Source organism: Bacteroides luhongzhouii (assembly GCF_009193295.2).
GTDB lineage: Bacteria > Bacteroidota > Bacteroidia > Bacteroidales > Bacteroidaceae > Bacteroides > Bacteroides luhongzhouii.
On the sequence record NZ_CP059973.1, the window covers coordinates 2,768,223 to 3,229,595 of the forward strand.

Consider the following 461,373-nt stretch of genomic DNA (forward strand, 5'->3'; position numbering starts at 1 on the left):
CCCGTACTTAAAGTAGAAAGTACCTTATCTGTGTGGGTGCTCCACACTTTCAAGGCTGTCCATATATCGTTGTCGTCCAGCTGGATGAAATTCTCCAGACAGTCGGGGTTATTATAGAATTCCGTAGGATTGATATCATTGTAAAGGAAAAAACGAAATGCGGGTGATGCAAATAGTTCCACTCCTCGTGAAGCTAGTTCTTTGGCACGTAATAGAGTACTAATCAGCATCTTTTCGTATGCCACGGACGTCTTGTGCAGGTATACTTGCCAGTACATCAGGCGACGTGCCGTGAGGAAATTCTCGATAGAATAGATCCCTTTGGATTCGACAACCAAACGGTCATCCGCTACATCAAGCATTTTGATAATTCGGGCAGAACCGATGTTACCTTCTGTCACGCCTGTGTAAAAGCTGTCGCGGCGAAGATAATCAAGTCGGTCCATATCCAACTGACCGCTTACGAGTTGATGTAGAAAGCGTTTCGGGTATTCGTCCTTGAAGATTTGGATGGCAAGACTCAGCTGGCCGTTCATCTCTTTGTTCATCCGTTCCATCAGCATGAGAGAAATCTCTTCGTGTGAGACTCCTTTTACAATCGTGTCTTCCAGCACATGCGAGAAAGGTCCGTGTCCTATATCATGCAACAAGATGGCAGCCTGTACGGCTTCCGCTTCACTATCAAAGATGAAGTTGCCTTTGGAGGTCAGTTGGGTGATAGCTTCACTCATCAGATAAAAAGCACCTAAGGAGTGTTGGAAGCGGGTGTGTTGCGCACCGGGGTACACAACAGATGACAATCCTACTTGCTTGATGCGGGTAAGACGCTGCAAAAGGGGATGCCGTACTATATCGTACAGTAACCCCTTTGGAATATTGATGAACCCGAATACGGGGTCGTTAATTATCTTTCTTTCGTAAGGCATTCGTTTTCTTTAGAGATCCTTTTTCTCTTTTCAGAGAATTGCTTTGAGTTGTTCAGCCATTTGTGCCTGCACTTCTTGTGCGGCGGTGCGGGCAGCTTCTGCAAATTTCTCTGTTTTATCTACGTAGATAATACCACGTGAAGAATTAACAATCAATCCGCATGTACTGTTCATACCATATTTGCAAACTTCTTCGAGTGAACCGCCTTGTGCTCCTATGCCTGGTACGAGAAGGAAATGGTTCGGGACAATCTTACGGATATCCTCAAAAGCACGTCCTTGAGTAGCACCTACCACATACATCATGCGGTCGTCGCCAGCCCATTCCTGTGATTTGCGTAATACTTTCTCGAACAGACGTTCGCCGTTTACATCCTCTGTCAATTGGAAGTCATGAGATCCTTTGTTGGAAGTCAATGCCAACAGGATTACCCATTTGCCTTCATAAGTAAGGAACGGAGTAACGCTGTCTTCGCCCATGTAGGGGGCTACTGTTACAGAGTCAATATCCAATTCATCAAAGAATGTGCGGGCATACATTGCAGAAGTATTTCCGATGTCACCACGCTTTGCGTCAGCGATGATGAATTGATCCGGATAGTTATCTTTGATGTATTTTACTGTCTTTTCAAATGCGATCCATCCTTTTACACCCATGCTTTCATAGAAAGCCAGATTGGGTTTGTAGGCGATACACAAATCAGCTGTCGCGTCAATGATTGCTTTGTTGAACGCGAAGATCGGATCTTCTTCTTTCAACAGATGTTCCGGTATTTTCTTGATGTCAGTATCAAGTCCTACACAAAGGAATGACTTTTTGCGCTTTATGTTTTCAAATAATTGTTGCTTATCCATCTTGTTATTTACTATTTTACAATTTACTATTGACTATTCTAAGAAACGGTTCTCGATCATCCACTTTTCACGTTTTTAAAGTTCGCTTTCTTTCAGGCGTTCCGCGTTTTCCGCTACGATCAGATGGTCGATACAATCCTGGATGTCTCCGTCCATGAAGGCTGCCAGATTATAGATTGTATAGTTGATGCGGTGGTCGGTGATGCGGCCCTGGGGATAATTGTAAGTCCGTATTTTTGCTGAACGGTCTCCGGTCGATACCATTGTCTTACGTTTGGAGGCAATATCATCGATATATTTCTGATGTTCTTTGTCGTAGATAAAAGTACGGAGACGGGCCAAGGCACGCTCCTTGTTTTTGGGTTGGTCACGTGTTTCGGTACATTCGATGAGGATTTCTTCAGCGATGCCTGTGTTCGGGTTCTTCCAGATGTAACGCAGGCGTACTCCGGATTCTACCTTGTTTACATTCTGTCCGCCGGCACCACCACTTCGGAAGGTGTCCCATTTGATTTCTCCTTCGTTGATGACCACATCGAATTCTTCCGCTTCAGGAAGCACGGCCACTGATGCGGCTGAAGTGTGAACACGTCCTTGCGTTTCAGTAGCAGGAACACGTTGTACGCGGTGCACTCCCGATTCGTATTTTAAAATTCCGTATACATTATCGCCTGTCACACTACAAACGACTTCTTTGAATCCACCAGCTGTTCCTTCGTTCGCATTGGAGACTTCCATTTTCCAACCTTTGGTTTCACAGAATTTGGCATACATACGGAAGAGGTCGCCAGCAAAGATAGCTGCTTCATCGCCTCCTGCGCCTCCGCGGATTTCGAGAATAGCGTTCTTGCTGTCTTGCGGGTCAGCAGGAACAAGCATTAGTTTGATTTCTTCTTCCAACGTCGGGAGTCGCTCTTGGCTATTGTCCATTTCTTCTTTCGCCATTTCGCGCATTTCAGCATCCGTTTCATTGGCAAGGATATTTTTAGCTTCTTCAATATTACCCAGTAGTTGGATATATTCTTTCCTTGCTTTCATCAAGTCGTCTAATTCCTTATATTCTTTAGTCAACTTGACATAACGTTTCTGATCGGCAATCACTGCCGGGTCTGTGATAAGGGTAGATATTTCTTCAAAACGGGCTACGAGTCCGTCTAATTTTTCTAGTATGGTACTATTGTCTGCCATTCTTTAATATCTAAATTCTCCGAATTCGCTCTTAATGATTAATTCTGTTTGCTCGCATGCTTCAACACGTCCTACAATCTGTGCCGGGATACCGAATGATTCGGAGATAGCAATTACTTCTTCCGCATGTTCCGGTGACAGGTAAACTTCGAGGCGATGTCCCATATTGAATACCTTATACATTTCTGCCCAGTCCGTGCCGCTTTGTTCTTGGATCGTTTTGAATAAAGGAGGAACAGGGAAAAGATTGTCTTTTACTACGCGTACATTTTCTACAAAATGCAGTACTTTAGTTTGTGCACCACCGGAGCAATGTACCATTCCGTGGATTTTCGGGCGCAATGCATCAAGTAATTTCTTGACTACCGGCGCGTATGTACGAGTAGGAGAGAGTACTAACTTACCAGCATCAATCGGAGAATTTTCTACGCTGTCTGTCAGTTTTAACTTGCCGGAATAAACCAATTCTTCAGGCACTGCAGCATCATAGCTTTCCGGATATTTTTCAGCAAGATATTTGCCGAATACGTCGTGGCGGGCACTCGTCAAACCGTTGCTACCCATACCGCCGTTGTATTCTTTTTCGTAAGTAGCTTGTCCGTAAGAAGCCAACCCGACAATAACGTCACCCGGACGAATATTGGCATTGTCGATAACGTCTGAACGCTTCATGCGGCAGGTTACGGTAGAGTCAACGATGATGGTGCGTACCAAATCGCCGACATCAGCTGTTTCACCACCAGTTGCATATACACCTACGCCCATTTCACGGAGTTCGGCTAGCAATTCATCTGTCCCGTTGATGATGGCAGAGATTACTTCTCCTGGAATCAACAGTTTGTTACGTCCGATGGTAGAAGAAACAAGGATATTGTCAACAGCACCTACACAAAGCAGGTCGTCGATATTCATAATCAACGCATCCTGTGCAATACCTTTCCATACAGATAAGTCACCCGTTTCTTTCCAGTACATATAAGCAAGAGATGATTTGGTTCCGGCACCATCGGCATGCATGATGTTGCAATATTCCGGGTCACCTCCCAATATATCGGGAATAATTTTACAGAATGCTTTCGGGAAGATTCCTTTGTCGATGTTCTTGATGGCGTTGTGCACATCTTCTTTCGATGCGCTTACTCCACGCATCATGTATCGTTGATTACTCATGAGTTATAGAATTATTTTGTATACGGCTGCAAAAGTACAGTTTTTTTTTGGTACAGCCAACTAGGTACTAGTAAATGTTAATCATTAACTTTTTTACTTTAGGATATTCTCTTGAAAAGGAGAACAATAATAGAAAATTAAGAGTTAAAATCATAGTAATGAGGACTATGAATTTAACTCTTAATATAGAAGTGTTTTATCTAATCTTTTTTTTAGAATTCTACCTTCGGAGCCTTCTCACTTCCTTCCTCAGCTTCAAAGTATGCTTTTTTATCGAAGCCGAACATTCCGGCGAAGATGCTCTTTGGGAAGCGGCGGATATTGGTATTATAAGCCTGTGCAGCATCATTGAAGTTTTTGCGTGCTACATTGATACGGTTTTCTGTTCCTTCCAGTTGAGCTTGAAGTTCCAGGAAGTTCTGGTTAGCTTTCAGGTCCGGATAATTCTCAGTAATGGCTAATAACTTGCCCAATGCTGATGTTACAGCACCTTGTGCTTTTTGATATTGTGCTAACTTTTCCGGTGTCAGGTCGGCGGCGTCTACTTTGATTTGAGTAGCCTGGCTACGTGCGGCAACAACTCCTTCCAGCGTTTCCTTTTCATGTGTCGCATATCCTTTCACAGTGTTTACCAGGTTAGGAATCAAGTCAGCACGACGTTGGTATTGAGTCTCTACATTTGCCCATTGGCCACTTACATTTTCGTCCATGGTAACCAGACCATTATATACACTTACTGCCCATATGACAAGGATAGCCACAACGGCTAAGATGATAATAATTGACTTTTTCATGTTTCTTGTTTTTATTGAATTTGATAATTTGTTTTTTACTTATTCTCTTTAGAAACGAGAACCGGCACCGCCGCCGCCACCCATTCCTCCGCCGAAGCTGCCTCCGCTAAAGCCACCGCCACCGCCTCCGAAACTACCTCCGCCAAAGCCGCCGATGAACGGACCGCCTCCGCCGCCTCCCCGGTGATGGTAGTCACTATCATAACTTTGCTGGCGGCGTATGATGGTATGTCCGCAATTTCTGCATATATAGGTGACATCTTCTGTTTTCACCCCATTAATCCGGGATACGACTGTGCTTCCGCTTCTCTGCAATTGATGTTTGCCACATTTCGGACACCGGCTTTGTTTACGTGCCGAAAAGAAAGCCAGACCTCCACCGATTACCATAAAGCAGAGGATAGCAAGAATAAAATCAAATGAACCACCGTCGCTTGAATCGGAGAGAGCGTCATTTTCCATCGAACCGTCAAGCCGCTGACAAGTCGCTTTCAGGCCAGCCACCATTCCTGCGTCCCAGTTTCCGTCTTTCAGGTAAGGAAGCATATATCTTGTCTGAATCCTTTTACAGATAGCGTCGGGGAGTACTCCTTCCAGACCGTAACCTGTATAGAATTGGATACAACGTTGATCGGTGACCAACAAAATGACTAATCCGTTATTTTTGTCCTTCTTTCCTACACCCCATTTATTAAGCAACTGGTGGCAGAAGTTGAAACAATCTTCTTCTCCGATTGAGGGAACTACGGCAACCACCGTTTCAATTCCTGTTTGTTGTTCCAAGGCATAAAGCATGGAGTCTATACTGTCACAAGCAGCCTGTGAAAGTATTCCTGCCGGGTTACAGACATATTGCATTTTGTTTTGCAGATGTACTTTCGGGAGGTTGTCTACCGTGTATACTTTTTCTTGAGCTTGTAATGGGAGCAGAAGAATAGTTGCCAATATAAAAGTCAGTATTGATTTCATAACGATTATTTTATGTTTGCAAATATAGAGACTTTTCTGTTATGAATCTAGAACTCCTTGTTATAATAGGTTTAATGAATGTATCGCCCGACGAATGCACGGACTCGGTCGGTATATTCCTGTTTATTCTCTTTGTATGAAACGGCATGCGCGGCTCCCGGTACAATCCACAATTCTTTGGGATCCGGTTTGGCTTCGTAGAGCGGATATACCATCCAGGTGGGGACGTATGTATCTTTGTCACCGTGAATAAACAACATGGGAAGTCGGCATTTCGCCACTTGCTTTAATGAAGAGGCATCTTTGAAGTTCCATCCATATTTCTTCTCGCATAGCCAGCTTGTGGTATACATTAGCGGGAAAGGAGGAAGATGGAAACTGGATTTAAGTTCGTGTGAGAATTCGTCCCATACACTGGTGTAGCCGCAATCTTCAACAAAACATTTAACGAACGGTTTTTGCTCCTCACCGGATACCATCATGGTTGTCGCACCTCCCATCGAAATACCGTGTATGACCATTTGCGTACTATCTCCGAAGAGTTCATTAGCGATGTTCATCCATTGCAATACGTCCCAGCGGTCTTTCCACCCCATCTGGATGGCGGGACCTTCACTTTCTCCCTGATGTTGCAGGTCGGGAAGTAATATATTATATCCTAAATCACGGTTATACAGATACCCGATCATAAACATGCGGATGGCATTATCTGTATATCCATGCACAATGACGGCTGTCTTACTGGTAGGTTGCGGGGCAGCTACATAATAAGCGTGCAATTGTGTCCCGTGCGGGTTAATGATGAAAGTATCTTTCAGTGCATCTACTTGTCTCAGACTATCCACCCATGGGCGCAGGAAAGGGTAATCTTTATACATGAAGGGATAAGAGTCAGCATCTTTAGACAAAATTTTGGCATTCGGAGTCAGCGAGAAGTTTAACATATAAAAACTTCCTCCGATAGTGCAGCCGGTCAATACCAGCATAACGACAATGATGCTATATACAATTTTTCTCCTCATAAGAGTGTCTCCTTACCCCTCTCCGGAGAGAGGGAACTATGATAGATTTATTATTAAATGACATACATTACAATAAACAATCGGGGGGAGTAACTCCAATCTCGCTCTCTTTGGGGAGAGGGCTGGGGAGAGGCTATTTATGCCATATCTCCCAAGCGGCGAATGCTTGGAGCAGGAGCATTTCAAGACCATTTTTTACGACAGCCCCTTGTGCTTCTCCTTTTTTCATGAACAGTGTAATGTTTGGATTATATAACAAATCGTAGAGTAAATGGTTTGGAGTTAGTAGCTCATAAGGGATATTGGGACAGAAATCTACCTTAGGAAACATGCCTACGGGAGTGCTATTGACAATGACTGTGTATTCTGCCATAATTTCGGGAGTCAGTTCTTCATAAGTCAGCATATCGTCGCCTTTGTGGGTGCGCGATACGAATAGACTTTCGATCCCTAGGTTCTTTAGGCCGTGGTATACTGCTTTGGAAGCTCCGCCTGTACCCAGAATCAATGCTTTCTTGTGATGAGACTGCAGCAAAGGTTGAATGGATTGAGTGAATCCAATGATGTCGGAGTTGTAGCCGACTAATTTGACCTTTCCTTTTTGCTGGCGGATGATTTTAATAACATTTACCGCACCTATCTTTGCGGTATCACGATCGAGCTCATCCAGAAAAGGGATCACTTGTTCTTTGTAAGGAATGGTGACATTGAGTCCGCATAGGTTGGGATTCTCTTCAATAACTTCCATGAAGTTGTTGATGGTGGGAATCTCGAAATTCACATACTCTGCATTGATTCCTTCAGATTTGAACTTCTCATTAAAATAACCGATAGAAAATGAATGTCGCAGAGGGTAGCCGATTAAACCATATTTTTCCATAATATAATAAGGGTTAAATTAGTCATTTATAATGAATTGCTATTTTGTCGCGGTATAAAGAGTGCAAATGCCAAAGGTCAGCCGTTTGAAGTTGACTTCGCTAAATCCGGCTCGGGCGATGACTCCTTTCATGACTTCCCCTTGAGGGAATACTTTGATCGTGTCCGGCAGATAGCGGTAGGCACTGTTGTCTTTGGAGAGAAGCTTGCCCAGTAATGGAATGACGACTTTAGAGTAGATGGAAAACAGCTGTTTCATCGGGAAACGATCCGGAGTAGTAAGTTCCAGAATCACAAGATGACCGCCCGGTTTCAATACACGGCACATTTCGGAGAGCCCTTTATCGAGGTCTTCGAAGTTGCGGATACCGAAAGCTACGGTGATAGCGTCAAAATCATTGTCGGCAAAAGAGAGTGAAGTACAGTCCTCTCGGGCAAAAGAGATTTTGTCCGAGAGTCCTTCCTTCATTACTTTTTCACGTCCCACGTTCATCATACCTTCCGAGATGTCCGTGCCGATCAGTTCGGCAGGTTGCAGTTTGCGGCAGGCGAGGATTGCAAAATCCCCCGTACCGGTAGCTACGTCCATCATGCGTTGCGGTTGGAAAGGGCGTAACCAGTCTATCGCTTTTCTGCGCCAGCTACGGTCGATACCTAAAGATAGGGTATGGTTCAACTTGTCGTAGGCATGTGCGATATTGTCGAACATACGTTCCACCTGTTCGGTTTTCTTGCCCTCCTTGTCGTAAGGCTTGATATGTTGTTGTGGGTAGTCCATTTTTAATTTACAATTTATAAATTCAAGAACGTTTCAACGTTTTTGAATATACGTTCAGCGATGTTGGTGGTATCTTCTTTTACAAATTTCTCACCTGTGATGTTTTCGAACAATTCGATATAACGGTCGCTGATGCTTTGTACGATAGCCGGAGTCATTTCAGGTACCTTCTGACCGTCTTTGCCCTGGAAACCGTTTTCCATCAACCATTCGCGAACGAACTCTTTAGAAAGTTGCTTCTGTGGTTCGCCTTTTTCGAAACGTTCCTGATAACCTTCAGCGTAGAAATAACGGCTTGAATCCGGAGTATGGATTTCGTCCATCAGGTAGATAGTGCCGTTGTGTTTACCGAATTCGTATTTTGTATCTACGAGAATCAGTCCGCGTTCTGCTGCGATTTCAGTACCACGTTTGAAAAGAGCTAATGTATATTTTTCAAGAATTTCATACTCTTCCGGAGTAGCCAGTCCTTGTTTCAGGATTTCTTCCTTGGAGATGTCTTCGTCGTGCAATCCCATTTCTGCTTTCGTAGTCGGAGTTACGATAGGTTCCGGGAATTTTTGGTTTTCGCGCATTCCGTCCGGCAACTTAACGCCGCAAATTTCGCGAACACCACTTTTGTAAGCACGCCATGCGCTGCCACACAAGTAACCACGTACAATCATTTCTACCGGAAAACCTTCGCACAATACGCCCACTGTTACCATTGGGTCCGGAGTAGCCAGTTTCCAGTTCGGACAGATGTCAGTAGTGGCATCAAGGAATTTGGCTGCAATCTGGTTCAGCATTTGTCCTTTGTAAGGAATACCTTCAGGCAGTACTACGTCAAAGGCCGAAATACGGTCGGTTGCTACCATGACGAGTTTTTCGCCGTTGATGTTGTACACATCGCGCACTTTTCCGTGGTACACACTTTTCTGTCCCGGAAAGTTGAAATCTGTTTTTGTTAATGCTTTCATTGTCTTTATTATAATTACAAATTACAAGTTACAAATAACAAGTCGCAATAGGGTTCCGAATTTGAAAGACGATTAGTCTTTGGCCAGTTTCACCGGACGTTCGCCGTTGATAACCAGTTGTTCGTTTTTCCGTTTTTCCCGCTCGGCTTTCGCTTCTTTATCGAACTTTTCGTAAGCATCCACGATACGTTCCACCAGTTTATGGCGTACGATATCTTTCTTATTCAGTTCAACAAAACTGATCCCTTTCACTCCCTTCAAGATGCGGAGGGCTTGCACCAATCCCGATGTTTGTGAAGCGGGAAGGTCAATTTGCGTCATGTCTCCCGTCACAATCATCTTGGTGTTCATGCCCATACGGGTGAGGAACATTTTGATTTGTTGTGCGGTAGTATTCTGGGCTTCGTCCAATATAACGACTGCGTCATTCAGCGTACGTCCGCGCATAAAGGCTAACGGGGCAATCTGGATAATGTTCAATTCCATGTATTCCTTTAACTTGGCGGCAGGTATCATATCCTGCAAGGCGTCATATAAAGGTTGTAGGTATGGATCGATCTTATCTTTCATGTCGCCGGGCAGGAAACCGAGTTTTTCTCCGGCTTCTACGGCGGGGCGGCTAAGAATGATTTTTTTGATTTCTTTGTTTTTCAATGCACGCACGGCAAGGGCGATAGCAGTGTATGTTTTTCCCGAACCTGCCGGACCGATGGCGAATACCATATCATTCTTGGCGAATCCTTCTACCAGTTTCAACTGGTTTTCGCTTCGGGGGATGATAGGCTTGCCCGTGACGCTGAACACAATCACGTTTCCTGTCTGTTCCGCTTGCGGAGCATTTCCTTTTATAATGTCAATGATAACTTCTTCTTTCAGTGAATTATATTCGGCGCAGTACTTTTCAAGTTTGGTGATATTTTCCTCGAAGGCACACATTTCTTCCTCGTCGCCCAGCACTTTGATGACATTGCCTCGGGCAACTATGCGTAGCTTTGGATATAAAGCTTTAATTAACTGTATGTTGGCGTTGTTTACACCGTAAAAAATAACCGGATCAATGTCCTCAAGAACAATCAGCTTCTCTATCATTAAGTTGTATTAAAGAAAAATTTCTGCAAATTTAATCAAACGTTTTGGATTCTCTGATTGTTTGGAGGTGAATTTTATTGCAAATCTTCTACTATCCACTTTTCGATGTTTCTTGTTTCATTACTGAAATTAATGCCTATTTTAAATATTTGTCGCTTGTCGGCAGCAAATGCTTGTGCATAATGTTTGTCATTGATTTGTTGCAGAGCTTCTTCGGCGGTTCCCTCCAGCTTGAATTCCATTACATAGATGAAATGATCGGTTTGCAGGACGAGGTCAATGCGTCCTTGTGAGGTATGATACTCTGCTTTTACATAGAATCCAATGAGTTTAAATACGATGAAGAGTACATTTTGATAATGTAGTTCCAAATCGCGTACCAATTCGTAAGGTGTATCGGCAAAGAAACTTTGCAGGCGGCGGAAAAAGGCATCATAATCACCTTGTTCCACTTCATCGACAAACTGCCGTATTTGGAAAGGAGATTCGATTACGTCTATATTGGTATAGAACGGAAGGAGGTATTTTACAAAACCTTCTTCTACTTCCCGATTGGGGAATCCCAGTCGATAAATTCCAAAGCGATTGTTAAATCCTTTGATCGTGAGATATCCACTTTGATAGATAACCGGAATAGGATTTCGGGACGTCGAATCAATGCTGTTCAGTACATCTGCATCCGTTTCTTCATGGGTGATACGTTGGAGATTATAATTGGATTTCTTTAGTAATTCTACCAAATAAGTCGGGGTGCCGGTTTCAAACCAGTAACTACCGAATTTCATTTTATAGAATGTGTTGAGTAAACTGAATGGGTTGTATATTCCTATGGAGTTTTCTACGAAATGATAACCATCATAACATTCTTTCAGTTCGGAGCATACCTCCTCATAAGTCATTTTCTGTTTATCAGCCAAAATATGCAGGTCTTCTTCCATATTGTCGTGGATTTCTTTCTCTGTGATACCGCAGAGTTCCACGTACTGCTCATCCATTGAAATATCAATCAGATTGTTCAGATCGCTGAATACACTGACTTTTCCGAATTTAGTGACACCTGTAAGGAATCCGAGTTTGATGCATCCGTCTTTACTCTTTAATGCTCCATAGAAAGGTTTTAGTGTGTTTCGGAAATATTTTTGCAATTCTTCGTTTCCGATAGCTTGCAGCATAGGTTTGTCGTATTCGTCCACAAGGATAACGACACGTTGCCCCGTCTGTTCGTAAGCCCGCTGTATGATGCCTGCAAAGCGTAAAGAAAAGGAAACTTCCGACGGGCGTGTGCCATACAGGCTTTCCCAATGTTCCAGATTGTCATTGAGTATTTGGTCCAGACTTTCGGGAGTATCATATTTCTCGATATTTAAATCAAGGTGTAATATCGGATGTTTGATCCAGTCTTTTTCCAGTTGTTCAATAGCCAATCCTTCAAATAGTTCTTTTTTTCCCTGATAGTATGCTTCAAGAGTAGATATTAGCAGACTCTTCCCAAAGCGGCGGGGACGGCTAAGAAAATAGTAACGGCCGGTTTTTACTAATTGGTAAATGAGTCTGGTTTTATCTACATAGAGATAACCATCGTTACGGAGACTTTCAAAATTCTGTATGCCGATAGGATATAGCTTGCTCATAATCTGATTCTTTTAGCGTTGGATTCATACAAAGATAGTTGTTTTCCATCTTAACGCAAAATTTACCTTAAAGGTTTTATGATATGCTAGTCAAAGATTTTGAAAAAAGGTATTTATCGGGCGGTGATATGGAAACACCCTTGCTTCAATTCATATTTGATGTAGCATTTTTCAGCTTGTCGCAGGTCTCTTAAAACCTCGGACAAGACAAGTTTCAGTGTATCGGCACTTACATCCTGTAACGGTCTTCCATCCTTGTCTTCTACCTTTTTGAAACGTTTCCAACTGACGTCAAAGGTGGCTCCAAAGCAGTGTGCCGAGTTGGCGGAAGCATTTCCGTTGCGACGGCGGAGGCGTTTCACATCGTTTTCGGTACGTAACACTGAAGTGATGATTATCTGGTTGGGGTTTAGACCTTTGGCTGCCAATGAATCGAGAAAGTTGGAACCGATTGTATCGAGCAGTGCACTGGCACGCGGTACGAGATAGGGGATAGAGTGTGTCAGTGAATCTACTACATAAAACTCATTGTCGGTAATATGAGTTAGCTTTTCTTTCATATCTTCTGCTGCTTCCCGGTCTGCCAATGGGCGAATCCCTATCTTTTTGGCTACTTCCAGATGTGCGTCATTCAAATCAGGGAAAGAACGTTTATAGCTGACGACGCCACGAATATTGCGTGGCTCATTCAGTTTTAGCGACATGTCTTTCTTTTTGCAGCCCGAAGTAAGCGTTGTAAGCCCAATAACTAGTAAAAATAGCGGTAATATGCGAAGCTTATAAATAGTCATTTTGTATTTTTTGCTCGCAAATATACGCTATTTTTTCATACATTCCATGCTTTGCATTATTTTCAAGTCCATACTTTTGAGGTTATTCCAAAATATTCTCTGGTATTTCAGGATAGGTATTTAATATACCTATTATAGTATAATCTGTATTGTCAATTGTTGTTTTTAGTGTGGGTACTATTGTATGTTCACTTCTGGAAAGAGCTTTTTTTACAAGTTCTTTCCAATCTACACCTAGAAATTTTGATATAAGATTTAGAATGGCATTTGCACTCGTAACTCCATCGTATAGTTCAAATCTTAATTTGTGAGGGGTGGGAGGAACTGTTGCATCGCTGAAATTTCCTTGTTCGTCAGATGCATAGTTTAGTGTTAAATAAGGTATGGCGTATGTAGGAGACGAGTTGCCGGAACCGCTTTCTAACTTGGTGAAAAAATCGTATGTTCCTTTTGCTATTGGAGTACGAGATATTTCGTCTCTAGACTCAATATAACGGAAAAAATAGCAATCTTTAGCTTCATTGTTAATAAGATAAACTACAGTGCCATTAGAAAGTGCCGGATGATTACTTTTTTTTATAGCGTATGCCAAATAACTGTCTGTAATTTTAATTCTTAAATCAACCGTTTCGTTGGTGATATTATCTTTTACTTTCACCTTTGTTTCTCCTTTCTTTTTTGGGGTGATCCTTAAGCTTCCCATTCCTATCGAACTGGATAAATCTACATCTATATTTAAAATGTCAGTTTTTTCTACAGTTACGGTGTAGTCCCTGTTTCCACCTGTGATGGTGATATTGGTTGTTCCTAACAAAGGTCGTTCGTAATACTCTTTTTCGAAAGATAAAGGATATATTTTTTTTTCATCGTCGTTGCTACAGCTAAAAAAGATAATTGTACAGAGAAATGACAGTAGTGCTCCAAGTAAATGTTTTGTCTTCATGATTATTCTGTTTTATAATTTTGCAGGAGAGATATAGTCTTATAAGTTCCTGTGTTGATGTTGGAGACAAATATAACGATTTTATCAATATGTTGAAGTAAATAGTGCATTTATTTCCTGTCCTCCAGCTATTTTCATACATTTGTGGCGGTTTATAAAAATAGGCCACTTTCCTACTAAACATAACACACATGAAAACAGATTTCGATTACAATTCTATGCCCGTTAGCTTCGCTCATTGCTTGAATGGACATTGTTTGCGTGCGGACAAATGTCTGCGACGACAAGTAACTCTCCGAATGCCGAAAGAGCGGGCTGCTGTAATGGTTATTAATCCCGAACATGTCACCTCCGATGGTGAAGATTGTACTTACTTTATTGATGAAAAGCCGGTGTTGTTTGCACGGGGAATGAAACATTTGCTGGACCGGGTGCCGCTTGCTGATGCTACCGTTATCAAGCGACAGATGATAGCCTACTTCGGCAAAACGATCTATTATCGTTGTTGCAATAAAGAACGGTTGATTAAACCAAAGGAACAAAAGTATATACAAGAACTTTTTCGAAAGAGGGGAGTTACAGATACGCCTCAATATGACGAATATATAGAATACTATGATCTTGGGTAAGTATATCCGTTAGTTCCGGTAATCCCATATATTGTGGGAAAGTATTCTCTTATATTATGGGAATTTATTCCCGCAAAATAAGGGAATAAATTCTCTCCAGCTAGGGAATCTTTTCCCACAATATGTGGGACTACCGGGGTCTGTAATACCTTGATAATAGTTGACTACCTTTTTTCTTATCTTCGGGTTGGGTTAACATTTATTGTGTAGGTATTATATAGCAGTCCCGGTATGAGAAATGTATGATGAAAGTATGAGAAATACCGGTTTTTTATGACATTTCAGGCAAAATACTATGAGAAACACCTTTTTGAAAAGTATTTCTCATAGTGTTATTGTTTTGAATTACAGGTGATTATCCTGTAAAGTATGAGAATATGAGAAATGATTTCGCAAAATCGTTTCTAGTGCGTATTAGATGGATTGTATGGCTTCATGGCTTATTACGTTCTTTGAATATTCCAGATTTATTTGAATTATATAAAAAACAAACGCTGATGAGAACAAGTAAAATCATTCTTTTCTCATCAGCGTATATTATGTCGGATCACAACTATTTCTTATCTTTTTTCTCGTCAGCTTTTGTTGCAGGCTTTTCCTCCGTTTTGCTTTCCGGATTGATAATACCTTTCACTGTTTCACCGATAGGCAATTTATCCAATACACCGAGACTTGGAGCTACCGTTTTCACCAATGTGTTCAGGAAGTTGCTTGTACCTCCGTTTCCACCGTCGAATACAGTGATATTTCCTAAATTCATGTGTTCGAACGCCTTCACCTGTTCGCCGGCAATTTCCTTCCACTGGTCTACCATCTTATATTGGATGGCGATAGCCGGATTCGATTCGGCAGCTCTTACCATTGCTTCGAAACCTTCCGCTTCCGCAAGTAATGATTTCTTCTTACCTTCCGCTTCGGCTTCCAGTTTCAATTGGATAGCTTTTGCTTCCGCTTCGGCTTGTGCCAAAGTAGCTTTTGCGCGTGCTTCCGCTTCGCGGGTAATCTTTTCGGCGATGGCATTTGCTTGAAGGATAGCTTCCTGTCTGGCGATTTCCGCAGGAACAATCTTTTCAGCCTTTAATGAAGATTCCACTTTCCGTGCTTTAGCTTCTTCCACTTCTTTTTGGGCAATTTCGCGTGCAGTCTGTACGGCAGCTTCCGATTTTGCAGCAGCTTCACCGGCTTGCTTGTCGGCATTGGCTTGTGTTACAGCTAGTTCTGCGTTGGAAAGGGCTACTTCTTTCTGTGCGTCATTTCGTCCGATGGCAGCCTTCTTGGCAGCTTCCGCCTGTTTGATTTCCATATCCGAATTCAGTTCGGCAACACGGCTTTCCTTTTCAGTATTTGCCTGCTCGATACGGATGCTCTTTTCTGCTTCGGCTTTTGCTACTTGCGATTCTTTTTCCGCGTTGGCAATCGCTACTTGAGAGATTCTGTCCTTATCTGCATTTGCAACGGATATCTCCTGTTGTTTCTTCGTTTCTGCGATAGCGATATCCTGGTCTTTACGAGTTTCCGCAACTTTAGTTTCGCGTTCTTTAATCTGATTGGCAATTTTGATAGCACCCAGCTTTTCCTGTTCTTCGATGTTAGCCTGTGCTTCGTTCAGTGCTTTACTTTCAGCTTCCTTACCTAAGTTGACAATGTAGTTGGCAGCGTCACGAATATCACTGATGTTGATGTTCATCAGATACAAACCGAATTTGCGAAGTTCGGTATCGATGTTATCTTTCACTTTAGCCAGGAACTTATCTCGGTCTGAATTTAATTCTTCGATAGTCATATCGGCGATCACCATACGCATCTGACCATATACAACATCAGTAATTAAGTTCTGCTTGTCATCCATCGTTAAGCCCAGCATACGTTCAGCAGCGTTTTGCATCACTTCGGGATCGGTGCTGATAGCTACAGTGATTGTAGTCGGCACATCTACACGAATGTTTTGAGCGGATAGCGCGCCGGTCAGTTTACATTCGATCTGCATTGGTTTCATGGAAAGGAATTCATATCCTTGGATAATCGGCCATACAAAAGCAGCTCCACCATGATATAGCTTTGCCGATTTCTTATCCCCTCCCGTTTTACCATATACAACGAGGACTTCGTCACTCTTACATTTGCGGTAACGCGAAAGGATACCGATAAAAGTGAGTAGGATGACTGCTACTAATATAGCCGCCATGATTAACATTTCTTGTGTCATAAAATTGTGTATTTGAATAATTATTGAATGAATAGCGTTCCGTCTTTGTAGCTGGTGATGATTGTTCTGTCACCAGTCTGATATGCTTTTCCTGATTCGGAGATGACGTCTACTTCGCGCATGGCTCCATTCCGGCTGGCTTGTACTGTATATTTATTGTCGCTTTGTTTGAAATAGATAGTACATTCCCTTCCCACAAGCTGGTCCGTATGTTCGGAATGATTCACTTGTTGTAGCTGGTATGCTTTTTTGTAGAGAAACCATACGGCGAATACAAAGAAAAGACCTACCAGAATGCCGATGACATAACTTTGAATCTCAATATTTCCTGTCAGATACATATACCAGCCGAATCCGATTCCGAAATGAGTAAGACCTTTGAAAGAGACCACGCTGCTAATGTCAGTATCCACGTCTACATCTGCATCTATGTCTCCGAAAAAGATGGATAGAATGAATTGGATTATAAATATTCCTGTTGTCACAAGGGCAATAATAAGGAAAATGGTACTACTCATAATTGTGAGGTATTAGTAATCATTGTTATTTTGTTCTCCAAATATACGGATTTATGCGGACTATACAAATAAAACTTTATATAAAGTTACATTTCCATAGCCAATGTCGTAAAATTGCGGATATGTGATAAAAAAATCCCCACCCACTTAGCACTATCTTCGCAGACTGCATCTAAGTGGAATGAGGAACACAAACAAAACAAACAAATTTTTTATTAGGGGTTATGGGATCCGTACGCTTACGGAGCGCTTTCTTTTAAATATTGTCTGAACAATCAAGTATTAGTATCGAATCTTCGCATGAGACAATGGATATTTTGTCCAGTATGTCAAGGTTGATCTCTACTTTGAAACGGCCGCAGACATCATGAACTTTGTGTTTGAAGTCAGCAAAGCCTTTCATGATTTTTTCAATCTGGTTGGCTGAATGCTCGTAAGCATACCAGCGTCCGTTCTCTTCAAACAGATAGGCTTGCCGCATATCTGATGATTCTAGTTGCAGGATGTCTTTTTGTTTCATAATATCTTAGTTTTAGTTCGATTCTTATTCTATTATTTCTACGTCACGTACACAGCGTAAGCTGATTTGCTTTGTGTTATCTATTAGATTTGATAAAAACAGATTTTCATTGATGCAAAAGAATCTTACGTTTCCGGCGTTGTTACCTGTATCTATGGTGTATCTCCATTTAGTTCGTGACATTGTATTTTTATTTGCATCACAGTTAGTTATGTATATTAGCATCATTTCTCTTTGATTGGGTGCTCTCCAAAGACCTTTGTCGCTTAGGTCGGTTTTCTCAGAGTAGTTTTTACAATAGCTTCGGTCATTGTCTTCTGATGTTAGAGCAAAGTACTTTTTCCCCGATTTTTCTATTGAGTTATTGGGATCATACCAACATGAACGTATAGTTGCATGCCAACTGGTGAGCGCAGAATATGAATTCCCTTCATATATGTATACATTTCCTTCTGCAGCTCGTGTTTGGGTATATAAATTCTGAGCCACTTGAAATGCCTTATAAGGTTTGTTTCCATCGTCAAAATTGTCGTGAAGAGCTATTTCGCCTTTATTGAGTCGTGAACCACGTATATTTTGCTCTGTTAACCGTGTCATCTTAAAAATCCGGTCAGCGATAATTTCTTCATCTTGATTGCTCTGTTGATTGTATACTTTTACACGTGTACCACTTTCTATATATTCGAACGCTTGTTCAGGAAATCCGTCTTTTTTTAATTCATCGTTCAGACCTTTATCTATTCCTAAGTTACGTACACATCTGAAATTCTGCGGAAGGTTTTTTTCTTCTGTTTCATTGGTGGGATAGTCACCAACGGAAGCGCCTTCTTCCGACCAGATACGCTTTTTGTCACTGGTCGTATAATGATAGTTTATCCTGTCTCCATACACAAATGAAATATTGTTGGCATCATATAAGGGGGTTGGCAGACTCTTGGCGCCCAAATACATACCCATTAATTGTTCACTGGTAGGTACATACCATTTCACTTCGTCCAGTGTTATTTTACCATCTCCGTTCTCATCACGGTTTCGTGATAAGCAGCGTGCTAAAGCGATAGCTTCTTTCCGGGTAGTGAAAGTATTCATTTTTTTATCCGGTGTTTTCAAAGCAACGTGCTCATTCCAGGATATGTGATTTTTTAAATACTCCCAAGTATTCCATAATCCGTTAGCAGAAGAAATAGAGTTAGCAATGTTAGGGGCTCCCCATTTAGCTAATCCTGTTTCATTGATATGTTCCATGCCTAGTGCTACTTTGGCTTCCGTACTATAATATGTCTGTATAGAACGTTGGGTAATCATATATCGGGCTTTGGCATAACTGCTGTTGCCATCCAAGCTATACTTGGGAGCATAAACCAACATTATGTAGCGGTTGTCTGCATTTGCAAAATGCCGCCAGTATGTAGTAGGGTTATTCCCCCAGTTTTGTCCTTTAGGTGCTTCGGTATAATAATATTCATCTACAAAAACTGTATAGTAATATGGCTTGTCCTTATCCTTGCTTCCATCATTTTCGTAGCGGGCTATCACATCATCGGTGAGTCCGAACAAGTCGATTAATTCATTCTTATTGTACTTTTGTAGTTTATCTGCGGCATTTTCTGTTCCATGAGACTGGAAATGAATCCAATGATAATCTTGCTTGGCTCCGTTTCCTGTATCAGGAGTACTTTCTTCTGTGACATCTCCGAAAGGAGTCTTTACTACAAATCTCAAACCTGGGTTTCCTGTGGTGGCGTCCACTACATTATTGTAACTGAATCCCATTATAAAGCAGTTGTAATGTGCATCCAATGTACGTACTTCAGCTTCGGAATCGACCACGTCTCCTTCAGCGCCGGGACGGTTTTCTTTTCCTTCTTCCACTTCTACTATAATGTCGTTGACGTCATTTATCGTTAAGTTGTATGTATATTTGGTGTTTCGTTTGCTTGTGAAGATATCCGGATTGCTGATGCCACCTCCTAGGTGTATTCTATACTGTACGGTAGCTACACGTTTTCCGTCTATGGAATTTTCGTTTTTGATTTCCAATTCAGCCTTAATTTCTACATAAGTCGCATACTTTTCCGAATATTTATATTCACCGGTGTTTGTTTCATCATCGTTCTTGACTTCTGCTTCACGTTTGGCATACTCCGCTTTTTTATCAGTTGCTGATGGATTGATGGAACTCACTGTACCATCCTTTTCTTTATAGGTTTTTGAGTTCTTTATATTTTCCAGCATGTAAAAATCAAATGTGCGGGATTTATCATTTTCATTGGTCTTGAAGGCAGTACTTACTATACTGTTCCCGTAGTTCTTTTCTTGGGTAAAACTATTAACCTTGGGTTGTTCAATGATATTTGATTTGAGGGGGACATATTTCACTTGCCAACTGGTGGGAGTGAAAGACGTGACTTTTTCACCGACTTTTATTTTAAAAGTGATGTGGGAGTCAAGGCGCGAAAGCTCTATTTTTCCGGTGGATATTTTTCCGTGCTCGTCAATCACACAATATCCTTCTTCTTTGTTGGTCTCCGAAGTGGCATTGAATGTTCCACTCATGACCAGGCTGCCTTGTATGCGTTGTACGTTAGCTTCGTTTATACTAATGGTTACTCCGGACAGTTCTTCGATACTTTTAACAGCGTCCAGTCTGTTGAGGATGGATTCCAATTCGTTTGTTTCTGCGTTGGCTATTGCATAGATACGGCTTTCGCCGCTGGTGGTTTCTAACGTAAGCGTTCCTTTCTCTCTATTTTCCAGTGAACTGACTATCTCGTTTGTGTTGTAGAATTTACTGTTTTTCAGTTTCCCACTTCTGTCGAATACCAATACATAAAGGTCGTTGATTCTATTTTCTTCTGTTTCAGGAAGTCCACGGGTTAACTTCTCCATGCCTGTGACTGACAGACCGAAATTTATTGTAACCGGAATTCCTTCTTTCACATTGGCGGAAGAGTATATTTCATCATCTGCGCAAGCATTGAAGAATGTGCAGGCAACGGTCAGATATATTATATTCTTTATCGTTTTCAGTATGTTGTTTTGCTTTTTCATCAGCTTTTTCTCCTTTATATTAATCGAATGACGGGACATCGATGTTCTCTTCATCCCAAACTTTCACTTCATATTCTAATGTTACATCCATTTTCACACTTGTGATGTTGAATACATATATGTGGTTGCGAAGAACATTATAATCTTTTCCATTTTCACTGAATGGTATCTTATAACTTTTTTCTTTACCTCTAGCCATCGCTTTGATGACCAAATATACTTTCTTTTCAGTTTGTGCTCCCGTATTCTGATGTTCCGGAATGTAGAATTTGTTTTCAACCTTGTTTCCTTCTGTCCCGTTCAATATGCCGGAAGTCAGGAAGTCGGCAGATAATGTGGAGTTTCCCGGTATGGACGGGCCATCGTTCTCTATGGGTGCGCAATATCCTTGTGTATTATAATTGTGCAACTGGACTTCGGTGATTTTGAAATCTATTATTCCCTTTCCGTCGTTGACCATTACATTCACTTTGGCAACTGCGCGTTTCAGCATGAGTTCTCCTATATTGTTTTCTCCCGACCGGACGGATTCAATGGTACCTTCACCCCACATTGGGAGGTTTATCGAACGGTCTGTGTCTTTAGTATAACCGAATACCAGTTGTCGGTATAAATCGTCCTTGCTATCTCCCGGATTCATATTCACATCGTGTACACCTTTGTTTTCCGCATTGGTGATTACGATAAAATCCATGGAAATGCCAGTGGCGTATGTTTCCGACAGTTTTCCTTCTATAAACCGGGTAGCTTCTCCGTTTACTCCTCCTATAAGCACGTATTTAACTTGCTCCACAAATTTACCTTTCACGAAAGTATATATTTGGACATCGTTGATTGTCCGTTCGTTTGCAGAATCATCTGCTTCGCCGTCAATGGCCCATGTGGAAGACATTTCAGGAAAGGTTAATGAAAAATTGATTTTGCCACCCTTTATGGGGTCTCCCGGGATATTCATTATATTATCATCCATGACTCCGTCTGTGACACAGGACGTTGCCATGATGCAGAGGACAGCCAACAGATAATATGTCAGTTTAGAGTATTTCATTTTATAGTTCAATATCATTGAGTTGGATAATCCAGTCGTTTACATCAATTACTGTTTTAATCAGTGCCAGTTTTTCATCTACGAAAATAATCATGCTGTAGTTATCTTCGCGATCCAGATATTCCTGGAGAGTATAATTCCGGTCTTTGTATTTCTCTAGTTGGAGTAGTTCCAGATATTTCACCAAGTTAGAACTGTGGAATAACGTTTCGTCTGTCGCGGAGTTTTTGATGGTCAGCTGCGGGGTTTTATTCTCCATCAGTCTGGCAACACTTATCTCACTGACAACGGCATTGTATTCTTTGGCAGGTTCGCCAGTTTCACTGAAAGCTCTTGTTGTTATAACTTCGGATTCTACAACAAATGGCTTGTAAGTCAGTAAGTTGTCCTCCAATAGTGAATTGTCGTAATTCATGTATCCGTTATCGTCATAAATCTCGCATTTGAATGTTTCTTCAGTCAATGCTCTTGTTATCGGGCCGTCGGATTTGTTGACCTGTGCCACGACTATGCGGATATTATTGGTGTTCTTCACTAAAGACACCATACTGATTTGTTGCCTTCCATTACGTGTTGTAGTTGCATTTTTGACTTCACCATGCCAGAGTGAATGTAACTCTTGTTCTACGATATATTGCCCTTTTTCATCTTCTCCGAAAGAAGAACGTGTCATTGCTTTACGTAATGTTTTTACTTTCAACTCTTCAATTTCTGATTGTTGCGGATATAATAAAGGTACTGCGAACGATTCATTATTTAATCCGGCCCATGCAATCAAGTGATATTTTGATGGATCAACATCTACAGTCATTAGATAGTCGTCTTTTTCTAACGGTGCTCCTTCATCTGTTTTCTGGAAGACTAGATTGTTATTGTCGTCAAAAGCATAAAGTGTCACTGTCTTTACTTGTTTGGAAAATACGTCTACCTCGTCCATGTTATAGTCATACTTAAACTTCACACGATACTGGATGCTGCAATCTCCATCGTCATAATCCAGAATGGAGTCGCACGATGTAATTGCACCAGCCAATATGGTGAGCAACAATATCTTGTTAGCTTTTTCTTGTATGGTAGTTAGTATTTGTTTCATTATTCTCACTTTTTATGCTTTTAGAAAATAGTGTTTTGTTTGAATGTAATGCGGGGGTGATAAGTCTTAATAAAAATCAGGAGAGTTTTTCTCTCCTGATTTTTATTAAGACTTAGAGACCAATGTTATTATTATGGATTGTCCAAGGTTGTATTTTGGCTGTTACAATAAGTTTGGTTGGATCTGATGGGGTAGGAGGAAGTTCACTCGGCCAACCAAGATCGTTAATTGTGGTAACTGTAAGCTTGTACCAGTTATTTCGTATGATAGTACAATTCTTGCCGGTATGTTGGATTGGTGCATCGTAATAACAAATACCATTTGTATATTTGACGATTTCATATTGGCTAAGATCTCCGGCTTCTTCTTCTGTTGCAGGAAGATTGCCGAAATCATTCTTCATTTGTTCCCATGATGTGTAAATTGTCTTTTTAGTTTCGCCATCATAGAACGTTTTAACAAAGAATGTGGAAGCAGGTTCGTAATCTGTTGTACCTTCTGAGTAGAAATAAACTTGTCCTTTGTAATGTACGTTAGTTGCAGTAGGTTTTGCATCTTCATATGCTAAACCTACTTTGTTTTCTAAACAGTATGTAATGCCAGTGAGAATCCATTCGAAATTTCCTTTAGCAGCGGGTTGAAAATAAAGGTCATCTCCTGTCCAACTGTTTTTTTGTGGCAATGCATATGAATCTTTTGTTAAATTGGAATAAGAGTGGTTGGTGATTTTTATGGCTACCAGTTTTCCATCTTTGGGAGTCACTGTCGGCTTTTCTAATTCGAAAGCATGATTGGCATCTGTCTGTTCATCCAGTTTTGCGGAAACACGGCTTACCACGAGTTCGGCTGTATTATCTTCTTTGCCTGCTTTGATTTCAACTGTTTCTCCTTTGTCACAGCTCATTAGAAAGTTGCCGCTGGAAGCTATTGTGGTGCTGAGATATTTTAGATTTTCCCATGCTTGCTTTCCTACAGTTAAGTTGTTGTAATCAGTACCGTTGGAGAGTGCTGCGTTAAGTGCTTCTGTCGGATTGATAAATGCATAAATTGTGGCTGTTCCTGCTGATACTACAAATGCGTCGGTACTTGCTAATCTTACATTGTTTTCATCCGGAGAACCATTAAGTGTCATGTTTTCTTTGACTATTCGTTTTGTTCCGTTGTAATCTAATACAATAGTTGCTGTTTTAATTTCAGATTCATCATTGTTACCAGGGTTAGTTCCATCTTCAGCAACAGATCTGCTTTTGTTTTCTTCAGATGCTAAAAAACTAATTCTAATACTTGCGTTGTCACCGGCAGTTTGAGTGCTGTTGTCGATGAATTCATCATTGTTGTTACAAGCTGCCATGGCTGTCATTGCCAATCCTGCTAATAATAAATTTCTAACTTTCATTTTGGTTTTGATTTTAATGTGTGATGCTATAATTTTTTTATTGGATAAGAGATATCCTGAAATGAGGAAGAGTGTTTGGTCTGTTCAAATATTCAGTGATATCCAGTCTTTTCTCTTTGTTTATTGGGAAGTCCTTATATCTAATAAGGAAGAGAAACTTCCGGTAAGTTTAATAATTTGTTTGTCTCATAATAAATAAATGATGTTTGTTTTTTTGTTGATTACTGATATTATTTTATTTAAAACTTGTCAGAGAAGAATTGGCTTCCCTTTTTCATATTGCAAAGATACTCTATAGGTAAATAAGTATTGGTTGGCGTTTTTGTCAATTTCGAAGGTGATTTATGCAATCTTTTAAATCTGAATTTTATGGTAGGTGTTTTATTCTTTTATGAATGATATTCTTGGTGAAATGAATGTTTTGCCATCCTTGCTTTTATTATACCCATGCAGGGAGATATGGGAGAAGATGAACAAATATATGTTTTCTGCATATGTGATACATAATTGGATGATTACGTGGAATTAGAAAAAAAGAAACGCACAGCCTTCACAGGTAGTGCGTTTTATCCATTTTAAAGGAAATGGATTTGGGGTATTTTTATATTGTTGTCTTATTTTGCAGGATAGTTTAGTTTCTTGTTCAATTCTATCAAGTTTGTGTCCGCTTGTGTTGTAAGTCCGGCAGCTTTTGCTGCTTCGAAATATTTTCCGGCTATATCCAGATTTCCTTCCAGCAGGGCAATTACTCCTAGATTGTTTATTGTTTCGGCCGCTTCTTGATTGGCTTTTGCCAGGTGTTTTTTGGCAGATGTTAAATCTCCCCCTTGCTGGATTTCCATTGCAGCGGCATTTAGGTTGGCAACCGGGTCGTCGGGAAACATGACAGAAGCCACCTGGAAAGCATAATTAAACTCTTCACTTCCGGGTTCGTAACTTTGTGCCACGAGATAAATTTCCTGTAAACTTAGCAATTGAGGATGTTTTTTGATCATTTCCTTGGATTCTTCGAGATTAAAACCACGTACCGTATAATTTACCGTATAGTTAGAATGACGCAGGGCTGGATAACACTCGGCTAATAAATATTGGTAAGCCTGCGGACCTATCAATCTGGCTATATTGCGTTCTTTGGTGTCAATATCCATCTTTTGATTATCTATCATAAGTAGGATGTCTTCCTTTTTATCCATTGTTGAGTTTTCAACAAACTTGCGGAAACCCTCCCAGTCTTCGGGGGTATATTTAGAAGAAATGAGACGACTGTCAAAGTTGTAGTAACTGTTCACATAGTCTGCGAGTGACTGGGTGCGTCCTTTGGCCAGACGGGTATTGTTGGCGTAGCTTCCTTCGGGAGATGCATAACCATGTATCGTGATGCCGGTGAGCTGAGTGTTTTTGTCATTGCGTACTGTATCAATGCTTGCACGTATCTTTGCCAGCTCCGTCGAATTACTTCTGTATTCCGGATAAATGATAATCTTGTTTACGGGGAAGTCCAGATATGCGGTTCCTTCTATGGTCCGGTGCTTCACGCCTTCGGCTTCCGGAGTGATATATGCTATTGCCGGATGTATTTTTAATGATGCAATATTCAGTTTCGCAATCATTTCTCCATGGCTTTCCTCTACTACATCACAACAGCCGCACAAATCTATATTTAATTTTAGGTTTGCCTGTTGCATCCAAGCCTCGTATGGAACCTGAACCAGATAATTAATCTTTTGGTTTTGCTTTCGTTGATGCCGCATGATAGTATAAGCGTTTTCGGGGGGCTGTTGAGTCCGTTGATTTACTAGTTGGCGTTTCCGTCCATATATTACGATAGCCGGCAATATTTTCGTTTGTCCTTCCGCTTCGAGGTAGGGTGTCAGGGTGGCGGCATTGTTAGAGGCAAGTTTCAGGTTTTCGTGCAGGATAAGATCCATGCGGATAGTCAGTCGATTATTGTCACTTCGCGTGATCGATTCGTTATCCGTGTGTATTTGATTTTTGTAAAGAGTCTGCGCCTTTCCTCCTAATAGGGGGATCAGGCAAATGAGTATACATAGAAAATTTTTCATATTTGTCTTGTTTTAGAATAAATAAATCAGGCTGACGGCAGCTTTAGTCGGTCCTACATAGTTTTTGTGTCCTTCGCCAACTTTTTCTCCGCAAGTCTTGCATATATATTGCTCATATTTGACGCGCGCATAGCCTGCGCCAATGTTCCCTTCCAGATTCCAGTGTTTACTTAGAATCCACTGGTAGCCATAGGATATACCGAAACCGTAGAAATTACCTTTGAAACGGTGTTCCTTTAATTCCGGCCAGATTCCCCAGGGCATATCGATAGCTGCCACCTGATAGACACCTCCGTGGAGATGTACACCAACGAAGTGACCGTTGAATTTGTCACAGAACCAATAACGAAGTTCTGGTTGGAATGCCAACATTTTCATCATCTTCTGATTTTTGTATTTCCAGGGATTATAATTGGCATACAAATCCAAAGTTAATTTCTTGTTCAAGCTTACTTCAGCTCCAAGATTGATAACTTTAAGCGCATCCATTATAACATTTGTTTTCACTCCAACCGCTTGACTATATAATAAGGTGGAGGTAAACAGCATTGCGAATAGTGCAAAAATTTTCTTCTTTTTCATTTTCATTACCTGATAGGTTTTGTTTGTTGATGTGCAAATGTAGGTATAATCCTGGTAGGCCTTAATTGGCATATTGTTCTTTCTTCAGATAACTTTCAGTGGAAAATAATAAATAGGTTGGTGTTTTATTCTTTGAGAGGGGTGGGCTTATTATTCTTGCATGGGTGGTATTTTGTTCATGATTGGTGAATTAATCACATATGGTTGGTAAATGATGCTTGTAGATTCTGTTTATTTGCTTGTATGTATTGTATTTCATTCATTAAAGAATGGTAAATTGTTCATTTCCCTTTCGAAAAACTTTTATTTCTTAAATAATGTCCTTATGTTTGCTTCGAACAAACAAAGCGCCTAGTATAAATTGATAAAATTAAAGATTCCCTCCTGAGGAACATGAACAAACAACAATGAATTATGTAACGGTTGAAGTGCGATTATCGACAATTCGCAAATATTAAAAAACAAATAAAGGAGGAAATATAATGAAAACTATTAAATTCTTTTTTTCATGTGTGGTTGCATTAGTGTTTACTGCATGTTCTGGTGCAGAAAGTGATAGTATTGAAGATAGCTCTTCGAACTTTGAGTCCATGATCTCTTTGTATGGCATTGAGTCTGCTGAGCAGATTGGTGAAGTACCTTCTGTGACAACAGAAGAGATGGGAAGTGTATTAGAAGCACTTCGCAGGAATAATGGTGTCGTTCAGGGATGTAAAGTGGAAAATACGGAAGGGTATTATGGAACCGGTAACGATAAGAAAACTGTAATGATGACGGCGGAGTATCAAGCTCGCACACGAGGTGGTTCTCTTATTGAGAATTTTGCATTATGTGTCTCATTGAACTTTACTGTAGATAAAAAGATGGTCTATTATGCAGGTGCTACTTACAATTGTAAAACGGACCTGTTTCTTTGGAAAGGCCAGGGGGCTTCTTTGTCAACTACGGCTGAAGGTGATAATGTGTTTACTTCTACTTCCTATCTTTATTTTCGTGTAAGTGATCAGGAAAATTGCCTGGTGAAGGTGCCTGTAAGTTTTAGGGGAAATTATGATTTTAATGCGGGTAAAGGGGAGTATAGTTTTGTTCTTTCTAAAATTGCTCAGTAGTCCGCTTTGTATGTGTATAATGAATATATCGAATTTTAAGTTGTAAATGGGGAACTAAACAGCAAACAGTATATATAATAAGGTGTAATATTAATTGAAAGGTGTAACCATGGATGAAGAGTATTGTTAGTTTCTCAGGGAGCCGGCAATGCGCTTCACTGTAAATTGTTCTTAAAAAGTCCCTTGTTTTTTTGTGGGTATGTATATTCTCCTTAACTTTAACCAACATAACTCTAACATGGACAAAACAGGTGTCATATATGAAAAGGACTTTGTCTTTATTACTACTATTATTAGGTTTCAGTATATCGTATTCTCTAAATATTCATTGGAGTCCGGAGCCAATAGTAATAAAAAACGGATTTGATAATAATACAGTTTATAATGTGTGTTATGGGAAAGATGGCTTTGTCTGGCTGTCTACTGATAGAGGCATAGCCCGTTATGATGGATTTAGATTTCGTGATTATCCTTTGGTTACCAAAATAGATTCGTTGTCTCTTCCTTTACCACAGGCAACCAGTACATTGCAGGAAGTTTCGGGCAACCTGTTCTATATCCAGCTATATCAAGGAGGAATTGCTTGTTTTGACAGAGAAAAAGAGAAATATCTTCCAATCATTTTTAACCGTCCTTTTAACTTGCGGAATATACATAGTTTTCGTTGGTGTAATGGCATTTTATATCTGGCTACTTCTCAGGGATTGTTGAAGTCGCAGGTTGTCCGTATGGAAGAAGATAATAAGGATGTTTTATTTTGTACGTTGGATGCAAAGCCTTTAGTTAAGGGAAAAACGGGTGGCCTGTGTGCTGACGGGAGCAATAATCTTTATTTTTCTGTTGACAGAAAAAAGGTGATGAGTTATAATGTTGAGACGAAAGAACTTGCTTTGCTTAAAGAATATGATGTCGTGAACCGCATTTTCATGGAAAATGGTTATTTATGGATTTGCAGGCTTTGGAATGATATTGTCTGTTATGATCTTAAAAAGAATCAAGAACGTGTCATTTCAATAGGAAGCAGTGATAATGTTGATTATTTTAGTTCTTATATCACAGATGTCGAATGCAGGAATAAGCAGACATTCTATCTGACAACCTTGGACGGATTGTTTGAGTTGGATTTTGAAAATGAAAATCTTTGTGAAAGTCCTGTTTCATTGGAACTGTTGACGCAATATGAAATAGCATTTCATTCTAATATTGAACGTAAAATGTCGAGTGCTTATTGGGATAATCAACAAAAAATATTGTGGACAAGTACGCTGGGTGGAGGAATTGTGAAGTTCGACATGGATGATGACATGTATAGCCGGATACAGCAAACATTCAAATCCAGAATTAACGGTATGGTTGAGGATGCCAATGGTTATATCTGGTTAGTGATGAATTGCGGAACGTTGATGAAAAGTACCACTCCTTTTTTGTCTTCTCAAACTCATTTTGAAGTCTGGAAAAAAGCATCCGGCTTTTCAAAATATTGCCATATTTATAAGGATAGGAAGGGTGATATTTGGTTAGGTAACAACTCTGGAGAGGTGATGTGTATCAATCCACTGACCGATGGAATAGAAACGTTTAATTTGAAAACACCTGACGGAAGTAGACTGGTAACTTCTATTTTTCAGTTTTGTATGGATTCGAGAAACCGTTTGTGGATAGCTACTTCGGACGGACTGATGCAAGTGAATCCGAAAAATGATGAATGTCGGAAGATCGAGCCTAAGGATGCTGCAATCGAGATGGTGTATACGGTAGTTGAAGATAAAGAGGGGAGTGTCTGGATTGGTACAAACAGAGGGCTGAAAAGGCTTGAATGTTTGGGAGATGAGATTCATTGGAAAGGAGAGTATGAAAAGGAAAACGGGTTGGAAGAATCTGCTGTACGAACTATTTACGTGAATAACTCGAATCAGATTTATGCTGCTTATTTGAATATGGTTGTCCGCATTGATGGGAGAGATAAGGATAAACTGGAGTCTATATATACCTTACAGAATGGGTTGATTGGTGGAAATGTCAGTTGCATGGTAGATGACCAGATTGGGAATACATGGGCGGCTAATAGTGCCGGAATTATGATGGTAAGAAATGGACAAAATGCTTTCTATAATTATTTGTCAATAGGTGATTGCAATGCTTCATGCCGATTAAATGACGGACGATTATTATGGGCGGACTCATGGGGGATGTTATTCTTTGATCCGGTTGTTTTTAAAACTAACCAAGTGGAAGGCCGGCTCATGCTGACAGATATTGAAGTGAATGGGGAGACAATTCTGGCAGGAGAGAGCCGGAACGGGCAAATAGTGCTTTCTGCTTCACCTGAAAGACAGGAACAATTATCTTTTAATCCGAAAAATAATAAATTCCGTTTATATTTCTCTGATTTACAATATGGAATGATGCAATGTAAGATTGCTTATCGGTTACTTCCGGAAGATGAGGAATGGAGAATACAGCCGCTTGGGGAAGGAGTGGAGTATAGTGGGTTACCTGTGGGTGAATATGTTTTACAGGCTAAACAGGTCTTTCCGAATGCAAAGGAAGGAGAAGTTGTCGAGGTTCCTATTGTGGTAAGGGCGGAATGGTATCATACAGCGTGGGCATACTGGGCTTATGGATTATTGGTGTTCATTCTACTCTATCTTGTTTATCGCCATTGGGTGAAGAAGAATATGTGCAAGCAGATACACCGGGATAATGAGATCTTATTGAAGGAAAAGTTGAATATGGAGAAGGTGAAACAGAAGCAGAAACAAGACATAGAAGCTATGAGAAGCCATTTGTTGATGGTTTTTATTCAGGAACTTCGTACTCCGCTTTCGTTGATAATTGCGCCATTGAAAGAAATCCTTGAAGATAAATCGATGGCTCCTAACTTTGCCACTCGCGGTCGGGTGGCTTATCGGAATTCTCTTCGTATGTTAGATGCTTGTAACCAGTTGTTGGCTATTCATCAGCATCGGAATGTGAATGAGAAACTGAAAGTAGCCCCTTATCAGATAGAAAAGCTGCTTGATAATAATTTGTTTGATGTTCGTGAGTTGCTGAAAATGTATGCGATAAATTTCCAGTATGAGAAGCGGATTAGAAAAGGACTGGAATTTTATGTGGATAAAAAGAAAGTGGAATTTATTATCCATAGTCTGCTGACCAATGCTTTTATTCATATTAATTATTCGGGGAATGTTTCTATGACCGTTTGCGAAACGGTGCAGGAACAGTTGCATTATGTGACGGCTATTCTGGAGTATGACGGGCGAAGGATGATACAGACTGCCGAAGAGTTGATAAATAAAAATGAAACTTCTGAAGAGGATCTGCTTTATACGGAAATGGGCTTTTCTGCGATGCGTCAAATGGTTGAAATACATCATGGGAAAATCAGCCTGGAAAGTTCGTTTGATGGAAGCACGAAGGTTATTGTAAGTTTCCCGCTGGATAAGAGTGTATTCGAAAATGATCCGAATGTGCTGTTTGTTGATCCGGAAGATACAGGTGAAATAGAGCCTCGGCTATTGGACTTTTCGCAGTCAAACCGGACTGTTGAGGAATTTGTCCCATCTACTTCGGCCAGACTTAAAAAGACTTTGCTGATTGTTGAAGATCACAAGGATATTCGTCTCTATCTGAAGGTTCTGTTTGGGAAAGAATATAATTTGTTGATGGCTACAAATGGTCAGGAAGGCATTGATATGGCTGTGAAAGAACTTCCGGATTTGGTTCTTTGTGATGTTATGATGCCGGTAAAGAACGGATATGATTGTTGCCGTGAGTTGAAGGGAGGACTGGAGACTTGTAGTATTCCTATCATTATGTTGACAGCCAAGGTGGAAGATGAGGACATTGTACATGGTTTAGAGTTGGGAGCAGATGACTATGTGCTCAAACCATTCACTCCCAGTATTTTAAAAGCGAAAGTGCATAATTTGATTACTAGCCGGCAGGCATTGAAGCAGATGTATACGAAGTTGCTGATGTTGCCGGGGATGGATTCTGTAGAAACGGCTGAACCGGAACAGGCCGAAGAAGCGGTAGCGGTGGAAGATCCGTTTATTAGTTCAGTTATTAAAATAGTGGAGGAGAATATTTGCAAGTCTGATTTTAGTGTGAAGAAACTTGCGGCGGATATGAATATGAGTCAACCTACTTTATACCGTAAAGTGAAACAGAGTACGGATTATACAATTACCGAACTTATCCGCGGAGTACGTATGCGCCGGGCAGCTGTATTGCTCAAAACAAAGGAGTATGGAGTACAGGAAGTCGCGGAAATGGTAGGTTATAATGATATTCCTACTTTTAGAAAGCATTTTGTCGATGCTTTTGGCATCACTCCTTCTACTTATGAATGAAAAAATGAGTACTTTTGCACGCGAAACCTAAAAATATAGAAATTAGAGTGCAAAGGTATTTCATTTATTTGGCTTATGACGGAACCAACTATCATGGTTGGCAAATTCAACCGAATGGGATTAGCGTGCAGGAATGCCTGATGAAAGCGTTGTCCACTTTTTTGCGTTGCGAGATAGAAGTAGTGGGGGCGGGAAGGACAGATGCCGGAGTACACGCTTCTTTGATGGTAGCTCATTTCGATTATGACGTCCCTTTGGATACGGCTTTTTTGACAGAAAAGTTGAATCGTCTGTTACCTCCGGATATTTCCGTTTATAAGGTTTGCAGTGTCAAGCCAGATGCTCATGCCCGCTTTGATGCAACCTCAAGGACATATAAGTATTATGTAACCACAGCAAAGTATCCTTTTAATAGGCAATATCGTTGGCGGATTTATAGTTCACTGGATTATGAGAGGATGAATGAGGCTGCACGTATCCTTCTCGAATATAGCGACTTTACAAGTTTTAGTAAATTGCATACGGACGTAAAGACCAATATTTGTCACGTTACTCATGCTGGATGGACAAAAGTGGAGGGCGAGGATACTACTTGGGTATTTACCATTTGTGCCGACCGTTTCTTGCGGAATATGGTGCGTGCCATAGTGGGCACATTGATTGATGTGGGGCGTGGCAAACTTTCTGTTGAAGATTTCCGGCGAATCATCGAACAGCAAGATCGGTGCAAGGCCGGAACATCTGCTCCGGGGCAAGCCTTGTTTTTGGTGAATGTAGAATATCCGGAAACGTTGTTTATCAGTGATTAGCGGTTGGGTGATTAACGAATTGCTTTACCTGCATTTTACAACTCATAACTTACAATTTATAACATATTCTCATGTGGTTATTATTAGCATTTCTCTCGGCTACTTTGCTGGGATTTTATGATGTATTCAAGAAGAAATCGTTGAAAGATAATGCGGTACTTCCCGTTTTGTTTCTAAATACATTTTTTTCCAGCCTCATCTTTCTGCCGTTTATCCTGATATCCGTATATAAACCGGACTTGTTGGGAGGAACGATATTTAATGTTCCCGTTGTTGGCTGGGAACAGCATAAATATATTATTATCAAGTCGTTCATCGTGTTGGCTTCGTGGATATTCGGATATTTCGGAATGAAACATCTACCTTTAACCATAGTGGGACCTATCAATGCTACCCGTCCGGTGATGGTGCTCGTGGGAGCGATGCTGGTATTTGGCGAACGGTTGAATCTCTATCAATGGATCGGGGTAATGCTGGCCATTGCCTCTTTCTTTATGTTAAGTCGTTCGGGGAAGAAAGAAGGAATTGATTTTAAGCATAACAAATGGATCTTCTTTATCGTGCTGGCTGCCATTACAGGTGCTATCAGCGGATTGTATGACAAGTATCTGATGAAGTCTTTGAATCCGATGCTGGTACAATCCTGGTATAATGTTTATCAGGTGTTTATTATGTGTCCTATCCTGTTATTGCTTTGGTGGCCTAAAAGAAAGTCTACCACTCCGTTTCGCTGGGACTGGACGATTATCCTGATTTCTATCTTCCTTTCGGCTGCCGATTTCGTTTACTTTTACGCATTGAGTTATGACGATTCTATGATTTCCATTGTTTCGATGGTCCGTCGGGGAAGTGTGGTGGTTTCTTTCACTTTCGGTGCACTTTTCTTCCGTGAAAAGAATTTAAAAAGCAAAGCGATTGACCTTATACTGGTGTTAATCGGAATGATATTCTTATATTTGGGGTCTAAAAGTTAAAACAGTTACACAAAATCTGTTTGTCACAGGTTAAATAAGATAGATATGAAAATAAATAAACTTGTAATCACTATATTCTTTTCTGCTGTCGGACTCTTTGCTTCGACCGCTCTTTGGGCACAAGAAGCCAAAACACTGTTTGTGAATATACCGGATTCTCTAAGCCCGTTACTTACCAAAGTAAACCGGGAAGATTGTATTGACTTTCTGGAAAGTAAGATGAAAGCGCAAGTAGAGAACCGTTTCGGCAGGAAGTCGGAGATGACTGATCTAAGTAAAGATTATATCCGTATGCAGATGTCGCCTCAATCTACCTGGCAGATGAAAGTGTTGGCTTTGAATGACTCGACGAGTGTGATCTGTACAGTCTCTACTGCTTGTGCGCCTGCCTGCGACAGCAGCATCCGTTTCTATACAGATGACTGGAAACCGCTTACAGCATCTCTCTTTATTACTCTGCCTGTGATGGGCGACTTTCTGAATACTCCGGATTCAGCAGGCGTTTATGAGTTTGACGAAGCACGCCGTTCGGCAGATATGCTATTGATGAAAGCCGATTTTAATAAAGAAAATACAGAACTGACTGTAACATTAACTACTCCTGACTATATGGCAAAGGAGATGGCAGAGAAGCTGAAACCATTTCTCCGTCGTCCTATTGTCTATCATTGGAAGAATGGAGCATTTGTTAAATTGAAAATAGAGGATTAAAAATTGAGAAATTGGGATTATTCAATAATATCCCTGATTAAAGATATCAAAAAAGGCAACCAATTCTTTACGAGTTAGTTGCCTTATATTTTTTTATCTTGAGAATATCTCGAAATAGCTACACCGCAGCGTAGCTTATTTCTCAATTTTTAATTCTCAATTTGACAAGCATTCGTTGATAAATGCGATCATTTCCGGTGTGTTGGCTTCCACACTTTGAAGTAATTTGAATTGTGCTTTAGTACGAACCAAATTATGTTCCGGATATTTTATTTTATAATAAGTATCTCCATTGATATAGTCTGCCAAGAACCGTACACACTGCATGTATGGGAATAAAGCGGCTGCATAAGGGAGATTCTCAATCTCAATTGGAGTCAGGAATGATTTGGCTCCTTTCAGGTAACCTTTAGTAAACGCTTTGAATATTTCCATATTGAAGTTTACACGATCAAGGTCTTTATCGTCTTCATCACCCGTGTTGGCACCTGTACGGAGGAAATCCCCATAATCGGAGAAAATAAAGCTGGGCATTACCGTATCCAGGTCGATGACGCAAAGCACTTTACCATTCTCGTCGAACATCATGTTATTCACTTTCGTATCGCAGTGGCAAACACGTTTGGGGAGCTTTCCTTCACGATGTAAACGTTCTGCTTTACACATCTCATCTGCACGCTTCTCTATTTCATCCAGATAGTATTTCACTTCCGATACCCGTCCGACAGCATCTTTCGCAACAGCTTCACGTAATTGTTTGAGACGGAACTCCATGTTGTGGAAGTCAGGTATGGTTTCACCCAATGTTTCCGGAATATCGGCCAGCATGGCCTGGAAGTTGCCAAATGCTTCTCCAGCATAATTTGAAAATTCGGGATTCACCGTTTCATACGTTTTGGCACGTGGGATGAATACCATCATACGCCAATAGTTATCACCGTCGAACCAGTATGTCTTACCCTCTTCTGTTTCGAGGAAGCTCAACACTTTGCGTTCTATATCCGATTCTCCTGCTTCCGCCAGTTTTTTGCGAATGTGATTGGTGACAGCAGTAATATTGGATTGAAGCATTTCTACATTCTGAAAAATGGCATGGTTGATGCGTTGCAGAACGTAGTCGGGAGCATCTGCTTCTTTGGTGTTTACCTTGTAAGTGTCGTTAATAAGTCCTGTACCCAAAGGTTTGATTTCTTCAATCGTACCTTGGACTTTAAATTTAGCTACAATGCTAGATAAATCTTTCATGGGTTTTTTCTTTAAAAATTTATACTAAGGTTATCGATAATCATATTTAGCTGCTTCATTGCTCCGTAATACATTACGGGCGGCATTCTCATCATGATCGGCTACTTCTTCCGGGCTAAAGTTATTCCATTGGTAAGGGTGGGGCAGGGGCTCTTCAGAGTCAAAGTCTTCGATAGAGTTGCGCAAGGCATTGAAACCGATCGTACTGTCGGCTACCAAAACCAGACCGTTTCCTTTGGCGGGAGATAAAACGATCCAACGGGTATCGGTGTGATGTCCGTTTTCCTGTGGACGTACATAGTTGAAGTACATTTTATCTGCTATTGTCTTATATATGCCAACGAGTGTTCCATGATTACGGTCGATATAGTTTTCTTCCGGACCACGGCCAAAGTATTGTACATTGTTCATCTGTACCGGCAAGCGGTAATACTTGCTCCGTTCGAACTTGCCGCTCAAGGCATCAGCGCGATTGTTGTATGTCATGAAAGAAGTACGTGGGTACTCCTTGTTGACTTCAACTACCTGTACATCCTGCCAATAAGTTTTCACAGCTTTTTCAGCCATTACATTAAATGTTGTCAGGGAAAATATTCCCATGAAAATGCCTGTTAATAAATTGGGGGTTGGTCGAAATTTCATGTTTCTCAATATTGTTTCTTCATTTCTTTTTTATTTTACTTTGATATGATCGAATCCTTCTCCATAAACTCCGATGACAGCACTTTGTGATACAAATGCATTCGGGTCTATATCTTTAATCAACCGGAAGATGATAGGCGATTCCCTCTTTTTGGCTAATACGAACATCATCTTTACTTCTCGTCCTGTATAAAAGCCGGTTGCATTGATTATCGTAACTCCCCGGTGTGGATACTCGTTGATATGCCGTCCTATTTCTTCATATTTATTGGATATGATAAAGAACTGTACGGATTGGCGTGCACTATTCACTACCTGATCGAGAACGAAGCTACAAATATAAAGAGTTACAAACCCATACACCACTTTTTCCCAGTCTTTTAAGACAAAATAACTGGAAGAAATAATAATCATATCGCAGATAAGTACTACTCTTCCTAATGTGATGTCCCGGTATTTGTTGATGATGGCTGCGATAATATCCGTACCTCCTGTGCTTCCGTTTGCCGAAAAAGCAACCCCTATACCGCCTCCACAGAAGGATGCTCCGATGACACATGCCATAAAGGGCTGGTCGTGGAGGAGGCCGAAACCTGCTGTCAGCTTTTGGATGACAGACAGAAAGAAGGTGAGGGTAAATACTCCAAAAATAGTTTTAATGCAAAACTTCATCCCCAGCAATTTGAGGGCCAGTAACAATAGAAAGAAGTTGATGCTGAAGTACGTATACTGTACGGGAAAACCCGTAGCCCAATATACAATAGAAGCAATACCCGGTACTCCTCCGGTCGTGATATCGTTCGGAAGTAGAAAAACGGTCCAACCGATACCATACAAAATCATGCCGATGGCAATCATTACATAATCTCTGGCTTCACGGATAATGCTTTGCTTAGAAGGTTTTGGAATAACTGTTTTCATAAACGTGATTATGATAATCTATAAAATGTTCAAACACGGCCCCATGAATAATCCGGCTTTGGGGGAGAAGCCGGATTGGTTCATTATGCTCGTACTAAAAGGATATATTCTTTTTTTTATTTTGCAAAAGCGTGACGATAGCCTTGTACTTTATTCCATCCGCCGCGAGTGAAATCGGGGACTTCTACCGGAGCAGAATTGTTTTCGATGGAAAGTCTGGTAAGTTCGGCCATGCAGCACCACTCTGCCAGGTCATAAACGTCCATATCTAATGGTAATCCATTTTGCAGGCAATATGCCAGACGGTAGTCCATGATAAAGTCCATACCACCGTGACCGCCTACTTTCTTGGCAGTTTCTTCCAACTCTATGTGAATTGGATCTTTATATTTATCCATCAAGGCTCTCTTTACATTTTCAGGTACAGAGCCATGTGCATTCAGATTTTCATGATTAGGCACATTTTTAGAATCAACTTGTGAAGGTCTCAGGCAATATTCTTCAATCGGATATTTGCTTGCATAACCATCGGCTCCCACTATCTGATACATACGACTGTATGGACGGGGTGTCATTACATTGTGCTGGATTAGCATCGTTTTGCCATTTTCTGTGCGAATCAAAGTCGAAGTCTGGTCACCATTTTGGAAGTCGGTCACTTCTTCTCCTGTTTGTTTCTTAATGTAAGCCGGCCCATTGACAGCTTTCGTATCCATAGATACCAATGTCTTCATACGGTCGCCACGGTGGATATTAAGTACCTGACAAGCGGGGCCCATGCCATGAGTTGCATATACGTCACCGCGATGTAGGTGATTATAATCCATTCGCCAGTTGTTCCAGTATTCAGGCCAGAAATCTTCCAGGTTGTGGATATATGAACCTTCTACATGAAGCACTTCTCCGAATACGCCCTGTTGTGCCATATTTAAAGAAGTCAGTTCAAAAAAGTCATATACACAGTTCTCGAGCTGCATACAATGTTTGCGGGTCTTTTCAGAAGTATTGATTAACTGCCAGATTTCATCCAATGTCATAGCGGCAGGAACTTCGATGGCTACATGCTTGCCGTGTTCCATGGCATAGACACCCATTGCAGCATGATGCTTCCAGTCTGTAGCTATGTATACAAGATCAATATCGTCCCGTTCGCAAAGTTTTTTCCATGCATCTTCCTCTCCGCTGTAAGAAGCAGCTGCAGGGAGTCCGGCATTTTTCAAAATTTCTTGTGATTTTTCAACACGTTCGGGAAGCAGGTCGCATAGCGCTATAATCTTAGTTCCCGGAATATGAGTCCAGCGTGCTACGGCACCGGGACCACGCATTCCTAAGCCGATGAAACCGACACGTACGGTATCAATTTTAGGAGTAACGAGTTGGATTACATCTTCTTGTCCGGCAGGGCGGGTAGGAGTCTCTACTTTGATAGGAGTAAAGGCTTCCGAAGCCTTTGGCTGTTGAGTACAACTGGTGTGCCAGGTTAACAAGGCCAAGCCGATAGCAGTGGCTATGAGTAGTTTTTTCATCATATTTTAAGTTTCTAATAGGGGTTATACGCTGTTTTTCATTTACGTGTCAAAAATAGTAATTAATTAGCCAATTATTTATATTTATAACCGATATTTTATATAGGAGGGTGTGCTAACCGGAGTACGTGCGATTGTGTCGGAGAATCTTTCATAATTTTAGTGGTCTAAAGTAAAACAAAAAAAGAGAATCCAATTTCTCAGATTCTCTTTAAAGAGCGGAAGACGGGGCTCAAACCCGCGACCCTCAGCTTGGAAGGCTAATGCTCTATCAACTGAGCTACTTCCGCAATTTTTGTGGGCAAAGATGGATTCGAACCACCGAAGTCGAAAGACAGCAGATTTACAGTCTGCCCCATTTGGCCACTCTGGTATTTGCCCTTTTTTGCTTTTGAGGAGGTTTGTTTCTCAATTGCGGTGCAAAGATACAACTATTTATTTAAACTCCAAACAAAATCGATCATTTTTATTGCAGTAATTGCACATTCGTCTCCTTTGTTACCCAGTTTGCCACCGGCACGATCCTCTGCTTGCTCCATCGTATTTGTGGTAATTAATCCGTAAATAACTGGTATATCGCCAGTTGCGTTTAATTCGGTAATTCCTTGGGTTACTCCCATACAAACATAATCAAAATGTGGAGTATCTCCTTTAATTACGCAACCAATTGCAATAATTGCATCAAGATCGCAATTTTCCATCATTTGATTGGCGCCAAAAGTAAGTTCGAAACTTCCCGGTACAGTTTTTACCAAAATATTTTCGTCTTTTGCTCCATGTTTTTTTAATGTATCGACTGCGCCTTTCAGTAAAGCACCGGTAATATTGAAATTCCATTCGGATACGACGATGCCAAATTTCATTGCTTCTGCATTCGGAACGGAATTGAAATCATATTCGGATAAGTTATGGTAAGCTGTTGCCATAGTAAATTAAAAGTTGAGAATTATAAAATGAAGTTTGAGAGCATGGAAAATCAAGAAGAAAGGCACGGATTTCACGGATTCCACGGTTTTAATAGATAGTCCGCTTAATCCGGTGTAATCCGTGCCTCGATTTCCTTATATAATAAGGTATGTTATTTTTTCATCAATTTAGCCTGTTCGATATATTTGTCGATGTCCATAGCTTGATAAGACTGGAAGTATTTATCCTTGATCTTAGTGTAAGCGTTTACAGCATCGTCATATTTTCCTTGTTTTACCAGGATTTCTCCGGCTTGTATCAGGAAAATCGGGCTTAATGTGTTGTTGTCGGCTTTGTCTGCTGCCGACAGTAAAGTAGAAGCAGCTTTGTCCAGTTGGCCAAGTTGTGCATAGCAGTTACCTGCAGCGCCCAAGATTGCCGGCGCAACCATTTGGTCTTTTCCATTGAAGCTATCCAGCATCTTCACTGCTTCTTCATATTTGCCAAGTTGTGCGTAGCAAATACCGGCATAAGCTTTAGCCAAATTAGCCGCTTTTGTTCCGCTGTACTCATCAGCTACTTTCAAGAAACCTGTGTAGCCGATGCTGTCACCGTTCAAAGCCTGCTCAAAAGCATCCTGCTCAAAGTATTCCTGTCCTTTGAAAAGAGCTGCCTGTGCTTTTTCTTCACGTGGTTCAGCATAGAGGTTTTTGTACATGATAAAACCTGCTACAATAATAATCACAGCAACAACACCGCCAATAATTGCGTTTTTGTACTTGATAAGAAATGCTTCCGATTGTGTCAGTGCATCTTCTACGTTCAGATGTTCATTCTGATTCTTTTGTTCTGCCATTTTATATGATTCTTTTTGTTATTATTCACAGTTTGATATTTCGACTCGCAAAAGTAGTTTTTTTATGTCTACAAACGAAATTTAGAAGCATCTTTTTTTGTTTTACACCCGAAAACCACGAAAATCTTGCTACTTTTGTGAACAAATTAACGTGTATACAATGATACTGAAACGAATATCCATATTAAATTATAAGAATCTGGAAGAGGTGGAGTTGGGATTCTCTGCCAAACTGAATTGTTTTTTCGGACTGAATGGGATGGGGAAGACGAATCTGCTGGATGCAGTGTATTTCTTGTCCTTCTGTAAAAGCTCCGGCAATCCGATTGATTCTCAGAATATTCGTCATGAACAAGACTTCTTTGTCATACAGGGGTTCTATGAAGCGGAGGACGGGACTCCTGAAGAGATTTATTGTGGGATGAAACGTCGTTCGAAGAAACAGTTTAAGCGGAATAAGAAAGAATATAGTCGTTTCTCGGACCACATCGGCTTCCTGCCTTTGGTGATGGTTTCGCCTGCCGATTCAGAATTGATAGCCGGAGGGAGTGATGAACGTCGCCGGTTTATGGATGTAGTGATTTCGCAGTATGATAAAGAATATCTTGAAGCACTGATACGGTATAATAAAGCATTGGTGCAGCGTAATACATTGCTGAAGAGCGAGTTCCCGATAGAGGAGGAGCTGTTTCTTGTATGGGAGGAAATGATGTCTCAAGCCGGCGAAATCGTATTCCGCAAACGTGAAGCGTTTATCCGGGAGTTTATTCCTATTTTCCAATCTTTCTATTCTTTTATCTCTCAGGATAAAGAGACTGTGGAATTGTCTTACGAGTCTCATGCGCGGGATGCTTCTTTGCTGGAAGTGTTGAAGCAGAGCAGGGAGCGGGATAAGATAATGGGGTTCTCTTTGCGGGGAATTCATAAGGATGAGTTAAATATGCTGTTGGGTGAATTCCCGATAAAGAAAGAAGGTTCGCAGGGACAGAATAAAACATATCTGGTGGCATTGAAACTGGCACAGTTTGATTTCTTGAAACGCACGGGCAGAACTGTTCCTTTATTATTATTAGATGATATTTTTGATAAACTGGATGCTTCCCGTGTAGAGCAAATAGTGAAGCTGGTAGCCGGAGACAATTTCGGGCAGATATTTATAACAGATACAAACCGGGGACATCTCGACCGTATTTTGCATAAGGTAGGTAGTGATTATAAAATATTTCGTGTAGAGGAGGGGACAATTCAAGAAATGGGGGCTGACAATGAAGCGTAATGATGCCGAACAAATAGGAAAACTGATTCAACAGTTTCTTCGTCAGGAGAGTTTGGAATCTCCGCTGAACGAGCAAAGACTGTTGGATGCCTGGCCTCAAGTCTTGGGACCGGCGGCGGCTTATACCAGCAATCTTTATATTCGTAATCAGACATTGTATGTGCATCTTACTTCTGCAGCTCTCCGGCAGGAGTTGATGATGGGGCGTGAAGTATTGGTGCGCACACTCAATCAGAGAGTCGGCGCTATGGTTATTACAAACATTATTTTTCGTTGAGGAAAGGGATTCTGTCTATAACCTTTATACCCAGTTCTCGGAGTGTTTCGGTTGCACGGTTGTAATAAAAAGGATTTTCCAGATATTGATTATCGTGTGCGTCTACACCGATGATCGCGGTGCAACCTTCATGGGCAGCTATTTCCCAGAAATCCGGGTAGGGAATGGTGGTAATTCCATAAATGTCATTATACTCTTCATAACCGAGATTATATTCCAATGGTAGGTTTAACCGTGCTGCTGTCCGGCAGATATGTCTGCTGACCAGTTTGCAGTGATGATCGAATTCCGGGTAGGAACGCATGAATAGATCCGGATGGGCAAGGTAGGCAAATAGTCCGCTTTCCATTCCTTCAATAGCACTCTCTTCGTAGAGTTCGAGCATGTCTACCGAATCTGTATTCCGACCGAAATAGGGAAACTTCTCATCTGTATGAAAATGGTGATTTCCAAAGATGATATAATCTAGCTTATATTCTTTGATGATTCCTTTTAACCAGTGTAAATATTCAGGAAAGTATTCACATTCCAATCCTATTTTTATACTGATTTGATGCTTATATTTCTCTTGTAGCGAACGGAGGCTTTCCACATATCCCGGTAGCTCTTCGGGAAGCATCCGGATGTCGGAGATGTAATCGGTGTGGTATTTCCACGGAGTGTGGTCTGAAAAGCCTAATTCTTGATAGCCGCCTTTGATGGCGCTTAAAACAAATTCTTCGTCACTCCCTGTCGCATGATGGCAGCGGGTGGTATGGGTGTGATAATTCGTCTTCATTGATTGTTATAATTATATCCATGCGGACGTCGAATGATTCCGCAGGAACTTCTTCTACTAATTGAAACGGGAAACAAATCCCAGCTTTGTAGGCTGATGGTATGCGCGGCAAGAGGCGGTCGTAGTATCCTTTTCCCCGTCCCAAACGGTTACCTTTTACGTCGAAAGCTACTCCGGGAACAACGATGAAGTCGATGGCTGCATAGTCTGTGAATGCTTCCCCGGTTGGTTCTTCTATGCCATAGACACCACAGATTGACATATTTTCGGGTCCGGTATATATCCGAAGCTCTAAGTCATCGCCTACTACTACGGGGAGCAGGATTTGCTTCTTATCGCTCCATTTCCGGATAAACGCATGTGTATCTACTTCGTCATTTAGCGAATGGTATAGTAGTACGGTATTTGCCGCCCTGAAAGCCGGATGGGCTTCAAGGGCGGTCAGTATGTTAGCTGATTGCAGCTTTCGCATAGTCGAATCCGCGTGTTGGGTCTTCAGTAATGCTATATGCTTGCGCAGTTCTTTTTTTCTTTCCATCTTTTTTGTCCTTTGTCACTTCTTCCTCCTCGACGGCTACCGGAGCTTTTGGGAAAGCTTCTCCTTTTTCAAGTATTTCAATACCTTTAATGACGGTAGCATCTGTCTTGTTGAAATATTGAAGATAAGCTTCCAGTCCAAGCATATTGTAGATGATGTTACCAAAGAGGTTCTTCTCCAATAGTTTGTATGACTTTTGAATGAGGATGTTTCTTCTTTTCACTCCTTTACTGTCGGCAAAACGAACAAACTGTTCTACCAATCCTTGATGACGAAGATAATTCAGTAATTCTTCCTCTGTTTCATATTGGCTAAGTTTCTTCCGGTTGTTGTCAGTGTACTGGAATGTGAATTGAATAGTCAGTCCCCGGTTGATAACAGTAGAAAGATAAGAGGTGACTCCCGTTGTATCTTGCGGTACGAATATATCCGGCATGATACCACCACCACCATAAACAGTACGTCCCAGGCTGGTGTTATAACGTTCGCTCTCATTCTGCTTGATACTGTCGCGTGAGAAGAATTCCCCATGTTCGTAGCGGGTATATAAATCCAGTTCGTAGTTACGGTCTTTACCACTTTCGTATGGGCGTTGGATGCAACGTCCGGAAGGAGTGTAGTAGCGGGCGATTGTCAGGCGGATAGCTGAACCATCACTGAAGTCGATAGGCTGTTGTACGAGTCCCTTACCAAAGGAACGGCGTCCGACAACTGTACCCCGGTCATTATCCTGAATAGCTCCGGTGAAGATTTCACTGGCGGAAGCAGAACCTTCGTCAATCAATACAACGAGTGGCATTTTCTGACAGCTACCTGTACCGTTGGCAAATTCTTCTGCACGTGGATATTTACGGCCTTGAGTATATACGATCAATTTTCCTTCGGGCAGGAACTCATTCACCATGCGGATGGCAGCTTCCATATATCCTCCGGTATTACCGCGGAGGTCAATGATCAGACCTTTGCATTTTTTATGGTTGAGTTGTGCCAGTGCATTCAACAATTCTACATGACTGGTACGACCGAATTTGCTGACTTTTACGTAACCGATGTCATCGTTTAGCATATAAGCTGCATCAACGGTATTTTGAGGAATGTCTCCGCGGGTGATGTTGAAATGCAGTAAGTCTTTTTCTCCCGTTCGTTTGATTCCTAATTTCACTTGTGAACCTTTTGGACCTTTCAGAGTGCGCATAGCCCGTTCGTTAGTTACTTTCTTACCGACAAACAAACTGTCGTCTACGGTAACGATACGGTCGCCCGCCATCAATCCTATCTTTTCAGAAGGGCCACCCTGAACGACTGCATTCACATGAATGGTGTCGTTCTGTATGGTAAACTGGATACCGATTCCGCTAAAGCTACCTTCCAGTTCCGAGTTGACTTCTTCGAGATTTTGGGCAGGGATATAAGTTGAATGTGGGTCTAATTCGGCCAGAATTTGCGGCATAGCTTTTTCCACTAAGTCGGCCATGTTTACGGTGTCGACATATTGATCATCTACAATGCGTAACAATGCGTTTAGCTTATTGGAGGAACCGTTGATAATACCCAAACGGTTGCCGGCAAAATGCTTGGCATAAAATGTACCGATAAGAATCCCGACTACCACGCTGACTGCTATGATGACAGGTGTAAAACGTGAAGAGTTTTTTGTACTCATGTCTATTCCTTTTTTAAAACGTTCGTCTTCTTATTTATTCGGAGAGGAATGGTCATCTAATTCTGTGTAGATAACTTCGATTCCCGCTCGTTTTAATAACTCAATTCCATCTTCCAGGCGATAATGCTCGGAGTAAACTACCCGTTTGATTCCTGCCTGTATGATTAACTTCGCACATTCGATGCAAGGAGAGGCGGTGACGTACATGGTAGCACCGTTGCTACTGTTGTTTGAACGTGCTATTTTGGTAATGGCATTTGCTTCCGCATGCAGAACGTATGGCTTTGTCAGATTGTTTTCATCTTCACACACATTCTCAAAACCGGAAGGCGTTCCGTTATATCCGTCGGAGATAATCATTTTATCCTTAACAATTAAAGCTCCTACTTTACGGCGTTGACAATAGGAATTTTCAGCCCATATACTGGCCATGCGTATATAACGTTTGTCAAGTTCTAATTGTTTCTTTTTAGTGTCCATGTTGTTTACTATTTATTACTTACTACCCGGAAAACCATACGGAAAGTTTGTTTACCGGATGCTGGTTTGTATAAAAGGTATAAGTTGTTACTGTCTCCTTCATAAGATGTGGCAGCATTAAGCCCCTCTATGAAATTTTTGGCGAGTTTGTCGTCACCATAATTACCAGCAGTGGTAACTGTAGTTTTAAAACTGTTGTTCTTGGCGTTGGCACTCCATTTTCCTTCAAAAGTACTGGTTGCAATTACAGTCCCTTTTATATTTCCGTTAATTACATCTCCATCTACTGTGCCATCAAATACGATGTTGTATGTACCATTCTTATTAAGCTCTTTAATACTTGCTTTTTCCTGTTCCTCATTCTCCCAAAAGCCAAACATCTCATGACCTCCATCTACCGTGATATAATTTAGTTTCCAGGTTTTTCCTGTAAAGATAGCAGCTACATCGTCCGAATCATTACATCCTGAAAATAAAGGAAGCAATAAAAGCAATCCTACTATTTGAAATATACTTCTCTTCATATTTTATATCTAATAACTTAATACTTACTTTTTTATTCCATTTCTGATTAATAAGGCATCAATGCTCGGTTCCTGTCCGCGGAAACGTTTATAAAGTATCATCGGATGTTCCGTTCCTCCTTTCGACAGAATATTATTGCGGAATGAGTCTGCAACTTCTTGATTGAATATTCCTTTTTGCTTGAACAATGAAAAAGCGTCGGCATCCAGTACCTCTGCCCATTTATAGCTATAGTATCCGGCAGCATATCCACCAGCAAAGATATGGGAGAACTGTGTACTCATGCAAGCTTCTGGTACAACCGGCAATATTTGTGCATCCTTCCAGGCTTCCTGTTCATAAACTTTCACGTCTCCTTCAAAAGGAGTGTTGCGAGTATACCACGCCATATCAAGTAAACCGAAACTTAGTTGTCGCAGACAAGCATAAGCAACATTGAAATTAGAAGCGTCTACAAGACGTTTTATTAATTCATCCGGTAAAACTTCTCCTGTCTGATAATGACGGGCAAATGTATTGAGGAAATCTTTCTCTATGGCGAAGTTTTCCATAATCTGCGAAGGAAGCTCCACAAAATCCCAATACACATTAGTTCCACTTAAACTTCTGTAAGTGGAATTGGCAAATATACCATGCAGGCTATGTCCGAACTCATGCAAGAATGTTTCTACTTCATTGAATGTTAATAAAGCAGGCTTATTCTCGGTGGCCTTGGTGAAGTTCATCACGACAGATACATGCGGACGACTGTTTTTACCAGTCTTTTTATCTATCCATTGGTCTTTGTAACTCGTCATCCAAGCTCCGGCACGCTTACCTAAACGCGGGTGGAAGTCAGTGTATAAGACAGCTAAGAATTTTCCATCTTTATCAAACACTTCAAAGGCTTCCACTTCTTTATGATAAACCGGAATCTCTGTGTTTTTCCGGAAGGTAATTCCATATAACTTTTCTGCCAGCCCAAACACTCCTTTCTTCACTTGTTCCAATTCGAAGTAAGGACGAAGCATTTCTTCATTGATATTGAATTTTTTGTCTTTCAGTTTGTTTGAGTAATAACTCCAGTCCCAAGGCATTACAACAAAATCATCTCCCTGCTCTTCGCGGGCTAGTTCTTGGATTTCTTTGTATTCCTGTTGTGCGGTAGGGGCATATGCTTCCAGTAGTTGGTTGAACAGCTTGTATACAGCCTCGCTGTTTTCAGCCATTCTTTTCTTTAGCGTATATTCCGCATAATCTTTGTATCCCAATAATTGGGCTATTTTCATGCGTGTATTAGCTATCTTTTTTACAATGTCAATATTGTTAAATTCGTTATCGTGCGTACATTTTGTATTATAAGCCATATACAACTTCTGGCGTAAATCACGATTGTCGGAATATGTCATGAAAGGAACATAGCTTGGAGCATGAAGCGTGAATGCCCATCCTTCTTTTCCTTCGCTCTTAGCTGTTTCGGCAGCTGCTTCTATGATAATTTCGGGTAATCCGGCGAGACTTTCCTTTTTTGTCAACAGCATCTGATAGGCATTTGTCTCTTTCAGGTTGTTTTCACTGAAAGTAAGCGTCAGTTTACTTAATTCGGTAGTCAGACGGCGGTATTCTTCCCGCGCTTCTCCTTCCAAATTGGCACCATGGCGAACAAAACTGTTGTATGCATTTTCCAGTAACTGTTTTTGTTCCTGCGTCAGTTGCAAAGTTTCTTTTTGGTTATACACTTCTTTCACACGTGCGAATAACTTTTCATTCAGTGTGATATTATTGCTGTGTTCACTAAGCAACGGCATAATCTTTTGAGCGAGTTCTTGCAAATCGTCATTCGTTTCTGCGCTCAACATATTGCCGAAGACGGCAACTACTTTATCCAGTAATTCCCCTGACTCTTCGAAAGCTTCTATCGTATTGGTAAAATCAGCCTTTTCCGGATTCTGTATGATAGCCTCTATTTCAGCATTTTGTAGCTTGATTCCTTCGAGGATAGCAGGCTCATAATGTGCAGTTTCAATCCGGTCGAACGGCACGGTTTCGTGCGGCGTATGGTATTGCCCGTAGAAAGGATTCTGGGCATTTGTTATATTGTTCATAGTGCAAACTAGTATCAATGTTATTAATAATCTCTCCATAGAGGTACAAAGCTACTAAAATTGTAGCTTATTCAACGGATAACACGTTGCTTTTTAACAATATATAAAATGAAATGTATAAAAAAACCGCTACGGTTTCCCGCAGCGGTTTTCTATATGGTTCAGGCTTCTAATTAAGCGTTTACTGATGCCATGTGAGCGATCAAGTCAAGAACTTTGTTAGAGTAACCGATTTCGTTGTCATACCAAGATACAACTTTAACGAAAGTATCAGTCAAAGCGATACCTGCTTTAGCGTCGAAGATAGAAGTGCGAGTGTCACCTAAGAAGTCAGAAGAAACTACTGCATCTTCAGTGTAACCCAGAATACCTTTCAATTCGCCTTCAGAAGCTTCTTTCATTGCAGCGCAGATTTCAGCGTAAGTAGCTGGTTTAGCCAAGTTAACTGTCAAGTCAACTACAGATACGTCCAAAGTCGGAACACGCATAGACATACCAGTCAATTTGCCGTTCAATGCAGGGATTACTTTACCTACAGCTTTAGCAGCACCAGTAGAAGAAGGGATGATGTTGCCAGAAGCAGCACGACCACCTCTCCAGTCTTTCATAGAAGGACCGTCAACTGTTTTCTGAGTAGCAGTTGTAGAGTGAACTGTAGTCATCAAACCGTCAAGGATACCGAACTTGTCGTTCAATACTTTAGCGATAGGAGCCAAACAGTTAGTAGTACAAGAAGCGTTAGATACAAATTGAGTACCTTTTACATATGTTTTTTCGTTTACACCGCAAACGAACATTGGAGTGTCATCTTTAGAAGGAGCTGACATTACAACATATTTTGCACCAGCTTCGATGTGAGCCTGAGCTTTGTCTTTGCTCAAGAACAAACCTGTAGATTCAACAACGTATTCTGCACCAACTTCGTTCCATTTCAAGTCAGCCGGATTTCTTTCAGCTGTGATACGGATAGCTTGACCGTTAACGATCAATTTGCTGTTTTCAACATCTGCTTCAATAGTACCGTCAAATTGACCGTGCATTGTGTCATACTTCAGCATGTAAGCCAAGTAATCAACCGGGCAAAGGTCATTGATACCTACGATTTGAATATCGTTTCTTGTCATTGCAGCGCGGAAAACGAAACGTCCGATACGTCCGAATCCATTAATACCTACTTTAATCATTTTGTTTAAACTTTTAAGGGTTTTATAATATTTGTTCAAATATCTCTCTACCTCCGCACTTGTTTTATTTTCAAATGCGGTGCAAAATTACAAAAATGTTTTTATATTCGCACATTAAATTCACATTAAATATTGAAAAAAGATGGGAAAGAGTACATTTTTACAGGACTTTAAGGCGTTTGCTATGAAAGGCAACGTCATAGACATGGCTGTCGGTGTTGTTATTGGTGGTGCGTTTGGAAAAATCGTATCATCATTGGTTGCTAATGTTATTATGCCTCCGATTGGTTTACTGGTTGGCGGTGTGAACTTTACGGATTTGAAATGGGTGATGAAAGCGGCAGAGATCGGTGCTGACGGTAAGGAGGTTGCTCCGGCTGTGACATTGGATTATGGTCAGTTTCTGCAGGCCACCTTTGATTTTCTGATTATCGCTTTTGCTATATTTTTATTTATACGTTTGATTACGAAACTGACAACTAAAAAACAGGCAGAAGTAGCGGCTGCTCCTCCAGTTCCTCCTGCGCCAACGAAGGAAGAAGTTTTGTTGACGGAGATACGTGATTTGCTGAAAGAAAAGAATAGTTGATTCTAATTAAAATAAGGGAGATTCCAGGTGTAAACTTGTGAATCTCCTTCATTTTTCTCTTCATTATTAATATAGATTGCGTACTTTTTTCTACTTTTGCAACTCAATTTATTCAAAATCCAACCATTGATATGCAGGAAAAAATAATAATTCTTGATTTCGGTTCGCAGACAACACAGCTCATAGGCCGTCGTGTACGTGAATTGGATACGTATTGTGAAATTGTTCCTTATAACAAATTTCCTAAAGAAGACCCGACTATTAAAGGGGTCATTCTCTCCGGAAGTCCTTTTTCGGTTTACGATAAAGATGCTTTCAAAGTAGATTTGAGTGAAATTCGTGGTAAATATCCGATATTGGGTATTTGTTATGGTGCACAGTTTATGTCATACACCAATGGCGGAAAAGTGGAACCGGCCGGAACACGTGAGTATGGACGTGCTCATTTGGCTTCTTTCTGCAAAGATAATGTGCTGTTTAAAGGAGTACGTGATGGGTCGCAGGTGTGGATGAGTCATGGAGATACGATTACTGCTATTCCTGCTAGTTTCAAGAAAATAGCTTCAACGGATAAAGTAGAGATTGCAGCTTATCAGATAGAAGGGGAGCAGGTATGGGGTGTTCAGTTTCATCCGGAAGTATTCCATAGCGAAGACGGAACTCAAATCCTGAAGAACTTTGTGGTAGATGTTTGCGGTTGCAAGCAAGACTGGTCACCGGCTTCTTTTATTGAAAGCACGGTTGCCGAACTGAAAGCGCAGTTGGGTGATGATAAGGTCGTTCTCGGTTTGAGTGGTGGAGTCGATTCGTCTGTTGCGGCAGTGCTGCTGAATAAGGCTATCGGCAAGAACTTGACTTGTATCTTTGTAGATCATGGTATGCTGCGTAAGAATGAGTTCAAGAATGTGATGAAGGATTACGAATGTCTCGGTCTGAATGTGATTGGCGTTGATGCCAGCGAAAAGTTCTTTACGGAACTGGCTGGAGTGGCTGAACCGGAAGCTAAACGTAAGATTATAGGTAAGGGTTTCATTGATGTGTTCGATGTAGAAGCTCATAAGATTAAAGATGTGAAATGGTTGGCTCAAGGTACAATCTATCCGGATTGCATTGAGTCATTGTCTATCACGGGTACAGTGATTAAGAGTCATCATAATGTAGGCGGACTTCCTGAAAAGATGAACCTGAAATTGTGTGAGCCACTTCGTTTGTTGTTTAAGGATGAGGTTCGTCGGGTAGGTCGTGAGTTGGGGATGCCGGAACATCTGATTACCCGCCATCCGTTCCCGGGACCGGGGCTGGCAGTGCGTATTCTGGGTGATATTACTCCTGAAAAAGTACGTATTCTACAGGATGCTGATGATATCTTTATTCAGGGATTGCGTGACTGGGGATTGTATGATAAAGTATGGCAGGCAGGAGTTATCTTGTTGCCGGTACAGTCTGTAGGTGTAATGGGAGATGAGCGTACTTATGAAAGAGCGGTTGCTTTGCGTGCTGTGACATCTACAGATGCCATGACAGCCGACTGGGCACATTTACCTTATGAATTTATGGGTAAGGTGTCAAATGATATTATCAATAAGGTAAAAGGAGTGAACCGTGTAACCTATGATATCAGTTCCAAGCCGCCAGCAACTATTGAGTGGGAATAATAACACTTTATCACATAAAAATAGCCTCAATAGGAATTCCTGTTGAGGCTATTTTTATGATGGATAGTTTCTTTTTTTTGATTGGTCAGTGTCCGTATCTACTCTCTAAGCAGCTTCTGTGCGTCCGGAATAAGAATCTCTTTCCGGCGTAACTCTAATAATCCCTTATCTTGTAGTTCGTTGAGCGCTTTCGAAGTATTCAGCCGGGTATCGTCTAGGTAACGGGCAAGATCGTCCATCTTTACTTTGAATATCTTTTCTCCCTGTGTCTTTTCACAATGCAACAGGAAAAAGCGAATGATTTTTTCTGTTAAATCCTGTGTCGGTTCTTCCCATAAGCGGGAGTAAAGATTTTGTGCCCGGTTACTTACGATATTCATATAGTTGAGCCGGAATATTTCATATTTGAACAGATCGCTAAGTACGAATGCTTTGCTGATACTGACAGTATGCGCTTCCGTATGTGCTACATAAGCAGAAGCGTAATGGGTGTTCATGCCAAACAGCGACTGTGGTTCCAGCAGGTAAGGTGCTTCCATCTGTTCGATGACGGTGTATATATTTTCTTTGGAATTTGTGACGATAGAAACCTCGCCTTTTAACAGGAAGCAAAGTTGTTTACACGGACTACCACTCTCAATGATAGTTTCTCCCGCTTTATGCTTGATAAAGTGTAGTTTGACCTTATCCAGAATACTTGTGAAATCTTCATGACAAAGACCTTGAAATAAAGGCAATTGGAGCAAAGTGTCGAACATTGTTTCCATATGTTGTAATCTCTTGTTAATCGTACAAATTTACTCATAATACAACACCACTGTCAATATCTGACCCTTCTTTTTGTTTTTTTTATTGTTTGAATGTATAAAAATAGAGTATATTTGCAGAAAAAAAGGAGGAAATTATGTTTGCAGGCTTCAATTGGCAACAGATGGTTAGTGCGTTTATCGTACTTTTTGCTGTGATAGACATTATCGGCTCTATACCTATTATAATTAACCTGAAAGAAAAGGGGAAAGATGTGAATGCAATGAAAGCTACTGTCATCTCTTTTGCTTTGTTGGTCGGATTTTTCTATGCGGGAGATATGATGCTGAAACTTTTCCATGTAGACATCGAATCGTTTGCAGTTGCCGGTGCGTTTGTTATCTTCCTCATGTCTTTGGAGATGATTCTAGATATTGAGATTTTCAAAAACCAAGGTCCTATCAAGGAAGCTACTTTGGTGCCGCTTGTCTTTCCTTTGTTGGCGGGTGCCGGAGCTTTCACAACTTTGCTTTCTCTTCGGGCGGAATATGCCAGTATCAATATCATTATAGCTTTAGTATTGAACATGATTTGGGTTTACTTTGTAGTGAGTATGACTGGTCGTGTAGAGCGTTTCCTGGGAAAAGGAGGTATCTATATTATTCGTAAGTTCTTTGGTATTATCTTATTGGCTATTTCTGTAAGGTTGTTTACGGCCAATATAACGTTATTGATTGAAGCGTTGCATCGGTCTTGATCAGGCTTAATCCTTCTTGTTAAATTGAAAACTATTGTATCGGTTGTGCCAATACGATGGCACAAGTGTGTCAATACGGGTGACACGGGTTGGCATTTATAACGTTTCTTTTTTTTCTGTTTTATCTTCTTCTGTTGCTGTTGTTTCTTCTTCTATATTTTCTTCCTCTTCCGTTTCATCTGCAAAAGGTTCCGGCCGTTGCGGTCCGTGATTTACGAAAACGAAAGCGCAGAACGTTCCCATAATTCCTCCGCTAAGATGTCCTTCCCATGACATATTGGTAGGGGAGAAATAAGGAAACATATGCCATATAATTCCTCCATATAAAAAGGTAACAAGTAGAGAAATGGCAATGAGTGGCACATATTTGCGGAGAATGCCACTGAAAAAGAGGAAGAAAGCAAGACCATAGATCAGTCCGCTGGCACCGATGTGCCATCCCGGTTTTCCGATCAGAAAAGTAAGTAGTCCGCTTCCCAGCCAAATGAGAATAAAAATTTTATCGGCTATTCCTCGGTAAAAGTAAAAAAGACACCATGACAAGAAGAATAAAGGGATTGTATTTGCCAATAAATGACTGAATCCACTGTGTATCAGCGGATGGGTTAAAATGCCGGTCAGTCCCCGCTTCTCCATAGGATATACCCCCAAGCGAGAGAAGTCCCAGTCCATCCCAACTTCCATAATCTTGAGTATATAGAGAATAAAAATAAGAAACAAAGGCTTTGCTGCAGCCAGCATGATACGCTGAATATCTTGCTTCATGACATTCTTTTCTTTAGATATTTTACGCAATACTACGAATATTTGCACAAAATCTGAAAATAAAAAGCCTTTTTATTTTTGTTTTTATCTATAATTTGTACATTTGGGCGTTATACCCGTTGTATATGCTGTTACAGCCAATATATGCGGTATGTAACAATAAATAGATATACGATATAATGACCAATAATTAACCTTTAATAATGCACAACTATGAGTTATTTACGATTTGACAAGACCCTCATGACGAATCTGGAAGAATCTCTTCAAAGGGAAATCCTCCGGACGAACAAAGCAGGAGCTTATCATTGTACGACGATTGTTGATTGTAACACACGCAAATATCATGGCCTGTTGGTGATCCCAGTTCCCAATCTCGACGATGAAAATCATGTGCTGCTATCTTCTCTTGATGAAACGGTAATTCAACACGGTGCGGAGTTTAACTTGGGATTGCACAAATATCAGGGAAATAACTTTAGTCCTAACGGACACAAGTATATCCGCGAGTTTGACTGTGAGCATATCCCGGCAACAACTTACCGTGTCGGAGGTGTAATCCTCCGCAAAGAAAAAATCTTTGTACATCATGAAAATAGAATCCTGATTCGTTATACTTTACTTGATGCGCACTCGGCTACAACCTTGCGCTTCCGCCCGTTCCTCGCTTTCAGAAGTGTACGTGAGTACACTCATGAAAACCCGCAGGCAAGCCGCGAGTATCAACTGGTGGAAAATGGTATAAAAACCTGTATGTATCCCGGCTATCCGGAACTTTATATGCAGTTGAATAAAAAGTGTGAGTTTCATTTCATGCCCGACTGGTATCGGGGGATTGAATACCCGAAAGAACAGGAACGTGGGTATGACTTCAATGAAGACCTTTATGTTCCCGGCTATTTTGAAGTGGATATAAAGAAAGGAGAGAGTATTGTATTCTCTGCCGGAACTTCAGAAGTAACTCCTCGTAGACTGAAACAAACATTTGAGGCTGAAGTAGCTGATCGTACGCCACGTGATAGCTTTTACCACTGTCTGAAAAATTCCGCTCATCAGTTCCATAACCAACAGGAAGACGAACATTATATTCTTGCCGGTTATCCGTGGTTTAAATGCCGTGCACGTGATATGTTTATTGCCTTACCTGGACTGACGCTTGCGCTTGATGAGATCGACCAGTTTGAGGATGTGATGAAAACGGCGGAAAAGGCGATTCGTAATTTTATTAATGAAGAACCTGTCGGATACAAGATTTATGAAATGGAGCATCCTGACGTTTTGCTTTGGGCTGTCTGGGCTATGCAGCAATATGCCAAAGAGACTTCCCGCGAACAATGCCGTCAGAAATATGGAGAGCTTTTGAAAGATATTATGGAGTTTATCCGTCAGCGAAGACATGAGAATCTCTTCTTGCATGACAACGGATTACTTTTTGCCAATGGTACGGACAAGGCGATTACGTGGATGAACTCTACTGTGAACGGGCATCCGGTGATTCCTCGTACAGGATATATTGTTGAATTTAATGCGTTATGGTATAATGCGCTGCGTTTCATCGCTGATTTGGTGCGTGAAGGTGGTAATGTGTTCTTGGCAGATGAACTTGACGCACAGGCAGAAGTGACAGGAAAATCTTTTGTCGAGGTATTCCGTAATGAATATGGTTATTTGCTTGATTACGTAGACGGTAATATGATGGACTGGAGTGTACGTCCTAATATGATATTTACCGTAGCGTTTGATTATTCTCCTTTGGATCGTGCACAAAAGAAACAGGTGCTAGATATTGTAACCAAGGAGCTGCTCACTCCGAAAGGAATTCGTTCATTGAGTCCGAAGAGTGGTGGATATAATCCGAACTATGTAGGTCCGCAGATACAACGGGATTATGCTTATCATCAAGGAACCGCTTGGCCTTGGTTGATGGGATTCTATCTGGAAGCTTATCTTCGGATTTATAAGATGAGCGGGTTGTCATTCGTTGAACGTCAGCTGATTAGTTATGATGATGAGATGACAAACCACTGCGTTGGTTCCATTCCCGAGTTGTTTGATGGGAATCCGCCTTTCAAAGGACGTGGCGCAGTATCGTTCGCGATGAATGTAGCCGAAATACTGCGTGTCTTAAAGCTACTGTCTAAGTATTATTAAAAAAGGAGGAACGAAGATGAAAGTTTTAATGTTTGGATGGGAATTCCCTCCCAAAATATATGGTGGTCTTGCGGTTGCTTCTTATGGAATAACTAAAGGATTGAGTCTGCAGGGTGATATGGAAACGATTTTCTGTATGCCTAAACCTTGCGGCGAAGAAGAAAAGTTCTTGAAAATAATCGGTATGAATCAAGTACCCATCGTGTGGCGTGATGTCCACTATGACTACTTGAAATCCCGTTTGTTGGAAATGACACCGGAAGAATATTATTCTTTCCGCGATCATATCTATGCCGATTTTTCTTATATGCATGTGAATGATTTAGGATGTATGGAATTTGCAGGTGGTTATCCCGGGAATTTGCACGAAGAAATTAATAATTTCTCGATCATTGCCGGAGTAGTAGCCCGTCAGCAGGAGTTTGATATCATTCATGCGCACGATTGGCTGACTTACCCTGCCGGAGTACATGCTAAAATGGTTAGCGGAAAGCCGCTTTGCATCCATGTGCACGCTACGGATTTTGACCGTTCTCGTGGCAAAGTCAATCCTACTGTTTATTCGATTGAGAAGAATGGTATGGATCATGCCGATTGTATCATGTGCGTATCCGAGCTTACCCGTCGCACTGTTATTAACGAGTATCATCAGGACCCCAGAAAGGTATTTGCAATGCATAATGCTGTTTATCCATTGTCGCAGGAACTGCTGGATATTCCGCGTCCCGATCACTCAAAAGAAAAGGTGGTCACTTTCCTCGGACGTATTACGATGCAGAAAGGGCCGGAATATTTTGTAGAAGCTGCTGCGCTTGTATTGCAGCGCACTCGTAATATTCGTTTTGTAATGGCGGGGTCGGGTGATATGTTGAATGCCATGATTAACTTGGTTGCTGAACGTGGTATTGCCGATCGATTCCACTTCCCGGGCTTCATGAAAGGCAGGCAGGTATATGAGGTTTATAAGAACAGTGATGTATTTGTCATGCCGTCTGTCTCTGAACCTTTCGGTATCGCTCCGCTGGAAGCTATGCAGTGTGGAACACCTTCCATCATTTCTAAGCAGTCTGGATGTGGCGAGATTCTTGATAAGGTGATAAAAACTGACTACTGGGATATTCATGCAATGGCTGACGCTATCCATTCTCTGTGTACCAATCCGTCTCTTTTCGAATATCTCAAAGAAGAGGGAAAGAAGGAAGTGGATGGGATTACGTGGGAAAAAGTCGGCTTGAGAATCCGTGCTCTCTACGAGTCTGTGTTAAGAAACTATGGTAAATAACAAAACAATAAATAAAAATGAGAACTATCTGTCTTTATTTTGAAATACATCAAATTATCCATTTGAAACGTTATCGTTTCTTCGATATTGGTAATGACCATTATTATTATGATGATTATGCCAACGAAACGGGTATGAATGAGGTTGCTGAACGTTCGTATATTCCTGCTCTCAATACGTTGATTGAGATGGCGAAAAACTCGGGTGGTGCTTTTAAAGTAGCGCTTTCTATCTCGGGAGTAGCCTTGGAACAATTGGAAATTCATGCTCCGGCAGTCATTGATTTATTGCATCAGTTAAATGAAACTGGTTGTTGTGAGTTCTTATGTGAACCTTATTCACATGGTTTGTCTTCACTGGCTAACGAGGATTGCTTCCGTGAAGAAGTAATTCGTCAACGTGATAAGATGAAACAGATGTTTGGCAAAGAACCGAAAGTGTTCCGCAATTCTAGTCTGATTTATTCTGATGAGATAGGTGGATTGGTAGCTTCTATGGGCTTTAAGGGGATGTTGACGGAAGGTGCTAAACATGTGTTGGGATGGAAGAGCCCGCATTATGTTTATCACTGTAATCAAGCTCCAAGCCTTAAGCTCTTGTTACGGGATTTTAAACTCTCTGACGACATCAGTTTGCGTTTTTCTAATTCGGAGTGGGCGGAATATCCTTTGTTTGCTGATAAATATATCAATTGGATTGATGCATTACCACAAGAAGAACAAGTCATCAATATCTTTATGGAATTGAGTGCACTTGGTATGGCTCAACCGTTATCTTCTAATATTCTTGAATTCATGAAGGCACTGCCCGAATGTGCAAAAGCTAAGGGAATCACGTTCTCTACGCCGACGGAAATCGTAACGAAGCTGAAATCAGTGTCGCAGCTTGATGTTGCATATCCGATGTCATGGGTGGATGAAGAAAGAGATACTAGTTGTTGGCTGGGTAATGTCATGCAACGTGAGGCTTTCAATAAACTGTATAGTGTAGCAGAACGTGTTCATTTATGTGATGACCGTCGTATTAAGCAGGATTGGGATTACTTGCAGGCCAGCAATAACTTCCGTTTTATGACAACGAAGAACAATGGTATGTGGTTGAACCGTGGTATCTATGATTCTCCTTATGATGCTTTCACCAACTATATGAATATTTTGGGTGACTTTATCAAACGGGTAGATGCATTATATCCTGCCGATGTAGACAGTGAAGAACTAAATTCTTTGTTGACTACCATTAAGAATCAGGGGGATGAGATTACTGAATTGGAAAAGATATTGGCTAAATTACAGGCAAAAGTAGAAGCGGCAAAGAAAACGGCAGTTAAAAAGGCCACTAATGCTAAAGAGCCGGTAGTGAAAGAGGCCCCTGCTACTAAATCAAAACCTACTGCAAAGAAAGCTGAAGTAAAGAAAGCAACAGCCGAGCCGAAGAAGGCTACGGGGAAAGCTAAGAAGGCTGCTGTTAAGTAAGAAGTATAAGAATTTATTATATGGAACCGTGAGTGAGATAACATCAAACTCACGGTTTTTATTATGGATTAAGTTAAGATCTTTGTAGGAGAATATACTTTTGTAAGATAGTAATGCTATCTAATAGAAATAGTGACGCTATATGGTGACGATACCGTTAATATCCTAAGCATATACCGCTATAAATATATTATAAAACAATAGCGCAAGTTACATTGAGTAATCTGCGCTATTGTTTTATAATATTTCAACTATTTCTTATTTTGATTTTGTTCCAAAGTTTGTAGAAATAACTTCAAGTTTTAATTTGTATTTATCTTGTTGTTCTTTATCTAAAGAAGCATTTGTGGCATTTGTACCTCCTTTTAATCGTACATAACCAGGTTTTAGGTCATGTTGTATGCTAATAACATTGCTCGAAGAACCATAATAGCTGTTGCTTGAAGAAGAATCTGTAGTAACAAGTACTGGAATAAGTATAAATTTATTCCAATCGCTTAATCTTTCCCAATCTACGATATTATCAACAGTCTCTTCTTTGACATTTCCTTCTGCGTCAGTTATTTGGAGAGTTATCGTTCCACCATTCTTGAGTTTCTTTTCTGCTTCTTCTCTTTCTCCATCTGCTAAACAGTCATTAATCATTTGAGTAATGTTGTTGAATGTATATTGAGTAAAGCTAGTAGTAGTGGGATTAAATAGAGATGAAGTTATACCATCACTAAGCTGATTATCTTTAAAGAAACTATCTTTATATTTTTTACGTATTAATAAAACATTACGAGGAGTAGACATACCAAACTTCTTGTCACTAGTTTCATTGTAGATAGGAATTCCTAATTTAACAGCATTCAAAGTATCTCCTTGGAGCTTTTCAGCTATTTGACTGATAGGGAGAGTTATTTGAGTGAAAATTCCTGCAGGACTTTTTAAGTAAGTCCATTTGGGCTCATTTATACATTCTTGAATTTTTTCTGTATCGTTTTCCAATCGATTGGCTTGGATGACTTCACGGGTAGATGTGAATGATCGTCCGTTGTATATTACAGAGTCTTTTCCTGCAGATGTGTGTCGTAGGCCACCTGTTATGCTGTCTCTGGCATGCTCCAAGAATGCTACATCCATTTGTACGGAATTTACGTAGAGGATAGTACCGTCTCCATAGTCGCTTTTTACGTACAATCCGGGGAATATACTTTGAAATTTTTTATATAGGTTTTCCGTGCGTCCTTCTTTTAAAAGTTTCAGTCCCAAATCCTGTGTTTTAGTCTGATCCAATGTAATTTTAATATAAGGAACGTAAGTTGAAAGATTACGTATGGAATCACTAATAGACAAATCAACTGCTGTATAAGATTTATTGCCTAATAAACTTGTCGTACTATCATAATATCTTGTAGGGTCGATATTGGTATAATAAGCATCTGGGTCTTCATTCCAATACTTGTCGCCTTCTTTCTTATCTAATACATACATACTTAGTCGGCAAGCTGTTAATGAATCTCCAAAATAACTGTCATACCAAAGATAAATATTGATTTGGCAGTTGCCAATAGGATTTCCGTTCTCGTCTTTAATGATGGTGTAGTTACCAGATACACCTTCTGCCAAGTTTTCAAAATTTGTCATCATCTTTCCAGTACCACTTTCGGTAGTTCCAGAAAAAGCTTCTGGGAAAGTCATTCCTTCAGGACAATTAAGTTGTGCCAAGAAACCTGCCTGATAAGTTCCGAATGTTTCATCTGTAAACTTACCTACATAACCAACATTGGTCATTGCATATATCTTACCGGCATGAACGGATTCTGTAGTCACATCAAATGTAGATAGCTTTCCATTGATATTCTGGTCGCTTCCCGGAAACATTCCCAATCCCAGTCCGGCAGTGTTGTCATCACAACCCCAAAAGGCGATTGCCAGTAAAGCTATTAAGGCGTATTTTGCTTTCATGATCGTCGTATCTTGATTTTTTTATTCTTCTTCGTTTGCAGTAGCATCCCATACCTGATCGTAGAACTCGTTACAAGCATCTGCATAGTTTTCCGGTTGCTGGTAGTCAAGTACCAATTTGCCAGATTGGCGGGCATATTCAATAATAGACTCGTCTACTTTTTCGCTGTTTTGTATGACTCCATCCGAATAGTCAACGGCGAGTTTGCAAAGAGTAGCATAGTCTACCGGTTCTTTCAAGTCACCTAAATCTTTTTTGGAAATGCCTTTCAGCATCAGTTTGGCTGCGAAATCGTCGCTAAGTGTATTCTTGAAGTCATCTTCATAAACAGAGAATACCACTTTGGCATCGCGGAAAGAAGGTTCGTCTTTATAGGCTTTCTTAATATAAAGAGGAGCTAAAGCTGTCATCCAGCCATGACAATGAATGACATCAGGACACCAGCGAAGTTTTTTCACTGTTTCCAATACACCGCGCGCATAGAAAATGGCACGGCTATCGTTATCATCATATTCCACACCATTTTCATCCGATGTTTGCATACGATTCTGGAAATAATCATCATTATCGATGAAATATACCTGCATGCGTGCGGATTGGATAGAAGCAACTTTTATAATCAAGGGGTGGTCAGTATCATCAATGATCAGGTTCATACCAGAGAGGCGGATCACTTCGTGCAGCTGGTTTCTGCGCTCATTGATATTTCCCCATTTAGGCATAAAGGTTCTGATTTCACGGCCTTTTTCTTGTATCGCCTGTGGAAGGTTTCTACCTATATTGGCCATTTCGGATTCTGAAACGTAAGGTGTAATCTCTTGAGTAATAAATAAAACTTTATTTGCCTTTGTCATAATAACAATAGTTCACTATAATATTCTGCAAAGATACGAAAAAAAAGACACATTAAATAAGATATTCTTTCTTTATGTGGCAAATATTAGTTTATTTTGCAGAGTTTTTGCAAACGAGTAAAACATAAACCAATTGACGAAAATGAAAGTAGTGCACACTATCAAGGACTTACAGGCAGAATTGACTGTCTTGAGAGCCCAAGGTAAAAAGGTGGGACTGGTTCCTACAATGGGTGCTTTACATGCGGGACATGCATCTCTGGTAAAGCGCAGCGTAAGTGAGAATGGTGTAACTGTTGTGAGTGTTTTTGTGAATCCCACACAGTTTAACGATAAAAACGATTTGGAGAAATATCCGCGTACGTTGGATGCAGATTGCCGTTTGTTGGAAGAATGCGGAGCGGATTTCGCTTTTGCTCCTTCGGTAAGCGAAATGTATCCGGAACCGGATACCCGTCAATTTAGCTATTCACCATTGGATACGGTGATGGAAGGTGCTTTCCGTCCGGGTCATTTTAACGGTGTTTGCCAGATTGTCAGCAAACTGTTTGATGCCGTACAGCCGGACCGTGCATATTTCGGAGAGAAGGATTTTCAGCAGTTAGCAATTATTCGTGAGATGGTTCGACAATTGAAATATAACCTTGAAATTGTAGGTTGTTCAATTGTGCGTGAGGAAGATGGACTGGCATTGAGTAGCCGGAATAAACGTTTATCTGCGGAAGAACGTGAAAATGCTTTAAATATTTCCCGGACCTTATTTAAAAGTCGTAACTTTGCAGCCACTCACACAGTGAGCGAAACGCAAAAGATGGTAGAAGATGCGATTGAAGCTGCTCCGGGGTTGCTCATGGAGTATTTTGAGATCGTAGACGGAAACACATTGCAGAAAATTAGTAATTGGGAGGATACTTCCTATGCAGTAGGATGCATCACTGTATTCTGTGGAGAAGTCCGACTGATTGATAACATTAAATATAAAGAATAACTAAAAAGACGAAACCTTATGATGATTGAAGTGTTGAAGTCGAAAATTCATTGTGCACGTGTCACAGAGGCAAATCTGAACTACATGGGTAGTATCACGATTGATGAAGATCTGCTGGACGCTGCAAACATGATTCCGGGAGAGAAAGTGTATATTGCTGATAATAACAACGGCGAACGCTTTGAAACCTACATTATCAAAGGTGAGCGCGGTTCAGGTAAAATTTGTCTGAACGGTGCTGCTGCACGCAAGGTGCAACCGGATGATATTGTTATAATCATGTCTTATGCATTGATGGATTTTGAGGAAGCCAAGTCGTTCAAACCGGCTGTAATCTTCCCCGATCCTGCGACGAACAAAGTGGTAAAGTAGAGAAAGTATCTTTGATATTTGAAATAAGAAAAGCCCCGTCTACAAAATGTAAACGGGGCTTTTCTTATTTTATTTTTATACCGGGGATGAGCGATGTTTCAGCCGTATGTGAGTTGGCTTTAGCTACCTGTTGGTCAACTTCCGAACACATATCGGATGTGTTTATTTCATGTGCTAGAGAAGTTCATCCCGGGGGGTAGCAAACGGCAATTACTTGCCGGCGTTTGCCTTCAATTGCTCATTCATGGCGGCAGCGGCTTTGCGACCATCACCCATCGCCAGAATAACAGTGGCCCCACCGCGGACGATGTCACCGCCTGCATAAATCATAGGGATGGAAGATTCCATGTTGTCATCTACAGTGATAGTTCCTTTTCGTCCTAGTTCCAGTCCTTTGATAGAGCTCGGAACAATTGGGTTAGGGGATACTCCGACACTGACTATTGCCAAGTCGATATCAATTGTTTCTGTTGCTCCCGGGATGGCTATAGGACTACGACGTCCGGAAGCATCCGGTTCGCCTAACTCCATCTTTTGCAAAATAACCTGTTTTACGCAACCTTGTTCGTCAGCAATATACTCGATCGGATTATGTAGTGTGAGGAATTCAACTCCTTCTTCTTTGGCATGTTTTACTTCTTCGATACGTGCAGGCATTTCCTCTTCCGAACGACGATAGATAATCATAGCACGCTCTGCACCAAGACGTTTGGCAGTACGAACAGAGTCCATCGCTGTATTACCACCACCGATTACTGCCACGTTTTTACCGAAAGCTACCGGAGTGTCCGAATCTTCACTGGCAGCGTCCATCAGATTAACGCGAGTGAGGTATTCGTTGGACGACATGATATTGATAGAATTCTCTCCCGGGATATTCATAAAGTTAGGCAGTCCGGCGCCGGAAGCCACGAATATTCCTTTGAAACCTTCAGCTTTCAAATCCTCTACGCCGATCGTTTTTCCTACGATACAGTCTTTGATGAAGTTGACACCCATTTTGCTCAGGTTGTCAATTTCTACGTCTACAATCTTGTTTGGCAAACGGAATTCGGGAATACCGTATTTTAATACACCGCCAATCTCATGCAGTGCTTCGAATACAGTTACATCATATCCATATTTAGCCATATCACCGGCAAATGCCAACCCTGCAGGTCCCGAACCGATTACAGCTATTTTGATACCGTTCTTCTCTGCAATGACAGGTACGGAGATTTGCCCGCTTTCACGTTCGTAATCAGCGGCAAAACGTTCCAGATAACCGATAGCGACGGGCTTTTCATTCATTTTCAAATGAATACATTTTGATTCGCACTGTTTTTCCTGTGGGCACACACGACCACAAACAGCTGGAAGTGCGCTTGTTTCTTTCAGTGTTTTGGCAGCCTCAAGAAACTCTCCGCGTTCGATATTCTTAATGAAGCGGGGAATATCAATACCTACCGGACAGCCTTCCATACATCCCGGATTAGCACAGTCAAGACAACGTTTAGCTTCTGTAACAGCCTGTTCGGCTGTTAATCCTTGATTGACTTCCTCTTTACGGCTGTGTGAACGATATTCAGCGTCAAGCTCATTCATTTCTACACGGGGAATGGCTGTACGTTCTTTCGGTTTCATTGATTTGCGTAATTCCTGTCTCCAGGCTGCATTACGGCTTTTTTCGTCGATTTCTTTGGTTGCTTCACATTCTGGTTGAAGTTTATGCATTTCTTCGCGCTCAATATTTTTGAACGCGCCCATACGTTTCAGCATTTCATCAAAATTCACTTGGTGACCGTCGAATTCAGGACCGTCTACACAAACGAATTTAGTCTTTCCTCCCACAGTGATACGGCAAGCACCACACATTCCTGTTCCATCTACCATGATGGTGTTCAATGAAACATCAGTCGGAATTTCATATTTCTTTGTCAGCAAGCAAACGAATTTCATCATGATGGCAGGACCGATAGCGAAGCATTTGTCCACTTTCTCACGTTTGATAACTTCTTCTACGCCTTCCGTTACCAGACCTTTACGACCGTAAGAACCGTCATCAGTCATGATAATTACTTCGTCAGAGCTTTCACGCATTTCTTTTTCCAAAATAATCAGGTCTTTGTTACGTCCGGCCAATACAGTGATAACACGGTTGCCGGCTGCTTTCAAAGCCTGTACGATAGGAAGCATCGGAGCTACGCCTACACCACCACCGGCGCAGACTACTGTTCCGAATTTCTCTATGTGGGTAGCTTGTCCAAGTGGGCCTACTACATCGGTAATATAATCGCCTTCATTCAGTTCACAGAGACGGGTAGAAGAAAGCCCGACTTCTTGCACTACCAAAGTAATGGTGCCTTTTTTGAGGTCAGAACCTGCGATAGTCAAAGGCATACGTTCTCCTTTTTCACCAACACGCACGATGACAAAGTGTCCGGCTTTACGGGATTTAGCAATCAAAGGAGCTTCAATTTCAAATTTGAATACTTTTTCAGAAAAGCGTTCCTTGCTAATGATTTTGTTCATTATCTAATTAATTTGTTGTTTTTATTACGTAACTGCTACCAGAATGATATAAATATTGGCAAAGATACAGCTAATTTGCGAAATATAAAAGAAAAGCCACTCTTTTGATGAGTGGCTCTCTGTATCTGGATAATTTTCTTAGTCTATGATGTCGAAGCCGCAGTACGGAACTAATGCTTTCGGAATTCTGATACCTTCCGGAGTTTGATTGTTTTCGAGCAAGGCAGCAACAATACGTGGCAATGCTAATGCTGAACCGTTCAGTGTGTGGCAGAGTTCGGTTTTCTTTTCTGCATTACGGTAACGACATTTCAGGCGGTTGGCTTGGTAAGTGTCGAAATTGGATACAGAACTTACTTCCAACCAGCGTTTCTGTGCTTCTGAATATACTTCGAAGTCGAAGCAAAGAGCAGCGGTGAAACTCATATCTCCACCGCAAAGACGGAGGATACGATAGGGGAGTTCCAGTTTCTGCAAAAGTCCTTCTACATGGTCAAGCATTTCCTGGTGAGATTGTTTGGAGTGTTCCGGCTTGTCGATACGAACTAGTTCCACTTTGGAGAATTCGTGCAGGCGATTCAGACCACGCACATCTTTACCATAAGAACCTGCTTCGCGACGGAAACATTGTGTATAAGCACAATTCATTATAGGTAATTGTTTCTCTTCCAGAATGACATCACGGTAGATGTTAGTAACGGGAACTTCCGCTGTCGGGATCAGGTATAAATCATCTACTTCGCAATGATACATCTGTCCTTCTTTGTCCGGAAGCTGTCCAGTGCCATAGCCGGAAGCAGCGTTGACTACTGTCGGCGGCATGATTTCGGTATATCCGGATTTGCGTGCTTCATCCAGGAAGAAGTTGATAAGGGCGCGTTGAAGTTGTGCGCCTTTACCTTTGTATACAGGGAAACCCGCACCTGTGATTTTTACGCCCAGGTCGAAGTCTATTAAATCATATTTTTTTGCCAGTTCCCAGTGGGGGAGTGCATCTTTAGGAAGTTCGGTTTCCATACCTCCCATTTTCTCTACGACGTTATCTTCGGCACCTACGCCTTCCGGTACGCTGTCATAAGGAATGTTGGGGATGGTATAAAGTATATTCTGCATATCAGTTGCAGCCTGTGTCATAGCAGCGTCCAGTTCTTTGTTACCTTCTTTTAGTTCGGCAACGCGTGCACGTGCAGTTTCAGCTTCCTCTTTTTTGCCTTCTTTCATCAGTTGACCGATGGTGCGCGAAAGTGAGTTAACCTCTGCCAGGTTTTTATCTAATTCATTTTGTGTGCTACGTCTCTTGTTGTTAAGAGCGATCACCTGATCGATCGTTTCCTTTGCATTCTTGAAATGCTTCTTTTCCAGTCCGCGGAGTACCGCCTCTGTGTTCTCTGTAATTTGTTTAATGGTAAGCATATCTATACTTTTTATGAACTTTCTTATTTTAAGGTTACAAAGATAAGGAAAAAAGGAATAATCAAGCAAATATCTGGGTTATATATAATACATATCTGAGTTATATATTGGGATATAAAAAGAAAGGAGATGCAATCCTGTGGATCGCATCTCCTTGTCTTGAATATTTTCAGTTTGGATAATTATGCTTCTGTTGCAGGAACGATAGAAACATATCTTCTATCTTCTTTACCTACTTTGAAACTAACTGTTCCGTCTACTAAAGCGAAAAGAGTGTGGTCTTTACCCATTCCGATGTTTTCACCCGGGTGGAATTCAGTACCTCTTTGACGAACGATGATGTTACCTGCTTTGCAAGCTTCGCCACCAAATATCTTAACGCCTAATCTCTTGCTCTGTGATTCGCGGCCGTTCTTAGAACTACCGACACCTTTCTTATGTGCCATTTCTTCTTACTTTTTAATTGATTAAGCTACTACTTCTGTAATTGTTAATTCAGTGAACTGTTGACGGTGACCGTTCAGTTTTCTGTATCCTTTTCTTCTTTTCTTGTGGAAAACAAGAACTTTGTCGCCTTTAACCAAGTTTGAAACAACCTGGCAAACAACTTTAGCGCCTTCTACGGTAGGAGCGCCTACTGTAACGTTTCCGTCTTTGTCTACCAAAAGAACTTTTTCAAATTCTACTGTTGAACCGTTTTCTGCACCTTCGATGTGGTGAACGAACAACTTTTGACCAGCTTCTGCCTTAAACTGCTGACCGTTAATTTCTACAATTGCGTACATCTTATATATTAATGTATAAGTTAGCTCCGGCGGGTGGTCTTTAATCACTTAAAGAACTCTTTATCGAACCCGTTGCGGAATAATCGGGCACAAAAGTACTATTTTTATTTGTTCCCGACAAATATTTCTTTTGTTTTTTGCAAGAGATAAAATGATTACAGCAAATAAATGAGCATTTTAACTCTCATTGTAGTCTATTGAACCAACTCTCCCAAATTCTGCATAATGATTTTGTGTGGATAAATGCGAAGCTCCTCGGCTGTTGTCATTCCGTTCAATACGCCTGCAAAATCTACTCCCGCATTCCGGGCTGTTTCAGCATCTACGGTGCTATCTCCAATATACAATGTTTCTTCGGGCGTACTTCCGAGATGTGCCAGGGCAAATAGTACCCCTTCCGGTGAAGGTTTTGGCGCTTTTACATCTTCTCCTCCCACTACGATGTCGAGAAAATCCTTTGGCAGATATTCTTCCAGATAACTCAATATCCGGAAACGATACTTGGTAGAGATAATTCCGACGCGGGCACCCCGTTTCTTCAATTCTTTCAGTGTAGATAATGTATCGGGGAAAAGACGGGTATTTGCATTCATGTGTACATCAGCTTCCAGTCTGTATTCTTGCCGGAAAGATTCTAACTGTTTCGGGTCGGTAATTCCGGTGAGGATACTGAATGATTCTTCCAGTGTTTTGCCGATCGTACGTTTGATAGCTTCATCGGTAACGGTTAAATACTGATGCCGGGTAAGCACAATTCTGAAACACTTAACGATACCACGCGACGAATCGGCTAATGTATAGTCGAAATCGAATAAATAGGTTTTGTAGTTCATTGGGGAAAACTTTTCCGCAAAAGTACTAAATACTTTTCTTATTTCACAGGTTCTACTGTGTATCCTTGGCTTTTTAGTAACTTTAATAATCCTTTTTCTCCGGGGAGGTGCAGGGCGCCTACCGCAACAAAAGTCGGAGCGGTTTTCATAATAGCCGGTAGTTTTTCAGCCCATGCTTTATTACGGTTGTAAATCATGGCATCTTCTTCGCTGGGAAGTGCGTCGCATTGATTGCCTTTGCGCTCTTCGCTGATTTTGAACATAGTGTTCAAATCCTGTTTCATGTAAGCGTTCGTGAGCTTTTTCAGGTTTTCTACTTCAGCTTCTATATTATTAAGAGTGCACATGAGTAGCTGCGCTTGTCGTTGTAGTGAACTACTGTTGAAAAGCAGGTTGAATTGGAATTCGGCAGTTTCCAGTCCGTCCACTTTTTTCCCGTTTTGAGTGGCTTGGCTTTGAAAGAACGTATCGAGTTGCTCTTGCGGGTTAAACTTTCCTACGTGTTTTACGTAAGCCATCACTACTACATTATTCAACAGGAAGGCAGGTTTTAGCTTCGGAGCCATATTTAAGTCTACCATCAGGTTTTCTTTGCAGAATTTGTTAGCAGTTTCAAAGTCTTCCGGAGAAAGGAGAGAGGTTAGTGTGGTATCACTTTCGATCATCATTGCTTTTTGCATCTTTCCCATTGTGGCAGGCGACTGCATTTCAGACATTTTCAGCTCTCCATACACCTGTTGCGTTTCATTCATCGCTTTGGGAAGTCCGGCAATGCTGTCCATGATGCTGAAGGGTGCCAGGTGATGAGTGCCTATGATGTAGGAAGGTTGGGTCAGTCCGTTACCGGACACTTTCCATAAAAGTTGTGCATTGGCACTGAATGCCACACAGATAAATATAACTGCTCCGATGAATGATTTCATAATTTTATGTCATTAGAAGTTGATAATTAACGTATTCTGCCTCCGCTTATCCAGTGTTTGGCATAATAACTCTCGTTCAAGTTGCTGACGATAACTCCTTTACTGGTACTGGAATGAATGAACTTTCCGTTTTTCAGATAAATACCCACATGAGCTACTTTCTTTTTTGAACGGCTACTGGTAAAGAATACCAGGTCGCCTTCCCGAAGGTTCCGTTTAGCGACCTTATTGCTTTCTTTTTTCAAGTCTTCTGTATTGCGTGGCACTTGAATGCGGTATACCTTTCGATACATTTGATAAACCAGCCCCGAACAGTCAGCTCCTCGTTTAGAATCACCCCCACCACGGTAAGGAACCCCTATCCAGTCGGCTGCTTCAAGATAGAGCTTATGGTTATCTTCCAGGTTAACATCTACGCCTAATAAAATAGAAGCTCGTGCCAATGCTTGATAGTCCAGTCGGGGAGCGGAAGTGCGACAGGCACTAAGGCTGACAACCAGTCCTAATAAAAGGATGCATTGCAGGAAGTATCTCTTCTTTCTATCAGGTTTCTTTATACTAGGCTTATGGGTACCAGACTTATCTGTTATATATCTCATTATAATTAGTTTATGCAATAATTTTAGCAAGGATGAATACTTACTATTCATTATTTTATCATTCACTATTTACCATTTATTCTTCTTCTACATTAAAATAATCCTCCAGTTCTTTTTCTGCGGAGTTATCTTCATTGATAATATCCCGGATAATGACACCGTGTTCTAGTAAAGCGATCCGTGGACATACATCTACGGTATGATTGAGGTTGTGGCTGGATATGATAACCGTAGCTTGATGTTCCTCATTGTATTTCTTAAGCAGATGTTTGATGATTGACTGGGAACTTGGATCGAGGAAATTGAACGGTTCATCCAGAATTAATAATTGCGGATAATGAAGCATGGCGGAGATAATTCCGATCTTTTGCTTGTTACCGGCAGAGTAGTTGCGAATTAGTTTTTTATGTCCGATCACTTCTCCACTCATAAAGCGTTCGAAAGGGACAAGGCGTTCGTCTACTTCTTCTTTCTTGAGTCCATACATTTTTCCGATGAAATAGAAATATTCTTCCGGTGTGAGATAATCAATCAGGAAGCCATCGTCGATGAAAGCACCTGTAATGCTTTTCCAATCTTCACTTTGGCTGACATCAATATCATTAATAATCACTTTTCCATCGTCTGCTTTCAGCAGATCCAACATCAATCGGAAAAGAGTTGTTTTACCGGCACCATTGTTACCCACCAATCCGAGCATGTCGCCTTGATTGATTTCGTAATGTTCTATGTCTACGGCAACCTTTTCACCGAAATTCTTTTTAAGTTTATCAATGGTAATCATGATCTTCAATGTTTATATAGTTAATGATTCATGAACGTTTATTGGCGGCTGTCTCTGAAACCTTCCATATTTTCGTACCGCCGTTTCATGAAGCGATGATATACATTTTTTATCCATAAAGGAGAGGTCAGAGTAAATCCGAGACCAATCACTAACAGGATTGTGTAAGTGATTGTTTCTCCTAAAAGTGCATTTAATAAGCTGTATAAGATAAGCGGTACGCCGAAAGCACCGAAATTGACCACCATCTGTATGGCGCTATTGTTTTGTCGGCTTGTCACTTTTTCATTCAAAGGTACTGTCTGTTTGTTGTAAACAGCCAGTTGGAAGAAGCAGAAATAGATAAAGCCAATGGTATAGAAAAACCAGGCAAAAGCACCCAGTAAGGTTAGCTTGTTCATGATGATAGCGGGGATCATCAGTATGAAAGGTATAACCTCACCGATACTGTATGTGTAATATTTAGCTTTCAGCAAACTCATAATCGATTCTTTGCGAGACATCAGACCATCAATGTAGTTGCCCTCGAATGACATAATCTGTGAAAGGATAATCATTCCGAATACGGCAAAGTTATACACACAAATAAAAGAGGTCATGAAATTACCGTCATAGACACTGGAAAAGCTAAGTGCAACGGAGAAAGCTACAATTACGATAGAGATATTGCGTAGTGCACCTTTACAGCGGCGGTTGCGTAAGAGCATTTTTAGTTCCAGTCTCATATATTCGCCCACTTCTCCGTAGCGTTCGAAGAATTTATATTCGGAGACGTGTTTAATTTGGGTATCATCCACTTTGGCTAGCTCTGCATAAATAAGCCCGGACATGATCTTGCGATTAATCAGCCATAAAAGGGCAATCACAAGTATGGTACCGAGAAAATAGAAAATGTTTCCCTGTATATATCCATCTCCCAGATCCATGAAGAAATAGAAGAGCGGACTATCTTCGGGAATAAAAAGAAGGCAGCCTATTCCACCGTAGAAAGCGATAGGTAATAGAATCCACCAAATACGTTCGTTAATAAGAGTGCGGCAAAGCAAGTACCAGTAATTGTTGGCAATAATTAATAATAAGATACCGATAAGATAGGTGATAACACCGGAAATACCGAAAAACTTGGTAATAGTGATGAAGGAAAAAGGGACAAACAGAAACAACCAGAACAGGTTGAACAGACTTAGTCCCGAGCGGATTAGTAAAAAGTCGATGACACGAATTCGTTTAACCGGCAACAGGAGGTAAGGTTTTACCTCCTGTGTCGGTGTTTTTTGTAACGGAACACGCAACAGGAAGTCCAGTGCCAGGATAAAGATCAGAACCACTGCGTTCATCACATGATATGGTTCCCGGTTGGGAACCATATCTGAAAAACCGAACGCGAACGTAGTACCGAAGAATATCAGGTAACCGGCCCAAAATGCGCCCATGACATAACCGAGTATTTTAGCAACTTTGTTCTTCTCATACATCGGATGCCGTTTGGCGGCGAGCCTTCCATGTTTACGTAGTTCGTTGAATATCATCATTCAGTAGATATACTAGAGAAATATTTATTTGTTTTCTTCCGGCATAGTCATAATGACTTGAATTTCGTTGTTCTGTTTCAGCAACTTGGCAAGGAAGTCCTGTACTTCTTTTGCTGTGATGCTGTTGACCAACTTTTCATAGTCTTTTGTATTATCGATACCGGTGTAGAAGTATTCGTCCATGTTATTGAGCCAGTAGCCATTTTCTTTTTGGGCGTCTTTATACTTCTTCAGCATATATTCTTTGATCTTCTGCATATGTTCGGCAGACGGACCTTCTTTTGCCATTTTGTGGAGCTGCTCTACAACGATAGTGGACAGTTGGTCTTTCTTGGCAGGATCAGTCTGGAATACGATTTGAAGAACAAGTTCTTCTTTCGGATATTTACCCAGGCTGCCGTTACAGCTAACACCGTATGTACCACCTTCTTTTTCACGGATTTCCGCTGTGTAGACCATATCCAAAGCCTGATCTAAGAAGCTAAGCAGGACATTGTTGCGCAAGTCATATTTGCAACTACCGCTATAAAGGAACATGATGGTAGCCATCGGAGTTTCCTGTGCTTTAGCGAATACATTCTTGATCTGTCCTTTGCGGATATCCATGTGATTGTCCTTGAAAGTCTCTTTACGGTTGATAGATGGAAGACTACCCAAATATTTGGCGATCAACGGTTTCATCGTTGCCAAGTCTACATTTCCCACCAAGTAGAAAGTAAAGTCGCTTGCGTCTTTGTAGCGGTCTTTGTACATTTCGAGAATACGGTCGTAGTTGATCTGGTCTACCATATTTTCTTTCATTCTGATAGCACGTGGATGATGACCATATAATACACTTGTAACAGTGTCACTGAAAGCAGTCATCGGGTTGGCATCCGCATTTTGAAGTTCGGCTTTCAAGCGATTCTTGTAAGATTCGAATGCTTCATTGTCCTTGCGTGGAGAAGTGAAAGTCAGATAAGTGAGCTGCATCATTGTCTCAAAATCTTTCGGTGCACAGCTACCGGAAACCGTTTCTGTTGTATTACCGATACCGGCAGCCACGTTTGCGCGTTTGCCGGCAAGAGCTTTACCCAAGTCAACCTTGCTGAAATTACCGATACCACCCACCAAGGCTACTCCGTTTAATTGAGCAATATTGATAATCTCTTCGTTCGGGAATATGCTCGTACCACCGAAACTTACCCCTTTCATAACAATTTGGTCAGCTTTGAAATCAGTAGGCTTCACATACACAGTTACGCCGTTGGAAAGCACTAACTTAGTCGTACCATAAATGTCTCCGGCTTTTTCAGAAACAATTTTGCCACCTTTCAGTTCTTCCGAGATAAGCGGCTCGTTAGAGACTTTGTCTTCATAAGGCTTCAAGTCAAATGACTTCATTTGTTTCAGCAGAGCGGTAATCTCTTCTTTAGTAGGATATTTCACTCCTTCTTTTTCCGGACCGGCCAACAGAACTACCTGGTTATTATCAGTAATCAGTTGTTGCATTATCTGGTTAACAGCTTCTACCGGAATATTCGGAGCCAATTTGTTCAAAAGCGTATATTCAACTTCGATTCCCGGAATCGGTTCTTTATCAAGGAAGTTGTTAACGTATTCGTTGACATAAGAGCCGCTTTTGGTTTTTTCGCGTTCATTGTAAGCAGACTCTACGGCTTGCAGATAGTTGGCGCGTGCGCGGTCATATTCTGTTGGTGTAAATCCGAAGCGGCGTGCACGTTCAGCTTCTTCCAAAATCGTTTTCGTAGCTAAATCGATTCCGTCGATTTTGCTGCTTGCGCTGATACTGAATGCTTCTTTAGTCTTGGCAAGGAAATAGTTTCCATATTCTGCACCGGCACTTGTGAAAGGCGGATTAGCAGTCTGGCGAAGTTCGTTCAAACGGTTGTTCAGCATATTCATAGCCATGCTGACCATGTAGCTCGTTGCGTAATAAGCGATGGTGTTCTTCAAAGAATCCGGGGTAGCATCTTGTTTGAAGAAGATGTTGATAGACGGATTTTTCACTTCTTTGTCAGTACCGATATAGATAAGCGGTTCCTGATTGTCTGCTACCGGATAGTAGATACGTTCGGCCGGATTTACCGGAGCTTTTACGTCTGCGAATACTTTTTTAAGTTTGGCTTCAATTTCATCTACGTTGATGTCGCCTACAATAACGATACCTTGCAGGTCCGGACGGTACCATTTGGCATAATAATCGCGGATATCCTGATAAGGGAAGTTGTTGATAACATCAATGCTTCCGATAGGCATACAATCTGAATATTTAGAGTCCGGATACATTGTAGACTGTGCATTGGTCATGATACGAAGCATACCGCTGTTGCGGCTTCTCCATTCTTCACGGATTACACCACGTTCTTTGTCTATTTCCTTGTCAGCAAGATTGATGGCGTTCGACCAGTCATGAAGGATAAGTAGGCAAGAGTCTACCACATTGATGTTTTCAGTTGGTACGTTGCTGATATTATATACCGTCTGGTCGACACTGGTATATGCGTTCAGATTCGTTCCGAATTTGATACCTTTTGTTTCACACCAGGGCACGATACCGAGTCCGGTTTCATCACCCGGGAAATGTTTGGTTCCATTGAAAGCCATGTGTTCCAGGAAGTGAGCCAAACCACGTTGTTGCGGTTCTTCAAGGATGGAACCTACTTTCTGTGCAATGTAGAATTCTACACGTTTTTCAGGAAGTGCATTGTGCCGAATGTAATAGGTAAGCCCGTTGTCCAGTTTACCGATGCGGACGTTTTTGTCCACAGGCAGTTCTTGCATGGGTTGTGCAAGTACGAGCTGGAAATTGCAGCATATAAAAAGGACTGCAATAAATAATCCACGTAATAAATGTTTCATGTTCTATTTAGTTTAAATAAATATTTCTTTGTTATTCGTCGTTTTGTTTGGTTGTAAATCACAAATAGACAGGGAAAAGAGTTATTTTATGGCTTCCCGTATCCTGACTAACTTCGTTAACAGCCCTTCCAGAAGGTCTAACTTTAGCATATTGGCACCGTCACTTTTAGCTACCGCAGGATTCTCATGTGTCTCGATGAATATTCCGTCAGCTCCCACGGCAATACCAGCTTTGGCTACGGTCTCTATCAGTTGCGGCATTCCACCGGTTACTCCACTGGTCTGGTTAGGCTGCTGCAAGGAATGGGTCACATCCAGGATAACCGGATAACCGAATGATTGCATTTCAGGGATGCCACGATAGTCTACCACAAGATCCTGATAGCCGAAAGTCGTCCCACGTTCGGTGAGCATCACATTCTTGTTTCCGGCTTCCACCACTTTGTCGGCAGCAAACTGCATCGCCAACGGAGAAAGGAACTGTCCTTTCTTGATATTGATTGTCTTTCCGGTTTTTGCCGCTGCAACCAACAAATCGGTCTGGCGGCAAAGGAAAGCCGGGATTTGAAGTACGTCTACATATTCGGCTGCCATTGCAGCTTCATCTGCGGTGTGAATATCCGTCACGGTGGGCACTCCGAAAGTCTCATGTACCTTTCTTAATATTTTGAGTGCTTTCTCGTCACCGATACCTGTAAATGAATCCAGGCGTGAGCGGTTTGCCTTGCGGTAAGAGCCTTTGAATACATAGGGAATTTGCAGAGTTTCGGTGATCTTTACTACTCGTTCGGCAATGCGCATTGCCATCTCTTCACCTTCTATTACACATGGACCCGCCAGTAGAAAGAAATTACCGGCAGGATTGTTCTTAAGTTCTATCATTTTTCTTAATCTAATTATAAGTTTATTTTTCAGGCACGGATTGCGCGGACTATACTGCTTTTGCAGATTCAGATTTACTAAAAAACGTGTCATCCGCGTCATCCGTGCCTGAAATTATCAATTTGGAATAATAAGCGTTGTCTTTTCCGAAAGTACCCCTACTTCCAGCGGAAAATGTCTGGGCAACAACCGCCCGTCCAAATCCACAGCTGCATTTTGTGCCCGTAGTACTTTCACTTTCTTTGTCCGGTAGCTTTTCACTACCTTATGATTCAGGATTCTTCCTTGAATCAGCATCCATAGTCCGGAAATGATTTGCAGGAATTCCGGGCGGTAGATAACGGAGACATCCAGCCATCCGTTATAAGGAACGGCACTAGGCGTCTGTCCCCATCCCCAGGCACTGCCTATGCATACCGTCATGATGCGTCCGCGGATATGTTCGTCATTAATGCGGAGGTGCATTCTGTATAGTTTCCGTTCAAATATAAGAGAAAACAGAGCGGCAACGTAGGAAAGGAATTTCACTCCCCAGAAACGTTTGGTCTGATCGGTGATTTTAACGATTCGTGCCCCCAGTCCGATATTAACAGCATTGAGGAAGTAGCGGCGTTGATGTTCTTTTCCGTCATAGAAATTGCAGTAACCTACATCTATTTTTTTCAGCCGGTGGTTGATGATACAATCGACAGCCGGTTTGTATTCCGTGCCGAGTCCCCAATATTTGGCAAAGTCGTTTCCGATTCCATTCGGAATCATGCCGAGGGCGATGTTCTCTTTATCTTCGGCATCGGATAGCATAATGCCATTGATGGCGTCATTCAATGCGCCATCACCGCCCACAATGACAATCGTGCGATAACCATTGTTGGCTAAAATCTTGGCGAGACGTTCCACCGAACCGAAACCTTCGGATTGTACATAGTCATAGTCCACGCCTTTGCTGTCCATGTATTCCTTAATTTCTTTCCAGCGCTTTTTTACCTTTCGGGTACCCGCTTTCGGGTTGTAAATCACTCCCCATTTTTTTGGTTCTACACTCATATTTGTTATCTATCCTACTGTGTATTAAAAATCGCACTATAATAATTGACAAAGATACTAATTCCCTTCCAGTTTCGCTTTTACAAAAGCTATCTTTTCTTCCATCGGCAGTTCCGCATTCATCCAATGGATGGTAAATCCTCTTCTTTCCATGCCGCGAAACCAGGTCATTTGCCGTTTGGCAAACTGATGGATCGCAATTTCCAGACCGTTGAACATCTCTTCATAGGTTAGTTTACCAATAACATATAATGTCAGGTATTTATATTCCAACCCATAATAGATTAAATCATCCGGCGCAATTCCTTGTTCGATCAATCGCCGCACTTCGTCTATCATTCCTTCGTCCAACCGTTGTTTCAATCGTCGGGTGATCTTTTCACGACGCAGTTCCCGGTCAATATCCACTCCGATGATGAGGCTGTTCAATTTCGGAAATTCCCGTTCGGGAACCGGATGGACAGCATAATATTCTTCAATCTCTATCGCACGGATAGCACGTTTCACGGTATCTACATCAGTGGAATTGTGCAATGTTTTGTACCGGCCTAATATTTCTGTCAACTCTTCGAGCGAATGATTTGCCAAACGAGCACGTAATTCAGGATTTTCCGGTACGGGCATCAGCTTATATCCTTTTAGTACGGATTCCAGATACATACCTGTCCCTCCACATACAACGGGGAGACAGCCTTTTTGTTTGATTGCTTCGTAAGAAATCAGGAAATCGCGTTGATATTCGAATACATTATATTTATATCCGGGATCTGCAATATCGATTAAATGATAGGGGATTGTACGTCCGTTTACTGTATAATCCACCAAGTCTTTCCCTGTACCGAGATCCATTCCACGATATATCTGTCGGGAATCGGCACTGATAATTTCTGTGTTGAGTTCGTAGGCCAAGGCAGCGGCAAAGGGAGTTTTACCCGAGGCTGTAGGTCCGAGTATGGCGATTAAATCATAGTCCGGCATAGCTTCATTCTTTTATATCCGCAAAATTACGAAATAATTTTAACCTGTCGGGTATTCAGAGGCTTTTTTATCAAGATAAGAGTTCTGGAAATTTGCAGAAAAGGGTTGGAATGAGTATTTTTGTTTTTGTTAAGGCAAGTCAAGATGTGTTTAACCGGATTTTAAATCTGATTATATGATAAGATTTTATTCTCTATTCTTTTTATTTTTCTGGTGTACAAAGTTATACCCAATTTCTATAGATGAAGTAATCAGTAAACCTGTTCGCTTTTATACACCTTCTGAATATAAAAGTGATGCACAGGTGTGGGGTATCTCTAAAGGAGAAAGAGATGATGTTTATTTTGCAACTAATGAGGGAATTGTACTTTATGATGGGGTTCGATGGGAGAAATATGTGACTCCGAGTGAATGTATTATGAGAAATGTATTTTATGATGAGGAGAGTAAGATAACGTATAGTGGGGGAGTGAATGAGTTTGGATATTGGAGATACGATGAATACGGTAATCTACAGTACACACTTTTATATGAGAATTCTCCAAATTCTCCAACTCAAGAGTTTTGGAAAATAGCCAAAGTGCCTGGAAGTCATTTGGTTTATTTTGAGTCTCCTTTATCTCTTCTGGTCTACGATGCAAAAACAGGTAAGATCACTCCACTGGCAGATGATGGAATGAGGTTTCATTTTTTGTTTATTGTTGGTAATAAAGTTTATTTGCAGCAGAGTAACTATCTCTATCAATTGGATGGATATGAAAAACGAGTCGTTACAGATCAATTGGAAAATTTCTATTTGGTTTATATGGCTTTAACTAGCAGTGGAAAACTTCGTCTTTTTAGTTCAGAGAAGGGGGCATTGTTGCTGGATAGCAAAGGAAATATTGAGAAACATATCCCTTATGAGGCGGATATGAGGATCACGTCTATGAGTCGTTTGGGGAATGATTATTTGGTCGGTACTGGTAATACGGGCTTTTACAGAATAGATGAGCGGGGAAATATCCTTTCGAAAGTAGGAGAGCAGTTGGGACTGAAGAATACAGTATTAAGTGTTGGGGTAAATAATAAAGGAGATATCTGGTTAGGGTTGAACGGAGGAATAATGATGATTGAGGAAAGTGTTAAGGAAGAATCTTTATTACTTGATCCCAAAGAAAATATAGGATATGTATATTGCGCTGTGAATCAGAGGGATCAGTTGTATGTAGGAACTAACAAAGGACTTTTTCAGATAAATAAGAGAGAGGAAGAGGTTAGTTTTGTATTATTACCTCAATCCAAAGGACAAGTCTGGAACTTGTATAATATAGGAAGTGAAGTCATTGTCGCACATAATAAAGGTCTATTCAGTGTCTCCAATGGTACATTCCGTGAAATAAAACATAGTGGAGTTTATACTTTAGTTCCAGTCCCTTCTCGTCCAGGTTATTACATAAGTGGAAACTATGTAGGGCTTTCTCTTTATAAACTGAATGATGGTAAACTGACGTTTCAAAACAATATATCCGGTTATGGTGATTTGGTGCAAAATTGTGCATTTGATAAAGATGGAAACTTATGGATTGCTCACTCAAGAAAAGATTATATGCGACTTCGTTTTGATCATGCTTACACTACTATCACCGAATCTGAAATATATGCTGTACCGATGACAAAATCGAAGCGTGCGTTTTTGGTCAAAGTGGGGACCGATATTATTTTTCTAAATAATGAAGGAGGAGTATATAAATACAATGAATTGAATAATACCCTTCAACCAGATGAATATTATGCAACTTTATTGGAAACGATTAATCGAAATGCGTTAAAGGTTCAGGCGTTTGATGATCGTTTCTGGCAAATAAATGAAGAAGGCGTTTGTCTTTTGCAAAAGAATTACAATAAAGTGATGGTGAATTCAGGATTATTCGCCCGTATGAAAGATGAATTCATACCAAAGGGTTTTCGTAAAGTAATCCAGTTGGAAGATAGTATTTATGCTATTGGTTTGGAGAATGGATTGGGAATAATGAATATTACTGCATTGAACGGGCAACCTCCGATGAAGATGCCCTGTATCAGGAAAGCAGAAATCGTGGGAGAGTCTGAAAATCAGTTGTTAAGTTTGAACGAAGGGAATCTTTTTATTCCTGCTCATATCAATATGGTGCGGCTATGGTTGACTTCTCTGAATAGGGAACAGCAGTTGGAATATCGTATTGTAGAGCGTGGGGATAAGTGGGAAATCTCTTCCGGTGGTTATATTCAGTTGTCGTATCTTCATCCTGGTGATTTTACGTTAGAAGTCAGGAATAGTAATGGATATGGGATTTATTCGGATGTGAATAGTATCATGCTGCATGTTGCTTCACCATGGTACGCCACTGTTTATGCTTATTTACTTTATGGGTTGCTCGTTATAGGTATAATATTTCTTATATATAGAGCTGTATTAATCCAGACAAGAAAAAAGGAAGAAGAAATACGTTTAAATGAAGAGAGAAAACGGAAGGAGGAAATGGAACGTTATCAATTGAATTGTCTTCAGGAAGAACTAGGTAATAAGAATAGTAAGTTGATGAGTATCACTATGCTGGGGGTTCAGAATAATACATTCCTTAAAAAGATAAAGGAGGCCGTACAGGAAATTGATATAAGTCAGTCTCCTGCTACAAAACAGCAGGTGCAACGTTTGGTAAAGGAGATTGAACGGCAATTAAACGATCAGAGCGGATGGGATAATTTTGTTGAACATTTTAATAATACATGTAATGGATTCTTTGATCGACTAACAGAAAAACATCCCAAGTTAACTAATAGTGATTTGAGATTATGTGCTTATATTCGCATGAATTTGAGTACGAAAGAAATAGCTTCTTTGATGAATGTCTCTTCCTCTTCTGTAGAAATGGCTAAGTACCGTTTAAGAAAAAAACTGGAGTTAGATGAATCGGTGGCTTTACCCTATTATCTGACTGAAATTATAGCAACATTAAAATCATTTGTAGATAAATGATTTGTAGGGGGATTTTGTTATATTTATCTATTTGAAATATAGCGGTTTGTGTGTTTATGTGTGAGGACTTGTAGGGGGTAGGTAATTTACTTTTTTAAGGTTGTATAGTGTTTGTAGGGCTTTAAATTTTGGGTAGGAATTTAGAGCCTTCTATATTTGCATCAACCCAAAAAAAGTAATAGTATGAGAAAAATTCTTTTAAATGCAATTTGCCTGTTGTTGTTTCAATTCACCTCTCTTTATGGTCAGCATCAGTTAATATGGAGTGATGAATTTAATTCGAAGCAATTAGATCAAACAAACTGGACTGTTGCTTCCGGATATGGTTCACAAAACGACGGATGGGGAAATAATGAACTTCAAAATTATACTCCGGATAATCTCTCTTTCAAGAAAGGAAAACTAGTTATTACTGCTAAGAAAGTAGGCGATAACAAAAAGAGAGGAGATTATACTTCTTCCCGTATTTCTACAAAAAACAAACATTCCTTCTTGTATGGACGTATTGAAGCCCGGATGAAACTGGCTACAGGTATGGGAATATGGCCAGCCTTTTGGATGTTAGGGGCGGAGGGCGGATGGCCGGATGGAGGAGAGATTGATATAATGGAGTATGTAGGTTATCAACCGGGAGTGGTTCATTCGGCACTACATACACGTTCCAGTCATGGTGGTACTATCAATAAAAAACATCTGGAAGTAAAAGGATTGGAGAAGGGATTTCATACTTATGGAATCAATTGGGATAAAAACAAGATAGAGTTTTATATTGATGATCCGTCAAAACCTTTCTATGTATATGCACCTGAAAAAAAAACACCTAAAAACTGGCCTTTTGACAAACCACATTATATTTTATTCAATTTGGCCGTAGGCGGAAATTGGGGAGGAAAAATGGGAGTTGATAATTCCATATTTCCACAGGATTTTATCATTGATTGGGTACGTGTGTACTCAAAATAAACTAATTGAATATACTGAATACTATGAAACTAATTTATACTATTTTGATCTCATGTTGTTGGTTATTAAGTTATGCTAACTCGCAGCGATTTCCTATTAATGATAACTGGAAGTTTACTAAAGACAATATAGATATTTCTTCGACATCTCAAAAAGTAGATTGGACAGACATAACCCTTCCTCATACTTGGAACGGACAAGATGGACAGGACGGTGGAGATAATTATTACCGGGGGACGGGTTGGTATATGCACAATTTGAAGATAGATAAAAATGATCGTAATAAATGCCTTTATTTACGTTTTGGGGCAGCTAATTATGCAACAGAAGTATTTTTAAATGGAGTATCTGTTGGCACACACTTTGGCGGATACACAGCTTTTGCTTTTGATATTACTCCATTTGTCCGTTATGGTGCATCCAATCTATTATTGGTGAAAGTAAGCAATGCTGAAAATTTGGCTATACCTCCTCTTTCTGCTGATTTTACCTTTTTCGGGGGATTAATCCGTGGCTTGGAATTAATAAAGAAAGATAAGGTACATTTCACTACTGAAGATTATGGCTCGAACGGTGTATATATTCGTCAAGATGTGGTGACAGATACAGAAGCCAAACTCTCTTTTATCGCAAAAGTTCGTAATACTGATAAGAAAAAGCAAAAGGCAATAGTATCTTTCATTATAAAAGAACGGAATGGAGAGATATTGAAGGAGGGCAAGCAGGAAGTAATGATTCTTCCAGAGACTACAACATCCGTAACAAACACTTGCCAAATAGATAATCCTCATTTGTGGAATGGGAAGAAGGATCCTTATTTATATATTGTGGAAGTCAATGTGATGGTTGGAACAAGAGTAATGGATAGCTATACTGTTCCTTTGGGAATACGTTATTATTCCATTGATCCGGAGAAAGGATTCATTCTAAACGGACATTCATATCCTTTGCGGGGAGTATCGCTACATGAAGAGAGAAGAGATAAAGGGAATGCGGTTAGCGATACCGAACGCAAAGAGGATATTGATAGAATTGTTGCCATGGGTAGTAACTATATTCGTTTATCTCACTATCAACATGGAGATTTCACCTATCGTTATTTGGACTCATTAGGGATTGTTTGTTGGACAGAGACTCCGGTAATAAACAAGATAAAGGATACGGAGGAGTTTGCCATAAACTGTGAAACCGGGTTGAAAAGTTTGATTCGACAGTTGTATAATCATCCTTCAATAGTAGTATGGGGAGTTTCTAATGAAATAAATTATAGGAAAGGTCCCAATCCGGTTCCGTTGATTGAAAGACTGAATAAATTGGTACATCAGGAAGATCCGACCCGACTTAGTACATTAGCTGCTATGTTTTCAGAAAGACCAACAAATTTCATAACTGATGTTTATTCCAATAATCGTTATGATGGATGGTATTATAATACTGTGGAAGAGATAGGTACATTTGCTGATAAACTTCATCAGAAATATCCACAACGCTGTATTGGTTTTAGCGAATATGGGGCAGGAGCACATCCATATCAACATCAGGAAGGAAAAGGGAAACCTGATATTGATGGACACTGGCATCCGGAAGCTTATCAGACCTATTTTCATGAAGGGTATTTGAAAGCTATACAGCAACGTCCTTACTTATGGAGCACTTCCATATGGGCAGCCTATGATTTTGCTTCAGATAGTCGTAATGAAGGAAACCAACCTGGAATCAATGATAAAGGTTTAATTACTCATGACAGGCAAATAAAAAAAGATGCCTATTATTTTTATAAAGTCAATTGGAATCCGGAACCAATGGTGTATATCTGTGAGCGTCGGTTTACTAATCGTACTCAACCGGAAACTAGCTTGAAACTTTATTCAAATTGCGAAAGAGTGGTTTTGAAACTTAATGGGAAAGAAATTCCATTAGAGAAAGGGGAAAATCATGTATACTTATCCGGGAAAATCACTTTAAAATCCGGAGTAAATAATGTAGAAGCTTATGCTTATCAGGAAGATAAGCAGCTTGAAGATAAAGTTGTTTGGTATTATTTATCTGAAAAATAAAATAGAATGCTATGAGAGAACATTTAAAAATGACCTGGGTGGTCGCATCCTTACTGTGGGTGCTATTTCCTTTGGGGCAGACTGTGTCTGCACAAAGTAATTCGAAATTGACTCCTCTTATCCAGAATGTATATGGGAGGAAAACGATTTCATTGAATGGTACTTGGAACTATTTGTTAGACCAGTTGGAGGTGGGATATTATAATTATCGCCGTACGCCCGATCCTAACGGGTTCTTCAAAGATCCGCTAGTGGATAACATTACAGCTTACAAGGAATATGATTTTGATTCAGCACCAGTAATGGCAATTCCGGGAGACTGGAATACATGGGAAGACCGTTTCTTTTTTTATGAGGGAACGATGTGGTTTAAGCATAAATTTCTTTATAAAAAAGCGGATAATAGAGTTTTTCTTTATTTGGGAGCAGTGAATTATGAAGCAAAAGTTTATTTGAACGGTACAAAAGTCGGTGAACATATCGGTGGATACACACCCTTCAATATGGAAGTGACCGAACAAATAAAAGATGGAGAAAACTTCGTGGTAGTGAAAGTTGATAATAAACGTACTGCTGAAGGAGTGCCGACATTGAATTGTGACTGGTTTAATTTCGGTGGAATAACACGTGATGTTATGCTGGTGGAAGTTCCGCAGACATATATCAACAGTTATTATATACAGCTTAAGAAAGGCAGTAAAGACACATTGTCCGGTTATGTGAAGATAAACGGAACAGCAACTTCTGAAAAAGTACAATTGGAAATTCCCGAACTGAAAATAAAGAAGGAACTGATTACAGATGCTAACGGATACGCTTTTTTTGAAATAAAGGCAAAACCAATCTTATGGAGCACGGAAAAACCTTATTTGTATCAAGTGTCTTTGAGTACAAATACTGACAAAGTAGTAGATGAAATAGGTTTCCGTACAATTGAGACAAAAGGACGTCAGATTCTGCTCAATGGCAAACCGGTATTTCTGAAAGGAATCAGTATTCATGAGGAAGCTCCTTTCCGCTCCGGCCGTATTTGTTCGGAAGAGGAAGATCTGACACTGTTGAACTGGGCAAAAGAGCTTGGATGCAATTATGTCAGATTGGCACATTACCCTCACAATGAAAAGATGGTTCGTTTGGCCGAAAAGATGGGGTTAATGGTTTGGTCAGAGATTCCGGTTTACTGGACTATTCAATGGGAAAACGAGGATACCTATCAGAATGCCCACAACCAATTAATGGAAATGATTGAGAGGGATCAGAACCGGGCGGCGGTTATTATTTGGTCAATAGCCAATGAAACACCTCATGGAGATGCCCGTGACCGGTTCTTGTCTAATTTGGCAAAAGCAGCTCGTGAAAAGGATAACTCACGTTTATTAAGTATGGCGATGGAACGTTCGGATAAATCGGCTACGGTACTTTCCATTCAGGATAAGATGAGTGAATATGTAGATATAATTTCTTGTAACCAATATTTAGGATGGTATGATGGGTTGAATGAAAAAATTGATCGTGTACGTTGGGAGGTAGATTATGAAAAGCCTTTGATATTTAGCGAAATGGGTGGAGGTGCTGTTGCCGGTTATCACGGTGATAAAACGCAGATTTGGACCGAAGAGTATCAGGAGGAACTTTATAAAAAAACGTTGAAAATGATTGATGAACGGATGCCGCCGGTAGCAGGTATTTCTCCTTGGATATTGATGGACTTCCGTTCTCCGAGGCGATTGCTTCCACAGATTCAGGATGGATTTAATCGGAAAGGGTTGATATCTAATCGTGGGCAGAAAAAGAAGGCTTTCTATATACTTCAGGAGTGGTATAGAAATAAGTAGTAAGTATGTATTTTCTTTGATTAAATAACCAAAAGTAGTATTATGAAAAAAGTATCGTATGTATGTTCGTGCTCTTTCTCTCTGTTGCTGGCTGTGTTACCATTGCAACAGACCATGGGAGAACAGGTAAACAAGGCAGAGATGTTGGCTATACAGAATGTCCAGCAACAAGTGCGAAAAATTACCGGTCAGGTGGTGGATGACAAAACCGGTGATCCGTTAATAGGCGTGAATGTGAAAGTGAAAGGAACTACTACAGGAACAATAACAGACATAGACGGTCAGTTTACGTTGATGGTTACGGCTAAAAATCCGGTCATTATTGTTTCTTATATAGGATATTCACAGCAAGAACTGACTGCATCCGGAAGTCAATTGAATATAAAATTGAAAGAAGATGCGATGGCGTTGGATGAAGTCGTGGTAGTTGGATATGGTGTACAGAAAAAGAGTTTGGTGACAGGTGCTATTGCTTCCGTCAAGGGAAGTGAACTGGAAATGACTGGTATCATGCGTGCCGACGATGCTCTACAAGGAAAAACTCCGGGAGTGCAGATTATATCTAATAGCGGGCAGCCGGGAACTTCAACTTCCATTCGTATTCGCGGTGTCGGGACGAATGGTACGGCACAGCCTATCTATATAGTTGATGGAATGGCTGTAGGGGATATTGAATACTTGAATCCTGCGGATATTGAATCTATTGAAGTACTGAAGGATGCCGCATCATCAGCTATTTATGGAGCTCGTGGTGGTAATGGTGTAATCCTTGTAACTACAAAGAAAGGAAGTGAAGGTAAAACCTCGGTTACTGCCAATTTCTCTTATGGCATCCAAAATATAGCTAGAAAAATAGATGTTTTGAATGCGAAAGAATACTGTATTTTGCAAAATGAAGCGGCACAGAATGGCGGACAGCCATTGCCTTTTACAAATGAGCAAATAGCTAAGTATAACAAAGGTACCGATTGGCAAGAAGCCGTGCTTTATCGCAATGCTCCTACTATGCAGGCACAAGTTTCTCTTTCTGGCGGAGATAAAAACGGTTCTTTCCTGACTTCCGCTTCTTATTTCAATCAGGATGGTATTCTAGCTAAGGGAAAGTCAAATTTTAAACGTATTACTGTTAACTTGAATTCTGAACGTCGTTTCTTTGACGGGCATTTGAAAATTGGCGAGAACGTATCTATTTCTAAAGTAGATAGACAGTCTATTACCCAAAATAGCTTGACTGCCGGTCCATTGGTAAGTGCATTGAATATGGATCCATTAACTCCGGTCTATGATTCTAAAAACGACGACCCACTTTATGGTGGATTTGGTTCGTCGAAATATGTATCTCAAGAGATTGTTAACCCGGTTGCCCGAATCTATTTTTCACACGGAAACTCTAATTATTTTAAATTGATAGGGTCGGCTTTCGCTGAAATCAGCTTTCTGAAAGATTTTAAGTATCGCTTTTCTATCGGAACGGAGCGGACATGGAATGTTTCTTATGGTTATACCCCTTTATATCGGTTGAATTCCACTACTGGAAATACAGAACATAATGGAGCTAATCAAAGTATGTCAAATAACTGGTCTATGAATTATGAGAACGTGTTGAATTGGGGACATGTTTATGGATTGCATAATGTTTCGGCTTTGATCGGTACTAGTTATATAGATGAATCCGGTACGCGTGTTTCCGGTAGCCGTAATGATTTGATTATAGATGATCCGAAATATGCATGGGTGAGTATGGCAACTTCTTCATCCCAAGGAGCTTCAGGAGGTATGGATGATCCGCATCGCTTACTTTCATATTTTGGTCGTGCCAATTATTCGTATGACGATCGTTATATGATGACATTTACCATTCGTCGGGATGGATCTTCACGTTTCGGTCCCAATAACCGGTTTGGTACGTTTCCTTCGGTATCTGTCGGATGGAATTTGATGAATGAGCGTTTTATGTCGGGAGTGAAGTGGCTGGATGCCTTGAAACTGCGTGCAAGTTGGGGACGCAATGGTAATGAACGTATTGGTGATTTTCAATACATGTCCACAATATCGACTTATGGAATTGGATATATATTTGGAAGTCAGGTGGATGGACAATCTATATCTACAGGTGCAGCTCCCACTAAAGTGGAAAGCCCTGATTTGAAATGGGAAACGATTGAACAAACCAATATTGGTATAGATGCCGTCCTATTTGGCAGTTTGACTGTAAATCTGGATTATTACCGTAAAAACACAAAAGATTTGTTGTTAACTACTCCTACTCCGTTGTTTTTGGGTAACTCTTTCCCGACAACGAATGCGGGTGCGGTACGCAATGAAGGTTTTGAAGCATTTGTAAGCTATAAGAAGAAAATAGGTAAACTGAATATGACCGTAAGCGGTAATATGGCTTATAATAAAAATGAAGTAACTTATGTGGGTACGGATACAAAGGTAGTGACCGGCACATCAATGCAGGGGATGGTAGGAACGATCACTCGGATGGAAGAAGGGCATCCATTGGCTTATTTCTGGGGATATCGGACGTTAGGTATTTTCCAGAATCAAGATGAAGTAAATGCGTATGTTCATGTGAATGAGGATGGGACAAAACAATTGATTCAACCGGATGCTAAACCGGGAGATTTCCGTTTTCAGGATACTAATGGTGACGGACAGATTACCGATGACGACCGTCAGAATTTGGGTAATCCATATCCTGATTTTACGTATGGTTTCAATCTCAACCTGGAGTATAGAGGGTTCGATTTGACAATAAACACTAGTGGAACAGTTGGCAATAAGATTTTCAGTGTACTTCGTCGAATGGATTTGCCTGCATCCAATTATCCGTCTTGGGCTTTAGGGCGTTGGCATGGTGAAGGCACATCAAATACGATTCCGAGAGTAACTACCGAAGATAATAATGGTTCTTGGACGAAACCGTCGGATTTCCATGTAAAAGACGGAGACTACTTTAGGATAAGGAACATTATGTTGGGATATACAACGAAACGATTGAAGAATTACTACATCGAAAGTCTTCGTGTCTATGCTTCAGTCAACAATCTGTTTACATTCACCAAATATGACGGATATGATCCGGAGATTGGTGGCGGAGTAATGAGCACAGGTGTAGATAGTGGAGTATATCCACATCCGAGAACGATTTCTTTTGGTATTAATGTTACATTCTGATAAAGGATACGATTATGAAGAAAAATAATATATTTAAAATATCGATATTGGCTCTGACGTTGGGAGTGACAACGGCATGTGGCGATTTACTGGATTTAGAACCTCCAATGAAGCAAGTGACGGGTAATTTCTACCGTGATCAGAAGGATGCTTTTCAGGCTTTGACTTCTGCCTATAATATATTGTCTTGGAGTGCTCCTAGTACAGCGTCCGGTAGTCCGCAGAACTGTGCTTTCGAATTGGTTAGCGAAATTTTGGGTGACGCTTGTTATGCGGGTGGAGCGAATGCAAATGATATACCAGCTACGGTACGTATTGATCGTTTTGATATTCGTGTCAGCGATCCTGCTCCCGAAGCTCTGTGGAGTAAATATTTTACAGGAATCTATCGTGCAAATCAGTTGTTGGTGAAGATTGACCAGATTAAATTTGCCGATGAAGATTTGCGTACCCGCTATAAGGCAGAAGCATTATTCTTACGTGCTAATTATTATTTTGACTTGGTTCGTTTGTATGGAAATGTGCCTTTGATTTTGACTCCGCTAACTCCTGCCGACTATGCGCAACAGCAGGTGGCTCCGGAAGTGATCTACTCACAGATTGCGGAAGATTTGGTAACAGCTATCAATGCAAAGAATTCACAGGGGGAATATAGTCTTCCGGTATCTTCTATGCAGTTGGATGCGGCGGATAAAGGACGAGTTACTAAAGCAGCCGCTCAATCGTTGTTGGCGAGGGTTTGGTTATATTATACTGGATACTATAATCAGAATCAGTTGCCGGGAGTCAGTTCACAGGAGATGATTGGTTATGTAGAAGATGTAATAGAAAACAGTGGGCATGACCTGATGGCGGGCGCTTATGACAGGGCACAAATTGATGCGGCTAAGGCATCTCCTTTGTTTGCGGTAGCTAATAAGAATAATATAGAAGGAGTTTTTGAAATACAATATACCGATTTGTCTAAATGGGGTGATTGGAAGAACCGTCAAGGCTGTTTGGGCAACCAAGCCATCATACTTTGGGGGATGCGTGATGTTGGAGGAGCATATGCTGCTGGATGGTCTTTTGCTCCGGTAAGTAAAGTTTTGTTTGATCGTTTTGATCCTGCTGATCCGAGACGTTATGCAACATTTATCAATGCAGAAACTAAAGTCGGTGATAATGACGGAGAAGGTCTAAAGTATACTAAGGGATTCCAGAATACTGGATATTTCAATCGTAAATTTACTCCCCTCACTGCGAATAATGGACGTTATGGCGGTTCAAGAGAGTTGAATTACCGCAACAATTATCCGATGATTCGTTTTGCAGATGTACTGTTGATGGGAGCAGAACTGGAGTTACTTTATGGAGATAAGGCGAAAGCACTGAGTTATTATAAGCGAGTACGTGAGAGAGCGATGGGAGTAGGAAGTGTAACTATTTCTCAAAATCAGTTAACATTAGATTTGATTGATAAAGAACGCATATATGAGTTGTCTTTGGAAGGACATCGGTATTGGGATATTCTCCGTCGTGGTCAGGATTATGCGGAAAGAACATTGACTAATGGAGAGTTGAATGAATTTAAAGTGACATACAACAAGGAAAGAGCCGGATTATTCCCAATCCCTCAATATGATATAACTCAGTCGAAAGGGTCATTAAAACAGAATCCGGGATATTAACTATTAAAGAAGAAAAACTATGATAAGAAATAAATATGTATATATTGCCTTAGCTGTCATACCATTTTTTAGCAGCTGCTCTCCGGACGACCGGATGGGCTTGGAGGAACCTATTCAGGATTTGAAGATTATTGTTATTCCGGGAGAGCGACCTAACACATATACCTTCAAGACTACTCCTGCCGATGTAATCGGATTTTGGGATTTAGGTAATGGAGCTGTTGCCAACGGAGTAAGTTCCGTGGAAGGAGAATATCCTTTCCCCGGCAATTATTCGATAACATTGAAAGCCTTTGGACAAGGAGGACAGACTAATCCGGTTTCTATTACCCTTCCTGTGATAAAGAGTAATTATGATTTATTGAGTGATCCTATTTATGAAAAGTTGACGGGCGGAATTAATAATGAAGCCGGAAAAATTTGGGTTGTTGATTCTTTGCTTCCGGGACATCTGATTAAAAATCCCCAGAAAGGTGGGAATGGTGATTGGGCAGCTCAAATAGCCGGACATCTGAATCGTGCAAACAATAAAACCGGTGGTGGTATGTATGATGATGAGATCACTTTCAAGTTGACAGATAAGGACGGGCCGGCTTTTATTTATAAGAACAATGGTTCTTGTTGTGCTGCCTCCAATCCTATTTCAGCTGGTAATCCGGATGCTGGTGCGGGGCTCTATTCTTTGTTAGTCAAAGATCCTGCTTGGAGAACCACTCGGGCGGATAAGATTTCCGCTATATATCCCGGAGGTTGTGGTGATTATCTTGTCCAATGCACTCCCCCTGAAAAAATGACATGGACAATTGTAAAAGATGGTGCCGGTAATTATTCGCTTGTATTACCTAAAACGGCAGATGGCAATGGTGGTTTTCTCTTCTATTTTACAGACTGGAGTGCTTCCTATCAGATAAAGTCGATAACGGATGATAAGATGGTTGTTTGGAAGAGTTGTCTGGATGGTGCCACTCGTCAGATTGTGATGATACGTAAGGGCTGGATTGATCCGGAAGCGGCAACAGAGCCTGCCAATTAATTAACCTATAAAAATGATAGATATGAAAAATAAGATACTATTATATCTGCTGGGAATTATTCTGCTGGCAGGGTGTAGCAAGGATGAGGATAACCAATATATATCCTTTGCGCTGGATACCGAGCATAATAGCGTGGAAGGAAGTTTTGTGCAGGGAGCCGCATTGCTCCCCAATTGTCGGGCATCTATCTCTTATGTGAACGCCGTAGGCGGAACGGCCACTTTCAGTTCGGAAGAGGTAAATGGAATTTGTATTGAGAAGGTAACTTTACCTTTGGAAGGTAAAACGGGAACAGTGAAATTATCAATCACTGGTATTCCCGTTCAGTTGGGAATGATGTATTTACCTGTATTGGTAGAATATATGGGTAATAAATACGAGACGACGGTGTCTGTTGTAATCTTTGAAGACACAGATCCTTCCGGAAGTATCGAATTCCAAATGGAGACCGAACCGGTTGTCAATATGAAGTCGATAGTTGAGATTCCATTTACTGTGGTACCTACTATGGCTGCGGTGACAGCATCTGATATTCCGGGACTAACAGTAAAGATTACACAGGATTTGAATACCGGACAAGGTGTTCTTGTATTGACTCCTACTGCCGAATTGTTATCGGGAACATTGGAGATTACCGCTTCATTCGGAGCACGTACTCCGGTTGTGAAGGAAATCAGTGTAAATGCTTTTGCAGAAGGAGAGGGCACGGCGGAATCTCCTTATAAAATATCTGATGCCGACGGATTGAACAAATTGAAGTTTGGTTTGGATAAAGTGTTTATCCTTACGGATGATATAGAGGTAGAAGCAAACTGGACACCGGTAGGAACGACCGAAGCACCGTTCGTTGGAACTTTGAATGGAGATAATCATAAGATTATTTATCATATCAATGCACCGTCAAGTGATTCACAAGCTTTCTTTGGAGTTGTAGGCACTGGTGCAGAAGTGAAGAATCTGAATTTTGGCGGAGAAGTAACAGGACGTACTATCGTTGCCGGAGTGGCTGCCAGCAGTGCTGTGCCTTTGGAGAACTGTAATGCGGACGAGGTACTTGTCAAAGGAGAAAATAATCTTGCCGTATTGGTTGCTTCCGGTGATGAGAAAGACGAGCGTATTCTGACAATTGGCAAGAAATTTCCCACGTTGATAAATATCACTATAGGGGATACGTTCGCCAGTGAATTACTTGATGCTCTTCCAATGGATATATCTGTGAATGTATTGACAAATGAGACTAATGCGGATATTTCCTACAATGCCTCAAATGGAAAAATAACTGCTGATATTAGTAAGGGTGGTTTTGAAACAGGTGATATTACTGTTGAACTGAAACTGGCTCAGACCGGAAGTGGTGCGAATGTCGTATCATTGGCGAAAACAATAACGATTGCTTCGAAGAAGATGAATGAAGGTGGAGACGGTTCTGAAACTTCACCGTATATTGTGGCGGACGGGGAACAGTTGGCAACTATGATGACAAACGCTCCTTCAAGTTATATTGCTTTGCAGAATGATATTCAGTTGGCTGATGAATGGACTGTGTTAGGAGAATTTACAGGCGATTTGGATGGCAAGGGATATACTGTAACAGGGTTGAAGATAAACGCAACAACTGCTAATTCCGGATTTGTGAAAACAAATAAGGGTATTATCCACGACCTTAAATTTGTAGATGTAAATATTACCACCACACAATCTTTCGGAACAATAGCTGGAATAAATCAAGGAACAATTCGTGATATAGAAGTATCTGGTAAAATAGCTAGTACGCATACAGGTGATCTGCTGGGTGGTATTGTTGGAGATAATATTGCGCAGGGCGTTATTGAAAACTGTTATGTAAATTTGGATATGACAGCCATTTGCGGTATGGTTGGAGGAATTGCCGGTCGTAACAAAGGTACGGGGAGTGGTGCCATAGTACGTAATTGTACATCGGAAGGAACTTTGACTGTCACCGCTTCTAAAACACGTATCGCCGGTATTGTTGGGCGTGGTGAAGGACCGGACTTGATAAAGGGATGTCTTTCTTCAATGACAATTACCGCTACTACTTCCGGTGCTAATGGTGTTGGGGGAATTTTCGGAGCCAATAATAACGATAACATGAAGATTGAAGAGTGTATGTTTACCGGAACCGTAAAGAGTGGAAATGATGTCGGAGGTATTGCCGGAGTAGGAGTTAATGTGCGAAACTGTTTGGTTGAAAATGCCTCGGTAAGCAATACGGTAATCGGCTCTAACGGAAATGCAGCAGGCGTATGTGGTACTAATAAAAAGTATGCTACTAACTGTATTGTTCGTAATGCTGAAATATCCGGAATCGTTGGAACTGGTAAGGCTATTTCTGGAATTAATGGAAACTATCAGAATAACGGAACCACCAACGGCTGTGTGGTAGAGTCTGCTACAATAAAAGGTGCTAAGGTACAGCGCATTTCTGCTATCAATCCTGCAACTGTGAGCAGCAATCCGGGTGCTCCTTTGGCTAACAACTGGGTATGTAATGTTACACTTATCGACGGAAACAATGAAGATGTCAGTTCTTCCGCAACTGATGATGAGGCAGGCTTGGACGGTGGAAAAGTGACCTCGAGTCAGATAAACCAGTCATGGTATGAATCATTAGGTTTTGATATGACTGTTTGGGAATGGAAAGATGGAAAACTGTCTCTTAAGAATGTTGGTTATAAACGTAAATGAGAAGAATTATGAAAAGGATAAATAAGATATTTACATTCATGTGCATACTGATCTTGTTCAGTGCTTGCACCAAAGACCAAATGATTACTGACCTTACGGATGAAGATGGAACTACTACTTCTTCCAACAAGGCAACCATCTATAAACGTGGCTGCGGATTTAGCCTGGGCACAAGCACCGGACAATGGTGGGCTAATATCATCAACCTGAAAGCCAACTGGTATTATACATGGGGACTGACTGGCTGTCAGGACCCATACGCCCCGCAAAATGTAGAATTTGTTCCGATGTTTTGGGGACATACCAATGTAACCCAATCCAACATTGACATGGTGAATGATTTATATCGCCAGAAAAAGATATTCTATGTGCTTGGATTTAATGAACCGGATTTATCTTCTGAAGGGAATATGACCGTAGAACAGGCATTGGAAGACTGGAAGAAACTTTCGGACGGGCTTGACCCGGGTATAAAACTGGTAAGTCCGGCTGTATCCTGGCCCGGAGCTGCATGGTTCAATGACTTTATGAAAGGTGTGCAAAGCCAGAATCTGCGAATGGATTATATTGCCCTTCATATTTATATGGGGCAATCTCCCAAAACGTATGCTGATCAGGTAAAGAAAATTTTCTCTACTTATGGCAAGAAGATTTGGATTACAGAGTTTGCGCCTAGAGATGACAGTGCGACTTCCGGAAAGCCTGAAACCAATAAAGTTTCGGAAGAGTGGATTCGTAATCATTTTATAGAGCCGGTACTGACAGATTATGAGAATATGGATGAAGTCTTTCGTTATGCCTGGTTCAGCGGAAGCCCGACAATGGCAGGTCTGTGGACTTCAATGTTAGTTGATAAAGATGGTAAACTGACTTCTTTGGGAGATTATTATGCAACGATTCATCCGAATGACGATGCTGCTCCTGCCAATGGAATGACAATGCCACAATGATGCTGTATATGAGAATAAAGACATTTGTACTTGCAATGAGTTGTTTCACCCTGACCGTTTTTGGTCAGGGTAACAATTCTGTTGAGAAGAGAATTGACGAACTGGTTTCGCAAATGACTTTGCAGGAAAAGATTGGGCAGATGAACCAATTGACAGGCATGGGACTTTCAAAAAATATGAAAGAGTCTGTCAAGACTGGTAAAGTCGGAACGATCCTGAATGAATTGAATGTAGAGGTGGTGAACGAACTTCAGCGTATTGCCGTAGAAGAGAGTCGTTTGCATATTCCTTTGATCATAGCTCGTGATGTTATTCACGGATTTAAGACTATTTTCCCCATTCCTTTGGGACAAGCTGCTTCATGGAATCCGGAGATAGCGGAAGAAGGTGCACGAGTTGCCGCTTTGGAGGCAAGTGCTACGGGAATTCGGTGGACATTCGCTCCTATGATAGATATCTCACGTGATCCACGATGGGGACGTATCGCCGAGTCTTGTGGAGAAGATCCTTACTTGACTTCTATCATGGGAGTAGCCATGGTAAAAGGTTTTCAAGGGACAGACTTATCGGCTCCTACAAGCATTGCTGCTTGCGCTAAACATTTCGCTGCTTATGGAGCGTCCGAATCCGGTAAAGATTATAATACAACTTGGATTCCGGAACTTTTGCTTCGGGATGTATATTTACCACCGTTTGAAGCGGTAGCAAAAGCAGGAGCGGCAACTTTTATGTGTTCCTTCAATGATATAAATGGTATTCCTTCCTCCGGGAACGCTTATCTGAACCATCAGATATTGCGTAACGAATGGAATTACGACGGGGTTCTAGTCAGTGATTGGGGATCTATTCAGCAAATGATTCCTCATGGTTTCTGTACCGATTTAAAGGATGCGGCGATGAAAGCGGCCAATGCATCGGTGGATATTGATATGATGGGATATGCATATACTAAACATCTGGAAGAATTGGTGAGAAGTGGACAAGTGAGTGAGAAAACTGTGGATGAGGCTGTTCGTAACATTCTTCGTCTGAAGTTCAGGCTAGGATTATTTGATAATCCTTATACAAAAGTTGAGAAGAAGTTACCTTATTATACAGACGAATCGTTGGCTAAAGCAAAACAGGCTGCTGCGGAAGGCGCTGTGTTGTTGAAAAACAATGGAGTGTTACCATTGAAGAAGGAAATAAAAACGATTGCTGTGATAGGTCCGTTGGCGGATGCTCCAGCTGATCAATTGGGCACATGGTGCTTTGATGCGGAACCAGAACATGCTGTCACGCCATTGGCGGCTTTACGCAATTTATATGGCGGGCAAGTGAAAATAATAGCAGAACGAGGATTACAATATAGTCGTGATAGCAGTGAAGAGGGGATTGCAAAAGCTGTAAAAGTGGCAGAACAAGCTGATGTTGTTCTAGCTTTTATGGGTGAAGAAGCTATCTTGTCCGGTGAAGCGCGTTGCAGGGCGGATATTGATTTGCCAGGTAAGCAAACGGAGTTATTGGCTGCTTTGAAACAGACGGGAAAGCCTGTGGTTATGGTAGTAATGGCGGGGCGTCCTTTAACGATTACCCGGGAGACAGAAATGGCAGATGCCATTCTGTATGCTTTCCATGGTGGTACAATGGCGGGACCTGCTTTGGCTGATTTGATATTTGGTAAACTTATTCCTTCGGGAAAACTTCCTGTGACTATCCCGCGTATGGTAGGACAAATTCCTATTTATTATGCGCATAAAAACACAGGACGTCCGGCAAGTAATATAACCTTAATGGATGATATTGAAATCGGAGCAAAACAAACGTCCATCGGTTTCACTAGTTATCATTTGGATGCTGGGGATAAGCCATTGTTTCCTTTCGGATATGGATTGTCTTATACGACGTTCCAATATAGCGATGTAAAACTCTCTTCGGAGAAGTTGAAACAAGGTGATAAGTTAATTGTCACTTGTAATATTACGAATGTAGGAGACTATGATGCCAGTGAGGTGGTACAGCTTTATGTCTGTGATCGAGTAGCTTCTTTAATTCGTCCGGTTCGTGAATTGAAAGGATTCAAAAAGGTATTTATGAAAGCAGGAGAAACTCATACAGTCAGTTTTCAACTTTCTTCTTCTGATTTGGCGTTTTGGCATGATGCGAAAGTGAAGAAAGCAGAAGCAGGAGAGTTCCTTGTTTGGGTATCTACCGATAGTCAGACAGGGACACCTGTTCGTTTCCTTTATGAAGAGTAACTGATCACTTGAACTCAAGCTACAATGTGTTTCATTCGGTTTTTATTGTCAATCTGTCAGGATAATGATTAATCCACTGATTATCAGTGAATATATGGCTGACAATAGATGCTGATAATAGGCTGACAAATAGGAAATAAGATTTCTATTGTCAGCCTGTTTTTTGCTTTTTAATAACTGAACTGTTTGATAAATAAGTGGTTATGTGGTTTGGAGTAGTAGTGCTTTCTTATTAATATGTACTGTACCTATGTATATCTTTGTGTTGTATTAAAAATCTCAAAATAGAAAGTAGTTGGTCATTCGTTAGATAATTGCCTTCTGCCTCTTTGTCCATTCTGGCCAAATATGGATTGAGTGGATAAATGAAGGACTTAAAAGTAAAATACATAGTATTAGTGTGGAAATATTAAGGTATGAATTCGCTTCATTTATAGTGCCTTATTTTACAAGTTCAATTTTTTCTTGAGTTGCTTAATTTTTCTAAAAGTTTGTGCCTCTTTCGGGGACAAAAATCCCAGTCTTTTTCTTGGTCTTTGATTAATTTCCAATGTCATTTCCTCTATATATTGGTGTGTAATATATTCGAACGAAATTCCTTTCGGTATATATTGCCTGATTAATCCATTTAAATTTTCATTTGCTCCTCTTTCCCATGGGTGATGTGGTTTTGCAAAGTAAAAATCTATACCTAATTCTTTCGTAATATATTGGTGGTCTGCAAATTCGTATCTTTGTCCTTCGGTTAATTGTTTCATCATGCGACTGATTTGGTAGGAGATTGAGGGAGCAAGATAGAAACTTTATTCCAAGGGAGAAGCAAGATGAAGAGTTTTTTCATCCGCTTCTCTCTAAAAATAGTTTTCTACACGATCTTCTCACTCAACTGTCGCATTTATAACTTGAACTTAGGCTGTTAAGAACCAAGATTTTTTTATTTCATTTCTCATATTCTCATTGTTTTTGATAAACGAAAGATAATCAAATAGATATCTTATGAGAAATACTTTTTAAAACGGGATTTCTCATAAGTTTCCCCATATTTTAGCTCAAAATCTGCCTTATTCTCATAGTGTTTCAGGGTATTTCTCATAGTCAAAAGCCATTCGTCCTTCCTTTTTTCTTTCGACTTACCTTATTCTTATCAGGAAATGAAGCTACTATTTAGATAAAATAGTGGCTTTTTGCTTGAAGATGCTCATTAGTTTCAATTGTCCCATATATTGTGGGAAAGTATTCCCATATATTGAAGGAAAACTTTCCTGCAAAATGAGGGAATCCTTTCCCAAGCTGTTGGGAATCTTTTCCCACAATATATGGGACTAAGACACTGTATATGGAAATAAGCAAAAGGAATACATGGTTCTATTTATTCAATGCCTGTTTCCGGCACACTACACTATGAGAAATACCCTGAAACACTATGAGAATAAGGTCTATTTTGAGCTAAAATATGGAAAACTTATGAGAAATGCCGTTTTTTAAAAGTGTTTCTCATAAGATATCTATTTGATTATCTTTCGTTTATCAAAAACAATGAGAATATGAGAAATGAAAATGAAAAATCGCTTGCAGGGAGCACGGGATAGATTGTATTTAGTTCATTTTTTGTACCAATAATGAGTCTGTTCATATCTCAAATTCAGTTTCATTTATTTTTTGTTGATCGTTTGTATCGTCCGGCATACCTTTCCGTTTTTATCCACACCTTCTATGATAATATCCTCCGGTGCAGTGCTGTCCGGAGTATAATATTCTATAGTTGCTTTTCCGTCTGCATCTAGTTGTAAGGATGGATTCCAGTAGATAGTGCTTCGTAAATCCGAGCGTTGATCGTTCTTTTTCTCGGGAGTATCATAAGTCGGTTGATAGAACTCTACTGAATCGCTATATCCCAATGGAGTACATGTGATAATGCCCTGTGCCGGTCTTGCCGGAAGATCCTTGCCGTCTTTCAGTGTGATGACAATAGCACCTGCTGAACCTCGGGAACCTAATATCGCTGCGTCAGCACCGCGAAGAAGGCTCAAACTGGACATGTCACTGGTTTGAATCATGGTCAATATGTCGTTGTCGTCTTCATAGACAACATCATCAATGACGATGACGGGTTGTTCGGGATTGTTGCGGATATGTATTTCGTTTCCGTTTGTCACACTGACCCCTGGAAGCCTGCTGACTGCATCAAAGGCTGTTTGTGCCCCGAATCCTTCAAGCCTTTCTCCTTCGATAGTGTAGGTGTTTATTCCTCCTGTATAAATACTTTCCGAGCTGGCTTTCTTGCGATTTCCTGTAACCACCACCTCTTTCAGGTTGTATACTCTCATCCCGCCTTCCATATAATACTGGTCGCGGGTATTAAGCAAATAATCTTCCATGAAAGTGGTGGTTCCGTCATAGAAAGGAGACTTGTGTGAGGCAACCGGATATGGAGGAGTATCAATCACAATATCCACTCCGGCGAATCCTCTTTTGGTGCGTGCCTGAACCAGGAAAGTCGTACTATCTCTGAAAGAGGTATTGGCGATAAATTCTCCCTTGTCATTTGTGGTAGTAGTGATAACGATGTTTCTTTTTGGGGCCAAAATACAAATAGGACCTTGTTTTACATTGCCTCCAAAGAATCCCTTGATACGTCCGCTGATAGTTTGTCCCTTTTCTATATAGTTGGTAAGGTTTAATGAAGGCGAAGTCAGTACATTCCGGATATGGTGTCTTCGCCATCCGTGCGTCATCATCAAGAAGTCTATCGTGCGGAGAGTACGCAGGTCTTGCTGAAGAACATAATACCCCGGATTTTCTACATATCCTTTCAAATCTGAAGTTAGTAGAAGATTGGATATGATATTATCTGCAAGCGAGTCCGATTGTATGCTTCTTCTGTCTGTAATGCTGACGGAGAAACTACCTTCTACCGGAGTTCCATTATCATCCTTTGCTGAAATTTGCAAGGAAACCTTTTCTCTTTTCCCGTATGTCGGCTTATCCGCAAGAATTTGCCATTGATGTGGATTCCGGTCGGGTACGAAAACTAAACGTTCACTAAGTGCGTTTCCCTGTTGGTCAATTAACATAAAATGGGTGATACCTGCGTTGAATAAACTGTCATTCATTTTTCCAAAAGTTCTGTTGGCACTGACTGGTTGCAGGATTGCCAGCTTCCCACGAGTGTGTGCAATCAAGAATAACTTTTGAGGCCACTGGGTAGCTTCTGTTTTTTGGATTTCGTAGCGTATTTCCTTTTTGTAATGCGTCATGGAAAGAGTGATTCCTTTTTCTTCTGCGGCCGGAAGATCAAATCGCTTGGTAATGCCGTCACTAGATTTGGCAATCACATAATAGGAATTCCCTGCAATCGGATTCAAGGTGAAAACTCCCATACCATCATGCTCCGAGCGAAAAGCAGTTAAGGTGTCTCCTTTTGCATCGAACAGAAATCCTTCTATTTCTGTGGAAAAACCATCCGATCCTTGAGCCTTGAAAGCAATATTCTGATGAGCAACGGTCAAGAGAGCTCCACCTTCCGGGAAGAACTTAACATCAAAGTCTTTTGTAAATGAAGGCAGATAGAAAGTTCTCTTATAAATATATTGAGGGTCGTCAAATTCTACTTCAATGTGGCGCGTGGCAATAGGCTTCAGATCCGGCAGGGAAATAGAAATCATCCCATTCTCGTCTGTCTTTCTTTTACCTTTGTCTTTAATCTTCCCATTTTCAATGTAGCGGTAGCGGATGGCGGTATTTTCGAAAGCCTCTTGGGTATTGCTGGTAAATTTTATCTTGGCTGTATAATGTGATTCGTCTTCTTGCTGATACTCAATGTTTGAAACAATCGTGTTGTCAATCGAATTACCGATTTTCAGATTACGTGAATAAAAGAATTCCGGTTCCTGATTAAGCATCCAGTTGCTATATCCCCGCAAATAATAATCACCTGCCGGGAGAGTGGGAGGGAGCGTGAAAGCGTTATGAAAACCCAGTGAATCTCTACGAATCTTCTTGCGTTCTACGATAGAGTCGGAACGGTTGACAAGCTCCGTAATGATGAAGTTACTTTGCGTATTGTCTTGATGGGTAACAGAGTTTACCAGATATCCCTTAAACCATATTTTTTCTCCTGCCCCATAAAATGGCTTGTCCAGATGTAAGTACAGCTTCTCTTGTGGAACTTTTTCCAGTAGATTAAAATACGCAATAATGGTATCTTGTACGTTTTGTCCCGACAATGGGGCAAAACAGAACAGTATTCCGAAAAAGAAAGCTGTTAAGCCTCTATGGATAGAAAATGTAGTTTTGTTTTTCATACGGTATGTGTTTGATGCTACCTCTATGATTTGTGCATCCAGATCGAAAGCACTTTCCTTTTTACTGCCAGTATGTTAATCACCGATACGGCGATGAATAATAGAACGCCCATGCTGATAGCTGCCCATAATGATCCTGTTTCCAGTTGTGGAAATAACAATCGGATGCTGTCTATGTAGTAACTGCGTAGCCAGGAGACTAATCCGATGGATAATGTGAGTACGATAACATTCAGTCCTACCGTGAGCAACTGATAAGGCAATGCTACCTTGTTGGGACTGTACCCGATTAATAACAGACTCTCCAGCTTAGTCGTATTTTTCTGCAAGAGCAAGAAAATGCTCAACATCAGGATATAGAATGAAAGAATACTGATAAATAAACCTACTCCCAATACAATGCCTACGATAAGACGGAGGAAATAAGTCGTTTTTCCGGCATCCAGCTTGCCGTCTTCCGTTTCATATCCTTTCTTTTGAAAATAACTGGCGATGGCTGAATCAGCCGGATTGCTCACTTCGATAATCAACCGCGCCGGCTGCGCTTCTGCATTCGGTGCGAAATTCTCATTAGCCCATTTCATGAAAGACTGGGGAACAAGAATCGTATTCAGACGATTGGAGAAGCCGACGATGTTTCCTTTGTACTGTTCCACCCGTCCGTTTCCACGCATCATAATATCCATTTGAATCAGTCCCATTAGTCCTTCCGAGAGCTTGGGGAGACTGCGGCTCTGTGCAAAGCCGAAGTTATAAAGGTTCAGATAGTTGCGGGGAATAATAATGGGGATGGTATGCGTGCTTTCGTCGAAGTGCCATTTGTCGAGTTTGATGTCGACAAACTCATCAGGAACAGATTCAAAGAACATATCTGTGGAAAGATGAATACCGGCTTCCTGCATGCCCAACCCTGCCGATACTTTGAATTGAGAAGGAGTGAAGGCGCCTATTGTTTTGGTGAACGGTTGTTTCTTCAAATCCGCAATATCTTCGGCAGAAAACGTATTACTCTTTCCGGCAAAAGAACCGAGTGTACTGATTTTCTTTGTAGCTATGATGAAATCCTTTTTCATAAAGCTGTCTCCTTCGGTGAATACCGGAATGACATCTTTATAAAACTGCACACTAAGCAATACAATCATCATGCCGAATAGATTGGCTAAAAAGAAACCGGCTAGTTGACCGATACTGATATGTTGGCGGAGGAGTTTCCAGACAAGAGTTGGCATTTTATTTACGATTTTACAATTTACGATTTGAAATGTTGCAGTGAAAAGAAACCGATGATTTTCTCACTTATCATTTCCCGCTCATTCTTTGTTATTTATCACTTGTTACAGTTGAAGTATATGGTTATAAGGCAATTCGATATGTTTACCGATGGAGGTTGCGATTACTCCTGCCCCTTGCGCCTTTGCCTCGGCAATGATAAGTTCGCCCATGATGCGGCTGTTATCATCATCCAGGTGGCTGATCGGTTCGTCCAGAAATAAAAAATCGAACGGCTGGCAGAGTGCCCGGATAAAGGCGACACGTTGCTGCTGTCCGAAAGATAGCTTGCCGGCTTTTACATTAATTTTATCTGCGATACCCAGTCGCTCGAAGAATGATAAGATTTCTTTTTTCTTTTTGCATCCGGTAAGGTTATTCTTCAATTGCACATTTTCAAGAGCGGTCAGTTCTGTGAAGATGCGTAAATCTTGAAAAAGCATACTTAGTGAATGCTTTCTTAGGTCGACCCATTGCTTCACGGAGTATGCTTTGATATTGGTTTCATCGAAATTAATAATCCCCTGATAGTCGTTGCGATAACCGTAGATATAGCTGCACAACGAAGATTTGCCGGTGCCGGAAGCAGCTTCAATCAGATACATTTCTTCTTTCCGGAAGATAAGATCCTGATGCCATACATCCGAAGTCACCGAATTACGGTCAGCAAACACTTGGGGAAGTGTTTGCTGCAGGTGAATACTATTCATACCGTTTGTTTACATATTAATTACATGCCGGCAAATTGCTTGGCAAAGTCTACGATTTGTTTGAGAGCGTTGACGTCTTTATCTTTCAGGCAAAGGTCGATCTCGCTGATTTCTCCTTCTGAACTCATCGACAGATAAGAAACCTTATTGGCTAACTCAATATATGTTTTAACTTCCTGTCCTCCGAAACCTGCTACCATTTTAACAACAGGCAAGTCCAGTATTGCTTCAGCGTTGATTGCTACAAAGATGGTTTTTCCCTTCATATCCGATGTGTATGGAGCGTCTTTTATCGATTTGTCGGCAGCTTTACCTACGTTCTTGTAGAGTAACTCATCGTTGGTAGCATACATTTGTTTATCCTTGATACCGAAGAATATATTCATACCTTTTGTTTTGTAGACATATTCGTCCTTGCCAAGTTGAATGATATCTTCCCCTCTTTTCATTCCCAATGACTGCTTGTTCTTATAAATTGTTTCGAGGGCATTACCGTTTTTAACGTCAGCATACATCATGAAAGTAGGAGCACTGTTCATCGTTACGTTGATTAACCCGGCAGAAATATCACCATTGAATGAGCCGAACAACTCTTTTACTTCGTCTGCTTTGGCAATAGATACTGTATTGCGGAATTCTTTATTCTCGCTCAACAAATTATAAAGCCCTTCTCCTTTCACACCTACATTGAAGAACATCAGTGTGGAAGACGGGAAGTATTTAACGAAAGTGTTGTTTGCTTTTCCAAATGACTCCATTTGTTTTTTTATAAGAGCTTTCACGGCTTCGTTTTCAGTATAGTTTTCTGTTTTGAGGGCAATCTTGCCTTTCTCAAAATTCAGTCCTCCTACAAGAGTGATGTCCTCTGCTTTCACCTCGGTTGGTAACCCCATGCTTATCTGGTTGCGGTAGGTTGCAGGAATAGCTTCCATAGAAGCAAGGAAGTTAATATCACTTTTCTGCTTTTCCATTTTTTGGAAAGCTCCGGATTTTACAATGCTGTTATCTGCCGTCTGTTTCAACAGATTAGTGATGGCTTCTTTGGCTTTGTCAGTTTGAGTCGTTCCGCTTACATTAACAACCAGTACAGTAGAATTATTGAAAGCGAGCAAACCACCGTTCATCGTTGTAAAACTGTAACCGTCAGCTTCGCCTACCGGCTGGCAGATTTGTTCTTTGGCCATGACATCGAGTGAAGCATGAAGGTCGTCCTCATTGTTCACTTTACCTACAACAGTGGGGTAAGGGAAAGAAGAGGAAGAGAATACATAGAATGGAGATGCTACATCGATTCCCGATTCACCCGGATTCTTCATGACCTTTTCCAGTTGTTGGAAGGTAGCGGCATTCATTCCGCTTTTCAGTGCTTCCAGTACTTTTTGTTTTGCAGCTTCATTCTCTTTGTCATCCAATCCCGCTTTGCTAGCAAGGGATTTGAGGTTGATAGAGGCAACTACCGAAGCGTCAGCCGGTATCACATTGGTATATTCCGATGTTTTGGAACATGCTGCCAGAAAAACAATCAGTACTGCCAGTACCGAGAGTCGTGAAATCGTTTTCTTTGCCATACTTATGTTATTTAAAAGTTGTATAATCATTGATTCAGACGTTTCTTTTCATTATTGATTTTGTAGATTCAACGTATGGCAGGCCACTAGTGCGGCTGTTTCTGTACGGAGTCGTGATTTGCCCAAACTGATCGGAATAAATCCCTGTTCGATGGCTTTTTTCACTTCTTCTTCGCTGAAATCTCCTTCAGGTCCCACTAGGACAAGGGCGTCTTCTCCGGGTTTTAGGACATTCTTCAATAAAGGTTTCTCACCTTCGTAACAGTGGGCGATAAACTTCTGTCCTTTGAACTCCTGTCTGATGAACTGATCGAATTCGATCATTTCGTTCAATTTAGGCAGTCGTGCCTTGAGAGATTGTTTGATTGCTGAAATGAGAATCTTTTCAATACGTTCGGTCTTGATGACTTTACGTTCCGAGAAACGGCAGTTGAGGAAAGTCAGTTCGTCAAATCCGATTTCGGTAGCTTTCTCTGCAAACCATTCGTTACGGTCCATATTTTTTGTCGGTGCCATGGCGATGTGCAAATGGCACGGCCATAACGGTTCCTGAAAAATAGTTTCTTTGATCGTTACGAAACAACGTTTGTTGGTCGCAACAGTAATTTCAGCTTTGTAGAAGTTACCCTTACCGTCGGTAAGAGTGATTTCATCTCCGATGCCTAATCGCAGAACACGGGTACAGTGTTGTGCTTCCTCTTCGGGAAGTTCGTTGTTTTTCTGTATATCGGGAGTATAAAATACGTGCATAATATTACTTACTGATTTTTATTTCTTGAATTGATTTGGTCACGTATCCGGGCGGCTAATTCATAATTCTCATCTTTGATAGCCTGTTCCAGTGCTTCCTCAAGTGTTCTGGAAGTAGCACCAGGCAAATCATGTTCTTCTTCAGCCTCTTTGTCGTTGTCCGTTTCTTCAGAACGGGTTCTTGCTTCCGACGATATGTGAAGACATTCTTGTTCAAGAATCGATTCATAAATAAGGATCGGGCAGTCGGCACGCACAGCCAACGCAACAGCGTCTGAAGTCCGTGCATCGATACGTATAATCTCTTCGTCTTTTTTAAGGTAAATATAGGAGTAGAAAATACCATCCTTTGCTTTGTAAATTAATACACGTATCAGACTGGTACCCAATATGGTGAGGCTTGTTATAAACAGATCATGTGTCAACGGGCGGGGAGTTTTTACTCCCTTCAGGTATAAAGCGGTAGCCTGGGCTTCCGCGGGACCGATGATGATAGGCAGTTGCCGTTCACCGTCCACTTCGCCTAATAGCATAGCAAACGCGCCTACTTGCGCCTGGCTGTTCGTGATATTTATAACTTGTAATTCTACCTTTTTGTCCATCGTTCTCTTTTACTTAATTTGTTTTACTCTCCTGCTGGTGTTTATACTTGAATACCAAGGCAAACAGAATGCCGATCACCAGGGCATAAGCTGCGAATATCAGCCAGATGTCCATCCATTCGCGACTCACCAGTCTGCCGTCAGCATACACAGAGAATGCGTCAACTACCGCACCGCTGGCATATCCACCAATGATGGCTCCCAGTCCGTTGGTCATCATAAAGAATAATCCCTGTGCACTGGCACGGATAGAAGAATTGGCTTCCTGTTCAACAAACAACGAACCGGAAATGTTGAAGAAATCAAAGGCCATACCATAAACGATCATGGAAAGGATCAGCATCCATAGTCCCGATCCCGGATCTCCGAAGCCGAACAGTCCAAACCGGAACACCCAGGCAAACATACTGATCAGCATGACCTGTTTGATTCCGAAATGACGCAGGAAGAAAGGTATGGCGAGAATAAACAGTGTTTCCGACATTTGTGAGATGGATAGTAGGATTACCGAATGTTTCACTCCGAATGATTCTGCATATTCGGGGATGCTGGCAAAGCTACTAAGGAAAAGATCACCGTAAGTATTTGTAATCTGCAATGCCGCACCTAAAAGCATGGAGAAAAGGAAGAAAATAGCCATCTTCTTTTTCTTGAATAACACCAGCGCATCCAGACCGAAAGCGGAGAGCCATGATTTGTTTTCTGATTTAGCCGGTCGGCAAGCCGGGAGGGTGAAAGAATAAAGCCCGAGCAGTAACGCGGAAGCGCCGCCTACATAAAGCTGTGCACTTGAATTCTTAAATCCGGTAAGGTCGACCGCCCACATGGCACAGATAAAACCGATTGTCCCCCATACACGGATAGGGGGGAAGTCTTTAATCAGGTCACATTTATATTGTTCCAGTGCATTGTACGATACTGTGTTAGCCAGGGATAGCGTGGGCATATATACCAACAGGTTGAGTAACATTGCCCAATACATTTGGTCATATCCTGTTACGGTAGAAGCATAGAAGAGGCATCCGGCTCCTGCGATATGGCAAAGCCCGTATAAACGTTCTGCATTAAACCATTTATCGGCAATAATACCGATAATACCCGGCATTACCAAAGAGGCAATCCCCATAGTGGCGAAAATGGCTCCGATCTGTCCTCCTTCGAAATGGAGTTCTCTTCCCATATAGCCACCTAATGATATTAACCAGGACCCCCATACAAAGAATTGCAGGAAGTTCATAATAATCAAACGAACTTTTATACTCATGACTTTTTTTAATTTGTGTTTCTCTTCACGTTCATAAACCTTGCAAATATAATATTTTCGTTGAATAGGTGGACAAGTAATTTGATAAAAAGGGGATAAAAATGGCATAAATGCGAAGAAAAGAGGAGATTTAGTCGTGAAAAAACAAATCAGGGGGGTATAAAAAAAAGAAGGCTATCTATCCCAGACAGCCAATCTTTGTTAACCTTAAATCTAATACCATGAAAAACACGGTGCAAAGATATAGGGTTTATGTTATAGAACATAATGTTTTCTCGAAAATATTCCATTTGTTAACTCTAATTAACTTTGAATCTTCCATTTTTCTGTTACAGCCCTTCTGCTTTACCACAGAATTTGATTATTCTACATAGAGTACCAGTCCTTTCAGGTATTCTCCTTCGGGATGATAGATGTTTACCGGATGGTCGGCAGGCTGAGTCAGTTGGTGCAGAATGCGCACACTGCGTCCTGACATAGCTGCTGCGGTAAATACGGCAGTACGGAAATTGTCTTTGCTTACTACTTGCGAACAAGAGAAGGTAAACAGGATGCCGCCCGGTTTGATTTTCTCAAATGCTTTGGCGTTCAGTTTGCGATAACCTTGCAAAGCATTCCGCAGGGCGTCTTTGTGTTTGGCAAATGCGGGCGGGTCGAGAATGATTAAATCATACTGGTCGCCCATGCGGTCGAGATATTTGAAAGCGTCTTCGGCAAAAGCTTCGTGGCGGGAATCACCGGGGAAGTTCAGTTCTACATTTTTATTAGTCAGATCAATCGCTTTGGCAGAGCTGTCGACAGAGTGGACGAGCTTTGCGCCTCCGCGCATGGCATAGAATGAGAATCCGCCGGTATAGCAGAACATATTCAGTACCGAACGGTCTTTGGCATAACGTTCCAGTAAAGAACGATTTTCGCGCTGGTCTACGAAAAATCCGGTTTTTTGACCTTTCAGCCAGTCTACATGGAACTGTAAGCCATATTCTTGCGCGATATTATTACTGCTTCCTCCTTTCAGAAAACCGTTTTCGGGGAAAAGATCTGCTTTAAAAGGAAGAGTTGTTTCTGATTTATAATAGATATTCTCGATCTTGTCGCCCATTACTTCGGATAAAGCTTCGGCAATTGTCATGCGGTCTACGTGCATTCCTGCAGAGTGTGCCTGCATAACTGCAGTTTTGGCATAAACGTCAATAACCAGTCCGGGGAGATTGTCTCCTTCACCATGAACGAGCCGGTAAGTATTGTTGGTCGGATTGGTGGCGATGCCGATACTGCGACGCATATCGTATGCAATTTCCAGTTTACGTTTCCAAAAATCGTGATCGATAGGTTCCTGATGGAAAGACAGTACGCGCACAGCAATACTTCCGATTTGGAAATGTCCTTCGGCAATAAATTCTTTTTTTGAGGTGTATACTTCTACAACTTCACCTTCATCGGGCTCTCCGTCAAAACGAGCGATAGCACCGGAAAAAATCCAGGGGTGGAATCTCTTAAGAGAATCTTCTTTACCGGGTTTGAGATATACTTTATGCATAATATAGCCTCTCCCTAACCCTCTCCCAGGGAGAGGAGGATTGAGATAGTTTTGTTATTGGTTATTAATTACTTATTTTATTATTTATCACTTATCATTTATCATTTATCGTCTATGACTGCTGGTTGCTTATAGGGTCGGTAGTGACTTCTTCCCTTTCCTTGGAAGCAGGCGGGAGGGCAGCTATTTCCCAATCTCCTGTCTGTTTCAGCTCTTGCAACAGATTATAGATGTTGAGGCAAGCCCATGCATCCGTGGCGGCATATTGTTTCTGTCCGTCGCTCAATACATCAGCTTCCCAATTGGACAAGCGCTGTGATTTGGATATTTTTTCTTTGAATAAGATAGCATAAATCTTTTGCAGACTTTTGTCCTGTATGCCGAATTGGCGCACGTAGTCCTGTAATTCGATACAGCTTTGTTGAGTAAAAGGTGCGCGTTTGTGCAGCATCATAAAGTCATCTTTCAGTGAAAGTCCCACTTTGATTACAGCCGGGTTTTCTAATAAATCAACCAATGGCTGGGTCAATCCCGTCATATTGAGCCGGAATAGGAAACAACATTCTTCAGAAGAAATCTGGAGGAGTGCTACTTTGTGCGATTGTCCTTTGGTAAAGGAAGGACGCGTTTCACTGTCAATGCCTATCACAGATCTGGATTGGAGGTAAGCTACTGCTTTTTCCGTTTCAGCTTCCGACTGGATAACATAAATACGTCCCGGAAAAACAGTTTTCGGGAGTTCTTTTAGTTCATCTTTGTCTATGGTTCTTCTTACAATCATTTCTATATTTATTCATCATCGTGGCAATGGCAACCGTCTTCGTGACAGTGGCAATCATCGTTGTGGCAATGACAGCCTTCTTCTTCACAACAATCGTTGTCGTCGCTTGGTTCGTAAAATCCTTCTTCATTACCATTCTCTTGCTCCTCTTCTTCCAGCTGGTTGTATTTCACGTCATGAAGGGCGCGTAGCGTGTTTACCAGTTTCTGTCCCCACAGTGTGCCGAAGTTTTCCTGGCAGATAGCCAATGAATCATTCATTGTTTCGTTCAGTCCCAGTTGGAAGACAAATATGAAATCTTTAATATCCTGATAAATGTCAGCCAGATCTTCCGATATTGATTTCTTGATAGGTTGGTCGCTATAAACCATATCTTGCACGAATACGTCCAGATAATCGTCCTTGTCACCCATCAATCCTGAAAGATTGATACGCAGAATTTCGTAAATCTCTTCCGTGACATACGTTTCGGGCGCCTCGTCCCCGATCGTCTCACATTTGGGCAGCATAGATGCTTTGAGATAGAGTAGGGGGAGTATTTTTAATGATGTATCAACGAAAGTACTACGCTTCATGCGTTCGGCACGTTCGAGAAATGCACAAAATTCGGCGGCTACTGTAACGAACTCAATTACGTTCTTATCAAATATCGTTTGGCTTTCTTTTTCCATGATCTATATTGATTTGAAACGCAAAGGTAAGAAAAAGGATTGAATGAGCGTAGTGCTCGTTATTTTTTTATTATTTTTGCAGCTTAGAATCTCATTCCAGTTTTATAAAAAGAATAAAAGACTCATGGCAAAGAAGAAATTAGATAAGGAGGCGGAAAGCACTCCCTCTTCCCCCAGTAAAATTGTGGCTGTATGTAAGAATGAAACTGTTCATTTTGTGATTGGATTGATGCTGGTCATCTTTTCCGTTTACCTGTTGTTGGCTTTTTCTTCCTTCTTCTTTACGGGGGCTGCCGATCAAAGTATTATCGATAGCGGCAGTTCGGCGGATTTGGCGGCTGTTAATAATCAGGTGAAGAATTATGCCGGTTCACGCGGAGCGCAGTTGGCAAGTTATCTGATAAACGACTGTTTCGGCGTTTCCTCTTTCTTCATACTTGTTTTTCTGGCAGTGGCGGGATTGAAGTTGATGCGTGTACGTGTGGTCCGCTTGTGGAAGTGGTTTATTGGCTGCACGCTTTTATTAATCTGGTTTTCCGTATTCTTCGGATTTGCTTTTATGGATCATTATCAGGATTCCTTCATTTATCTGGGCGGTATGCACGGATACAATGTTAGCCGTTGGTTAATCTCGCAAGTAGGAGTGCCTGGTGTATGGATGGTCCTATTGATAACTGCTGTCTGTTTCTTTATATATATAAGTGCGCGTACTGTTATTTGGTTGCGTAAACTTTTTGCGTTGAGTTTCTTGAAACGCGAAAAGAAAGAGAAGGAAGAAATCATCCCGGAAGGAGAAGGCGATCAGGAGTTCACGACTTCCCAACCGCAAGAAGTGGAGTTCAATTTGAAACGGACATATAAACAGACACCTCCTCCGGCACCTGTGATGGATATACAGGCTGAAGAACCCGTGAAGGAATTCCCAGTCAATCAACCGGAGCCGGAAGATTCTCCTTTATCTGATGAAAGTGAAGGAGTGACTATGGTGTTTGAGCCGACTGTCTCCAATCCTGTTCCCGCTGTGCAGGAAGAATCTTTGGAAGAGGCGGAACCCGGGTTTGAAGTAGAATCTGCGGCTTCTGAAGAAGAATATCAAGGGCCGGAACTCGAGCCTTACAATCCCACTAAGGATTTGGAAAACTACCGTTTCCCGACTATCGACCTGATGAAGCATTTTGAAAATGACGATCCGACGATTGACATGGACGAACAGAATGCAAATAAAGATCGTATTATCAACACATTGCGCAGTTTCGGAATCGAAATCAGTACGATTAAAGCAACGGTAGGACCTACGGTAACTTTATATGAAATTACTCCGGAACAGGGAGTACGTATTTCCAAAATCCGTGGTTTGGAAGATGATATTGCATTGAGCCTTTCGGCTGATGGTATCCGCATCATTGCTCCGATACCGGGTAAGGGAACAATCGGTATTGAAGTGCCGAACAAGAATCCGAAGATCGTTTCCGGGCAAAGTGTGATCGGAAGCAAGAAATTCCAGGAATCCAAATATGATCTGCCTATTGTATTGGGTAAGACCATCACGAATGAAGTCTTTATGTTCGACCTTTGCAAGATGCCGCACGTATTGGTGGCGGGTGCAACCGGTCAGGGTAAGTCAGTAGGTTTGAATGCTATTATTACCTCCTTATTATATAAAAAGCACCCGGCAGAATTGAAGTTTGTACTGGTCGATCCGAAGAAAGTAGAATTCAGCATTTATTCGGTGATCGAAAATCATTTTCTGGCCAAACTTCCTGATGGGGGTGAGCCGATTATTACAGACGTAACGAAGGTAGTGCAAACCTTGAACTCTGTTTGTGTGGAGATGGATACCCGTTATGACTTACTGAAAATGGCACATGTGCGTAATATCAGGGAATATAATGAGAAGTTTATCAACCGTCGTCTGAATCCGGAAAAGGGGCATAAGTTTATGCCGTATATCGTAGTGGTTATTGACGAGTTCGGAGATTTGATTATGACTGCCGGTAAAGAAGTGGAACTTCCGATTGCCCGTATTGCACAGTTGGCACGTGCTGTCGGTATTCACATGATTATCGCTACACAGCGTCCGACTACTAATATTATTACAGGTACGATTAAAGCCAACTTCCCGGCGCGTATTGCTTTCCGTGTATCTGCCATGATGGACTCCCGTACTATTCTTGACCGTCCGGGTGCTAACCGCTTGATTGGTAAGGGGGATATGCTTTTCTTGCAGGGAGCTGATCCGGTACGTGTACAGTGTGCCTTTATCGATACGCCGGAAGTAGAAGAGATTACAAAATTCATTGCCCGTCAGCAAAGTTATCCTACTCCGTTCTTCTTGCCCGAATATGTGAGTGAAGATAGTAATAGTGAAGTAGGGGATATTGATATGGGACGTCTCGATCCGTTGTTTGAAGATGCAGCCCGGTTGGTTGTTATTCATCAGCAAGGCTCCACTTCATTGATTCAGCGTAAATTTGCGATTGGCTATAATCGTGCCGGCCGTATAATGGATCAATTGGAAAAGGCCGGAATTGTAGGTCCTACGCAAGGAAGCAAGGCCCGTGACGTATTGTGTATTGACGATAATGATCTTGAGATGCGATTGAACAATTTACAGTAACAGTTCGTTTATTAATCAAATGAGAAAGTACATTTTTAGTGTTTTAATAGCTTTACTGTCTTTGCCTGTGATTGCTCAACAACAGCAGTCGCAGGCTAAAGTCATTCTTGACAAAACGGCAGAGGCGTTTCGTAAAGCAGGTGGTGTGAAGGCTGATTTTACTGTAAAGGCTGTGACAAATGGCTTGGTAGAAGGGACTGAAAGTGGAATGATTCAGTTGAAAGGAGAGAAATTTGTACTGAAAACATCTGATATTATCACTTGGTTTGACGGAAAAACGCAGTGGAGTTATGTGACAAAGAATGATGAAGTGAATGTCAGTAATCCGACGCAGGAAGAGTTGCAGCAGATAAATCCGTATACATTTCTGTATATGTATCAGAAAGGATTCTCTTACAAGTTGGGGGCGACCAAAACGTTTCGTGGAAAAGCCGTTTGGGAAGTCGTTCTGACTGCCAGAGATAAGAAACAGGAGTTGGAACGTATCACTCTTTTTGTGACGAAGGACACTTATGAACCTCTATATATTTTGCTTCAGCAGCGTGGTCGGCAGACACGTAATGAGATAACCGTTACAAGTTATCAGACCGGGCAGAATTATACGGATCGTGTTTTTACTTTTGATAAAAAACAATATCCCAATGCAGAGGTGATAGATTTGAGATAACATGTTTTTATAACAAAACAATAAAGATAAATTAAAATGGCAGAAATAGAAAAAGTGAAATGCCTGATTATAGGTTCAGGACCTGCCGGATATACGGCAGCGATTTATGCAGGACGTGCTAATTTATGTCCGGTACTATATGAAGGATTGCAGCCGGGTGGCCAGTTGACTACTACCACAGATGTAGAGAACTTCCCCGGTTATCCGGAAGGTATCAGTGGTCCGCAATTGATGGAAGATTTGCGTGCACAGGCAAGCCGTTTCGGAACAGACGTTCGTTTTGGTATCGCTACGGCAGCTGATTTAAGTAAAGCTCCTTATAAAATAACAATTGACGGTGATAAAGTGATTGAAACGGAATCATTGATTATTGCTACCGGAGCTACAGCTAAATATCTGGGACTGGAGGATGAAAAGAAGTATGCCGGAATGGGTGTAAGTGCTTGCGCTACTTGCGATGGTTTTTTCTATCGTAAGAAAGTGGTTGCTGTAGTTGGTGGTGGTGATACTGCTTGTGAAGAAGCGGTTTATCTTGCCGGTCTTGCATCCAAAGTATATTTGATTGTCCGTAAACCTTTCCTGCGTGCATCGAAGATAATGCAGGAGCGTGTCATGAATCATGAGAAGATTGAAGTTCTTTTTGAACACAATGCGGTTGGTTTGTTTGGTGACAATGGAGTAGAAGGGGTAAACCTGGTGAAACGTTGGGGTGAACCGGATGAAGAACGTTATAGCTTGCCTATCGACGGTTTCTTCCTGGCCATCGGACATCAACCGAATACAGAAATATTCAAAGAGTATATTGATACAGACGAAGTCGGTTACATTATTACAGATGGTGATAGTCCTCGTACGAAAGTGCCCGGGGTCTTTGCTGCAGGAGATGTGGCTGATCCGCATTATCGTCAAGCTATTACGGCCGCGGGAAGTGGATGTAAGGCAGCTTTGGAGGCAGAACGCTATCTTTCTTCCAAAGGGCTTGTGTGATAAATATATCTTCGATATAAACGAATAAATGGCAATCACCTCATTCCGGTGTGATTGATTATCAAATAAAACGAGGGTGTCCATTACGGACACCCTCGTTTAGTTAAAGTTTTAGATTAGTATAGTTATATAATTTAAGAGAGAGATTTTTATTTCAGGAGTTGTTTTTCAATGATCTGCACATACTTTTCCGGCGTGGCACCAACCTCGATAATTGGTTTGCCGCCTACTGGGATGAAGAATAGCGTAGGTAATGCTTGTACGCTAAAGTGGCTGCATAAATCTTTTTCTTTATCAGCATTTACCTTATAGAATATAACTTTTCCTTTATATTTTTCAGCTAGTTTTTCCATTTCCGGAAGTAGACGCATACATGGACCGCACCATGTAGCCCAGAAATCAATGACTATCGGTTTGTCTCCATTATAAATGAAATCATTTCCTTTTCTGTAGTCGAAAATGTGTTCGAGAAAGAACTGGCGGGTAATTGGATTCAACTTACCATCTTCAACTTTGGTTTCCGTCACTTTAGCTTCCGCTTCCGGTATAGGAACCATATCGAATGGCTGGAAGTAAATTTTCTGATGAATATAGTCAATAGATATAATTCCGTAGTCCAGTATCTTTTTGCCTAATACGGAACGTTTCAAGAATGGGTTTTTCACTGCCATGGCATCTTCAATCTTTGTTTTTACAAACATCGTTTCAGGTAAGATGAGGCTTTCCTGTTCTTGATTTTCCTCTTTATATCCATTGGAAACTTTTTGGTTACTTCCTTTGGTATATTGTGTACTCCATGTATTGAAATCTGCTTCGGTAAGATTCACCAATCCTTCGCTCCACGTGTCCAGGACAAGAGAAACAGGCTTTCCTTGAATGTTTATCGGACATACTATTCCTAATCCCGTTATCAAGTTAAAATTTTCCCGATAGTTAAGTTTCATATAAGAAGGACGGTAGGGCTGTGTAATCGTAATTTTCTTCCGTTGCATGTCAATGGTTAATACAGAAGTGCGGAAAACAGCACCACTTAATACACCCATAACCCCTAGCTTGCGTAGATATGGTTCATCTTCCAATGCGAAGGCCGGAAGATCGTTGGCAAATGTATTTTTACCAATAGCTACTGTTGCCATTTCATATACCTTTCCGACAGGTACCTGTTTAAATACAAAATCTTGGTAAGAACTAAAAGTTCCTTTCTTTTCTGTATTGATGTGTAACTTCTTGAGAGCTTCAGGGAGTAGAGCGTTATGTCCTGATAAATCGAGGACAAAGTCAGCCACTTCACCATTTATGGTGGCTTCCACGATAATTTTTCCATCAATAGTTTTGAATGGAATGACCTCTGTCATACTGTTTTGTGTTTGTGCACTGATACCTCCTGTAATACAGAATGCAAGCAAACAGAGATACATTTTGGTTATTATTCGTTTCATATATTCTTTCTGTTTAAAGTTTATTTCTCTTTCCTGATTTCAATTCTTTTCTCTTGATTATCTTTTTTGATGATAATATAGCCGGTATCACCAGGTATAGCATTCATAATTTCTTCTACAGCCATTTGGCTCATTGGACAATCTTTCAGTGAAGTTCCGTTGATATTAATCACTTCGTCTCCGAAAGCAACTGTATCTTTCATGCTATTCCATATTGTGGTAATTTCGAATCTTTCGTTCCGTGGCAATATACTTACGTTCCAAAGAGCAGGAGCACCTCCCATGTCGATTTTTTCTTCTTCAAATGGGAGGAAGTAAAAACGTCTCCGCATATAATCGATAATTACTTTACCATACTTCAGTAGATCCACTCCGATGATAGTTCCATTCATGACAGTTGTTGTACTACCTACGTTCGTGAATTCTTTTCCCATGATATTGATGGAAGGTACAGATACTTTTTTAATATCCACCGGCTTGCCTAACCCTGTTATTCCGGCAGCTACGATACCATATCCATGATTGGTAAGTTGCGAAACGTCAGCCAGCCTGTTGTAATCTTCCGTAGAATAAAGTAGAAAGCCATTAGCACCTGTGTCAAACAGAACCCTTAAATCATTATTCCCTAATCGAACGTTGACGATGGAATGATGTTCTGTTTCATCCAACAAAGGAATTCCGTCTGTTACTTTTAACCTTTCGGGACGATACGGATAGTTGATAACCATTATTTTCGAACGGGAATCGAATGTTACAACCGATTGTGCGAAGGCATCTCCTCCAAGAATTCCGACAACTCCCAGTTCTGTGAAGAATGGACTTTTAGGTAGTACCATCGTTTTCAACTGTTTGATTTTATAGCTTTTTCCGATAGAAATATTCTGTACGTGGGCTTCCTGATAGTTGGAGCCTTGTGCATTCACATCAGAAATACGCATATATCCTGCGGCAGTAGCTTTCATTTCCGTTGCTGCATCATACATGGTCCCTGTTCTTCCTCCGGTATCGACGATGTATTTTACTTTTATGCCATTAACGGTGACGGGTATGATGATTTTCTCATGGATGAATTCATAAGGAATGGTATCGCAAACCTTATTCTGGATTTGCGCTACCATTTCTTGTCCACAGTTTAGAAATAATAGCAACCATAAGCCGGTCAGTATTCCTATTCTTTTCATATCATTCTTTTTTATAGATAATATCTTTTACGCCGGAAGCTGTCTGTATTGTAAGCTTCGTCTGTTTTTTCTCTTTCAATTCCGGTATTCCGTTCAGAATACTTTCGCAGAAGTCATATTTTTTAGTAGGCTTGCCATTAATTTTAATTACTTTATCCCCTACTTCTATCTTCCCCTTTGTACTGCTCCAGACGGTAGATACATATAAGTCTCCGTCTTTGACCGTCAAATCGAAGTTATTACATTGATTGTTGATCTCATTATCCGGTTGGAAAGCCTCAAAATAGAATCTTCCTCGCGGATAGTCGATGGTTACTTTACCGTATTCCAGCAACTTGACACCTAGTAACGTATAAGGGTGTTTGCTCGTACTGGTCGTCAAGTTACGAAATTTGGTGGCTCCTACTGACAACGTGGGGATATATACTCTATAAGAAGAAGCTTTCTCCGCTTGTCCGGCTACTCCGATGCTTCCTTCTCCATATCCTTCAGAAATGACTTCCAAAGATGCCTCCGGCTTAATTTTCTCAAAATCACTTTCAATAAGAGATAGCAGACTGGGACTACCTGTATCAAATAATACAGTAATGTTGCTGACCGGGGCTATCTGTACATTGACAATCGGCATGCCCCCTTCTTTTGTGAAATTCAGCATTTTCCGTAAAGATACCGTAGAGGGTTTTTCGGCAGATGTGACTATGATATTTTTTGTCTGCGAATCAATGCTGACAATGGTACTTGCAAATAAATCGCTGCCGATGATGCCGTCTACTCCAAAACATTCCCAACCTTTTACCTCATCGATAATCAGTGATGGGGCATGTTTAAAGTTAATAACATTATCGGGAGTCGTCAGGTTTTCTATCCGTGTAGTTTTGTAATAACTTTCCACGTTGTTCACATCTGTCACCTTCATCGAGTCTGTTGCCACTATTTGTAGTCCTTGGCAGGCTTTAGTCGTGAGAGCAGTGCGTCCTCCGGTATCAAAGATGAAAGGGCGTTCAGTGCCGTTTACTTTCATTTCGACAATCATTTTTTCGCCTACCATCCGATAGGGTATGGTTGCTTTATATTGTTGGGCGAATAAAGGGACCGCCATGCAAAAGGCGATGACGGTTCCAGTTAGACGAGTATACTTCATAGATTAATCTTTATTTGCTGACTTTTTCTGCTTCCAAGATTGCTTGATAAGCATTTACGATACCTCCGGAAATGCATAGGTCATCAAAAAGGAATAAATCCTGTGAAGGTCTATCGTCCACGCGGATTCCTTTTTCTACTTCAACACCTTTGCGTGAGGTGACGCTCTTTAATAAAATGTCACGGATTTGAGAACCGGTCAGTTTAGGGAAATAAGATTTCACAAGGGCGGCTACACCGGCTACAGTAGCTGAAGCCATTCCTTCACCAGTTCCTTTTTGGTAAGTATCGCCCATGTAGGAAGAATAAATATCCGTTCCCGGAGCATAGATATCGAGAGCCGTTGCACCGTAGTTCGTGTTCAGCACCGGATTACCTTTCTTGTCAGATGAAGCAACCACCATGAAATTGGTAAGCTCACCATCTTTGCTCATTTTCCGGTTCGGGAAAAATTCGCTTTTATCCATGTCTACTGATAGATCCCAAACAGGAACAATAACTAATGCTCCTTTCTTTTCTGCTTCTTTTAGTGCATCTGTTACCCATTGTTTTTGTTCTTCCGGATATAAAGAGTTTTGTTCCGGCAGTAAGATTACATCTGCTCCATGGTTTACTGCATAGCGGATGGCCAGTGCCATATCTTTCAGGTAAGGTTCTCCTTCTCCCGGGTGAATGCGCAAGGTCATGATTTCCGCATTATCAGCTATACCGTTACTTCCAACACCGTTGTCACGTTTGGCTGCGATGACACCTGCTTTCATTACACCTGTTGCTGCGTCTGATGTTAACAGTACGTTATTGCCGTAATGCGTGTCATTAATATCCATAGGATTGTCACCTACAATTTCTTTACGGTTGTCTGTGCCATATTTCTTTAAGGCATCTGCATAGGCTGCTTTAGCTGTCTCTACGCTTTTCTTTCCCATATTCTGATATACGGGTTCCCATTTGTCTGTATTATAGAGACTGAAGTAGTAGGCTGTAAACACAAAGGCAACTTCAGAAAGACTGTCTCTTTCTGCTTTGGGATCATAACAACTTTGGAAATCCTCAACGGTTAATTCTTTTCCCGGAAAACGTTTTTTCATGTCCTTGTCGAACTTTTCAACATATTCTTCTATAACATAAGAAAGTTGCAAGCCGCCATATGTACCTCCAATTCTGGATTCCGGCATAACCTTAAAACGATAGTAATTGTATTCCTCCATATTTTCCGGTGCGGGAACCTCCTGACGTTTTCCGTTAACGATTTTATAATATTTCTTTCCATCAAAGACATAATCAGCGTATTTGTCTTTGAGGCGGAAGAATTCACGTTCTCCTTCGCGTGTCAGAGCTTCCATTACCTGTCCGTCTTTGCCGCCGATGAAGTTCCATCCATTGATGTCGTCAACAAACCCGTTCTTATCATCGTCTTTCTGGTTCTGTTTTTCTTTCGGATTGATCCAGATAGCATGTTTCAGGTCCTCGTGTTCTACGTCCATTCCAGTTCCAATCAATGCAACAACCGGTCTTTTTTTAGCTTTCTTTTTGTTGGCTTTCAGGTAATCATAGGCTTTGTTTACTTCGGCTCCGTACACACTGTCCTGGTCGAAAGAGCAGTTAAACCAGTCCAGTTCGGATTGTTTCTTTTGTGTTTCTACCTTTTGTTTGACTAACTGGGCCGATGCTGCAATGCTGACAAAACAGCATACAATAGGAAATATAAGTTTCTTCATTGTTGGATGAGTTATAATTTATACAGTTTATTTATTTTCTAATTTTTAATATGGCTTCGCGCACTTGTTCACCTCGAACATTTCGTGCTGCAAGTTTGCCTTCTTTGTCAATGACTACAAGGAAAGGGATAGAGTAGAAGCCATAAGCATTCTGGATAGCACTTGGAGTTTTACTGTTTTTAGGGAATCCTGTCTTATCCCACAGCATCACCCACGGAAGCTTTTCTTCATCCAGCATTTTTCTCCATTTTGCTTCGCTGTCATCCAGCGAGACACTGATGAATTCCAAGTCATCAGCTTTCAGTTCGTTGTATATGGTTAGCATACTACGCATTTCTTTGCGACAGGGACCACACCAGGAAGCACAGAAATCCAGTACGACAATTTTTCCACGGAAGTCTTTCAAACTTACATTTTTTCCGTTGGCATCTATGAAAGTAAAGTCGGGACATTCTGCACCGATAATTTGGTGGGATAGGACCTCTACTCTGTTTACCAACCATTTGGCAGATAAGGACTTTCTGTCTTGCTCTGGTATCATGTCCAATAGCATTTTGTTGGATTGGTAATCATTTATATCTGCCAGATAGGCTAATGCAGCTGCCATGCTGGGAGTGAGTTTTCCTTTGACAGAAGTAGAAATCGTTGCTATATCCGGATCTCTTTCTGTGGGCATATAGGTTTGCAAGGTCAGAAACGGATCGATACCGGTGAATGAAAGCGAACTTTGTTCGGGGTTCTTTTCATCAAAGTAACCATTGATTGTTACCGGATTATTTTCCAGATAAATATTCTGTTCAGTTTCTCCTAAATAGAGTTTGTAGACATCAGGAATGATGTTTATTTCATTGGTACTGAATGTGCTGTTAGTACCGATGATACAACTTAATACAACGCCTTCATTCATATCTTTTATTTGCAAAGTCGTTGGTTTTAAGACCTTTATTCTTCCAGATATTTTCAGTCCATTATTTCCCCATACAGTGGCACCGCATAAGAGTAATATGATTAGCAATAGATTTCCTACTTTTGTCATTATTATAAGTTTATTGTTAATTATCAGAGTTCTTATTCTTCATCGGGAGTCTCCTGTATTGTAGGTAAAGGTAAATCCCAATCTTCCGGTCCGTTGGCTATTGCTTCCAGATCGATCTGGTATTTTTCTTTTAAATATTTCTGTACGAAAGCAAACTTTTCGGTGAGAAAAGGATATTTATCAGCGGGGTATACCTCTGCTAGTCGTGCTTGGTTATAGAACATGGAAAGATGCATATATCCTATAAAAGTCTCTTCATTGGTTGGAGGATAAGAGTTATTATCTGGTGTGCTGATACTACTGAATACATACGTGTTTACACTTCCCGGATATCCTCTGGTAAGATAATAGTTTGGGTCATCTTCCCTTCCCAAGCCTGCTATCAGATTGGTGACATGGTCGAATCCCACTTCAAATTCTTCAGGTATAATGATGTTTCCGGCTTTTACTGCTTTTTCCAATACGGGACCCAATATCATTTTCCGACGCCTGTCAAGTATTTCCCTGTCTGTAGGGATTAAATAAGGATCTCCGGGATTGTCTTCTCCAAACATACAAGTGCACCAAAAATCCAATCCATCGCGATTTTCGTGTATGGGTACAATCCAACTTGCTAGGATTACGCCTCCAACTTCTAATACGCTTTTACTATGGACATTGTATCCCAAATACCAATACATAGGCAGAACTTTAGAAGTGATCGGCGGATTCAAGTATGTAAAGATATGCTTTTTCATAAATTCGACATAGTAATTGGTCATTTCATCATTTACACAGCCTTGGCCTTCGTAGCCACTACCGTATGCTATACCTGTCCAGCTACGGTTGAAATCCTCCTTTTGCAAATCCTTATAAATCAGATATACATTATAGTCTTCGTATATTTGGGCGATGTCATCGTCCCAACTATTATTTCCTTGAGGTACCTTGAAGCGTAATTCAACGCCTCCTTCTGTAGGAGTCAGTGTGTCTTCTTCATAACATGAGGTGAATGCCATACAAGCAAGTAACCCCCATAAGATATATATATTTCTCATATTCATTTCCTTTGTTTAATTCATCAGATATATATTATTAACTTTCCCGTTTTGGAGCTAAAGGGTTTTGTTCCAGTTTCTTATTTTTAATCAAGACAGCGTCCGGTATAGGCATAGTATAGGAAGGGTCATTCTGTTTTAATGTATATACCTGTTCTCCCCATCTATGAATAATTTGTGGCATTCCGTAGCGTCGGAGGTCAAACCATCGTTGCCCTTCAAAACAAAGTTCTTTTCTTCTTTCATTTTTGATGAAAGTTTTGAGTGCATCGCCTGTCAATCCGGTCGGTTCAACAAATTTGTCGGGGTCATAACGTTTAGCCAGTAAGGTTTTTAAAGCAGAGAGTGCTGTACCTTCGTCATTATTATGAGCAGCTGCTTCTGCTAGATTTAAATAGGCCTCACCTAGTCGGAAGGATAAGGCAAAGTTTTCCGATCCACTAGGCTCACCTGTAGCCGAAAGTTTGTATTTACCGAAAGTAGTATAAGAGTCTTCATAGAAAACTTCATCATCTTTATTGAACTCTTTTGCTATATACTTTTCTTTTCTTAAATCTCCATCTTCAAAGCTTTCAATCAGGTTATCAGAAGCGATAAAAGCTTCTCTGTAGTAGGTGGTCTTACCAAAGTAACCTTCTTCCTCATACTCTACCGCCTGATCATTGAACACGGTAAGGTCTGAAACGCTTCCGTATAACCAAATAACTTCAGATGATTTTAAAGATGTAAAATTATAATAAGGCTCTGCCACTGTTGGAGAAGGGAGGTCGTTTAGATCTATTAAAGAGAAGGACCAGTCATTTATTACTTTATTGGCGTATATAGCTGCATCTTTCCAGTTTTCCATATAAAGAAAGACACGGGATTTCAATAATTGTATCATTGGAAGGCTGACCAGATAATTGGGCTCATATTGTTTATCTTTGCTCAAAGTAAGGAATAAACGTTCGGCTTCATTCAGATCGTCTACAATCTGGTTGTATACTTCCTCAACGGTGTTTCGTGTCATTAACAGTTGCTCTTCAGGGAGCAGGTTGCTGTCTAGTTTGAGCGGAACTCCTAAAGCTTGTTTGTTATAGTTGTATGGTGCTCCAAAATGATTGACTAACATAAAATAATAGAAAGCTCTTAATCCGAGGGATTGGGCTATTACATAATTTTTTTCAGCCTCCGTACCATTTACGTCACCGATATAGTCAAGAGCTGCATTTGCGCCTAAGATATAGTTATAGTATCCTTCCCAGATATTATGAAGATTGTAACCATTTCTTTCCATAATGAAAAACATATCCGGTTGCCATGTATAAACAGCTTGTTTGGCCTCTACATCTTTTAGAGAGTTAATACTAAATTCATAATCAGTTTTATGAAACTGAATATCATCATCGAAGAAACTAAGAAAGGCTAGCAGGCTATTACCTTTGTCTTGTCTGGGATAAGCGGAGCCTATCAGCATTTCTTGCAAAGCATTTGCATCTTTGGGAACATACTCACTTTGAGATTTAGGCTCTAGAAAATCTGAGCAAGAGGATAGCGATAGTAAGGCTATTCCTATTAGTATATATATAATTCTTTTCATTGTTTATCTTTTTATTTTTTAGAAACCAATGTTAATACCTAATGAATAATTCCGTGGAAGTACACTGTTGCTAACTTCCGGGTCGAAACCGTTGAAACGTTTGCTGGCGATAACGAAGATGTTATCCATGTTAAAGTTGAGTGATAGATTTTTCATATATATCTTTTCGCACCACTCGCGTTTCATTTGCCAGGATAGGCCGATGTTGCGACAGCGTAAGAAAGAACCACTGACCACCATAGCGTCAGATTGTTCCCATAATGGAATTCTATAAACACTCTCATTATTGGGCAATTCCACATAGGCCATACCTGCTCTGGGTAAAGAAGGAATAATTGTGTGTGCTTCATCTCCCGGTTCTTTCCAACGGTTCAACAAATCGCGGTTTATATTTGTATACGGATCTGGCATATAATACGAACTTGCGAACTGTTCATATGGCGATGGTAAACGTTTCTTGTTACCAAGTAGAAGTGAAAAACTTGTGTTTAAAGTCAATGATTTATAGCGGAAACTTAAGCTCAATCCACCGGTGAAATAAGGCTCTTTCTGACCAGAATATACCAGATAAGTAGTCGGATCGATTTGTCTGCTACGTTCTTCTTCCGGAATATCCAAAAGGTTGAATAAAGCTTCACCGGTTTTCCCGTCTAATCCGGCAAAAGAGTATGACCAGAAACTGCTGAGCGGATATCCTTCTTTTAGTACAATATCTGAACGCCCGCTTAAAAAAGAAGCTGCATTGACATCAATGTCTGTATGTCCTCCTTCATTCCAGTTCTTCGAAGCATTCAGGCTGACACTTAATGCGTAGTCTCGTTTCTGTATCGGGGTGAAAGTTAGTGTATATTCGATACCTCTGTTGTGGATAATACCACCGTTGCGTTTCATGGATGTTATTCCATATTCATAAGGTAATTCCAGCTCAACAATCGCATTGGAGCGTCGTGTATAATATTCCAAATTCATATAAAACATACTGAATAACTCCAGGTCTACACCGAAATTCCATGATTTGGTACGTTCCCATGATAGATTCGGATTTGGGATTTGGGAGATGGTAGACTGATATCTGTTGTATAGATTAGCTACTTTCCCCTGATTTAAAATCAAATCCGGACTAATGCGCGTTACTGCATTTCCTTGAATACCATAGGTGCCGCGGAAATTTAAGGTTGTTATCCATTTTACATATTTCTTCATGAAGTCCTCTTCTGAAGCTCTCCAGGAGAAACCGAATGAATAGGTAGGATCAATACGGTGATTAGCATCTTGACCGAAACGGTTGGAGGCATCATTACGTATGTTTGCATTAACGACATATCGGTTTTTGAGTGAATATGCCAATGTGGCGAATACGGAAAGGTAATTGTCTGTAGTATTGACCTTTCTCCATCCACCGTCATATATCTTTTTTAAAAGCCCCCATCCTTCGTCTTTAGAACCTGTAATAGGTGTAAAAGCTTGTGGAGTGGTTGGTAATGTTATTACTTCTCCTCTATCCGGGGCATATCCCCATACAGTATTGCTGACACTTTTATTGGTGGAAGAACGTAATTCCATACCTATTAAGGCATTAATTCGGTTCTCATTATTGAAGGCTTTACTGAATTGAAGTTTATTCTGAATGTTGTAAGAGTACTGCTGTGCGTTGTTTGTGAATAATTCACCACCAAATGGGAGTAAGGCTGCTCCAAACTCTTTACTGTTTGGTGAGACAGAGTTGAAATCATAGCCACGATATGCTTCAGCAATATAGAACGTTTGTTCGGTTTCCCAGGCTTCGTTCGTACTGTTATTATCAGAATATCCTCCGGTGAACTGGTAAGTCAACCAGTCCAGAATATTCCATTTCAAGTCCAATGAGGCTGACATAAAGCTTGATTTGGATTTTGATCCACTATTGTTCCGTTCATTTACGAAATTGTATGATAATGATTTTACTCCGCTATTGTATGTATATGTGGCGTTCTTTTGATAGTAGGCATCGGGATCTATTGAACGATTGGTAGTAGTAGCGTACCCCATAGGATTGACTCCCCCGGCAAAGCCATTATTCGTCGTTACGCTACCGTTAATCGTTGCATTTATTGTCAGTTTTTGTACCGGGCGTATGGTGATGGCAAGACGTCCGGTCATGCGTTCACTATCGTTTCCAATTTCCTGTCCTTCGCTATTGGAATATCCCATAGAAGCTGCATAACTGTATTTATTTGTCCCACCGGAAACACTTATATTATGGTTATGACTGAAAGAGCGGCGGGTTAGCAGTTTGAACCAATCCGTGTTTTGTGTTTCCAACACATTGCGTTGTGCCAAAAATTCTTCAGAAGATATATCATGCGACAGATACATATTCAATAATCCTTCATAAGTATACATTTGTTTGATTGGTTCTGCGCCATAAGGAGTTCCCCAGTTAAAAGCTTCTTGTGAGAATTGTACTCTTTCTTTGGAGTTCATATAATTAAACTGTCCATAGTTAGGGCGCGTACCCATTACAAAATTAGATGTGTAATTGACGCTTAGACGATCAGTCGTATTCTTTTTGGTTGTGATCTCAATCACACCATTCGATGCTTTCGAACCATAAATAGCGGTTGCGGAAGCATCTTTCAGAATACTGATGCTTTCGATATCAGCCGGATTTAACCAAGAGATTTGGTTACCGATGATGTTTTTTAAGTCCTCTGTCATTAAGGAAGATGCATTCAGTTCCAGCGGGTCTTCCTGAATAATGCCATCAACTACCCAAAGTGGATCCTGATTACCCAGCAAGGTACTGGTTCCACGGATTTGAATTTTCGGGGCAGTACCTACACGGCTACTTGTATTGGTGACAATCATACCTGCTACACGTCCCTGCAACATTTGGTCAATCGTGGTATACGAAGGCATTATAATATCTTTCGCTTTTACTGTGGTAATAGAACCTACCAAGTCACGGCGCTGAATATTCTGATATCCGGTTACAACTACTTCATCAATTTCTGTACTAGAGCTATTCAGAGTGACATTAATTGTTTTCTTTCCTGTATATCTTACGGTCTTTTTCTCCATTCCGATGAATGAATAAGTTAATATTAACCCTTCTTGCGCAGGAATATTAAAGGTATAATGTCCGTCCAACCCGGCGATGGCCCCGTGCTTTGATCCCCGGACGGTGACCGTAGCTCCGGGAAGTGCTTCACCGCTAGCGTCACGTATCCATCCGCTAATCGTGATTTTATTATTTTTTCTTTTCTTGATAACGATAGCGTTGCCTGACACTTCATAAGTCAGATTGGTCCCTTCCAGACATTCATCCAGAATCTCGGTGATCGTTTTGTTTTTTGCCCTTACACTGATATCAGTTACGTTAGCGATATCTTCTGTTGCATACATAAAGACGAACTTTGTGCGGTTTTGCAAGTACCAAATCGTAGATTCCAGGCTTTCACCTCGCAGATCAACGGAAATTCGCTGATTGTCTTGTGCTTGAATCATAAGTGAAGAGAGGGAGAATATCCATAAAAGACAGAACTTGACGAAATATCTGCTTACGTAAGATACCCCCTTTGATGAGGATTGTGTTCGTTTTTTCATAATGCGTTAGTTATAATATGTATTAATAGTTATTGTTTATAGGAAATGTGCAATATACCTTCTCTCTGTTTTATGTCTACCATATTTAATTCCATTATCATGTCGATAATGGGATTCATGTTTGCATAGCGGTTGAGATAAGCTCCGATTTGTACCTGTTTGGCTGCGTCGTCTTCAAAGGTGTATTTGAATCCGTACCATTTGGAAAGATATGACATTACATTCTCAAGAGGAATATTCATGAAGATGAATGATCCGGATTCCCAGGAAGTGTATAATTCTGTATTTACGTTAGATACGGTACTTTTCCTACTATTTTTGTCATATGCGAAGTGTTGGTTTGGAATCAATTCATAATCTTCATTTTCACTGTTAATCTTTACAGCTCCACTGACTAGTGTTGTACTTTCCACTTCTTCATCCGCATAAGCCCTTACGTTGAAAGAAGTTCCTGTCACCCGAATAGAGGTATGCGGTGTCTGTACGATAAACGGATGTGCTTTATCCGGAGCAACATCAAAATAGGCTTCACCTTCAACCTGTACGATACGTTCCTTATCGTTGAAACAAATAGGGTAAGTCAGTTTTGATTCTGCATTCAGATGTACTTTTGTGCCATCTGAAAGGACAATGTGACATTCCATGCCATGCAGTGTACGGAGTGTGTTCTTGATTTCTTTCACTTTGGGTTTGTTGGCAGGAGTTTGATAATTGATCCCTTTAGAATCAATGATGAACATTTCAGCTACACCTTCCGGGAGGACATTATCGAAAAGATTGAAGGTGTTGCCGTTACTTAAAGTAAGTTCTCCGCCATGGGTTCCTGGAGCGATTTCGCCGATGGGCTCTCTGGCTACCCAATTATATATAAGGTAGGAAGCCGGTATTATCAGAAGCAAAATGAGAGCTGCATATTTCAGGCTCTTTCTCCATGAAAGGAAACCGGATGCTTTTTCTCCTCCCAATAGCGGGTAGATTTTGTCCCATGCTTTTTGTGAAGAGAAACTTTTGATTAACTGAGTGTTTTTTTCATACGTTTCCTCATTCAATATTCGTTTGGCTAGCTTTTGATGCTCCGGATTTTCATTAATCCATTCACGGTAGGCTTTTTCTTCCTCCGGGATAGACGAATGTGTGAATAGAGAAGCAAGGAATTTTGCAATTCTAAAGTTTTCTTTGAATGAATTCATCGTTTTTAGGATTTGTTTGTATATAAAACAATCCAATCGAAAAAACGGGGTAATCAAAAAGTTACTTTATTTGCATAAAAAGAGTAATAAGGCGTAATTTATACCTTTAAGACTTTCGCGGAGTTTGCGATAGGCGATTTTCTTTAACGTATGGACAGTACCCTCTGATATTTGCAATTTGTCAGCAATCTCATGGTTTTTTAACCCTTTCATAGAGTATAATATAATATTTCGCATTTGGGTAGGCAATTCTTCTACCGCTTTGCGAACTATGCGGAATGTTTCCTGTTCGATAATAGCGGCTTCAAAACCACTGTCAAACTCTTCTTGTCTGGGGAAAACTGGAATGTCTAATTGTTCATGTTTGAGATGATTCAGACATTTGTTTCGAGTGACGGTATAAAGGAAACTTTTTACTTTCAGAATGTTATCGAAATCTTCTTTCCGCTCCCAATAAGCTAGCAACGCATCTTGTGCGATGTCTTTGCACACTTCTTTGTCATCAATATAGTGGGAGGAGAAAACACAAAGAATAGGATAGTAGTCATCAAATAGCTTTTTGAAAGCTAGTTTGTTACCACGTTTTATGTCTGCAATTATATTTTCTATATGTATGTTCACTATTTAGAGTGGAGGATTGGTACAAGGAACTTATCCAATCTTACTTATTTTTTTCAGCTTTTCTTCTTCGATGATTTTGATCTTTCTTCCATCGATCGTAATCAGCCGTTCCGTAGCGAATTGCGACAGTGTGCGGATAGCATTCGAAGTAGTCATATTAGAGAGATTAGCTAAATCTTCGCGTGAAAGATAAATGCTCAAAGTAGATCCATCTTCTTCCAGCCCGTAACTTTCTTTCAGAAAGATGAGAGATTCGGCCAAGCGTCCGCGGATATGCTTTTGTGTCAGATTAACGGTACGTTCGTCAGAAATGCCGAGGTCAATAGACAACTGGCGGATAAAGAACATGGCCAGGTCGTTATTTTGGGCAACTAAGGTCAGGATAGCATTCATGGGAATCAGACAAACAACGGAAGGCTCGAAAGCTGCTGCAGCAGTTACAAAATCTTGTTTGGCAAAATAAGCACGATAAGCAAAGTATTCGCGTGGTTTAATCATGCGAATAATCTGACTTCTACCTCCCACGCCATCTTTGAAGATTTTTACTTTCCCACTGATAAGGCACATCAGATGAGAAGGTGTTTCTCCTTCGCAGTAGATGGTTTCATTCTTTTTGTAGGTTTGTATTGTATAATTGTTCATCAGAAACTCCTTTTGCTCATTATTTAAAGGAGCTAACATATCGGATAACGGTTCCGAAATATCGATGTCTGACATATTCATTTTTACCATGAGTGCTACAAAACTGTGTTATACAGCACAAAAGTAAAAAGAAAAAATGAGAAAATGAACGAATCTATAAAAAGATTGCACAAAAGTGGGAGCTTTCGTGCAATCTTACAGGCATTTTATTTGGTAAATAACAGTTCCCTATATTTGGGTAACGGCCATATCTCATCGTCCACTTCCATCTCCAAATGGTCGATGTGATCGCGGATTTGGTCAAGGTATGGACGTACTTTTTCTTCGTATGCAAACGCTTTTTCCTTGTAGTTTTCCAGATGGTTGGCAACTTTCCGTGCTTCGGTCATTTCACGAACCAGTACTTTAATGGAAGTTACCCGGTGTGAAATTTCACGGATCAGTTCTTTGCGGTCGGCACTCAATACTTCGTATTCTTCAGCCGGGAATATTTCTTTCAGTCCGCGAAGATTTTCGAGCAACCGGTTTTGGTAAGCAACAGCAGTAGGTACGATGTGGTTGATGGCAAGATCACCTAGTACGCGGCCTTCGATTTGCACCTTCATGGTGTATTTTTCCAGTTCTACTTCCAGGCGGCTGTTCAATTCGGTTTCGTTGAAAATACGTTCGCCGATCAGCACTGATTTGGATTGATTGTCAACATAGTGCATCAGGGCTTCCGGTACGTGGCAGATGTTAGTCAGTCCGCGGCGTGCGGCTTCCTGTTTCCATTCTTCGGAATAACCGTCACCCTCAAAGCGGATTGGTTCGGAAGCGATAATCGTTTCTTTCAGTAGACGGAAAATAGCTTCGTCTTTGCCTACGCCTTCTTCCATTAATTTTTCTACTGATGCGCGGAATTCATTCAACTGATTTGCCATAGCAGCGTTAATGGCGATCATTGCAGCGGCGCAGTTAGAGGAAGAACCTGCGGCACGGAATTCGAAACGATTTCCGGTGAATGCGAAAGGAGAGGTGCGGTTACGGTCGGTGGTATCCAGCAGGATTTCGGGAATACGTCCGATGCCTAGTTTTAATGTCGTTTTTTCTTCCGGTGTCATCTTTTCGTTTCCTACTTGGCGGACAATTTCGTCGAGAGTGGCCGAAAGTTGTGACCCCAGGAAACAGGAAAGGATAGCGGGAGGAGCTTCGTTGGCTCCCAGACGATGGCTGTTGCTGGCACTCATAATGGAAGCACGCAACAGATTTTGGTTTTTATAGACCATCATCAATACATTTACCAGAAAAGTGAGGAACAGCATGTTGCCTTTCGGATTCTTTCCGGGAGCAAACAGGTTAATCCCCGTATCTGTACAAAGTGACCAGTTGTTATGCTTGCCTGAACCGTTTACTCCGTTGTATGGTTTCTCATGCAGGAGTACATTGAAATGATGTTTCCTTGCGATACGTTTCATCAAATCCATGACAAGCTGGTTGTGGTCGTTGGCAAGGTTACAGTTTTCGAAGATAGGGGCCAACTCAAATTGGTTGGGAGCTACTTCGTTATGGCGGGTTTTGGCAGGAATACCCAGTTTGTGACACTCGATTTCGAGTTCTTTCATAAATGCGGTGACACGTGGAGGAATGGAGCCGAAATAGTGGTCTTCCAACTGTTGGTCTTTGGCAGAAGAGTGTCCCATCAGTGTCCGTCCTGTCAGGCAGAGGTCGGGACGTGCATTATATAAAGAAGAGTCGACAAGGAAATATTCTTGTTCCCACCCCAGATTTGTGTATACACGTGTGATGTTTTTGTCGAATAGCTGACAAACTTCCGTAGCTGCTTTATCTACGGCGGCAAGTGCTTTCAATAATGGAGTTTTGTAGTCCAGTGCTTCACCCGTATAAGAAATGAAGATAGTGGGGATACAAAGAGTGGTATCTACCACGAATGCCGGGGAAGAAACATCCCAGGCAGTATAGCCTCGCGCTTCGAAAGTGTTGCGGATACCACCGTTAGGGAAAGAAGAAGCATCCGGCTCTTGTTGGATCAGCAGTTTTCCGGAAAAGCGTTCGATAACTCCGCCGTCTTCACCGAATTCGATAAAGCCGTCGTGTTTCTCGGCTGTTCCGTCTGTTAGAGGCTGGAACCAGTGGGTGTAGTGAGTGACGTTGAGTGACTTAGCCCAACTCTTCATGCCGTTGGCGATCAGGTCTGCCATTTCCCGGCTGATGGGCGTACCTTTTTCGATAGCATCGGTTACGGCCTTGTAGGCTTCTTTGGGAAGATATTCTTGCATCTTCTTGCGGTCGAACACATGGCTACCATAATAATCTGAGAGTTTGTTGGAAGGAGTGATTACTTCCAGAGGTTTCCGGTTGGAAAGCTCTTGTAAGGCGAAAAAACGCATTTTTGACATAAATGGTCTACTTTTTATCGGTTGATGGCGCAAAATTATATGTTTTTTCTGAAAGTACCCCTATTTTAAAGGGGGTATTTTTAGAAAAACATGTGTTTTATAAAGAAATACCCCCTTGCTTGGTTGCCGATTCCCTGGTTTTATGTGCTAATTCATTTCTCACTAATTGTAATTATTCCTCGATATACTAAAATTATAGGGGAGGTATGCTAAATCTATCTACTCTGGTTGCATGAATTTATTCGTCCGACTATAGTCAGACGAAAGAAGTACTATAGTCAACGTTGCGTTTGACTATAGTACTTCGAAAGAGAGACTATAGTGCTTCGATTTAATTTGTGCACTTGGAGATATTATTTTCTACAGAGGCGGTGAGTAAATTTAGTATTTGAATAGAAAAGAGATGAGCATACCTGAGAAAATGTTTACGCAAAATGAAGAACTAAATACGCAATAGAGAATGTGGAAGGAAAATGAACCTTTTAACTTTGCGCTCATTATAACTTATAAGCGGTATCTTATGGAGCGAAAGTATTCACGAATGTCTTATGTATTGGCTTTGGTCATATCCGTATTATTTTCTCCGGCTTATGTGGGGAGTGTTAGCCTTCAATACGTCGATACTAGTATGTGCTTGAAAGGTAGTGTGGAAAAAGCAACGTGGATGAAGTGTCTTCCTGATACACTGTTAATGTGCAAAATATCCATTCCCGGTACGCATGATAGTGGTACGACCAAAGGTGGAGAACTGTTGAAGACGCAGTCTGAAACTATTCCTGTTCAGTTGCAGTTAGGAATTCGCGCTTTTGATATTCGTTTGGAAAAGAAGAATGATAAATTAGGCATCTTTCATAGTTATGCTTTTCAGGATATATATTGGGAAGATGATGTATTACCTACCTTTATCTCTTTTTTGCAGACATACCCTTCTGAAACATTGATTGTCTCACTGAAAAAGGAGGGCGGAGAGTTGCAGGATTATGCATCTTTGGTGTCTGCTTCTTTAAGTAATCCTGTATATCAAGATTATTTCGTAACCGATTTTCGTCCTGATTTGACATTAGAGGACTGTCGCGGAAAGATTCTTTTTTTGCATAGAGACTCTGCTATGATTAATTATCCGGGTGCTGCTTGTGTAGGTTGGGAAGATAATAGAACATGTCTGCTTACTCTTCTTAATAAAGATGGAAATGAAGGGTATGTGTTACTTCAAGATGAATATCAATATGAGTCAGGCAAAGATGCCAAAAAGAAAATTAAAACCATAATTCGCAACTTTGATGTAGTATCTGGTGAGCCCGCTTCTTCATGTAGATGGGGCATTAGCTTTGTAAGTGCGACCGGACTGCCCTTGGGAACACCTAAGATCTTTGCAGATCAAATTAATCAACCAGTAGCAGACTATCTGGAGCAGGAACACAAACGGAATTGCGGTATTGTTTTTATTGATTTTATGAATGATAAAGGCGGTAAAAAAATGGTGGAATATTTAATTGAAAGCAATATGAAGTAAGGCTGCTCTATCAAAGCAAACAATTTTCTCTTTATTATTATAAAATTCCTATAATAGAAATGCGCAAAGTGAAGAATAATATACGCATTTGATACTTTATACTGAAAATCCAATTCTTACATTTGTCTATAATTAAAAATAAAAAAGTGTAATGCTATGAAACTGTCAATAGATTTAGGTGGAACCCATGTTCGGATAGCACAAGTGGAGAATGGCAGGTGTCTTAATAAGATATCGGTTGCCTGTCCATCGCAGCAAGATGCTTCCACGATTCTCAATTTACTATCTCAGCTTATTGAAAGAATGATGAACGAACATGTAGAAGGCATTGGCATAGGTGTCCCTTCTATTGTAGATTCGGAAAAAGGGGTTGTTTATAATGTGGCAAACATCTCCTCCTGGAAGGAAATTTATTTGAAAGAGGCTTTGGAAAGTGAGTTCAGAGTACCTGTTGCTATTAACAACGATTCTAATTGTTTCACCTTGGGGGTGAAAATGTTCGGTGAGGGGCAACCTTATGCCAACATGGTAGGGATGACCATAGGAACTGGTATCGGGGCAGGGGTCATCATTGACCATCGTCTCTATGGTGGCGAATTTATGGGAGCAGGCGAAATAGGAACATTGCCATATTTAGATTCCGACTTTGAGCAATATTGTAGCAGTTTCTTTTTTAAACGGTACAATACTACTGGTGCCGAAGCTGCTGAAAAGGCAAATAGCGGAGACCGGGCTGCATTGAAAATATGGAAAGAATTTGGAATTCATTTGGGTAACCTTATGAAAGCAGTTCTTCTAGTGTATGCTCCGCAGGCTGTTATTTTGGGAGGAGGTATCGCACCAGCATTTCCTTTATTTAAAGGAGCTATGGAAAATGCGATGCAGAGTTTCCCTTACAAAGTTATATTGGATAGAGTAGAGGTGAAGGTTTCCCATCAGAAAGATGCTAGTTTGCTGGGAGCTTCTGTTTTGATAAAGTAATCAAAGTATAATCTTTTTGTAATTCGAATATAATTTCTGTCTTGTGACCTTTGGGGCAGATTTAAAATTATCAATATTATAAACTTTAAATTTTAAATGTATGAGACAAGCAAACTTTAGAATCTATCAAAAGATTCTGACTATTTTGTTCGTACTGTTTTTGTCAGCTAGTGCCTATGCACAGCAAATTTTAGTGAAAGGGACAGTAAAAGATCAAACGGGTGAGCCTGCAATCGGAGCCAACGTTTTGATCAAAGGGACTTCTAACGGAGTTATTACAGATGTGGATGGAAAGTTCGAATTGTCAACTGATAAAAATGCCGTGTTGGTTATAAGTTATGTTGGCTATGCAAACCAGGAAGTGCAAGTTACCGGTAAACCTTTAATGGTTATTTTGAAAGAGGATTCGGAACTTCTGGATGAAGTGGTTGTGTTAGGTTATGGCGCGAATTCACGTAAGCAGGATTTGTCGGCAGCTGTAGGTGTATTGAGCAATACGGATGAATTGACCACTCGCCCGGTTAGCTCTACAGAAAGTATGTTGCAAGGTCAGTTGGCTGGTGTTACAGTACAAGCCAATGGGGGTGACCCTACTGCTACTCCTACGATCACTATCCGTGGACAAGGTTCTTACAAACGTAAAATAGCTGGCGTAGAACAAGGTGGAGATAATGTACTCTGGGTAGTTGATGGGGTTCCGGGGGCTCCTATTGCTTCAATGAGTGATATTGAGTCTATTGTAGTATTGAAAGATGCTGCCTCTGCCGCTATATATGGTGCACAGTCAGGTGCAGGCGGTGTAATTCTGGTCACTACCAAGAAGGCTAAGGCGGGTACGCCTACTCTCAGCTACGAGGGTACTTATGGGGTTCGTCAGGCTACAAACTTGCCGGAACCGTTGGATGCTGAAGGTGAATTAGAGATGCGTAAGCGTTCTTATGCCAATGCGGATATGTCACTTCCCGATGGTTGGGATGTGGCAAAGAATCCCTGGATTGGTACTACTCGTACTAATTGGATGGACGAGATTTTTCGTACAGCTTTTTATCAACGTCATAACATAGCGTTGAATGTAGGTACTGAAAATTTTTCAAGTCGTTTGTCTTTCTCATTTGATAACGACGAGGGAGTATTGGTTAATACGTATAATAAGAATTATTCCATACGTTACAATGGTAAGTTCGATTTGAATAAATGGGTGTCTATCAGTGAAGATTTTGTATGGAAAAACACGGAGAGCCGTACAAAGGACACAGACGATGCATATACAGGTCCTGTTTTATCAGCAATCTATATGCCTGCCAGTGCTACAGTATATAATCCGTTAGATGGGACTTGGGGAGGAACCACTACCGAAGATCCTGAATACATAGCCAAGTATGGAAGTAACTTTGCCGGTGCTCATGGTGATGCTGTCAATCCGGTACGTTTGTTGAAAGCAGAAAACCGTTTTAATAGAACTAGTGATGTCTGGAGCACTACAAGCTTGCAAATAGCTAATGTGGTACAAGGTCTGAAGTTTACCAGCCGCTTTACTTATAATTTGAAGAGTAATAATTATAAAAATTTCCGTCCTATTCAGGATGAGCCGGGTAAACCTAATAACTCAAATAACATGGATATTACCAATTATCGTAGGGATGCATGGAAAACAGAGAATACGTTGACCTATGATAATACTTTCGGAAAACACACAGTGGGTGCTTTGTTCTCTACTACGGCCGATCATTTTGTAATGCGCAGTCTTGAAGTAAACGGTAAGAACTTTACCGATGAGAGCCCGTATTTACAATATTTGTCATATGCAGGTTCCACTTCGGCTACCGATAAAATGACAGGACCTGATGCCAATGTCTCATTGGTAGCCCGTCTGGCTTATTCTTACGATGATCGTTATTTTGCTACAGCCTCTTGGCGTCGCGATTATGCAGGTCGTCTGCCGAAAGATAATAATTTCGGTGATTTTCCTGCAGTAACATTAGCATGGAAGATTTCTAACGAGAAGTTCTTTAAGAAAAATGATTTTATCAGTTTGCTGAAGTTACGTGCTTCTTGGGGACGCGTTGGTAATTTGGGTTCTATCAACTATAACTACAAATCACTTTTGTTGGGAACGACGTATTGGCAGGAACAAGCTCAATATGGTGTGATGAATAATACTACTTGGAACAACTTCGTGTATAACTCTACTGCCATGAATAAGAACCTGACATGGGAGACATCTGAACAATATGACTTGGGTTTGGATGTTGAAATGTTCAATAACCGTTTGTCTTTGTCATTCGACTATTTTGATAAGCGTACTTTTAACCTGATTCAGGAACAGACCATGGATTGGCCGAGTACTATCGGATTGGACCCGATGTTGATTAATCAAGGTGAAGTTCGCAATCGTGGTTTTGAAATATCAGCTAACTGGAGCGATCGTATCAACCAGAATTTCTCTTATTTTGTATCTGCTAACTTTTCGTATTTGAAGAACTGGGTTTCCGATATAGGTGTAAAGAATGCCGATGGTACTCCTGGTGTATGGACTGATAGTGATTCTAAATTCCGCAATATTCCTTTTACCCGCCAGACTGCTGAGGGAGAACCTTTGAATTCTTACTATCTGATTAAAACTGCTGGCATTTTCCAGAGCGATGCTGAAGTTGCGTCTTGGAATAAAGAGCATGGTACTTATGTTACTGACTCTAATGGTAACAAGGAGTGGAAGGGTATTCAGGCAAATGCCAAAGCCGGTGACCTGAAGTTCGTAGATTACAACAATGACGGTAAGATTGATGATAAAGACCGTCAATATTGCGGTAGTGCTACTCCGAAGACAACGTATGCTTTCACATTAGGGGCTACTTATAAGAAACTGTCTGTCAGTGCTATGTTTCAGGGTGTAGGTGGTGCACAAGCATTCTATGCTGCGAAATATATGACATTGAGTGATGTAGATGGTAATTTTAACCGTACAAAGGATATTCTGAACGCTTGGAGTTCGACAAACACCTCTTCAAATATTCCCAGACTGTCAAAGAATGATCCGAATTCAAATTTCAGTACGGCATCTGACTGGTATTTGGAGGACGCTTCCTACTTGCGTCTGAAAAACCTGACTGTTTCCTATGACTTATCAGACGTATTACAAAAGTGGTCGCATCTAAAAGAGCGTAGCAGTCGCATGTCTGTTTATTTCAGTGGTGAGAACCTCTTTACAATAACCGATTATTCGGGTATGGATCCGGAATGTGGCGGCTGGGATGCTATGAAGTATCCTGTATCCAGAGTATTCTCTTTTGGTGTGAAATTAACTTATTAATAAAAACAGAGATTATGAAAAAATATATACCATTATTGGCTTTATCGGCATTGGCATTATGCTCTTGCGCCGACTTTCTGGATGTGCAACCGGAAGGAAATCCTGCTACTACATCCTATTTTTTGAATGATGAACAAGCAATTGATGCCATCGACGGACTTTATGCGCCTATCCATCAGGAAAAGGGCTTCGGACGTGAATTATTTTGGGAGCAAGGGGCAGCCTGTGATATTGTTTGGGCTAAGACACGCGGTTACAATACATTGGCAACATTCGACTATACCGGTAATGAAGATCCTATTAAAGGAGGATTTGATTTATTTTATCAAAATATGGCTCGTTCCAACTGGATTATCAAACAGTTACTTGACAAAGAGAAGAAAAGCGGATTGAGCGCAATAGAAAGTCGGAGCTTGGGTGAAGCCTTTTTTATGCGTGGCATGGCCCATTTCTGGATTGCGTACCGTTACGGAACGAAAGAGCAGGGAGTTCCTTTCGTACGCTATGAAGATTTTGAGGGGGATTACGATAATTCCATTCCTCCACAACAGGCATCTGTAATTGATGACTATAAGTATATTATAGAAGATATGGATAAAGCTATTTCCTATCTGCCTAAGTTTGAAGAATATACAGATGATGACAAAGGGCGTCCGCATAAAGCTGCCGCTGTGGCCTACAAGGCTAAAGTATATGCTTATTGGGCTACTTGGGATGTTACCCAGTGGAACAATGTGATTACTATGGTTAATTCATTAGAAACTGATTATAACCGTGATTTGGCCGATACTTTTGCTGAAATATTTTCTTCTGACTTTAAAGATTTTTGGAATAAGGAGTATATTTGGTCTATACCTTCTAACGGCGGTTCTTCTGGTGGCGGTGTTGAGTTTGTAGGTGTAATTCTGGAAGATAAAGGCTGGGGTGTGTATAACGGCTGGGGGCAGATTAAGCCATCCTATGATATATATGAAGAGATGGTGAAAGACGGTGTCGGTAACGAACGTCTGGTACGTTCCATTTTGGAATATAACCAAGAATTCCAGTTCTTTGGCGAAAAACGTAAATTCTATTCTGATACGAATTTGGATGTCGGTTTTCAAATCAACAAGTATATGGATCCTTTTAAGCATAAAGATGCTGATAAAGAAGGTTATGTAAACACGAATGGAAACTGGCCGACTGCCCGTGTAAACTTCCCGTTGATTCGTTTTGCTGAAATGTTGCTGTTCCGTGCGGAGGCTTATCTGATGACAGACCAACCGGGCAAAGCCAAAGAGGACTTGAACCGTATTCGCAGACGGTCTAACCTGACAGAATTGACTGAAAACCCTACTATGACAGATTTGTATCATGAACGCCGTTGTGAACTGGCTTTTGAATATACCGACCATTTATTTGACCTCAAACGTTGGCACCGTTCTTCAAATGCTGAAATTAAACAATTGGCAGAGAAAGAGCTGAACGCTAGTCCACGTATCCGTAAGTATGCAGACCGTTCTAATCCCGAATCCAGCTTTACTATAGAACCTTATGGTGACTATAAGGTAAAGAGTACTTATAAAGATTATATGATGGTATTCCCATATCCGTATGACCAGATAACCAAGTCTAACGGTAAGTTGAAACAGAATGACGGCTATAATTAATCTTTCTTTTTGAAAGATATCCATCATGAAATAGAACATTAGTCTGATCTGCAAGGATTGGTACCCCAAAAGGTAACAAGCCTTGCAGATAAAATTCTCAAACATGTAAATTGATGAAATTTAAAATTCTTACATGTGCAGTTATTGCATTTTTTGTTTGCGGTTCTTGTTCGTCCGGTAAACAATCCTCTGTTGACTATGTAGATCCCTTTATAGGTACGGGGTTTCATGGTCATACTTATCCGGGTGCAACCGTTCCTTTCGGTGGGGTACAATTGAGTCCCGATACCCGTGTCGGAAACTGGGATGCTTGTGCGGGCTATCATTACAGTGATACTACTTTAAAAGGTTTTTCGCACACTCATCTTAGCGGAACGGGATGTATTGACTTGGGCGACATACTGTTTCGTCCCACTACTCAAAGTCCGGACTTAACAGCAGAAGGAAGTATTTGCCGACCGGCAGTTTTTTCCCACAAAGATGAGAAGGCATCAGCTGGATATTATTCGGTACTGCTGAAGGATGAAGGGATAAAAGCCGAATTGACCGCAACTACTCATGTTGGTGTGCATCGGTATACATTTCCCTCTGCCAAGCCTGTGACTATTATCATTGATTTAGCTCACTTGCTTGATAATGAATATATTTATGAAGCCGGGTTAGAGCAGACGGCTTCCAATGAAATTGCAGGAATGAGAAGAACCAGAGGTTGGACAGATAACCAATATGTTTATTTTGTTGCTCGATTCTCGAAACCTTTTCAAACTGTTGGTTTTGTGCAGGATAGAAAGATGTTTTCTGCTGAAGCTAAATTGACAGGCACGGATTTGCAAGCCGTTCTTGCGTTTGACGATAAAGACAGTGAGCCTGTTATAGCCAAAGTAGGACTATCCATAGTCAGTGTGGACAACGCGCGTGAGAACCTTGACGCTGAAGTAAAGGATTTTAATTTTGACGCAGTGTGTGCTGCCGCCCGTAGTGCTTGGGAACAGGCACTTTCATCCATTACTGTGGAGGGAGGCAATACAGACGATTTGAAGAACTTCTATACCGCTATGTATCACGCTATGGTCGTGCCCGATGTAGTGAGTGATGTCAACGGTGAATTTCGCCGGCACAATATGGAGATAGGTCAGTTGTCTAAAGGTAAAGTGCAATATTCCACTTTTTCCCTTTGGGATACTTTCCGCGCGTGGAATCCCTTGATGACGCTGATTGATACTACATTGGTCACTAATATGATCGATTCTTATCTTGATATTTACGATGCTTCAGGTGAACTTCCCATCTGGCCGCTTTCTGCCGGAGAAACAGGAACTATGATCGGATACCATTCGGTTTCTGTTATTGCCGATGCCTACTTGAAGGGAATCAGAGGCTTTGATGTGGGAAAAGCATTGGAAGCAATGATTGTTTCTTCTGAAAAGAATAAGAAAGGTGCGGATTACTATATAAAATATGGCTTTATTCCTTCAAACATTAAAAAAGAATCCATATCTTGTCTGTTGGAATTTGCTTATGATGACTGGTGTATTGCACGTATGGCACAGGAGATGGGAAAAGAAGATATTTATCAAAAGTACATGGAGCGTTCACAGAACTATATTAATGTATTTGACGGTTCTACAAAATTTTTCCGTCCCAAACGGATGGATGGTAATTGGGAAACGCCATTCAATCCTGTCGAAGTGGGGCGTGCCTATACCGAAGCTACTGCCTGGCAATATCGTTTTTTTGCACCCCATGATGTGAACGGAATGGTGCAACTGTTTGGAGGGAAGGAAGAGTTTATTACTGCGCTTGATTCTATTTTTACTGTAGAATCGGGTGTGCAAGGAGATCTTGTGGATATTACCGGCCTGATAGGACAATATGTTCATGGGAATGAACCGAGTCATCACATCGCTTATTTGTATGATTACGTAGGACAACCCTGGAAGACACAAGAGATGACACGCCGGTTGCTCCATGAAATGTATAAGCCTGTGCCCGAGGGTATCATAGGTAATGAAGACTGCGGGCAGATGTCTGCCTGGTATATACTATCCAGTCTGGGTTTTTATTCCGTATGTCCCGGAAGTAATGAATTTGCGTTGACCAGTCCTTTGTTCGAGAGAGCGGTTGTCAATTTGGCAAACGGAAAGACGCTGACCATTCTGGCCAATGATCCGAAGAAGAATATTTATATCAGTAAAGTAGAACTGAACGGCAAGCGGATAGATACCAATTTCATCACTTATGCACAACTGACGGGAGGCGGTGAGCTTCGTTTTACTTTAACAGATATACCGGATAAGACCCGGGGAATTTCAGCAGAGGCCGCTCCTTATTCCTATACCCGCGAGAATGTGGTGTCCATTCCTTTTGTGGATAGGGATCTGAACCTCTTTATGGATAAAACAGAAGTCACTCTTGCTACGGCAACTGCAGGAGCGGGGATCCGATACACGTTGGATGGAAGTGAGCCGACAGAGTCATCCCCACTTTATGAGAAACCGTTCGGGTTGGATAAGACTACTCAAATAAAGGTAAAAGGATTTAGGGAAGGTTTCCGCCCGAGCAAAGTCTTGTCTATTCAGGCCATCAAGGCCGAACTGAAGGCTGCGCTTCCGGTGAATCCCGTTCAAAACGGTACTTCTTATAAATACTTCGAGGGGACATATCAAAAAGTGGCGGATATTGAAAAGACACCCTTGCTGGAAACGGGTATCATGCCGGAACCTTCCATTAAGAATGCCAAACAGGAAGATCATTTTGGTTATATATTTAGCGGGCTTATCAATGTCCCCGAAGATGGAGTTTATACTTTTCAGACACGTTCTGATGATGGCAGTGTTTTGTATATAGACAATGAACTGGTAGTGAATAACGACGGTTCTCATGCCGCCATTCCTGCTACCGGACGTATCGCTTTAAGAAAAGGCTTTCATTTTTACAAACTTTACTATTTCGAAGATTATGAAGGCGAACATCTCAGCTGGGCATGGAAACTTCCCTCTGCAGAAGAGTTTGTGCCAGTTCCTGCCTCAACTTTATATGTAAAATAATAAACAATACAGCCATGAAAAAAATAGTTTTTTTATCTTTGCTAATACTTGGTGCCTCGTGCAGCCAAGTGAAACAGCAGGCTACCGAGTCTGAACCAATCAATGTTATGTCATTCAATATCCGTTATGACAATCCGGAAGACAGTCTGGACAATTGGAAATTCAGGAAAGACCGTGTGGCTAATGCTATCAGCTTCTACGATGTAGATGTGTTGGGTACACAAGAAGTGCTTCATAATCAATTGGAAGACCTCAAACAGCGCTTGCCGGAGTACGGGGTTGTAGGTGTAGGCCGTGAGGACGGGAAAGAGAAAGGTGAATACAGTGCTCTTTGGTATAAAAAGAATCGTTTTGATTTAGTTGATTCCGGATATTTTTGGTTGAGCGAGACACCCGAGGTACCTGGTTCTAAAGGATGGGACGGTGCTTGCGAACGCATCGCTTCGTGGGCGAAACTAAAAGACAAGACTTCCGGTAAGGAATTCTTTGCTCTGAACACTCATTTGGACCATGTAGGTGTGGTGGCGCGGCGCGAAGGAATCAGCCTGATGCTGGACAGAGTGAGTCAATTGAGTGGCGGACTACCGGTGATTGTTACGGGAGATTTCAATTCGGAACCTGAATCGGATGTCATCAAGCATGTGACTGATCCTGCTAATCCGGAACATCTGACAGATGCTCGTCAGTCATCACCTGTTGTTTATGGTCCGGCATGGAGTTTTCATGATTTCGGCAAGATCTCTTATAAAAATCGCCCCTTGATTGATTATGTATTTGTGCGTAATGGATTTAAAGTGTTGAGATACGGTGTTCTGGCCGAAACGGAAAATGATGCTTTCTTGTCAGACCATGCACCGGTTCTTGTAACTGTAGAGTAGGATAGTCGTTTTTAATAATGAAAAAGAATTATTTGATAGTTAATAATAAAACAATAGTAATGAAGAAGATGTGGAGAAACTGCATACTTGCAGTATTGGTAATTGCATTATTGCCTACCTGTGCATTTGCACAAGATCGCCGTGACAAGGAACAAACATATGTACTTGAACATCCATATGAAGTGACCAAGATCATTCCTCCACAAGGGAAAAAGATAAAGAACGTCATTTTGATGATTGGAGATGGGATGAGCCTTATGCATGTCTATTCTGCATGGACTGCCAATCGCGGCAAGTTATATCTGGATAATTGTCAGACAGTGGGCCTTTCTAAAACCTACTGTGCCAATAAATTGATTACCGATTCAGGTGCAGGTGGTACGGCCCTGGCTACCGGACATAAGACTAATTATCATGCAGTAGGTGTAGATACGGAAGGACGTCCCTTGAAGTCACTGGTGGATTATGCTGCCGCAAAAGGCAAATCAACTGGTATAGCAGTGACCTGTCGTCTTTGGGACGCTACTCCTGCCGACTTCTGCTGTCATAATAAAGACCGGGATGCCGAAGCGGAGATTGTAACGGATTATGTGAATTGTGGCGTGGACTATGCATTTGGTGGTGGCGCCAAACTTTTTGAAAATCGTACGGACGGACGTAATTTGTTCGAAGAATTACGTGCCAACGGTTATCAGACCCCTCGCAGTTGGGAGGAACTGGCAGGCATAAAGAGCGGAAAAGTTTTTGCTGTTCCTTATCCGATAGATACTCCACTTCCTGCAGAACGCGGTGATCTTCTTGCACGCGCTTCGCTGAAGGGTATTGAGCTGCTGAATCAGAATAAGAACGGTTTCTTCATGATGATTGAAGGTTCGCAGTTGGACGATTACGGTCACTTTAACGACCTTGATTTGCTGATGCAGGAAACGCACGACTTCGACCGTACCATCGGCGCTATCTATAAATGGGCTGCTGAGGATGGAGAGACGTTGGTGGTAGTTACTGCCGACCACGAAACCGGTGGACTTACGCTGGTGGACGGTGACTTACAGGAAGGTAAGATTGTATGTAAATTTTCTACGGGCGGTCACAGTGGCGTGATGGTTCCGGTCTATGCTTTTGGCCCCGGAGCTGAAGAGTTCACCGGTATTTATGAGAATACTGCGGTTTGCGAAAAGATAAAGAAGTTGCTAGGTCTATAAATCCATAAACAATTATTTCCCATGCTGAAACACATTTTATTTGCATGTTTGCTTTCTTGCCCCGCAATGCTTGTACTGAATGCACAAAGCTGTGGTAATGATGACAAATATCATTTGCCTTATAAAAACACCTATGTTAAAGAACCGTTAGTCACCGAGAATGAGTATCGTGTGGCGAAACCTGAAACGATCGAGCCGAAGAGTTTTGAAGAAGCCCGGCAAATTCTTCCCAACCCCATCTGGACCGGGCATGAAAAGGAACTTGAAATGTATTGGAGGGCATGGGAAATAGCTATCGGCAATATTCGTGCTCCTCAAGAGGGTTCAGGATTTGTTTCAAGTTATCTCGATACGGCCTACAACGGCAACATATTTATGTGGGATTCTTCTTTCATTCTGATGTTTGCCCGTTATGGTACACGCTTCTTTCCTTTCCAACGTACGTTGGATAATTTCTATGCCAAGCAGCATCCTGACGGGTTTATCTGCCGTGAGATAAAAGCAGATGGGGCCGACTGCTTCGAGCGCTATGATCCCGTAAGCACCGGACCGAATCTGATTCCCTGGTGCGAAATGGTTTACTATCATCAATTTGGTGATACGGAACGCCTGCACAAAATATTCCCGGTGCTTTGTGGTTATTACAAATGGCTGAAACTAAACCGTACCTGGCGTAACGGAACCTATTGGTCGAGCGGATGGGGAACCGGTATGGACAATATGCCTCGCGTACCTGCAGGTTATAATCCGATCTACAGCCACGGACATATGATTTGGCTGGATACTAACCTACAACAACTGTTTACAGCCAATCTGCTGCTTGAAATGGGATTTTATCTGGAGCGCTGGCAAGAAATAGAAGACTTTGAAAGCGAAGCTCAGATGTTGGGTAAGTATATCCATGACAATCTTTGGGATGAAGAGTCCGGATTCCTTTATGACCAGTACGCTGACGGTACACTTTGTAAGACTAAGGGGATAGGCGCTTACTGGGCTCTTTTCACTGATGTGCTCGACACTACCCAATTGGACCGTTTGGTGAAAGAACTGGATAATCCGGTTACATTCAAACGTAAATACCGGATCCCATCTCTATCTGCCGACAACCCTAAGTATAAGGAAAACGGGCGCTACTGGCAGGGAGGAATATGGCCGGGCACTAACTATATGGTGATGCAGGGACTCGTAAAGAAGGGCTATCGCAAACTGGCGAGAGAAATTTCTCTTAACCACTATGCTCAGGTGTTGGAAGTGTTTAAAAAGACAGGAACCTTTTGGGAGTACTATGCTCCCGAAAGTGCTGAACCGGGATTTATGGCAAGGAAGGAATTTGTAGGCTGGGCCGGCTTGCCGCCTATTGCCGAACTGATAGAGTTTATCATAGGTATTCAGGGAGACTATACTATGCAACAGATTGTCTGGGATATGAATTTGACAGAGGTTAATGGGATTGAAAGATATCCTTTCGGTCCTGAGGGAATGATCAGCATGAAGGCGGAAACACGCCGTTCAGTAAACGATGAACCTCGCATTACAGTAGATGCTAATATCGGCTTCGAGCTGCTTGTACTCTATGGTGGAAAAGAAAAAAAGATTCAGGTTACCCCTGGTAAGCATACCTATTAACAATTGATATTGATCATGAAAAAGAAGATGTCACGACGACAATTCCTGAAGACTGGGGGGCTTGCTTTAACTGCTATGTCTATGAGGCCCTCTTTTATGTTTTCCACGTCTTCAATCCCGAATTTGAAATATGCATCCTTGCGTCCTTCTAAAGAGAAGAGGAATTTTGTTTCCAAAGCTGTAGAAGCAACCATTGAAGAAGTAAAACAAAAGATTAAGGACGAAAAGTTGCGCTGGATGTTCGAGAATTGTTTTCCTAACACACTCGACACTACCGTCAGGTATCAGATAAAAGAGGGACGCCCCGATACTTTTGTCATAACAGGTGATATTGATGCTATGTGGTTACGTGACTCTTCTGCGCAAGTATGGCCCTATCTGCCATTGATGAAAGAGGATAGCGGCCTTCAACTTATGGTGTCAGGACTTATTAACCGTCAGGCGAAATGTATTTTGACAGATCCTTATGCTAATGCTTTTAATGACGGTCCCTTGGGCAGCTATTGGGAGACAGACCATACACAGCACATGGTGAAAGAACTGCATGAACGCAAGTGGGAAGTAGACTCTCTTTGTTATCCCATCCGGCTGGCCTACTACTATTGGCAACTGACGGGCGATGTTTCGGTGTTTGATACGAACTGGCACGAAGCTATGAAACTGGTGGTGCAAACCTTTAAAGAACAGCAACGCAAACAAGGCTTGGGACCCTATAGCTTTATGCGTGATTGTGACCGCCCCACTGATTCGCAGATAAATAATGGCTGGGGAGCGCCGGTCAAGCCCGTCGGTCTCATCGTATCTTCTTTCCGTCCTTCGGATGACGCTACCCAATACGGTTTTCTGATACCATCCAATATGTTTGCGGTTGTATCGTTGAGGCAGTTGGCGGCGATAGAACGTAAGGTATATAAGAAGGACGCTTTTAGCGAAGAATGTGCTGTGTTGGCCGATGAAGTGGATGCTGCCATTCGTAAGTACGGAACTTTTAACCATCCCATCTGTGGACGGATTTATGCCTTTGAAGTCGATGGATTCGGCAATGCGCTTTGTATGGACGATGCTAATATCCCCAGCCTTCTGGCTGCTCCCTATCTCGGTTACTGCTCTATTAAAGATGCTGTTTATCAGAATACTCGCAAAATGATTTGGAGCGACAACAATCCCTACTTTTTCAAGGGTAAAGCCGGCGAAGGAGTGGGAGGGCCCCACGTAGGGTTGAACTATATCTGGCCGATGAGTATCATTATGAAGGCTTTCACTACGGACAACCGCGAGGAAATCATTGCTTGCCTGAAGCAGCTTCGTGATACGGACGGAGGAACAGGCTTTATGCATGAGTCTTTTCATGCAGAGAATGCTTCAGATTTCACCCGTTCTTGGTTTGCATGGGTGAATACCCTGTTCGGAGAGCTTGTTCTTCAAACCGTCCGTGAATATCCTGACATCTTATCCCAAACATTATGAAAAAAATATATTGGATAATTGCCGTATTGCTGACGCTCATTTCTTGTGGAGAGAAGCAGCATGCTTCCATGCAGGATAATGGTATCATTCCTATGCCCAATAAAATGGTAATGGGACAAGGGACATATACTCTGCAGGGTGAAACGAGTATAGCCCTTTCGGAGGATGAACCCTCACAGAAAGTCTTTCGCTACTTGGCGGATGCATTGAAGAACACCACTGTCACACTGAAACGTGTGCCTCAAACGGAGCCGGCGGATATTTGTTTTCTGACAGATCATTCTTTGGCAGATGAGGCTTACACGTTGAATGTATCTTCCGGCGGCATAAGGATTAGTTCTGATGAAACGGCAGCCGGGCTGTTTTATGCTCTCCAGTCCTTATTGCAGCTTATGCCGGTAGAGATTTATAATGCCGGTAGAAAGTATGCCGGCAAGATAGAGATACCCGCAGTCAGCATTACGGATGCTCCCCGTTTCCCTCATCGTGGAGCCATGATGGATGTAGGTCGTAATTTCTTGCCTAAAGAAGAAGTGCTGAAGTTTCTCGACCAGATGGCCAGGTATAAACAGAATAAGTTTCATTTTCATCTGACAGATGACCAAGGTTGGAGGATCGAGATTAAGAAATACCCGAAGCTTATAGAAACAGGTTCTCATCGCGACCGGACTCAGGTAGGGCATTGCGATTATTATTATCCGCGGCGTTTCGACGGAAAAGAACAAAGAGGATTCTATACTCAAGAAGATATAAAAGAAATCGTGAAATATGCCTCCGACCGTTTTATTACTGTTATTCCTGAAATTGAAATGCCGGGACATTCTTCCGCAGCATTGGCAGCTTATCCGGAACTCTCCTGCGGATTGGGTAAGACGTATGTCGTACGCGATTACTTTGATGTTTTTGATGAAGTCTATTGCCCGAAAGAAAATACGTTCACTTTTCTGGAGGATGTGTTGACAGAGGTTATGCAATTGTTTCCCAGTCATTACATTCATATCGGTGGAGACGAATGTCCGAAGAAAGCATGGAAGAAATGTGACCATTGTCAGGCATTGATGAGGCGCGAGGGGTTGAAAGATGAAGAGGCTTTACAGAGTTGGTTCATACATCGGATGGAGCAGTTTGTCAATAGTAAGGGGCGTGATATAATCGGCTGGGATGAGATTCTGGAAGGAGGGCTTGCCCCCAATGCCACAGTGATGTCATGGCGTGGAGAAGAAGGGGGCATTGAAGCTGCCCGTCAAAAACACAAGGTTATTATGACGCCCGGAGATAGATGTTATTTTGACCATTATCAGGAAAGTCCGGAGTTTGCGCCGTTGGCTATCGGTGGTTTTCTTCCTTTGGACAGTGTTTATGTTTACAATCCGGTTCCTGCCGCATTGACTCCCGAAGAGCAGGCTTATGTCATAGGTACACAAGCTAATATCTGGGGTGAGTATATCCAGACTCCGGAATATTTCGAATACATGGCTTTTCCCCGTTTGCTGGCAATGTCCGAGGTGCAATGGACGCAACCGGAAAGTAAGAATTTAGCTTCATTTGTCCGCAGGTTGGACAAAGAGTTCAAGCGATTGGAATATTGTGGAGTAAATGCTTGCCGTAACTTTTATGAAGTGAATTTTACAGGGGCATGGAATGAGTCGCGTCAAACTTATGAAGTGACCATGAAAACATTCTGTCCCAATACGGAAATATATTATATAGTGAATGATTCTGTATTATCTATCTCCTCTGGCAGCTTCTACACGGAGCCTGTCGGATTATCGGAAGATGCGACCGTCTATGCAGCAGTGTATAAGGATGGGAGACTGTTGGGAAAAGTCGTCCATAAATCTTTTGCCGTGAATAAGGCAACCGGTAGTTCCTATAAATGTCAACCGCTTCCGTCGGCAGAGAAAGTAGATGGGGGTATCGGTTTGACGGATGGAATTCGCGGTTATGCACGCGATTTGCGTCGTTGGGTTATTTTCAGTAGAGATACAGTTCGGGTTGAAATCGACCTTGGTGAATTGAAGTCTGTAAGTAAAGTAGCTCTCACTTCTCTGTGGCGTCCCTATGATATGCTTTGGCCGGTAAGCGAACTGCATATTTCCGCCTCTGCGGACAATGAGACACTTACTCCTGTGAATAGTGGGAAGTTCGCTTATGATTTTACACCTACCGAAGGAACTTGTTTCCCGGTGTCACTCACGTTCCCTGAAACAACTGCAAGATATATATGTCTGGAATTTGTGTACGGCGGTTTATGTCCGAAAGGGTATTATCATGAAGGACAGCCAAGCAGATTGGCTATTGATGAAGTCGAATTATATTGATCTTAAAATATGTGTATTATGAAAAAGAAAATTACTTTTCTGTTTTTGTGGATGTGTACACTTCTTCCTGCTTTGCTGTCGGCTCAAGCCCCAAATCGGTTTGCTTTCAGAGATGGGAAATTTGTAATAGCTCAGTTTACGGACTTGCATTGGACACCGGAATCACCTAAATGTGCTGAAACTGCCGCCACTATCCGTACCGTTCTGGCATCCGAGCATCCCGATCTTGCCATATTGACCGGAGATGTGGTGACTGACGGCCCTGCTCTTAAAGGCTGGACGGATGTAGTCAGTATTTTCAATGAAACCAAAACACCTTTTATCGTGACTATGGGCAATCATGATGCGGAATACATGGCACGGGATGATATTTATGATTTTCTTTTGAAATCCCCCTATTATGTAGGAGCGAAAGGACCTGAAGATATTACGGGATGTGGCAATTGCATTATTCCGGTTTATGGTTCGGACAAGAAAGAAACGGTAGAAGCATTGCTTTACTGTATGGACTCTAATGACTATCAGCCGAACAAACTTTATGGTGCTTATGATTGGATTCACTTCAACCAGATACAATGGTACCGTAAACAGAGTGCGGGATTTACTGCCGCGAACAGTGGAAAGCCTGTGCCTGCACTGGCATTTTTCCATATTCCACTGATTGAATATAACGAAATCAGAGGCGATGGAAAAACTTATGGAAACGATAAGGAAGGCGGTGTTGCTGCAGCGAACATTAACTCGGGTATGTTTTCCTCGTTCCTCGATATGAAAGACGTGATGGGAGTATTTGTGGGACATGATCACGACAACGACTTTCTGGGAATAGATAAGGGGGTTGCGCTTGGCTATGGACGAGTGACCGGTACAGATGCGTATGGTTCATTGACAAGAGGAGCCCGTATCATCGAACTGTATGAAGGTCGGTTTAAGTTTGATACATGGATAACTACGCCTGCCGGTCGTGAAGCTTCTTATTATTATCCGTCGGGGCTGAATTCGAAAGAAGAACAGACCATGGCCTATCTGCCGGAAGTGAAAGTATCTTCCGAAAAAAACGGAGTAGCATATACTTACTATGAAGGAAAGTGTAAGCGTGTTGCGGATATAGAGGCTTGTAGCAAAGTAAAAGAAGGGGTAATGAAAAACTTTTCAATCAAAGAGGCTGCTGTTGCCGACCACTTTGCTTATGATTTCCGTACCTTAGTCAGGATTCCCGAAAGAGGAGTCTATCGTTTCTATACATACTCCGACGATGGTTCTAAACTTTATATAGACGGTAAATTGATTGTTGATAATGATGGCGGGCACAGTGCTCGCCGTGCCGAAGGGAAGGTAGCTCTTGAAAAGGGATTTCATGAGCTACGCTTGCTGTACTTTGAAAATTATATGGGGCAGGAATTAGAAGTAGGATATTCGGGCCGTAATATTCCGGAAACTATTTTGCCGGACAATATGCTATTCCTACCGGATTGATTCACCTATAATACAGTTCATCAACCGATGTTCTTTTCTGTATTCAATAGGAGATACTTTTTTCAAAGCTTTGAATTGGCGGGACAAGTTCTTGAAATTATTTATTCCGACTTGTTCCGCTACATCTGCGATAGGGGCGTCACTTGACAATAACAACTGTGCAAAACGCTCCATTCTAAGATTGAAGATGTATTTATGGATAGATTGTTTTGTAACCTGTTTGAAACGGATTTCCAATAAACGGCGTGACAGTGGGACTTGTCTGACAATGTCCGATACGGTTATTTCAGAAGCCAGATTCTGATGAATATATGTCAAAGCAGTATGAATATGTACATCGGTTGTCGAATAGAAATCTGTTGATTGCCGGTTTACAACATTCACCGGTTGTAGTACTACGTCCTGGCAGCTTCTTTCTTCATCATTTAATAAGCGGTCTATCAGTGCGGCGGCCTCAAATCCACCTCTCACAATGTTATGGTTGATGCTGGATAAAGGAGGATCAGAGAGATTGCATATAATATCGTCATTATCAACTCCTAATATGGCAATTTTGTCAGGTACTCTGATATTGTTTACCCGGCAGACTTCTGTTATGCGGTTTCCTTGATTGTCATCACAGGCCATGAGTGCTGTTGGTTTGGGCAATGATTCCAGCCACGTAAGTAAAGGAGGAGATTCAAAAAACCACAGGTCATCCAAAGATTGCTCCTGATAGACATAGAAATTATTGCCGAAACCATGGGTGGCTATGCATTCGTAGAAACCTTCACAACGTTCTTGTGACCATACGGCATCCCGGTAACCATAAAATGCGAAATTCTGAAACCCCTTGCTCAAGAAGAATTCAGCTGCCATTTTTCCTGTTGCCCGGTAGTTGCCGGTGATATTGGGAATATTGTTGAATCTTGATTTGTAGTCTTGTGCTAAAGCGATTATTCCGCTCTCGCGAAATATGTCTACATTGTCGTCATTGTCAAATCTTCCGATGATAGCGTCTGCTTGCCAAGCTTTCGCCCATTTTAACACTCCTTTTATGCCATAGATGTTTTTATAGGAAGGTGGCATTCGGCATACGACCCATGGATCGTGACTCTTTGAGTAGGCGAGGATACCCTTCAGCAAATTATACGAAAAGGTTTCTGTGAAGTCCGTTAATAATATCAGGCGAATCATGTTTGTCGGTTATATAAAAATGTTTATTTCTGATTACACAAATATAAGATTTCTATTTTTATATTCCTAACGAATGTCTGATATTCTATAATCTGCTGATAGAATAAATCATCTATTAATATTTGTTAGGAAAGCGAATTCCTTCGTTTCCCACATCCTGTGTGACGGTTTTCTTCTGATAACTCTTTTTTAGTGTCTAACTTTTCTTGCTTTTCGATATTCTTTTTTATATTTGCCTACGTTAATGAAGGAGATACGACAATTGAGAGATAAAATATTGATAGGATGCATATTGTGTCTGTTCTCTTTTATATCAAAGGGGGCAGCCAATAATTATATAATGAATCCTTATACCCATCAGGAAATCTCTGCCGACTCCATCATAGAACGTGTGATGACCTTTGCGCCTTTGTATGAAACGATAGTCAGCGATTATCGTGCGAACCTATATATAAAAGGTAAGATGGACATTCAGAAAAAGAATTTTATTCTCCGCTATGTACCTTCTATGTTTCGTTTGCAAAAGGGTGTTCGCGAATATCTGCTTGAAACATACAGTGACCTGCATTATACAGCTCCCAATATTTACGACCAAAAAGTAAAAGCCTCCCAAGGAACTGTGAGGGGAAACAGAGGATTGCCGGGTTTGCTTGAATACTTTAATGTAAATATCTACTCTTCTTCTTTGCTGAATGATGAACGCTTGCTATCACCACTGGCTAAAAACGGGCAGAAATATTATAAGTATCGGATAGACAGCGTAATGGGAGATCCTAACAATCTGGATTATCGGATACGTTTCATTCCCCGTACCAAGAGCGATCAGTTGGTGGGTGGTTATATGGTGGTCAGCAGTAACGTCTGGAGTGTTCGTGAAATTCGTTTTTCGGGAAGATCAGAACTGATAACATTTACCTGTTGGATTAAGATGGGAGATGTCGGCAAAAAGAATGAATTCCTGCCGGTGCGCTATGACGTAGAAGCTCTTTTCAAATTCCTCGGAAATAAGGTGGATGGTAATTATACAGCTTCTTTAGATTATAAATCCATCGAACTGAAAGAAAAAAAGGTACGTAAGAAAGAGAAGAGGAAATATAATCTTTCGGAATCTTTCTCTTTACAGTGTGATACGAATGCTTATAAGACGGACGCCTCTACCTTTGCTATCTTGCGTCCGATTCCTTTGAACGAAAGTGAGAAGAAACTATATTTCGACAATGCGCTTAGACGTGACACGGCTACTATACAAAAGCCATCCAAGAGTCAGGCCTTTTGGGGAACGATGGGTGATTTGATGGTAGAAGATTATAAATTCAATTTGTCCAATATCGGAAGCGTACGGTTTTCTCCGTTTATAAATCCGCTCTTATTCAGTTATAGCGGAAGCAACGGTTTGTCTTATCGACAGGATTTCCGCTACAACCGCCTTTTCAGAGGGGATAAATTACTTCGTATCGTGCCTAAACTCGGATACAACTTTACGCGTAAGGAGTTCTACTGGTCATTGAATGCCGACTTTGAATACTGGCCGCAGAAACGGGGATTCTTCCGGTTGAACGTGGGTAATGGTAATCGTATCTATAGCAGTAAGGTGTTGGACGAACTGAAAGCCATGCCGGATAGTATCTTTAATTTCGATTTAATTCATCTTGATTATTTCAAGGACTTGTATTTTAACTTCCGCCATACAGTTGAGGTGGTCAACGGACTGGATATCAGTCTGGGTTTCTCTGCCCATAAAAGAACAGCAGTAGAGCCTTCCCGTTTTGTGATTACCGGTGATTATCCGATGCCGCCTCCGGAGTTTATGGATAAATTCAAGAACACTTATATCAGTTTCGCTCCCCGCATCCGGATAGAGTGGACGCCGGGACTCTATTATTATATGAACGGAAAGCGGAAGATAAACTTGCATTCTATCTATCCAACCTTCTCGGTCGATTATGAACGGGGAATTAAAGGAGTATTTAAAAGTACGGGCGAATATGAAAGAATAGAGTTTGACCTTCAGCATCAAATCCGGATGGGATTGATGCGTAATATTTATTATCGTTTCGGATTCGGAGCATTCACCAATCAGGATGAGTTGTATTTTGTGGACTTTGCCAATTTCTCCCGCCATAATCTTCCCGTAGGCTGGAATGATGAAATCGGCGGAGTATTTCAGGTGCTTGACTCACGTTGGTATAACTCCTCCCGTCGTTATGTGCGGGGACATTTCACTTACGAAGCTCCGTTCCTTATTCTCCGGCATCTGATGAAGTACACCCGTTATGTGCAAAACGAGCGTATTTATATCAGTGCACTTTCTATGCCGCATCTTCAGCCTTATCTGGAAGTCGGATATGGCATCGGTACGCATATTTTCGACGTGGGAGTCTTCGTAAGCAGCGAAAACTGGAAATTCGGAGGAATAGGCTGTAAGTTCACGTTTGAGTTGTTCAACCGATAGTTTTTCTCTTTCCGGTTGTTTTATCGAAAGATTATACTTATCTTTGTATAAGAGAGGATGAGGGCCGAATTTAGCATCAAAGAGGTGTAGTCGCCTCGTAAGCACAGGTATTTTTCCTAGAAAATAAATTCTAAGGTATAAATACCTAAATTTATTTTAGTAAATAACTCATCCTCTCTTCTCTTTGTTTATATACATAATACAAAATGGACGGAATTCTAATAACGATATTTATTGTCACTGGTTTCCTGATTTATAAGATGATTTCCTCAAGCAGGAAACAAGAGGGGTATAAAAGATGGAAAGCGACAGACGGTAGTAAGGAAGAAAAGACGACTAAAGTAAAATGGGGGCATGGAACTTGGCTTAGGCATGCTTTGGGAGCGACAGTTCCAAGAACACAGTATGTTCAAAAGTATGATGAATCGGCTGTCGTCTGGTGTGCCAATCTGTTGGGAATAGAAACGGGACAGTTGAAGGAAATACTGCAAAATGTTTCTGCGCATTACCGGGAGTTTTGGATGAGAAAAAGAAAAGGAGGGTATCGTATGATCTCTGCTCCTAACAAAAAATTGCAATCCATTCAAACGACTATTAATTCTCGTATATTATCATCTGTAACAATGATTCATCCGGCAGCGGTAGGTTTCCGGAACGGTTATTCTGTGGTCGACAATGCCAATCCTCATTTGGGAAAACGGTATGTGTTGAAAATGGATATTCATGATTTTTTCTTTTCTATACGGAGTCCGAGAGTGAAAAAGACATTTGAGAAGATCGGTTATCCGGAAAATGTATCTAAAGTATTGGGAACGTTGTGTTGTTTGCACAGACACTTGCCGCAGGGAGCACCTACAAGTCCGTCATTAAGTAATATCGTTGGTTATGAGATGGATAGGAAATTGACAGCTTTGGCGGCGGAATACGGATTGACTTATACCCGGTATGCCGATGACTTGACTTTTTCGGGAGATGTATTTCCCAAAGAGCAGATTATTCCCCGTATCAAACAAATCATTCGTGATGAGAAATTCGAACCGAATCATAAAAAGACCCGTTTCGTCAATGAGCATGGCAAAAAGATTATCACGGGAGTGTCCATCTCTTCCGGTGTGAAACTGACTATCCCTAAAGCTAGAAAGAGGGAAATCCGGAAGAATGTCTATTTCATTCTGACAAAAGGTTTGGCAGAACATCAGCGACGGATTGGTTCGAGTGATCCTGTCTATCTGAAACGGTTGATTGGAGAGCTTTGCTATTGGCGGTCAATAGAACCGGACAATATCTATGTATCCGATTCTATTGCTGCCCTGAAACGTTTGGAGAAAGGGAATTAATCTAAATTTCTGTCACCTGAGTCTACCATTTAATCCACAATCGTAACCCGTTCGTTTTCAATTTTGGCATAATTTCTTTTTACGGCTTCGCGAATACCTCTTTGCATGGCAGCGTCTATGTTTGATCCCATGCGGGCAAAGCCAAATTGTTGTGCACATGCTTTTATCAAATCTGCCACAGGCAGGCTGATGGAGTCTGTCAACAGTTGTCGGATGGCATTGGCTATCTCTTCAGGAGCTATATCTGTCGCTTCCCGGTCGGAAACCGGACGATAAATAGAGTAGGAGATGCATTGCTCTCTATTTTCCCAGCAGAAAACAAGTCCTTCATGTTCGGTGCGATAGATATTCAGTGTATCTAAAGCCGTCTCTATCCGTGTTTCTACCCGTGTTCCCAAGCGACTGATTCCCCATTCGGACAGAATTTTCTTGCAAAGCAATGATTTGCTGACCGGAGCTTCATTCTCTATAATCTTCCGTATTTGAGAAGTGAGGATAGAATAGCTTTCGCTAAAGAAAAAGTCTTCCGGCGAATAGTTGCCTGGAGTGATCTTTGCCGATCGGTACTTTTGCTGTATTCTGTCTCGTGCGGAAGATGCGGAAGCAGTTTGCTTTTCAGAGGTGACAGGTGATGCTTTGAGTACAAATGAAATTTCATTGTTATTTCTTTGTGCGGTCGGTGTTTTGTCCACAGATTCTTTCTCGGCTGTCATTAGGGCAGGATCAATTCCGAAGGTAGTCTTGGCGTTAACCTTTGAACTCTTTTTCCGTGCGATAGCCTCTTGAATAGCTGCCATTACTTCGTCCGGTTTTTCCCACCAGTCCATAGTCCATATCCGGTAGATATCCCATCCGAGTGCTTTTAGTACATTGTTTTGTACAATTTCCCGGTCACGTGCGGTTTTGGTACGTTTATAGTTTTTGCCATCGCAGATAATACCTAATTGATAGTTAGATGTATTTTCGGTGTCAACGATACCTATATCTATTTTGTAACCGGAACATCCGATGTCTGTATGCACAGTGTACCCCAATGAACGCAGTTTATCGGCAATGATATTCTCGATGGAGGCTGCCGCTTCCGTTGATTGGGCTGTCACACTGTTGATTGTATTTCTGGTTCCCTTCTCCGCATATTCGAGGAAACGTTTTAGTCCGGCTACTCCGATAGAAGAAGTCCGGTTCAGGTCAATCATGTCCGCTCTTAAGGTGGAATAGATAATCATCTCATACCGGGCACGGGAAACGGCTACATTCAACCTTCTTTCGCCGCCTACCCGGTTCAGCGGTCCGAAATTCATGCTGACGCGTCCTTCTGCATCCGGACCGTAGCCCACAGAAAAGAGAATAACGTCCCGTTCATCTCCCTGCACATTCTCCAGGTTTTTGATAAACAACGGTTCGTCACATTCCAAAGCAAGAGTTTCCAGTTCGGGATGGAAGATAAAGAGGTCAGAAAGTAAGTCTTCTATCAAGGCTTGCTGGACGATGCTGAAAGTCACTACACCGATACTTTTCTTTCTCAATTCCTCGCTTCTCAATCTTCTGGCTATTTCTTCTACCACCGCTTGAGCTTCCGCCCGGTTTTGGCGCGATTTGCCTTTATCATAATAACCGTCGATATTGACCATCCTGACTTTCGATTCAATGTTGTCCGGAGAAGGGAAAGTCATCAGTTTGTTATCGTAATATTCGGAGTTGCTGAAAGCGATGAGGCTCTCGTGCTTGCTTCGATAATGCCACAATAAATATTTTGAAGGGATAGACAAGGCAAGACAGTCGTCAAGAATACTCTCCAAATCTTCCATTTCAATATTATCTTCATCGACGGTGTTGACCGAGAAGAAGTTGGTGGGAGGCATCTGTTTCGGGTCCCCCACAATAATCACGTTTTTGCCTCGGGCAATGGCTCCCACCGCTTCATAAGTAGGCATCTGTGATGCTTCATCAAAGACTATCAAATCGAATTTATCAGCATCCGTATCAATGAATTGAGCAACGGAAAGAGGGCTCATCAGCATACACGGACACATACGCGACAATAAAGTAGGAATCTGGTCGAACAGTTTGCGGATGGATATGCCACGGGCATTGTTGCGGATATTCTTTTGAAGAATACCCACTTCAGAACTTTGGATAGCTTCGTGAGTAAAAGACGGAATGTTGGAAGCCAGTCGCGCAAACAATTCTTTTTTGGTCGTTTCTTCGAATTTGGCAGATATTTGTTTGTATTTAGCAATAATGTCATTGAATATCCTGCCGTTGAATAATTCCAGCGTAGGTTCTTTGGCAATGATATACTGAATAACCGCCTGATAGAAACTCTTGCGGAACCTGTCTGTTAGTTGGTCGGTAGGGATATTCTTTTCCTTATATTCTGTCGCGATAAATCCGATTCCCAGCTTATTCAGAGTTTGGTATGCTTGTAACCACTGATACCAGTCTTTGAGCTTGCCGAGGTTATCTTTCCAAGTTTGGGCTTTTGATAGCGCGATTGTTATCCAGTCGGCCGAATGACTATAAAGCTCTTCTGTTGATACACCCAACGTGCCGGACAACTTCTTTTCAATAGCTGTGAGTGTATCCGACAACTGATACAGTTCATTGAAAGAGTGAGCATGCATATCTCTGAATGTTTGAATTCCTTCTGTGAGTTGTACAGACAAATTCTGTTTGATTTGTGACACTTTGGCAATGTCTTTTGCGTAATTCAACAAATGCGAATGAAGAGAAGTCATGTCATTGATAATCTGCTCAATGGCAGTCCAATCCTCATTCTTGCCGAATCGTCCGAACAAAGAGGGGAGTTGGCCGGTGTATTTCTGAACAGCTTCAGCTTCTTCCTGATACCGGATAATCCGGTAAAGTAGAGGTTTGATATCTTCTGTTTCAATCGTTTTTAAAGCATAGATATGGATGGCCTTTCTGATTTTCCGCTGTCCGAAATATCTGGGAAGGAACCACTGATCGGATACCCGGTTCCATTCGGCTACCATCTGCTTTGCGTTGAGGGATAGAATCTCTTTAGTAAATCCGGCCTCTATTTCTTTTCTTTGTTCATCACGTTTTTGACCATGAACCACCACTTCACGATATTCATTCAGCGTTTCATTCAATAACGGCAGAGTCAGCAATCCCGGAGTCAGCTCCGGAATATCGAGTATTTTCCGAATGATACAGGCAATCGTTTGGAAATCCTTGCGTGTAGGGTGTATATCCGTATCTTTCAGAAGTATGGAAAATACATGCGACTTCTGCCGGATGGTATTTAATAAATCAATGAAACCAGTAAGTAATTGGGAGGCTTCTTCTTTACCGGCAGATGAATACTCGGAAATCGAGATACCTGTTAATGGATGTTGATAAGGGTGTCCACACGCATTGGCGGTTCTGACTAACGATTCGATGGCCTCTTCCCATTGCACAAATGTATCTTTGTCCAATGTATCCAGATAGGGTTGTGGAATATCAAAACAAGCTTCGACGTCCACAGATTGATAATGGATAATGGCGTCGTATAGTGAAATTCCGAACGGATATTCTTTATGCAGGGCTTCGATATACTGATTCAGTTCCGCCCGCAAATTCAGCAAACGTTCCGCTTCCTTTTTGAATTCTTCGGGAGGTGCCTGCCTGATAATTTCTGTTGTTTCTTTCAATTGTGAGATAACAGCGGATTTTTTTGTCTTGTTGGAATGAATTTCCAAACAGAACGGAGCTAAACCGATAGCCGCCAGTCGGTTTTGAACAACGGAGAGAGCTGCCATTTTTTCCGCAACGAATAAGACACGTTTTCCTTTGTAAAGCGCGTTGGCGATGATATTGGTAATCGTTTGCGATTTGCCCGTTCCCGGAGGGCCGTGCAGGATAAAAGTTTTATCGTGTACAGCTTCATAGATAGCTTCCAATTGCGAAGAATCGGCAATGATAGGCAATACGATGTCTGTTGGTGACAGTTGTTTGTCCATATCTGTTGCGTCTATTCCTTCTGTTGCGGCTTCCCACTCTATCTTTCCGTTGATGAGGCTTGAAACAATTTTGTTCTGGACCAGTTTATTGGCATTATTGTGAATATCATTCCACATGATGAACTTGTTGAAAGAGAAGATGCCTAAGATGGCCTGCTCTTCCACATCCCATTTACGCTGGTTCTTGATACTGTTGCGAATGATGGAATAAATCAGTTTGACGTTGACGCCGCTTTCATCGGTGGGCAACGGGTCCAATCCCGATACGGTAATTCCGAAGTTTTGGCGAAGCATTTCTAATAACGTAATATTCATCATCGTTTCCTCTTCCCTGGAACGGATCACATAGCCTTTAGCTGCCGACTTACGGATGATTTCAACGGGCATTAGCAGGATGGGAGCGTAGCGGGGACGTTCGCTGGAAGGAGTCTCGTACCATTTCAAAAGTCCGAGAGCCAGATAAAGAGTGTTGGCTCCATTCTCTTCGATAGAAGTACGTGAAGAACGGTATAAATGCGTCAGTGCTTTGCCTAAATCGTTCTCGGACAGATAAAAGCGCAGTCTTTTCTGCGAAAGCTCCGAGTTGATGAAGCCAACCACCGGGTCAGACTCCGGTACGGAGGAATAAATGCCGAAATCTATCGCCGGGCTTTCCCAATCGGCAGGGCGGTGCAGGATGCGGAACTCTTCTCCGTCAGCCAATGCGTCTTCCAGGCAAGCCAGATTAGCCGGGATCAGTTGGAGCGTGTTCTTGGTAATCCGGATATTCAGCAGGTTGTTGCGAAGGCTCAAGTCCAGCAACCGCCTTTCCCACAACAGTTGTTTGGTGATTACGGTCTGGGTCTCATTGCCCGATAAATCATATGGATTGATACTTTGTGGAGTGGCATGAACGGTACTTTTCTGAATGTTGGTCTCTTTTTCTTCGACCTCCCATACCTGTCCGTGCAAAATACGTTGAGGGATAGGACGTACACCCGAATATCTCGCTCTCTTGATGTCTATTGCAAGGAGGAAGTTATTCCCGTCCGTCAACTTTCCGTTTGCTTTCTTCACCGCATCGTCGAAATCGGACGAATGTCCCATGTTCATGCAAGTCGTTTCAACCAAAGTAATGTCGTAGATTCCTTCCGCTGTTCTTTTCGTTAATAGAGAAACATCATCAATCGTAGGATCCGGAAAAGTTTCCGGTACCAGCCAGGCTCCGGCGAAAGCGTGTCCTTGAGTGATGATGATTAAAGCATTCAGCCCGATTGCCTCCAGACAAGAAGCATAAAGCAAAGCCATATCCAGGCAGGTTCCCAATTTCTGTGCCATCACAGAATCGGCTAACCGGACGCGCTGCCCATATTCTTCGAAACTGGCAGGAACGGTACTGTATATAATCTGTTGCTCCGCGATAGCTGTATAGATGGCAGCCATCTGTTTCCTCACCCTGTCCGGAGTTCGGCTTTGATATTCATCGAGAGACGGATTGTCAGTCCACTGTCCCAGAATGGAAGCAGCTCTTTTAATAATCGGCAAGATAGCCGTATGATTGGGAGTGATGAAAGCAGCCAGCATTTCGGGCAATACGTTGAGCCCGCCCCATTGGTCGTATGCCAGGATGTCGATAGGATATGTTTGGCAGAATATCGGTTCCGCTTCAGCGGTAATTTCAATTTTCAGGTTGCCGGATAAACGTTCGGTCAGTTGTGTGAAGTAGTTGGCGGACAACGTGAGATTGAATGACGACAGACCGACCGAACCGTTTGCCGGAATCTGTTCCACAGCCATCGGAGTGGCGTTTCCGAAAGTCGGTTCTGTCGTGATTGATACCTGAATGTCCTTCAGTGGGGCAGATGTCGTGTTCTCAATAGAAAGCTGATGAATGATCGATGCACCGTTTTGTTGTATCGCAAAATTAATAAGCGGTAAATAGTCGCATTGCACCTTGACTTTGTCCAATCTCTCGTCCATGGCAAAAACAGTATAAATTAAAAATTGCAATATTACAAAAAATACGGATATAAGTCTCTTTTCTTCTGCCATTCTTTTGTCAATCAAGAAAATATTTCTACCTTTGCGCCCGATTTATAGATAATATAATGTCTTATTTAATTAAAGTATTAAACAATTTTATTATTAATGGAAAACTTAAAGAACGTAGCTCCTATTGAAGATTTCAACTGGGATGCTTATGAAAATGGCGAAACAGTAACCAACGTTAGCCACGATGAACTTGAAAAAGCTTACGACGGTACGCTTAACAAAGTGAACGACCGTGAGGTTGTTGACGGAACCGTAATCGCAATGAACAAGCGTGAAGTAGTTGTGAACATCGGTTACAAATCAGACGGTATCATCCCTTTGAATGAATTCCGTTACAATCCGGACCTGAAAATTGGTGATACTGTAGAAGTATACATCGAAAACCAGGAAGACAAAAAAGGACAGCTCGTTCTGTCACACAGAAAAGCCCGCGCTACTCGTTCTTGGGATCGCGTTAACGCTGCTCTGGAAAATGAAGAAATTATCAAGGGATTCATCAAGTGCCGCACGAAGGGTGGTATGATCGTAGACGTATTCGGAATCGAAGCATTCTTGCCGGGTTCTCAGATCGACGTTAAACCGATCCGCGACTATGATGTATTCGTTGGCAAAACAATGGAATTCAAAGTGGTTAAAATCAACCAGGAATTCAAAAACGTTGTTGTATCTCACAAAGCTCTTATCGAAGCTGAACTGGAACAACAGAAGAAAGAAATCATCGGTAAACTTGAAAAAGGACAAGTTCTTGAAGGAACTGTTAAAAATATCACATCTTACGGTGTATTCATCGACCTTGGTGGCGTAGACGGTTTGATCCACATCACTGACCTTTCTTGGGGACGCGTTAGCGATCCGAAAGAAGTGGTTGAACTGGATCAGAAGCTCAACGTTGTTATCCTTGACTTCGATGACGAAAAGAAACGTATCGCTCTTGGCTTGAAACAACTGACTCCGCACCCATGGGATGCTCTTGATACTGACTTGAAGGTTGGTGACAAGGTGAAAGGTAAAGTGGTTGTTATGGCTGACTACGGCGCATTCATCGAAATCGCTCCGGGCGTAGAAGGTTTGATCCACGTTTCAGAAATGTCTTGGAGCCAACACCTGCGTTCTGCACAAGATTTCATGAAGGTAGGCGACGAAGTGGAAGCTGTTGTTCTTACACTTGACCGTGAAGAACGTAAGATGTCTTTGGGTATCAAACAACTGAAACAAGATCCATGGGAAACTATCGAAGAAAAGTATCCTGTAGGTTCTAAGCATACTGCAAAAGTACGTAACTTCACTAACTTCGGTGTATTCGTAGAAATCGAAGAAGGTGTAGACGGCTTGATCCACATCTCTGACCTTTCTTGGACTAAGAAAGTAAAACACCCGTCAGAATTTACTCAGATTGGTGCTGACATCGAAGTTCAGGTATTGGAAATCGACAAAGAAAACCGTCGTTTGAGCCTTGGACACAAACAACTCGAAGAAAATCCTTGGGATGTATTCGAAACAGTGTTCACTGTAGGTTCTGTACACGAAGGTACTATCATCGAAATGTTGGATAAGGGTGCTGTTGTAGCTCTTCCTTACGGTGTAGAAGGTTTCGCAACTCCGAAACACCTTGTAAAAGAAGACGGTTCACAAGCACAGTTGGATGAGAAACTTGAATTCAAAGTGATCGAGTTCAACAAAGACGCTAAGAGAATCATCCTGTCTCACAGCCGTATCTTCGAAGATGTAGCTAAAGCTGAAGAAAGAGCAGAAAAGAAAGCTACTTCTGGCGCAAAGAAAGCATCTTCTGGTAAGAGAGAAGATTCTCCGATGATCCAAAACCAAGCTGCTTCAACTACTTTGGGCGACATCGACGCTCTGGCTGCATTGAAAGAACAGTTGGAAGGAAAGAAATAATCTGAACAGAATATTTTCTAATGAAGGCGCTCCCGTTTGGGGGCGCCTTTTTTTATTCACCATATCCTTCTTATCCTCTGTGTCCTCCGTGGTGAATAGAAAAAAAAGTTTCATCCTTTGCAAGATTGAATCTGAAATGCTTTATCTTTGCATACCATGGAAAAATTTGAGTTACATATATTGGGATGCGGTTCCGCTTTGCCTACCACGCGACATTTTGCGACCTCTCAAGTCGTAAACTTGCGTGAAAAACTATTTATGATTGATTGTGGCGAGGGAGCACAGATGCAATTACGCCGTTCGCGACTGAAATTTTCCCGATTAAATCATATCTTCATCTCTCATTTACATGGTGACCATTGTTTCGGATTGTTGGGGCTGATCTCTACATTCGGATTATTGGGAAGAACAGCCGATTTACATATCCATTCTCCAAGAGGACTGGAAGAGTTGTTTGCGCCGATGCTTGCTTTCTTTTGCAAGACTTTGACTTATAAGGTGTTCTTCCATGAATTCGAAACGAAAGAACCGATGCTCATTTACGATGACCGTTCGGTGACTGTAACCACAATCCCTTTAAAACATCGAATTCCCTGTTGCGGTTTCCTTTTTGAAGAGAAACAGCGTCCGAATCATATTATCAGAGATATGGTGGATTTTTATAAAGTTCCGGTCTATGAACTGAACCGCATCAAGAACGGAGCAGACTTTGTAACTCCCGAAGGAGAAGTAATACCCAATTTACGTTTGACCCGTCCATCGGCTCCGGCTCGTAAATATGCTTATTGCTCTGATACAATCTATCGCCCGTCACTTGCCGAACAAATCAAAAATGTAGATTTGCTTTTCCATGAGGCTACCTTTGCGCAGACAGAGCAGGCACGGGCCAAGGAAACTTATCATACTACGGCTGCACAAGCCGCACAACTTGCCTTGGACGCCAATGTGAGACAATTGGTGATCGGACACTTTTCAGCCCGTTACGAGGATGAATCTATTCTGCTTAATGAAGCGTCCGGCATTTTCCCGCAAACCATTTTGGCGAAAGAAAATCTGTGTATTGACGTTGATGGAGGAACTGTGTATGAGAAATAGATGCCTGCTTTGGGGAGCGGTAATCCTATTCATCGCTTGTCTGGCAGCCTGTAAAAAAGAGAAACCCCAATCTCCGATACCGGACTCACTGTCTTCCCTGCAAGAACTGTTCAACCCTGCTTATCAAATAGATGCCGACAGTATTCGTCTAATGATTCGTTCCTGCTTGAACGAAAACCCCATAACTCCTTGGGATTCGGCTTTGCTGGCCCATTATCGGGAAAAAGATGAATTCTTCTGGTTGAATGACTCGCTCGTATCCGATAAACCTGCCACACAGGTGGCGGACTCTATGTTGTTCTGGTTGGGAGACATCTCACGGCATGGCATTAATCCGAATCTTTATCCTGTGGATAGCCTCCGTGAGAGATTGCAACAGATACGTTCTTTGAAGTTACAGGAAGGAAAGACAATGAACCGTCTGTTGGCAGATGTGGAATATCAGTTGACAGCCGCTTATCTTTCGTATGTGTGCCAGTTGAAATTTGGCTTCTTGCCTTCGGAACGCAGATGGAATGATTCAGTCAATCATATTCCCCTGAAGCATTGTGATGCTGCTTTTGCAAATGCCGCCCTCGATTCATTGCGCGCAAATCCCAATGCCGCTTTTCGTGGAGCACAGCCTTCTTCTCCATTTTATCGCAAGATGCAGGAAGAACTGGTTCGTGTGAACGCCTGGGGGAAAACAGACACTACGGATTATTACCGGGATCGTCTGTTGGTAAATATGGAGCGGGCACGTTGGCAATATGCATTGGATAAAGGACAGAAATATGTGATAGCCAATGTGGCGGCATTCATGTTGCAGGCGGTCAACGAAGAAACGGATTCTATTCTGGAGATGCGTATCTGTGTGGGAACTGTGAAGAATAAAACGCCTCTCCTGTCGAGCAGGATTTATTATATGGAGCTGAATCCGTACTGGAATGTACCTCAAAGTATTATCCGGAAAGAAATCATCCCTACTTATCGCAGAGATACGACCTATTTCACCCGTAACCGTATGAAGGTGTATGACAAGAACGGCTTACAAGTGAATCCTCATCAGATTAATTGGGCTAAATATGCAGGAAAAGGTGTACCTTATACGGTGAAGCAGGACAATAAAACGGGGAATTCATTGGGACGCATCATCTTCCGTTTCCCTAATCCTCATTCCGTATATCTGCACGATACTCCTTCCCGCTGGGCTTTCACGCGAAAGAATCGTGCAGTGAGCCACGGTTGCGTACGTCTTCAGAAAGCACTCGACTTTGCTTTCTTCCTGCTGAAAGAGCCGGATGAATTATTGGAAGACCGTATCCGCATTGCAATGGATATCAAGCCGGTGAGTGAAGAGGGGAAGAAGCTGCCCGTCAGTTCGGCCTACCGTGAACTGAAACATTATAGTTTAGAGAAATATATACCTTTATTTATAGATTATCAGACGGTTTATCTGTCTGCCGATAATAATTTGAGGTATTGTGAGGACATTTATAAATATGATCCGTCTTTACTAGAGGCAATGAACAACCTGAATTTGAAACCATAAATAAACATACAGATACAAGAGATTATGATTCCTTATAACGAACGCGAAGTTCTGAAACTCCTTCAGGAGGAGAGTACACAGCGGAAAGGATTTGAAATGATTGTGGCGCAGTATAGCGAGCAATTGTATTGGCAAATCCGCCGGATGGTACTGTCGCATGAGGATGCGAACGATCTCCTGCAAAACACTTTCATCAAGGCATGGACGAATATCGATTATTTCCGTGCCGAGGCGAAACTGTCTACCTGGCTCTATCGCATCGCACTGAACGAATGTCTTACCTTTCTGAATAAGCAGCGCGCTATGACTACCGTGGATATTGACGACCCTGAAGCTGCGATTGTGCAGAAGCTGGAAAGTGACTCCTACTTTTCGGGCGACGAAATACAGTTGTGTCTGCAAAAAGCTCTATTGACTTTGCCGGAAAAACAGCGTATGGTGTTCAACCTGAAATATTATCAGGAAATGAAATACGAAGAGATGTCGGAAATCTTCGGTACATCGGTTGGTGCGCTCAAAGCGTCATATCATCATGCGGTGAAGAAAATAGAGAAGTTTTTAGAAGAAATAGATTAAACCTTTTAAATTGGACGGTGTCTAAGAAAAAGAGAGGAGAAAAACGTATGAAAGAAGAAGATATCCTATTGAAGAAGCTTGGTAAGGAGAATTCCTTCAAAGTGCCTGATGGTTACTTTGAAAACCTGACTTCGGAGGTAATGAATAAACTTCCTGAAAAAGAAAAAATAGTTTTCAAGGAAGAACCTGTCAGCACATGGACAAGACTGAAACCATTGCTCTATCTCGCTGCTATGTTTGTAGGTGCGGCCCTGATTATCCGGGTAGCGTCGACAGATCACAAACCTGTTGCGGTCGATGAAGTGGCGGTGATGGAGGTAGATACTGAAGTCGTATCGGACGAAATGCTGGATGTGGCACTGGACCGTGCTATGCTGGATGATTATTCGTTATATGTTTATTTGAGTGATGCAAGTGTAGAATGATTTATTAAAACTGATTGAATACAGAAAATGAGAAAACTAATCGCATTGGTTGTTTTGTTGTGTGGCTTTATGCCCGTTCTTTGGGCTGCTGATGGGTGTGATCAGCATTTATCCCGGGAGGAGTTTAGGGCAAAACAAAAGGCATTCATTATCGAACAGGCTGGATTGACTAAAGAAGAGGCAGCCAAGTTCTTTCCCGTCTATTTTGAACTCCAGGATAAGAAGAAGAAACTGAATGATGAATCGTGGGATTTGATGCGCAAAGGCAAGGATGATAAGACAACGGAAGCTCAATATGCAGAAATCAACGAAAAAGTTGCCAACAATCGTATTGCTGCCGACCAGCTTGATAAGACTTATCTGGGTAAATTCAAGAAGATTCTTTCCAGTAAGAAGATATTTCTTGTGCAGCGCGCGGAAATGCGCTTCCACCGGGAGATGATAAAAGGAATGAATCGTGGCAAGGACAAAGGAGACGATTCGAAGAAGAAATAAAGAAAAAAACAGAATGTTTAATTCATATGAATAGACGTTCTTTTTGAGTAAAACAGAGGCTCTATTCGCACAGAACAGAGCCTCTGTTTTTTTATTTAGACAGCATTGATGTTAAGTATTCTATTTCTGCAATCAATAGTGGAATATCCTGTTTGGCATGTGTTATGAACTCCAAATCATCTTTTGATGATGGCATTTAAATCAATGTTATTCATGGGTCTTATAGTCCTTTTTTCTTTGCTTCATTCCAAATAGCATCCATCTCTTCAAGAGACATATCCTTCAGGCTTTTTCCTTCCTTGATAGTATGTTCCTCCAAATAATTGAAGCGACGGATAAACTTTTGATTGGTAAGTTCCAAAGCATTATCAGGATTGATCTTGTAGAGACGCGCTGCATTGATAAGGCTAAACATAACGTCGCCGAATTCAGCTTCCGCCTTGTCCTTATCCATATTAGCTACTTCATCCTGAAATTCTCCGATTTCTTCCTTCACTTTATCCCATACCTGTTCACGCTCTTCCCAGTCGAAACCTACATTGCGGGCTTTGTCTTGAATACGATAAGCCTTGATGAGCGAGGGGAGGGCAGCGGGTACACCGCTCAATACACTCTTGTTGCCGTCTTTCTCCTTTAGCTTCAACTGTTCCCAATTTTCGGAAACTTGTCCTGCTGTCTCTGCTTTTACCTCTCCGAATACATGCGGGTGACGGAAAATCAGTTTATCACACAGTTTATCGCAAACATCTTTGATGTCAAAATCTCCTGTTTCCGAGCCTATCTTGGCATAGAAGGCTACATGTAGCAATACGTCCCCCAATTCCTTGCAGATTTCTTTCTTGTCATCCCTCATCAGGGCGTCGCAAAGTTCGTAAGTCTCTTCTATGGTGTTGGGACGCAGACTTTCATTGGTCTGTTTGCGGTCCCAGGGACATTTAACACGCAGTTCGTCGAGAATGTCCAGGAAGCGTCCGAAGGCTTCCATCTGTTCTTGTCTGGTATGTGACATAAATCGTTTTTTATTTAAAAATTGATGCAAAGATATGACTAATAATTCATCCCGAAGTTCCAAAGAGGAATAATATTACCGTATCCGGTTTCTATATCATCTTTTACAATGTATCCTTCTTTGGCTTCGGTTATCTGTTGTTGTCCTTTGTTTTTTCCTCCTATTTCAAATGTTCTTTCTCCTATTTGGAAATCAGAAATTTTTGAAGATATAATGTCCTGTTTTACTCGCATTTGGTTATAAAAAAATGTTTCGCGGATATTACCGATATTGGAATTTTCTCCTCCTAATGCATAAATGAAATTAGTATTATCAAGATATATTTTTTCTACTTTGCCCAGACCTCTGATCCCGCCTGTGTCATTGCGAACTTGAGCTATCATTCCCGCTTTCTCGATATAAATTAAGTAATCGCTTAAATAATTACGACTTACTCCAATGATGTCAGCGAGTTTTTGCATGACAGGCTTAAATGGAACGCTTTTGGCAATAATCATCAACAGTTGTTTCAATTTACGTCCTGTGGAGACATTCATATTAGCATATTGAGGAATGTCATTTTCCATAGTTTGGTTGATTACTTGGTTCAACTCGATTTCAAAAGTGATATCTTTGCTAAACGGGTAATAGCCGTGTTGTATATATTCAGCGAATAGCGGAAGTGGATGTGCTATTCCCGGAATTTCAACTTTATGTTCCAGTATCTCTTCTAATGTGTAGACTGGTACATGAATTTGATGGAACATACTTAAATATTCTCTGAAAGACAGCCCTTGCATTTCATAGATGGGGGTACGTCTGCTTAAATCTGCCGTTCCTTTATAAATATCCAAAATAGAGGAACCGGTGAAAAGAACTTGCATATCAGGATAAGAATCGAATATCTGCTTCAATTCACGAGACCAGTTAGGGTATTTGTGTATTTCATCAATAAATAGGTGCTTGCCACCTTGTTTGCTGAATTTGTCTGTTAGGTCAATCAGGGAATTATCGGCAAAGTACATATTGTCTGCTGAAACATACAATGTATCTTTCGGATTCATGTTCTGCTTGATATGTTGAAGGAACATGGTGGTTTTACCTACTCCGCGTGGTCCGACAAGTCCGAGCATATGACTGTCCCAGTTTATTTCAGTATACTTGTATCGGATGAAATCGGTACTTGTAGCTTTAAGGAGTTTATTGAAGTTTTCGTATAATCTGTCCATGGTTGGTATATATTTATATGCAAATATACGTCAATTGCACAACAAAAGTGCAGAAAATTGTAGTTTTCTGCACTTTTGTTGTGCAATTGGTGAGGAAAATCAAGTGAAAATGTTTTCTTGAGGAATTTATTTGGTTCAATCCGTTAATAATTCTGTTTGTATATATAGAACATAGCTGATTATCCAAAACTCAATAAATGTATATGATTTGTCCTGCCAATAGCTTTGATATGTTATTTCCAACGTTATACAATTATGAATAGCTTCAATGACCGGTATCAGATATTGTTCTCCTGAGGGATAGTCTTCTAGTAGAATTTTATCCTTTAATTTGTGGCTTTTATTGAGGGTTGTATTGACTGCAAATGTATTCAAGGGCCATTTTCTGAGTCCTTTCTTTTTAAGTTATTCAGTGTTTTCTATGTAATAATTACATCCGTTATGTCTATCGCATTCTATGTTTATGCCGAATAGTTCCTCAATAGCCTTCCGGTGATCACACTGCAGCCATTTACGGTTAATTTCATCCTGTGTTATTGTTCCAGCCCGATAGATTGTATCTACTAACCAGAGATATCTATTAAAGAGATCTTTTGCCATAAAGAAATCAGTTTATCCGTTTTATATTAGTGCTGCAAATATCGTGAAACGATGTGCCAAAACAAGGCACAATCTATACTTATTTCTTTTTCCACTCCTGATAGGAAATCAGCAGCCCCACTACTTCCGAATAGTTTTGCCGTCCGCTTTCTATCTTATTCCCTTTCAGATAAAGGTCATATATCCAATCCTGCACAGCACCGACCACGGGGCTATACTTGGCAGCCCAATACGCCTGGTTATTCTTAGCCAATTCGATAATTTCCGGTCGGATACGTTTAAAAAGTCGGGTGTATTCTTCTTCCGGGAGTAATCTTTGCGCATTTCCCAATACATGTCCCAATACAGAAAAGTATCCGGAAAAACGGATTCCCATTGCTTGTGAACGGGTGCAAACCTGATAAGCATAAAAATTAGCTTCCGCTTCACTGGTGATACCTAATAAATGGGCTAGTTCGTGAGCATAAGTGGCCGGATAATTAACGGGAAGCAAATCTCCGTTGAGTGTAAACTCACAGAAGAAAGGCCCCATGCTACCCGTTACTCCTACCATTGAAATGAAGGGAGTGAATAACATTGTTTTTACCCTCGGATGCTCGTGTGGAGGGCGATGTACGCCCAAGCTATCACTTAACTGATGATAGATTCGCACAGTTTCCTCTCGTATCAAGTCTTGGTTGATACTATTGACAGGAGTATACGAACGGTTAAGTTGAGTAATATAATCATCTACGAATTCTTGGAAAATCTCGGGAGTATAGGCGGTGTACGGGATTTCTGTTCGTTGATAGAAGTTTTTCTGCGAGTAGTTCAGTCCCCATGCCAGATAGAACCATACATAAATCCATAATAAGTATTCCCCGTCGCGCAATAAGATTTTCTTCCAAGGCAACTTCTTGCGGAGACGGGCATAAAAGGGATAAACAATCACGCCTGTGATGCTAAGAAAAATAAATAAATCCCCTATTGCAAAAGGAAATAAACCGGAAAAAAACGACAGGACGTATGAGATAAGGGGATAGATTGTCTGAGAATAGATCGTTGCCAGAGCAGGAATCCATTGCGTTAGCCACACCAGGATTAACAATGCTCCTAAGGCTAAATATCTTACATTTGGCTTATTTTTCATCATTTGTATAATATCAGTCAACAAAAATATGCATTTAATAAACGTCGCGCGAAAAAATACCTCTATATTTGCAAAAAATCTGTTAACAGTGACTTTGTGTACCTGCGTAATCAGAGAAAGTTATTCAACATAAACCGGATAAGATGGCTACATCAGAAGAAATAGAGAAGTATTGCAGGAATTGTGTGTCACGTGATTTTGTGAACGGAAAAGGACTCGTTTGTAAACGTACCGGAGAACTTCCCGCTTTTGAAGAAGAATGTGACAGTTTTGAGCAAGATAAGGAGTTGGAAAGATTAGCGCCTCCCAAACCGGAAGACTTTCCGGTATCTATGACAGAAGAGGAAATGCTTGCCGAAGAGAACCTGCCCAAAGGAGTATTGTGTGCGGTTGTCGCATGTATCGTTGGTGCGGTGGCATGGGGGCTGATTTCCGTTTCTACAGGTCGTCAGATAGGATTTATGCCCATTGCTATCGGATTCATGGTAGGTTTTGCGATGCGACAGGGCAAGGGAATACGTCCTGTTTTCGGAATTATCGGTGCGGCATTATCTCTGATTAGTTGTATCTTAGGTGATTTCTTGTCTATTATCGGGTATATCTCCCAAGATTATGAAATGGGCTATTTTCAAGTCCTGGCAGGTGTAGATTATGGAGAGATATTCTCTATTCTGTTGAAAAATGTAATGTCGATGACTGCCCTGTTCTACGGATTCGCTCTTTATGAGGGATATAAATTCTCTTTCCGTGCACAGAAACATCCCGAGGGTGGTAAGATTTGAATTTAAATTATTAATTTTGTACCCGTTATTTTTAGAATATACATTATCATATACATAAAACAATATGGAATTAGCAAGTAAGTACAATCCCGCTGACGTGGAGGGAAAATGGTACCAGTATTGGCTGGACCATCATTTATTCAGTTCAAAACCCGATGGTCGTGAACCTTACACCATCGTCATTCCGCCCCCGAACGTCACCGGTGTGTTACACATGGGACACATGCTTAATAATACCATCCAGGATATTTTAGTTCGTCGTGCCCGTATGGAAGGCAAGAATGCCTGCTGGGTGCCGGGAACTGACCATGCTTCTATTGCCACCGAAGCAAAAGTTGTAAACAGACTCGCTTCTCAAGGTATCAAGAAAACCGATCTGACTCGTGATGAGTTCTTAAAACATGCCTGGGAATGGACAGACGAGCACGGTGGTATTATCTTGAAGCAACTCCGTAAACTCGGCGCATCCTGCGATTGGGATCGTACTGCTTTCACTATGGATGAGAAACGCAGTGAAAGTGTAATCAAGGTATTTGTCGATCTGTTCGATAAAGGATTGATCTACCGGGGCGTCCGCATGGTAAACTGGGATCCGAAAGCCTTGACTGCTCTTTCCGACGAGGAAGTAATCTACAAGGAAGAACACGGAAAGCTGTATTACCTCCGTTATAAAGTGGAAGGCGATCCGGAAGGTCGCTACGCGGTTGTTGCAACGACTCGTCCCGAAACAATTATGGGGGATACGGCCATGTGTATCAATCCGAACGACCCGAAGAACGAATGGCTGAAAGGAAAGAAAGTAATCGTTCCGCTGGTAAACCGTGTCATTCCTGTGATTGAGGATGATTATGTAGATATCGAATTCGGTACAGGTTGTCTGAAAGTAACCCCGGCCCATGATGTAAACGACTATATGCTGGGTGAAAAATATAACCTGCCTAGTATCGATATCTTCAATGACAACGGTACATTGAGCGAAGCTGCCGGTATGTATATCGGTATGGACCGTTTCGATGTTCGTAAACAAATAGAGAAAGACCTCGAAGCTGCCGGATTGCTGGAAAAAATAGAAGCCTATACTAATAAGGTAGGATATTCGGAACGTACCAACGTTGTGATCGAACCGAAATTGTCTATGCAATGGTTCCTCAAGATGCAGCATTTCGCAGATATGGCATTGCCTCCGGTAATGAACGACGATCTGAAATTCTACCCTGCAAAATACAAGAATACCTACCGTCACTGGATGGAAAACATCAAAGACTGGTGTATCAGCCGTCAGTTGTGGTGGGGGCATCGTATTCCTGCATACTTCCTGCCGGAAGGTGGTTATGTAGTAGCCACTACTCCCGAAGAAGCTCTGGCAAAAGCAAAAGAAAAGACGGGTAATGCCGCCCTGACAATGGAAGACCTGCGTCAGGATGAAGATTGCCTGGACACTTGGTTCTCTTCCTGGTTGTGGCCTATCTCTTTGTTCGACGGAATCAATAATCCGGGCAATGAAGAAATCAAATACTACTATCCGACAAGCGACCTTGTGACAGGACCGGACATTATCTTCTTCTGGGTAGCCCGTATGATTATGGCAGGCTACGAATATGAGGGACAGATGCCGTTTAAGAACGTATACTTCACAGGAATCGTTCGCGATAAGCAGGGACGTAAGATGTCTAAATCACTCGGTAACTCTCCTGACCCATTGGAACTGATTGAAAAGTATGGTGCCGACGGTGTACGTATGGGTATGATGCTTTCAGCTCCTGCCGGAAACGACATCCTTTTCGATGACGCACTTTGCGAACAGGGACGTAACTTCTGCAACAAGATATGGAATGCTTTCCGTCTGATTAAAGGATGGACGAATGCCCAAGGAACGATTGCAGTTCCGCCCGAGGCTCATCTGGCTGTTCAATGGTTCGACCAAAGACTGGATGCAGCTGCGGTTGAAGTTGCCGATTTGTTCTCTAAATATCGTTTGAGCGAAGCATTGATGTTAGTTTACAAACTATTCTGGGATGAGTTCTCTTCTTGGTTGCTGGAAATTGTGAAACCGGCTTATGGACAGCCCGTTAATGGCTTTATTTATAGTATGGTGCTTAGTTCTTTCGAACGTCTGCTTGAGTTGCTTCATCCTTTCATGCCGTTTATCACAGAAGAACTGTGGCAGCAACTGCGTGAGCGCAAACCGGGTGAAAGTTTGATGGTTACTCTCATGGAGGAGCCTCTTGAGGTAAACGAGAAATTCTTGCAAGAATTTGAATTGGCTAAGGAAATTATCAGCAATGTCCGCAGTATTCGTTTGCAGAAGAATATTGCTTTGAAAGAACAACTCGAATTGCAGATCGTAGGTAGTCATCCGGTAGAAAAAATGAATCCGGTGATTATCAAGATGTGTAATCTGTCTGCTGTAACAGTGGTGGAAAGCAAATCGGAAGGTGCTGCTTCTTTCATGATAGGAACAACAGAATTTGCGGTACCATTGGGTAATATGATTGACGTGGAAGCGGAAATTGCCCGTATGGAAGCAGAACTGAAGCATAAAGAAGGATTCTTGCAAGGCGTAATGAAGAAGCTTAGTAATGAAAAATTCGTCAACAATGCTCCGGCGGCTGTTCTCGAACTGGAACGCAAGAAACAGGCCGATGCTGAAAGTATTATTAATTCTTTGAAAGAAAGCATTGCTGCTTTAAAGAAAGCGTAACTCTCTGATAGCTAAATTTCAATAATATAAGGCATCTCGATTAATTTTGAGATGCCTTTTTTTTGCGAAATGGAAATAAATACTACCTTTGCCGTAGCTATTATCGAACATCACAAATGAAACAAGTACTCCGAATCACCTCATTCTTAAGCATATTCCTTTTTATAGAAGGATTCTTATTATCTGTGTCAGCTCGAACTGATACAAAAAATAAAGAAGTACTGGTTTTAAACTCCATTAATTTTAACTTGCCTTGGGCTAAAAACTTCTATTGGTGCATACACGATGTCCTTCAGAAGCAGGGTATATCTGCCAAAGCGGAATCTCTTTCCGTACCTGCTTTGGCTAATAAGATGGAAGCAGATGCCGTAGTCACCCATTTGCGCGAGAAATACCCGGTAGCTCCCGCTGCCATCGTCTTGATTGGAGATCCGGGATGGATTGTCTGCCGTGAACTGTTTGATGACGTATGGAAAGACGTTCCGGTAATAGTGGCAAATGCCTGCGACCGCCTGCCTGCTTCTCTCGATGTTTTACTGTCTCATGCTCCGCTGACGGAAACCAACAGTGTCCCCGGTGAAGAATGGAGAAGAGGCTATAATCTGACACTTTTAAAGCAGCATTATTATGTGAAGGAAACAGTGGAACTGATTTATAAACTAATACCAGACATGAAACGTCTGGCATTTCTTTCGGACGACCGATATATTAGTGAAGAAACCCGTGGGGATGTGAAGGAAGCCGTCGAAAAAAACTTCCCGGATTTACGTCTGGAGCTACTTTCTACCACTCAATTATCGACAGAAATGTTGCTGGATACCCTGCATAGTTATACACCCAATACAGGAATTATTTACTACTCCTGGTTTGAGTCTCATAATGAAAATGACAACAACTATCTTTTCGACCACATACAGGAAATTATAACCAATTTTACTCCCTCACCTCTGTTTTTGCTATCTCCCGAAAATTTATCGAACAATACTTTCGCGGGAGGGTATTATGTATCGACAGAGTCTTTTTGCGATTCTTTGCTGGAAATCCTGAATCGCATATTGAATGGAGAACAAGCCCGCAATATCCCGGGTGGAGTGGGAGGGGAAGGAAATGCCTATCTTTGTTATCCTGTATTAAAGTCTTATAATATTCCGTCAAGTCGTTATCCCGAAGATGCTGTATATGTTGATAAACCTCAAACTTTTTTTCAACAACATTGTGTTAAGATTATTTCTAGTTCAGTCTTTCTATTATTTTTGATAGCTGCTATTGTCTATTATATTCGTATTCTTCGGAAAGCGTATAGCCGTTTGAGTGAAGCAATGGAAAAAGCAGAACAGGCCAATCAATTGAAATCTGCTTTTTTGGCGAACATGAGTCATGAAATACGTACTCCTTTGAACGCAATCGTGGGATTTTCAAATATGCTTCCCAGTACAGAAGATCGTGCCGAAATGCGCGAGTACGCAGATATCATCGAAACAAATACCGATTTGCTACTCCAATTGATAAATGATATCTTGGACTTATCAAAGATTGAAGCCGGGACATTTGATTTCTATCCTTCCTCGATCGATGTTAATTAGACAATGGAGGAAATTGAACAAAGTATGCGGTTACGTTTGAAAAACAGTGATGTTACCCTTGCATTTACCGAACGCTTGCCGGGTTGTCTTTTTTATATTGACAAGAACCGCCTGATACAATTGCTTGCCAACTTTGTCAATAACGCTATCAAATTTACTCAAACAGGTACTATCTGTATGGGGTATCGTATGACAGACACCGATACTATTTATTTTTATGTATCGGATACCGGCTGTGGTATGTCGAACGAACAGTGTGAACATGTTTTCGAACGATTCGTAAAATATAACCCGTTCATTCAAGGTACCGGTTTAGGACTTTCCATCTGTCGTACGATTGTTGAGCGTCTCGGGGGGAAAATAGGAGTAGATTCAGAAGAAGGTAAAGGATCTACTTTCTGGTTTACGCTTCCTTATAGAAAGAGATGAGATTCATTAATAGATAAGTTACTGTCTCCTTCTTGCAAACTTCCTTTTCCTTATTACCAAAATTGTTTTTGCCCAAAAGAAATCTATAAACGCAAGCTTTGTTTTTATAAACGCAAGTTGCATTTATAGTTTGTTTCAGGTCAAATAGAACTTTAGCCTTAGAGGAACGTAAGTTTATCTTTAATACAACGTAAGTTATCTATTAATACTTTAGCTGACAGGTAATGACCAAATAAAACAATATTGGTGGTTACTTATATGACTTGTTTAGTCTTACGGGAATAAGATAGGAAGCAGTAGCGGTAGATAGTCCTTTAAATCTAAACGTAATTGTTTCAGTGCCTGCTGTATACGATAATCGACTGTTTTAGGTGATATTTCAAGAATTTCTGCAATTTCCTTATAACTCATATCCTGAAAGCGATGCATCACAAAAGCTTCTCGGTAACTTTCCGGCAAGTTGGCAATAGCATCCTTGATTTGTTGTGTCAATTCCTCTATTTGATAGATATCCGTATCTTGCAGCATTTCCTTCATTTCTTCATAGAATCGTGTGTCTGCACGTTGGGCGGCATCAATATGTGCAAGCTTGTTCAGAGCCTTGCGATATATCATTTTGTAGAGATACGAACTAAGCGAGATCTCAATAATCAGATTCTCTCTGTTCTCCCAAATCCATAAAAGAGAGTCTTGCACAATTTCCTCCGCATCTTCCAAGTCTACAAAACGATGGCCGTAAGCACACAGTGTCGGATAGTATTTCCGGAATAGTGCATCGAATGCTTTCTGGTCTCCCCGTTGTATAGCAGATAGTAAGTAATTGTTTTCTGACAGGTGGATTTCTTTCATGTATTAGTTTGGTAATTTGTTGCAAATATAGCTTTTTTAGATGAAAACAAAGATTTTCAATAAAAAAATGAAATTTGGTTTAGGAATCTCTCAAGTCTCCCTTGTCTTATAGTAAAAGGCAATAAAAACAGATATGGATAAAACAGATAGAAATACGATAGAAGAACTGCTTCCTCGTTATTGTGAAGGATTGGCAACGGAGGAAGAACGTCTGAAAGTTGAGATGTGGATGGGCGAATCGGGCGAAAACCGACGGATGGCAAAACAGATACATGCTCTTTATCTTGCCACGGATACAGTCCATATCATGAAGAAAGTCGATACGGAGAAAGCATTGTTGAAGGTGAAAAGTAGAATGTCGGGTAACAGACGCAAGGGAACGATGTGGTGGCAATGGACACAACGTGCGGCAGCAATTTTGTTCATTCCACTTCTCGTTACATTGATGTTCCAGTATTGGGGAGGAAACGAACAGGAAGTGGCACAAATCATGGAAGTGAAAACAAATCCTGGGATGATGACCTCATTGATCCTGCCCGACGGGACATTTGTTTACCTGAATTCGGAGTCAACACTAAGTTATCCTTCACGTTTCGATAGTGATACAAGAAATGTGACTTTACAGGGAGAAGCTTATTTTGAAGTAGCTAAGAATCCGAAAAAGAAATTTATAATCTCCACTTCCCATCAATCACAAATAGAAGTACTGGGAACTCATTTTAATGTAGAGGCTTACGAGAAAGAAGATCGGATTTCAGCGACATTGGTAGAAGGAAAGATCGGTTTTATTTATAAATCAAATGATGTCTCGAAAAAAGTGCTGATGGATCCGGGACAGAAATTGGTCTATGATTCAAAAGATAATAAGGTTCAGCTTTATGCCACTTCCGGAGAGTCGGAGATTGCCTGGAAAGAAGGTAAGATTATATTCAGAAATACTCCTTTGGAAGAAGGTTTGCGAATGTTGGAAAAACGGTATAATGTAGAATTCATTATTAAAAACGATCGTTTGAAAGAAGACTCATTTACGGGAACATTTACCAATCAACGTTTGGAACGTATTCTAGAGTATTTCCAACTTTCTTCTCAAATACGTTGGAGATATCTTGATTCCCCCAATATAAAAGATGAAAAGAGTAAAATAGAAATATATTGATTTATTAACCTTAAAACAAAAAATGCAATGAAAGACAGAGCCCCTTAATTAAAAAAACATACGGGATGATATTGGCGTATCTTCCCGTATGGAAATCGGTAAATCTTTTTGATGCTTGTTTGGCGACAAGCTTAGATAAACTTTTTATTAACTTTAAGTCATCACAAATTTATGCAAAATTATTTTAGCATCCAATTTTTATGGGTGGTAAAGTCGCTTTGGCGAGTTTCTAACAAAATCCCATTATCTATGAGACTTTTGATTTTATTCTTGGTATGCTCTATCGGGTTGGGCTATGCGTCCGATAGTTATGCACAAAAAACTTTAATCAGTATTGATGTACACAATCAGCGGGTGGAGGATATTTTAAAAGAGATTGAAGAACAGTCCGATTTTGATTTCTTTTTCAATAACAAACATGTGGATTTGAATCGTCGCGTATCTATATTAGTTGATAGAAGTAATATATTTAGTGTATTAAAGGAAGTTTTTGCTGGCACTAATGTAAGATATTCAGTGCTGGACAAGAAGATTATACTGTCTGCTGAGGTACAGTCATCGCAGCAAGACAAGAGAATGATTGTATCTGGTGTCATATCGGATATACAGGGAGAGCCGGTAATAGGTGCCAGTATTCAGGAGAAAGGAGTGGTCGGGAAAGGTACAGTCTCCGATCTGGATGGAAAATTTAAGTTGGCGGTTGCATCCGATGCCATATTGGTGATTTCATACATTGGCTTTCAGTCTCTTGAAGTAAAGGTGGGAAACCGTACAAACTTGTCAGTGGTATTGAAAGAAGATCATCAGTTACTGGATGAGGTAGTCGTTATCGGTTATGGAACGATGGAAAAACGTGCAGTGACCAGTTCCATTACTTCCATATCATCAAAAGATTTAGTGACTGGAATGGGAGGCTCCACTATTGCGACAGCTTTAAAGGGTAAAATCTCCGGTATGAATGTTTCCGAGACTTCCAGTCCGAATGCTTCTGCCAGTTTCCAGCTGCGTGGAGTAGCGTCCATCAATGCTTCCTCTTCTCCTTTGATTGTGATAGACGGAATTCCCGGAGGTGATTTGCGTTCTATCAGTCAGGAAGATATTCAGTCTATTGATGTCTTGAAAGATGCCTCTGCAGGTGCCATCTATGGAACAAGAGCAGCCGGTGGTGTCATCTTAGTGACTACCAAGAAAGCAAAAGAAGGTCCCATTACCTTATCATATACGGGCGAACTCTCTACCGAGCAAGTTTCCAGGAGACCGCAGGTCCTTGATCGTGATGCTTTCGTAAGGTTCGGAGTAGGAACAGATTTAGGTGCATCTACCGACTGGTATGGTGAACTTTTGAATGAAGGAGCACTCTCCCAACGCCATGTTGTCAACCTCTCGGGCGGCGGCCATACAGCTAAAATATATGCTACTATTATGGCACAGGATCAAAAAGGTATCGCAATTGGCGATAACCGTAAAGACTATTCGGGGCGTATCAATGCAAACTTTAATCTCCTCGATGATTTGCTGGAAATAGGCTTGCACACAGAATACCGGGAAGCACATCGGGATCAGCGGAGCAGTAGTTCCTATTTCGACATGGCATTGAAGATGAACCCGACGGAACATGTATATGACAGCACTAGTGAAACAGGATATAATGTATTGGTGGGTGGTAGTGAATATTACAATCCTTTAGCAGAAGTTATGTTGAAGCAGGCAGATAATGTTGATAAATGGCTGAAGGCGGATGCAACGGTAAAGCTCAATTTGCCTGCCGGATTCTCGGCACAAGCCACTTTTGGCTGGGAAGATCGCCAGTATCAGCAGACACATTATACGTCCGCGTTACACAGAACCTCTTTGAATGGAAGTTATAAAGGAAGAGGATTTCATGCATATAGTAAAACAGTCAATGTATCTTTTGAACCTACCATCAATTTCACGCGTGTTTTTGCGGACGACCATACGGTTAGTGCAGTAGCCGGATATAGTTATTGGGAAAATAACTCTGAAAACTTTAATATGACTAACTACGATTTTCCTGTGGATGGAGTAGGAGCTTGGGATATGGGAACAGGTAGTTGGCTTTCCGACGGAAAGGCGGCTATGTCTTCCCACAAATATCCCCGTGAACGTCTTGTCTCATTCTTTGGCCGGGCGAATTATAGCTATAAAGACCGCTATATGCTTACAGGAAGTGTTCGTCACGAGGGGTCTTCAAAATTCGGAAAGAATCATCGTTGGGGAACATTTTGGGCAGTATCAGGCGGATGGCGTATATCCAATGAGGCGTTTCTGCGTGACGTCAGTTTTCTCGATGACCTTAAAGTACGCGTCGGTTACGGTGTAACGGGAAATAACAATTTCTCAGCGGGAGCATCCACTGCCATGTATTCTTCCAATTCAATGTGGCCGTATAACGGTACATGGATCACCTCCTATGGACCGGCCCGTAACGTCAATTATGACTTGCACTGGGAAAAGAAAGCAGAGCTTAACCTCGGCTTGGATTATGCATTTCTGAATAATCGCCTTTTTGGTAAGTTTGATATCTATAAGAGAAGAGTTTCCGGAATGTTATATAATATCAACGTTCCCAATCCTCCTGCCGTTTATGGAACAACCACCATGAATTACGGTAATCTTGAGAATACCGGATGGGAGTTCGAGATAGGAGGAGTGCCTGTCAAGACCAGAAACTTTAACTGGACAACTACCATGCGCTTATCACACTCTTCCTCCAAAATAACTTCTTTGTGGGGCAACAATACCTATCAGGATCGTGTAGGATTTCCGTCACCGGGCACAAACGGATCAGCCGGTAGAATTGAGGCAGGAACAAAGATCGGAAGCTATTACATCTGGAAATATGCCGGTATTACGGACAATGGAAGGTGGCTTCTGTATGATAAGAATGACAATATAATCCTTAGCGATAAAAAAACGTATGACGACAAACGATATATCGGCAATGCCATTCCTGCATTGATGGTATCATGGGATCATACCTTCACTTACAAGAATCTCTCTTTAGGCATCAATCTGCGCAGTTGGATCGATTTCGACGTGTTCAATACCATAAATATGTACTATGGACTTTCTGAAGTGGAAGGGCAGAACGTTCTTCGCAACGCATACATTGATAACCGGCACATCAAAGAAGTAAAGCAACTTTGCGATTACTGGCTTGAGGATGGTACATTCTTGAAGATTGATGCCATTAGTCTGGGGTATTCTCTTAACATGAAGAAATGGCAGAAGTATATAGATAAGATTGATCTTTACCTGACTGTCCGCAACGTTGCTTGTTTCACAAAATATTCAGGATTGAATCCGGAAGTGAATGTGAACGGTTTGGATCCCGGTTATGAATGGTTTAATAATATTTACCCTGAAACTCGTAGATATACCTTTGGTATGAAAATCCAATTTTAATAGTAAAATACCTATAAACTAATATAATGATATGAGACGAAATATTTTAATTATAATCTCTTTCCTCACCCTTCTGGTGGCCTCCGGTTGTACTAATCTGGATGAGAAGTGGTATTCCGAAGTAACCCCGGACACTTATTTTACGTCTAAGGAAACTGTCTACTCTTTCCTGGTACGCTCTTTTACGCACTGGCGTTGGTTTCACGGATTCGACCGTGCCATTCTTCAGGAATGTACAACAGACGAGATGTGTGTCACACAAAAAGGAATACATTACAATGATGTCCGATATGCCCAGCTGCAACACCATGACTGGACGCCACTTCACCCCAACAACGAAGAAACATGGCGTGGAGTAGGTATGGGGATAGCAATGGCTTTAGCCTGTAAAGAAGACTTAGCTGGTGTAGACTATGTTTCATTAGGTATGACGGAAGAACTGAAGGCAGACCATCAGATGCAGCTCCAGACATTAGTGGCCTATTTCTATTTGAGAGGACTTGATTTCTATGGTGGTATGCCTATTTACCGACGCTCTACCACAGAGGAATCTCCACGTACCACAGCACGGGAAACTTTTAATTATGTGGAAGAGCTCCTGCTTGCTGCCATTCCTAAACTAGAGAAAAAAACAGCAGATATGTTGGAAGAAGGTTACTTACGCCAGGGAACTGCAGCGGCTCTTCTTGCTCAATTATACTTTAATGCAGAGGTCTATACAGGGGAGAGCCGCTTTGCTGAATGTGCGCAGATTTGTCAGGATTTACTAGATGGCAAATACGGTTATTACGAGTTGGAAGAAGATTGGTTCGGTCCTTTCACCTTCGAAAATAACAAATCGAAAGAAGTGATGTGGTCCGTTCAGTCGCAATATGCGAAAGGAACTTTGTTTCAGTGGCAGTTCGAACGTTATAATCATTATAATGCGAAGAACTATTTCGATCTTAGCGGTTATTCCTCTACAAACGGTATGCATCTCCAACCATCTCTGAAACCCAATGGTGATCCCTATACAGACAAACTCGGACGTCCTTTTGCCAAGTTTCATGCGAAAGACCTTCGTAAGAAATTGTATGTATATAAAGGAAATGGCAAATACGAAGGAATGTTCCTTTATGGAAAATTACAACGTATATCAAGAAGCGGAACAGAGGTGAAATGTACAGGACTGTATGAATACCCGGGTGAGGTTCTTGAATTTGTTGACCAGGTAGCACAATTTAAGAAAGTGAAAGACGGAGAATATTCTTCAGTAAATGAGCTTCCTTCCAATATCAGTACCGGAGAAGAGAATTCGGGAATACGTTTGTGCAAACTGCCGATTCCGGATAATACAGACAAGACACTTGCTTTTAACCCAGACTATCCGGTCCTTCGTTTTGCGGAAATCTATTATATGCTTGCCGAATGTAAATACAGAAGCGGATATAAGAAAGAAGCAGCCGGTCTTTTCAACGAAGTGCGCAAACGCAACTTTGAGAATGAAGTAGACCCTGATCCGGTGACTGAAACGAATATCGACAAGTATCGGATTCTCGATGAGTGGATGGTCGAATTTCTTGGTGAGCAACGTCGGCGTACCGATCTCCGTCGTTGGGGCTTGTATACAACAGGCACTTGGTGGGATCACAAAGCTACTAATGACGATCATTATGAACTCTTTCCTATTCCGGAAAAGTCAATTTCTGTCAGTAACGTCTTGAGACAGAATCCGGGATATGGAGGCGGTAATGAAATGACGAAAGAGGAAGCCGGTATATACAGTGTTAAACAAATTGATTAATAGAACATTAAAGAATAAAACAATGAATAGTAAGATATTATTTCTAGGAGCCGTTATGATGCTGCCTACATTCGCTAGTTGCCAACAGGAAAAGCCTTTTCCGGATGATGCTGTAGATAAAGTGTATGAATACCTTCCGGAGTGGCAAGCAGGTTATTTGGACATTCATCAGATTAGCACGGGAAGAGGTAATGCCGCCTATCTTATTTTCCCGGACGGGACTACCATGTTGCTGGATGCAGGAGATTTGGGAGTACACACCGGTACTCAAGAGATCATGAAAGCAGTTCCTAATGACTCTAAACGACCTGCTGAATGGATTGCCCAATATATAAAACATTTCTCATTGCCGTTGAAAAATAACGGTGCTATTGATTATGCCTTGCTCACTCACTTCGATACAGACCATATCGGACAGAATGGAAAACTGGCAATTGAAAAAGTAGGGTTGGACTACAAACTTACCGGAATAACTCATGTGGGTAATCTTCTGGATATTTCCACATTGATAGATCGTGGTTACCCTACCTATGATTATCCGACAGCGGCTAAAGTCACGGGTGCCCATATCTCAAACTATAAATTATATGTTGCCGCTCGTGACCGGGCAGGTAAGAAGAATGAAGGGTTTGTGACAGGAAGTAACACACAAATCAAACTATTAAAAGCTCCGGGTTCTTATCCTACATTCGAAGTACGTAATATAGTGGGTAACGGTAAAATTTGGACAGGCAGCGGAACGGCTTCCAAAGAGCTTGTGCCATCTACCGCTTCTTCGAGCGAACAGTTGAACGAGAACCGTTGCAGTTGTGGAATACGTATCACATACGGTAATTTCGATTACTTCTCGGGCGGAGATATCCTTGGAGTGGAAAAAGCACCGGAATGGTTTGACATAGAAACGCCTGTAGCTACATTACTGGGCGAAACAGATGTGGTAGTAGCCAATCATCATGCATATTCTGACGCTATGTGTGATACCTACATTTCTCAAGTAAAAGCGCAAGCCTATGTGATTCCCGTATGGGATTACTATCATCCTCAACCGGCCACACTAAGCCGGATGCTGTCTCAAAGTCTTTATGCTGGTGAGCGGTCTGTTTTTGCTGCCGGTTTGGTAGACAGCAACAGAAGCCGGTTGGGAGAGGATGGTTTGAAGATAAAACCTGCCGGACATGTTGTTACACGTGTTTATCCGGGAGGAGAGAAATTTCAGATTTTTGTACTGAATGATCGAAATGAAGCTTATGAGATACTATATAAAACAGGTGAAATTAAATCTAATAATTGATGAATATGAAAATTAAAGATTCAATAGCCTGGACAGCTTTTGGGGCTGTGATGGCAATTATCATGTTTCCGTCATGCTCTGACGAAAATGAAGCCGGCATATTGGAAATAACAAATAATGAGATTATTCTTCAGGCTGAAGGTGCTCCGGTTCAGGTTGAAGTGAAATCCAATACCGAGTGGCGCATAGACTTTGCAGAAGCAACCTGGCTTTCTACAGATATACGTGGAGCCCAGTCGTCAAGAACTTATTTCACAGTGATTTATGATGAGAATATCAGTGATTCCGAGCGTTTCTGCGATATACGTGTGTTTACAAAAGATGGGAAGACTGCGGATGTAATCAAGATAAAACAACTATCCCGTTATCCATTTATAGTTCCTGTCAGTGATAATATGGAACTCTTTACCAAAGGAGGCGAATATGATATGGACATTTCGACCAATGTGCCTGAAACGGATATTGTAATTACACCGACAGTGGATTGGGTGAAAGAGTATCGGATAAGTGACGGAAAACTTTATTTCAATACGGAAACAAATTCTCAATCACCCCGTACAGGAAGTATAGTGTTAAGTTATGGCGATCAGTACCAGCGTAAGGTCACAGCTACAATCAACCTGTCGCAAGCATATTCTGAATATGCGAATGCGGAACTTGTCAGTTATCCAACCGTTTATGGTTATCCTGTCGGTGGAATTACTAACAATGTATATATTGAAGGAACGATCGTTGCCAATGGTACATCGAAAAACTTCCCGAACAATCGTTATGTCATTCAGAATGAGACCGGGGAGACAATGGTATTTGAATCGGAGTCTCTGATTACATTTGCGCAGTTTGCCAAAGTCTCATTGTGTCTGAAAGATGGAACGATAAAAGAAGAATCAGAGGGCAGCTTTACCTACAGACTGATTAGCGGTATCACTGCCGCCCATGTAATCAGCTCGGAACTTTCCACCTTCATGATTCCTGAAAAAACGATCGCAGGACTTACGGATAATATGGTATTCAGCCTTGTGACCTTAAAAGATGTCGAGATTGCCTCTCCGGTAGGTGCATTCACTAATTTCAAGACCACCGATCCGGGGGCTGCAGATCGTAAGGCGAATAAAAATTATTGGGTGGAGAAATTCCCGGCATACTACAGATATTATCCAACCTGCATCAGAGATAAAAACGGCTTTAATACATATATGCTTACTTCGCTGGATGCTCCTTATGCGCATGAGACACTTCCTAAAGGTTCAGGAACCATAACCGGAATCGTAGCGAAAGTCAAACTAACCAATTTTGATATCTCCGAAAACCGGTTGTGTATTCTTCCGCTTCATAGAGAGGACATCAATATCGGTGATATGAACGAGATCACTTCGGTGCTCGTGGAATGGGATTGTAATGTGCCCGATTGGAAAGAAATAGGTGCTTCTACATTTACGGAGTATCATCCTACAGGCGGAGAAGCATCGCAGTCAAATGCTATTCTTAATAAAGACGGAAATAAGCATTTCCAGCAAACCTATGCAGATTACATATTAGGTTTCCAGGATGATTTTCGGGGAGATATGAATCTTAATACCACAGATGGATATTATGGGCGTATGCGAGGAGGAGCCTTCAATAGTAGGCCATGGTCTACAAGTTCATATTTCCATGTAGATAAAATATCGACAGTAGGGATTTCTACCTCACTTTCTCTTCAGGTTGAAATGAATGCAAGTTGGGGAGGTGGTCCTGTGGCCGTGGTTGAATATGCTTATTCGATGAGTGGCGAATGGATGAAAGTAGATAATTCTGAATTCACAATCCTGGGACAGTTTGATAGAACTGCTGCAGGAGGGCAGACAGAGAGAAATATTCCGGGTTATAAGGTCTATGATTTTAAACTGCCGGATGCTTTATTGAACCGCGATAATATCTGTATCAGATTACGTCCAATCAGACTTCCGTCTGGCGTATCGAGCTTCATGCCGCTTCGACTTGCTAATATCTCGATCAAATATAATAAATAATCAATAGGGAAGTATATATAAAAATAATCGGAAGCAACAGGAAATATCCTGCTTGCTTCCGATTATCTTTATATAATGATTTCGGATATTTATATTAATCCTAAGCGAATTCTATCCCTCAAAACGCCTATGTTATTTTTCCAGCAACTCTTTTAAGAACTCGTCCAATTCCTTATCCAATCCTTTCAGCAATTCATCGTTCACCAGGATCGTATCATCGTCCACCAGTAGCAATTCCGCCACGGTTTCTTTTTCTTCATCCACCAGAACGAAAGAGTAAGGCTTCAAGATAATCACCTTGTCGAAGTCTCCGGCATCCTTCATTCTGCAAAGAATGTTGCGCAGAGAAGGCTCCACGTTTTCAAGGAAATCATCCCCTTCATACGTAGCCCATTCTTCGATCATGATGTTTGCCAGTTCTTCATCATCATCATTGTAAATATTAAGTTGTCCCGATGTCTGGTCCGGTTGGAGATGGATGTCGGTTACGACTGTTTGTTCACAGCTACATACATATTTAGCGACTGCCTTTTGGATAGCCGATTCGATAATGGATAGTGATTGTTGGCTCAGTTTCATGGGTTCCTTCTTTTTATAAGTTCAAAGGTATAAAAAAAATAAGATTTGATACACAATTTCCTTAAAAATCATCATTAAATCGGCTCATTTGTAATTTTAACTTGGGTAATTGAGCGTTTCTCTCCTTCAATTCGGCTAAATACATGGACGTGAGATAATAATTAGACACATCATTGATGGTGGCCTGAACACTATCTGTGATATTCTTTTTGTCGATTTTCTTGGCTAGTTGCTGTGCTTTTTCTGCCCATTCTTCCGCTTTAGCCAGACTATCTTTCATTTCATAATAAACAGCTATGTTAAGAGCTGCCCGCATCTTCTTCTTTTGGTTCTTGGTGCCTTCGAAAGCCTGATTCCAAAGTTCGTATGCATCGTCCCATGAATTTTCACGTATATAGATGGCAGCGTCACGCATGGGAACCGAGCCTCCGGTATACAGATACCGTGTTCCTTTTTTCCACATAGGGACGAGATTTTTCACCGGAACTGTCCCTGCAAATGCCGCCGCTTCCTTTAACATGTGTTTGTCGGGAATCATGCGGGTGGCAGCTTCTACGGCAGTACCTCCAAAGTCTTCCCAAAAGATGCTGTCATTAGGATGGAGCGTAGTCATCGGTCGGCTACGTTCGGGAAGATACACTTTCACCGTGGGATACACTTTTACGTCTACTGCTCCCTGAAAACAGTTGAACTCATTCAGGAAACGGACAGATTTAGTTGCTTTGAGTTGCAGGTTTTCCAGTGCAATGATAAAATCCACTCCCAAGTCGGTAGCTAACTGACGGACTTCCTCCTGGCTCAATGTATTTTCGCGGGGCAGTTTGTCATTTGCCCGTAGAGCAGAGTCGCAGATGACTACTTCTTCAAAGTAATTCTGTTGTGCGATTTCTTCGGCCAGTGATTCGGTGGCAGTCTTGGGATCACCGTTGGCATATGCCGTTGCACGACTTATCAGCGGTGTGCCTTCTTTGATTTTTTCAGTCTCTGCTATTAGTTTGTTATCCGGAGTGTTGCTGGTGTTATTCACGATAGCTACTTTCCGAAGTTGCGGAGGAAAGCTCAAGTCGGCAGGTTGCAGATAATCAATGGAAATCTGTTCCAAACTCTGACAGCTGCCCAGTGTCAGCAGGAATAAAGTGACGAAAGCCAGTGAATAAGATTTTGCCATAGTTTTGTTCTATTTAGTAATTTGAACAAAAGTACAATTTTGGTGGAATAAAAGAAAGTCTCAAACAGTTTTTAACCGTTTGAGACTTTCTTTTGTGAATTGACTCTTTATCTTAGAGATTCTTGCCGTGGCAGTTTTTGTACTTTTTGCCGCTTCCGCACGGACAAGGATCGTTACGTCCTACTGTCTTTTCTGCACGGACCGGTTCACGTTTCTGCTGTTCACGAGTATCTTGGTTGGCAGCAGCCTGCTGGTTTGGATCACTCAAATTTTCTTTGTTTTCGCGGTATTTGCTCATATCCTGACGTTGTTCAGGAGCAGCCTGACGTACTTCCACACGGCGGGCAGCCTGTTCGTCCGGAGCTTCCTGTACAGGAATTTGTCCACGCATCAAGATAGATATGGTCTGGTTGTTGATCTTGTTCACCATGGCGTCGAACAAAGTCACAGATTCCAGTTTATAGATCAACAGCGGGTCTTTCTGTTCGTAGCTTGCGTTCTGTACGGAATGTTTCAGTTCGTCCAGTTCGCGGAGATTTTCTTTCCATGCTTCATCAATTACGTGGAGCAGGATTGATTTCTCGAACGATTTCACCACTTCTTTTGATTCGGATTCGTAAGCCGCTTTCAGGTTACAGGAGATATTGTACATCCGTTTACCGTCTGTAATAGGAATCAGGATGTTTTCGTACATGTGTCCCTGATTTTCATATACCTGTTTGATAACCGGATTAGCGATCTGTGCCAGGCGTTCAGTTTTGCGTTTGAAGTTTTCCATCGCAATGTTGAAAGTCTTTTCGGACAACTTTTCCTTCTTTTCGTTACGGAATTCTTCTTCAGTGAACGGAGTTTCCATTGCCAATGTTTGAAGCAGTTCCATTTGGCAGCCTTCATAATCATTGTTTTCGATAGCGTTGGCACAACGGTCCCAAATCATGTTCACGATATCCATACCGATACGTTCACCCATCAAAGCGTGGCGACGTTTGGTGTAAACCACTGTACGCTGCTTATTCATCACGTCGTCATATTCCAACAGACGTTTACGGATACCGAAGTTGTTTTCTTCCACTTTCTTCTGGGCACGTTCGATAGAATTGGAAATCATCTTGTGCTCGATCATTTCGCCTTCCTGGAAACCAAGTTTGTCCATTACGCTGGCGATACGGTCGGATGAGAACAGACGCATCAAATCATCTTCCAGTGACACGAAGAATACAGAAGAACCCGGGTCACCCTGACGTCCTGCACGACCACGCAACTGGCGGTCTACACGACGGGATTCGTGGCGTTCCGTACCGATGATGGCCAAACCGCCCGCAGCTTTTACTTCCGGACTTAACTTGATGTCGGTACCACGGCCAGCCATGTTGGTAGCGATGGTTACTGTTCCGCTCAAACCGGCGGTAGCAACGATGTCCGCTTCTTTCTGATGCAACTTCGCATTCAATACTTTATGGTCAATCTTACGCATGGTAAGCATCTTGCTCAACATTTCGGAGATTTCTACCGAAGTAGTACCCACCAGTACCGGACGTCCTGCTTGAACCAATTTTTCGATTTCCTCGATAACAGCTTTATACTTTTCGCGTTTCGTCTTGTAAACGCGGTCGTTCATATCCTTTCTTGCTATCGGACGGTTGGTCGGGATAACGACTACGTCCAATTTGTAGATATCCCAAAGTTCGCCTGCTTCCGTTTCAGCAGTACCGGTCATACCGGACAGTTTGTGATACATACGGAAGTAGTTCTGTAGAGTAATTGTTGCGAAGGTTTGTGTAGCAGCTTCCACTTTCACACGTTCCTTAGCTTCGATGGCTTGGTGTAATCCGTCAGAGTAGCGGCGACCTTCCATGATACGGCCTGTCTGCTCGTCTACGATCTTCACTTGTCCGTCGATCACTACATATTCATCGTCTTTCTCGAACATGGTGTAAGCCTTCAACAGCTGGTTGATGGTGTGTACACGTTCCGATTTGATGGCATAGTTTGTCAGAAGCTCATCTTTCTTTTCAAGTAGTTGCTCGTTGGTCAGATGTTGGTTTTCCAGTTCCGAAAGTTGTCCGGCGATGTCCGGAAGAACGAACAATGTCGGGTCTTCGGAGTTACCGGTAATCAGGTCTACTCCCTTGTCTGTCAGGTCTACACTATTCAGTTTCTCGTCGATCACGAAATACAGCGGGTCAGTAACTTCATGCATACGCTTGTTGTTCTGTTCCATGTAGATTTCTTCCGTTTTAAGCATACCTGCCTTGATACCCTGTTCACTAAGGAACTTAATCAAAGCCTTGTTTTTCGGCAATGCCTTGTGGCTGCGGTATAAAGCGAGGAATCCTTCTTCCACTTCTTTCTTATCGTTGGATGCGATCAGTTTTTTAGCTTCGGAGAGATATTTGGTAGCCAATACTTTCTGTGCTTCTACCAGGCGTTCTACTAACGGGCGGAGTTGCTCGAACAATTGGTCGTCACCTTTCGGTACAGGACCGGAGATAATCAGCGGAGTACGGGCGTCGTCAATCAATACCGAGTCGACCTCATCGACAATGGCATAGTTGTGCTGACGTTGTACAAGGTCTTTCGGGCTGATAGCCATGTTGTCACGCAGGTAGTCGAAACCGAATTCGTTGTTCGTACCGAACGTGATGTCTGCCAGGTATGCCTGACGGCGTGCGTCGGAGTTTGGTTGATGGCGGTCGATACAATCCACGCTCAATCCGTGGAACATATAAAGAGGTCCCATCCATTCGGAGTCACGTTTGGCGAGGTAATCATTCACGGTAACCACGTGTACACCGTTTCCGGTCAGTGCGTTAAGGAATACCGGGAGGGTAGCTACCAATGTTTTACCTTCACCGGTTGCCATTTCCGCAATCTTGCCTTTATGCAGAACGACACCACCGAAGAGCTGTACATCGTAGTGAACCATGTTCCATACTGTGTCGTTACCACCGGCTACCCAGTGATTCTGATAGATAGCCTTGTCGCCTTCGATGCGTACGAAGTCTTTTGTTGCAGCCAGTTGACGGTCAAAATCCGTAGCGGTTACAACGATTTCTTCATTTTCTGTGAAACGTTTGGCAGTAGCCTTTACGATAGAGAAAGCAACGGGCAGTACTTCGTCCAGTGCTTTTTCATATTTTTCCAGAATTTCTTTTTCTGTCTTATCGATTTGTGCGAAGACTTCTTCGCGGTCTTCCAGTTCCAGTGTCTCGATGCTTGCCTTCAACTCTTCCACTTTCGCACGTTCGGCAGTAGCCGATTCATGGATATATTTTTTGAGTTCTTCCGTTTTGGCACGGAGGGCGTCGTTGTCTAGTTTCTCAACCTCCGGGTAGGCAGCTTTAATCTTTTCCACCCAGGGCTTGATTTCTTTCATGTCTCGTGTGGATTTGTTTCCGAAAATCGAGCTTAAAAATTCATTAAATCCCATGTTATATTATTTAGTTTATTATTTATCTTTTTCTTATTGCGGGCCACATTCATCCGGATTGATTTTTCCGTTCCGCACACAGATTTGAAAAAGAAATCTGTGTGAACCGATGAATTCCGTGACGAATAATCTCCGCAAAGTTACATTAAAATGCTGATTTATTTATGTTTTGCTCCCTGTTTTTGTGAGTAAATTTTTACCGTAGGTCGGTAATAGGAGCAGAAGTACAGGCATTGGGAGCCCGGATGCGCATAAAATGTGCCAGTGTAGGCGCGATATGGTCAATGGTTACAGGTGTCCAGATAATGGCCGGTTTCACGGAATGTCCCATGAAAATCAGCGGTGAAGGGATATAGGAATGGCGTACCACTTTGTTTTCGCCGCCGTTCTCGTTGACGATGGTCCATCCGGGGAGGACGTCGATTACGAGGTCGCCCGAACGTTTGCGGTGGTAGCCGTTGCGTATTTTATAAATTTCCGGCGTCCATGAACCCAACAACAGCCGGTTGGCTGAATATGCTTCGTTCACTCCGCTGAACTGCATCAGGAATTCTGCTGACTTTTGCTGTACCTCTGCCAGATTCAGTTCCTTCTTTTCCAGTAATTTATGATTCAGATAAATCTGCTGGTTGTGGTGAGCTTCCACATACTTTCCTTCGCCATACGTAGCCATCAGGTACATATTCAGCAAGGCGGCACAACGGTTGAGAAAAAACTCTCCGCCGGGAATTTTGTACAATCCCGAATCGGGCGATTCGCTGTCCGTATATCCGGTGGAAGTGATGAAAATAAGTACGTTTTGTAGTCCTACTTTCTTATCGATGGCTTCGAGCAGGTCGGCAATGCTGCGGTCAAGACGCACGTAGGTGTCTTGTATTTCCATGGCACATTCCTGTACGGATTTATGCGCGTAGTTTCCTGCATAATAAGTGAGTGCCAATAAGTCAGTAATGTCGTCCATGCCGATGGAGCTTTTGTTCAATGCTTCTTCGGCAAGCGCATTCACTTCGTCATTTACAAAAGGGCTGGCGATGAAGCGTCTGTACTTATTATTGCGGTCGTCATCGAACTTATATTTGAAGAGTATATCCCGCCAATCTGGCAGAAAAGTGTACATGCCCCGGGGAAATATCGGTTCCCATGTCATGCCCGCAATACGGAAATCGATTGCCTGCCGGTCATTGTATTGGCTTGCCCACCACGGAAACTCTCCATAATAGGTCGTTCCGCTCCATTTCCCGGTGTTGGGATTGAGCCAGAAAGCACCGTTTCCGGCATGTCCGGCTGCGAAAATTGCGGCATCGCAATCAGGGGCGATGGCATATACGAGTCCTTTGCCTTGGGTCGCTATTTTGAGCTCGTCGGCAATGGTGGAAGTCAGTAATTTGGTGGGTGCGGCTGTTTGGTCGGTGTAATATCCCATGAATGCCGTATCGTCTGTGCTGTTGACGGGGCGAAGGGTAGAGGCGTCCATCCATCGTTGGGAGATGATTCCGTTCATGGAAGGCGTCGTGCCGCTGTAAATGGCTGCGATGGCAGAAGCACGGTCTACGCCGCAGAAGGTATATTCGGCGTTATGGAACACTCTTCCCTCTTTCCAAAGACGTTTGAAGCCTTTCTCACCATAAAGTGACGAAAACGCTTCCAGATAGTCCGTACGCAATTGGTCAATAGTCAGCCCTACCACTAATTTAGGGGCAGAAGGCAGTGACTGGGCCTGTAGCCCGGTGAAAGTCAGTACGGTGATGAGGGAAGTTAGTAGTCCTTTCATTATTTCTTTTTAGATGTCACAATCAAATTGCTCGCTGAACGTATCAGCAAAACGAGTGCCAAAGGTACAACAGCAAAGTCAAATCTTTGCGGAATTACAGGAAAAAGCACTATAAAAAGTGTTAAAACAACCAGATTCAAGGTCAAATACCAGCATTTCTTCCCTTTTCGGACACAATATATAATGTATGGAAGGAAAAGAAGTTGTCCCGGATGGAATACTAGTAACAGGAAATTGGAGCTGACTGCCGGGTGTTGGGAGAAGAGGGCGAGGAAGGCGAGGACGCATCCCACGATACCTGCCATACCAAAAAGAAAGAGGTCGATTCCCCATAATCCGGTTCTCCGGCGGATGCCATAGATCGTGGCGGCGGCTGTCAGTATAAATAACAGTAACGAGCATTGGAGCGGCGTAGGCATCCGGCCGCTTTCATCCGCTTCGGGAGTGACGTCGATTACCAGCTTGTTAGATGTTATGAGCGGGTGCTGGATAGAGTCGTTTTTAATCTGTGCGCCGTCAAAGGCATCCATCAAATAGAAAGGAGCAAACATCATCTGGCGTTGTGTGATGGGTTGGTCGGCTTCACTTCCGATGCAGAGATCGATGCCGAAGCGCGCCCACGGATGTCCTTTACAATATTGATGCACGATGTCACGGAAAGTGCGCGAACCATCCTGCGGCTCTGCCGGATAAACCACCTTTCCTGCGATGCTTTCTTCGATCTTGTCCCGGGGGCGGGTGGCGCAATTATCGTAAAAGAAATTATAACGATACACCCGGTTCTCCGGACGATAATTTTCTTGTAATAACCGGATTAATCCTGTTTTCTCTTCATCGGTCAGGTTCAGCGTTTGCTGCCACACGCTGCGTCCGTAGAATGCGTATTCTGCCGCAAAATGCTCATAATCCGTCACTCCCAGTTGGTAGTCAGTTTCTCCAAGCGAGAAGCGAAAGATGAAATTGGGAGTGTTGAAACTGAACAATCCGTAATTGAACACAACGTCAATCCCTTGTGAAGGATTTTCATAGCGGATGGCAGTGTGTCCGAACAGGGAATATATTTCTTCTCCGGGAGCACAAGTCAGCAGGCTCAAACGAATGGAGTCATTGCTGTTGGCAGATGCTTGTCCGGCGGACGGAAGCAACAGGAAGAAGGAGAAGATCGTATATAAGAAAAACCGTTTCATTAGCAGGTCCGTTTTATTTTGGTGGCAAATATATGAAGAATTGTTGGATTCGGGAAAACGGTGGTTCTGTTTTATCGGAATAGAAGCTCTATTTCATGCAAACAGAGGTTCTATATAGCTTAAACAGAGGCTCTGTTTTCCTCAAATAGAGTCGCTGTTCGGGCGAAATAATGTTTTTGTCTGAACGGAAAATTGATTACAAAATAGTGAAACGCTTTCTGGAACGCTGTTTTCTCCTCGCAACCTTTTGTTTATTAGCTGTTTATGACCTGTTGAAAAAGGCTTGCCGAACGCAAAGTGGAACACATAATAAACAATAAAAGATAAATGATCTATTTAAAAATAGATAGTTCGATTTTTTTTGTTTTTGAGAATTTCTAAAATGAAAAAAGAAGATAATTCCTCTTCTATGCTTCAACTTTTCTTTTTTTACTTTACCTTTGCGCCCGCTAAAGAACCAGAAGATTTGAATTTAATAATCGACATAGGAAATACAAAGGCAAAGATTGCTTTCTTCAACGGCGGAGAAATGGTGGATGTAGTTACTGAATCCAATCAGTCGCTGGGTTGCTTGAAAGCTCTTTGTTTCCAATATCCGGTTGAACAGGGGATTGTGGCTACTGTCATTGATTTAAGCGAAAAGGTATTGGCTGATTTGGCAGCTTTGCCGTTTCCTTTGCTCTGGCTCAATCATCAGACTCCGCTTCCGGTTGTCAACCTGTACGAAACTCCCGAGACATTGGGATATGATCGTATGGCTGCCGTAGTGGGTGCTAATGAGCAGTTTCCTCATCGGGATATATTGGTTATTGATGCGGGAACCTGTATTACTTACGAGTTTATCGACTCAAAAGGTCAGTATCACGGCGGTAATATTTCTCCCGGTATGCAGATGCGTTTCAAGGCACTTCATCAGTTTACCGGACGTTTGCCTCTGGTGGACACCAACGGGCGCAAACTCCCGATGGGGCGGGACACCGAAACGGCTATACGTGCCGGAGTGATGAAAGGGATGGAATACGAAATTTCAGGTTATATTGAGTCTATGAAGCATAAATATCCTGAACTTTTGGTTTTTTTAACGGGCGGAGATGATTTTTCTTTTGATAGCAGCGTAAAAAGTATCATCTTTGCAGATAGATTTTTAGTGTTGAAAGGATTAAATAGAATTTTAAACTATAATAATGGTAGGATTTAAACACACACTTTGTGCGCTTTTGCTCACGATGGTTACCGGAATGGCAATCGCTCAAAATAATACAAACTCTCCTTATACACGATATGGCTATGGCGACTTATCCGATCAGAGTTTCGGTAATAGCAAGGCGATGGGGGGAATTGCTTTTGGACTTCGGGATGGAGCGCAGATCAATCCGCTGAATCCTGCTTCGTATACAGCCATTGACTCGTTGACGTTCATTTTTGAAGGAGGCGTCAGCCTGCAAAATATGAATATTAGTGGTGGAGGTGTGAAGCTGAACGCTAAAAACTCTAGTTTTGACTATCTGGCTATGCAATTCCGTTTGCATCCGAGGATAGCGATGAGTATCGGATTATTGCCGTTCTCCAATGTGGGATATTCTGTCTCGGATACACAGGCTGCAACTGATCCTGCTACCGGTAATACTGCTGATTATGCCAGAAGTTATACTGGCGATGGAGGTTTGCACCAATTATATGCCGGATTGGGTGTGAAGGTACTTAAAAACCTTTCGGTAGGTGTGAATGCTTCTTACTTTTGGGGAGATATAAACCGCTCACGTGTTGTTTATTTCCCAAGTGTATCAGGTGCTTATAATTATAATCAACAATCGATAGCATCAGTATCGGCCTATAAGCTTGATTTTGGAGCACAATATACATTGGATATTGACAAAAAACACTCAGTAACAATCGGAGCGGTGTATTCTCCGGAATTGAAACTGGGCAATGATTATAGTGTAACGACGCAAATGGTATCAAACTCTACGGGTACAGCTGTTTCTACTACCACCTTGAACCCGGATGCTACACTTAGTGTGCCTAATACTTTTGGCGTCGGCTTTACTTATAACTATGACAAACGCTTGACTGTCGGTGCGGATTATAGTTTGCAGCAGTGGTCAAAAGCTAAGTTTGGCGTAAATACATCGGATGGTGCTGTACGTGAAGAATTTGGTGAAACATATACGTATTGCGACCGTCATAAAATATCTGTGGGTGCGGAATATATTCCAAATTTGATTGGACGTTCCTATTTATCCCACATCAAATATCGTTTGGGAGCTTATTATACGACTCCGTATTATAAGATTGGCGATAAAGACGCAGCCCGCGAATATGGCGTAACTGCCGGTTTCGGTCTGCCTGTGCCTCGTTCCCGTTCCATCCTTAGCATCAGCGGACAGTTTGTTCGTGTAAGTGGACAGGAATCGACCTTTGTAAACGAAAATATCTTTCGCGTAAGCATCGGATTGACGTTCAACGAACGTTGGTTCTTCAAGCGCAGAGTCGAGTAATTGAGATGAATGTAAGAAGAGAAAGAATAGACGACTATAATAATAACAACTAAAATTTAGATACAATGAAAATTAAAACGCTTGTGGCTATGTTGTTCCTTTCGGCTGGAGCAACCACTGTGGTGGCACAGGATGCGTCTAACTGTAACTCGAACAGTAGTATCTCGCATGAAGCTGTGCGTGCTGGCAATTTTAAAGATGCGTATACTCCTTGGAAAGCTGTGTTGGAAAACTGTCCGACGCTTCGTTTCTATACCTTTACTGATGGATATAAAATTCTGAAAGGCTTGATGGGACAAATCAAGGATCGAAATAGTGCGGAATATCAGAAATATTTTAATGAACTGATGAATACGCACGACTTGCGTATGAAGTACACGGATGAATTCTTGTCTAAAGGTACAAAAGTATCTTCTGTTGACGAAGCTCTGGGTATCAAAGCGGTAGATTACATCGCTTTCGCTCCGAAGATTGACGTTAATCAGGCTTACCAATGGTTGAGCCAGTCAGTGAACGCTGTGAAAGGCGAATCAGCAGGTGCGACTATCTTCTATTTCCTGCAAATGTCTTTGGATAAATTGAAAACTGACCCGAATCATAAAGAACAGTTCATTCAGGATTATCTGGCTGCTTCTGAATATGTAGACACAGCTATTGCTAATGAAACTAATGAAGCAAAGAAGAAACCTCTGCTGGGCATTAAAGATAACCTGGTTGCTTTGTTTGTAAACAGCGGAACGGCTGATTGCGAATCACTGCAAAGCATCTATGGACCGAAAGTAGAAGCTAACCAAACTGACTTGGCTTACTTGAAGAAAGTGATCGACATCATGAAAATGATGAAATGTACTGAAAGCGATGCTTATCAACAGGCTGCTTTCTATGTTTACAAGATAGAACCTAGTGCAGAAGCTGCTACCGGATGTGCTTATCAGGCATTTAAGAAAGGTGATGTCGATGGTGCAGTGAAATTCTTTGACGAAGCAGTGAACCTCGAAACAGACAATCTGAAGAAAGCTGAAAAAGCATACGCTGCCGCAGCAGTATTGGCTTCTGCCAAAAAACTGTCTCAAGCAAGAGCATATTGCCAAAAAGCAATTGGCTTTAACGAAAACTACGGTGCTCCATACATCCTGATTGCTAATCTTTATGCAATGAGTCCTAACTGGAGCGACGAGTCGGCTTTGAACAAGTGTACTTATTTTGCAGTAATCGACAAACTGCAACGTGCAAAACAAGTAGATCCGAGCGTAGCTGAAGAAGCTAACAAATTGATCGGTAGATATTCTGGTCATACTCCGCAAGCTAAAGACCTGTTTATGTTGGGTTACAAGCAAGGCGACCGCATCACTATCGGCGGTTGGATAGGAGAGACTACAACGATTAGATAAATGTATGTTGCGAAAACGAAGAAACCGTTTATTGCATAAAAGCATGAGCATAACAATCACCTCCGGGGTGATTGTTATGCTTCTTTTATTATCTTCCTGTGGCGGAAAGAAGAAAGCTATGGGCGAGGCTATCACAGAACGTGATTCTCTTCCGGTGATGACAACATTGGGAGTCACCACTCTTATTTCCGATTCCGGAGTGACACGTTATAGGGTGAATACGGAAGAGTGGATGATGTACGACCGTAAAAAGCCTTCCTATTGGGCCTTTGAAAAAGGAGTATACCTGGAACAGTTCGACTCTATCTTTCATATAGAAGCCAGTATCAAAGCGGATACTGCCTACTATTATGACAAAGAAAGGCTTTGGAAGCTGATAGGGAATGTGGATATACAGAACCGCAAAGGAGAGCGTTTTAATACGGAACTGCTGTACTGGAACGAAGCCACCCAAAAAGTATATTCCGACAAGTTTATACGTATCCAGCAACCGGACCGAATTATTACAGGACATGGCTTCGACTCGAACCAGCAAATGACCATATACACCATCCGCAATATTGGAGGAATTTTCTATGTGGACGAGGACGCGGGCGGCCCGCCCCAACCGGAAACAAAAGCACTGCCGGATTCTGTGAATAAAGATGCTGCGAAATAGGCGAAGTCATATCAATCGTACCTCGTAAATCGTCTGATCGTAAATCAAAACTTATGAATATTTATATCTCTCTAATCATCACCATGGTCTTCTCCGCCTTCTTCTCAGGAATGGAGATTGCCTTTGTGTCGGTAGACAAACTGCGTTTTGAGATGGAACGTAAGGGGGGAATTACGTCCCGCATCCTTTCTATCTTCTTCAAGAACCCGAATGAATTTATCTCTACCATGCTGGTGGGGAATAATATCGCGCTGGTAATCTATGGTATCCTGATGGCGCAGATTATCGGCGACAATCTGCTGGCGGGATTCATCGACAATCATTTTCTGATGGTGTTGGCGCAAACCATTATTTCTACCCTGATTATTTTGGTGACCGGAGAGTTTTTACCGAAAACATTATTCAAAATCAATCCCAATCTGGTTTTGAATCTTTTTGCCATTCCGCTCATTGTTTGTTATGTCGTTCTATATCCTATCTCTAAACTGTCTTCCGGCTTGTCGTGTTTGTTCCTTCGTGTCTTTGGTATGAAGGTCAATAAAGATGCGTCCGACAGGGCTTTTGGAAAAGTAGACCTGGACTATTTTGTACAAAGCAGCATTGATAATGCCGAAAATGAAGAAGAACTGGACACGGAAGTGAAAATCTTCCAGAACGCCCTCGACTTCTCGAACATAAAAATCCGCGACTGCATCGTTCCTCGTACCGAAGTGGTGGCAGTCGATCTGACCACTTCACTGGACGAGCTGAAAAGCCGCTTCATAGAATCCGGAATCTCCAAGATAATCGTGTATGACGGGAATATCGACAACGTAGTCGGCTACATCCATTCGTCGGAAATGTTCCGTGCCCCGAAAAACTGGCATGAGAATGTGACACAAGTCCCGATTGTGCCCGAAACAATGTCCGCCAACAAGCTGATGAAGCTCTTTATGCAGCAAAAGAAAACGATTGCCGTAGTGGTGGATGAATTTGGCGGTACGTCCGGCATCGTATCTCTGGAAGACCTCGTTGAAGAAATCTTTGGAGATATAGAAGACGAGCACGATAATACTTCCTATATCAGCAAGCAAATCGACGAACGCGAGTATGTGTTGTCCGCCCGCTTGGAGATAGAAAAAGTCAATGAGACGTTCGGACTCGACTTGCCCGAGTCGGATGATTATCTGACAGTAGGAGGGTTGATTCTGAACCAATATCAGAGCTTTCCGAAGTTGCATGAAGTGGTCCGGGTAGGACGTTATCAATTCAAGATAATTAAGGTCACAGCGACAAAAATAGAACTCGTGCGATTAAAAGTCTTGGAATAATGACGATAATCAAGAAATTTTTAGCTAATAAATAGATGCATATTAGCATTTTTTGTATCTTCGTGCGCTAAAACGACAAAAGAAAGAAATAATAATAAACATAAATCATATTAATCAAAATGGCAACGTTACAAAACATTAGGTCGAAAGGACCTCTATTGGTGATTGTTATCGGCTTGGCGCTGTTTGCTTTTATTGCGGGTGACGCATGGAAGGTGATGCAGCCGCATCAGGCACATGACGTAGGTGAGGTGAACGGAGACGCTCTTTCCGCTCAAGAGTATCAGAATTTGGTAGAAGAATATACCGAAGTGGTGAAACTCATGCGTGGGGTGACCGCCTTGAATGACGAACAAACCAATCAGGTGCGCGATGAAGTATGGCGTTCCTACGTAAACAATAAACTGATTGAAAAAGAAGCAAAAGCACTGGGACTGACTGTTTCTACAGCTGAAATCCAAGACATCCTGAAAGCAGGCGTTCATCCTTTGTTGAGACAAACTCCTTTCCAGAATCCGCAAACAGGAAACTTCGACAAAGATATGTTGAACAAATTCCTCGTGGAATACGCCAAGATGAGCGAATCACAAATGCCGGCACAGTATGCTGAACAATACAACAATATGTATAAATACTGGTCATTCATCCAAAAGACGCTGATTGAAAGCCGTTTGGCAGAAAAGTATCAGGCATTAGTGTCTAAAGCTCTTCTTTCTAATCCGGTGGAAGCACAGGATGCTTTCGATGCAAGAGTGAACCAATACAACGTGTTGATGGCTGGTATTCCTTACTCTTCTGTAGTAGACTCTACAATCGTAGTGAAAGAATCGGAACTGAAAGACTTGTATAACAAGAAGAAAGAACAATTCAAGCAATATCAGGAAACTCGTGACATCAAGTACATTGATGTACAGGTGACTGCAAGTGCTGAAGACAGAGCAGCTATCCAGAAAGAAGTAGACGAAGCTACTGCACAGTTGGCTACTACTACGGATGACTATACTTCTTTTATCCGTTCAGTTGGCTCGGAAGCTCCTTATACAGACTTGTTCTATAACAAAACAGCTTTCCCGTCAGATGTAGCCGCACGTTTGGACTCTGTTTCTGTAGGTGCTATTTATGGTCCTTACTATAATGGTGCCGACAATACAATCAACTCTTTCAAAGTAGTTGCTAAAGCTGTTGCTGCCGACTCTGTCGAATTCCGTCAGATTCAGGTATACGCAGAAGACGCTGTGAAGACAAAGACATTGGCCGACAGCATCTATAACGCAATCAAAGGGGGAGCTAACTTCGTGGATCTGGCAAAGAAATATGGTCAGACAGGTGATGCAAACTGGCTTACTTCTGCACAATATGAAGGTGCACAGATAGACGGTGATAACCTGAAATTTATTTCTGCTATCAACAATGCAGGTGTAAACGAATTGGTAAACTTGCCGATGGGACAAGCAAACGTAATTCTTCAGGTGACGAACAAGAAGTCTACAAAAAACAAATATAAAGTAGCTGTTATCAAACGCGAAGTAGAGTTCAGCAAAGAAACTTACAATCGTGCTTATAATGATTTCAGCCAGTTTATCGCAGCTAATCCTAGCGTAGAGAAGATGGTAGCTAACGCTGAAGAAGCCGGTTACAGATTGCTCGACAGAATGGATTTGAGCAGTTCTGAACACAACATCGGTGGTGTAAGAGGTACAAAAGAAGCGTTGAGATGGACATTTGATAAAGCAAAACCGGGTGAAGTTTCCGGCTTGTACGAATGTGGCGAAAGCGATCACATGATAGTAGTAGGTCTGGTAGGCATTAAGCCGGAAGGATACCGTCCGTTGAAAGCAGTACAGGATCAGTTGAGAGCTGAAATTGTGAAAGATAAGAAAGCTGAAAAGATTATGGCTGACATGAAAGCTGCCAATGCAACTTCATTCAACCAGTACAAAGAGATGGCTAATGCAGTCAGCGACTCTTTGAAGATGGTTACTTTTGCAGCTCCTGCATACGTATCAGCATTGCGCAGCAGCGAACCGTTGGTAGGTGCTTATGCTTCTGCAGCTGAAGTAAATCAGTTGAGCGCTCCTATCAAAGGTAATGCCGGAGTATTTGTATTGCAGGTATACGGTAAGGACAAACTGAACGAGACATTCGACGCAAAAGCAGAAGAAGCTACGCTGACTAACATGCACGCACGTTTCGCCAGCCGTCTGATGAACGACTTGTATCTGAAAGCTAACGTAAAAGATACTCGCTTCTTGTTCTTCTAAACAATTAGCAAGTAATAGATATTAGGCACGGATTACACGGATTTACGTGGTTTAAACTTATGAGAGAACCACGAAATCCGTGTAATCCGTGCCTTTTTTATTTTCGTTTTTTCGTTTATTCGTTTATGATCTTTGTTATCTGATTAAATTTCCATATCTTGCCAATCTTTATCAATAGGCTTTGCGAAATACTTTATTAACTAATACGAATCTATATTATGACAAAACAACTAGCCCAGTATTCAGTTCCCGCTGAAAATTCACGTGTTATTCGTGTGTTCCTTTCGTCAACGTTCAGAGACATGGAAATGGAACGTTCTGCATTAGTCAAACTCTTTAAGGGTTTGCAAGTAAAGGCTGCCAGCCGTGGTGCCACCGTTTCATTGGTTGATTTGCGCTGGGGAATCACAGAAGAAGATGCGAAAAGTGGCAAGGTTGTTGAAATATGCCTGAAAGAAATAGTTAACTCCCGGCCTTTCTTCATTGGTATGGTAGGCGACCGCTATGGATGGTGCCCCAATTATGAGGACTTATCTCAAACTTTCAATGACAGCTTGGAATATCGTTGGATAGAAGATGACTTGAATCATCATTTAAGTGTGACGGAAATTGAAATGCAGTTTGGTGTACTGCGCAATCCCAATCCGTTACATGCCTATTTTTATATAAAACAGTCGGCAGATGATGAGCTGTCTTGCCCTAAAGAGGAGTCTCTTAAACTGAAACGTCTTAAAGAACGTATTTTGCAGCAAGATCGTTATCCTGTGCAAGAGTATGACTCGCCCGAGCAGTTGTGTAACCTTGTGGAAGGTGCTTTCACGGAATTGCTTGAACGGGAGTTTCCAGATATACTGACCGTTGAAGATAATCAAGCATTGCAAGAACAACTGACACGCAATGAACTCTTATTCAATTATCACTCCATACCAGAAGCAGATCAGGCGTTTGCTGACTTTTTGGCAGCGGATGAGCAGCGATGTTTGGTGGTAACGGGCGATTGTGGTCTTGGCAAGAGCGCTTTATTGGCTCATTGGAGCGATTTGGTGAACAATGATATGCCGATGATTCCCATCTATCATCGCTTGGATAGTACTACATTGTCTTCTTATCCGGAAACGTTGGCGAGAATGTTAGCCTCAAAATGCCAGAACGCACTCAAACATCAATCTTTAGGTGAAGAAAATTTGTTTGCGGCTGAAGTATCAAAAGAACTGGACTCGACCCAGAGCACTGCCAAATCCATCATGGACATCGTGAAAAATTCGGTTTTGATGGGAGATGCTGGCTTGAACACTTTTGCGGGGAACACACTTCGGAACCTCAAGGAGATTGAAGAGGATTTGAATTCTATCCAAAAGTTCAGTCAGTTGTGGAGTGCGCTGGGTGCATCAAGATATCCTATCATTCTGTTGATTGATGACATCAGTTATCTGAATCCGACTGAAGCATCCCTGTTTTCTTTATTTGCATCTATTCCCTCGAACGTAAAAGTCGTGTTGAGCTTTTCTGCGTCATCCACCGCCTACCTGCCCTTTGTTCGGAATGGTTACGTTCATTTCCAGTTGAATGGTTTTTCACAAGCGGATGCCAAGTCGTTCTCAAAACAATATCTGTCTACTTACTCCAAGGTCTTGTCCGCACAGCAGGAAGATATTCTTGCTTCGTGGGTGCTGGCCAAACAACCGCGCTGTTTAAGTGTATTGCTCAACGAGTTGGTTTCGTTCGGTCAGTATGATGCTCTGAATGAATATATGAGTGGATATTGCCGGCTCAATGAGATTGAGCAGTTCTACGACAGTGTGCTTCGGCGTTTGTCGGCTGATTATGGTTTCGAAGAGATTGGAAGAACGCTTCTGATGCTCTCACTTACTTTAGAAGGATTTACCGAAGATGAAGTAAAGAGCATGGCAGGCATTAATCAGATACTTTGGTCACAGTTGAGAGTGGAAATGAGTAGCTGGCTCACCAACAAAGGAGGGCGATATTGCATTGGTGACACACAAATGGTAGAGGCGATTGAACGCTGTTTCGCTCAAGATGAAGAATGTATAGATGATAGTCGGCATGAAATTATTTCCGCTCTGCTGGATGAGGAAGAGATCCTTTCCCATCCGTTGACTTTTGCCGATTATAACTATCGCATGAAACAGTTCTGCTACCATGATTCGTATCGCTATAAAGTGGAGATTACCTATCAATGCTATAAGATGCAAGAATGGGATTTATTGAAGGATTGGATTTGTGATGTGGAGATTTTCGAGATTCTGTATCGCACGAATCGTTCTCTGTTGGAAGATAGCTGGAAGGCGATCATGAATGACAATCCTGGCATTACGCCTGAAGTCTATGCCGAATTGGACTTTGATGAGGTTGATTCTTTTTTAATTCCTGTCATTGCTAATGATATGGCTACTTTCTTGAGCAGTTCTTTCCATCTGACGGAGGCAGCGGCTGCTGTGAGTGAGAAGAGTATGGAAGGCGCTGCCATCCCACCAATTGCCAGATCGGTATTGAAGATGAATGAGGGATGCCGGTATGCCCGTAATGAAGAATACGAAATGGCATGCGACTGTTTTCTGAAAGCATTAGTGATGCAGGAAAACATTGTACCGACTCCGGAACTGGAGATTGCCAACACCTGCCGGAATCTAGCTTTGGCATATTACTACAATGAGCAATACAATGAAGCGGGGATCTATTTGAATAGGGCGCTTGATTATCATGCGGCTTCTGCTGACGAGAAGAGTCAGGCAGAAGTCATTGAACTTTCCGAATACCTGGCTTATTGTGATTACTATAAGAATGAGGAAGAGAGTGCTGCCGAAAAATTCCGGAAAGTAGCTGAAATGCACGAGTCTTTGAATGGCAGGCTGTCGGGTGGAGTGGCTAAATGTTTGTGTATGCAGGGCAAATGTCTTTATTATATCAAACGATACGATGAAGCATGGATGCTGATGAATCAGGCGTTGGACATTGCTATGCAGATAGATAACAAAAAACAGATAGTTGCTTGTCATAAACAGTTGTATTATTTATGCAGAGAATTCAAACGAATGATGAATGAACGTGGCGATGGGCAGGCTTCTACTTTATTCTTCCGTGAGTCTCTTTTGCATGAAATGTTTTTCAGCGAAAAACCGCGTCTGGCGGAATTGACTGTCCGCTACGAGGCATTGAGATGTGATATAATGCAGCAATATTACGAGCGTAAAGATTATGATAGTGTGATCCGCATCGCAACTTCCCTGGATATTCACGATGATGCTGATCCCGATGCTTCCTGTCAGGTATATTACTACAAAGCACAGGCTTATGCGAAGATGGAGAATTATCCAATGGCGAAAGAGGCTTTCTTCAGAGAGTTTGAATTGCGAAAGAAATCTTTTGGATGGGAGGACAGACAGACGGTTCTGGCTTGTCAGAATCTAGGGGTGTTACACAGTTTTTGTAATGAACAGGAAGATGCGCTGGCTTGTTTTCGTGAAGCGTACGGTCATGAAGTGAAAAAGAATGGAAAGGACTCTGAAGTGGCGCAAAAGCTACTTCAATATATCAGCGTGGTTGAATCATAACGGAGGCATACTTCCCTTTTTTGTTAACTTTTACATTCCCGTTATACGGAAATCGACTTTATTTCCTTACATTTGCAAATATAAACCATCAACAGAAAGAAGAATGTCTAAATATCCCCTTTTAGGAATGACTCTTGTAGAGCTTCAATCATTGACAAAAAGACTGGGTATGCCCGGTTTTGCTGCCAAGCAGATTGCATCCTGGCTTTACGAAAAGAAGGTAGCCTCGATTGATGATATGACTAATTTGTCATTGAAACACCGGGAGTTGCTCAAGCAGAACTATGAGGTGGGAGCGGAAGCTCCGGTAGATGAAATGCGCTCTGTAGATGGTACGGTGAAGTATCTTTATAAAGTGGGTGAGAACCATTTTGTGGAATCGGTTTATATACCGGATGATGACCGCGCAACATTGTGCGTGTCGTCACAAGTGGGTTGCAAGATGAACTGCAAGTTCTGTATGACAGGCAAACAGGGTTATACCGCTAACCTGACCGCCGGCCAGATCATTAACCAGATTTATTCGCTGCCGGAACGGGATAAACTGACCAATGTCGTAATGATGGGAATGGGCGAGCCGCTCGATAACCTGGATGAGGTGTTGAAAGCATTGGATATACTTACCGCTACCTACGGTTACGCATGGAGTCCGAAGCGTATCACGCTTTCTACAGTCGGGCTGCGGAAAGGATTGCAGCGTTTTATCGAAGAAAATGACTGCCATCTTGCCATCAGCCTTCACTCTCCGCTGACCGTTCAACGTTCTGAATTAATGCCGGCGGAAAAGGCGTTTTCGATCACCGAAATGGTGGAACTGTTAAAAAACTATGATTTTAGTAAACAACGTCGACTTTCGTTTGAATATATTGTTTTTAAAGGGCTCAATGATTCGCAGGTCTATGCCAAAGAGTTGCTGAAACTTCTTCGCGGACTGGATTGCAGGGTGAATCTGATTCGTTTTCATGCCATACCGGGGGTAGACCTCGAGGGAGCGGATATGGATACGATGACCCGTTTTCGTGATTATCTGACGTCACACGGACTTTTCACCACTATCCGTTCATCCAGAGGCGAAGATATTTTTGCTGCTTGCGGTATGCTCTCGACAGCGAAACTGGAGGAAAATAATGAAAGTTAATATATAAAACCGAACATCATGAAAAAGTACTCTTTTATTTTATGCATCGCTTTGGTAGCCTTTGTCGTTGCGTCTTGTGGTCTGAAAGGAAATCACACCTCTAGTGGTCGTGCTTACGAGCTTTTGGTTGTAGTAGATCACGGTGTTTGGGATCGTGCTGCCGGAAGGGCTTTACATGATGCGCTCGATTCTGATATGCCCGGTTTGCCGCAGTCGGAACCTTCTTTCCGGATTATGTATACTTCGCCGAAAGATTATGATTCTACGCTGAAGTTGATACGTAACATTATTATTGTAGATATACAGGATATATATACGAAAGCCTCGTTCAAATATGCGAAGGACGTGTATGCCAATCCGCAGATGATATTGACTATCCAGGCTCCGAACGAAGAAGAGTTTGGGAAGTTTGTGGAAGAGAACAAAAAGACGATTGTCGACTTCTTTACCCGTGCGGAAATGAACCGTCAGATTACGTTCCTGGAAGGGAAACACAGTAATTTCATTTCGCAGAAAGTGGACAGTTTGTTCGGATGCGACATTTGGATAGATGCCGAACTGGCCAATTCAAAGACCGGGAAGGATTTCTTCTGGGCTTCTACCAACACAGGTACTGCCGACCGTAATTTCGTGATGTACTCTTATCCGTATACTGACAAGGATACGTTTACCAAAGAATATTTTGTGCACAAACGTGACTCCGTGATGAAAGCCAATATACCCGGATTCAAGGAAGGCGTTTATATGTCGACCGATAGTTTGCTGACCGATGTCCGTCCGATCAATGTAAAGAACAGCTATACCATGGAAGCACGTGGCCTGTGGCGTATGAAGGGCGACTTTATGGGTGGTCCGTATGTGTCTCATACTCGTCTGGACGAGAAAAACCAACGAATTATTACAGCAGAAATATTTGTTTATTCACCTGATAAAATGAAACGCAACCTGGTACGCCAGATGGAAGCATCTCTGTATACACTGAAACTTCCGAATGAAGTTCAGCAGAATCAGATTCCATTGGGAGAAGCATCTAAGGAGGCGGAACAAACTAATAAATAAAAACATGGAAGATAACAAGATAAGAATAGGTATCACCCAGGGAGATATTAACGGGGTGGGCTATGAGGTGATTCTTAAGACATTTTCTGACCCTACGATGTTGGAACTATGTACTCCGATCATTTATGGCTCACCGAAAGTAGCGGCTTATCATCGCAAAGCGCTGGATATACAGACCAGTTTCAGCATTGTCAACTCTGCTAGCGAAGCAGGGTACAACCGTTTGAGCGTAGTGAACTGCACGGATGATGAGGTGAAAGTGGAATTTTCCAAACCCGACCCCGAAGCCGGTAAAGCTGCGTTGGGAGCTTTGGAACGTGCCATCGAAGAATATCGCGAAGGGTTGATAGACGTTATCGTAACAGCTCCGATCAACAAACATACGATTCAGTCGGAAGAATTCTCATTCCCCGGACATACGGAATATATCGAAGAACGTTTGGGCAATGGTGATAAATCATTGATGATTTTGATGAAAAATGACTTCCGGGTGGCTCTGGTGACGACGCATATCCCTGTCAGGGAGATCGCGACTACGATTACCAAAGAACTGATTCAGGAGAAACTGATGATATTCCATCGTTGCTTGAAACAGGATTTCGGTATCGGCGCTCCGCGTATTGCGGTGCTCTCTCTCAATCCTCATGCCGGAGACGGTGGTTTGTTGGGAATGGAAGAACAGGAAGTGATTATCCCTGCCATGAAAGAAATGGAAGAGAAAGGAATCCTTTGCTACGGTCCTTATGCGGCCGACGGCTTTATGGGTTCAGGCAATTATACTCATTTTGACGGTATCCTGGCGATGTATCACGATCAGGGGCTGGCTCCGTTCAAGGCATTGGCCATGGAAGACGGGGTGAACTATACGGCAGGCCTGCCGGTAGTACGTACTTCTCCGGCTCATGGAACGGCTTATGACATTGCAGGCAAGGGGATGGCTTGTGAAGATTCTTTCCGTCAGGCAATCTATGTTGCCATCGACGTGTTCCGTAATCGTCAGCGTGAAAAAGTGGCTCGTGCCAATCCGTTGCGTAAACAATATTACGAGAAACGTGACGATAGTGATAAACTGAAACTGGATACAGTGGACGAAGATTAAAAACAAGTGATGATAAAAGCAGAGATACAACAAGTGAAACAGCGTTTCGGTATTATTGGAAATACCGAAGCATTGTCGCGCGCTATAGATGTTGCCATTCAGGTAGCTCCTACCGATTTGTCTGTGCTGATTACCGGAGAAAGTGGAGTCGGAAAAGAAAGTTTTCCGCAGATTATTCATCAATATAGCCGGAGGAAGCACGGACAGTATATTGCTGTCAACTGTGGCGCTATTCCGGAGGGTACGATTGACTCCGAACTGTTCGGACATGAGAAAGGTGCGTTTACCGGTGCGATTGGCGAACGGAAAGGGTACTTTGGCGAAGCCGACGGTGGTACTATTTTTCTTGATGAAGTAGGAGAGTTGCCGATGTCTACCCAGGCACGTTTGCTCCGTGTATTGGAGAGTGGCGAGTTTATGAAAGTAGGTTCGTCCAAAGTGCAAAAAACGGATGTGCGTGTGGTGGCAGCTACCAATGTCAATCTGACACAAGCGATTGCAGAAGGACGTTTCCGTGAAGATTTATATTATCGGTTGAATACGGTGCCTATCCAGATTCCTCCTTTGCGTGAACGTGGAGACGATGTGCTCCTGTTGTTCCGTAAGTTTTCCGCAGACTTTGCAGAGAAATACCGGATGCCTGCTATCCAGCTGACAGAAGATGCAAAGAAAGAGTTACTGGCTTACCCGTGGCCCGGAAACGTGCGTCAGTTGAAGAACATCACCGAGCAAATATCTATCATTGAAACCAACAGGGAGATCTCAGCAGCTATCTTGCAGAATTATCTTCCCGCACAAAATACGCAACGTCTTCCCGCACTGATGGGAACGCGTGAAAGTAAAGGCTTTGAGAGCGAACGGGAGATTCTTTATTCTGTTCTGTTCGACATGCGCCAGGAAGTGGCGGAGCTGAAGAAGATGGTGCACAACCTGATGGCGGAACGTGCCGGACAGGTGGGGCAGGTAGGACAAATGGGAACGGTGGTTACTACTCCGGTAGTGACGGCGCATCAACCTTCGGTACCTGCTATCATTCATACCATGCAGCCTACGGTTTGCAAGGATGATGATGACATACAAGACACGGAAGAATATGTAGAAGAATCTCCTTTGTCACTAGACGAAGTGGAGAAAGAAATGATACGCAAAGCACTTGAGAGGCATCATGGAAAGCGAAAGAGCGCGGCCAAGGACTTGAACATTTCCGAGCGTACACTTTATAGAAAAATAAAAGAATATGAATTGGATTAAGAAAATAATACGTCCTTTGTTACTGTTCGGCTTGCCGTTGGTAGTCATTGCGTGCACTGTTTCCTATAAGTTTAACGGATCGTCTATCAATTATGATAAGGTAAAGACCATTTCGATAGCCGACTTCCCGATCAAGTCGGAGTATGTGTATGCCCCGTTGGCAACCAAGTTCAATGAGGACCTGAAAGATATCTTCATCCGGCAGACCCGTCTGCAACTGCTCAAGCCGAATCAGAATGCCGACTTGCAGATTGATGGAGAAATCACAGGATACAATCAGTACAACCAGGCAGTATCTGCCGACGGTTACTCTTCGGAGACGAAGTTGACTATCACCGTCAATGTACGTTTTGTCAACAACACCAATCATGCCGAAGACTTTGAACAACAGTTTTCTGCGTTCCGTACCTACGACTCTACCCAGTTGCTGACTGCCGTACAGGACGGATTGATTGCTGAAATGTCTAAAGAGATCACTGACCAAATTTTTAATGCAACTGTAGCAAACTGGTAATATAAATGACTTCTGTTAACTTTCAACAATGGATTCAGCATCCCGAGACGCTGAATAGGGATACTTTGTACGAACTGCGCAATCTTCTTGCGAGGTATCCGTATTTTCAGTCACTTCGTCTGCTGTATCTGAAGAACCTGTATATTCTCCATGATATTAGTTTCGGTGGAGAACTGCGGAAAGCAGTTCTTTACATTGCAGACAGGCGGCAGTTATTCCAGTTGATTGAAGGTGATCGCTATGATGTGCAGGCACGGAAAAAGGGAGTACCTCTCACGGAGGTGCTGAAAGACGAACCGTCTGTAGACCGCACATTAGCATTGATCGACGCTTTCTTGTCCACAGTGCCCGAAGAGGTGACTGCCCGGACCAGCTTCGATTATTCGGTGGATTACACCTCTTATCTTTTGGAGGAGACTCCAGCCACGGAACAGTCGTCCGAAGAAACGCCCAAACTCAAAGGCTACGAACTGATTGACGACTTTATAGAAAAGAGCGAGAGCGACTCTCCCCTCTGCATGAAACCTTTAAGAGAAGAAATGCCATCTGCCACAACCTCTTCGGGCGAGCTCCCTGAAGAAGAAACGATGGAGGAAGAAGAGGAAGATGACAGCTGTTTTACGGAAACTTTGGCAAAAATCTATGTTAAACAGCAACGATATTCAAAAGCTCTTGAAATAATTAAAAAATTAAGCTTGAAATATCCAAAAAAAAATGCTTACTTTGCAGACCAAATCAGATTTTTGGAGAAATTGATTATTAACGCTAATTCAAAATAACTAAAAATGTACTTATTATTCGTTATCTTAATGGTTATTGCAGCCTTGTTGATGTGTTTCATCGTGCTGATTCAGAACTCAAAAGGGGGCGGGCTTGCTTCTGGTTTCTCTTCATCTAACGCCATCATGGGCGTGCGCAAGACTACAGATTTTCTGGAAAAAGCAACATGGGGTTTAGCTATCTTCATGGTGGTAATGAGCATTGCTACTGCTTATGTAGTTCCTCGCTCTGCTGTTGCTAAAGACGCAGTGTTGGAACAGGCACAGAAAGAACAACAGACTAACCCGTATAACTTACCCGCAGGTACGGCTGCGCCGCAAACTGAAGCTCCAGCTACCAACGCACCTGCTACAGAAACTCCGGCACCGGCTACTGAAACTCCTGCTCCTGCAGCAGAGTAATTCACTCCGTCGTCAGGTAAGGCTTTGGGGTAAAACCATTAATGGGAAGGTGCAGACGGATGCTGCATTTCTTTGATATTTAAGTGCGGATTACGCAGATTACACGGATTCTCAATCTTCCGCGTGGTCAGTGTAATCCGCACTTAACTTTTTCTTGTAAAAACAATCTCTTTGTGATAGAAACAAACGAGATTTAACTACCTTTGTTGGCTGTATAAGATTATTAACTACTTTTTTAAATATAACAATGACAGAACATTTGAAACAAAAATTGAATGACTCCGCCGTACTCCGATGGAGCGTTCTTGCATTGGTCGCATTTACTATGCTATGCGGCTATTTCCTCACCGACGTAATGTCTCCTCTAAAACCCATGCTTGAGAAAGAACTATTATGGGACAGTCTTGATTATGGTTTCTTCACAAGCGCTTACGGATGGTTTAATGTATTCCTGTTGATGCTGATCTTCGGTGGTATCATTTTGGATAAGATGGGAGTCCGTTTCACTGGAATGGGAGCTTGTTTGCTGATGGTGCTGGGTTGTGGATTGAAATACTATGCGATTTCTACTACTTTCCCGGAAGGTGCCATGCTCTTCGGGTTCAAAACACAGGTGACTTTGGCTGCATTGGGGTATGCTATCTTCGGTGTAGGTGTGGAGATTGCCGGTATCACAGTTTCCAAGATTATCGTGAAATGGTTCAAGGGCAAGGAAATGGCATTGGCTATGGGACTTGAAATGGCTACGGCACGTATCGGAACAACTTTGGCAATGGTGCTCACGGTTCCTTTGGCTGACTTCTTCGGATATACGGATGAGAGTGGCGCATTCCATACCAATATTCCTGCTCCAATTTTGTTTTGTCTGATTATGTTGTGCGTGGGTACGATTGCTTTCTTCCTTTATACTTTCTATGACAAGAAGCTGGATGCTTCTTTGGACGCAGAGGGATTGGAACCGGAAGAGCCGTTCCGTATGAAAGATATTGTGTATATCATTACCAATAAAGGATTCTGGTTGATTGCATTACTCTGTGTATTGTTCTACTCGGCTGTATTCCCCTTTATCAAGTATGCTGCCGACTTGATGGTGCAGAAATATAATGTAGATCCGAAGTTGGCGGGAACGATTCCCGGATTGTTACCGATTGGCGCGATTATCCTGACTCCGTTGTTCGGTTCGTTATATGACCGTATCGGTAAGGGAGCCACATTGATGGTCATCGGATCGTTGATGCTTATTTTTGTGCATACGATGTTTGCTCTGCCTATACTGAATATATGGTGGTTTGCTACTATTATCATGATTATATTGGGATTTGCCTTCTCGTTGGTGCCTTCAGCTATGTGGCCATCTGTTCCGAAGATTATCCCGGAAAAACAGTTGGGTACAGCTTATGCATTGATTTTCTGGGTACAGAACTGGGGATTGATGGGTGTTCCTTTGCTGATTGGATGGGTGTTGAATACTTATTGCAAAGGTCCGGTAATAGACGGTGCACAGACTTATGACTACACGTTACCTATGACTGTTTTTGCTCTCTTTGGTGTGCTTGCTCTGATTGTGGCTTTGATGTTGAAGGCAGAGGACAAGAAGAAGGGATATGGTTTGGAAGAGGCGAATATCCAAAAGTAACTAGGGAATTCGGTATCTAAAGTAACAAAGGAATTTTGTATCAAGGTGTAAACAAAAGAGTATCAGTATTAATACTCTGAAATAAAAAAATAAGAAGTATGGCTGCCAAAGAGAAAATCAACCTGTTAGAGGTCATTCCCTGTCGCAGTGAACATATTACAGCAGAAAGGGAAGGGGAGACGATTGTGCTCTCCTTTCCCCGTTTTAAATATCCGTGGATGCAACGCTTCCTTGTGCCGAAAGGAATGTCGAAAGAACTTCATGTGAAATTGGAAGAACACGGTACGGCTGTATGGGAACTGATAGATGGAAAACGCAATGTTCGTGAGATTATAGAAAAACTCGCAGAGCACTTTCAAAATGAAGAGGGCTACGAGTCACGTGTATCGGCTTATCTTTCTCAAATGCAGAAAGATGGATTTATAAAACTGATGACGCCAGTCGTATAAATGGGAATTTATATTTCACCACAGAGGACACGGAGGACACCGAGTTCTTCTCTCTTTTTCCGTAAGTAAAACAGAGCGATAAATACGATTATAAATACGTGAGGCTCTGTGGTACTCTATAGTGAATAAAAAAGATTAAACCTCTGTGTCCTCCGTGTCCTCTGTGGTGACTCATTATTATTTATTTGATAAATACAGCCCAAAGTATGACGGCAATTGCTATCAGGATACCCATGATAATAAGTGTTCCCCAAACAAAATAATTGCTGTCTTTCTCTTTCTTTTTCTCCGAGTCGTGGATAATACGTTCCATTTCTTCGGGAGTAGTATTGGGTAGTGGATAAGGTTCGTTGGTGCGGTTGAGATGCTTCAGTTTCTCGTTAGCACGTTCACGACGCAGTCGGGAAGCTTCCCGACCTTCACTAAGCCGGCGTATCATGTCGAGCATATGTCCTTCACCACCCATATTCTTTATTTTTTAGAAGTTTAGTTTCTTGTTTTTCTATTTCCCTTCCTCTCTGTCTACTTTGAGCAATCCTCCCGTATTCGGATCAAAATAAACTTTGATGGTAGAATTCTTGTTGAACAAAACCGGAGCCAGATATTCTATCACACCGAATTGGGTAATAGGAAGCTCACCTTCGTAAAGTTTCTTTTTACCGTCGGTCAATGTAACCATAGCTTGTCCGGGTACGTTGTAGGCTATTCCATCCAAATCTTTCTTTTTCTTACCGTCTTCCTGCGGTATCTTGACAGATTTCAGGTCTTTCAGACTGATATAAAACGGAGTTCCTGCCAAATCATTGTTGGCAACTACACCTAACTTCTTTGAGAAACGGAAAGCAACTTCGTTGTTGAGTTCCTTGTCAGGAGTAAGGCGGACAGTGAATGTTCTCTCTTCCTTGTTGCAGGTGCCGGAGAACATTTGCGTCATGGCTTCTTCCTGTGCATTCAGATTGTCGAGCATAATCTTAAGTTGTGCTCCGTCTGAAGGCATATTATCAGCTTGTCCGCGCAATAAGGCATTCTTGCTTTCGCGGATGTTATAGATTTCTTTAGCTACCAGCTCGGCCATCTTGGCGGTAGAGCTAGCCATCAGAATCTCTTCGGTCAGGAATTCACGAGGATTTGCTTTCTTTTGGAGGACTGTGGGAGCGGGAGCGGCTTTTTTGCCTACACTGCTGTTGCTGTAAGGAACATTGATTGTTTTCACAATGCCATCCTCTGTCAGTTCCATGAGCGGTGCTACTGTCTTATCCTTCAATTTTACGAAATACGTCGTTTCGCTGTTGGGCACACCTACGGATTTCACTTTTACGCTAGCCAGTTCCCAGTACTCTTCAGGGTCGGCGGAGACGTTGGTCAGTCGCAGGTAACGATCAGCATATTTGCTGAATTCTCCCGGAGTATAGTTGACTTTGTTGGCTTTTATTTCAAGTTCTATTTGGGTTTTGGGAAGACTGTAAACCACTCCATAGTCTTTTCCCCGGGTAACTCCTGTCAGTACTTCGGTTTGTGCATAGGCGGACGTTGTCATAAGTAGTCCTGCTGCTATAATCAACTTTTTCATATTCGGTTCTTTTTAACTGGTTTTGAAAACAAAGTTAATGAAGTTATTGAAAAAACTGTAAGTTCTTAACTTTTATTCGCTTACAAGTCGCCACGCTGTCGGCAGACAGGTGATAATATCGCTTGCGATCATTCCGATCATTCCTTGCTTCTTTTGAGCGACATCGCCCGCCAATCCGTGAATGTAAGTGCCGATTTTAGCGGCTTCTTCGGTTGGATAACCTTGGGCAAGCAGTGCCAGGATTACTCCGGTCAGTACGTCACCGCTACCCCCGGTTGCCATTCCCGGATTTCCGGTTGGGTTGAAGAAACATTTACCTTCGGGGGTGATGATGGTGGAGTAGGCTCCTTTTAAAATTATATGGACATGGGCGGCACGGGCCAGTTCGCAAGCCTTCATCAGACGTTCGTAAGAGTCCTGGCATTTACCGGTCAGACGTTCCAGCTCTTTTGGATGCGGGGTGAGGATGGAGCCCTTCGGCAAGTGGGTAAGGGCATGACGGTGGTTGGCGAGGATATTAAGAGCGTCGGCATCCACTACAACAGGAGTTTGGCAGTGCTCCAGTTGCTCCAGTAGGGCGGCTTCCGTTTCCTCGTTTCGTCCCAGTCCCGGGCCGATACCGACTGCTTGATAATCGTCCGTGTCGGTAGGTATGGCAAAACAGGTTTCGTTGGCGTCAGTTTCTACGATTGCTTCGGGTATGGAGGTCTGCAAGATGTCGTTGTTGCACATTGGAGCATGAACAGTCAGCAGCCCTACTCCCGAACGGAGGCAGGCGCGGGCAGCGAGCACAGAGGCCCCTGCCATTCCTTTTGAACCGGCAATCAGCAGTGCATGACCGAAGTTTCCCTTGTGGGCAAACTGTTTGCGTGGCTTGATGAGTGAACGGATTTCCTCTATTTCCAACATTTCGTAGTTCGTTTCCATCTCTTCAATACCGTCTTCGCTCAATTGGATGTCCAACAATTCCCATTCTCCGACAAATTCAGTGTTTTCTGCGAAAAGAAAGGCGAGCTTCGGCAGTTGCAGACTGAAAGTTACGTCGGCACGGATAATATTAGCTTTTACGTTGAATGTATTTTCTTCTCCCATCAGTCCGGAAGGAATGTCGATGGCTACTACCATGGCAGGGGAAGAATTGATGTATTTCACTACGGCAGCGAATCCGCCGCTCAACGGTTTGTTCAGGCCTGAACCGAATAATCCGTCAATTACCAGATGGTCGGGCGTTAGGGCGGGAGGTACGAATTGGGTACTGATTTCGTGGAATTTTACTTCTTCCATCATTTCTACCAGTTCTTTATTGGTCTGGCAGTCGGGCGAAAGTTCTCCTTTCGTGTTGAAGAGAAATACCTCGATCTTATATCCTTTTTCAGCCATCATGCGGGCTACGGCAAGAGCGTCTCCGCCATTATTCCCCGGCCCGGCAAAGATGGTGACCGGTGTTTCCGTATTCCATCTGTCTGTGATGGCTTTTGTTAATGCGGTTGCTGCACGTTCCATCAGGTCGATTGATGCAATAGGTTCGTTCTCAATGGTATAAGCGTCCAATTTCTTGATACTGCTGCTTGGAAATATTTTCATTGCGATGTTCTTTTAGTTTTCGGATTACAAATGTACATGATTCTTCTGACTTTTCCCGTTTGTTGTGGGAAGAAAACCATAATTGCAACTTTTAATTCATCATTAGTTCTATCTTTTGGTCAAAGAAATATCTGCTTTTGAACTATTAAGTGTTAGAATAACTCCGCCAAAAAATAATTCAATGCTGCACCATTATGAACTTACTTTTATTTCTCCCTGAAAAAGATTTCTTCATTTCATTTCTCATATTCTCATTGTTTTTCGATAAACGAAAGATAATCAAATAGATATCTTATGAGAAACACTTTTTCAAAACGGTATTTCTCATAAGTTCTCCCATATTTTGGCTCAAAAGCCACCTTGTTCTCATAGTATTTCAGGGTATTTCTCATAGTCAAAAGCCATTCTTTCTTCCTTTTTTCTTTCAGCCTGCCTTATTTTTATCAGGAAATGAAGCTACTATTTAGATAAAATAGTGGCTTTTTGCTTGAAGATACTCGTTGGTCTCGATTGTCCCATATATTGTGGGAAAGTATTCCCGTATATTGAAGGAAAACTTTCCCACAAAATAAGGGAATACTTTCCCAAGCCTTAGGGAATCTTTTCCCACAATATGTGGGACTAAGACACTGTGTATGGAAGCAAGCAAAAGGAATGCATAGTTCTATTTATTCAATGTCAGCTTCCGGCACACTACACTATGAGAAATGAAGCAAAATCCGGGTTATTTTGCGAAGAAACTATGAGAAATGCCTGTTTTAAAATCATTTCTCATAGTCTATCTTATTAGTTTACTGCCACTTGTGTCTTATTTATGAGAATATGAGAAATGAAAATGAAAAATCTTTTTCTGTAGAGGGGCGGATGGAAATCGTGTTTAGTTTATCTCCATACCTTCTTGAACAAACTTTTGATACGCCCCTTCCCCTGATTAAGCCTTTGATTATTTGCCGTTTCCGATAAAAATGTTATCTTTGGAGATAGGTAATGTGCATCAGCATCACATTAATTTCCTGTGCTCACAATGAATTAGAATCTAAATAACGGATTGTTTAATCTTCTAAAGTTTGCATGATGGAAAAGACAAAAATTGGCTCGAATGCCGGGAAAGTATGGCGTATCTTAAATGAAAAAGGTGAACTTTCAATGTTCGATTTGTGCCGTGAATTAAGTTTGACGTTTGAAGACGTAGCTCTCGCTATTGGTTGGCTGGCCCGAGAAGACAAAATCTTTTTGAGGAAAAGAGAAGGAATGCTTTTTGCCAGTATCGAAAATGTCGAATTTACTTTTGGTTAAGGTGGTAGCTAACCTCCATTTAAGATAGATTTCCACTTTATTATTTACACTGCTAAAAAAGTAATGAAGTGGATGAGTAGGATTTTTTATGCTCGTTTTTACTATTCCCCCTATTATTCTGTTTGATAAGAGAAGCATCTAATCTACTTTTTCTGTACCTTTGCACCCCATAAACTACTAAACACATAAATTCATGAGTGCATTGAAAGGGCATCCGAAAGGCCTTTATTTGATTTTCGCGACAAGCACGGCAGAACGTTTCAGTTACTACGGTATGCGTGCGATCTTTATTCTTTTCCTGACGCAGGCATTATTGTTTGATAAAGAAGCGGCAGCATCCATCTACGGAAGTTATACCGGATTAGTTTATTTAACCCCGTTGATTGGCGGATACATTGCCGATAAATATTGGGGAATCCGTCGCTCCGTGTTTTGGGGAGCGGTGATGATGGCAGTCGGACAATTCCTGATGTTTATGAGTGCCTCCACTTTAGATAATACGAACCTTGCCCACTGGATGATGTATGGTGGACTCGGCTTCCTGATTCTGGGCAATGGTTGCTTCAAACCCACTGTCTCTTCTCTGGTAGGTCAGCTCTACGAACCCGGAGACAGGCGGCTGGATGCTGCATACACCATTTTTTATATGGGAGTGAATGTAGGCTCTTTTGCTGCCCCTTTGATTTGTGGTTATCTGGGTGATACCGGTGATCCGCACGACTTTAAATGGGGATTTCTTGCAGCCGGAATCATGACACTGTTCACCGTTGTTCTTTTCGAGACTCAAAAGAATAAATATCTTTTTTCTCCTTCCGGAGAACCGATTGGCATTATCCCCGATGCTAAACGTGAAAAGAAAGAAGACAAGGCCGATCATATCTCACACCCGAAGATGGACAAACGTACCAAAGTACGTAATACCCTTGTAATCACAATTCTTACCATTGCTTTAATAGCCTTCTTTAACTATGCATTTGAAGGTGACTGGGTGAGCATCGGCATTTTTACCGCCTGCATTGTTTTCCCTGTTCTGATCCTGTTAGACGGTTCATTGACCAAAATAGAACGCAGCCGTATTTTCGTTATCTATATAGTAGCTTTCTTTGTCATCTTCTTCTGGGCAGCCTACGAACAGGCGGGAGCTTCTTTAACTCTCTTTGCGTCCGAACAGACGAATCGTGACATATTCGGTTGGGAAATGCCGGCTTCGTGGTTTCAATCTTTCAATCCCCTGTTTGTAGTTATCCTGGCATATATCATGCCGGGTGTGTGGGGCTTCCTGAACAAGAGAAAGATGGAACCCGCTTCTCCTAGCAAACAAGCGATTGGTCTGTTACTCCTGTCTTTAGGTTATCTTTTCATCTGTTTCGGAGTGAAAGATGCTGTTCCCGGAGTGAAAGTGAGCATGATTTGGCTGACAGGACTTTACTTTATTCATACCATGGGTGAAATAGCCTTGTCGCCTATCGGACTTTCAATGGTAAATAAATTGAGTCCGCTGCGTTTCGCCTCCCTGATGATGGGAATCTGGTATCTGTCTACTGCCACCGCCAATAAATTTGCGGGAATGTTGAGCGGACTCTATCCGGAAGCCGGGAAAGTGAAATCAATCTTTGGTTATCAGATTGCTACCATGTATGATTTCTTTATGGTATTCGTCGTGATGTCCGGTGTTGCTTCGTTGATTCTGTTCCTTCTCTCGAAGAAATTACAGAAGATGATGCACGGGGTAGAATAAAAAATCGTATTTTTGCAAGGTTATTTTTAAATTACTGGTTATGGATACCATTCAGATAAAAGACAAATTGTTTACCGTTTCTATTAAGGAACAAGATATTCAGAAGGAAGTGATTCGTGTAGCGAACGAAATTAACCGCGATTTGGCAGGTAAGAATCCGCTTTTCCTTAGTGTGTTGAACGGTTCGTTCATGTTTACCGCTGATTTACTGAAGCACATCACTATCCCTTGTGAAATTTCATTTGTGAAGTTGGCGTCTTATCAGGGTATCACTTCCACCGGAGTGATTAAAGAGGTAATCGGCCTGAATGAAGACATTGCCGGACGTACCATTGTGATCGTAGAAGATATCGTAGATACGGGACTGACGATGCAGCGACTGCTCGAAACATTAGGTACACGCAATCCCGAAGCCATTCATATCGCTTCTCTGTTAGTGAAACCAGAAAAGCTCAAGGTAAACCTCAACATTGAATATGTAGCGATGGAAATCCCGAACGACTTTATCGTAGGTTACGGACTGGATTATGATGGTTTCGGACGTAATTATCCCGATATTTATACAGTAGTAGATTAATATTAAATAGGTACCAGTTTAAATGGTAAATAGTAAATCGTTAAATTGTAAATAACAAAATGTTGAACATCGTAATTTTCGGTGCTCCGGGTTCAGGAAAAGGAACACAGAGCGAACGTATCGTAGAAAAGTATGGAATCAATCACATCTCAACAGGAGATGTATTGCGTGCTGAAATTAAGAATGGCACAGAACTGGGTAAAACAGCTAAAGGTTACATCGACCAAGGTCAATTGATTCCTGATGAATTAATGATTGATATTCTGGCAAGCGTATTCGACAGCTTCAAAGATAGCAAAGGTGTAATTTTCGACGGTTTCCCAAGAACAATTGCACAGGCAGAAGCATTGAAGAAAATGTTGGCAGAAAGAGGACAGGACGTTTCTATAATGGTTGACCTGGATGTTCCGGAAGAAGAACTGATGGTACGTCTGATTAAACGTGGCAAGGATTCCGGTCGTGCTGATGATAACGAAGAGACAATCAAAAAACGTCTGCACGTATATCATTCACAGACTGCTCCACTGATCGACTGGTACAAGAACGAAAAGAAATACCAACACATCAACGGCTTGGGTACTATGGAAGGTATCTTCGCTGATATCTGCGAAGCAGTAGATAAATTGTAATAATACAATATTATAAATAAATAAGTCAGTAGCCGGAGTGTTCTAATTAACTGCTCTAACTACTGACTACTTTAATTACTTGAAAAAATATGGCTGAATCGAATTTTGTTGATTACGTAAAGATATACTGTCGCTCGGGTAAGGGCGGAAGAGGCTCTACGCACATGAGGCGCGAGAAATATTGTCCTAACGGAGGTCCCGATGGGGGCGATGGTGGAAGAGGAGGTCATATCATCTTGCGCGGTAACCGTAATTACTGGACATTGCTGCACTTGAAGTATGACCGTCATGCAATGGCCGGTCATGGTGAATCGGGGAGCAAAGGACGTAGCTTCGGAAAAGACGGTGCGGATAAAATAATAGAAGTACCCTGCGGAACGGTAGTTTATAATGCCGAGACAGGGGAGTATCTTTGTGACGTAACAGAAGACGGACAGGAAGTGGTCTTGCTCAAAGGCGGTCGCGGCGGTCAGGGTAACTGGCATTTTAAGACGGCCACCCGTCAGGCACCGCGTTTTGCGCAGCCGGGAGAGCCGATGCAGGAAATGACCGTTATCATGGAGCTGAAACTGCTTGCCGATGTTGGTCTGGTGGGTTTCCCGAATGCGGGAAAGTCAACTTTGCTTTCTTCCATTTCGGCTGCCAAACCGAAAATTGCCGATTACCCGTTTACTACGCTCGAACCCAACTTGGGTATCGTTTCCTATCACGGTGGAAAATCCTTTGTGATGGCGGACATACCGGGTATTATCGAAGGAGCCAGTCAGGGGAAAGGTTTGGGACTGCGTTTCTTGCGTCATATCGAGCGTAATTCATTACTGCTGTTCATGGTTCCGGCAGACAGCGACGACATTCGTAAAGAATACGAAGTCTTGCTGAACGAACTGCGTACCTTCAATCCTGAAATGTTGGACAAGCAACGCGTGTTGGCTGTCACCAAGAGCGATATGCTCGATCAGGAGTTGATGGACGAGATTGAACCTACATTGCCGGAAGGCATTCCACATGTATTCATATCTTCTGTTTCCGGTTTGGGCATCTCGGTGCTGAAAGACATCCTTTGGGAAGAACTGAACAAGGAAAGCAATAAGATAGAGGACATCGTTCACCGTCCGAAAGACGTGACCCGTCTGCAACAGGAACTCAAAGACATGGGCGAAGATGAAGACATCGTTTATGAATATGAGGAAGATGTCGACGACGACGATGATATCGATTATGAATACGAAGAAGAAGATTGGGAAGAAAAATGATTTCACTTACAAAACATAACGAGTTGAAGGGATATAAGTCACTGGATGCATATCCCGAAGTAGCTCATTTCGTAACTACGCGTCACGAAGGTATAAGCACCGGAGCTTACGGCTCTTTCAACTGTTCGCCTTATACCAACGACTCATGCATGAACGTCAATCGTAATCAGAGCTGGTTGTTTCAGTGCATGAATCATCAGATAAAGGAATTATTTATTCCAGAACAGAATCATGGCTGTGCCAGTCTGATTATCAATGAATCATTTTTTAAAGAATCATTGGAAATGAGACGGCTACTTCTGCGAGGAATGGATGCCTTGATAACTAATGTGCCGGGATATTGCGTTTGTGTCACGACGGCGGATTGTGTTCCTGTATTGCTGTACGACAAAAAACAACACGTTGTGGCTGCCGTTCATGCCGGATGGAAAGGAACAGTGAAGCATATTGTCAGTAATGTGATGGATCACTTGAACAAGATGTTCGGGACGCAAGGCGAAGATGTGATAGCTTGCATCGGGCCGAGCATTTCGCTCGAATCATTTGAAGTAGGTGATGAGGTGTATGATGCTTTTGAAGAAAGCGGTTTCGATATGTCTCTTATTTCTATGAAGAAGAAGGAGACGGGCAAATATCATATTGATTTGTGGGAAGCCAACCGGATTGAATTACTGAATCTCGGAGTGCCTGCAGAACAGATAGAAGTGGCCGGAATCTGTACCTATATTCATCATGATGAATTCTTCTCTGCACGTAGACTGGGAATAGATTCCGGTCGTACATTGTCGGGAATAATGATTAGAAAGTAATAATTGGTGTCCGTAATCGCAGGACGCTGATGATTGGTTTATGATAAGTTATGTTTGAAATAAAAGTATCTAAAGAAATAAAAGACGCATGCCCGGTTTTTGCCGGAGCCGCCGTGTATGCTGCGGTGAAGAATACTGCTTACAGCGAAGGGCTTTGGCAGGAAATCAATGCTTTTACCGGGCAACTGACTTCCACTACACAGATGGAAGACATCAAACATCAACCCGTTATTTTTGCTACTCGTGAGGCTTATAAGCGTTGTGGCAAAGACCCCGGACGTTATCGCCCGTCAGCCGAAGCTCTACGTCGCCGCCTAATGCGTGGAATCCCTTTATATCAGATTGATACGTTGGTAGACCTTATCAACTTAGTGTCTCTTCGTACGGGACATTCTATCGGTGGTTTTGACGCGGACAAAATACAAGGTACGCACCTTGAACTCGGTATCGGCAAAGCTGGAGAACCGTTTGAAGGTATCGGACGCGGGGTGTTGAATATCGAAGGATTACCTGTTTATCGTGATTCTTTCGGCGGAATCGGAACCCCGACAAGCGATCATGAACGTACGAAAATGGATCTCGGAACCACTCATATCTTGGCCATAGTCAACGGTTATAACGGAAAAGAAGGTTTGCAAGAAGCTGCTGAAATGATACAGACCTTATTAAGAAACTATACAGAATCGGATGGAGGCGAAATCGTATTCTTCGAATAATTAGAATGAGTGCTCTAAGAAAAAAGACATGAAAAACATACTTATCTTACTGACAGTTTTATTATTGCCACTGACTGCCGACGGGCAGGATAAACCTTCCTTCTCTGCCCGGGAAGTGGCTGATGTACGGGTAGCTACTCCCGGATTATTTGCTAAAGGCAATCATATCTATCTACATTTGGATTCTCTGAAAGACCACGAATATGCTTTTCCATTACCCGGAGGAAAAGTAATCTCTGCCTATGGAACTCGCGGTCGCGGAGGACATTCGGGAACAGACATTAAAACTTGTGCAAAAGATACGATTCGTGCTGCTTTTGATGGAGTGGTGCGTATGTCGAAACCATATTATGCCTACGGAAATATCGTTGTTATCCGCCACGCTAACGGATTGGAAACGCTTTATAGCCACAATTTCAAGAATCTGGTTAAAACAGGTGATGTCGTAAAAGCCGGACAAGCTATCGGGCTGACAGGACGTACCGGTCGTGCCACTACCGAACATGTACACTTCGAAACCCGTATTAACGGGCAACATTTTAATCCGAATCTCATTTTTGACTTAAAAGAGAGGACATTGCGGAAAGAATGTATCAAGTGTACCAAGAACGGGAGTAAAATCATTGTGGAGACGCATACTCCTGATAGCCGGATTGCGCAGAGTCAGAAGTAAATTATCGCACAAACCGTATACAGACCGGCTTGTCTACCTTAATATCCTGCTGTACGTTTGTTAACAATCCGGTGTCTATGTCTCTTTCATACACCTGTATAACATTGTTGTCTCTGCAAGCGACTAACAGATATTTGCCATTAGGCGTAATGATGAAATTACGTGGATGAATCCCTGTCAGTTGATAGCCTGCTTTCGACAACATTCCGTTATCCGGGTGAATACTGAATAGGACGATACCATCTGCTTTCAAACGATTACTGGCATACAGGAATTTACCATCCGGGCTGATATGAATGTCAGCGCTTCCTTGTGCGTTTACCGTATCGGCAGCGATTGTTTGAATCTCTTTTAAATTTCCGTCTTTATATTCAAAAGCGATTACTGTGCCCGATAACTCATTAATCAGATAAGCGTAATGGCCGTTTGGCGAGAAAGTCAGATGACGCGGACCTGAGCCGGCTTTCACTTTAAAGGCAGCAGGCGATCCTTCTTTCAGAAATGCTTCTTTATTCTCTGCATTTGCAGTGGGGTTAATGATAAACTTATGTATTTGGTCTGTGCCCAAGTCATCGGCAAACAAGTATTTACCATCCGGAGTGATACGGACACAATGCAGATGTGGTTTTTCTTGTCGTTCCTTGTCCACTCCCGTACCTTCGAATTTTATAATATCGGAAGCGGGTAGGAGCGAGCCATCTTTTGCGATAGGGAAAACAGAGATGCTGCCGCCACTGTAGTTGGCAGTTATCACATTATTTCCACTGGCAATGATATAGCAAGGATCTTCACCTCCCGTTTGCTGTGAGTTTAATAATTGCAAAGTACCTTTTTCTTTATTGAAGGCAAATGCATTGGCGGCAGCTTGTGTATTGTTGAATTCACTGACTGCATAGACGAATTTCCCGTCGGCAGACGGAACAAGATAAGAAGGATTTTCAATTTCTGCTTCACTTAATGGAGTGGCAGTCCCGTCTTCTTCGTTGAAGCGGTAGCTATATATCCCTTTACTGGTTCCTGATGTGTAAGTACCCACCAACATGGTTAGTTCGTTTTCTGTTGTATCGGTTGTTTCCATAGAAGTCTTTTTTTTAGAAGTGCAGCCACTGATACTGATTCCGAATATGCAAACAGCGGCAAATACATTGAATATAGATGTTCTGGATAGATATGTCTTAGTCATAAATAGTCTATTATTGATTGATTTTTCATGATGCTTTTTCACCTTAAATATAAAATAGCTCCGTAAAGATAATGCTTTGATATAATATTTGCTAACGTCTTCTCGTAAATTAGAAAACATTTCCTATCTTTGCACTCTTGGAAAGCGTTCTAAACAATCGCTATTCTGTACGAATAAAAATTTGGGGTTGACTGGATTTGACAGCGGGCAGAAATGGTAGGTAAGCATGCAGTGGGTCGGTAATTTCCACTTAAATCTCAGTTATCAAAATTTTATCTGGCGAAACTAATTACGCTCTTGCTGCTTAATCGAATCACAGTAGATTAGCTTAATCCAGGCACTAGGTGCTAGGACGAGACATCACTCGGAAGCTGTTGCTCCGAAGCATTCCGGTTCAGTGGTGCAGTTACATCGGGGATAGTCAAAGGCGGCCTCGCGTTTTTGATGAAACTTTAGAGGATAAGGCAGGAATTGATGGCTTTGGTTCTGTTCCTGCACGAAAATTTAGGCAAAGATAAGCATGTAGAAAGCTTATGATTTCCTCGTTTGGACGAGGGTTCGATTCCCTCCAGCTCCACTTTATACTAATTATTAGTATTTATAAAAAGAACACTCAATATTGCAAAAGTAATATTGAGTGTTCTTTTATGATGGGGGTATCAATGGGATTTTATTACCTCTCGTGAACCATTTATTTTTATATCCGTATCAGGCAATAATCTTTTAATACGCTCTATTCCCTCTTTAGTAATCTTTCCATATAAACTCAACGATCCGATTTTTATCTTTGATATTTCGTCCGGTATATTGATTGTGTCGATAAATTGGATATCCAACCTTTTTATTTCTTTGAGCTCTAACAGTACAGCCGGAAATTCTTTTACTCTGATATTGATGCCGCTTCCCCAGCCTGCATTTTGAGAATCAGCACTCAATTTACTTTTTAATCCCTCCTTGTTAACATCTTTTTTTCTGATCATCCAGCCGATTTGCGGTCGCAGAGCAAAAGTCTTATTATTTTGTTCTAATCCGATGAAGCCTGCCCAGAATTCTAATGGAGTTTCTTTGACAGCATTGCTATATACTTCCAGATACTTTACATCTACCTTCACTATTTCATCAGGGAGACAATTTGTGCCTTCTAGCTGTTTCAGATTATTTCTTTTCCCTTCCTTATCATAAGGGAAAAACTTCACGATCCATCCATCGATAATGTTTGGGGCTCCGTATCGTTTCTGTGAATGATATTTAAACATATTGCGCCAAAAGTCCTTATTAACCTCCCCTTTGGATGCTTTGACGAATTCTTCCAAAAGAGGTTCCAGTTCAGAAATCCACCAATCGAGTTTGTATTCTTTCAAGCCTCTGGCTTTGTGCAGTAGTTTTTCCCAGTCCTCCGGTGTTCCTTCGAGAGTTATTTCAGGTATTCCACAGACAATGCGTATGATTATAAACTCAAAGTAAGGTTTCACAGCTTCCATGATTGTTATTTCGGAAGCAACTTTCTCTAAAGAGGTAGTCGTTGAGAAATTGCAGGTGAGAAGTTCGGTCAGATGTTTGCCGGCATATTGGGATATTTGTTCAGTAAATTGCGGAAAGATTTTTTCCCATGAAAGAGTAGGGTCCTCCAGTTTTTTATCTTCTCTCACAATTAAGGATAGTTTGCCGGAGAAATCAACAAGCTCATTTCTCATAGATTCCTGATTGGCATTGATATGCCGTGCAAATCCCTGGCTGATTAATAGCCAAATCATATCCGGGGACAATACAAATGGCCTGTGATCCGCATAAGCCTGATACATACCGTTGAAAAAAGAATTAGGGCCAAAAGAAACGAGACTGTCGGGAGATTCGCTCTTTGCAATGATATGATAAGGAACCTCGATATTCTTTTTCTTTATCTCATAAGGCTCTATGCTCATATCCGATAATATAAGCCTCTCATAAATCTCATTCGGGGAGCATAGATTAAGTGATTTTTTAGGTTTTGAAAGCTTTTCAACCTTAAAAGTGATGCCATTTTGAGCGAATGTGGAAACACTGCAAAATATGAATAAGTAAAATAATGTGTTTTTCATAATCTTAAAGAGTTGTATGGTGGCACAAACTTATCAACTACCTCTATATTTTGAATAGACGATATGCAAATATAATATTATAAGAACTATCTTTGACAAGATATTGAATGTTTTTTGATTTATATCTATAAAAATCATAAGCATATTATTTCTTGAACCGATAAGCAGGATTTATTCGGGAATTTGTAGTAAGTTTGCTCTGCTAATCCTGAACAATGACGCAGAGAAAGATTATACATATCGACATGGACGCCTTCTATGCCTCTGTAGAACAGCGTGATAATCCGGAACTTCGTGGCAAGCCTTTGGCGGTAGGTCATGCAGAAGAGCGGGGAGTGGTGGCTGCTGCCAGCTATGAGGCCCGACGTTACGGTGTTCGTTCCGCCATGGCTTCGCAAAAGGCGAAACGTCTTTGTCCCCAACTCATTTTTGTACCTGGCAGGATGGATGTTTATAAATCCGTTTCCCGTCAGATACATGAGATTTTCCACGAATATACGGATATCATCGAACCTCTGTCTCTGGATGAGGCTTTCCTGGATGTCACTGAAAATAAGAAAGATATTTCTCTGGCTGTGGACATAGCAAAGGAAATAAAGCAGAAGATACGGGAACAACTCAACCTTGTTGCGTCTGCCGGAGTTTCTTATAATAAGTTTTTGGCTAAAATAGCTTCGGACTATCGCAAACCGGATGGCTTATGTACCATTCATCCGGAACAAGCTCTTGATTTTATAGCCCGTCTTCCTATCGAATCTTTTTGGGGAGTGGGTCCGGTGACTGCAAAGAAGATGCATCTACTTGGCATCCACAATGGACTTCAACTACGGAAATGCTCTCTTGAAATGCTGACAGCCCATTTCGGGAAAGCCGGCGCACTGTATTATGAGTGCTCACGAGGAATTGACGAACGCCCTGTCGAAGCAATTCGTATCCGTAAATCCATCGGTTGCGAACGTACATTGGAACGTGATATTTCAGCCCGTTCATCGGTTATTATTGAACTATACCATGTGGCGGTAGAGCTGATTGAACGTCTTCAGCGAAAAGACTTCAAAGGAAACACGCTTACCCTGAAAATCAAGTTTCATGATTTTAGCCAGATAACCCGGAGCCTTACTCAATCGCAGGAACTCACCACTTTAGACCGGGTACTCCCACTTGCAAAAGAACTGCTTAAAAGTGTCGAATATGAGCAACATCCGATTCGGCTCATCGGCCTTTCCGTCTCCAATCCAAAGGAAGAAGCCGATGAACAACACGGTGTTTGGGAACAGTTGAGCTTTGAATTTAGCGATTGGGATTGAAGGCGAAGGGGAAGAAATAGAGGGATGAAGAGGAAAGAATAGGGGATGAAAAAAAAGAGAATCAAAGAATGAAAAAAGAAAGAGGATAGAATATCCAAACAGATACTTTGTCTGAAGTAAAATAGATACTCTATTTGAAATAAAATAGAGCCTTTATTTGCCCTAAACAGAGCCTCTGTTTGGAATAAATAGAACCTCTATTTTCTCCAAAGGGAGCCTCTGTTTTCTGAAACTGCATCTTTGTTTTTCCGAAATGAAAACCCGGTTTCCGTGTGACTTAATTTGTTTTTATAGTGACTTAAATTGTTTCTACAATGACTTAATTTGTTCTTACAATGACTTAATTTGTTCTTATAATGACTTAAAAGCCTAAAATATAGCAATTAAGAGTACTATTTTTGAAGTATGTACTTTTTTGTCATCAGGTTCGTATGATTTACTCACCTCATTTTTTATCAGATACGTTATCTTTGCAATACTTAAATGAATGAAAATACCATGAATCGAATGAAACATTTATTTTGTGTTCTTTTACTAGCAGCTTTAGGAAGTTTTTCTTTCAAGGCAAACGCTTACACCGAACGCAATATGCTGCAAAAAGCGGCAGACGAAACTACGTTAAAAAACGTGTTGGTAATGAAACAAGCATGGGTGCCTTATCCAGCTTATACAGATCGTGCCGCCTGGGATTCTTTGATGGGCCCCAATAAGCAACGCCTCATCGAAGCCGGTGAAAAACTCCTCGACTATAAATGGCAACTGATACCTGCCACTGCTTATCTGGAATACGAACGTAGTGGTAACCGTAAAATAATGGAAGTTCCTTATGACGCCAACCGCCAAGCACTTAACGCCTTGATGCTCGCCGAACTGGCCGAAGGGAAAGGACGTTTTATCGACCAACTACTGAACGGAGCATATATGAGCTGTGAAATGAATTCATGGGTTTTATCCGCACACTTGCCGCGTCAGAGTAGCAAACGTTCACTTCCCGACTTCCGCGAACAGATTATCGACCTCGGCTCAGGCGGATATGGAGCTTTAATGGCCTGGGTACACTATTTCTTTCGTAAGCCATTCGACAAAATCAATCCCGTAGTATCCTTGCAAATGCGTAAAGCAATCAAAGAACGTATTCTTGATCCGTACATGAACGACGATGAAATGTGGTGGATGGCTTTTAACTGGAAACCGGGAGAAATCATCAACAACTGGAATCCCTGGTGTAACTCTAATGCCCTGCAATGTTTCTTACTGATGGAGAACAATAAGGATAAGTTGGCAAAAGCTGTTTATCGTTCCATGCAGTCAGTCGATAAGTTTATCAACTTTGTGAAATCCGATGGGGCCTGTGAAGAGGGAACCTCTTACTGGGGACATGCCGCCGGAAAGCTCTATGACTATTTGCAGATACTCTCTGATGGCACAGGTGGCAAACTGTCTCTGTTCAATGAACCGATGATCCGCCGGATGGGAGAATATATGTCCCGCTCGTATGTCGGCAATGGCTGGGTGGTGAATTTTGCTGATGCATCGGCACAAGGCGGGGGCGATCCTTTGTTAATCTATCGGTACGGTAAAGCTGTAAACAGCGATGAAATGATGCATTTTGCCGCTTACCTGCTGAATGGAAGAAAACCGTATGCTACCATGGGCAACGATGCTTTCCGTTCGCTTCAATCTCTACTCTGCTGTAATGAGCTGGCTAAAGCAACTCCGAAACATGATATGCCGGATGTAACCTGGTATCCCGAAACGGAATTCTGCTATATGAAGAACAAGAACGGTATGTTCATTGCCGCTAAAGGCGGATTTAATAACGAAAGCCATAACCACAATGATGTAGGAACCTTTTCTTTATACGTAAATACAATTCCTGTGATTATTGATGCCGGTGTAGGTACATATACCAAACAGACGTTCGGTAAAGACCGCTATACCATTTGGACCATGCAGAGCAACTATCATAACTTGCCGATGATTAACGGAGTACCGCAGAAATTCGGGCAGGAGTATAAAGCTACAAACACTGCTTGTAATGAGAAGAAGCGGATGTTCTCTACGGATATAGCTACTGCTTATCCGGCAGAAGCGAAAGTGAAAAGCTGGGTTCGCTCTTATGTTCTTGATGATAAAAAACTCATTATTGGTGATATTTATACGTTGGATGAGGCTATTGCTCCTAATCAAATGAACTTTTTAACTTGGGGCAATGTGACTTTCCCGTCAGCCGGAAAAATCCGTATTGAAGTAAAGGGACAAAAGGTAGAAATGCACTATCCGTCGCAGTTTAAAGCCGAACTGGAAACAATCAAACTGGATGATCCGCGCCTGTCTAACGTATGGGGTAAGGAGATTTACCGTATCACACTAAAGACTGAAGAAAAGAAAGTGACTGGTAAATATGGATTTGTTATTCAACAAGTGAAGTAGGATGAAATAGATTTTTAAAGCTAGAAAAAATAAAGTATAAACAATTAAATCACAGTAAGATGAAAAAAGTGTTATTTGCCGGCCTTTTGGTCCTTGCAGGAGTAAGCGTAAGTGCGCAGAACCTGATAAAAAACGAAAAATTCGCCACTGAAGTGAAGACTAAAGTGACTAATGCCAACAAAGCTACCGCAGGAGAGTGGTTTATCATGAATAATGAAGCCGACGGAGTAACTACTATTGCCTGGGAAGAAACAGGAGATGCCAAATATCCGAACGCAATGAAATTGGATAACTCCGGTGCTGAAAAGAATCTCTCTTGGTATAAGGCTTTCTTGGGACAACGTATTACCGATGGTTTGGACAAAGGTATCTATGTTCTTACTTTCTATGCAAAAGCTAAAGAAGCCGGAACTCCGGTTAGTGTATACATCAAGCAGACCAATGAAGAAAAGAACGATAATGGCAAGTACAATACTACTTTCTTCATGCGTAGAGACTATGATGCAGACGCTCAACCGAATGCTTCGGGCGCACAGTATAATTTTAAAATTAAAGATGCTGGTAAATGGACTAAAGTAGTAGTTTATTATGATATGGGACAGGTGGTTAATGCCATTAGCAGCAAGAAAGCAAATGCTAACTTGGAAGTATCTGATACAGACGATGATGCTGCTATTCTGAAAGATTGTTATGTGGCTATTCTTTCTCAGAACAAAGGCGGTGTTGTAGAAATCAGCGACGTGACATTGAAAAAGAAATAAAGAGTAAAGGATTTAATATAGTAGGTTAACAAAAAATAGGGCAGTGAAGTAGTGATACTTTGTTGCCCTATTTCTTTTGTTATATGGATAAAAGGATGTATGAACAGTCAATCCCCTGTCGGGATTGATTGTTTTATGCGATTTACTGAATACCGAGTTTCTTTTTCAGTTCCTTTGGCAGAGAATCTTTGTGTACCATCACACAGATTGTTTTAGCACGTACATAGCTTTCAGACATATTCAGATAGCCTCCGGATTTGTTGCTTTCCGCTCCCCAGGAATTCTTGGTGATATAATATTTAGTACCATTCTGGTCTTTCACAATACCGGTGATGTGCATCAGGTGGTCGTCAGTTGTCACAAACTTCTCGTAGCCATCCTGACGGATTTCCGGTGTTACATTGATTTCCGGATAAGGATGTTCAAACTTGAACACTTCCTCCATACGTTCGTATTTAGGCATTTTTTCGAAACGCGCACGGTCGGTAGTCGAGTAATCTTTCACGTCCTCCACTTGCGGGTTGATGGCGATTCCGTTTTTGAAAGAGAAACCCTGTTCGCTTACGTCACCGTCCCAACATACGGTATATCCTTTGTTCAGTGCATAGTCGATAGCCCCGATCAGTTCGTCCAACGGAAGATTATACATCGGCTGGTTTTCCCAGTTGTCGGGAACTTCAGGTGAGAATGTCTCATAATAAGGCTTGTGAGTGAAACTGGTCAGCTCAACATAATCATCCATATTCAATCCCAGACTTTCTGTGAAAGATTGAGGAGTATATTCTTTTCCTTTATAAGTGAACTTTTCGGGAAGCTTACCCAGATAAATATCGAACAGATTATTAATAAGCGCATCAAATTGCGGAGTACGCTTTTTAGAAGCGATATTTGCGTCTACCAATGCTTTGAGGTAGCGTGACAATGCTCCGTGATTGTGGTCTTTGTTATCGCCCGGCAATCCGGTGTACACTTCTTCCGGAACGATTCCCGCTTTCTTATAAGCGTTTTTGAAAGTGTGCGCCAAACTTCCTTCACTGATACTTCCTTTACCACGACGGAGATAATTGTCTTCCAGCTGATTCATGTACTTTTGGCGAACGATAAACATTTCTGAGAGATCATATTCTCCTTTTCCCATTCGGAGCAGTTCCGACTCCATGAAAGAAGCAGTGGCAAAGCACCAGCAAGTTCCTGTGGAACCCTGATCTTTGACAGGTGTTGCTTTGTGAGATACAACGGTTGTGAACTCATAACCGGGTGTTTGTGCAAAAGAGGTTACGGTCAATAAGAGGAGCGCAACCGACATAAATAGTTTCTTCATAATGTGCTTTATTATCTTTACATTTTGCAAATGTATAAAAAAAGCGAGGATACTCGAAAGTTCCTCGCTCTATTTTATTATAATTAGTGTGTTTATTTACATGGCAACCTGCTGTGACAGCAGTTTTTGGAGTTTACCGTTCAATGTTTGGCACATAGCACCATTTCCCATTGCTTGATAGCGTTTAATACGGTACTGTAACATCATAATTTTTTCATTTGCATTCTTTTTCATAATTTGTTTCCTCTTTTTTTGCCCTCCACGTTTTGAAGAGCGGTTTTACATCTTGTTTTCTCTAATAACACTGCAAAGATACGAATTGTTTTTGAATTATATGCTGTAGAACATAAAAATCTTCTTTTTCTTTTGAATTTTCTTTTTATAAGGGTCCGAACACGGTCTATATTACAAACCTGTTACAAAACTCCCGTAATTTCCCGTCAATGACAATATTATTCTTATCTATCACATTTTTATGTACTTATCTAGGCATTCAGAAAATATTCTTGTATTTTTGTCAGTCAGCAGCCTTATTAATAGAATAAACCAAACACTTATATGAAAACATTCACCCATCTTTTATGCGTCCTGATTTTGTCGATTGTGTTGTTTGCTTGTAACAATACTCATTTCCTCAAAGAAGAATCTTACCGGAATCAAGTAGCTCATGACTTTGAGCGGAAGAAACAGGCGCTTCCTCATGGAGACTTATTTGCGATCTTTGGTGATTCCGCTCTGTCAGTGTACGAGCGCGAAGCATTGATGTTTCTCTACGCTTATATGCCGATAGGGGATGTGACGGACTATCCGGGAGATTATTACTTGGAGAATGTCCGGCTGTCGAAGCAGACACGTGACGAGATGTCTTGGGGAAAAGCGATTCCCGATGAAGTGTTCCGCCATTTTGTTCTGCCGATCCGGGTGAATAACGAGAATCTGGACGATTCTCGCCGTGTCTTTTATGGCGAACTAAAAGACCGGGTGAAAGAATTGCCGATGAAAGACGCGATATTGGAGGTGAATCACTGGTGTCACGAGAAAGTAGTCTATCGTCCGAGTGACGCGCGTACCAGCTCACCATTGGCATCAGTCAAAACAGCGTATGGACGTTGTGGCGAAGAGTCTACATTTACGGTGGCTGCGCTCCGGGCAGTCGGTATTCCGGCACGGCAAGTGTATACACCCCGTTGGGCGCATACGGATGATAACCATGCTTGGGTGGAAGCATGGGCGGATGGACATTGGTACTTCTTCGGAGCTTGTGAGCCGGAACCGGTTTTGAACCTGGGATGGTTCAATGCCCCTGCCAGTCGGGGAATGTTGATGCATACCAAGGTTTTCGGACGTTACAACGGTCCGGAAGAGATCATGCTTGAAACACCCAATTACACAGAAATCAATGTGATTGATAATTATGCCCCTACTGCCAAAGCTATCGTAACGGTGACGGATGCCGAAGGTAAACCGGTGGCAGATGCCAAAGTCGAATTTAAGATATACAATTATGCGGAGTTCTATACAGTAGCCACGAAATATACAGATGCAGAGGGGAAAGCCAGCCTGACTGCCGGCAAAGGAGATATGTTGGTTTGGGCATCCCGCGACGGACAATTTGGTTATGCCAAAATCTCATTTGGAAAAGATGATGCACTGCAACTCTCTTTAAATAGGAAAGAAGGTGAAGCCTATTCCTTGCCTATGGATTTTGTACCTCCGGTGGAAGGAGCGAATATTCCCGAGGTCACTCCCGAACAACGGGCGGAGAATGATCGGCGGATGGCGCAGGAAGATTCAATCCGCAATGCGTACGTGGCAACAATGATGACGGAAAAACAGGCCAAAGATTGGATAGATAAACTATATGGAAATGCTTTACAACCGGAAAAGAAAGAAGAACTGGTAAACTTCCTGGTTGCTTCGCGAGGAAATCACCAAACCTTGAAAGACTTCCTTTCGTCTATCAGAAAAGAGAAAGATGCTGTTTCGTGGGAAGAAATACGAGCCATGTGGATATTAGAGAGCCTTTCGGCTAAAGATCTCCGAGATGTAACTCTGGATATATTGAATGACCATTTGCTGACTAATATCTCGGATTGGGAGAAGATAGAGACTGATTTATTTAAAAGGATGTACCTCAATCCTCCTCGTATAGCCAATGAAATGTTGACTCCTTATAAAAAGGAACTTTGTGAAGCCATTGAGAAAACAGTGTACCAGTCTGTGCCTGATAGCATGAAACATGATCCTAAAGTATTAATAGAATGGTGCAGAAAAGAGATTAAAATCAATAATGAACTGAATTCCCAACAGATTCCTATCTCTCCGATGGGAGTCTGGAAAGCACGGGTGGCTGATGAAAAGTCGCGTGATATTTTCTTTGTGGCAGCTTACCGGAGCATGGGGTGGGCATCCGCCGCCTGGATTGATGAAGTGACAGGAAAAGTGCAGATTCTAAATAAAGAATTAGTTAAGGAAGATGTCAACTTTGATACGGCAGAATCTACCCAATCCCGAAAGGGAGTATTGCAAGCGACTTACACGCCTATCCGTTCAGTGGAAGATCCTAAATATTATTCGCATTTCACTCTTTCCAAATTTAAAAACGGCACATTCCAGCTGCTTAATTATGACGAAGGGGAGACGGATATGGGCGATGGAACTACCTGGTATAATCTGTTAAGATACGGAAGAGAGTTTGACGAAGGTTATTATATGATGGTGACCGGAACCCGTCTGGCAAGTGGAGCGGTGCTTTCCAACAGTACGTTCTTTACTGTAGAACCCGGTAAGACAACCACCGTTGACCTTGTGATGCGTGAAAGCAAAGACCAGGTGCAAGTGATCGGAAATTTTAATTCGGAAGCGACCTATCACCCGGTGGGCAGCACTGAACAGCAGAGTATTTTGCAAACCTGCGGGCGTGGCTATTTTGTAGTAGCTGTGCTTGGGGTAGGACAGGAACCTACCAATCATGCACTAAGAGATATAGCCGCTTTGGGCAATGACTTCGAACAATGGGGGCGTAAGATGGTCTTTCTTTTTCCTTCGGAAGAACAATACAAGAAATTTAATGCCGACGAATTCAAAGGACTTCCGTCGACCATCACTTACGGTATTGATATTGATGATAGCATCCGCAAGGAAATTGTGCGGGCTATGAACTTGAACAATTCCATTTTGCCGGTATTTATTATTGCAGATACATTTAATAGGGTAGTCTTTGTTTCTCAAGGATATACAATCGGTTTAGGTGAGCAATTGATGAAAGTTGTACATGGTTTGTAGGAAAGAGTCTGTATGAATAATCGTTAATTCTTGCCCTTAATGCTTTTTTTCGGAAAAGAATGATTACGTTTGCAGCAAATTATGACTAAGTACATTTTTTGCATATTAGCATGCGCATTTCTGGTATTGGGATTTAGTAATGTTTCCGATAAAGAATTGCAGGGATTTCAGAAAGAAGCTGAAATCTCGGCTAATGATATGCAATATACAGCAGAGTCATGTTGCCGCGTCTCTTCTGCCGGCTTCGATAAGTCAGGTAAAGATTCTCATTCGCAGTTTGTTGACGAGACATCCAATTGTAAGGTTAGTGACTGCATTTTTGACAATATCTCTTTTCCGAGAAGCATTGTTCCTTTCAAGAACCTGAAGTTCAATACCAATACTGTCATTATACAGATATTGAGCTCTCTGAATGTTCTGCTTCCGGAGAACCGTTTGGGGCATACCGGCCTTAATGTTAATTACACTAAATATTCGTGTAAGTATTACGTCTATACATTAGCGCATATTCTCATTTAGACCCAATTCTTATCTTTAGGTAGGGTGTGGTGTGCCTATTATTCTGATCCCTCTCTGCCACTTTTTCCTTTATTTTATTTATTATCTATTTTATTCATGTCAACATGGAAAACAAAGAATGTATTTCCTGTGACTTGGAACAAAAGACGGGTATTGATGTGTCTTATTGCTACCAGTGTGGTAAGTGTACGGCCGGATGTGTGTTGTCAGAGGAGATGGATTATGCTCCCAGCTATATTCTCCGGTTGTTGCAGACAAAAAATGCTCAAAATGACCGTCGTGTGTTAAGTTCCAATGCCATTTGGATTTGCTTGAGTTGCGAAAACTGTATTGCCCGGTGTCCTAAAGAGATCAACATTCCTGAAGTAATGGACTATCTGCGTGAGAGATCCCGTAAAGAAGGATGCATCAATAAAGAATCACGTCCTGTCGTAGCTTTTCACTCCGCTTTTCTCGAATCAGTGAAAAGAACGGGAAGGCTCTACGAAGTCGGATTGGTTGCAGGGTTTAAAGTCCGTACCTTACGTTTGACACAGGATTTGAATGTAGCTCCTGTTATGTTTGTCAAAGGGAAACTCAACCTTCTTCCGGAACGGGTAAAAGATGAGAATAAGATCAAAAAGATATTTGCACAAACCATTGAAAAGACTCAAAAGTAGCTATGAAAATAGGTTTCTATCCGGGATGTTCGCTAAACGGAACTTCTCGTGAATACAATGAATCAGTCAAAGCACTGGCACAGGTGATGGGACTCGAACTGATCGAGTTGAAAGACTGGAACTGTTGCGGTGCAACGGCAGCTCACTCCATGAGTAGAGAATTGTCTCTTGCCTTACCCACCCGTGTGCTGGCATTGGCGGAACAACAGGGATTTCAAGAAATCGTTGTCCCCTGTGCTTCCTGTTACAATCGTTTGAGTGTTGCTCAACACGAATTAATGAACAATGAAGTATTGAAGGATGAAATACTGACTACAGTTGGAATGCGTTACCTTGGAAATGTGAAAATATTGAATGTCCTCCAGATGATAGAGAAATACATGCTGGATACATTAAAAGAGAAAATAGTACGTCCGTTCGCTCATCAAGTGGCTTGTTACTACGGTTGCTTGTTGGTGCGTCCCCATAAAATATTAAACTTCGACCGTCTGGAAGATCCGCAAAGCATGGATAAAATCATGTCTCTGATTGGGGCGACTCCTATTGACTGGGCTTTTAAAACAGAGTGTTGCGGTGCCGGTTTATCCGTTTCCCGTACAGACCTGGTAGGACGTCTTTCCGGAAATATACTAAAAGATGCTGACGACCGGGGAGCAGAAGCTGTGGTTGTAGCTTGTCCGATGTGCCATTCCAATCTGGATATGCGTCGTCCTGCTATCAATAACTATCTGGCAAAACCTGTGACCATACCGGTTCTTTATATCACACAAGCTATCGGACTCGCTGTCGGACTGACTCCCAAAGAGTTGGGACTGGGTCGTCATTTTGTAGCTGTAAATTTGAAGGAGGCAGAAGTATGTCTAAAGTAGGAGTTTTTATCTGCCATTGTGGTGAAAATATCAGTGCAACTGTCGACTGCGAAAAAGTGGCCGAAGCGGCAAAAGAAATGGAAGGCGTTGCCTATGCCATTGATTATAAATATATGTGTTCTGATCCGGGACAGACTTTGATAAAGAATGCCATTAAAGAATACGGATTGGATGGCGTTGTAGTTGCTGCGTGTTCTCCGCGAATGCATGAACCTACCTTTCGGAGGGCCTGTGCGGAAGCCGGCTTGAATCCTTATCTGTGTGAAATAGCTAATGTTCGCGAGCATTGCTCTTGGGTACACGAGAAAGGAGAGGCAACCACCCGTAAAGCTGTTGATATTGTCAAAAGTCTGGTTGAAAAAGTAAAACGGAATCATCCTTTGGTTCCCATTCAAGTTCCTATCACCAAAAAAGCATTGGTAATCGGAGGAGGCATTGCCGGAATCCAGGCAAGTCTGGACATCGCCAATTGCGGGCATCAGGTCATTCTGGTAGAGAAAGAACCTTCTATTGGCGGACACATGTCACAACTTTCGGAAACCTTTCCTACATTAGACTGTTCGCAGTGTATTCTCACTCCGCGAATGGTGGAAGTAGCCCGGCATCCGAATATCACTCTTTATACATACGCCGAATTGGAACATGTGGAAGGTTTTATTGGAAATTTCAAAGCCAGTATTCGCCTGAAAGCAAAGAGTATCGATGAAAAACTATGTACCGGTTGCGGACTTTGCACGACTAAATGTCCCAATAAAAAGATACCGAGCGAATTTAATGCCGGTTTGGGAATGCGTACAGCTATTTATGTTCCTTTTCCTCAAGCAGTGCCCAATAAACCGGTGATCGATAAAGAACACTGTACCCATTATCGTAACGGTAAGTGCGGAGTCTGCGAAAAGCTATGTCCAACGGGTGCTATCCGCTTCGGACAGGAAGACAGCATCATCACCGAAGAAGTAGGAGCCATTGTTGTTACCACAGGATTCAATGTGTTGAACACTGACTTTTTCCCCGAATACGGATATGGAAAATACAAAGATGTCATTACCGGGCTACAGTTTGAACGCTTGGCATCGGCTTCCGGTCCTACGTTCGGTGAAATACGCCGCCCGTCTGACGGACAGATCCCTCAAAAGATTGTATTCGTAGCATGTGCCGGTTCCCGTGACCCGGCGAAAGGGATTCCTTACTGCTCTAAAATATGCTGTATGTACACGGCTAAACATGCGATGCTTTATCAGCACAAGGTACACGGTGGCGAGTCGTACGTATTCTATATGGATATTCGTGCCGGAGGAAAGAATTATGAAGAATTTGTGCGCCGTGCCATTGAAGAGGATGGAGTGAATTACGTCCGTGGTCGCGTCGCCCGTATATATGAGAAGAACGGTAAATTGATTGTTAAAGGAGTAGATACCCTGTTGGGGGCATCGCCAGTCGAGATTGAAGCCGACATGGTAGTGCTTGCCACAGCGGGAGTCGCCAACAAAGGAGCGGAAGAACTGGCACAGAAGATGCACATTTCGTATGACCCTTATCAATTCTTTGCCGAATCTCACCCCAAACTGAAACCGGTAGAAACAAATACGGCCGGAATCTTTCTGGCAGGAGCCTGTCAGGCACCGAAAGATATTCCTGAAACAGTGGGAATGGCTTCGGGAGCCGCTGTAAAAGTGGCAGGACTGTTTTCACAGGCAAATCTGGTTCGTGAACCGTTGATAGCAGTTGTCAATCGCACTACTCCTCCGCTGTTCAGTACTTGCGTAGGGTGTTTCATGTGCCAGACGGCTTGTCCTTATCAGGCCATTGAACGTGAAGAGATAAAAGACAGGAACGGAAATGTAATAAAGACAGTCGCTAAAGTAAATCCGGGACTTTGCCAGGGTTGTGGTACCTGTGTTGCTTTCTGCCGTTCCAAATCTATTGATATACAAGGATATTCCAATGAACAGGTCTATGCCGAAGTGATGGCATTGCTGAACCATTAAAAAGAGAGTAAGCTATGAACGAAAATAAGAACGAGAATAATCAGGAATTTGAACCGCGCATTGTAGCTTTTGTCTGTAATTGGTGCACGTATGCCGGGGCAGACCTCACAGGTACAAGCCGATTGAAGTATGCGACTAATGTAGAGATCGTCCGTTTTCCCTGTACAGGAAGAATTGATTTTATGCTATTACTGAAAGCTTTTGCCGGAGGTGCTGATGGCATTATCGTTTCGGGCTGTCATCCGAATGATTGTCACTATACATCCGGAAACTTCCACGCACGTCGTCGTTGGATTGTATTCCGCGGATTACTCGACTTCCTGGGAATTGATGTACGTCGTATCCGTTATTCATGGGTGTCGGCGGCAGAGGGTGCCAAGTGGGCTGATTTGGTGAATGAAACAGTTGCCGGAATTCGTGAACTGGGACCTTATCTGGAGTATCAGAAAGCTTCGGACTATTTGGAAAAGGAGGTTGTCTATGAGTAAACTGACAGAAAAAGTAATTGCTTTGTTGCAAGAAGGAGAAGTAAATCTTGTGATAGGCTATGAAGAAGGAAACCACGGAACACGTCCTCTTTTTTGCCGACAGGCAGATATTGCCGACAGACTGATACTGGACGACCGTTGCACAAATAATATCGCCGTTTACCTGACGAAACCGGAATTGACAGGAACAGGCAAAGTAGCTATAACAGCTACGCTTCCGGCATTACGGACCATTATTCAACTGGCATTCGAAAAACAGTTGAAAGAAGATAAGCTTCTGGTATTAGCTGTTGACGGACAAGGAGAAGTGATGCAGTTTAAAGGATTCGATGAAATAAATACGTATCTGGCAGACTTTCCTTTGGCTATTAGTGAGGAGAATCTTCAGCTGATTGAACGTCTGAAGAAGATGACTCGTGAAGAGCGTTGGAAATACTGGATGGGAGAGATGTCGAAATGTATCAAATGCTATGCTTGCCGGGCTGCTTGTCCGTTGTGTTATTGCAGCCGGTGTATTGTCGAGGTCAACTGTCCGCAATGGATACAACCCTGGTCTGCTCCGCTGACAAATATGGAATGGCAGATCAACCGGGTGATGCACATGGCGGGACGCTGCATCGGTTGCGGAGCTTGTAAACAAGCCTGTCCGGTGGGTATTCCTCTTCATTTGATGACACAAAGTATGATGGAAGACATCCGGGATGAGTTCGGGGTTGCCCCCGGCGCTATCAACCGTGCGGGAAATGTACTTTCTACCTTCAAGGCAGAAGATAAAGAGAACTTTATACATTAAAAGAAAGTAATGGAAAATCTACATATCAGTAAAAGCAGTCTGCAAGAATGGTTTCGCCAGATGGTGAAAAAGGAAATGCATATTTTCGCTCCGGTACAATCAGGAGATAAAGTAGACTTCAAGAGAGTGACTTCTTATGATGAGGTAGCGACGGATTATGTGCAGACTACTCAGTCGGTTAAACGCTTTGCGTTTCCGAAGACAGAAGTACTGTTCTCTTATCAGAAAGACGGAAAAGAAGCCACTTTACGGGAAACGGCCATCAACGCAATTCCCGAAACCATTCTTTGGAAGATCCGTCCTTGTGATGCGGCAGGTTTTACGCCTCTTACCGGCATTTTTAATTGGGATTATAAAGATAAACTATACAATGCACGACGCGAGAAAATGACATTAATCAGTTTCAGCTGTGCACAATGTGATGAATCATGCTTCTGTACTTCCGTTCATGGAGGGCCTGGTAATACTACCGGCAGTGATATTCAGATTACGGAGTTGCCGGATCAGAGTGCGCTTGTAGAAGTGTTGACAGCAAAAGGGAAAGCATTGGTTAAATTCTTTGTGAAAGAATATACACCTGCGGAAGAAATAGATAAGGAACAATATCTGGCATCCGTTCCCACCCGTTTCAACGTTGATGATATACGTGAAAAGTTGACGGGAGCATTCGATAGCCCTGTTTGGAAACAACAGTCCGAACGTTGCCTGGGATGCGGGGCATGCGCTTATGTTTGTCCTACCTGTGCCTGCTTTGATATTCAGGAAGACGCTAAAGGTTCGTCCGGTCATCGTGTCCGTTGTTGGGACTCTTGCGGCTTTTCGCTGTTCACCCTTCACACGTCCGGACATAATCCGCGTCCGACACAAAGTGCCCGTTGGCGTCAGCGCATCTTGCATAAGTTCTCCTATATGCCCGAGCGGATACAGGAAATCGGTTGTACCGGGTGCGGACGTTGTTCGCGTGCCTGTCCGGTAGATATGAATATACTTGAACACTTAATATCGATAGCAAGCCATGAATGAGCAGTCGAACATATACCTTCCGCACCTGATGGTGATTGAGAAGATAACCCATGAAGCTCCGGGAGTCAAGACATTCCGGTTAAAATTTAAAGACGAGAAGGAGGGGGAAGACTTTCACTTTATAGCCGGACAGTTCGGTGAATACTCGGTGTTTGGTGAAGGAGAGTCCACTTTTTGTATTGCTTCGTCACCTACTCGTAAAGGATATATCGAGTGTACATTCCGTCAGGCAGGACGGGTAACTACCGGGCTTGCCAAACTGGAAGAAGGAGCTACCGTCGGTTTTCGCGGACCTTTCGGAAATACATTCCCCTTGGACGAGTGGAAAGGAAAGAACCTGCTGTTCGTGGCAGGTGGTATAGCGCTTCCGCCGATGCGTTGTGTCATCTGGAATGCATTAGACAGGCGGGAAGACTTTAAAGATATAACGATTGTCTACGGAGCTAAGTCGGTGAACGACCTGGTATATAAAGAAGAGCTGAAAGAATGGGAAAACCGTCCGGATGTAAATCTGATTACTACGGTTGACCCCGGAGGTGAGACTCCCGACTGGACAGGAAAGGTTGGTTTTGTTCCTTCGGTGCTTGAAGCTGCTGCACCTGCCAGTATGAATACCGTAGCAATAGTCTGCGGACCTCCGGTAATGATTAAGTTCACTTTTCCCGTGTTGGAGAAGTTAGGCTTTGCGGATGAGAATATTTACACCACACTGGAGAACCGGATGAAATGTGGTGTTGGAAAATGTGGCAGGTGTAATGTAGGGAAGCTGTATATCTGCAAAGACGGCCCCGTATTTACTAAAGCCCAGTTGAATGATATACCTCCTGAATACTGATTGTAAGGTATTCAAGGATTAAAATATTGTGTTTTCCGTTGTGAAACGGGAGTTACGTCGTATAAAAGCAAGGATATATACCGAAGTGACTTCAGGCAAATGATATCCGCCGATTGTTTTTATATGGTGATGAGGAATGCCCAATGGGATTAACTTTCATGTGTGTCTAATTTTAATAATGGTTTCACCATTGGGCGCCTCTTCTTTCTTTTTTTGAATGAGATTGTACAACTTAATTTTTTATATTACTATGATTCATTTATTACTATCTACTCTTGCGATGATGGGGCTTACGTTCCTCATAGGCTTCTTTGTAGCTGCAGTCATTAAGTTGATTGCCTATGCGGCCGATTCATTTGATTTTTATAGTTCCCACCGTTTGGAGCTACTCCGGTTGCGACGCTGGCGGCAGCATCGGCAAAAGGTGGAGAGATTAATCCGGCAGATACCCATTGCAGGCGAAGATGCTTTGGGAGATTCCCGTGAAGACTACAGTAGGGGGATTGACAGGAACTTTACTGGTTATCCCGGCTATTATCATGGAGTGAGCCCGGGAGCTTCAGAAAATAACCTGATGAATTATTATTATTCGCAGGACACCCGCGAATTCTTTCTTCGGGAAGAAGAGCAGGCCCACGTCATTAAGAAAAACTCAAAGAAACCTACTAACAAGTAATAAAAAGATATTTATTTATGGAAAATATAGACTTTGCGACCTTATTTCAAGGCATTGGCACTATGATGGAAAGCGGCTGTATGCTTGCCTGTGCCAGAATTTTCTTGGTACTCCTTGGTTTGTTACTTATTTATTTAGGTTGGAAAGGTGTACTTGAACCAATGGTAATGATTCCGATGGGATTGGGAATGGTAGCTATCAATTGCGGTACACTGATGATGCCTGACGGAACATTAGGTAATCTTTTTCTCGACCCGATGCTTTCCGATACGGATCAATTAATGAATACCATGCAGATAAACTTTCTTCAACCTGTCTACACACTGACATTCAGTAACGGACTGATAGCCTGTTTCGTCTTTATGGGGATCGGCGCGCTTTTGGATGTAGGCTTCCTGCTTCAAAAACCATTTGCAAGTATATTCCTGGCTTTGTGCGCAGAGCTGGGCACTTTTCTGACAGTACCTATTGCTTCTGCTCTTGGTCTGACTCTGAAAGAAAGTGCATCTGTGGCTATGGTAGGTGGAGCGGATGGGCCAATGGTTTTGTTTACTTCGTTGGCATTGGCAAAGCATCTCTTTGTTCCTATTACGGTGGTTGCCTATCTTTATTTGGGCTTGACATATGGAGGCTATCCTTACTTGGTAAAACTGTTGGTTCCCAAACGCTTCCGTGCTATTAAGATGGTGACAAAGAAAGCTCCAAAGAATTACGACGCTAAAGTGAAACTGGCTTTCTCTGCTGTTCTTTGTGCTATTCTCTGTTTCTTGTTCCCGGTAGCTTCTCCTTTGTTTTTCTCTTTGTTCCTGGGTGTTGCTGTTCGTGAGTCGGGTATGAAACATATCTATGATTTTGTGAGTGGTCCGTTGCTTTATGGCTCCACTTTTATGTTGGGCGTACTGCTCGGTGTACTTTGTGATGCACATCTGTTGCTCGATCCGAAGATCTTGAAACTATTAGTATTGGGTATTGTAGCATTATTACTTTCCGGTGTCGGAGGAATAATCGGAGGATATATCATGTATATTATTAAACGGGGTAATTACAATCCGGTAATCGGTATTGCAGCTGTTAGCTGTGTACCCACTACCGCGAAGGTTGCACAAAAGATTGTAAGCAAAGATAATCCGGACTCATTTGTTCTGGGAGATGCTTTGGGAGCTAATATCTCGGGAGTAATTACTTCGGCTATTATTACTGGTATTTATATTACGATAATTCCATATTTATAAATAAAAGTATAGCAGTTTTTTGAGATACTGTTGGTAATGATGCAAAAAAGAAATGGTGAACAAAAGGCTTGAAGGCTGTATGTTCACCATTTCTGTCTTGTATTAGTACTATTATGAAGCGATATCTCATCCCTTGCTGCCATATTTATCCATGTAAAGCGGCATCAATCGTTTCTTTTACTCTTCGTATGGAAGTCACATTGCGTTCATATTCATTGATGTGTACCGTGCCTCCCATGGAGACAGCTTCGTTTCTGAATCTCATCTCACTTTGAATGTTTTCGCGTGCCGAGAAATGAAACTCGTTGATTCCGGTTTCTGCGGCAATGCGTGCAATATTATTTTCATTCACTCCGCATCCGGCGAGTAACGTGATTCTTCCGGCGGTCTGTTTCTGTAATTCTTCTAAAAGGGGGATTCCCAGTTCAGCCGTAGGTTGCTGGCCGGAAGTCAGGATACGGTTACACCCCAGTTCGATGATCTGTTCCAATGCTCTTTGCGGATTACGGCATACATCAAATGCCCGGTGAAAAGTCACAGATAGCCCTTGGGCTGCTTCCATTAGTTTCTGCATTGCCGGTAAATCTACTTCACCCTCTGCTGTCAGGCAACCGAATACGACTCCGTCTGCCCCTGATTTCCGTGCGATTGCGATGTCTTTCAGCATTGTCCGGATTTCGATATCCGAATAAAGGAAGTCTCCTCCACGAGGGCGGATAATAACGTGCAGGCGGGTGTGAGTCAATACTTCTCTTGCAATGGCAATTTCTCCGTAAGAAGGGGTTGTTCCGCCTTCCGGTATTCCGGCGCACAGTTCCACGCGGTCTGCGCCACCTTCCTGTGCGGCCAGGCAACTTTCCACTGAATTGGTACAAATCTCAAATTGATACTTTCCCATAGTCGTGATATTAAAAAAGGGCGAATTTCTTCGCCCTTATATGAATCTTCTTTTGAATCGTTACGTTATTTAGCGAAACTTACCGCACGTGTTTCACGGATGACGGTAATCTTCACTTGTCCCGGGTAAGTCATTTCATCTTGGATCTTCTTGGCGATTTCACCTGACAGGCTTTCTGTCTGTTTGTCGTCAATCTTGTCTGCACCGACAATAACACGGAGTTCGCGTCCTGCCTGGATAGCATACGTCTTTGTTACACCCGGATAAGCCATAGCCAGTTGTTCGAGATCGTTCAGACGCTTGATATAAGCCTCTACGATTTCGCGACGGGCACCCGGACGTGCACCGGAGATGGCGTCACATACCTGTACGATAGGAGCCAGCAGACTGGTCATTTCCGTTTCGTCGTGGTGAGCACCGATAGCGTTGCAGATATCCGGTTTTTCTTTGTATTTCTCGGCAAGTTTCATACCCAGCAATGCGTGCGGCAATTCTGGTTCTTCATCAGGCACTTTACCGATATCATGCAGCAAACCTGCACGTTTTGCTTTCTTCGGGTTCAGTCCCAGTTCAGATGCCATCACAGCACAAAGATTGGCTGTTTCGCGTGCATGTTGCAACAAGTTCTGACCATAAGAAGAACGATATTTCATCTTACCGATGATACGGATCAATTCAGGATGCAGACCGTGGATACCCAAGTCGATGGTAGTACGTTTACCGGTTTCGATAATCTCTTCTTCCACTTGTTTGCGTACTTTAGCTACCACTTCTTCGATACGGGCCGGATGGATACGTCCGTCAGTCACAAGCTGATGCAGGGCTAGACGGGCAATTTCACGGCGAACCGGGTCGAAGGCAGAAAGAACGATTGCTTCCGGAGTATCGTCTACAACGATTTCAACGCCGGTAGCAGCTTCCAAAGCACGGATATTACGTCCTTCACGTCCGATAATACGTCCCTTGATTTCATCCGATTCGATATGGAATACCGTAACAGAGTTTTCAATGGCGGTTTCCGTTGCTACCCGTTGGATAGACTGGATAACGATACGCTTGGCTTCTTTGCTGGCTGTTAATTTGGCATCATCCATAATGTCGTTGATGAATGATTGTGCCTGCGTCTTGGCTTCTTCCTTCAGAGATTCTACCAGGCGTTCTTTGGCCTCTTCGGCAGACAATCCGGAGATTGCTTCCAGTTTATCGATTTCCTGCTGTTGCAGTTTATCGAGTTCATCTTTTTTCTTATCGACAATCACAAGTTGCGCTTCCAGGTTCTCTTTTACCGCTTCGGCTTCCATCTTTTTACGTTGGATTTCTTCCTGACGCTGGCTAAGTACCATTTCACGTTGTTTCAGCTTGTTTTCCGCTTGCTGAATCTTCTGATTCCGCAATGCTACCTCCTTTTCAAGGTCTGCTTTCTTATTCAGGAATTTCTCCTTCACTTCCAGCAGCTTGTTTTTCTTAATTACTTCCGCTTCCGTCTCCGCTTCTTTCAGGATATTGTCGTATTTGGATTTCAGTACATACCGGAATAGTATATATGAAAGGATTCCTCCTACGATGAAGCAAGCAATTGCTGTTGCTATTATTGCTATCATTCTACATTTAATTTAAGTATATAAATAAAAACGCACCGCCAAATATCAAAGCAATTATTTTGCTTGGATATTGTGCAGTGCGTGGTTGTTTTATCTCTTATCAGCGAATAGCCGGTCGGGATTTATTCTTCCTTAAAATAATCCTCCAGCAATTCTGTCAGTTCTTTTACCTTCTCCACATAGGGGCTGGTATCATTACGTTGCATCAATTGCAGTCTCTCTAACGAGAACTGATAGGCTACCATGGCAATAATTTTTTCGGGTTCCAGATTTTTATAGACTTCCCGGTACTTATTAAGCCTGATATTTACCTGTTTGGCAGCTTCCCGTACCATCTGTTCTTCCTCACGGTTAATGGTCAACGGGTAGTTTGAGTCTGCTATCTGCAGGTTTATTTTTATTTTATCGTTCATACATCTTGTTCCTATTCATTCAACAAAGCGATGCATTTATCGACTTCACGCACTAATTTTGACAATCGCAGCTTCGTCTCTTTTACGTCGCTGCCGTTAAGGCTGATTGCCGTAGCTGTTTTTAGGTTTGTATAGCTGACTTCCAATTCATCGTATTGAGCTTGTACCTTCTCGTTTTTCAGCTTTTCATTTTCGAGAAGCTTCTTCAACTCGGCATTTTCACGCTTAAGTTCATCGTGCAAATAAATCAAATGCCGTAGCTGCGTTTCAAAGGAATTCAATAACTTTTTTTCTTCTTCTGTCATCACTACACCAAAATTGTACACAAAAATACGATTAACTCTGATATTACAAAAACTTTTCGCGAGAAAATGTTCTTTTTAGCCTAAATTAGCTATGAACGGAGGGAAAAGTGGAGCATTGCATAGGAAGCAAATACAGACAGCTTATAATATTAAGGTATATATAATATAAAGGCATAATCTGCTTTCAATTCTTCTAGCTTTTGGACTTTATCTCTTTATTCATCGCCTAATTCTGGAATTTTTGCATCATTTTGAGCAAATTTTGTCCTTTATTGAATTGTCATTTTCCTTCTTTGCTGATAAATACCTGTATGTTTGCGTACCGAACTAACGGACTCAATTTATAAACATAAACATTTGTATTATCTAATCATGAAAAAGTATTATTTACTATCTCTTGCGACAGCTTCTTTGATAGGAGCAACTTGTATTCAATGTACTTCTCCGAAACAAAAGAGTGGGGAGAATACTCTTCCGCAGAAGAGTGAATTGTTTGCAACCCTACCGGACTGTTGTCCGACACCGGACGGAATGGCTGTCGCTTCCAATGGGGATTTGATCCTGGCTTGTCCGAATTTTGCAGATATTACACAACCAGCTTGTCTAATGCGTATCACTAAAGATGGCAAGATAACGAAGTGGCTTGATGTTCCGGTATTGGAAGAAACCGGTTGGGCTTCTCCGATGGGGATTGCTTTTAATGAAGAAGGCGACTTGTTTATTTGTGACAATCAAGGTTGGAGCGGAGCAGAGAAAGCACGGAATAAAGGACGCATTCTTCGCCTGAAGTTTGATAACGGTCAATTGAAAGAAACAATCGCCGTAGCATCCGGTATGGAGCATCCTAATGGTCTTCGTATCCGCAATGGAAAATTGTATGTCACTCAAAGTTCATTATCGCAAATCAAAGATCCTTCGGGTTTGCTTGTCAGCGGCGTATATTGTTTTGATATGAATGACCGTGATGTGGCAGTTACGAATACATCCGAAGATAAAAATCTCATTACCACTGTTATCACGAAGAATCCTGAAGTGCAATACGGATTGGATGGAATCGTATTTAATGAAGCGGGCGACCTTTTTGTAGGAAACTTCGGTGATGGTGCCGTTCACCGCATTAAGATGGATGCGGAAGGTAAAGTGCTTAGTAATGATGTATGGGCACAAGATACCACCCAGTTACGTACTACGGACGGAATGTGCATAGACGATAGAGGAAATATATGGGTAGCGGACTTCTCGGCAAATGCGGTTGCACGTATTGATAAAGATGGAAAGATTCAGCGCATTGCTCAAAGTCCTGATTGTGACGGTAGCGACGGAGGCTTGGATCAGCCGGGTGAACCTATCGTGTGGAACGGACAAGTAATTGTATCCTGTTTCGACCTGGTGACCGGACCGGACAAGGTTAATACTAAACATGATAAGCCTTTCACGTTGGCCAAACTGTCATTGGAAGAAAAAGAATAGAAACTAGGTACGGATTACGCGCATTATTAACTAAGGAATACACATTATCAATCATATGAAAAAATATCTATCAACCTTTGCCGGCTCCGCTATCTGTGGTGGATTTGCGTTTGGCATCTGGCCGGAACTTTGGAAGACATACGGTCTGATGGGAGGCTGGCTGGCGGCAACGCTGATTATCGGCATTATGTGGTATATGAATCATTATCATGGAGCCATTCTCAATCCTCCGGGAAAAATATGGCTCGATCAGGGTTGGTGCATCGGTTCTGCCGGAATCGCCTGGGGAATTGTCCGTTTTCAGGGAGATATCACCAACTTCTTTTATGCAGTGCCCACTTTAATCTGTTGTCTGATAGGAGGTGCCCTGGCAGGAATACTAGTATGGAAAATCCGTTCGTGCGATTGTGCCCGGAAGATAAATTAAGGAGGAAAGAACAATGAGCGAATGGTTACAGACTTATAATGAGTTTTTCGGCATGTATCATGCCGGAATCATCACATCTATTTTCGGAGCTTTTGCCGTCACCTTTACAGTGCTGATGAGCTGGCCTAAATTAGTAAAGGACTTTGGGCCGATAGGTGGATTTATGGCAGCCGCCCTTATTATCGGTACTTTCTGGGTAGTCAATCACAAATTGCCCGGATTCGGTTTTTCTACCGGACTGTTGAATGACGCCGAAGGCTTGCCGATGCAATTCTGCCTGATTCATCAGGGAAATCGTGGCAGTGCTCCCTGGGTAGATATGGGATGGGCAATTGCAATGGGATTTATCTTGTCCGACGTACTTTGCGCGCCGAAAGGAACACGCGGAGGACTATTGAAAGAAGCATTTCCCCGTTGGCTGGTGATTATTCTGGGTGGTATGCGACGGAAACTACGGTACGATGTACGAATTGGACGGGAAGAAACTTTCGGTGCAATCTAAAACAAAAAGCGGAGCTACTCCTTCGGACATTCTGTATAATCCGTTGTCAAAGTCTCTTTGGGTGACGCAACGATTCAACAACGAACTTTGGGAGATTGACCCGGCAACCCGTAAGGTGAAAACTAAAATTGCTGTCGGTCGTGAGCCTGTATCAATGGCTGCTTTTGCGAGCGATTCCTGCCTGTTGATTGCTAATAATCTGCCGGAAATGCCTTCTACGGCTTATCCGATTGCGGTACAGCTCGACATGGTCGATGTACTTTCGAAAAAGGTTTCGGGACGTATCATGCTTCCGAACGGCTCTACGGACGTGAAGTCGGTAGCAGTGGACAAGAATCATACTTTTGCGTATGTCACTCACTTAATCTCTCGTTATCAGTTGCCTACCAATCAGTTGGATAGAGGATGGATGGCTACCAATACATTGTCTGTCATTGACTTGAAGGCAAGAAAATGGCTGACTTCCGTCATCTTGGATACTCCGCAGAAAGGAGCGGCCAATCCGTGGTCGGTCATTGTTACTCCGGATGATAAACAAATCATTGTAGCGGCTGCCGGCAGTCAGGAGCTAGTGCGCATCGATCGTATTGCTTTGCACGAACGTCTTGCCAAGGCAAAGCAGGGAGAAATGGTCACTCCTTCCATGAAAGCATGGGGTAATATACCCAATGACGCGGGATTCTTGTATGGCATCCGTGACTTCATTCCTACGCAGGGAAAAGGTCCGCGTTCGGTGGTTGCCACAGGAGGTAAAATTTATACAGCCAATTATTATACATCGGAACTAGTGTCTATGGATTTGAACGGCAAGAACGTGCAGAAGCAGATTTTGGGTGCTCCGTTGGCTTTCACTAAAGTAGGTAAAGGCGATATGTATTTCCATGATGCGACCATTTGTTTCCAAAATTGGCAAAGTTGTGCAACTTGCCATCCGAATGATGCACGCATGGACGGGCTTAACTGGGATTTGCTGAATGATGGCATGGGTAATCCGAAGAATACAAAAACTCTTTTGCTTTCGCATCAGACTCCGCCTTGTATGGCAACTGGTATTCGTAAGAATGCCGAAGTTGCGGTATGTTCGGGCGTGAAGTATATTCTGTTTATGGAAGGAGAGGATGAAATCTATGAATCTATTGACGAATATCTGAAGTCTCTGAAACCTTTGCCCAGTCCTTATCTTCAGAATGGCAAACTTTCTGCGAAAGCGAAAAGAGGGAAGAAGATTTTTGAAGAAAACTGTGCAAGTTGTCATTCCGGAGAATATTATACCGACCTGAAACAGTATAAGGTAGATTGGACTACCGGACCCGATAAAGGGGTGTCGATGGACGTTCCGGCTTTGAATGAGTGTTGGCGTACGGCTCCTTATTTGTATGACGGCCGTAGTTATTCGATGAAAGATATGCTTAAGGTACACGGACCTCACAAACCAGTTTCCGAAAAAGAACTGGAAGAGTTGGAGGAGTATGTATTGTCTCTGTAATTTTGAATTTATATTTATGACAAGAATATATATTGTGATTCTGGCCTTTCTGTTTCCGGCATTTTTGTCTGCACAGACAAAAACGTTTGCAGGAACGGATTATTCGCAAGGAATTGTCTTCGTGATGGAAAATAATCAAATCGTGTGGCAACACAAAGCTCCCGATTCCAATGATTTATGGGTATTGCCTAATGGCAATATCCTTTTCACCACCGGACATGGAGTGCTCGAAATGACTCGTCAGAACGATACTATTTTTCATTATGAATCTAAAAGTCCGGTCTTTGCCTGTCAACGGTTGAAGAATGGAAATACGTTTGTGGGCGAATGTATAACAGGCCGTATGTTGGAAATCTCTCCCGAAGGTAAGATTGTGAAAGAAGTGTGCATCCTGCCGGAAGGAGTGAAAGAGAAAGGATTTGCTTTCATGCGTAATGCGCGGCGTTTGGATAATGGTCATTTTCTGGTGGCGCATTATGGTCCGCAGTGTGTGACGGAGTATGATACGAATGGAAAAGTGGTGTGGAACCTAGATGTTCCCGGCGGACCACATTCATTGACTCGTCTGCCTAACGGACATACACTGATTGCCGTAGCGGATAAAGATCAGAATCCGCGACTAATCGAAGTAACGGCAGAAGGAAAGACAGTTTGGGAATTATCGAATGCGGATATTCCCGGCAAACCGTTGAAGTTTTTGGGAGGCTTTCAGTATTTTTCCGACGGGCGTTTCCTGATTACAAACTGGACGGGGCATGTAAATCCGAAAGAGAAAGTACATATGTTGCTGGTAGACAGACAAAAGAAGATACTTTATTCTTTGGAAAATACTCCGGGCTTGAAAACCATGTCGTCCGTTTATAGTATGGATATTCCGGCAGGCGTTACCTCTTATCATTAATTAAAGTATAGATCATAAGAAAAAAACATTGAAATTTGCACTATGAAGTATCATCGAATAAAATGTAATTTGTATAAAGCGGAGGGAGACAGTTGGGAACAGATGGCGGAAGAATTACTTTCATCCGCCGTCCGGGAAGAGAGAGTGGTCCGTCTTGTACTCTTTACACGCTGTACGGATAATCTGGAATACAAGTTTCAACGTTCCTTTCTGGAACAATGGGTGGAGCGGCATTTCGTTTCTCCCCGTCCGGTCGTTTCGCTTGTGGCTCAAAAACCGTTGGTGGCGAACTTGGTGCTGGAGGCACATTCATTGGTGGAGGCTACGGATGAGGCACTCACAATAGAAGAACAGTTCACTTCTTCCTCTGTCCGTTACCTGCGGATCTTGACTCCTCACTATCGGGAAATAATAGCGGGAGGACTTTGTGCGGATGATTTGAATCTTCCTGTTCGCGAACAATCGGAACAGGCGTTCAGAAAGGCTGAAGAGATATTGAAAGCGGAACAGATGAATTTCGGTGACATTGTTCGTCAATGGAATTATCTGGAACGTATCACCGATATTGCGCATGGCAATCAGTGTTATCAGGATTTTAATGATGTACGCACTCTGTTTTATGCTTCTTCGGCATGGGAATCAGGTTATCCGGCAGCAACAGGGATTGGCACACAATATGGAGGCATACTGATTGATTTCAATGCTGTCAGCGGAGAAGTGGATATCGTTCCTTTGGATAATGATTGGCAACGGGCGGCTCATGTTTATTCGGATGAGGTACTGATTAGTCATCGGACGGATACGGAGAAAGGAACTCCAAAGTTCGAAAGAGGAAAGTCTTTGTCCGACCGTAGGCAGGAAGTGATTTATATTTCCGGCACGGCTGCTATCCGTGGCGAGGAAAGTGTAACGACCGGAGATGTACTTTTGCAAACGGAAATCACTCTTGAGAATATCCAGCATTTGATCGGACTGGAGGAGGGAAGAGAAAATCTGCCAGAACATTCCGGTAAGTTGGGACTCCTTCGTGTCTATCTGAAGAATGAAGAAGATGTGCCGGCTGTGAAAGCCGACTTGGATAAACTTTGTCCGGATCTTCCTATTGCTTATCTTTATGCGGATGTATGCAGAGAAGAATTGTTGGTAGAAATTGAAGGGATTGCTTATTTATAATAAAAGAAAGACAGATGAAACAGATTCGGCTGATAGCTTCACCGGTATTGATGTACATATTAGCGGGACTTTATGCCTTGATATTGGCAGTAGCCACTTTTGTGGAAAACTCTTATGGCCCCGCCATTGCCCGCGAGTATTTTTATTATGCTCCTTGGTTTATACTGTTGCAGTTATTGCAGGCGGTTAATCTATCGGCTATGTTCCTTCAAGGAAGTTATTTCAAGAGAATCAGTAAAGGCAGTCTGATTTTTCATGGAGCTTTTCTTTTTATTTGGTTGGGGGCTGCTGTCACTCACTATGTCGGAGTGACGGGTATCATGCATATCCGTGAGGGGGAAACGGCAAACAGCATGATGAAAGATGAGGGAGCAGGGATGGAAAAGACTTCCCTGCCTTTCTCTGTCACGCTGAATGATTTCAGGTTGGAACGTTATCCGGGTTCTCATAGTCCGATGTCTTATGAAAGTGATTTGGTAATTAAGAGAGGGCATGAATCTCCTTTGCAGACAACGATTCGAATGAATAAAGTGATTGATGTGGATGGTTACCGTCTGTTTCAGTCTTCGTTCGATCCCGATGAACAAGGCACAGTGTTGTCTGTGAGCTACGATCGTCCCGGTATGCAACTTACATATACCGGATATTTCCTGTTGCTTGTTGGTTTTGTATGGACGTTGTTCAGTAAGAAATCCCGTTTCGGACGGTTGCGTAAAGAGTTGGGGGAAATGAAAAAGAATGCTCCTTTCTGTCTCTTGTTCTTCCTGATTTTATCCGGAATATCAAGTATGCAGGTATTGAGTGCACAACAAAAATCTGTTTCTTTGCAGCAATCACCCATAGCAGCGCAACACCCTCTTGTGGTTTCTCAACTACCTTGTGTTTCTTCTTTACATGCCGAAAAGTTCGGTAGCCTGGTAGTGCTTAATCCAAATGGGCGTCTCGAACCCGTCAACAGTTATACATCTGCCATCTTACGCAAATTGTATGGAGCCGATCAACTGAACGGCATTGATTCGGATCAATTTTTTCTGAATCTGCTTTCTTTTCCTGATGAGTGGGGAGCCTTTCCTTTTATCAAAGTCGATAATAAAGAACTCCTTCAACGCTTCGGCAGGGATGGCAAATACATTGCCTGGCAAGATGTGTTTGATGCAGACGGCAACTATATCCTGACGAATGAAATGAACACGATTTACGCCAAACCGACTTCGGAACGAAAACGGTTGGACTCGGATTTATTGAAACTGGATGAATCGGTAAATATCGTATATCGTATCATGCAACACCAGTTGCTGCCGCTCTTTCCGGATGAAAATGATTCGCAGGGAAAATGGTATTCACCGGGTGATGATTTAAGTGCTTTTCAAGGGAAAGACTCTTTATTTGTAACCAAAATCATGGATTGGTATATCTATGAATTAGGTAACGGAATTCGTTCCAATAACTGGAAGGAAGCCGATAAAATCGTCGAAATGATGAATATCTTCCAACAGGCAAAGGCTAAAGTTCCCACTATTGACAATCAGAAAGTGAAAGCTGAACTTCTCTATAATCAGCTGAATCTATTTTTCTGGTGTCGTCTGGCTTACCTGATTTTGGGCGGCATCCTACTTTTCATTGCTTGCGGAGAGATTATTGCGGACTTTAAATGGGGGAGAAAACTAAGTGGTATTCTAATCGCTCTCTTGGCAATCGCTTTCCTTACGCATACGGCAGGTGTCTTACTACGTTGGTATATTTGCGGGCACGCGCCTTGGGCGAATGCTTACGAGTCGATGGTATGTACTTCCTGGATGCTGGTAGGCAGCGGACTTCTGTTTGCCCGCCGATTCCGTATTCTTCCAGCATTAGCGGGACTATTGGGTGGAATCATGCTTTTTGTGGCAGGACTGAACCACCTGAATCCAGAAATCACTCCTTTGGTTCCGGTACTCCAGTCTTATTGGCTAATGTCTCATGTCGCTATTATCATGATCGGTTACGTATTCTTTGCGCTTTGCGCACTGACAGGACTATTTAACCTTGTACTGATGAATTTGCTTTCCGCCACCAACCGGGTGAAACTCCAGTTCCGCATCCGTGAACTGACATTACTGAATGAAATGGCAATGATCCTCGGCTTGTTCTTTATGACCGCAGGCACATTTCTAGGAGCCATCTGGGCAAACGTCTCCTGGGGAAGATATTGGGGCTGGGATCCCAAAGAAACCTGGGCATTGATTTCAATCGTTGTTTATGCATTGGTACTTCATATCCGTTTCATTCCTCTTCTGAAAGGAAAGACCGACTGGTGCTTTAATCTGCTTTCGGTCGTAGCCATTCTTTCCGTTATAATGACTTGGTTCGGAGTGAATTACTATTTAAGCGGTCTGCATTCTTATGGAAAAACCGAAGGAGGAGATTTCTTATTGTGGATATGGGGACTGGGAGTCTGTCTTGTGTTTGTGTTGGCATTGTTTGCGCGTAAACGGTTGAAGAAAATCTCTGCCACATTTTTAATATTTTGATTGTCCTATTGTCGTGTTTCCAACCCTTTTCCACCTCGGCATATTGTTCCAGCTCCTTTGTTGTGATGCCTCGTCCTGTGTTCAGTCCCATTTTCTTTATATACTTGTTTTAGCATACTTTTCGCTTCTTGAACGGAAAGTTCGGAGCCTATGGGAAAAGTACGCTGGATAGATGTTTTCATCTGTCCCGACTGTTTTGTCAAACAAGATGAAACACTCTGTGTACATATCTATGTCTACGGCCTGCATGGCTTCTTTTATTTTGGTAAAGCCCTCGGGAGTAGTCAGCAATTTGTAATGTTTGTCCTGATTCTTCTCCAGGAAGTCGGTGACTTGCCGGATGCTAACCCCTTTGTAGATAGCCAATAAATTTTTGTATTCTTATCTCCTGTGAAGGTATCTGCAAAACGAGTTGTCTTATAAAGTATACTCATACTATAATTTTTTTTAGATGATTATTATATGTTGCAGTTGAGTAACTTCAGGAATGGACTTGTGTAACCGGATAGTTGCACAAGTGTAGCTGGGGAGTTGCTCAAGTGCAACATATTAATTCATGCGGATGAATTTGCTAAAAGATAAGGGGGAATTATTAATATATGGAGTAGAACTAATTACATCTTCCTTATGAATTGGTAAAAACATCTTGTCGATTAAGACAGTGCAAAGGTAGACTATTTTTATGAAGTAGACTATTCTTGTTTATATAATAATCCAGTATGCACAAATTAATTCTCACATCAATACTTTTGTTTTCATCTGCGAAGATATATACAAAGGCTTGTTTTGATATTTCTTCCATGTTTGCATAAGTAATAGCTGTTTGTTGTGTATAGTTAATAATGTATTTGAGCCTTTTGATATTTGTTTTTGAATATCTTCAGAAAAGTAGCGTGAAAAATTTGGTTGTATTCAAACTTATTTGTTCCTTTGCAAGATATAAACATAAAAAAACAAACATGAAAAGTTTACTGTTCTTAATGATTACTGCACTAATGTTTGCTGGATGTAGCAAAGATGAAGATAAAGATGAGTTTTATGAAAAACAAATTACTGCGAATGAATTAGAGTCCGGTACGGGGACTTATGTAATGAACAAAGGTTCGTATACATATTACTTAGTTTTTAAAAATGGGGGATTAGGATACTATACATATAAAGGGGGCAAATTTACAAGCATTCACTTTGTTGATTATTCCATAAATAAGAATGATCTCAACCTTGTTAAACATCCATACATGGAAGAAATTTTGGGAGGTGAAAAAGAATACTATACTCTTTATATCAGTTTTGTTCATTGGGGACATGAGAAAACCACAGATAATGGAACTGGAGGTGAGCAATTATTGATTAGAGGTGATAACTATCCTTATGAATTTGCGACAGGATATTATGATAAGAGTTCTATTTCTTTAAAATAATAAATCTAAAAACTTAAAGCTATAAGTGAAAAGATAATTCTCATTATAATTCTGTTTTGTGGATTTGTTCTCACTTCTTGCGAATCGGAGCAAGTAAAAATGGGAAGAAAAGCAGTATATGATAAGATAAACTCAAATTTATCATCAGGAGAGATTGAGGGTGAGTCGCATTACGTCATTGAAAATGGAAATGTTTATTGGTTCTTTTCCAGTTATTTTCCTTTCAATAATTTACGAAAATAAGCTATTCCTTTTTGTAACGAATAGCAGCTTCGCCACCGCTATGTTCGTCTTCCTTATATCCCGACAGCGCACCACTACTTAGACGTAGATATTCTCCGTCTAACCAAATGTTTTGTGTTCTGACGATTTCGTTGTCGTCGAATGTAATAATGAGAAAAACTTCTGCTTGAGTTTTGAAAAAATTAACAAAATCATCGTTTTTGATAACAGAAAATGTACCTGCATCACGAAATTCTGATGAATAGATAATTGTGCAAGTGCCATCAAAATTAAAAATATACTCTTGCTTCCAATCACTTTGTGATATGTCCCTCCAGCCCATGGGCTTGGATTTATCACTATTATTGTAGCGTTGTGCCCCTTTCCAATGTCCTACAATATTTGCTTTTACCGCTTGATATACTTCTTCTTGCTGCGCCAGTACTTTCTCTCTATTGGTGAGTTCAGATTCGTCATTTTTAGAGCAAGCTGTGAATAACATGGTGAATGTTATTGCTACAAGAAATAAAAGATTTTTCATATTTTATAGTCTTTAGTTGTTTATTGTTTGTTGGATGCAAATGTACGGAATATTATTAAGATAGTAAGAAATCTGAGAGTAAATATATATATATATTTTTTGTTTATACGCAGAATGCTGTGAAGCCATCTCTTCTTGTGTATATTTAAAGAAAGAATTCAATTAGATTGTTGCTTCCTGATTACATAATTGAGCAATATTAGTAAAACTATTTCGTAATTAGTTTCAACCCTATTTGAAACACTTCGTTTCAAGGCATGAAACAAAGTGTTTCCAGTAGTGAAACGAAGTGTTTCACGCCGAGAAACTAATAGTTTCATACGGTGAAACTATTTTTGAAACTAATCGCTGTAGGTGAAGAGGCGGTGAGCTTGTTGCCCTTCACCCGCAAACTCTTTATTCATCGAAGATACAGAGAAAAGGTGAAAGAGGAAGTGGAAAGATTGAAAATAAATATCCAGTGGCAAATTTTATTCGATTCTGTAATGATTCGGTACTGTATTAGAAATGTATATACTCACTGTATCGGATATGGAATGGAAAATGGCAATATATCTTACAAGGAAGTCTTGTTCCGGTGCTACACCGGCAAATAAAGCAATACGGCATCACTGACTTTTGATACCGTTTGTAGGATATATAGATCCAACGTATAGAACATATAGATCCAACGTATTGGGTATATAGATCCAATGTATTGGGTATATAGCTCCAATAGTTCAAGGATTAGTGCTTGACAACTAGGATATTAACTTCTTGATAGTAGATATTGTATAAGTATATCCGGATTAGCTATAATGATATTGGTTTTAGTTCAAGGGATGTTTTACAAAGACAAGGTGAAACCGATAATGTTCTGTTTCACCTGCATTTCCCCCTTGCTTTCACCCGCTATTGCCTTATTCATCGGTATTTCGAGAATTAGGTGGAATTGATGAACCGCATTATATTATAGTTACATTTTTGATGCCTAATTTATAAGGAAGGTAAGTTGCACAGTATTTCGTTACCGAATGATTCCATGATTCTTCTATTTTATCAAATTCGTGACTCTAACGTAAGTGTCACGGATTCAAAGAAAGCTTTTCTTTTGAGTATTGCCTTTGATTCTATCCGGTTGGCTGTGGATTTGAAGAACGATTATGCCGAGATAAAAGGGTTCACAGTGTGTAATATGCAATACATGGTGCAGTTCTTCAACGAATATAATTTTACCCTCCCTATCAAACATTTGGATTGGACGCACAATCTTGTTTTGATAAAACAGGTCAAGGACATCCGTGCCCGTTATTGGTATATGGTACAAAGCATTTCTAACCATTGGACGACACGCTATCTGCAAGAAGCCATCAGACTGAATGACTACGGCAAGCATGGTGCGTTAGCAAACAATTTCACCGAAACCCTGCCCGCACCGGAAGCAAACGATGTGAAATCCATGCTCGAAGATCCATACATATTTGATATGCTGACTTTCACCAACCAGTACAATGAGCGTGATGTGGAAATCGGTTTGGTGAAGCATGTGGAGAAATTTCTTGTGGAAATGGGAGCCGGATTTGCCTTTATGGGGCGGCAATATCACATTGAGGTGTCGGGCGATGATTACTATATCGACATATTGATGTACAATGCTTTCCTGCACCGCTATTTGGTGATTGAACTGAAAGATACAGAGTTCATGCCGGAATATATCGGCAAACTCAATTTCTATTGTTCTGCCGTGGATGATATTCTTTGCCGTGAGGGTGATAACCGGACTATCGGACTGCTACTTTGTAAGAGTAAAGACCGCATCAAGGCTGAATATGCCTTGCGCGACATTCAGAAGCCTATCGGCATCTCTGACTATGAGTTAGGGCAAGCCTTGCCGAAAGACTTCCGGGGTAGCTTGCCCACGATTGAAGAAATTGAAAAAGAGTTGGAGGCAAAATGAAAAAAATACTTATCCTAATTTTATGTTGTGTATTGTAAGATGTAGACTCTGAAAATCGACCATTTTTAGAAAACGACACTAATGGAATTGCAAGAACCATTAAAGTTGACAAGAGAATTTAATACCAAATAATTTATAAAACAACGTTTATATACCAAATAATCATATGCAAATATCAGCCCCTAAATCAACAGAAAAAGCTTTAGAAAAATTGCTTGATAAAATGTATATCAGCAATGTAAGTAAACGCTTGAGAGAACTCAATCAACCCAATGATATTGATAGGAAAAGATGGATTTGGGAGTTGCTGTAAAATGCAAAAGATACAATAACAAACAACCCGAATAGAGATAACATTAAAGCTCGAATCCTTATTGATGGCGGCCTGGTTAAGTTTCAGCATGATGGCGACCCATACCACCAGACCACATATATCTATCATGTCAATTTAGAATCGGGGCGTCGTGCAGTATAATTAGGCAAGGAGAATTTCAAAGAAAACATTGCGCAAACTCTATTATTCTGCAAAGAATTGTCTTCTGTAGAGTTAATAGACAATGGCGAAAGAACATCAATTGAACGTATAACAGATACTCCAATTACAGACGAACTTCATCAAACTTAGTTTAGAATTATTGCTGGCGATACATTATAAAAATAGGTTGCGGTGCTTTTCATAAGTCAGGTATTGAACATATAGTCCTCCCAGATAAGCCTGGTATAATAATAGATGGTGGAGCATTTGACCAATGTCCAAATTTAAAAAAAATCTTCATTCCGGAAGGTTATGATATAAGTATAGCATCTGGGTTATTCAGTTCTTGTGAAGCTTTGATAGAAGTGACAATTGGAGAGGAAGTTACTACAATACCGTCAAGTTGTTTTGATAGGTGTATTGCTTTGAAAAAGGTTGTATTACCATCTACCATATCTATGATCCAAACGAATATATTAGGTACTGATATACATATCTACACTGGAAATCCTTCCGTCCTCGGAGGGATTTCTTTTTAATTATACGTGTCTGTAAATTTGTCTGCGGACACCGTACAGACACTCCCTACCTACGTATATAATATCAGTATTAACCAAAGTATATATTGATATGACAACTAATGATGTATTTTTAGACGCCTGCAAAGGGCTAGTGATGCACTGTAATTGCAACATTCTTATTCTTAATGTGCTAGGCGATTTTAGAGCATATATAGCTCCGGAAGTCAGATTAAAAACTAGGGAATGTCGTTACAATGAAGTTCAGGATGCGCAAGACATTACAAAACTAATCTTGAACCTCGGACACAATTTCGCTCAAGGAATGAATGAACAAACACTCCGTGAAAAGGCGCAATCCGTCCACAAGGAAAGTTTTAAGTTCGGTACTGATGATTATATGTGGTTCACAAAAGTTGATTTAAATAGATAGGGTATGGAACAAACTGTTGAAAAAGTTAAGGCTGAATTAGAAGCTATTGCCAAAAAGCTTAGTTTACCTTTGGAAAATCCAAAGGTAATTTTAGAATGGTGTAAAAATAACTCTTATACGGAAGAAATGGCAACAAAATTAATAGACCCACTTTATTCTCCTCCAAATAAAAGATACTATGCTATTCAAGTGGATGATGAAACAGGAAAAACAATTGCCAGACAAAAGACAAAAGATTCTGCGTGGGAATATTTATAAATCTAAAAATATGCCTTCCCCATTATTTATATTGTAATCATCAGCTAATTGCACATCTGAAACTTGTAATTTTTTGCGAGTTCCATTTTTATCTTTTGCATCAATTATATCTGCTCCTGTTTGTTCAGGTGCCAACGCTGTAACACTTGTAATTTGATAAATTTCATTGGGATTATTTTTGAGGCATATATAATCGCCTGTTTTAAAATTTGTTTTCATAACATTATCTTTTAAAATTTGCTCTAAGATAAGAAAATAATTATATTTGCGCAAGCCTTTCGGGGCAAAACATTGTTGGAAAATAAAAGAAGTGCCTTTACCAGTTAAAATCGCCAAATCTTTAACAAATACACAAGGCACAGTCAACTTGCTATATAGAAGTGGGTTGTCTGTCTGTGTGTATTAATAAGGCGTTTGGCGATGCCTAACTGGTAGCGGACAGCAGCCCCTTCTTCGTATAGAAACCTTTCCTTTTTGGCTGTGAAGGAAGCCAAATACTTAGTATTATGAAAAGAATTTTGTTGTTTCTAGTAGGGGCAGTAATGGCTCTTTCTATGTTTGCTCAAAAATTAACCTCTGTAAGGTCGTTTGAATATCCTGATTATGTTACTCCACACCCTTATGATGTTCGGAAAGCTACTTTAGGAGGGGAATCTCTTACGATTTCTTATAATCCTAATACTGGATATGGGATAAAATTCAGATATATGTTTCGTAATATTAATATATCTGTGAAATTTATCACTTCGGGAAATGGAAAGTATATATATACAGGAACGGATTCATCTGGTAATAAAACAGTAGTAGCTACGAAAAGAAAGTTGAACGATTTTCTCGATAATGTAGGGCAAACACAAAGCGAATCTTTTGAAAGGGATAAAGAAATAGAAATTGCTATATATGGAATTGGTGACCTATCAATATATCCATTTAAGAAGGTTGTAGAACAGGGGAATAGAAAATCCTCATCGTGTATTTATCAAGGGTATTATACCGATTTTATGCCGGAGTTAGAGGTACAGAATCAACGATGTGCTAAGCGTGCCCCTTTAACTGTCTCATATAATGATAAAAATGGAATTTATACAGTAGGTATTGAAAAAGAAGCGCATGAAATTGGACACAAAGAAACTATTTACCTAAAATATTCAGGAAGTGAAAAAGATAATACTGGGGTTACAACACATGAATATATAGATATTAGTGATAGTGGATATCGTGTTCGCACCTATAATCTGTCATTATATGAATTTGCAGTGCGCAAAGGGATTAAAGAACCAAATGAAGCAAGTAATTCTTACTTTAGATTAATCAAGGGGGATAGTGGAGTTTTTATTTTTCCATCACTTGTAACCATACCGTCTAGTTATAAATAAGATGAATGAGTACAAACTCGTTCACAAATTAATAGATAAAGTAGTTGTTTACTCTTTCCTAGCTTTCAACAAGAATTTATCAAACCTTTTAAAATCAGCCGGACTAAGTTCCGGCTCTTTTTGTATTAGTCCGTTTTTAGGGTCTATAAGGGAGGGAAGTGTTTCTGCCAATAACTTCTTAAATCCACGTTTACTTTTCGCTTTGGACGACTTATAGAGGTGATTTATTACGGTTAGGAAATAGCCTTGTTTGCCACACATTTCAAAGTAATACTTTTGAGGTATTTCCACATCGGACAAGTCCCCGAAGTAAGTGTTTATCAATAATTGTGTTCCCTGTACCGTCAGACCTATAACTTCATTGACCATTGTTACACAGGGAATAGTAACTCCACCTAATATAAGCTCTGTTTGTTTTCTGTTAGTTCTATCCATTTTGCTTCTTTTATTTCTTTATGGGTTATACGTCCGTCAGAACAACAGAGGAAACAATTAAACATATCAGAAGCGTTAATGTCCCTCAAATTATATCTGAATATAAATTCGTCAACATACTTTTGCAAGTATTTCTTCGTGTGAACATTGCGATATGCACCTAATATCATACGTTTGAAATGTGTCCAACAGGCTTCTATTCTGTTAGTGGTAACATCTTCATAACTATACAAATTCTTACTATGGTCAACAACATGACGAGGATATTCCTTGCCTATTTCGTTGTAAGAAGCATTTTCATCCGTATAGATATTGGAATCGGGCTGCACGTGTTTCTTTATAAATGCAGAAAGAGTTTTGGCAGTAGTATCCCCAGTTACTAGAGCATTTATTAAGAAATCCCGTTGTATCATTCCAACAACCGGAGTTTTGTCTTTATGGGAACGTCCTTGCGAGTGCGCCACTTTCTTGTTCCAATGGCGGTTCTTGTTTCTACCCCCGACAAGTGTTTCATCAATTTCCACATCATCCGTTAGAGGATTTTCGTTGGCAAGATACATTTGGCTTCTTATTTTATGTAGCATAAACCACGCTGTCTTTTGAGTGACATCTATATCTTTTGCCAACTGATAGGAAGAAAGACCCGCTTTATGGTTAACAACCAACCATATAGCAACGAACCACCTTTGTAGGTCAATCTTAGTTTTCTCAAACATAGTTCCTGTCTTTACGGTAAAGTTCTTCCCTGTGTTTTTACAGCGATAATCCCCGTTTTTCAATTTATAGACTTTTGAAGTTTTATCAAACGGTGAAATGGGCTTACCATGCCAATTAATAGCTTCAAGATGTTTAATGCAGGCTTCTTCATTTGGAAATTGCTTGTAAAGAGCTGGAATCGAATTTACTTTGATGTCAAACGGGTCTTTCATAAGGCTGTCCTCCAACTATTTTGTGACGTAACAATTTACAAAGATTTTATGAAATATCAAAGAAATCCGCAGACAAATTTACAGACACGTATAATTAAAAAGAAATCCCTCCGAGGACGGAAGGATTTCCAGTGTAGATATGTATATCAGTACCATATATTATTTAATGATTATTCAATGGAAACCCTTGCTGTTAAAGCTGTAGTACCTCCAACAGTCGAAGGTAGTGATTTTGGATATAACTTTAGTAAAATATGTAAGATATATGTGCCTGATACTTCCGTGAATATTTATAAAGAAAATAGTTGGTGGTCTCAATATGCAAGTAGAATACATCCTTTGTCAATGTTGCCAAAAGAATAGAAATGTAGATACAAGAAAATCGCCCTGCTTTTATTAAGTGGGGCGATTATTTATTGGGCGTGGATGCACGCATTTTGATTTCCGCGTCCAACACGATTGAATGATTGGGAGATGCCGGATTCTTTATTTTTTCTAAAATAAGTTCGGCAGCTTTTTTCCCCATCTGGTACAAAGGCGGTTCTACTGTAGTTAATTTGGGATAGACTATGTTGGAAAGTTCAGTTCCTGAAAAACTGGCTACGGCGATTTCTTCGGGTATTTTTTTTCCAAGTTCCCTCAATCTGTTCATAGCTCCAATCGCCAATGTTTCCGTAAAAGCGAAAATTGCATTAAAAGGAATATTTCTTTCCACTAATATATCCGCAGCTTTTTTCCCTTCCTCAAAAGTCATACCCGTTTTTATCAACATATTATTCTTATCAAAAGGAATCCCGAATTTAGCCAAAGCGTCTTTGTATCCTCTGACACGTTCTATGGAGTTGTAAATATCGTCCGGTCCCTGTATATGAACAATCTGTTTGCGTCCGCTTCGGATCAGACTTTCTACGAGAAAGAATGACTTCATATAATCGTCCACTATTACTTGCGGGACTTCAAGTCCATAGGGAATGCGATCGTAAAACACCATGGGCATTCCCGCTTGCTGTAAACGAGCATATTCCTCCTTATTCCTTTTATAACTGCAAAGGCAGATGATGATGCCATCCACCATGAATCCTTCCATCAGTTGCAGGTTTTCTTTCTCTTTTTCCGGATCTCCTCCCGACTCTGCAATAATCACCTTTATATTCTTGGTGTGAAGCACTTCTTGTATTCCGTTTATTACTCGTGAAGCAAATGGCGTAACCATTTCAGGAACTATCACTCCCACGGTATTAGTATGTCCGTATTTAAGATTGATTGCTACAGGGTTTGGTCTATATCCCAATCTTTTAGCCGCTTCTATTACCTTTTCTTTTGTTTCTTTACGGATATTCTTGTCATCCCCCAATGCACGAGATACAGTGGAGACGGATATTGACAAATGTCGAGCGATGTCTTTTATGGTTATATACTTCATGCTGAATGATTGTTTAAATCAAAGCAAAGATATTGATTTCAAACAATAAATCCTAATATTGGAGTAAAATACGAATCCCATTTGCTTTTGTGCAATGCTTTTGTAACGTTTGCAGATTTTGGGAACGTTCCCGCAATCGTTTGCAGGCAAAAGAGTTAGGAAAAAACTTTTTTTCAAGCTCTCATTCTTTATCTTTGCTACATCAACGTGATGTCGAACTAAAGAAAAAGAACTATGAAAACACACCTCTTTTCTTGTAAGTGCGGTCGAAAGCACATCAAAGTTTACTATCTATTTGAACCGGTAATAATTAAGATATATGAGTGATTTTAAGGCGATTCATTTTGAATTTAGCACCAACGTTTAAATGAAAGGATAAAAACGGTCATGGACAAGAATGTACGAAGTATAGAAATTTCGAAACGGGTTCCAATTGTGGGCAACTATGATGTAGTTGTCTGCGGTGGCGGACCTGCTGGTTTCATAGCGGCCATTGCGGCGGCTCGCAGTGGTGCGAAAACTGCTGTTGTGGAACAATATGGTTTTTTAGGTGGAATGGCTACAATGGGGCTTGTTACTCCTTTGAGTGTATTCACCTATAATAATGAAAAGGTGATAGGCGGTATTCCATGGGAGTTTATCGAACGGCTGGAGAAGATGGGAGGCTGTATCATTGAGAAACCTCTTGGCAACGTAGCTTTTGATCCGGAGCTTTACAAGCTTTTATGCCAGCAAATGATGCTGGAAGCCGGCGTGGATATGTATATGCATTCTTACTTAAGCGGTTGTCAGGCAAAAGACGGCAAAATATCCTGTATCCTCTTTGAGAATAAGAATGGGACAGAGGCCATCAGTGCCGATATGTATATCGACTGCACTGGGGATGGTGACCTTGCCGCTATGGCGGGTGTTCCGATGCAAACAGATGAGTGTAAACCTCTGCAACCTCTTTCTACCTATTTTATATTAGGAGGCGTGGATACAGATTCGCCCATGATAATCGATGCCATGCACCATAATAAACAAGGGCAGAATTGTCATTGCATTGCAGTTCGTGAGAAACTTTTGGCAATGAAAGAGGAGCTTGGCATCCCCGAGTTCGGAGGTCCTTGGTTTTGCACCACTCTTCGTCCGGGTGAAGTAACTGTTAATATGACCCGTACTGCAGGAAATGCCATCGATAATAGAAATTTTACTGCAGCGGAATGTCGCTTACGGGAAGACGTATTTAAAATAGCACGAATCTTTAAAGAGAACTTTGATGAGTTTAAAAACAGCTATGTGACGACAGTCGCCGTACATGCCGGTATTCGTGAGACACGCCGTATCAAAGGTGTACATACCATTACAGCAGAAGAATATGTGAATGCTTATAAATATCCTGATAGCATATCACGAGGCGCACATCCTATAGATATCCATGTCGCAGCAGGTGCGGAACAGAGCGTAACTTTCCTTAAAAAAGCGGCGTATGTACCTTATCGCGCCCTTATAGCTGAAGATTTTCCGAATCTGCTCGTAGCAGGACGCTGTATTAGTGCCGATAAGACTTCCTTTGCGTCACTTCGCGTTCAGGCAAGTTGTATGGGGGTAGGACAAGCCGCAGGAGTGGCAGCCGTACAATGTATAAAGGCAGGTGTGACAGTACAAAAGGCTGATATTCACAATCTCATAGAGGAATTAAAGAAACTTGGAGCAATTATATAAAGAATATGGAACGATTAGATTATATTATTATTTTACTCTACTTTCTCGGATTGATTGCCGTGAGTGTTGTGATGTCCCGGAAAATCAAAAACTCCGAAGATATGTTTATTGCCGGACGAAATTCTTCGTGGTGGCTGTCGGGAGTCTCTTCCTACATGACCATCTTTTCGGCAAGTACTTTTGTCGTTTGGGGAGGTGTCGCTTATAAATCGGGACTTGTTGCAGTAGTTGTTGCACTTTGTCTTGGTTTAGCATCGTTTATTGTCGGTAAATGGATCTCGGGCAAATGGCGGGAGCTACGTATTAAATCGCCGGGAGAGTTTCTCACCATCCGGTTCGGACACCGCACAGTGAGTTTTTACACGATTTCAGGAATTGTAGCCCGTGCGGTGCATACGGCAGTGTCTCTGTATGCGGTAGCGGTTGTGATGTGTGCGTTAATCAAAGTAGATGGTGGCAGTATTTTGGCAAGTACAGGTATGGTGGGCGATTCACCGATGGGGTACCTTAGTATTTGGTGGGCGCTTCTCATTCTTGGTGCCATCGCTCTTGGATACACCATTGCCGGAGGATTTCTTGCGGTACTAATGACTGATGTAATTCAGTTCGGAGTACTTCTGACCGTGGTTGTATTTATGATACCTCTTTCATTTAACGCAGTTGGAGGCGTAAGTGTATTTATCGATAAGGCAAATGAGATACCGGGATTCTTCTCGGGTACATCTCCAACCTATACATGGGGGTGGCTTTTACTGTGGGTATTTCTCAATGTGTCCATGATTGGCGGCGATTGGCCGTTTGTACAGCGATACATAAGCGTACCTACTACAAGAGACGCGAAAAAGAGTACTTATTTAATAGGAATTCTTTATCTCGCCACTCCTCTCATCTGGTATCTTCCTACCATGATTTATCGTGTGATGGAACCCGGACTTGCGCTTGATTTGGATGCAACTACAATGACTTTCAACGGTGAACACGCTTATGTGAATATGAGCAAACTCGTGCTCATGAAAGGAATGGTCGGCATGATGTTGGCAGCGATGCTATCGGCCACATTGAGCAATGTTTCGGGTATTTTGAATGTATATGCCAATGTATATACCTATGATATTTGGGGACACAAAGAGAAAAACCGTCAGGCAGATGAGAAAAAGCGTATAAAGGTAGGACGTCTCTTCACATTTGCCTTTGGACTTGTGATTATCGCTTTGTCAATGCTCATTCCGTTTGCCGGAGGTGCCGAAAAGGTGGTAGTAACCCTTCTTACTATGGTGATGTGTCCTTTATATATTCCGTCGATATGGGGACTGTTCTCAAAGCGGCTGACAGGCAACCAACTTATTACCGCAATGATTCTTACTTGGTTCGTTGGTATTATGGCTCGTATCATAATTCCCGCCTCCGTTATTAGTCCAAGCCTTATAGAGTCTGTTTCCGGTTGTGTACTTCCCGTACTTATCCTTGCAATAATGGAAGTTTGGTCGGCACATAAAAAGTATGAGGACAATGGTTATCAAGCCATTTGTGAATATACTGATCCTGAAGCTGATCGCGAACCGACATTAAAAGAGAAGAAAGCGGTATTAATTTATTCGCATTTGGCCGTTAACTGCTTCTGTATCACCATTGGTGTCGTTGCGCTTTTGCTGATTGGTCTGCTTATTGTTGGCGATCCGAAGACGCTTGCGGTCAAAGGAATCGTAATAGGAAGCATCGTACTGATGGTTGCCATGATACTTGCTTATGTGATATACAGAATTATATATGCAAGACGTCTGAAAAATGTCTAGCTAGTCAATTATTAATAACCCTAAATACTAATCAAATGAATCTAAAGATGTTATTGTTTGCAAGTGTGTCGCTTGTGCTTTTTGCATCTTGTCATACCTCGGATGATCCGTATATGACACTCGCGACAAAGACACTTGATGTAGAAGCAGAAGGTGGGCTTTTCACCGTTGATCTTTCATCAAATGTCTATTACAGAGTCAATAACGATTGCCAGATCGATGGAAGTGATAGCCATTGGGCAGTTGTTGATTCGTATGAGACACAAGGTGAGATTACTAAATTTACAATCAAAGTCTCTGAAAATTCGTCGACTAGTTCACGTGTCGGTGCCATTCGTTTCATTGGCGATGATGTAACTCCTCTAAAGCTGGTTATTACCCAAAAGATGATTGTTCCTAAAGGCATCAGTCCTATAACCGAATCGGTCGACGCAACTACAACGGAATCTTCGTTCAAAGTCTTCGGTGATAAGGAGTGGAATGCTGTATGTACAGATGCAGATGTGACCGTTTCTCCTGCAAATGGGTTAGGTGAATGTGATATTAAACTTACTTTCCCGGAGAACAAGACATTTGCCAAACGGACAATTAAAGTAACAGTAACCATCCAGGATGATACGGACTATACCTATACTCTTGTACAAGATGCTTTCTCGGGCATTTTGGCTGATTGGGACTTGAAGAGTTTAACCGCTAACACAAATGGAACATTTACTGATGATGAAGCACAGTCTGTATTCCCGGGAGCTAATGGCAAGTATATTGCTCCAAGTGCCGGAAGTGGTAAAATTGAGTATTGGGCATGTGACCGGACTGGTTATGTAGCGCAGAATGCTGTATGCAGCCGTGCCGTGGGTGGTAATGGTGACCCGTATGTATCAGGAGCTATTCCCGGTGATTATTGGTATGTCTATGGGGATATGAAAGGTACGACCATTCCTGCCGGTACCAAGATACACTTCTATTTTGTGACCAAATTAGGAACGATGTGTTCCAACTACTGGATGATCGAGTTCAAGGATGGAGAAGAATGGAAACCGGCTCTTCCGACTTCGTCTCTTCAGGAAAGTGCGACAGAAACACTGTCGGGTGCACCTATTAATTACTCGGCAACTATTACCTACAACTTTGCGGGAATGTTGCTCGATACCAGCAACAATGGTGCATATATCCCTGCCGAAGGAATATTTACCACGACTAAAGATATGGACGAGATTGTGTTAAGATTTGGACAGGCAGGCCGTTTATGTCTTAATGGCGCCAAATTCGCTGGAAAGTATATAGACTGTACACACACAAGTGGCCAGACACGTTTTTCAGCGCAACATCCGAGTAATCCTGAAACAGGTGAGGCAATCAAAGAGTATAACCAACATGTATTGCTTGAAATCGTAGAATAAATAGTATGAAAAAAAGTATATTAAGCCTGTTATTGGCATGTTTCCTGCAAATCAATCTGGCTTTTGCACAGAATGTAATGAAGGGTGTCGTTAGCGATGCCAATGGTCCTCTTGTCGGAGTGGTGATCCACGATAAAGACAATGGAAAAGGTACTACCTCCGATATGTCGGGAAAGTATGCGCTCAATGGCGCAGAATCAGGCCATACAATAGAATTCCGTTATCTTGGTTATGTGACCGAGACTGTGGTATGGGATGGTAAAAGTGTAGTAAATATGAAACTTAAAGAGGATGCTGTACAACTTGAAGAGACGGTTGTTATCGGCTATGGATCTGTAAAAAAGAAAGATCTTACAGGTGCGGTCGGGGTAATCAACAGTTCGCTTATCGAAAAACAGAGTACTTCTCAACTTTCACAATCTTTGCAAGGACTGATTCCGGGACTGACGGTTACCCGTTCGAGCAGTATGCCGGGAGCGAGTGCTACGGTTCAGGTGCGTGGTGTGACAACAATGTCTGATTCGAGTCCGCTTATCCTTGTCGATGGTATGATGGTCAGTAGTCTCGATAATATAGCAAGCGAGGATGTACAGCAGATTACTGTACTTAAAGATGCGGCTTCTGCATCCATCTATGGTGCCCGTGCAGCTGCCGGTGTTATCTTGATAACAACCAAGGAGGCAACCGAGGGACAACTTTCGATCGGTTATAACGGAGAGATTTCGTTGTCTTCTCCTACCGAATTTCCGAAATTCCTGACCGACCCTTATCACTACATGACAATGTATAATGAATGGTCGTGGAATGATGCCGGTAATCCTGCGGGAGGCGAGTTTGCCAACTATTCACAGGATTACATCAACAACTATGCTAGCAACAATAGGTATGATCCCATTCAATATCCTATCTATGATTGGAAAGACGCCATTCTTTCGAGTACCGCTATGCGCCATAAGCACAACTTGACAATGACGTATGGCAACAAGGTAATCAAGAGCCACACTTCCGCTACCTACGAAAATGCCGACGCTGTCTATAAAGGTTCAAACCACGAAAGAATCTCTATCCGTTCGCGTAATAATCTGAAGATTAGTGATAAACTTTCCGGTTCTATTGATTTATCGGTACGTTATGCTACGAAAAATGACCCGACTTCCGGTAGTCCGATTCGTGCAGCTTATATGTATCCTTCCATTTATTTAGGACTTTATCCGGATGGTCGTGTTGGCCCCGGTAAAGACGGCAGCCTTAGCAATACGCTTGCCGCCTTATTGGAAGGCGGAGAGAAGAAGACCGTATCCAACACAATGACCGGTAAATTCTCGTTGAGCTATAAGCCCATAAAAGATTTGACCCTTACTGCCAATCTGACTCCTACCGTCGGAACTGTTTCGATCAAGGAGATGAAGAAAGCCATACCTGTTTACGATGCATACGAAACCGATGTTATGCTGGGATATGTTTCGGGGTATACTTCTAATTCGCTAAGTGAAGAACGCCGTAACATCAAATCATTAGAGAAACAATTCATCGCTACATACGACAAGACCTTCAGCAAGGTACATAACTTCAATGCCATGGTCGGTTATGAAGATTATAGTTATACGTATGAAACGATGTCGGGATCGACAAACGATATGTCTTTGTCTTCTTTCCCTTATCTTGATTTGGCGAACAAGAATGCCCTTGCCGTAGCCGGTAATTCTTATCAGAATGCATACCGTTCATTTTTTGGCCGTGTCATGTATAATTACGACAGCCGTTACTATCTCCAGATTAATGCTCGTGAAGACGGATCTTCACGTTTTCACAAGGATCACCGTTGGGGATTCTTTCCGTCCGCATCGGTGGGGTGGGTAATCTCTAATGAGAAATTCATGCAAAACATAACCCCGATAAGTTATCTGAAGTTCCGTGCTTCTATCGGTACTCTCGGTAACGAGCGGATTGGAAATTATCCTTATCAGACATACATTTCATTCAATAATGCCATTATGTATGACAGTGCAGGTTCTACGCCCCAATCCTCAATGTCCGCCGCGCAACAGGATTATGCGTATGAGAATATCCATTGGGAGAAAACACAGAGCTGGGATATAGGTGTGGATGCCGCTTTCTTTAACAATCGTCTTGACTTTAGCGCAGACTATTATTATAAGAAGACAACAGATATGCTCTTGTCGGTAGCAATCCCGTCGTTTACAGGTTATTCGGCACCTGACAGGAATGTCGGTAAAATGCACACTCGCGGTTGGGAAGTGAAACTCGGCTGGTCTGACCGTATCGGAGATGTAAGTTATGCGGTAAGTTTTAATGTCTCTGATTACAAGTCTATAATAGATAACCTTAACGGCAAGCAGCAGTTTAACAGTGATGGTACCATTATTACTGAAGGTGCAGAATATAACTCATGGTATGGATATAAGACTGCAGGTTTGTTCCAGACCGCAGAGGAAGTCAGTGAAAGTGCTTTGCTTTCGGCTTCTACCAAACCGGGTGATGTGAAATATGTAGATGTCAGCGGTCCGGATGGCACTCCTGAAGGAATTATCAATGAGACATACGACCGTGTAGTGCTTGGCAGCTCATTGCCACATTATCTATACGGAGGTTCTATTAGTTTGGGTTGGAAAGGTCTCTCTTTCTCCCTACTCTTTAATGGTGTCGGGAAACAACTTTCACGCCTCACCGAAAGTATGATTCGCCCCATGCAGGGACAATGGCTTCCGGCTCCGTCAGTCCTTCTGAACGACAATGGCAGCCGTAATTATTGGAGTGTGTACAACACTGCAGAGCAGAACGCGGCAGCCAGCTATCCCCGTTTGAGTCATCAGGGCGGTGAATACAACAACTACAAAATGTCGGATTACTGGCTCAAGAGTAGTGCCTATATGCGTATAAAGAATATCAACGTTGGCTATACAGTTCCTAAGAAAATCGTCTCTAAAGTCGGAATCAAGGGACTTCGGGTGTACGTCAATATCGATGATCCATACTGCTTTGATAGTTATCTTTCGGGATGGGATCCTGAAGCAGGCGCTTCTACCTATATCACACGCACTTATACATTTGGAGTGGATATTAAATTCTAATGGAGTATGAAAAAATTACATAATATGAAAAAAATACATGTATTGATTTGCATGATAGCTCTTCTATCTGTAACTTCTTGTGTGAACCTCGATCTGAATCCTCCTTCAGCTGCATCCAGTGAAAACTGGTTCTCGTCACCAGAGGAAGTTCGAATCTCATTGAACGATTTTTATCGCAGTACTTTCTTTGTTATAGAAGAAGGTTGGACGCTGGACCGTAATACGGATGACTGGGCGCAACGAACCAACATTTATACCATTGCGGCAGGTTCACTGAATGCGTCTTCTACAAGTAATCCTAACATCAAGACTGTTTGGAGTTACACGTATAAGAACATTAGTCGTGCCAACCGGATTTTGGAGGCACTCGACAAACTTGAAGGCAAATATTCCACCACTGAACTGAATACACTTCGTGCCGAAGCCCGTTTTTTCAGGGCGTTTGCTTATTCACGTTTGATTACTCTTTGGGGAGATGTTCCTTTCTACCTGACTTCGATTACTCCGGAGGAAGCATTTGAGATGGGACGTACCGACAAAGCTGTCGTTCTGAAACAAATTTATGAAGATTATGACTATGCCGCAGAAAATTTGCCGGCCGCAAATAATAATAGCGGCGCCACCCGTGTGGACAAAGGAACGGCTTATGCTTACAAGGCTCGTACCGCTCTCTATCAACACGACTACGGGACTGCCGCAAAGGCTGCGCAAGACTGTATGGATCTGGAAGTATATGACTTAGCCCCTGATTATGGAGAACTTTTCCGCGACAAGACAAGAGGAAGCAAAGAAGTTATCTTCTCTGTTGCTCACTCAAGCGACCTTGAGTTGGATGAAGACGGTAAACCTACTACACAGGCTATCGGTTCCTTTATTGCCCGTTCGGCAGGCGGTACACATAATGCACAACCTTCGTGGGAACTTCTTGCTGTCTACGAAATGACGAATGGCAAGACGATTGATGAACCGGGCAGTGGCTTTGACCCTCACGATCCATTTGCCAACCGTGATCCCCGTTGCCTGGAAACATTTGCAGCTCCCGGCAGCCGTATCTATGGTATTGAGTGGAATCCTGCGCCAAACGCACTCGAAGTAATGGATTATACGCAAAATCGCATGATTACAAACAAAGATTCCAAAGGCGGTTTGGATGCATCCAACTGCGCTTACAATGGTTGTTGTCTGCGCAAAGGCGCACAAGAGTCATGGCGTACTACTTTGTATAACGACAACCCCGTCATTCTCATGCGTTATGCAGATGTCTTGTTGATGTATGCCGAAGCTAAGATTGAGTTGGGAGATATTGACGCTACTGTTCTTGCTTGCATCAACGATGTCCGCGCCCGTGCTTATGGCACCACCCGTACACAAACCAACGACTATCCGTCCATTACGACAACCGATCAGACAGCATTGCGCAAAGTGCTCCGTCGTGAGCGTCGTGTGGAGTTTGCATGGGAAAATCTGCGTTATTTCGACTTGCTTCGTTGGCATCAGTTTGAGAATGCTTTCGGACACAATATGTACGGATTTACCCGTACAGCCAACAGGGCAAAGGAATATTTTGCGGCGGGCAACTGGTTTTGGCCGGAGACTCCGACGTTTGACAAAGACGGATTTCCTTCTTTTGAAGCGATGGCGGACGGAACCTATATCGTCCAGCACGGTGAACGTAAGTTTGATGAGAAAATTTATTTGTGGCCATTGCCAAGTGATGATGTATTGATAATGAATGGAAAACTTGTTCAAAATCCAGGGTACTAACTTTATTAAATAAATGATATTATGAGCATTGGAGAAATTTTATTGCACAGTCGCTATCAACCATTGAAAAGGGTGTTGAGCTATGATGTATTCAACACTGGCTTTAACGGCTGGATGACATTGATGCCTAACTTTACGGAATATCCCGATTTTGATGTTCCCAAGACATTGGTCAATAAAGACCAGTGGCCACCGGTCATGCTTAGTTCCGCTACTTTCAGGTATCCGGGCACTCACGGGGCAATGTCCGGCACTTACTCTCTTAAACTTTCGACAAGACCTGTTGCCGCTCCTTATACGGAGATTCCGGCGGAAGGCTGTCTGGGACATGCCATTAAGCGGCTGTCGTTCTCTCGTCCGGGCTGCAAATATTTGCAGATAGAATGTTGGTTTACATACACGGCGGAGCAGGATGTGGTGGATGGCGGTGACCGTCCACAACCGGGTTTGCATGAGAGTTCCATCCGCGATTTTGGTCTGGGATTCGATGTACAGGAGGGTGGAAAACGCTACCATGTAGGAGTCCGCTATCTCAATGCAGTAGATGGCAAATTAATGCAGAAGTGGCAGTATGAACATTCCAATGAAGACATTACCGACCGTGATTGGGCTTATGGACTTGACGGAGACTGGTGTAAGAGGGGAGTTGATCCCTGGTGGTTCGGCCGCCGTTATCCTAATGGCGACCACGATGGGTTTAAGGATTTGAAAGATGGTCATCAGAAACTCATTTACAATGAGACCGACTGTAAACTCAATTGGCAATACATGCGTCTGAAACTTGACACACAGCTTCGTGAATATGTCGAGTTCCAATGTCAGGATAGAATTTGGGATATGCGTGGCATTGCAGCCGATACCGTTGACGGATATGACCGCATCGACAATCTTATCAATCCTCTTTTCTGGGTGGGTACTGATACCAATCGTCGTGTATTCTTTTATATAGATTCTGTTGTTGTTTCACAAGAATAAAAGGAGGTATGTAATATATGAAAATGTTTAATGATTCCCACCTTGAGGTAAAAAAGTTCTTTAAAGGCACTTTCTTCACTCATCCTTACGAGGCTGGTTGGGCAGATGAGGCTATATTCTTTGTTATGGTTGAGAAAATAGAAGGAGATCCCGTATTCGAAGGTCGTGTACAACTATCGCAAGACGGTATACATTGGGCTGACGATGGTAGTGAGCCTGTAATCTTCAAAGGACTTGGCCAACATATTATAAAGGTAAATTCAAATTTTGGTAATTATATTCGTCTTGCCGTCAGCATTGAAGGCGGAGAGATGTTTTTAAATCTTCATATAGCATGCAAAGGTTAATATTTATACTTAGTCTGTTCATCCTTGCGATTGTAGGATGCAGCTCCAATGAGTCTCACTCATTTTTGATTCGTCCGGATGGAGGTGGAGAAGATGCTGCCACTGAAATAGAGGTAGGTAAAACAATTCCTGCCTGGCAAGAGGGTATGATGGATATTCATTTCATCAATACGACTACCGGTGAAAGCATGTTTGTAATATTCCCGGATGGTACGCAAATGCTTATCGATGCCGCAAGTTCGAGTGTTACGACCAACTCTAATAGTAATACGACCAACACCGGTATCCGTAGTCGTTGGGATCCGACTCTGACTTCTACCCGTGGTTCACAGATTATAACTGACTACATCCGTAAGTGTATGGTATGGACAGGTAACAGTACGATTGATTATGCAGTACTTACACACTTCCATAATGACCACTTTGGCGGTTATACTTCCTCCTTGCCGAAATCTTCCAACTCCAGCACTTATTCGTTGATAGGTTTTGCCGAGATTTTCGACAATTTCAAGATTGGTACGCTTCTCGATCGTGGCTATCCCGATTATAACTATCCGTTCGACATGGCAACCATGGCAGACAATGCTCCAAGTTGTAGTAACTATATCAATGCAGTGAAATGGCATGTCGCCAATAAAAAGTTTGATGCTGCGATATTCAAAGCAGGGGCGAATAATCAGATCGTTCAAAAGTATAATCCTGTGAAGTATCCTACTGCAAAGGTGCAAAACGTGGCAGTGAATGGAGAGATCTGGACTGGTTCGGGCACTACCACAAAGAAAACATTCCCTGAACTCTCGGAGATTTCATACGAAAACAGCAAGAACATTACCTCCAGTGACAATTGTCCGCCGGAGAACATAACCAGTTGTGTGATGAAAGTTTCGTATGGCAATTTTGATTTCTTTGCCGGAGGCGATCTTCAGTATAACGGACGTTCGAGTCATGCGTGGAAAGATGCCGAACTGCCTTGTGCAAAAGCGGTAGGTCAGGTGGAACTGATGAAAGCCGATCATCATGGAACGAGCAACACCAATCAGGCGGATGCTCTGAAAGCACTCAATCCACAAACGATTGTTGTCAATTCGTGGGTAGATTGTCATCCTCGTACCGATATACTGAATTTGATGGAGACAACACTCCCTGCATGTGATATATTTATCACTAACTTTTGGCAGGGCGATCGTCCCAGCGGAGTAGACGACCGGGTAACGGCGGAAGAGGCTGCGAGAGTAAAGGGATATGATGGACATATTGTAGTTCGTGTGACCGACGGAGGAAACAAATACAGAGTTGTGACGATCACCGATTCTGACGGAGCAATGACCGTTAAGACTATTTCCGGTCCATATACAAGCAGATAATGAATACAAAATACTATGATGTAATAGTAGCAGGTGCAGGTCCTGCCGGGATATGTGCGGCTGTAGCCGCCGCCCGGCAAGGAGCACGTGTTGCTCTTATCGAAAGATACGGAGTCATCGGAGGTAACCTGACCGCCGGGTATGTCGGCCCTATTCTCGGTAGTGTAAGCAAGAACACGATGCGCGATGAGGTTTGTGCTATTCTTGGCGTCAAAGACAATGACTGGATTGGCGAACATGGAAATGCTCACGATTTCGAAGAGGCAAAACTTACATTGGCAGAATTTGTCGCCAGGGAAAAGAACGTCGATGTCTTTTTGCAATGTTGTGTGTCGGATGTTATTCGTGACGGAAAGGTGGTAAAAGGCATTAAGTGTGCAAGTAACGAGGGGACGCTCTGTTTTGAAGCCGCGGTTACGATCGACTGTACCGGTGATGCCGTGGTATCTTTTCTTGCCGGTGCAAAAATAGAAAAAGGACGTGCTGACGGACTCATGCAACCTGTAACCCTTGAATACACCATTGACGGAGTAGATGAATCGAAAGGGATTATCTGTATTGGAGATGTAGACAATGTCCAACTGAATGGCGAGTGTTTTCTTGATTGGTGCAAAAAGAAAGCCGATGAGGGCAAACTTCCCCGGATGCTTGCTGCCGTGCGTTTGCATCCGTCAGTCAGACCGGGTTGCCGTCAGGTAAATACGACACAAGTCAATAGGGTGGATATTACTTCGGTAAGCTCTATTTTCACCGCTGATCTTGAACTTAGGCAACAGATACGTCTCCTGACTCAATTCTTGAAAGAAAATTTGCCGGGTTACGAAAACTGTAGAGTGATCGGAAGTGGTACAACAACCGGAGTGCGCGAAAGCCGCAGGGTGATGGGTGACTATGTGATCGATGCCGATGAGATGGCGGAAGGCTGTCGTTTTGCCGATGTGGTAGTACATAAGGCATTGTTCATTGTCGATATACATAATCCTGACGGAGCCGGACAGGCGGAACCGACCATACAATATTGCAAACCATACGATTTGCCGTATCGTTGTTTTCTTCCGTTGGGCTTGGAAGGGCTTCTTGTGGCGGGACGGTGCATATCGGGTACTCACAGAGCTCACGCTTCATATCGTGTCATGAGTATTTGCATGGCGATGGGAGAGGCCGTTGGCATTGCCGCTGCCATGAGTGCGTTGCAGCATTGTACTCCGCGGGCTCTCGATGTAGGAGAGTTGCAGAAACGGCTTGAATCGTTAGGCGTAGAGCTGTTTGATTAACGTAAAACATAATCATACTTTAAATTTATAGAGCATACTTATGAAGAAAATATATTTGTCTGTCGTGTGCCTATTGATCTCTATTCCCCTTATCGCGCAGTTATATGTAGAGCCGGAGAAGGAGGTAGAATGCTCTGTCTTCCTGACAAAGGAAGGACGGGGGCGAGCACAGCAAGGACTTGAAATATGGGATGATTACATATTCTCGTGCGAGGATGGAGGACACGTGAATATCTATGATTTCAAAAGTGCTGATCCGAAACCTGTGGCAGGCTTTGAGTTGGCGTCCTCCCATCCGGACAACCATGTAAATAATGTATGCTTTGGCGTCGAGACAAAACGCGGAGCATCGTTTCCTCTCTTGTATATTACAAACGGGAAGGTAGGAAGCGAGTTGGAATGGTTGTGTTTTGTGGAGAGTATCACCCGTCGTGGAAAACGTTTTAGCAGCGAAATCGTACAGACAATTGAACTCGATGGTTCGAAGTGGGCGGAGAAAGGATATGTCTCTATCTTCGGCGCACCAAGTTGGCTGGTCGATCGGGAGCGAGGATTTATATGGATATTCTCGGCGCGTAAACGCACTGTGGCGAAGGTGACAAAGCATGCATGGGAAAACCAGTATGTTGCCACCAAATTCCGTATACCGTCATTGAGTGAGGGCGCAAAGGTGCGCCTCGACGAAAATGACATTCTCGATCAGGTGGTGTTCCCCTATGATGTGTGGTTCACACAAGCGGGCTGTATGCATGATGGCAAAATCTATTTTTGCTTCGGAGTTGGGAAACAGGATGACAACCGTCCTTCCTGCATTCGGGTGTACGATACTGATAGGCGGACAATTGCTGCCCGATACAATGTGCAGGAACAGGTTATTTACGAACCGGAAGATATTGTGGTCAAAGATGGAGTTATGTATGTCAATACCAATACAAATGCGAAAAAGACGTCCGATCTTCCTTGCATATTCAAACTCTCTCTTCCGAAAGAAAAGCCGATGGCCGAAAATCCTCTCGACGAGATACGCCGAGACCCGGAACGTGCGGGCGGAGTGTATTATGTGACCGATCTTTCACATCCGGTTACGCCGGCGCCCAAAGGATATAAGCCTTTCTATATAAATGGCTATTTCCGTCACGGAGCGCGTCAGATAGACGATGCGGTGACTTATCCTGCCATATACGGCGTATTGGAGAAAGCTCATACCACAAACAACCTTACCAATTTTGGGAAAGCACTGTACGAACGTCTTGAACCGTTCAAGAAGAATGTGTTTTACAAAGAAGGCGATCTGACACAAATCGGTTATCGTCAGACAAGGGAAATAGGCCGGAGGATGGTACAAAACTATCCGGAAGTATTTGAAGGTCATCCCTATTTGAAGACTAACGCAACGAATGTGCTTCGGGTGGCGGCTACCATGCAATCTGTAAATTCGGGGATTTTGTCGTTGCGTCCCGGACTTGAATGGGCAGAGATAGACAACTCCCGTTCGTTCCTTACCATGCTGAATCCTTATGGCAACGTATGTCCCGACAGGAGTTCGCTTGATAAGTATATACTTGGTAAAGAAAACAGTTGGTATAAAAAATATCGTTCATATATAGATGAAAAGTTGGATGTGGATGCTTTTTTTACAAGACTGTTTATAGACATTGCACAAATAGAAAGTGAGTATGACAAGTACGACCTGATCCACCGCTTCTGGTTAATGGCGTCGCTTATGCAATGCCTTGATCGCCAAGTGCCTATATGGGACCTTTTTACAGAAGAGGAAATATTGGCTTGGGCGGAAATTGAGAACTATAAGTATTTTGCGCAGAAAGGTCCTGAACCGGTCTCTCACGGGCGTAGTTGGGGACTTGCGTCACGCACGTTACGCCATTTATTAGATGAGTCTGCCGAAGATCTGGTTCGCAAGCGTCATGGTATTAATCTCAACTTCGGACATGATGGCGTTCTTATGGCCATCTTGACAAATCTGCAAGCCGGGACGTGGGCGCGTGAAGCCAGTAATTCCAAAGAAGCGTTGCGGAGTTGGAAGTATTGGGATATTCCGATGGGTGCGAATCTTCAGATGGTATTTTATCAATCGGAAGACAATCCGGACGTTTTAGTTAAGTTTATGCTGAATGAAAAAGACCTCCGGTTGCCGTTGGAAGCGGTTGAAGCATCTTATTACAAATGGAATGAGGTTTATAAATTCTATATAGAACATTGCGACAAGGTGGAAAAATCACTTGCCGAAACATTGAAATTATCGTATGAAGACTTTTAATTATAATCGTGCTGAAATAAAGGCTGGAATAGTACATTTCGGCGTTGGAAACTTCCATCGAGCACATCTTGAAGCTTACACAAATCTTTTACTTGAAGATCCGGCACAAAGATGCTGGGGAGTATTCGGAGCCATGATTATGCCTACGGACGGGGTATTGTTCAACGCCCTCAAGAAAGACGACGGCATATATCAGTTGACGACATGCAGCCCTTCCGGCGAACAGGATAGCATGCTGATTGGTTCGCTTGTAGAACTTGCATGGGGGGAAATAGATAGTGAGCCTATCATCGCAAAAATAGCATCGGAGGAGATAAAAATCATCTCTCTCACCATTACCGAAGGGGGATATAAGGTCGATTTTAACCAGTCGCGTAGTGTGTTTTGGTATGTAGCCGAAGGACTTAAACGTCGGATGGCGAAGGATCTACCGATCACTATTCTTTCGTGTGACAACATGCAAATGAACGGTAACGCTGCCAAATGTGCGTTTATGTCATACTTCGAAGCGAAATATCCTGAGGTGGCAGCGTGGGCGAAAAAGAAAGTGACGTTCCCGAATTCGATGGTGGACCGAATCACTCCCGTAACAAAACCGGGTAAGGGCACTGATGTGTGTTGTGAAGACTTTATACAATGGGTGATTGAAGATAATTTCATTGCAGGCCGTCCTGCATGGGAGAAAGTAGGAGTTACATTCACCCATGATGTGACTCCGTATGAAATCATGAAATTAAGTCTTCTCAATGCGTCACATACCCTTCTTTCTTATCCTGCCTATATGGAAGGATTCAGGAAGGTCGATGCTGTAATGGCAGACGAGAGGTATCGTGCAATGATAAAGCTGTTTATGAATAGGGACGTTACTCCTTATGTTCCGGTTCCTGAGGGCGTTGACCTTGAAGCGTATAAAGCCCAGCTTATCGAACGATTTTCAAACAAGGCGATCAGCGATCAGGTATCACGGCTTTGCGGCGATGGTATTGCTAAGTTTGCCGTTTATGTAGTACCCATACTCAAACAGATGTTGCAGGATGGGAAGGATATTTCGATAGAGGCTTTCCTGATAGCTGTTTATTGCAAATACTTGATAGGTGCGCGCACCGAGTCCGGTGAAAATATAGCTATCTCCGAACCTCACATCACCCCGGCGGACAGGAAGTTGATTTCCGGAGGATCACCGGCCGAGTTCTTGAAGATATCACCTTTTGTGTCATTGGGACTGGACAAATATCCTGTGTTTATGGAAAAGTATGAGCAGTTTTATGCCATGCGGGTAGCGGAAGGGTTGAAGGTCTTATTACAGTAAACAACTAAAAAAATACAGGCTATGAAGAAGTTTTTCATAACGGTTGTTCTGTCGCTTTCGTGTGTATTGTCGGTTTCGGCACAAAAACAGATGGAGGCATCAACGCTTAACCTGATAGGTAAGCCGTTTGAATCGACTCCCAATCCGTATCATAGAGTCGATACATTGGTTTATAAAGGTTTTAACAGAACAGAGAATCGACAACTCCGTTGTTCTGCCGGTATGGCTGTATTGTTTAAAACGAACACACGTAATATACAGATTACGACAAAGTGGGGGTATGTATATTCGAGCCATTCAACCATGCCGATCTCTTATAAAGGATATGATCTTTATATCAAAAATGCAAACGGTAGATGGCAGTATGCGGCAAGCGGTTCATTGAAAGCGTATAAGGGCGAGAAAACCGAGACATTCACGCTCATTGAGAATATGGATGGTACGATGCACGAATGTATGATGTATATGCCAATGTATTCGGAGGTCATTTCTTGCAAGATAGGGATAGATGACGATGCTGTTATCGAACCGTTGAAGTCCGATTTTCGTCATAGGATAGTGGTATATGGCTCTTCATTTACGCAAGGAGTAAGCACGGATCGATCCGGCATGAGTTATCCCATGCAATTTATGCGAAATACAGGTCTTCAAGTCGTGTCGCTCGCAACAAGCGGACGTTGTCTGATGCAGCCTTATATGCTCGACGTTCTTGCGGAAGTCAAGGCTGATGCCTTTATATTCGATACATTTTCAAATCCTGACGCAGAACTGATAAGAGAGCGCCTGATGCCGTTTATAGATCGGCTTATAGCGGTACATCCGGCTACTCCGTTGATATTTCAGCGTACTATCTATCGCGAACGACGTTCATTCGATACAGTTCTTGATGCGAAAGAACGGGCTAAGGCGGCAACCGTAGAGGAGTTGTTTGCAAAAATCCTCACGAACCCGAAATATAAAGACGTTTATCTGATTACGCCTGATGCTTCCGATGCGCATGAGACATCGGTCGATGGAACTCATCCAAGTAGTTATGGATATGCACTTTGGGCGAAGTCAATAGAGACTCCGGTAATAGAAATTTTAAGTAAATATGGTATAAAATGAGACAAGCGGTATTAGTAGAACCAAAACATATTGAATTTCGTGAGGTTGAGGCGCCTAAGGCGTCGGACCTGAAAGGACATCAGGTGCTTCTGAATATTAAGAGAATAGGTATTTGTGGAAGTGAGATACATTCTTATCACGGATGTCATCCGGCAACTTTCTATCCGGTAGTTCAGGGGCATGAATATTCGGCAGTGGTAGTCGCTACGGGGACGGAGGTTACGATCTGCAAGGCGGGTGACGTTGTCACCGCACGTCCGCAACTGGTGTGTGGGAAGTGCAAGCCTTGTCAGCGGGGAGAGTATAATATTTGTGAAGAACTAAGAGTGCAAGCCTTTCAGGCAAATGGAGCTGCGCAAGACTTTTTTGTGGTTGATGATGACAGGATTGCAGTGTTGCCTAAAGGTATGTCGCTTGATTATGGGGCTATGATAGAACCGGTGGCAGTGGCTGCGCACGCAACCATGCGTGGCGGGGACTTGAAAGGTAAGAATGTGGTTGTATCGGGTGCCGGAACGATCGGTAACCTCGTGGCGCAGTTCGCTAAGGCAAGAGGAGCCAAACGGGTTCTTATTACTGATGTAAGTGATTTCAGACTTGAAATCGCTCGTAAATGTGGTATAGTAGATACGCTCAATGTAGCTAAGACGCCGCTCAAAGAAGGAGCGAAGAGGCTTTTCGGGGATGAAGATTTTCAAGCTGCGTTTGAGGTTGCCGGAGTTGAGTCGAGCATTCGTTCGCTTATGGAGTGTATCGAAAAAGGGAGTACCATCGTTGTAGTGGCGGTATTTGGCAAGGATCCGTCGCTTAATATGTTCTATTTGGGAGAGCACGAACTGAAGGTGAACGGAACGATGATGTATCGCCATGAAGATTATCTTACGGCTATCGATCAGGTAAGTTCGGGAGCTATCCGTCTCGAACCGCTTATTTCAAATCATTTCCCGTTCGAGCAGTATGACGAGGCATATAAATTTATAGACGAGAATAGTGCAACATCCATGAAAATAATTATAAAACTATAAAACCATGAAAATAATAGGTATAGGAGAAGTTGTTTGGGATTGCTTCCCGGAAGGTAAGAGACTTGGCGGAGCGCCTATCAATTTCTGTTTTTTTGCGAAGGAATTGGGAGCAGAATCATATCCCGTTACGGCAATAGGTGACGATGAACTCGGCGATGAAACATTTGCGGTGCTTAAAGAGACCGGACTTGATTTAGGATATATTTCCCGTAATATTTTGCCGACAGGTAAAGTGCTTGTGTCGTTGAATGAGGCCGGTGTACCGCAATATGACATTGTTGAGAATGTTGCTTGGGATGCTATCGAGTGTAGTCCTGCGACCATGAAATTTGTCGGCGATGCAGATGCTGTTTGTTGGGGCTCTTTGGCACAGCGAAGCGAAAAGTCACGTGCTGCAATCTTGAGGCTCATAGATGCCGTGCCGGATACCTCTTTGAAGGTGTTCGATATTAATATCAGGCAACATTTTTATTCGACAGACTTGATTGTGGAATCCTTGCAAAAAGCAAATGTCCTCAAATTGAATGAGGACGAATTGCCGTTATTGATCTCTCTTCTTTCCCTTTCTACTGATTTTGTGGAAGCTATCGCAGAACTCATTGCTCGTTTTTCGCTCAAGTATGTTATATTCACACAGGGGGCAGTACGTAGTGGCATATATGATGTAAGTGGGGAAATTTCATCCATAGATACACCTAAAGTCGAGGTGGCCGATACTGTAGGTGCAGGCGACTCGTTTACTGCTACCTTTGTTGTGAACATACTTAGAGGGGCGTCGGTTGCTGAATCACACCGCAAAGCGGTGGATGTATCGGCATATACTTGTACACAAAGAGGGGCAATTAACCCGTTGCCGGATAGTAAAAAGTAATCTTTAAACGAAGTCTGGTGGGAAACCTTTATGCCCGGAAAAGTTAGATGAATCACGGAAAGCTGTCGCTCAAAAAGCGGCTTATGCTACCGTGAAGCATCTGTTCCGGGTAGCTGATTATTCTTCGATAAAATTCTTAAAGTCACTCCAAAAGGGTGATAATCGATATGCTGTAATAGATCCTTTGGGAACATATATTTTACAAATGGATTTATCTTTTATATTTAGGGTACTTGAATCCTTTATAATTGGTGGTGTGACTCTTTTTACGTGTATTTCCACTATGGGACAATATTTAAAAGCTGACGATTGGATTTCACTAACACTGTTGGGAATTTCCACATATTCTAAGGATTCGCAATTTCCGAAAGCATTTGCTTCAATTTTAGTAGGTCCTTCCGGTATTATTATTTTTTTTACTTTTCTACTATAATTCAAAAATTGTACACTGATAGTAGACAAGTTTGGCGATAGCTCAACTTCATCAAAACTTGTATATTGGAATACACCTTGTTCGGTAAAAGTTACTGTAGTAGGTATAGTTAGTTTCCCTTTCATGAATGTAGAACCGAATGCAAAAAAATCGATTCTGGTTAGCCCTTCCGGGAGTTTTATAGTATTAAGATTTATAGCTCCATTAAAAGCAAGTCTCTTTATAATTTTTACTGTAGAAGGCAGGGACACTTCTTTCAAGTTACGACATGATGAAAAGGTATATGCCGGTATGACTGTTAGTTCCTTAGGTAGTTTTACTTCCTCTAATATTGAATTCTCAAAGTTGCGTTCAAGTAATTCATCGGAGTTGAAGGTTAAATCATTGGTTTTAAACTCATGTATCTTGGTGTCATTTATATCTAAGGTAATAAGTTGACTCATTTCTTTTAAAGTCATTAAATCCCTGGCATCAAGATTTCCGGTGAGTGTTAAATCTGTGATGGTTGTTTTATTTGTTTCTAAGATACTTTCTAGACTTCCGGGTATTTCTATGTTATAACTGGCTTTAATGATTTTGCGAGTAATGGTAAGTTCACAACTAGCTTTTGCTTTTGATTCCTTTAGTTGTGCTGTGATGGTTGCATTCCCTTCTTTAACTGCAGTAATGTTTCCATTATATACTGTTGCAATTTTGTCATCTGACGATGTCCATATTATATCTTTGTATGTTGCGTTGTCCGGTTCGATAACAGCAGATAACTGATGGGTTTCTCCAGCAATTAATTTAACTGCGTTTTCTGATAATTTGATAGATGTAACTTCAATCGGAATAACATTTACCTGACAGGTGGAGAGAGGACCGAAATCTTTGGCTTTAGCAGTAATAATAGTAACACCGATAGACAGTGCTTTAATTTCTCCGTGGGCATTAATTGTGGCAACGTCTTTATTGGAGGATGTCCAAATATATTCAGGAACGGGCAAGTCTTCTGGAGAGTGTTTTATGGTAAGCGTGTGACTATCACCAATATTTAAAGTTACTTCTTCTTCGGTAATTTTTATTGCATCAATCGTTTGTTGTATAATTTTATCTTCTATGTCATTCTTGTCACTACAACTATTTATGAACAATGTTAAAACTAGTACGGAGAGTAAATTTAATGATTTCATATTAAAATTATGTTTGTTTTGTTGCTCTGTTGATAAAGCATTAAAATTATTTTGTTGCAAAGATAGATATAATGTGTAAGTCTCGAAAGCTTTTAATCGCATTTTTATGAATAACTCCGATTTAATAGTTATTTTTGCAGATATAGTCAAGGCTATGTTCATTACAGAAAACTAGAATGAGCCGGAGTTGCTTGTATATCTCATTGAATAATAATTTTACGAAATAAAGGAATCTATGTTGAAAATATTAGTAACCTACGCCGTACAAGGCGAATTTGTAGAGATTAAATGGCCGGATATAGAACCTTACTACGTTCGTACAGGCATTGGTAAAGTGAAATCAGCCTTTCATCTGGCAGAAGCAATCCGCCAGGTACAACCGGATTTGGTGCTCAATATCGGAAGTGCCGGAACAGTCAACCATCAGGTAGGAGACATCTTTGTATGCCGCAAGTTCGTAGACCGTGATATGCAGAAAATGAAAGAGTTCGGATTGGAGTGTGAGATCGATTCATCAGCTTTGCTCGAAGAAAAAGGTTATTGCACGCATTGGACGGAACATGGAATCTGCAATACAGGAGATGGCTTCCTCACCGAGTTGACCCACGTTAGCGGAGATGTTGTAGATATGGAAGCATACGCACAGGCATTTGTCTGCCGTTCAAAAGAAATCCCGTTTATTTCCGTGAAATACGTGACTGACATAATTGGGCAGAACTCCGTGAAACATTGGGAAGATAAACTAGCCGATGCCCGGCAGGGACTATCACACTATTTCAATGTCTTGAAAGAAAGAATATGATAAGTGACTCCTGCGGCTATCAATCCCAGAAGAATCTTTACCCATATAAAAGGAATCAGGAAGAAAATGCAATAAAGCATCGTTCCCCACATTAATACGAGGGAAATTATTTTGGCGCGGAGAGGAATCGCCTTGTTTTCGCGGAAATTGCGGATATAAGGACCGAAGTGCCGATGATTGAGCAGCCAGTTATATAATCGGGGTGACCCTTTGAAATAAAGGGCGGCGGTGAGCAATAAAAAAGGGGTAGTGGGCAGTAGCGGCAGAAAGATGCCGAGAATGCCGAGCGCAAGGGAAATACTACCTAAAACAATATAAAGAGTTTTCATGCGGCAAAGATAGTGCAAAAAAAGGGAAAAAATAACACTCTTTGCTGAATGAAAACTCTATTTTGTATTACCTTTGCCGTTGCATCGAGGTGACATTAGATGCGTGTAACTATTAAAATACATACACTCATGTTTACAGTAATCAAACGCATGGAGATCTCGGCTTCTCATAAGCTGGTACTCCCGTATCGCAGTAAATGCGCCAGTTTACACGGTCACAACTGGATTATCACCGTCTATTGCCGTTCCGCACGGCTCAACTCCGAAGGGATGGTGGTAGATTTCACCCGCATCAAAGAAGTGGTCACGGAGAAACTCGACCATCAAAATCTGAATGAAGTACTTCCATTCAATCCCACAGCGGAGAATATCGCCCGGTGGGTATGCAAACAGATTCCTCAATGTTATAAAGTAGAAGTGCAGGAATCGGAAGGAAACATTGTCATCTATGAGAAAGATTCCAGCGGCGCAGAAGGACAAGAGTAGCAAACCAAACAAATTTTGATGATGAGAAAGATTAATGAAATCTTTTACAGTTTGCAGGGCGAAGGCTACCACACCGGAACCCCGGCCATCTTCGTACGTTTTTCCGGCTGCAACCTGAAATGTGACTTTTGCGACACACAACACGAAGAAGGAAAAATGATGACCGACGATGAAATTATCGCCGAAGTGAAAAAATATCCTGCCGTCACCGTTGTCCTCACAGGTGGCGAACCTTCCTTATGGATAGACGATGAATTGATCGACCGTTTGCACCAGGCAGGTAAATATGTGACTATCGAAACCAACGGTACACGCCCCCTGCCGGCAGCTATCGACTGGGTGACCTGCTCCCCCAAACAAGGGGTGAAACTTGCCATCGACCGGATGGATGAAGTGAAAGTGGTCTATGAAGGACAAGATATAAGTATTTTTGAACTACTTCCTGCCGAACATTTTTTCCTCCAGCCTTGTTCTTGTAATAACACTGCTTCAACAGTGGATTGTGTAATGCGACATCCCAAATGGAGACTCAGCCTGCAAACACACAAATTAATCGACATCCGTTGAACAAAATAGACGGGTGATACGGAAGAAGCTTAAATTATTACAAAATATAGTATGAAAGTAGGTTTGTTTATTCCTTGTTATATTAATGCTATTTACCCCAATGTGGGAGTGGCATCGTATAGACTGTTGAAAAGTTTGGGAGTAGACGTCGATTATCCGTTGGATCAGACTTGTTGCGGACAACCGATGGCAAATGCCGGTTTTGAAGATGAATCGATGAAATTGGCACTCCGTTTTGACGATTTATTCCGGAAGTACGATTACATCGTCGGTCCTTCCGCCAGTTGTGTGGCTTTTGTGAAAGAAAATCATCCGGGCATCTTGGAGAAAGAAGGACATGTTTGTCAGAGTGCGGGAAAGATTTATGATATTTGTGAGTTCATTCACGATGTCTTGAAACCTTCCAAAATTCCTGCACGCTTTCCTCATAAAGTCAGTATTCATAATAGCTGTCATGGGGTGCGCGAACTGTTGATTTCCGCTCCCACCGAACTGAACATTCCTTATTACAATAAATTGCGTGACCTGCTCGATCTGGTAGAAGGTATCGAAGTATTCGAGCCCAGCCATATTGACGAGTGTTGCGGCTTTGGCGGAATGTTTGCTGTGGAAGAACAGGCAGTCTCCGTTTGCATGGGGCGTGATAAGGTAAAAGATCACATGGCTACCGGAGCCGAGTATATTGTCGGAGCGGACAGTTCCTGCCTGATGCACATGCAAGGTGTCATCAAACGGGAGCATCTGCCTATTAAGATTATCCATATTGTAGAAATTCTAGCGTCACAATCATGAGTACAAAACATTCAAAGGCTGCCGAAAAGTTCTTGCAGGACAGCAAGATGGCAGCATGGCATAATGAAACCCTTTGGATGGTCCGTGCCAAAAGGGATAAGATGAGCAAGGAAGTTCCCGAATGGGAAGAGTTGCGCAACAAGGCTTGCGAGCTGAAACTATACTCCAACAGTCACCTCGAAGAACTTCTGTTGGAGTTTGAGAAGAATGCTACCGCCAACGGTGCCATTGTGCATTGGGCAAAAGATGCCGATGAATACTGCGCCATTGTCTACGAGATACTGAATGAGCATAACGTCCACCATTTCATCAAGAGCAAATCCATGCTCGCCGAAGAGTGTGGATTGAATCCTTTTCTGATGGAGCGGGGGATCGATGTCGTAGAGTCCGATTTGGGCGAACGCATCCTGCAACTGATGCATCTCGAACCGAGCCACATCGTATTGCCTGCCATCCACATCAAACGGGAACAGGTAGGCGAACTATTCGAAAAGGAGATGGGCACGGAAAAGGGAAACTTTGACCCTACCTACCTGACTCATGCCGCACGTAAGAACCTGCGCCATCTTTTCTTGAATGCTGAGGCTGCCATGACAGGCGCCAACTTTGCCGTCGCTTCAACCGGTGACATTGTGGTCTGCACCAATGAAGGAAATGCCGATATGGGTACCTCATACCCGAAACTGAACATTGCCGCTTTCGGTATGGAAAAGATCGTCCCGGATTTGGACGCGTTAGGTGTGTTCACCCGGTTACTCGCCCGTTCGGCTACCGGACAACCGGTGACAACATATACTTCTCATTACCGCCGTCCCCGCGAAGGCGGTGAATACCATATTATCATCGTAGACAACGGCCGGAGTGCCTTACTATCCAAGCCCGATCATATCAAGACATTGAACTGTATTCGTTGTGGTGCGTGCATGAATACCTGCCCGGTGTACCGCCGGAGTGGAGGTTACTCTTATACGTACTTCATCCCCGGACCTATTGGTATCAACTTGGGTATGGCTCACGCTCCGGAGAAGTATTATGATAATCTTTCAGCTTGTTCTCTGTGTATGTCCTGTTCCGATGTTTGTCCGGTGAAAGTAGATTTGGCCGAACAGATCTACAAGTGGCGTCAGGATTTGGATGGACTGGGGAAAGCCAATACGGGAAAGAAGATCATGTCCGGTGGTATGAAATTCCTGATGGAGCGTCCGGCATTGTTCAACGCAGCCTTGTGGGCAGCCCCGGTGGTAAATGGTCTGCCTCGTTTCATGAAATACAACGATCTTGATGATTGGGGAAAGGGGCGTGAACTGCCGGAATTTGCCAGCGAGTCGTTCAATGAAATGTGGAAGAAAAACAAAGTACAGGGAAAGGAGGAATCCAAATGAGCAGTAGAGAAGATATATTAGCCAGCATCCGCAAGAATACGCAGAAACGTTATGATAAACCGGATATTGCGGATATGAAACGATTGTCATATCCTGACAAGATAGAACAGTTCTGTGCAATCAGCCGTGCAGTGGGTGGTACGGCAGTTGTATTGGGCGAAGGGGAAGATGTGAATGCGGTCATACGCCGGACTTATCCGGAAGCCATGCGTATTGCTTCCGTATTGCCGGATATTTCCTGCGCTACGTTCAATCCCGATAATTTGGATGATCCGAAAGAGTTGGACGGCACAGATGTTGCCGTAGTGAAAGGAGAAATCGGAGTGGCCGAAAACGGAGCCATCTGGATACCGCAGACAGTGAAATATAAAGCGATCTATTTTATTTCGGAGAAGTTGGTCATTCTGCTCGACCGGAATAAAATTGTAGATACCATGTATGACGCCTATCGGAAACTGGACGGACAGGAATATCAGTTCGGAACGTTTATCTCCGGTCCTTCAAAGACAGCTGATATTGAGCAGGCTTTAGTGATGGGAGCGCATGGGGCACGAGACGTGTTAGTGATATTAACGTAATGTTTCCCTGTTGATTATTCTAAAATAAATTTGGTTTCAAAACAATGGAGTTTTATATTTGTTAGTACAAACGAAATGGAGACTCCGTTGACGCTGTAAAAACAGAGGCTCTATTGGTAGGAAATAGAGGCTCTGTTTCTGTTTGTCCATAGTAGATAAACGAGTTTGTAGAATAAGAGTAGTAAAATGTTTAATAATAAATCGTATGTATGCCAATAAAGTAAAGAAAATAGCCGCCGTCCATGACCTTTCGGGAATGGGGCGCGTATCTCTGACCGTCGTCATTCCTATTCTTTCATCCATGGGTTTTCAGGTCTGTCCGCTTCCTACGGCTGTATTATCCAATCATACGCAATATCCCGGTTTCTCCTTTCTCGACCTGACGGACGAAATGCCGAAGATTATTGCCCAATGGAAGAAGCTGGAGGTAGAATTCGACGCTATCTATACCGGCTACTTGGGTTCTCCGAGACAAATTCAGATTGTTTCTGATTTTATCAGGGATTTTCGTCGACCGGATAGTTTGATCGTTGCCGATCCGGTGTTGGGAGATAACGGACGATTATACACCAACTTTGATGGAGAGATGATAAAAGAGATGCGCCACTTAATCACGAAAGCAGATGTGATTACCCCCAATCTGACGGAACTGTTTTATTTATTGGATAAACCTTATAAAGCAGATAACACGGATGAAGAGCTGAAAGAATATCTTCGTCTTTTGTCCGACAAAGGTCCGCAAGTGGTTATCATCACCAGTGTTCCTGTACATGATGAGCCTCATAAAACGTCTGTCTATGCTTATAACCGTCAGGGAGATCGCTACTGGAAAGTGACTTGCCCTTATCTGCCCGCACATTATCCCGGCACGGGAGATACTTTCACCAGTGTCATCACCGGTTCTTTGATGCAGGGAGACAGTCTTCCGATGGCGTTGGACCGTGCCACACAATTTATCCTGCAAGGAATCCGTGCCACTTTTGGATATGAATATGATAACCGCGAGGGCATTCTATTGGAGAAAGTGCTTCATAATTTGGATATGCCAATACAGATGGCTAGTTATGAATTAATATAAAAGATCAAGAGTCTCCACAGCAAAGAAAAAAAAATCACACTGTAAAGATAAAGAATAAGGGGCAACTCCTTTAACATTTACAAGCTTTTGTGTTTCAAATATTTCCATTAATTTTACCGGCATTAAAAAATGGAATAATTATATCTGACTAATGACTCAAACACTAAAAACGTCCGAACGTCTTGGAGTAGTGGATGCTCTGCGCGGATTTGCCCTTTTGGCAATTGTATTATTACATAATTTGGAGCATTATAATCTGTTCTTAGTACCGGAGAATGTGCCTGCATGGTTACAAACGATTGATAAATATGCATGGGACATCCTGTTTTTCCTGTTTGCAGGAAAGGCGTATGCTACTTTCTCTTTGTTGTTTGGTTTTAGCTTTTATATTCAGTTTCACAATGCGGAGAAGCGTGGTACAGACTTCCGCGGACGATTTGCCTGGCGGATGTGTTTGCTTTTCCTGTTTGCGCAGTTACATGCCTTATTCTATAACGGGGATATTCTTTTACTCTATGCAGTAGTGGGTTTTGTGTTGATACCCGTGTGCAAGTTAAAGGACAAAACGGTCTTTTGGATTGCCCTGATTCTGCTTCTTCAGCCTTATGAGTGGGGACGTGCCATTTATGCGATGATAAATCCCGACTACGTAGTAGCAACCGGTCATTATATGCCTTATGCCATACGTGCGCAGGAGGTAACTGCCAATGGTAACTTCTTCGAAGTACTTTGTTCCAACATCTCCGACGGACAATTATACAGCAATATCTGGCAAGTAGAAAATGGTCGTCTGTTTCAGACGGCTGCTCTGTTCATGTTCGGAATGTTGTTGGGACGCCGGAAATATTTAATAAAGAGCGAAGAGTCCGTACGCTTTTGGAAGAAGATGTTGGAAGGTGCTATCCTTGCATTCATTCCTCTCTATTGCTTGAAAACCTTTGTACCGGAATTAATCACTAATCCATCTGTGCGAATATCTTATAAGATAGCAGTTCCATCCTATGCCAATTTTGCGTTTATGATTATTCTGGTTGCTATCTTCACCTTGCTTTGGTTTAAGAAAGAGAAAGGATATAGCTGGCAAAGTCTGCTAATTCCTTATGGGCGTATGAGTCTGACAAACTACATCTCTCAATCTATCATGGGAGTCACTATCTATTATGGATTCGGATTAGCCATGTACAAATACGCCGGAGCAACGGCAAGCCTGCTTATCGCACTGCTAATCTTCACTGTTCAGCTGATATTCAGCCGTTGGTGGCTTGCCCGTCATAGACAGGGACCACTCGAATTCTTATGGCGTAAGGGTACTTGGATTTAGTGACTTCCCACTATTCGAATTTGACAGTAACTTCCACCATTTTGTTGCCGTAAATCCAGTCCGGACCTTCCTGAATCAGACGGATTGCTTCTTTATCGGCAGATTCGCAAAGACTCCCTTTTACTTTGATGTAGAAGGGACGTCCTTCCTTGTTGACAAAGAAAGTTAATACAACTTTCCCTTTCACTTGTGCGCACTTTTCATCCGTCGGACGAACGAGATTCTCTTTCAGGTACTTCTGATACTTGCGTTTGCCAATGACAGGTTGCGGAGTAATCTCTTTCTTTGTCTGTTCCTTAACCGTCACAACATTTCCGGCAGCGGTTGACTCCTTGTTTTTCTTGGTTCCGTATCCCACTACTACCACTTCATTGAGTGCCTGTTTGTTTTCGTTCATGGCAATGAGCATCGTCCGGTTGGTATCTACTTGGATTTCTACCGGATCATATCCGATATACTCCGCTGTTAATCGTTTTTTATCATCCTTTTTGACTAATGAAAATTCTCCATTCATATTTGTGATGGTTCCAATATTCGTTCCTTTGTATGCCACACTGGCTCCGATAAGCGGTTCTCCTTTTTCGTCGGTCACTCTTCCTTTAATCATGTTATTTTGAGGAAGGATAGTCGCTACCTTAGCCATCTTCATTTTCTTATCAGATTCAGATTCGAAAGTATCCATCGTTGCTACTACTTCTTGCGATGCGGCAGTCTCTTCAGAAACAGGAGTTGAATCTTCGGAAACAGGAGTGGAATCCGTTTTTATTTTTGCGGTAGCCAATGCGATTTCCTTTTGTGGAGTTGCCGGAACTGTTGGAGTTGCGGGAATAGCCGGAGTGGGCGGAACTGCGGGTTCAGCCAACTTGGTGGAAACACTTTCTTTGGCGATGAACACTTCATCCGTCATACTCTTTTTCAGGAACAGGAAATAACTACTGATACCGAATCCGATAACCAGACAGGCAGCGATGCTCCAGATGATAGCACGGGTGTTCTTTTTCTTTGCCGAATGAGCTGAAACCTGCATTCGCAGTTTCTCGATCCGTTGTTCGTGATTTCCCTCCACCTGGTTGTAACCATCCATAGCATCGGCCAGAAAAGGATCTTGCATCGACTCTCGTTCCAGTCGGTGTGCCTCTTTTCCTTTGCGGAGTCCTCGTATGTAGTCCAATAGTTTCATAGGGCTTGTTTCTTGATACAAATTTTTAAATTTCGCTTTCCGTTCTGGATATAGCTTTTCACATTGTTCAGAGTAAATCCGGTCTGTTCCACAATGTCGGCATACGACATCTCTTCGAGGAAGAAACGCGTAATACTGGTCCGTTGTTCTTCGGGCAACTTTTCGAGACAGTGATGTAATGCCTTCAGTTGTTCCTCCGAACTTTCCTCTTCACTTAATAGATGCAGAAATTCGTCAGATTCCATAATATTAACCGTATAATCTAATGGAATTTCTTTATTTTCCTTCCGTAAAAGTTGCAGGCAATGATTCTTCGCCACCCGGTAGAGCCATGGCTTGAAAACTTTTATCTCATAATTTCCCAGTTTAGGCAATAAATCTTCAAACAACTGCATGACTGCTTCCTGTGCCCGGTCTTCATCATGCAGGTATTTCAGGCAAAGTCCGTACAGTAACGGGATATATCGGTTATATAGTTCACCGAAATATTCCGTATCGCCGGACTTCGTATAGTGTATCAGTAATTCCTCGTCCGATAGTTTCGATATGTTTCTTTTGAAAAACAACATCTATTCCTCTTCTGCGTCGATAACAACTTGATATTTTTCTTTCATTCTTTCAAAATCACCTGTTATCTGCTCTAATATTTCATGTGTATCCGTATTCTTTACCAAAGCGGGCATACCATAATAGATAGATGCTTTGTATGGCAACAGGATCATCTTTCCTTTGGGTAAAGAGCGTCCCATACCGGTCATGAATACAGGAATATATTTCACTTCAGGCCGTAGCGACAGGATACGGGCAATGCCGGATTTTATTTTTCCCATCTGCTCCGGTTTTCCTCTGGTTCCTTCCGGAAAAAGAATCAGTGAATACCCGGCATCAATGGCTTCAAGCATCTTACGGATCGGATCGTGCTCCGAATCTTTTTCCCCTTTTCTTCTGATAAGAAGCGTATTGATGAAAAAGTTGCTGATGGAAGCCTGAAAGCGGGTTTTCCCGAAATAGTCTTCTGCTGCTACGGGTTTGACTTTCCACAAAAGTTCGCCGGGCAGGGAAGCCAACAGGCTTAGGGTGTCCAGGTGGCTGTTATGGTTGGCAAGGATAATGAATTGCTTTTCTTTTTTAAGGAAGCGGCAATCGGTGAACTGAACCCCTACGATTAATTTCAGGAACCATTGGAAGACACCTTTATATATAATCTGCATGGCAGCAGCTTGCATGAATCTTTTTTCCATTCTCTCCGTTTAATATGCAATGTAATAAACTAAATGAAAAAATACAGGAGCAGTGTAGGACAGCGAATCTATCCGGTCGAATACTCCTCCATGACCGGGAATACTGTTCCCCATATCTTTAATTCCTTTATCTCTCTTGATGGCGGAGATGACCACGTCTCCCGAGAAGCCGGCAATCGCAAGGAGGGTGCTAACCAGAATAACGTTGGGAGCGGAGAGGGGAGTCAGGAAACCGAGGAAGTAACCAATCGCAGTGGTACTGATGACACCACCCAGGAAACCTTCCCACGTCTTGTTCGGACTTACTTTCGGAAGAATCTTATGCCGTCCGAGAAGTTTGCCCCAGATAAATTGCATGATATCATTGATTTCCGTAAGGAATACAAGGAACAACAGCAGGCCCCGTCCTCCGGAACTGAATCCCGGTAGTTCGGGAAGTGACAGGAGATAAGCGAGGTGGCTGATACCGAATACCGAAAGCATCAGAATCCATTGCAACAGTGCCATCGACTTGGTGATTCCGTGTGTATCTCCCTTTAAAACGAGCCGTAAAGGCAATACGAGGAACATGACTACCGGAATGAAGATGATGAATGCGCCATACCAGGCAAGGTAAGCCAGATAATATTGAATGGGGATAGACAGTATGCCCCAAAACAGTGCTCCGCGATCTGCCTCTCTGAATCCCAATACAGAATAAAGTTCTCTGAAAGCAATGAAAGAGAGAAAGGCAAGGAAGAAATAAGAAATGTTATAGCTGATAAATACAGCACCGATAAACATACCCGCCATGATCCACCATGAGCGCGTGCGTGCGGCGAGTTCGCTGATATTTGTTTTCGGAGATATCTTTTTTACAAGGAAAAGAATAAGGCTTGCCGTAACAAGCAATCCGATGATAAGCGAGATGACAATAATCAACTCATCGCTTAATGTAGGGAATATTTTATCCAGTAGATTTTTCATTTTATTTCAGTGTTTGTTGTGTGTGACATGAGGTACAGGCGATGTATCAGTGTCGCGATAAGACCGATGTTGATAATGATTAGAGCGATGAAGCATACCATCCGGTCGTATCCTGAATGGATGGTGCAGGTGGCGACTACAAAGGTCAGTGTCAGCAATGCCATGCGGTGTTGTTTGGCCATCGGACCATTAAAGAAATGCTGATGTGTTTTGTAGGCTCCTATCCAGCGGAAATAAGCTGTCATAACAGCAAGAAGGGCGCCCAGCCATCCCAATTCGACTCCGAATCCACCTGCTACATACCCGACGGGAATGATGAACAATGCATCGGCAAAGCGGTCGGGCATATCATTATAAAGATCTCCGTTGGCACTTTTTTTTCCTCCTTCAATGGCGACCATCCCATCGAACAGGTTGCAGAGCAACCGCGACTGCATACAAACGATGAACAGAATATAGGCTACATATTTATTGAAGCCGGGATAAATAACTGTGCCAATCAGCAGGAGGCAACCTACCATAGCGAAGAATACACTCATCATGGAAATTTGATTGGGAGTGACACCCCAACGAGTTAGTTTGCGGGCAATGTTATTAGCCCAGGCCGTGTTTCGCGAGGCTATTTCCCGCCTTCCGTCGACTTCGTTTTTCATATTTGTGATATGTTTATGATTCGCAAATATACACATCATCTGATGAGTGGCAAAGGAATAAGGGAGAATTTTGAAAGGACTCTTTTTTTCTGCCGGATAAAAAAAGTTCAAGTCATTTATGGAATCAGTGTGAAATCTGCATCTCTATAGTAAAAGCGAACTATTAGTAACATTTTAAATAATGAAGTTATGAAAACAAATCAATTCAGAGCAATGATGCTCGTACTGCTGATGGCAGTTGTTTCTTTAGGTATGGTGAACGCGCAAGCTATTACCGTGTCGGGTACTGTGACGGATGCAAAGGATGGAACTCCGCTTGTCGGCTGTTCGGTACAGATAAAGGGTACTACAAAAGGTACGGTAACGAATACGAATGGTCGGTACACGATACAGGCTAAGAAAGGGGAAACATTGCTGTTCCAGTATATCGGGTATAGGCAAGAGAAAAGGGTGGTGAAATCGGCTACGCTGGATGTGAAGATGAAAGCTGACGAACTGGTATTGGAAGAATGTGTGGTGGTAGGATATGGGCATGAGACAAGGGCTGCAAAATTAATGTCTACTGCTTATATGGCAGTATGTCCGACATCAGGAGTCATGTATGATGCTGCAAATGCGGAAGAATACGGGGAGTTTCAGGAGAACGGTTTCAAGAGTGTGTCGGATGCTCCGCTTTCTACTTTCTCTATTGATGTAGACGCCGCTTCTTATAGTAATATGCGTCGTTTTATAAATAAAGGTGAACTGCCTCCGGTTGATGCTATCCGTACGGAAGAATTGGTGAACTACTTTTCTTATGATTATCCGAAGCCGGCAGGAAATGATCCTGTGAAAATTACGATGGAATCTGGAGCCTGTCCCTGGAATAGCAATCATCGTCTTGTACGTATCGGCCTGAAAGCAAAAGAAATCCCGACGGATAATCTGCCTGCGTCTAATCTGGTATTCCTGATTGACGTCTCCGGTTCTATGTGGGGAGCCAACCGGTTGGATTTGGTGAAGTCATCTCTCAAATTATTGGTGAATAACTTACGTGATAAAGATAAAGTAGCGATTGTGACTTATTCTGGCAGTGCCGGTGTGAAACTGGAAGCAACTCCGGGCAGCGACAAACAGAAGATTCGCGAAGCGATAGATGAATTAACGGCTGGTGGTTCTACGGCAGGTGGCGCAGGTATTTTGCTAGCATATAAAATAGCCAAGAAGAATCTGATCTCTAACGGCAATAACCGTATCATACTTTGCTCCGATGGTGATTTTAATGTGGGCGTTTCTTCCGCTGAAGGATTGGAACAATTGATTGAAAAAGAACGAAAGAGTGGAGTGTTCCTTACCGTACTGGGCTATGGCATGGGTAATTATAAAGATAAGAAGATTCAGGTATTGGCTGAAAAGGGAAATGGCAATCATGCTTATATAGATAACTTGCAGGAAGCCAACCGTGTTTTGGTAGGCGAATTCGGTGCTACGCTGCATACAGTGGCAAAAGACGTCAAACTGCAAGTCGAATTTAATCCTTCCCAAGTGCAGGCATATCGTCTGATTGGTTACGAAAGCCGTCTGTTGAAAGACGAGGATTTTAATAATGACGCTAAAGATGCCGGAGATATGGGTGCGGGACATACGGTGACAGCCTTTTACGAGGTGGTTCCTACAGGAGCAAAGAATGAATATGTGGGTAAAATAGACGACTTGAAATATCAGAAGAAAGAGAAAGTGTCTGTGAAGCCGACAGGCTCTAATGAACTCCTGACTGTGAAGCTGCGTTATAAAGCTCCGGATAAAGATGTCAGCAAGAAAATGGAACTTCCTTTCGTAGATAATAACGGAAATAATGTTTCTTCCGATTTCCGCTTTGCTTCTGCAGTGGCTATGTTCGGACAGCTACTTCGGGAGTCTGACTTTAAAGGAAATGCCAGTTACGACAAAGTGATTGATCTGGCCAAACAGGGACTGAATAACGATGATAAAGGATATAGAAGAGAATTCATTCGTTTGGTTGAGGCTGCTAAAGGATTGGAAAGAACGAATAAGAACTAGGACAGCAGATCACTGATATGAATAAACGTAAAATTCCAGATAGATAATCTTAGAAAATAATAGTGACGGTATATGCTCGGGATAGTGACGCTATCACTGTTGTATACCGTCACTATCTTTGTCGGATACCGTCACTATAATTAATTTCGTCCGAAATTCGTCTGACCTAAAACGAAAAATAGCCATAAACTTTTCGTTTATAGCTATTTAACTCTGCACGGGAGGAGAGGCTCGAACTCCCGACACCCGGTTTTGGAGACCGGTGCTCTACCAACTGAGCTACTCCCGTGTTTGCGGCTGCAAAGGTAGTAGAAACTTCTGAATCTCCAAACATTCGGGTAAATAAGTTTTGAATTATTTTAATTTTTTCCACTCATCGGGCTTAAAACCGACCAGAACGAAGCTGTCTGTCACTACCAATGGGCGTTTTACCAATTTACCGTTCGTTGCCAAGAGTGCTATCTGCTCTTCCTCACTCATTGCAGGTAGTTTCTCGCTTAGTTTCAGCTCTTTATATACTAATCCACTCGTGTTGAAGAATTTCTTCACCGGTAGACCGCTGCGTGGAATCCATGCTTTTAATTCTTCAACCGTAGGATTTTCTTCTACAATTAATCGGTTTGTGAACTCAATGTTATTTTCTGTTAACCATTTCTTGGCTTTCTGGCATGTGCTGCATGCCGGGTACTGCAAAAATAATGTTGCCATATTCATTTATAATTTAATTCTTACTATGTAATACTTAATACTTAAACTTCACCTCAATATTTGCAAATCCTGAAACATAATCCGATAAGCGGCTGCTTTCTTATCCAATGCCAGTGGGTATGCTCTTGATGAGGAAGGCATACGGTAAAGCCGCATGGCGCGTCCTTCGAAAACAAACTCGGAGTAATCGCCTACTTTCGGCTCTTCTATATCGAATTGCTGTCGGAGAGTGTCCGTTGCTTTTTGCCCCGTAGTGACGATGGCTTTGCATTCGGGAAGTTGTAGCAGTAATGCTGCTACATCGGTAGCCTCCACTACTTCGAGAAACTTATCCGATGCGTTATCCTGCAACCGGCGGATGGATGAAGCGGTATCGAACAGGGCAATTCCCTTTTCGTTCAAAAAGTCTATGATTTGCTCACGACAGAACGATTTTAGTGTCGAATTCAGAAAGTGATTCTTATCATTAAAGAATAAGATTCCGTATATACGCCACATATCATTGTTTAGGTTCGGATAATAAAAGTCCATCGACCAACGTTTTTTCTGTGGCGGAAAACTTCCCAGCATAAGTAGCTTTGATTTCGCTGGGAGAAATGGTGCTAACGGATGTGTTTCGATTTCCATATTTCTTTCATTTTTAATTTAGCACAAAAATAGTGATAATGTTTATTTCCCTCAAAATCAATGAGAAAAAATGCTAGATTTAAAATATTTAGTTATTTTTGCGGCATAATGAACAAACAATATTTTATTATATCATTGAAAAAAGAAATTTTAGTAAGTTGTTTCTTGATGAGCTTGTTTTTCCTAGAGGGTGGGAATTGTTATGCTTCGGAGCAACAGGTGTTAAGAGGGACAGTAGAAGCTCTTTCTGACAATTATACCGTGAGAGGGCGTGTTATTGATATCTATGGTGAACCACTAATCGGTGCTACAATACGAGAAAAGGGGGGAGCTAATGGTACTGTGACCGATATTGATGGACGATTCTTTTTATCTGTTCCGGATAGTGCTGTCTTGCAGGTTTCTTTTGTAGGTTACAAGACTTTAGAAGTCAATGTGACAGGTCGGACTATGCTTGAAATACGTCTTCAGGAAGACGCGGTGATGCTTGATCATGTCATCGTAACAGCCTTGGGACTTGAGAAGGATGAAGCTACATTGGCTTATTCTGCGCAGAAAATCAAGGGAGAGGAACTGAATCGTGTGAAAGAAATAAATATGATTACTGCGCTGGCAGGAAAAGCTGCCGGTGTACAAATCAATAAGAACTCTTCCGGTATGGGAGGGTCTGCAAAAGTCAGTCTCCGGGGAATCCGTTCGGTGTCCGGTGATAATCAACCGCTTTATGTGATAGACGGAGTGCCGATGTCGAATACCTCTTCCGAGCAGGCTTATTCGGCTATTGGAGGTACGGCGAATGCCGGCAACCGTGACGGAGGAGATGGGATTTCTAATCTAAATCCGGAAGATGTGGAAAGCATCAGTATCCTGAAAGGTGCTCCAGCAGCAGCTTTATATGGCAGCATGGCTGCTAACGGGGTCATTCTTATCACTACTAAAAAAGGAAATTCTGTCGGGCAAAGGAATATTAATTTCTCTACGGGACTAACTTTCGAGAAAGCATTCAGCCTGCCTGAAATGCAGAACCGTTATGGTGTCAGTGATGTGGTGGACAGCTGGGGTGAGAAAGAGAATCTGACGCTTCATGATAATCTGAATGATTTTTTCCGTACCGGATTGACCTCAATGACTTCTGTATCCGTCAGCTATGGAAATGAAACTCTGCAAACTTATTTCTCCTATGCCAACACCACCGGGAAGGGGATTATGGATAAGAATAAGCTGAAGAAGCATAATATAAACCTACGCGAAACGGCTACCATGTTCAACAAACGTTTGAAACTGGATGGTAATGTGAATGTAATGAAACAAACTGTCGAAAATAAGCCGGTATCGGGAGGCTTTTATATGAATCCGTTGGTAGGGCTTTATCGTTTTCCTCGTGGTGAGAATCTGTCTTATTATAAAGATCATTTTGAAACTTATGACGAAGAGCGGAATTTGAATGTGCAGAACTGGCATACGTTTACTGAAGATTTCGAACAGAATCCATATTGGATAGTGAATCGTATACAAAGTAAAGAAACACGTACGCGCGTTATCCTTTCCCTTTCGGCAAACTTTAAGATAAATGATTGGTTGACGATTCAAGCTCGTGGCAACATGGACTACTGGGCTGACAAGTTGCGTCAGAAATTCTATGCGTCTACCGCTACTGCCCTGTGTGGAGTGAACGGCCGATATATTGAAATGGATTATCAGGAAACACAGATGTATGGTGATGTGATGGCGATGTTTAAGAAAACCTGGGGAGATTTTACACTGGATGCGGCTATTGGCGGTAGTATAAATGACCGAATCAGAAATTCGACCCGTTATGATTCCAAAAATGCTTCTCTGAAGTTTGCTAATGTATTTAATATTGCCAATATCATCATGAACAGTTCTGCCAGTATTGATCAGAAAATAGATGAGCATCGTCAGTTGCAATCTATTTTCGGTACAGCACAGATTGGCTACAAGGAAAAATTATTTCTTGATTTGACAGCTCGTAATGACTGGGCATCAACCTTGGCTTATACTGAACATGAGAAAGCGGGATTTGCTTATCCTTCCGTTGGTCTTTCCATATTGCTTGATAAATGGGTGAAGCTGCCCGAATGGATTTCTTTTGCGAAACTGCGTGGTGCCTATAGTAAAGTGGGGAACGATATTCCTGTATTTGTCACTAATTCCACTTCTCATATCGGTGCCGGTGGCGAGATGCAGGCGAATGATGCCGCTCCTTTCAAAGATATGGAGCCGGAAATGACTCATGCCATGGAATTCGGAACGGAATGGAGATTCTTCCAACATCGGTTAAGAATCAATCTGACTTATTATCGTACCAATACTTATAATCAGTTTTTCAAACTTCCTGCACTTGCAGGTGATAAGTTTGCTTACCGATATGTAAATGCCGGGAATATTCAGAACCGTGGATGGGAAGTGACACTGAACGGAACTCCGATACTGACTTCTGATTTCACTTGGAAAACTTCCATTAATTTTTCTGCTAACAAGAATAAGATTGTGAAGCTGCACGACGAATTGAAAGAATTAGTCTACGGGCCTACGAGCTTTTCTTCCAGTTATGCAATGAAATTGGTGAAAGATGGTTCTATCGGTGATATCTATGGTAAAGCTTTTGTACGTGATGCCGCAGGAAATATTGTTTATGAAACAGAAGGAGATTACAAAGGACTTCCATTGGTGGAAGGTGACGGAAACACAGTGAAAGTAGGAAATGCCAATCCTGTCTTTATGATGGGATGGGATCACACATTCTCTTACAAAGGATTCAGCCTTTATTTCCTGCTTGACTGGCGTTACGGAGGCAAAGTCCTTTCGCAGACACAGGCGGAAATGGATCTCTATGGCGTATCGGAAATTACGGCTGATGCGCGTGACAGAGGATATGTAATGCTTGAAGGTCAGCAGATCGATAATGTGAAAGGATTCTATAAAAATGTAGTGGGCGGGCGTGCCGGAGTGACAGAATATTATATGTATGATGCTACTAATTTACGGTTGCGCGAAGTATCGTTGAGCTATAATTTCTCAAAGAAGTGGATACAGAAAACGAAGGTTTTGAAAGACGTGCAGCTTTCGTTTGTGGCACGCAATCTATGTTTCTTATATAAGAAAGCTCCTTTTGATCCGGATTTGGTACTTTCCACCGGGAATGATAACCAAGGTATTGAAGTATTCGGAATGCCTACAACCCGTAGTTTGGGCTTTACTCTGAAATGTGAATTTTAAAGGTAGGAGAGAGAAATGAAGAGAAAATATGTATATCTATACTTGCTGGGCTTACTGCTCTTTTCTGTAGCATGTACCGGTCATTTCCGTGATTACAATACCGACTTGTCCGGTATCACGGATGATGACTTAATAATTGATGACAATGGTTATGGAATCCGTTTGGGCATTATTCAGCAGGGGATTTATTTTAATTACGACTACGGAAAAGGGAAGAACTGGCCTTTTCAGCTAATACAGAATCTGAACGCAGACATGTTCGGTGGGTATATGCATGACGGCAAACCCTTGAACGGAGGTTCCCATAATTCCGACTATAATATGCAGGATGGTTGGAACAGCGCCATGTGGACGCATATGTATTCTTATATTTTCCCACAGATATACCAATCGGAGAATGCTACCCGGAATACACATCCTGCCTTGTTCGGGATCACGAAAATATTAAAGGTGGAAGCAATGCATCGTGTGACGGATTATTATGGTCCCATCATTTATAAGAATTTTGCGAATGCGGAAAACCATTACCGTCCTGATAAACAAAAAGATGTTTATTATGAGTTTTTCAATGAACTCGATTCTGCCGTGGTTGCTCTCACCGGTTATATAGAGGAGAAACCGGAATTCAATGGATTTGCGCGTTTTGATATTTTGTTGGATGGGAAATACCCCTCCTGGATAAAGTTTGCCAATTCGTTGCGTTTGCGGCTGGCAATGCGTATTGCTTCTGTTGTCCCCGATAAGGCACGTGCTGAAATACAGAAAATAAAGGAAAACGATTACGGCTTCTTTGAAGCGGAAACAGGCGGAGCTGTTGTTTCTGCTAAATCCGGATATACCAATCCATTGGGAGAACTTAATCGTGTGTGGAATGAAACTTACATGAGTGCTAATATGGAATCAATCTTGGCCGGATATAATGATCCCCGTCTTGGAATTTATTTCGAACACTGTACGGATGAAGCCCTGAAAGGACAATATCGTGGAATTCGTCAGGGGACATGTTTTGCTCATAGTCATTATTCTGGATTGTCGAAGCTGTTTGTCAAGCAAAGCACCGATGCGCCTCTGATGACTGCTTCGGAAGTCTGGTTTCTGCGTGCCGAAGCTGCTTTGCGCGGGTGGACGGATGAAGATGAAGAAACCTGTTATCAGAACGGTGTAACTACTTCTTTCCATCAATGGGGAATCTATGGTGTGGAAGATTATCTGCAAAGTGAACGTACAGCCTCTGACTTTATAGATACGTATGATGAGGAAAATAATATAGAGGCCCGCTGTAAAGTCTCTCCCAAATGGGATCCGTTGGATGATAAGGAAACGAAACTGGAGAAGATCATTACGCAGAAGTGGATTGCTATGTTTCCGGAAGGTTGTGAAGCCTGGGCTGAACAAAGACGGACAGGATATCCCCGTTTATTCCCCGTACGATTCAATCATAGCAGAAACGGATCTATCGAAACGGAGATTATGGTGCGCCGTCTAAACTTCCCTGGTACCTTGCAGACAGAAGACCCGGAGCAATATTCCGCACTTGTGGAAGCTTTGGGAGGAGATGACCATGGGGGTATAAGACTTTGGTGGGACACGGGAAATAATAACCTGGAATAAAAAAAGATAAAAGTAGTGTGTTTATATGTGTTGCTTTAACTATTTTTGCATCTTCATTTAAACACATTTACTTATGAAACAGATTATCTCTGCTCTTTTCCTTTGTATGTTGCTTTCTGCCGTACCGGGATTGCAGGCGCAAAACATCCAGTTACATTATGATTTCGGACGTTCTTTGTATGACAAAGATTTGCAAGGTCGTCCGCTGTTAACCTCCACAGTAGAGAAGTTTCATCCTGATACTTGGGGAAGTACTTATTTCTTTGTCGATATGGATTATACCTCCGAAGGTGTCGCTTCCGCTTATTGGGAAATAGCCCGTGAACTAAAATTCTGGAAAGGTCCTTTTTCTGCGCATCTTGAATATAACGGTGGATTATCCAAAGGAATGTCTTATAAAAATGCTTATCTGGCAGGAGCTACTTATACCTTTAATAATGCCTCTTTTTCCAAAGGTTTCACACTGACCGCCATGTATAAGTATATCCAAAAACATCCATCACCCAACAACTTCCAGTTGACGGGTACGTGGTACGTGAACTTCTGCCGCAACCTGCTTACTTTCTCCGGCTTTGCCGACTGGTGGCGTGAAGAAACGAACTACGGAAAGACTATCTTCCTCTCCGAACCACAATTCTGGGTAAACCTGAATCAAATCAAGGGAGTAAATAAAAATTTCAATCTAAGTGTTGGCTCCGAAGTCGAATTGAGCAACAACTTTGGTGGCCGCGATGGCTTTTATGTGATTCCAACACTTGCTCTGAAATGGACACTGAATTAAAAAACAGATTAAAAGAAATTGAATTAAAAGAAGTCGGACTAAAAGAATCTGAACTTCAGAGGAATCTCTGTTTACCCCTTTGCGGAACTTACAAAAATATATAGACAACCTATTAAATGAAAACTGATTTAATCTACGGTGTAGAAGACCGTCCCCCTTTTAAAGATGCCCTGTTTGCGGCTTTACAACATCTTTTGGCTATTTTCGTAGCGATTATTACACCTCCGCTTATCATCGCAAGTGCTTTAAAGCTGGATGTAGAAAAGACAAGCTTTCTGGTTTCCATGTCCCTTTTTGCTTCGGGAGTATCTACCTTTATACAATGCCGCCGTTTGGGTGCGATAGGAGCAAAGCTGCTCTGCATCCAGGGAACCAGTTTTTCTTTTATCGGCCCTATTATCGCTACAGGAATGGTCGGCGGATTGCCGTTAATCTTCGGTTCCTGTATGGCTGCCGCGCCTATCGAAATGATTGTCAGCCGCACATTCAAATATCTGCGTAATATCATCACTCCGCTGGTTTCCGGTATTGTCGTACTGCTTATCGGATTGAGCCTGATAAAAGTAGGTATCGTATCTTGCGGAGGTGGATATGCAGCTATGGATAACGGTACGTTTGCTACCTGGGAAAACCTGTCTATTGCAGCACTGGTACTTCTTAGCGTCTTGTTTTTTAACCGTTGTGGGAACAAATACCTGCGCATGAGTTCCATTGTACTCGGTCTTTGCTTTGGCTATGGCTTGGCATTTGTTTTGGGAAAAGTGGATATGAGTGCGTTGAATGTGGAAATGCTGATGAACTTTAATATTCCCCAACCTTTTAAATATGGTGTTGATTTTAATGTGTCTTCTTTCATAGCCATTGGTCTGGTCTACCTGATAACTGCCATTGAAGCAACAGGTGACGTGACTGCCAACTCTATGATTTCCGGACTTCCCATTGAAGGAGATTCCTATTTGAAACGAGTTTCCGGTGGAGTAATGGCAGATGGATTCAATTCTTTCCTTGCCGGTGTATTCAATTCTTTTCCCAACTCCATCTTTGCGCAGAATAACGGTATTATCCAATTGACCGGAGTAGCCAGCCGCTATGTCGGTTATTATATTGCGGTAATGCTCGTTCTTTTGGGATTATTCCCCATCGTAGGTGCCGTATTCTCCTTAATGCCCGATCCTGTATTGGGCGGTGCAACCTTACTAATGTTCGGCACAGTAGCAGCGGCAGGAATCCGTATCATCTCCTCACAAGAAATAGGGCGTAAAGAAACTTTGGTATTAGCAGTCAGCCTCTCTTTAGGCTTAGGAGTAGAACTAATGCCGGACGTATTACAACAAGCCCCGGAAGCAATTCGAAGTATCTTCTCTTCAGGGATCACCACCGGAGGTCTTACTGCAATTATTGCAAATATAGTAATACGTGTAAAAGTTGTCGATTAATACTTGACACCTAATACTTGATACTTAAATTACTCATTTTATCAGTAGTGCGGAAGGGGAAATCAGGATACTCGTAAAGACTGAAGCGAGGTTCGGTTTCTCCTTTCGTATAATTCCAGATAGAAGCATAATCTTCCGGATCTTCTCCCATTTTGGCTAATTGGCGCAGATAAGCAGCCAGTGATTTATTTTCTACAATATAAATCTGTCCCATCTGGTCGATAATCGGGCTATGATGACGAGTGCCGTCATGTTCGAAGCGCAGAATACGTTTTCCTTCCTCCGTTAGTCCCACCACCTGAAAAGTCATACTCTTACCGATAGCCGGTAAATTCAGCACACTGCGATCCGTAGCAAGGAAAGGTAAATGATGCTTTCTCATGAAACGTCTTAATTGTTTGGCAACATCTTCTTTCGGCTCCTCTTCCGTTCCAACCCTCGTTTCTAATATCTTATATAATTCTTTTTCCTGTTCCGGCGTCATCCAGCCATAGATCTTTTCCTCTTGTTGTTCCTGCATCGAACGACTATTAGGAGCAAATACCGCATAATTTTCATTGAATCCCTTCACCGAGAAAGTATAATAACACATGACTCCCAATGAATTAAGCACCTGGCGAAGCCGCGTCGTATGTCCCCGGCGTGAAGCCGCCACGGTATATACCAACTGATTCGTGATAATCCATCCGGCAGAAAGAACTTTCCTGATCGCTTCTTTAGCTTCAGGCGTAACCTCCAACGGTGTCTGAAAATGAGTCTGGATAATAAACTGTTTCACCCCGATAGCCGAAGCCTTCTCCTTGAATTCCCGCAGAATATCCACCAATCCGTCATTGATACGCATCGGCAAATAAGCCAATAACCGTGACCCCAGCCGTACCCGTTGCAATTCCGCATATTTCTCTCCTTCCGGGCGTTCGAGATTCGCCCTCTGTTTGCGTGCCGCCATCCGATACACCGCATCCAGAATATTCTGAAGCGTCTTATTCTGACTCATCAGCGCATCGCCCCCTGTAATCAGGATATCCCGCAACTGCGTATCCTCTTCAAAATAAGTCATCAACCGGCGCAACTTACGATCCCATGATTCCTTCGGACGTAAAGACTCAAACTCGAAATTCAACCGTTCGCTTTGGAAATCGTACATCCGCTGACAAGAAGCACAAAGTCCCCCGCAAGCCCGTCCCATCGTGTCAGGAATGAGAATAGCCACCTCCGGATACCGGCGATGAATATTATGCCCGTCCGGCAGGAGCCATCCCGCAGCATTAGGCTTACCAGCCTCTACAATATCCTCCTTTTCCCACGCGCGAATATTTCCATACGTCTCCACCAACCGTGGCGAATAAAGAATATAACTCCGAATAGCATCGTCATTATACCCATATCCCGTGATATTGAGTAACGACAAATAATAAGGAGTCGCAAAAAACGGCATCCCCTTTTTTCGTGCCCGATAAAGCAAATACATAGTCTCCGAAGAAAGAGAATTCCCCAGGAACCGATTCAGTTCTCCCGGACTCTTCACAGCCATCGCCAAATGAAAGCGGAAATCATTCCACCATTCACTCACCAACCTGTATTTCTCCTCATAACTCATTCCCTCCTCAAAGTGGAAACGCACTGAAGGCTTCGACTTCCTGTTCTCAATCTTCTGAATCAGCAAGTGCAACATCCGTTCCTTATTTTCATCCCGTATCTCCCGTACCTCTTCATCCAGTCCGGTTTCCCACCGGTCATTCCGGCTTTTGATACGCTGCGGTGACGGCAAAGGCGTAACTTCTCCCTTCAACCGTTTAAACATCTGGTAAATTTCAATAAACAAATCCGTCGGCATCTCCATATTCTCCAACGTCCCCGTCAGAAACTCATAAAGCAGCCGAATAGTCTGTACTGACATATCCTGTCCCGTAGACAGTTCATGGACATTCTGCCCATCATAATGGAGTAAGAGTCGAATTTGCTCCCTTGCCTCCTCCGCAGCTTCGTTTTCTATCCTGCAAGTTTCCAACAACCGCAGTATTCCAGTCTTGAAATCCTCAACAGTAGAGCTCTTATCCGCTATCTCCACTATCTCCGGAATTTCCTGACCATAGATTTGTTTCAACTGTGAAAAAGTAAGTGTAAGCATTTTCTTTTGTTTCATAAGCAATCTATCAATTTTTAAATTATATAATAAGTATTTTAAGTTTGAACTACCCCGCGCCGTATGGTCTTCCGGCCTAGTCTGCCCTTCTTAACGCCGGGGATGAGACCGAAGTAGCCCGGCAGAAGCAGCCTTGATTTTTTCTTTTTTGGTACTTTTTCTTTTGTATCAAGACAAAAGAAAAAAGTACATAAAGATAACAAAAAAAGCGGAAGTACAAAACCCCCGCTTTCTCTATCGTATTAATCTTTACGCTTTTCTAACATTTAACGCGACTCATTTTTTCGTTTCCGTGTCGTCATCCTTCCGTTTCGGCTCCTTCTTGGCAAGGAGAACGATATTATACACATAATCCGTCATCCACTGTTCCGAGTACCCCAGACGCTCTTTGTATTGACGGACAGCCGCAGCCGTTTTATGCACATCATCCGCCTTCCACACCATCTTGGTACAAACATCATGTACCGTTTTCTGCGTCATACCATACAAAGCCTTTTTAAAGATCGACGGCATACGGAACTTCCACTGCATCAGATTTCCCATCAACATCATCAGATCATTAGAAAATCCCTGATACATGAATAAATAAGATTGAATATCATTTTGAGTGCGGCAGTTACGTTTCACGGAAGCGTCGATTTCCTTGAAGAAATTCTCGTTCAACCCATAATCCTGCATCAGCATTTTGCGTGAGGCAGACTTTTCGGCCAATCCCAGTTTGCCGTTTTGAGTAGGCACTTTAAACAAACGTTTGAAGTTAGCTACGTCCGGCAGGAATCGGATATTGGTGATACCTAGGTTTGTGGCGATCACTGACTGGAAATACACCCGGGTCAGTGATATGAAATCTTCTACATTGCCGACTTTCGTTTCATCGGATTTTTTCTTGAATAAACCAAATAAGCCCATTGTTATCTCTACAATTTTATTATTTACAATTTACTATTTGAGCGCATGGAAGGTATATAACATAACTACCATCTGTCAATTTCCGTGCAAAGGTACAAAAACAGTTGGTTTTCACCAACATTCCAAGTCCTTTTCGATGTCCGGCATAGACTCTTTCTTAAAAACAGGACTTTGAATGCCGGCTTTCTTTTGTGCCCGGTAATCATTTAAATATTGTTTGTGGTTATTCGTTTTTTATTCGGAAGTAGAATTTATGATTTTCGAATACGGGTTCCACAATATCATAACGGACAAATTTGGCGAGCAGATGTTCAGCGGCACGTCGTGAAAGTCCGGTTTGGCGACAGTAGCGGTTGAGTGAGAGTAAAGTGCCATGTTCCAGTTGTTCGAGCAGTAGCTGTTCACGTTCGGTGTAACGGATCAGTTCACCACGGGGGCTGTCGCTTTGTTGCCATACACGGAGATGTATAGGTGTTGCCAGAATGTTTTCATCCTTGATACGGAGATAGGCTAGAGGTTTCCCTGTTTCGTCTTTGGCGTAAACTGGTTTATGCGGAGTCTCTTCGATGGTCGCTACCAACACTTGCCGTCCCTCCACTATATATGTTTGTAATGTGTATTCCACTTCCGGTACGCAATAAAGTTGTGCGGCGGCCTCAATCATATATTTTTCTTCTTCGGAGCGTACTCCCGCAATTTTGCCATTGTCTTTTACGCCAATAAGTAATCTTCCTCCGTCCGTGTTGGCAAAAGCCGAGAGTGTTTTGGCAATTTTGCGTGCGTCGGAAATTTCGAATTTAAAGTCCTGTTGCTGGTGCTCTCCTTCAGCAATCAATGCATGTATATAATCGGTATCTGTAAGCAGTTTCATGGCTACAAAGGTAGGTAAAAATGGTGAAAAGCCCCTTTTTTAGATATTTTTCGAAGATTATTTCAAAAAAAATATTGATTTTATGCTTTTATTTCGGGAAACAGTGTATTTTTGCGGCACATTATTAACGAAAAAAATAAAAGGATTATGAAAGAATTGGTAGAAAAAGTAGCAGCTCTTTATGCTGACTTCTCAAAAGATGCTAACGCGCAGATCGAAAACGGTAACAAAGCAGCAGGAACTCGTGCTCGTAAAGCTTCTTTGGAAATCGAAAAAGCAATGAAAGAATTCCGTAAAGCATCTTTGGAAGCTTCTAAGAAATAATTAGAAGACTACTAAGATATCGAAAAAGAGGGCATATCGCTTCACGATATGCCCTCTTTCTATTTTTATGCGAAATGACTTTTTAGTTGTTTTAGCACGGATAGTGATGATGATTTAGATAGAAAGGTGTATGTTTGTGTGCGGCACCCCAAAAATATATGAGTAGTATTAAATTTCTGCTTCCTTTTTATGTTAATGCTAAATACGGTGGAGTCTTCATTTGCAATATTGTTGTTTGTTGGGCTTGCAAAACTTTTTTCCTCTATGCGCATCTCAAATTAAATCGTATATTTGCGAAAAGAATCAAGATTGGGAATTATGAACGAAAACGTCTTAGCTAAACTGAAGATACTTGCGGAATCTGCCAAGTACGACGTTTCCTGTTCTTCCAGTGGTACGGTGCGCTCCAATAAGCCGGGCACGCTGGGAAACACTGTCGGAGGATGGGGAATCTGCCATAGCTTTGCCGAGGACGGACGGTGTATCTCGCTATTGAAAATCATGCTTACCAATTATTGTATCTACGACTGTGCTTACTGTATCAACCGTCGTAGCAACGATCTTCCCCGCGCTACATTTTCCGTTTCGGAATTGGTGGAACTGACGATGGAATTCTATCGTCGTAACTACATTGAAGGGCTGTTTCTTAGTTCCGGAGTGGTCCGCAATCCGGATTATACGATGGAGAGACTGGTGCGTGTAGCTAAAGATTTGCGGCAAGTGTACCGGTTTAACGGTTATATTCATCTCAAGAGTATTCCCGGTGCCAGTCGTGAATTGGTGAATGAGGCTGGGCTGTATGCCGACCGTTTGAGTGTCAACGTCGAAATTCCCAAAGAAGAAAACCTGAAACTCCTTGCGCCGGAGAAAGATCATAAAAGTGTATTTGCTCCGATGAAATATATTCAGCAAGGTGTATTGGAGAGTAAGGAAGAACGGCAGAAGTTTCGCCATGCACCTCGTTTCGCGCCTGCGGGACAAAGTACCCAAGTGATTGTGGGAGCTACCTCCGAGTCGGATAAAGATATTCTTTTCCTTTCGTCGGCTCTTTACGGCCGGCCGACCATGAAGCGTGTCTATTACTCGGGCTACGTTTCTGTGAATACGTATGATAAACGTCTTCCGGCATTGAAGCAACCGCCTTTGGTACGTGAAAACCGGCTCTATCAGGCTGACTGGTTATTGCGTTTTTACCAATTCAAGGTGGACGAAATTGTGGATGATGCCTATCCGGATCTCGACCTCGAGATAGACCCGAAACTCTCGTGGGCTTTGCGTCATCCCGAGCAGTTTCCTGTCGACATCAACAAAGCGGACTACGAAATGTTGCTCCGTGTGCCGGGAGTGGGAGTGAAGTCGGCGAAGCTGATTGTCGCTTCCCGCCGTTTTTCGCGACTGGGTTTTTATGAACTAAAGAAGATAGGAGTGGTGATGAAGAAGGCGCAATATTTCATCACCTGCAAAGAGCTGCCTCTCCAAATGCAGACCGTGAACGAACTTTCACCGCAACGGGTACGTAGCTTATTGCTGCCGAAACCGAAAAAGAAAGTGGATGAACGCCAATTGTTACTTGATTTTGGCGAATCGTAAATTATCAAATAATAAATATAACAAGTGAATATTTATATCTACGATAAAACCTTTGATGGTCTGCTGACTGCCGTGTTCGACGCCTATTTCCGCAAGACCTTTCCTGATGACTTATTGTCGGAAGGAGATGCTTTACCCTTATTTTATGATGAGTTACATACCGTAGTCACCGATGAAGAAAAGGCCGGGCGTGTGTGGCGGGGATTGCAGAAGAAAGTCTCTGTTTCTGCTTTGGGCTGCCTCACACAAAGTTGGCTGTCGGAGCTTCCGGAGGTAGGGATGCTTATTTTTCGTTATATCCGTAAAGCGATCGACTCACCCCGTTCCATCGAAACCAATTTTGGCGATCCGGACGTTTTGCAATTGGCGCAAATATGGAAGAAAGTGGATGGCGAACGTGTGCACCTGATGCAGTTTGTCCGTTTTCAGAAAGCTGCGGATGGTACATTCTTTGCGGCTTTCGAACCGCAGTATAATGCGCTTCCTCTTACCGTCCACCATTTCAAAGACCGTTTTGCCGATCAGAAGTGGATTATTTACGACATGAAACGCCGTTATGGTTTTTATTATGACTTGCAAGAAGTGACGACCATCTCGTTTGATGATGACAGCCGTGAATCTCATCTGATTACGGGGATGCTGGATGAAAGTCTGATGGACAAGGATGAGAAGCTTTTCCAACAACTCTGGAAAACTTATTTCAAGGCCATTTGTATCAAAGAACGTATCAATCCAAGAAAGCACAGGCAAGATATGCCTGTACGTTATTGGAAGTATCTGACGGAAAAGCAGAAATAGAATTCCATCTCTTTATATTTTAGAAAAAATACTCCTCTTTGCTTCTTCTGTTTTTGTTTCTCTTTTATCTTTCTGTAAAGGGGCTTTTTGAGTTTTTCGATTCTTTATTTCTTCAATTATTCAATTCGCTGCACTGTTACCTCCGGAAACTCCTGTATCAATGAAAGCAAATGTCCTTCATCGTTATTTCGTTTCGACTTGATGACCATACTCACCTGATAAAACTCTGCTTCACCCTTATGTAATGTTTCCATTTCGTAAGAGACTATCAGGTAGTCTTTAGAGTTGAATTTGTCCGCTATTTGTTTCAGAGTGTCTTTGTTGGTAGTAGAGAAAGAAACCATCGAGCTTTTCATTCCGATGCTTTTAAACAGGTAAGTAAGTAATTCCAGTCCGATGAGGGTCAATACCATGGCAGCAATGCCGATGGTGTACATTCCTGCGCCTACTGCCAGTCCGATACCGGCTGTTGCCCAGATTCCTGCGGCGGTAGTCAGTCCGCGTACAATCTGCTTTTGGAAGATGATGGTTCCCGCACCGATAAATCCGATACCACTGACGACTTGTGCCGCCACACGACTGGGATCAAGCGTGACACTGCTTTCTTTTATAATCTCCTGAAATCCGTATTGAGAAACAATCATAATCAGGGCACTGCCTAGCGATACGAGGAAATGAGTACGGTATCCGGCCTCTTTGGCACGGTATTCACGATCCAGTCCGATGATCGCCCCCAGTATTCCGGCGACCAATAAACGAATTACGAAATCTATGTTCAACATCATGTGTTCAATCTCCTTTCTACTTTTTTATTGTTTGTGGAAAAATACTTGGAACTATAAATATACAATTATTTCTCCTTTAGGGGTCATTAATTTAGTAATATTTGAATGTATCCGTTTCATTTTATCGTATATTCGCAGACTCAAATGAATGTTTAATCCTGTGATTGAGTGAATAATGAAGAAAAGATTTTTTTATATAATCAGCTTTTTGCTGATCTTTTGTATAGAGGTGCTGATAGCTTTGTATGTACGTGATAATTTCATACGTCCTTATGTCGGAGATATGCTGGTGGTAGTCCTGGTGTATAGTTTTGTGAGAATATTTCTCCCGACAGGAATTCCTCGGATGCCGTTTTATGTCTTTCTTTTTGCTTGTTTTGTAGAAGTGTTGCAATACTTCCAGTTGGTAGAGATGTTGGGCATTACCAACCATGCAGCCAGAATCATTTTGGGCTCTACGTTCGATTGGGCGGATATAGCTTGTTATGCGGCGGGATGTGTATTTATTGTTTTATTCGAGCGTTTGTTTCAGCATAAGTCATAAAATTTATTTCTTTTCCACGTCTGTTTCGGATGGATTCAGATGATGTCCGCAATATTTGCAAAACTCGGCATTGTCTTCGTGTCCCGAACGATGGCAGTGGGGACATTCTTTGTCTCTTCTGCGTTTGTAGTCTTTCATCATGGAGGCGGATACAATCCCTGTCGGTACGGCAATAATCGTGTAACCGATTAGCATGACACAGGCGGAAAGGAACTTCCCGAGACCGGTGATGGGGGTAATGTCTCCATAGCCTACGGTAGTCATGGTGACGATAGCCCAGTAAATGCTGTTCGGAATGTTGTTGAACTGTGAGTTGGGTTGTGTTCCTTCAATCATATACATCAGTGTGCCGATGGAAGTCACCAGGATGACGACAAATAAGAAAAATACCGCAATCTTCTTGCTGCTTTCGCGTAAGGCGGTGAGCAGTCGTTCGCCCTCATTCAGAAAGTTGAAGAGCTTGAAGACACGGAATACCCGTATCAGGCGGAAAGCACGGATGATGAGCAGATAGCGTGCACCGGGGAAGAGCAGTCCGATGTAGAGAGGAAGGGTGGCCAGCAAGTCTACGATTCCGAAGAAGCTGAATATGTATTTCCGGGGACGGGGCGAGCAGTAGATTCTCGTCAAGTACTCGAAAGTAAAGAAGGCGGTGAAAAGATATTCCATAATAACGAACGGAGTCGTCAGAAAGCTGGGAAGTCCTTTCAGGCTTTCGATGATGACAAGCAGTACGCTGACCAGAATACAACCGATAAGAATCACGTCGAACAGTTTCCCGGCGGGAGTGTCCGATTCGAAGATGATGACATACAACTTTCGTTTCAGTTTTTCGTCATGTAAAAAACGATGGATTCTTTCTTTCAGTTTCATACTAAATGAAATTTTTGGAGAAGAGGTTAAGGAGAGGCTTTTCAGTCAATGACCCATTGTTTATTGTAAGCCTCTGTTTTTTTCGGATCGTAATACATTCCTTCTTGTGTGGGAATATAGAGGGTGTATGTCTTTCCGGTCCTGTTTTTTAATGAGGTGTCGCGCAGCCAGGGGTTGGCATCACGGAGTTGTGCATAAGTGATACCTTGTGATTTGGCATAATCATTCAAATCATCGATGGAAGTGGTGACAGTCACCTTTTTGTAAGGAATAGGCGGATATAGATGTTCCCGCTTCAGCAGAAATCCGTAACGTTGCGGGTTGTTGAGTATCTCTTTGGCTGCCAATAGGCGGAACATATAGCGGGAAGTTTCTTCTACCAGCCATAAGTCCATGGCATGACTTGCCAATTGCTTGTCGAGTTGGGAGGAGATACGTCCCTGTCCGGCATTGTAGGCGGCGGAGACAGCCATCCAGTCTCCATATTTGGCATACGCTTGTTTGAAATATTTGCAGGCGGCTACGGTTGCTTTTTCAATGTGGTAGCGTTCGTCTATGTTGTCGTTCACTTCCAGTCCGAATTCCCGTCCGGTGGCGGGCATAAACTGCCACAATCCTGCTGCTCCTGCCGGAGAGCGGGCGATGTTGTTCAGGTTGCTTTCGATTACCATCAGGTATTTGAAGTCGTCGGGGATGCCGTTGGCTTTCAGTATCGGTTCTATGAGGGGGAAATACCGGTTGGCACGTTTTATCAGTAGCATGGTGGTGGAATGCATATAGGTGAAAGCCATCATTTCACGATCCATCCGTTCGCGGCGGTCATAGCGGCGGAGGTCAATGGTTTCCCCGTCAAAGGTAACTTGGGCGGGAACGGTGGGCGAGGTGACGCAATAAGGTACTTCCGATTTAGCGGAATGTTGTTCGGTCACCTGGCTGCTGCCTGTCAATATAGGCATGGATGCGCCGATGCAAAATACTAATATAAGTGTAAGAATATAGTTGATTTTAGTTTGTTTCTTCATTTATTTATTTCATTATTTCAGTTGATATAATTCAGTTTCTTGTTCAGACTTTGTTGGACTGTTCACATACTTGCCATTCTCGCCAAGCAGATCGCTTTCTGTATTCCGTCCGCCCTGTTTGTAGATGTCGTTCATCATCTCCTTTATTTGATAGAACAAATTTTCTCTCTCTTTGTCAGTCAGTTCAGAGATTTTTTTCTTTCAGTGCTAAAGTCTATCTTGCAAAGATAATCCCATTTTGTTTTTTTCAAAGAACTTTTCTTGCATTTTATACGTTTTTCTAATAGAGTTAAAATAAATAATGAATCAAGATGAATATAGCAATGACCGGAGCTACCGGATATATAGGTAAACATCTTTCCAACTATCTCACAGAAAAGGGCGGACATCGGATTATTCCCTTGGGAAGATCGATGTTCCGCGAAGGTATGTCCGGACATTTGATTCAGACATTGACGCATTGCGACGTAATCATCAACCTGGCTGGCGCACCCATTAATAAGCGTTGGACACCGGAGTACAAACAGGAATTGTTCAACAGCCGCATTGTGGTGACGCATCGTATTATCCGTGCATTAAATGCTGTCAAGACAAAACCGAAACTGATGATTTCAGCTTCCGCTGTGGGCTATTATCCTCCGGAAGTAGAAGCGGACGAATATACCCGTACCCGCGGCGACGGTTTTCTTTCCGATCTTTGTTATGCATGGGAGAAAGAAGCTAAACATTGTCCCGAACCTACCCGGCTCGTCATTACACGCTTTGGTGTAGTGCTTTCTCCGGATGGAGGGGCGATGCAGCAGATGCTTCGCCCTTTGCAAACCACAAAGGTAGCTACCGCCATCGGTCCCGGTACTCAGGCTTTTCCGTGGATAGCCATGCACGACCTTTGTCGCGCCATGGAGTTTTTTATCACTCACGAAGAAACGCGAGGTGTGTATAATCTGGTAGCTCCGCAACAGATTTCACAATATTCTTTTACCCGTGAGATGGGAAAAGCTTATCAGGCATGGACAACGATTATTGCTCCGCAACGGGCTTTCCGTATATTTTACGGTGAAGCGGCCTCCTTCCTGACAGCCGGTCAGAAAGTCCGCCCGACACGTCTGACAGAAGCCGGGTTTCGTTTTTCCATCCCTACTGTCGAACGTCTTTTTAAAGGTACGGACCACAGTACGGTTACCTCTCTCGACTTGAACCGATATATGGGACTTTGGTACGAAATAGCCCGCTACGAGAACCGTTTTGAACACGGACTGGTAGATGTCACGGCCACTTACACGCTTCGTTCTGACGGCACGATTCGTGTGGAGAACCGAGGGTGCAAGCGCAATTCCCCTTACGATATCTGCAAGACTGCCAACGGACACGCCAAGATACCCGATCCCGCGCAACCGGGTAAACTGAAAGTCTCTTTCTTCCTTAATTTCTACTCTGATTATTACATATTGGAGCTGGATGAAGAGAATTACAACTATGCCCTTGTAGGTAGCAGTACCAATAAATATCTCTGGATACTAAGCCGCACGCCGCAGCTGCCCGAGGAAATCAAAAAGAAACTTGTCACTGCTGCCGAACGTCGTGGTTACGATACAAACCGGTTGCAATGGATAGAGCAACTTTGAAAACTTTTGAACAATATAGATTATGGATTACGAAATTATTCATCAACCCGAACAGAAACTGTTCAAGACTGAAGTAGACGGTCGCACCGCCTTTGTACAATATCGCCTCTTAGGTGATTCTCTCGACATTATTCATACCGTCGTGCCCCGTCCGATAGAAGGGCGCGGAATAGCCGCTGCGCTGGTAAAAGCTGCGTACGACTATGCAATAACCAATGAGATGAAACCAAAAGCCACTTGTTCCTACGCGGTAAAGTGGTTGGAACGCCATCCGGAACTGGGGTAAACCGTTGTCCGAATGGCGTCAACAGAATTGTTTGTGTTTTTATTGATATTTGGTAGAAAAAAGTCCTAATAATTGGCTTTTGCTTAATGGTTTGGTGAGGAATGCGTTGCAACCTGCTTCCATGGCACTCGCTCTGTCAGAATCGAATGCGTAAGCTGTCAGGGCGATAATCGGAACTGTGGTATTGAATTCCCTGATTTTTCGTACTGCTTCGAGTCCGCCCATAATCGGCATCTTCATATCCATAAGGATGATGTCATACTGTTCGTTGCGCAACTTCTCAAGCGCTTCCACTCCATTTTTTACTCGTGTGAGATTGTATTTGAAGAGAATGTGCTGCACTAAAGAAAAGTTACTGTCATTATCTTCAGCAATCAGTACTTTGAAATCTTTCTTGTTGATTTCGCTCAATGAAGGTATTTGCTGTGCGGGAGCCGGTGTCGCAGACGTATTTTTACTATCTTGTATTTCACCATTCTCCTGTGTATCTATTTTACAGGGAACCCATGCCCAGAAAGTGGAACCGATACCAGGATTGGAAGTAAAGCCGATTTCTCCTCCTGCGCCCTCTATGATTGCTCTGGAAATGGCCAGTCCGAGCCCTGTGCCTTGTGCAAATTCGTTGAGCTTTTGGAAACGACCGAATACTCTATCCTGCAATTCCACCGGGATACCGACACCCGAATCCTGTACATAGAATCGTATTCCTTCGTTTTCTATACTATATCCCATTTTGATAAATCCTGCGTGGGTACATTTCACCGCATTGGTAAGGAAATTCATCCATACCTGTTTCAGGCGGTTGACATCGAGAAATATCCAGCAGTCCGAACAAGGATTGTCAACAAAGAGTTTCACGTCGGGATTAGTCATTTTTTGTTGAATCATCATATACAGCTCGTTGCAGACTCTTGACAGATTGAATTTCTCTCTCTTACGTTCGAGGATTCCCGATTCTATTTTGGAGAGATCGAGAATATCATTAATGAGCCGCAGCAACAATTCGTTGTTCGATTCGATGATATTCATGTATTCTTCTTTTTCGGCCGGATCATCGCAATGTACCATCAGACCGGAGAAGCCTACAATGGCGTTCAGAGGCGTACGTATTTCATGGCTCATATTGGCGAGGAAGGCAGATTTGAGCCGGTCGGAAAGTTCCGCTTTTTCTTTCAGCTCTTTCAGTTCCTGCGCCATCTTTTCCCATTTTGTATTGTTGAACTTGATACCGGTATAGCGGGTGACGTTTCCTTTTTTATCTCTTTCCACGGGGATTCCCGTTACAATCAGAGTTTGCCATTCATTCTCCCATTTACTTTTGGAACGGTACTGGAAACTGAATTCCTTGTCTGTCCGCCGAATCATATATTCGATATGTTTGCAAACACAGTCCCAATCTTCCGGATGGGTAACTTCCATGTAATCGTTCGGCGTGATGGTCCTTTCCGGGTGATAGTCGTTGACGGGGTCGTTGAATGCTTTGAACTGCCTGGTCAGGACATCAAAATCCCAGTAAGACATTCCGATAGTCTTGAAAGTGAGCTCCATTTTGTAGTTTCTTTCTTTTACTTCCTCGTCCAGTTGGTGAAGTTTGGATATGTTTTGGCGGAAACCGGTGAAGCGTATGTTGTTGCCGTCTTCATCCTTCTCAAAAGGTACGCCCAGGATGTTGCAGTACTGCCATGAATCGTCGTATTTTGTTTGTATGCGACAGGTGAAATTGATAGTGATCTCTTTTCCCGAAAGCATAGATTGCATGGCGTCATAGGCGGCAGAACGGTCATCGGGATGGATGACTTCCATATATTCTGTGATGGAGAGCAGTTTGTTGCTTGCGTAATCGTTGATAGGGTCGTGGTAGGACTCGAATTTCTGGCTACGTACATCGAAATCCCAGTGAATGATATTGCTCACCTGCATGGCAAGTTCGCGTTTGGTTATCAGTTCCTGCGTTTTCTTTACCATTTGTAATCTTTCGGTAATGTCCAGCTGGGTTCCGATAATCAATAATTTCCCCATGTGCTCGGCCGATAGACGCATTCTGCTTTCATAGTGGCGATATTGTTTTTCGGCTTCATCGAAGAAGCGTAAGGTGATTTGTCCGTTTTCGATTTCCTTATTTATTAGCTGTGAAAACACGAGGCGCAACTGTTCACAGTCCTGCGGATGCAATATATCCAATAATTCGTCCAATGTCATTTTTTCTTTCACAATGGACGTACCATGTAATGAACTGAATGTTTTTTTGCGGACATCATATACCCAGGAAGACATATTGGCGGCCTCCATCGCCATCTCCAGGTTTTTCTTGTTTTCTTCTGTCCGGAATTCCGTTTCTTTTACCACTGTTTTGTCGTTGGAGAGTAGCATATGTCCGATGATGTCTCCTGCTTTATTCCATAAGGGGATTACCTGGACTTCGAAAATCATGCTGTTCTTGTTATGAGTCGTAAAATACTCGTCTTCATTGATGCGGTTGAAATCATACTCAAATTCCAGCATTATATTTTCTTCCCCACCTTGTATTCTGGCTTTGAGCTGCTCATCCATATAAGGACTGGAAAACAGGTTGACTGTGCCTACTACGCTATTCCGGTCATTCACTCCATACATTTTCAATGCGTGGTCATTGATGAAACGTAAAACGCCGTCCGTGTCATACATCTCTATGCTTATTGGTAGGCGGGCATATATACTTTCCGCAAACAGAACTTTCTCGTGTATTAATTCGGTTATTTCTTGTTCGAAGATTGTTTGGTTGTTTTCACTGGGAAGAGTTTCCTTTTCATTCATTTTAGTTGTTGTTTATTTTCGTCTGTCGGGTTAAATGGGAAATTTAGTTGCAGAGTGTACGTACATTGTTTTTTATCACTGCAATATACTCCTTACTTACAAATGTAATAAAAACAATAGAGAAAAGGAAATAATGAACGAAAAAACTGAAATAAGGGATAATTATGGTTTCGCTCAAATTCACAGGAATGTGTCCTGATTGCTAACATATCTCTTGAATTACTGCATAATAGTGAAAAAAAGAAAGGTAATCTGTGATTGAATGCTTTTTGTGAATAAACGATTAGTAATGGGAAATTCAAGGATTTTGACTTGAACGCAGATGTCTATACGTGGAATATAGAATTTTAGCGAACCGGTGTATGACCGGAAGAGAAAAAACGCTTCGTTTTTTTTATATAAACTTTCAGAGATACGCTTCTCTCTGAAAGTTTATATTTATTACATATTATTTCCATCTCTTCAACTGTGGAAAGAACTCTTTCATCGTTTTACGTGCTTCTTCCACCGTGTATTTCACTTCCGAGTCTTTATTGAACTCATCCAGATAATTCAGGTTGAGTTCGATCATTTCGTCCATTGTACACTCTTTTGTGAAATGTCCGTCCGCATAGCAATAGTGGCAATAATCCTGATTCTTGCTACCGTCTGCTTCTTTTCCAAAAGTTGAGTCGTCTATCGGCATACCGCAACTTTGACAAATTTTTTGTTCCATCTTTTTGTTAGATTATAAATTTATGTTACAGGACAAATATAGGTAGAATTGTTGGAATAGGAGTTGTCCGATCTTGCTAATTACCTGTTCATTTCCTGGCTTGTTCACTTTTGGGGTTAATTTGTTTTCACCGGCAGGCGTTTCCACATCCAGCGGGGAATCATTTTCCAGAAAAACACCAGAATCCGGTAGCGCCAGTCGATTACTGCCACCCGTTGTTTCCGCTTCAGCGACCAGGAGATATGACGGCCCACTTTGGCGGCGTCCATCAGCAGTGGATAATGCGTTCCGTCATTCAGTAAATCGGTGGCAACAAATCCGGGACGAATATCGGTAAAACGGATATGTAGTTTTTGCAGGTATGACAGTTGTTCGAGCGCATCTATATAAGTGTTTTGAAAACGTTTGGTGGCAGAATAGGCAGGAGCAACTCCGAGGCCTTTCGTTCCGGCAATGGAACTGATAACGGCCAGGTGTCCGCCTCCGTTTTTCTTGAAGTACATGAAAGCGGTATCCACCATCCGGATAAAGCCTTCTACATTGGTACGTGCTGTATTCAGTTCTACTTCCATATTCATGTCCATATTCTGGAAACCGATGCCGGAACTAAGAAGAAACAAATCCATGCCGCCTAGTTTGTCGATGAGCAGATTCAGCTTTTCGCTTGCGTCCTCTTGGGTTACGTCCAATGCTTGGATTTGAATTTGATCCGGTGCTGCCCGTTGCAAGTTTTCGAGAGAAGATTGCCGTCTGCCGGCTACTCCGATTTTCCAGCCTTCCAGTAACAGGCATTTTGCAACTTCCTGTCCGATACCGGAGGTGGCCCCTATGATAATGGCTTTTCTCATTACTGATTTTTTAGTAAGTTATAGGTTCAATAAATGTCGTATGGTTTGCCAGGGTGCATAGAACAGCATTCTCGGTCCGGAAAAACGCATTACCTGTCGCATTCGTTCGCGCAGGACGGGCTTGTAACAATGTACCGTGCACTCTTTGCATGCACCCTTTTTCTCTCCAAACGGACAACGGTCGAGACGGGCATGCGCATAGCGAAGCAACTCTTCACAGTCGGTACAAAGAATGTTGTTTTTTTCTTTTTTCCGACAATAGAGGCGGATCATTAACTCTACTGTTTTCTTTTCGTGTGCGATGCGTGATTCCTTCATCTCTTTCTTCTTTACACTTTGGATTGACAAAGATAGCGAAGATTATGCAGAAACACAGGCGTATTCTGTTAAAATGTACCTTCTTTCTTTTTCTATTGGTTTTTTGAAACATCTTTCGAAGAGCTTGTTGTTGACGGAAACAATCTGTATCTTTGCGGAATGAAAAAGTTATTGTGTCCGCAATGTAAGATTGCGGCTATGTATGTGAAGAATGAGCAGGGTGAAAGGCGACTGGTCTATGTGCTCGAAAATGGTGAAGTTGTTCCCAAGTATCCGGAAGATTCGATGGAGGGTTTCGACTTGACAGAAGTTTTCTGTCTGGGTTGTTCGTGGCATGGCTCACCTAAACGACTGATGAAATGATTAACAGTCTGGTGATTAGTGATTGACAGTTTAGTGATTAATGATTAACGTACTACGCAATATTGAATTGTAGCACATACGCCGCATGGCATTATCACTAAACCGTTAATCACAATTATTTGATTTATGTCAACTAAAAGAGGAATGGAAATCGAGAACAAGTTCGTTTGATTTTCCGTATCTTTGCGCCCGATTTTAGAACATAGACGTATGGCAACTTCTAAAGAAATGACGGCAGGGCCGGCATTACCTCTCATTTTAAAGTTTACACTGCCGCTTTTACTCGGCAATCTGTTGCAACAAACGTATTCGCTTGTTGATGCTGCAATTGTAGGAAAGTTTTTGGGAATTAACGCGTTAGCTTCTGTCGGGGCCAGCACGTCAGTGGTGTTTCTCATTCTCGGGTTCTGCAATGGATGTTGCGGAGGGTTCGGGATACCTGTTGCGCAGAAGTTTGGGGCGCGGGATTACAGTACGATGCGTAGTTATGTGGCCGTCAGTTTGAAACTGGCTGCGGGAATGTCTGTGGTGATTGCTCTTCTCACCAGTATTTTATGTGAGGATATTCTTCGGATCATGCGTACACCGGAGAATATATTTGAAGGGGCTTATGCTTATCTGCTTGTCACTTTCATCGGTGTGCCGTGTACGTTCTTCTATAATCTTCTTTCGAGCATTATCCGTGCGCTGGGAGACAGTAAGACGCCTTTTTGGTTTCTGTTGTTTGCGGCTGTTTTGAATATCATTCTCGACTTGTTCTGTATTCTGGTACTTGACTGGGGAGTGGCGGGAGCTGCTGTCGCTACTGTCTTTTCGCAAGGATTGTCGGCTGTTCTCTGCTACATTTATATGTATCGGAAGTTTGAAATATTGCAGGGCACTCCGAAAGAACGCCGGTTTCAGTCGAAACTGGCTAAGACGCTGCTCTATATCGGTGTGCCTATGGGATTGCAGTTTTCTATCACGGCTATCGGCAGCATTATGCTTCAGAGTGCGAATAATGCATTGGGAACGGCGTGTGTGGCAGCTTTTACGTCTGCTATGCGCATCAAGATGTTCTTTATCTGCACGTTCGAAAGTTTGGGCATTTCGATGGCTACATATAGCGGACAGAATTACGGAGCGGGTAAACCGGAACGTATTTGGTTGGGAATCAAGGCTAGTGCTCTGATGATGATTATTTATGCGGCATTCACGTTCCTTCTTCTGATGGTAGGGGCTAAATATTTCGCGCTGATCTTCGTAGACCCGTCGGAAACGGAAATTCTGCTGGATACGGAGTTGTTCCTGCATATCTCCTGTATGTTCTTCCCGATGCTTGGTTTGTTGTGCATCTTGCGTTATACTATTCAGGGAGTAGGCTTTACCAATCTTGCTATGTTCTCCGGAGTGGCGGAGATGATTGCGCGTATTCTTGTCAGTCTCTATGCCGTACCGGCATTCGGCTTTATTGCTGTCTGCTACGGTGATCCGATGGCTTGGATAGCAGCAGACTTATTCCTGGTGCCGGCCTTTATCTACGTTTATCGCAGGTTGAAGAAGCAGGTGTTTGTAAATTCGACTGTACAGCAGACTGTTGCATAATTATCTTTTCTCAGGCTAAGAATATTCCTTTGTTTGAATTTAGAAATCGGCCCCTTTCTGTATACGGAGAATGTCTCCGTATATGGGATGACGGAATTCTATATATTCGGCATGGAGGTATAGTCTGTCCGCTTTCTTTCCGTAGAGCTCGTCTCCAAGTATGGGGCATCCCAAGCCTTCCGGATGGGCGGCGTGTACTCTTAACTGATGTGTTCGTCCGGTCAATGGATAGAAGATTATCCGGGTGTGTTTTCTTGATTCATTGAAAGTGCTTCCTGATTCACTGATGATCCTATATTCTGTAATTGCCTCTTTTCCGTATTCTTTATTAACGATTTGTCGGGGACGGTCAAGGGGATTTAAACAGAGAGGGAGTTCGATCCTTCCTGTTCTTTCTGATAGTACTATTCCATCCAGCACAGCCACATAGCGTTTTTTGATACTTCTGTTTGCAAATTGTGCCTGTAAATCCTGATGTACCTCTTTTGTTTTGGCAACGAGCAATAATCCTGAAGTAGCCATATCGAGCCGGTGTACAATCATGGGTCCGGTAGCTTCGGGATATTTCTTCTTCAAACGATGATAGACTGAATCTCTGTCCTCCGCTTTTCCCGGAACGGACAACATTCCTGCCGGTTTATTGACTACCAGCAACCATTCGTCTTCAAACACGATTTCCAGTTCTTTATCTTCATGAACAGGATTCAGCAGTGGATTTTCGTCTACCTCCAATCCTTGCAACATGTGTTGCAGAATCGGTTCACACTTCCCTTTACAGGAAGGATAATAATATCCGTGATGCCGGATTTCATTTTTAGGAGAGTCGCCCCACCAGAATTCAGCCATAGCCAATGGCTTTAATTGATGAAGATACGCATATTGCAATAACTTGGGCAAAGCACATTCACCTGCACCGGCAGGGGGAACTTTCTGAACCGTTTGCTCGAAAATAGTATACAAGTCTTTCACCTCTCCTTGGGCGTTTAGCAGCCGGAACTGCTCGAATAACTTTCTTTGTAAAGCTGCCGAACGTTCTTTTCGTTCGGTTTTCAGTCGCTCTATTTCAATATCGAAGTGCCTGACTTCCGTTTCGAGCTCTTCCAATCGTTTTTTCCATTCCTTTTCCAGTCGTTTGTATTCCGCCTTTTGGTATTGGCTTTCCCGAATCAGGGAGGCTTGTTCTTCTTCGGAAATCTCGGGGGAAGACTGGCGACGAATCTCTCTCGCTTTCTTTGCCATTTTAAGCTCCGCTTTTGCTTGATTCAAAACAGCGTTAGCCTGTTCCGTTTCTATCTTCCATTTTTCTTTTGAATCGAGATAAGAACTACTGTTTTCCAATTCACGAATACGGATATTAATGGCAGAAATCTGTTCTTCTTCAATTTTGAAGAATCCCTCCGGTTGTAATAAGTCATAAACGGGAGGAACGAAATAAGGATGCAGATTCTTTCCGGCCAGATTGCCGGAGAAAGCTGCAAGATAACCAATCTGATTTTCTTCGTTTGGATTTTCTTCGTTGTTTGTTATTCCGTTGTCCGTTTGTACAATCAACACTCCAAACATCTTTCCGGAAGCCAATTCTTCTTGCCATTCTTTCCGGCTTGCGATATATTTTTTCACTTCTTCCGCAGCCAACACACACAATGGATGAGGTGTATAATGGAAAGGATAAGTGAATTTCTCTGGCAGCGCAAGGTGAGAAACGGGTTTCTTGAAAAAATGTATCATCGGTTTATATATGAATGAATGTGATTACCTTTGCAAAAGTAACGTAAATCCGCGAATTTTATTCTATATTTGTTTGAGAGTTTGAGTGAGATAACGTGGACGCTTGAATGAAATTGTATGGATAGGATGGAAGAAAAAACAAAATTTGCCTTTCTTGGCAACAGTCACATGGCATTTTGGGCACTGGATATCTATTTCCCCCAATGGGAATGTCTGAACTATGGTGCTCCCGGTGAAGGACTGGCCTATGTGGAGTCCTTTGCGGTAGACACTTCCGATTGTCAGGTCGTCGTTCAATTCGGAACCAATGATATTTATCAGTTGAACGATGAAAATATAGATGAATATGTAGAGCGTTATGTAAAAGCGGTTCTTGCCGTCCCTTCATTGAAAACATATCTTTTCTGTATTTTTCCGCGTAATGATTACGATGATTACAGTACGGCTGTGAATAAATTTATCCGGATTCTTAACCGGAAGATACATGAGAAATTGCAGGGAACAGATATTGTCTATCTGGACGTATTCGATCGTTTATTGCAGGATGGCAGGCTGAATCCGGAGTTGACTCTCGACGATTTGCATTTGAATGGTAAGGGCTATAGTATTCTGACAGAAGCACTGAAACAGGCTTCCGGTTTGTAAAGTATGCACAAATTCTTCATTCCTTGCTTTTATTTACGAATTTGGTGGCATATCGGTTTATTTTTCCTATTTTTGTCCCCAATTAAAAAATAAATAACCCCCATAAAAACGATAAGACTTATGGAACAAGTAATTATCAATTCGTACGAAGAATTCGAAAAACTAGTAGGCCAACAGATAGGTGTTTCCGATTATGTGGAACTCTCGCAGGAACGTATCAATCTTTTTGCTGATGCAACGCTGGATCATCAATGGATTCATGTAGATACGGAACGTGCTAAAGTAGACAGCCCTTATCATAGCACGATTGCTCACGGCTACCTGACATTATCCATGCTTCCTTATTTGTGGAATCAGATTATCCAGGTGAATAACCTGAAAATGATGATTAACTACGGTATGGACAAAATGAAATTCGGTCAGGCTGTATTGGCAGGACAGAGCATCCGTCTAGTGACTACTTTACACTCGCTGACTAATCTGCGTGGTGTGGCAAAAGCGGAAATCAAGTTTGCTATCGAAATAAAAGACCAACCGAAAAAGGCACTTGAAGGAATTGCTGTGTTCCTTTATTATTTCAATTAATAATAAGCTGAAAAGACACAGATTCTATCTATTTGTGATAGTGACGGTATCCGATAAGAATAGTGACGGTATATGACAACGATACCGTCACTATCGCAAGCAGATACCGTCACTATTTTTTTTTCTGCATCAATCTCTTCTATATCAGTCTTTTCTGTATTATTTTTCTCTACGTCAATCAGGGGCTGACGTTTACTTATCGTGACTACTAACAACAATTTTTATTTGGGTTATCAGTAAGCATAAATTTATGTATATTTCCGTTTACCCCTTTACTCCCATGAATCTGAACGGCTGTGCCGGTTTAAAGTCTTTGGTTGCATTTCCGTGATAGGTTTCGCCATTGGCGATAGATAATTTGAGTACCGGAGCTCCTTCTGACAAGTCGATTTCCCGGAGATTTACCCAGAATGTATTGGGAGTCAGGCTCGATTCGAAGAAATAGAGCAGATTCTTGCTGTCCGACACCGTTCTCCATTGTGTGGTGGAAATTTCCGGAAATTCGGGTGTAGAGATGCCATAAGGAACAGAAGTGTTTCGGATAACGCTGAATACGCTTGCTATGGCTATTCTCACATCATCTGTTTGGGGTAGGGCATTAATATAAAAACTGGCTCTTGCAAAACGGTCGGACGGACGGTTGGTTCCGGGCAGGAAACTCAATCCGCCTATTGATTTCCAGTACTCGTTTAGTGCCAGTTGCTTGTTGTAGGTTGGAGAGTTGGTCATCACTTTGTATTCCTTGCTGTGGTAGACAGTCAGCTTTCCGTCCGTATATTCGAATATCGCACAATCACTCGTTGCGTCGGAAACGGACAAGTGTAAGGTTGCCAGACGGGAGCCATCCGGCATCATATCCGATACTACTTGAAAAGTGTTCTCATCAATGAAAGCTACAGCCTCATCTACGGTGGCGAAGTTGTCCAGCATATATTGCACCCATGCAGTAATGGCAAGTCCCGGTTTACTTTGATCCCTGACCGGATATTTTGCTTCGGGCAACCATAATAGATTGGCAACCAATCCTTTTTCATTCATTCCGTCTGTGCTGGCAATCTCGAAAGCCGAAGTTACTACGCTGCCATACTTGGAAGTCCATTTCAAAGAGTTGGTTCCCGTTTCTCCATTTCTCTCCATACCTTTGGGAAACACCCAAAGATTACTGTGCATTTCTGTTTTCCAATCCATAGACCGGCCGGTTGCCACCATTCCATTCTTTCCCGAATAAACGACTCTTGTACACATAATTTAATTTCTAGTTAAAGGTTTATTATAAGCTGCTTTATGGGGAATAATCCGACGGATGCGAATTCCTTCCGCAAAAACATATTCTCAAAACAATAACGTTCCATTTATGTTTTACATAAGTACCAGATATTAATAAAGTATCAAAAACAGGGATTATGTCATTAAGCAATCAGTTTTTCTTAGCTTTCATAGCCTTTAGGGTATTTCTTCGTACAGAGCGGATGGCAGGAACCAGTAAGTCGGGTTCCATGATTTCCAGCATGGTACGTAATTCCTGTTGTAGTTCCGGGATGGAGCGCGTCAGTTGATAAGCCAGTTTCATGCAGAGAGATTGCACACCGGCTGGTTCTTCACGCGATATCATGCGTTCCATGCAGAAATCGAGGAAATCCACTCGTGGCGGGTCAGCGGCAGATTGCTGGCATATCAGGTTCAGGAGCATTCTCCGCTTTCCCGAATGTGGGCAGGTCATGGCGGCGTCAATCAACTCGTCCTGTCGCCGGCCCAACCATTCCACATCTGCTTTGGAGAAATGAGTACATACCCACAATGCCTGATAGGAAATAATGTGGTCTTCATCGAATATCAGCTGGTAGATTTCTTCTCTAAGACGCTCGTCGTCCTGTATGAAATGGAGTATTTCTCTGATATCTTCAATGTGTACACGTTCGGATAATCTGGCACGTAGGTTCATGTAGTTTTGTTTTTTGAGGGTTAATCTCTGTTACCGGTATTCGCTTCCGGCAGTTGTAAATGAAGAATGGGGAAAGGTTTACCCATGCTGTCCGTTTCATCTCTGCCGATAATCTGGAATCCTAGATGGAGATAGAACTGGAGTGCCTTTTCATTCTGCTCGTTGACGTCTATTTTATCCATCTGTTTTTTGTCTCTTGCGTATTCTATTAATCGTTTGCCATATCCTTTTCCCTGTTCGTCAGGGTGTACGAACAACATTTCGATCAGTTCGTCGCTTAGTCCCATGAAAGCGGCAATCTTTCCGTTGGCATTGCGGATAACAAAAAGTTCAACGACCGGTAGATAATGTTCCCGCATCAGTGGTTTGTAAAACTGGATATCTTCTTCCGTCAGGAAATCATGCGTGTGACGGACGGACGTTTCCCATACATGGAGGATTTCTTCATAATCTTCCGGAGTAGGTTGGGAGATGCCGGGGAGATAATAACACTGGTGGTCGTAGGTATTTCCGTTGTAAGTCAGTTCCGCTTGGTGGAGGGTTCCTTCATAGATGAAACCGTTCTTTTTCAGGACTTTCTGTGAACGTTTGTTGTGTGGATAGCAAGTGGCGGTGATGAGGCTTAGTTTCAATTCCTCAAAGCCATATTTGAGAACGCTTTGCACTGCTTCAGTCATATATCCTTTGCCCCAATAGGTCTCGTCGAGCCAGTAACCCAACATTCTTACTTGTGGGTTTTCCCGTTTGGGATCGGGGATGATTCCTACGGAACCGATCAGTTGTTGCGTATCTTTTAGTATCATCGCCCATATACCTTCCTGATTGATAAATGTGGAATGGAGTATATGGCGAGACTCTTCCAATGTCCGGTGGGGCGGCCATCCGGCATTGTTTCCCAAATTCGGGTTTTGGCAACAGGCGAAAAATGCTTCTGCATCTTTTTCTTCAAAAGGGCGGAGGAGCAAGCGTTCTGTGTCGAGTGTTACGGAGGGAATATTTTCAGTCTTGGTGTCCGTTCCTGCTCGATATACACATTCAATCCGATTTCCATCAGGATCGAGCACAACACTTTCAAAGTATCCGTCTCCCGAAGTACGCGGTTCACCGGCGATGGTATATCCTTCCGAACGCATCTGTTCGGTGAAACGTAATACTTCTTCTTGGCTGGGAAAGGTGAAAGCAAAGTGTGTCAGTCCAACTCTGTTTTCTTCAATGGGTGTGTCTTGTACGTCTGTACGACTCATGAGTTCCAAGTCAGTTCCCTCACCGAAAGAGACAAAATATGACTCAAATCCTTTCTTGGGATTGATGTATTTCTCATTGCTTTTTCCTCCGAAGAAACGGACATAAAATTCTTTTAATTCTTCCAGCCGGAAGGTCCAAATGGCAATATGATGTAGTTTCATATAAATGTTTTTTTAATTCCTATTACTTTTTACTTTGTTTCAATCCTAATTCGTACCGAACGTGATTTGTGTCGCTCTTAATGCTGTATTACGTATTTGTAAACGATGCGGGAAATATCAGCGATAATCTGACTGTTCGCCTGACTGTTTTCTTCAGAATCCTTCACGAAGACAGCTATGCTATAAATACGTCCATCGGGTAAAAGAACGAAACCAATGTCATTACAACCAATCTGCTGTCCTTTCGCATTAAGGTCTCCCGTTCCGGTTTTGTGACCTACGGTTACTTTTTTATCAAGCAACGGAGCAACCAAACGATCTTTCCCGGTTTGACATTCCACCATTGTCTGATATATAAAGTCTTTGTACGCTTTTGCAAACAAAGGTTTCTTGCGGAATATCTCCAATAATTCGGCAGCAGCTAACGGAGTGGTCCAGTTTTGATAACACAGATTCAAGTCTTCGTGCATCGCTGTTTCTGTTCCGACGATGACACATTCCTGAACTCCTAATGAATGGATATACCTATTCACAGCTTCCGGACCACCTTGATAGTTGAAAAGAATATCGCAAGCATTGTTATCGCTCTGCTGAAGTGTGTATCTTAACAGGTCGGCGATACTCATTTCAATTCCCCCTTGCGGATATTTATCTCGCAGCGGACTGTAAGTGTTCGGCTTTAAATCTGATTTTTTGATTGGCAACCGGGTGTCCAGTGATTGTTTTTTCTTTCCCATATAATCGGCCAATGCCAACGCCTGATGAAACTTGAATACGCTCATCAACGGGTAGTGAATGTCATTATTGACAGTTACCGTATCTTTTCCGTTAATGATAACGGCAATCCCTATTTCAGCTTTTTTATCTTTGATTGCCTGTTTCAACTGTGTTTCAAGTTTGTTTTGTTGGGCAAGCAGGAGGGTGGGCACTAAACAAAGAAGCACTATGAATGAACGCATAATCAATTTCCTCTTTTAACGGGTTACTAATTCTCTATTGAAGTCACATTCTCTATTGAAGTCACAAAGGTATAAATAGTAATTGCCTTTGCAAATTCTCATCCCAAAATAGTGATGTCGGATAAGAAATTCCTACTTTTGTGAATTAATCAATTAATGAGTAAGTGTTATGATAAGATGTCAGTCGGAATTATTTCAATCATCGGTAAAATTAGTAGATGGCTTGAAAATGAACACAAAAGAGGACTTAAAGCAGATGGCGAAAATTTTGCTTTTATCTGTTCCCACAAAACTACGTAAAGATGAATATGCGAAATTTTTAGCAGGAGCAGTTTTGGCTTGCCCGGATATGTGGCTTCCCCGATTGACACAGTATGAGCTGACTTTGCTTGATAAGTTGGTGAAAGCGGGAACTGATATGTATGTAGAAACGACCAATTCATTTATGGTGAGTACGTTGGAAATTCTGTCTTTCGTAGCGACGGATACTTGTCACTTGGAAGAAAGTAAAGTCCGCTATATGATTTGTGATGAATTGCGTGAAGCCGTAGCTCCTTATTTAAATAATTATTTGACTTCGGAAAAGCAAGCAATCCGTTTTATGGTAGAGCAGTATGCTTATGGAATCATAAATTTATATGGTTATCTGTCTTATTTCGATCTGTTAAGTATGCTAATTGATTATTTGCCAGATTCGGTGACAAGAAGTGAAATCACTGATAGCTTGACTAATTCGGCATTGATACAGCGGCTAACCTTTGAGGCAGTGGATGGTTGTAACTCTACTATTTGTATACAGTCTCCATTTTTGGACGATTTAGATGATTTGGAAGAAAAAATGTATGCTCGTCGTGAAATAACAAATAGGAAGAAGTTTTCTAAAGAAGAAGTCTTTGCCGCAGGAATGATGCCGTTAGTCGTTATTCCTAATCCATGTTGGGATGAATTGAAGGAGTATATGATGAAGAAACTGCGATATACGGAAGAAAAGGCGGATAGTAGTTTGGCATATTTGTGGTTTACTGCTCAAACGGAAGAAAATTCAATGTCTATTATTACTTCAATGATTAGCCACAAACTTTCTTCCATGCAGGAACTGCAAGAGGCTATTGAACTATTTATGGATTATGTGAATCATTGTCCCCGTTGGTTTCTGAAAGGCTATTCTTCAGAGGAGGCATTCGTTTTATTTCAAAAAGACAAATTGAAAAATAGTCCTCCCCGTATTGTTGCAGGTCCCAATATGGAAGCTGCCGGTATGGACATTACTCCGGAAATGCAGGCAAGGATAGACAATCTGTTTCGTGGCATGCCTTCCAAACACACGGTCGGAAGGAACGATCCTTGTCCCTGTGGAAGTGGGAAGAAGTATAAAAAGTGTTGTGGTAGAAATAATTAAGAAAAGGACGATTGCGGAAGAATATGTAACATAAATACAGAAGGAGATATGAACAAGAAGGTTATATAAAAGAGTAAAATATTCATTATGATTGCATTAGATAATTTTGAGAGCTGTGTGCCATATAGAATATTAGTGCGCGGAGAAGAGTATTATGAAACAGGGGCTGTTTCCGAATTGGAAGAAGATTCGCCCGGTGAATGGACTGCGACAGTAGAGGGTACGGAGAGTTATAGTGTAGAGATATCTATGGATGGAAAAGAAATAGAGTCTTGGTACTGTGACTGTCCGTATGATGGGGAGATTTGTAAACATGTAGTAGCCACCTTACTGGCAATTCGTGATAATGAGAAAAAGGTGAATCGCAGTGCCTTTTCCAAGATGAAAGTAGAGGTAGAGGAAGCCGTCGTTATAGATGAAACTGTGGACATACAACAATTGCTGTCATTCGTTAACCCACAAGAACTTTCACAATTTATAAATGAATATGCCACTATGCATCCTGAGTTTAAAACAGTCCTTTTGAATCGTTTTATGGCTAAAGAGTTGTCTGCAACATCAAAAGAAAAGGATTACAGAGTAGAGATTCAGAAAGTGTTTAATGACTCTTATTATAACAAAAAGCCTCGTTATCATAATCGTTATGATGATTTCGCCTGTGATTGGGAAACTGTTTTCAATCGGATGGACACTTTTTTGGAGAAAGCAGACTTCTTTTTGAATGTGGGAAACATAGATACTGCTATTGATATAGCTCTTCAAACTCTTCGTTCAATCGGTGAGAATTATGAGGATGAACTTTTGTATAATAATGATCTCTATCCTTATGATTATTGTGAGCAGGCAGGAGATTTGCTGATAAAAGTAATTGAGCACCCTAAGACCACCCAAAAGCAAAAGACAGCGATTCTTCAGGAACTAGGTCAGCTGGCTAAACTATCTACTTATCGTGATTATGACCTTTATGATATAGACGAATTGCTGATGCAAATAAATCTTTCCATTCAACCGGCAGAAAAAGCGTTGGAATTGATTGACAAACTCTTGGAAGAAAGAAAAGATACTTACGACTTATATCAAATCGTTCTTCGGAAAGTCAATCTGTTAACCGAACTGCATGAAGAGCAAAAAGCAGCTGATACGATTCGTCAATACCTTTATTTAACTGAAATTCGAGAAATGGAGGTGGATAAATTGATTGCCAGTTGTCAATATGATGAAGCTATCCGTTTGCTGAATGAAGGAATAGAGATTGCGGAAAAAGAAGAACATATCGGAACCATAGAGGAATGGTTGAAAACTAAATTGAGGATTTACGAGATGACTCATCGAACTTCCGATGTCATCGATACATGTCGTTTATTGTTTGTGTCAGGTGGGGATAAGTTAGAATATTATAGGAAACTTAAAACTCTTGTTCCGAAAGAAGAATGGAAGAGCTTTCTGGATGCAATGATGGAAGAGACTCATTTTAGTGAATATTTTTCTTTTGGCGCGAATGATGAGGCTGAAATTTATGTGAATGAAAGGGATAATGAGCATTTGTTCAAATTGCTATCATCAACCAGGTATCATCAACTGGAAGCATTGATGAAGTATTCTTATTATCTGAAAGACACTCATTCGGAGCAATTGATTGCTATATATACCTCTTTGTTGAATGATTACGCAGAACAAAATGTGGGGCGGACTCGTTATGAATTGATAGCACAAGCGTTGTTGTGTGCAAAGAAACTTAATGGGGGACAGGCGGCAGTGAAAACGTTGGTTGCAGAGTTCCGGATAAAATATAAACGTCGTCCGGCAATGATGGAAGTATTGGCGAGGTTTTAAAAATACTTTATTTAAGTTTTTCTGTATCTCTGTTGTTTGGAGATAGCAAAGTTCGTACCTTTGTAAGGTTATCAAATAAGCTTGATTATGAAAAAGTCTATAAAACGTTTACCTAAACGTACACAGGAAGAATTGACAGTCTTGCTGGATTTAGTGTGTAAAAACATCGAGAATTGTCAGATGGTTATCCTGTTCGGAAGTTATGCAAGGGGAAACTATGTTTTATGGGACAGTAATATCGAATTTGGTGTTCATACTTCCTGTCAGAGTGATTACGATATTCTTGTCGTCGTGACCGGACAGACTAAATATGTGGAAAGAAAATTGCACCGTATTACGAATCAATATCATGATTTGTTTGCTGGTCGTCGTCATGCTTTTCCACAATTTGTTGTAGAACATATTAATACCGTAAACCGTAATCTGGAAATCAGCCAATATTTCTTTATGGATATAGTAAGGGAGGGTGTTATGCTTTATAATAGTGGTAAACACGAATTGGCTAAACCACGGAAGTTGAGTTTTAAGGAGATTCGGGATATTGCGCAGAGTGAATTTGATAAACTGTTCCCTTATGCCTGTGACTTTTTAGGTAGTGTGAAGGAGTATTTTGTGCCTAAAGGACAATATAACTTATCTGCTTTCATGCTTCATCAAGCTTGTGAGAAACTTTATAATTGTATCCTGATGGTCTTTACGAACTATCGTCCGAAGAGTCATAAAATCAAAGAACTTGGTGGGATGGTAAAGCGTTTTTCTATGGAATTAACTACTGTCTTTCCTCAAAATACGGATACAGAGAAAGAATGTTTTGATTTATTATGCCGTTCTTACATAGAAGCTCGCTATAACAAAGATTTCAGTATCTCACAAGAACAACTAGAATACCTTATTTCCCGTGTAGATATTCTGAAAGATATTACTGAACGCTTGTGTAAGGAGAAGATTGCGGAATATGATACAATGACTGAATAATTGTTCCCTGTGAAATAAGTCGGTGTCACATTTATAACTTGAACTCAGAATTCAGCTCTCTATGAAATGAAAAACAAAATATATCTGTCATCTGTCACAGACTATAATCTAACTTGCAGAGTATAAGTACTTAATGTTGTGATAGCACAAGGTGACAGCAGTGTGATAGCAATAATGCTATCACCTAAAAAACAAAGATAAAATAAAGACGCTGCTCGAAAATAAATAGTATCAGCCATCAATGGATTAGTAGTTCAATTTATTATCCTCGTACTTATGAGTTGTGTCCTGCCTTGAAACCAACAGTTTCAAGGCGCGGAACTGTTGGTTCTGCGGTTTGAAACTTTAGTTTCATACGCTTGAAACTCTAGTTCTAATTGCTTGAAACCATTGGTTTCTTACCAATGAAACTATAGTTTCCCTTAGCTGGAACTGTAGTTTCAAGCAGGGAAAACTAATTTGCCCCGTAATTCGGCATTGGCAATCCCGTTTCTTTCGGTTAAAGAGATGCTTGATATATCAATAATTTTCTGTATTAAAAACTTGTTTTCTTTGCCGGTTTCGGATATTATGACTAATTTAGCAGTCTCAACGATCACAAAGACGCTGACAAAACAAATTATTATCAAATTAATGAAAATTACTCAATTTCGTAAGAACGAAGATACGATAGCGCTTAGCGTAATGGATCTAGATATATTGGTAAATAAGATAAAGACAGAAATAAAATCCCGTCCTGTTTCTACATTCAGAGAGCATCTGCGATATACCCTTTCCGATGAACGGTGTATGTTTGCCAATAAACTGCCCAAGATAATTCCTGCCGCTGAATTCCGTAAAGTAAACGGCCAGAAACAGATGAAAAACTACAACGGTATTGTAGAACTGACCATTGGCCCTTTATCCAATAAGTCGGAAATAGCTTTGGTGAAACAAAAAGCTTGCGAGCAGCCGCAAACCCGTTGTGTTTTCATGGGTTCAAGTGGAAAAACGGTGAAAATATGGACTACCTTCACCCGACCGGACAACTCCCTTCCCAAAACACGGGAAGAAGCGGAACTATTCCACGCCCACGCCTATCGACTGGCCGTGAAATGTTATCAGCCCCAAATCCCGTTTGATATACTTCCCAAAGAACCGACCCTGGAACAATATTCGCGCTTATCCTACGACCCGAACATCATATATCGTCCGGATTCAGTCCAATTTTATCTCTCTCAACCATCATCCATGCCCGAAGAAACCACTTTCCGTGAAGCGGTTCAGGCGGAGAAATCTCCATTGACCCGTGCCGTACCGGGATATGATGCGGAAAATGCCTTCCTGATGCTTTTCGAAGCCGCTTTTCGGAAAGCTTATGCCGATCTCCGGGAAGCGGGACTCGAATTGCGCAATGACACATGGCATCCTTTAGTTGTCCAACTGGCTAAAAACTGTTTTGCTTCGGGACTTCCGCAAGAAGAAGTTGTGAAACGTACCGTTTTCCACTTCTATATGTATAAACAAGAAGAGCTTATCCGGCAAATGATTGGCAATATATATACCGAGTGCAAAGGCTTCGGCAAGAATATCAGCCTAAGCAAAGAGCAGCAACTCGCCTTGCAGACTGAAGAATTCATGAAACGCCGCTATGAATTCCGCCATAATACCCAAATTGGCGAGGTAGAATATCGTGAAAGGCTTTCTTTCCGTTTCCGCTTCAATCCTCTCGACAAACGTGCGTTGAACAGCATTGCTTTGGATGCACAAATGGAAGGTATTCCGTTGTGGGACAGGGATATTAGTCGTTATATTTACTCCAATCGCGTCCCTGTATTCAACCCGTTGGAAGATTTTCTCTACCGGCTTCCCGCATGGGACGGTAAAGACCGTATTCGTGCATTGGCAGCCACCGTCCCTTGTAAGAATCCGTATTGGATGGATTTGTTCCACCGTTGGTTCCTCAATATGGTTTCTCATTGGAAAGGAAGCAATAAAAAGTATGCAAACAGTGTTTCGCCCTTACTTGTCGGACCGCAAGGAACACGTAAATCCACCTTTTGCCGGAGCATAATGCCGCCTTCTGAGCGTTCCTACTATACCGACAGTATTGATTTCTCCCGAAAGAAAGATGCCGAACTTTACCTTAATCGTTTTGCGCTTATCAATATCGATGAATTTGACCAGGTGAGTTCGACACAACAAGGCTTTCTGAAACATATTCTGCAAAAGCCTGTATTGAATGTGAAGAAACCTCATGGCAGTGCCGTGCTTGAAATGCGCCGTTATGCCTCATTCATAGCCACAAGTAATCAGAAAGACTTGTTGACCGACCCTTCCGGCAGCCGTCGTTTTATTTGCATCGAAGTGACCGGAGTGATTGATACCAACCGTCCGATAGACTATGAGCAGCTTTATGCACAAGCTATGTATGAACTGGAACATGGCGAACGTTACTGGTTCGATCAGGAGGAAGAAAAGATCATGGTGGAAAACAACCGTGAATTTGAACAAGTCCCGCCGGAAGAGCAACTTTTCTTCCGTTATTTCCGTGCCGCACAGCCTGAAGAAGGGGAGTGGCTGTCTCCAGCGGAGATTATGGAAGATATTCAAAAAGGCAGTTCAATCCCGATGTCTGTCAAGAGGGTTAATTCCTTCGGAAGAATACTGAAAAAGCAAGAAATACCTTCCAAACATACGCGTAGCGGTACTCTTTATCATGTCGTAAGACTAATAACCAGGTGACGGCAAAAATGCCATCACCCTGCCGTCACCTCTTGCTGTCACAGTCTTATCGGTTCATTACTAAACTATTAACTCCTAAACTGTGACAGATGACAGCAACTTACCAAATATATTCTTCTGTGTAACGTTGGTAAGTTGGTTCTTCTTTTATCCCTTTATTACGGAATAGTTGTCTGATGTAGGCTTGGTCTTTAGGCATAAGCCCCCGTTCTCCGCGATAGAATCGATAATATCCCGTTTTTCCATAGTGTCCGACCATTTGTATTCTGATACTGACCGCATCCTCATAGGGAATTCTGTTAAGCAACTGCTTAAGTCCCCATGCCACATGGACTTTTACTGTAGTTTTGAAACATTCGCACTGATTCCCATCTGCAGGATAACGTGCCGGATTAACGATGGAGATATAAAGGTAATCGGCTGTTTCACTTTGTGCAGCTACGTAGCGTAAGCATTTCAAGGCTTGTGGGCATTGGTCGTTGAAACAACGAGAGAAATTGTAGGGGACAGACGGGCTGTCGGATTCTTCTTTCATCTTGTAGGGTTTATTTTATTTGTGAAATACTGCTGTTAATACGTTAATATACGGGAAAATATTCTTCACAAAAGTAGGGCTTTATTTTGGGAATGGGAAGTGTTTGGACAAATATTATTGATATGCAAAGAATCTTTTATAGAGAAATTGTGTTGTGATGTATCAAAAAATCTCCATTTCTTTCTCATATCCTATATTTTTACCTATTTTTGCAATTTGCGATAATATAGCCTTGTCGAACGTTACAAAAAAGACACACACATGAAACCGGAAGAAAAGGCTCGAATATAATTGACCGTATGCTTAATGATGCGGGTTGGGAGGTAGTTGATAGAAATCATTATTCTCCTGAAGTATCTGCTATAGCAGTCGAGGAAGGTTTGCTGAAAAGTAATTGTTTTTATAAAGGTGTTTGTTCTGTTGTAGGGTGATTTTGATTACATTGTTGAAAGAATTGGACATGATAAAATAAGGCATTGGAAGGTGAATTAATGAAGAAAAGTACTAATACTATTTGGGTATGATTGACAGAAGACAGATATATCAAGATTTTCAAGCTGCTTTTCCGAAAGAGCATCTTGTAGAAATGACACTTACACAATATACAAATCTCGAAAGACAGAATTCGTTTTGTTATTGGGTTGAATCTAAAACATATGATTTAGGTTCTATTTGGGGTGGCTCTTCTTATAAGTTTGGTATTTATGAATATAGAAACAAACCCAATAAGAATGATTCTCGTATTGTTAGCAATGATAAGTATGCTTGGTATAACAAATATGATAAACAGACTGCTGATGAAGCTTTTGCTATTGTCAGAAGCACTATATTTAAAATAGCAGAACATGCAGGCAAAGGTGAATTGGAAGCAATAGAGAAAATAGATGAGTTAGGCGATGCTTACAAATGGAAAATAGCATTCTTATATTCAGATGAGACTCTAATACCAGTATATAAGCGTGATATGTTGGTTAAGTTGGCTAGTTATTTTGGAATGTCTGTCACAAATAAAACTAAAATTTCTGATTTGCAAAGGTTCCTGATAGAACAGAAAGGCGAAAAAGACCTTTTCGATTTTTATGAGGAGTTACTAAATATTGTAAATGAATTAGATAGTTCAAATATGGAACATAAGATTTGGTTATACGCTCCGGGAGAAAATGCATCTAAGTGGGATGTGTGTTTATCTCAAAACATAATGTGTATTGGTTGGGATGATATGGGTAACCTTTTGGAATACTCTTCTAAGAAAGAAATGGCAACTAAATTGCAGGATATATATGGCAAGCCGGGATCCTCGTTTAAAAATGATAGTTTGGCATTATGGGAGTTTGCTTATGAGATGCAAGTGGGTGATATTGTTATAGTCAAAAAGGGACAGAATCAAATAATAGGGCGTGGTATTGTGAAAAGTGACTATACTTTTGATGATTCTTTCTCTGATTTTAAGCATGTTCGTAAAATGCAATGGACGAATGTCGGAGAATGGGAGACAGTAGGTAAGAATGTCCAAAAAACTTTGACCGATATAACCAAGCAGCCGGATTATGTGAAATCTTTGGAGAAGCTGTTTGAGGATAAATCGCAAAAGCAATATTGGTGGCTTGTGGCTAGTCCTAAAATATGGAGCTTTTCGAAAGCTCTGGTTGGGGAAATACAAGACTATACTCTTTATAATGATAGTGGAAACCAACGAAGGGTATTCCAAAATTTTATTGATGCAAAAGAAGGAGACATCGTTATTGGCTATGAAGCTACTCCTGTTAAACAGGTGGTAGCTATTGCAGAAATAGCCAAATCTGCCGATGGACAAAAAATATATTTCAAAAAGACTGAAAGCTTATTGAATCCTGTTGATTATTCAGTTATAAAGGATATACCGGAATTAAGTGGTATGGAATTCCTGAAGAATAAGAACGGCTCGTTTTTCAAACTGACAAAAGACGAGTATAACATATTGATGAAATTAATACGTGGCGGAAATCCTATGCATAATCCTCAATATTCCGAAACAAATTTTTTGGATAATGTATTTATAAAATCAGAAGAGTATAATAAGTTGAGAAGCCTATTGTTGGCAAAGAAAAATATCATATTACAAGGCGCTCCGGGTGTTGGTAAAACGTATTCGGCAAAACGCTTAGCTTATTCTATTATAGGAGAAGAAGATAGAACTAAAATAGAGTTCATTCAATTTCATCAGAATTATTCCTATGAAGATTTTGTGATGGGGTATAAGCCAAAAGAAGATGGTGGTTTTGAGCTTAGACGAGGGGTATTCTATAATTTTTGCCAGAAAGCCCAAAGAGATCCGGATGAGAAGTATTTCTTTATTATTGATGAAATTAATAGAGGAAATATGAGTAAGATTTTTGGTGAGTTACTGATGCTTATTGAAAACGATTATCGGGGCGAAAAACATCAAATCCGTCTTGCATATAATGATGAGTATTTTTCTGTCCCGGAGAATCTTTATATCATAGGTCTGATGAATACGGCAGACCGTAGCCTAGCTATGATTGACTACGCATTACGTCGTCGGTTCAGTTTCTTTGACATGGTGCCGGGATTTGATTCGGATGGTTTCAAAAAGTATCAGGAGAATCTTGATTGTGACGCCTTTAATAGGGTGATTGATGCCATCAAAGCTCTGAATGTTGAGATTGCTAAAGATGATTCACTGGGAAAAGGTTTTTGTATCGGTCATAGTTATTTCTGTAATCAGGAATCTATTGATAATATGTGGCTTGGAAATGTGATTGAATATGATATTGCCCCTATGTTACGCGAATATTGGTTTGACAATGATAAGAAATTCAAAGAAGAAACAGACAAATTATTGAGCCTGATAAAATGACAATAGACAAAGGTATACTCATTCGCAATATCTATTATATGTTGACTTATGCTTTTCAAGAGCTTAAGCAGAACAACTATGAAGAAATAGCAGGTGAAAAATTTGACGAGATTCATGATTTATTTTCTGAAATACTTGTTCGTGGTATTTCGTATCAACTTAAGCAGGGGTTACATAAAGAATATATTTCTTGTCATGGCTCATTATCTACGTTGAAGGGTAAGCTTGATATAAATGGTACTATCAATAATTTGATGCGAAAACAACAGAAAATAGATTGTGAGTATGATGAATTATCGGAGAATAACAAGTTTAATCAGATATTAAAGACGACTGTTCAATTCTTGCTGAAACATCCGAATGTCAAATCGGACAGAAAAGCTTCGTTGAAGCGTCTTATGCTTTTCTTTAGAAATGTAGAAGTTATTGACATCTTGACGATAAACTGGACTACTATGCGCTTTGATAGAAATTGCAAGACTTATCAAATGCTTCTATATGTTTGTTATTTCATTCTCGACGGTATGTTGATGACTACGGAAAGGGGTACGTATAAAATGAGGGATTTCTCCGATGAGCATATGTGCAGGCTTTATGAGAAGTTTGTTTTGGAGTATTATAGAAAGCATTATCCGGAATTAAAAGCAAAGGCTACCCAAATAGACTGGAATATTGATAAAGAACAGTCTACTTCCAGTATTCTTCCTATAATGCGGACGGATATAACGCTGACATTTAAAGAGAGAACATTGATTATTGATACCAAATATTATAGTAAATCAATGCAATGCCAATTTGACAAGAGAACTATTCATTCTAATAACCTGTATCAGATCCATTCTTATGTAATGAATTATGATGTTAATCATACTGGGAACGTGGATGGAATGTTACTGTATGTCAAGACAGAAGAAGATATAACACCTGATGGGCAGACGACATTTAGGGATGGGAATATCATATATTACCGGACACTTGATCTGAATCAGGATTTTGAGAATATTAAAAAACAGTTGGATGTATTTCTAGAACATAGTCTGTAGCTATTAGTATAATATTTCTTTTAATTTGTCTAATATAATTTTCTTCTCATTACTACCGATAGTAGACAATCTCACCAACGGAATTCCGTACAACTCTAAAATACGATCCTTTTTAATATCACGTTCAGACTGACTTGTCCCCGATTTATGGGATGTATAACCATCTGTTTCAATAGCCAGTACCGGTTGTTTACTCACACGATTATAAATCAGAAAATCAATATGAGTGTTTATATTTGCAGCATATTTGCTTTCCTCCTCATTCAATAGAGAATAATCCTGAATCAACATATAGAGTGGTAAATGGCAAATGATATTTAAATGACGCATATTGATATTCTCCTTCAGAATATCTTCAAGTAAGGCGAATGTAAGATTCTCGGAATCGTACTCGGATATTTTCTTGTGTTTCTTCAAATAGGCAATTCGTGCATCTGTATATTGCTCATATAGATAATCGAATATAGAATGAATCTTACTGGTGGAAACAGTGCCATTGTTATATTCGATATAAGCGATCAAATCGCTGATATTGCAGTCTTTGGGTTGTTCGTTTCCCGATACGACTAAATAGAATTGTGATTTAGCCCGCGAAACAGCAACATTGAGTAGGTTGGGATCGTCGGAAAAGGAAGTGATGACATCGTCGACAGTGGTCATAATGATAGCATCCTTTTCTCTTCCCTGAAATTTATGGACTGTTGCAACATCAATATCCTCTTCAAGCGCGGATTTTACTGCATCTACTTGTTTGTTATATGGAGCTATGACGCCAATTTCATCTGTTTCATAAGATAGATTCGGTAGTACTTCCTCTTTGATAACATCTATTTCCCGTTGATTCATGTGGCTGCGGGAGTGGTTACCTTTGGCTGTCCGTATGGCACAAATGACATCCTCTTCTCCTTTATCACGTGTCATGATGACAAGATCTCCACCATAAAATTTCTGATTACAGAAGTTGATGATTCGGGGATGGCATCGATAATGTTCCCGTAACAAGGTCTGCGGTACATTCGGAATAACTTTGCAGACGGATTGCAGAAAACTCATATTGGCACAATCATATTCCGGCTTAATCAGGCAGGCATTAGCGATAAAGTTTAGTTTTTCCTTATCTTCTTCGGTGACCACATTGGGAAGTTGCATGGTGTCGCCGACAATGATTGCATTTTTAGCACATGACAAGGCTAAAGCTCCGGTTTCAACGGAAACCTGTGACGCTTCGTCCATAATGATATAATCATATACGGCATCTCGTTGCAGACAGCTTAATGATGAGAAGGTAGTACTTAATATGATAGGATATTCTTTCTGTACCTCTCGCCAATTATTTCTTAGATCAGGGAGCGTAAAGATTGGCTTGTTATGATTATTGCCATAGGTATGAAATAACTGATTCTTTAGATATTTCATTGATGCGTCGGCCATTTGTCTAGCCATTTCTGTTGCATCTTTGTTGGCAAGTTCCTTTTCTAATGTGTCTATCTCGACTTCCAGTTCTGCATACTTTGTTTGGTAGAATAAGATTTGGAAGTCGGCGATAATCAAACTCATCTCCCGTTTATAGAAACCTTTATCGGGGATTTTACAAATCGCTTTGCTTCTGAATTTAAATAATAACCATTTCAACCGTTGAATAAAAGCTGCTATTCCCTGAAGACTTGATGATTGTTCTTTTTCTGCAAATTGCTGACATTCATTCCATAAATTCAGAAGGTCTGCCGAGCTGGAACTTTTCCGTTGTTGGAGAGTAAATTCTTTTTGGATAACTTCTCAAGTACATTGACGATGGCGGAGTTATTATTAGATACTACCTGAACAGTCTTACCACGTACAAAGATATTGGATATAAAAGTAAGAATATTTTCCAGAATATCAAAACTGAAGTAGAAAAAAATGTAATGACTTTATTCAGTTTTTGCATCGTTCTAAATATAGAGTGGATTCGGTTTGAGAGCTTCGAACGTGATAAAAGAGATTTGTTTTGCCAATGAAATCATTATCTTTGCAAGGTATATATTAATGAACAAGGAGGATATTATGCTTGCATACACATATATTGAACACGGAAAGTTTGAGTTGCAGGAGAAAGCGAGACCGGAAATAAAGGATTCACGGGATGCAATCGTACGTGTGACACTTGGTAGTATTTGTACGAGTGATCTTCATATTAAACATGGTAGTGTGCCGCGTGCTGTACCCGGAATAACTGTCGGGCATGAAATGGTAGGTGTGGTAGAACAAGTGGGACCTAATGTCACTTCGGTGAAGCCTGGTGACAGGGTGACTGTGAATGTTGAAACTTTCTGCGGTGAGTGTTTTTTCTGTAAGCATGGATATGTGAACAACTGTACTGATCCCAATGGTGGTTGGGCTTTAGGATGTCGAATTGACGGCGGACAGGCGGAGTATGTCAGAGTCCCTTATGCAGATCAAGGTTTGAACCGTATTCCTGATACTGTGAGTGATGAGCAAGCCTTGTTTGTTGGTGATGTGCTTGCGACAGGCTTTTGGGCAGCACGTATCTCGGAGATTACCGAGGAGGATACTGTTCTGATTATCGGTGCCGGACCTACCGGAGTTTGTACTTTGTTATGTGTGATGTTGAAGCACCCTAAACGTATTATTGTCTGTGAAAAGTCTCCTGAAAGAATTCGCTTTGTTTGCGAGCATTATCCTGATGTGTTAGTAACGGAGCCTGAAAACTGCAAGGATTTTGTGATTCAAAACAGTGACCATGGTGGCGCAGATGTTGTTTTGGAAGTAGCGGGGAGTGATGATTCTTTCCATTTGGCATGGGCTTGTGCTCGTCCTAATGCTGTTGTCACCATAGTAGCCCTCTATGACCAGCCGCAACTTCTTCCTTTACCTGATATGTATGGAAAGAATCTGATCTTTAAAACAGGGGGAGTGGATGGTTGTGATTGTGCCGAGATTCTCAACCTGATTGAGGAAGGGGAAATTGATACTACTTCTCTTATTACACATCGATTTCCGTTGAATGAGATTGAGGAGGCTTATCGTGTCTTTGAAAACAAGTTGGATGGGGTTATTAAAGTAGCTATATCAGGAAATAAATGAAAATTAAATAGAAGTCACATATGAAGAATATACTGATAGTGAGCAATAGTGATACGTGCCGCAGTCGTATGGCGCAGGAAATTTTAAACTCGTTCGGTAGAGGGATGAAGATTAGTACTGCCGGTGTTTTGGTTGGAAATTCTGTCCCGGATGTTGTTTGCCAGGTGATGGAACAGAATGGATATGACTTTTCACGTAGAAAGCCTTGTGATGTTGCGACGTATGCCCAACAGACATGGGATTATGTCATTACCCTTTGCCCGGAAGCGGAAGAAGTGCAAAAGGAAATGCAGGGGGTAGTGAGAAAATATGTTTCTTTTGATTTTGCAGATCCTTTTCGGGGAGGTATTCATGCCGAAGATGAACAGGAAGAACGGGTGGTGGCACTATATAACGCTATGCATAAAGAACTGTACGAGTTTTTTCGGAGTGAATTAATGGAGAAACTCTTGCCTCGCTGTTCTTGTGGGGCGAATACATATTGTAGGTGCGAGTAGGAATATGAATAGAATCATATATGTGCCTCGTCCGGTGATGATGGCAGAGTTGATTAATCTTTAACACGAAGTTGCCAGAAAGCGATAGCGGATGCGGCAGCTACATTGAGTGAATCTACTCCGTTTGCCATAGGGATGCGAACCACATAGTCTGCCTCGGTAATTGTTTCGTTTCGAAGACCGTCACCTTCGGTTCCCATCACAATGGCTAACTTGGGTTCGGTCGCTAAGATGGGACTATCAATAGAGATTGATTTTTCTGTAAGTGCCATAGCGACTGTGCGGAATCCCAGTTTATGCAATTCATTGGGAGAACCATTCAACCAAGCCCATGGTATCAGGAAAACAGATCCCATTGAAACTCTGACTGCACGTCGGTTCAACGGGTCGCAAGAATTGCGTGTCAGTAATATGGCATCTATCCCAAGAGCGGCTGCAGAACGGAAAATAGCTCCAATGTTGGTAGTGTCTACCACACCTTCAATGACTGCGATACGCCGTGCGCCTCTACATATTTCTTCTACACTTTTCGGTGTCGGGCGGTGCATGGCACAGAGGACGCCGCGTGTGAGTGTATATCCGGTCAATGTGGCAAGCAGTTCTCTTGCACCCGTATAGACAGGTATATCCCCACAACGTTCAATGATATCAGCAGCATCACCAGTGATATGCTTCTGCTCGCATAAAAGAGCTAAAGGTGCATAACCGGCATTTAGAGCTACATTAATAACTTTCGGACTTTCTGCAATAAACAGCCCCTTGTCAGACTCGATACGATTACGTAATTGAGCTTCAGTGAGAGTACTGAATATTTCTATTCTGGGATCAGTTAAGGAATGTATTTCTATAATGGGCATAGGATTTCTTACAACTATCTACTTTATTATATCAAATTATACCAATGATTGCATCTACTTTTTACTTCCCGATGCAAAAATGTTGAAAGATATTCTGAAGCACCATATCATTCGTAACCTCGCCAGCTATGTCTGAAATGAAGAAGATGCATTCCCGTATGTCTTGCGAAAGAAAATCTCCGGAAATTTGTGAATCAAGCCCACTCTGTACTCTATGAATAGCTTCCAAAGCTTTGTTTAAAGCCTCATAATGTCTTACATTTGTCACAATAATATCATTTTGTGTTACTGTTGGTAAATGTGCTGCATCAATAAGCATTTTTTGTAGCTCACTTGTATTTTCCCGTTGTTTGGCCGAGATAAAAATACATTCCGTAGACTCTTTAGGAAAGTCTTTTAATAGAGACTGTAAATTCTCTTTTTGCTTGTCTTCGATCAAATCAGCCTTATTGAACACAACAATCAAATGCTTTCCTTCACAACGCGGAATGATCTTCTCTGATAACTGTTCGATTTGAGAGGCAGCATTCACAGCATCTACCATCCAAAGAACAATCTCTGCCTGATCTAACTTTTGGAAAGTACGTTCGATACCGAGACTTTCGATCGTATCATTGGTTTCCCGGATTCCGGCAGTATCAATGAACCGGAAAGTGATTCCTCCGATGTTGATAGTATCTTCGATCACATCACGCGTTGTCCCGTGGATATCACTGACAATCGCCTTATCTTCATTTAATAATACATTCAATAAAGTCGATTTTCCGGCATTCGTTTCACCGATAATAGCTACAGGGACACCGTTCTTAATAGCATTACCAACACTAAAAGAATGAGCCAACCGCGAAATGACCTGTTCAATTTCATCTGCCAGTTTCTTTAATGCCGAACGATCGGCAAATTCAACATCCTCTTCGCTGAAGTCCAACTCCAGTTCGATCATAGAGGTGAAATTCAGCAATTTGTTACGTAATTCCGTCAGTTCCTTGCTGAAACCACCTCGCATCTGGCTCATAGCCAAACGATGAGTGGCAGCAGATGAAGACGCGATCAAGTCCGCCACAGCCTCTGCCTGACTTAAATCCATCTTTCCGTTAAGGAAAGCGCGTTGCGTATACTCTCCCGGTTGGGCCATGCGGCAGCCGTTTTTGATAAGCAACTGCATCACCTGTTGAAGAATGTAAGAAGAACCGTGACACGTGATTTCCGTACTCTCTTCTCCCGTGTATGAATGAGGAGCACGGAAAAGACTGACGAGCACTTCGTCAATAATCTCGTCTCCGTCATAAATACGTCCGAATGTCAAAGTATATGGTTTTTGCTCACTCAATAATTTGCCAGTCTTGGCGGGCTTGAATATGCTGCCGGTGATAGAAATAGCTTCCGGTCCGGAAACGCGGATGCTTCCGATAGCACCGCCCTGGGCGGTAGCGATAGCGCAGATTGTATCTTGATTCATTGTTTTTTCTTTTTGGATGAGCAAAGATAATTGTTTCTAAGTAAAAAATAGAAAATTGAGCACAACTTGTGCTTTATTTGTTTATATTTGCTGCCGTGCAGTGGTACACCAAACAAAATAAAACAATAATGCTATGGAACCAGCGATCAATTTATATTCTCCGAATGAGAAAAGCGAACTCATACGGGAAAATTATCAGGAAATACTTTCTGTACTTGCAGCTCATCAAATAGCTTTGTGGGAGTATGATATCATTACGGGCAAATGCTCCTTTTCAGACGATTATTTTTCTACACTCGGATTGAAGGATACCGGAATCATTTTTGAGGACATCGATGATTTCTATCGGTTTATTCATCCGGAAGATGCCGAATCCTATAAACAAGCCTTTGCAGAAATGCTTTCATCAGACTCTAAAACCTCACAAATAAGAGTTCGTTGTATGGGCGAACAAGGGAAAGTGATTTGGCTGGAAGATCATTTTCTGTCTTACAAAGAGAGTTGCAAAAGTCATCCGGGCAAACTGCTGGTATATACGGTGAACGTCACTTCACAGTGCGAAAAGGAGCAACATATCAAATATCTGGAAGAATACAACCGTAAAATTATTGAAGCACTGCCGGAATTCATTTTTATCTTTGATGATAACTTCTTCATTACCGATGTCCTGATGGCGCCGGGGACGATTTTGCTTCATCCTGTGGAAGTGTTGCGTGGAGCGGATGGACGATCTATTTATTCACCGGAGGTCAGTGACCTGTTTCTTTGTAACATTCGGGAATGTTTGCATGACGGTAAGTTGAAGGAGATAGAATATCCGCTTGAAGTGGATGGAAGTCTGCATTATTTTCAGGCACGTATCGCCCCCTTCGAAGGAAACAGGGTACTTGCACTGATACATGATATTGGAGACCGGATTCAGCGTTCGCAGGAATTGATCGAAGCTAAACGTCGTGCGGAAGATGCCGATAAGATGAAGTCTGTCTTTCTGGCAAATATGAGCCATGAGATTCGTACTCCGTTGAATGCTATTGTTGGTTTCTCGGAGATTATCGCGGTGACAGAGAGTGAAGAAGAGAAAATGGAGTATCTGGAAATTATTCAGAGAAACAGTAACTTGTTGTTACAGTTAATCAATGATATCTTGGACTTGTCCCGTATTGAATCCGGAAAGTCGGAGATGCATTTCCAGCAGGTAGAGATTGTAGGATTGGTGGAAGAAGTGGAGAAAGTGCACCAGCTGAAGATGAAGTCGAGCGTAGAGTTGAATGTGATTCGTCCGGAAGGAGAATTCTGGACCTCTACCGACCGAAACCGGGTGATGCAGGTCTTGTTCAACTTCCTGTCAAATGCCATTAAAAATACGGAAAAGGGAACTATTACATTAGGGCTGAAACATGAAGGCCCCTGGCTGAAACTATTTGTCAGCGATACAGGTTGTGGAATATCCAAAGAGAAGCTCCCGCAGATTTTCACCCGTTTTGAGAAGCTGGATGACTTCGTGCAAGGTACCGGGCTGGGACTCTCAATCTGTAAAAGTATCGTAGAACGTCTGGGTGGACGCATTGAGGTAACTTCTGAATTGGGGCAGGGGAGTACGTTTGCACTCTATTTGCCTTATCAGGAAATACCGAAAGAAGTTGTTGAAAGAAGACTTCCGCATAAAAAGGATGTTGAAGCAGATAAACGTAAAAAGATATTGGTAGTGGAAGATATAGAGTCGAACTTTGCTCAACTGAACATTCTTCTGAATAAAGAATATATTATCTCATGGGTACGCAATGGACAGGAGGCTATCAATAGTTTCATCCGTGAAAGTCCGGATTTGATTCTGATGGATATTCGTATGCCGGTGATGGACGGTATTCAAGCTACTGAAAAGATTCGTACGATCTCTCTGACCGTGCCTATTATTGCAGTGACTGCGTATGCTTTCTATACCGAACAGCAGCAGGCCATTCAAGCGGGATGTAACGCCGTTATTTCAAAACCCTATTCTTTGGAGAGGCTAAGAGAGACGATAGAATCTTACATCGGATAATTAATTTTCTAAAAGAGAACCAACATTCTGTATATTGTAGTGTTACTATTACAATAGTAGTAACATTATAATAAATTTGAATATGGAGAAAGTAAAAAGGATAGTCCTTATCGGAGCAAGCGGCTTTGTAGGTTCCGCTCTTCTGAACGAGGCTTTGAATCGTGGTTTCGAAGTTACAGCAGTGGTTCGTCATCCGGAAAAGATAAAGATAGAGAATGAAAATCTGAAAGTGGTGAAAGCCGATGTAGCTGTGCTTGATGAAGTGGCCGACGTTTGTAAAGGTGCAGATGCCGTTATTAGTGCGTTTAATCCGGGATGGAATAATCCTGATATATACGATGAAACCATTAAAGTTTATCTGACTATTATTGATGGAGTGAAGAAGGCTGGTATCAATCGTTTTCTGATGGTTGGCGGTGCCGGTTCTTTGTTTATCGCTCCGGGCTTGCGTTTGATGGATTCCGGCGAGGTGCCCGAAAATATATTGCCGGGAGTGAAAGCCTTAGGAGAGTTTTATCTGAACTTCTTGAAGAAAGAGAAAGAAATAGACTGGGTGTTCTTCTCTCCGGCAGCGGATATGCGTCCGGGAGTACGTACAGGACGTTACCGGTTGGGAAAAGATGATATGATTGTAGACATCGTAGGAAACAGCCATATCTCTGTCGAAGATTATGCTGCCGCAATGATTGATGAATTGGAGTATCCGAAACATCATCAGGAGAGATTTACGATTGGTTATTGATAAAAAAGCTAAAAGCTAAAGTAGAGCCTGAATGATAAAATAATGGCTTGAATCCATACATTGCAAATGTAAGATTCAAGCCATTATTCTATTCTAACGATTATAATTTTATTCTTTTAGAAGAGCGTACTTCTATATTCTGTCAAGTACAGTCTTAATCAGTGTATCAATTGTATTTTTATATCCTGTATTGGCCTCTTTAATAAGTCGGTTGGCTATCACCATGCAGACGGTCATTGCCTTGTGCCCCATCAACCGGCTAAGTCCTGCCAAAGCCGAACTTTCCATTTCGAAGTTGGTTATCTTGTAGCCTTTATATTCGAAAGCTTCAATTTTATCATTCTGTTTCGGGTCTGCCAATGGAACACGAAGTTCACGTCCCTGCGGACCAAAGAAACCTCCGGCGGCGATTGTTACTCCACGTACCATGTCATCTTTGGCAATCCGGTCAATCAGTTCTTCGCTGGCATCAATAACATAAGGAGCAGGCGCGCACATATTTCCCGACCAACCCATGTGATTGAGGAATGCACGTTCAAAAGGTAAGTCGCATACAGCATTTCGTCCGGCATAGAAATTCAACAATCCGTCGAATCCGATAGATTTTTGCGAACACACAAATGTTCCGACAGGAGTGTTGGGCTGTAAGCCGCCACATGTGCCGATACGTACTAATTCCAGTTGGCGGAACTGATCCTTTTCTTCACGGGTATTAAAATCGATATTGGCGAGCGCGTCCAGTTCATTCATTACGATATCGATGTTGTCGCAACCGATTCCTGTAGAAACCACTGTAATCCGTTTACCTTTATAAGTACCCGTAATGGTTTTGAATTCGCGGCTTTCCACTTCACATTCTTTGTTTTCGAAATGAGAAGCTACGAGTGCTACACGTCCGGGGTCACCTACCAGAATTACTTTGTCTGCCAACCATTCGGGCTTTACGTGAAGATGGAATACTGAACCGTCTTCATTGATAATCAATTCAGAGGATGGAAAGTACTTTTTCATGTTATTGAAGGGTTTTAGTTTTATAATAGGATTTGTATCTATAAATAGAAACGCCGGAACCAGAGTTAAGTTCAGAAGAAGCCACTATCTTTTTTCTTTAGAAAAGGGGAGTGTGTCTTAATACTGAAATGAAATCGGATTCCGGCGTTTGTGAACGATTATTTGCTCAACGGCTGATTGCCTGTGTTGCCTGTTGTCGGCTTGGCGATATTCTCACGCATGGAGGTATCAGCTTCAATATTTTTCATACGATAATAATCCATGATACCTAAGTTGCCGCTGCGGAAAGCTTCAGCCATCGCTTTAGGAACTTCAGCTTCTGCTTCGATCACTTTGGCACGGGCTTCCTGTGCTTTTGCTTTCATTTCCTGTTCGGAAGCAACTGCCATAGCACGGCGCTCTTCGGCTTTTGCCTGTGCGATGTTCTTATCTGCGTTAGCCTGATCGATTTGCAGAGCCGCACCGATGTTTTTACCTATATCGATGTCCGCAATATCAATAGACAAGATCTCGAAAGCCGTTCCTGCGTCCAAACCTTTACGAAGTACAAGTTTAGAGATTGAATCCGGATTCTCAAGTACCGATTTATGGTTTTCAGACGAACCGATAGACGAAACGATACCTTCGCCTACACGGGCGAGAATCGTATCTTCACCTGCACCACCGACCAGCTGTTTGATGCTGGCACGTACTGTTACTCTGGCTTTGGCTATCAACTGAATACCATCTTTGGCAACAGCCGTAACAGGAGGAGTGTCAATCACTTTAGGATTTACCGACATCTGTACAGCTTCAAATACATCACGTCCTGCAAGGTCGATAGCAGTTGCCATTTGAAACGATAATTCGATATTCGCCTTTGATGCAGATACTAAGGCGTGGACTACTTTTTCCACATGTCCTCCCGCCAGATAATGGGCTTCCAGTTCGTCACGGGTAATGTTTTTTAATCCGGCTTTGTGAGCCTCGATCATTCCCGGCACGATGATATAAGGCGGAACATTACGTATACGCATCAGGAATAGCTGTATCAACGAGATGTTGACACCTGATACTTTGGCCGACAACCATAAGAAGAACGGCACATAATGGAAAAATAGTATTAGGAAAATAATACCTCCAACAATCAGAAGGATAGGTAAGTACAGAGATGTTTCCATTGATAATTTGTATTAAGTGAATATTATTTGAGGTGTCTTTCAACCATGATTGTACCATCGGTAATACGGTTTACGATAATCGGTGTCTTCTCATTGAGGAAGCCATCCATAGACTTTACTTCCACAATTTTTCCGTTTATCTCAGCATAACCGATTTGCGCCAGACGTGTAGTACTGATTCCCGTATCACCCACTTTAATGCTGTCTTCTGCGCTACGGTCTACTTTCGAATCAATATCCTTTTTCAATGCCAGTTTGTCCAGCATCTTCGACCGCATGAACCAAACCAGTGATCCGATGCAGGCAATCGCTGATATACCAAGAGTGATAAATCCTCCTGCCATACCTAAATTGGCAAACGCATAGTAGTTGGCATAAAGGATGCAAACCAATGCAGAAATTCCGGCCAGGCTAATGCCCGGGATGACGAACAGTTCTACCAGAAACAGTATGACTGCGGCAATAATGAGAATGGTGATAATGAGTATATCCATAGTTCGGAGTTATTATTTATTTTGTTTTTTCTGCATTACGTACATTCACTTCAAGAGTATCCAGTTCTTCGGACATTTGCAATACCCGCTTTTCGAGGTCGAGGATGGCAGGAGCCATTTTTTCTTTTCCTTGTTGGTTGGCACCGGCATATTGTTGACGCAGGCTATTCAGTTTTTCTTCTTGTTGATAATAGTCTTTCTCCATCTGCTGGTAACGCTGGAAAAGTGATTTTGCTTTTGCGGATTTAAAATCGCTCATCAGATAGTAAGTCGTATGATCGTCAATGACAAACTCAAAGTCCATCGCACGACGTTCTTTAGGCTTATGACTGATGGCAGCTTCCAAACGTTGCAATGCTTCGGTAACAGCTTGTTTGTCTTTCCAGGTTTCTTTCAGTGAATGAATCTGTGCCAGACGAATAATCTGTTGCTGTTCCATTGCCTCATAATTATAAGTCTGCTTGGAAGTATTAGGAATGAATACATAAATACATACCTTTCCTTCGGGCTGGAAACGGTCGGAAGCAAACCATCCGAGGTTGTTGTATTCGTCAATGACATACATATAATCATTGTACGGCGAATTAAACGGCATACCTACATTGTCCGGAACAAGATAAGTGTCGGTATTCGTGTTGTAACGGGTGACAAAGATATCATAGCCTCCCAGTCCTTCGCCATCGCTGGCATAGTAAACGGTGACTCCGTCCGATAGAACAAACGGATAATTCGCGTTTCCGGAAGCGTTGATACTGCCCGGTAACGGGCGTCCGTCACTCCATTCATTCAGCAACTTGTTTTTTGAGAAGATGTCAAGATATCCCTTTTCACCCTTTTCGCTATAATAGATTTTATTTCCGATTTCTGTCTCGTAAACAGTTCCCGGATGATCTCCTTCTGTTTTGAAAAAATCATTGAAGGTAAACAACTTACCAGATTCTTCACTAATCTTGTATGCCTGGAGGAAAGTCGCCTTGTCTACGACGAAGCTGTCAACGATGCATACATCTTCCACTCCCTTCAACATTCGAAGGTCGGATTTGCTCTTTTCCAGAAGCTTTTCCGCTTCTTCCGTCGATTTCCTGCGTTTACTTAAATCTGCGATATATTCCTCAAAACAGTTTACAGCGTCTTCGAAACGATAAGTCTCGTTATATGCTTGTCCCAGATAGAGTTGTCCGCCGGTAACACGTTTCTTCACTGCTATCTCGAGAGGTTTTACAGCTTCTTCCGCTTCTCCGGTTTTCAGGCAACATACGCCATACCAATAATTATAGTTCCCGTTCGACGGTTGTGATTTAGCATACTTTTCGAAGACAGGCTTGGCTTTTTCATAGTCACCTTTAGTGAATAAGGTGCGTGCCTGTTCCAGCGTTTGTGCAGATACTTCGCAAAGGAAGAGGCTGCAAATTAAAAATAGAATATATTTTCCTTTCATCGTTTTGAGCGTTTATGAGTGACGGGTGGATTGAAAACATTGCTGCTTTCGGGCACCAATCCATTTATCAATTGTTCAAAAGTACAAATTTATTAGAAATAAACCCTTTTTCAGTGATTCTATTATGTTAATTCTTCTTTAAATCATTCTTTTCGCTTACTTTTGCAGCCGATTTTCAAAGATATGACACAATTTACGGAAGAAGAGAAAACCATTCGCCGCATTGAACGGCGGTTTAGCAAAGGGGTGGTGCAATATGGATTGATAGAAGAAGGAGACAAAATCCTTATCGGACTGTCGGGAGGAAAAGATTCGTTGGCGCTTGTTGAGCTGTTGGGTAAACGCGCGCGTATCTATAAACCTCGCTTTTCTGTTGTTGCCGTTCATATAGTGATGAAGAATATTCCTTATCAGAGCGATATGGAATATTTGAAAGCACACTGCGAGGCGTATGGGGTACCCTTCGTGCAGTATGAGACTGCTTTTGATCCTGCTACCGATACACGCAAATCTCCTTGTTTCCTTTGTTCATGGAACCGCCGGAAAGCCCTGTTCACTGTTGCCAAGGAGCACGGATGCAATAAAATCGCTCTCGGTCACCATATGGATGATATTTTGGAAACTTTATTGATGAATATCACTTATCAGGGGGCGTTCGGTACAATGCCGCCCCGGTTGGTGATGAAGAAGTTTGATATGACAATTATTCGTCCGATGTGTCTGGTTCACGAAGCCGATTTGATAGAATTGGCGGCTTTGCGTCATTATCAGAAGCAAGTGAAGAATTGTCCTTATGAATCGCAGTCCAGCCGTAGTGACATGAAAGGAGTTTTGCGACAACTGGAAGCGATGAATCCGGAGGCACGTTACAGCCTTTGGGGAAGCATGACCAATGTACAGGAAGAATTATTACCAGATCAAATAGATTAATTTGAATAGATTGTTATGAAAGGATTCTATACCATTTTGTTGCTGATCGTATCCAATGTCTTTATGACATTTGCCTGGTACGGTCATTTAAAGATGAAACAGGAGTACGGCTGGTTCGCAGCTCTTCCGTTGATCGGTGTTATTACGTTTAGTTGGGCAATCGCTTTTTTTGAGTATAATAAAACGGAAAAACCCAACTGGAAATTTAACATTTTACGTTGATATATAATAATGTATAGTAGAATTAGAATAATATGAAAGCTCTCTACACAATTTTATTGCTTATAGTATCAAATGTCTTTATGACTTTTGCTTGGTATGGCCATTTAAAGATGAAGCAGGAATATTCTTGGTTTGCTGCTCTTCCTTTGATAGGTGTAATAGCCTTTAGTTGGTCAATAGCTTTTTTTGAGTATTCTTGTCAAATTCCAGCGAATCGCATTGGATATGTAGGTAATGGAGGACCATTTTCATTGATGCAGTTGAAAGTTCTTCAAGAAGTAATAACTCTTATTATATTCACAGTTTTTACAACTGTATTCTTTAAAGGTGAAGCTTTGCACTGGAATCATATAGCTGCCTTCGTTTGCTTGATATTGGCTGTTTATTTTGTATTTATGAAATAGTTATAGAAAAGAGCAGCATAAGAGTTTCCTCAAATGCTGCTCTGTCTTAAGTAGATTGGTAATTAGTCAATCTTCTTGTAAGTGGTTGTTGTAATATCGTCCAATTCTTCGCTGCCATCTTCCATTGTGTCCCAATCCTCAAAGGCGAGAACTAACTTGGTAGCTGTAAGTTCATTGACGGTAAGGACATCTGAATAACCATCATCGTAAGAGATAGTCAGCTTATTATCTTTCAAAGACCAGCGACTTGTTTCTATATGCCCACCGTCCACATAGCTTTCTATGCAAGTACCGTCAGTTTTGAACTCCCATAAACCATTGGTATATGCTTCGTCAGAAGTTACTACTTCTTTACCATTCTCCACTTTGTGAATCTTCTCCCAAGTGGACTGCCATTTACCTATAAGGTTGGCTTGTTCAATGATTGTCTGTTCATCTTCATCATCGCCGCACGCTGTAAAGTTTGCAGCTAACATGACCATTAACAAGGTCATTCCTAAGAATCTTAAAGTTTTCATTATTAAGTTGTTCATTAGTTAGTATAATATATATTCTTCTTTATATTGTTCGTTATTTATATTTATATTGGCGCAAGTGCAGGTAAACAAATCTTCCATCATGATATTCTTTGCATTCTACCCAATTATTGTGACTGTCGTATTGATATTCAAATTCTTTCTTTATTTTTTTACCGTTCCACCAACTATCATGCAGAATAATATGTTCCAAGCTATTATATTTAATGATGCTTTGCTTCTTTATGCCCTTGTCGTCCTCCCAATTAGAAATTATCGTTCTTCCAGCTAAATACCCTTTATTCTCTTCTGCTTTAGTATAAGGAGCAATATCTTTAATGTTAGAACCTTCATAGATTGGAGCAGGTTGTGGATTCATATATCCTTTAAGCATATATTCTTTAATATGTACTTTACTGCCTTCAAATATTCTTGTATAAAGTCTTGATTGGAAGCCATTAAGATAGCTTATTGTATCGCAACTCGCTATCTTCCCATTTGTAAGAAGTAACTTATGTTCAAGTTCTAAACTTTGAGTTTCTAGTACACTTTTATTGGACGAGTACCATTTACTGACCTCTTTTCTACTTATAAAGAAATCCTGTTCAATAACTCCTTGAATAAATTCTCTATTATTCAAGCTGTTTAATAAATTATTAATATGTCCAAAATAAACATCTACAACTGAATACTGCATGATAATGAACTATTCTAATGAGAAACCTCCCAATTGTGTATAACTCTTTAAACTATATTGAGTCTCTTTTTTAGAGTGCTTCCCACCTACCAAAAGAGTGTCAAATCCCAAAGTCATTAGCTGCCTAATAAAAGGCTTGTTTGATAATATATATTGAGAAATTTCTCTAATTTCAGAATCTTTTAAATTATTATCGTTCTCTATTGATATTCTAAATCCACTTCTTAAAAAGAACGCACTCATTTCATGTGCATAGTTTACATCTCCAATTGTTACAGATACCTTGCAGAATCTATCTAATTCACCACAACAATAGCTATTTTTAAAATTCTGATTCATGGTATTTATTAACTTCATTCGCTCCAATGAAGTACCTACTAAAGAATTGAGTAAGTTTTTAAAGAAATCGACAATGTTCATATTAAGCTAATTTATCATTTACTAAATCCTTAATCTTTAAGAGTTCTCTGTAATTGAATCTGTTGTTATTAATCATTGTTGTTAGTTCCTCTGCTACATCTTTATTGTTGGGGTGTTTGTCTGGGTGAGCTTGTTTGATAAGCTCTTTGTATAGCTGTTTTGCTTTAGCCATGCTCTCAACAACATTGTATGCTTCATCATCTGTTGAATGATTCTTGGAATAGAATAGTCTGGCAAATATATTCATGATATGCCTTTTAACTATTAAGAGAACAGCCATGCTGCTATTCCAATTACTACCAGAACTATAAGGATAACAAAGAACTCTGATAATTGGGGGTCTTCCCCATTATATTGCATTTTAGTCATAATTAGGATATTTACACTCACCTGCTTCCTACGATGAATTATAAATAAAAAAGGTGTGGAAGCTATATTTGTTCTATCCTACATTCAGGTCTTCGCATTACCTTTGGAATGGATAAAACAATAGCCCCACACCAAGAGGTATATAGAAACCTTACAGACATAAGGTAAATATATATATCCAGTGTGGGTGCTATTGCTATCATCTTCATTCCAATATCAAAGTTGCGAAGTTTGAATGTAGAAGATAATTTCAATAACACCTTTCGTTAAATATGTCCTTCCAACTCCCTAAAGCATTAGTTTATTGAAATTGGTGCAAAGATAATGAAAGGTTTTAAATCATCAGGTATGAAGTGTGGATTAATAGTAAATTCTATGCCCTCAAACATAGTCTGAATGGGATATTTAATAGGAACTACATCTGAACTCTGTAAATCCATGTGGGTATCAAATTCACTTCTCCCCATATAAGGACTAAATTCTGAATATTCTTACCCGCCTTGAATTATAGTCTTTAAGTCTGCATATTGTTGGATATTCAAGAAGTGCTACCTGTAACATGACTAATAAGAGTTGAAATAGTTCTAAACACTGTAAACTTATGGAATTGACTTACTTCTAAAAGGCTGAAATGCCAAGCCTAAAGAATTAGACTTTAGATATATCTAAGCTCAATATTCTATGGATTTGGGACAGAACCATTCAGACCACTATAAAGATGAATCTTAATAATCCTGTCCCAATTAATCAGAAGCTCAAACAGTCATAAGTCTGTAAGATTTCTTCCTGTCTTAATCCCAAGTATCTTTTAGTAATGGCAACAGAACTATGGTTGAACAGTTCCATCAGCTTTACTAAAGCAAGTTCAGCATTATCGCTGTTCATATTATAGACCTGTCTACCAAAAGTCTTTCTAAGAGAATGGCAGCTAAAGTTCTTAATCTTTAGCCTGTACTTCTTCTTCACCTCTTTAAGAATGATATTGATTCTTTGGACTGTGAAGATAGTGCCTTTCTGACTTATAAGGATTGGTGCATTGATTCCAATAGGATTTATATGCTCGTAGCACTCTTTAATGTGCTGCTGTAATTGGGGATTCAGTCTGATAGTCCTTACCTTGCCTGTCTTCTTCTCAATTACTGTAAACTCGTCAGTACCTAATATCTGCTTCCATCTTAGAGATAGAATATCAGATATTCTTAATCCTGTGAAGCATCCCAAAGCTATAAGGAGTGAGATTTTATAATTCTCGTCTTTGGCTAACTTTCTTATGAGGTTCATTGCATCAGACCATATAAGATAGTCTGCCGTTGTGCTTGAATATTTAAGTGACATAATGTTCTGTTTTATAATGAAACGAATAGAAGTGAATATTAATTCTGAGTTGGATTTACTAACTCATTGATTACTAAAGGAACATTCACTAATAGTAGAAGTGAATATGATAAGGACACCCAACTTGAAAATTGAGTGCCCTCTACCTTATTATAATTCTCCTTCGTCAGCGAAGCTATAATATCCTGCATCTGTAAGTATGAGGTGGTCTAAAACTGTAATTCTCATTAGTCTTGCAGCTTCTTTGACCTGCTTAGTAATCTCCATATCCTGCTTGCTTGGTTTCATGCTACCACTTGGGTGATTATGTGCAAGAATGATAGCTACTGAATTGGTGAGCAATGCAGCTTGTAGAATTACTCTGACATCAGCACAAGTTTCAGTAATTCCACCCTCTGATATAAGAGTGTAACCTAAAATTTGCTTGGCTTGGTTAAGAAACAGTACTTTGAAGTATTCCTTGTAACAGATTGTACCTTCCTTATATGTAGGAAGCAAGTATTTATAAGCATCCTCTGAACAACTTACTTGATGCAGACTTTTAAATTTTGGTTTGTAGGACAGTTCCACTTCACCCACAGTATAATCTATATCCATAATGTACAATGTTTAATAAGTTGGTAGAAATAAAGAAAGGACACCAAGTTAATGATGCCCTTTCCTCTCTCAATCAACAATCCACTCAGCCCAAGAACCAAGCGTATTCACTATCTCCTAATTTGGCACGTTGAATGCCTTGTACGAACTCTGTGCAGTTAAGATTCCTCTCCAAGAAGTTATCAATGTAACTTGATTTCACAGAACCATTGAGCAGGTTTAAGAGCTGCCAGCCTGTAATGCTGTCCCCTGTACTCTTGAAATTCACATCAGAAACGAATGCTCTGCAAGCTGCATTAATTTGACTGTCTCCCAACAATAGACGAGGTAAGCGTTTCTGTTGGTTGGGTGTAAGAGCTTGATATAATCTCATCCTGCCTATTATCTGGCAGAACTCGCTTGTAGAGATTGACATCTGCCCAAGTGTTTTTAACAGATGCAGGTCTTTGGATGGATTGTAAGCGTGGAACAGATTCAATGCTGCTGCATATAGTTCCTGTACGCTTAGGACTTCTATCTTATCCTGTAAACCGTCAGTGGTGAGCATGAGATTACTGCAAACTCTATTTCTAAATCCTATGAAGATTTTAAATCTCTCAACAGACTTCTTACTGTACAAGTTAATCTCGTTATATGCTCTCACTCCACCAATGGATAATGCTAAACGATTACCGTATTCATCATGTACAATGGATGGAATTTCAAAGCAGAAACACATTCTCTGATAGAACAAAGTTTTCTCTTCATCTGTCAGTTCAGATGCTTTCTTACCTAATGCACTTGGTATTCTACCATTGATAGGGTGTGAGATTCTAATCTCTGGTATATCAAACTGTTCTCCATGAAAGTAATCCTTAGCTGCATCCACTACTGCACCTATAAAGGATTGGTGACTAATAGTTTCTTCCATTGATGCAAAACTTGGAATGATGCAGTCTTGTTGTAGGTGCTGTAAGGTTACTTCCTGTGTATTGGCTTCAATGAAATGGTTTACTCTCTTGGGTGCTGTTACTTCTTCTACAATGATTGCTTCTTCTGCAAACTCACCCATGTTTAATGATTCTCTACGCTGTGCCATAGCTGGCATAATTACTAAATCTCTCATAATGAAATTGAATTAAATGGTTATTGATTGAATTGATTTAACAAGAACAGACCTAAAACACAAGTGAATTTCTTCACCTGTATCTTAGGCTGTCCTATGTCTTTCCCTAAAGATTCTTTCAAAGGGAATGAGGAGCATTAGTAAATTATTGGTAGGCTGTGGCAATAGTGCATCGTGCCTGCTCTTGGATTAATAAGAATGCTTATTCCTATCAGCTATCAGACTACATTTTTAAAGCATTCTTTTTTATTTAAGAGCCATGAGGGGGTGTTTATGTGGGTAGGGGTGTCTCGTGTATAACTCTTTAAAATTGGAAATGCTGATAATGGTATGCTTATTGATGGTAGCTTAGACTGATTCATAGGAATAGGTCTGGTAGTTCTTCCTTTTCTTTTACCTCTTGTTTCCTGCCTACCAATCCACTTGATAATGATTTCATAAGAGCGTGCATATCCTTAACTCCCTCAAAGTTATTCTCCTTGTACTTCTTATAAATCATGCACTCCCTTGAAATGGGGTTTCCTCTGCTCTCGTTAAATGCTATCATCTGTTCAAAGTCAGCTTTCACTTCCTCCACATATTTATCTTTTGGTAGGTCTATAAGCAAACCTTTAGCCTTTAATATGATTGAATCTCCAACTTCATCTAACAAGTCCATATCCCTTAGTTGTTCTATGTAGTTAGAAATAGTTCCATGTCCCATGTGGATTAGTTCTTTCAGTTTTCTTACAGATAAGGTAATTGTATGACTGTGTGGCTCTGCTGCACTGAATAGTTTGAGTATAAATCCTCTAAGCTTTAAATCCAGTGTACTGTTATATGAATCGTAGAACTCTCTGCTGATTTTTCTGTAATGTCCAAAGCTGACAGGGAAGAATATATAATCTGTCCAAGTCCTGTCATTCCTGCCACTGTCCTTATTCTGTATGCTGACTTCCCCTGTGGCTCTTAACTTGTCATTGAATGATTTGGAACTCTTACCACCTTTATAGTTGGCAGGTTTCTCTCCAACGTATGATGCAAGCTGGTCTATCGTAGTGTCAGTGGTCAACGTATATTTGTCTGTTATCAATAGTAACACGTATGTCCTGTAAACATCAGCACAACCCAACTTTTGAATCAGATTGTTGCTCATTACTGTATATTCCTTGAATGGTAGTTTCTCGTAACTCATAAGGCAATCGCTCAATATGTTTGATTAAAATGATTTGGTTGTTTTTTAATAAGAATCTCATTTTAGAGGAACTTAATTTGTTTGACTTCCTAAGTTCGCTCAGCTTGTTATAGAAATGATTGTTATAAATCCACATATCATTGATTTTAGTCACTCCCAGCTTACAGATTACCTGTGCGGTGTCCGCAAGGACATTGCATAGGTCTTATTGGAATGTAGCGTGGGAGTGTAGAGAGGGGGTGTTTAGACACGCAGTAAAAAGTGAATAAGCACACCTCCCAAATTTGACAATATGAATCTCTCAGTTTCAATTTTTATCTTGTCAGTAAGCCAACTTCTGTAATGCGATATAATAAGTAGTAACCTTTCCATTCTTTTTTCTCCTTGTCTTTAGATAGTTATTAAGATTAGCCCACAATCCAATGTGAACCTTGTTATCTTTTACTCCCTGTTTAAGAGCCTTAACCCTTATCTGTTCATAAGTAAATTCTTCCATTTTAGATATTCTGAATAGTTTGTAAGTCCGTCAATCTGTGTGGTGGGATTATCTGTTTGTGGTACTGTAAAGATAGTAATTCCAAAAGTGGGGAACTAATGATAAGACCACACATTTAAGAATCAGACTTTAGACTATTCAGAATGTCTAAGAACTTGGGGAGAGTAAGTCCACCTGTCACATGGACTTTATTGTTAATTGGTTATGCAGTTTCTACAGGCTTGTTGCTATTCTCATTCATATATTGGAACCATTTCTCAAAATTCTTATAATATTGTTTGGCTTCAGCACTACCGTCTGGTTTCTGATTACTAAACCACACATCTTTGTCAATCATGGCAACTAACTGTTGGATTTGGTTAATCTCAGGTTTGTATTCATTGTAGAACAACTTAAATCCTTTAGCTAATCTTCCATTGTTATATGTGGATTCAGAGATTTTACTACTCTTGAAAGCTTTTAGAACTTTATCGCCTAACTCTTGGGTGGTTGCATTTAACTTTAAAGATTTAGGTAGTCTGTTTATGCCCATTTTAAGGTCTTTGGCGACATTGGCTTTAATCTCTGCTTGTCCTAATGTGTAAAAACTATAGATTACGTCAGACTTCAATCCTGTTTCTTGAATTTGTGCTTCAATATAATCAATTCTCTCGTTTCCTGTTTGGAACTTTGATTTGCTAAAGTCTTTATAATTCCAAGGTCTGCCATTGTTTATAGAAGCTGTAAATAATGCTAAACTCATATTCTCTGGCTTCTTAATGGTTTCAGTCATTTCTTCCTCATTAAAATCAAGAAAACCTTCTACCTCCAGTATGAACATGGCTATCATTCTGTGTTGTCCATCTACAGGAGCTTTAGCTGCTGCTCTTTCAGTAGCATCTGTAACCTCTTCTGTATTCAGCATCCAGTTGTCTATTGAAAGAGGTTTGGCATTGGACTTAGGTACAATGGAAACTTTTAATAATTTCTCTCCTGTTAAATCCTCGCTGCCAACTAACTTAATCTTACCCATTGCTGCATTGAAGCCATATTTCTCAATCATAGAATAGCACTTCTTTACATTCTCTGCTACGATTTCACGATTGCTGCCATAAAAATAAATAGTCATCATATTTTCTTTGCAGTTTTTAGACTGGTGCGCTCCAGCTTTTGTTAATTTTGATATTGCAAAACTACCAGCTTCTGGGCTGATTAAAAGAGAGAAATTAATGAGTGGTTTTACTTCCCCTCTTAATTGTCGGCTCGTCCGCTATCGTTTTGACACTGCAAAGATGGGATATAATGGTAGGATTAAAAGAGAGAAAAAAAGTCCTGCTTTCATGTACCCTCTTAATGGTATGAAGCAGGACTGTGTTAATTATCAGATGTTTATTAGAAATATATGCTGTTCACAGTATCAATTCTTTTGTCTTTATATTGCTTGATGTAGCCTTTTAAAACATCTTCATCATCTGAGAATTTACTATGTTTAGATAGTTTGGTAAAGTAGATAAGCCTTGATATGAGCAACGTTTTACTGAGTGATATGGTGCTTCCTTTCTTCTGTCTGACATTAAACTGCTTGTTATATGGCTCTAAATTGAAGAAGTCATTGAACATCTTATAGAACAGCCATATCTGAACGGATTCCTTTTCTTCTGCATGGGTGCTTATGCTGACTTGTTGGCTCTGCATCCAAGGATGTTCCTCTATCTCCTTTAGGTTATTGATGATGGTAGTAGCCAAGTAGCCTATTGCATTGGCATTGTCAATTACTATCTGATGCTTGCCCTCTACTTTTACAGAGATAGTGATAGGTTTCTTAAAACTCACTCCAAATTGGTTTATCTCCTTATGGTTGTCAGCTATGGCTTTAGCGAATTTGGTGAGCTGTTTTATTCCAATCCCTGTAGCTTTCATTCCATCCAAGCACGTTCCACAAGTATAGTCAAAGATGAACAGAAGTAGAAACCAGAACTTATCTATATCAATTCCTAAACCTTTTAGTGTATTCTGTATGTCCTCATTGGCTATATAATCTTCGTATGTGAAGTTACCATATAGCTTATTCTGATTGTATCTTCTTATGAATAAGGGTAAGGCGGTTGTGCCATAAATATATTGTTCTCCTGTTTCATGGTCTATATCATAATCTGGTACATAAAGTACTGCTACTTCCTCCATGTATTCAAGTAACTTTATGTCTTTAGGGAAATAAGTTTCTTCAAGTCTTTCAATTGGTCTCATATCTTTGCTTATATGGTTTGGAAGCAAAGATAATTAAAAAGGATGAAGTTATTCCTTTTTTAATGGTCTGAGCCTACCATCCAAACCTGCTTTATGTAGTTCTTCTAAATATCTTTCTCTATAACTAAGGTCAAGATGCAAGGCTCTTTCTTTTGCAAGGTCTGATTTAAGATATTCTTGTAAAGTCATAGTCTTTGTTTTCCTAATCATTTCTATGCTAAAGTTCTTCATATCACTGGACTTTAAAGTATCATAGTTAGCTGTTATAATTCCTTTTTCATCAATCGTCCAGTTGTCTAATAGGAGAGAAGCCATTGCAATGCTTCTGACTTTCGTAATAGCTATATAGAATTTAATTCCATTAAGGAACTGTACAATATAATATCCCTGCATGGTAGTGACAGGAATATAATTCACTCTCTCCAAATATTTATGATATAGTTCTCCTTGTTCTTCGATGCTAAGGTTTTGAAGCTTCTCTTTACCATTATTATCTTTAATCCTTTCGATGTCTGCCATCTTTTTACTCTGTGACTTTTTATATCTTATAATTTCTTTATCAATAGATTTTATCTTCTCATCTAACTGGTTCTGTTTCTCTTGGATAATGTTTAAAAGGGTAGGGTTGGTGGTTAGTAGAAACTTATTGGCATTATCTTGGCTTTCATTAGATAAGTTCTCTTTATCAAGATATAGGGCAGACAAACGTTTCTCAATTCCAGCTATTTCCTCTTGTAGCTCTGTAACTCTATTGTCTGTTTGGTTCCTAAAGAAGTTGATATATTCTGCTGTGTGCATAGATTTGAAAAGACTATATAATATTTCATTCGTAAGGTCGTAAGAAACTTCATCAATATTATATTTACAGAAGTCTGGATGAGATTTCCTATCAACACAGCTACATCTATATGTTAGTTTTGAAATTCCTGCTGCTGGCTTTTTGTCTTTTACAGTCATGGCTCTCCCACATCTACATCTGATGATTCCTTTTAATGGATTATGATTGACTTTTCCAGTTGGAGTATTTTTATAGTTGTTTTTAATCAGCTCTTGTGCTTTCATAAAATCCTCTTCACTGATAATAGGTTTTATTCTAACCTCGATAGTATAAGGTTCTTCTCTACCTAATCTCTGTGTTCTTCTTCTGATTCCTCTATAAATATCACTATGGATATAGTTGCTTAGAATGGCAACAGTGCTGTAATATCCTCTAAAAGTAATATTCCTTTCATTGAAATATCTGGCTACTGCTCCCAGTGTCTTACCAGAGTTTACTAAAGCGAAGAGTCTTTTTATATTCTCTACTTCTTCTGGTACTTCTTCTAAAATATATTTAGGACGTTTTCCATTGGGGTTAGGAACTGCTTTATATCCATAAGGTATTTTTTGGTCTACAACTGCATAAGGATAAGCTTGGAAGAGAGCTTGCTTCCCATCTTGGTTCTTCTTTTTAATATCCAATCTTTCTTGTGCTGCTGCCCATGCTTTGATAGTGAGGATAAGTATTTCTGTAATGTCTAAAAGTTTATTAGCTTCATAAATTTTACTGGGACTATCTAAGAGTATTACAGATAATCCTTTATTAATAATCTGTTGAATGTTGTAAACTGTTTCTGTTACATCTTCTTGCCTGCTCAAACGTGATAACTCAGAAATTACTATCATGTCTGCATCTTTGTAGGTTTTACTTTGTAATTCGATATAACCTTTTCTGTCTGCAACCACACCAGATATTCCAAAGTCCTCAATAATTTCAATTAACTCATAATTGTTGTTCTCACAGAACTCCTTAATCTTTAGCTTTTGTCGAGATAAGTCTTGTTTTGTAGTAGAAACTCGTGCGTATCCTATAATTTTTATCATAATGTAATATATTGATTATGAAGCAAATATAGGTATAAAATTTCACTTGGGCAAGTCTATTTAGTTAAGTGAATATTCCTGTCAGATACCAGCCAATCGTATCGGCTTTATAGGTAATGGAGGACCGTTTTCACTGATGCAGTTGAAAGTCATCCAAGAGGTGATAACACTTATTATTTTTACAGTGTTCACTACTATCTTCTTTAAAGGCGAAGCGTTACATTGGAATCATTTGGCTGCGTTCGTTTGTTTGATTGCGGCGGTGTATTTTGTGTTTATGAAATAACGGCATTAATATTGGCATAAAGAATACCAATGCGATGATTGAAAATAGTAAACCTCCTATTGTGCCAATCGCGAAAGAGAACCAAAACGCTTCTGCCTGCGGACCATCGATCAAGAACGGAACCAAGCCCAATACAGTAGATAATACAGTCAATAAGACTGCAACAATCTTATGATTATAGGCTTTAACATAGAGCTTGACAGGAGGGAGCGGTTTGGCTCGATAGCGACAGTTGCTACGAATGCCATTGTATTCGTTTATGATATAAATAGCTGCATTCACCACCAGTCCGCTTAATAAAACCAGCGATGCAAAACCACCTGTTCCAAAGTTAGTGCCAGAGAAATAGAACGTCAAAAAGGTCCCGATAAAGGATATCGGAATCAGTGATATAATCACAAGTGGCTGTCGCAATGATTCAAACAAAATGGAACAAGTGAAGAAGATAATGACAACGATTAGTAGGATCAACCAATATTGAGTTCCTTTATCGTCATACCATCCATAACTTGTGTTGACTACACGAAAACCGACCGGCAGAGCAGCATTCACCTCTTCGGTTGTCTTTTTAATAAACTGATCGGATAGCTCATACGTTCCCATATAATCAAATGCTACATCGAGCGAGTACTCTTGATTTTTTTTGGTGATTTGGTTGCTGACAGACCGTCGCCCAATCTCTCCGATGTGAGCATAACAGATGGGGTTGTCACCTACATTTATATAGCTGTTCATCAGATGCCACACATCGAACTTATCACGTAGTGAAGAGTGACAATCAATGTCTATGTATTGATCTTTATTGCGGTAAGTGCCTACCGATCCTTCGTTCAACAGTGCAGAAAGTGCTGAATATCCTTGATTGAGATTCAAATCGTAGAGTGCGATTTTTTTCATATCATACTTGATATACATTTCATCCGTCGCATTATCTTGATTGACATAATCGCCGGAGCCTCCTAACTCTATATCGATGTTGGTGACTCTCTTGTTGTTTTTAATCTTTTCGATTACCATCTCTGCATATTTGTAAAGATAGTCATAGTTATAACCACTCAACCCTATACGGCACGATTTACTTTTTCCCAGTGTGAGCGAGTTGGAGAAACCTTTTTCACTCACTCCTGTTGTGCTCCAGTCTACGCCGCCTATTGACAACGCTTCCCTAATCACTTGTGACTCTAAATGTTGAGGAAATGCTCCATATTTATATTCATCGGTAAATTCCACTTCAATAGAACCACTTTCTCCATTGACTTGTGTCACAAATTTCTTGATCTCCTTGTATTTTGCCAGGAAGTGATCCATTTGCCACATCTTTTGATTCAACAGTTCCGCGTCGCCCTTTTCTGTTAATTTGGCCGATATTCGAAGTTTTACATCATAGTCACTCTGTGCAAATGTACGAGATGATTGGGTGGATGAGAAGAGATGCAGCGTCCCACCTGTCACCTTTTCAAGAGGCTGGCGCAATTTGTTTTGATAAAACTCACTGCCAATGGTCTTATTATAGACTACTTCATACCATTTGAGTTCAGGCTTTTCTTTATTGCCATAAAAATAGTGAGACCGACCTAATTCTCTCGGCAACTGGTTTAACGGAATACCAAACAACAGCACCAAAATTGTGATATAGATCCATTTGTGTTTTTGGGTAAAGGTGATATAATAGTTATAGAATTTATTCCATTTTATGATCCTGCGACAACGGCGATAGTCCCTTTTCTCCTGACGACGGTTTAATCCATTGCGATCAATAATTGCTGGCACAAAAAACAGAGCCACAAACAGAGCCACAACAAGATTGATGATGATGATAGTAGCAAAATCATTCAGTGTTCCTCTTACATAATCAGGCATAAAAAAGATAATCACTAATGACCCGATTGTAGTGAGCAGTGCTGCCAAAATTGCGATGAAGACGCTTCGGTTACGGTAATAACTGTAGTGATCCACCATCACAATGGTGGTATCGATCATAATTCCGAACGATACGGCAACACCAGTCAACGAGATTAAATTCAACTCTATATCAAACAGATAAAAGAAGATAACCGATATCAGCACGTTTGCAAAGAGTGCCACGGCTATAATGGATAGATAACGACCGCTTCGACTTGATATCCAGATAAAAAGGAAAAGAATCAGTAACGAAAGGAATGTTCGTTTTATTAATTTATTCAGCTCCTTAAGCACATCCTTGGCAGCATCATAGGTTAGAGAGATATAAAACCCATCTGAAAGATTGGCTTGCACCTCCTCCATCTTTTTACGTAATTCGGAAGAGGCTTTGATGATATTCACATCAGCATCGGCTGATATACTTAGGTTGATCGTATTCAGACCGTTGATGCGGTAAAAATTGCTTTCGCGTCGTTTTTTATAGTTTAGTTTAGCGATATTATCCAAATAGATGATTTTTCCCTCTATGGTGGTAAGCGGCGTTTTCCCGATATCAGAACCAAGCGGCTCAGTTTCTAAAAGTAGCGTGATACGCTCTTTGTTACCATTACGGTCGATCTTGTCAATATCCCCGACAATAGATCGTTGCCCTAAGAAGTTTTGAAGCCCTGATGTGATTATATTGGATTCCAGGCCGTAACGTTGCAACTCTGTCGGATCATATTCTATATCCAGATAGGTTGGAGGTGCTCCCGAAACGGTGACCTCCCGCACATAATCAATTTGCGTCAGATAGGGTTTGATATTTCGCTCTACATAATTCTGAATATTGGTCGGCTCCATATCCGCATTGATGATATAGGATAAAACTTGCCGGGAATTTTGTTTCATGCCGCTTCCGACATCTCCTCCTGACAGGGAAGGGTAACCGGCTCCTTCAGGCAGCTTGCCGGCTACCTGTTTCAGTAGGGAGGATATTTCAAAACGGACGGCTGATACGCTGGCGTTCTCTTTCAGTTCAATCGCGACGTTTCCACTTCCGTAGGACGATGTAGAAGAGGTTTTCTCGACTCCAACCACTGATGAGACCATTCCTTCTATTTTAGAGGTAATTTCCTGTTCAATTACCCGTGGTGATGCTCCCGGCCAGTTGAACGAGACGTTCAACTGCTTTCCCTGTTTCGGCGTAGGATTATAAGCGACTCGCAGTAGCGGTACCAGCGCTATTCCAATCACCATCAATACCGCCATAATCAGTATGAGGGAGAAGCTGGGGATCCGCTCTAAAAAGCCTTTTTTTGTTATATCTTTACTCATAAGCAGCAGGATTAGCGTTTACGGTAAATAACATAATAAATCAACGGTATAAAAAACAGGCTGATAAGTGTTCCGGCCGTCATGCCAATAATAATAGAGAATGACAATGGATATTGCAGATCCGAACCCATGTCTACCCGGTTCAAGAACGGCGCAATAGCCAATATGGTCGTTAGGGAAGTCATAATGATCGGCTTCAAGCGACTGTGACCACCCACTAAAATTGCCCGCAGCAGTGACATACCTTGTTTTCGCAGGCGATTAATCGTATCTACTTTCAGGATCGAGTCGTTGATGATAATACCACTCATTACCACTAAGCCAATCATTGACATGATATTAAGACTTTCACCAAATAGCCACAAACCAAACAACACGAAGAAGATATCAACCACAATCTCTGAAAGGATGATTAACGGTTGAACAATACTTTCAAATTGTGCTGCCAGAATAAAATAGAGTAACAAAATAGCTACCAATAGAATGATAATCAACTCCTTGATGGTCTCACGACTTGAAAAATACTCTCCGGTAAAGGTCACAAAGAAGTTACTATCCTCTTTTACAACCTGCTCGATGGTTTCCATTACTTGCTTCACATCGCTGTCCGGCACATCAAGAGCGATAGGGTAGTAGTCGCCATCACTGCCGGAGTAGAGCTTCTTAAAATCTTCCCCTTTAGTCTCACGTATTACCATCGAGAGCGGTATCTCCACGCTGTTTTTATTACGCACTTTGCCCGATAAAATGTCAGAAGCTTCGGCACGTGATTCCCCCGTTGTGACAGGCATCGAATAACCGCCTTGATTGATGCGAAACAGCACATTCTGACTAATGATATTTTTCATCTTTCCGTAGATATCATCATACGTAATATCATATACCGCCATTGCCTCCACATCGGCTATATAACGGATATTTTGCTCCATCACAGCCGGAGGCACAACTATATCTGGCAGTGCTTTTCGAATCTTCCCTGTCAGCTCTGTTATCTGTTCCACTGTTGGAGCTTGTCCCCCTTTGCTATGTAGTTGCACCACCAACGGACTTCCCTGTTCGGCAAATATCAGATTAAATATATTGCCCGAAACCTGAAATGTAACCAATGCTTTCGGATGATTTTCATTCACATAATCTGTCAGTCTTTTCTCTATCTTCGCCAGCGTCTCCGCGTCTTTCGCTTTGATATAAACAATACTTTCGGAGGGTGTAATCTCTTTGGTATGAGACATTAAAAACTGCTGCACGCCAATCATTGAGGTGGTTTGCTCAACCAAACTATCAACTTGCGACAACAAACGATGCACCCGCAAATCATTCTCTTCGAGTGATATACCGCTATTCCAGTCGATTGTCATAATAGTATCATCATGCGAGATATGTGGCAGACGGCTCTTTTCAACTATCTGATAGATGAGATAGGTCATCGGAATAAGTGCTACAAAGCAGACGATCATCATTTTGCCGTGCCGAAGTGCCCATTTAAGCGTCTTTTCATACGGACGGTAGTAGTTGAAAGTAAAAAAACGGGCAATAAAACGATTTTCGGTATGTGCCGGCAGCTTTTTGTACAACAAGTAGAAATAGACTGGAAGTACCAGTACGGCTACGAGTAATGAGGCAAACAGGGCTATCGTCACCGCCATTGCCTGATCGTAGAAGAGCGCGCCGGCCGTACCGCTTAGGAAGATCAATGGTACGAAAACCGAACAAGTGGTCAGCACACTGCTAAGCATCGGCGTAAAGACCTCACTGACTGCTTCAGCGATGGCGTCATTGAGTTGCATCCCCGATTGCCATTTTTGCGATATATTATCAATAACAATAATCGAATTATCAACAATCATACCTGTTCCGAGAATCAAACCGGATAACGAAATGATGTTAAGCGATATCCCCAACAGATGGAATGACAACAAAGTGACGATTAATGACAGAGGGATGGTGACAACGATCAACATCGGTGAACGGAAATCCTTCATAAACAGGAAAATGATCAGTGCCGCTAAAATAGCGCCTACCAACAGATTACTATCCAAATTTTCGATTGAATAGGCCAGCAACTTAGTTTGGTCACGGGTCAGTTCAAACCGGATGTTCGGATGTTCTGCCTCCAGATCGGCTATTAGTGTGGCGATACCCTGTTGCAGATCTTCCATCTTGGCATCGTTCTGTTTAATAATTGCCATTGAAACGGCTGGTTCGCCTTTGCTACGTACTAATCCATTTCGCTTGGCCGGACGCTGCACAATCTCACATAGCTCTTTGAACTGATAGATACGTCCATCGTGTTTGATGTATATATTTTCGATGTCTTCTTTTGAAATGATATGCGCATCAAAATGAATGCTGTAGCGATATTGACCATCTTTGATGCTCAATGCACCCAAAGATATGTTGTTGTTATTGATTGCCTGCTCCAACAGACTAATATCCGCCCCCATAGAGGTTAGCTTAGTATAATTGGGAATACAAAGCAGTTCCGGTGTCACTACCCCGCTAATATCGACCATCGCCGTTTGTGGTAACTGTTCAATACGTTTAGAGATTACGTCACGAGCAAACTGTCCCAGCTCGCTAAAATCAATACCCGCTTCACGAGGCTCCCCCTCTTTGGGCGGAATACCATTTTTAAGTGACAGGTTGAGATAGAAAGCCGGAATATCAGTCACACTGGCTTTGATTACCTTGGGACGCTCCACATCTTTTGGAAGTGAGGTGATTGCCCGGTCCATTTTTTCATTGACATCAATAAAGACGATGTCTATATTGCAGTCGGGCTCAAAGTTCATATAGATCGCTCCGACATCGGCACGAGCTTCTGCGGTTATATTTTTCAATCCGGCCACCTGCGACAACTGGTTCTTGAGTGGTTTTAACAGAGTGTTGTCTACCTCTCGCACCGACAGACCGGGAGCTGATACCTGTACAGTGATCTGCGGTATATTAATAGCTGGCATAAGCGATACCGGCAGATAACCCACCGCCACCATACCCAGCACCACGATAGCAATTACGCTCATTGTCACTGCTATGGGGCGTGTTATCAGTCTTTTTATCATACTTTTAGGGATTAAGGGTTCGCCAATTGTGTGTTGTAAGCTATAAGTTGTGTCTTTTAATTAGGCGTTACCTCCGTTTTATCAGCCAAATTCAGATTGTTAGATACAATAACAACATCATTCTCTGAAATAGTAGTCTGTTTCTTTGCGTTGCCCGTAATCACATGAGAATCAATATTAGACATAACCACATCCACGTACGTCCATACCGCTCTACCATCTTTATAACGGAAAATCACTTGGAACCCATCTCGAAGTACCACCGCATCTTTTGGAACAACAAACTGCTGTTTCAATTCACGTTCTAATAGAATCTTCACATTCATCCCTTCCACCAAATAATTATTGTGGTTGCGTACTTTTGCACGTACTTTAATCTGTCCTCGTTCATCAATCAGCGGATTGACCTCCGTTATTTCACCTACAAAGCGTTGATCTTCATTGATAAAGGGTGAGACTGTGATCTGCAATCCTCGTGTCACCTCTTCCATCTCCGCTTCCAATACACTAAACTCCACATCGAAATAGGAGTCGTCAATCAACGTACATAGTTTATCTGTCGAACGACTATATATCTTGGAATCCAAATTTGCCACACGACCGCTAAACGGGGCGATCAGGTAACAGTTAGCTAACTGACGTTCGGCTGCCTCCAACTGATCCATCGCGCTTTCATACCCTGATGAGGCCTTCATATTCTGCAAAATAGTGGGTGGTACAGCTGTTGTATCAGCCGTATAGCCCTGTCCGATCAATTTATCTATCAAGTCAATGTTTGCTTTGGCCATTGCACGGCGACTTTTTCGAAGTTCTATTTCCGCCTCTTTCGTGTCGAGCACTGCTAGCGTCATTCCCTTGTTTATTCTGTCTCCGTTGTGTATATGAATAGCAGTAATAGTCCCCGAACCATTAAATGCAAGGTCACTCTTTACTACTGCACGTAACTTACCGTTACATACGATCTGTTTTTGGAAGGACCGTTTTTTCAATACCAGCGTATCAACAGTAATCAATTGTGTTTTCTCATTGCTCTTACCGATTGGAACTTCTTCTTTCTTCTTCCCGTTACCACAAGCTGTCACTCCCAACAGGCAAATGATTATCAATAAACTTTTATGTAGGGCAAACTTCTTCATAGCTTTTATTTTTCAATGATTTTATCGAATTCCGCGCTAATATCTTTTTTATGAATAAAGTCATATAGCGATAATTTTCTTAACTCAAAATAGGCACTCCAAAAGGTACTTAATTGTGATATATATTGCTCGCTGGCATCATCCAGTTCTTTCTGCGCCGTATTCAGATCGGTCACGGTGATACCTCCGTTTTGGAACCTGTCTTTGGTGATGTCGTACCGTTGTTGTGCGATAACCAATGCTTTTTCCGATATCTCGCACTGTCTGCCTTGTTGGTTAAACTGCATTACTTTAATTCGAATATCTTGTTGAAATTGTATGGCATCCTGTTCATTTTGAGTGCGTGTCAACCGGGCTTTTGCTTCAGCCATCTTTACCTTTCCCCGGCTCATGCCCCAGTCGTAAATAGGCATTGTTAGCGAAAGTCCGACAATTTCCTGATCTTTCAAGAGGCGATATGCCTCATTGAAACTGTTTCCTGTTTGCGAAAAGCCTAGATTAGCTTGTAGCTCTACCTGAATACCTTTTGCCGCTTTGGCTTGTGCTACTTCCTGTTGCGCTTCAACCTCTTTCAGTTGAAGTGAAAAGTTCTGCGATGAATTTTGCAAGGCTTTGCTTAACACAAAATCATATTCCATAATGACATCCGGAGCTATTGTGGGCGGCAGCACCGCAAAAGAAGTCGTTTCCGAAATACCTAAATAGGTCTTAAAGTTGAAAAGTGCAATCTCTAAATTTGTTCTGCTATTACTAACCGTCAGTTCCGCATTCATCAGTGCCAATTCCAGTTGTAATAGTTCACTTTTAGTCACAGTGCCGATTTCTGAACGTTTGAGTGCTATATCATACATCTTTCGAGTATCATTCAGATTCTCTACATTTTTCTGATGACTGGTCTGTGCTGATAAAACGGAAAAGAATTGGGAGGTAGTTCGGAGGGTTATATCCTCCATTGCTTCTAAATATACTTTCTTTTCCTTTTCGTACCGCAAAGGTTCTGTTTTCTTCTGCCATTTTAACTCATTAAACGATCGCAGAGGTTGTGTATAACGGATTGTAAGCGGATTCGAGTTATAGATTTGTGTGCCATAATTGAACTGATCCAGTCGGTCGAGTGATGTATTAAGTGATACTTTACCACCCGTCAGAGAAATGTTCTGATCTATCGAAATAGACAAATCGTTGCTTAATGTGTTATTGGCTACATAGCTGATACGACCTGTTTCCGGATCACGTACATCTACCAATGAGCGGTTATAGTTCCCTAAATTACCATGCAAATTAAGCGACGGTAGTAACTGCGCTTTATAAGAACGAAAATTCCAGTACTGTGCCATAAAATTGAGCTGTGCCATCTGAACCTGTGGAGAGTGAGAATGTGCAATCTCAATCGCTTGTTCGAGGGTCATCTTTCTCATAGGCAGATTTTGTCCGGTAATGACATTACTGAGTAGCCACCCGACGGATATTAATAGTAGCCTTTTTCGCATTTGTGTTTATGTCTTTAAATTTATCTTCTTTTTAATCTGCGATATCTGTTCTGTAGCTATATTCCCACAATAAATACTTTATATGCTCATTGAAAAGCAGGGTGTTTTCTCCATAGTATTCTGCGGTTTTCTTAACGTGTACAAAGGTCTGCTCATTGTTTTTTATAGTGTTATTGAGTTCTTTTATAAAAAATATCCCGAATAACTCAGCATTATGATTATACGGGACTTTTCATATCTTAATATATTATTGCAATTAGAATGGATTCCTGAATGTTATAGAATTGGAAACCTCTGAATTCATGCCTCGCCCATTACTATTTTGAGCAGAAACACGAAAAACTACCGGATCTGTTCCAACCCTATTATCTACATCGGATTGCATTGTATTATCCATAGGATATTGGGGCTTAACTCTCCTTTCTAGTTGCCACCTACCTGTTTTTAACGATCTATACTCGATAATATAAAATAGTATTGGCAATCCTCCATCACTAAGGGGCTTTTTAAATCTTAATTTACAGAAGTCAGCCTATATGTCAAAAGCACTAGGTCTTCCTGGACGACTAGGAGTAGTAGTAAGCGCAAATGTAATTGTTGCAACTGTTAAGCCTAAACAAGCAAATAACAATGGTTTCAGGATTCTTCTTTTAAGTGTTTTCATAGCTTTTTTATTTTGTTTGGTATAAAAATACAGATGTCTTTTGCAAAGGTAAAGATAATAACTATATTCGCAAGTAATTATCATTAATTATTTAAAAATACACACTTATGAAAACAAATGCTCAATTATTATTGCTTTTAATCAGTTTTTCTTTTTTTAGTTGTAATAGTGCTGTCAAGAATCAGGCTGCCCCTATCTCCAATATAGATACGGATTTCCCCATTACCGAAGAATTGGAATTCACCCCTTTTAATAAATTTGATATTCTGGAAATCGGTGGCTGCATGATTGATGACTCTATACTGTGGTTTGTCAGAAGAGGAGAAGATGATGATGACTTCGGATCCTGTTATAATTTAAATACCGGGGAGAAATTATCTATCATTGCATCGAAAGGAAGAGCGGCCAATGAATTAATTGGATTAGAAGACTTTCAAATAATAGGTGATTCCGTTCAACTTTATGCATATCCCAATATGATAAAGACTTTTGCTAAAAAAGAAATAATAGCTAATGTGCCTATGGGTGAACGAATATTTTCTGTGACAATAGCCCCGGATAGTATTTGGGTGCGCCGAATGGTCAAACTTCCTAATGGTTCTGTTCTTGCAACTATAATACCGGCTTTATCGGAATCTGAACGAACAGAAATAAATGAGTTTAATAAGAAATCAGTTACCATATTCAATAATGAGGAAGCGAACTCTTATGAAACAATAAATTATGGAAGTTTTGATCTTGAAAAAGCTAAAGGTATGGAACTGCCTGCAAATGATCTAATAAAATGTGCTTATGCTGATGGCTGTATTGCAATAAAGGGTAATGATATGGCAGCCTTTTCTGTATGTCATCAATTCATATTATATACGTTTGATATTAAGAGTGGAAATGTAGTAAACGAAAAAAGATACACAGAGATGCAGCGCGTTGAGTCAAGAGATGAAATGTCTACATCGCTTAGTACAATAAATAACAGGCAGATAGAAATTGAGACTATGCAAACTAATGACAAATATATTATATGCTCGGTTCGAGGATTTTTTAACGAAAAAGATGAAGAACTGAGACAATTTAGCGAGGCTATATTTGTATTTGACTGGGAGTTAAATCCAATCAAAAAGTTTGATTTGCCATATAGAAAAAATGGTTATTATACAGTCTCTAACGATGGTAGTGCTGTGTACTTCTGTGAGAGTAACGAAGATAGCCTCTCATTGTATAAAGCTGACTTAAATATTTAATTCATAGTCTTTATGTATTAATAATATAAAGGAATAGAGAAAGTGACAAATAAACCTTGTACACTTTCTCTATTTCAAAATGTCCCAGCTATCCTTGGTGCTTTTTGATTATATTTATGTATTCTTTCTTCACATTTTTCACATCATACTAAGCTCTTGATTTATAGATACATCCTGTGAATGAATGATACTATTTTCACTCTTCATACCCTTCACCCTCTTCACCAGATACACATTCCCCAATCTTGTATGCTGTCGGCTGATACCTGCTGCGGTCAGCACTTGCGCCAATTGGATAGGAGTACAGTTACGCAGTACAGCCGGAAACCTCTTTTTCAATTCCTGATGAATGATAGCGACGGAGAGCGACAAACAATCCGGTTCATCCAACGTGACAGGTGCGTATGTGTTACGGACAATATCTTCTATGGGGTTAACATGATAGTATGCGCTGTTATGACGTTGCAAAGCATGTTCTTCCTCCTTGCTGAACCAGTGACGGGCACCCGCAAGCAGTTCTTCTTTCAGTTGGGCATAGATTTGTGAATGTTCAATTCCGGTACAGTCAATGTCATGCTCTGCTTCAATACAAAAGAATCTGCGGCTGCCTGTCGGGTCGTGAAGCAGGTCGGTGCGGTTACTGGTTCCTATGAAAGAGGCGATACGAGGTAGCGGCCGGAAATTTTTCTGATAGGCTTTGCAGATGTTGAGGCTGGACATTTGCATCAGATTTACTTGTTATGTCAGAAGGACGGGGTGTTTATGTACTTCTTGCATTTTTGGCTCTTCCTTTGACGTATTCGTTGAAACGATGACGTTTGACGATTCTTTCATCAATACCCGTATTCTTTTCGCCAGACGTTTCGAGTTATATTCTAATGTCTTCATATTTTTCTTGTTTTTTAAATGAATAAATGTTGTTTTTTCGACCGGTTGATGCTGTTAAGGTATAACATGAGATATGGGGGTTGCAAGTATTTAACTAAGAAAAAGTTTATTTTCTCCTGAAATGAAAAACAAGCTTTCTTATGCGGATAAGTCGTTACTTTATCGTATCTTTAGTGCTTGTTTAGGAAAAGCCGACTGGAGTTGTCCGGTTGGCTGACAATAGTTGACTGAACAGCCGATTCCAGTCGTCCGAATAGCCGATTAAAGTTGTCCTATGATGAAGTTACACATTTAAATTGATAAGAAGTAATGGCTATTGTGTTTGATTGGTATGAAAATCCTAATGCTTCTTCGGAAGAAGAAGCAGCGTTGCATCCGCGTATCTTTATGAATGGAAAGGTGGATACGGATACTCTTTGTTACAAGATTCATGACTACAGTTCGTTGACTGTGGGCGATGTAAAGAATGTGCTTGATAACTTATCGAAGATTCTTGGCGAGTCGTTGTGTGAGGGGAAAGAAGTGCATATCGAGGGGATCGGTTATTTTTATCCCACTTTGGAGGCTACGGGGAAAGTGACTCGCAGCACTCCGCATAAGACTAATAAGGTGGCTTTCAAAACTGTCCGATTTCGCCCTGACAGTAATCTGAAAGGATATTTTGTGGGTGTCCGCGCCAGTCAGTCCAAGTATGTCCGTCATTCGGAGAAGGTGTCAGAGGTGGAGATTGATATGCTGTTGAAAGAATATTTTGCCGAACATCAGATGATGACCCGCCGTGATTTTCAGGAAGTGTGTGGTTTGGCACGTACTACGGCCAAAACGCATTTGGTACGTTTGCGTGGAGAAGGAAAGCTGGTGAATATCGGTCTGCGCAATCAGCCGATGTACGTACCAGCTCCCGGTTATTATGGCGTATCCAGAGATGCGGCACATCCTTCACGCTAACGACTGTGAAGGATGTGAAGAAGCATATTTCTTAGAGTAATCACACGAAAGAGTTGATAGCTTGAGACTTATCCTCATGTGAAGGGGATGAAGGAAAAGAAGCGGATCTTATTTCGCTATGTATTTTTTCATTCCTTCCGTGTAGAAAGTCTTGAACTCTCCATTTTCTTCACTATAAATAAAGTAGGCGTCAATCTCCGGGTTCGCTTTGCAGAAGGCTTCCGCTTCTTCCAGTCCCATCACCATGAAGGCGGTAGCCAGGGCGTCAGCGGTCATACAGTCTTTAGCGATTACGGTGGAAGACAAGATGCTGTGCTGTACCGGATAACCCGTTCTCGGGTCGATGGTATGAGCATATTTCTTTCCGTCTTTGTAATAATAGTTGCGGTAATTTCCTGAAGTTGCCAAGCCTAAATCAGAAATTTCAAGTATTGTTTGTAAGTCTTGGTTTACGGCCAGTGAATCGTCGACGGGCTTATTGATTCCAATGCGCCATAAGCCTTTGGAAGGGTTTTTGCCTTTCACTACTACCTCTCCGCCGATGTCTACCATATAATTTTTTATACCTTTCCGGTCGAGCAGACGGGCTATTACATCTACCGAATACCCTTTGGCGACTGCGCTACAACTCAACATGATACGTGGATCTTGTTTGATCACTTTGCCACTCTCCATTTTCACCTTTTCGTATCCGGTGATTTGCAACAGGCTATCTATCATGATTGAATCGGGGAAAGCGCCTTTTTTGAAACCGAATCCCCAAGCATTGGCAAGAGGGGCTACCGTGATGTCGAAAGCACCGTTTGTCTCGCGGGAAATTTCCATCGAACGGTTGAAGCATTTCTGAAAGAAACTATCGGTAACTAATTCCTCGTTGCGGTTGACGCGACTGATAACTGAACTGTCGTTAAATGGAGACAGAGATTGATCGAAGCGTTTCAGTTCAGCTTCTATTTCCGGTTTTAAATCACCGTCATATTGATAAGTAATCTTGTATACCGTCCCAAACACCAAACCTTTGACGCTGTAATAGCCAACTTGTTGATTATGTCTGACTAATATCCAGATGGTTGCCAAAATCAGGAAAGCCAGCCAAAGGAAACTTTTCTTTGTTTTCATACGCTCTTTTTTTTAATGAGAAAACTCATTTTATTGGAGAAATAAATGTTCAATTAATATCTTTAGTCCGATGATGACTAGAATGATACCTCCCCATAACTCTGCTTTCAGTTTCCGGGCGATGCCACAGCCACATTGGATACCAAAAATCAGACCGATGAGTGACATGACAAATGAAACCAATCCGATGATGCCGATAGGAGGGAGGATTTCAGTATAGTCCTGAACTCCCAGAAAGGCAAAGGAAATACCAATTGCCAACGCGTCGATACTTGTTGCTATTGCCATTGTCAATACCACTTTTGGGTTTGCCGGGTTGAATAGTTTGCAACATTCTTCTTCTTTGAAAGATTCCCAAATCATTCGTCCACCTAAAAAGGCAAGAATTGCAAAGGCAATCCAATGGTCTACGTTTTCTATGAGATGGCTAAATGTTTTTGCACACATCCATCCGATAAATGGCATGATTGCTTGAAAAAGTCCGAATGCAAAAGCCATGATTAGCATGGGCTTCCATTGGGTACGTTTCAAAATAATGCCACTTGCAATGGAGACAGCGAAACAATCCATCGCCAAACCTACTGCAAGCAACCAAATCTCTAGTCCTGTCATTATATTCTAAAGAGGCAATTTGTAAATAAGGGAATAAGTGATTCCCATGTTGTTTGATTTAAACTTTCCGTAGCCGGGCACGTACCATGGTTCTCCGTATTCACCGGTAGATGCTTTTATCTTGTATTTCATGCGTACGGACCACCCCATGTTGAAGTTTTTGTAAATACGGACTTTTACGCCTAGTACGAGTTCCAGCCATTGCACCGATCCTTTCATACCCAAATGACTGAAAGGTACGCTGCCTCCCCAATAATCGTCTTCCAGACTGGGGTTACCTATGGCGTCTCCCCAAATAGGGTCGTCCGCCGGCATTGTGGATACATCATATTTGAATGAACTGAACGCATAACGAAGCCCTGCATATAGGTAACTGTTCTTCTCTTTCTTCTTTGCCATGGTGTTGTAATCCACACCGATTCGGAAGAATGGAGCCATTTTGCTTTTATAGTGTATGCCTGTTTCGCTCCAGGTATCTGTTCCTCCCATACCAAATTCAAAGGTAGGGATGAATTTGTTTTTGAGGTTGACGGCTACGCTGACTTCGGAACTCATAAAGTCACCTCCCAGAAGCTTGCTTCCGATGCCATATAAATCCACACCGACATACGTACCATTGTAAAACGGAATGGTATCTATCTCGGCAACCTCTTTCTTTTTCTGGTCTCTTTTGGGCGTTTGCGTAGGGCGCTGTTGTTGGGCCAGCAACGGAAGTCCAATGCAAAAGAGCAGAAGCAGACTAATCAGTCGTTTCATCAGATGTGCGTTCTGGCCGATAATTATAGAATATCTGCAAGTTCTGGATTTCATTTGTATTGGCTTCTTTATTTTGTATATGAAGAGAATCTATCTGGTCCGGTTGTCCATTACCGTACGGAGGAGGATTGCCTGGTCTTCCCGGTTTGCCAAATTTAGCACTGATGATATTTTGTTTCATCATATATCCACATTCCATGGACTGGAAATAAGGCGTATTTTGTTGTACGATGTATAATGTGTCGACGTCATTTTTTCTACGTTTAGGGTCATATCTGAGTATGAACACAGTAGAGTCACTTGTGTATCGTAGTGGTAGCATCAGGGTATGCACATTCTTCTCATTGTTCAGAATGATAGAATCGGTGCCTAATGCGGTGATTGTCAACGAATCAAGTGTATCTTTTAGTGCAACATTAGGGTTGTCCGGATCGATGGTATATATCGTGCAATACATCATCGGACGTCCTGCCAATGAGCAATCATTCTCGTCCGAGCACGAGGTATGTATGCTGACAGCACCGCCAACGATTATCAAAAGAAGAAAGATACGAATTAAATTCTTCATAGTCAGTTCATTGAATGTGAATCAAATTTTCTTTTCTATCTGATAGTTATTCCGTTCCGGTGCATTGCGGGAGATTAATTCGCCAAGGAAGCCGGCTAAGAATAATTGTGTACCTATAATCATTGCCGTCAGTGACAAATAGAAATAGGGAGAGTCGGTCACCAGTCGGTAGGGGAGACCGTTGGACATAGCATATAATTTACTGGCACCTACGATGATGACAGAAATCATTCCTACGAGAAACATCAATGATCCCAGCAGTCCGAAGAAATGCATCGGTTTGATACCGAATCGGGAAAGGAACCAAAGAGAGAGTAAATCCAGATACCCATTCACGAAACGGTTTAGTCCGAATTTGGTTGTGCCGTATTTACGCGCCTGGTGGTGTACCACCTTTTCACCGATTTTATTGAATCCGGCGTTCTTTGCCAGATACGGGATATAACGGTGCATTTCGCCATAGACTTCGATATGCTTTACAACGTCTTTTCGGTACGCTTTTAAACCACAGTTGAAGTCGTGCAGGTTTTTGATGCCCGACACTTTGCGGGCGGTCGCATTAAACAACTTGGTCGGCAGGGTCTTCGAAATAGGATCATATCTCTTTTGCTTCCAGCCGGATACTAGGTCATAACCATCCTTGGTAATCATTCGGTAGAGTTCGGGGATTTCATCCGGGCTATCTTGCAGGTCAGCATCCATCGTTATGACTACGTCTCCTTTCGCTTCTGCGAATCCACAGTAGAGCGCAGGTGATTTACCATAGTTGCGACGGAATTTGATACCTTTTACGTGTTCCGATTGAGCTTTAAGCTTTTCGATCACTTCCCATGAATGGTCGGTACTTCCGTCATTAACGAAAATCACTTCGAATGAGAATCCGTTGGTTTGCATTACCCGTTCTATCCAAGCATAGAGTTCGGGTAGTGACTCTTCTTCATTGAATAATGGGACTACAACTGATATATCCATTTTTTAATAACTAATTACTTACGAATCACAAATTATGATTGAGACAGTCCGTCATCTTCCGGTTTGGCCTTTTTCATTACCATCAATGCGGTAGGGATGGCCAGGATACTTCCCCAGAATACATCCCATGACAATAGTTGCATGGTGATATTAATGGAAGTAAGTGAACGGGCAGTATCTATCGTTTCTTTTATAACTTCTTTGTTTTCTATCAAAGCCGGAGTGTTGGTCATCAACTCGTCCCATAGTTGGATGTAAGAGTTAACGATAAAACCGTGATCAATGAACTGGAAATAAGCGTAGTGGGCCACGGCTACCAATAGGGAAGCAAACATATACATAAATATAGTGAAGAGCATGGCATGTGAAAATTGGATACTTCCCCCGCAAATTTTATCCCGGTACATTTTCGTGTAGTGATATCCGATGAAAGGTACGGATAATGTCAGGATTACAAATAAAAGCGAAAGGAAAGGTATGTGGAATCCCAGCGGAAATAATATGAACTTCAATATCCAGTAGATTCCCATGTACGTGCCAAAATGCATGGCATATTTTTGTAAATAGCTTCTGTTCTCTGTCATCTTCATTTATAAATTGCGCACAAAGGTACAAATAATATCGGTTGGTAGGGGAAATCTGGTTGTTAAAGTTAATAAAGCAGGGGAAGTTGCTGTCTGAATATTTTTTTTCGATTTTAATTGCTTGAAACGTAGCTTGTTAGTGTTTTGTTAGTAAAAAAGTTGTCTGCAGCTATTGCAGAATACATAAAAATGTCTACCTTTGCAACCGCAAAACGGGTAAGTCCTATACGGCCAGCTCCCTTCGAATCCTCCAGGGCTTGATCGCAGCAAAGGTAGTTGGTTGTAGCGGCGCGATATAGATAGCTTACCCACCCGCCTCTTTAGCTCAGTTGGCCAGAGCACGTGATTTGTAATCTCGGGGTCGTTGGTTCGAATCCGACAAGAGGCTCAAAAAAAAGTATAATAAATCCAAGAGAAAAAGCATTCAGGTATTGATCTGGATGCTTTTCTTTTTCCATCCTAATGAAGATGGAAGTGGAGGTATTTTTGCGGGTAGCAGATCAATGTAAAAAAGGGTCAATGTAAAAAACAGGTTGTTAAAATGTGATAGTCTTGCTAACTTTGCGGTATGAAACAATGGCAGATATTAAAAACAATCTTTCCGGAGATTATCACGGCCAACTTTGAGTTTGTCAACTACGAGGAAACGTACGAACGGCTGGATTACTGGCTTGACGAGCGTGGTTATATGTCTCGCGAAGATTACAAGAAGGGTACTGTCCGCGAATATGGCTTTACCGAAGAACGTGTGATACAGGATTTTCCGATTCGCGGGAAGGCGGTATACTTGCATGTGCGACGGCGTAAGTGGCGCGACATGGAAGACGGGAGTATCTTTACCTATGACTACGATCTGACGGAAGAAGGCAGCCGCCTGACCCCTGAGTTCGTTGCTTTTTTAAAAGAGGAGGATTGAATCCACCCCTGAGAGCATACGCTCAATCGGTGCTCATTACGGTGTAAATGGCTCCAACCTATCGCGGCAGTATAAGGAGATTTTCAGTGGCTACAGGCAGTGGAAGCAGCTGTGTCACGCCGATGGGTACGTGCTATATCCGCAGAACATCGGTCCGAACCTGGCCATCGACGAGTCTTCGCTCAGCTGCGGCGAGCTCTATACCTTTGTCACCAACCGTGACGCTCACGGCGGGAAGGGCGCGCTTGTTGCGGCGATACGTGGTACCAGGGCTGAAACGGTCATTGCAGTTCTTGAGAAGATATCTTCTGCCAGACGAAAGACGGTAAGAGAGATAACGCTCGACCTTTCGTCATCCATGATGCTCATAGCCCGTCGGTCATTCCCCAAAGCCATCGTGACCAACGACCGTTTTCATGTCCATAAACTCTACTACGATGCCATAGACGAGCTGCGGATATCTCTGCGGTGGATGGCAAGGGATATTGAAAACGAAGAGATTGCACGCTGTCGCAGGGAGGGCATTCCGTATGTTCCTTACCGTTATGCCAACGGCGACACCCGGAAACAGCTCCTTGCACGTGCCAAATACATTCTGACAAAACATGCCTCCAAATGGACGAAGTCCCAGCAATGGAGAGCCGACATCATTTTTGAATTTTATCCCGAGCTGAAACACGCGTATGATCTTGCCATGGACCTCACCCGCATATTCAACCAAAAAGTTGATAAGGACACTGCCCGGCTGAATCTTGCCCGATGGTACGACAAAGTGGAGAAAATGGCCGGAGGCCAATTCCGCACTGTTACAGAAACATTCCGCAACCACTATGACACAATCCTGAATTACTTTGTCAACCGTTCCACCAATGCCGGCGCTGAATCTTTCAACGCAAAAGTCAAGGCATTCAGAAGTCAATTCCGAGGCGTTACTGATATCCCATTCTTTCTGTTCAGACTCTCCAAGCTATGCGCCTAAAAAGAATCTCACACTCGGGTAGTTTTTTAACACTTCAACCTGTTTTTTACATTGACCCGTAAAAAAGAGGTGTGTCAAAAGCTTTTTTCTAACACACCTCTTTTTAGTTTTATAGAGATTTAGTTTTTTACTTGATTCTCTTGTATCCATACACAGCCAAGTCACCGAGTTCTTCTTCGATGCGGAGCAGCTGGTTATATTTAGCCATACGATCCGAGCGGCTTAAAGAACCTGTCTTGATTTGTCCGCTGTTAGTAGCTACTGCGATATCAGCGATAGTAGCATCTTCTGTTTCACCTGAACGGTGAGAAGTAACAGTGGTGTATCCATGACGGTGAGCCATTTCGATAGCATTCAATGTTTCGGTCAACGAACCGATTTGGTTTACTTTAATCAGGATAGAGTTGGCACAGCCTTTTTCGATACCCATGGCAAGGAAGTCTACGTTAGTTACGAACAAGTCGTCACCTACCAACTGGCAGCGGTTACCGATGCGTTCTGTTAATTTCTTCCAGCCTTCCCAGTCGTTTTCGCTCATACCGTCTTCGATAGAGTCGATAGGGAACTTGTTAATCAGTTCTTCCAGATAGTTGATTTGTTCTTCAGCGGTACGTTTCTTGCCTTTTTCGCCTTCAAACTTGGTATAATCATAAATACCATCGTGGTAGAATTCAGAAGAAGCGCAGTCCATACCGATCATTACATCTTTGCCCGGTTCGTAGCCTGCGGCCTTGATAGCGGCAAGGATCGAGTTCAGAGCATCTTCGGTACCTTCGAGGTTCGGAGCGAAACCTCCTTCATCACCTACGGCAGTACTCAGACCACGGTCTTTCAAAACCTTCTTCAAGGCATGGAATACTTCAGCACCCATCCGCAGACCTTCTCTGAAAGAAGGAGCACCGACAGGACGAATCATAAATTCCTGGAAGGCGATAGGAGCATCGCTATGTGAGCCACCGTTGATGATGTTCATCATCGGTACAGGCATTACATACGTATTTGTTCCACCGATGTAACGGTATAGAGGAAGATCCAAGTAGTTGGCGGCAGCTTTGGCTACGGCAAGAGATACACCGAGAATAGCGTTGGCACCTAAATTGGATTTAGTCTTAGTGCCGTCTAATGCCAGCATTGTGTAGTCGATACCTCTCTGATTGAGCGAAGACATACCAACCAGTTTCGGAGCGATGATTTTATTTACATTGTCAACCGCTTTTTGTACTCCTTTTCCACCATAGCGTTTTTTATCACCATCGCGAAGCTCCAATGCTTCATGTTCACCTGTGGAAGCACCGGACGGTACAGATGCACGTCCTGTGATGCCGGATTCCAATACTACGTCAACCTCTACTGTGGGATTACCTCTTGAATCGAGAATTTCTCGAGCTACAATTTTTTCAATTTTCATCGTTTCTATTGTTTTTGAATAAGATTTCTGCAAAAGTACGGACTTGACAGGGAGTGAGAAATCACTATAAATAGGTATTCTTTTTGAACCTATTCCCTATATGTCGTTAGTCCGACCTTATACTATAACAATGGGACGATGTTTTTTGTTTGAGTGTGGCGGGGTGAATTTGCAGGATTTTAATCTTCGATAATAACCCCTAACAGTGGAAGCAAATCCATAGCCTGCAAGGAGGTGATGATGGCCCCTTTCAGATCGCTGATGTTAAGCGTGATTCCGCTGATGCGGGAAGTGCGCAAATCTATTCCGCGGAGCGAAGCATGTGAGAAATCGGCTTCTACAAGGTCGCAACCGTCAAAAGCGACAGATGAAAAACGACAGTCGTTTAGAGTCCCGTTGCGGAGCAGGCTGTGTGCGAAACGTACCTGATTCATTTTACTCATGGCGAGGTTGATGTAACCGGCGTTGCAGTCGTGCAGCAGGACATGATTCATTGTTGTTTCAGATAAATTGGTACCCAATAGTTTGCAGGAAATGAATTCTACCCGGTAGAGGGAACTTTCAGCGAAAGAGATGTTGGATAAATCACAGTTTTCGAACCTGACATCCGTCAGTTGGGAAGAACGGAATTTACATTCGCTGAATGTCTGATTTTGGAAAGTGCAGTTCTTGAAACTTTTATAAGATTTGTCGATGCCTTCTTCTTTTCCTTTGCAGAATAAAAGATGAGAGACGGTTTCTTCTCTGTCGAGCCATTCCCGCAGGGGAGTCGTGCTGACTTCCTGTTCCTCCATCATGGGAGGAACTACTCGGACGGGTTTGATTGGGTTTCTTTTCATCATGCCTTTCCCACATATCCGCCGGCTACCACAGCGGCCAATCCTATACCTATACTTATTAATGTATATAGAATAAATGCTCCGTAAAATTCTCCTTTCAATAGAGCTACACCGTCGTTGGAGAATGTGGAGAAAGTGGTGAATCCTCCGCATATACCTGTTGTCAGAAACAAACGGGCTTCGAGTGGAAGATGAAATCGTTCTGAAAGAGCATAAAACAGGCCGATAAGAAAACTACCGAGGAGATTGACGGTGAAAGTAGCCCATGGAAAATGGTAGGGGACAATCCGTTCGTGCATTAACAACTGAATGAGATAACGCAATGCACTGCCTGTGCCTCCACCGATAAAGATATAGATAATTTCTTTACTCATTTGATTGAAAGGTTGATATTATTTGTAGGCGGCTTCGAAATCCTTTTCGAATTGCTCGAAACCTCCGGGATAAACGAGGCTTATTTGTTCAGAAACGGTTGACGAATCATTTTTGTTTTGCAGAGCGGATATGAACTTTTTCAAAATCTCCCGGGGAACGCTCTCTATCCAGAATGTAACGAGCGCATGCGAAAGAATGTAAGAGTATTGCTCGTCCGTCATTTGCTGCTTCATGAATTTGCCTTGGCTACTATTTAAAAATGTAGGTAGGTTTACTTCTCCCAGCATGTACATCGTCCGGACCCTCCCTTGTTCGTATTCGGTAAACGTGTGGCGCACTCCTTTTTTGCCAATGGTGCAATGCTCGAAGTATTCCGACAACCCTTCATTGAGCCAGCTTGGAGGACGTTTGCCGAGAATCTGTGAAACAAAGTGATGACTAAGTTCGTGATAGATGACGGCAAGACTTCTTTCCCGTCCTTTCTCCCGTCCCAGAATGATTGCCTTTTGATGTTTGGGCGAATACATGCCGCTTGCCTTAATAGGTAAAGACACGTTTATGCTTTCTAAGTAATCCATTGCCGCTCTTTTAGTTTCAAATACATATAGTTGAAGACTAAGCGTATCGGGCAGTCCGAATTGTGAATAGAAATTAACCTCATATTGAAGGAACTGTTCAATTTTCTGCCGGTCTTTGTCGGGAAGTGGATCGCCGCCATATTCCACTTTTACGGTTTGCGCACGTAGCAGACTGCAGAAAAAGAAGACCGGGAAGAAAAGGAAAAATATGCGCATGATACGTCTGTTATTTCAGGTTGTGTTGTTTCATATATTTCTTTTTGTCGCGTTTATTCATGTCCTGCATGATAAGGGCATGGTCAATCACGGCCTGATAGATTGTTTTCTCTTCCGGTTTCACGTCTCCTTCTGATGTGCGGAATACGGGTACAAAGTGAGAGTAAGGATATCCGGAAGATAATCCTCCCTTGAATTTATTCTCATCTAAAAAGAAGAAAGAGATGGAAGCACCTGTGGGGCCGGCTTTTCCGATGGCTTGCCCAACTTGTATTTCTTCACCCGGTTCGATAAAATTCTCGCTCATCACCAAGTAAGCGGCAAAAGTCTGATCGGGATGATAGATGAGCAACTGTCGCGGATTTGTTGTTTTACAGGCAATCCCGCTGCGGGTAGCATAGATGGTGTCACCCTGTTTGATGTGAAAGTTCAATGTCTTGAACGGTTCGCGCGGATCGGTTTTCCAAGCTGTCTTTTGATTGTCTTTTACTGGCAAAGCGTATGCTGTCTGAATATTGAAATCTTTAGGAAACCTGCCGCGGTAGAACATATAAGAAGAAGCGCTTTTAAACGGATTGTCGACCTGTGCGTTTTTCTCTATTTTGAATACAGTGTTTTTCCCGTGACTTAAATTATAAGAACGGTCATTGGCCCGATACAGGTAATAGTCACAATAGTCTTCGTTATAATAATTGAGTTCCGTAGCTCCCTGTGCGTCTTTTTCCCATTTTGATTCGATGATACCATAGGGGCGTTCCATTAACTTTCGTATAGACTGGGCGGAAGTATAGCTGGCGGACAGTGTGAAAATCAACAGGGAGATGAATTTAAGGTGTTGTGTCATACTTCTAAATAGTAAAATGTTTATTGATGTGATTGAGATAATAATCTGCAAATATAGAAAGATTATGCAATATTCATATTTAATCCTTTTAATTTATTCACCATAGACACTATATTTTTCTCAGCCTTTGGATTTATTATCTGCTTTATTCTTAAACGTTTATCCCGTTTTTGATTTTGTATTCCTCTATATTTTCTTTATAAAGGAAAACACTACTTGGATTTCCGGTCTATCTTTGCCATACGATTATTAACTAACTCATTTATATCATGAAGAACATGAAAATAGGAACCGCAATAGGGCTTTGCTTGTTGCTCTCTTTTTTCTTCGGCACATCAGCTAAAGCCGAAAGTATCACTTCTCCTGACGGACAATTAAAACTTAATTTCTCTGTCAATACGCAAGGAGAACCGGTGTACGAACTCTCTTATAAAGGAAAAGAAGTAATTAAACCTTCGAAACTGGGATTGGAATTAAAGAATGATTCGGGACTGATGAACGGATTCACGCTGATCGATACAAAAACTGCTACTTTTGACGAAACATGGCAACCTGTGTGGGGAGAGGTGAAATCCATCCGCAACCATTATAATGAAATGGCTGTCACCTTGAATCAAAAGGCACAAGAGCGTAATCTGATTATTTGTTTTCGTCTTTATAATGATGGTTTGGGATTTCGTTATGAATTTCCACAGCAGAAAAATCTGAATTACTTCGTTATCAAAGAAGAACATTCCCAATTTGCTATGGCTGGCGATCATACGGCCTTCTGGATTCCCGGCGATTATGATACACAGGAATATGACTATACCGAATCCAAACTTTCAGAAATTCGCGGATTATTGCAAGGGGCAATCACTGGAAATGCTTCTCAAACACCTTTCTCTCCGACAGGTGTACAAACTTCCCTGCAAATGAAAACGGCTGACGGATTGTATATCAATCTGCATGAAGCCGCTTTGATCGACTATTCTTGTATGCATCTGAATCTGGACGATCAGAACCTGATTTTTGAATCATGGCTGACTCCTGATGCGAAAGGGGATAAGGGGTATATGCAGACTCCCTGCCATTCACCCTGGCGTACGGTGATTGTAAGTGATGATGCCCGTGATATTCTGGCTTCCAAATTGACTTTGAATCTGAATGAGCCTTGCGCTTATGAAGATGTTTCCTGGATTAAGCCGGTGAAATATATCGGAGTGTGGTGGGAAATGATTACCGGAAAAGGTTCTTGGTCGTATACGGATGATGTTTATTCGGTGAAACTTGGACAGACGGATTATTCCCAAACGAAGCCAAATGGACGCCATTCGGCCAACAATGATAAAGTGAAACGTTATATCGATTTTGCTTCAGAACATGGATTTGACCAGATATTGGTGGAAGGCTGGAATGAAGGTTGGGAAGACTGGTTTGGAAATTCGAAGGATTATGTCTTTGATTTCGTCACTCCGTATCCTGATTTTGACGTGAAAATGCTCAATGCGTATGCTAAGGAAAAAGGGGTGAAGCTGATGATGCATCACGAAACTTCTGCTTCTGTACGTAACTACGAACGTCATCTTGATAAAGCATATCAGTTTATGATAGATAACGGGTATAATGCAGTGAAGAGTGGATATGTAGGTAACATTATTCCTCGTGGAGAACATCATTACGGACAGTGGATGAATAATCATTATTTATATGCGGTAGAAAAAGCAGCCGAATATAAGATATGTGTAAATGCTCACGAAGCAACCCGTCCCACAGGATTATGCCGTACCTACCCGAATCTGATTGGTAACGAATCGGCTCGTGGCACGGAATATGAAGCTTTTGCAGGCAACAAACCGTTCCATACCACTTTGCTTCCTTTCACCCGTCTGATTGGCGGACCGATGGATTATACGCCGGGTATTTTTGATACCAAACTTTCTTTCCTGTCGGGCGATCACAGCTTTGTACGTACTACTTTGGCTAAACAATTAGCGCTTTATGTAACTATGTACAGTCCTTTGCAAATGGCAGCCGACCTTCCGGAAAGTTACGAACGCCACATGGATGCCTTTCAATTCATCAAAGAGGTAGCTGTTGATTGGGATGACAGCAAATATCTGGAAGCAGAACCGGGCGATTTTATCACGGTTGCCCGTAAAGCAAAAGGCACTGATAACTGGTTTGTAGGCGGCATTACCGATGAAAATCCCCGTACCTCTACTTTTGCACTTGATTTTCTCGAACCGGGAAAACAATATGTAGCCACTCTTTATGCTGACGGAAAAGATGCGGACTTTGAAAAGAATCCGACCTCTTATCAGATAAAAAAAGGATTGGTGACAAACAAGAATAAGATGTCTGTAAAGCTGGCACGCAGCGGAGGATTTGCGGTAAGTCTGATAGAAGCAACTCCCGCCGATTTGAAAACAATCAGGAAATGGAAATAAGATTCAGGTAAAAAGATTGTTTACGGATTCCTCGTTTTTTAATAAATATTAGTTGTGCTTCGCAAAGAAAACTAAAACTTTGCGGAGTACTTTTTTTATAGGACGAATTCTTTTTTGTACTTTTGCGCCATCTTTTTTAAAACATCATCAATAAAGAGAACAACATGGGAGGTTTTTTCGGAACAGTCTCGAAAACTAGTTGCGTGACTGATTTATTCTATGGCACAGATTATAACTCACATCTGGGTACCAAGCGAGGAGGACTCGCAACATACAGTGAGGAAAAAGGGTTTATCCGCTCTATTCACAATTTGGAAAGTACTTATTTCCGAACCAAATTTGAAGGAGAACTAGACAAATTTAAAGGAAACGCCGGCATCGGCATCATTAGCGACACAGACGCACAACCTATCATCATCAATTCTCATCTCGGGCGCTTCGCCATTGTCACAGTCGCTAAAATAGTCAATATCCAGGAATTGGAAGAAGAACTTCTCAGTCAAAACATGCACTTCGCCGAACTTAGTTCGAGCAATACCAATCAGACGGAGCTTATCGCATTACTTATTATACAAGGTAGAACCTTTGCTGAGGGTATCGAAAATGTGTTTAATCACATTAAAGGTTCTTGCTCTATGCTGCTCCTGACGGAAGATGGTAGCATTATCGCTGCCCGTGACCGTTGGGGACGTACTCCGGTAGTGATTGGAAAGAAAGACGGTGCTTATGCTGCGACGAGCGAATCGTCCAGCTTCCCGAATCTGGATTATGAGATTGAGCGATATTTAGGTCCCGGCGAGATTGTCCGCATGTATGACGATCACATCGACCAGCTTCGCAAACCCAATGAGGATATGCAAATTTGCTCGTTCCTGTGGGTGTACTACGGTTTCCCGACTTCTTGCTATGAAGGAAAGAATGTGGAAGAAGTGCGTTTCACCAGCGGATTGAAAATGGGGCAGACTGATGAATCGGAAGTAGACTGTGCCTGTGGTATTCCTGATTCGGGAGTGGGTATGGCTTTAGGATATGCCGAAGGAAAGGGAGTTCCCTATCATCGTGCTATCTCGAAATATACACCAACGTGGCCCCGCAGCTTTACTCCCAGCAATCAGGAGATGCGTTCGCTGGTAGCCAAGATGAAGCTGATTCCAAACCGTGCAATGTTGCAAAATAAACGTTTGTTGTTCTGTGACGATTCTATTGTGCGGGGAACTCAATTGCGTGATAACGTGAAGATTCTGTATGATTATGGAGCAAAGGAGGTACACATGCGTATCGCTTGTCCGCCATTGATTTACGCTTGTCCGTTTGTCGGTTTCTCGGCTTCCAAAAATGCATTGGAGTTGATAACCCGCCGCATTATCAAGGAACTGGAAGGTGATGAAAATAAGAATTTGGAGAAATATGCCACTACCGGTTCTCCGGAATACGAAAAGATGGTTAGTATTATTGCCGAGCGTTTCGGACTTAGTTCATTGAAGTTTAACACGCTGGAAACGTTGATTGAGGCTATCGGATTACCTAAATGCAAAGTATGTACACATTGTTTTGATGGCAGCAGCCACTTTTAAAGCAGTAAAATAGGATATTTAAATATCCGGATAAAAGTATACAATAAAAAAGAGCCGTGAATTGCTTTGTAATTCACGGCTCTTTTTTTACCTTTACGGCACTATAAACTATCAATTTGTAAATTGTAATTAGTAACTTGTAATTAAAACAATATGACTTTAGTAGACAGATTTTTAAAGTATGTAAGCTTCGATACACAATCTGATGAATCGACTGGGCTTACTCCAAGTACTCCGAAGCAGATGATTTTTGCTGAATACTTGAAAAAGGAGTTGGAATCTTTGGGATTGGAAGATATTGCTTTGGATGAGCATGGCTATCTTTTTGCTACACTTCCGGCCAATATAGATAAAGAAGTACCCACTATCGGATTTATTGCCCACATGGATACAAGTCCTGATATGAGTGGTAAAGATGTCACTCCGCGGATTGTGGAAAAGTATGATGGCTCGGATATTGTGCTTTGTGCTGAAGAGAATGTGATTCTTTCTCCATCGCAATTCCCGGAATTGTTGGATCATAAGGGGGAAGACTTGATTGTAACCAACGGAAAGACGTTGCTCGGTGCCGATGACAAAGCCGGTATTGCGGAAATTGTATCTGCGGTGGTTTATCTGAAGGAACATCCTGAAATCAAGCACGGTAAAATCCGTATTGGTTTTAATCCTGACGAAGAAATCGGTGAAGGTGCTCATAAATTCGATGTAGAGAAATTCGGTTGCGAATGGGGATATACGATGGATGGAGGTGAAGTAGGGGAGTTGGAATTTGAAAACTTTAATGCCGCTGCCGCAAAAGTAACCTTTAAAGGACGTAATGTGCATCCGGGATATGCCAAGAATAAGATGATTAACTCTATCTATCTTGCCAATCAGTTTATCATGATGCTTCCCTCACAGGAAAGGCCGGAACATACGACCGGCTATGAAGGATTTTATCATTTGATCGGTATTCAGGGGGATGTGGAGCAAAGTACTGTGTCTTATATCATCCGCGATCATGACCGTGCAAAATTTGAGAACCGCAAAAAAGAGATGGAACGTCTGGTAGCTCAAATGAACGCTGAACATGGAGCTGGTACAGTGACGCTCGAACTGCGCGACCAGTATTATAATATGCGTGAGAAAATAGAACCGGTAATGCATATCATTGATACTGCTTTCGCAGCTATGGAAGCTGTTGGTGTAAAGCCGAACGTAAAACCGATTCGTGGAGGTACGGATGGTGCGCAGCTTTCTTTCAAAGGATTGCCTTGTCCGAATATCTTTGCCGGTGGTCTGAATTTCCACGGACGTTATGAATTCGTGCCTATCCAGAACATGGAAAAAGCCATGAAGGTTATCGTGAAAATAGCTGAACTGGTAGCTTCCAAATAAAAAGTAGTAAGCACCAGTAATACTTAAAATTTAATATTTGATTAATCTTAATACTTTAAAATAATGAAAACCACTCCGTTTACAGAGAAACATATCATACTCGGTGCTAAAATGCACGAGTTTGCAGGTTATAATATGCCTATTGAGTACTCTGGTATCATTGATGAACACCTGACTGTTTGTCAAAGTGTCGGTGTATTTGATGTGTCGCACATGGGAGAATTTTGGGTGAAAGGTCCACATGCATTAGCCTTTCTGCAGAAAATAACTTCCAATAATGTGGCGGCACTGGCTCCGGGAAAAATACAATATACTTGTTTTCCAAATGAAGAGGGAGGTATTGTAGATGATTTGCTGGTATATCAGTATGAACCGGAAAAATACATGCTGGTAGTTAACGCTGCCAATATGGAAAAAGACTGGAACTGGTGTGTTTCTCACAATACGGAGGGAGCTGAGTTGGAAAACTCTTCGGACAACATAGCTCAACTCGCTATACAGGGTCCGAAGGCTATTCTGGCTCTGCAAAAGTTGACGGACATTGATCTTGCTTCTATTCCATATTATACATTTAAAGTTGGAACGTTTGCAGGTGAAGAGAACGTGATAATCTCCAATACGGGGTATACCGGTGCGGGCGGCTTCGAACTCTATTTCTATCCGTCTGCTGCTGATAATATATGGAAAGCCGTTTTTGAAGCTGGTGAGGAATTCGGTATTAAACCTATCGGTTTGGGAGCTCGTGATACACTTCGATTGGAAATGGGCTTCTGTTTGTATGGTAATGACTTGGATGATACTACTTCTCCGATAGAAGCCGGCCTGGGCTGGATTACTAAGTTTGTGGAAGGTAAGGATTTTATCAACCGTCCGCTGCTGGAAAAGCAGAAAACGGAAGGTGTTACCCGTAAATTGGTTGGTTTTGAAATGATTGACCGCGGGATTCCCCGCCACGGTTATGAATTGGTGAATGCTGAAGGCGAGCAAGTGGGAGTGGTTACTTCCGGTACAATGTCGCCTACTCGTAAGATTGGTATCGGTATGGGATATGTAAAGCCGGAATATAGTAAGGTGGGCACAGAAATCTGTATTGATATGCGTGGCCGAAAATTGAAAGCCGTGGTAGTGAAGCCTCCTTTTAGAAAATAAGAAATAAGCTTGTTGTTGTGTATAGCCCCGGATAAGTCTCGACTCTATCCGGGGCTAACTTATTTTATGGTGGTTATTGTAAAACATATCTATAGATATGTTGTTTATTCCATAGAAATAATATAATTTTGTCATCAAATACGATGAAATAATGTCTCAATTACCTACTCTTATAGCTGACCTTGCACTGATATTGATCTGTGCCGGTGTTATGACTTTGTTGTTTAAGAAGTTGAAGCAACCTCTGGTCTTGGGATATGTAGTTGCCGGATTCCTGGCAAGTCCGCATATGCCGTATACTCCTTCAGTGATGGATACTGCCAATATTAAGACATGGGCAGATATTGGTGTCATTTTCTTACTGTTTGCTCTTGGTTTGGAATTTAGTTTTAAGAAGATTGTCAAGGTGGGTGGTTCTGCCGTCATAGCTGCCTGTACCATCATTTTTTGTATGATTTTGTTGGGTATAGGGGTCGGTATGGGCTTTGGCTGGCACCGGATGGACAGTCTGTTTTTGGGTGGTATGATTGCGATGTCGTCTACTACTATTATTTATAAAGCTTTTGATGATTTGGGATTAAGGAAGAAGCAGTTTACGGGATTGGTGTTAAGCATTTTGATTTTGGAAGATATTTTAGCCATTGTATTAATGGTAATGCTTTCCACTATGGCGGTCAGCCATAATTTTGAAGGGACCGAAATGTTGGAAAGTATCGGTAAATTATTGTTTTTCCTTATCCTGTGGTTTGTTGTCGGCATTTATCTGATTCCTGAATTCTTAAAGCGCTGCCGGAAATTGATGGGAGAGGAGACTTTGCTTATTGTGTCGTTGGCACTTTGCTTTGGTATGGTAGTGATGGCAGCTCATACAGGTTTCTCTGCTGCATTTGGTGCATTTATTATGGGCTCTATTTTGGCGGAAACGATTGAAGCGGAATCCATAGATCGGCTGGTGAAGCCTGTTAAGGATCTTTTCGGAGCTATCTTTTTCGTATCGGTCGGCATGATGGTAGAGCCGGCAATGATTGTAGAATATGCTATTCCTATTATAGTAATTACTTTGGCTGTCATTTTGGGGCAGTCAGTTTTTGGAACTTTTGGTGTTATACTCTCCGGGAAACCGTTAAAGACAGCTATGCAATGTGGCTTTAGTTTAACGCAGATTGGTGAATTTGCATTTATTATTGCTTCTTTGGGAGTCTCCTTGCATGTAACGAGTGATTTTCTGTATCCGATAGTAGTAGCAGTCTCTGTCATTACTACTTTCCTGACTCCTTATATGATTCGTCTTGCCGAGCCGGCTTCTACTTTTGTAGATGCGCATCTTCCGGAATCATGGAAAAAAATGATGATGCGTTACTCCTCCGGTTCGCAAACTGCACTTAATCACGAGAATTTGTGGAAGAAGCTAATCTTGTCAATGGCACGTATTACAATCGTTTATTCAATTGTCAGTATATCGATTGTTGCACTCTCTTTTCGTTTTGTCGTGCCATTCTTTAAAGAGAATCTGCCTCACTTCTGGGCATCGTTATTAGGAGCAGTATTTATCATTCTGTGTATCGCTCCTTTCTTGCGTGCCATTATGGTGAAGAAAAACCATTCGGTCGAATTTATGACTTTATGGCATGATAGTCGTGCCAACCGTGCGCCGCTGGTATCAACAATCGTGATTCGTATTATGATAGCAGCACTTTTTGTCATCTTTGTTATTTCCGGATTATTTAAGGCGTCTATTGGGTTGATTATTGGCGTGGCCGTACTTGTTGTTTTGCTGATGGTATGGTCTCGCCGCCTGAAGAGGCAATCGATATTGATTGAACGTCGCTTTTTTCAGAATCTTCGTTCCAGAGATGTACGTGCAGAGTATTTGGGAGAGAAAAAACCGGAATATGCCGGGCGTTTGTTGTCACATGATTTACATCTTGCTGATATGGAAATTCCGGGTGAATCCTGCTGGGCAGGAAAGACATTGATGGAGCTGAATCTGGGAAAGAAGTTTGGAGTTCATGTGGCTTCTATCCTTCGCGGAAAGAGGCGTATTAATATTCCGGGCGGTTCTGTCCGGTTATTCCCAATGGATAAGATACAGGTGATAGGGACAGATGAACAATTGAACGTCTTTAATGAAGCGATGCAAAATGGAGCGAAGATAGACTGGGAGGTCTATGAAAAAAGTGAAATGGCTTTGAAGCAGTTTATTATTGACAGTGATTCTGTTTTTCTGGGTAAAACGATTCGTGAATCGGGCATTCGCGACAAATATCATTGCATGATAGCGGGCGTTGAGAGTGAAGACGGCACGTTGATGGTTCCCGATGTAAATGCTCCGCTCAAAGAAGGTGATGTTGTTTGGGTGGTAGGTGAAAAAGAGGATGTGTACCAATTAGTCGATCAAAAAAACGAAAAAGTGCAAGCCGGATAAGAATGGAATACTTATTTTTGCAACGATAAAAACTTAAAATAATAATATCATGAAGAGTGATCCGAAAGAATGTCTGTATTGCCAGAACAATGAAACGTTGCATAATCTGATGATTGAGATTGCGCAATTGAGTGTGTCACGTGTGTTCCTGTTTAAAGAACAAACATATCGTGGACGTTGTCTTGTTGCTTACAAAGAACATGTGAACGATTTAAATGAATTGAGTGATGAAGACCGTAATGCTTTTATGGCAGATGTAGCGCGTGTCACTCGTGCCATGCAAAAAGCTTTCCAACCGGAAAAGATTAATTATGGTGCTTACTCAGATAAATTGTCTCATCTGCATTTTCATTTAGCGCCTAAATATGTGGATGGACCTGATTATGGAGGTATATTCCAAATGAACCCGGGAAAGGTTTATCTGACTGACGCAGAATATCAGGAATTGATTGATGCTGTTAAAGCAAATCTATAAATAGAAATATGGAGTTCATCTTGAATTCTATTTTCTCTTTATATCATATTTGTATAACGTCCAATGGTAAGATTACTATCTTAGCAGTCAAAAAGAAACAGTCCCTTCCATGTATAATTGCATACGGGGAAGAGTCTGTTTTATAACCAAAATTGTAGCCGGAAGTCCAGTGTAGAGTTGTGTGTGGCCGGCGTATTATTAGTGTTTAAAAACAATGATGAACGGTGAACAAACTATGCTATATCCGCAGGCTTGTTCACCGTTCATTGTTGAATCTGTGATGTATTTTCCGTTATTTATCCTCTTCTTCAAAATCGAAATCAAAGTCAAAATCATCCATGAATTCCGGGGTTGTAAATTCTTCCAGTTCCCGGCGATCTTTCTTGGTCGGGCGTCCGGTTCCACGTGCACGATCTACGAATCCGCTGATTTTACTCATTTCAAGCAGCTCATATTGATCGGGAGTAGTTACGTTTTCCATCATTTCCGATACGAGCTTGGCACCTACACGTTTTTCAATAGTTTGTAATACCTTGAATGAGTAGGTGATAGGCGGTTTCTTCACTTGAATAACGTCTCCCGGTTTTATCATGCGGGCAGCTTTGACCAGAGAACCGTTGATGGTAATTCGTCCTTTTTTGCAGGCTTCTGCTGCAATCGTACGTGTTTTGAAGATGCGGACAGCCCACATCCATTTATCTATTCTTGCTTCGGCCATTTTAGTTAGTTATTTAGTGATAAGTAATTCGTTGGTTAGTATCTCAGTTGACGTTGTCATTTATCGCTAACCGTTCATTGCTATCTTTATTTTTATAGGACTAGTCCATTATTTTTTATTGAACTGGTTCATCGTGATGTCAATGCCGGCGAGGCAGAAACTTTTTATAATTTCTCCTGCCATCTCCAGTCTTTCATCCATTGTTTTCCAATCTTCGTCAGTGAAGTGTCCGAGTACATAATCAACCTGTCCGCCACGTGGAAAATCATTTCCGATACCAAACCGCAGTCGGGCATAGTTTTGAGTACCCAAAGTAGCGGCGATATGCTTCAACCCATTATGCCCTGCATCACTCCCTTTTCCTTTTAGGCGTAAAGTACCAAAGGGAAGAGCCAGATCATCTACTATGATCAGTACATTTTCCAATGGAATATTTTCTTTCTGCATCCAATAGCGAACGGCCAGTCCGCTCAGGTTCATAAAAGTTGATGGCTTAAGCAGAATTAACTGGCGTCCTTTGATAGAAAAGCTGGTAGTGAATCCATATCGTCCATCCATAAAAGGAGGAGCGTTATTGATTCTGGCCAATGCTTCTACTGCCATGAATCCGATATTATGTCGGGTTTCATGATATTCGGGACCAATGTTTCCCAGTCCGACAACTAAGTATTTTATCATCGTTTTTCCGTAAAACAGTTCATTAATATAGAAAGAGAAACGCAGATTAATACAAATTAATGCAGACTGAACATCTGCTTTAATCTGCATTAATCTGCGTTTGAAGTATATCTCTTTACAGGGATAATCTCAATTACTTACCAGCGGCGGCTGCTGCACCTCTTGCTGCACGAGTCAACTTAACAGCACATACAACGGCTTCTTTAGCACTGATCAGTTCAAGACCTTCGAAGCTCAGTTCGCCAACTTTAACAGTCTTACCCAATCCCAGGTGAGAAACGTTAACGATCAACTTTTCAGGAATTACATTGTACAAAGCTTTCACTTTGATCTTACGCATTTGCAGTGCAAGTTTACCACCGGCTTTCACACCTTCTGCAAGACCTTCCAACTGTACAGGAACTTCCATTACGATAGGTTTAGCTTCATCGATTTGGTAGAAGTCAACGTGCAGGATAGTATCTTTTACCGGGTGGAACTGAATATCTTTCAGGATAGCGTTTACTTTTTTGCCATCGATAATCAGGTCTACAACGTAGATGTGCGGAGTGTAAACCAAGTTACGAAGTCCTTCGTTAGTCACTGTGAAGTGAACTACTTCATTACCTCCGTAAAGTACACAAGGTACACCACCATTCTTACGAATTTCTTTCAAAGCTCTTGCTTGTTCAGAAGAGCGTTCTGCAATTGTTCTTGCAGTTCCTTTTACTTCAATTGATTTCATTTCTTTAAAAAATTGTGTTACTCTAAATTAAGTTAGTTTGCTTAATTCACCATCACACGATGTGGATTATCACACGATGTTGCAAAAAAGCGGTGCAAAAGTACATCTTTTTTTTGAAATATCAAAGAGTTACTTTCTTAAAAGTCAATATCAATCTTAATTTCGCTCTCCAATTTGTTTTCCTGAGCTTCTTCGATTGCTTTCCGTTCACTTTCTTCATCAGCTTCGATATTCAGGCGGGCAATATATTCGTTCGCGTCGTTGCACTCAATGAAATTGACTGCTTCTTCGAGTCCTGCCATAAACTTCTGAAAGTCCTCCCTGTATAGGAAGATTTTGTGTTTCTCGAAACTAACTTGAGAATCATCACCTTCTCCCGTTATCACTTTTTTGCTCTCTGTAATAGCCAGGAACATTTCATCTTTACGATTCTTTTTTACGTCGAGGTAATAGATGCGTTTACCTGCTTTAATGGACTTGGAGAATACGATCTCCTTATCATTCATGTCTGCGCTCATTTTCTTTTTTAAATCTTCCATATCTTTCGGTCCGTTTATAATCGGCTTCAAAATTGGATATTTTTTTTAAACTGTCAAAAGAAAAAGCGCAGAGAATCAAATACTGCATTAAAAAATGTGATTTATTAGTGGAAACTCATTAAAAATATCTACTTTTGCAGTTCGATAACAACAGTATTAATTTGAATTATGATCAACAGAGTTCTTATTCGTCTTAAGATTATACAGATAGTATATGCCTATTATCAGAATGGCAGCAAAAATCTAGACTCAGCGGAGAAAGAGTTATTCTTTAGTCTTTCAAAGGCGTATGACCTTTACAACTATTTGTTAATGCTGATGATAGCATTGACAGAGTATGCACAAAAACGTATCGATACGGCAAAAGCTAAATTGGCACCTACGAAAGAGGAATTGTATCCTAATAGGAAATTCGTAGATAACAAGTTTATTGCTCAATTGGAAGTCAATAAGCAATTGGTCGATTTTATAGCTAATCAGAAAAGAACCTGGACAAACGACCAGGACTTTATCAAAGAGCTTTATGAGAAAATTGTAGAAACCGATATCTATAAAGATTATATGGCTTCTGATGACAACTCATATGAGGCTGATCGTGAATTGTGGAGAAAAATCTATAAGACATACATCTTTAATAATGATTCTCTCGACCAGGTATTGGAAGACCAGAGTTTGTATTGGAATGATGATAAAGAAATTGTGGACACATTCGTCTTGAAAACAATCAAACGCTTTGATGAAAAGAAGGGCGCCAACCAGGAACTGCTTCCGGAATTTAAGGATGACGAAGATCAGGAGTTTGCACGTCGTCTGTTCCGTCGTACTATTTTGAATTCTGACTATTACCGTCATTTGGTTAGTGAGAATACAAAAAACTGGGATCTGGACCGTATCGCATTTATGGATGTAATCATTATGCAGACTGCATTAGCAGAAATTCTTAGTTTCCCGAACATTCCGGTCAGTGTTTCGTTAAATGAATATGTAGAGATTGCAAAGTTATATAGCACCGCTAAAAGCGGTAGCTTTATCAACGGCACGCTGGATGGAATAGTTAATCAATTAAAAAAAGAAGGTAAGTTGACTAAAAACTGATACCTTTGTCCATATAGTAGAAACTAAAACAGATTATTTATGAACGTATTGACTGTATTATTGCAAGCTCCTGCCAGTGCTGCCGGAGGTGGAAGTATGATGTGGATCATGCTGGTAGCTATGTTTGTTATCATGTATTTCTTTATGATCCGTCCTCAAAATAAGAAGCAAAAAGAAATAGCTAATTTCCGTAAATCTCTTCAGGTAAATCAGAATGTGATTACTGCAGGTGGTATCCATGGAACAATCAAGGAAATTACTGACGACTATATAGTACTTGAGATTGCTTCTAATGTAAAGATTAAAATAGACAAGAATTCTATATTCGCTGATGCTTCAGCGGCTAGCAATCAATCTAAATAAATAGTTGGTAAATAAATGCCTATGTTTGATCGTAGGAATGTAAAATATACATATTTAAAACTATCTAAGAGAATTAAGGATTTTCTGCTCAGTGATAAGAGCAGAGAGTTCTTAATTTTTTTATTTTTCTTCTTGATAGCCGGTGGATTCTGGTTGCTTCAGACGCTTAATAATGACTATGAAGCGGAGTTTTCTATTCCGGTGCGAATGAAAGATCTTCCTAACAATGTAGTGTTGACTTCGGAACCTCCTTCCGAACTTCGTGTCAGAGTGAAAGATAAAGGAACAGTGCTTCTCAATTATATGTTGGGGAAGAGTTTCTTTCCAGTCAATCTAGGTTTTCTTGATTATAAAGGAAAAGATAATCATGTGAAGATTTATGCTTCCGATTTTGAGAAAAAAATATTAAGCCAACTGAATGTGTCCTCCAAAATTCTATCGATCAAGCCTGATACATTAGAATATATCTATTCCGAAGGAAAGTCCAAGCTGGTTCCTGTTCGTTTTCAGGGAAAAGTCACGGCTGGACTTCAATATTATGTATCAGATACAATTTGTAATCCGGACTCTGTATTGGTTTATGCTCCGGAAGGAATTTTGGATACTATCACAACTGCATATATTCAAAATATAACTTTGGAGAATATATCCGATACAACCCGGCGACGAATTCCGCTGACTTCGGAAAGAGGAGTGAAGTTTGTTCCGGCTTCGGTAGAAATGACTTTCCCGGTGGATATTTATACGGAGAAAACGGTCGAAGTGCCATTACATGGAGTTAATTTTCCGGCAGATAAGGTGTTGCGTACTTTTCCTTCCAAAGTTCAGATTACTTTTCAAGTGGGGTTAAAACGGTTCCGCAGTATAAAAGCAAGCGATTTTATCATCAATATCTCTTATGAAGAATTGCTGAAGCTTGGCTCTGATAAATATACGGTTAAATTGAAGTCGGTTCCAAGTGGAATAAATCAGATACGTATTGTTCCCGAGCAAGTGGACTTCCTGATAGAACAAATTACTTCTAATGGCGATTAAAATTGGCATAACCGGTGGCATTGGTAGTGGAAAAAGTGTTGTTTCCAGACTACTCGGAATAATGGGAATATCTGTCTATATATCAGATATAGAAGCAAAGCGCATCACACAGACAGATCCGGTGATTCGCCGGGGGCTTTGTGACCTGGTTGGTCAGGATATGTTTCAGAGTGGAGAGTTGAATCGTCCTCTATTGGCATCCTATATGTTCGGTCATCCGGATCGCGTGCAGAAAGTGAATGCGATTATTCATCCGCAAGTGAAAGAAGATTTTCGCCAATGGGCTGCCCGGTTGGAAAGCGAACAGTTGGTGGGTATGGAGTCTGCTATACTTGTAGAAGCTGGTTTTAAGAATGAAGTTGATTTTCTGGTTATGGTATATGCACCGCTGGAAGTGAGAGTGGGACGTGCTGTAAAGCGGGATTGTTCGTCAAGAGAACTGGTGATGAAGCGTATTGAAGCTCAAATGAGTGATGAAGTTAAGAGAGGGCATGCCGATTTCGTGATAGTAAATGATGATGAAACACCGTTAATTCCACAGGTTTTGAAGCTTATTTCTTTGCTATCTAAAAATAATCATTACCTTTGCTCCGCAAAAAAATAATTAATAAATAAAAAGATATATACTATGTTGAAGACTATCTTGTCTATCTCAGGTAAACCGGGATTATACAAACTTATTTCGCAAGGAAAAAATATGTTGATTGTTGAATCAGTCAATGCAGAAAAGAAACGTTTCCCCGCTTATGGTAATGAAAAAATTATCTCTTTGGCAGATATAGCAATGTACACGGACGATGCAGAAGTTCCTTTGTATGATGTGCTGGAGTCAATAAAAGAGAAAGAAAAATCAGCGCAGGCTTCTATTGATCCGAAAAAAGCTACTCCCGAACAATTGCGTGAATACTTGGCTGAGGTATTACCTAACTTTGATCGTGAACGTGTATACGTAGCCGATATCAAGAAATTGGTTGCTTGGTATAACATCTTGATCTCTAATGGAATTACAGAATTCAAACCGGAAGGAGAAGTTCAGGAAGAAGCAGCTGCAGAATAATCTGTATCGTTTATTCAATCGAAATAGCAAACATGATAATCATTTAGGATGGTTATCATGTTTTTTTTGTATAAACACTTGTGAGTTCAAGAAAAAATTAGTATTATTTGGGTAATGTTTTATTAAAATAAATATCTTCTACTTATATTGTAAATAATGATGCTTTTTATGTATCTTTGTGGCTGTTCGCCATTCTTGGGAATATTGGTGTGAATGGTGATAGAAATAAAGAACAAAAGCGTTATAAAGATATTATTCAAGACTTGAGACCTAGACAATATTTGAGACTACTTAGGAATAATGTTCAAACGCTCGTGCTCTGCCACATATGTAAATATATGGCATTGAACATTGGTTGTGTGTAGCATAATTTAGTTGGTAGATGTCTAAGGCGTTGAGGGGGATGATAATTGTGTAGTAAGTTCCCACGCTTTTTTATTTTTTAATAGCCTTCTAGGGGAGCAGTTGGTTTTTGATGTTGGGTATGGAGACAATAACAAATAAAGAAGTAAGCGTCCGTTTGGACAATGAAAAAGGGATATTATGCCTGGCAGGTTTGTTGGCAGGTACAATGGTATTCCTTTATGATTCACAGGGAGAGCTAAGAGGCAAGTATAAATTTTCTTTGCCTTCATTGACTATGGAAATACCCCAACAGGGCACTTATGTTTTGGTGATGAGTCATCCGAACTGTCAACCAGAAGTCCGGAGGATTACATATTCAGGGATATAAAAAATGTCGGTATGCTTATAAAAAGCATACCGGCATTCTATTTAAATGGAGACTTTTTAATTTCTGAATACTAATCCGTCTCCGTCGGCATCAACGATAATTGCTTTGCTTCGGTCTACTTCCTGAGATAGTAACTTCTTGGATAGATCATTCAGCAGATAGCGTTGAATAGCTCTCTTCACGGGACGAGCTCCAAATTCCGGATCATAACCCACTTGCGATAAGAAGTTCAATGCTCCTTCTGTCAATTGCAGTTCCACTCCGTTTTCAGCAAGCATTTTCTGTACTCCCTTTATTTGTAAAAGCACAATTTGCTTGATTTCTTTTTCGTTCAATGGTAAGAACATAATCGTTTCATCAATACGGTTCAGGAATTCTGGACGAATTGTCTTTTTCAACATATTCATCACTTCCTTCTTCGTTTCTTCGATTACTTCTTCCTTATTGGAACCATGCAACTTCTCCATCTGACTTTGTATATAAGAACTACCCATATTTGAAGTCATGATGATAATGGTATTTTTGAAGTTGACCACCCTTCCTTTATTGTCAGTCAGTCGTCCGTCATCCAATACCTGTAACAGAATATTAAATACATCCGGATGAGCCTTTTCTATTTCGTCAAACAGGACAACAGAGTACGGTTTCCGTCGTATCGCTTCTGTCAACTGACCGCCTTCATCGTATCCAACGTATCCCGGAGGCGCTCCGACTAAACGGGAGACACTATGCTTTTCCTGATACTCACTCATATCGATACGAGTCATCATCGTTTCGTCATCAAACAGGAACTCCGCCAATGCCTTTGCCAATTCGGTTTTACCTACACCGGTGGTTCCCAAGAAGATAAATGATCCGATCGGACGTTTCGGATCTTGTAATCCGGCACGACTACGGCGCACAGCATCTGCCACCGCTTCAATCGCTTCGTCCTGACCAATTACACGTTGATGAAGTTCTTCTTCCAAGTGCAACAGTTTATCTTTTTCACTTTGCAGCATCTTGCTGACAGGGATACCAGTCCAGCGGGAAACAACATCAGCAATATCTTCAGCGTCTACCTCCTCCTTAATCATGGCTTTATCGCCTTGCATATCACGCAGTTGCTTTTGAGTATCTTCTATTTCTTTATCCAAAGCCTGAAGTTTACCATAACGGATTTCGGCTACTTTACCATAATCGCCTTCACGTTCGGCTTTTTCTGCTTCAAATTTAAGATTCTCTATCTCAACCTTGTTCTGCTGGATTTTATCCATCAGCGTTTTCTCACTTTGCCATTTAGCTTTAAAGGACTTTTCCTGTTCTTTGAGCTCGGCAAGTTCCTTACCGATGATTTCCAGTTTCGGTTTATCGTTTTCGCGTTTGATAGCTTCACGCTCAATTTCCAACTGCTTGATTTTACGGGAAATCTCATCCAGTTCTTCAGGAACAGAATCTACCTCCATACGCAGTTTGGCTGCGGCTTCGTCCATCAGGTCAATGGCTTTATCCGGCAGGAAACGGTCGGTGATGTAACGGCTACTCAATTCGACGGCTGCAATGATTGCGTCATCTTTGATACGTACGTGATGATGGTTTTCGTAACGTTCTTTCAATCCACGAAGGATGGAAATGGTACTCAAGTTATCCGGTTCGTCCACTTGCACGATTTGGAAACGACGCTCCAATGCTTTATCCTTTTCGAAGTATTTTTGATACTCGTCGAGGGTTGTTGCTCCAATGGAACGTAGTTCTCCACGAGCTAAGGCGGGCTTTAGAATGTTGGCGGCATCCATGGCACCTTCACCTTTTCCGGCACCTACCAGTGTATGAATTTCATCAATAAACAGAATAATATCACCTTCTGATTTCTTCACCTCATTGACAACCGATTTCAATCGTTCTTCAAATTCACCTTTATATTTTGCACCGGCAACCAGTGCTCCCATATCCAGTGAATAAACTTGTTTGTTTTTTAGATTTTCGGGTACATCTCCACGAAGAATACGATGTGCTAACCCTTCTACGATGGCCGTCTTACCGGTACCCGGTTCACCAATCAGAATCGGGTTATTCTTTGTACGGCGGCTCAATATCTGTAATACCCGGCGGATTTCTTCATCGCGTCCGATTACGGGATCCAGTTTTCCGCTACGGGCAGCTTCGTTCAGGTTGATAGCATATTTTTCCAATGATTGATAAGTATCTTCACTGGATTGTGATGTTACCTTTTCTCCTTTTCTCAATTCGCTGATAGCATTGCGCAATTCTTTTTCTGTCATACCAGCATCTTTCAAGATCGTGGAGACGGTACTCTTAACAGTCAGCAATGCCAATATGATAGGCTCCAATGAAACAAACTCGTCGCCCATTTCTTTAGAGTACTGTGTTGCTTTCTGCAAAACTTCGTTGGATTCACGACTTAGGTACGGTTCTCCGCCAGATACTTTTGGCAGTGAATCGATTTGCTTGTCGACCACGAGAGCTACCTGTTGTCCGTTTATACCAAGTTTTTGGAAGATAAAATTAGTGACGTTTTCGCCTACCTTCATTACTCCCTGCATGATGTGGACAGGTTCAATGGCTTGTTGCCCCCGGCTTTGTACCAGGTTTACGGCCTCCTGTACCGCTTCTTGAGATTTAATGGTAAAATTGTTAAAGTTCATATCTTTGTTCTCCTTTCTTATTTCATGTTTTTAATAACACCTAAAAGGGCGCAAAAGATTTGCCAAGTATAAAAATATGACAAAATAGCATGAGTATTAAGGAGTTAAAGGACAAAATGACCTTTTTTATCTGGGAGGAATGACGAATTTGCTATAAAATATCATTTGTTATATGTTGTGTATATTAGAGTAATCTTAATCTGTGATGAAAGAAAATAAATATTGAAAAGTGGATAAATAAAAGTATTGTAGTATCTTTATCCGCTGTAATAATATATAAGGTATATGAGTGATAAGCCCCAAATAAAACTTTCTGAAACAGTGGTGTTGATTGACGCTGCTTTCTTGAATTTTGTAATAACAGATATAAAAGGATATTTTGAAAAGACTTTGCATCGTTCTTTACAAGAGATAGACCTCTCGAAGTTGACCACCTATATGACTTTGGATGCAGGGATTACAGAAGGGAAGAATGAAGTGCAATTCCTTTTTGTGTATGATAAAGAATCCAGTCGGTTGCAATATTGCCAACCTTCCGATTTGCAGGAAGAACTGAATGGAGTTGCTTTCCAGAGCCCTTATGGTGAGTATTCTTTTGCCAGTGTCCCATCGGAAGGGATGGTGTCGAGGGAGGATTTATTTTTGGATCTACTCTCTATCGTTTCCGATTCGGCTGACGTGAAAAGAATAATCGTTATTTCTTTTAATGAGGAGTATGGAAAGAAGGTGACGGATGCTTTGCGTGAAGTGAAAGACAAGGATATCATTCAATTCCGTATGAATGAGCCGGAATTTCCGGTAGATTATAAATGGGATATATTGGCTTTCCCTGTCATGCAGGCGTTGGGAATAAAGGCAGAAGAGTTGTAATAGTTTATTGTGTATTTATTCTTCCCGTAATTCATTATTCGTCATTGATTTCTTAACTGTTAATCATAATTGTCGTGTCCGATTTTCGTTTAAAAGTATTTCAGAGCGTAGCAAAGAATTTAAGCTTTACGAAGGCTTCGCAAGAGTTGTTTGTCAGCCAGCCTGCTATCACTAAACATATTCAGGAGTTGGAGACTTGCTATCAGGCTCGTTTGTTCGACCGTCAAGGAAGTAAAATTTCGCTGACTAAGGCTGGAGAGTTATTGTTGAAGCATAGCGAGAAGATTCTGGACGATTATAAACAGTTGGAATATGAAATGCATCTGTTACATAATGAATATATTGGTGAACTGAAACTGGGAGCCAGTACTACGATTGCGCAATATGTACTTCCTCCTTTGTTGGCAAACTTTATAGCCAAGTTTCCGCAAATCAATCTTTCTTTAATTAATGGAAATTCCCGGGGAGTGGAAGCCGCCTTGCAAGAACATCGAATTGATTTAGGATTGGTAGAGGGTATCTTCCGTTTACCTAATCTGAAGTATACTCCATTTTTGCAAGATGAATTGGTTGCTGTGGTGCATACACTGAGCAAATTGGCCGTTCCGGATGAGATAACTCCAGAAGATTTGCCAAATATTCCTTTAGTATTGCGGGAAAGAGGTTCTGGAACATTGGATGTATTTGAACGCTCTCTGTTGCAGCATAATCTAAAGCTCTCTTCTTTGAATGTATTGATGTATCTTGGTAGTACGGAGAGTATCAAGCTTTTTTTGGAACATACGGAGTGTATGGGAATTGTTTCTATCCGTTCGGTGCATAAAGAGCTGGTAGCCGGTAATCTGCGTGTGATCGAAATAAAAGGAATGCCGATGCTGCGCGAGTTTAACTTTGTGCAATTACAGGGGCAGGAGGGAGGATTATCACAAGTATTTATGCGTTTTGTCGGACATAATAGTAAGAGCCTGTAGGGTTTGGGAGTTTTCCATCGCATTTATAACTTGAATTCAGCTAGATTGTTATTATCAGGGTAAAGTGGATGAGATAACAAAAAGAAAATTGGAAAAATAACTAAAACTACATTTATATGGGCTGTTTAATGAATTTATTGTGGCTGTTGCTTGGTGGTATCTTTACTGCTGTTGAATACCTCATCTCAAGCATATTGATGATGCTTACCATTATTGGCATTCCGTTTGGTATGCAAACCTTGAAATTGGCAGGGCTTGCTTTGTGGCCTTTTGGTAAAGAGGTAAGAAGTGGGAACCGCTCCAGTGGTTGTCTTTATATATTAATGAATATTCTGTGGATATTTTTGGGTGGCATTTGGATTTGTCTGTCCCATTTGGTTTTCGGGGTTATACTGTGTATTACTATCATTGGTATTCCTTTTGGTTTACAGCATTTTAAGTTGGCAGCCTTAGCGTTATCACCTTTTGGGAAAGATATTGTAACAGTGTAGAAATATAGAGGAGACATTCTCCTATAATTAAAAGTTATGATGTATAATTAGAAACAATTAGTCTGTTTTGATTGTTTGATGTATCTTTGCGCCCGAGAAAAAATGTAAACTTAAAAAGAGAAGATATGTTTGAAAAAGGAAACAGAGCGAACACTTTACATGGTATTCTGCTAATAGCTCTATTCTCATTTGCGGCATTTTATATTGCCGAAGTTCCTATTGTGAAAGAACTTTCGTTTAGTCCGTTGATTGTTGGTATTGTGCTAGGGATGCTTTATGCCAACAGTTTGAGAAACAAACTTCCTGAAACATGGGTACCCGGAATTAAGTTTTGTACAAAACAAGTGTTGCGTTATGGTATTGTGCTTTACGGTTTCCGGTTGACGTTAACGCAGGTTGTGGCCGTAGGTTTGCCTGCTATTATTGTTGATATAATTATTGTGGCTGGTACCATATTTCTTGGAATATGGTTTGGACGTTTGTTGAAAATGGATAAAGATACGACCTTGATGACTTCTACAGGCAGTGCTATATGCGGAGCGGCAGCAGTACTTGGGGCTGAGCCGGTAGTGAAGTGCGAAGGGCATAAGACTGCTATTGCAGTTTCTACAGTTGTGATATTCGGTACAATTTCAATGTTTTTGTATCCTATTATGTATCGTATGGGCTGGTTGGGCGGACTATCGGACACAGGTGTTGCTATTTATACCGGAAGTACCTTGCATGAAGTGGCACATGTGGCAGGTGCAGGCAATGCGATGGATCCTACTGATGTTTTAGGGATTGCCGGAACAGCTACCATTACTAAAATGATTCGTGTCATGATGTTGGCTCCGGTACTTGTCATTATGAGTTTTGCATTGGCGAGTCGTAAAAAAGTATCTGTTAATGGTACGGTAGAGAAGAGTAGAATCAGTATACCTTGGTTTGCTTTTGGATTTATCGGCATTATTTGTTTGAATTCATTCTTACAATATTTGTGTGGAGTGGATAGTGTGAAGGAAATCCCGTTAAACGGAACAATTGAATATATTGATACCTTTATGTTGACAATGGCTATGACGGCTTTGGGTACAGAAACTAGTCTTGACAAATTCAAACAGGCTGGTGCCAAACCGTTTGTATTGGCGGGAATGCTTTATATCTGGTTAGTTGTGGGAGGTTATTGGATAACGAAATATTTGCTTGAAATATTCTAATTAATATTTATCTTTTTCTCCTAACAAGGAGAGGAGAAAAACAAGTCCCGCAGAGTGAATATTTGTAATAGACATTACAGATATCCTCTGCGGGACTTGATGTATCGGGGAGAACTTCTTTTATTTCTTCTTCAATTCTTCGAAGATCAATCCTTCCAGTTCTTCAGCCAATTCAGGATTATCCATGATACATTGCTTGGCGGCATCACGTCCTTGTCCTAATTTAGTGTCGTTGTAGCTATACCATGAACCACTTTTCTTGATGATTCCCAAGTCAGCACCCAAGTCGATGATTTCTCCGGAATGGGAGATACCTTCACCGAACATGATGTCAAATTCAGCTCTGCGGAAAGGAGGTGCTACTTTATTCTTCACCACTTTCACCTTAGTCAGTTTACCAAGAATCTCTTCGCCATCTTTGATAGGTTGGCTACCACGGATATCCAGACGTACAGAAGCGTAGAACTTCAAAGCGTTACCACCAGTTGTTGTTTCCGGATTACCGAACATAACGCCGATCTTCTCACGCAACTGGTTGATGAAAATACAAGTCGTACGTGTCTTGCTCACAGCAGCCGTCAATTTACGGAGTGCCTGCGACATCAAACGTGCCTGAAGACCTACTTTGTTGTCACCCATGTCGCCCTCAATTTCCGCTTTAGGAGTCAGTGCGGCTACAGAGTCAATAACGATGATGTCGATAGCAGAAGAACGGATCAGTTGTTCCGCAATCTCCAACGCCTGCTCTCCGTTATCCGGTTGAGAGATGTAAAGATCATCGATATTTACGCCTAGTTTAGATGCGTAGAAACGGTCGAAAGCGTGTTCGGCATCAATAAAAGCAGCGATACCTCCGGCCTTTTGTGCTTCAGCAATGGCGTGAATAGCCAATGTTGTTTTACCGGAAGACTCCGGGCCATAGATTTCGATGATTCTACCTCTAGGATAACCTCCAACGCCAAGTGCCACGTTCAGGGCAATAGAGCCTGTCGGGATCACTTCTACTTGTTCAACACTATCATCACCCATTTTCATGATAGAACCTTTACCGAAGCTCTTTTCTATCTTTTCCATGGCAGCCTGTAAGGCTTTTAGTTTTTCGCTTGATGCCATTTTATTATCTGTTTCAAAATTAAGTTCGTCTTTCTTTGCCATACCTTATTCTTATATAATTAAGGAGTTATTGATTTAAAATCTGTGAGGCATGTTCCTTGGTCTTCACTTCTTTGGGAGTGATAATCCGTTCTACGATTCCTTCTTCATTTATCAGGAAAGTAGTGCGGAAAGTCCCCATGTAAGCACGTCCGTACAGTTTCTTTTCTCCCCATACTCCAAATTCTTCTACTAACTTTTTGTCAGTGTCAGCAATCAGAGTGAAAGGAAGATTGTTCTTTTCGATGAATTTCTGGTGCGACTTTTCATTGTCTACGCTGACACCGATTACTTCATAGCCGGCTTTACGTAGTTCGGAATAGTTGTCGCGCAGATTACACGCTTGTGCGGTGCAACCTGATGTACTGTCCTTTGGGTAGAAGTACAATACAATTTTTTTTCCTTTATAAGCACTTAAATGGATTTCTTCGCCTTTCTCATTGATACCCAAGACTTCCGGTGCTTTATCTCCTACGTTTATCATAACTTTCTTTTTAATGAGCAAGTGTACTCTTATAATTCCAAATCCTTGTCAAACTCTTCATGCCAGGGAAGACCTTGCTTATTGAGTTGTTCCATGAACGGATCCGGATTGAATTCTTCCACGTTGTTTACACCCGGACGGTTCCATTCGCCTTTGAAGAACATCATGGCTCCAATCATTGCCGGAACTCCGGTGGTGTAGCTAACTCCCTGCATACCAGTTTCCTGATAAGCTTCCTGGTGACTACAGTTGTTGTATACATAGTAAGTACGTTCCTTACCATCTTTCAGACCACGGATACGACAACCGATAGAAGTTTCTCCTTCGTAGTTTTCTCCTAAATCCTGCGGGTTAGGCAATACAGCTTTCAAGAATTGTAATGGTACAATCTTCATTCCGTTATAGTCAACCTCGTCGATTCGTGCCATACCGATGTTTTGGATAACACGTAAATGGGTTAAATACTCCTGTCCGAAAGTCATCCAGAAACGTGCACGTTTGATAGTCGGATAATGTTTCACCAATGATTCCAGTTCTTCGTGATAAAGAAGATAAGAGTCACGTGGACCGATGTTCGGGTATGTCAGGTCTTTGTGGATTTCCAACGGACCGGTAGTAACCCATTCGCCATTCTCGAAATAGCGTCCGTTCTGTGTAATTTCGCGGATGTTGATTTCCGGATTGAAGTTTGTAGCAAAAGCCTTATGGTGGTTACCTGCATTGCAGTCTACAATGTCCAGATATTGAATCTCATCAAAATAATGTTTAGCTGCATAAGCAGTATAGATACCGCTTACTCCCGGGTCGAATCCGCAACCGAGGATAGCTGTCAGACCTGCTTCTTTAAAACGATCGTGATAAGCCCACTGCCAGCTATATTCAAAATGAGCTTCATCTTTCGGCTCATAGTTAGCGGTGTCCAGATAGTTCACTCCAGCTTTCAGACAAGCTTCCATAATCGTCAGATCCTGATAAGGGAGAGCTACATTAATCACCATTTCCGGTTTGAAATCATTGAATAAGGCTACCAGCTCTTCTACATTGTCTGCGTCAACTTTAGCTGTTTTTATATTGGGGTTACCTATTGCCTCGACGATTTTATCGCATTTCTCTTTCGTACGACTGGCAATCATGATATCTGTAAATACATCGGCATTTTGTGCCACTTTGTGTGCAACGACAGTGCCAACACCGCCCGCACCAATAATAAGAACTCTACCCATTTCGTTAATTGCGAATTAAAATATTAAGAATATTAGAATTGTTAGCTTTGCAAATATACGTGATTATTTTCAGATAATCATTGCGCAGCTACTCCTTTTTATTTGTAACGTTGCAAGGTTCCGTTTTCGAATTCCAGCGTTTTGCCATTGTAGAACCAGGTTTCGAAACGACTGTCTTTTTTCAGCTCGATTTCTATCGGATCGCCAATGGATAAACGACATTCTACTGTGCTCATTCCTGCCTCCAAATCACCTCGGGAGATAATCTGCCAACGGCTTTCTGTAATGCCCGGATATTTCTTATGTATATCCTCGAATCCGAAAAAGTCCTCGATATAATTATCGTTTTTGACAATCACGTCATATTTCAGATCTGTTTCCAATTCATAGATTGCCCCGTCCCTGTCCGTTAATGATAGAATAGCCAAGCTACTGGGAGGAGATAATTTAATCTTTTTTATTTGCAGAACCGTATATCGGGGCAGGTGAATACGTGATTCGGTCTGTTTATCTTCAAAAGATACGATTCTTTTGGCAGGCAGCATTTTTTTAGGATAAACGGTCATTCCCAAGTATTTATTTTTCAGACTTTCAATAGTTCCCAGACTCTTGTTGGTGAAGCTGAATGCATTTGAAAAATATTTCATTCTCTTTTCGCCTTGAAAATCATTCAGGTCCATGCCGGAGTTTGTTCGTGAGAGAGCGACTTCCAAATAATAAGAATGTCCCTGTGTATCTTTGAATACGATCTTCACAGGATATGCCTGGCTGCCGACTCCGATAGCGGTAATCGTAGCTTCCGTATTGACAGGAACTGCTATATCCCGGTAGCCGGAATAATTGTTGGCATCGTCTACCCGGGCACTTTCAGATTGTATATAGACTGTTTTTCCTACTAACAACTCCTTGGCAGTATCTACATCTTTCAGATAAACCAATCCATTGATACCGGCACGGGGAGCTTTCTCGCAAATCTGGTCCAGCCGCATGTTCTTTATGTCATAATAATATTTTCCTTCCTCACATTCGAATACGAAGCGAGTGGAATAGTTAGTTCCGGTTGATATATTTTGAGCCTTCTCTTCTGTTCCCGTGAAAGTGAGAATCTTGTGCTTCAGCAGGCTGTTGTCTATTCCTTTTTCGGTGTCGTAGCTGGAAAGAGTAGGAAGGAACATGTTCCGTGTAGAAGGAACAAACATAAATTTCATTCCTGGTGTCCATTTACACAGCGGTTGCAGTGGGAAGTTACTTTTGATGAACTGCTCTTCTTCGCCTACAGGGATTTCCTGCGTGGAAGGAGTAGTGACAATGTAATCACTTTGAGCTGTGATAGGACACCTGCCACAACAGAATAGAATTAAAGACAGGGCAATTATTCTCATATTTGTTTACTTTAAGTGAACTATGTAAATTGTTCGTTTGTTGTATATCTATTGGCAAATGTATATATTTTATGTTGTATTGGATGTTATTTCCCAATCTTTTTGATATCTTTGCCCCTGATTTTAACTTAAACGTTATAACAATATGAAGAAAGTATTTGTTTCAATTTGCATTGCTGGTGCAGCACTTGCAATGTCTTCGTGCCGTTCGGTTGAGAAGGCAATCCCCCTATCATCTATTAATGGTGAATGGAATATCATAGAAGTCAATGGCTCGAAAATTACTCCGGGCGAAAGTAGAACCCTTCCTTTTATCGCTTTTGATACAGCAACCGGTCGTGTGTCCGGCAATAGTGGCTGTAATCGTATGATGGGTAGCTTCGATGTAAATGCGAAGCCGGGAAGCCTTGAACTTACAGGAATGGCTAGTACCCGAATGATGTGTCCGGATATGACTACTGAAAATAATGTGTTGAATGCTTTTGCTCAAGTAAAAGGATACAAGAAGGCAGGTAAAGACAAGATGTATCTTTGCAATTCGTCCAACCGTCCGGTTGTCGTTCTACAAAAAAAGGAGGCTGATGTGAAACTTTCGGTTTTGAATGGAGAATGGAAAATTAAAGAAGTGAATGGTGAAGCAATTCCTTCCGGTATGGAAAAACAACCTTTCATTGCTTTTGATGTGAAGAAAAAGACCATTCATGGCAATGCAGGATGTAATTTGATTAATGGTGGTTTTGAAACCAGTACAAGTAATGCCAAATCTATTTCTTTCCCGGGAGTAGCAAGCACAATGATGGCTTGTCCTGATATGGAAACAGAAGGTAAGGTGCTGAAAGCTATCAATGAAGTGAAATCCTTCGATGTGTTGTCCGGTGGTGGCATTGGTTTGTATGATGCAAACGGTGCATTGGTCATCGTGTTGGAAAAGTAAAAGAAGAATTATATATAATAGGATATGCCTGTGTCGCACTTGACGACACAGGCATATTTTTTTTCCTTTATCGAACCAGAACCGCTTGTATTTGTTTAAAGAAACAGTTACTGATTGGCTTTGGATATGACTATGTCAGCAGTGTTTATTTATTAAAACTGTCTTTTTGGCAGATATTATGTCATGCATTCGTATAATTTCCTTTTGGCACACGGTTTGCTTTTTAATAAGCGTCCGTTCGCGACGAAGCTCCCTGATAAGAGCAGAGAAACAACCGGACAAAAAGAAATCATTGAATAAATAATAAATAAAAAAATAACGATCATGGGAAAAATTATTGGTATTGACTTAGGAACTACAAACTCTTGTGTTGCCGTATTCGAAGGTAACGAACCTGTAGTAATTGCAAACAGTGAAGGTAAACGTACGACTCCTTCTGTTGTTGCTTTCGTTGATGGTGGCGAACGTAAAGTGGGGGATCCTGCAAAACGTCAGGCTATTACGAACCCTACACGTACAATCTTCTCTATCAAACGTTTCATGGGTGAAACGTGGGATCAGGTACAAAAAGAAGTGACTCGTGTTCCTTATAAAGTAGTGAAAGGTGACAATAACACTCCACGTGTTGACATCGACGGACGTCTGTATACTCCGCAGGAAATCTCTGCAATGATTCTTCAGAAAATGAAGAAAACTGCTGAAGACTATCTCGGACAGGAAGTAACAGAAGCTGTTATCACCGTTCCTGCCTATTTCTCCGACTCTCAACGTCAGGCTACAAAAGAAGCCGGACAGATTGCCGGTCTGGAAGTAAAACGTATTGTAAACGAACCGACAGCCGCAGCTCTTGCTTACGGTTTGGATAAGGCTCACAAAGATATGAAGATTGCTGTATTCGACCTTGGTGGTGGTACATTCGATATCTCTATCCTCGAATTCGGTGGTGGTGTGTTTGAAGTTCTTTCTACAAACGGTGATACTCACCTTGGTGGTGACGACTTCGACCAGGTAATCATCAACTGGCTGGTACAGGAATTCAAGAACGACGAAGGTGCTGACTTGACTCAGGATCCGATGGCTTTGCAACGTCTGAAAGAAGCTGCTGAAAAAGCTAAGATTGAACTTTCTTCTTCTACAAGTACTGAAATCAACTTGCCGTATATCATGCCGGTAGGTGGTGTGCCTAAGCACTTGGTGAAGACTTTGACTCGTGCAAAATTCGAATCTTTGGCTCACGAATTGATTCAGGCTTGTCTTGAGCCATGTAAGAAAGCAATGAGCGACGCAGGTCTGAACAATGCTGATATTGATGAAGTAATCCTTGTAGGTGGTTCTTCCCGTATTCCGGCTGTTCAGAAGTTGGTAGAAGATTTCTTCGGCAAGACTCCTTCTAAAGGTGTGAATCCGGATGAAGTGGTAGCTATTGGTGCGGCTGTACAGGGTGCTGTTTTGACAGATGAAATCAAAGGTGTAGTATTGTTGGATGTTACTCCGTTGTCAATGGGTATTGAAACACTGGGTGGTGTGATGACTAAGTTGATCGACGCTAACACTACCATTCCGGCTCGTAAGAGTGAAACATTCTCTACTGCTGCCGATAACCAGACGGAAGTTACTATCCATGTATTACAGGGAGAACGTCCGATGGCTGCACAGAACAAATCAATCGGTCAGTTCAACTTGACAGGTATTGCTCCGGCTCGTCGTGGTGTTCCTCAAATTGAGGTTACATTCGATATTGATGCGAATGGTATCTTGAAAGTATCTGCTAAAGATAAGGCTACCGGTAAAGAACAGGCTATCCGTATCGAAGCATCCAGCGGCTTGAGCAAGGAAGAAATCGAAAAGATGAAGGCCGAAGCTGAAGCTAATGCTGAAGCAGATAAGAAAGAACGTGAGAAAATCGACAAGCTGAATCAGGCTGACAGCGTAATCTTCTCTACTGAAAATCAGTTGAAAGAATTAGGTGATAAGTTGCCTGCTGATAAGAAAGCTCCGATTGAAGCTGCTTTGCAGAAATTGAAAGATGCTCACAAAGCACAGGATTTGGCGGCTATCGACACTGCTATGGCAGAAATCAATACTGCCTTCCAAGCTGCAAGTGCTGAAATGTATGCACAAAGCGGTGCACAAGGTGGAGCACAGGCTGGTCCTGATATGAATGGTGGTGCTGGGCAGCAAGATAACAGCAAGCACGGAGATAACGTTCAGGATGCTGACTTCGAGGAAGTGAAATAAGATCGCTGAAAAAGACGATTGAAATAAAATAATAGAAAAGAGCTGAAAGTCATAAACTTTCAGCTCTTTTTGTTTTTGAATAACCATTGTTTTATATCAGGTTGTTTGAAAAGATACCTATATGTCTTTTTTTTAGGGCGATTTGTCGAATAAATTTTTTAGTAACGAGAATCTAACGTATCTTTGGTATAACAAAATAACATTTAACGGGTATGAGAACAATTTATCTTCTATTATTTCCCTTGTGTTTGTTTTTTATAGTATCCTGTGCTGAAGACGAAGTAGATCCTAACTTCTCGATAGAGAATGTCGGATATGTCGTGATGGGTTCGGCTAAAGGTTCGCAGGTAACAATCAGTTTTACGAGTACCCGTGAATGGAAAGCGAGTACTGCTGCCGATTGGTTTACAATCGCTCCGGCTTCGGGGGAAGCGGGGACATGCGACATTGCGCTTACAGCTACCAGTGAGAATGTAACAGGAAGTGTACGTACAGCGATGCTTACATTGACTTCCGGGATGTTGACGCAAGATATAACCATAGAGCAGGAGGTGGCAGAATTCGTCAATCTGGAGCAGAATACATATAATGTTCCCGCTGAAGGTGGAGAACTGGATATTAAATTTTCTACGAATATAGCTGAAGATGAATTATTGATTTATGGTTCTTTGGGTACTGGCACTTGGCTAACGCAGGAAGCAAAAACTCGTACATCATCTTCCTACATGCTTAACCTGACTGTACTGCCTAATACTGATGGCGTTTCACGTATCGCTTATATCTACTTTGTGAGAGTGACAGATATGGAATCTATGGTAGTGGAGATGGTTACTATTATACAAAGAGGTAATGTTACAAATGAATCTACTGATTATTCGTCAGATAAAAAAGTACGTATTCTGCAGACTGCAAAGCTGGGAAAAGGTCTTCCTATTGTGCTTATGGGCGATGGATTTATAGATACTGAAATTAACGATGGAACTTATGACGCCGTTATGGACAAAGCTTTTGAGAATCTCTTTACGGAAGAACCTATCAAGTCACTTCGAGATTATTTTAATGTATATGCAGTAACTGCGGTTTCGAAACACAATCTTTTTGGTATAGGATATGAAACAGCGCTTGGTTGTGAATTGGCGGGTGGAAACAGTACGGGGATTTCCGGTGAAGATAATGCTGTACAACGTTATGTACAATGCGTGGATAATATAGATATGAGTGAAACATTGGCTGTTGTAATTCTAAATTCTCCTGCGTATGCAGGAACTACTTATTTTGGTTATACTAATCAGACGAAAGTGGTTGAGTTTGCTATTGCTTATTGTCCGGTGATATATGATTTGCAAAGTGAAAGTTTCAGGCAGGTACTTGTACACGAGGCTGTTGGACATGGCTTTGCCAAATTGGAAGATGAGTATGCTTATCAGGAAAATGGGACTATTTCTTCTAAAGAAATAAAAAATGTTCAGTATCTGCAGACATTAGGATGGGCGCAGAATGTTGATTTTACATCCGATCCATCTCAGGTGCTTTGGTCGGCTTTCTTGAGTGATAATCGGTATGCGTCAGAAAAACTGGGAGTATTTGAAGGTGCATGTACTTATATAAAAGGTGCGTATCGTCCTTCAGAAGAGAGTATGATGAATAGTAATACCGAGGGATTTAATGCTCCTTCCCGTAAAGCGATATATAATAAAATAATGGAAAGAAGTTTGGGAAAACAAATGGCTTATGAGGAGTTTGCCGCATTTGATTTGCAGAATAAATCACAAACGCGCAGTGCTAAATCAACTGTAAGACCAGGTAAGCCATTCACGCGTCCTCACTTTGTAAATAGAATGTTAGATAAGTAAAGCAGATGTATTCCATTCTGGCTTAGATACAAATTACGTTAAGTACAGTATTTTTCTAATCTTTTCCCGGTTGCCCACAATCCAAACGAGATCTCCTAATTGGAAAGTTGCGTCTTTATCCAGGGTAATCAGTTCGTCATTTCGTTCAATAGCTACAACAATACTGTCATGCTTTTCTCCCAAATGAGACTGAGCGATGGTTTGGTTTAAAAAGCGGAATTCTTCGTCTACCGTGAAAGAGTGGAGAGTTATCTTTTTATCCACTGCATCCGTATCTGATGTGCTTTTTACATCTTCTATTCTATTTCTGAATCCCTGCAATTGTGTATCTGTACCAACTACAGTCAATTTATCCTGTGGATAGATGTGTTCAGAGCTTTTGGGTATATATATGTTCAAATCACCACGTGTGATTGCGACCACATTCACTCCAAAGTTTTGCCTGAATGAAAGTTCTCCTAAAGACTTGCCGATGTAATCGGAATAGGGCGATACAACGACAGATGTCAAATCGAGGTCTTTGTCATTGAACTCGCTATTGAAACTTGTTTTTAGCGGGTGCCGTTTTTTAGCAACCTCTTCCCGTCGGTTGAGATTGGCCAGGAATCTCGTTTCCAACCGTGAATATTGTGTGAGGTCTTCCCTAAGAATAAGAATCAGTGCCACTACAGCTATGGCGATAATCACACTTATTCCCCAGTTCAACTTGAAATAGCTGATAACTACGCTAGTGATAAAGAAAAGAGCAACAGATACCCGGCCTAAAACGAGAGAAACCAGTCGTCCGTGATTGTAATTCTCATCTCTCCATAGCTTCAGGAATAATTCGGAAGAGTTGTATTTGTTGGAGATGAGTGCCCACAAAAAAGGAGTCATAAGCAAAAGAGTGCCCAGACACATCACCAGATTAATCCATATGGTAACAGGAGTAAACATTTCACTGATGGCAGGATAAATAATTTGTATAGACAGCAGCCAGATAGCAGTGAGCAGTACGCTATAAATAATAACCCTGCCAATCATGTTTTTTAGTAATTTCTTCCAGTCGCTATCGTGGTTCATGGTCTTCTTGCCGGAAGCATAACGATCTAACGTCTCCTGTACTTTAGTAGGCAATATTTTGTAAAGCCATTCGGCAAAAGGATTGGCCAAACGGATAAAATAAGGAGTCGTGAAAGTGGTGATAACAGACACAGCCACAATGATCGGTGAAATAAACGGATCGAGCACTTTGAGCGAAACACCCAGTCCGGCGATGATGAAAGCAAACTCTCCGATTTGTGCCAGACTGAATCCGGATTTGATAGAAGTGTTCAGTGGTTCTCCGGATAAGAGTACGCCAAATGAAGAGAAAATGGCTTTGCCGATAATGGTAACCAGAGTAATGATGATAACAGGCCAGGCATATTCTACCAATACGGCCGGATTCACCAGCATACCGACCGATACGAAAAAAATAGCTCCGAAGAGGTCTTTTACCGGTTGTATGATATGTTCGATGTGCTCGGCTTCGATGGTTTCGGCAAGGATAGATCCCATGATAAATGCACCTAACGCTGTTGAAAAGCCTGTATAGGTGGCCAATACCACCATTCCCAGACAAAGACCAATCGAAACAATCAAAAGAGTCTCATTATTCATCAGCTTCTTTGCTTTTTTAAGAAAAGCCGGAATAACAAAGATACCGATGAGAAACCACAGGATTAAAAAGAAAACGACTTTGAGAACACTAATCAATAAATCTTCACCCACAAAGTCCTGACTTACCGCCATTGTAGAAAGAAGCACCATCATTAAAATGGCAATCAGGTCTTCCACTACCAGAGTACCGAATACGATGCCCGTAAAACGTTGGTTGCGCAACCCCAAATCATCAAAGGCCTTGATGATAATTGTGGTAGACGACATAGACAACATTCCTCCAAGAAAGATGGAATTCATCGTGCCCCATCCTAATAATTGTCCTACCAGAAAACCTATGAGCAACATACTGACGACTTCGGTGGTGGCCGTAATAAAAGCTGTGGAACCTACATTCATGAGCTTTTTAAAACTAAACTCCAGTCCAAGTGCGAAGAGCAGGAATATAACACCTATTTCCGCCCATATATTGATGTTTTCGATATCTCCCACTGTGGGGAAAATATTTATATAAGGCCCTGCTAGTAATCCGGCAATGATGTAACCTAAGACTAAAGGTTGTTTCATCCATTTGAACAGCAAGGTTATTACACTGGCCGATATTAATATCAGCGCAAGGTCGGCAATCAAAGTTGGCAAATGTGACATTTAGTGATGGATTTATTCATTTTTATATTCCTGATAGTTAGACAGAAAAGAACCAAGGGACATGGATGTTCAGCTCTTTTCTTTTGCGAGAGTGTCGGCTGTCAATTATTCATTATATTGTTTTCCTCTACAAAAAGAGGGAAACAATATAATAGATAACTGCTGCCAAGAGTCCACTGACCGGAATTGTAAGAATCCAGGCAGTCATGAGGCTTTTTGTTATTCCCCAGCGAACGGCAGAGAGGCGTTTGGTCGCACCTACTCCGATGATTGCACCTGTGATAGTATGTGTTGTACTAACAGGGATTTTCAGCATTTCCGTGATGTAGAGAGTGAAAGCACCGGCTGTTTCGGCAATTACTCCTTCCAATGGGGTTACTTTGGTGATTTTGGTTCCCATTGTCTTTACTATTTTCCAACCTCCGGACATGGTGCCGAGTGAGATGGCGGTGAAACACGAAAAAGCAACCCAGTCGGGAAGGTCATTGATGCTGTTGATACCCATACCCAATCCCATAGAATGGGCGGCTATCATGGCAGCGGCAATGATACCCATTACTTTTTGTGAGTCATTCAAACCATGTCCGACGCTGAAGAGGGCGGAAGAAACGAGCTGTAACCTTTTAAACCAGACTTCAGCTGTATGAGGATGTGCACGCCGGCAGATGTAAAGAACAAACAGAGTGAAACCGAAAGCAATCACCATTCCGATAAAAGGAGCCAGAAAAATGAAAGCTGCAATTTTAAGAATGATATTAAGTTGAATTGCTTCAAATCCGTTTGCCATAATGGCAGCTCCTGCAAATCCTCCGATAAGCGTATGTGACGATGAAGACGGGATACCTTTCCACCACGTTACCAGGTTCCAGGTGATGGCTGCTATGACTCCTGCCAATATAATAGGTAAAGTGATGTATTGTTCTACCACCGTCTTGGATACTGTATTGGCAATACCGAATCCGCCTATGATATATTTGGCAATGAAAAAAGCAACGAAATTGAAGAAAGCAGCCCATAATACGGCTTGAAAGGGAGTAAGCACCCTGGTAGATACGATTGTAGCTATTGAGTTTGCTGCATCGTGAAAGCCGTTGATATAATCAAATATCAGAGCCAGAATAATGATAGTCACTAATAATTCCATGTGTTCCGGCTTGCTTTATGCGTACTTTACAATCAGGTTTTTCAGAATCTTGCCTACGTGTTCTGCGGCATCGGTCGTTTTCTCCAGTTCATGCATGATTTCTTTAATTTTGATAAGTTCAATGCAATCCTTTTCTTCTTCAAATAGCTTGGTGATAAAGAATTCATATACGTCATCTGCCTGATTTTCGATTTCATGTAATCTTGAGCAATATTCCCGGAGAAGAATCGGTTTCTTACGGAATGTTTCAAGTTCGTCCATGGCTTTACAGATGTAGGTCGCTTCTTCCTGAATCAAACGGCTCAATTCTTTGCCATTTTCCGAGATAGGATGGGGATTGTAAATAGAGATCCGTTTGGCACAACTATTTATTCCGTCGATGACATCATCCATGCAGGAAGCTAAGTCATGAATATCTTCACGGTCGAAAGGAGTGATGAATGTAGTGCCCAATTCATCAAAAATCCGATGTGTCAGTTTGTCCCCTTCACGTTCCAGCTCTTTGATTTTCTTGTAGTAGTCTGCACGTTCTGTTGGTGAGTCATGTTGCAAGCTTTCTGTTAAAACAACGGATGCTTCACAAAGCACTTCTGAAAGTTGTTTCAGCAATGGGAAAAATTTGGGCTCCTTTGGAGTAAACCGGCTAAAAAAAGAATTTTTCATAAGTGTAAAAACTTTAAATTGTTTTTTCTTCTCTATTTATATTAGTAACAAATGAATACAGATTATAGTTTGGTGTTTTAAGATTTTAGTTTGGCTCGTACTACCTCTATGATTGCAGGCAATATAGAGATGAATATGATGGCAACAATCAGCAGTTTCAAGTTCTCCTGTACAAACGGAAGGTCTCCGAAGAAATAACCGGTGTAGCAGAAGATGCCAACCCAAGCCGCACCGCCCGCTAAATTATACATCATAAAATAGTAATAATTCATCTTTCCCATTCCTGCCACGAAGGGAGCAAACGTGCGAACTATCGGGACGAATCTGGCCAGAATAATTGTTTTCCCACCATATTTCTTATAAAACTCGTGTGTCCTCTCCAGATGGCTTTGTTTGAATATTCTGGAATTGGGATTATTAGAAAGCTTTCGACCGAAGAAATGTCCGATCATGTAATTGCAGGAATCGCCTAATACGGCAGCGGCAAATAAAATGATAACGAGTATATGTACACTGATAGGCATGTCAGGTAAGGCAGAAATGGCTCCGGCTACGAAGAGCAGAGAATCACCGGGAAGAAAAGGAGTGACCACTAATCCGGTTTCACAGAAGATTATAAAAAACAAAATGGCGTACGTCCAAGCATGATAATCATGTACAATCATAACCATATATTGATTGATATGAAGTATAAAATCCAATAAAAAGTCCATTTTATATACTTTGGTTGTTATGGTAAAAAAAGAATGTTATTGGCTTCCGGACCATAGTGAATACTCTTTTCACTTTAAATGGCGGAAGCAAACAGAAAGTGTGGCATAAAAGACTGGAATAATCTTATGCCGGAAAAAATATAAAATAGCTAAATGAGTATGTGACCTAATGAATAGATATGATATCTATCAGAATATTTAAAAAGATTGGTATAATATGAAAAACCTGTCCATTGGTTTTGAGGAAGCTGAATCTTCAGAGAGCTTAGTATACGGATAGTGACAGAAGGAATATTGAATCGTAGTATCTTTAAAGGAGAGAGGTGGCGGAAGGAGAATGGATTTAAAACGCCATTATCGTTATTGTAATCTTGTTTTCCAGCGTATTCTTTTGTTTTGACTAGTTTCTGTTCTTTATCCAGCTGTATGATGCTGGTTTTGGAGGTGTATGAGTTGGTATAGGTTTGTGTACTGGTACTACCGGCTTCTAACCGGTATGCCTCTTGTGCTTCATCGGAAATCAGATGGAATCCCCAACTCAGAAATACGCCTAATAGTATACAGAATATGTACTTCATCATAACGGCCGTAAAGGTAGAAACTATTTTTATATGAAATACATATTCACAAGCATAATTAACAATTATAATTGTAGCTCTATCGGGAGGGATTCATTATAGTTATGTTAACTTCTGTTGTTTACAGTGAATACAGTAGTCGTAATGCACAGTTCGCAGTTTTCCGCACTTGGGGCAGGTGTATTTATGATTTTGCCATATTAAGAAGTTTTCTTCTCCCTGTTCTTTTATGAATGTAAGATCATTAATTTGCCGGGAAAATTACTATTAATTTCCGGATATAATATTGGAATCTGATTTTTTTCCCTTTTTTTTGTAAAAGCTGTAGGGTATTTCCGGTTTGAACGCTCTTATAAATAGAAACGCAATTTATTTACCTATAAAAAGCATCAGTATGAAGAATGTAGAAAAACACTTGGTTGGATGGCTATCAGTTTGTTTGCTGCTTTGTAGCTATCTTGTGTGGGCGCAAGGAGATGCCGGAGATTATCTTACGATCGTTGGTCTGGTGAAAGACAAGCAAAATAAAAAAGCTCTTTCGGACCTAAAGTTGTTCCTTTGCAGGAAGTAGTGATTCGTCGAAGTGAACCAAAGAAACTTTTGCGGGAGATGATTGAACGACGGGAACAGAACTATTCGCATGCTCCCGTGTATCTGACTACCTTTTATCGTGAAGGAGTTCAGTTGAAAAACAAATTTCAAAACTTGTCAGAAGCAGTGTTTAAGGTTTATAAGACATCCTCACATTCAGTTGTGCCGGATCAAGTGAAGCTCTTGAAAATGAGCCGGCTAAGTAATGTGGCAGCGAAAGATAGCTTGCTTGTAAAAGTAAAGTCGGGTATTCAGGTCTGTATCCAGATGGATATTATAAAAGATTTCAAAGTGAAACGGGCCAAAATGCTGTTTGGCAGTCGTGATCTTCATATCTGGTTTGAGATGATTACTTGCAAAGTGGAAACCGGACAGGTAGTTGCGTTTCCCCGTACGGAAAGATTGCCTACCCGTACAATCTTCTCCGATACATCTTTCAAATATGATGAGAACTTTTGGAAAGACTTTAATGTGATCCCATTGGAAGAAGAAATCAGCAAACTAATAGAAAAAATCTCTTTGAAGATAGAAGAAATAGGAGATTGATTTATTTTGCCATTCAACAGGATTGCTGTACCTTTGTACCCGGTTTAAAAGATTGTATGTTATGGAATTACCGAAAGATCCGATGATGTTGTTCAGCGTCATCAATATGAAGTTACGCGATTGTTATTCTTCACTTGACGAACTTTGTGAAGATATGAATGTGAACAAGGATGAATTAGTGAATCAGTTGAAAGCCGTAGGCTTTGAATATAGTGCGGAACACAATAAGTTCTGGTAATTATCTCCTTATTTACAGCTTGTAGATAGAGTACTTGAAGTGCCTCCATATCCTTTACAAAGGATACAGAGGCACTTTTTCTATCTGATGAATCCCCTCGCCCTGTTAATAAAAGCAAAATACGAAATCTCATATTTAACTTCACCTGCCTTCCCCGTTCTAACTAATAAAGCTTAGAAAAAGAATTGATGATAAACGAGAATAAAATTCGTGAAGCTTGTGCCTCGAATCGCGAACGGGGATTCAAGATGTTGATGGACTCTTTTCAGGTGCCGATATATAATTATATCCGTAGATTGGTTGTATCTCATGAAGATGCGGAAGATGTGCTTCAGGAAGTCTTTATCCGGATATTCCGGCATATCGATCAGTTTCGCGAAGAAAGTTCACTGTCAACCTGGATTTACCGGATTGCAACGAATGAGAGTTTACGCTTGCTCAACGGACGTAAAGATGAAGGAGTTGTTTCCGCAGAAGATGTTCAGGAAGAGTTGATGGGCAAGTTGAAGGCTTCCGATTACATTGATTATGAAAATGAGCTGGCAGTAAAGTTTCAGGAAGCCATTTTAAGTCTGCCGGAAAAGCAGCGGCTTGTATTCAATTTACGTTATTACGATGAACTTGAATATGAAGAGATTGCCCGTGTACTGGACAGTAAAGTGGATACGCTGAAAGTGAATTACCACTATGCGAAAGAGAAGATAAAGGAATATATATTAAACAGATAGAATAATGAAAAAGGATTTTGATTTTGACGATATTGGTAAACAGACACCTTACCGTACCCCCGATGGATTCTTCGAGGACGTGCAACGAAAGGTGATGGAACGTGCCGGAGTGAAGCAACAGAGGAAATCTCATATGAAGCTGATTATTTCTACGGTGATTACCATAGCGGCAGTATTGGTCGGATTTCTGTTTGTTCCGTCTTTGCGACAGGCGGATGAGGAGAAAACGTCTTCTTCGAATGTGTTAGCCAACGGTATGGAACCGGTAGATAAATGGATTAAAGAACTATCAGATGAGGAGTTGGAAGAGCTCGTCAGCTTCTCTGAAAATGATATATTTTTGAATTAAGTAACTCAATTAATTATTTTAAACGTGAAGATTATGAAGACTAAATTTATTTATGTAATTTTGGCCGTTCTCCTGATGGGGAGCCAGATGACTTTGTCTGCACAGAATACAGATAATAAACAAAAAAAACAGCGTCCTACACCAGAACAAATGGTGCAGATGCAGACTAAACAAATAGTAAATACGTTGATGTTGGATGATGCAACGGCAGCTAAGTTTACTCCGGTATACGAGAAGTATCTGAAAGAATTGCGTGAATGTCGTATGATGACTCATAAGGCGAGAACAGAGAAAACTAAAGCACAAGGCACAGACGCTAATGCTAAGAAAGAACGTCCGTCTATGACTGACGATGAGATTGCTACCATGTTGCGGAACCAGTTTACTCAAAGCCGTAAAATGCTGGATATTCGTGAAAAGTATTACAATGAATTCAGCAAGATACTTTCGCAGAAGCAGATTTTGAAGATTTATCAGCAGGAAAAGATGAATGCTAATAAATTCAGAAAGGAATTTGATCGCAGAAAAGGTCAGAAACCGGGACAGGGACACCACCAAGGACAAAGAAATCGTGCTCCTCGTCAAGACCAGAAATAAAGATTAGGTTTATTTTATTATAGTTTTATTTTACTAAATCAACACAATTTGAACATAGACAGCCATATTTATTCTTTTCAGTACCGTTTGATTATTTGTTATGTCTTGCTACTGATTAGTTTGACTGTTTTTGCTCAGTCCGGCAAAGAGAGCTTTTCCGGTCGTGTGATTGATACTGAAACCAATCAGCCGGTACCGTTTGCTACGGTCCGGCTTTTGGCTTTACCGGATAGTACATTGTTGGGCGGCGGCGCTACGGATGCTATCGGTAAATTTCAACTTTCCGTTTCCGTTCCTACTGCGACTAAGGCGAAGTCTTTATTATTGCAAGTTTCATATATCGGATATAAGCCTGTTTTTCATCCCATTTCCATTTCCCGCAAAAGCACCTCCTATGAATTGGGAAATATCAATCTGACTCCGGAAAGCTATGCTTTGGATGAGGCCGTGGTAGTAGGTCAAGCCCCGATGGCAGTGACGGAAGGGGATACAACAGTATTCAATGCTTCCGCCTATCGTACTCCCGAAGGTTCGATGCTTGAAGAGTTGGTGAAACAGCTTCCGGGAGGTGAGATAGATGCGGATGGTAAGTTATTGATACATGGTAAGGAGGTGAAGAAGATTTTAGTAGACGGTAAAGAGTTTTTCTCTGATGATCCGAAAGCCGCCCTTAAAAATCTTCCTGTGGAAATGGTGGAGAAGTTGAAAGCCTATGAACGCCAGTCAGATTTGGCGCGTCTCACCGGGATAGATGACGGAGAGGAAGAGATGATCTTGGATCTGTCCGTGAAAAAGAACATGAAACGGGGCTGGATGGAGAATTTTATGGGAGGATACGGGAGTAAAGACCGTTATGAATTAGCCAATACCTTGAATCGCTTTCGTGAGAACTCTCAATTAACGATTATCGGAAATCTGAATAATACCAATAATCAGGGATTTTCGGAATTACAGAATGAATCTTCAAATTCTACAGGTAATATCCGTAGTCGGATGGGGTTGACTACTTCCCGTTCATTGGGACTAAATGCGACTCATGACTGGAAGCGGGTTAAGTTACGTTCCAATGTTCAATACGTGGGTACAGACCGTTTGGAAGACAGCCGTACAACGGTCGACAATTTTCTTCGTAAGGATCAGTCAATCAATCTGGGCACGAACAATAGCCGGATGCAGAATCATGAGTTGGTGGCCAATGCCTTTCTTGAATGGAAAATGGATTCTGTTACTACATTGATTTTCCGTCCTCAATATCGTTTCTCTGCCAATGACAGAGAGAATAGTGGCTTTCAGGAAGGGTGGGGGAATGATGTCTTGTTGAATGAGAGAGAGTCCTCCGGCACCAATCATAATTCCCGGTATAATTTGACGATGATGTTGCAACTTAGCCGGAAATTGAGTCGTTTGGGGAGAAATGTCGCTTTGAAAGTAGACTATGGTACTAATGCTTCAGCTACAGACCGGAAGAGCCTTTCCACCACCCGGTACTTCAAAAATAATACGAAGAAGATTCAGAATCAGAAAATAGAGGATGATGTTGACGGGTATAATTACCGGGTGCAACTGGTGTATGTAGAACCATTGCCGTGGCGGCATTTCCTGCAACTCCGTTACAGCTATCAGTATAAAGTGAACAATTCGGATCGTTTTGTCTATGACTGGGATAAGGAACTGGAGGAGTTTGCGCCCGACTTTGATGAAGAATCCAGTAACCGTTTTGAAAATCAATACAGTAATCACTTAGTGAACCTTGCCATACGTACTTCACAAAAAAAGTATAATTATAATATTGGAGTTGATTTTGAACCTCAAAAATCTGTCAGCCATTCTTTATTGAGTGACGCTCCCGAAGATCAGTTGGAAAGATCGGTCATGAATTTCTCACCCACGGTCAATTTCCGCTATAAGTTTTCAAAACGCACCCGTTTGCAAATTGTGTATAGGGGAAAAGGGAAACAGCCTAATATACGTGATCTCCAACCTGTGACCGACCGTACCAACCCTTTGAATATTCGTGTCGGTAACCCTTCGTTGAAGCCCTCATATACGAATACGTTTACATTGAATTTCAATTCCTATAATACCAAACATCAGCGAAATATGGTAGCTACCGCTTTGTTCGAGAATACCATTAATAATGTAACCAATCAGGTGACTTATGACAGCGAAACCGGTGTGCGAACTACGTCTCCGGTCAATATGAATGGTAATTGGCGCGCCATGGGGTCTTTTTCTCTCAATACCCCTTTTAAGAATCGTAGCTGGATATTTCGCACTTACTCCTATCTGCAATACCGAAATCAGAATGGCTATACAACTTTGAATAAAGAAGAACCGGTGAAAACCTCCGTACAGCATTTAACGGGACGTGAGCGTCTACGGCTTACTTATCGTACCCGTCAAATGGAACTTACGGGGCTTGTCGGCCTGATTTATAACAATTCTTATAATGATGTGCGGGAGAAACGTACTGAAACTTTTGATTATCAGGCAGGAACCCAACTGCAACTTTATCTGCCTTGGGGGATGGAACTATATAATGACCTGACTTATTCTCTCCGCACCGGTTATGGTTATGAAGGTTATGCCAAAGAGAATTTCATGTGGAACTGCCAACTGTCAAAAGCCTTTCTAAAAAAGAAACAGTTATTAATCCGTTTCAAGATCTATGATATTCTCCATCAGGACATCTCTTTGATACGCACGATTACCGCCACTGCTATTCGTGATACTGATTATAATGCATTGGGTTCTTACTTTATGGTACACGCCATACTTCGTCTGAATATGATGGGAAGGTAATTAGAAATTAAATCTTCATTAGTTTGAAAACCACAGCTAGGTTTTGATTGTTGTATGTCCTACGTATAAAACAATGTAAGGCTAGCTGGATGTTTCGACTGATAAAAAAGATAAAGGATAAGGGCCGCTGGCGAATCTTTAAACTGAAGTTAATTGATGCGCGGCTTTACTTTGTCAGTATCTTCGTAGGATTACTGACGGGACTTGTTGCCGTGCCTTATCATTACCTATTACAGTTTTTCTTTAATCTCCGCCATGATTTCTTTGATTCCCGTCCCAAATGGTATTGGTATATTCCTCTTTTCCTGTTGATGTGGGGAATACTTGTATTCGTCTCCTGGTTGGTGAAGAAAATGCCGCTTATTACCGGTGGGGGGATTCCGCAAACACGTGGAGTTATTAATGGGAGGGTTGATTATAAGCATCCTTTTCTGGAATTGGTAGCGAAGTTTGTGGGTGGGATACTTGCATTAAGTACCGGATTGTCTTTGGGGCGTGAAGGACCGTCCGTGCAGATCGGTTCGTATGTGGGATATTTGGTATCCAAATGGGGGAGGGTGCTTAGCGGAGAACGGAAACAATTATTGTCTGCCGGTGCCGGTGCCGGATTGGCGGCTGCTTTTGCTGCCCCATTAGCTTCCTCGTTGTTGGTTATTGAATCTATTGAGCGGTTTGACGCGCCTAAAACGGCTATTACTACGCTTTTGGCAGGAGTAGTGGCAGGTGGGGTTGCCAGTTGGATTTTCCCCATCAATCCCTATTTTCATATAGATGCTATTGTGCCGGGAATGACTTTTTGGGGGCAGGTGAAACTGTTTCTTTTGTTGGCTGCTGTGGTTTCTGTTTTTGGAAAATTCTTTTCTGTCACTACTCTTCAGGTGAAGCGCATTTACCCTGCTATTAAGCATCCGGAATACGTGAAGATGCTGTATTTGCTTTTTATCGCTTTTCTGATTTCTATGGCTGAGTTTAATCTGACGGGAGGAGGGGAACAGTTCTTGCTCTCACAGGCCATGCATCCGGATACACATATTCTTTGGATTGTCGGCATGATGTTGCTGCATTTCGTTTTTAGCACCTTTTCTTTTTCCTCGGGTTTACCGGGAGGAAGTTTTATTCCCACGCTGGTGACAGGAGGACTTCTGGGACAAATAGTGGGATTGATTATGGTTCAACAGGGTGTCATTGCTTATGAGAATATCAGTTACATCATGTTGATTTGTATGTCGGCATTCCTTGTTGCGGTAATTCGTACGCCTTTGACGGCTATTGTCTTAATAACCGAGATTACGGGACATTTGGAAGTCTTTTATCCTTCCATTGTTGTAGGAGGATTAACCTATTACTTTACGGAAATGCTTCAGATAAAACCGTTCAATGTTATTTTATATGATGATATGATTCATTCACCCGCATTTAAGGAAGAGCCCCGTTATACATTGTCTGTAGAAGTAATGAGCGGGTCTTATTTAGATGGTAAGATTGTGGATGAACTTCGTTTGCCGGAGCGTTGTATGATTATAAATGTGCATCGTGACCGTAAGAACTGGCCTCCCAAAGGACAGAAATTAATGCCTGGCGATCAAGTTCAAATAGAGATGGACTCACAGGATATAGAGAAATTGTATGAACCTTTAGTTAGTATGGCGAATATTTATTAAGCGTGTTGGCAGAATAAATTCATTTCGATGCGAGAATGAGGTAAACTCATACAATTATAGTTCAAAAAAACTTCCGTAAACATTCTCAAGTATACTTATCCCTATGAGAAAAAATACTCATAGCGATGAGAAGAAATTCTCATTGTAATGAGAAAAAGTTCTCATTACAGTGAGAATATACCCTTGTCAGAATAGGCTGAAACAGTTCATTACCGTGCAATAATGAATTAATTCCGTTAATGGGTCGAACTTCTAATTAATTTGTTGGCAATACCATGATTATTCCATGCTTCTTAGCCATGCAATTTCTTCTGTCCATTTACTTTCATCCGGTGTTTCAAGTATCAATGGCATATTATCGAATCTGGAATCTTGCATCAATCTTTCAAAAAAGGTTTTTCCAATCAGTCCTTCACCGATGCTATCGTGACGGTCTACATGGGTACCAAGTGCTTTTTTTGAATCATTCAAGTGCATACCACGAAGGTAATTGAATCCCACTTCCTTGTCAAATTCATCAAATACTTTATCGTATTCATTGACAATATCGTAACCGGCGGTATAAGTATGGCAGGTATCGAGGCAAACACCTACCCGGCTCTTGTCGTTTACCCGGTCGATGATATATTTCAGTTGCCAGAATTCGCTACCTAGATTACTTCCTTGTCCGGCAGTGTTCTCAATAACGGCTGTTACGCCTTTTGTTTTTTCTAAAGCGATATTAATACTTTCTGCGATGAGCGACAAGCAATCCTCTATTGAAATTTTGTTGAGAGAACTGCCTGGATGGAAATTTAAAAGTTTCAATCCAAGCTGTTCGCAACGTTGCATTTCATCTAGAAAAGCGGCACGGCTTTTTTGAAGTCCCTCTTCCTCCGGGTGTCCCAGGTTGATAAGATAACTGTCATGTGGCAGGATATATTCCGGTTGAAAACCGTATTTTCCGCAATTCTCTTTGAAGAGGCTGATACTTTCTTCTGTTAAAGGTTTGCTTACCCATTGGCGTTGATTCTTGGTGAATAACGCAAAAGCATTTGCTCCTATTTCATGCGCATTAACGGGGGCGGACTCTACGCCACCGGATGCGCTTACGTGTGCTCCGATATATTTCATTGTTACTTCTTTATTTGTTTTACTCTGCAAATATAACGTTTTTATAGGACTATATGTTTCTTCATCTAAAGCGGAGGAGATTAAATCTCAAAATCCGGTAAATAGTCTGTCAGGACTTTATTAACCTGTTTGCCTTTTACCTGATCTGTGACTATCGTTGCACCTTCCTTTTTACCGGCATCATAGTTTAAAGAAACCTTTTCTGCTTTGTTGCTGACATAGATAGCAGCTTTCCCTTTTTCAGTCAGGTTACAAGTTATAATCCAGTCGCCTACCTGAATGGTATTACCTTTGCGAACTACCTGCATATCCGGACGGTTCTTTCCATGTGTATCCATTACTGTCAGGAAACGGGCCGTTTTACACGGAACTGTTGTAGACGAGAAATGCCAGTGATTAGGATATTTCAACGCTTTCCCTTGTGCGTTCGTCACATTTTTCCAGTTGGTTGGCGCACAGAAGAAAGTATCTACCATCGCTTGTTCCGTCTTTGCCGAACTGAAAAGATGGGCAACAGAGATACCACCGGCCTTATTCTTACCAATGATTTTCACTTCATCGGTTAGTTCCTGTATTTCCATTGGCAGTTCTACGGTATGTAAAAGATAACTCCAGGTTACGGCTTCTTTTCCTTCCAGTTCATCATAAATCACGAAAACTCCGGTAGTTCCCAATTGGATGATATGACGACGGAACATATCCAGCTTGTTCTCATCCCATCCTTTTTCGGGCGTATATTGCGTACCGGATAATTCGCCACGTTTCAACCATAGGGGAGAAGTCACTTTACCATAAGCATTGGAAGCGTCTCCTACCATGTAAGCGATTTTTTCTCCTTCATACCAACGTGGAATCCAGCCGTATCCTTCCGTCCCGATCTTCTGCGTCATTCCATTCACCAGAATACTATTGTGTGCACGGGTATTACGGTAAGAATACATACAATGATCGTCTGTAAAACCAGTGCGATGTCCGCTACTGTAAAAAATGGCTTTACCTCCGTAGAATGTATTGAAGGCATTCTGATTGGCTAGTGCATGGGAAGTGGAACCGTAGGAACTGGAACGGAACGACAGCATTGCATTCTTGTCTATATCTCCTAAAGAAGTATTCATCGTACCGATTCCCGTTTCATTAAATACTTTTGCCATCGGTAATTCTGCAAGAGTAGTACCTTCTTTGGGGAGCGCTTTCTTTGTTGTACAGCGATACCAAGTCAAGTCTCCGGATTTTCCGAGGAAAGTCTTCTCCATAATATCCGGTTCTTTTTGCAAGATAGTGCGTACATAAGCGGCAGCCCATGGATTATTACATTCACGTGCCAAGGCATCTGCATACCCTACTCGTGTACCGTTTGGCTTCATCTTACTTTCATGTGAGTTTCCTTGTCCGGCGGATTTCGAGAATGGTGGCTGTTGATAGATGACGTAAAACGCATTGTTGTTATACCAAGGATCAGCAAAGAAATCGAATCCGCTGATACGGGAATAAAAAGCGGGAACTTCAATCAATGTGCGGAGATTGACTTGGAAATAAGAATCGCCATTGTGCCATCCTCCATCAGTGTTGAGACCCGGCAACCGAGATACCCACTCATTGTAGCAATAATCCACCCAGGTGGAAGCCATCGGTAGTTCACCATACGTAGCAAACGCAGCCATATTCAGGATGCGGAAAGTCATTTGCCAGACGTGGTTATCAGCAATACGGTTTTCTAAGTGATTGACATATTCATGATAGAATTTCTTTCCATTTTCTCGAATGGTTCTTAGGAGCAGTTTCTTTTCATTCGGAGCCAGCAGGTTATACCAAGCGTCATACGCTGAAGTGCTCATAGACAGAATGGTGGAACGGTTGAAATCTCCTGCGAAGTACTTACTGTTTTTCCATGAAAGAATTTCGGAAAGACGCTTTATACCTTCTTTGTAGTATACCTCGTCTTTCGTTAGCAAGTAGGCACGTACCATGGCTTCGATATTCGCTTCTTCACGGTCTACAATCTTACGACTTTCCCGAATCAGAGCGGAACGATATTGAACGATATTTGTCAGTTTGACAACCTGGGTCGTATCAATTTCTTCTTCCAAATGTTTCAGTGGGTGATTCAGACATTTATCGGCTTTCCGGATATAAGCTTGTGCTTCCGGATTATTTTTGTTCCGTTCGATGATATTGTCCCAATCTTCGGCATCAAGCAAGATACGGGGATGCGTTTTGGGCAATTTGGCTAACACCTTTTGTAGAGAAGGCGGGTTGAACATACGTACATGTTCGTCTATATAAAAATGAGAAACGGGCGACCATTCTTCTTTTCCGTCTTTGTCAACGTAGGCATATTGCCAATACCATTTTCCTTTTTCAAACAGTTTGAATGGGTTGAAAAAGGCCCATTTTCTTTCGGCGGTTATCACTTCCGATTTGAATTTCGGGTCGCGTGCGATCCGAATGCGGTAAGTCACTTCCGGTTTGTAGTCTTCTTCTTCCACTCCGTCCAATACGGGACCCAGGTGTGGGAATTTGTCCGGCCACATGAAACGTGGAGGATTGACAGTGATATGTTGCCCGTCCAGTGGTGAAGGTGTTTCGCGGACCTCATGCATCAATGTCTGTTGAGTCAGACGCATGATTCCTTTTTGCGCATACCCGTTGGCGGATAGCAGAATGGTGAACAAGAGAAAAATAGATATTCGTTGTTTCATCATATAACTTAGCATTTTTTTATTCATCGTTTGTTGTTCAACGTTGTTTGAACAAATCTTTCAGACGAACGGTCTTGTTATTAATCAGTGGGCGTGCCCAAAAACCGATAAAGGTGATGTATCCTACGAAAACAAGGATAAACAGCATACCTGTGCGGAGTGATGTAGCATCTGCCAGCGTACTCACAATCATCGGACCACCGGCACCACCTACGATTGCCGAACATAAAATACCGGCGAATGAACCGTGATGCTGTGAAGCAGAGTTCAAGGCCAATGAGAATACAATGGAATACATCATGGAAATACTGAATCCGACAGCAGGAAAAGCGATCATAGATACTTCCTTGCTTCCGAACAATGCCGATAATAATAGGATGATGGTCAGGATTCCGGAGATTTGCAGCAATCGCTTGCTGTCAATCAACTTGAGTAGAATCATACCTACGAGACAGCCGGCTGTCATCAATCCCCAGAAATAGCTCACGGCTTGCGCACCATCAGTTTGCGGATTGACTCCGTGGTATTGTTCCAGGAAGGTACTCATAAAGATAGAAGTTCCCTGTTCCGTACTTACGTAGCAGAAAATCCCCAGGAAAAACAGCCATACATATTTCTGTTTGAATAAAGCCAGATATGAATCTCTGGACCCGCTTTTCTCATCTTCTTTCAATTCGATCTTGGGAAAGCGGGAGACACCGACGGCAATCAGCATTACTAACAACAGGATGGTGAATACCCAGTAAAGAGATACCCACGGCATTTCCCGTGGGGTGATATCGGCCAACAAGTCGATAAAGAAACCTTTACCGGCTGTATAGGTTGCCGGGTCAAGTTCACGAATCAGATAAGTATATACCAGAGGGCTTAGGAAAGAAGCGATGCCAAACATGAATTGTGCCAGTTCGGCTATAAATGCATAGTTTTCTTCTCCTCCTACAGTACGCTGGAGCGGATTCAATACAGTTTGCAACATGGCCATTCCTAATCCGATGATGAAAGAAGAAGCTAATAACATCGGATACGTATGCATGCAGGCAAACAGGATGGTGCCGATGAACGGCATCAGGAAGCCACCGAATAATACCGGTTTTTCACCGAAACGGTCAATGAGTAATCCGGCAGGGATAGACATGATGGCGTATGCCAGGAAGAAAGAGGTCGGGATAAATCCCGCCATCGCCAGGTCACTTAGATTGAAGTTGTGGATAATGTCTGGAATGAGTGGTCCCAGAATATTAGTGATAAACGAGATGGTGAACCAGAACGCCATAATCAGCGCCAACATTCCTAAATTCTTTCTCATAATTTAATCAGGTTTGGAGCAGATAATTGAGTAAATACAAGTGAAGCCGCTCCAATACTTCCGGCCTTGTTTCCAAGAGCGGCAGCTATGATTTGAGTATTCACAGCACAGTCGGGGATGGCATAACTACGTGCTTTTTCGCTTACTTTCTGAATGTAAAAGTCTCCTGCCTCGGAGAGTCCTCCACCAATTACAATCTTTTGCGGACTGAAGATATTGATAAAGCCTGCAATTCCGTGTCCCAAAAAGTCGCAGTGTTCTTCCAGTGATACTTTTGCAATCGGATCCCCTTGCTTGTAAAGACGGACAATTAATTCTCCGTTAATCTCTTCATCCGGGTAGGAGATACCTGCGTCTGCTATTCGTTGACTGAAGCGGCGTACCAAAGCGGAAGTGGAAGCATAGTGTTCCAGACAGCCGACAGAACCGCAAGCACACGGTTCACCATTGGCAATGAGAGGTACGTGTCCCAGTTCTGTTCCCCGGTTGGCATAACCGTTGAACAATTTGCCGTCGATGACTACTGCACCTCCAATACCTGTTCCTACCGTCAAGAAAACAACATGAGTGGCTCCCTGACCGGCTCCGTACATTGTTTCTCCCAGTCCCATCAGATTGGCATCATTTCCCAATAAAGCCGGAAGTCCGGTTTCCGTTTCAATGCGGTCTGCCAAGTGAATGTTTTCCCAGCCGTTGATATTTTCCGCACCTCCTAATACAATACGGTTCGTACAATCCACAATGCCCGGTGTTCCGATTCCTATACCATCAATTGTGTAGTCTTTTTCCTGTGCAAAGGTTTTCACTTCATTGATAGCAGTAACCAACTGTCCGATGACAGCTTCTGCTGATACATCGGCTTTCGACGGTAACTTCCCTTGAAAGTAAAATACGCCTTCATTATCAATAAGGGCGTATTTTACAGAAGTTCCGCCAAGGTCAATTCCTATAGCGTATTCTTTCTCCATGCCACGTTTATACTTGATACTTAATACTTAAAAACTATACTCTTTCCGCCCAGATCGGTGAACTCCAAGCCCATTGTCCGTCACGTTGGCGAACGCGTACATAGTAATAATCCGTATCTCGCTGCGGCTCTTTATCTTCCATGTAGTGTTCCAGAGTGAAACAGCTTTCCGGCATGGCACGATTGAAGAGAATAGCCTCACTCAACCAACCGATCATGAAGTGTGAACGTGAACCTTCGAGCAACTCGCCCAACGTATGTTCAAACTTCTTGCCATTGAATTCGGCAATGACCTTACCGTCTTTGGGCATTTCCACATCAAGGATTACAGCTTGCATGGCTGCTGTAGTCGTATTCGGATTCTTGCTGCTGTACATATCCAGTTCGGTTTCCTTGTCACCAACGGATACAATACGGTTGACATGTGTGTGGAATTCAGTTTCACCTTCTTGTGGAGAAGTGAATGCTGCGCCACGGAAACAAGGAGTTACACTATGAATCTGGCCTTTGTCTACCGACAGTTTTCCCTGCCAATGTACGTATTTCTCTTCACGATTCCAACCAAAATCAACTTTAACTTTGCAACGTACCGTATTACCTTCCGGAGCAACGGGAGTCAACGGACCACTCATACGAGCCAAAATCTGCCCGTTTTTTACAATATCTACGTAGTCGATACAGCTTTCACCTGTGACATTCAGATAGATACGGCGGCTGTTACCGCGAACTACATCACCCATGAAAGCATCGTTGAGGCGGAAGTCGATAATAATCTTATCACCGGTTGCGGCACATACGTGACGGGTACGCAGAGCTTCCCAAATGGCGTCGCGAGTCAGTGACGGAGCCATGATACCGATGCGTCCGTCGCCATAGCTTCCCGGATAACCGGAGTGTTGGTCGGTAGATGCCATGATACCAAACTTATTGCCCAATTCAAGACCATATTGAATGGTTCCTTCCCATTGGCGTGGTCCCATATCATGCAGATAGGGATAGTCTCCCTGATCGCTTTCTGCCAGACCGTGACGGGAATACATTTCTACGAATGGAGTAATATCTCCTTCGGTAAAGCATTTCCAGTTGTAACCGCGATAACCACCCTGATAACCCATGTGGTGCGGGGTAACGAATACCTTATGTCCTTTTGCTTTTTCTTTCCAGTCTTCGATTGAAGTACATTCTACAAGTGGTGCGTCCAAATCATAGTTCAGCGCAACATGGTCTCCATGTTCCATACTATGAGCTTCGTATCCTACAAAAGTCAGGAATTCACCTTCCTTGTTATACTCATTTGTCATTTTTACATACTTCTCATAGCCGCCTTCACGCAAACGCTTAAAAGCTCCCGTGTGGTAATCGATCACCCATTTCAAGCGGGGATCATCTGCTCCGGGAATATCCGGCCACATAGCATGAGGAGTAACACTAACAAAATCCAATTGTCCTTTCGCTGCTTCAAAAGCATCGCGCATGTCGCCGTGTCCGTATGTGATGTTACAGTGGTTGTGTAAGTCGCCCCAATACATTTTGAGGTTGCTGGCTGATGGCATAATTTTCTTAGCCTCTTTGCTTCCTGCTGCGCAAGAACCGAGCAAGCTGCCTGAAGCTGCCAGTCCGAGGAAAGACCAGCCTGTGTTTTTTAAAAACTTTCTTCTATCCATGATATAATTGTTTTTGGTTAATCTTTATTTATATAAATGGGGATTAATATTGCACCACAGAGGACACAGAGGTTTACTATTTTTTATTCACTATAAAGTAACACAGAGTCTCACGTATTTATCGCTCTGTTTTACTTACGGAAAGAAGAGAGAAAAACTCTGTGCCCTCCGTGTCCTCTGTGGTGAACCCATAAATTATCATTTAGCGATTTTTCATTAGTCGGCGATCACCTTTGAAAAGAATCTTTTCCTTTTCATCCGGGTCCGTATCTTTATACTGTTTTTGAGTTTCCTGAAGCAGTTGCATCAGTTCTTTTTGCTTTTCAGCATATTCCGGTTTGCCGAAGACATTGTTCATTTCTCTTGGGTCAGCTTTCATGTCATACATTTCCCATTCGTCGATATCGTTGTAGAAATGAATCAATTTGAAATCTTGCGTGCGAATACCATAGTGACGTTTCACAGAATGTTCTGCAGGATATTCGTAGTAATGATAATAAGCAGCTTTGCGCCAGTCGGCAGGAATTTTGCCTTCGTTCACTAATACAGGTTTCAGGGAGGCTCCTTGAATATCTGATGGAATCTCTATTCCGGCAAAGTCGAGGAAAGTAGGAGCAAAGTCTACATTCATACTGATGGCATTACTGGTACTTCCTGCTTTAATAGCTTTCGGATAACGGATGACAAGCGGCATGCGCTGACATTCTTCATACATGAATCGTTTGTCAAACCAGCCATGTTCGCCAAGGAAGAAACCCTGGTCGGAGGTGTAGACAATGATTGTATTGTCCAGTTCACCAATTTTTTCGAGATAATTCAACAAGCGGCCGATATTTTCGTCTACTGCCAGAACTGTCGCCAGATAATCACGCATATATTGCTGATATTTCCAGCTGATTAATGATTTACCTTTCAGATCACCTTTACGGTATTCGGCAATGCGTTGTGCGTATGCAGAATCCCATTTATTCTGAACTTCAGCCGGCATACGTTTGTACACGCTGTAAAGACGGTTGGTGGTATCTTTCAGCATCTCTTCACGAGTCAGTAATTTGAGGTCCCAGTCGTTCGTCAATGTATATTCGATGGACATATCCTGTTCACGGGCTGCTTTTCCACGGCCTTCATAGTCATCGAACAGATTAGCCGGTTCCGGGAAAGTAGTATTGTTGAATATACCCAGATGGCGGGGGGCAGGCATCCAGTTGCGATGCGGGGCTTTCTGATGATACATCATGCAGAAAGGCTTGTTCTTATCGCGCCCTTTGAGGAATTCAATGGCTTTATCAGTAATAATATCTGTGGCGTATCCTTTTTCTACAATATGTTTTCCGTTTTCCCAAAAATCAGGATCATAATAGTCACCTTGTTCGTGTTGGCCGCTAAGGATACTCCAATGATCGAATCCTTGTGGTTCACTGATAAGATGCCATTTACCAATTATTGCAGTCTGATATCCGGCTTGTTGAAGCAGTTTGGGGAATGTCTGCTGATCTCCGTTGAATGTACTTGCGTTATCGGTAAAACCATTTTCGTGGCTGAACTTACCGGTGAGGATGCACGCGCGTGAAGGTCCTGAAAGAGCGTTGACAGCATAACAATTGTCAAAACGGATACCTTCGTTGGCAATCCGATCCATGTTAGGAGTCTGAATCAAATTTCCTCCGTAACAGGACATTGCTTGAGTGGTATGGTCATCCGTCATCATGAAGATGATGTTCGGTTGTCTGGTCTCTTCTTTCTTTTGATTGCCGCAAGAAGCGAGACTTAGTGCAGCTAGTGGGAGGAGTAGGGCAGAGGGAGTGTAATAGTTTTCCATAATGATGAAGGAATCCCTCCCTCTCCTTGGGAGAGGGAGAGACTTTATTATAATTTGTATTTTAATGACTGTTTCTTTCCGTTTACTTTCACTTCTACTTCCAGTCCGTTCTCATCGAACGCCTTGTTCTTGAATTTAGCTGCAAATTTAGGGGCATCTGCACTCTTTTTAACTGGGTAGATAACAGTGATGTAACGTACAGCTTCTTCACCGTCTTTCTTCACGTTGAAAGATACATTCATACGTTTGTAACGTTTGCGATAAGCAGTTGAGCACCATCCCGACTCTTTCTTCATCGTCATACCGTCAGGACCGAAACATTGTAGTTTCATGTTGCTTCCGTCTTCAAATTGTGTCAGGAACGTCATGTCTTCGTGGCTGTTGGCGATTTCTCCTTTCGGCATTTGATAATGAAGATTGATGGAACCTTTGGCACTACCGGTCATTTCGTCTACAATGACAAAGTAAGTGTTGTCAACGAAGAAAACAGAACGACGGTGTTTCAGGTTCTTGTAACTGGGATTTTCGGTCACTAAAGTTTGGATAGCACCTTCCGGTTGCCATAATTTAGTAACAGATTCTGTCGTATCCAGGTTTTTGTTGTTCAGCGTTACTGTGTTGTGAACACAAGTCTGACGGTGCCAGTTGCGTTGTTCCATCACTTCGCCTTCACCGGCATATACATACGAACCTGAATCCGGGAACAAATTCTTGCCGTTGAACCAAAGTTCAAACGTTCCGTTATCCGGCTGACAATGCCAGAATGCTTTCGGACCTGCTTTTACTACCATTTGAGTAGCATCCATTCCCCATGAGTTGCGGAATACAAAGAAACCTGATTTCAAGAATCCTTTAGACATATAATCCGGCAATGCACCTTCTTTTCCTTCGGTTGCGAAGTATTTGATAGCTTGGTTTTTCGGGAACAGTTTACTCCATGCTTTGTAGTTTTTTACCATTTCTTTCTTTGTTGTCAACTTAGCATCGCTGAAACATGGGTTGGTATAATCAGGGAAAGAAATGTTTGCGTAGAACATAATCATGCTTTCGATTGTATCCAGGTAATCCTGCGGGAATTCTTTACGGAATCCGTTTGCATCCGCGATACCCAATGCCTTGCAGAAAATGTTGATAGCTGCCAGATGATAATGCGGGTCGAGTTCGAACTGTCCGCCGTCTTCGTATACCTGTACATGAATTTCACGGTTCAGAATATCGATACCGCTTTTTCTCCATGCCGGGGCGTCTTTAAATTCAGGGAAGAAAGCACCGGCGTAGATCATACGTTGAGCTTCGAACAGCAAGTGGTTACCTTGATCAGAGTAGTTGGCAAGGATGTGTATAGCATGTTTGTGATAGTTCACCAGGAATTCTGTCAGGAAGTCCGGAGTGAAAGAAGGCGAAGGAAGGAATAACTGGAACTGTGAAGTCTGGTCCTGCAGGCGATTACTAACTTCCAACGGGCGCCATGCGAAACGTACATTTTCTACTTCACCTTTGATTTTTCCATCACTTATCAGCTCATATTCTTTCTTGTCCATCTTTACCAACGGATTCTTTTTAATCCAGTCGATATACTGATGTGCCCATTCTTTAGCATATTTCTCGTCACCGGATATGCGATAAGCCTTTCCCATCGGAGTGAACCATTTGTGGCGGTGCAACTGCCAACGGAGTTCATTGTCTTTCACCGGCCAGTACTGCCAGTTGATGTCTTCTCCGTAGTTGTAAGAAGGCTGATAACCTTTATGTACGAAGAATGTGTGTTTCAATCCGTCATCTGCCCATTGCTGCTCTTCTTTGCTGATAGTCACTTTGTTCAGATTGATATCCGGAGTTTTTACGTTGGTACGTACACGATAATAGTCTAGTAGTGCTTTGGCAGCATCTTCATTTTTACCTTCCTGATGCAAAGCTTTCACTTTTTCCAATCCCGGATAGTCCAGGTTAAGAATTGAAAAGACTTCGCTTTTCAGTTCTTGGGCATAACCTTTGCTTACGAAGCATGCGATTGCAAGCAGAACGATATACTTTAAAGTTTTATTCATGATATAATAGTTGTTATAATTTTATGTATTAGATATCTTTGTAGTTGATACCTTTCAGATTCATGAATCTCTTCAATGCTTCCAGATAATAGTAGTCAGCATAGTTCAGTGGAGTGTCGATTTCAGAACCGTTGGGCAGTGAACCGACAGAATGCATCAGAATGAATCCTTGGTTGTCACCCACTTTAGCAAGATATGCGTCGCTTGACAAACTCTTCAGAATCTTTTCCGCATAATCCAAGTATTTTTGTCCGTCGGGAACCATGGTGCTTAGTTCGATCATGGCAGAAGCAGTAACAGAAGCGGCAGATACATCGCGCGGAGTTTCTTCAGTTACAGGAGCATCGTAGTCCCAGAAAGGAATGGCATCCTCTGTTTTTACGCGGTTCATAATCATGTCAGCTATATCCTTTGCAAAGTTTAGGAAAATGCTGTCATTGGTTTCACGGAAGCAAGCGGTATATCCATATATAGCCCATGCTTGTCCTCGTGCCCATGAAGAATCATCGTTCTTTCCTTGGAAAGTTTGTTTACTTTCCACTGTACCGTCGTTGTTATAGCTTATTACATGCCAGCAGGTATAATCAGGACGGAAGTGATTATGCATGGTAGTCATGGCATGCTTGATAGCAATGTCTTTATATTTATTGTCACCTGTCGCTTTTGCTACATTAAACAGAAGATCGAGGTTCATCATGTTGTCGATAATAACCGGGAAGTTCCATGTCCCGAAATCCCATGAACGGATAGCGCCGATAGAGTCGTTGAAACGACCACAGAGGTTATCGGCAGTTTCTCTCATCACAGCGGCAATGGTGTCGTTGGGTGAAAGACGCTCTGCATTGCCATAGCTGCAGTTGACCATGAATCCCAAATCATGCGTGCCTTTATAATAGCGTACCGGATTCAGTAGATTTGTATATTGGATGGCTTGAGTTTTCAGTGTATCGTTTCCTGTCAGTTCGTATGCATACCATAATGAACCGGGGAAGAAACCACTCGTCCAGTCATAAACGTTGCAGAGGCGACGTTTGCCTAGCTGGTCAGCAGTAGGTTGTGCGCGTAGTGAATCTTTGAATGTTAATGAGTCTCTTTCTAACTGGCGGCAAAGGAAATCCATGTCATAGCCGGTACGGATGGAGCGTGGCAACATTCCCGTACCACTAACCTCTTCAGCAGAAAGTTGTAATTGGGCAGAAGCTACATCCAGTCCTTTTTTTATCCAACTGTAGTCTTCCTTTGGGGTTGTCTGGCACGATGCAAGTGCAATACTAACCGAAGCAAAGAGAACAAGTTTCTTTTTCATGTTATTCATTTTAAGTGATTGTTTTTAGAAGTTTTGTAACTGATGCAAAAGTAACTGAAAGGCAAAACTTTCCGTTGCAGGATTGTCCAAAAGGTATTTGAACCTTGCTTTTCAAGTTTTGATTTTGTTGAAAAAGGTTTTAAATTTCTCCAATATGCCCTATTTAAGGCATATTGGAGAAGATTTATAGAAATCTTTAGTTTAAAGGATTAGTCACCCCATCCTTGGTTCTGTTTGAAGTTTTCCATCAAACTCATATCACGAGCTGGGATGGGGAGTAGTTCGTGTTTATTCTTTTGGGTATATTGGTAAGCTATATAATTTGCTTCCGGATACCAACCAATCAATTTTATATAAGTATTCACTATTGTCTCATAATATATTCCCCAACGTATTAAATCTTGACGACGATTTCCTTCGAAAGCTAGTTCGTAGGCACGTTCATTACGGATATATTCCTGGAATCCCTCGTAGGATGTTGATTTTAAATCAACGGTTGTATTTGCTTCATTATAAGGAAGTCCATATCCGCGGCGGCGAACCATATTAAGAGCTGCTAATGCAGCGTTATTAGGACCATGATGCCATTCGTTAAGTGCTTCTGCATACATTAGTAACACGTCTGCATAGCGCAATATATACCAATTGATATTTGATTTATCATTATTCAGCAAGAAATTGTGTTCTTTTACGTACTTTTCAGTATCCCATTTTGCCGGAGTATAATTTTGCTTGTTTTTTTGACCGGCTGTAGGTTTGTCTACTTCTTCTGGTTTTGCCCAGAAAGATTTATTCGGGTCATATTTGTAATTGGCTATGGAAAGATCACGGCGTTTATCTCCTTTTTCTTTGTTTAACCAATCTAAGAAGAATGTATGTACTACTTTGACATTGGCTGCGTTACGTCCGCGTGTTCCTGAAATTTCGGTTACTTTAACCCCATTCCATTTACCGATACGTCCTACTGGGTCTTCGCTGGCTGTACCAGTGACAGAATTTGCATAGAAACTTACCTCAATTAAACTTTCCGCCGGATCCCATGTGCCATTACAAGTATTTTCCCAGAGTTGTTCATAGTTATCTAACATACGATGTTTGCCGGAGTTGATAAGCTTTTCTGCTGTTAATGCAGCTTGTTTCCATTTCTCTGTATCTTTAATAGGTTCGCCTGCCCAGGTGACATATACACGAGTCAGCAATCCCAATGCACCGCCTTTAGAAAAACGGAACCGAGTATTACCACGTAGTGTATCATCTGATTCGAACGGTAAATTTTCGATAGCAAATTTGAGATCTTCTTCAATGAACTTGTATACATCGCGAGGGTCTGCTTGAACGAATTCAGATGGCTTCTTATATGATTCGGATGTGCTGGTAATTAATGCAATGTTACCATACCAACGTACCAATTCAAAATAATACAATGCTCTCAATGCTCTTGCTTCTGCTAAATACATTGTGGCAAGTGCTTGACCTTCCGAGTTGTATGTGGCCATTTTAACTTCCAGACGCTCTATAAAGTCGTTGGCGCTATAAATGGCACTGTATAAAGATGCCCATGTATTTTGTACATACGAATTATTGGGGTTAAATGCATTAGCCGGATATTCACGGAAACTACTGGTACTGTTTCCTTCACATTGTGCCAGGTCATTAGTTAAATCAAATATGCATGACAGGTTCATACCATAAAGATTATCTGTCACCATGTTGCGGTAAACTCCTAACAATACATTATTGGCTTCAGATGCATTGTTCATATATTGGTTCTTTCTAATATCTGATTTCGGATCTTCATCCAATAAATCGGAACATGAACTGAAAGACAATGTGCATAAAGCCAGTGCTGATATATAATATATTAGTTTTTTCATTGTTATACTCGTTTAAAATTGAACATCAAGTCCGAATGTAAATACTCTGCTCTTTGGATATGCACCCCAATCCAGACCGGGAGTCATAGGATTGCTGGCTGCTGTACTAACTTCCGGATCATATCCGCTATATCCGCTGATGCAGAA

General features: G+C 41.7%; 371 protein-coding genes, 4 tRNA genes, 1 other RNA gene and 8 pseudogenes (2 of these 384 running past the window's edge). 193 read left to right on the forward strand and 191 right to left on the reverse strand.

Annotation, left to right across the window (positions count from 1 at the left end; translation table 11 throughout):
* From GD631_RS09830 to GD631_RS09895, 14 genes are all read right to left on the reverse strand, one after another.
* Positions 1–926: the 5' portion of an HD domain-containing protein gene (locus GD631_RS09830; RefSeq protein WP_143258057.1), read on the reverse strand. Its footprint begins 304 nt before the window's first position; the window shows 926 of its 1,230 coding nt (coding positions 1–926); it begins with the start codon at positions 924–926; its stop codon lies beyond the left edge, outside the window.
* A gap of 30 nt (positions 927–956) precedes the next feature.
* On the reverse strand, positions 957–1,781 hold the full coding sequence (gene pyrF / locus GD631_RS09835) for an orotidine-5'-phosphate decarboxylase (RefSeq protein WP_143258058.1): 825 nt from the start codon (positions 1,779–1,781) through the stop codon (positions 957–959).
* A gap of 75 nt (positions 1,782–1,856) precedes the next feature.
* Positions 1,857–2,969: a peptide chain release factor 1 gene (gene prfA, locus GD631_RS09840; protein WP_143258059.1), complete on the reverse strand. Its 1,113-nt coding sequence runs from the start codon at positions 2,967–2,969 to the stop codon at positions 1,857–1,859.
* A 3-nt stretch (positions 2,970–2,972) separates the two neighbouring features.
* Positions 2,973–4,139 (reverse strand): AIR synthase-related protein, encoded by a 1,167-nt coding sequence (locus tag GD631_RS09845; protein ID WP_143258060.1) that lies wholly within the window; start codon positions 4,137–4,139, stop codon positions 2,973–2,975.
* A 212-nt stretch (positions 4,140–4,351) separates the two neighbouring features.
* A complete protein-coding gene (locus GD631_RS09850; RefSeq protein WP_143258061.1) occupies positions 4,352–4,933 on the reverse strand; it encodes a LemA family protein in 582 nt (193 codons plus the stop codon).
* 48 nt (positions 4,934–4,981) lie between these two features.
* Positions 4,982–5,902: a TPM domain-containing protein gene (locus tag GD631_RS09855; RefSeq protein ID WP_143258062.1), complete on the reverse strand. Its 921-nt coding sequence runs from the start codon at positions 5,900–5,902 to the stop codon at positions 4,982–4,984.
* 71 nt (positions 5,903–5,973) lie between these two features.
* A complete protein-coding gene (locus tag GD631_RS09860; protein WP_185911620.1) occupies positions 5,974–6,924 on the reverse strand; it encodes an alpha/beta hydrolase in 951 nt (316 codons plus the stop codon).
* Between the two features lie 133 nt (positions 6,925–7,057).
* Positions 7,058–7,804 (reverse strand): shikimate dehydrogenase family protein, encoded by a 747-nt coding sequence (locus GD631_RS09865; RefSeq protein WP_143258063.1) that lies wholly within the window; start codon positions 7,802–7,804, stop codon positions 7,058–7,060.
* Between the two features lie 39 nt (positions 7,805–7,843).
* The gene (ubiE, locus tag GD631_RS09870; protein WP_143258064.1) at positions 7,844–8,581 is read right to left on the reverse strand and encodes a bifunctional demethylmenaquinone methyltransferase/2-methoxy-6-polyprenyl-1,4-benzoquinol methylase UbiE; all 738 of its coding nucleotides are present in this window, start codon (positions 8,579–8,581) and stop codon (positions 7,844–7,846) included.
* Between the two features lie 14 nt (positions 8,582–8,595).
* Positions 8,596–9,540, reverse strand: a complete 945-nt coding sequence (locus GD631_RS09875) for a phosphoribosylaminoimidazolesuccinocarboxamide synthase (protein WP_143258065.1) — start codon at positions 9,538–9,540, stop codon at positions 8,596–8,598.
* A gap of 72 nt (positions 9,541–9,612) precedes the next feature.
* A complete protein-coding gene (locus GD631_RS09880) occupies positions 9,613–10,629 on the reverse strand; it encodes a PhoH family protein (RefSeq protein ID WP_143258066.1) in 1,017 nt (338 codons plus the stop codon).
* Between the two features lie 74 nt (positions 10,630–10,703).
* Positions 10,704–12,260 (reverse strand): ATP-binding protein, encoded by a 1,557-nt coding sequence (locus tag GD631_RS09885; RefSeq protein ID WP_185911621.1) that lies wholly within the window; start codon positions 12,258–12,260, stop codon positions 10,704–10,706.
* Positions 12,261–12,373: 113 nt separating this feature from the next.
* The gene (locus tag GD631_RS09890; RefSeq protein ID WP_143258068.1) at positions 12,374–13,051 is read right to left on the reverse strand and encodes a DUF5715 family protein; all 678 of its coding nucleotides are present in this window, start codon (positions 13,049–13,051) and stop codon (positions 12,374–12,376) included.
* An 82-nt stretch (positions 13,052–13,133) separates the two neighbouring features.
* Entirely contained in the window at positions 13,134–13,994 is an 861-nt protein-coding gene (locus tag GD631_RS09895; RefSeq protein WP_143258069.1) for a hypothetical protein, read from the reverse strand.
* A gap of 191 nt (positions 13,995–14,185) precedes the next feature.
* On the opposite strand from GD631_RS09895, the gene GD631_RS09900 reads away from it, so the two are divergent.
* Complete coding sequence (locus GD631_RS09900) at positions 14,186–14,623, forward strand: DUF6078 family protein (RefSeq protein WP_143258070.1); 438 nt, start codon at positions 14,186–14,188, stop codon at positions 14,621–14,623.
* A 553-nt stretch (positions 14,624–15,176) separates the two neighbouring features.
* Here GD631_RS09900 and GD631_RS09905 read toward each other — a convergent pair.
* The 9 genes from GD631_RS09905 to GD631_RS09945 form a co-directional block, all read right to left on the reverse strand.
* Positions 15,177–16,829, reverse strand: coding sequence for a flotillin family protein (locus GD631_RS09905; RefSeq protein ID WP_143258071.1), 1,653 nt, complete (start codon positions 16,827–16,829; stop codon positions 15,177–15,179).
* Positions 16,830–16,849: 20 nt separating this feature from the next.
* A complete protein-coding gene (locus tag GD631_RS09910) occupies positions 16,850–17,347 on the reverse strand; it encodes a hypothetical protein (RefSeq protein ID WP_143258072.1) in 498 nt (165 codons plus the stop codon).
* A 256-nt stretch (positions 17,348–17,603) separates the two neighbouring features.
* Entirely contained in the window at positions 17,604–17,867 is a 264-nt protein-coding gene (locus GD631_RS09915; protein ID WP_143258073.1) for a hypothetical protein, read from the reverse strand.
* Between the two features lie 24 nt (positions 17,868–17,891).
* A complete protein-coding gene (locus GD631_RS09920; protein WP_185911622.1) occupies positions 17,892–20,918 on the reverse strand; it encodes a fimbrial protein in 3,027 nt (1,008 codons plus the stop codon).
* Between the two features lie 19 nt (positions 20,919–20,937).
* Positions 20,938–21,966: a FimB/Mfa2 family fimbrial subunit gene (locus GD631_RS09925; protein ID WP_143258075.1), complete on the reverse strand. Its 1,029-nt coding sequence runs from the start codon at positions 21,964–21,966 to the stop codon at positions 20,938–20,940.
* Position 21,967: 1 nt separating this feature from the next.
* Positions 21,968–23,059: a FimB/Mfa2 family fimbrial subunit gene (locus GD631_RS09930; protein ID WP_143258076.1), complete on the reverse strand. Its 1,092-nt coding sequence runs from the start codon at positions 23,057–23,059 to the stop codon at positions 21,968–21,970.
* Between the two features lie 112 nt (positions 23,060–23,171).
* Complete coding sequence (locus GD631_RS09935; protein ID WP_143258077.1) at positions 23,172–24,455, reverse strand: fimbria major subunit; 1,284 nt, start codon at positions 24,453–24,455, stop codon at positions 23,172–23,174.
* Between the two features lie 614 nt (positions 24,456–25,069).
* On the reverse strand, positions 25,070–26,518 hold the full coding sequence (locus GD631_RS09940; RefSeq protein WP_143258078.1) for a DUF3868 domain-containing protein: 1,449 nt from the start codon (positions 26,516–26,518) through the stop codon (positions 25,070–25,072).
* A 12-nt stretch (positions 26,519–26,530) separates the two neighbouring features.
* The gene (locus GD631_RS09945; RefSeq protein WP_143258079.1) at positions 26,531–27,100 is read right to left on the reverse strand and encodes a DUF3575 domain-containing protein; all 570 of its coding nucleotides are present in this window, start codon (positions 27,098–27,100) and stop codon (positions 26,531–26,533) included.
* A 482-nt stretch (positions 27,101–27,582) separates the two neighbouring features.
* Here GD631_RS09945 and GD631_RS09950 point away from each other — a divergent pair, with 482 nt between their 5' ends.
* From GD631_RS09950 to GD631_RS09970, 5 genes are all read left to right on the forward strand, one after another.
* Positions 27,583–28,209 carry a DUF5033 domain-containing protein gene (locus tag GD631_RS09950; protein WP_143258080.1) on the forward strand — a complete coding sequence of 209 codons (627 nt, stop codon included), beginning with the start codon at positions 27,583–27,585 and terminating at the stop codon, positions 28,207–28,209.
* 260 nt (positions 28,210–28,469) lie between these two features.
* A complete protein-coding gene (locus GD631_RS09955; RefSeq protein WP_143258081.1) occupies positions 28,470–32,567 on the forward strand; it encodes a hybrid sensor histidine kinase/response regulator transcription factor in 4,098 nt (1,365 codons plus the stop codon).
* A 47-nt stretch (positions 32,568–32,614) separates the two neighbouring features.
* A complete protein-coding gene (gene truA, locus GD631_RS09960) occupies positions 32,615–33,376 on the forward strand; it encodes a tRNA pseudouridine(38-40) synthase TruA (protein WP_143258082.1) in 762 nt (253 codons plus the stop codon).
* A 71-nt stretch (positions 33,377–33,447) separates the two neighbouring features.
* Positions 33,448–34,350 carry a DMT family transporter gene (locus tag GD631_RS09965; RefSeq protein WP_143258083.1) on the forward strand — a complete coding sequence of 301 codons (903 nt, stop codon included), beginning with the start codon at positions 33,448–33,450 and terminating at the stop codon, positions 34,348–34,350.
* 45 nt (positions 34,351–34,395) lie between these two features.
* Positions 34,396–35,061 (forward strand): DUF3256 family protein, encoded by a 666-nt coding sequence (locus GD631_RS09970; RefSeq protein WP_143258084.1) that lies wholly within the window; start codon positions 34,396–34,398, stop codon positions 35,059–35,061.
* A gap of 156 nt (positions 35,062–35,217) precedes the next feature.
* On the opposite strand, the gene GD631_RS09975 is transcribed toward GD631_RS09970, so the two are convergent.
* The 8 genes and pseudogenes from GD631_RS09975 to GD631_RS10010 all read right to left on the reverse strand — a co-directional run bounded on the left by GD631_RS09975 (position 35,218) and on the right by GD631_RS10010 (position 41,157).
* On the reverse strand, positions 35,218–36,306 hold the full coding sequence (locus GD631_RS09975; RefSeq protein WP_143258085.1) for a phosphotransferase enzyme family protein: 1,089 nt from the start codon (positions 36,304–36,306) through the stop codon (positions 35,218–35,220).
* 63 nt (positions 36,307–36,369) lie between these two features.
* Positions 36,370–36,735, reverse strand: a pseudogene (locus tag GD631_RS09980) (beta-galactosidase small subunit-related protein); the annotation flags it as partial.
* 243 nt (positions 36,736–36,978) lie between these two features.
* Entirely contained in the window at positions 36,979–37,869 is an 891-nt protein-coding gene (locus GD631_RS09985; RefSeq protein WP_143258086.1) for a YitT family protein, read from the reverse strand.
* A gap of 116 nt (positions 37,870–37,985) precedes the next feature.
* Positions 37,986–39,395, reverse strand: coding sequence for a Gfo/Idh/MocA family protein (locus GD631_RS09990; protein ID WP_143258480.1), 1,410 nt, complete (start codon positions 39,393–39,395; stop codon positions 37,986–37,988).
* 217 nt (positions 39,396–39,612) lie between these two features.
* Positions 39,613–39,685: transfer RNA gene (locus GD631_RS09995), tRNA-Gly, on the reverse strand.
* A gap of 8 nt (positions 39,686–39,693) precedes the next feature.
* A tRNA-Tyr gene (locus GD631_RS10000) sits at positions 39,694–39,776 on the reverse strand.
* Between the two features lie 50 nt (positions 39,777–39,826).
* A complete protein-coding gene (ribH, locus tag GD631_RS10005; protein ID WP_143258087.1) occupies positions 39,827–40,321 on the reverse strand; it encodes a 6,7-dimethyl-8-ribityllumazine synthase in 495 nt (164 codons plus the stop codon).
* Positions 40,322–40,473: 152 nt separating this feature from the next.
* Positions 40,474–41,157 carry a tetratricopeptide repeat protein gene (locus GD631_RS10010; RefSeq protein WP_004316163.1) on the reverse strand — a complete coding sequence of 228 codons (684 nt, stop codon included), beginning with the start codon at positions 41,155–41,157 and terminating at the stop codon, positions 40,474–40,476.
* A gap of 160 nt (positions 41,158–41,317) precedes the next feature.
* On the opposite strand from GD631_RS10010, the gene recF reads away from it, so the two are divergent.
* Together recF and GD631_RS10020 are read left to right on the forward strand one after the other, a co-directional pair.
* A complete protein-coding gene (gene recF, locus GD631_RS10015; RefSeq protein ID WP_143258088.1) occupies positions 41,318–42,433 on the forward strand; it encodes a DNA replication/repair protein RecF in 1,116 nt (371 codons plus the stop codon).
* Entirely contained in the window at positions 42,423–42,710 is a 288-nt protein-coding gene (locus GD631_RS10020) for a DciA family protein (protein WP_004316165.1), read from the forward strand. The genes recF and GD631_RS10020 overlap by 11 nt, the downstream gene beginning before the upstream one ends.
* Here the strand turns inward: GD631_RS10020 and GD631_RS10025 are convergent.
* The 7 genes from GD631_RS10025 to gap form a co-directional block, all read right to left on the reverse strand.
* Positions 42,697–43,488 carry a histidinol-phosphatase gene (locus GD631_RS10025; RefSeq protein ID WP_143258089.1) on the reverse strand — a complete coding sequence of 264 codons (792 nt, stop codon included), beginning with the start codon at positions 43,486–43,488 and terminating at the stop codon, positions 42,697–42,699. The two genes, GD631_RS10020 and GD631_RS10025, sit on opposite strands and share 14 nt — an antisense overlap.
* The gene (locus GD631_RS10030) at positions 43,433–43,960 is read right to left on the reverse strand and encodes a 5-formyltetrahydrofolate cyclo-ligase (protein ID WP_229067624.1); all 528 of its coding nucleotides are present in this window, start codon (positions 43,958–43,960) and stop codon (positions 43,433–43,435) included. Before GD631_RS10030 ends, GD631_RS10025 begins: the two co-directional genes overlap by 56 nt.
* On the reverse strand, positions 43,938–45,689 hold the full coding sequence (locus GD631_RS10035) for a S41 family peptidase (protein WP_008020856.1): 1,752 nt from the start codon (positions 45,687–45,689) through the stop codon (positions 43,938–43,940). Before GD631_RS10035 ends, GD631_RS10030 begins: the two co-directional genes overlap by 23 nt.
* 30 nt (positions 45,690–45,719) lie before the next feature.
* Positions 45,720–46,169: a dCMP deaminase family protein gene (locus tag GD631_RS10040; RefSeq protein WP_143258091.1), complete on the reverse strand. Its 450-nt coding sequence runs from the start codon at positions 46,167–46,169 to the stop codon at positions 45,720–45,722.
* Positions 46,170–46,177: 8 nt separating this feature from the next.
* The gene (locus GD631_RS10045; protein WP_143258092.1) at positions 46,178–46,693 is read right to left on the reverse strand and encodes a DUF4847 family protein; all 516 of its coding nucleotides are present in this window, start codon (positions 46,691–46,693) and stop codon (positions 46,178–46,180) included.
* A 24-nt stretch (positions 46,694–46,717) separates the two neighbouring features.
* On the reverse strand, positions 46,718–48,778 hold the full coding sequence (locus tag GD631_RS10050; RefSeq protein WP_143258093.1) for a M3 family metallopeptidase: 2,061 nt from the start codon (positions 48,776–48,778) through the stop codon (positions 46,718–46,720).
* A gap of 173 nt (positions 48,779–48,951) precedes the next feature.
* Complete coding sequence (gene gap / locus GD631_RS10055) at positions 48,952–49,962, reverse strand: type I glyceraldehyde-3-phosphate dehydrogenase (RefSeq protein WP_143258094.1); 1,011 nt, start codon at positions 49,960–49,962, stop codon at positions 48,952–48,954.
* A 142-nt stretch (positions 49,963–50,104) separates the two neighbouring features.
* Here gap and mscL point away from each other — a divergent pair, with 142 nt between their 5' ends.
* On the forward strand, positions 50,105–50,551 hold the full coding sequence (gene mscL / locus GD631_RS10060; protein WP_143258095.1) for a large-conductance mechanosensitive channel protein MscL: 447 nt from the start codon (positions 50,105–50,107) through the stop codon (positions 50,549–50,551).
* Positions 50,552–50,682: 131 nt separating this feature from the next.
* Positions 50,683–52,206, forward strand: a complete 1,524-nt coding sequence (gene guaA / locus GD631_RS10065; RefSeq protein WP_143258096.1) for a glutamine-hydrolyzing GMP synthase — start codon at positions 50,683–50,685, stop codon at positions 52,204–52,206.
* A 98-nt stretch (positions 52,207–52,304) separates the two neighbouring features.
* On the opposite strand, the gene GD631_RS10070 is transcribed toward guaA, so the two are convergent.
* Complete coding sequence (locus tag GD631_RS10070) at positions 52,305–52,973, reverse strand: Crp/Fnr family transcriptional regulator (protein ID WP_143258097.1); 669 nt, start codon at positions 52,971–52,973, stop codon at positions 52,305–52,307.
* A 137-nt stretch (positions 52,974–53,110) separates the two neighbouring features.
* On the opposite strand from GD631_RS10070, the gene GD631_RS10075 reads away from it, so the two are divergent.
* A complete protein-coding gene (locus GD631_RS10075; RefSeq protein WP_143258098.1) occupies positions 53,111–53,710 on the forward strand; it encodes a MarC family protein in 600 nt (199 codons plus the stop codon).
* Positions 53,711–53,806: 96 nt separating this feature from the next.
* On the opposite strand, the gene GD631_RS10080 is transcribed toward GD631_RS10075, so the two are convergent.
* On the reverse strand, positions 53,807–54,475 hold the full coding sequence (locus tag GD631_RS10080; protein WP_143258099.1) for a rhomboid family intramembrane serine protease: 669 nt from the start codon (positions 54,473–54,475) through the stop codon (positions 53,807–53,809).
* Positions 54,476–54,688: 213 nt separating this feature from the next.
* On the opposite strand from GD631_RS10080, the gene GD631_RS10085 reads away from it, so the two are divergent.
* From GD631_RS10085 to GD631_RS10095, 3 genes are read left to right on the forward strand one after another with little or no spacing between them, the layout of a single operon-like run.
* The gene (locus GD631_RS10085; RefSeq protein WP_143258100.1) at positions 54,689–56,626 is read left to right on the forward strand and encodes a glycogen debranching enzyme N-terminal domain-containing protein; all 1,938 of its coding nucleotides are present in this window, start codon (positions 54,689–54,691) and stop codon (positions 56,624–56,626) included.
* A 16-nt stretch (positions 56,627–56,642) separates the two neighbouring features.
* A complete protein-coding gene (locus tag GD631_RS10090) occupies positions 56,643–57,908 on the forward strand; it encodes a glycosyltransferase (RefSeq protein WP_143258101.1) in 1,266 nt (421 codons plus the stop codon).
* Positions 57,909–57,925: 17 nt separating this feature from the next.
* On the forward strand, positions 57,926–59,380 hold the full coding sequence (locus GD631_RS10095; protein WP_143258102.1) for a glycoside hydrolase family 57 protein: 1,455 nt from the start codon (positions 57,926–57,928) through the stop codon (positions 59,378–59,380).
* Between the two features lie 258 nt (positions 59,381–59,638).
* On the opposite strand, the gene bamH is transcribed toward GD631_RS10095, so the two are convergent.
* Entirely contained in the window at positions 59,639–61,330 is a 1,692-nt protein-coding gene (gene bamH, locus GD631_RS10100; RefSeq protein WP_143258103.1) for a BamH family beta-barrel-assembly machinery protein, read from the reverse strand.
* 21 nt (positions 61,331–61,351) lie between these two features.
* Positions 61,352–62,185, reverse strand: coding sequence for a glycogen/starch synthase (locus tag GD631_RS10105; protein ID WP_143258104.1), 834 nt, complete (start codon positions 62,183–62,185; stop codon positions 61,352–61,354).
* 142 nt (positions 62,186–62,327) lie between these two features.
* On the opposite strand from GD631_RS10105, the gene panC reads away from it, so the two are divergent.
* A complete protein-coding gene (gene panC, locus GD631_RS10110) occupies positions 62,328–63,173 on the forward strand; it encodes a pantoate--beta-alanine ligase (RefSeq protein ID WP_143258105.1) in 846 nt (281 codons plus the stop codon).
* Between the two features lie 18 nt (positions 63,174–63,191).
* Positions 63,192–63,545, forward strand: a complete 354-nt coding sequence (gene panD, locus GD631_RS10115; protein WP_004301789.1) for an aspartate 1-decarboxylase — start codon at positions 63,192–63,194, stop codon at positions 63,543–63,545.
* A gap of 210 nt (positions 63,546–63,755) precedes the next feature.
* Here the strand turns inward: panD and GD631_RS10120 are convergent, their stop codons facing one another.
* From GD631_RS10120 to miaA, 13 genes are all read right to left on the reverse strand, one after another.
* Entirely contained in the window at positions 63,756–66,056 is a 2,301-nt protein-coding gene (locus GD631_RS10120; RefSeq protein ID WP_143258106.1) for a bifunctional dihydroorotate dehydrogenase B NAD binding subunit/NADPH-dependent glutamate synthase, read from the reverse strand.
* Between the two features lie 138 nt (positions 66,057–66,194).
* Positions 66,195–67,469 (reverse strand): serine--tRNA ligase, encoded by a 1,275-nt coding sequence (gene serS / locus GD631_RS10125; protein WP_143258107.1) that lies wholly within the window; start codon positions 67,467–67,469, stop codon positions 66,195–66,197.
* Positions 67,470–67,651: 182 nt separating this feature from the next.
* On the reverse strand, positions 67,652–67,915 hold the full coding sequence (gene rpmA, locus GD631_RS10130; protein ID WP_117810523.1) for a 50S ribosomal protein L27: 264 nt from the start codon (positions 67,913–67,915) through the stop codon (positions 67,652–67,654).
* 21 nt (positions 67,916–67,936) lie between these two features.
* Complete coding sequence (gene rplU / locus GD631_RS10135) at positions 67,937–68,254, reverse strand: 50S ribosomal protein L21 (protein WP_044657262.1); 318 nt, start codon at positions 68,252–68,254, stop codon at positions 67,937–67,939.
* Positions 68,255–68,448: 194 nt separating this feature from the next.
* The gene (locus tag GD631_RS10140) at positions 68,449–69,087 is read right to left on the reverse strand and encodes an HAD-IA family hydrolase (protein ID WP_143258108.1); all 639 of its coding nucleotides are present in this window, start codon (positions 69,085–69,087) and stop codon (positions 68,449–68,451) included.
* Between the two features lie 38 nt (positions 69,088–69,125).
* Positions 69,126–70,010 carry a TraB/GumN family protein gene (locus tag GD631_RS10145; RefSeq protein WP_143258109.1) on the reverse strand — a complete coding sequence of 295 codons (885 nt, stop codon included), beginning with the start codon at positions 70,008–70,010 and terminating at the stop codon, positions 69,126–69,128.
* Between the two features lie 26 nt (positions 70,011–70,036).
* Entirely contained in the window at positions 70,037–70,660 is a 624-nt protein-coding gene (locus GD631_RS10150) for a C40 family peptidase (RefSeq protein ID WP_185911623.1), read from the reverse strand.
* Between the two features lie 25 nt (positions 70,661–70,685).
* Positions 70,686–71,393, reverse strand: coding sequence for an ABC transporter ATP-binding protein (locus GD631_RS10155; RefSeq protein WP_009039683.1), 708 nt, complete (start codon positions 71,391–71,393; stop codon positions 70,686–70,688).
* Positions 71,394–71,431: 38 nt separating this feature from the next.
* Positions 71,432–72,925: a DUF5687 family protein gene (locus GD631_RS10160; RefSeq protein WP_185911624.1), complete on the reverse strand. Its 1,494-nt coding sequence runs from the start codon at positions 72,923–72,925 to the stop codon at positions 71,432–71,434.
* 24 nt (positions 72,926–72,949) lie between these two features.
* Complete coding sequence (locus GD631_RS10165) at positions 72,950–75,787, reverse strand: M16 family metallopeptidase (RefSeq protein ID WP_143258110.1); 2,838 nt, start codon at positions 75,785–75,787, stop codon at positions 72,950–72,952.
* Positions 75,788–75,868: 81 nt separating this feature from the next.
* Complete coding sequence (gene kdsA, locus GD631_RS10170; RefSeq protein WP_143258111.1) at positions 75,869–76,669, reverse strand: 3-deoxy-8-phosphooctulonate synthase; 801 nt, start codon at positions 76,667–76,669, stop codon at positions 75,869–75,871.
* A 117-nt stretch (positions 76,670–76,786) separates the two neighbouring features.
* The gene (locus GD631_RS10175; RefSeq protein WP_143258112.1) at positions 76,787–77,713 is read right to left on the reverse strand and encodes a diacylglycerol/lipid kinase family protein; all 927 of its coding nucleotides are present in this window, start codon (positions 77,711–77,713) and stop codon (positions 76,787–76,789) included.
* Positions 77,714–77,770: 57 nt separating this feature from the next.
* Entirely contained in the window at positions 77,771–78,691 is a 921-nt protein-coding gene (miaA, locus tag GD631_RS10180) for a tRNA (adenosine(37)-N6)-dimethylallyltransferase MiaA (RefSeq protein ID WP_143258113.1), read from the reverse strand.
* A 175-nt stretch (positions 78,692–78,866) separates the two neighbouring features.
* On the opposite strand from miaA, the gene GD631_RS10185 reads away from it, so the two are divergent.
* The 10 genes from GD631_RS10185 (at position 78,867) to bglX (ending at position 98,324) form a co-directional block, all read left to right on the forward strand.
* Positions 78,867–81,689 (forward strand): helix-turn-helix and ligand-binding sensor domain-containing protein, encoded by a 2,823-nt coding sequence (locus GD631_RS10185; RefSeq protein WP_143258114.1) that lies wholly within the window; start codon positions 78,867–78,869, stop codon positions 81,687–81,689.
* Between the two features lie 183 nt (positions 81,690–81,872).
* Complete coding sequence (locus GD631_RS10190) at positions 81,873–82,652, forward strand: glycoside hydrolase family 16 protein (protein ID WP_143258115.1); 780 nt, start codon at positions 81,873–81,875, stop codon at positions 82,650–82,652.
* Positions 82,653–82,675: 23 nt separating this feature from the next.
* Positions 82,676–84,709, forward strand: coding sequence for a glycoside hydrolase family 2 protein (locus GD631_RS10195; RefSeq protein WP_143258116.1), 2,034 nt, complete (start codon positions 82,676–82,678; stop codon positions 84,707–84,709).
* A gap of 11 nt (positions 84,710–84,720) precedes the next feature.
* Positions 84,721–86,544: a glycoside hydrolase family 2 protein gene (locus GD631_RS10200; protein WP_223225821.1), complete on the forward strand. Its 1,824-nt coding sequence runs from the start codon at positions 84,721–84,723 to the stop codon at positions 86,542–86,544.
* Positions 86,545–86,586: 42 nt separating this feature from the next.
* On the forward strand, positions 86,587–89,727 hold the full coding sequence (locus GD631_RS10205) for a SusC/RagA family TonB-linked outer membrane protein (protein ID WP_223225822.1): 3,141 nt from the start codon (positions 86,587–86,589) through the stop codon (positions 89,725–89,727).
* 14 nt (positions 89,728–89,741) lie between these two features.
* Complete coding sequence (locus GD631_RS10210; protein WP_143258117.1) at positions 89,742–91,397, forward strand: RagB/SusD family nutrient uptake outer membrane protein; 1,656 nt, start codon at positions 89,742–89,744, stop codon at positions 91,395–91,397.
* Positions 91,398–91,416: 19 nt separating this feature from the next.
* A complete protein-coding gene (locus GD631_RS10215) occupies positions 91,417–92,430 on the forward strand; it encodes a PKD domain-containing protein (RefSeq protein ID WP_143258118.1) in 1,014 nt (337 codons plus the stop codon).
* 22 nt (positions 92,431–92,452) lie between these two features.
* Positions 92,453–95,137 (forward strand): M26 family metallopeptidase, encoded by a 2,685-nt coding sequence (locus GD631_RS10220; RefSeq protein WP_143258119.1) that lies wholly within the window; start codon positions 92,453–92,455, stop codon positions 95,135–95,137.
* Between the two features lie 8 nt (positions 95,138–95,145).
* On the forward strand, positions 95,146–96,087 hold the full coding sequence (locus GD631_RS10225; protein WP_223225823.1) for a glycosyl hydrolase: 942 nt from the start codon (positions 95,146–95,148) through the stop codon (positions 96,085–96,087).
* A gap of 8 nt (positions 96,088–96,095) precedes the next feature.
* Positions 96,096–98,324 carry a beta-glucosidase BglX gene (gene bglX / locus GD631_RS10230; RefSeq protein ID WP_370511894.1) on the forward strand — a complete coding sequence of 743 codons (2,229 nt, stop codon included), beginning with the start codon at positions 96,096–96,098 and terminating at the stop codon, positions 98,322–98,324.
* Between the two features lie 446 nt (positions 98,325–98,770).
* Here the strand turns inward: bglX and GD631_RS10235 are convergent.
* The 11 genes and pseudogenes from GD631_RS10235 to GD631_RS10285 all read right to left on the reverse strand — a co-directional run.
* A pseudogene (locus tag GD631_RS10235) lies at positions 98,771–99,055 on the reverse strand (IS30 family transposase); the annotation flags it as partial.
* 921 nt (positions 99,056–99,976) lie between these two features.
* The gene (locus GD631_RS10240; RefSeq protein WP_143258120.1) at positions 99,977–102,628 is read right to left on the reverse strand and encodes a TonB-dependent receptor plug domain-containing protein; all 2,652 of its coding nucleotides are present in this window, start codon (positions 102,626–102,628) and stop codon (positions 99,977–99,979) included.
* A gap of 23 nt (positions 102,629–102,651) precedes the next feature.
* Positions 102,652–103,857, reverse strand: a complete 1,206-nt coding sequence (locus tag GD631_RS10245) for a transporter (protein WP_143258121.1) — start codon at positions 103,855–103,857, stop codon at positions 102,652–102,654.
* A gap of 105 nt (positions 103,858–103,962) precedes the next feature.
* Positions 103,963–104,607 (reverse strand): ATP-binding cassette domain-containing protein, encoded by a 645-nt coding sequence (locus GD631_RS10250; RefSeq protein WP_143258122.1) that lies wholly within the window; start codon positions 104,605–104,607, stop codon positions 103,963–103,965.
* Positions 104,608–104,627: 20 nt separating this feature from the next.
* Positions 104,628–106,175 (reverse strand): DUF4836 family protein, encoded by a 1,548-nt coding sequence (locus GD631_RS10255; RefSeq protein ID WP_143258123.1) that lies wholly within the window; start codon positions 106,173–106,175, stop codon positions 104,628–104,630.
* 51 nt (positions 106,176–106,226) lie between these two features.
* Entirely contained in the window at positions 106,227–106,925 is a 699-nt protein-coding gene (locus GD631_RS10260) for a 16S rRNA (uracil(1498)-N(3))-methyltransferase (RefSeq protein ID WP_143258124.1), read from the reverse strand.
* 8 nt (positions 106,926–106,933) lie between these two features.
* The gene (locus tag GD631_RS10265; RefSeq protein WP_143258125.1) at positions 106,934–107,527 is read right to left on the reverse strand and encodes a bifunctional nuclease family protein; all 594 of its coding nucleotides are present in this window, start codon (positions 107,525–107,527) and stop codon (positions 106,934–106,936) included.
* A gap of 13 nt (positions 107,528–107,540) precedes the next feature.
* Positions 107,541–108,791, reverse strand: coding sequence for a nucleoside permease (locus GD631_RS10270; RefSeq protein ID WP_143258126.1), 1,251 nt, complete (start codon positions 108,789–108,791; stop codon positions 107,541–107,543).
* 361 nt (positions 108,792–109,152) lie between these two features.
* Positions 109,153–110,331 carry a class I SAM-dependent rRNA methyltransferase gene (locus GD631_RS10275; RefSeq protein WP_143258127.1) on the reverse strand — a complete coding sequence of 393 codons (1,179 nt, stop codon included), beginning with the start codon at positions 110,329–110,331 and terminating at the stop codon, positions 109,153–109,155.
* A 112-nt stretch (positions 110,332–110,443) separates the two neighbouring features.
* Positions 110,444–111,112: a 3'-5' exonuclease gene (locus GD631_RS10280; RefSeq protein WP_143258128.1), complete on the reverse strand. Its 669-nt coding sequence runs from the start codon at positions 111,110–111,112 to the stop codon at positions 110,444–110,446.
* An 8-nt stretch (positions 111,113–111,120) separates the two neighbouring features.
* Entirely contained in the window at positions 111,121–111,783 is a 663-nt protein-coding gene (locus tag GD631_RS10285) for a DUF5063 domain-containing protein (protein WP_143258129.1), read from the reverse strand.
* A 124-nt stretch (positions 111,784–111,907) separates the two neighbouring features.
* On the opposite strand from GD631_RS10285, the gene GD631_RS10290 reads away from it, so the two are divergent.
* From GD631_RS10290 to trxB, 3 genes are read left to right on the forward strand one after another with little or no spacing between them, the layout of a single operon-like run.
* On the forward strand, positions 111,908–114,400 hold the full coding sequence (locus GD631_RS10290; protein WP_143258130.1) for a DNA translocase FtsK: 2,493 nt from the start codon (positions 111,908–111,910) through the stop codon (positions 114,398–114,400).
* Positions 114,401–114,419: 19 nt separating this feature from the next.
* The gene (gene lolA1, locus GD631_RS10295) at positions 114,420–115,067 is read left to right on the forward strand and encodes an outer membrane lipoprotein periplasmic chaperone LolA1 (protein WP_143258131.1); all 648 of its coding nucleotides are present in this window, start codon (positions 114,420–114,422) and stop codon (positions 115,065–115,067) included.
* A gap of 36 nt (positions 115,068–115,103) precedes the next feature.
* On the forward strand, positions 115,104–116,054 hold the full coding sequence (trxB, locus tag GD631_RS10300; protein WP_074707523.1) for a thioredoxin-disulfide reductase: 951 nt from the start codon (positions 115,104–115,106) through the stop codon (positions 116,052–116,054).
* A 149-nt stretch (positions 116,055–116,203) separates the two neighbouring features.
* Here trxB and GD631_RS10305 read toward each other — a convergent pair whose 3' ends face one another.
* The 12 genes from GD631_RS10305 to GD631_RS10360 all read right to left on the reverse strand — a co-directional run bounded on the left by GD631_RS10305 (position 116,204) and on the right by GD631_RS10360 (position 133,618).
* Positions 116,204–117,493, reverse strand: a complete 1,290-nt coding sequence (locus GD631_RS10305; protein ID WP_143258132.1) for a thioredoxin domain-containing protein — start codon at positions 117,491–117,493, stop codon at positions 116,204–116,206.
* Positions 117,494–117,513: 20 nt separating this feature from the next.
* Positions 117,514–118,674, reverse strand: a complete 1,161-nt coding sequence (locus GD631_RS10310) for a pepsin/retropepsin-like aspartic protease family protein (protein ID WP_143258133.1) — start codon at positions 118,672–118,674, stop codon at positions 117,514–117,516.
* A gap of 1 nt (position 118,675) precedes the next feature.
* The gene (locus tag GD631_RS10315; RefSeq protein ID WP_143258134.1) at positions 118,676–119,815 is read right to left on the reverse strand and encodes an aspartyl protease family protein; all 1,140 of its coding nucleotides are present in this window, start codon (positions 119,813–119,815) and stop codon (positions 118,676–118,678) included.
* Between the two features lie 10 nt (positions 119,816–119,825).
* Positions 119,826–121,532 (reverse strand): S8 family serine peptidase, encoded by a 1,707-nt coding sequence (locus tag GD631_RS10320; RefSeq protein WP_143258135.1) that lies wholly within the window; start codon positions 121,530–121,532, stop codon positions 119,826–119,828.
* Positions 121,533–121,563: 31 nt separating this feature from the next.
* The gene (locus GD631_RS10325) at positions 121,564–122,568 is read right to left on the reverse strand and encodes a peroxiredoxin family protein (RefSeq protein ID WP_143258136.1); all 1,005 of its coding nucleotides are present in this window, start codon (positions 122,566–122,568) and stop codon (positions 121,564–121,566) included.
* Positions 122,569–122,600: 32 nt separating this feature from the next.
* Positions 122,601–123,611 carry a hypothetical protein gene (locus GD631_RS10330; protein ID WP_143258137.1) on the reverse strand — a complete coding sequence of 337 codons (1,011 nt, stop codon included), beginning with the start codon at positions 123,609–123,611 and terminating at the stop codon, positions 122,601–122,603.
* A 31-nt stretch (positions 123,612–123,642) separates the two neighbouring features.
* Positions 123,643–125,184 carry a RagB/SusD family nutrient uptake outer membrane protein gene (locus GD631_RS10335; protein WP_143258138.1) on the reverse strand — a complete coding sequence of 514 codons (1,542 nt, stop codon included), beginning with the start codon at positions 125,182–125,184 and terminating at the stop codon, positions 123,643–123,645.
* A gap of 18 nt (positions 125,185–125,202) precedes the next feature.
* Positions 125,203–128,769, reverse strand: a complete 3,567-nt coding sequence (locus GD631_RS10340; protein ID WP_185911435.1) for a SusC/RagA family TonB-linked outer membrane protein — start codon at positions 128,767–128,769, stop codon at positions 125,203–125,205.
* A 29-nt stretch (positions 128,770–128,798) separates the two neighbouring features.
* Positions 128,799–129,959, reverse strand: coding sequence for a FecR family protein (locus GD631_RS10345; RefSeq protein ID WP_143258139.1), 1,161 nt, complete (start codon positions 129,957–129,959; stop codon positions 128,799–128,801).
* Positions 129,960–130,025: 66 nt separating this feature from the next.
* On the reverse strand, positions 130,026–130,580 hold the full coding sequence (locus tag GD631_RS10350; protein ID WP_143258140.1) for an RNA polymerase sigma-70 factor: 555 nt from the start codon (positions 130,578–130,580) through the stop codon (positions 130,026–130,028).
* A 30-nt stretch (positions 130,581–130,610) separates the two neighbouring features.
* On the reverse strand, positions 130,611–131,312 hold the full coding sequence (locus tag GD631_RS10355; protein ID WP_009039694.1) for a Crp/Fnr family transcriptional regulator: 702 nt from the start codon (positions 131,310–131,312) through the stop codon (positions 130,611–130,613).
* A 116-nt stretch (positions 131,313–131,428) separates the two neighbouring features.
* Positions 131,429–133,618: a glutamine synthetase III family protein gene (locus GD631_RS10360; RefSeq protein WP_143258141.1), complete on the reverse strand. Its 2,190-nt coding sequence runs from the start codon at positions 133,616–133,618 to the stop codon at positions 131,429–131,431.
* Between the two features lie 520 nt (positions 133,619–134,138).
* Between GD631_RS10360 and GD631_RS10365 the strand changes: the two genes are divergently transcribed.
* From GD631_RS10365 to GD631_RS10415, 11 genes are all read left to right on the forward strand, one after another.
* Positions 134,139–135,131 (forward strand): phosphatidylinositol-specific phospholipase C, encoded by a 993-nt coding sequence (locus GD631_RS10365; protein ID WP_143258142.1) that lies wholly within the window; start codon positions 134,139–134,141, stop codon positions 135,129–135,131.
* Positions 135,132–135,287: 156 nt separating this feature from the next.
* Positions 135,288–136,112 carry an ROK family protein gene (locus GD631_RS10370; protein ID WP_143258143.1) on the forward strand — a complete coding sequence of 275 codons (825 nt, stop codon included), beginning with the start codon at positions 135,288–135,290 and terminating at the stop codon, positions 136,110–136,112.
* Positions 136,113–136,212: 100 nt separating this feature from the next.
* Entirely contained in the window at positions 136,213–139,422 is a 3,210-nt protein-coding gene (locus GD631_RS10375; protein ID WP_143258144.1) for a SusC/RagA family TonB-linked outer membrane protein, read from the forward strand.
* 14 nt (positions 139,423–139,436) lie between these two features.
* Complete coding sequence (locus GD631_RS10380) at positions 139,437–141,071, forward strand: RagB/SusD family nutrient uptake outer membrane protein (protein WP_143258145.1); 1,635 nt, start codon at positions 139,437–139,439, stop codon at positions 141,069–141,071.
* A 113-nt stretch (positions 141,072–141,184) separates the two neighbouring features.
* Complete coding sequence (locus tag GD631_RS10385) at positions 141,185–144,118, forward strand: GH92 family glycosyl hydrolase (protein WP_143258146.1); 2,934 nt, start codon at positions 141,185–141,187, stop codon at positions 144,116–144,118.
* 14 nt (positions 144,119–144,132) lie between these two features.
* Complete coding sequence (locus tag GD631_RS10390; protein ID WP_143258147.1) at positions 144,133–144,996, forward strand: endonuclease/exonuclease/phosphatase family protein; 864 nt, start codon at positions 144,133–144,135, stop codon at positions 144,994–144,996.
* A 68-nt stretch (positions 144,997–145,064) separates the two neighbouring features.
* Positions 145,065–146,198, forward strand: a complete 1,134-nt coding sequence (locus GD631_RS10395) for an alkaline phosphatase (RefSeq protein WP_370511898.1) — start codon at positions 145,065–145,067, stop codon at positions 146,196–146,198.
* Positions 146,199–146,219: 21 nt separating this feature from the next.
* Positions 146,220–147,824: an MGH1-like glycoside hydrolase domain-containing protein gene (locus tag GD631_RS10400; protein ID WP_143258149.1), complete on the forward strand. Its 1,605-nt coding sequence runs from the start codon at positions 146,220–146,222 to the stop codon at positions 147,822–147,824.
* Positions 147,825–147,839: 15 nt separating this feature from the next.
* Positions 147,840–149,291, forward strand: a complete 1,452-nt coding sequence (locus GD631_RS10405) for a glycoside hydrolase family 125 protein (RefSeq protein ID WP_143258150.1) — start codon at positions 147,840–147,842, stop codon at positions 149,289–149,291.
* Entirely contained in the window at positions 149,288–151,612 is a 2,325-nt protein-coding gene (locus GD631_RS10410; protein ID WP_143258151.1) for a family 20 glycosylhydrolase, read from the forward strand. The genes GD631_RS10405 and GD631_RS10410 overlap by 4 nt, the downstream gene beginning before the upstream one ends.
* Positions 151,613–151,630: 18 nt before the next feature.
* On the forward strand, positions 151,631–153,088 hold the full coding sequence (locus GD631_RS10415) for a PA14 domain-containing metallophosphoesterase (protein WP_143258152.1): 1,458 nt from the start codon (positions 151,631–151,633) through the stop codon (positions 153,086–153,088).
* On the opposite strand, the gene GD631_RS10420 is transcribed toward GD631_RS10415, so the two are convergent.
* A complete protein-coding gene (locus GD631_RS10420; RefSeq protein WP_143258153.1) occupies positions 153,077–154,264 on the reverse strand; it encodes an AraC family transcriptional regulator in 1,188 nt (395 codons plus the stop codon). The genes GD631_RS10415 and GD631_RS10420 overlap by 12 nt on opposite strands.
* A 244-nt stretch (positions 154,265–154,508) precedes the next feature.
* On the opposite strand from GD631_RS10420, the gene GD631_RS10425 reads away from it, so the two are divergent.
* On the forward strand, positions 154,509–156,716 hold the full coding sequence (locus GD631_RS10425; protein ID WP_185911436.1) for a DUF5686 family protein: 2,208 nt from the start codon (positions 154,509–154,511) through the stop codon (positions 156,714–156,716).
* A gap of 206 nt (positions 156,717–156,922) precedes the next feature.
* Positions 156,923–158,053, forward strand: coding sequence for a retron St85 family RNA-directed DNA polymerase (locus GD631_RS10430; RefSeq protein WP_143258154.1), 1,131 nt, complete (start codon positions 156,923–156,925; stop codon positions 158,051–158,053).
* A 29-nt stretch (positions 158,054–158,082) separates the two neighbouring features.
* Here the strand turns inward: GD631_RS10430 and GD631_RS10435 are convergent, their stop codons facing one another.
* On the reverse strand, positions 158,083–164,052 hold the full coding sequence (locus GD631_RS10435) for an anti-phage protein ProA (protein ID WP_143258155.1): 5,970 nt from the start codon (positions 164,050–164,052) through the stop codon (positions 158,083–158,085).
* A 96-nt stretch (positions 164,053–164,148) separates the two neighbouring features.
* On the opposite strand from GD631_RS10435, the gene rpsA reads away from it, so the two are divergent.
* From rpsA to GD631_RS10465, 6 genes are all read left to right on the forward strand, one after another.
* Positions 164,149–165,948, forward strand: coding sequence for a 30S ribosomal protein S1 (rpsA, locus tag GD631_RS10440; protein WP_143258156.1), 1,800 nt, complete (start codon positions 164,149–164,151; stop codon positions 165,946–165,948).
* Between the two features lie 156 nt (positions 165,949–166,104).
* Positions 166,105–167,043, forward strand: a complete 939-nt coding sequence (locus GD631_RS10445; RefSeq protein ID WP_143258157.1) for a ribonuclease Z — start codon at positions 166,105–166,107, stop codon at positions 167,041–167,043.
* Positions 167,033–168,574, forward strand: a complete 1,542-nt coding sequence (locus GD631_RS10450) for a L,D-transpeptidase family protein (RefSeq protein WP_223225826.1) — start codon at positions 167,033–167,035, stop codon at positions 168,572–168,574. The genes GD631_RS10445 and GD631_RS10450 overlap by 11 nt, the downstream gene beginning before the upstream one ends.
* A gap of 24 nt (positions 168,575–168,598) precedes the next feature.
* Positions 168,599–169,150: an RNA polymerase sigma factor gene (locus tag GD631_RS10455; protein ID WP_008016827.1), complete on the forward strand. Its 552-nt coding sequence runs from the start codon at positions 168,599–168,601 to the stop codon at positions 169,148–169,150.
* A 47-nt stretch (positions 169,151–169,197) separates the two neighbouring features.
* Positions 169,198–169,575 carry a hypothetical protein gene (locus tag GD631_RS10460; RefSeq protein WP_143258158.1) on the forward strand — a complete coding sequence of 126 codons (378 nt, stop codon included), beginning with the start codon at positions 169,198–169,200 and terminating at the stop codon, positions 169,573–169,575.
* Between the two features lie 27 nt (positions 169,576–169,602).
* Entirely contained in the window at positions 169,603–170,070 is a 468-nt protein-coding gene (locus GD631_RS10465; RefSeq protein ID WP_143258159.1) for a hypothetical protein, read from the forward strand.
* Between the two features lie 220 nt (positions 170,071–170,290).
* On the opposite strand, the gene mazG is transcribed toward GD631_RS10465, so the two are convergent.
* The 3 genes from mazG to GD631_RS10480 all read right to left on the reverse strand — a co-directional run bounded on the left by mazG (position 170,291) and on the right by GD631_RS10480 (position 174,019).
* Positions 170,291–171,079, reverse strand: coding sequence for a nucleoside triphosphate pyrophosphohydrolase (mazG, locus tag GD631_RS10470; protein ID WP_008020955.1), 789 nt, complete (start codon positions 171,077–171,079; stop codon positions 170,291–170,293).
* A 38-nt stretch (positions 171,080–171,117) separates the two neighbouring features.
* Positions 171,118–172,287 (reverse strand): ATP-binding protein, encoded by a 1,170-nt coding sequence (locus GD631_RS10475; protein WP_143258160.1) that lies wholly within the window; start codon positions 172,285–172,287, stop codon positions 171,118–171,120.
* Positions 172,288–172,966: 679 nt separating this feature from the next.
* Positions 172,967–174,019 carry a DUF3810 domain-containing protein gene (locus GD631_RS10480; RefSeq protein WP_143258161.1) on the reverse strand — a complete coding sequence of 351 codons (1,053 nt, stop codon included), beginning with the start codon at positions 174,017–174,019 and terminating at the stop codon, positions 172,967–172,969.
* 140 nt (positions 174,020–174,159) lie between these two features.
* Between GD631_RS10480 and GD631_RS10485 the strand changes: the two genes are divergently transcribed.
* From GD631_RS10485 to GD631_RS10495, 3 genes and pseudogenes are all read left to right on the forward strand, one after another.
* Positions 174,160–174,798 (forward strand): hypothetical protein, encoded by a 639-nt coding sequence (locus GD631_RS10485; RefSeq protein WP_143258162.1) that lies wholly within the window; start codon positions 174,160–174,162, stop codon positions 174,796–174,798.
* A gap of 64 nt (positions 174,799–174,862) precedes the next feature.
* Entirely contained in the window at positions 174,863–177,499 is a 2,637-nt protein-coding gene (locus GD631_RS10490) for a valine--tRNA ligase (RefSeq protein WP_143258163.1), read from the forward strand.
* A gap of 116 nt (positions 177,500–177,615) precedes the next feature.
* Positions 177,616–179,511: pseudogene (locus GD631_RS10495) on the forward strand (sensor histidine kinase).
* Positions 179,512–179,784: 273 nt separating this feature from the next.
* Here the strand turns inward: GD631_RS10495 and GD631_RS10500 are convergent.
* Positions 179,785–180,360: an RNA polymerase sigma-70 factor gene (locus GD631_RS10500; protein WP_143258164.1), complete on the reverse strand. Its 576-nt coding sequence runs from the start codon at positions 180,358–180,360 to the stop codon at positions 179,785–179,787.
* 133 nt (positions 180,361–180,493) lie between these two features.
* Between GD631_RS10500 and GD631_RS10505 the strand changes: the two genes are divergently transcribed.
* The 5 genes from GD631_RS10505 (at position 180,494) to GD631_RS10525 (ending at position 190,028) form a co-directional block, all read left to right on the forward strand.
* On the forward strand, positions 180,494–181,516 hold the full coding sequence (locus GD631_RS10505) for a FecR family protein (protein ID WP_143258165.1): 1,023 nt from the start codon (positions 180,494–180,496) through the stop codon (positions 181,514–181,516).
* Between the two features lie 249 nt (positions 181,517–181,765).
* A complete protein-coding gene (locus GD631_RS10510) occupies positions 181,766–184,942 on the forward strand; it encodes a SusC/RagA family TonB-linked outer membrane protein (protein WP_143258166.1) in 3,177 nt (1,058 codons plus the stop codon).
* 31 nt (positions 184,943–184,973) lie between these two features.
* Positions 184,974–186,725: a RagB/SusD family nutrient uptake outer membrane protein gene (locus GD631_RS10515; RefSeq protein ID WP_143258167.1), complete on the forward strand. Its 1,752-nt coding sequence runs from the start codon at positions 184,974–184,976 to the stop codon at positions 186,723–186,725.
* A gap of 22 nt (positions 186,726–186,747) precedes the next feature.
* Complete coding sequence (locus tag GD631_RS10520; RefSeq protein ID WP_143258168.1) at positions 186,748–188,016, forward strand: ComEC/Rec2 family competence protein; 1,269 nt, start codon at positions 186,748–186,750, stop codon at positions 188,014–188,016.
* Complete coding sequence (locus GD631_RS10525) at positions 188,016–190,028, forward strand: DUF5689 domain-containing protein (RefSeq protein ID WP_143258169.1); 2,013 nt, start codon at positions 188,016–188,018, stop codon at positions 190,026–190,028. The genes GD631_RS10520 and GD631_RS10525 overlap by 1 nt, the downstream gene beginning before the upstream one ends.
* A gap of 132 nt (positions 190,029–190,160) precedes the next feature.
* Here the strand turns inward: GD631_RS10525 and GD631_RS10530 are convergent, their stop codons facing one another.
* The 5 genes from GD631_RS10530 to lnb all read right to left on the reverse strand — a co-directional run bounded on the left by GD631_RS10530 (position 190,161) and on the right by lnb (position 198,163).
* Positions 190,161–190,607, reverse strand: a complete 447-nt coding sequence (locus tag GD631_RS10530; protein WP_143258170.1) for a hypothetical protein — start codon at positions 190,605–190,607, stop codon at positions 190,161–190,163.
* Between the two features lie 61 nt (positions 190,608–190,668).
* Positions 190,669–191,775 carry a DUF6340 family protein gene (locus tag GD631_RS10535; RefSeq protein WP_143258171.1) on the reverse strand — a complete coding sequence of 369 codons (1,107 nt, stop codon included), beginning with the start codon at positions 191,773–191,775 and terminating at the stop codon, positions 190,669–190,671.
* A gap of 112 nt (positions 191,776–191,887) precedes the next feature.
* A complete protein-coding gene (secA, locus tag GD631_RS10540; protein ID WP_143258172.1) occupies positions 191,888–195,205 on the reverse strand; it encodes a preprotein translocase subunit SecA in 3,318 nt (1,105 codons plus the stop codon).
* A 196-nt stretch (positions 195,206–195,401) separates the two neighbouring features.
* Positions 195,402–196,976, reverse strand: coding sequence for an alkaline phosphatase family protein (locus tag GD631_RS10545; protein WP_143258173.1), 1,575 nt, complete (start codon positions 196,974–196,976; stop codon positions 195,402–195,404).
* Entirely contained in the window at positions 196,976–198,163 is a 1,188-nt protein-coding gene (gene lnb / locus GD631_RS10550; protein WP_143258174.1) for a lipoprotein N-acyltransferase Lnb, read from the reverse strand. Before lnb ends, GD631_RS10545 begins: the two co-directional genes overlap by 1 nt.
* Before the next feature lie 409 nt (positions 198,164–198,572).
* On the opposite strand from lnb, the gene GD631_RS10555 reads away from it, so the two are divergent.
* The 16 genes from GD631_RS10555 (at position 198,573) to GD631_RS10630 (ending at position 218,180) form a co-directional block, all read left to right on the forward strand.
* Positions 198,573–199,361 (forward strand): type III pantothenate kinase, encoded by a 789-nt coding sequence (locus tag GD631_RS10555; RefSeq protein ID WP_185911640.1) that lies wholly within the window; start codon positions 198,573–198,575, stop codon positions 199,359–199,361.
* A complete protein-coding gene (bamG, locus tag GD631_RS10560; protein ID WP_143258175.1) occupies positions 199,348–200,661 on the forward strand; it encodes a BamG family beta-barrel-assembly machinery protein in 1,314 nt (437 codons plus the stop codon). The genes GD631_RS10555 and bamG overlap by 14 nt, the downstream gene beginning before the upstream one ends.
* A 65-nt stretch (positions 200,662–200,726) precedes the next feature.
* Positions 200,727–202,052 (forward strand): hypothetical protein, encoded by a 1,326-nt coding sequence (locus GD631_RS10565; protein WP_143258176.1) that lies wholly within the window; start codon positions 200,727–200,729, stop codon positions 202,050–202,052.
* 43 nt (positions 202,053–202,095) lie between these two features.
* Positions 202,096–202,710: an LPS export ABC transporter periplasmic protein LptC gene (gene lptC, locus GD631_RS10570; protein WP_185911437.1), complete on the forward strand. Its 615-nt coding sequence runs from the start codon at positions 202,096–202,098 to the stop codon at positions 202,708–202,710.
* Between the two features lie 53 nt (positions 202,711–202,763).
* Positions 202,764–204,020, forward strand: coding sequence for a hemolysin family protein (locus GD631_RS10575; RefSeq protein ID WP_143258177.1), 1,257 nt, complete (start codon positions 202,764–202,766; stop codon positions 204,018–204,020).
* A gap of 119 nt (positions 204,021–204,139) precedes the next feature.
* Positions 204,140–206,281, forward strand: coding sequence for a peptidylprolyl isomerase (locus tag GD631_RS10580; protein WP_143258178.1), 2,142 nt, complete (start codon positions 204,140–204,142; stop codon positions 206,279–206,281).
* Between the two features lie 218 nt (positions 206,282–206,499).
* Positions 206,500–209,853 (forward strand): DUF4062 domain-containing protein, encoded by a 3,354-nt coding sequence (locus GD631_RS10585; protein WP_143258179.1) that lies wholly within the window; start codon positions 206,500–206,502, stop codon positions 209,851–209,853.
* A 103-nt stretch (positions 209,854–209,956) separates the two neighbouring features.
* Positions 209,957–210,991: a dual-specificity RNA methyltransferase RlmN gene (gene rlmN / locus GD631_RS10590; protein ID WP_143258180.1), complete on the forward strand. Its 1,035-nt coding sequence runs from the start codon at positions 209,957–209,959 to the stop codon at positions 210,989–210,991.
* Between the two features lie 18 nt (positions 210,992–211,009).
* Positions 211,010–212,050 carry a DUF4837 family protein gene (locus tag GD631_RS10595; protein ID WP_143258181.1) on the forward strand — a complete coding sequence of 347 codons (1,041 nt, stop codon included), beginning with the start codon at positions 211,010–211,012 and terminating at the stop codon, positions 212,048–212,050.
* Between the two features lie 4 nt (positions 212,051–212,054).
* Positions 212,055–213,149: a 4-hydroxythreonine-4-phosphate dehydrogenase PdxA gene (gene pdxA, locus GD631_RS10600; RefSeq protein WP_143258182.1), complete on the forward strand. Its 1,095-nt coding sequence runs from the start codon at positions 212,055–212,057 to the stop codon at positions 213,147–213,149.
* A 9-nt stretch (positions 213,150–213,158) separates the two neighbouring features.
* Positions 213,159–214,400: a sigma-54 interaction domain-containing protein gene (locus GD631_RS10605; protein ID WP_143258493.1), complete on the forward strand. Its 1,242-nt coding sequence runs from the start codon at positions 213,159–213,161 to the stop codon at positions 214,398–214,400.
* Complete coding sequence (gene lptE, locus GD631_RS10610; RefSeq protein WP_009039716.1) at positions 214,387–214,914, forward strand: LPS assembly lipoprotein LptE; 528 nt, start codon at positions 214,387–214,389, stop codon at positions 214,912–214,914. Before GD631_RS10605 ends, lptE begins: the two co-directional genes overlap by 14 nt.
* A gap of 5 nt (positions 214,915–214,919) precedes the next feature.
* Positions 214,920–215,693: a DUF8458 domain-containing protein gene (locus GD631_RS10615; protein ID WP_143258183.1), complete on the forward strand. Its 774-nt coding sequence runs from the start codon at positions 214,920–214,922 to the stop codon at positions 215,691–215,693.
* A gap of 6 nt (positions 215,694–215,699) precedes the next feature.
* Complete coding sequence (gene secG / locus GD631_RS10620; protein ID WP_004301890.1) at positions 215,700–216,095, forward strand: preprotein translocase subunit SecG; 396 nt, start codon at positions 215,700–215,702, stop codon at positions 216,093–216,095.
* A 247-nt stretch (positions 216,096–216,342) separates the two neighbouring features.
* A complete protein-coding gene (locus GD631_RS10625; protein WP_143258184.1) occupies positions 216,343–217,731 on the forward strand; it encodes an MFS transporter in 1,389 nt (462 codons plus the stop codon).
* Between the two features lie 98 nt (positions 217,732–217,829).
* A complete protein-coding gene (locus tag GD631_RS10630) occupies positions 217,830–218,180 on the forward strand; it encodes a PqqD family protein (protein WP_143258185.1) in 351 nt (116 codons plus the stop codon).
* A gap of 181 nt (positions 218,181–218,361) precedes the next feature.
* Here GD631_RS10630 and GD631_RS10635 read toward each other — a convergent pair whose 3' ends face one another.
* The 3 genes from GD631_RS10635 to GD631_RS10645 all read right to left on the reverse strand — a co-directional run bounded on the left by GD631_RS10635 (position 218,362) and on the right by GD631_RS10645 (position 221,334).
* A complete protein-coding gene (locus GD631_RS10635; protein WP_143258186.1) occupies positions 218,362–218,646 on the reverse strand; it encodes a hypothetical protein in 285 nt (94 codons plus the stop codon).
* Between the two features lie 36 nt (positions 218,647–218,682).
* Positions 218,683–219,750 carry a DUF4831 family protein gene (locus GD631_RS10640; protein ID WP_143258187.1) on the reverse strand — a complete coding sequence of 356 codons (1,068 nt, stop codon included), beginning with the start codon at positions 219,748–219,750 and terminating at the stop codon, positions 218,683–218,685.
* A 72-nt stretch (positions 219,751–219,822) separates the two neighbouring features.
* On the reverse strand, positions 219,823–221,334 hold the full coding sequence (locus GD631_RS10645) for an NAD(P)H-hydrate dehydratase (RefSeq protein ID WP_143258188.1): 1,512 nt from the start codon (positions 221,332–221,334) through the stop codon (positions 219,823–219,825).
* 1,071 nt (positions 221,335–222,405) lie between these two features.
* Between GD631_RS10645 and GD631_RS10650 the strand changes: the two genes are divergently transcribed.
* The 8 genes from GD631_RS10650 (at position 222,406) to GD631_RS10685 (ending at position 229,025) form a co-directional block, all read left to right on the forward strand.
* On the forward strand, positions 222,406–222,630 hold the full coding sequence (locus GD631_RS10650) for a winged helix-turn-helix domain-containing protein (protein WP_143258189.1): 225 nt from the start codon (positions 222,406–222,408) through the stop codon (positions 222,628–222,630).
* A 193-nt stretch (positions 222,631–222,823) separates the two neighbouring features.
* Positions 222,824–224,368, forward strand: a complete 1,545-nt coding sequence (locus GD631_RS10655; protein WP_143258190.1) for a peptide MFS transporter — start codon at positions 222,824–222,826, stop codon at positions 224,366–224,368.
* 40 nt (positions 224,369–224,408) lie between these two features.
* The gene (hpt, locus tag GD631_RS10660) at positions 224,409–224,945 is read left to right on the forward strand and encodes a hypoxanthine phosphoribosyltransferase (RefSeq protein WP_024986256.1); all 537 of its coding nucleotides are present in this window, start codon (positions 224,409–224,411) and stop codon (positions 224,943–224,945) included.
* Positions 224,946–225,004: 59 nt separating this feature from the next.
* Positions 225,005–225,574 carry an adenylate kinase gene (locus tag GD631_RS10665; protein WP_121960022.1) on the forward strand — a complete coding sequence of 190 codons (570 nt, stop codon included), beginning with the start codon at positions 225,005–225,007 and terminating at the stop codon, positions 225,572–225,574.
* An 89-nt stretch (positions 225,575–225,663) separates the two neighbouring features.
* On the forward strand, positions 225,664–226,827 hold the full coding sequence (gene obgE / locus GD631_RS10670; protein ID WP_008021004.1) for a GTPase ObgE: 1,164 nt from the start codon (positions 225,664–225,666) through the stop codon (positions 226,825–226,827).
* Positions 226,824–227,636: a peptidoglycan editing factor PgeF gene (gene pgeF, locus GD631_RS10675; RefSeq protein WP_143258191.1), complete on the forward strand. Its 813-nt coding sequence runs from the start codon at positions 226,824–226,826 to the stop codon at positions 227,634–227,636. The genes obgE and pgeF overlap by 4 nt, the downstream gene beginning before the upstream one ends.
* Before the next feature lie 50 nt (positions 227,637–227,686).
* Positions 227,687–228,352 carry a B3/B4 domain-containing protein gene (locus GD631_RS10680; RefSeq protein WP_143258192.1) on the forward strand — a complete coding sequence of 222 codons (666 nt, stop codon included), beginning with the start codon at positions 227,687–227,689 and terminating at the stop codon, positions 228,350–228,352.
* A 28-nt stretch (positions 228,353–228,380) separates the two neighbouring features.
* A complete protein-coding gene (locus GD631_RS10685; protein ID WP_143258193.1) occupies positions 228,381–229,025 on the forward strand; it encodes a M23 family metallopeptidase in 645 nt (214 codons plus the stop codon).
* A gap of 1 nt (position 229,026) precedes the next feature.
* Here the strand turns inward: GD631_RS10685 and GD631_RS10690 are convergent, their stop codons facing one another.
* Entirely contained in the window at positions 229,027–230,208 is a 1,182-nt protein-coding gene (locus GD631_RS10690; protein WP_143258194.1) for a lactonase family protein, read from the reverse strand.
* 183 nt (positions 230,209–230,391) lie between these two features.
* On the opposite strand from GD631_RS10690, the gene ssrA reads away from it, so the two are divergent.
* Positions 230,392–230,788: a transfer-messenger RNA gene (gene ssrA / locus GD631_RS10695) on the forward strand.
* A gap of 79 nt (positions 230,789–230,867) precedes the next feature.
* Here ssrA and GD631_RS10700 read toward each other — a convergent pair.
* Positions 230,868–232,286 (reverse strand): DUF4419 domain-containing protein, encoded by a 1,419-nt coding sequence (locus GD631_RS10700; protein ID WP_143258195.1) that lies wholly within the window; start codon positions 232,284–232,286, stop codon positions 230,868–230,870.
* Between the two features lie 215 nt (positions 232,287–232,501).
* Between GD631_RS10700 and dinB the strand changes: the two genes are divergently transcribed.
* The 3 genes from dinB to GD631_RS10715 all read left to right on the forward strand — a co-directional run bounded on the left by dinB (position 232,502) and on the right by GD631_RS10715 (position 236,787).
* Positions 232,502–233,593, forward strand: a complete 1,092-nt coding sequence (gene dinB, locus GD631_RS10705) for a DNA polymerase IV (RefSeq protein WP_118032122.1) — start codon at positions 232,502–232,504, stop codon at positions 233,591–233,593.
* Positions 233,594–234,091: 498 nt separating this feature from the next.
* On the forward strand, positions 234,092–236,026 hold the full coding sequence (locus tag GD631_RS10710) for a heparinase II/III domain-containing protein (RefSeq protein ID WP_143258196.1): 1,935 nt from the start codon (positions 234,092–234,094) through the stop codon (positions 236,024–236,026).
* A 59-nt stretch (positions 236,027–236,085) separates the two neighbouring features.
* Positions 236,086–236,787, forward strand: coding sequence for a BT4411 family hyaluronic acid-binding protein (locus tag GD631_RS10715; RefSeq protein WP_004320741.1), 702 nt, complete (start codon positions 236,086–236,088; stop codon positions 236,785–236,787).
* A gap of 142 nt (positions 236,788–236,929) precedes the next feature.
* Here GD631_RS10715 and GD631_RS10720 read toward each other — a convergent pair whose 3' ends face one another.
* Together GD631_RS10720 and GD631_RS10725 are read right to left on the reverse strand one after the other, a co-directional pair.
* Positions 236,930–238,108, reverse strand: a complete 1,179-nt coding sequence (locus GD631_RS10720) for a C1 family peptidase (RefSeq protein ID WP_143258197.1) — start codon at positions 238,106–238,108, stop codon at positions 236,930–236,932.
* A 96-nt stretch (positions 238,109–238,204) separates the two neighbouring features.
* Complete coding sequence (locus GD631_RS10725) at positions 238,205–238,342, reverse strand: hypothetical protein (protein ID WP_004301914.1); 138 nt, start codon at positions 238,340–238,342, stop codon at positions 238,205–238,207.
* 324 nt (positions 238,343–238,666) lie between these two features.
* On the opposite strand from GD631_RS10725, the gene GD631_RS10730 reads away from it, so the two are divergent.
* The 11 genes from GD631_RS10730 (at position 238,667) to GD631_RS10780 (ending at position 250,475) form a co-directional block, all read left to right on the forward strand.
* The gene (locus GD631_RS10730) at positions 238,667–241,393 is read left to right on the forward strand and encodes a transglutaminase domain-containing protein (RefSeq protein WP_143258198.1); all 2,727 of its coding nucleotides are present in this window, start codon (positions 238,667–238,669) and stop codon (positions 241,391–241,393) included.
* 81 nt (positions 241,394–241,474) lie between these two features.
* Complete coding sequence (locus tag GD631_RS10735; protein ID WP_099146236.1) at positions 241,475–241,912, forward strand: DUF8440 family protein; 438 nt, start codon at positions 241,475–241,477, stop codon at positions 241,910–241,912.
* Between the two features lie 104 nt (positions 241,913–242,016).
* Positions 242,017–242,571 carry a 4Fe-4S dicluster domain-containing protein gene (locus tag GD631_RS10740; RefSeq protein WP_143258199.1) on the forward strand — a complete coding sequence of 185 codons (555 nt, stop codon included), beginning with the start codon at positions 242,017–242,019 and terminating at the stop codon, positions 242,569–242,571.
* 2 nt (positions 242,572–242,573) lie between these two features.
* Positions 242,574–243,440 carry a CoB--CoM heterodisulfide reductase iron-sulfur subunit B family protein gene (locus GD631_RS10745; RefSeq protein WP_099146235.1) on the forward strand — a complete coding sequence of 289 codons (867 nt, stop codon included), beginning with the start codon at positions 242,574–242,576 and terminating at the stop codon, positions 243,438–243,440.
* Positions 243,428–245,428 carry a CoB--CoM heterodisulfide reductase iron-sulfur subunit A family protein gene (locus GD631_RS10750; protein WP_143258200.1) on the forward strand — a complete coding sequence of 667 codons (2,001 nt, stop codon included), beginning with the start codon at positions 243,428–243,430 and terminating at the stop codon, positions 245,426–245,428. Before GD631_RS10745 ends, GD631_RS10750 begins: the two co-directional genes overlap by 13 nt.
* Before the next feature lie 14 nt (positions 245,429–245,442).
* Positions 245,443–245,916 (forward strand): hydrogenase iron-sulfur subunit, encoded by a 474-nt coding sequence (locus GD631_RS10755; RefSeq protein WP_143258201.1) that lies wholly within the window; start codon positions 245,443–245,445, stop codon positions 245,914–245,916.
* Complete coding sequence (locus tag GD631_RS10760) at positions 245,909–246,709, forward strand: 4Fe-4S binding protein (RefSeq protein WP_143258202.1); 801 nt, start codon at positions 245,909–245,911, stop codon at positions 246,707–246,709. Before GD631_RS10755 ends, GD631_RS10760 begins: the two co-directional genes overlap by 8 nt.
* 9 nt (positions 246,710–246,718) lie before the next feature.
* The gene (locus GD631_RS10765; protein WP_143258203.1) at positions 246,719–247,732 is read left to right on the forward strand and encodes a 4Fe-4S dicluster domain-containing protein; all 1,014 of its coding nucleotides are present in this window, start codon (positions 246,719–246,721) and stop codon (positions 247,730–247,732) included.
* On the forward strand, positions 247,725–248,567 hold the full coding sequence (locus GD631_RS10770) for an FAD/NAD(P)-binding protein (RefSeq protein WP_143258204.1): 843 nt from the start codon (positions 247,725–247,727) through the stop codon (positions 248,565–248,567). Before GD631_RS10765 ends, GD631_RS10770 begins: the two co-directional genes overlap by 8 nt.
* A 250-nt stretch (positions 248,568–248,817) precedes the next feature.
* Positions 248,818–249,243, forward strand: a complete 426-nt coding sequence (locus tag GD631_RS10775; protein WP_143258205.1) for a LapA family protein — start codon at positions 248,818–248,820, stop codon at positions 249,241–249,243.
* Positions 249,244–249,260: 17 nt separating this feature from the next.
* The gene (locus GD631_RS10780; RefSeq protein WP_143258206.1) at positions 249,261–250,475 is read left to right on the forward strand and encodes a sodium ion-translocating decarboxylase subunit beta; all 1,215 of its coding nucleotides are present in this window, start codon (positions 249,261–249,263) and stop codon (positions 250,473–250,475) included.
* Between the two features lie 145 nt (positions 250,476–250,620).
* Here GD631_RS10780 and GD631_RS10785 read toward each other — a convergent pair whose 3' ends face one another.
* The 4 genes from GD631_RS10785 to GD631_RS10800 form a co-directional block, all read right to left on the reverse strand.
* The gene (locus tag GD631_RS10785) at positions 250,621–251,373 is read right to left on the reverse strand and encodes a copper homeostasis protein CutC (RefSeq protein WP_143258207.1); all 753 of its coding nucleotides are present in this window, start codon (positions 251,371–251,373) and stop codon (positions 250,621–250,623) included.
* Positions 251,374–251,438: 65 nt separating this feature from the next.
* The gene (gene rny, locus GD631_RS10790) at positions 251,439–252,974 is read right to left on the reverse strand and encodes a ribonuclease Y (protein WP_143258208.1); all 1,536 of its coding nucleotides are present in this window, start codon (positions 252,972–252,974) and stop codon (positions 251,439–251,441) included.
* Positions 252,975–253,096: 122 nt separating this feature from the next.
* Positions 253,097–253,387 (reverse strand): cell division protein ZapA, encoded by a 291-nt coding sequence (locus GD631_RS10795; RefSeq protein WP_004304741.1) that lies wholly within the window; start codon positions 253,385–253,387, stop codon positions 253,097–253,099.
* Positions 253,388–253,398: 11 nt separating this feature from the next.
* Positions 253,399–253,713 (reverse strand): coiled-coil domain-containing protein, encoded by a 315-nt coding sequence (locus GD631_RS10800; protein WP_004304743.1) that lies wholly within the window; start codon positions 253,711–253,713, stop codon positions 253,399–253,401.
* Positions 253,714–254,064: 351 nt separating this feature from the next.
* On the opposite strand from GD631_RS10800, the gene GD631_RS10805 reads away from it, so the two are divergent.
* From GD631_RS10805 to GD631_RS10845, 9 genes are all read left to right on the forward strand, one after another.
* The gene (locus tag GD631_RS10805; protein WP_143258209.1) at positions 254,065–255,162 is read left to right on the forward strand and encodes an SMP-30/gluconolactonase/LRE family protein; all 1,098 of its coding nucleotides are present in this window, start codon (positions 254,065–254,067) and stop codon (positions 255,160–255,162) included.
* A 55-nt stretch (positions 255,163–255,217) separates the two neighbouring features.
* Positions 255,218–255,589 carry a Lin0368 family putative glycerol transporter subunit gene (locus GD631_RS10810; protein WP_004304747.1) on the forward strand — a complete coding sequence of 124 codons (372 nt, stop codon included), beginning with the start codon at positions 255,218–255,220 and terminating at the stop codon, positions 255,587–255,589.
* Between the two features lie 13 nt (positions 255,590–255,602).
* A complete protein-coding gene (locus GD631_RS10815) occupies positions 255,603–256,091 on the forward strand; it encodes a Lin0368 family putative glycerol transporter subunit (protein WP_223225827.1) in 489 nt (162 codons plus the stop codon).
* The gene (locus tag GD631_RS10820; protein WP_223225828.1) at positions 256,051–257,577 is read left to right on the forward strand and encodes a c-type cytochrome; all 1,527 of its coding nucleotides are present in this window, start codon (positions 256,051–256,053) and stop codon (positions 257,575–257,577) included. Before GD631_RS10815 ends, GD631_RS10820 begins: the two co-directional genes overlap by 41 nt.
* A gap of 16 nt (positions 257,578–257,593) precedes the next feature.
* A complete protein-coding gene (locus tag GD631_RS10825) occupies positions 257,594–258,478 on the forward strand; it encodes an aryl-sulfate sulfotransferase (protein ID WP_143258210.1) in 885 nt (294 codons plus the stop codon).
* Between the two features lie 42 nt (positions 258,479–258,520).
* Positions 258,521–259,651 carry a chorismate transformation FkbO/Hyg5 family protein gene (locus GD631_RS10830; protein ID WP_143258211.1) on the forward strand — a complete coding sequence of 377 codons (1,131 nt, stop codon included), beginning with the start codon at positions 258,521–258,523 and terminating at the stop codon, positions 259,649–259,651.
* A 14-nt stretch (positions 259,652–259,665) separates the two neighbouring features.
* Positions 259,666–262,161 (forward strand): cytochrome c biogenesis protein CcsA, encoded by a 2,496-nt coding sequence (locus tag GD631_RS10835; RefSeq protein ID WP_143258212.1) that lies wholly within the window; start codon positions 259,666–259,668, stop codon positions 262,159–262,161.
* Positions 262,162–262,311: 150 nt separating this feature from the next.
* On the forward strand, positions 262,312–262,530 hold the full coding sequence (locus GD631_RS10840; RefSeq protein ID WP_185911438.1) for a hypothetical protein: 219 nt from the start codon (positions 262,312–262,314) through the stop codon (positions 262,528–262,530).
* 590 nt (positions 262,531–263,120) lie between these two features.
* Positions 263,121–263,582 carry a hypothetical protein gene (locus GD631_RS10845; RefSeq protein ID WP_143258213.1) on the forward strand — a complete coding sequence of 154 codons (462 nt, stop codon included), beginning with the start codon at positions 263,121–263,123 and terminating at the stop codon, positions 263,580–263,582.
* Between the two features lie 244 nt (positions 263,583–263,826).
* Here GD631_RS10845 and GD631_RS10850 read toward each other — a convergent pair whose 3' ends face one another.
* Positions 263,827–264,345: a hypothetical protein gene (locus GD631_RS10850; protein ID WP_143258214.1), complete on the reverse strand. Its 519-nt coding sequence runs from the start codon at positions 264,343–264,345 to the stop codon at positions 263,827–263,829.
* 323 nt (positions 264,346–264,668) lie between these two features.
* On the opposite strand from GD631_RS10850, the gene GD631_RS10855 reads away from it, so the two are divergent.
* From GD631_RS10855 to GD631_RS10875, 5 genes are all read left to right on the forward strand, one after another.
* Positions 264,669–264,941 carry a hypothetical protein gene (locus tag GD631_RS10855; RefSeq protein ID WP_143258215.1) on the forward strand — a complete coding sequence of 91 codons (273 nt, stop codon included), beginning with the start codon at positions 264,669–264,671 and terminating at the stop codon, positions 264,939–264,941.
* 425 nt (positions 264,942–265,366) lie between these two features.
* Complete coding sequence (locus GD631_RS10860) at positions 265,367–266,281, forward strand: PDDEXK nuclease domain-containing protein (RefSeq protein WP_143258216.1); 915 nt, start codon at positions 265,367–265,369, stop codon at positions 266,279–266,281.
* Between the two features lie 696 nt (positions 266,282–266,977).
* The gene (locus tag GD631_RS22440; protein ID WP_425321963.1) at positions 266,978–267,295 is read left to right on the forward strand and encodes a leucine-rich repeat protein; all 318 of its coding nucleotides are present in this window, start codon (positions 266,978–266,980) and stop codon (positions 267,293–267,295) included.
* A gap of 91 nt (positions 267,296–267,386) precedes the next feature.
* Positions 267,387–267,707 carry a hypothetical protein gene (locus GD631_RS10870; protein ID WP_143258217.1) on the forward strand — a complete coding sequence of 107 codons (321 nt, stop codon included), beginning with the start codon at positions 267,387–267,389 and terminating at the stop codon, positions 267,705–267,707.
* 3 nt (positions 267,708–267,710) lie between these two features.
* The gene (locus GD631_RS10875) at positions 267,711–267,965 is read left to right on the forward strand and encodes a hypothetical protein (RefSeq protein ID WP_143258218.1); all 255 of its coding nucleotides are present in this window, start codon (positions 267,711–267,713) and stop codon (positions 267,963–267,965) included.
* On the opposite strand, the gene GD631_RS10880 is transcribed toward GD631_RS10875, so the two are convergent.
* Positions 267,960–268,301 (reverse strand): hypothetical protein, encoded by a 342-nt coding sequence (locus GD631_RS10880; protein ID WP_143258219.1) that lies wholly within the window; start codon positions 268,299–268,301, stop codon positions 267,960–267,962. The genes GD631_RS10875 and GD631_RS10880 overlap by 6 nt on opposite strands.
* 170 nt (positions 268,302–268,471) lie before the next feature.
* Here GD631_RS10880 and GD631_RS22155 point away from each other — a divergent pair, with 170 nt between their 5' ends.
* Positions 268,472–269,341: a hypothetical protein gene (locus GD631_RS22155; RefSeq protein ID WP_223225829.1), complete on the forward strand. Its 870-nt coding sequence runs from the start codon at positions 268,472–268,474 to the stop codon at positions 269,339–269,341.
* Positions 269,342–269,389: 48 nt separating this feature from the next.
* On the opposite strand, the gene GD631_RS10890 is transcribed toward GD631_RS22155, so the two are convergent.
* The 3 genes from GD631_RS10890 to GD631_RS10900 form a co-directional block, all read right to left on the reverse strand.
* On the reverse strand, positions 269,390–269,776 hold the full coding sequence (locus GD631_RS10890) for a hypothetical protein (RefSeq protein WP_143258220.1): 387 nt from the start codon (positions 269,774–269,776) through the stop codon (positions 269,390–269,392).
* A complete protein-coding gene (locus GD631_RS10895; protein WP_120096634.1) occupies positions 269,737–270,705 on the reverse strand; it encodes an IS1595 family transposase in 969 nt (322 codons plus the stop codon). The genes GD631_RS10890 and GD631_RS10895 overlap by 40 nt, the downstream gene beginning before the upstream one ends.
* 409 nt (positions 270,706–271,114) lie before the next feature.
* Entirely contained in the window at positions 271,115–272,128 is a 1,014-nt protein-coding gene (locus tag GD631_RS10900) for a LacI family DNA-binding transcriptional regulator (RefSeq protein ID WP_143258221.1), read from the reverse strand.
* A gap of 387 nt (positions 272,129–272,515) precedes the next feature.
* Between GD631_RS10900 and GD631_RS10905 the strand changes: the two genes are divergently transcribed.
* The 14 genes from GD631_RS10905 to GD631_RS10970 are packed head-to-tail and all read left to right on the forward strand — an operon-like array spanning position 272,516 to position 292,434.
* Complete coding sequence (locus tag GD631_RS10905; RefSeq protein WP_143258222.1) at positions 272,516–273,835, forward strand: FAD-dependent oxidoreductase; 1,320 nt, start codon at positions 272,516–272,518, stop codon at positions 273,833–273,835.
* Between the two features lie 5 nt (positions 273,836–273,840).
* Positions 273,841–275,628 carry a sodium:solute symporter family protein gene (locus tag GD631_RS10910; RefSeq protein WP_143258223.1) on the forward strand — a complete coding sequence of 596 codons (1,788 nt, stop codon included), beginning with the start codon at positions 273,841–273,843 and terminating at the stop codon, positions 275,626–275,628.
* A 35-nt stretch (positions 275,629–275,663) separates the two neighbouring features.
* Positions 275,664–277,028, forward strand: a complete 1,365-nt coding sequence (locus tag GD631_RS10915) for a BACON domain-containing protein (RefSeq protein ID WP_143258224.1) — start codon at positions 275,664–275,666, stop codon at positions 277,026–277,028.
* Between the two features lie 5 nt (positions 277,029–277,033).
* The gene (locus GD631_RS10920; RefSeq protein WP_143258225.1) at positions 277,034–280,120 is read left to right on the forward strand and encodes a SusC/RagA family TonB-linked outer membrane protein; all 3,087 of its coding nucleotides are present in this window, start codon (positions 277,034–277,036) and stop codon (positions 280,118–280,120) included.
* Between the two features lie 24 nt (positions 280,121–280,144).
* Positions 280,145–281,884, forward strand: coding sequence for a RagB/SusD family nutrient uptake outer membrane protein (locus GD631_RS10925; protein ID WP_143258226.1), 1,740 nt, complete (start codon positions 280,145–280,147; stop codon positions 281,882–281,884).
* Between the two features lie 21 nt (positions 281,885–281,905).
* Entirely contained in the window at positions 281,906–282,859 is a 954-nt protein-coding gene (locus GD631_RS10930) for a DUF6772 family protein (protein ID WP_143258227.1), read from the forward strand.
* Between the two features lie 17 nt (positions 282,860–282,876).
* A complete protein-coding gene (locus GD631_RS10935) occupies positions 282,877–283,206 on the forward strand; it encodes a hypothetical protein (RefSeq protein WP_004304776.1) in 330 nt (109 codons plus the stop codon).
* Positions 283,194–284,570 (forward strand): ComEC/Rec2 family competence protein, encoded by a 1,377-nt coding sequence (locus GD631_RS10940; protein WP_143258228.1) that lies wholly within the window; start codon positions 283,194–283,196, stop codon positions 284,568–284,570. The genes GD631_RS10935 and GD631_RS10940 overlap by 13 nt, the downstream gene beginning before the upstream one ends.
* Positions 284,570–285,844, forward strand: coding sequence for an FAD-dependent oxidoreductase (locus GD631_RS10945; RefSeq protein WP_143258229.1), 1,275 nt, complete (start codon positions 284,570–284,572; stop codon positions 285,842–285,844). Before GD631_RS10940 ends, GD631_RS10945 begins: the two co-directional genes overlap by 1 nt.
* Before the next feature lie 40 nt (positions 285,845–285,884).
* Complete coding sequence (locus GD631_RS10950) at positions 285,885–288,122, forward strand: histidine phosphatase family protein (protein ID WP_143258230.1); 2,238 nt, start codon at positions 285,885–285,887, stop codon at positions 288,120–288,122.
* Positions 288,109–289,431, forward strand: coding sequence for a mannitol dehydrogenase family protein (locus tag GD631_RS10955; RefSeq protein WP_143258231.1), 1,323 nt, complete (start codon positions 288,109–288,111; stop codon positions 289,429–289,431). The genes GD631_RS10950 and GD631_RS10955 overlap by 14 nt, the downstream gene beginning before the upstream one ends.
* Before the next feature lie 21 nt (positions 289,432–289,452).
* Positions 289,453–290,538 carry an SGNH/GDSL hydrolase family protein gene (locus GD631_RS10960; RefSeq protein WP_143258232.1) on the forward strand — a complete coding sequence of 362 codons (1,086 nt, stop codon included), beginning with the start codon at positions 289,453–289,455 and terminating at the stop codon, positions 290,536–290,538.
* Positions 290,535–291,563 (forward strand): zinc-dependent alcohol dehydrogenase, encoded by a 1,029-nt coding sequence (locus GD631_RS10965; RefSeq protein WP_143258233.1) that lies wholly within the window; start codon positions 290,535–290,537, stop codon positions 291,561–291,563. Before GD631_RS10960 ends, GD631_RS10965 begins: the two co-directional genes overlap by 4 nt.
* A gap of 4 nt (positions 291,564–291,567) precedes the next feature.
* Positions 291,568–292,434, forward strand: a complete 867-nt coding sequence (locus GD631_RS10970) for a carbohydrate kinase family protein (protein WP_143258234.1) — start codon at positions 291,568–291,570, stop codon at positions 292,432–292,434.
* 117 nt (positions 292,435–292,551) lie between these two features.
* Here the strand turns inward: GD631_RS10970 and GD631_RS10975 are convergent, their stop codons facing one another.
* Positions 292,552–294,039: a leucine-rich repeat protein gene (locus GD631_RS10975; RefSeq protein ID WP_185911440.1), complete on the reverse strand. Its 1,488-nt coding sequence runs from the start codon at positions 294,037–294,039 to the stop codon at positions 292,552–292,554.
* A 235-nt stretch (positions 294,040–294,274) separates the two neighbouring features.
* Between GD631_RS10975 and GD631_RS10980 the strand changes: the two genes are divergently transcribed.
* Positions 294,275–294,841, forward strand: a complete 567-nt coding sequence (locus tag GD631_RS10980) for a 5'-methylthioadenosine/S-adenosylhomocysteine nucleosidase family protein (protein ID WP_143258236.1) — start codon at positions 294,275–294,277, stop codon at positions 294,839–294,841.
* Here GD631_RS10980 and GD631_RS10985 read toward each other — a convergent pair.
* Positions 294,811–295,170, reverse strand: a complete 360-nt coding sequence (locus GD631_RS10985) for a YbaN family protein (protein WP_004304786.1) — start codon at positions 295,168–295,170, stop codon at positions 294,811–294,813. The two genes, GD631_RS10980 and GD631_RS10985, sit on opposite strands and share 31 nt — an antisense overlap.
* A 129-nt stretch (positions 295,171–295,299) precedes the next feature.
* Here GD631_RS10985 and GD631_RS10990 point away from each other — a divergent pair, with 129 nt between their 5' ends.
* The 7 genes from GD631_RS10990 (at position 295,300) to GD631_RS11020 (ending at position 301,374) form a co-directional block, all read left to right on the forward strand.
* The gene (locus tag GD631_RS10990; RefSeq protein ID WP_143258237.1) at positions 295,300–295,656 is read left to right on the forward strand and encodes a 6-pyruvoyl trahydropterin synthase family protein; all 357 of its coding nucleotides are present in this window, start codon (positions 295,300–295,302) and stop codon (positions 295,654–295,656) included.
* A 21-nt stretch (positions 295,657–295,677) separates the two neighbouring features.
* Positions 295,678–296,223: a 7-carboxy-7-deazaguanine synthase QueE gene (locus GD631_RS10995; protein WP_004304788.1), complete on the forward strand. Its 546-nt coding sequence runs from the start codon at positions 295,678–295,680 to the stop codon at positions 296,221–296,223.
* Between the two features lie 51 nt (positions 296,224–296,274).
* Positions 296,275–297,015 (forward strand): (Fe-S)-binding protein, encoded by a 741-nt coding sequence (locus tag GD631_RS11000; protein WP_143258238.1) that lies wholly within the window; start codon positions 296,275–296,277, stop codon positions 297,013–297,015.
* Positions 297,012–298,397, forward strand: coding sequence for a lactate utilization protein B (locus GD631_RS11005; protein ID WP_004304790.1), 1,386 nt, complete (start codon positions 297,012–297,014; stop codon positions 298,395–298,397). The genes GD631_RS11000 and GD631_RS11005 overlap by 4 nt, the downstream gene beginning before the upstream one ends.
* Positions 298,394–298,975: a LutC/YkgG family protein gene (locus GD631_RS11010; RefSeq protein ID WP_143258239.1), complete on the forward strand. Its 582-nt coding sequence runs from the start codon at positions 298,394–298,396 to the stop codon at positions 298,973–298,975. The genes GD631_RS11005 and GD631_RS11010 overlap by 4 nt, the downstream gene beginning before the upstream one ends.
* A gap of 205 nt (positions 298,976–299,180) precedes the next feature.
* Complete coding sequence (locus GD631_RS11015; protein WP_143258242.1) at positions 299,181–300,053, forward strand: pyridoxamine kinase; 873 nt, start codon at positions 299,181–299,183, stop codon at positions 300,051–300,053.
* A 151-nt stretch (positions 300,054–300,204) separates the two neighbouring features.
* On the forward strand, positions 300,205–301,374 hold the full coding sequence (locus GD631_RS11020) for a DUF418 domain-containing protein (protein ID WP_143258243.1): 1,170 nt from the start codon (positions 300,205–300,207) through the stop codon (positions 301,372–301,374).
* 10 nt (positions 301,375–301,384) lie between these two features.
* Here GD631_RS11020 and GD631_RS11025 read toward each other — a convergent pair whose 3' ends face one another.
* From GD631_RS11025 to GD631_RS11045, 5 genes are read right to left on the reverse strand one after another with little or no spacing between them, the layout of a single operon-like run.
* Positions 301,385–302,554, reverse strand: a complete 1,170-nt coding sequence (locus GD631_RS11025; protein WP_143258245.1) for a carboxypeptidase-like regulatory domain-containing protein — start codon at positions 302,552–302,554, stop codon at positions 301,385–301,387.
* Positions 302,551–303,123, reverse strand: coding sequence for an RNA polymerase sigma factor (locus GD631_RS11030; RefSeq protein WP_004325078.1), 573 nt, complete (start codon positions 303,121–303,123; stop codon positions 302,551–302,553). The genes GD631_RS11025 and GD631_RS11030 overlap by 4 nt, the downstream gene beginning before the upstream one ends.
* The gene (locus tag GD631_RS11035) at positions 303,124–303,780 is read right to left on the reverse strand and encodes a lysophospholipid acyltransferase family protein (protein WP_185911641.1); all 657 of its coding nucleotides are present in this window, start codon (positions 303,778–303,780) and stop codon (positions 303,124–303,126) included.
* Positions 303,781–303,804: 24 nt separating this feature from the next.
* Positions 303,805–304,761: a phosphatidate cytidylyltransferase gene (locus GD631_RS11040; RefSeq protein WP_143258256.1), complete on the reverse strand. Its 957-nt coding sequence runs from the start codon at positions 304,759–304,761 to the stop codon at positions 303,805–303,807.
* Positions 304,758–305,414: a CDP-alcohol phosphatidyltransferase family protein gene (locus GD631_RS11045; protein ID WP_004325081.1), complete on the reverse strand. Its 657-nt coding sequence runs from the start codon at positions 305,412–305,414 to the stop codon at positions 304,758–304,760. Before GD631_RS11045 ends, GD631_RS11040 begins: the two co-directional genes overlap by 4 nt.
* A 189-nt stretch (positions 305,415–305,603) precedes the next feature.
* Between GD631_RS11045 and GD631_RS11050 the strand changes: the two genes are divergently transcribed.
* Positions 305,604–307,454: a vWA domain-containing protein gene (locus GD631_RS11050; protein ID WP_143258258.1), complete on the forward strand. Its 1,851-nt coding sequence runs from the start codon at positions 305,604–305,606 to the stop codon at positions 307,452–307,454.
* 216 nt (positions 307,455–307,670) lie between these two features.
* Here GD631_RS11050 and GD631_RS11055 read toward each other — a convergent pair.
* The 3 genes from GD631_RS11055 to GD631_RS11065 form a co-directional block, all read right to left on the reverse strand.
* Positions 307,671–307,743: transfer RNA gene (locus GD631_RS11055), tRNA-Trp, on the reverse strand.
* Positions 307,744–307,808: 65 nt separating this feature from the next.
* Positions 307,809–308,162 (reverse strand): arsenate reductase family protein, encoded by a 354-nt coding sequence (locus GD631_RS11060; RefSeq protein ID WP_143258262.1) that lies wholly within the window; start codon positions 308,160–308,162, stop codon positions 307,809–307,811.
* Positions 308,163–308,210: 48 nt separating this feature from the next.
* Complete coding sequence (locus GD631_RS11065; protein WP_143258266.1) at positions 308,211–308,789, reverse strand: uracil-DNA glycosylase family protein; 579 nt, start codon at positions 308,787–308,789, stop codon at positions 308,211–308,213.
* 108 nt (positions 308,790–308,897) lie between these two features.
* On the opposite strand from GD631_RS11065, the gene GD631_RS11070 reads away from it, so the two are divergent.
* From GD631_RS11070 to GD631_RS11085, 4 genes are all read left to right on the forward strand, one after another.
* A complete protein-coding gene (locus GD631_RS11070; RefSeq protein ID WP_185911441.1) occupies positions 308,898–312,029 on the forward strand; it encodes a SusC/RagA family TonB-linked outer membrane protein in 3,132 nt (1,043 codons plus the stop codon).
* A gap of 15 nt (positions 312,030–312,044) precedes the next feature.
* Positions 312,045–313,640 (forward strand): SusD/RagB family nutrient-binding outer membrane lipoprotein, encoded by a 1,596-nt coding sequence (locus GD631_RS11075; protein ID WP_143258272.1) that lies wholly within the window; start codon positions 312,045–312,047, stop codon positions 313,638–313,640.
* Between the two features lie 73 nt (positions 313,641–313,713).
* Positions 313,714–314,421 carry a nucleoside-specific channel-forming Tsx family protein gene (locus tag GD631_RS11080; protein WP_143258275.1) on the forward strand — a complete coding sequence of 236 codons (708 nt, stop codon included), beginning with the start codon at positions 313,714–313,716 and terminating at the stop codon, positions 314,419–314,421.
* 116 nt (positions 314,422–314,537) lie between these two features.
* Positions 314,538–315,857: a nucleobase:cation symporter-2 family protein gene (locus GD631_RS11085; RefSeq protein WP_143258279.1), complete on the forward strand. Its 1,320-nt coding sequence runs from the start codon at positions 314,538–314,540 to the stop codon at positions 315,855–315,857.
* Between the two features lie 10 nt (positions 315,858–315,867).
* Here the strand turns inward: GD631_RS11085 and GD631_RS11090 are convergent, their stop codons facing one another.
* The 3 genes from GD631_RS11090 to GD631_RS11100 all read right to left on the reverse strand — a co-directional run bounded on the left by GD631_RS11090 (position 315,868) and on the right by GD631_RS11100 (position 319,783).
* Complete coding sequence (locus GD631_RS11090; RefSeq protein ID WP_143258283.1) at positions 315,868–318,003, reverse strand: KamA family radical SAM protein; 2,136 nt, start codon at positions 318,001–318,003, stop codon at positions 315,868–315,870.
* 276 nt (positions 318,004–318,279) lie between these two features.
* Positions 318,280–318,912: a DUF8491 family protein gene (locus tag GD631_RS11095; protein WP_143258286.1), complete on the reverse strand. Its 633-nt coding sequence runs from the start codon at positions 318,910–318,912 to the stop codon at positions 318,280–318,282.
* Positions 318,913–319,135: 223 nt separating this feature from the next.
* On the reverse strand, positions 319,136–319,783 hold the full coding sequence (locus GD631_RS11100; protein ID WP_004314088.1) for an AlbA family DNA-binding domain-containing protein: 648 nt from the start codon (positions 319,781–319,783) through the stop codon (positions 319,136–319,138).
* Positions 319,784–319,930: 147 nt separating this feature from the next.
* On the opposite strand from GD631_RS11100, the gene GD631_RS11105 reads away from it, so the two are divergent.
* The 3 genes from GD631_RS11105 to GD631_RS11115 all read left to right on the forward strand — a co-directional run bounded on the left by GD631_RS11105 (position 319,931) and on the right by GD631_RS11115 (position 322,495).
* Positions 319,931–320,107 carry a BF3379 family histone-like protein gene (locus tag GD631_RS11105; RefSeq protein ID WP_004301965.1) on the forward strand — a complete coding sequence of 59 codons (177 nt, stop codon included), beginning with the start codon at positions 319,931–319,933 and terminating at the stop codon, positions 320,105–320,107.
* Between the two features lie 318 nt (positions 320,108–320,425).
* Positions 320,426–321,697 (forward strand): putative DNA modification/repair radical SAM protein, encoded by a 1,272-nt coding sequence (locus tag GD631_RS11110; protein WP_143258289.1) that lies wholly within the window; start codon positions 320,426–320,428, stop codon positions 321,695–321,697.
* 24 nt (positions 321,698–321,721) lie between these two features.
* Positions 321,722–322,495: a TIGR03915 family putative DNA repair protein gene (locus GD631_RS11115; RefSeq protein ID WP_143258290.1), complete on the forward strand. Its 774-nt coding sequence runs from the start codon at positions 321,722–321,724 to the stop codon at positions 322,493–322,495.
* Between the two features lie 116 nt (positions 322,496–322,611).
* Here GD631_RS11115 and GD631_RS11120 read toward each other — a convergent pair whose 3' ends face one another.
* Entirely contained in the window at positions 322,612–323,280 is a 669-nt protein-coding gene (locus GD631_RS11120; protein ID WP_143258293.1) for an MgtC/SapB family protein, read from the reverse strand.
* A gap of 175 nt (positions 323,281–323,455) precedes the next feature.
* On the opposite strand from GD631_RS11120, the gene GD631_RS11125 reads away from it, so the two are divergent.
* The gene (locus GD631_RS11125) at positions 323,456–323,824 is read left to right on the forward strand and encodes a ribosomal maturation YjgA family protein (protein ID WP_143258298.1); all 369 of its coding nucleotides are present in this window, start codon (positions 323,456–323,458) and stop codon (positions 323,822–323,824) included.
* A 3-nt stretch (positions 323,825–323,827) separates the two neighbouring features.
* Here GD631_RS11125 and GD631_RS11130 read toward each other — a convergent pair whose 3' ends face one another.
* Genes GD631_RS11130 through GD631_RS22275 form a run of 3 tightly spaced genes read right to left on the reverse strand, consistent with a single transcriptional unit; the run spans position 323,828 to position 325,857 of the window.
* Positions 323,828–324,697, reverse strand: coding sequence for an ion transporter (locus tag GD631_RS11130; RefSeq protein ID WP_143258302.1), 870 nt, complete (start codon positions 324,695–324,697; stop codon positions 323,828–323,830).
* 41 nt (positions 324,698–324,738) lie between these two features.
* The gene (locus tag GD631_RS11135; protein WP_143258306.1) at positions 324,739–325,719 is read right to left on the reverse strand and encodes a lytic transglycosylase domain-containing protein; all 981 of its coding nucleotides are present in this window, start codon (positions 325,717–325,719) and stop codon (positions 324,739–324,741) included.
* A 12-nt stretch (positions 325,720–325,731) separates the two neighbouring features.
* Positions 325,732–325,857, reverse strand: coding sequence for a hypothetical protein (locus GD631_RS22275; RefSeq protein ID WP_255436032.1), 126 nt, complete (start codon positions 325,855–325,857; stop codon positions 325,732–325,734).
* Positions 325,858–326,030: 173 nt separating this feature from the next.
* Between GD631_RS22275 and GD631_RS11140 the strand changes: the two genes are divergently transcribed.
* Both GD631_RS11140 and GD631_RS11145 read left to right on the forward strand, forming a co-directional pair.
* A complete protein-coding gene (locus GD631_RS11140) occupies positions 326,031–327,344 on the forward strand; it encodes a TIGR01777 family oxidoreductase (protein WP_143258312.1) in 1,314 nt (437 codons plus the stop codon).
* A gap of 22 nt (positions 327,345–327,366) precedes the next feature.
* On the forward strand, positions 327,367–327,630 hold the full coding sequence (locus GD631_RS11145) for a GNAT family N-acetyltransferase (protein WP_143258314.1): 264 nt from the start codon (positions 327,367–327,369) through the stop codon (positions 327,628–327,630).
* Positions 327,631–327,669: 39 nt separating this feature from the next.
* Here the strand turns inward: GD631_RS11145 and GD631_RS11150 are convergent, their stop codons facing one another.
* The 4 genes from GD631_RS11150 to GD631_RS11165 form a co-directional block, all read right to left on the reverse strand.
* Positions 327,670–330,423 carry a response regulator gene (locus tag GD631_RS11150; protein WP_143258317.1) on the reverse strand — a complete coding sequence of 918 codons (2,754 nt, stop codon included), beginning with the start codon at positions 330,421–330,423 and terminating at the stop codon, positions 327,670–327,672.
* Positions 330,424–330,871: 448 nt separating this feature from the next.
* Positions 330,872–331,138, reverse strand: a complete 267-nt coding sequence (locus GD631_RS11155; protein WP_004314772.1) for a zinc ribbon domain-containing protein — start codon at positions 331,136–331,138, stop codon at positions 330,872–330,874.
* A 116-nt stretch (positions 331,139–331,254) separates the two neighbouring features.
* The gene (locus GD631_RS11160; protein WP_143258321.1) at positions 331,255–331,986 is read right to left on the reverse strand and encodes an SDR family NAD(P)-dependent oxidoreductase; all 732 of its coding nucleotides are present in this window, start codon (positions 331,984–331,986) and stop codon (positions 331,255–331,257) included.
* An 18-nt stretch (positions 331,987–332,004) separates the two neighbouring features.
* Positions 332,005–332,304 carry a nitrous oxide-stimulated promoter family protein gene (locus GD631_RS11165; RefSeq protein ID WP_143258326.1) on the reverse strand — a complete coding sequence of 100 codons (300 nt, stop codon included), beginning with the start codon at positions 332,302–332,304 and terminating at the stop codon, positions 332,005–332,007.
* Between the two features lie 159 nt (positions 332,305–332,463).
* On the opposite strand from GD631_RS11165, the gene GD631_RS11170 reads away from it, so the two are divergent.
* Positions 332,464–332,667, forward strand: a complete 204-nt coding sequence (locus GD631_RS11170) for a hypothetical protein (RefSeq protein WP_143258334.1) — start codon at positions 332,464–332,466, stop codon at positions 332,665–332,667.
* 210 nt (positions 332,668–332,877) lie between these two features.
* On the forward strand, positions 332,878–334,251 hold the full coding sequence (locus tag GD631_RS11175; protein WP_143258335.1) for an MATE family efflux transporter: 1,374 nt from the start codon (positions 332,878–332,880) through the stop codon (positions 334,249–334,251).
* A 39-nt stretch (positions 334,252–334,290) separates the two neighbouring features.
* Here the strand turns inward: GD631_RS11175 and GD631_RS11180 are convergent, their stop codons facing one another.
* Positions 334,291–335,979, reverse strand: coding sequence for an RluA family pseudouridine synthase (locus GD631_RS11180; protein ID WP_143258336.1), 1,689 nt, complete (start codon positions 335,977–335,979; stop codon positions 334,291–334,293).
* A gap of 117 nt (positions 335,980–336,096) precedes the next feature.
* Here GD631_RS11180 and GD631_RS11185 point away from each other — a divergent pair, with 117 nt between their 5' ends.
* Positions 336,097–336,624 (forward strand): SGNH/GDSL hydrolase family protein, encoded by a 528-nt coding sequence (locus GD631_RS11185; RefSeq protein WP_143258337.1) that lies wholly within the window; start codon positions 336,097–336,099, stop codon positions 336,622–336,624.
* Between the two features lie 120 nt (positions 336,625–336,744).
* Complete coding sequence (locus GD631_RS11190) at positions 336,745–337,209, forward strand: MaoC family dehydratase (RefSeq protein ID WP_143258338.1); 465 nt, start codon at positions 336,745–336,747, stop codon at positions 337,207–337,209.
* A 264-nt stretch (positions 337,210–337,473) separates the two neighbouring features.
* Here the strand turns inward: GD631_RS11190 and GD631_RS11195 are convergent, their stop codons facing one another.
* From GD631_RS11195 to bla, 4 genes are all read right to left on the reverse strand, one after another.
* On the reverse strand, positions 337,474–338,454 hold the full coding sequence (locus tag GD631_RS11195) for a linear amide C-N hydrolase (RefSeq protein WP_143258339.1): 981 nt from the start codon (positions 338,452–338,454) through the stop codon (positions 337,474–337,476).
* A 172-nt stretch (positions 338,455–338,626) separates the two neighbouring features.
* On the reverse strand, positions 338,627–339,151 hold the full coding sequence (locus tag GD631_RS11200; protein ID WP_143258340.1) for a HEAT-like fold family protein: 525 nt from the start codon (positions 339,149–339,151) through the stop codon (positions 338,627–338,629).
* A gap of 20 nt (positions 339,152–339,171) precedes the next feature.
* A complete protein-coding gene (locus GD631_RS11205) occupies positions 339,172–340,557 on the reverse strand; it encodes a GNAT family N-acetyltransferase (RefSeq protein ID WP_143258341.1) in 1,386 nt (461 codons plus the stop codon).
* Positions 340,558–340,634: 77 nt separating this feature from the next.
* Positions 340,635–341,516, reverse strand: a complete 882-nt coding sequence (bla, locus tag GD631_RS11210; RefSeq protein ID WP_143258342.1) for a class A beta-lactamase, subclass A2 — start codon at positions 341,514–341,516, stop codon at positions 340,635–340,637.
* Between the two features lie 169 nt (positions 341,517–341,685).
* Here bla and GD631_RS11215 point away from each other — a divergent pair, with 169 nt between their 5' ends.
* From GD631_RS11215 to GD631_RS11230, 4 genes are all read left to right on the forward strand, one after another.
* Positions 341,686–342,915: a YecA family protein gene (locus GD631_RS11215; RefSeq protein ID WP_143258343.1), complete on the forward strand. Its 1,230-nt coding sequence runs from the start codon at positions 341,686–341,688 to the stop codon at positions 342,913–342,915.
* Positions 342,916–343,002: 87 nt separating this feature from the next.
* The gene (locus GD631_RS11220; RefSeq protein ID WP_143258344.1) at positions 343,003–344,748 is read left to right on the forward strand and encodes an SWIM zinc finger family protein; all 1,746 of its coding nucleotides are present in this window, start codon (positions 343,003–343,005) and stop codon (positions 344,746–344,748) included.
* 87 nt (positions 344,749–344,835) lie between these two features.
* Positions 344,836–345,723: a HEPN domain-containing protein gene (locus tag GD631_RS11225; protein WP_143258349.1), complete on the forward strand. Its 888-nt coding sequence runs from the start codon at positions 344,836–344,838 to the stop codon at positions 345,721–345,723.
* A 633-nt stretch (positions 345,724–346,356) separates the two neighbouring features.
* Positions 346,357–348,447, forward strand: a complete 2,091-nt coding sequence (locus tag GD631_RS11230) for a BT4734/BF3469 family protein (RefSeq protein ID WP_143258356.1) — start codon at positions 346,357–346,359, stop codon at positions 348,445–348,447.
* A 100-nt stretch (positions 348,448–348,547) separates the two neighbouring features.
* Here GD631_RS11230 and GD631_RS11235 read toward each other — a convergent pair whose 3' ends face one another.
* Complete coding sequence (locus GD631_RS11235; RefSeq protein WP_143258371.1) at positions 348,548–348,982, reverse strand: DUF6078 family protein; 435 nt, start codon at positions 348,980–348,982, stop codon at positions 348,548–348,550.
* Between the two features lie 520 nt (positions 348,983–349,502).
* Here GD631_RS11235 and GD631_RS11240 point away from each other — a divergent pair.
* On the forward strand, positions 349,503–351,839 hold the full coding sequence (locus tag GD631_RS11240) for a DUF8426 domain-containing protein (protein ID WP_143258377.1): 2,337 nt from the start codon (positions 349,503–349,505) through the stop codon (positions 351,837–351,839).
* The gene (gene mcrC / locus GD631_RS11245; protein ID WP_143258380.1) at positions 351,836–352,882 is read left to right on the forward strand and encodes a 5-methylcytosine-specific restriction endonuclease system specificity protein McrC; all 1,047 of its coding nucleotides are present in this window, start codon (positions 351,836–351,838) and stop codon (positions 352,880–352,882) included. The genes GD631_RS11240 and mcrC overlap by 4 nt, the downstream gene beginning before the upstream one ends.
* A 3-nt stretch (positions 352,883–352,885) precedes the next feature.
* Here the strand turns inward: mcrC and GD631_RS11250 are convergent.
* A pseudogene (locus tag GD631_RS11250) lies at positions 352,886–354,753 on the reverse strand (AAA domain-containing protein); the annotation flags it as partial.
* Between the two features lie 172 nt (positions 354,754–354,925).
* Here GD631_RS11250 and GD631_RS11255 point away from each other — a divergent pair.
* Positions 354,926–355,966 (forward strand): alcohol dehydrogenase, encoded by a 1,041-nt coding sequence (locus tag GD631_RS11255; protein ID WP_143258382.1) that lies wholly within the window; start codon positions 354,926–354,928, stop codon positions 355,964–355,966.
* Positions 355,967–355,986: 20 nt separating this feature from the next.
* A complete protein-coding gene (locus tag GD631_RS11260) occupies positions 355,987–356,463 on the forward strand; it encodes an arsenate-mycothiol transferase ArsC (protein ID WP_143258385.1) in 477 nt (158 codons plus the stop codon).
* Positions 356,464–356,516: 53 nt separating this feature from the next.
* Here the strand turns inward: GD631_RS11260 and GD631_RS11265 are convergent, their stop codons facing one another.
* Both GD631_RS11265 and mnmE read right to left on the reverse strand, forming a co-directional pair.
* Positions 356,517–357,320: a TrmH family RNA methyltransferase gene (locus GD631_RS11265; protein ID WP_143258387.1), complete on the reverse strand. Its 804-nt coding sequence runs from the start codon at positions 357,318–357,320 to the stop codon at positions 356,517–356,519.
* 61 nt (positions 357,321–357,381) lie between these two features.
* Entirely contained in the window at positions 357,382–358,779 is a 1,398-nt protein-coding gene (mnmE, locus tag GD631_RS11270; RefSeq protein ID WP_143258389.1) for a tRNA uridine-5-carboxymethylaminomethyl(34) synthesis GTPase MnmE, read from the reverse strand.
* Positions 358,780–358,912: 133 nt separating this feature from the next.
* Here mnmE and GD631_RS11275 point away from each other — a divergent pair, with 133 nt between their 5' ends.
* Both GD631_RS11275 and GD631_RS11280 read left to right on the forward strand, forming a co-directional pair.
* Complete coding sequence (locus tag GD631_RS11275; protein WP_143258393.1) at positions 358,913–360,820, forward strand: PAS domain-containing hybrid sensor histidine kinase/response regulator family protein; 1,908 nt, start codon at positions 358,913–358,915, stop codon at positions 360,818–360,820.
* Between the two features lie 82 nt (positions 360,821–360,902).
* Entirely contained in the window at positions 360,903–361,562 is a 660-nt protein-coding gene (locus GD631_RS11280; protein WP_143258395.1) for an NAD(P)-dependent oxidoreductase, read from the forward strand.
* Between the two features lie 132 nt (positions 361,563–361,694).
* On the opposite strand, the gene GD631_RS11285 is transcribed toward GD631_RS11280, so the two are convergent.
* The 4 genes from GD631_RS11285 to GD631_RS11300 all read right to left on the reverse strand — a co-directional run bounded on the left by GD631_RS11285 (position 361,695) and on the right by GD631_RS11300 (position 365,665).
* Positions 361,695–362,573 carry a nucleoside phosphorylase gene (locus tag GD631_RS11285; RefSeq protein WP_143258397.1) on the reverse strand — a complete coding sequence of 293 codons (879 nt, stop codon included), beginning with the start codon at positions 362,571–362,573 and terminating at the stop codon, positions 361,695–361,697.
* 158 nt (positions 362,574–362,731) lie between these two features.
* Positions 362,732–363,733, reverse strand: a complete 1,002-nt coding sequence (gene floA / locus GD631_RS11290; protein ID WP_143258399.1) for a flotillin-like protein FloA — start codon at positions 363,731–363,733, stop codon at positions 362,732–362,734.
* A 23-nt stretch (positions 363,734–363,756) separates the two neighbouring features.
* The gene (locus GD631_RS11295) at positions 363,757–364,227 is read right to left on the reverse strand and encodes an NfeD family protein (protein WP_143258402.1); all 471 of its coding nucleotides are present in this window, start codon (positions 364,225–364,227) and stop codon (positions 363,757–363,759) included.
* Between the two features lie 16 nt (positions 364,228–364,243).
* On the reverse strand, positions 364,244–365,665 hold the full coding sequence (locus tag GD631_RS11300; RefSeq protein ID WP_143258406.1) for a tetratricopeptide repeat protein: 1,422 nt from the start codon (positions 365,663–365,665) through the stop codon (positions 364,244–364,246).
* 183 nt (positions 365,666–365,848) lie between these two features.
* Between GD631_RS11300 and GD631_RS11305 the strand changes: the two genes are divergently transcribed.
* The 3 genes and pseudogenes from GD631_RS11305 to GD631_RS11315 all read left to right on the forward strand — a co-directional run bounded on the left by GD631_RS11305 (position 365,849) and on the right by GD631_RS11315 (position 367,221).
* Positions 365,849–366,595: a PP-loop family protein gene (locus tag GD631_RS11305; RefSeq protein ID WP_143258408.1), complete on the forward strand. Its 747-nt coding sequence runs from the start codon at positions 365,849–365,851 to the stop codon at positions 366,593–366,595.
* Between the two features lie 15 nt (positions 366,596–366,610).
* Positions 366,611–366,772 (forward strand): annotated as a pseudogene (locus GD631_RS11310) (DMT family protein); the annotation flags it as partial.
* A gap of 77 nt (positions 366,773–366,849) precedes the next feature.
* Positions 366,850–367,221, forward strand: coding sequence for a DMT family protein (locus GD631_RS11315; protein WP_005821429.1), 372 nt, complete (start codon positions 366,850–366,852; stop codon positions 367,219–367,221).
* A 62-nt stretch (positions 367,222–367,283) separates the two neighbouring features.
* Here GD631_RS11315 and GD631_RS11320 read toward each other — a convergent pair whose 3' ends face one another.
* From GD631_RS11320 to GD631_RS11370, 11 genes are all read right to left on the reverse strand, one after another.
* Entirely contained in the window at positions 367,284–367,739 is a 456-nt protein-coding gene (locus tag GD631_RS11320) for a lipocalin-like domain-containing protein (RefSeq protein WP_185911443.1), read from the reverse strand.
* A gap of 52 nt (positions 367,740–367,791) precedes the next feature.
* Positions 367,792–368,433 carry a hypothetical protein gene (locus tag GD631_RS11325; RefSeq protein WP_005821426.1) on the reverse strand — a complete coding sequence of 214 codons (642 nt, stop codon included), beginning with the start codon at positions 368,431–368,433 and terminating at the stop codon, positions 367,792–367,794.
* A 9-nt stretch (positions 368,434–368,442) separates the two neighbouring features.
* Positions 368,443–368,853 carry a hypothetical protein gene (locus tag GD631_RS11330; protein ID WP_005821425.1) on the reverse strand — a complete coding sequence of 137 codons (411 nt, stop codon included), beginning with the start codon at positions 368,851–368,853 and terminating at the stop codon, positions 368,443–368,445.
* A gap of 1 nt (position 368,854) precedes the next feature.
* The gene (locus GD631_RS11335) at positions 368,855–369,103 is read right to left on the reverse strand and encodes a hypothetical protein (protein WP_032537677.1); all 249 of its coding nucleotides are present in this window, start codon (positions 369,101–369,103) and stop codon (positions 368,855–368,857) included.
* 866 nt (positions 369,104–369,969) lie between these two features.
* Positions 369,970–370,557, reverse strand: a complete 588-nt coding sequence (locus GD631_RS11340) for a tyrosine-type recombinase/integrase (protein ID WP_005821423.1) — start codon at positions 370,555–370,557, stop codon at positions 369,970–369,972.
* A 150-nt stretch (positions 370,558–370,707) separates the two neighbouring features.
* Positions 370,708–371,154 (reverse strand): JAB domain-containing protein, encoded by a 447-nt coding sequence (locus GD631_RS11345; protein WP_143258414.1) that lies wholly within the window; start codon positions 371,152–371,154, stop codon positions 370,708–370,710.
* Positions 371,155–371,239: 85 nt separating this feature from the next.
* On the reverse strand, positions 371,240–372,259 hold the full coding sequence (locus GD631_RS11350) for a DUF3871 family protein (protein ID WP_185911444.1): 1,020 nt from the start codon (positions 372,257–372,259) through the stop codon (positions 371,240–371,242).
* A gap of 358 nt (positions 372,260–372,617) precedes the next feature.
* Positions 372,618–373,433, reverse strand: coding sequence for a hypothetical protein (locus GD631_RS11355; RefSeq protein WP_143258420.1), 816 nt, complete (start codon positions 373,431–373,433; stop codon positions 372,618–372,620).
* A 698-nt stretch (positions 373,434–374,131) separates the two neighbouring features.
* Positions 374,132–375,040 carry a hypothetical protein gene (locus GD631_RS11360; protein ID WP_005939350.1) on the reverse strand — a complete coding sequence of 303 codons (909 nt, stop codon included), beginning with the start codon at positions 375,038–375,040 and terminating at the stop codon, positions 374,132–374,134.
* A 260-nt stretch (positions 375,041–375,300) separates the two neighbouring features.
* Entirely contained in the window at positions 375,301–376,155 is an 855-nt protein-coding gene (locus tag GD631_RS11365) for a hypothetical protein (RefSeq protein WP_005821414.1), read from the reverse strand.
* 48 nt (positions 376,156–376,203) lie between these two features.
* Positions 376,204–378,018: a recombinase family protein gene (locus GD631_RS11370; RefSeq protein WP_005821412.1), complete on the reverse strand. Its 1,815-nt coding sequence runs from the start codon at positions 378,016–378,018 to the stop codon at positions 376,204–376,206.
* A gap of 70 nt (positions 378,019–378,088) precedes the next feature.
* Here GD631_RS11370 and GD631_RS11375 point away from each other — a divergent pair.
* Positions 378,089–378,304: pseudogene (locus GD631_RS11375) on the forward strand (DMT family protein); the annotation flags it as partial.
* Here GD631_RS11375 and GD631_RS11380 read toward each other — a convergent pair.
* Genes GD631_RS11380 through GD631_RS11395 form a run of 4 tightly spaced genes read right to left on the reverse strand, consistent with a single transcriptional unit; the run spans position 378,236 to position 387,139 of the window.
* Entirely contained in the window at positions 378,236–381,523 is a 3,288-nt protein-coding gene (locus GD631_RS11380) for an efflux RND transporter permease subunit (RefSeq protein ID WP_143258433.1), read from the reverse strand. The pseudogene GD631_RS11375 and the gene GD631_RS11380 overlap by 69 nt on opposite strands.
* 11 nt (positions 381,524–381,534) lie before the next feature.
* Positions 381,535–384,585 (reverse strand): efflux RND transporter permease subunit, encoded by a 3,051-nt coding sequence (locus GD631_RS11385; protein ID WP_143258437.1) that lies wholly within the window; start codon positions 384,583–384,585, stop codon positions 381,535–381,537.
* Between the two features lie 56 nt (positions 384,586–384,641).
* Positions 384,642–385,721, reverse strand: a complete 1,080-nt coding sequence (locus GD631_RS11390) for an efflux RND transporter periplasmic adaptor subunit (protein ID WP_143258441.1) — start codon at positions 385,719–385,721, stop codon at positions 384,642–384,644.
* A gap of 5 nt (positions 385,722–385,726) precedes the next feature.
* Positions 385,727–387,139: a TolC family protein gene (locus GD631_RS11395; RefSeq protein WP_223225832.1), complete on the reverse strand. Its 1,413-nt coding sequence runs from the start codon at positions 387,137–387,139 to the stop codon at positions 385,727–385,729.
* An 843-nt stretch (positions 387,140–387,982) separates the two neighbouring features.
* Between GD631_RS11395 and GD631_RS11400 the strand changes: the two genes are divergently transcribed.
* Positions 387,983–389,116: a hypothetical protein gene (locus GD631_RS11400; protein ID WP_223225833.1), complete on the forward strand. Its 1,134-nt coding sequence runs from the start codon at positions 387,983–387,985 to the stop codon at positions 389,114–389,116.
* Between the two features lie 210 nt (positions 389,117–389,326).
* On the opposite strand, the pseudogene GD631_RS11405 reads toward GD631_RS11400, so the two are convergent.
* Both GD631_RS11405 and GD631_RS22165 read right to left on the reverse strand, forming a co-directional pair.
* Positions 389,327–389,848 (reverse strand): annotated as a pseudogene (locus tag GD631_RS11405) (DUF3874 domain-containing protein); the annotation flags it as partial.
* Positions 389,849–389,854: 6 nt separating this feature from the next.
* The gene (locus GD631_RS22165) at positions 389,855–390,004 is read right to left on the reverse strand and encodes a hypothetical protein (RefSeq protein ID WP_223225835.1); all 150 of its coding nucleotides are present in this window, start codon (positions 390,002–390,004) and stop codon (positions 389,855–389,857) included.
* Between the two features lie 309 nt (positions 390,005–390,313).
* Here GD631_RS22165 and GD631_RS11410 point away from each other — a divergent pair, with 309 nt between their 5' ends.
* Positions 390,314–390,952: an HU family DNA-binding protein gene (locus GD631_RS11410; protein ID WP_143258452.1), complete on the forward strand. Its 639-nt coding sequence runs from the start codon at positions 390,314–390,316 to the stop codon at positions 390,950–390,952.
* A 108-nt stretch (positions 390,953–391,060) separates the two neighbouring features.
* Here GD631_RS11410 and GD631_RS11415 read toward each other — a convergent pair whose 3' ends face one another.
* From GD631_RS11415 to GD631_RS11440, 6 genes are read right to left on the reverse strand one after another with little or no spacing between them, the layout of a single operon-like run.
* Positions 391,061–392,071 carry an FAD:protein FMN transferase gene (locus GD631_RS11415; RefSeq protein ID WP_143258456.1) on the reverse strand — a complete coding sequence of 337 codons (1,011 nt, stop codon included), beginning with the start codon at positions 392,069–392,071 and terminating at the stop codon, positions 391,061–391,063.
* 30 nt (positions 392,072–392,101) lie between these two features.
* The gene (locus GD631_RS11420) at positions 392,102–392,683 is read right to left on the reverse strand and encodes a manganese efflux pump MntP (protein WP_143258458.1); all 582 of its coding nucleotides are present in this window, start codon (positions 392,681–392,683) and stop codon (positions 392,102–392,104) included.
* Positions 392,684–392,689: 6 nt separating this feature from the next.
* Complete coding sequence (locus GD631_RS11425; RefSeq protein ID WP_185911445.1) at positions 392,690–393,439, reverse strand: DUF6048 family protein; 750 nt, start codon at positions 393,437–393,439, stop codon at positions 392,690–392,692.
* A complete protein-coding gene (locus tag GD631_RS11430) occupies positions 393,423–394,007 on the reverse strand; it encodes a DUF6452 family protein (RefSeq protein ID WP_143258461.1) in 585 nt (194 codons plus the stop codon). Before GD631_RS11430 ends, GD631_RS11425 begins: the two co-directional genes overlap by 17 nt.
* 21 nt (positions 394,008–394,028) lie before the next feature.
* Positions 394,029–394,979: a glycosyltransferase family 2 protein gene (locus tag GD631_RS11435; RefSeq protein WP_143258463.1), complete on the reverse strand. Its 951-nt coding sequence runs from the start codon at positions 394,977–394,979 to the stop codon at positions 394,029–394,031.
* Positions 394,980–395,011: 32 nt separating this feature from the next.
* Entirely contained in the window at positions 395,012–395,569 is a 558-nt protein-coding gene (locus tag GD631_RS11440) for a DUF4199 domain-containing protein (RefSeq protein ID WP_143258465.1), read from the reverse strand.
* Between the two features lie 308 nt (positions 395,570–395,877).
* Here GD631_RS11440 and GD631_RS11445 point away from each other — a divergent pair.
* From GD631_RS11445 to GD631_RS11455, 3 genes are all read left to right on the forward strand, one after another.
* A tRNA-Thr gene (locus tag GD631_RS11445) sits at positions 395,878–395,951 on the forward strand.
* A gap of 180 nt (positions 395,952–396,131) precedes the next feature.
* Positions 396,132–396,479: an ISAon1 family transposase N-terminal region protein gene (locus tag GD631_RS11450; protein WP_143260734.1), complete on the forward strand. Its 348-nt coding sequence runs from the start codon at positions 396,132–396,134 to the stop codon at positions 396,477–396,479.
* Entirely contained in the window at positions 396,475–397,458 is a 984-nt protein-coding gene (locus GD631_RS11455; RefSeq protein ID WP_425321961.1) for an ISAon1 family transposase, read from the forward strand. The genes GD631_RS11450 and GD631_RS11455 overlap by 5 nt, the downstream gene beginning before the upstream one ends.
* 127 nt (positions 397,459–397,585) lie before the next feature.
* Here the strand turns inward: GD631_RS11455 and eno are convergent, their stop codons facing one another.
* From eno to GD631_RS11480, 5 genes are all read right to left on the reverse strand, one after another.
* On the reverse strand, positions 397,586–398,866 hold the full coding sequence (gene eno / locus GD631_RS11460; RefSeq protein WP_143260335.1) for a phosphopyruvate hydratase: 1,281 nt from the start codon (positions 398,864–398,866) through the stop codon (positions 397,586–397,588).
* Between the two features lie 179 nt (positions 398,867–399,045).
* On the reverse strand, positions 399,046–399,708 hold the full coding sequence (locus GD631_RS11465) for a pentapeptide repeat-containing protein (RefSeq protein WP_143260336.1): 663 nt from the start codon (positions 399,706–399,708) through the stop codon (positions 399,046–399,048).
* Positions 399,705–400,079: a fluoride efflux transporter CrcB gene (crcB, locus tag GD631_RS11470; RefSeq protein WP_118194696.1), complete on the reverse strand. Its 375-nt coding sequence runs from the start codon at positions 400,077–400,079 to the stop codon at positions 399,705–399,707. Before crcB ends, GD631_RS11465 begins: the two co-directional genes overlap by 4 nt.
* A gap of 18 nt (positions 400,080–400,097) precedes the next feature.
* The gene (locus GD631_RS11475; RefSeq protein ID WP_143260337.1) at positions 400,098–400,874 is read right to left on the reverse strand and encodes a hypothetical protein; all 777 of its coding nucleotides are present in this window, start codon (positions 400,872–400,874) and stop codon (positions 400,098–400,100) included.
* Positions 400,875–400,884: 10 nt separating this feature from the next.
* Positions 400,885–401,718, reverse strand: coding sequence for a M23 family metallopeptidase (locus tag GD631_RS11480; protein WP_143260338.1), 834 nt, complete (start codon positions 401,716–401,718; stop codon positions 400,885–400,887).
* A 269-nt stretch (positions 401,719–401,987) separates the two neighbouring features.
* On the opposite strand from GD631_RS11480, the gene GD631_RS11485 reads away from it, so the two are divergent.
* The 6 genes from GD631_RS11485 (at position 401,988) to GD631_RS11510 (ending at position 411,147) form a co-directional block, all read left to right on the forward strand.
* The gene (locus tag GD631_RS11485; RefSeq protein ID WP_143260339.1) at positions 401,988–404,147 is read left to right on the forward strand and encodes a glycoside hydrolase family 97 protein; all 2,160 of its coding nucleotides are present in this window, start codon (positions 401,988–401,990) and stop codon (positions 404,145–404,147) included.
* 164 nt (positions 404,148–404,311) lie between these two features.
* Positions 404,312–405,721 (forward strand): amidophosphoribosyltransferase, encoded by a 1,410-nt coding sequence (locus GD631_RS11490; protein WP_143260340.1) that lies wholly within the window; start codon positions 404,312–404,314, stop codon positions 405,719–405,721.
* Between the two features lie 153 nt (positions 405,722–405,874).
* Positions 405,875–407,098: a peptidase T gene (pepT, locus tag GD631_RS11495; protein ID WP_143260341.1), complete on the forward strand. Its 1,224-nt coding sequence runs from the start codon at positions 405,875–405,877 to the stop codon at positions 407,096–407,098.
* Positions 407,099–407,161: 63 nt separating this feature from the next.
* Positions 407,162–408,247 (forward strand): glycine cleavage system aminomethyltransferase GcvT, encoded by a 1,086-nt coding sequence (gcvT, locus tag GD631_RS11500; protein ID WP_143260342.1) that lies wholly within the window; start codon positions 407,162–407,164, stop codon positions 408,245–408,247.
* Between the two features lie 151 nt (positions 408,248–408,398).
* A complete protein-coding gene (locus GD631_RS11505; protein ID WP_143260343.1) occupies positions 408,399–410,672 on the forward strand; it encodes a monovalent cation:proton antiporter family protein in 2,274 nt (757 codons plus the stop codon).
* A 49-nt stretch (positions 410,673–410,721) separates the two neighbouring features.
* Positions 410,722–411,147 carry an HIT family protein gene (locus tag GD631_RS11510; RefSeq protein ID WP_143260344.1) on the forward strand — a complete coding sequence of 142 codons (426 nt, stop codon included), beginning with the start codon at positions 410,722–410,724 and terminating at the stop codon, positions 411,145–411,147.
* Positions 411,148–411,439: 292 nt separating this feature from the next.
* Here the strand turns inward: GD631_RS11510 and GD631_RS11515 are convergent, their stop codons facing one another.
* The 4 genes from GD631_RS11515 to GD631_RS11530 all read right to left on the reverse strand — a co-directional run bounded on the left by GD631_RS11515 (position 411,440) and on the right by GD631_RS11530 (position 413,806).
* Positions 411,440–411,865, reverse strand: a complete 426-nt coding sequence (locus GD631_RS11515; protein WP_143260345.1) for an RNA-binding S4 domain-containing protein — start codon at positions 411,863–411,865, stop codon at positions 411,440–411,442.
* A 108-nt stretch (positions 411,866–411,973) separates the two neighbouring features.
* Positions 411,974–412,540, reverse strand: a complete 567-nt coding sequence (gene pth, locus GD631_RS11520; RefSeq protein ID WP_143260393.1) for an aminoacyl-tRNA hydrolase — start codon at positions 412,538–412,540, stop codon at positions 411,974–411,976.
* Positions 412,541–412,676: 136 nt separating this feature from the next.
* Positions 412,677–413,267: a 50S ribosomal protein L25/general stress protein Ctc gene (locus GD631_RS11525; protein ID WP_143260346.1), complete on the reverse strand. Its 591-nt coding sequence runs from the start codon at positions 413,265–413,267 to the stop codon at positions 412,677–412,679.
* Between the two features lie 137 nt (positions 413,268–413,404).
* Positions 413,405–413,806: a PUR family DNA/RNA-binding protein gene (locus GD631_RS11530; protein ID WP_143260347.1), complete on the reverse strand. Its 402-nt coding sequence runs from the start codon at positions 413,804–413,806 to the stop codon at positions 413,405–413,407.
* Positions 413,807–413,974: 168 nt separating this feature from the next.
* Here GD631_RS11530 and nusB point away from each other — a divergent pair, with 168 nt between their 5' ends.
* The 6 genes from nusB (at position 413,975) to GD631_RS11560 (ending at position 418,089) form a co-directional block, all read left to right on the forward strand.
* Positions 413,975–414,901 (forward strand): transcription antitermination factor NusB, encoded by a 927-nt coding sequence (gene nusB / locus GD631_RS11535; RefSeq protein WP_143260348.1) that lies wholly within the window; start codon positions 413,975–413,977, stop codon positions 414,899–414,901.
* A gap of 39 nt (positions 414,902–414,940) precedes the next feature.
* Positions 414,941–415,264: a preprotein translocase subunit YajC gene (yajC, locus tag GD631_RS11540; RefSeq protein ID WP_143260349.1), complete on the forward strand. Its 324-nt coding sequence runs from the start codon at positions 414,941–414,943 to the stop codon at positions 415,262–415,264.
* Positions 415,265–415,285: 21 nt separating this feature from the next.
* Complete coding sequence (locus GD631_RS11545) at positions 415,286–416,299, forward strand: CdaR family protein (protein WP_143260350.1); 1,014 nt, start codon at positions 415,286–415,288, stop codon at positions 416,297–416,299.
* The gene (coaE, locus tag GD631_RS11550; RefSeq protein WP_143260351.1) at positions 416,289–416,903 is read left to right on the forward strand and encodes a dephospho-CoA kinase; all 615 of its coding nucleotides are present in this window, start codon (positions 416,289–416,291) and stop codon (positions 416,901–416,903) included. The genes GD631_RS11545 and coaE overlap by 11 nt, the downstream gene beginning before the upstream one ends.
* A 24-nt stretch (positions 416,904–416,927) precedes the next feature.
* Positions 416,928–417,356: a DUF5606 family protein gene (locus tag GD631_RS11555; protein ID WP_143260352.1), complete on the forward strand. Its 429-nt coding sequence runs from the start codon at positions 416,928–416,930 to the stop codon at positions 417,354–417,356.
* Between the two features lie 475 nt (positions 417,357–417,831).
* Complete coding sequence (locus GD631_RS11560; RefSeq protein WP_185911446.1) at positions 417,832–418,089, forward strand: hypothetical protein; 258 nt, start codon at positions 417,832–417,834, stop codon at positions 418,087–418,089.
* A 56-nt stretch (positions 418,090–418,145) separates the two neighbouring features.
* Here the strand turns inward: GD631_RS11560 and clpB are convergent, their stop codons facing one another.
* Positions 418,146–420,734: an ATP-dependent chaperone ClpB gene (clpB, locus tag GD631_RS11565; protein ID WP_143260354.1), complete on the reverse strand. Its 2,589-nt coding sequence runs from the start codon at positions 420,732–420,734 to the stop codon at positions 418,146–418,148.
* 285 nt (positions 420,735–421,019) lie between these two features.
* Between clpB and GD631_RS11570 the strand changes: the two genes are divergently transcribed.
* The 4 genes from GD631_RS11570 (at position 421,020) to GD631_RS11585 (ending at position 424,265) form a co-directional block, all read left to right on the forward strand.
* Positions 421,020–421,604, forward strand: coding sequence for a DUF6621 family protein (locus GD631_RS11570; RefSeq protein ID WP_143260355.1), 585 nt, complete (start codon positions 421,020–421,022; stop codon positions 421,602–421,604).
* Positions 421,605–421,678: 74 nt separating this feature from the next.
* The gene (locus tag GD631_RS11575) at positions 421,679–422,575 is read left to right on the forward strand and encodes a LysR family transcriptional regulator (protein ID WP_143260356.1); all 897 of its coding nucleotides are present in this window, start codon (positions 421,679–421,681) and stop codon (positions 422,573–422,575) included.
* 116 nt (positions 422,576–422,691) lie between these two features.
* On the forward strand, positions 422,692–423,066 hold the full coding sequence (locus GD631_RS11580) for a YccF domain-containing protein (protein ID WP_143260357.1): 375 nt from the start codon (positions 422,692–422,694) through the stop codon (positions 423,064–423,066).
* A gap of 125 nt (positions 423,067–423,191) precedes the next feature.
* Positions 423,192–424,265 carry a YeiH family protein gene (locus GD631_RS11585; RefSeq protein WP_143260358.1) on the forward strand — a complete coding sequence of 358 codons (1,074 nt, stop codon included), beginning with the start codon at positions 423,192–423,194 and terminating at the stop codon, positions 424,263–424,265.
* A 120-nt stretch (positions 424,266–424,385) separates the two neighbouring features.
* Here the strand turns inward: GD631_RS11585 and recA are convergent, their stop codons facing one another.
* From recA to GD631_RS11605, 4 genes are all read right to left on the reverse strand, one after another.
* Positions 424,386–425,420: a recombinase RecA gene (recA, locus tag GD631_RS11590; protein ID WP_004302078.1), complete on the reverse strand. Its 1,035-nt coding sequence runs from the start codon at positions 425,418–425,420 to the stop codon at positions 424,386–424,388.
* Between the two features lie 25 nt (positions 425,421–425,445).
* Positions 425,446–425,901, reverse strand: coding sequence for a thioredoxin-dependent thiol peroxidase (bcp, locus tag GD631_RS11595; RefSeq protein ID WP_143260359.1), 456 nt, complete (start codon positions 425,899–425,901; stop codon positions 425,446–425,448).
* Positions 425,902–425,930: 29 nt separating this feature from the next.
* Positions 425,931–427,124, reverse strand: coding sequence for a saccharopine dehydrogenase family protein (locus tag GD631_RS11600; RefSeq protein ID WP_143260360.1), 1,194 nt, complete (start codon positions 427,122–427,124; stop codon positions 425,931–425,933).
* Between the two features lie 98 nt (positions 427,125–427,222).
* On the reverse strand, positions 427,223–428,506 hold the full coding sequence (locus GD631_RS11605) for a hypothetical protein (protein WP_143260361.1): 1,284 nt from the start codon (positions 428,504–428,506) through the stop codon (positions 427,223–427,225).
* A gap of 145 nt (positions 428,507–428,651) precedes the next feature.
* Between GD631_RS11605 and GD631_RS11610 the strand changes: the two genes are divergently transcribed.
* The 3 genes from GD631_RS11610 (at position 428,652) to GD631_RS11620 (ending at position 433,531) form a co-directional block, all read left to right on the forward strand.
* Positions 428,652–429,440, forward strand: coding sequence for an META domain-containing protein (locus GD631_RS11610; RefSeq protein WP_143260362.1), 789 nt, complete (start codon positions 428,652–428,654; stop codon positions 429,438–429,440).
* Between the two features lie 324 nt (positions 429,441–429,764).
* The gene (gene dnaK, locus GD631_RS11615) at positions 429,765–431,678 is read left to right on the forward strand and encodes a molecular chaperone DnaK (RefSeq protein ID WP_143260363.1); all 1,914 of its coding nucleotides are present in this window, start codon (positions 429,765–429,767) and stop codon (positions 431,676–431,678) included.
* Positions 431,679–431,890: 212 nt separating this feature from the next.
* Positions 431,891–433,531: a M64 family metallopeptidase gene (locus tag GD631_RS11620; protein WP_143260364.1), complete on the forward strand. Its 1,641-nt coding sequence runs from the start codon at positions 431,891–431,893 to the stop codon at positions 433,529–433,531.
* A 33-nt stretch (positions 433,532–433,564) separates the two neighbouring features.
* Here the strand turns inward: GD631_RS11620 and GD631_RS11625 are convergent, their stop codons facing one another.
* The 5 genes from GD631_RS11625 to GD631_RS11645 all read right to left on the reverse strand — a co-directional run bounded on the left by GD631_RS11625 (position 433,565) and on the right by GD631_RS11645 (position 438,921).
* The gene (locus GD631_RS11625) at positions 433,565–435,820 is read right to left on the reverse strand and encodes a monovalent cation:proton antiporter family protein (protein ID WP_143260365.1); all 2,256 of its coding nucleotides are present in this window, start codon (positions 435,818–435,820) and stop codon (positions 433,565–433,567) included.
* A 127-nt stretch (positions 435,821–435,947) separates the two neighbouring features.
* Positions 435,948–436,964, reverse strand: a complete 1,017-nt coding sequence (locus GD631_RS11630) for an inorganic phosphate transporter (RefSeq protein WP_143260366.1) — start codon at positions 436,962–436,964, stop codon at positions 435,948–435,950.
* Positions 436,965–436,979: 15 nt separating this feature from the next.
* Entirely contained in the window at positions 436,980–437,627 is a 648-nt protein-coding gene (locus tag GD631_RS11635; protein WP_143260367.1) for a DUF47 domain-containing protein, read from the reverse strand.
* A gap of 77 nt (positions 437,628–437,704) precedes the next feature.
* Positions 437,705–438,340, reverse strand: a complete 636-nt coding sequence (locus tag GD631_RS11640; protein WP_143260368.1) for a DedA family protein — start codon at positions 438,338–438,340, stop codon at positions 437,705–437,707.
* A 149-nt stretch (positions 438,341–438,489) separates the two neighbouring features.
* Positions 438,490–438,921: a DUF8440 family protein gene (locus GD631_RS11645; RefSeq protein ID WP_143260369.1), complete on the reverse strand. Its 432-nt coding sequence runs from the start codon at positions 438,919–438,921 to the stop codon at positions 438,490–438,492.
* Between the two features lie 391 nt (positions 438,922–439,312).
* On the opposite strand from GD631_RS11645, the gene GD631_RS11650 reads away from it, so the two are divergent.
* The 8 genes and pseudogenes from GD631_RS11650 (at position 439,313) to GD631_RS11685 (ending at position 446,430) form a co-directional block, all read left to right on the forward strand.
* On the forward strand, positions 439,313–439,489 hold the full coding sequence (locus tag GD631_RS11650; RefSeq protein ID WP_153260297.1) for a hypothetical protein: 177 nt from the start codon (positions 439,313–439,315) through the stop codon (positions 439,487–439,489).
* Positions 439,453–440,055: pseudogene (locus GD631_RS11655) on the forward strand (carboxypeptidase-like regulatory domain-containing protein); the annotation flags it as partial. The gene GD631_RS11650 and the pseudogene GD631_RS11655, both read left to right, overlap by 37 nt.
* 61 nt (positions 440,056–440,116) lie before the next feature.
* Positions 440,117–440,293 (forward strand): DUF4250 domain-containing protein, encoded by a 177-nt coding sequence (locus GD631_RS11660; protein WP_143260370.1) that lies wholly within the window; start codon positions 440,117–440,119, stop codon positions 440,291–440,293.
* A 188-nt stretch (positions 440,294–440,481) separates the two neighbouring features.
* Complete coding sequence (locus tag GD631_RS11665; protein ID WP_060451175.1) at positions 440,482–441,021, forward strand: RNA polymerase sigma factor; 540 nt, start codon at positions 440,482–440,484, stop codon at positions 441,019–441,021.
* Positions 441,022–441,025: 4 nt separating this feature from the next.
* Positions 441,026–441,370, forward strand: a complete 345-nt coding sequence (locus tag GD631_RS11670) for a hypothetical protein (RefSeq protein WP_143260371.1) — start codon at positions 441,026–441,028, stop codon at positions 441,368–441,370.
* 33 nt (positions 441,371–441,403) lie between these two features.
* Positions 441,404–441,967 (forward strand): hypothetical protein, encoded by a 564-nt coding sequence (locus tag GD631_RS11675; RefSeq protein WP_143260372.1) that lies wholly within the window; start codon positions 441,404–441,406, stop codon positions 441,965–441,967.
* A gap of 48 nt (positions 441,968–442,015) precedes the next feature.
* Positions 442,016–444,769 (forward strand): TonB-dependent receptor, encoded by a 2,754-nt coding sequence (locus tag GD631_RS11680; protein WP_143260373.1) that lies wholly within the window; start codon positions 442,016–442,018, stop codon positions 444,767–444,769.
* An 89-nt stretch (positions 444,770–444,858) separates the two neighbouring features.
* A complete protein-coding gene (locus GD631_RS11685) occupies positions 444,859–446,430 on the forward strand; it encodes a ClC family H(+)/Cl(-) exchange transporter (protein ID WP_143260374.1) in 1,572 nt (523 codons plus the stop codon).
* Positions 446,431–446,709: 279 nt separating this feature from the next.
* Here GD631_RS11685 and nfo read toward each other — a convergent pair whose 3' ends face one another.
* The 10 genes from nfo to GD631_RS11735 form a co-directional block, all read right to left on the reverse strand.
* Complete coding sequence (nfo, locus tag GD631_RS11690) at positions 446,710–447,543, reverse strand: deoxyribonuclease IV (protein ID WP_143260375.1); 834 nt, start codon at positions 447,541–447,543, stop codon at positions 446,710–446,712.
* A gap of 80 nt (positions 447,544–447,623) precedes the next feature.
* Entirely contained in the window at positions 447,624–450,245 is a 2,622-nt protein-coding gene (locus tag GD631_RS11695; RefSeq protein ID WP_185911447.1) for a DUF4962 domain-containing protein, read from the reverse strand.
* Positions 450,246–450,279: 34 nt separating this feature from the next.
* Positions 450,280–451,548: a sugar MFS transporter gene (locus tag GD631_RS11700; RefSeq protein WP_185911448.1), complete on the reverse strand. Its 1,269-nt coding sequence runs from the start codon at positions 451,546–451,548 to the stop codon at positions 450,280–450,282.
* Positions 451,545–452,516 carry an ROK family protein gene (locus GD631_RS11705; protein WP_143260376.1) on the reverse strand — a complete coding sequence of 324 codons (972 nt, stop codon included), beginning with the start codon at positions 452,514–452,516 and terminating at the stop codon, positions 451,545–451,547. Before GD631_RS11705 ends, GD631_RS11700 begins: the two co-directional genes overlap by 4 nt.
* Positions 452,517–452,550: 34 nt before the next feature.
* Positions 452,551–454,179, reverse strand: coding sequence for a PHP domain-containing protein (locus GD631_RS11710; protein WP_185911449.1), 1,629 nt, complete (start codon positions 454,177–454,179; stop codon positions 452,551–452,553).
* A 202-nt stretch (positions 454,180–454,381) separates the two neighbouring features.
* On the reverse strand, positions 454,382–455,998 hold the full coding sequence (locus tag GD631_RS11715) for a sulfatase family protein (protein WP_143260377.1): 1,617 nt from the start codon (positions 455,996–455,998) through the stop codon (positions 454,382–454,384).
* 47 nt (positions 455,999–456,045) lie between these two features.
* The gene (hepC, locus tag GD631_RS11720) at positions 456,046–458,046 is read right to left on the reverse strand and encodes a heparin-sulfate lyase HepC (protein WP_143260378.1); all 2,001 of its coding nucleotides are present in this window, start codon (positions 458,044–458,046) and stop codon (positions 456,046–456,048) included.
* Positions 458,047–458,074: 28 nt separating this feature from the next.
* Positions 458,075–459,361, reverse strand: coding sequence for a DUF4995 domain-containing protein (locus tag GD631_RS11725; RefSeq protein WP_143260379.1), 1,287 nt, complete (start codon positions 459,359–459,361; stop codon positions 458,075–458,077).
* Between the two features lie 200 nt (positions 459,362–459,561).
* Entirely contained in the window at positions 459,562–461,226 is a 1,665-nt protein-coding gene (locus tag GD631_RS11730; RefSeq protein WP_143260380.1) for a RagB/SusD family nutrient uptake outer membrane protein, read from the reverse strand.
* A gap of 12 nt (positions 461,227–461,238) precedes the next feature.
* A protein-coding gene (locus GD631_RS11735; RefSeq protein ID WP_143260381.1) for a SusC/RagA family TonB-linked outer membrane protein crosses the window boundary here: on the reverse strand, positions 461,239–461,373 show its 3' end. 3,018 nt of this gene lie beyond the right edge of the window; 135 of the gene's 3,153 nt are visible here — the last part of the coding sequence; the start codon falls outside the window, past its right edge — the gene reads right to left on this strand; the stop codon is at positions 461,239–461,241.

Coding starts and splice junctions, on each gene's coding strand:
- pyrF (WP_143258058.1), bottom strand. CDS start 1,781: ATGGATAAGCAACAATTATTTGAAAACATAAAGCGCAAAAAGTCATTC.
- prfA (WP_143258059.1), bottom strand. CDS start 2,969: ATGGCAGACAATAGTACCATACTAGAAAAATTAGACGGACTCGTAGCC.
- GD631_RS09845 (WP_143258060.1), bottom strand. CDS start 4,139: ATGAGTAATCAACGATACATGATGCGTGGAGTAAGCGCATCGAAAGAA.
- GD631_RS09850 (WP_143258061.1), bottom strand. CDS start 4,933: ATGAAAAAGTCAATTATTATCATCTTAGCCGTTGTGGCTATCCTTGTC.
- GD631_RS09855 (WP_143258062.1), bottom strand. CDS start 5,902: ATGAAATCAATACTGACTTTTATATTGGCAACTATTCTTCTGCTCCCA.
- GD631_RS09860 (WP_185911620.1), bottom strand. CDS start 6,924: ATGAGGAGAAAAATTGTATATAGCATCATTGTCGTTATGCTGGTATTG.
- GD631_RS09865 (WP_143258063.1), bottom strand. CDS start 7,804: ATGGAAAAATATGGTTTAATCGGCTACCCTCTGCGACATTCATTTTCT.
- ubiE (WP_143258064.1), bottom strand. CDS start 8,581: ATGGACTACCCACAACAACATATCAAGCCTTACGACAAGGAGGGCAAG.
- GD631_RS09875 (WP_143258065.1), bottom strand. CDS start 9,540: ATGAAAGCATTAACAAAAACAGATTTCAACTTTCCGGGACAGAAAAGT.
- GD631_RS09880 (WP_143258066.1), bottom strand. CDS start 10,629: ATGATAGAGAAGCTGATTGTTCTTGAGGACATTGATCCGGTTATTTTT.
- GD631_RS09885 (WP_185911621.1), bottom strand. CDS start 12,260: ATGAGCAAGCTATATCCTATCGGCATACAGAATTTTGAAAGTCTCCGT.
- GD631_RS09890 (WP_143258068.1), bottom strand. CDS start 13,051: ATGACTATTTATAAGCTTCGCATATTACCGCTATTTTTACTAGTTATT.
- GD631_RS09895 (WP_143258069.1), bottom strand. CDS start 13,994: ATGAAGACAAAACATTTACTTGGAGCACTACTGTCATTTCTCTGTACA.
- GD631_RS09900 (WP_143258070.1), top strand. CDS start 14,186: ATGAAAACAGATTTCGATTACAATTCTATGCCCGTTAGCTTCGCTCAT.
- GD631_RS09905 (WP_143258071.1), bottom strand. CDS start 16,829: ATGACACAAGAAATGTTAATCATGGCGGCTATATTAGTAGCAGTCATC.
- GD631_RS09910 (WP_143258072.1), bottom strand. CDS start 17,347: ATGAGTAGTACCATTTTCCTTATTATTGCCCTTGTGACAACAGGAATA.
- GD631_RS09915 (WP_143258073.1), bottom strand. CDS start 17,867: ATGAAACAAAAAGACATCCTGCAACTAGAATCATCAGATATGCGGCAA.
- GD631_RS09920 (WP_185911622.1), bottom strand. CDS start 20,918: ATGAAAAAGCAAAACAACATACTGAAAACGATAAAGAATATAATATAT.
- GD631_RS09925 (WP_143258075.1), bottom strand. CDS start 21,966: ATGAAATACTCTAAACTGACATATTATCTGTTGGCTGTCCTCTGCATC.
- GD631_RS09930 (WP_143258076.1), bottom strand. CDS start 23,059: ATGAAACAAATACTAACTACCATACAAGAAAAAGCTAACAAGATATTG.
- GD631_RS09935 (WP_143258077.1), bottom strand. CDS start 24,455: ATGAAAGTTAGAAATTTATTATTAGCAGGATTGGCAATGACAGCCATG.
- GD631_RS09940 (WP_143258078.1), bottom strand. CDS start 26,518: ATGAAAAATTTTCTATGTATACTCATTTGCCTGATCCCCCTATTAGGA.
- GD631_RS09945 (WP_143258079.1), bottom strand. CDS start 27,100: ATGAAAAAGAAGAAAATTTTTGCACTATTCGCAATGCTGTTTACCTCC.
- GD631_RS09950 (WP_143258080.1), top strand. CDS start 27,583: ATGAAAACTATTAAATTCTTTTTTTCATGTGTGGTTGCATTAGTGTTT.
- GD631_RS09955 (WP_143258081.1), top strand. CDS start 28,470: ATGAAAAGGACTTTGTCTTTATTACTACTATTATTAGGTTTCAGTATA.
- GD631_RS09965 (WP_143258083.1), top strand. CDS start 33,448: ATGTGGTTATTATTAGCATTTCTCTCGGCTACTTTGCTGGGATTTTAT.
- GD631_RS09970 (WP_143258084.1), top strand. CDS start 34,396: ATGAAAATAAATAAACTTGTAATCACTATATTCTTTTCTGCTGTCGGA.
- GD631_RS09975 (WP_143258085.1), bottom strand. CDS start 36,306: ATGAAAGATTTATCTAGCATTGTAGCTAAATTTAAAGTCCAAGGTACG.
- GD631_RS09985 (WP_143258086.1), bottom strand. CDS start 37,869: ATGAAAACAGTTATTCCAAAACCTTCTAAGCAAAGCATTATCCGTGAA.
- GD631_RS09990 (WP_143258480.1), bottom strand. CDS start 39,395: ATGAAAAAACTACTCATAGCCACTGCTATCGGCTTGGCCTTGTTAACC.
- ribH (WP_143258087.1), bottom strand. CDS start 40,321: ATGGCAACAGCTTACCATAACTTATCCGAATATGATTTCAATTCCGTT.
- GD631_RS10010 (WP_004316163.1), bottom strand. CDS start 41,157: ATGGCAGAACAAAAGAATCAGAATGAACATCTGAACGTAGAAGATGCA.
- recF (WP_143258088.1), top strand. CDS start 41,318: ATGATACTGAAACGAATATCCATATTAAATTATAAGAATCTGGAAGAG.
- GD631_RS10020 (WP_004316165.1), top strand. CDS start 42,423: ATGAAGCGTAATGATGCCGAACAAATAGGAAAACTGATTCAACAGTTT.
- GD631_RS10025 (WP_143258089.1), bottom strand. CDS start 43,488: ATGAAGACGAATTATCACACCCATACCACCCGCTGCCATCATGCGACA.
- GD631_RS10030 (WP_229067624.1), bottom strand. CDS start 43,960: ATGCGAAAGCTGCAATCAGCTAACATACTGACCGCCCTTGAAGCCCAT.
- GD631_RS10035 (WP_008020856.1), bottom strand. CDS start 45,689: ATGAGTACAAAAAACTCTTCACGTTTTACACCTGTCATCATAGCAGTC.
- GD631_RS10040 (WP_143258091.1), bottom strand. CDS start 46,169: ATGGACACTAAAAAGAAACAATTAGAACTTGACAAACGTTATATACGC.
- GD631_RS10045 (WP_143258092.1), bottom strand. CDS start 46,693: ATGAAGAGAAGTATATTTCAAATAGTAGGATTGCTTTTATTGCTTCCT.
- GD631_RS10050 (WP_143258093.1), bottom strand. CDS start 48,778: ATGAACAATATAACAAATGCCCAGAATCCTTTCTACGGGCAATACCAT.
- gap (WP_143258094.1), bottom strand. CDS start 49,962: ATGATTAAAGTAGGTATTAATGGATTCGGACGTATCGGACGTTTCGTT.
- mscL (WP_143258095.1), top strand. CDS start 50,105: ATGGGAAAGAGTACATTTTTACAGGACTTTAAGGCGTTTGCTATGAAA.
- guaA (WP_143258096.1), top strand. CDS start 50,683: ATGCAGGAAAAAATAATAATTCTTGATTTCGGTTCGCAGACAACACAG.
- GD631_RS10070 (WP_143258097.1), bottom strand. CDS start 52,973: ATGGAAACAATGTTCGACACTTTGCTCCAATTGCCTTTATTTCAAGGT.
- GD631_RS10075 (WP_143258098.1), top strand. CDS start 53,111: ATGTTTGCAGGCTTCAATTGGCAACAGATGGTTAGTGCGTTTATCGTA.
- GD631_RS10080 (WP_143258099.1), bottom strand. CDS start 54,475: ATGAAGCAAGATATTCAGCGTATCATGCTGGCTGCAGCAAAGCCTTTG.
- GD631_RS10085 (WP_143258100.1), top strand. CDS start 54,689: ATGAGTTATTTACGATTTGACAAGACCCTCATGACGAATCTGGAAGAA.
- GD631_RS10090 (WP_143258101.1), top strand. CDS start 56,643: ATGAAAGTTTTAATGTTTGGATGGGAATTCCCTCCCAAAATATATGGT.
- GD631_RS10095 (WP_143258102.1), top strand. CDS start 57,926: ATGAGAACTATCTGTCTTTATTTTGAAATACATCAAATTATCCATTTG.
- bamH (WP_143258103.1), bottom strand. CDS start 61,330: ATGAAAGCAAAATACGCCTTAATAGCTTTACTGGCAATCGCCTTTTGG.
- GD631_RS10105 (WP_143258104.1), bottom strand. CDS start 62,185: ATGACAAAGGCAAATAAAGTTTTATTTATTACTCAAGAGATTACACCT.
- panC (WP_143258105.1), top strand. CDS start 62,328: ATGAAAGTAGTGCACACTATCAAGGACTTACAGGCAGAATTGACTGTC.
- panD (WP_004301789.1), top strand. CDS start 63,192: ATGATGATTGAAGTGTTGAAGTCGAAAATTCATTGTGCACGTGTCACA.
- GD631_RS10120 (WP_143258106.1), bottom strand. CDS start 66,056: ATGAACAAAATCATTAGCAAGGAACGCTTTTCTGAAAAAGTATTCAAA.
- serS (WP_143258107.1), bottom strand. CDS start 67,469: ATGCTTACCATTAAACAAATTACAGAGAACACAGAGGCGGTACTCCGC.
- rpmA (WP_117810523.1), bottom strand. CDS start 67,915: ATGGCACATAAGAAAGGTGTCGGTAGTTCTAAGAACGGCCGCGAATCA.
- rplU (WP_044657262.1), bottom strand. CDS start 68,254: ATGTACGCAATTGTAGAAATTAACGGTCAGCAGTTTAAGGCAGAAGCT.
- GD631_RS10140 (WP_143258108.1), bottom strand. CDS start 69,087: ATGAACTACAAAACCTATTTATTCGATTTCGACTATACATTAGCCGAT.
- GD631_RS10145 (WP_143258109.1), bottom strand. CDS start 70,010: ATGAAATCATTCATCGGAGCAGTTATATTTATCTGTGTGGCATTCAGT.
- GD631_RS10150 (WP_185911623.1), bottom strand. CDS start 70,660: ATGAATAGTAAGTATTCATCCTTGCTAAAATTATTGCATAAACTAATT.
- GD631_RS10155 (WP_009039683.1), bottom strand. CDS start 71,393: ATGATTACCATTGATAAACTTAAAAAGAATTTCGGTGAAAAGGTTGCC.
- GD631_RS10160 (WP_185911624.1), bottom strand. CDS start 72,925: ATGATGATATTCAACGAACTACGTAAACATGGAAGGCTCGCCGCCAAA.
- GD631_RS10165 (WP_143258110.1), bottom strand. CDS start 75,787: ATGAAACATTTATTACGTGGATTATTTATTGCAGTCCTTTTTATATGC.
- kdsA (WP_143258111.1), bottom strand. CDS start 76,669: ATGATAGAACTTAAGAACAATCCTGCCGGTAATTTCTTTCTACTGGCG.
- GD631_RS10175 (WP_143258112.1), bottom strand. CDS start 77,713: ATGAGTGTAGAACCAAAAAAATGGGGAGTGATTTACAACCCGAAAGCG.
- miaA (WP_143258113.1), bottom strand. CDS start 78,691: ATGCCGGACTATGATTTAATCGCCATACTCGGACCTACAGCCTCGGGT.
- GD631_RS10185 (WP_143258114.1), top strand. CDS start 78,867: ATGATAAGATTTTATTCTCTATTCTTTTTATTTTTCTGGTGTACAAAG.
- GD631_RS10190 (WP_143258115.1), top strand. CDS start 81,873: ATGAGAAAAATTCTTTTAAATGCAATTTGCCTGTTGTTGTTTCAATTC.
- GD631_RS10195 (WP_143258116.1), top strand. CDS start 82,676: ATGAAACTAATTTATACTATTTTGATCTCATGTTGTTGGTTATTAAGT.
- GD631_RS10200 (WP_223225821.1), top strand. CDS start 84,721: ATGAGAGAACATTTAAAAATGACCTGGGTGGTCGCATCCTTACTGTGG.
- GD631_RS10205 (WP_223225822.1), top strand. CDS start 86,587: ATGAAAAAAGTATCGTATGTATGTTCGTGCTCTTTCTCTCTGTTGCTG.
- GD631_RS10210 (WP_143258117.1), top strand. CDS start 89,742: ATGAAGAAAAATAATATATTTAAAATATCGATATTGGCTCTGACGTTG.
- GD631_RS10215 (WP_143258118.1), top strand. CDS start 91,417: ATGATAAGAAATAAATATGTATATATTGCCTTAGCTGTCATACCATTT.
- GD631_RS10220 (WP_143258119.1), top strand. CDS start 92,453: ATGAAAAATAAGATACTATTATATCTGCTGGGAATTATTCTGCTGGCA.
- GD631_RS10225 (WP_223225823.1), top strand. CDS start 95,146: ATGAAAAGGATAAATAAGATATTTACATTCATGTGCATACTGATCTTG.
- bglX (WP_370511894.1), top strand. CDS start 96,096: ATGAGAATAAAGACATTTGTACTTGCAATGAGTTGTTTCACCCTGACC.
- GD631_RS10240 (WP_143258120.1), bottom strand. CDS start 102,628: ATGAAAAACAAAACTACATTTTCTATCCATAGAGGCTTAACAGCTTTC.
- GD631_RS10245 (WP_143258121.1), bottom strand. CDS start 103,857: ATGCCAACTCTTGTCTGGAAACTCCTCCGCCAACATATCAGTATCGGT.
- GD631_RS10250 (WP_143258122.1), bottom strand. CDS start 104,607: ATGAATAGTATTCACCTGCAGCAAACACTTCCCCAAGTGTTTGCTGAC.
- GD631_RS10255 (WP_143258123.1), bottom strand. CDS start 106,175: ATGGCAAAGAAAACGATTTCACGACTCTCGGTACTGGCAGTACTGATT.
- GD631_RS10260 (WP_143258124.1), bottom strand. CDS start 106,925: ATGCACGTATTTTATACTCCCGATATACAGAAAAACAACGAACTTCCC.
- GD631_RS10265 (WP_143258125.1), bottom strand. CDS start 107,527: ATGGACAAAAAGGTAGAATTACAAGTTATAAATATCACGAACAGCCAG.
- GD631_RS10270 (WP_143258126.1), bottom strand. CDS start 108,791: ATGAGTATAAAAGTTCGTTTGATTATTATGAACTTCCTGCAATTCTTT.
- GD631_RS10275 (WP_143258127.1), bottom strand. CDS start 110,331: ATGCATAAAGTATATCTCAAACCCGGTAAAGAAGATTCTCTTAAGAGA.
- GD631_RS10280 (WP_143258128.1), bottom strand. CDS start 111,112: ATGATTGTAAGAAGAACCATAGACAAAGATGAACTAAAAGAACTCCCG.
- GD631_RS10285 (WP_143258129.1), bottom strand. CDS start 111,783: ATGGAAAAAGAAAGCCAAACGATATTTGATAAGAACGTAATTGAGTTC.
- GD631_RS10290 (WP_143258130.1), top strand. CDS start 111,908: ATGGCAAAGAAGAAATTAGATAAGGAGGCGGAAAGCACTCCCTCTTCC.
- lolA1 (WP_143258131.1), top strand. CDS start 114,420: ATGAGAAAGTACATTTTTAGTGTTTTAATAGCTTTACTGTCTTTGCCT.
- trxB (WP_074707523.1), top strand. CDS start 115,104: ATGGCAGAAATAGAAAAAGTGAAATGCCTGATTATAGGTTCAGGACCT.
- GD631_RS10305 (WP_143258132.1), bottom strand. CDS start 117,493: ATGAAACGAATAATAACCAAAATGTATCTCTGTTTGCTTGCATTCTGT.
- GD631_RS10310 (WP_143258133.1), bottom strand. CDS start 118,674: ATGAAAAGAATAGGAATACTGACCGGCTTATGGTTGCTATTATTTCTA.
- GD631_RS10315 (WP_143258134.1), bottom strand. CDS start 119,815: ATGAAGTATACTCGTCTAACTGGAACCGTCATCGCCTTTTGCATGGCG.
- GD631_RS10320 (WP_143258135.1), bottom strand. CDS start 121,532: ATGAAGAAACTTATATTTCCTATTGTATGCTGTTTTGTCAGCATTGCA.
- GD631_RS10325 (WP_143258136.1), bottom strand. CDS start 122,568: ATGACAAAAGTAGGAAATCTATTGCTAATCATATTACTCTTATGCGGT.
- GD631_RS10330 (WP_143258137.1), bottom strand. CDS start 123,611: ATGAATATGAGAAATATATATATCTTATGGGGGTTACTTGCTTGTATG.
- GD631_RS10335 (WP_143258138.1), bottom strand. CDS start 125,184: ATGAAAAGAATTATATATATACTAATAGGAATAGCCTTACTATCGCTA.
- GD631_RS10340 (WP_185911435.1), bottom strand. CDS start 128,769: ATGAAAAAACGAACACAATCCTCATCAAAGGGGGTATCTTACGTAAGC.
- GD631_RS10345 (WP_143258139.1), bottom strand. CDS start 129,959: ATGAATTCATTCAAAGAAAACTTTAGAATTGCAAAATTCCTTGCTTCT.
- GD631_RS10355 (WP_009039694.1), bottom strand. CDS start 131,312: ATGGTAAAAATGAATATGTCAGACATCGATATTTCGGAACCGTTATCC.
- GD631_RS10360 (WP_143258141.1), bottom strand. CDS start 133,618: ATGTCAAAAATGCGTTTTTTCGCCTTACAAGAGCTTTCCAACCGGAAA.
- GD631_RS10365 (WP_143258142.1), top strand. CDS start 134,139: ATGGAGCGAAAGTATTCACGAATGTCTTATGTATTGGCTTTGGTCATA.
- GD631_RS10370 (WP_143258143.1), top strand. CDS start 135,288: ATGAAACTGTCAATAGATTTAGGTGGAACCCATGTTCGGATAGCACAA.
- GD631_RS10375 (WP_143258144.1), top strand. CDS start 136,213: ATGAGACAAGCAAACTTTAGAATCTATCAAAAGATTCTGACTATTTTG.
- GD631_RS10380 (WP_143258145.1), top strand. CDS start 139,437: ATGAAAAAATATATACCATTATTGGCTTTATCGGCATTGGCATTATGC.
- GD631_RS10385 (WP_143258146.1), top strand. CDS start 141,185: ATGAAATTTAAAATTCTTACATGTGCAGTTATTGCATTTTTTGTTTGC.
- GD631_RS10390 (WP_143258147.1), top strand. CDS start 144,133: ATGAAAAAAATAGTTTTTTTATCTTTGCTAATACTTGGTGCCTCGTGC.
- GD631_RS10395 (WP_370511898.1), top strand. CDS start 145,065: ATGTGGAGAAACTGCATACTTGCAGTATTGGTAATTGCATTATTGCCT.
- GD631_RS10400 (WP_143258149.1), top strand. CDS start 146,220: ATGCTGAAACACATTTTATTTGCATGTTTGCTTTCTTGCCCCGCAATG.
- GD631_RS10405 (WP_143258150.1), top strand. CDS start 147,840: ATGAAAAAGAAGATGTCACGACGACAATTCCTGAAGACTGGGGGGCTT.
- GD631_RS10410 (WP_143258151.1), top strand. CDS start 149,288: ATGAAAAAAATATATTGGATAATTGCCGTATTGCTGACGCTCATTTCT.
- GD631_RS10415 (WP_143258152.1), top strand. CDS start 151,631: ATGAAAAAGAAAATTACTTTTCTGTTTTTGTGGATGTGTACACTTCTT.
- GD631_RS10420 (WP_143258153.1), bottom strand. CDS start 154,264: ATGATTCGCCTGATATTATTAACGGACTTCACAGAAACCTTTTCGTAT.
- GD631_RS10425 (WP_185911436.1), top strand. CDS start 154,509: ATGAAGGAGATACGACAATTGAGAGATAAAATATTGATAGGATGCATA.
- GD631_RS10430 (WP_143258154.1), top strand. CDS start 156,923: ATGGACGGAATTCTAATAACGATATTTATTGTCACTGGTTTCCTGATT.
- GD631_RS10435 (WP_143258155.1), bottom strand. CDS start 164,052: ATGGCAGAAGAAAAGAGACTTATATCCGTATTTTTTGTAATATTGCAA.
- rpsA (WP_143258156.1), top strand. CDS start 164,149: ATGGAAAACTTAAAGAACGTAGCTCCTATTGAAGATTTCAACTGGGAT.
- GD631_RS10445 (WP_143258157.1), top strand. CDS start 166,105: ATGGAAAAATTTGAGTTACATATATTGGGATGCGGTTCCGCTTTGCCT.
- GD631_RS10450 (WP_223225826.1), top strand. CDS start 167,033: ATGAGAAATAGATGCCTGCTTTGGGGAGCGGTAATCCTATTCATCGCT.
- GD631_RS10455 (WP_008016827.1), top strand. CDS start 168,599: ATGATTCCTTATAACGAACGCGAAGTTCTGAAACTCCTTCAGGAGGAG.
- GD631_RS10460 (WP_143258158.1), top strand. CDS start 169,198: ATGAAAGAAGAAGATATCCTATTGAAGAAGCTTGGTAAGGAGAATTCC.
- GD631_RS10465 (WP_143258159.1), top strand. CDS start 169,603: ATGAGAAAACTAATCGCATTGGTTGTTTTGTTGTGTGGCTTTATGCCC.
- mazG (WP_008020955.1), bottom strand. CDS start 171,079: ATGTCACATACCAGACAAGAACAGATGGAAGCCTTCGGACGCTTCCTG.
- GD631_RS10475 (WP_143258160.1), bottom strand. CDS start 172,287: ATGGACAGATTATACGAAAACTTCAATAAACTCCTTAAAGCTACAAGT.
- GD631_RS10480 (WP_143258161.1), bottom strand. CDS start 174,019: ATGATGAAAAATAAGCCAAATGTAAGATATTTAGCCTTAGGAGCATTG.
- GD631_RS10485 (WP_143258162.1), top strand. CDS start 174,160: ATGGCTACATCAGAAGAAATAGAGAAGTATTGCAGGAATTGTGTGTCA.
- GD631_RS10490 (WP_143258163.1), top strand. CDS start 174,863: ATGGAATTAGCAAGTAAGTACAATCCCGCTGACGTGGAGGGAAAATGG.
- GD631_RS10500 (WP_143258164.1), bottom strand. CDS start 180,360: ATGAAAGAAATCCACCTGTCAGAAAACAATTACTTACTATCTGCTATA.
- GD631_RS10505 (WP_143258165.1), top strand. CDS start 180,494: ATGGATAAAACAGATAGAAATACGATAGAAGAACTGCTTCCTCGTTAT.
- GD631_RS10510 (WP_143258166.1), top strand. CDS start 181,766: ATGAGACTTTTGATTTTATTCTTGGTATGCTCTATCGGGTTGGGCTAT.
- GD631_RS10515 (WP_143258167.1), top strand. CDS start 184,974: ATGAGACGAAATATTTTAATTATAATCTCTTTCCTCACCCTTCTGGTG.
- GD631_RS10520 (WP_143258168.1), top strand. CDS start 186,748: ATGAATAGTAAGATATTATTTCTAGGAGCCGTTATGATGCTGCCTACA.
- GD631_RS10525 (WP_143258169.1), top strand. CDS start 188,016: ATGAATATGAAAATTAAAGATTCAATAGCCTGGACAGCTTTTGGGGCT.
- GD631_RS10530 (WP_143258170.1), bottom strand. CDS start 190,607: ATGAAACTGAGCCAACAATCACTATCCATTATCGAATCGGCTATCCAA.
- GD631_RS10535 (WP_143258171.1), bottom strand. CDS start 191,775: ATGGCAAAATCTTATTCACTGGCTTTCGTCACTTTATTCCTGCTGACA.
- secA (WP_143258172.1), bottom strand. CDS start 195,205: ATGGGATTTAATGAATTTTTAAGCTCGATTTTCGGAAACAAATCCACA.
- GD631_RS10545 (WP_143258173.1), bottom strand. CDS start 196,976: ATGAAAGGACTACTAACTTCCCTCATCACCGTACTGACTTTCACCGGG.
- lnb (WP_143258174.1), bottom strand. CDS start 198,163: ATGAAACGGTTTTTCTTATATACGATCTTCTCCTTCTTCCTGTTGCTT.
- GD631_RS10555 (WP_185911640.1), top strand. CDS start 198,573: ATGCTTCAACTTTTCTTTTTTTACTTTACCTTTGCGCCCGCTAAAGAA.
- bamG (WP_143258175.1), top strand. CDS start 199,348: ATGGTAGGATTTAAACACACACTTTGTGCGCTTTTGCTCACGATGGTT.
- GD631_RS10565 (WP_143258176.1), top strand. CDS start 200,727: ATGAAAATTAAAACGCTTGTGGCTATGTTGTTCCTTTCGGCTGGAGCA.
- lptC (WP_185911437.1), top strand. CDS start 202,096: ATGAGCATAACAATCACCTCCGGGGTGATTGTTATGCTTCTTTTATTA.
- GD631_RS10575 (WP_143258177.1), top strand. CDS start 202,764: ATGAATATTTATATCTCTCTAATCATCACCATGGTCTTCTCCGCCTTC.
- GD631_RS10580 (WP_143258178.1), top strand. CDS start 204,140: ATGGCAACGTTACAAAACATTAGGTCGAAAGGACCTCTATTGGTGATT.
- GD631_RS10585 (WP_143258179.1), top strand. CDS start 206,500: ATGACAAAACAACTAGCCCAGTATTCAGTTCCCGCTGAAAATTCACGT.
- rlmN (WP_143258180.1), top strand. CDS start 209,957: ATGTCTAAATATCCCCTTTTAGGAATGACTCTTGTAGAGCTTCAATCA.
- GD631_RS10595 (WP_143258181.1), top strand. CDS start 211,010: ATGAAAAAGTACTCTTTTATTTTATGCATCGCTTTGGTAGCCTTTGTC.
- pdxA (WP_143258182.1), top strand. CDS start 212,055: ATGGAAGATAACAAGATAAGAATAGGTATCACCCAGGGAGATATTAAC.
- GD631_RS10605 (WP_143258493.1), top strand. CDS start 213,159: ATGATAAAAGCAGAGATACAACAAGTGAAACAGCGTTTCGGTATTATT.
- lptE (WP_009039716.1), top strand. CDS start 214,387: ATGAATTGGATTAAGAAAATAATACGTCCTTTGTTACTGTTCGGCTTG.
- GD631_RS10615 (WP_143258183.1), top strand. CDS start 214,920: ATGACTTCTGTTAACTTTCAACAATGGATTCAGCATCCCGAGACGCTG.
- secG (WP_004301890.1), top strand. CDS start 215,700: ATGTACTTATTATTCGTTATCTTAATGGTTATTGCAGCCTTGTTGATG.
- GD631_RS10625 (WP_143258184.1), top strand. CDS start 216,343: ATGACAGAACATTTGAAACAAAAATTGAATGACTCCGCCGTACTCCGA.
- GD631_RS10630 (WP_143258185.1), top strand. CDS start 217,830: ATGGCTGCCAAAGAGAAAATCAACCTGTTAGAGGTCATTCCCTGTCGC.
- GD631_RS10635 (WP_143258186.1), bottom strand. CDS start 218,646: ATGGGTGGTGAAGGACATATGCTCGACATGATACGCCGGCTTAGTGAA.
- GD631_RS10640 (WP_143258187.1), bottom strand. CDS start 219,750: ATGAAAAAGTTGATTATAGCAGCAGGACTACTTATGACAACGTCCGCC.
- GD631_RS10645 (WP_143258188.1), bottom strand. CDS start 221,334: ATGAAAATATTTCCAAGCAGCAGTATCAAGAAATTGGACGCTTATACC.
- GD631_RS10650 (WP_143258189.1), top strand. CDS start 222,406: ATGATGGAAAAGACAAAAATTGGCTCGAATGCCGGGAAAGTATGGCGT.
- GD631_RS10655 (WP_143258190.1), top strand. CDS start 222,824: ATGAGTGCATTGAAAGGGCATCCGAAAGGCCTTTATTTGATTTTCGCG.
- hpt (WP_024986256.1), top strand. CDS start 224,409: ATGGATACCATTCAGATAAAAGACAAATTGTTTACCGTTTCTATTAAG.
- GD631_RS10665 (WP_121960022.1), top strand. CDS start 225,005: ATGTTGAACATCGTAATTTTCGGTGCTCCGGGTTCAGGAAAAGGAACA.
- obgE (WP_008021004.1), top strand. CDS start 225,664: ATGGCTGAATCGAATTTTGTTGATTACGTAAAGATATACTGTCGCTCG.
- pgeF (WP_143258191.1), top strand. CDS start 226,824: ATGATTTCACTTACAAAACATAACGAGTTGAAGGGATATAAGTCACTG.
- GD631_RS10680 (WP_143258192.1), top strand. CDS start 227,687: ATGTTTGAAATAAAAGTATCTAAAGAAATAAAAGACGCATGCCCGGTT.
- GD631_RS10685 (WP_143258193.1), top strand. CDS start 228,381: ATGAAAAACATACTTATCTTACTGACAGTTTTATTATTGCCACTGACT.
- GD631_RS10690 (WP_143258194.1), bottom strand. CDS start 230,208: ATGACTAAGACATATCTATCCAGAACATCTATATTCAATGTATTTGCC.
- GD631_RS10700 (WP_143258195.1), bottom strand. CDS start 232,286: ATGAAAAACACATTATTTTACTTATTCATATTTTGCAGTGTTTCCACA.
- dinB (WP_118032122.1), top strand. CDS start 232,502: ATGACGCAGAGAAAGATTATACATATCGACATGGACGCCTTCTATGCC.
- GD631_RS10710 (WP_143258196.1), top strand. CDS start 234,092: ATGAATCGAATGAAACATTTATTTTGTGTTCTTTTACTAGCAGCTTTA.
- GD631_RS10715 (WP_004320741.1), top strand. CDS start 236,086: ATGAAAAAAGTGTTATTTGCCGGCCTTTTGGTCCTTGCAGGAGTAAGC.
- GD631_RS10720 (WP_143258197.1), bottom strand. CDS start 238,108: ATGAAGAAACTATTTATGTCGGTTGCGCTCCTCTTATTGACCGTAACC.
- GD631_RS10725 (WP_004301914.1), bottom strand. CDS start 238,342: ATGAAAAAGAATGCAAATGAAAAAATTATGATGTTACAGTACCGTATT.
- GD631_RS10730 (WP_143258198.1), top strand. CDS start 238,667: ATGAAAACATTCACCCATCTTTTATGCGTCCTGATTTTGTCGATTGTG.
- GD631_RS10735 (WP_099146236.1), top strand. CDS start 241,475: ATGACTAAGTACATTTTTTGCATATTAGCATGCGCATTTCTGGTATTG.
- GD631_RS10740 (WP_143258199.1), top strand. CDS start 242,017: ATGGAAAACAAAGAATGTATTTCCTGTGACTTGGAACAAAAGACGGGT.
- GD631_RS10745 (WP_099146235.1), top strand. CDS start 242,574: ATGAAAATAGGTTTCTATCCGGGATGTTCGCTAAACGGAACTTCTCGT.
- GD631_RS10750 (WP_143258200.1), top strand. CDS start 243,428: ATGTCTAAAGTAGGAGTTTTTATCTGCCATTGTGGTGAAAATATCAGT.
- GD631_RS10755 (WP_143258201.1), top strand. CDS start 245,443: ATGAACGAAAATAAGAACGAGAATAATCAGGAATTTGAACCGCGCATT.
- GD631_RS10760 (WP_143258202.1), top strand. CDS start 245,909: ATGAGTAAACTGACAGAAAAAGTAATTGCTTTGTTGCAAGAAGGAGAA.
- GD631_RS10765 (WP_143258203.1), top strand. CDS start 246,719: ATGGAAAATCTACATATCAGTAAAAGCAGTCTGCAAGAATGGTTTCGC.
- GD631_RS10770 (WP_143258204.1), top strand. CDS start 247,725: ATGAATGAGCAGTCGAACATATACCTTCCGCACCTGATGGTGATTGAG.
- GD631_RS10775 (WP_143258205.1), top strand. CDS start 248,818: ATGATTCATTTATTACTATCTACTCTTGCGATGATGGGGCTTACGTTC.
- GD631_RS10780 (WP_143258206.1), top strand. CDS start 249,261: ATGGAAAATATAGACTTTGCGACCTTATTTCAAGGCATTGGCACTATG.
- GD631_RS10785 (WP_143258207.1), bottom strand. CDS start 251,373: ATGGGAAAGTATCAATTTGAGATTTGTACCAATTCAGTGGAAAGTTGC.
- rny (WP_143258208.1), bottom strand. CDS start 252,974: ATGATAGCAATAATAGCAACAGCAATTGCTTGCTTCATCGTAGGAGGA.
- GD631_RS10795 (WP_004304741.1), bottom strand. CDS start 253,387: ATGAACGATAAAATAAAAATAAACCTGCAGATAGCAGACTCAAACTAC.
- GD631_RS10805 (WP_143258209.1), top strand. CDS start 254,065: ATGAAAAAGTATTATTTACTATCTCTTGCGACAGCTTCTTTGATAGGA.
- GD631_RS10810 (WP_004304747.1), top strand. CDS start 255,218: ATGAAAAAATATCTATCAACCTTTGCCGGCTCCGCTATCTGTGGTGGA.
- GD631_RS10815 (WP_223225827.1), top strand. CDS start 255,603: ATGAGCGAATGGTTACAGACTTATAATGAGTTTTTCGGCATGTATCAT.
- GD631_RS10820 (WP_223225828.1), top strand. CDS start 256,051: ATGTACGAATTGGACGGGAAGAAACTTTCGGTGCAATCTAAAACAAAA.
- GD631_RS10825 (WP_143258210.1), top strand. CDS start 257,594: ATGACAAGAATATATATTGTGATTCTGGCCTTTCTGTTTCCGGCATTT.
- GD631_RS10830 (WP_143258211.1), top strand. CDS start 258,521: ATGAAGTATCATCGAATAAAATGTAATTTGTATAAAGCGGAGGGAGAC.
- GD631_RS10835 (WP_143258212.1), top strand. CDS start 259,666: ATGAAACAGATTCGGCTGATAGCTTCACCGGTATTGATGTACATATTA.
- GD631_RS10840 (WP_185911438.1), top strand. CDS start 262,312: ATGGGAAAAGTACGCTGGATAGATGTTTTCATCTGTCCCGACTGTTTT.
- GD631_RS10845 (WP_143258213.1), top strand. CDS start 263,121: ATGAAAAGTTTACTGTTCTTAATGATTACTGCACTAATGTTTGCTGGA.
- GD631_RS10850 (WP_143258214.1), bottom strand. CDS start 264,345: ATGAAAAATCTTTTATTTCTTGTAGCAATAACATTCACCATGTTATTC.
- GD631_RS10860 (WP_143258216.1), top strand. CDS start 265,367: ATGATTCTTCTATTTTATCAAATTCGTGACTCTAACGTAAGTGTCACG.
- GD631_RS10870 (WP_143258217.1), top strand. CDS start 267,387: ATGACAACTAATGATGTATTTTTAGACGCCTGCAAAGGGCTAGTGATG.
- GD631_RS10875 (WP_143258218.1), top strand. CDS start 267,711: ATGGAACAAACTGTTGAAAAAGTTAAGGCTGAATTAGAAGCTATTGCC.
- GD631_RS22155 (WP_223225829.1), top strand. CDS start 268,472: ATGAAAAGAATTTTGTTGTTTCTAGTAGGGGCAGTAATGGCTCTTTCT.
- GD631_RS10890 (WP_143258220.1), bottom strand. CDS start 269,776: ATGGATAGAACTAACAGAAAACAAACAGAGCTTATATTAGGTGGAGTT.
- GD631_RS10895 (WP_120096634.1), bottom strand. CDS start 270,705: ATGAAAGACCCGTTTGACATCAAAGTAAATTCGATTCCAGCTCTTTAC.
- GD631_RS10900 (WP_143258221.1), bottom strand. CDS start 272,128: ATGAAGTATATAACCATAAAAGACATCGCTCGACATTTGTCAATATCC.
- GD631_RS10905 (WP_143258222.1), top strand. CDS start 272,516: ATGGACAAGAATGTACGAAGTATAGAAATTTCGAAACGGGTTCCAATT.
- GD631_RS10910 (WP_143258223.1), top strand. CDS start 273,841: ATGGAACGATTAGATTATATTATTATTTTACTCTACTTTCTCGGATTG.
- GD631_RS10915 (WP_143258224.1), top strand. CDS start 275,664: ATGAATCTAAAGATGTTATTGTTTGCAAGTGTGTCGCTTGTGCTTTTT.
- GD631_RS10920 (WP_143258225.1), top strand. CDS start 277,034: ATGAAAAAAAGTATATTAAGCCTGTTATTGGCATGTTTCCTGCAAATC.
- GD631_RS10925 (WP_143258226.1), top strand. CDS start 280,145: ATGAAAAAAATACATGTATTGATTTGCATGATAGCTCTTCTATCTGTA.
- GD631_RS10930 (WP_143258227.1), top strand. CDS start 281,906: ATGAGCATTGGAGAAATTTTATTGCACAGTCGCTATCAACCATTGAAA.
- GD631_RS10935 (WP_004304776.1), top strand. CDS start 282,877: ATGAAAATGTTTAATGATTCCCACCTTGAGGTAAAAAAGTTCTTTAAA.
- GD631_RS10940 (WP_143258228.1), top strand. CDS start 283,194: ATGCAAAGGTTAATATTTATACTTAGTCTGTTCATCCTTGCGATTGTA.
- GD631_RS10945 (WP_143258229.1), top strand. CDS start 284,570: ATGAATACAAAATACTATGATGTAATAGTAGCAGGTGCAGGTCCTGCC.
- GD631_RS10950 (WP_143258230.1), top strand. CDS start 285,885: ATGAAGAAAATATATTTGTCTGTCGTGTGCCTATTGATCTCTATTCCC.
- GD631_RS10955 (WP_143258231.1), top strand. CDS start 288,109: ATGAAGACTTTTAATTATAATCGTGCTGAAATAAAGGCTGGAATAGTA.
- GD631_RS10960 (WP_143258232.1), top strand. CDS start 289,453: ATGAAGAAGTTTTTCATAACGGTTGTTCTGTCGCTTTCGTGTGTATTG.
- GD631_RS10965 (WP_143258233.1), top strand. CDS start 290,535: ATGAGACAAGCGGTATTAGTAGAACCAAAACATATTGAATTTCGTGAG.
- GD631_RS10970 (WP_143258234.1), top strand. CDS start 291,568: ATGAAAATAATAGGTATAGGAGAAGTTGTTTGGGATTGCTTCCCGGAA.
- GD631_RS10975 (WP_185911440.1), bottom strand. CDS start 294,039: ATGAAATCATTAAATTTACTCTCCGTACTAGTTTTAACATTGTTCATA.
- GD631_RS10980 (WP_143258236.1), top strand. CDS start 294,275: ATGTTGAAAATATTAGTAACCTACGCCGTACAAGGCGAATTTGTAGAG.
- GD631_RS10985 (WP_004304786.1), bottom strand. CDS start 295,170: ATGAAAACTCTTTATATTGTTTTAGGTAGTATTTCCCTTGCGCTCGGC.
- GD631_RS10990 (WP_143258237.1), top strand. CDS start 295,300: ATGTTTACAGTAATCAAACGCATGGAGATCTCGGCTTCTCATAAGCTG.
- GD631_RS10995 (WP_004304788.1), top strand. CDS start 295,678: ATGAGAAAGATTAATGAAATCTTTTACAGTTTGCAGGGCGAAGGCTAC.
- GD631_RS11000 (WP_143258238.1), top strand. CDS start 296,275: ATGAAAGTAGGTTTGTTTATTCCTTGTTATATTAATGCTATTTACCCC.
- GD631_RS11005 (WP_004304790.1), top strand. CDS start 297,012: ATGAGTACAAAACATTCAAAGGCTGCCGAAAAGTTCTTGCAGGACAGC.
- GD631_RS11010 (WP_143258239.1), top strand. CDS start 298,394: ATGAGCAGTAGAGAAGATATATTAGCCAGCATCCGCAAGAATACGCAG.
- GD631_RS11015 (WP_143258242.1), top strand. CDS start 299,181: ATGTATGCCAATAAAGTAAAGAAAATAGCCGCCGTCCATGACCTTTCG.
- GD631_RS11020 (WP_143258243.1), top strand. CDS start 300,205: ATGACTCAAACACTAAAAACGTCCGAACGTCTTGGAGTAGTGGATGCT.
- GD631_RS11025 (WP_143258245.1), bottom strand. CDS start 302,554: ATGAAACTATTGGACTACATACGAGGACTCCGCAAAGGAAAAGAGGCA.
- GD631_RS11030 (WP_004325078.1), bottom strand. CDS start 303,123: ATGTTGTTTTTCAAAAGAAACATATCGAAACTATCGGACGAGGAATTA.
- GD631_RS11035 (WP_185911641.1), bottom strand. CDS start 303,780: ATGCAAGCTGCTGCCATGCAGATTATATATAAAGGTGTCTTCCAATGG.
- GD631_RS11040 (WP_143258256.1), bottom strand. CDS start 304,761: ATGAAAAATCTACTGGATAAAATATTCCCTACATTAAGCGATGAGTTG.
- GD631_RS11045 (WP_004325081.1), bottom strand. CDS start 305,414: ATGAAAAACGAAGTCGACGGAAGGCGGGAAATAGCCTCGCGAAACACG.
- GD631_RS11050 (WP_143258258.1), top strand. CDS start 305,604: ATGAAAACAAATCAATTCAGAGCAATGATGCTCGTACTGCTGATGGCA.
- GD631_RS11060 (WP_143258262.1), bottom strand. CDS start 308,162: ATGGCAACATTATTTTTGCAGTACCCGGCATGCAGCACATGCCAGAAA.
- GD631_RS11065 (WP_143258266.1), bottom strand. CDS start 308,789: ATGGAAATCGAAACACATCCGTTAGCACCATTTCTCCCAGCGAAATCA.
- GD631_RS11070 (WP_185911441.1), top strand. CDS start 308,898: ATGAACAAACAATATTTTATTATATCATTGAAAAAAGAAATTTTAGTA.
- GD631_RS11075 (WP_143258272.1), top strand. CDS start 312,045: ATGAAGAGAAAATATGTATATCTATACTTGCTGGGCTTACTGCTCTTT.
- GD631_RS11080 (WP_143258275.1), top strand. CDS start 313,714: ATGAAACAGATTATCTCTGCTCTTTTCCTTTGTATGTTGCTTTCTGCC.
- GD631_RS11085 (WP_143258279.1), top strand. CDS start 314,538: ATGAAAACTGATTTAATCTACGGTGTAGAAGACCGTCCCCCTTTTAAA.
- GD631_RS11090 (WP_143258283.1), bottom strand. CDS start 318,003: ATGAAACAAAAGAAAATGCTTACACTTACTTTTTCACAGTTGAAACAA.
- GD631_RS11095 (WP_143258286.1), bottom strand. CDS start 318,912: ATGGGCTTATTTGGTTTATTCAAGAAAAAATCCGATGAAACGAAAGTC.
- GD631_RS11100 (WP_004314088.1), bottom strand. CDS start 319,783: ATGAAACTGCTTACAGATACCGATTATATACATGCATTGATTGCTGAA.
- GD631_RS11105 (WP_004301965.1), top strand. CDS start 319,931: ATGAAAGAATTGGTAGAAAAAGTAGCAGCTCTTTATGCTGACTTCTCA.
- GD631_RS11110 (WP_143258289.1), top strand. CDS start 320,426: ATGAACGAAAACGTCTTAGCTAAACTGAAGATACTTGCGGAATCTGCC.
- GD631_RS11120 (WP_143258293.1), bottom strand. CDS start 323,280: ATGATGTTGAACATAGATTTCGTAATTCGTTTATTGGTCGCCGGAATA.
- GD631_RS11125 (WP_143258298.1), top strand. CDS start 323,456: ATGAAGAAAAGATTTTTTTATATAATCAGCTTTTTGCTGATCTTTTGT.
- GD631_RS11130 (WP_143258302.1), bottom strand. CDS start 324,697: ATGAAACTGAAAGAAAGAATCCATCGTTTTTTACATGACGAAAAACTG.
- GD631_RS11135 (WP_143258306.1), bottom strand. CDS start 325,719: ATGAAGAAACAAACTAAAATCAACTATATTCTTACACTTATATTAGTA.
- GD631_RS22275 (WP_255436032.1), bottom strand. CDS start 325,857: ATGATGAACGACATCTACAAACAGGGCGGACGGAATACAGAAAGCGAT.
- GD631_RS11140 (WP_143258312.1), top strand. CDS start 326,031: ATGAATATAGCAATGACCGGAGCTACCGGATATATAGGTAAACATCTT.
- GD631_RS11145 (WP_143258314.1), top strand. CDS start 327,367: ATGGATTACGAAATTATTCATCAACCCGAACAGAAACTGTTCAAGACT.
- GD631_RS11150 (WP_143258317.1), bottom strand. CDS start 330,423: ATGAATGAAAAGGAAACTCTTCCCAGTGAAAACAACCAAACAATCTTC.
- GD631_RS11155 (WP_004314772.1), bottom strand. CDS start 331,138: ATGGAACAAAAAATTTGTCAAAGTTGCGGTATGCCGATAGACGACTCA.
- GD631_RS11160 (WP_143258321.1), bottom strand. CDS start 331,986: ATGAGAAAAGCCATTATCATAGGGGCCACCTCCGGTATCGGACAGGAA.
- GD631_RS11165 (WP_143258326.1), bottom strand. CDS start 332,304: ATGAAGGAATCACGCATCGCACACGAAAAGAAAACAGTAGAGTTAATG.
- GD631_RS11170 (WP_143258334.1), top strand. CDS start 332,464: ATGAAAAAGTTATTGTGTCCGCAATGTAAGATTGCGGCTATGTATGTG.
- GD631_RS11175 (WP_143258335.1), top strand. CDS start 332,878: ATGGCAACTTCTAAAGAAATGACGGCAGGGCCGGCATTACCTCTCATT.
- GD631_RS11180 (WP_143258336.1), bottom strand. CDS start 335,979: ATGATACATTTTTTCAAGAAACCCGTTTCTCACCTTGCGCTGCCAGAG.
- GD631_RS11185 (WP_143258337.1), top strand. CDS start 336,097: ATGGATAGGATGGAAGAAAAAACAAAATTTGCCTTTCTTGGCAACAGT.
- GD631_RS11190 (WP_143258338.1), top strand. CDS start 336,745: ATGGAACAAGTAATTATCAATTCGTACGAAGAATTCGAAAAACTAGTA.
- GD631_RS11195 (WP_143258339.1), bottom strand. CDS start 338,454: ATGTGTACAAGAGTCGTTTATTCGGGAAAGAATGGAATGGTGGCAACC.
- GD631_RS11200 (WP_143258340.1), bottom strand. CDS start 339,151: ATGAACCTACGTGCCAGATTATCCGAACGTGTACACATTGAAGATATC.
- GD631_RS11205 (WP_143258341.1), bottom strand. CDS start 340,557: ATGAAACTACATCATATTGCCATTTGGACCTTCCGGCTGGAAGAATTA.
- bla (WP_143258342.1), bottom strand. CDS start 341,516: ATGCGTTCATTCATAGTGCTTCTTTGTTTAGTGCCCACCCTCCTGCTT.
- GD631_RS11215 (WP_143258343.1), top strand. CDS start 341,686: ATGATAAGATGTCAGTCGGAATTATTTCAATCATCGGTAAAATTAGTA.
- GD631_RS11220 (WP_143258344.1), top strand. CDS start 343,003: ATGATTGCATTAGATAATTTTGAGAGCTGTGTGCCATATAGAATATTA.
- GD631_RS11225 (WP_143258349.1), top strand. CDS start 344,836: ATGAAAAAGTCTATAAAACGTTTACCTAAACGTACACAGGAAGAATTG.
- GD631_RS11230 (WP_143258356.1), top strand. CDS start 346,357: ATGAAAATTACTCAATTTCGTAAGAACGAAGATACGATAGCGCTTAGC.
- GD631_RS11235 (WP_143258371.1), bottom strand. CDS start 348,982: ATGAAAGAAGAATCCGACAGCCCGTCTGTCCCCTACAATTTCTCTCGT.
- GD631_RS11240 (WP_143258377.1), top strand. CDS start 349,503: ATGATTGACAGAAGACAGATATATCAAGATTTTCAAGCTGCTTTTCCG.
- mcrC (WP_143258380.1), top strand. CDS start 351,836: ATGACAATAGACAAAGGTATACTCATTCGCAATATCTATTATATGTTG.
- GD631_RS11255 (WP_143258382.1), top strand. CDS start 354,926: ATGCTTGCATACACATATATTGAACACGGAAAGTTTGAGTTGCAGGAG.
- GD631_RS11260 (WP_143258385.1), top strand. CDS start 355,987: ATGAAGAATATACTGATAGTGAGCAATAGTGATACGTGCCGCAGTCGT.
- GD631_RS11265 (WP_143258387.1), bottom strand. CDS start 357,320: ATGCCCATTATAGAAATACATTCCTTAACTGATCCCAGAATAGAAATA.
- mnmE (WP_143258389.1), bottom strand. CDS start 358,779: ATGAATCAAGATACAATCTGCGCTATCGCTACCGCCCAGGGCGGTGCT.
- GD631_RS11275 (WP_143258393.1), top strand. CDS start 358,913: ATGGAACCAGCGATCAATTTATATTCTCCGAATGAGAAAAGCGAACTC.
- GD631_RS11280 (WP_143258395.1), top strand. CDS start 360,903: ATGGAGAAAGTAAAAAGGATAGTCCTTATCGGAGCAAGCGGCTTTGTA.
- GD631_RS11285 (WP_143258397.1), bottom strand. CDS start 362,573: ATGAAAAAGTACTTTCCATCCTCTGAATTGATTATCAATGAAGACGGT.
- floA (WP_143258399.1), bottom strand. CDS start 363,733: ATGGAAACATCTCTGTACTTACCTATCCTTCTGATTGTTGGAGGTATT.
- GD631_RS11295 (WP_143258402.1), bottom strand. CDS start 364,227: ATGGATATACTCATTATCACCATTCTCATTATTGCCGCAGTCATACTG.
- GD631_RS11300 (WP_143258406.1), bottom strand. CDS start 365,665: ATGAAAGGAAAATATATTCTATTTTTAATTTGCAGCCTCTTCCTTTGC.
- GD631_RS11305 (WP_143258408.1), top strand. CDS start 365,849: ATGACACAATTTACGGAAGAAGAGAAAACCATTCGCCGCATTGAACGG.
- GD631_RS11315 (WP_005821429.1), top strand. CDS start 366,850: ATGAAAGCTCTCTACACAATTTTATTGCTTATAGTATCAAATGTCTTT.
- GD631_RS11320 (WP_185911443.1), bottom strand. CDS start 367,739: ATGAAAACTTTAAGATTCTTAGGAATGACCTTGTTAATGGTCATGTTA.
- GD631_RS11325 (WP_005821426.1), bottom strand. CDS start 368,433: ATGCAGTATTCAGTTGTAGATGTTTATTTTGGACATATTAATAATTTA.
- GD631_RS11330 (WP_005821425.1), bottom strand. CDS start 368,853: ATGAACATTGTCGATTTCTTTAAAAACTTACTCAATTCTTTAGTAGGT.
- GD631_RS11340 (WP_005821423.1), bottom strand. CDS start 370,557: ATGTCACTTAAATATTCAAGCACAACGGCAGACTATCTTATATGGTCT.
- GD631_RS11345 (WP_143258414.1), bottom strand. CDS start 371,154: ATGGATATAGATTATACTGTGGGTGAAGTGGAACTGTCCTACAAACCA.
- GD631_RS11350 (WP_185911444.1), bottom strand. CDS start 372,259: ATGAGAGATTTAGTAATTATGCCAGCTATGGCACAGCGTAGAGAATCA.
- GD631_RS11355 (WP_143258420.1), bottom strand. CDS start 373,433: ATGAGTTACGAGAAACTACCATTCAAGGAATATACAGTAATGAGCAAC.
- GD631_RS11360 (WP_005939350.1), bottom strand. CDS start 375,040: ATGATGACTATTTATTTTTATGGCAGCAATCGTGAAATCGTAGCAGAG.
- GD631_RS11365 (WP_005821414.1), bottom strand. CDS start 376,155: ATGAGACCAATTGAAAGACTTGAAGAAACTTATTTCCCTAAAGACATA.
- GD631_RS11370 (WP_005821412.1), bottom strand. CDS start 378,018: ATGATAAAAATTATAGGATACGCACGAGTTTCTACTACAAAACAAGAC.
- GD631_RS11380 (WP_143258433.1), bottom strand. CDS start 381,523: ATGAGTAAAGATATAACAAAAAAAGGCTTTTTAGAGCGGATCCCCAGC.
- GD631_RS11385 (WP_143258437.1), bottom strand. CDS start 384,585: ATGATAAAAAGACTGATAACACGCCCCATAGCAGTGACAATGAGCGTA.
- GD631_RS11390 (WP_143258441.1), bottom strand. CDS start 385,721: ATGAAGAAGTTTGCCCTACATAAAAGTTTATTGATAATCATTTGCCTG.
- GD631_RS11395 (WP_223225832.1), bottom strand. CDS start 387,139: ATGAGAAAGATGACCCTCGAACAAGCGATTGAGATTGCACATTCTCAC.
- GD631_RS11400 (WP_223225833.1), top strand. CDS start 387,983: ATGAAAACAAATGCTCAATTATTATTGCTTTTAATCAGTTTTTCTTTT.
- GD631_RS22165 (WP_223225835.1), bottom strand. CDS start 390,004: ATGAAGACATTAGAATATAACTCGAAACGTCTGGCGAAAAGAATACGG.
- GD631_RS11410 (WP_143258452.1), top strand. CDS start 390,314: ATGGCTATTGTGTTTGATTGGTATGAAAATCCTAATGCTTCTTCGGAA.
- GD631_RS11415 (WP_143258456.1), bottom strand. CDS start 392,071: ATGAAAACAAAGAAAAGTTTCCTTTGGCTGGCTTTCCTGATTTTGGCA.
- GD631_RS11420 (WP_143258458.1), bottom strand. CDS start 392,683: ATGACAGGACTAGAGATTTGGTTGCTTGCAGTAGGTTTGGCGATGGAT.
- GD631_RS11425 (WP_185911445.1), bottom strand. CDS start 393,439: ATGAAACGACTGATTAGTCTGCTTCTGCTCTTTTGCATTGGACTTCCG.
- GD631_RS11430 (WP_143258461.1), bottom strand. CDS start 394,007: ATGAAGAATTTAATTCGTATCTTTCTTCTTTTGATAATCGTTGGCGGT.
- GD631_RS11435 (WP_143258463.1), bottom strand. CDS start 394,979: ATGGATATATCAGTTGTAGTCCCATTATTCAATGAAGAAGAGTCACTA.
- GD631_RS11440 (WP_143258465.1), bottom strand. CDS start 395,569: ATGAAGATGACAGAGAACAGAAGCTATTTACAAAAATATGCCATGCAT.
- GD631_RS11450 (WP_143260734.1), top strand. CDS start 396,132: ATGAAACAATGGCAGATATTAAAAACAATCTTTCCGGAGATTATCACG.
- eno (WP_143260335.1), bottom strand. CDS start 398,866: ATGAAAATTGAAAAAATTGTAGCTCGAGAAATTCTCGATTCAAGAGGT.
- GD631_RS11465 (WP_143260336.1), bottom strand. CDS start 399,708: ATGATGAAAAGAAACCCAATCAAACCCGTCCGAGTAGTTCCTCCCATG.
- crcB (WP_118194696.1), bottom strand. CDS start 400,079: ATGAGTAAAGAAATTATCTATATCTTTATCGGTGGAGGCACAGGCAGT.
- GD631_RS11475 (WP_143260337.1), bottom strand. CDS start 400,874: ATGCGCATATTTTTCCTTTTCTTCCCGGTCTTCTTTTTCTGCAGTCTG.
- GD631_RS11480 (WP_143260338.1), bottom strand. CDS start 401,718: ATGACACAACACCTTAAATTCATCTCCCTGTTGATTTTCACACTGTCC.
- GD631_RS11485 (WP_143260339.1), top strand. CDS start 401,988: ATGAAGAACATGAAAATAGGAACCGCAATAGGGCTTTGCTTGTTGCTC.
- GD631_RS11490 (WP_143260340.1), top strand. CDS start 404,312: ATGGGAGGTTTTTTCGGAACAGTCTCGAAAACTAGTTGCGTGACTGAT.
- pepT (WP_143260341.1), top strand. CDS start 405,875: ATGACTTTAGTAGACAGATTTTTAAAGTATGTAAGCTTCGATACACAA.
- gcvT (WP_143260342.1), top strand. CDS start 407,162: ATGAAAACCACTCCGTTTACAGAGAAACATATCATACTCGGTGCTAAA.
- GD631_RS11505 (WP_143260343.1), top strand. CDS start 408,399: ATGTCTCAATTACCTACTCTTATAGCTGACCTTGCACTGATATTGATC.
- GD631_RS11510 (WP_143260344.1), top strand. CDS start 410,722: ATGAAGAGTGATCCGAAAGAATGTCTGTATTGCCAGAACAATGAAACG.
- GD631_RS11515 (WP_143260345.1), bottom strand. CDS start 411,865: ATGGCCGAAGCAAGAATAGATAAATGGATGTGGGCTGTCCGCATCTTC.
- GD631_RS11525 (WP_143260346.1), bottom strand. CDS start 413,267: ATGAAATCAATTGAAGTAAAAGGAACTGCAAGAACAATTGCAGAACGC.
- GD631_RS11530 (WP_143260347.1), bottom strand. CDS start 413,806: ATGGAAGATTTAAAAAAGAAAATGAGCGCAGACATGAATGATAAGGAG.
- nusB (WP_143260348.1), top strand. CDS start 413,975: ATGATCAACAGAGTTCTTATTCGTCTTAAGATTATACAGATAGTATAT.
- yajC (WP_143260349.1), top strand. CDS start 414,941: ATGAACGTATTGACTGTATTATTGCAAGCTCCTGCCAGTGCTGCCGGA.
- GD631_RS11545 (WP_143260350.1), top strand. CDS start 415,286: ATGTTTGATCGTAGGAATGTAAAATATACATATTTAAAACTATCTAAG.
- coaE (WP_143260351.1), top strand. CDS start 416,289: ATGGCGATTAAAATTGGCATAACCGGTGGCATTGGTAGTGGAAAAAGT.
- GD631_RS11555 (WP_143260352.1), top strand. CDS start 416,928: ATGTTGAAGACTATCTTGTCTATCTCAGGTAAACCGGGATTATACAAA.
- GD631_RS11560 (WP_185911446.1), top strand. CDS start 417,832: ATGTTGGGTATGGAGACAATAACAAATAAAGAAGTAAGCGTCCGTTTG.
- clpB (WP_143260354.1), bottom strand. CDS start 420,734: ATGAACTTTAACAATTTTACCATTAAATCTCAAGAAGCGGTACAGGAG.
- GD631_RS11570 (WP_143260355.1), top strand. CDS start 421,020: ATGAGTGATAAGCCCCAAATAAAACTTTCTGAAACAGTGGTGTTGATT.
- GD631_RS11580 (WP_143260357.1), top strand. CDS start 422,692: ATGGGCTGTTTAATGAATTTATTGTGGCTGTTGCTTGGTGGTATCTTT.
- GD631_RS11585 (WP_143260358.1), top strand. CDS start 423,192: ATGTTTGAAAAAGGAAACAGAGCGAACACTTTACATGGTATTCTGCTA.
- recA (WP_004302078.1), bottom strand. CDS start 425,420: ATGGCAAAGAAAGACGAACTTAATTTTGAAACAGATAATAAAATGGCA.
- bcp (WP_143260359.1), bottom strand. CDS start 425,901: ATGATAAACGTAGGAGATAAAGCACCGGAAGTCTTGGGTATCAATGAG.
- GD631_RS11600 (WP_143260360.1), bottom strand. CDS start 427,124: ATGGGTAGAGTTCTTATTATTGGTGCGGGCGGTGTTGGCACTGTCGTT.
- GD631_RS11605 (WP_143260361.1), bottom strand. CDS start 428,506: ATGAGAATAATTGCCCTGTCTTTAATTCTATTCTGTTGTGGCAGGTGT.
- GD631_RS11610 (WP_143260362.1), top strand. CDS start 428,652: ATGAAGAAAGTATTTGTTTCAATTTGCATTGCTGGTGCAGCACTTGCA.
- dnaK (WP_143260363.1), top strand. CDS start 429,765: ATGGGAAAAATTATTGGTATTGACTTAGGAACTACAAACTCTTGTGTT.
- GD631_RS11620 (WP_143260364.1), top strand. CDS start 431,891: ATGAGAACAATTTATCTTCTATTATTTCCCTTGTGTTTGTTTTTTATA.
- GD631_RS11625 (WP_143260365.1), bottom strand. CDS start 435,820: ATGTCACATTTGCCAACTTTGATTGCCGACCTTGCGCTGATATTAATA.
- GD631_RS11630 (WP_143260366.1), bottom strand. CDS start 436,964: ATGGAATTATTAGTGACTATCATTATTCTGGCTCTGATATTTGATTAT.
- GD631_RS11635 (WP_143260367.1), bottom strand. CDS start 437,627: ATGAAAAATTCTTTTTTTAGCCGGTTTACTCCAAAGGAGCCCAAATTT.
- GD631_RS11640 (WP_143260368.1), bottom strand. CDS start 438,340: ATGGACTTTTTATTGGATTTTATACTTCATATCAATCAATATATGGTT.
- GD631_RS11645 (WP_143260369.1), bottom strand. CDS start 438,921: ATGATGAAGTACATATTCTGTATACTATTAGGCGTATTTCTGAGTTGG.
- GD631_RS11650 (WP_153260297.1), top strand. CDS start 439,313: ATGAAGAATGTAGAAAAACACTTGGTTGGATGGCTATCAGTTTGTTTG.
- GD631_RS11660 (WP_143260370.1), top strand. CDS start 440,117: ATGGAATTACCGAAAGATCCGATGATGTTGTTCAGCGTCATCAATATG.
- GD631_RS11665 (WP_060451175.1), top strand. CDS start 440,482: ATGATAAACGAGAATAAAATTCGTGAAGCTTGTGCCTCGAATCGCGAA.
- GD631_RS11670 (WP_143260371.1), top strand. CDS start 441,026: ATGAAAAAGGATTTTGATTTTGACGATATTGGTAAACAGACACCTTAC.
- GD631_RS11675 (WP_143260372.1), top strand. CDS start 441,404: ATGAAGACTAAATTTATTTATGTAATTTTGGCCGTTCTCCTGATGGGG.
- GD631_RS11685 (WP_143260374.1), top strand. CDS start 444,859: ATGTTTCGACTGATAAAAAAGATAAAGGATAAGGGCCGCTGGCGAATC.
- nfo (WP_143260375.1), bottom strand. CDS start 447,543: ATGAAATATATCGGAGCACACGTAAGCGCATCCGGTGGCGTAGAGTCC.
- GD631_RS11695 (WP_185911447.1), bottom strand. CDS start 450,245: ATGATGAAACAACGAATATCTATTTTTCTCTTGTTCACCATTCTGCTA.
- GD631_RS11700 (WP_185911448.1), bottom strand. CDS start 451,548: ATGAGAAAGAATTTAGGAATGTTGGCGCTGATTATGGCGTTCTGGTTC.
- GD631_RS11705 (WP_143260376.1), bottom strand. CDS start 452,516: ATGGAGAAAGAATACGCTATAGGAATTGACCTTGGCGGAACTTCTGTA.
- GD631_RS11710 (WP_185911449.1), bottom strand. CDS start 454,179: ATGGATAGAAGAAAGTTTTTAAAAAACACAGGCTGGTCTTTCCTCGGA.
- GD631_RS11715 (WP_143260377.1), bottom strand. CDS start 455,998: ATGGAAAACTATTACACTCCCTCTGCCCTACTCCTCCCACTAGCTGCA.
- hepC (WP_143260378.1), bottom strand. CDS start 458,046: ATGAATAAAACTTTAAAGTATATCGTTCTGCTTGCAATCGCATGCTTC.
- GD631_RS11725 (WP_143260379.1), bottom strand. CDS start 459,361: ATGAATAACATGAAAAAGAAACTTGTTCTCTTTGCTTCGGTTAGTATT.
- GD631_RS11730 (WP_143260380.1), bottom strand. CDS start 461,226: ATGAAAAAACTAATATATTATATATCAGCACTGGCTTTATGCACATTG.